This window comes from Shewanella dokdonensis (assembly GCF_018394335.1).
Classification (GTDB): Bacteria; Pseudomonadota; Gammaproteobacteria; order Enterobacterales; family Shewanellaceae; genus Shewanella; species Shewanella dokdonensis.
In genome coordinates this window covers 1383193-1844565 of record NZ_CP074572.1, presented here as the reverse complement: position 1 = coordinate 1844565, position 461373 = coordinate 1383193, and the positions used below count along the sequence as shown (strand labels likewise).

The window sequence follows — 461373 nt, the reverse complement described above, 5'->3', positions numbered from 1 at the left end:
AAGCGGTTCATCTGGCCAAAAGCGAAGGGCAGGTGGTGCTAATAGCCCATCCCTATCCAGAGACCATCTCTTTTCTTAAAACACAGTTACAGAAGTTAACCACTGAAGGAATACAACTAGTACATGCTTCCAGCTTGTTACCGTTGCAGGTGGCACAAAAAACAACAGCACCGCAGGAAAACAAAGCGCAACCGTGGCCGCTATCGAAAGGGAAAATTAATCCTCAAGCTCAAGCAAGGTAAACTCTGGTAACAATGCCGCTAATTCATCACGATTAGCCACGACATCAGCCAACGTATACTGATCCAGCACGGCCAGATAGGCTTTCACCGCACGGCCAAGGATCCCCTGCAACTTACAAGCAGGGGCAAAACGGCAATAAGGCTTACCGCAATCGATAGGCGCTAACGAATGCTCCAATGAACGTACCAACTGCCCAATATTGATCGCTTCCGGTGCCATCCCCAAACGAAAACCACCGCATTTACCACGAACTGTTTGTAGATAGCCTAATTTACCAAGATGATGCACAATCTTGGATACATGATTCGGCGACAGATCGAACACATCCGTTATTTCAGCGATCCTGAATAAAGTTTCTCGTTCGGGCTGCATCGCCAAATACATCAGAGTGCGCACGCCGAAGTCGGTATAACGTGTTAATTGCATGACTCACCCAACAAGTTAAGAAGAAGTTTGTTGCTCAAGTTCGGTTAACAGCCACAACGCTTGTTCGTTACTGTCACCACAGACATCTATCGCCGCCTGAAAACGACCGCAAACATCAGGCCGTTCAGGTTTGCCGAACAAACGACATAAATTATGCTGATCCAACTGAACACATCGCACACCAGCAGGTTTGCCATTGGGCATTCCAGGAATCGCACTGGTGATTGATGGTGCAATGCAGCAAGCGCCACACCCTACTCGGCAATCCACTTGACCATTTACCTTAATTTAGTTGAAAGCATTATAGCGTCTTTGCGTGAGTGGATAACTATGTAAGTCACAGTGTTGTTATATAACATACGCCAATAACTGCGCTGATTTGTAACAGAAGTTTTTTATCGCAAAAGAAACTATCACCGTTAAAAAAACAATAAATACTAGTATTTAGCGGAATTTGCGACATTTTGAACCAACAAAACGCCACATAAAAGTAAAAAGTAATAGATTAAAAATAGTAAACAGCAGATTTGCTCAATCAGATATGGCGTTGGCTGGCTTACAACAAAGAAAAACACACAAGGAGGAACTCAGAGTATTAAAAAGCAAAAGGCCTCGTCATAGACGAGGCCTTGCTATTAGTGGCGGGATGGACGGGACTCGAACCCGCGACCCCCGGCGTGACAGGCCGGTATTCTAACCAACTGAACTACCACCCCACTGGGCCTAAGCCCAATCCTTACGGCCAGACGCATCGCATCTGACAAAATAGGCGCTTGGCGATGACCTACTCTCACATGGGGAGACCCCACACTACCATCGGCGCGATTGTGTTTCACTTCTGAGTTCGGGATGGAGTCAGGTGGGACCACAATGCTATTGTCACCAAGCAAATTCGGTCAATTCGGAAAGCTGCTTTCGTTCTCTTACTTCAATCAAGCTTTGTAATTCACTCAAGCTTCTTTGAAACCCATCTGGGTTGTATGGTTAAGCCTCTCGAGTCATTAGTACAGGTTAGCTAAACGCCTCACAACGCTTACACACCCTGCCTATCTACGTCCTGGTCTCGAACGGCTCTTTAGTGGACTCAAGTCCAAGGGAAGACTCATCTCGGGGCTCGCTTCACGCTTAGATGCTTTCAGCGTTTATCAATTCCGAACATAGCTACCGGGCAATGCCATTGGCATGACAACCCGAACACCAGCGGTTCGTTCACTCCGGTCCTCTCGTACTAGGAGCAACCCCCTCAATCTTCCAACGCCCACGGCAGATAGGGACCGAACTGTCTCACGACGTTCTGAACCCAGCTCGCGTACCACTTTAAATGGCGAACAGCCATACCCTTGGGACCGACTTCAGCCCCAGGATGTGATGAGCCGACATCGAGGTGCCAAACACCGCCGTCGATATGAACTCTTGGGCGGTATCAGCCTGTTATCCCCGGAGTACCTTTTATCCGTTGAGCGATGGCCCTTCCATTCAGAACCACCGGATCACTATGACCTGCTTTCGCACCTGCTCGACGTGTCTGTCTCGCAGTTAAGCTGGCTTGTGCCATTACACTAACCGTACGATGTCCGACCGTACTTAGCCAACCTTCGTGCTCCTCCGTTACGCTTTAGGAGGAGACCGCCCCAGTCAAACTACCCACCAGGCACTGTCCCTAATCCCGTTCAGGGACCCAGGTTAGAACATCAACACTGCAAGGGTGGTATTTCAAGGTCGACTCCATCAGGACTGGCGTCCCAATTTCATAGTCTCCCACCTATCCTACACATGCAGGGTCAATGTTCAGTGCCAAGCTATAGTAAAGGTTCACGGGGTCTTTCCGTCTAGCCGCGGGTATACGGCATCTTCACCGCAATTTCAACTTCACTGAGTCTCGGCTGGAGACAGCCTGGCCATCATTACGCCATTCGTGCAGGTCGGAACTTACCCGACAAGGAATTTCGCTACCTTAGGACCGTTATAGTTACGGCCGCCGTTTACCGGGGCTTCGATCATGAGCTTCTCCTAAGATGACCCAATCAATTAACCTTCCGGCACCGGGCAGGCGTCACACCGTATACTTCCTCTTGCGAGTTCGCACAGTGCTGTGTTTTTGATAAACAGTTGCAGCCAGCTGGTATCTGCGACTGCCGTCAGCTCGGGGAGCAAGTCCCTCCACCAACAGCAGCGTACCTTCTCCCGAAGTTACGGTACCATTTTGCCTAGTTCCTTCAGCCGAGTTCTCTCAAGCGCCTTGGTATTCTCTACCCGACCACCTGTGTCGGTTTGGGGTACGATTCCTGCTAACCTGAAGCTTAGAAGATTTTCCTGGAAGCTTGGCATTAACCACTTCATCACCTTAGTGACTCGTCATCAGCCCTCAGTATTATGTGCCCGGATTTGCCTAAGCACACTACCTACAGCCTTAAACGCGGACGACCGACGCCGCGCTGGCCTAGCCTTCTCCGTCTCTCCATCGCAGTTAGCAGCAGTACGGGAATATTAACCCGTTTCCCATCGACTACGCCTTTCGGCCTCGCCTTAGGGGTCGACTCACCCTGCCCCGATTAACGTTGGACAGGAACCCTTGGTCTTTCGGCGTGGAGGTTTTTCACCCCCATTATCGTTACTCATGTCAGCATTCGCACTTCTGATACGTCCAGTGTGGGTTACCCCTTCACCTTCATCCGCTTACAGAACGCTCCTCTACCGCTCATCCATAGGATGAACCCGTAGCTTCGGTGAATTGCTTAGCCCCGTTACATCTTCCGCGCAGGCCGACTCGACTAGTGAGCTATTACGCTTTCTTTAAATGATGGCTGCTTCTAAGCCAACATCCTAGCTGTCTAAGCCTTCCCACATCGTTTCCCACTTAGCAATTACTTTGGGACCTTAGCTGACGGTCTGGGTTGTTTCCCTTTTGACGACGGACGTTAGCACCCGCCGTCTGTCTCCCGAGTAGTACTCATTGGTATTCGGAGTTTGCAAAGAGTTGGTAAGTCGGGATGACCCCTAGTCTTAACAGTGCTCTACCCCCAATGGTATTCGCTCGAGGCGCTACCTAAATAGCTTTCGAGGAGAACCAGATATCTCCCGGTTTGATTGGCCTTTCACCCCCAGCCACAGGTCATCACCGTCTTTTTCAACAGACGTGTGTTCGGTCCTCCAATTGATGTTACTCAATCTTCAACCTGCCCATGGCTAGATCACCGGGGTTCGGGTCTACACCTAGCAACTATTCGCGCAGTTAACACTCGGTTTCCCTACGGCTCCGCTATTCGCTTAACCTCGCTACTAAATGTAAGTCGCTGACCCATTATACAAAAGGTACGCAGTCACGGTCTCAAGAACCGCTCCCACTGCTTGTACGTATACGGTTTCAGGTTCTATTTCACTCCCCTCACTGGGGTTCTTTTCGCCTTTCCCTCACGGTACTGGTTCGCTATCGGTCAGTCAGGAGTATTTAGCCTTGGAGGATGGTCCCCCCATCTTCAGACAACATACCACGTGTGTCGCCTTACTCGTTTTCATCATCGGTTAGCTGTCGTGTACGGGACTATCACCCTGTACCGTGGTGCTTTCCAACACCTTCCACTAACACCCCAATGACTTAAGGGCTACTCCCCGTTCGCTCGCCGCTACTAGGGGAATCTCGGTTGATTTCTTTTCCTCGGGGTACTTAGATGTTTCAGTTCTCCCGGTTCGCCTCTGCATGCTATGTATTCACATACAGATAGTTGCTTATGCAACTGGGTTGCCCCATTCGGATATCTGTGGCTCAACGGGTTTTATCACCTCACCACAGCTTTTCGCAGATTAACACGTCCTTCATCGCCTCTGACTGCCAAGGCATCCACCGTATACGCTTAGTCGCTTAACCATACAACCCGGATGAGTTTCCTCTACCGAATCGTATCAACGACCCATATTGGTTTTTCTTTCGCCTTGATGTGTTTCATCGCTGAAACACTAGAATCACAAAACACTTGATTGAAGTATTTTGAGAACTCATTTCGATTAAATATCGCTATTTAATCTCTACTATCAGCTTTCCAAATTGTTAAAGAACAAACATCACTTCCGTAATGCCGGTTTGAGACAAACCTATCTGTGTGAACACTCACAACAAATTTCATCGTTTAGGTAAGGAGGTGATCCAGCCCCAGGTTCCCCTAGGGCTACCTTGTTACGACTTCACCCCAGTCATGATCCACAAAGTGGTAACCGCCCCCCTAAGGTTAAGCTAGCTACTTCTTTTGCAAACCACTCCCATGGTGTGACGGGCGGTGTGTACAAGGCCCGGGAACGTATTCACCGTGGCATTCTGATCCACGATTACTAGCGATTCCGACTTCATGGAGTCGAGTTGCAGACTCCAATCCGGACTACGAACAGCTTTTTGGGTTCCGCTCCACGTCGCCGCTTTGCTTCCCTCTGTACTGTCCATTGTAGCACGTGTGTAGCCCTACTCGTAAGGGCCATGATGACTTGACGTCGTCCCCACCTTCCTCCGGTTTATCACCGGCAGTCTCCCTACAGTTCCCGGCATTACCCGCTGGCAAGTAAGGATAAGGGTTGCGCTCGTTGCGGGACTTAACCCAACATTTCACAACACGAGCTGACGACAGCCATGCAGCACCTGTCTCAGAGTTCCCGAAGGCACCAATCCATCTCTGGAAAGTTCTCTGGATGTCAAGAGTAGGTAAGGTTCTTCGCGTTGCATCGAATTAAACCACATGCTCCACCGCTTGTGCGGGCCCCCGTCAATTCATTTGAGTTTTAACCTTGCGGCCGTACTCCCCAGGCGGTCTACTTAATGCGTTAGCTTGAGAGCCCAGCGTTCTAGACGCCAAACTCCGAGTAGACATCGTTTACGGCGTGGACTACCAGGGTATCTAATCCTGTTTGCTCCCCACGCTTTCGTGCCTGAGCGTCAGTCTTCGTCCAGGGGGCCGCCTTCGCCACCGGTATTCCTCCAGATCTCTACGCATTTCACCGCTACACCTGGAATTCTACCCCCTCTACGAGACTCTAGCTTGCCAGTTCGAAATGCGATTCCCAGGTTGAGCCCGGGGCTTTCACATCTCGCTTAACAAACCGCCTGCGCACGCTTTACGCCCAGTAATTCCGATTAACGCTCGCACCCTCCGTATTACCGCGGCTGCTGGCACGGAGTTAGCCGGTGCTTCTTCTGTCAGTAACGTCAATGTGCTGAGGTATTAACTCAACACCCTTCCTCCTGACTGAAAGTGCTTTACAACCCGAAGGCCTTCTTCACACACGCGGCATGGCTGCATCAGGGTTTCCCCCATTGTGCAATATTCCCCACTGCTGCCTCCCGTAGGAGTCTGGACCGTGTCTCAGTTCCAGTGTGGCTGATCATCCTCTCAGACCAGCTAGAGATCGTCGCCTTGGTGAGCCCTTACCTCACCAACTAGCTAATCCCACCTGGGCTTATCCATTCGCGCAAGGACCTAAGTTCCCCTGCTTTCCCCCTTAGGGCGTATGCGGTATTAGCAGTCGTTTCCAACTGTTATCCCCCTCGAATGGGCAAATTCCCAGGCATTACTCACCCGTCCGCCGCTCGTCATCAAACTAGCAAGCTAGTTCATGTTACCGCTCGACTTGCATGTGTTAGGCCTGCCGCCAGCGTTCAATCTGAGCCATGATCAAACTCTTCAATTAAAAGTTTTGACTCTAATGAATGACTGTTCTATTCGAACACTCTTCAGTGAGTTTTAAATCGTTTTGCGATTTCATTCACTGCGAGTGCCCACACAGATTTGCTTGTCTCATCAATTGTTAAAGAGCGTTGCTCGGGGTTCTCTCCGAGCAGGGAGGTGCATTCTACACCACCCCAACTTGGCGTCAAGTGGCTTGCGCCAATCTTTTTCGCCCAGACAAATCAGCGTCTCCGCCTTGCTATGCACCGCCAGCGTGTTGCTGTTGCCGTGTCAGTGGGTGCGCATTATAGGCCGCTGGCTTATTTGCGCAAGCGCTAAATAGGCTTTTTGTTTCGTTTGTTCAAGAAACCATCTAACCGCTTAAAAGTTAAATAGTTTATGGGCAAGAAATCGCCTTTTTGCTGACTTTGGTAGGAAATATCACTGAACATCCGTTTATTCAGTGTAGGCGCTGGCTGGTTTTTTCCTGCATTATTTGCTATTTTCGAAGATGATTTTTTCTGTCATTTGGGATTTCTGCACTATTTACGACAACCTTGAAGTAAGATGACGTTATCTCACGCAGGAATAGGCAACGAGAGCAATATGAGAGGATGGATTATTTTGGCGGTGTTGGCGGCGGTTATCTATTACCTAGCGACTAAGACAGATAAGCTAGATCAACCCATTGCCAAAACAGAAGCGTTACTGAATAAAATCGAGCACAAGCTTGATACTATGACGGGAACACAAATCATACGTATTGATCAGAAGCGCACCAAGCTAAGAGCTTCTCTGGCGGAGCGCTTATCTGACGCCGAGCTACAGGAACTGAACCGAGTGTTGGAATCTCCCGATGCTTTCACTGATTTTAAGGACAAGTATTGCAAGGGCAATGTCGTTTCGCATCCCCTATTCAGCAAAGATAACTTGCAGTTTATCTGCGATAATTTCTAACCTGTTATTCATAAACAAGGGTGACCTTTGCGTCACTTTCTTTTTACCTAAGGGCCGCAACTATGTCGCAATTTGTATCTGATATCTTTGACGCCAAACTTTGGGAACAGGTTCCTGGGTTTGATTTTGAAGATGTGACTTATCACAGAGCTAAAGACCAAGGGACTGTCCGTATTGCTATTAACCGACCTGATTGCCTGAATGCCTTTCGCCCCAAAACCGTTGATGAACTTTATACTGCGCTCGATCATGCGCGTCAGTGGTCTGACGTTGGCTGCGTGTTACTGACTGGCAATGGCCCGTCGGCAAAGGGACAGTGGTCATTTTCTTCTGGAGGAGATCAACGTATCCGTGGCAAGGATGGCTATAAATATGAAGGTGCGGGAACAGGTAAAGCTGACTTAGCACGTATGGGAAGATTGCATATTCTCGAGGTACAGCGGTTAATCCGCTTTATGCCCAAGGTAGTAATAGCGGTAGTACCTGGCTGGGCGGTTGGTGGTGGTCATAGTTTACATGTGGTGTGTGATTTGACCTTGGCTTCAAAAGAACATGCGATCTTCAAGCAAACAGATCCCGATGTTGCCAGTTTTGACTCTGGGTATGGTAGTGCTTATCTGGCAAAAATGATTGGGCAAAAACGGGCTCGGGAGATTTTCTTCTGTGGTTTCAATTACAGTGCCGATGAGGCCTTCGCCATGGGAATGGTCAACAGATCAATACCACACGCTGAATTGGAACAGGAAGCGTTGCGCTGGGCGAAGGAAATCAACTCTAAGAGCCCAACGGCTATGCGCATGCTGAAATATGGATTTAACCTGCCTGATGATGGCTTAGTAGGACAGCAGCTATTTGCCGGGGAAGCCACCCGACTGGCCTATGGCACTGCGGAGGCACAAGAAGGCCGTGATGCTTTTCTGGAAAAACGCGAGCAGGATTTTTCGGCGTTTCCTTGGTATTACTGATAGCAGCAAGCAAAATATCGTTTGGAATAATCGATTCTCCCCACTTTACTTATAAATGATAATTATTATCATTTATGGTAACTATCAGGGGGTGGACTTATGATCAAGACATTAACGTTTGCGGTATTGCATTTCAGCGTGGCATTTAGCATTACTTATCTGCTGACAGGCAGTGCATTAGTCGGTGGGGCCGTGGCATTAATTGAACCAAGCATTAATACCGTGGTGTTTTACTTTCACGACAAGTTTTGGAAAAAATGGGAAGCAAAACACCCGGCTGTTGCCGTATAGTCCACACCCCAAACACAAAAAAGGCCTAGTCATTGCTGCCAGGCCTTTTACTTTCATTTAGCGTCACAACTGCACAAACAATTGCGGTGTTACCATTCTGAAATCAAACGCCATGGTGATGCTCAACGCTGTGATGGTAAAGATGGAAAAAGCAAACACCTGACGTGCCCAACCATTTACATCGACATCACTGCGATAGCCTCGCAGCGCCATTGCCAGCCACCATAAACTGGTAGAGCAGGCCACTATCATAAATGCCGTTCCAGTGTAGCCATTCAGTGGCAGCAATGCCGTCACAATACTGAATACCGCGATATAGAGTACAATATGCAGCTTCGCCTTAGCGATTCCTTGAGCCACTGGCAATACTGGAATATTGGCAGCTTTATAGTCATCGTAGCGAAAAATAGCGATGGCATATGAGTGCGGCATCTGCCACAGACAAAACATCAGCAACAGTATTGCCGCACCGGCATCGAACTGACCCGCAACCGCACAATAGCCAACCACGGGTGGTACGGCACCAGAGAGGCTTCCTACCACAGTGCCATACACAGACTTACGCTTCATATACAGGCTATAAAAACCCACGTAAACAACGAAGCCGATAGCCGCAAATAGAGTCGCCATAGCATTAGTGCAGCTTGCCAGCACCGCAAATCCAACACATCCCAACAGCACACCAAACCAAAATGCTTTTGATGCTGACAACTCGCCCGTCACCGTAACTCGATTACGAGTACGTTTCATCTTGGCGTCAATATCACGGTCTATGCAGTTATTGATGGCACAGCCAGACGCAACAACCAAAGACAAGCCGATAATGGTAGCCAACATCAGAAACCAGTCTACTTGACCACGGGAGGCAAGGAAAAAACCTCCCGCAACTGAGATCAAGTTGCCGATGATGATGCCTGGCTTAGTGACGTTGAGATAGGGTTTCATCATGACGCTATCACTCACATGTACATCATCAGGGCATTGGCGCTATAGATAATCCAGATGGACAATCCCACCACTAACCCGATAATCACCGCAGAAAAGATAAACGCGATGGCATTTTCTTTTCCATGAGGTGTGAAATCCAGATGCAGGAAGTACTTCAGATGCACAATGATCTGCACCACAGCCATAATAACTACCAGTACCACGGTTGCGGGTTTACTTAGCTGGTGAGTCATAACTGCCCAGAATGGAATAGCTGTCAGGATAATCGACAGCACAAATCCAATCAGATAGGACTTAACACTGCCGTGGCCGTCATCATGAGCCGCTTGATTAGCCATATCACTCATTAGATTACCCCCATCAGGTATACAACGGTAAACACACAGATCCAGATCACATCCAAGAAGTGCCAGAACATACTCAGGCATCCCAGACGGGTCAGTGTACGATTACCTAAACCACGCTTGATCACTTCCATCATCATGATGGCCATCCAGATCAAACCGGCGGTTACGTGCAAACCATGCATCCCTACCAGCGCAAAAAAGCAGACAGAAAAGCACTGCGATCAGGGCCATTTCCTGCAACAATTAGGTGATGAAATTCATTGATTTCCATGCCGATGAACACTACACCGAATAGGAAAGTGATCACCAGCCAACCGAGTGTGCCTGATACATTTTTCTTATGTGCTGCCAACATGGCAAAGCCATAAGTGATACTACTGAGCAACAGTGCCGCGGTTTCCACAGCAACGTAATCCAGCTCAAAAATATCGTGACCAGATACCCCACCAGCAGTGTTCATATACAACACCGCATAGGTAGCAAATACAGACGCAAACAACAAACAGTCTGTCATCAGGTAAAGCCAGAAGCCAAATAGCGTGACCTTACCTGTATCGTGATGATGCTCGTCGTGTGCGCCAGCATCCATAGTGTGACTCAGGGTGCTCATGCCGCAACCTCCGCAACATTTTTCAGATGGGCTTCTTCTATACGTTTTACTTCATCAGGCTGAACGTAGTAGTCCACATCGGTGTTATAAGCTCGGGCAATAAAGATACCGATAGTGCCGACAAATCCTACGATAGCTAACCACCAGATATGCCATATCAATGCAAACCCCATGACGGTCAGCGCCGCGCCCATCAATACACCTGCAGAGGTATTTTTCGGCATGTGAATTGGTGCATACTCAGCCGGTTTAGCATAAGCGGTACCGTTTTCCTTTGCCTCCATGAAAGCATCAATGCTGTGCACTTCAGGTGTTTTGGCAAAGTTATAGAACTGTGGTGGTGAAGCAGTTGACCATTCCAGTGTACGAGCACCCCATGGATCACCGGTAGTGTCCAGGTTCTGCTTCCGATCTCGGATGGATACATACAACTGAACAAACTGGAAGATGATACCAAACAGGATAATTACCGCGCCGACACAAGCGATATATAACCAGATGTTCCAGTCTGGGTTATCAGTATGGTTCAGACGACGGGTCATACCCAAGAAGCCCAACACATATAGCGGCATAAAGGCGACATAGAAACCAATCTGCCAACACCAGAAAGCGGCTTTACCATATGTAGCATTTAGCTTGAAGCCAGTTGCTTTAGGGAACCAATAGGCGAAGCCAGCTAGATAACCAAACACCGCACCACCAAGAATGGTGTTATGGAAGTGAGCGATCAGGAACAAACTATTGTGTAGAACAAAGTCTGCACCAGGTACTGCCAGCAGTACCCCTGTCATCCCACCGATGGTAAAGGTGGTCATTGCCCCCAAGGTCCACAACATAGGTACGGTGATACGTACCCGGCCGCGGAACATGGTGAAAATCCAGTTAAACAACTTCACACCTGTTGGTACCGCGATAATCATCGTCATAACACCGAAGAAGGCGTTAACGTTAGCACCGGAACCCATAGTAAAGAAGTGATGCAACCACACAATGAAGCCAAGGAAAGAGATTGCGCCGTTGGCCATAATCATTGAGGTATAACCAAACAGTTTCTTAGAACTGAAGGTTGCCACAATTTCGGAGAAGATACCGAACGCTGGCAGCACCAGAATATATACTTCCGGATGTCCCCAAGCCCAGAACAGGTTGATGTACATCATGGCATTACCACCGGCTTCATTAGTGAAGAAGTGGAAATCCAGATAACGATCTAATGTCAACAGACCAAGGGTTGCGGTCAGAATTGGGAATGAAGCAACGATCAGAATATTTGCCCAAGTACATGCCCAGGTAAATACTGGCATCTGCATCAACTTCATGCCTGGTGCGCGCATCTTGAACACAGTCACCAGGAAGTTGACCCCCGTGAGCAGAGTACCCATTCCCGATATCTGCAACGCCCAGATGTAATAATCAACCCCGACCCCGGACTGAATGTCAGTTCAGACAAGGGTGGATATGCAACCCAACCGGTACGGGCAAATTCACCAACACCCAGAGAGATGTTAATCAATACCGCGCCAGAGGCAGTCAACCAGAAACTCAGGTTGTTCAGGAAAGGGAAGGCCACATCACGAGCACCAATCTGCAATGGCACAACGATATTCATCAAACCGATCATAAATGGCATCGCCATAAAGATGATCATGATGACGCCGTGAGCACTGAAGATCTGGTCATAGTGTTCTGGTGGCAGATAGCCTGGCGCACCATTGGTTGCCAGCGCTAACTGGGTACGCATCATAATGGCATCCGCAAAACCACGGACTAACATGATCATCGCCACAATGATGTACATGATCCCCAAGCGTTTATGATCGACTGAGGTGATCCAGTTTTTCCAGAGCATACCCCAAGCGTTGTACTTGGTTAGGATGGTCAGCAGTGCCAAACCACCCACAGCTATCGCTGCCAGCGTAACCATAATGATGGGTTCATGGTAAGGAACCGCATCAAGAGAGAGTTTACCTAATAAAGACATGTCGACTCCTACGCCTCCCCATTGGCTTTGGCGTGTTCAACGGCAGATGACGAATCGTGATGCATCATGTGCATCTCAGGCTCAGCAGACTCAGTGCTGCCGTGGCCTTGGTGTTCGCCATGTTCGTTACCGCCTTTACCCCAATCGTTATAGTGCTGCATATATTTCATCACAATCTGATGGAACAGACCGTCTTGAACAGCCCCATAATATTGCACTGGGTTATTTTCACTGGGTTTTGCCAATTCGTCATAGCTTAGAGAGTTAAGCACAGCGTTATTGGTTTTAACGGACGCTACCCACTTATCGAAATCAGCATCCGTTGGTGTTGCCGTAGCCTTGAACTTCATGCCGGTAAAACCAGCACCACTGTAGTTGGCAGACATACCATCAAAAGTACCGGCTTCGTTAGCGATGAGGTGCAACTTGGTTTCCATCCCAGCCATCGAATAGATCTGACTACCCAACTGTGGGATAAAGAATGAGTTCATCGTCGAATCAGACGTGATCTTGAACTGCACGGGAACATCTTTGGGGAACACCAACTCATTGACCGTGGCAATCCCTTGTTCAGGGTATATAAACAGCCACTTCCAGTTGAGAGAAACCACTTCTACCGTCAAGTGATCACGCTCATGATCCAGCGGCCGATAAGGGTCTAACTCATGAGTGGTTTTCCAGGTAATAGTGCCCAGAATAATAATGATGATAATCGGAACTATCCAAACAACAGTTTCGATTTTGTTTGAGTGCGCCCATTTGGGCATATAGAGTTCGTCGCGACCTTCACGGTATTTCCACGCAAAGAACAGGGTCATAAAGATTACCGGAATAACCACTACTAACATCAGTACAGTAGCGACGATAATCAGATTTTTCTCCTGCAACCCCACATGACCTTTCGGGTCGAGCACGCCCCCTTCACAGCCAGCCAGGAATAATCCCATGGCGGCCAAAGCGACTTTACTTAGGCTACGAATAAACACAAAGAACCTTCCTCTAACGACAGAGGTTGATAACATCCACTGCCAGGAAAGGCAGCAGCGTGAACAACGCTATTGATACCGAACCGAGAACTTGCGGCGACGATATAATAGACGCCAGAACCAATCTGTATAAATCAAACCTTTGGATAGTGGCGAAAAAACAAACTCGGGTTCGATAAAAGACTGTTACTTTATTTTCCCGACGCTGCTATCACAGGTTTAACGGAAAATCCCTTTGAAAACAGGCGTACACGCCATAATCCAATCGGAATACCCGACAACAAAGGTTAGCCTGACAATTGACTTACGCCACTTAAGCCCACAAACAAAATGTGACTTTTGTCCGCACAGTTCGATAAACGTGAAGATTATCACAAAAATATTCTGAACACACAATGGTTAAGTGGTTAAACCGAACGTTGTTTGTTTACCTAATTGAAACGAGCATCATGATACCGTCAGATTGTTAAAAATAACCATAACCTATTGAAATTTTTAAATAAATATTAATTAACACTTAATTAGAAATAGATTTATATGGTAGTGATGAATTTTATCAATAATGATTATGCTCTAAAAACAACATTTGTCGGCTAACCTAAAACACGCTTAACCCCTCGCAACACATCCCGTCATTTCACCTTTTTCGTTAATAGATAATGGCAAGGTCTGATGCAGATTAATCGATGCCGCGCTAGCCAATAAACCCAGCCATACAAAGCGCTAGATGAGTTTTTTATGATGATAGCCCGTGACAGATAGGATGAGAAAAACGCCAAGCGCCTATGGAAGTTACTGAACTTTAAGTCCTGTTATCCTTCAAACTAAGGAATTAATAGCAATACAATTTGTTTGTTGTTGTAGGGACAGGATGCTTTCAACACAATATGCCACCACGAATTATGATAAAAAACTCAACGGGCTTCCGTTATGGCGTATTCTGCCCCCGGTTGCGTTTTGCCATTTGTTGCTCGCGTTAGGTTTATCTTATCGATATACCGCCCCCAACCAGTTACTGCTACAGTGACACCTATTCATGCCTTTTTGTACCAGGCTCCAAAGCCAAAACCACACCAGTCGCAGTTACTAGATACCGATACCAACACCGTAACAGAACATGCCAAGCAAAACCGCAGTGCACATCAATCAAAGCCAGCGCCATCAACACCACAACCTAGTCAGAAAACGCGTCCAAACCACAGTCAAATAGCGTCAGTTAATCACGCTGCACAACCGTCTCAAGGTTCGCAAACAACCACGAACCAGCACCAATCACCGGCGCCTAAAACACCACACATTCGCGACATCACCGCTCGCTATCTACAGCAACAACAATTAGCAACAGTCAACCAATTAGCAACTGAGCAAGCCAGAAGACAAACCTCGCGTAATAGTTTCAGCATCATGACACCAGAACCCGAGTCACTCGTATTACCCACCATAGCTATGGGGGAACGCAATGGTTCACTGGACGCGCCACTCGACCCCAATCGTATTGTTAAGCAGGGTGATACCTGTTATCGCGTGGTAAAAACACCCACGCAACTTAATCCTGATGCTGAAAATCTAGGGTTTGGTTTTAAATGTGCAAAAACTGACGATGAACAACTGCTGGAGGCTTCGCTAAAAAATCGGATAAATCAGCATCGTTAAGCATGGTTGGATTCATCTCTCGTCAATTTTTAAACACTAAGAAAAAAGCCCCGAAGACAAATAACGATCGCCGCGGTCGCAAACGATAGCGACAACAACCGCGCCCGGCTGCTGTTTGGCAATTGCCAAAGCCGCAAACACTGCGCCACCAGAGCTGACGCCAGCACAAATGCCTTCTTCCCGCGCTAATGTTCTCGCCATCGCTTTGGCATCTTGTTCTGTAATATCCATCAACAGATCCACGCGCGAAGCATCAAAAATCCCCGGTAGATATTCTTGTGGCCAACGGCGGATACCAGGAATTGAGCTGCCGGATGCAGGCTGCAACCCAACTACCGTAATTTTTGGATTGCGCACTTTCAGGTAACGTGACACGCCCATGATGGTGCCAGTCGTGCCCATGCTGGAGACAAAATGTGTCACCTTGCCATGGGTCTGCTGCCAGATCTCCGGCCCGGTAGTCATAAAATGGGCATTGGCGTTATCCGGGTTATTGAATTGATCCAACACCTTGCCTTTAGCTTCGGCCTGCATAGTTAATGCTAAGTCGCGCGCTTGTTCCATATTGTCCACCAGCAGCAATTCAGCGCCATAAGCTTGCATGGAGTCCTTGCGCTCCTGAGTGGCATCTTTAGGCATGATTAAAATCATCTTGTAGCCCTTGATGGCGGCCGCCATTGCTAGCGCAATACCCGTATTGCCGCTGGTGGCTTCAATCAAGGTATCGCCAGGATGGATCTCTTGCCGCTGCTCGGCCTGCACAATCATATTCAGTGCCGCCCGATCCTTTACCGACCCCGCCGGATTATTGCCTTCTAATTTCAGTAACACGGTAGAGGAACCACAGTCCAACCGTTGTAAACGTACCAACGGTGTTTGCCCGATACAGCTTTCAATAGTGGGGAAATCAGACACGATATAAACCCTTTTTCTGCATTAAACATCGCTAAACGATGCCATATTCTATGAGCCTTATTGCTGCGAAACACAACGAATCACCACGGCAGCATACAATAAATCGCTCATAGTTATTCCAAAAACTTCTAGATAGACACCTTATTATAAAAATTAACATCTATTAATCTATGAGCCATCACACTGACACGGTTACCGAATTAAGGAGTAAAAATGCCAGTAAAATTGTTTAAGACCCTGTTGGGCACCCTGTTTTTAGGAACATCACTCAATGTGGCGGCGGCAGATCAAACGCTGCTGAATTCCTCATACGATATCGCCCGGGAATTGTTTAGCGCCTATAACCCTGTATTTGCCAAACATTGGCAGGAACAGACAGGTAAAACCGTTGAGATCAAACAGTCTCATGCTGGGTCATCAGCGCAAGCCCGTTCGATTCTGCAAGGGTTACCTGCCGATGTGGTCACCTTTAATCAGGTCACTGATGTGCAAATCCTGGCCGATCGCGGCAAATTGATCCCGGCAAACTGGCAACAACTGCTGCCTAATTCAAGTTCGCCTTACTATTCCACCATTGCGTTTCTGGTACGAAAGGGTAATCCAAAGCAGATCAGCGATTGGGGCGACTTAGCCAAGGATGATGTGAAACTGGTGTTTCCCAATCCTAAAACCTCAGGCAATGCACGCTATACCTATTTAGCCGCCTTGGGTTACGCCCAGAAAATCTACGGTAAGGATGACCAAGCAGACCTCGATAGTTTTCTGAAAAAATTCCTCGCTAATGTAGCGGTATTTGATACCGGCGGCCGTGGTGCCACAACCTCATTTGTTGAACGCGGAATTGGCGATGTGCTTATTACCTTTGAATCTGAAGTGAACAACATTCGCCAGCAATATGGCAGCGATGATTACCAAGTCGTCGTACCAAAAACCTCGATTTTGGCTGAATTCCCAGTGGCCGTGGTTGAGAAAAATGCCAAACGTAATGGCACACTTGATTTGGCAACCGAGTATCTTAAATATCTATACAGCGAAGATGCTCAACGGTTATTGGCTGGCTTTAACTACCGGGTACACGATGCCAAGGTAAAAGCCGAATTTGCGGATAAATTCCCCGAAGTTGACCTGCTGACGGTTGAGCAAATCATCGGTGGCTGGGATAACGCCATGAAAACTCAGTTTGCCAATGGTGCTAAGCTTGATCAGCTGTTAAAGCGCTAAACATCCAGGTGTTCAACCTTGAATAACCAGACCTGGGCGAGTCCCGGGTCTGTTCGCTTAATCAGTAATCAGAGTTATCAAACGACACAATATTGTGTGTTGGGCATATCAATCACAGCGTTAACTCAATTAACCTAATATGCGGTGGCAAATTCAGTGATTTTAACTAATGGGCGCTTGCGCCATAAACGGGTTCTTCCGGGATTCAGCATCAGTTTGGGTGTGTCGTTGCTGTTTGTCAGTTTGATCCTGTTACTGCCAACCACCGGACTGATCATGCAGACCAGCGCGATGAGCTGGTCTGAATATTGGGGTGTGATTGCCGATCCGCGAGTAGTTGCCAGTTATCGCGTCACCCTATTGTCGGCACTAGCCGCATCAATCTTTAATGGCCTGTTTGGACTGTTGCTGGCCTGGGTGCTGGTACGCTATGAATTCCCAGGTAAGCGATTATTGGATGCGTTAGTCGACTTACCTTTTGCATTACCGACCGCTGTTGCCGGTATCACGCTGGCAACCCTGTACGCAGAAAATGGTCAGATTGGCAGCTTACTGGCACATCTTGGCATCAAGGTGGCGTATTCACCATTGGGGATTGTGGTTGCCATGGTGTTTACCAGCATTCCATTTGTGGTGCGCACAGTGCAACCAGTGCTTGAAGAACTGTCTCATGATGAAGAAGAAGCGGGAATGACCCTTGGGGCATCGGATCGTGCAGTATTTTGGCGCATCATTTTGCCATCCTTGTGGCCAGCATTAATGGTCGGGACGGCACTGTCTTTTACGCGCAGTCTCGGTGAATTTGGCGCGGTGATCTTCATTGCTGGCAATATGCCGTATATCAGTGAGATCACCTCGTTGATGATCTTTGTGAAATTGCAAGAATTTGATTTTGCTGGCGCCAGCGCCATAGCCTCAGTGGTGCTATTGACCTCCTTACTGTTGCTACTGCTGATTAACCTTTGGCAAGCGCGTTATCTGCGACGTATTCGCGGGCGTTAAGGAGCACACATGAACCCATTTAAACCCGCCAGAGTTGGTGATACCCCCATCATTAAGTGGAGTCTAATCACCCTTGCCGTATTATTGAGTGGCTTACTATTACTGGTGCCGCTAGCCAGTATTTTTCAACAAGCCTTTGCTGGTGGTTGGCAACTGTATATTCAGCATTTGAGTCAACCAGATGCTCTCCACGCCATTGGCCTCACCTTGATAGTGGCAGCGCTGACCGTACCGATAAACTTAGTGTTTGGGGTACTGCTGGCATGGAGCGTCACCCGCTTTGAATTTCCAGGCCGCAAGATACTGATCACCTTGATTGATATTCCCTTTGCGGTATCGCCTGTGGTTGCTGGCTTACTCTACCTGCTGCTGTACGGCAACAGTGGCTGGCTCGGTGGCTGGTTGTTTGAACATGATCTGCAAGTGATGTTTGCTTGGCCCGGAATCGTGTTAGTGACCATTTTTGTCACTTGTCCGTTTGTCGCACGCGAACTCATCCCTTTAATGCAGCAACAGGGTGCCGCCGAAGAAGAAGCAGCGGTGATCCTCGGAGCCTCTTGGTGGCAACTATTCCGCCGCGTGACCTTACCCAATATCAAATGGGCACTGATTTATGGAGTAATTCTTACCAATGCCAGAGCGGTAGGCGAGTTTGGTGCTGTGGCAGTGGTATCAGGCAATATTCGCGGTGAAACCAATACCTTACCTTTGCATGTGCAATTGCTGTATGAGGATTATCAGGCACAAGCAGCATTTGCCAGCGCCTCTTTACTGGCACTGATAGCCCTATTTACGCTGGCGCTAAAAGCCGCTGTTGAATGGCGGCAACAACGCAGTTTATCCGCTAATAACGATAATGAGCCAAACCAATTATGAGTATTCGTCTTAGCAATATTTCTAAAAAATTTGGGCAGTTTCAGGCACTTTCGCCACTTAATCTGGATATTGAAGAAGGAGAAATGATCGGTCTGCTGGGGCCATCAGGTTCAGGTAAAACCACCTTACTGCGAATTATTGCCGGGCTGGAAGGCGCTGATAGCGGCCAACTGTATTTTGGTGACCGGGATGTTACCCAAGTCCATGTGCGCGAACGTCATGTGGGTTTTGTGTTCCAGAACTACGCGCTATTTCGTCATATGACAGTTGCTGAAAATGTCGCGTTTGGCCTGCAAGTTATGCCACGTAAACAGCGACCAACAGCTGCCGAGATCCATAAACGGGTGTCGCAACTCTTGGAAACAGTGCAACTCGGCCATCTAGCGCAGCGTTACCCAGAGCAACTCTCTGGTGGACAGAAACAACGTATCGCACTGGCGCGCGCACTGGCGACCCAACCAGAAGTACTGCTACTGGATGAACCCTTTGGCGCTTTGGATGCCAAAGTCCGTAAAGAACTGCGCCGCTGGCTGCGTAGCCTGCATGACGAATTGAAATTTACCAGCGTGTTTGTCACCCATGATCAAGACGAAGCCTTGGAACTGTCTGATCGAGTAGTGGTGATGAGCAATGGTCACATAGAACAGGTTAATACTCCGGCAGAGTTGTATGCGCAGCCAAACAGTCGGTTTGTGTTTGATTTTCTTGGCAACGTCAACGTGTTTACGGCTGAATGGCAACAATCACACTGGCGCAATGGCGCGGCATTTTTAGTGCCACCAGCACAGCCACAGTTACAGCAAAACGGTGCGTTATATGTGCGCAGCCACGAACTGGCGTTATCCGATAAACCTAACAGCCAAGCGAATTTGCCGTTTGAGATTGTTTCCATTACTCCTATTGGCGCAGAAGTTCGGGTGGAGTTAGCACCACGCGGCTGGCATAGCGAACAGTTATGGGAAGCAAAATTTACCCACCACCAGCTGCAAGCAATGGGCTTAAAAAAGGGCAATCAGGTTTTTGTGACCCCACAGACCGGCTACTTTTTTGCTGAACAAGGTGACGGTACCGCCACACGCCTTAACTGGCCGTTCCTGCCACCCGGCAGTATCGTGTTTGATATCTAACGCTGGGTTCAGTTAAGTCTAACGGCGGCAGCCAACCTTCCGCGATTGGAAGGGAAGGTTGGTTGAATGAAACAGTCTTTGGGCAGAAACGTGTTAGATTTTTAACTCTACTCGGTGAGTTTTGTATTAAATTTCTATAGTTTAATTATCCACATCATCGGCAGAAAAAATCGGTGTGGCTGGGACATAGCGGAAGCTGTACCGCTTTTGTGCTGTCCGAGTGCATGTGGTCGTTAGCCGAAATCACACCCTTGCACACAGTTCATGGTTTGTTGATAACAAAAACGTTTTCTGATTGCAAAAGCCCATATTTGTTATTACATTCACAAAACTCGGGGTCTTTTTGCCAATTGAATATGTTAACGTCAAATCCAGATGTCTTGAGTCTGTCTACATAATCCATTCCATATATCCTTACATGATCTGACTGCCCAAATATAGTTTCTCTTTCAGATGGATCTGTAACAGAAAAGTCTTCGTATGTTTTCTCTAAGGATAAAGAGATTGGAACCTGTAAAATTCCCCAGCCGCCAGGCTTCAATACTCTATATATTTCGCTCATTGCCTGTTCATCATCAATAATATGTTCTAGTACATGATTGCATATTATTACGTCAAATGTTCCTGTTGGATAATTTATTTCGGTAATATCCATTTTTACCATTACGTTTTTTGCGTTAATATCTGCGGTCAAGTAATCGATGTTAGAGTATTTTTCAATAATTCGTTTTAATCCATCCTCTGGAGCTACATGTAGGACTTTTGCTTTCTCCGAAAAAAATTTTGTTTTACTTAATAGATATAAATACAAAAGCCTTTCTCTATCGGTTGAATAACAAACCGGACATTGTGCATTTAGGCGATACCCGCCACCTATGATGTTCTTTTCAGTCAACACAGGAAATTTTAAACCAAACGGCTTTAGCTTTCGTAAATGAGAATCACATATAGGACATCTATATTTAATTCCAAAGAAATAAACTTTGTTGATGTAGTACCTTAATTTTCGTCTTTCATCCTCTGGAATCATAATTTTTGCTAAGCTCTTTATACTGTTCTTCAACATGTGATACTACAATTATTTTTTACAGCTAACGCTGAATTTAATAGAAAGAACATCTGGTACTACATTTTTCGAAGCAAAATTCGTGAAAGGTATTTTCGCCAATTAATTCTCCTTAATTGATTTAGACTGCTAACGCTCATAACGCGGCGGGGTCTACAGTGTCAGTTTGCCATACTTGTTTTGTGTGTGGCAGATTACGTAGGATGTGCGCACGATGATGGGCTATTTGACTTTCTTGTATCTGCACTCTCCGTTTGTTCCTCACTTGAAGCTGGCTGGCGGTGGCTGCGTGTAAGCTACGGCGCAATCGCTTCAAGGGTGGCTGAAAACAACATACTTAATCAACTGATTACGTATTAATTTTGTAGCATTACTAAAATTTGGTCAATCTTTGGGTGTTAGATCTAGCCCAAAATCACGTTGCTGAAACATAAAGGGGCACTTTAGAAATAAAAGTGGCGGCTAGCATCCAGCAAAACCGCCACTTATGAGACTTTAATACTTAGTATGAGTCTCTATTTTTTCCACAATAACTTTACATAAGATATTGATTTTATTCAACAGTTACCGATTTTGCGAGGTTGCGTGGCTGGTCAACATCCGTGCCTTTTATCAAAGCTACATGATAAGAAAGCAGTTGTAGTGGCAAGGTGTAGATCAGTGGTGCAATAAACTCATCACAGTGGGGTACGGGGATAACCTTCATGGAGTCGTCTGACTGGAAGTTGGCATCCACATCGGCAAACACATACATCAAGCCGCCACGGGCACGCACTTCTTCTACGTTGGATTTGAGTTTTTCCAGCAATTCATTGTTGGGCGCTACCACAATCACTGGCATATCGGCATCGATCAACGCTAATGGCCCGTGTTTCAGCTCACCCGAGGCATAAGCTTCTGCATGGATGTATGAGATCTCTTTCAGCTTTAGCGCACCTTCCATGGCAATAGGGTACTGATCGCCGCGACCTAAAAACAACGCATGGCTTTTGTCAGCAAAGTCTTCCGCCAAATCGGCAATGGTTTCGTCCAGCCCTAAGGTTTGTTCCACTTTTGCCGGCAAAGATTGCAAACTGTGAACCATAGCGGCTTCAGTGTCGGCACTCATGCCGTTGTAGCGGCCGATAACGGCTGTCAGCATCAGCAATCCAGCTAACTGCACGGTAAAGGCTTTTGTTGATGCCACGCCGATTTCCGCGCCCGCTTTCATCATGTACGCCATATCAGATTCGCGCACTAAAGATGAACCGGGCACGTTACAGATGGTCAACGAGGCTTTATACCCCATCTGTTTTGCCAAGCGTAAGGCGGCCAGGGTATCGGCGGTTTCACCCGACTGGGAGATGGTGACAAACAAGCTGTCGGGGTAAGTGAACGATTTGCGATAGCGAAACTCGGAGGCAATTTCCACATTACAGGAAACCCCCGCCCATTGTTCCAACCAGTAACGGGCGGTCATAGCTGCGTGATAACTGGTGCCGCAGGCGATGATCTGTACGTGACGAATACCTTGTAGCAAGGCTGCGGCATTTTCACCAAAAGCCGATGGCAGCACCTGACCATGGGCGATCCGGCCGTCCATAGTACGGGTTAGCGCCAGTGGTTGTTCGTGGATCTCTTTCAGCATGTAATGCCGATATTCACCTTTGTCACCGGCATCATGAGTGATTTCAGACTCTTTAATCTCACGTTCAACCGCTTCGCCTTGGCTGTTAAAGATACTTACTTTCCGGCGGGTAATTTCAGCAACATCACCTTCTTCTAGGTAAGAAAAAGAACGGGTTACCGGTAACAACGCCAGTTGATCTGACGCGACAAAGTTTTCACCCAAGCCATAACCCACCACCAGCGGACTGCCACTGCGAGCGACCACTAACCGTTCGCTGTCGCGGCGATCAATCACAACTGTGCCATAGGCACCTTGCAGTTGTTTTACGGTAGCCTGCACCGCCGCCAGCAAGGTTTCATGGGTTTTCAGCTCATGGTGTACCAGATGGCAGATCACTTCGGTATCGGTATCTGATTCAAACTGATAACCCAAGGCTTGCAGCTTTGCTCGCAATTCAGCATGGTTTTCAATAATGCCGTTGTGTACCACGGCGATATCACCGCTGGATTGATGGGGATGGGCATTGCGTTCGTTAGGCTCGCCGTGGGTCGCCCAGCGAGTGTGGGCTATCCCCGTACCGCCAGACAACGGATGCTGGGCCAGTGCATCAGCCAACTCCTGCACTTTACCTACCCGCCGTACGCGTTGTAGTTGCTGTTCATGGATAACGGCCATGCCCGCGGAGTCATAGCCGCGATATTCCAGCCGTTTCAAGCCTTCCAGCAGAATTTCCATCACATCCCTTTGCGCCACGGCGCCAACAATTCCACACATGTTATTTCCTGCGTTACGTCTTAGTTTGAAGATTGATAAGGCACCAGCAATACTTCAATGCCGTGCCCACGAATAATGTCTGCCGCTTGGGAGGATAAGCGCTCATCGGTAACTACCGTAGATATCTGTTTCCAAGGCAATTCTAGGTTGGGAATTCGCCGCTGCAGCTTGTCTGACTCCAACATCACCACTACTTGCTGTGACACTTCCGCCATTACTTTGCTGAGATTAGTGAGTTCATTAAAGGTGGTGGTACCGCGATTCAAATCGATACCATCCGCGCCAATAAACAGTTGGTCGAAGTTGTAGGAGCGCAAGACCTGCTCGGCCATCTGTCCCTGAAACGATTCGGAATGTGGATCCCAGGTGCCACCGGTCATCAATAATGTTGGCTCATTTTCCAGTTCGTGAATGGCATTAGCGAGTTGCAGGGAGTTGGTCATTACCACCAGCCCGCGCTTTTCATTTAACTCGGGAATAAGCCCCAGGGTCGTAGAGCCGCAGTCAATGATGATGCGGTTATGATCGCGAATGAGTTCTGCGGCTTTGTGGGCTATCGCTAACTGGTTGGCAGATGGCCCCCGCTGCGGCACGGCCAGTTCCTGAGGTAATGGCACCGCGCCACCATAACGCCGCAGCAAAAATCCATCGGTTTCCAGCGAAGCTAAATCCTTACGGATAGTGACTTCCGAAGTCTCAAACGCCTGAGCCAGTTGCTCAACACTGACTTCGCCGGTTTGATTTAACTGTTCAACAATAGCTCGGCGCCGTTGCTGGGTATTCCTTTTTATCATTTATCGATAGCTTAAATTTCGATTTGAAAGAAATTATATTCAAACGAAACTTAACCACAAGTGATTTTTCACGTTATTCCCCCTGATTAAGCCACTATTCAGCAGGAACAAATCGCAGAAACAAAAAAGCACTCGTTAATGAGTGCTTTCGAAACGAAACATACAGAAAAAATTAATTAGTTTTTTTGACGGGTCGTTTCCAGTCACGGATATGTTTCTGTTTTACTCGGGTAATGACCAGCTCATCTTCACCAACATCTTCGGTGATGGTGGACCCCGCCCCAAAGTGGCGCCTTTAGCAATCGATACTGGGGCCACCAGCTGCGTATCACTGCCCACAAATACATCATCACCAATCACGGTAAGATGTTTGTTGGCACCATCATAGTTACAGGTGATAGTGCCGGCGCCAATATTGACGCCTTTACCTATCTGCGCATCGCCCAAATATGTCAGATGCCCAGCTTTAGAACCTTCACCCAGCACCGCTTTTTTCATCTCCACGAAATTACCCACATGGGCATCCGCTTTCAATTCAGCGCCAGGACGCAAACGGGCAAATGGGCCAGCATTGGCGTTTACCCCAAATTTTGCACCTTCAACAATGGTATAGGGCTTCACTTCACCGCCATCAGCAATTTCACAATCGATCAGAATGGCGCCAGCGCCAATGGTGACGTTATTGCCCAGAACCACTTTACCTTCAAAGATGACATTGATATCTATCATCACATCCTGGCCGATGGTCACGTCTCCACGAATATCGATACGCGCAGGATCTCTGAGATTAGCGCCATTGAGCATCAGTTGTTCGGCCATGCGCGCCTGATAAGCCCGTTCCAGCACAGCTAACTGCACCCGATTATTCGCGCCTTCGGTTTCAATGGCATCGGCCGGGTGCGCCGTAGTGATAGTGACATTATCCTTATGCGCCATCGCCACTACATCGGTCAGGTAAAATTCCCCTTGCGCGTTGTTATTGTTCAATTGGCTCAGCCAGTGTTTTAGCTGTTTGCCCGGCAAGGCCATAATGCCGCTATTCACTTCAGTAATTGCCAGTTGCGCTGCGGTTGCATCTTTCTGCTCTACAATGCCCACAACCTTACCGTTTTCTCGCAAAATACGGCCATAACCGTTGGGGTTCGCCAAATTCACCGTAAGCATTGCCACGCCATCCGGCTGACGACTTTGTAACAACGCCGCTAATGTTTGCTGGCGGATCAGCGGTACGTCACCGTACAACACCAGCACGGTATCTTCATCGTTTATATATGGGATAGTCTGTGCCACTGCATGACCTGTGCCTAACTGCTGTGGCTGTTCCACCCAATTTAACTGCGGCTCGCTCACAGCGGTTTGTAACTGGGCACCACCGTAGCCATACACCAGATTGATCTGGTCGGCATTCAGCGCTTTAGCAGTATCAATGACATGCTGCACCATCGTTTTATGGGCAACTTTATGCAGAACTTTGGGTAAATCGGAACGCATCCGAGTTCCCTTACCGGCCGCGAGGATCACAACATTGAGCGACATAACCACTTCCTTTAGCAAATGACCGCCACATTCTAACCAAAATGCTGGTCTGATGCAGTCTATCCCAAACCTGCGGGCAATAAAAAAGGCGCCTTTGGGCGCCTTTTTTAGCAGAGTTACATTATCTGGCAATGTTCTTCTTGATGGTCTCGACCACACGCAACTGGGCAATAGCCTTAGCCAGCTCAATTGCTGCTGCCGCGTAATCAAAGTCAACACCGGCTTTGGCCATTTCGGCTTCGGCACGACGCTTGGCTTCTACAGCGGCCTGTTCGTCAATCTCATCGGCACGCATTACGACATCAGCCAATACGGACACAGAAGAAGGCTGTACTTCGAGGATACCCCGGACAGATAAAACACTTCTTCGGAACCATTTTGTTTGACGATGCGCGCCATGCCAGGTTTGATATTGGTCAGCAGCGGCGTATGACCAGGCATTACACCCAGTTCACCTTCTGAACCTGTTACCTGTAAACTGGCAACCAGTCCGGAATAGATTTTGCTTTCTGCACTGACGATATCAAGTTGTACTGTCATGGCTGCCATCCCGTTCTCCTATCAAAACCAGAGATTTCTCTGATTACTTCTTGTTGGCTTTTTCTACCGCTTCTTCGATAGAGCCAACCATGTAGAACGCCTGTTCTGGCAGATGATCAAATTCACCGTCCAAAATGCCTTTGAAGCCACGAATGGTGTCTTTCAAAGAGACGTACTTACCTGGAGAACCGGTAAACACTTCCGCTACGTGGAATGGCTGAGACAGGAAACGCTCGATTTTACGAGCGCGGGCTACTGTCATCTTGTCTTCATCAGACAATTCATCCATACCCAGAATAGCAATAATGTCTTTCAGCTCTTTATAACGCTGCAATACATGCTGCACGCCAGTTGCCACGTTGTAGTGCTCCTGACCAACCACTTGTGGATCCAACTGACGAGAGGTGGAATCCAGAGGGTCAACCGCTGGGTAGATACCCAGAGAAGCAATCTGACGAGACAATACTACGGTCGCATCCAAGTGGGCGAAGGTAGTTGCAGGGCTTGGGTCAGTCAAGTCATCCGCAGGTACGTATACCGCCTGTACTGAAGTGATAGAACCCACTTTAGTAGAGGTAATACGTTCTTGCAGTACACCCATTTCTTCCGCCAGTGTTGGCTGATAACCCACAGCTGAAGGCATACGCCCCAGCAGTGCAGATACTTCTGTACCCGCTAGTGTGTAACGGTAGATGTTGTCGATAAACAACAGCACGTCACGGCCTTCATCACGGAATTTTTCCGCCATAGTCAGACCGGTCAACGCTACACGCAGACGGTTGCCTGGTGGTTCGTTCATCTGACCATAAACCATGGCTACTTTGTCCAGTACGCCAGAGTCTTTCATTTCGTAGTAGAAGTCGTTACCTTCACGGGTACGTTCACCTACACCGGCGAATACTGACAGACCTGAGTGGGCTTTAGCGATGTTGTTAATCAGTTCCATCATGTTAACTGTCTTACCAACACCCGCACCACCGAACAGACCCACTTTACCACCCTTGGCGAACGGGCAAACAAGGTCAATAACCTTGATACCAGTTTCCAGCAATTCAGTGGTGTTTGATTGTTCTTCATAAGAAGGTGCCGCACGGTGAATCACATAACGTTCTTCTTCACCAATAGGACCTACTTCATCTACGGGCTCACCCAATACGTTCATGATACGGCCAAGTGTTGCATGACCTACCGGAACAGAAATCGGGGCACCTGTATTTTCCACCTCAAGACCACGACGCAAACCGTCAGAAGAACCCATGGCGATGGTACGAACGACACCACCACCAAGCTGCTGCTGAACTTCCAGCACTAGGCCTTTACTCACGATTTTCAGAGCGTCATATACCTGAGGTACGGCATCATGTGGAAACTCTACGTCCACAACCGCGCCAATTACTTGGACAACAGTACCTGTGCTCATGATTAATCCTCTAAAACTTGTCTTGGTTACCCAGCCTAAACCGCAGCTGCACCGGATACAATTTCCGACAGTTCCTGCGTAATAGCAGCCTGACGGGCTTTGTTGTACACCAGTTGCAAATCGTCAATCAGGTTTCCTGCGTTGTCAGTTGCCGCTTTCATCGCCACCATACGGGCAGCTTGTTCAGAAGCAATATTTTCAACAACACCCTGATAAACCTGAGATTCCACATAACGCACCAGTAATTTTTCCAACAGTTCTTTTGGATCTGGTTCGTAAATGTAATCCCAGTGATGTTTCACATCATCTTCATCGGATTTAGGCAAAGGCAGCAGCTGCTCGATCACGGGGGTCTGAGTCATGGTATTCACGAATTTATTGAACACCACATACAGACGATCCAGTTTGCCTTCGTTGTAAGCTTGCAGCATCACGCGCACAGTACCGATCAGATCCGCCAGTTTAGGTGCATCACCTAAGCCTGACGCTGACGCTTGTACTTTGCCGCCAAAGCTTTTGAAAAACTGTACGCTACGAGCACCAATGGGACAAAATTCCACATCAGCACCTTGTTGTTTCCAGCTTTTCACGTCTGCCGCCACCTTCTTAAACAGGTTGACGTTCAGACCACCACAAAGACCACGGTCGGTTGCCACAACTATGTATCCAACCCGCTTGGCTTCTCGCACCTCTAAATAGGGGTGTTTATATTCGAGAGAACCTTGCGCTACGTGACCGATCACTTTACGCATACTTTCCGCATAAGGACGACTGGAAGCCATGCGATCTTGCGCTCTGCGCATTTTGCTGGCTGCCACCATCTCCATGGCAGAAGTGATCTTCTGTGTGTTTTTCACACTGGAGATCTTTGATTTAATCTCTTTTGCGCCGGCCATCTCTACTCTCCAATCTGGACCAGAGGTGCCTTAACTGGCACCTCGCGTGTTGTTACCAGGTTTGGGTTGCCACGAACTTTTCGAGGCCAGCTTTCAGTTCACCTTCGATATCGGCGTTATAGTTGCCGGTTTCGTTGATGAGCTTCATCAGCTCGGCATGCTCGCTGTTCATGAAGGAGAGCAGGGCAGCTTCAAAATCACCGATTTTCTTCAGCTCTACGTTTTTCAGGAAGCCTTTTTCTGCAGCGAAAATAGACACAGCCTGATCAGCAACGCTCATCGGTGCATATTGCTTCTGCTTCATCAGTTCAGTTACCCGTTCACCGTGTTCCAATTGGGCACGGGTCGCGTCATCAAGTCAGATGCAAACTGAGAGAAGGCAGCCAGCTCTCGGTACTGTGCCAGCGCGGTACGGATACCACCGGACAGTTTCTTGATGATTTTGGTCTGAGCCGCACCACCCACACGAGAAACCGAAATACCTGGGTTAACCGCTGGACGTAAGCCAGAGTTAAACAGGTCGGTTTCAGGAAGATCTGACCATCAGTAATTGAAATTACGTTGGTCGGTACGAACGCAGATACGTCACCAGCCTGGGTTTCAATAATAGGCAAGGCGGTCAATGAACCAGTTTTGCCTTTTACTTCACCGTTAGTGAATTTTTCTACATATTCTTCGTTCACGCGGGAAGCACGTTCCAGCAAACGAGAATGCAAATAGAAAACGTCGCCAGGGTAAGCTTCACGTCCTGGTGGACGCTTGAGCAGCAGTGAAATCTGACGATATGCCACAGCCTGTTTAGTCAGGTCGTCATATACGATCAGGGCATCTTCACCGCGGTCACGGAAGTATTCACCCATAGAACAACCAGCATAAGGTGCCAGATACTGCAATGCAGCAGCTTCTGAAGCGGTAGCCACTACGACGATAGTGTTCGCCAGTGCACCGTGTTCTTCCAGCTTACGTACGATGTTGGCAATGGTAGAAGCTTTCTGACCAATCGCAACATAGATACATTTAATGCCAGAATTTTTCTGGTTGATGATGGCATCAATGGCCAAAGCGGTTTTACCGATCTGACGGTCACCGATGATCAGCTCACGCTGACCACGACCGATTGGGATCATGGAGTCAACTGCTTTATAACCAGTCTGTACTGGTTGTGATACTGACTTACGGTCAATAACGCCTGGCGCAATCACTTCAACGGGTGCAAAGCCATCGTTATCGATAGGGCCTTTACCGTCGATAGGTTCACCCAGGGTGTTAACAACACGACCTAGCAGACCACGACCTACTGGTACCTGCAAAATGCGACCAGTAGTTTTTACTTTTTCGCCTTCTGCCAAATCGGCATAAGGACCCATTACTACGGCACCGACAGAATCACGTTCAAGGTTCAACGCGATTGCAAAACGGCTGCCAGGCAGTTCGATCATTTCACCCTGCATTACATCGGCCAAGCCGTGAATGCGGATAATACCGTCACTTACCGAAACGATAGTACCTTCGTTACGGGCTTCGCTGACAACGTCGAACTGCTCGATCCGCTGCTTAATCAGATCGCTGATTTCAGTGGAATTCAGTTGCATGCTCAAACTCCCAATTACGATTGCAGCTTATCAGACAAACGGTCGAGTTTGCCGCGGACAGACCCATCAATGACGAGGTCACCTGCTTTGATAATAACGCCAGCGATAAGCTTGGCATCCACGCTGCAATTCAGCTTAACTTTGCGTGCGAGACGTTTCTCTAGAGAAGCACTGATCTGTGCAATCTGTGAATCAGTCAAAGGCGTAGCAGATACCACACTGGCTTCTACTTCTTTTGACCATTCCAGACGCAGCTCAGTAAATTGCTGAGCAACAGCTGGCAGCACTTCTAAGCGATCGTTTTCGGCCATTACCTTGATCAGATTTTGACCATGGGCATCCATCTGCTCGCCGCATACCTTGATAAACAAGTCTGCTAGACGATCACTGGCCATCACTCCGGCCAGCAGCGGCTTCATGGTCTCGTTTTCACTGACCAACGCGGCAAAGTCGAGCATTTCTGCCCACTTTTCCACGGCCTGATGTTCAACCGCAAAATCAAAAGCTGCCTTTGCATAAGGACGAGCAATGGTGGTTAACTCAGCCATAACTCCACTCCCTTATCAAATTTCAGCGACAAGTTTATCAACTATGTCACTCTGGGCGGCTTCATCAATCGAACGCTCGAGGATTTTCTCTGCACCAATAATGGCAAGAGTCGCAAGCTGCTTACGCAGTTCCTCTTTCACGCGATTACGTTCAGCTTCAATTTCTGCTTGACCCTGAGCGATAATCTTTGAACGCTCAGCGTCTGCTTCGGCTTTAGCTTCGTCAATGATCTGAGCCTTGCGTTTGTTAGCAGACTCGATGATTTCGTTGGCAGTAGCCTTGGCTTCTTTGAGTTGATCAGAGGCTTTCACCTGAGCCAACTCCAGGTCTTTAGCTGCACGGTCAGCGTCAGCAAGACCATCAGCAATCCTTTTCTGGCGCTCTTCGATGGCACTCATCAAAGGCGGCCAAACAAACTTCATGCAGAACCACACGAAGATAAAAAAGGCGACCGTCTGACCGATTAGGGTAGCGTTGATATTCACAACAGCCTCCTATTTAGATTAAAGACAGAAGCATTAGCCGTGCAGCATATTACCCAGTGGGTTAGTGAACAGCATATACAGTGCAATACCTACACCGATCATGGTTACGGCGTCCAACAACCCCGCTACGATGAACATTTTCACCTGCAGCATCGGCGCCATTTCTGGCTGACGAGCAGCACCTTCAAGGAATTTACCGCCGAGCAGACCGAAGCCAATAGCGGTACCCAAAGCACCCAGACCAATGAGCAAAGCAACAGCAATTGCAGTAAAGCCCAGAATCGTTTCCATCTGTATCTCCAGTTTCTAAATCTATGTTAGTTAATGATTTAGTTTAAAATTTTTTCCGCAATCCTTAATGATCTTCATGCGCCATGCTTAAATAAACAATGGTCAGCATCATGAAGATAAACGCTTGCAGCGTGATAACCAGAATGTGGAAAATCAACCAGCCCAGGTGCAAAGTCACACCCAAGGCAGCAATCGCCACGTTGGCACCATACATCAGCGCAATAAGGATGAAGATCAACTCACCAGCGTAAAGGTTACCGAAAAGACGCAATGCCAATGAAATCGGCTTGGCAATCAAGGTAACAGATTCAAGCACGAAGTTGACCGGTATCATTGCCTTTACATTAAAGGGCTGTAATGTCAGTTCTTTCACAAATCCTGATATACCCTTGATCTTAATGCTGTAATAAATAATCAGCACAAACACCCCCAGTGCCAGACTGAAAGTCACATTAAGATCTGCGGTCGGAACCACCCTCAGGTACTGGTTGTGATCGCCGGCAATCAAAGCTGCCAATTGAGGCAACCAATCTACCGGGATCATATCCATGAAGTTCATCATGAATACCCAAACGAAAATGGTCAGAGCGAGCGGCGCAATCAGCTTGTTACGGCCATGGAAAGTTTCTTTAACGCTGGTATCCACAAATTCGACGAGCATCTCGATAAAGCACTGAAGCTTACCGGGAACGCCGGTTGTGGCTTTTTGCCAACGCTGCGGAACAACCACAGGAACAAAACACCAAGCCCTACAGAAAAGAGCAATGAATCAATATGCCAAGACCAAAAAGCATTAGGATCCACGCCTGACTCCCAATGCGTAAGGTGGTGCTTGATATATTCCTGCGACGTTAAAGCTTCACCAGTTGCAGACATGATTCATCCCACTTAACTTTGCTTGAAGTATAAAGGAGCTGTCCAATGCACTATTAACCCCAGCACATAACAAACAAAAAGCGGCATAAATGCAGCTTTAAGGTATATAAATGCTATTGAAAACAACACAATAGTTAACAGCAACTTTACCGCTTCCCCCAGTAAAAGCTTTTTAACACTTTTGCTGTAGCGCTAGCCCCCGTATGGGAGAACGCTAGGGTCGCGAACACGAAATTGGGGATCACAGCAGTGACAGCGCCAGCTAACGCTGACATCCCACTGTTGACCCCCTGCATAACGAAAAAGACCGTCGATGCCAATCCGGTAACCGCGGCTTGCAACATAATCAGTTTGTAAGCTGACCGGCGGCCACGACGAGCTAGATTGTCAATCAATCGATCTTCTCCGTAATTTTCTTTTTGTTTCGGTGACCGTGTATGAAAATTCTAAGCCACCCACGCAAAAAGCTTGCGAAAGTATACCTTTTCGAAGCATTCGCGCAACGTTGAGAATATCAAAAAAAGTGTGCAAAAGTGATTTAGCGCTAAGTTATAAAAGCATTTACTGTTTTTATGTAATTAAGTTACATTTTCTTTTTATTATTGATATTTTTTCGCGTAAATCAGCTTATTTTGGCGATAATTCCATCGAGTTCTGACAAACTCTGGTAATTAATTACAATTTTACCGGCACCCTTTACAGTGTGCGTAATATTAACTTTTGTTCCTAATCTTTGAACTAGCTCGCTTTCTAATCTGGTTAAATCCGCGTTTTTAATATTATTTTCAGGTTTCTGTTGAGGATTAAGCACTTTGTTAATAAGTCGTTCTGTTTCACGAACGGTTAGTTCTTTCGCAGCAACGACTCTGGCAACGTTAGTTTGTTGATCGCCATCGAGCGCTAGCAATGCTCGAGCGTGTCCCATATCAATATCACCGCGCTCCAACATCACTTTCACGGCAGGATTTAACGCGTTAAGACGCAATAAGTTAGAAACACTCGCACGGGACTTACCAACCGCATCAGCCACTTGCTGATGTGTGAGTGCAAACTCTTCAATGAGGCGGTTTAACGCTATAGCTTCTTCCATGGCGTTGAGATCTTCACGCTGAATATTCTCAATCAGGGCAATGGCTACGGCGCTTTCATCGGGAACCTGTTTAACAATACAGGGAACTTTATCTAGCTGAGCTAATTGCGCGGCCCGCCAACGCCGTTCCCCGGCAATAATTTCGTACAGGTTATCATCGATTTTTCGTACAACAATCGGCTGAATGACACCTTGGGCACGAATAGACTCAGCTAACTCTTCCAAGGCTTCTGGTGACATATCCTTACGCGGTTGATATTTGCCAGGCTTTAACAAATCCAGATCCAGATTGAGCAAGGTTTCTCCGCTTTTGACATCATCTGGCGCTTCAGCAGTTTCCCGCTTTTGATTAGCGGCATGACTGGTGCTGAGCAGCGCATCCAGACCTTTACCTAAACCGCGTTTTTTAATGTCATGGTGATCCCTTTTAAACCTTTTCTGTTTGTTTTTTCTGTTGCTCAGCACGGCGGATGATCTCTCCAGCCAGTGACAGATAAGCCTTGGCGCCAGCACTGCCTTTGTCGTAATACATTGCCGGAGCACCAAAGCTTGGCGCTTCCGCCAACCGCACATTTCTTGGAATAACCGTACGATAAACCTTATCGCCAAAATGTTGTTTCAACTGATCAGACACATCGTTGGCCAAGCGGTTGCGCGGGTCGTACATAGTACGCAAAATTCCCTCGATGCCAAGCCCTGGATTGACCATGGACGCCAATTTCGACACGGTATCCATCAGCGCGGTTAAACCTTCCAAGGCGTAATATTCACATTGCATAGGTACCAACACCGAATCTGCGGCAGACATGGCGTTAACGGTCAACATATTGAGCGATGGCGGGCAATCAATAAAAATAAAATCATAACGATCCCGAATGGCGGTCAAGGCATTGCGTAAACGGATCTCCCGGGCAAAAAACTCGATCAATTTGATCTCAGCGGCGGTCACATCACCGTTGGCGGCCACTAGATCATATTTACCGACAGTATTTTTTATGACCACATCATCGAACGGTTTTTCATCCACCAGCAATTCGTAAGCGGTATTTTCCACTTCATACTTGTCTACACCGCTGCCCATAGTGGCATTGCCCTGAGGATCCAGGTCAACCAGCAACACCCGGCGTTTAGTCGCGGCCAGGGATGCAGCCAAGTTCACACTTGTTGTTGTTTTCCCCACGCCACCTTTTTGGTTAGCTACGGCAATGATTTTCGCCACAATGTCACCTTGTCCATCAAGTCTGTTGTTAATCCCATGCTTGCATCAACTTGCTTGATACGCTAGCGAATTGCAAGGCACTCAGTCCCGGGAAGTGATGATCAGCAGATGTCGCTGTTCATGTAACTGCGGCACCTGCAACTGTATTTGTTGTTTTACCTGGTATTTAACCGGTATTTCTGCCAATTCGTGATTATCCAACTGTCCTTTTAACGCATAAAAGGCACCTGTGGGCTTGGGCAAGTGAGCACACCAGCTCAGCATATCACTTACCGAAGCAAACGCTCGGCTGAGAACGCCATCAAATAACACTTGCGGTTGATAGTCTTCAACCCTGCTTTCTACAGAGGATATATTATTGAGCTTTAACTCAATCTGAACCTGGCGCTGAAAGCGGATGCGTTTGCCTAAGCTATCGAGTAATACGAATTGCTTGTCAGGATTAAGGATAGCCAGCGGGATCGCCGGAAGCCCTGGGCCTGTGCCAACATCAATAAAATGCTGCCCCTGCAAAAAAGGCGAAACTACCAAGCTATCCATAATATGGCGGATCAGCATCTGCTGCGGATCGCGAATGGCTGTAAGGTTGTAAGCTTTATTCCATTTATCCAGCAACGCAACAAATGCCAGCAATTGCTGCTGTTGCCTGTCGCTGGCCTGAATTTGGGCTTCTGCAAGATAGTTTTTCAGCTGCGTGGCAAGCACGAAAATGACTCCTGGATAGTTATGCGGTGGCTATTATGAAGCCCATAAAAGACGAAGGGAAGCCCGCAGCTTCCCTTTGCAGCCTTAACAACGATGCGCTTAAGCGCTGCGGCGTAATAAACCGCGTTTTTTCAGATGTACCAGCAAAATGGAGATCGCCGCAGGTGTCACACCTGAAATTCTGGAGGCTTGACCTATTGTCTGCGGTTTGTGGCTGTTGAGTTTAGCAACCACTTCATTGGACAACCCAGGAACTTCTTTGTAATCGAGATCCAGAGGTAAGCCTGTGTTTTCATTGCGTAAGGTTTTATTGATCTCATCCTGCTGCCGCTGGATATAGCCGGCATATTTCACCTGGATCTGGATCTGCTCAGCAACCAGAGGATCGGCAACCGCAGGGCCAAACCCTTCTACGGCCATCAGTTTGTCGTAGTCCATTTCTGGACGCCGCAGCAACTCTTCAAAAGACGCATCGCGGGAAATTGGCGTATTTAGATGCGGATTCAACGCCCCAACCAAAGGAGAATGCACATGGATCCAGTTGCTGCGCAAACGCTGCATTTCGGTTTCGATCGCTTCTACTTTTTCAGAGAATAGCGCCCAACGATGCTCATCCACTAAGCCCAGTTCACGGCCTTTTTCAGTTAAACGCAGATCGGCATTGTCTTCTCTGAGTAACAAGCGATACTCCGCACGACTGGTAAACATGCGGTACGGTTCTTTGGTGCCGAGCGTTGATAGATCGTCCACCAACACGCCTAGATAAGCTTGGTCGCGCCGAGGACACCAGCTGTCCTTGTTTTGCACTTGTAGCGCCGCATTGGTTCCGGCCAGTAATCCTTGCGCCGCGGCCTCTTCATAACCGGTAGTACCGTTAATCTGTCCGGCAAAAAACAACCCGTTGATCGCCTTGGTTTCCAGAGAATTCTTGAGATTACGAGGATCAAAATAATCATATTCGATGGCATAACCAGGGCGCAGAATTTCGGCTTGTTCCATGCCCTGAATCGAGCGCACTAAATTGATCTGCACGTCAAACGGCAAACTGGTTGAGATCCCATTGGGATAAAGCTCATTGGTGTTCAGTCCTTCGGGTTCCATGAACACCTGATGAGAATTTTTATCGGCAAAACGATGAATTTTATCTTCAATGGAAGGGCAATAACGCGGGCCGATACCTTCAATCACACCGGAATACATCGGGCTGCGATCTAACCCGCCACGAATGATCTCGTGAGTCCGTTCATTGGTATGGGTTATAAAACAAGATACTTGTTGCGGATGCTGCCCAACATTGCCGATAAATGACATCACAGGAAGAGGAAAATCACCTTTCTGTTCAGTCATTTGTGAAAAATCTACAGTTCTGGCATCGATCCTAGGTGGCGTACCGGTTTTTAAGCGGCCAACAGGCAACTGTAGTTCACGCAGTCGCTGTGCCAAGGCTATTGCCGGTTGATCTCCAGCACGGCCACCACTGTAGTTCTGCAATCCAATATGAATTTTCCCGGCCAAGAAAGTACCAGTTGTCAGCACTACCGCTGCGGCTTCAAAAGCCAGCCCCATTTGAGTTACAACACCAGTAACCCGGCCATTCTCCACCACTAAGTCATCAACTGCTTGCTGGAATAGGCGTAAGTTAGGTTGATTCTGTAAGATCCGTTGAATTGCTTGGCGGTAAAGTGCTCGGTCAGCCTGCGCTCGGGTGGCTCTTACCGCTGGGCCTTTACTGGAATTTAAAGTGCGAAATTGAATACCGGCATGATCAGTCGCGGTGGCCATAGCTCCACCCAAGGCGTCGATCTCTTTAACCAAATGGCCTTTACCAATGCCGCCTATTGCGGGATTACAAGACATTTGCCCGAGCGTGTCTAAGTTATGAGTCAATAATAAGGTTTTGCAGCCCATTCTGGCAGCAGCTAGTGCTGCTTCAGTTCCGGCATGACCGCCGCCGACAACTACTACATCAAACCGTTCATGAAAACGCATTGTTAAACCTTCTTAGACACCAAGTTAATCAAGACAAATTAGCCGCGCATTTTAGCATTTTCAAAGATTCAGGTGAACGATCTCTTTAGGTCATTCGATCGAAAAAGGATCGTCTTATAGATCTTAAGATCTTTATATAGATCTGTTTATTGTTTTTACTATTAGGATCGCTAAGATCGGTGGGTAACTGTTTTTTTTGTTTACTATCAAATAAATACACAAAATATAAGCTGTGATCATTTATCGATCTAACGGCAGATAATCTGGGGATAGATCTAGCACTTATCCACATTAGCGATCTATTACTGCTTAAGGGGATAAATAATACAACGATTGATCAGATCTATAGGACAATTTATCCACATATTTATCATCTGATATATTTTTTATGTGGATAAAATTGTTGTTATAGGTGTATATCAAGGTATAAAACAGCCTTATCGTGTCTTATAGTTCGCTAATCCAGTGACGGATCCAGGCTAATGCTGGATCTTCTGGCACAGGATCATGTTGTACATCGATCTGGATCTTATCCACAAAAGCCGTTGCCCCCTTGCTTGCTAGCAACGCTGCTAATTTTTCGGGGCCCTGACAAAAAGTATCGTAGCTAGAGTCGCCGATGGCACAGAGCGCATATTCTAGTTGTGTCAGATCCTCTTCATCATCCAGCAGTTGTTGATACAAAGGCTGTAAATTATCTGGCAGATCTCCCGCCCCATGGGTGGAAGATACTATCAGCCATAAATTTGTAGGATCTAATTGCGACAGATCGGCCGCCAGGTGAATGGTACTCTGGTGCCCTTGTTGTTGTAGTTCGGCGGCAAGTTCGTCCGCCACGTATTCAGCACCACCCAGTGTGGTGCCTACTAAAATTTCAACTTTTGCCATTTCGTATCCTTGCTAAATCTTAGGAGAATAGGGTATCCGGAATTTCCGGTTGATAAAATGCTAAAAATATAAAAAGAAAAATTTATCATAGGGTTGCGATAGCTTGGCAAATATCAAAGCGGTTCTGGATTATGCCCAATTTGAATGCCTGTACAGCATTCCTCTTGTAAGAAATCTATCAAGTTTTCTAGATGCTTATATTCAGGTATACAGACAATGGTGCGGCTATGTTTCTCTTGCCGGATAAGTCCCACCTTAGTCATACGTGCAAGGTGATGTGATAGCGTAGACGCTGGAATACCCAACTCCTTCTGGATCTCCCCGACGGAAGCTCCTTCATAACCAGCTTTGACCAAGAAACGGAACACTGACAATCGGTGACTATTTCCTAACTCTGCTAAGCTGGCTGCTACTTTTTCGTGTTCCATAAAACTCTCAAGATAATTCGATAATTCTGGAATTATAGTTGACAAAAATAGATAAGTGCAATTAAGCTGCATTTTATAATTCGATATATCTAGAAATATGGAAAATAAAATGTCACCTCAGTTGCAAGATACTCTAAGCATGTTTACTTTTCTCGTTGTTGAACTATCGACTTTATTCATTGGCATTAGCTTGCTGGTTGGCATTCTTCAACGTCATATTCCTTCATCAAAGGTGGAAGTGTTATTGAGTTCAAACAAGATCCGGAGCTATTTTCTCGCTGTTGGTTTGGGAGCCATTACTCCCTTTTGTAGTTGTTCAACTGTCCCTATGTTGAAAGGCTTAATTCGCGCACGTGCCGGGTTTGGACCTATGATGGTTTTTCTTTTTGCCTCTCCGTTGTTGAATCCCATCATTATTGCTCTGCTTGTTGCCACCTTTGGATTACCCCTCACTGCTATTTATGTACTGGCGGCTATAGTGGTATCTGTGTTCGCTGGATGGTTGCTACACGTACTTGGTTTCTGGCGTTATGTTCGTCGGCAAAATGTACAAGAGGCTGCACCTAAAAAACAATGTAGTTCAGTGCCAAAAATGGGGGCGAGTTGCGAAAGTAGTGGTACCAATTTGGAAAAAGTACGCTGTATTACTGATGAAACTGTCAGAGTTCAGTCCTGTGGTTGTTGTAACACGCAACCTTCTGCTTTAGATGATAAAAATATAAAGTACAGCGGGTTATGGAGAGAAACCTGGTCAGATTTTATGGACGTATTACCATATCTGCTCATTGGTATTGCGATTGGTAGTGTGATCTATGGATTTATACCGGCAGGCTTATTGGAACAGTATGCTGGTTCAAATAATCCCTTTGCCATTCCTATCGCTGCGGTTATTGGTGTGCCGCTGTATATTCGTGCTGAAGCTGTCATACCATTAGCTGCCGCATTAATGGCTAAAGGAGTGGGGGCTGGAACAGTTCTGGCGTTGATTATTGGCAGTGCAGGAGCCAGCTTGACCGAGCTTATTTTGCTGCGGTCTTTATTCACTTTGAAGCTCTTAGCGGTGTTTGTAGCTGTCATCTTTGCTATGGCGACAATTGCTGGTTATGCCACTTATCTGTTTTTCTGACCAATAGAGGATATATGGGCAATTTCTTAAACCCCTATAAACATTAGTTGGTAGATTATGAAGAACTTATTTTCCATAACCACAGTTCTGTTGTTGCATGATGACGAAAGCTAAGTAGCAAGTAATGCTTGGATGATGACATGCACACTCAATATTATTTATGGGAGCATGGCAAAACTCATGTATCAACAGTGTAAATAGTGACACTATAATGCTGTTTTTATAGAAGTTAGGTAATGGATACGGTAGGACTTTTCCATGGGATTTTTTGAAAAATACCTGTCAGTTTGGGTCGCTTTGGCAATTGTGGTGGGCGTTAGTTTGGGGTGTCTGTTCCCCGGTATTTTTGCCAGTGTGGCTGCGATTGAATATGCCCACGTCAATTTGGTGATAGCCATTCTGATCTGGTTGATGATTTACCCCATGATGATCCAGATAGATTTTTCAGCCATTAAAGATGTGGGTAAAAAACCTAAGGGTTTATTGCTGACACTCGTGATCAATTGGCTTATCAAACCATTTACCATGGCATTTTTGGGATGGTTATTTTTCAGAGTAGTGTTTGCTGCTTGGGTTTCTCCGCAATCTGCCAGCGAATACATAGCGGGCATGATCTTATTAGGTGTTGCGCCTTGTACTGCGATGGTTTTTGTGTGGAGTCAGTTAACTAAAGGCGATCCAAACTACACACTAGTGCAAGTATCGGTAAACGATATCATTATGGTGTTTGCTTTCGCACCAATAGCCGCATTTTTATTGGGGATCAGTGAGATACATGTGCCTTGGCAGACCTTACTGTTGTCGGTTGTGTTATATGTGGTTTTGCCGTTGCTTGCGGGGGTTATCACCCGTTACCGGTTACAGCAGCATGCGGATACGCAGGCGTTAAATCATTTTGTGAGTAAGCTTAAACCTTGGTCTGTCATTGGGTTGCTTGCGACTGTGGCGCTATTGTTTGGGTTTCAGGCGCAGACGATTATCCAGCAGCCGTTGGTGATCCTGATGATCGCCATTCCCTTACTTATTCAAAGTTACGGTATTTTTGCGCTTGCCTATTGGGCGGCTAAACAACTGCGATTACCTCATAATGTGGCCGCTCCGGCTTGTATGATTGGCACTTCTAATTTTTTTGAACTAGCGGTTGCTGTGGCTATTTCGCTGTTTGGATTGCACTCTGGTGCTGCGTTGGCAACCGTTGTTGGTGTATTGGTTGAAGTGCCGGTGATGCTGTCTTTGGTGGCGCTTGCCAACAGAACGCGCCATTGGTTCATCCATTAACAATAAAATTTTGGAGTGACTGCGTGGAACGTTTGGATTGTGACCGCATGTTTGTCGCCGTAATGGAGGTTGGGAGTTTTTCTGGTGCGGCAGCCAGAATGGGCACCAGCAGTGGTCAGGCTTCCAAGCTCATTAGTCGCTTAGAGCAAGAGTTAGGTGTGCAGCTGTTTAAACGTAGCACTCGTGCCTTAGCAGCAACAGATGTTGGGCAAGCCTATTATCAGCGCATCAAGAGTTTGCTGGAGGAATATGACACGCTTGATGCGTCGGTGAGAAACATTGCGACAAATCCATCAGGAAAATTGACTATCTCGGTTCCTGTCACTTTTGGTGCTACACAACTCACCAGAAGACTGATCGAGTTTGCGCAGAAATATCCTCAAATAGAGTTAGATGTGCGTTATGCCGATCGTTTGGTTGATCTCGTCGAAGAGGGGTTTGATCTGGCTCTTCGGATAGGCAAACTGGATGATAGTAGTCTTATTGCCAGAAGATTAACGGATATTAGCGTGATTACCGTGGCCGCTCCTGGATATTTAGCCATTAAAGGCACACCACAACATTGGCAGCAGTTAGCGGAGCACGATTGTATTATTGATAGTAATTTTCGTGATCCTTTGCATTGGCGTTTCATGGATGAGCAACAGCAGCTCCAGTTACTGAGAGTGCATGGCCGTTTTAGTTTTTCCAATACTGAAGTTTGTCTGCAAGCCGCTTGTGCTGGGTTGGGGGTAACTCAATTACCTAGTTTTGTTGCTACTGCCGCGCTTCGCCACGGTGATGTGGTGCCACTGTTATCCGCTTATGATATGCCGCCGTTACAACTTTATGCGGTATACCCACCTGCAAAACATTTAGCCTTGAAGTCGCGAGTTCTTATCGATTTTCTGTTGCAGACTTTTTCTGGAAAGCCCAAATGGGACTAATATTATAATTAATTCCAAAATGGAAGTAATTATATTCAATTTACCTGGATAATATTTTATTTAGAAATAATGTAAATTTCTCTCATCCATTGAAGAGAGGAATTTATCATGTTTGATCGTCGCACTGCTCCATATGCCGCATTGTTATTACGTGTATCACTCGGTGTCCTGTTTCTGGCTCATCTTGGGCTGAAATACTTCGTATTTACTCCTGCTGGCACAGCTCAATTTTTCAGTTCATTAGGTTTGCCTGGATTTCTGGCTTATATCACCATGACATGGGAATTGTTGGGTGGCTTAGCATTAATTTTGGGGATCTGGCCACGTATCACTGCCCTTGCAATGGTACCAGTGATGTTAGGTGCCATAGTGACAGTTCACGGCCCCGCAGGTTTCTGGTTCACCAATGCTAATGGTGGTTGGGAGTATCCAGCGTTTTGGATTATAGGTCTGCTGGTTTTGGCGTTGACCGGTGATGGTAAGTTTGCACTGAAACCTAGCCCCATTAACGCTCGCTAAGGATTTATATCATGTTAGTGAATGGCAAATGGACGGAAGATTGGCAGCCAGTACAGGCAACTGATAAACAAGGTGGGTTTGTCCGCCAGCGTTCCAGCTTTCGTCATTGGGTAACCCCTGACGGTACCGCCGGGGTTACTGGTGACGCTGGTTTTGCTGCTGAGGCCAATCGTTATCATCTGTATGTTGCCTATATCTGCCCTTGGGCATCTCGAACACTGATAGCGAGAAAATTAAAGCGGCTTGAACATGTCATCTCGGTTTCGGTTGTTGAGCCTTTTTATTAGAGCAAGGCTGGCATTTTGGAACCTATCCAGGGTCAACTGTGGATGATGTAAATCAGGTGGAGTGGCTTCATCAGTTATATAGTCAAGCTGATCCGCACTTTACCGGAAGGGCAACAGTTCCCGTGTTATGGGATAAAAAGTTACACACCATAGTGAATAATGAGTCTGCTGATATTGTGCGCATGTTCAATAGTGGCTTCGGGGAATTAGCATCGTCAGAATTTGACCTTTATCCCACGGCCTTACAGCAAGAGATAGATGCTCTTAACAGCTATATCTACCCTAAATTGAACAATGGCGTGTATCGTGCGGGATTTGCTACTACCCAGGTAAGTTATCAGCAAGCGTATGATGATGTGTTTGAAGCATTAGAATGGCTTGAACAGCAGTTTAACGACGGCCGACGTTTTTTACTTGGTGAGCAAATAACTGAGGCGGATATCCGATTGTTTGTCACTTTGATCCGCTTCGATGTGGCTTACCATGGATTATTTAAATGCAATTATCGGCAACTGCTGAGTTATCCGCAGTTACTGAACTACACCAAGCGCGTTCTGGCTCTTCCTGGGGTGCGTGATACGGTAAATCTGGATCATATTCGGCGTGGTTACTATTCCATCAAGACACTCAATCCTATGGGTATTGTGCCTATGGGGCCAGACATGAGTTGCTATGGATTTAAGGATTTTGAAAATGAGTAAAACATTAGTCATTTTTTTACATGGTGTTGGAAGCAATGGGCATGATTTAGCGGCACTTGGTCAATTGTGGGCAAAGCAGCTTCCCGGTGTTATTTTTGCAGCGCCAAATGCACCATTTCCTTGTGATTTTGGCAACGGTTATCAGTGGTTTAGTCTGGATGGAGTCACTGAACAAAATCGGCCACAACGGATTGTAGAGGCCAGGGCAGCATTTGATAAAACGTTGCAACAGACAATGACGCAGCAGCAGATTGATCCTGCCACAGATAATGTCGTGTTGGTGGGCTTCTCTCAGGGCTCCATTATGTCGTTGGATCTGCTTGTGAGTGGCCGTTTGCCGGTAACCGCAATCGTTGCCTTTTCTGGACGTCTAGCATCTCCCAAACCCTGGAAGCCACTACCCGATACTTCTGTTTTATTGCTCCACGGTACGAGTGATCCCGTTATTCCATGGCAGAATAGCCAGTCAGCAGCAACTGAACTGGCGGCGCTTGGGGTAAAAGTGCAATTAGAACTTGAAGCAGGTGTAGTGCATACAATTTCTGCTAAAGGTGCCAATAAAGCAATTGAATTTATTAAAAATTTAATAAAGTAAGTAAATGCTTACTTGCCGATACAAAAGGAGCTAAATATTTTTCCGAGCAGATCATCGGAGGTAAATTCTCCGGTGATCTCGGATAATGTCTGTTGTGTCATGCGTAACTCTTCAGCCAGCAACTCTCCGGCTTGAAATATTTCCAGCTGTTGTTTTCCCTGCTGTAAATGTTGGCTGGCTTTGTCCAGTGCATCAAGGTGGCGGCGGCGGGCAATGAAGCTGCCTTCGAGATTACTTTGATAACCCATGAGTTGTTTTAAGTGTTGTTTTAACTCTGCCATTCCTAGCCCTGTTTTGGCAGAGATTCGATAAACGCTGTAACCTTGTTCTTCGGTTGGCGCTAGTGATTCTCCGGTTAAATCGGCTTTATTACGAATGACGGTAATACCCAGCTTTGCAGGTAGTCTGTCGATAAAATCAGGCCATATCTCTTTGGGATCAACCGCGGTTGTGTCGGTGCCATCAACCATAAACAGCACTCTGTCTGCGGTGGCTATTTCGGCCCAGGCGCGCTCAATACCAATTTTTTCTACGGTATCTTCGGTGTCTCTTAGCCCAGCAGTATCAATTACATGTAATGGCATACCATCAAGGTGAATGTGTTCCCGCAGCACATCCCGGGTGGTGCCTGCAATTTCAGTGACAATTGCAGATTCTTTCCCGGCAAGCGCGTTAAGCAAGCTGGATTTGCCGGCATTGGGGCGGCCGGCGATAACGACTTTCATCCCTTCACGGATTAATGCGCCTTGTTGCGCACAGTGTTGGACTTCAGCCAGCTTATCTATGATGCGGTAAAGTGCATTGGCAATTTTGCCATCGGATAGAAAGTCGACTTCTTCATCTGGAAAATCAATGGCGGCTTCAACGTATAAACGCAGATTCGTGACCTGTTCTACCAACTGGTGCACTTCTTTGGAAAACTCGCCCTGCAACGACGCCATAGCACTTTTAGCCGCTTGTTCGCTGGTGGCTTCAATTAAGTCGGCAATTGCTTCTGCCTGCGCTAGATCCAATTTGTCGTTAAGAAAGGCTTGTTCACTGAATTCCCCGGCCTTGCCATGCGTATGCCATCAACGGCCAAGATGTTTTTGAGCAGCATATCCATGACAATCTGACCACCGTGGCCTTGCAGTTCCAGTACATCTTCGCCAGTAAAGGAGTTTGGCCCTTTGAAAAAAGAGCAATGCCCTGATCTAGAATGTGCCCCTGATTATCTTTGAATGGGCAATAATCCGCGTAACGGACTTTTGGCAGATGACCAAGCACCTGTAAGGCGACCTCTGCCGCTTTATCTCCGGATACTCTGACAATGCCTACGCCACCTTTACCAGGAGCGGTAGCTTGCGCCACTATGGTATCTGCTGCCACACTATTTTCCTTTCTATCAAAAGCGTAATAATCAAAAGGCGGCTATTAGCCGCCTTTTGGTGAAGAGATCAAAAGATTATTTTAATCCCTTTTTCTCCAATCCAGCGTAGATGATTTTCTGCTGAATAATAGCCACTATGTTACCCATCAACCAGTACAGTACCAGACCGGATGGGAACCACAGGAAGAATACGGTAAACACCACTGGCATATACTGCATCATCTTGGCCTGCATCGGATCCATAGTCGGCGACATGGGCTGCAGTTTCTGCATGATAAACATGGACACACCGTTCAGAATAGGCAGTACATAGTATGGGTCTTGTACTGACAGATCATGGATCCACAACATGAAGGGGGCGTGGCGCAGTTCTACACTTTCCAGCAGCACCCAGTATAACGCTAGGAAAATAGGCATCTGCAACATGATGGGCAGACAGCCACCCATTGGGTTGACCTTCTCCTTCTTATACATTTCCATCATGGCCTGACCCATCTTCTGACGATCATCACCCAAACGGTCTTTTAACTCTTGGATTTTTGGCTGCAGATTACGCATCTTCGCCATAGAGGTGTACTGCGCACGGGTAAGTGGAAACAGAATGCCGCGCACGGTAAAGGTGATCAGAATAATCGCTAGACCCCAGTTACCCACAAATGAGTGGAAGAACATCATTAGTTTGTAGATAGGGACGGCTAACCACCACAGCACACCATAATCAACCACCAAGTTTAGTGAATCTGATAACTCAGAAAGTGCCGCTTGATCTTTGGGACCAACATAGAAATCAGCGCCAACACTGGCGGTGGTTCCTGGTGCTACCGTTTCTGGTTGACCACGAAAACCGATATTTGCCATAGTGCCATTGCTGACACTGGTATAAATCACGTTGTTTTGTTTAGCCGATGGTACCCAGGCTGATACAAAGTAGTGTTGCAGCATCGCCACCCAACCGCCTTGGGTTTCTTTGCGCAGGTCTTTTTCTTTGATCTCATCAAACTTATATTTTTCGTAACGGGTATCCGCCGTTGAGAAAGCCGCACCCCGATAAGTTGGCATCATCATATGGCTGTCAGATGGTTTGATGGTCTGTTTTATCTGACCATACATCTGCACTTGCAGTGGTGCTGCGGTGGTGTTGGCAACTTGATAATCTACTCGAATATCAAATTTACCTTTACGGAAGGTAAATACCTTGGTGTATTTTACGCCGTTAGGTGCGGTGTAAGTCATTGGCACTTTTAGGGTGTCATCACCATCCTTTAGCTGAAACTCTGTGCTGCTAACAGCATAGGTTGGGCGTCCGGCATTGGTATCTACGCCACCGCTGCCAATGAGACCACTTTGGGCGATGTAGGTAAAATCGGCTTTTTGCTCTAGTAGCACGAAAGGATCGTCTTTGCCGAGTTCCAGTTTATGCGCCACCAATGCTGCATGGACGATATCGCCACCCACTGGATTGATAAGAACATCCAGCTGATCAGTTTTTACCCTTACTAAGTCTTTGGATGCTACAACTGAAGGTTCCGGTGTACCGGCGCTACCATCAGCGGTAGGCACATCGTTTTGAATTGTGTCCTGAGTTTGGGAAGCCACTGTCGTTTCAGTAACGGCCGGTTTTGGCGCTTTATCTGTCTGCCATTGTTGCCAGATCATGAAACTGACAGCCAATAGCGCGATAAGCAGAATATTGCGTTGAGATTCCATAGCCTATTTATTACACCTATTGTTTTTAGGAGGTACGGGGTCGTTGCCGCCCGGATGTAAGGGGTGACATTTTAATATGCGTTTTATGGCAAACCAACTCCCTTTCACAGTTCCGTGCACTTGCACAGCTTCTATCGCGTAATGGGAGCATGAAGGATTAAATCGGCAGCGCTGTCCCAGCAGGGGGCTAATAAAAAGCTGATAGCCCCTGATAGCTTTAATAATCACCCATTGAAACGGCGACTGAGTTTGCGCCATAACTTTTCCACCAATTGTCTGAGCTGTTCATTATCCAGCTCCAGAACACCGCCGCGAACCAATACCACAATGTCCACCGGTGGCAGATTATACTGATTTAGTCTGAAACTTTCGCGTACAACACGCTTAATACGATTGCGCTGGTTAGCTCTTTTTACATGACGCTTGGCAACAGTCAAGCCCAATCTGGGATGTTCCATGCCATTAGGCATCGCCAACAGGGTTATTTCAGCGGAAGAGGCTTTTTGCGGGTTGGTAAAAACAGAATTGAATTGCGCGGGAGTTAACAAACGTAACTCCCGCGAAAAGGTGTAGCTAATCACCTATTTGTCTACTCACTTAAGCAGACAGACGAGCGCGACCTTTAGCACGGCGACGAGCCAGTACCTTGCGGCCGTTAGCTGTAGCCATACGTGCGCGGAAGCCGTGAGTACGCTTGCGCTTCAGGTTGCTTGGTTGAAAAGTACGTTTACTCATGATGGCAATCCGTCTTTGTTAGTTAATTTTCCTCTACCGGGAAAATTCGGAGAGGCTATAAAAAAGAGGCCGAATTGTAATCACATTTACCCCGGGCGTCAATAAGCACTATGTCCGGTAGATGCAATTCTTGCCTCCATCGAGAGATCTGCTGATGTGATTAACTACAATATGTGGATAACTCTGTGTATTTACCACTAGATATAGTAATAAAAACATCTATCAACGGATCGCTGGGGCGCGATTATAGATCAACTCAGATCCCTTAATAAAGTGGCAAATTTCATAGATTATCACCCCAGAGATCCTGTAGGATCTGACAGGATCTAAAGAGGACAGAGATCGCGATCGCTTTGGGGATAATTGTGCTTAGACCGTAGCGATTATCCAGATCTCTCTATAGAATAACCGCCCTTAAGGCGATGGATTGGGGATAAGTTTGTGACTGTTTCACTATGGCAGCAATGTGTCGGCAGATTGCAGGATGAGCTATCAGCTCAACAGTTCAGTATGTGGATCAGACCGTTGCAGGCAGAAATGGATGGTGAAACGTTAGTGCTGTATGCCCCAAACCGTTTTGTATTGGATTGGGTCAGAGATAAATATCTCAATATCATCAATCAATTTTTTAGCGAACAACTGGGTAGTGAAGCGCCTAAACTGCGTTTTGATATCGGTAGTCGCCCAGCACCTCGGGTTGCCGTTGTTAATCCGCCGGTTAATGGCAAGAGTCACTCGCGGCCCGTGACCAAACCGAGCGTTGCGGCGGCATTCAATAGTGATGATGAAGAGCCTGTTAGCAATCACCCCTATCGCAGTAATATTAATCCGACTTATCAATTTGATAATTTCGTTGAAGGTAAGTCTAACCAATTAGGGAAGGCCGCTGCGCAGCAGGTATCAGAAAACCCTGGTGGTGCTTATAACCCATTGTTTCTTTATGGCGGAACTGGCTTAGGTAAAACCCATCTCTTGCATGCCGTGGGTAATGGGATCCTCAAAAATAATCCCAATGCCAAAGTGGTGTATATGCATTCCGAGCGTTTTGTGCAGGACATGGTCAAGGCACTGCAAAATAACGCGATTGAGGATTTTAAGCGCTACTACCGCAGTGTTGATGCGCTGTTTATTGATGATATTCAGTTTTTTGCCAACAAAGATCGTTCCCAGGAAGAGTTTTTTCATACCTTCAATGCGTTACTGGAAGGCAATCATCAGATCATTCTGACATCAGATCGTTATCCCAAAGAGATTGATGGCGTTGAGGATCGGCTAAAATCGCGTTTTGGTTGGGGGTTGACGGTTGCTATTGAACCGCCAGAATTGGAAACCCGGGTGGCGATTTTGATGCGTAAGGCGTTAGAAAACGGCATCACACTGCCGGATGAAGTGGCTTTCTTTATTGCCAAACGCTTACGCTCCAATGTGCGAGAGCTTGAAGGCGCATTAAATCGAGTAATTGCCAATGCCAACTTTACTGGTAGACCAATTACTATCGATTTTGTGCGCGAAGCCTTGCGTGACCTATTGGCTCTGCAGGAAAAATTGGTCACTATAGACAATATTCAGAAAACAGTCGCTGAATATTACAAGATCAAGATGGCGGACATGTTGTCTAAGCGGCGCTCCCGTAGTGTTGCCCGTCCTCGACAGATGGCGATGGCGCTTTCTAAAGAGCTGACAAACCAGAGTCTGCCAGAGATTGGTGATGCGTTTGGCGGACGAGATCATACGACAGTGCTGCATGCTTGTCGCAAAATTGCCCAGCTCAGAGAAGAGAGCCACGACATCAAAGAAGATTATGCCAACTTGATCCGAACCTTATCTTCTTAATCAGGGAACAGAATAATGAAATTTTCAATTGATAGGGATGACCTATTGAAGCCGTTGCAACTGGTCAGTGGTGCGGTGGAAAGACGGCATAACCTGCCGATTCTGGCAAATCTCCTTGTGGAAGTAAGTAATCACTCACTGAAATTTACCGGTACAGACTTAGAAGTTGAACTTGTCGGCAGTGCTGCCATTAGTGGCGAGGTTCAGGAAGGCCGTACTACCGTGCCGGCTAAAAAACTGCTGGATATTGTTAAATCTTTACCGGAACAGAGCGAAGTTAAGATAGAGCAGCAGGAAAATAAATGGCTGCTGCGCTGTGGTCGTAGTCGTTTTACTTTGGCGACACTGCCCGCTGAAGAATACCCTAATGTGGAAAGTTTTCAGCCCAATACCGAATTCACCATCAAACAGGGCACGCTGAAATCTTTGATTGATGCCACCCAATTTTCGATGGCCAACCAGGATGTGCGTTACTACCTTAACGGTTTATTGTTTGAAACCGAGGGTAATGTATTGCGCGCCGTAGCTACCGATGGCCATCGACTCGCGTTGAGTCATCGGGCGATTGAAGCCTCTTTACCTGAAAATCAGGTGATAGTACCTCGTAAAGGAGTGGTGGAACTGGCGCGGTTACTGGATGCAGATGAACAGGAAATCACGCTTGCCATTGGTGACAATGCCATTCGGGCTACGACCGCCGCGGCCGTATTAACCAGTAAACTGGTCGATGGTCGTTTCCTGATTATCGTCGGGTATTGCCAAAAGGCGGCGATAAAATCGTACTGGCCAGCCGTAATGCCTTACGTCAGGCGCTGCTGCGTGCATCTATTTTGTCCAATGAGAAGTTCCGTGGGGTACGGGTGCAGCTAGAAAATTCCCTGTTAAAAATTACCGCTAACAATCCTGAGCAGGAAGAAGCTGAAGAGATCATCGATGTTGAGTATGGTGGTGATGCCCTGGAAATTGGCTTCAATGTCTCCTATCTGCTGGACGTACTCAATAGTCTTAAATCTGATGATGTGCGTATTACCCTCAGTGATGGTAATTCCAGTGCATTGATTGAAAATCATCAGGAAGAAGACTCTATGTATGTTGTAATGCCGATGCGGCTGTAAGCCGGGCGTTGCATGAGTCTCAGCCAGTTCAGTATTCAGCATTTTCGTAATCTTGTTTCAGCCCAACTGCATCCTGGCAGTGGGCTGAATCTTATTTATGGGCAGAATGGCAGCGGTAAGACCAGCATACTGGAAGCGATTTACTTCCTGGGTATGGGGCGCTCATTCCGCAGTCACTTAGTACAACGTGTTATCGGTAATGAACAGGAACAATTGACACTGTTTGCCAAATTACACTTACACGAATCGGAACATAAAGTTGGTGTGCGCCGTTTTCGTAATGGTGACACTGAAGTCAAAATTGATGGCGAAAAAATTAAGCGGTTATCGGTACTTGCAGAAACATTACCGATACAACTGATCACGCCGGAGAGTTTTTCCTTATTGTTTGAAGGCCCGAAAGCCCGACGTCAGTTTATCGACTGGGGGCATTTCATTCAGACCCAATGTTTTATCCGCAGTGGATGAACGTCAGGCGAGTTTTAAAGCAACGAAACCAATTGCTAAGAGATGGTGCCAGCTATCAGCAAATCGCCTATTGGGATCGCGAATTTGTGCGTTATTCCGAGGCTGTTACCGCCATACGAAACCTGTATGTGGACTCGTTAAATGGCCTGTTAAAGGGTATAATCGGAGAGTTTTTACCACAGGCAGACATCCGGGTTTCTTTCACCCGTGGCTGGGACAGTAAAACCTCATTGGCAGAGCTGTTAGAAGCGCAATATAGCCGCGATGTGACGATGGGTTTTACGGTGAGCGGACCTCATAAAGCGGACTTGCGCTTACGGGTGGCAAACTTACCGGCCCAAGATGCTTTGTCCCGTGGACAGCTTAAATTGCTGGTGTGTGCGTTGCGGATTGCACAGGGAAAGTTGCTTAAACAACAGCAGGATAAGGACAGTATCTATCTGGTGGACGATTTGCCGTCAGAACTGGATGCCAAACATAGAAAGTTATTGCTACAGCAATTGGCTGAGACCGGTGCGCAAGTATTTATTACGGCTATCGATCCGGCTGCAATAGCTGATTCATTAAGCACTCCACCGGAACGGATTTTCCGGGTAGAACAGGGGAGTGTGACGGTCATTGAATAACCGATGAGAGATTAGTATGTCAGAGAACAGTTATGATTCTTCGAGTATTAAGGTTCTAAAGGGCCTTGATGCGGTTCGGAAAAGACCCGGAATGTATATTGGTGATACCGATGATGGCACAGGTTTGCATCATATGGTATTCGAAGTGGTTGATAACTCCATTGATGAGGCTCTGGCGGGTTACTGTAAAGACATCGTGATTACCATCCATATGGATGGTTCGGTATCTGTTAAAGACGATGGTCGCGGTATTCCCGTGGCTATCCACCCTGAAGAAGGGGTATCTGCGGCACAGGTGATCATGACGGTGTTGCACGCTGGCGGTAAGTTTGACGATAACTCTTACAAAGTCTCTGGCGGGTTGCACGGTGTGGGTGTGTCCGTAGTGAACGCCTTGTCAGAAAAATTAAAGCTGACAATTCGTCGTAATGGCAAAACTTACGAACAGTATTACAGGCACGGTAATCCGGTTGAGCCGATCAAAGAGATTGGTACTTCCGAACATACCGGTACAGAAATCCGTTTCTGGCCTAGCAAGGAAACCTTTACCGACGTTGAGTTTCATTATGAAATTCTGGCTAAACGGGTACGGGAATTGTCATTCCTTAACTCAGGTGTTGGCATCCGCCTACGAGACGAACGCGATCATAAAGACGACTTCTTCCATTACGAAGGGGGATTCACGCCTTTGTTGAATACCTGAACCACAATAAGACCGCTGTTAACAAAGAGATCTTTCATTTTTCTCAGGAAAGAGATGATGGCATCACGGTAGAAGTCGCGATGCAGTGGAATGATGGTTTCCAGGAAAATATCCTGTGTTTTACCAATAACATTCCTCAGCGCGATGGTGGTACCCATCTGGCGGGATTCCGTGCCGCCCTGACCCGTAACCTCAACAACTATATGGAAGCTGAAGGTTACAATAAAAAGAATAAAACCAGCGCAACGGGTGATGATGCTCGTGAAGGGCTGACCGCAGTTATCTCGGTGAAAGTGCCGGATCCTAAATTCAGTTCCCAGACTAAAGACAAACTGGTATCTAGCGAAGTTAAGACAGCGGTAGAGCAGACCATGGCTGAAAAGCTCAATGATTATCTGCTGGAAAACCCTAACGAAGCCCGCTTGGTGGTCAGTAAGATTATTGATGCTGCCCGCGCCCGTGAAGCGGCCCGTAAGGCCCGTGAAATGACACGCCGTAAAGGTGCATTGGATTTGGGCGGGTTGCCGGGTAAATTGGCCGATTGTCAGGAAAAAGATCCTGGTTTATCTGAAATCTACATTGTGGAAGGGGACTCGGCTGGTGGCAGTGCCAAACAAGGCCGTAACCGTAAAAATCAGGCAATTCTACCGTTGAAAGGTAAGATCCTTAACGTAGAAAAAGCCCGTTTTGACAAGATGTTGTCTTCCCAGGAAGTGGCATCACTGATCACCGCGCTGGGCTGTGGTATTGGTCGTGATGAATACAACCCCGACAAAACCCGTTATCACAACATCATCATCATGACCGATGCTGATGTGGATGGTTCGCATATCCGTACATTGTTACTGACCTTCTTCTTCCGCCAGATGCCGGAACTTCTGGAACGTGGTTACGTGTATATTGCTCAACCACCATTGTTTAAAGTTAAAAAAGGTAAGCAAGAACAATACCTTAAAGATGAACTCGCGTTAACTGAATATCTGACTTCGCAGGCATTGGATGGGGGTTGTATTTACCCGTCTAAAGATGCTCCGGCCATGGCTGGCGCGGCGTTAGAGCGGTTGGTATTACAGTATCGTGACGTTGAACATACGATTGAAAAACTGGAAAAACGTTTCCCTACCAATGTTACTGATCGGATGATTTATCACCCTCGCGTTACCGCAGATATGCTGGCTGATGAGGCGCAGATGGTCGGTTGGTGTAAGGCCTTGCTAGAAGATCTGCAAAATCGGGAAACTCACGGTGTGCTTTACAAGCTGGAGCCAATCTTGGAACCTGAACGTAAAGTGTATCTGCCGCAGTTGACCGTACGTAAACATGGTATTGATAGCCATTATCTGTTCAGTTTTGACTTCTTCCATGGCGCAGATTATCGACGTATTGCTGACCTTGGTGAACAGCTCGATGGGCTGATTGAAGACTCGGGTTATGTTCAACGTGGCGAGCGCAAGAAAGATGTCAGCACTTTCGCTGAAGCGCTGGAATGGCTGGTGGCTGAATCTAAGCGTGGCATCTATATCCAGCGTTACAAAGGGTTGGGTGAAATGAATCCAGAACAGTTGTGGGAAACCACAATGGATCCAGAAACCCGGCGTATGCTGCAGGTGACTGTTGATGATGCCTTGGCTGCGGATCAGCTGTTTAACACGCTGATGGGCGATGCGGTTGAGCCTCGTCGTGAGTTTATTGAGTCCAATGCGCTGCATGTGTCCAACCTGGACGTATAACCGCCAAGCATGAGTCCTCACCTTATGTGAGAGCACTCTAACTTCTGTAATCGCTTTGATTCGGAGGTTGATATCAAAGGGAGATATTGCATCTCCCTTTTTGTATCTGGCTATTGATAGCTATTGTTACGGGCAGTAAGGCTTACTAAGCGGTGTAATTATGTTTGGTGGTCGTTGTAACGGATGAATAATCAGGGATGAGTCATATGGCGGGATGCTTTAGTTGTAATGGTGTTCATGACCCAAGTTAAACTATCTAGCTTTGAAATAAACAAAAGGCTCCCGAAGGAGCCTTTTGTTTAGGTGGAATAACTATTATTGCAGTAATGAGATATCAGCAATGCGCAAGAATTGATTGCGCAACTGATTCAGCAAGGCTAAACGGTTATCCCGTAATTGGACATCATCAGCCATCACCATCACTTGATCAAAGAACAGATCCACACTATCTCGCAGTTGTGCCAATTGCGTCAGAGCTTGTTGATAGTTACCGGATATAAACAGTGGCTCTAGTTGTGGCATCAGCGATGTTAACTCTGCTGCTAATGCTTTTTCTGCAGGTTCCAGCAGAAGATTCTGCTCCACTACTTGGGGTAAATCTTCGGTTACCTTCGACAAAATATTCGACACACGTTTATTGGCGGCTGCGAGAGCTGCCGCTTGTTCCAGTTCACGGAAGTGTGCAACAGCCAAAATACGATTATCGAAGTCAGCTGGTTTGGTGGGGTAACGTGCCAGCACGGCCAAGATCACATCGGTGCTAATCCCTTTATCCTGATACCAAGCGCGGAAGCGTCCCATTAAAAATTCCAACACTTCCTCAGCGGTATTGCTATTTGACAGGTTATCGCCATGAGCCTTGACTGCGGAATCAATCAAATCAACTAAGTCGAGTGACAGTTTGTTTTCCACAATAATACGCAGTATACCAATAGCGGCACGACGCAGTGCAAACGGATCGGCGGCACCTTTGGGGGCTTGACCAATACCAAAAATACCTGTCAGGGTATCGAGTTTTTCTGCCAATGCTACCGCGCAACTTACCGGGGCTGTTGGCACAGAATCACCAGAAAAACGTGGTTTATACTGCTCGTCTAATGCCACAGCTACCGCTTCTGATTCGCCATCCAGCCGCGCATAGTGCATCCCCATAGTGCCTTGGGTGTCGGTAAATTCCATTACCATGTTGGTCATCAGATCTGTTTTTGATAGCAGTCCGGCTCGTTTAGCATCGGCCTCATTGGCATCAATTGCCGCAGCTATGTATCCTGCAACCTGTGATATACGTTGAACGCGATCTTTCAGTGTTCCCAACTGCTTCTGGAATACTACTGTGCCTAGGCTGTCGATACGAGAGGCTAGGGTATGCTTCTTATCGGTGTTAAAGAAGAATTCCGCATCGGCCAGGCGCGGACGTACAACTTTTTCGTTACCTGCGATAATTTGGGATGGATCTTTTGATTCAATATTGGTGACAAAAATGAAGTGTGGCATCAGCTTGCCAGCATGATCAAATACCGGGAAATATTTCTGATCGCCCTTCATGGTATAAACCAGTGCCTCAGCAGGAACGGCTAAGAATTTTTCTTCAAATGCTGCGGTAAGTACCACAGGCCATTCCACTAGCGATGTCACTTCTTCCAGCAGGTTGTCACTAATATCGGCTTTACCACCGAGTTTTGCTGCCGCAGCTTCAGCCGCTGTTTTGATGATAGTTTTGCGTTTATCGTAATCGGCAATGACTTTGCCGCGTTCGTACAGCGTGCTCAGGTAGTTGTCGGCATGATCTAGTTCAAGACTTGCTTCGCCCATGAAGCGGTGACCGCGAATAGTGCGGGCAGAGTCGATCCCCAGCACTGTGCCTGGAACAACTTTATTGCCCAAGAGCATGGTGACAGTGTGAACCGGACGAATAAACTGCGTTTTGTTATTACCCCAGCGCATAGGCTTAGGAATTGGCAATTTATCCAGTGCTTGTTGAGTCATCGCCGGGATCAAGGTTTCTGTGCTGACACCGTCTACTTTGGCGTGATACACCAACCATTCACCTTTATCGGTGCTTAAGCGTTCAGCTTGATCAACGCTAATTCCATTGCCTCGAGCCCATCCCTGCGCCGCTTTGGTTGGCGTTCCTTCAGCATCAAAGGCCGCGGCAACTGAAGGTCCTCGCTTTTCAACCACTTTGTCTTCTTGTGCCAGCGCTAGTTTTTCCACATAAAGCGCTAGTCTTCTTGGTGCTGCATACCAACAGGCTTTAGCAAAGGGCAGTTCTGCTTTATGCAATTCTTCTGTGAAATTGGCCAGGAACGATTCCGCCAGGTTACGTAAGGCTTTTGGTGGGAGTTCTTCAGTACCGATTTCAATGAGTAAGTTTTCAAAATTCATTAATGTCTAACCTCACTTACACATAGGGAAACCCAGTGCCTCCCGGGCCTGGTAATAAGCTTCTGCTACTGCTTTTGCCATAGTGCGAACACGTAGGATGTAGCGTTGTCGCTCGGTCACGGAAATGGCGTGGCGAGCATCCAGCAGGTTGAATGAGTGGGATGCTTTCATCACCTGTTCATATGCTGGCAGTGGTAAGGGTTTTTCTAAGGCCAGCAGTTGCTGACAGCTCTTTTCGCACTGATCAAACATTTTAAAAAGAAAGTCTACATCGGCGTATTCGAAGTTGTAGGCTGACTGTTCTACTTCATTTTGATGGAAGACATCGCCATAGGTGATTTTGCCAAGAGGGCCATCGGTCCAGACTAGGTCATAGACGCTGTTTACCCCTTGGATATACATGGCTAAACGTTCCAGACCATAGGTAATTTCACCGGTTACTGGACTGCATTCTAAGCCGCCAACTTGTTGAAAATAGGTAAATTGACTAACTTCCATGCCATTCAACCATATTTCCCAACCAAGCCCCCAGGCGCCAAGTGTTGGTGATTCCCAGTTATCTTCAACAAAGCGGATATCGTGTATTGTTGGATCTATGCCAAGCGCTTTTAACGACCCTAAATACAGTTCCTGAATATTGTCCGGTGACGGTTTCAATACCACTTGAAATTGATAATAGTGCTGTAACCGGTTAGGGTTTTCACCGTAGCGGCCATCTGTGGGTCGGCGTGAAGGTTGCACATAAGCACTGCTCATAGGCTCCGGTCCTAAAGAGCGGAGAAATGTTTGTGGGTGGAATGTTCCTGCCCCAACTTCCATATCCAAGGGTTGCACGATCGCACAGCCTTGCTGTGCCCAATAATCTTGCAGGGTCAGAATGAAGCCCTGGAATGTTTTCACATCATGTTTGGTCGTCATGTCTACTGCTGTCAGCCGTCTATAGAAAATGGTTCCGATTATACCTTGTAGACCCTGGCTTATGTAGGTTATTTTTTATCGGGCTTTGGTTTTTAAAGGAATTCCTAAAATGGAAAAACAACGGTGTGGCTGGGTTTCGACTGACCCTTTATATCAGCAATATCATGATGAGGTGTGGGGCCGGCCAGTTTACGATAGCCAGCAATTGTTTGCCAAGTTGTGCCTCGATGGACAGCAGGCCGGTTTGTCTTGGATTACTATTTTGCGTAAACAGGCAAACTATGAGTCTTTGTTTGCTAATTTTGATCCCCAGATTGTTGCCTTGTATGACGATAGTAAGGTCGAGGAGTTGTTGCAGGATCCGGGAATAATTCGCAATCGGGCCAAGGTTAACTCAATTATTAAAAATGCCCAGGCTTATTTGAAATTTATCGAACAAGGTAATGATTTTTCTGAATTTTTATGGGGATTTGTTGGGGGTAAACCGTTAAATAATCGTCACGCTTGTTTAGCTGATGTCCCTGCGCAAACGGCAGAATCTGAAGCCATGTCTAAGGCACTTAAAAAACTGGGGTTTAATTTTTGTGGCCCCACTATTTGCTACGCATTTATGCAAGCCGTTGGTATGGTAAACGACCATATAGTTGACTGTTTTTGTTATGCAGAATTAAGTCATGAATAAGCTAAATTAGTTAAGCCTTCAAGGAAAAGATGTTCCACGTGGAACATCTTTTTAGAATCGAGTTATGCGGGTTGGTCTGAAAGAATAACCTCATCACCTTTTTTACTGTGCCGCCTTTCAATACACTGCATGTAATGCCACCGCGCCAGTCATTCATCAATGCGGCTTCAAGGCCTGGAAATTCCTTCTCCATGTTTTTGCAGGGATTAGTCTCTCCCGTGATTTCCAGAATGACATTACCAATTTTTAGATATTGCCCCACGCTATCGGCATTAAAGCGAACACCATCAATTAATAAATTGGCTCTTCTCGCTATCCATGGAATGGAGGTGTTTAGTTCATTACAGGTATCGAGCCATTGTAGCTTTGATAACACAGTAACTTGGCGTGGCCCCGGTTTTCCAAAAACATCATGCTCAACACCTGTTTGTGTTGAAATGTCTGCACTGTCTAGCTCTAACATCGGAGTTTTACGTCCTTCCTTAAAAGCGATTGCGAGTAACTCCATAAAAATCTCCTGTCAGAGTCCTTTTTTGATTAAATAGCGGTAGGGCGTTGCCGCTGTGTCGCTTGCCACTAAGGTATGATCCATAAATTGGCAAAAACTTGGAATATCTCTTGTTGTTGCTGGGTCATCGGCAATGATCAGTAATGTTTCGCCATCCGCCATATGCCGAACCTTTTTGCGCAGCATCATCACAGGTTCAGGACAGCGCAACCCCAAGGCATCAAGCTGATGTTTCGCGCTAGCAAAATCTTCGTTCATTCTTACCTCTTGAGAACGTAAGTAAGGCCAGAAAATCTAGCTAGTATGTTACTGCAAGCTGCGGTTGAGAACCAAGGTCAGTGCAAACTTTTAGGTATGTTTCACGTGGAACATAAAAAAGCCAGCTTAATTAAGCTGGCTGAAGGGGAAGAAGAAAACTAGAAACTACACCCGTTCAAAGATGGTTGCGATTCCCTGGCCAAGACCGATACACATGGTGGCTAAGCCAATGGACACATCTTTAGATTCCATCAGATTAATCAATGTAGTCGATATCCTGGCGCCAGAACATCCTAATGGATGACCCAAGGCAATTGCTCCACCGTTTAAGTTGACCTTATCGTCCATCTGCTCTAATAAGCCCAGATCCTTAACACAAGGAATGGATTGTGCTGCGAAGGCTTCATTCAGTTCTACCAACTCAATATCGGCCATCGTCATGCCTGCGCGTTTTAATGCTTTCTTGGTTGCCGGGACTGGGCCATAACCCATAATTGCTGGATCGCAACCCGCGATTGCCATTGAGCGGATTCTGGCGCGAATGGGTAAACCTAAATCTCTGGCTTTTTGTTCTTCCATGACTAGCATGGCGGCTGCACCATCAGACAATGCTGATGATGTTCCTGCTGTCACAGTGCCATTGGCAGGGTCAAATACCGGTCTTAATGCGGCAAGGGATTCCAGCGTGGTTTCGGGGCGAATAACTTCATCATAGTCAACAGAGACTAAAGCGCCGTTACTGTCATGACCATTAATGGCTTGGATCTCCTTAGCGAATCGTCCTTCCACGGTCGCAGCATAAGCGCGCTGATGAGATCTCACAGCAAAGGCATCTTGCATGTCGCGGCTAATCCCATGTAATTTGCCGAGTAACTCTGCCGTCAATCCCATCATTCCTGAGGCTTTAGCAACATTCACAGATAGGCCTGGATGAAAATCAACGCCATGAGTCATTGGCACATGGCCCATATGCTCTACACCGCCAATGATAAAGGTGTCGCCCATACCAACCATAATAGACTTTGCTGCTTGATGGATGGCTTCCATCGACGAGCCACAAAGACGGTTAACGGTGACCGCGCCAACTTCTTTTGGGAGTCCTGCAAGTAGTGCTGCATTACGGCCAATATTAAACCCTTGTTCCAAGGTTTGTTGCACACAGCCCCAAATCACATCCTCAATATCGGTAGGCGGTAGTTGTGGATTTCGTTGTAACAAAGATTTCATAAGCTCAGCAGATAAGGTTTCTGCCCGCACATTCCGAAAAACACCGCCTTTGGAACGTCCCATGGGGGTGCGAATACAATCAACGATAACTGCATTTTTCATGGTAAATTCCTTAAATCAATTCTGATAATAGTGGCCGTTTTCTGCGGCAAGTTGTCGCATGGCATCAGTTACCTGATACAGCGGCCCAAGATGGGCATATTTATCAGCCCAAGCGACATAATTGGCGAGCCCCATAGTTTCTACATAGCGGAATACGCCACCCCTAAATGGAGGAAAGCCCAAGCCATACACCAACCCCATATCGGCTTCAGCCGGAGAGGCAATGATACCTTCTTCCAAACAGCGCACGGTTTCGTTAATCATGGGGATCATGGTTCTAGCAATAATTTCATCAGCACTGAATTCCTTTACTGGGCCAAAAGCCGCAGCTAACAATTCATAGGCTGCATTATCCCGTTCCTTTTTGGGCTTGCCTTTTTTATCTGGGCTATAGCGGTAGAAACCTGCGCCATTTTTTTGCCCTAAGCGATTTTGTGCAAACATCAGTTGTAGGGCATCTTTAGCGCTAGTCGCCATCCGTTCTGGAAAGCCTTGCGCCATCACTGCTTGTGCATGATGCCCCGTATCCATACCAACAACATCAAGCAAATAGGCTGGGCCCATTGGCCAACCGAACTGTTTTTCCATGACTTTATCGACCGCCGCAAAATCAGCACCATCAGCAATCAAAGCATTGAAACCGGCAAAATAGGGGAACAGCACTCGATTCACAAAAAAACCAGGGCAGTCGTTCACTACAATCGGTGTTTTGCCCATCTTACTGGCATAAGCCACCACGGTTGCAATGGTGCTGTCGGCGGTGTTTTTGCCACGAATAACCTCTACCAACGGCATTTTATGCACCGGATTGAAGAAATGCATACCGCAGAACCGCTCAGGTTTCTTAAGACTGGTAGCCAGCAAGTCGATAGATATCGTGGAAGTATTGGATGCGATAACGGCATCATCAGCCACGACCTGTTCAACCTCTGCTAAGACGGTACTCTTCACTTTGGGATTTTCTACAACCGCTTCAACAACAATATTGGCTGGCTTGACTGCGGAATAATCCAATGCTGGTGTAATCGCATTTAATACCTGTGCCATTTTCTGCGGCGATGAACGACCACGTTCCAACTGTGCTGTCAGTAATTTGGCCGCCTCTGAGAGGCCTAACTCCAACGCTTTATGGTTAATGTCTTTCATCACGATAGGCGTGCCTTTGCTGGCACTTTGATAAGCGATACCACCACCCATAATTCCTGCCCCTAGAACGGCGGCTTGGTCAATATGATGGGCAGCCTTAATGATTTTCTTGGCTTTACTTTTGACGAGTTGGTCGTTGAGGAAAATACCAATAAGGGCTTTCGCCACATCTGTTTTAGCGAGTTTTATGAACGCCTGATGTTCTACCTGCAATGCCTGTTGACGCGCCATATTGGCTGCCTGCTCAATAACGCCAACAGCCGCCATTGGGGCGGGATAATGTTTACCTGCAACTGCAAACACCATCCCCTTAGCGGTGGAAAAGGCCATTAATGCTTCCATTTTGTCCAATTTCAATGGTTGTTGTTTCTGTTTGCGCTTGCTTTGCCAATCGAGTTTGCCGGCAATGGCATCTTCTAACATTTGCAATAACACACTTTGCAGGTGTTCAGGGGAAGTAACGGCATCAAAAAATCCTACTTTGAGAGCATCCTCTGGGCGCTGCTCTTTACCCGTAGTGATCCACTCAAGCGCATTATCGGCGCCGATAAGCCGCGGTAACCGTACCGTGCCACCAAAACCTGGGATGATCCCCAGTTTAGTTTCTGGCAAACCTACTTTTGCAGAGCTATCGCCGATGCGGAAATCTGTCGATAAGATAACTTCACAGCCACCGCCCAAGGCGTAGCCGTTAACCGCAGCTGCTGTTGGATAAGGCAACTCTTCCAGCTTGTTAAAAATGCTGTTCGCTAACTGCAACCATGATAAAAGCACTTCATCTTCTTGCGCGAACAATGCCAGAAACTCGGTAATGTCGGCACCAACAATAAAGTTGTCTTTAGCTGAGGTGAGAACAAGGCCACGAATGTCGGCAGTTGCTTTGATAACATCCAGCGCTTCATTGAGTGATGTCAGCGTTTCTCGATCAAATTTATTAACAGAACCTGTTGAATTAAAACATAGATTTGCAATTTTACTGTCAAGCAGTTCAACGTGAATTGTATTACTTTTATAGATCATGCTTGCATTCCTTATGCGCAGGGCTGCGAGTACTTGGCAGTACGCCAGTTGCTGCTCAGTTTGCGGTTAAAAATAGCAAAATACAACAGTCAATTAAAACGATCGTTTAATTTTGGTCATTTTTACGTGATTATATTGGGAGGTATTGAGTCTCAAGTGTTTGATGACATTTGACTTATTCAAAGTGGTAGCGCGCCATATTTGAGGGATTATCCTTAAGTCGAATATGCCGCTTATTACCACCTTAAGTTGCGATAATCCCTACGATACGGGCAAAATAACTTAAAGATTTTAGGGCGATTTAGCGATAGAGGATGCCGGTGGCCGATAGTTACCCAATACCTGAGGGTGAAGTGGTTTTTGAAGAAGAGATCAAACACAGCCGTTTTATCACTGTGTTATTCCATTGTCCTTCTGCTGCAGTTTTGAGAGATAAGCTGGCGCAACTACGGGTAACTTATCCTGCTGCCACGCATTATTGTCAGGCGGCGATAATGTCAGAGCCAAATGATGATGTAGCCGTGAGCAGCAGTGATGACGGCGAACCTTCGGGGAGCGCTGGTCGCCCAATGTTGGCGGTATTGAAAGGCTCAGGCATTGGAGAAGTGGGTGTGGTTGTTATCCGCTATTTTGGTGGCATAGAGCTAGGCGTTGGTGGCTTGGTACGCGCCTACAGCTCTGGGGTGCAACATGCGCTGAAAATGTTATCACTGACAATTAAGGTAAAAACAGTGGCCGCTCGTTTATACTGTGGCTATGCACAGTTACCCGATGTGGAACATTACTTGTCGCTGTTTCATGTGGTGATTGTTGAGCGGCAATTTGCTGAAAATGTGTCATTACATCTGGCAATCCCCATATCGGCCAAAGGGGCGCTTGCCGAGAAATTGCAACGGATTAGCCAGGGACAGCTGCAACTGTGCTTTTCCGATGAAGCCTATTAAAAACTGTGTAACAATACGCAGCTTACCTACTAAGCAACTTGGCAAAAGGGCTGAATGCATTATCGCACTATTACCCGCATAACCGGATTATTGGTGGGCTTGTTTTCCCTCACTATGGTGCCGCCAGCATTGGTGGCATTATTTTACGAAGACGGCGGCGGTACCGCGTTTATCCAGGCATTTGTACTTAGCTTGATGTTAGGGTTTATGTTGTGGTACCCCAATCGACATCATAAAGCTGATTTGCGAACCCGAGAGGGTTTTCTCATTGTTGTTTTATTCTGGACTGTGTTGGGGATTATCGGGACGCTGCCGTTTCTGTTAGTCAAACAGCCAGAATTGTCGTTAGCGGACAGTGTCTTTGAGTCGTTTTCTGCGTTAACCACTACCGGTGCCACAGTAATTGTGGGACTCGATCATTTACCTAAGGCCATTCTCTTCTATCGGCATCTGCTGCAATGGCTCGGTGGTATGGGGATCATTGTGTTGGCGGTCGCTATTTTGCCGGTTCTAGGTATCGGTGGTATGCAGCTGTATCGGGCTGAAATCCCTGGACCGGTGAAAGACTCTAAGATGACCCCTAGAATTGCCGAGACAGCCAAGACATTGTGGTATATCTATTTGCTGCTTACCGTGGCTTGCGCCCTGGCGTTCTGGTATGCCGGCATGAATCTGTTTGATGCGGTATGTCATGCATTTTCAACCATCGCTATTGGTGGATTTTCGACTCATGATGCCAGTATCGGCTATTATCAAAGCCCGTTGATTAACCTGATCTGCATGGTGTTTTTGCTTATTGCCGCCGTGAATTTCAGTTTACATTTTGCGGCTTTTTCCCGACGCGGCATTAACTTTCGGGTTTATTTCCATGATGCTGAATTCAAAGCGCTGATCCTGATCCAGCTGGTATTGGGCGCTATCTGTTTTTTGACGTTACTTCATAGCGGCATTTACGATTCCCCAGAGGAAACATTGGACTATGCGTTATTTCAGGCGGTGTCTATCTCAACTACCGCCGGATTCAGCACCGAGAGTTTCCATTCTTGGCCATTGTTTTTACCCATCTTGCTGATTTTTTCTAGCTTCATTGGGGGCAGTGGCGGCTCGACCGCTGGGGGTATCAAGGTGATTCGCGTGGTGTTGCTGTTTTTACAAGGGGCGCGGGAGTTAAAACGGCTGATCCATCCTAAGGCAATGTTTGCCATCCGTATTGGTAATCGTTCGCTACCGGACCGGGTTGTGGATGCCGTGTGGGGCTTCTTTTCAGCTTACACGCTGGTGTTTCTTATCAGCATGTTAATTCTGATGGCTCTGGGAATGGATGCTATTACCTCCTTTAGTGCTACCGCTGCGTGCCTGAACAATCTCGGCCCTGGATTAGGAGATGTGGCGTCCAACTATGCAAATGTGTCCGATGGTGCCAAATATGTGCTGGTGGTGGCCATGTTGTTTGGGCGTTTGGAAATTTTTACTTTACTGGTGCTTTTTACTCCAACCTTTTGGAAAGACTGATGCGTAATACCCTGATTATTTATTCAACGGTGGATGGGCAAACTCTGCGGATTTGTCAGGCAATAGCAGCTGAATTAGAAGCCGCAGGAGAGCAGGTGACCTTGAGCGAACTCTCTCAAACCACTGAAAAACAACTACAACAAAGCGATAAGGTATTGATTGGTGCCAGTATCCGTTATGGCAAACATCGTCCAGCACTTTATCAGTTTGTTAATCGCTATAAGACGTTGCTGGATGCCAGAATAAACAGCTTTTTTACCGTGAATGTGGTAGCGCGCAAGCCAGAGAAAAATACGCCACAGACAAATCCCTATATGGCGAAGTTTCTGCAACTGTCATTATGGCAACCGCAGCAATTGGGCGTTTTCGCAGGCAAAATCGTCTATGCCGATTATGGTTGGTTAGACCGTGCCGCTATCCGTTTCATTATGTGGCTTACCAAAGGACCCACCGACACCTCCCGAGCCTATGAATTTACAGACTGGGAGCTAGTGCGGCAGTTTGCGAGGGAATTTGCGGCTCGCTGATGTTACTTAACATTCAGCGGCGCAGAATTTACGATGTAGGATGGAAATAACTTCAGTAACTTGCTGATTTTTAAGGCTGTAATAAACTATTTGTGAACTCTTGCGGGTATCAACCAGATCTTCTGCACGCAATACAGCCAGATGCTGAGATAACGCCGATTGGCTCAACGGCACAGCCTCATTGATTTCAGTGACACTGAGTTCTTTATCCAGTAACAGGCAGAGGATCATCAGCCGATACGGATTGGCGACCGCCTTTAACCATTTCGCGGCAACCTCGGCATTCGACAGCATCGCGTCAATATTAATATCTACAGGTGGCATGTTTCTCGTTACCTCTACTTCTTGATTAGATGATTCTAATTGAATGTTAAGTGCCGGACAACTGACCAGTCTTTTAGCTGGATCTCACTTTTACCATCAAAATGCAGCAACCGCTTGTCCTATTTGGTCATTATCACTGTATTTTACTTTCATATTCGTCATTATCATCTTTTATTGTTGATTTTTATTAGGTTGAGCAGGTATTGCTATGAAATCTGTTTTGGTTCTCTATTATTCCAGAGGCGGCCATACCGCTAGGATCTCCAGATGTATTGCCCACCGCATTCAGCAGCAGGGACACCAATGTGAAATGATGGACTTGCTTGAAGCTGAAAAAGAGGGCATTGACTGGGAGCGCTGGGATGCGGTGGTGTTTGGTGCCTGTGTGTTATATGGCACTTATGACAAAAGCGTTTTTGCCTTTTGCAGTAAACATTTACAGCAATTACAAGCAAAAGCCATCAGCTTCTTTTCTGTTAATGTTGTGGCCCGTAATCCAGAAAAACGTATTCCGGAAAATAACCGCTATTTGCAGAAATTTTTGGAACTCTCTGCCTGGAAACCGCAGGATGTTAAGGTCATTGCGGGTAAAGTGGATTACCCTTCCTGGGGGTGGCTGGATAAACAGATGATCCGGTTGATTATGAAAATCACCCATGGCCCAACCGATCCTAAAGCGGTGATTGATTACACCGATTATCAGGATCTTGAAAGCTATGCCGACCATCTGCTGACATTGATTACAACGGATCAATAACGCCAGAAGCTGGGATGAAATAGCACGGCAACGGTTAGAATTTCCAATCGTCCCAGTAGCATACCTATCGACAATGCCCATTTGGCGACTACCGGTAACGATTCAAAGTTACCGGCAGGGCCAATCACTGGGCCTAAGCCTGGGCCAACGTTGGTGACGGCGGTAATGGCACCGGAAAGGCTGGTCATGGGGTCGAGTCCACAGAGCACCAGGATCAATGCCAGTAACACAATTACCAGCATAAACAACATCATGAAGGTTACCAGCGAACGTACAATCTCTTCGTTGATTGGGCGATTATTATAACGTTCACGGAAAATCCCATTGGGATGGAATTGCTGTTTCAGCTGCTCACGCATGATAGCTACAGCAATCTGGAAGCGGAATATTTTAATGCCACCAGCGGTGGAGCCGGAACAACCACCAACCAGCATCAGAAACAGAAAACTGATTACCGCCAAAGCGCCCCATTGGCCGTAATCGGTAAGGCCATATCCGGTAGTGGTGACAACTGACACCACGTTAAAGGCGGAGAGCCTTAACGCATCGATAAAAGCCAAGTTTTTACTGGTGCTTAGCCATATCGCTAATCCTAATGACACAAATAACAGAAATAATAAGTAGCCTTTGATCTGTGTGTCGTTCCACACCCTAAGCGTGCGGGCTTGAATGGTTTGAGCGAAAGTTAACAGCGGTAAACCACCGGTGGCCATAAAGGCAATGCCTACCCAGTGGCAACGTTCTGGAAATGCCGCCATGGAGTTATCTGAGGTGGAATAACCGCCGGTAGACAGCGTGGTCATGGCATGATTGATGGCTTGAAACCAGTTCATACCTGCCCAGTGATAAGCCATACCACAGGCGACAGTCAGCCCAACGTAAACAATAAACAGATATTTGGCGAGACTTTGCGTTCTGGGAATCGTTTTATCAGACCAATCTGACGACTCGGTTCGGAACAGCCGCATCCCCCAACGTTGAGGAACGGCAGAATAGCAACCGCCATCACAATAAAGCCTATGCCCCCAGCCATTGCAACAATGAACGCCAGATCAGAATGCTGTGATCCATATTATCCAGGCCGGATAAGACGGTAGAACCTGTGGTGGTAACCCCGGACATGGTTTCAAAAACGCATCGGTGTAACCGATCCCGTGATACAGGGTAAATGGCATTGCGGCAAACAGGCTGACAATGACCCAAGTCAGACTGGTCAGTAAAAACATGTCTCGAATGTTCAGATGCAGCTTGCCGCTTTGGCCTCTATGCACGCAAATACTGGCGAAAATACCGGTAAAAATTGCCGAGATCAGAAAAGCCATTACGGTTTCTTCACCGTAGACCAGCGCAAACGCCAGCGGGATAAACATAAAGCCTGTCAGCATCGACAGGAATAATCCCAAAATAAACAGCAGCGGCTTAAAATTCAGCATTGTTGTAACCTAGAAGAAGAAGGCACTTGGCTGGAATAGCTTTTCAACATCGCTGACAAACTTCTTATTCACCAGGAACAAAATCACATGGTCACCTTGGGCAATGATGGTGCGATCATGAGCCATCAGCACCTCCTCGTCGCGCACAATAGCACCAATGGTGGTTCCTGGCGGTAATTTGATTTCGCCGACCTGTTTGCCAACCACTTTACTGGTGCTGGCATCGCCATGGGCTATCGCCTCAATGGCTTCCGCCGCGCCACGCCGCAGCGAATAAACATTACAGATATCTCCCTGGCGGATGTGGGTCAACAGCGAGGATATGGTGGCTTGCTGTGGTGAAATCGCAATATCGATATTCGCTTCCTGCACAATATCTACGTAGGCTTCACGCTGGATCAGCACCATGACTTTTTTGGCGCCCATACGTTTAGCCAGCAAGGCGGCCATAATATTGGCTTCATCGTCGTTAGTTACGGCGATAAACACATCGGTCTGGTCGATGTGTTCTTCCAGCAGTAGCTCCTGATCGGAGGCATCCCCACAAAATACCGTGGTGTTCTGTAGTTTTTCTGACAGTAGTTCTGCTCGTTCCTGTTTTTGCTCGATCAGCTTTACCGAATGGTTTTTCTCTAGTTTCTTTGCCAGCCCCAGGCCAATGTTACCGCCCCCGGCAATCATGATGTTGCGATAAGAGTTGTCGAGCTTTTGCATCTCGCTCATGACTGCGCGAATGTGGCGGCTGTCTGCAACAAAAAACACTTCATCATCGGCTTCGATGATGGTAGTTCCTCGCGGCATGATAGCGCGCCCCTGACGGAAAATAGCCGCAACCCGGGTATCAATATTGGGCATATGTTCCCGTAATGCCGCTAACGCATTACCGACTAAAGGACCGCCATAATAAGCGCGGACAGCAACGAGGCTGACTCTGCCGTCAGCAAAGTCCAGCACCTGTAAGGCGCCCGGATACTCTACCAAACGGTGTATGTAAGTAATTACCAACTGCTCTGGCGCTATCAGCTCGTCGATAACAAAACCACCACGCAGTTTGCTTTCGGTATTTTTGGTTTCGCTATCGATAAAAAGCTTGTCGCGGATGGCGAGATATTGTTCTGAACGGATACGGGCGATTTTGGTGGGGGTTCCGAAAAGCGTGTAAGCAATCTGACAGGCGGTCATGTTGCATTCGTCACTGTTAGTTACCGCCACTAACATGTCGGCATCTTCAGCGCCTGCTTCCTGTAGCACGCCGGGGTTAGCCGCATGCCCGGCAACCACCCGGAGGTCATATTTATCCTGCAGTGCCCGGAGACGGTTGCGGTCACTGTCAACTATCGTGATGTCGTTATTCTCACCTACCAGATTTTCAGCCAGTGTGCCGCCAACCTGACCAGCGCCGAGGATAATGATCTTCATGCTTATGTTTCCCGGGATTGCGCTTTAAGCTGTATCGATTTTTCGCAGCTTTGCATAGTAAAACCCGTCCATATTGTCCTGTCCGGGAAGTATTTGCCAGTCTAGTGAGCAATTTTCTTGCGAAGCTGTGATGGGTTGTAGTTCAGCATCTGCCGTCCTTGCCAGAAATGCCATTATCTGCTGGTGGTTTTCTTCCGGCATGATGGAGCAGGTGGCGTAAAGTAATATGCCGCCAGGCCGGAGCCATTGCCAACAATGATCCAGAATTTGTGCTTGTAATTGGCTTAACTCGGTAATATCAGCAGCTTTACGGAGCCATTTGATATCCGGATGGCGACGAATCACCCCGTTGCGGAGCAGGGCGCATCTAGCAAAATGCGATCAAATTTTGGCCCTTGCCACCAAGTGTTGATAGCTGCGGCATCTCCGCTAATCACTTGAGCTTCTAACCCCAGCCGTTGCAAATTCTGGCTGACCCGCGCTAAGCGTTTGCTGTCATTATCCACCGCTACCAGTTGAACTCCCGGTGTACGCTCCAGAATATGGCAGCTTTTACCACCTGGGGCGGCGCAGGCATCGAGTACCAGTTCGCCCGTTTGGGCATCAAGTAATTGTGCTGCCCATTGTGCGGCGCCATCCTGAACTGACACTGCTCCTGCGTTAAAAGCGGGCAGTTGCGCTACATCGATGGGATTTTGCAACATTATCGCGTCATCGCTACTGCCAACGCTGATTGCTATCGCCTGTTCCTGCAATTGCTGACAATACTGCTCGCGGCTTTGTTGCTGCCGATTATTCCGCAACCACATGGGCGGCCGTTGCTGGCTATTGTCGATGATTTGCTGCCATTGCTCAGGGTACGCCGCTTGCAGCTTTTTGATGATCCAAGCTGGAAAGTTGTATTTCAGCGTGCTGTTGGCTTCTGAGAGTGGCGGTTGCTGGCGTTGGATGTTACGTAGCACACCATTTACCACTTTTACTAAGCTTTCATGGCCCAGTTGCCGACAGGCTTCTGCGGTTTCTGAAATCGCGGCGTGGGCGGGGATGCGGGTGAAATATAACTGATAACAGCCTATCAATAGCAACTGATGAATGATCCGCTGTTTGCCTTTAAATGGTTTGCTCAAACAGGCCGAAACACATTGATCAAGCTGTGGCAGAACGCGCATGACGCCATAACATAGCTCTGCCAACAATGCTTTATCCTTGGGATTGGATAGGGCTTGTTGTTGCGTGGGTAACGCCGATGATAGCGATTGACCTTGCTCGAGAACCGCATAAACGGCCGTTGCCGCAAGCGCTCGGAGATTCAGTCGCATACTGTCTCCAGTCGGGTTCCTGGCGTGAACCAGTCGGCGCGTGCATTAAGAATATCCGCCGCGGCAGTCGCTTTTTCCCCGGAAGTTGCAGAGTTTGCAGTCGTAACAAACCATCACCCGTGGCTACCACGATGCCGTGTTTGTCGGCGCTTACGATTGTGCCTGGTTGTTCGGTATGCGCTGATGATTCAACGCTGGCCTGCCAAACTTTGATCGGTTGCTGTTGCCACACAAAATAGCTTACCGGCCATGGATTAAATGCCCGGATCTCCTGCCACAAAGCTTTAGCAGGCTTTTGCCAGTGGATAACTGCTTCTTCTTTACTGAGCTTGTCAGCATAACAGGCCAAGCTGTCATCTTGCGGCTCCGCATTTAGCGTGCCGGCGGCCAACCCTTGCAGTGCTTGCAGTAAAGCTTGTGGGCCTTGCTGTGCTAGTTTTTCATAAAGACTCGCTGAGGTGTCGGCGGCGGTAATGGGCAACTGGGTTTTTAGTAGCATGGGGCCAGTGTCGAGCCCGGCATCCATCTGCATAATGGTGACCCCGGTTGCTTGGTCGCCGGCCCAAATTGCCCGCTGGATAGGTGCAGCACCACGCCAGCGGGGTAAAATGGAACCGTGGACATTAATACAGCCTAATCGCGGAGCATCCAATACTGCCTGCGGTAGGATCAGCCCATAGGCGACCACTATCATGATATCGGCCCCTAATGCGGCTAATTGCTGCTGTGCTTCTGTATCACGTAGGGTTTTGGGCTGATACACAGGCAGGTTGTGCTCAAGTGCTACCGTTTTCACCGGGCTTGGCATCAACTTATGCCCCCGTCCGGCGGGCCGATCGGGTTGTGTGTATACGGCGATAACCTCGTGTTCGGAGGCTAGCAGTGCCTGTAGATGGCGGGCAGCAAAATCCGGTGTCCCGGCAAATATTACTTTCAAGGACGTCAACATAATTCCCGTTTGATTAAAGGTCAGGCCTGGCTTGGCTTCCTGACGGGCTGTTTTTTCGAGTTTCTGCCTGATGCGCTGACGCTTCAGCTGTGACAGGTAATCGACAAACAACTTACCTTTCAGGTGATCCATTTCGTGTTGGATACAGATAGCAAACAAACCATCGGCGTCAACGGTAAATTCATTACCGTCACGATCCAGCGCTGTTACGGTCACAAATTCTGCTCTGTCGACCTTGGCATAGATCCCCGGTACAGACAGACAGCCTTCTTCATTGCAGAAATCACCGCTAGCACTGATGATTTTGGGATTGATAAACACTTGTGGGCGGGCCACTTCGTCTTGTAGATCCATCACAATCAGTTGTTTATGGAAATCTACTTGGGTGGCCGCCAAGCCAATACCTTTTTCGGTATGCATAGTTTCGAACATATCGTCGATCTGTTGCTGTAGTGCTGCGTTAAATTCAGTCACAGGTTCGGCGATCGTTCGCAGTCGTTCATCGGGGAATCTTAGTACATTTAACAAAGCCATAGGTAACTCGTAACAATTGTGTTAAAACCACGCGAGTTGGTTATAATGTTCGTGCTAATGCGTAATTTTAATCCTTAGCGGCTGTCAATAACAGAAAAAGCTCATTATTAATCATATTTTGAGCCACACCATACGGATGGGCCCATGAAAAGGTTTACTTTTTTTGCGTTACTGTCACTGATGTGTTCTTGGGTATACGCGGATGTTTTAACCCTAAAAGCCGGGCATCCCGACACATATGTGGTGAAAAAGGCGATACATTATGGGACATTTCGGCGATGTTCCTGAAAGATCCTTGGCGTTGGCCAAAATTGTGGGGGCCAATCCGCAAATTGCTAATCCTCATCTGATTTATCCAGGCGATCACCTGACATTGGTATTCATTGATGGTGAACCGCGGTTAGTCAACAAGCCTTTTGTACGCAACAGTCCTGAGGGGCGCATTAAATCTAAAGGTGGCGCGATTCCGCTGGTGGATTTGGCGTTAATTGAACCGTATCTGGTGCAAAATCGTATTGTTGATGCTGAGTGGTTGCAACAACAGCCGATGGTTTTGGGTGGAGAAAGCCCGTCCAAGCATCACGTAGCAGACAATGTTATTTATATTCGCGGTAATCTTCCCGCAGGCACTAAATTGGGCATTTATCAGCCTGGCCGTAAATTTGAGGATGACACCAGTGGTGATGCGTTAGGACAGGAAGCTATTCTTACCGCGACTGGCCGGGTGACAGAGTCGGGTGATGTTTCTAAAGTTTTATTACTGAATAATTTCCGCGAAACTAAAGCGGGTTTTCGGGCTTTCTCTGTTGAAGATGATGCGTTCATGTCCGCTTACCTGATGCCGCGTGCTGGCACTGTCTCTGGCGCCAAAGTCATGGCATCTGAAAAAGATATCCGCGAAATGGGCAAGTTTGATATCGCCTATATCGACCGGGGTCGCAAAGATGGCGTGGAAACCGGGCAGGTATTTACTATTTTTAAGCCCGGAGATGAAGTGGTCATTGGCAATGATAATATCCCCGTGCTGCCTGGTGAGCAGTCTGCCTATGACAAGCTATTGGCTGCCATGGATAGTGATAGCGCGGTAAAACTGCCAAATCTTTATCGCGGTCAACTATTGGTGTTTAAGGTTTTCGACAAGACCAGCATGGGGCTGATCTTGGTGGATAAGCGTCCAGTGCGGGTGGGGGATATTCTCACCAAACCTGTGACCATACTGAAAGGGGAATGACAGACGAGTCTCTGGTCGACTGGTTGTTTGTCAGTGCAGTATCCGGGCTTGGCCCGCTACGGATTGGACAACTGCTTGAACACATGGATGTGTCAGAGTTACGGCAAAGACTGGAACATGAACCCAAGTCTTTGTCATTAACGCTGCCAGTGCCACTAACCGCGGCCGTCTGGCGCAAGGTTGAAATGGCGCAGCTATGGCAGCAGCAAGCGTCACATCATCACCTCATTTGCCGCGCTGACCCATTATATCCACCGCTGTTACAGCAAATTGCCGATCCTCCTTCAATACTGTTTATCAAAGGCCATCCCGAGACGTTATTACGTCCATCTGTGGCTATTGTGGGCAGTCGTGCTGCCAGCCATGGTGGTTTATCACTAGCGTTTCAGTTTGCGGCGGAATTGGATAGTATCGGGCTTGCTGTTGTCAGTGGTATGGCGGCAGGTATTGATGGTGCTGCTCATAAAGGGGCATTAAGCCACAGTGGCCAGACGGTAGCGGTACTCGGAACCGGTATCGAACAAATTTACCCCAAACGCCATCGGCAACTTTACGAAGATATTCAACAGCATGGTGCAGTAATCAGCGAATTTTGGCCCGAGGTCACAGCATTTGCTGGGAATTTTCCTAAACGAAACCGTATAATCAGCGGCCTCGCGCTGGGAACCCTAGTGGTTGAGGCCAGACGCCGCAGTGGTTCTCTGATCAGTGCCAGAACGGCCATGGAACAAGGGCGCGAAGTGTTTGCCATTCCTGGCGCTGTGCTCAGTGGTGATCATCAAGGATGCCACGATTTAATTAAAAATGGGGCAAAGCTTGTAGAGTCACTGGCCGATATAATAGAAGAGCTGTCGCCGTTGTTGCAGAGTCATCTGCAAGCACTACCGAGTTATGTTCCGTTACAAACAGAACACAACTCGCAGTTGCCATTTAAAACGCTGTTAGCTAGTGTAGGGTATGAGACCACACCACTTGATGTTGTGGTTGAACAGAGCGGTATAACGTTGGATCTGGTGTTGGAACAATTGCTTGAACTTGAATTACAAGGTTGGGTTGCCGCAGTACCCGGTGGTTACGTTAGACTCAAGAGGAACTAGCCATGTTTGATATCCTCATGTATCTGTTTGAAAACTATGTTCATAGTGAAGTTGAACTGATGGTCGACGAAGATGAGTTGACCAAAGAACTGACTCGTGCAGGTTTTCATCAGTCAGAAATCCTCAAAGCACTCAGCTGGCTTGAGCGTTTAGCTGCTCTGCAGGAAAGTGATACACCTTATGTCAGAACCAATGACAGTTACTCTTTCCGGATTTACACCAAAGAAGAAATCGACAAACTGGATGTGGAATGTCGCGGTTTCCTGTTGTTCTTGGAAGAGATTGGCGTGCTCAATTTCAATACCCGCGAAATGGTTATCGACCGAGTGATGGAGCTAGATGATTCATCTTTGGTACTCGAAGATCTTAAATGGGTGATCCTGATGGTGCTGTTCAATGTGCCTGGTAACGAATCTGCCTATGCGCAGATGGAGGATCTGATATTTGAACAACCGGATGGGCGATTACATTCCTAAATCAGCGGTTGAAGAAAGAGGCGCAATGCCTCTTTTTTGATGTCCGAAATCCTTGTGGATGACGTGGTATGATTAACCCATTGTGAGTTAGTGAGCGAATAATTTATGGCCAAAATTGACCAGCAACTGTTCAATACTCGGGAACACGCGCTAGAACGCGAATATGAAGTTTGTCCCAAGTGCGGGGCTGAGTTGCATATTCGTCATAGCAAACATGGCAGTTTTTTGGGGTGCAGTAATTATCCGAGTTGTGATTATAACCGGCCCTTGGTGCAGCATGAAGCCATCGAATCGCAGCCGCTCCCGGGTTCAGTCTGCCCTGAATGTGGCGCAGAATTGGCGGTGAAATCCGGACGCTTTGGTATCTTTATTGGATGTACCCGTTACCCTGAATGTAAACACATCGAAAAACATGATCAGCAACCGACACAACCAGCGGTTACCTGTCCGCAATGCCATCATGGCAAGTTGGAGTCGAGAACCAGTCGCTTTGGTAAAACCTTTTACGCCTGTAGCGATTACCCTAACTGCAAATATTTGGTGAACTATCCGCCGCGAGCCGAGACATGCCCCGAATGTGGTTTTGCTATCTTAGTCGAACGGCGTGGTGCTGGCGGCGTGCGGCTAGAGTGCCCACAAAAAAATTGTAGCTTCAAAAAGCTTTTGTGATCTGTGTCAAACAATGGTTGGTGCCGGTCATTGATATCGCTATAATTCTCAGTCCCTCGACGGCATTAGCCGCCATTAGCATCTTGTGTGTAAAGGTATAATGATGTTGCAAATACCGGCATCCGCCAGTAAAGAGATTTTACTGCGCGGTGGTGTAATCGCTTATCCCACAGAAGCCGTCTATGGCTTAGGTTGTGATCCTGACAATGAAGCTGCGGTGCAGCGTATTTTGGAGATTAAGCAGCGGCCGTGGCAGAAAGGGCTGATTATGGTGGCTAGTAATTTTGCACAGTTGCGCCCTTATATTGATGCAACGCAAGTAACCGAGGCGCAGCTAGCCAGCGCTTTTGCTAAATGGCCCGGCCCTTTTACTTTTATCATGCCGGTCAGAGCCTCTTTATCAAAGTTTGTCCGTGGTCAGTTTGATACTTGTGCTGTGCGGGTGTCGGCGCATCCGCTGGTTCGGGAACTCTGTGATTTAGTGAATAAGCCGATTATTTCGACCAGTGCCAATCTCGCTGGTGAAGCCCCAGCGGTCACCGCCGCAGAGATCTTACAGACATTTGATGGCAAGCTGGATGCGTTAATCTCGGGGCCGCTAGGTGAACAGCGCCAACCATCAACCATTATTGATATTCGCAGCGGTAAGGTGTTGCGACAGGGATAAACCATTAAGGAGCTAGTATGACCGCACCTGATTCATCCATGGTGAAGCAATATCTACAGCAATTACAGCAAAAGATTTGTGAGGCTTTGGAACAGCTGGATGGTTCCGCCAAGTTTATCGAAGATGCCTGGCAGCGGCCTTTAGGTGGCGGCGGAAAAAGCAAGGTGCTGGTGGATGGTGCGGTGTTTGAGCAAGCTGGCGTTAACTTTTCCCATGTCACCGGAGATGCGATGCCGGGATCTGCTACGGCGCATCGTCCAGAACTGGCGGGCCGCAGTTTTGAAGCCATGGGCGTGTCTCTGGTGATCCATCCCCGTAATCCTTATGTGCCCACGACTCATGCAAATGTACGTTTCTTTATCGCCCGTAAACCGGACGCTGATCCTGTCTGGTGGTTTGGTGGCGGTTTCGATTTAACGCCGTATTACCCCTTCCTAGAAGATGTGCAGCAATGGCATCAACAAGCACAAGCTTTGTGTCAGCCATTTGGGGCCGATGTTTACCCTAAGTATAAGAAATGGTGTGATGAGTATTTCTATTTGCCTCATCGACAAGAAACTCGCGGCGTTGGCGGGTTGTTTTTTGATGACCTTAATGCTGGTGGCTTTGAGCAGTGTTTTGCTTTTATGCAGGCGGTGGGCAATGGCTTTATCGAGCAATATCGGCCTATCGTAGAAAAACGCCAAGACACTCCTTATGGTGAGCGTGAGCGCCAGTTCCAGCTGTATCGTCGTGGCCGTTATGTGGAGTTCAATCTGGTTTATGACCGGGGCACATTGTTTGGATTGCAGACTGGCGGCCGAACAGAATCGATATTGATGTCGATGCCTCCTTTAGTGCGCTGGCAATATAGCTATCAACCTGAAGCGGGTTCTCCAGAAGCCGATCTTTACCAGAATTATCTTAAACCCAGAGATTGGTTAGCCCGGTAATTGTTTGGTAAAACTAACCAATAATCTAATTCAAAGGTTATTGGTTACGCATATGGTCGGCCAATTGAGCTATTGCCTGATAAATCACATGTTGGTGTTCAGGCTTTTTGACCGATTGTTCCAGTGCCACTTTCATACAAAGCAGCCATTGATCACGCATATTGTCATCAATGGCAAAATTCATATGCCGTGCTCTCAGCATCGGATTGCCATATTTTTGTTGGAACAGTTGTGGCCCACCAAGCCAACCGCTAAGAAATTCATATAGTTTTTGTTCTGATTGCGATAACGGATGGGGGTGAATTGCCAGTAGTTGTTGAGTATCTTCGCGCTGCTGCATCGTTTGATAAAAATGCTTGGCGATGGCACGAATAGTTTTGTCACCTCCAATCAAATCATAGGCGTTAGATTGTGCCGGGTCTCTGTCAGTATTTTCACGGCCAAGTATCTTTTTAATCCAGTTCATCGCTATCTCACGTTGTTACTTCGCTGTCAGTATACACAGTCTCGGCTTGGTCGCGATTGCTGCCTAAAGTCATTCAAGGGTACACTGCAACAATCATCCGTTGTTAATCCCGTATCATGACAGATCAATATGTCGTTTTCGGCAATCCTATTAAGCACAGTAAATCCCCTTTGATCCATCAGGCGTTTGCTAAGCAGAGTAATACCGATATGAGTTATGAGGCGGCCTTGGTGCCGTTAGACGACTTTGTTGGCACTGCCAAACAGTTTTTTACCGCTGGTGGCTGTGGGGCGAATGTGACCGTACCGTTTAAAGAGCAAGCATATCGCATGTGTGATGAACTGAGTGATGCGGCACAAATGGCCGGTGCAGTGAATACGCTCATCAAGCTGGCAGATGGGCGGATCCGCGGTGACAATACCGATGGCATTGGCTTAGTCACTGATTTACAACGTTTTATATCCTTGTTGGATAAAAAAGTGTTGCTGCTAGGTGCAGGTGGCGCTGCTCGTGGTTGTCTGTTACCTCTGCTGGCGGCGGGTGTTGCCCAAATTGATATCTGCAATCGTACCCTCAGCAAGGCTGAGGTTTTGGCGGCATTGCACTCAGAAAAAGTGCACGCGGTGCGTGCTGAGCAATTGGTTGGCGTTTATGACGTTGTGATTAATTCCACTTCTGCCAGCTTGTCTGGGAGTGTACCAGCCATTCCAAGCGGCGTCGTTAGCCAAGCATTTTGCTATGACATGATGTACGGCACCGCACCAACAGCATTTAACCTGTGGTGCCAAGCTAACGGCGCGACTCAGGCAATCGATGGCTTGGGCATGCTGGTCGGGCAGGCCGCATATAGTTTTTACTTATGGCGAGGCGTGATGCCACAAGTCGAAGCTGTACTGCAACAGCTAAGACAACAGTTGGCGGATGAGCATACAGCATGAACCAATCGGTGATTTTCAATGAACTGGTGCGCTGGGTCGCGGAACTGGAGGTGGTAGAGTTTACTGCCCAACAACAGGGAAACCTCATCAGATGTCAGGTCTCACGTCGTTATCTACAGCAATTTTCTGCGCCGCAATTAGTTAGTGAAGATGACACTATTAAGGTGTTTGAACTACAGCGCTTTGACTTGGAAGAAATGGCCGAAGCGCTGATAACTGAAGAAGCCTTTGACTGTCAGGGCAATATTAGCATCGGCTAGCGCTTTTCCCCTGCTTCATACTGTTGCAGATATTCCTGTTTCAGACGCACATAGTTATCAGCGGATGCCGGCAAAAATTTGAGTTCCTGTTCAGACAAAACTCTGGCCTGGCGAACCGGGTTGCCCATATACAAGTATCCCGCCTGCAAGCGTTTCCCCGGCGGAACTACAGAGCCAGCCCCAATAATCACATCATCTTCCACCACCACATTATCCAGAATAATCGCGCCCATGCCGACCAGTACCCTGTTGCCTATGGTACAGCCGTGCAGCATCGCCTTATGGCCAACCGTGACATCATCACCAATGATAAGTGGATAACCCTCAGGATTGTTCGTTGAACGGCGGGTAACATGGAGCACCGAGCCATCCTGAATATTACTGCGCTGACCAATGATAATGCGATTAACATCGCCTCTTGCAGCGACCAACGGCCAGATACTGGCATCGTCACCAAGGGTAATGTCTCCGACCAGGACACAGGCCTCATCAATATATACGCGCTGCCCAAGCCTAGGAGTAATGCCTTGGTAAGGTCTTAAATTTGTCATTATCAGATCGTTCCATCTCAAGTTTGCTGCTGTTTTCACCATTATACGGACAAAAAATCACTCCTTGGGCGAAATAGTGGGCAAACAGATAAAAATCGCTATTTTCTTGTAAATTGGTACTTGCACAAAAGATTAAGCTCCCTATAATGCGCACCCACTGACACGGCAACAGCGAAGCGCTGGCGGTGCATAGGCAAGGCGGAGACGCTGATTTGTCTGGGCGAAAAAGATTGGCGCAAGCCACTTGACGCCAAGTTGGGGTGGTGTAGAATGCACCTCCCTGCTCGGAGAGAACCCCGAGCAACGCTCTTTAACAATTGATGAGACAAGCAAATCTGTGTGGGCACTCGCAGTGAATGAAATCGCAAAACGATTTAAAACTCACTGAAGAGTGTTCGAATAGAACAGTCATTCATTAGAGTCAAAACTTTTAATTGAAGAGTTTGATCATGGCTCAGATTGAACGCTGGCGGCAGGCCTAACACATGCAAGTCGAGCGGTAACATGAACTAGCTTGCTAGTTTGATGACGAGCGGCGGACGGGTGAGTAATGCCTGGGAATTTGCCCATTCGAGGGGGATAACAGTTGGAAACGACTGCTAATACCGCATACGCCCTAAGGGGGAAAGCAGGGGAACTTAGGTCCTTGCGCGAATGGATAAGCCCAGGTGGGATTAGCTAGTTGGTGAGGTAAGGGCTCACCAAGGCGACGATCTCTAGCTGGTCTGAGAGGATGATCAGCCACACTGGAACTGAGACACGGTCCAGACTCCTACGGGAGGCAGCAGTGGGGAATATTGCACAATGGGGGAAACCCTGATGCAGCCATGCCGCGTGTGTGAAGAAGGCCTTCGGGTTGTAAAGCACTTTCAGTCAGGAGGAAGGGTGTTGAGTTAATACCTCAGCACATTGACGTTACTGACAGAAGAAGCACCGGCTAACTCCGTGCCAGCAGCCGCGGTAATACGGAGGGTGCGAGCGTTAATCGGAATTACTGGGCGTAAAGCGTGCGCAGGCGGTTTGTTAAGCGAGATGTGAAAGCCCCGGGCTCAACCTGGGAATCGCATTTCGAACTGGCAAGCTAGAGTCTCGTAGAGGGGGTAGAATTCCAGGTGTAGCGGTGAAATGCGTAGAGATCTGGAGGAATACCGGTGGCGAAGGCGGCCCCCTGGACGAAGACTGACGCTCAGGCACGAAAGCGTGGGGAGCAAACAGGATTAGATACCCTGGTAGTCCACGCCGTAAACGATGTCTACTCGGAGTTTGGCGTCTAGAACGCTGGGCTCTCAAGCTAACGCATTAAGTAGACCGCCTGGGGAGTACGGCCGCAAGGTTAAAACTCAAATGAATTGACGGGGGCCCGCACAAGCGGTGGAGCATGTGGTTTAATTCGATGCAACGCGAAGAACCTTACCTACTCTTGACATCCAGAGAACTTTCCAGAGATGGATTGGTGCCTTCGGGAACTCTGAGACAGGTGCTGCATGGCTGTCGTCAGCTCGTGTTGTGAAATGTTGGGTTAAGTCCCGCAACGAGCGCAACCCTTATCCTTACTTGCCAGCGGGTAATGCCGGGAACTGTAGGGAGACTGCCGGTGATAAACCGGAGGAAGGTGGGGACGACGTCAAGTCATCATGGCCCTTACGAGTAGGGCTACACACGTGCTACAATGGACAGTACAGAGGGAAGCAAAGCGGCGACGTGGAGCGGAACCCAAAAAGCTGTTCGTAGTCCGGATTGGAGTCTGCAACTCGACTCCATGAAGTCGGAATCGCTAGTAATCGTGGATCAGAATGCCACGGTGAATACGTTCCCGGGCCTTGTACACACCGCCCGTCACACCATGGGAGTGGTTTGCAAAAGAAGTAGCTAGCTTAACCTTAGGGGGGCGGTTACCACTTTGTGGATCATGACTGGGGTGAAGTCGTAACAAGGTAGCCCTAGGGGAACCTGGGGCTGGATCACCTCCTTACCTAAACGATGAAATTTGTTGTGAGTGTTCACACAGATAGGTTTGTCTCAAACCGGCATTACGGAAGTGATGTTTGTTCTTTAACAATTTGGAAAGCTGATAGTAGAGATTAAATAGCGATATTTAATCGAAATGAGTTCTCAAAATACTTCAATCAAGTGTTTTGTGATTCTAGTGTTTCAGCGATGAAACACATCAAGGCGAAAGAAAAACCAATATGGGTCGTTGATACGATTCGGTAGAGGAAACTCATCCGGGTTGTATGGTTAAGCGACTAAGCGTATACGGTGGATGCCTTGGCAGTCAGAGGCGATGAAGGACGTGTTAATCTGCGAAAAGCTGTGGTGAGGTGATAAAACCCGTTGAGCCACAGATATCCGAATGGGGCAACCCAGTTGCATAAGCAACTATCTGTATGTGAATACATAGCATGCAGAGGCGAACCGGGAGAACTGAAACATCTAAGTACCCCGAGGAAAAGAAATCAACCGAGATTCCCCTAGTAGCGGCGAGCGAACGGGGAGTAGCCCTTAAGTCATTGGGGTGTTAGTGGAAGGTGTTGGAAAGCACCACGGTACAGGGTGATAGTCCCGTACACGACAGCTAACCGATGATGAAAACGAGTAAGGCGACACACGTGGTATGTTGTCTGAAGATGGGGGGACCATCCTCCAAGGCTAAATACTCCTGACTGACCGATAGCGAACCAGTACCGTGAGGGAAAGGCGAAAAGAACCCCAGTGAGGGGAGTGAAATAGAACCTGAAACCGTATACGTACAAGCAGTGGGAGCGGTTCTTGAGACCGTGACTGCGTACCTTTTGTATAATGGGTCAGCGACTTACATTTAGTAGCGAGGTTAAGCGAATAGCGGAGCCGTAGGGAAACCGAGTGTTAACTGCGCGAATAGTTGCTAGGTGTAGACCCGAACCCCGGTGATCTAGCCATGGGCAGGTTGAAGATTGAGTAACATCAATTGGAGGACCGAACACACGTCTGTTGAAAAAGACGGTGATGACCTGTGGCTGGGGGTGAAAGGCCAATCAAACCGGGAGATATCTGGTTCTCCTCGAAAGCTATTTAGGTAGCGCCTCGAGCGAATACCATTGGGGGTAGAGCACTGTTAAGACTAGGGGTCATCCCGACTTACCAACTCTTTGCAAACTCCGAATACCAATGAGTACTACTCGGGAGACAGACGGCGGGTGCTAACGTCCGTCGTCAAAAGGGAAACAACCCAGACCGTCAGCTAAGGTCCCAAAGTAATTGCTAAGTGGGAAACGATGTGGGAAGGCTTAGACAGCTAGGATGTTGGCTTAGAAGCAGCCATCATTTAAAGAAAGCGTAATAGCTCACTAGTCGAGTCGGCCTGCGCGGAAGATGTAACGGGGCTAAGCAATTCACCGAAGCTACGGGTTCATCCTATGGATGAGCGGTAGAGGAGCGTTCTGTAAGCGGATGAAGGTGAAGGGGTAACCCACACTGGACGTATCAGAAGTGCGAATGCTGACATGAGTAACGATAATGGGGGTGAAAAACCTCCACGCCGAAAGACCAAGGGTTCCTGTCCAACGTTAATCGGGGCAGGGTGAGTCGACCCCTAAGGCGAGGCCGAAAGGCGTAGTCGATGGGAAACGGGTTAATATTCCCGTACTGCTGCTAACTGCGATGGAGAGACGGAGAAGGCTAGGCCAGCGCGGCGTCGGTCGTCCGCGTTTAAGGCTGTAGGTAGTGTGCTTAGGCAAATCCGGGCACATAATACTGAGGGCTGATGACGAGTCACTAAGGTGATGAAGTGGTTAATGCCAAGCTTCCAGGAAAATCTTCTAAGCTTCAGGTTAGCAGGAATCGTACCCCAAACCGACACAGGTGGTCGGGTAGAGAATACCAAGGCGCTTGAGAGAACTCGGCTGAAGGAACTAGGCAAAATGGTACCGTAACTTCGGGAGAAGGTACGCTGCTGTTGGTGGAGGGACTTGCTCCCCGAGCTGACGGCAGTCGCAGATACCAGCTGGCTGCAACTGTTTATCAAAAACACAGCACTGTGCGAACTCGCAAGAGGAAGTATACGGTGTGACGCCTGCCCGGTGCCGGAAGGTTAATTGATTGGGTCATCTTAGGAGAAGCTCATGATCGAAGCCCCGGTAAACGGCGGCCGTAACTATAACGGTCCTAAGGTAGCGAAATTCCTTGTCGGGTAAGTTCCGACCTGCACGAATGGCGTAATGATGGCCAGGCTGTCTCCAGCCGAGACTCAGTGAAGTTGAAATTGCGGTGAAGATGCCGTATACCCGCGGCTAGACGGAAAGACCCCGTGAACCTTTACTATAGCTTGGCACTGAACATTGACCCTGCATGTGTAGGATAGGTGGGAGACTATGAAATTGGGACGCCAGTCCTGATGGAGTCGACCTTGAAATACCACCCTTGCAGTGTTGATGTTCTAACCTGGGTCCCTGAACGGGATTAGGGACAGTGCCTGGTGGGTAGTTTGACTGGGGCGGTCTCCTCCTAAAGCGTAACGGAGGAGCACGAAGGTTGGCTAAGTACGGTCGGACATCGTACGGTTAGTGTAATGGCACAAGCCAGCTTAACTGCGAGACAGACACGTCGAGCAGGTGCGAAAGCAGGTCATAGTGATCCGGTGGTTCTGAATGGAAGGGCCATCGCTCAACGGATAAAAGGTACTCCGGGGATAACAGGCTGATACCGCCCAAGAGTTCATATCGACGGCGGTGTTTGGCACCTCGATGTCGGCTCATCACATCCTGGGGCTGAAGTCGGTCCCAAGGGTATGGCTGTTCGCCATTTAAAGTGGTACGCGAGCTGGGTTCAGAACGTCGTGAGACAGTTCGGTCCCTATCTGCCGTGGGCGTTGGAAGATTGAGGGGGTTGCTCCTAGTACGAGAGGACCGGAGTGAACGAACCGCTGGTGTTCGGGTTGTCATGCCAATGGCATTGCCCGGTAGCTATGTTCGGAATTGATAAACGCTGAAAGCATCTAAGCGTGAAGCGAGCCCCGAGATGAGTCTTCCCTTGGACTTGAGTCCACTAAAGAGCCGTTCGAGACCAGGACGTAGATAGGCAGGGTGTGTAAGCGTTGTGAGGCGTTTAGCTAACCTGTACTAATGACTCGAGAGGCTTAACCATACAACCCAGATGGGTTTCAAAGAAGCTTGAGTGAATTACAAAGCTTGATTGAAGTAAGAGAACGAAAGCAGCTTTCCGAATTGACCGAATTTGCTTGGTGACAATAGCATTGTGGTCCCACCTGACTCCATCCCGAACTCAGAAGTGAAACACAATCGCGCCGATGGTAGTGTGGGGTCTCCCCATGTGAGAGTAGGTCATCGCCAAGCGCCTATTTAAAGCGAAGGCCTCAGTGAATACTGAGGCCTTTTTGCTTTCCAGCGATCAGTCCTAAATACCGTTGGCACGATATCGTTAAGCAGGATATGTGGCTTGGTAGATGAAACATTTGGTAGAAATAGCGTTGCCCTCACCCGCGCAGTAGGGAGAACCCTACTGTTGGATGTTTGGGGAAAATCCATTAATTCATCGTGGCGATGATGGTATTTTCTGGACTGAAAACCGCATAAAAATAATCACCTAATTGCAATTCAATCCCTGTAAGAGTGGTGTTGTTAACTGACGCATAAACTTTTTCACCAGCACCGATATCGAGTGTAATCTCGCTCTTATCTGCATTGCGCTTAATATCCAACAATTGTCCTTGTAGACAATTGCCAGTGTTTACGGCTTGCTTATGGATCAAGACGGCAGGAGCTTTGACCAATAACAGCACTTTTTTACCCGGTTGTAATCCTAGCCGTCCGGTACTGGCATGAGTAATGGCGGCTTGTACTTGTTGTCCACTGGTTAGTTGCACCAATACATTGTCGCTGAGGGTATCACCCTGTAAGGCAACAATTTCGCCAGTTAACTGGTTACGGGCGCTGGTTTTCAACGAGAAATGGGCCATTAGCTCTAAGAGGTTGTCCATGGGTACCGCATCATCGAGCAAGGCTTCTAATGCCATATCCTGCATTTGATCCATCAGCTCATAAACCTTTAATAAGCGGTGTCCAAACGGGGTAATCTGGGCCCCGCCGCCACCTTTGCCGCCTTTTTCACTGGTGACCAGTGCTGCATCAGCTTGTTGGTTCATATCGTTGACGGCATCCCAGGCAGCTTTATAGCTGATCCCAGCTTCCCGAGCGCCCTGGCTGATGGAACCGGTATCGCGGATTTGTAATAGCAGTTTGATGCGCCGGGGATTGGCAAACAGCTTTTGTTGATCATTGAGTGTTAGCAGGGCTTTAAGATTCATTGAAGTTATTACCAGCCAAATGTTAGGTGTATTTTCATTCAAAGCTGATCGAAAAACCACCTCGGATCACGAAACTTGTGGAATGTGTTGTTTATCGCTATGTAGTGTTGTATATAACGATAAGGTTTTACACAATCTCCTAACTTCAGCTGTTATAAAAAGGGAAAAATGATGAAATCACTGATGCGTGTATTGCTGGCCTCTGCGCTAGGGCTGGTATTGAGCTTTGGGGTCAGTGCCAAAGAAAAAGTAACTGTGTTTGCTGCTGCCTCGTTAACTAATGCGTTAACGGATATTGGTCAAAATTTCGATAAAGAACACGGCACTGAAACAGTGTTTTCTTTCGCTTCTTCTTCAACGTTGGCTCGGCAGATTGCCCAAGGGGCACCAGCAGAACTGTTCTTGTCTGCCAACCAAAAATGGATGGATTATCTGGTAGAGAACAAGGCGGTAGACAGTAGCAGCCGTGTCACATTACTGCACAATGCTTTGGTGCTGATTGCGCCCAAAGACAGCGCTGTGAAAGATGTCACCATTTCTGCATCTTGGGATCTGAAGGCCGCAGTTGCTGACAGTCGTTTGGCAGTGGGAGATCCTGATCATGTGCCAGCAGGCCGTTATGCTAAAGAATCGTTGGAAAATCTTAATCTGTGGGCACAGGCTGAGCCGCTGCTGGCTCGCGCTAATAATGTTCGTGCAGCATTGGCGCTGGTAGAACGTGGGGAAGCACAGTTGGGGATTGTATATGCCACTGATGCACTGGTGTCTAAGGAAGTAAAAACTGTAGCCGTATTCCCAGAAAGCAGTCATAAAGCGATTGCTTATCCGCTGGCCTTGGTGAATAGCAAACCTTCTACAGCAGCCAAAGCATTTTATGATTATCTGAAGACAGATGCAGCCAAAGCTGTGTTTGTTAAATACGGTTTTATTATCAAATAAAAGGCATGACGTTTGGCGTTACTGACAGAGTATGAAGTCGCCGCGTTACTCCTCAGCCTGAAAGTTTCCCTGACGGCCGTCTGTTGCAGTCTGCCGGCAGGGATTTTCATTGCTTGGGTGCTGGCTCGGTTTGATTTTCCCGGTAAGTCATTACTGGATGGCGTAATCCATTTACCCTTGGTGCTGCCACCTGTGGTGGTGGGTTACTTGTTGTTAATCTCAATGGGCCGTGCTGGTTGGATAGGGCACTGGTTATACGAAACATTTGGTATCAGCTTTGCTTTTAGTTGGCGTGGTGCTGCGCTGGCTGCGGCTGTGGTGTCGTTTCCGCTGATGGTTAGGGCAATCCGCCAAGCATTTGAAGCTGTGGATACTCGTCTGGAGCAGGCCGCTCGTACGTTAGGTGCGGGTAGGTTACGCGTGTTTTTTACTATCAGCTTACCTTTAACCGCGCCTGGTATTGTGTCTGGTATGGTGCTGGCGTTTGCCCGTAGTCTGGGTGAGTTTGGTTCCACCATCACCTTTGTGTCAAATATTCCAGGTGAAACGCGCACGATCCCATTAGCTATGTATTCCTTTATTGAAACCCCTGGCGCTGAGGCACAGGCTGGGCGTCTGTGTGTGATTGCTATCGTCATCTCGCTGTTGTCGCTGGTAGCATCACAATGGCTGGGAAAAAGGCACAGCAGAGGGCTCATGGAGAATGCTGAGTATCAATGTAAAACGCCAGTTAGGCGAGACTTTGCTAGATGTTGATGTCGCGCTACCGCTGCAAGGTGTGAGCGCAGTGTTTGGGCGTAGTGGCGCTGGTAAAACATCATTGGTCAATATTCTTGGTGGCTTAGCAACGCCAGACAGTGGCGAGGTTAAACTGGGAGATCGTTGGCTGTATCATTCCGGCAAGCATATCAACTTGCCGCCGGAAAAGCGCAATGCGGGCTTTGTGTTTCAGGATGCGCGGCTGTTTCCCCATTATCGGGTGCGCGGCAATCTGAACTACGGACGTAAAGGCGCTAAATCGGCTAAACAGTTCGATAGTATTGTGCAGTTGCTGGGGCTAGAACACCTATTGGAACGCTATCCGACCAGTCTTTCTGGCGGCGAAAAACAGCGCGTAGCCATAGGTCGGGCATTGCTGACGAGTCCCGAAATACTATTAATGGATGAACCATTAGCTTCACTGGATTTACCACGCAAACGTGAGTTATTGCCTTACTTACAACGACTGACCCGGGAGCTGAATCTGCCCATTGTCTATGTCAGTCACAGTCTGGATGAGATCTTGCAGCTAGCAGATCAGATGTTGGTAATTGATAAGGGTAAAGCCGTAATTTGTGGGCCGCTGGAAACCGTGTGGGACAGTGCGGAGTTAAGACCCTGGTTGAGTCAGCAGGAACAAAGCTCGCTACTGTTGGCTACCGTTGCTGAGACTCATCCCGATTATGCCATGACCCGGCTCCAGTTAGAGAATGGTGCCAGTCTATGGGTCAACAAGACTTTGCGTGATCGAGGTGAGCGGATCCGGGTGCGGGTGCACAGTAACCAAGTTTCTGTCTGCACTGAAAAACCGGTCGGCAGCAGCATCCGCAATGTATTGCCAGTGACGGTAGAACAGATCAACGCCTCTGATGACAGTGATTATGTGCAGCTACGGTTGCAACTGTCTGGGATGCCGCTGTGGGCCAATATTACCCGTTGGTCACTGGATGAACTGGCATTGAAACCTGGCAGTGCCATGTTTGCACAAATTAAGGGTGTTAGCCTCACGGAAGCCGATCTGGCACATTCCTAAGCCTCTCCTTTCAAAAATCGAACAAAATGAATGGACTTTGCCACAGTGGTTTTAAAACTCCTGTTACAAAGTCCAGGGTAGTTTTTTGTGGGTTTACTCGCTAAATTTGGGCCAGACTTGCCACTTTTCGGTTACTATGGTGCAAAATCAGGCCATATGATGCCGCTCGGCTTTCCGTTTGCTTTAAAGGAACACTCGCATGGGACAAGAAACTTCCAAAATCCTGGTAGTTGACGATGACATGAGGCTACGTGCCTTATTGGAGCGTTATCTGGTGGAGCAGGGATTCCAGGTGCGCAGTGCCGCCAATGCGGAGCAGATGGATCGGCTGTTGGAACGGGAAAACTTTCATCTGTTGGTGCTGGATTTGATGTTGCCTGGTGAAGATGGTTTGTCCATCTGCCGCCGTTTGCGGCAACAAGGCAGTACACTGCCCATCGTGATGTTAACCGCTAAGGGCGATGAGGTTGACCGTATTATTGGCCTGGAGTTAGGGGCTGATGATTATTTGCCGAAACCGTTTAACCCCCGTGAATTACTGGCGCGGATCAAGGCGGTGATGCGTCGACAAGCTCAAGAGATCCCTGGCGCGCCATCACAACAGGAAGAACTGGTAGCGTTTGGCGAGTTCAGTCTCAATCTGGCAACCCGTGAGATGTACCACAACGATGAGTCGATTTCGCTTACCAGCGGTGAGTTTGCTGTGCTGAAAGTGCTGGTAACGCATCCTCGTGAACCATTATCCCGCGATAAATTGATGAACCTAGCGCGTGGTCGGGATTATTCCGCGCTGGAACGTTCAATCGATGTGCAGGTCTCGCGGCTGCGGCGTCTGATTGAAAAAGATCCGGCGAATCCACGCTATATCCAGACGGTTTGGGGACTGGGATACGTGTTTGTACCGGATGGTGCGCAACGTAAATGAAGCTTCGTTGGTGGCAGCGGTTACTACCGCGTAGCGCCTTCAGTCAGACGGTCATGCTGATTGCTTGTTTATTGCTAATCAATCAGCTGGTTTCTTACCTCACTGTTACGGTTTACTTCATTAAGCCCAGCTATCAGCAAATCAATCAGCTCATCGCTCGACAGATCAATCTGTTATTCGCCGATGGCGTTGATATTGGACGTGAACACCTCACCATGGTGGATGCGCTCAATGCCAAGGTTCATGGCGAAGAGATGCAGATATACAACCAGCAACAGGCGCGTGAAGCCGGAATCGAACACACCACATATTACGGATTCCTTTCCAGCCAGATGTCGCAATATTTGGGAGGGGAAGCTGAAGTGCGTATCTCCCAGCATGATAACGGTTTGCAGATCTGGATCCGCCCGCCACAGGCTCCATCCGTTTGGATCAAAGTGCCGCTGAACAGTTGGAATGAAAACGCGCTGTCACCATTAAACCTATATCTGATGGTCATTGGAGCTTTGAGTGTGGCCGGCGGTTGGTGGTTTGCTCGGCAGCAAAACCGGCCGTTACGCCGATTGCAGAAAGCCGCAGTGGCCGTATCGCGTGGGGATTTCCCTGATGCTTTACCACTGTCCGGTTCATCAGAAATCATTGAGGTGACCAATACTTTCAATCAGATGGCGCAAAGTATGAAGCAGTTGGAGCAGGATCGGGCACTGCTGATGGCGGGGATTTCTCATGACTTGCGTACTCCGCTGACCCGTATCCGGCTAGCGTCTGAGATGATGGCTGCCGAAGATGCTTATTTGCAGGAAGGGATTATCAAAGACATCGAAGATATGGATGCCATTATCAATCAGTTCATTGCTTATATCCGGCAGGATCAGCAGGTGCATGAGCCGATGCAGATAAACCAGCTGATTGAAGATTTGGTACAACTGGAAGGCAAACGTACCGAAGGGATCGAAATGGTTTTGAGCCCAGACTGCCCGGTCATCAATATGAATGTCATTGCCATCAAGCGAGTACTTGCTAACTTGGTGGAAAATGCTAGACGTTATGGCAATGGTTGGATCCGTATCTCCAGCGGCTGGGATAGAGAATGGGTGCGCTTTTGTGTAGAAGACAACGGCCCCGGCATTCAGCCAGAGCAGATCCAGACATTATTTCAGCCCTTTACTCAAGGTGATACCGCTAGAGGTAGTGTCGGTTCAGGGCTGGGACTGGCGATTATCAAGCGCATTGTTGAACGGCATCAGGGCAAGATCCTGCTAGATAATCGCCGTGAGGGTGGTTTGCGCGCCACCGTCAGATTACCGCGCGACTGAGCTATAATGCCGCCAGGATAGTACGGGCATCGCTGACCTCAAAGGCTTTAGGCGCTTCGACATTCAGCAATGTCACTATGCCATCCTCCACAATCATGGCATAGCGCCGCGAACGGATGCCGCCAAATATCCCAGTGTCGAATTCTAGCCCCAGTGCTTTAGTAAAGGCGCCACTGCCATCGGCCAACATCATCAGTTCGGCGGCGTTCTGATCTTTGCCCCAAGCATGCATCACAAACGCATCATTGACTGACAGACAGGCAATAAAGTCGATTCCGTGAGCCTTGATCTCATCCGCGAGTGCCACGTAGCCAGGGAGATGAGCGTTGGAACAGGTCGGCGTAAAGGCTCCAGGAACCGCAAATAGCACAGCTTTTTTCTTAGCAAATAACTCACGTACTTGATGCTCTACCACGCCGTCTGCTGTGAGTTCACCAAGGACACCTTCCGGTAACCGCTGACCTTGTACAATCATAATGCAACTCCTTGTAACAATTGTTGAAATATAACTTGGTTGCGACTATACCCAATCGCCAGCGCAACGATATTCACCTTAAGCCTAACCGCTCTGCCGCTAGCCATGATCCTGATAATAGGTCATCGGGTGCCTGTATACATTATGGCGATAATGTTGCCAGAGTGCCTTGTGAATAGCAGCAACGGATACAGTCTTCAGCTTCACTCTGCCTATTCGAGCGTTCTCCGACAGTATGCCAGCTAAAAACACTAACACGAATAAATGCAGATAATGTTTCTGGCGTTTAAAAGCCTATAAATGAAAACTCTTTTTAAATGAAATGATTGATGATGCCAACAGCCAAGCATTCTGAGTTTTTAACCGTGCCTGTGCTTGTCAGCGCAGTTGTTACAAGCAGTGCATATGGCGTTATGTATTATGGGCGATGGCCATGTGGGCATAATGGTCACCGAGGCGCAGCTCGCCATAGGCGGGTGCAACTGCATCTTGACTCATCGCGGTTAAAAAGAATTCTGCTGGTCCGCCCCATCTGTCTGGTAATCGAGCCACAATCCACAAGACCATGCGTCTTACCCAATCCGGTAGCTTGACAATATGCTCCGGTTTATTGAGGGCGCGAAAAGCCAATTGGGCGATTTGTTCGATGGACAAGACTTCTGGCCCGCCAACATCGAGTTCTTGTTCCGTGCGAGGAATGGCGGCTAAACAGAACTGAGCCAGATCTCGGCCATGAATGGGATTAAGCCGCACTGAACCGTCACCGAACTGATACACTTTCCCGGTCGATGCCATCTGATAGATTTCTTCCAAGTCAGAGAAGAAACCATTGGGACGAATAACGCAAGGTTGCAGTTTTTTAGACTGGAGTAAACGAGTCGCAAAGCGCTCTTTGGCCTGCAACAAGCGTACTTGCGGGTAGAGCGGAGCATTAAAGGCCGAAATATAGATGAATTTACGTGTGCCTGCGCGTTCTGCTTCCAGCAACAGATTCAGATTTGCCTGATAATCCACCTCCATGTAACTAAGGCCGTCTCGCTGCCGCGTGATGCCTAAGCAGGAGATCACCACATCAATGCCGTTGCAGACGCCCACTAAGGTGCTGGCTTGAGTGACTTCCGCCTGCACAATTTGCTGCGCAGTAACACCCTGTGCCATGAGTTTTTGTGTGTTTCTGGCCAGTGCAACAAAGTGGATGTTTTGCGCTTGTAGCTGCTTAACAATGTGCAAGCCAAGATACCCTGTCGCGCCAGCAAGTAGAATCCTGGGAGAAGTAGAAGTCTGCATCCGATCCCCTTGTTTTATCGCTAATAATGATGGTGATAATTAAGATAGTCCATGTGGACTATAAACTATGCAGACCAAGTGGTCTATAAAAAAGGTCTATGTTAATATTTCGCAGCATTCAACGGGGGAACGTGGAGCAATGCCAAAAATTGTCAATCATGAACAGCGCCGCCAAGAGTTGGCGCTGCAAGCCGCTGCTATCTTTCTCGAACATGGATACAAAAATTTGGGAATGCGACAACTTTGCCAGCAGTTGGGCATGAGTAAGAGTGCCGTTTATCACTATTACCAAAGCAAAGATGAGCTTTTTAAGGCCGCTACGGATGCCATCATCAATTTTGATGGGGATGCCCTGGTGGAACAGCCTCTGGCGGTTGATGCTAGCCCCGCGCAGCGAGTTGCCAACTTTATTGTGTTGTTTAGGCAGATAGCTCCGCGCTTTTTCCAAGAACTCCAATTGGTGGCAGATTATATTCAGGTCATTGGCGAGGCTAATGTCGCAGAAGATCCCAGTATGATGTTGGCCAATCGCAAATACCTCGACTTGTTTGCCAAATATGTCTCGGCTGAAAAAACACTCCCATTATTTACCCTCATGCTCGGGCTTCTTTGTCATCAAATGATGTTGGGACAAATGCTGGATGATGACTATGTTGCGGAACTGGTGCAGGCCCTGTTAGCTTGCTGACGCTGTGCAGGTGATGAGTCGCTAGTATTGATATTTATCAATTTGATTTTATTGCTGCTATTTAATTAATTGTCTCTAAAAAAGTGAATGTGACCACTATTTGCATTGACCATTTTTTCAGCATATTGCAATGTGGTTAGGTTGATGACGCTGTCATCACGAGTCGGTCATGCGCTTTATGCCGAAGCTTGGCGCTGCTTAATTGCGTGTTGGAACCACATAAAATAGGGCAACATTATGAAACGTGTCACTGGCATAGGTGGGATCTTCTTCAAGTCTGCAGACCCTAAACGTTTAGGCGCTTGGTACCGAGAGCATCTGGGGTTGGAGGTAAATGAGTGGGGCGGCGCGGTATTCCAATGGGGTGGCGCTGGAAGTGAATCGGGCATGACCATCTGGAGCTTATTTGGCAATGACAGCGATAAGATGGCACCAAGTTCAGCACCTTTTATGCTCAATTTCCGCGTTGATAATCTTGATATGCTCTTGGCTGCATTGCGTTCAGAGGGATGTCATGTGCTTGACGATACTGAAGCTTCGGACTTCGGTAAATTTGGCTGGGTCATAGACCCGGACGGCAATAAGGTTGAGTTGTGGGAGCCGCCAGCAGCTTAATAACTATCTCGCCATAGTGAATGAGCGTGCCGACCGTACTGTATTTGTAATCAGTGGCACGCCATTTTTCTGCAAAAGGTGGTGTGCTTGCCTGAAAGCTAACGCACTCTGCTACTCCACCCCGCACCCCTTATGCCGAATGCGGGTGGAATATTCGATGACGGTTAGACTGTGTCTGCGGTGCTAAAAAATATCCCACCAACGCCGAGGATGCTCTGTTTGCAGTACCACAGTGCAGGTTGTGCCCATCGCCAGTATTTGGTTCGCGGGCATATTATCCAAGGTAATGTGCACCGGAATACGGCGAGCTAAGCGTACCCAATCGAATGTTGGCCGCACGTTGGCGATTAACTCTTGTGAATCTGGATTGTCGCTGTCGTAAATGCCTCGCGCGATACTGCTCACGTGACCGCGCATCTTTTCACCGCTCATCAAGGTTATTTCTGCTATTTCACCTTCTTTGACCAAAGGTAATTTGGTTTCTTCAAAATAGCCGTAGACCCAAAAAGAGTCTTTATCTATCAGTGCTAATGCGGGCTGACCAACTTGAATGTAATCGCCTTTGTGTAAATTTAAGTTAGTGATGTAACCATCCGCTGTCGCGCGGATTTTGGTGCGTTGTAGGTCAAGTTTGGCGCTAGCAAGTTCACTCAACGCTTGTTGGTATTGGGCCTCAGCGACTTTCGCGGCACTGCTGGCTTGATTGCGGTTTTCCCGTGATACAACCAAATCGTTTGCACTGCGGCGGCGAGCGGCCTCTTCGTTACGTAAATCCACATCTGTTTTTCTTGCAATAACGTTGTTAACCGCACGCTGCATCGTCAGTTGATAATGGGAAGCGTCTACTTCAAATAACACCTCGCCTTTTTTACTAGCTGATTATCTTGTACTAGCACTTTATCCACTAACCCCGATACATCTGGGGCAATATTGATCACGTTGGCACGGACTCTGGCATCTCGTGTCCACGGGTCGTTCATGTAATGTAACCACAGCATGCGCACCAACACTAAGGCCATGACTACAATGAGTAAGGTCATAAAAATGCTGTAAAACTTTTTCAAAGTCATGTTAAGCCTCAATGATAAACAGTTAACGACAGGGCGCTGCTAATGGCGATATAAAAGGCAATCCGAAATAGGGTCGGGTGCCAGATGTAACGGTAGGCACCGGTAATCATTAAAATCTGGTTCAATGCCAGCGTTAGAAAATAGCCCAGAGTAAACATCAAGGTTACTGTGGGGATATAAAAGCTATGAAAGGCTATTTCTCGCAACATGCTGTTGCCTCATCAGTGGTCTGAATGGTTAATCTGGCGGGTTGCAGTTGTTCTGTTTTGGGCGCGATATAGTGCATGCCGCCGCCCAGTGACACTGCCAAATTGGCTTCAATGGTGAGTAACCGAGCATGAACTGTTGCCTTGGTGAGCTGTTGTTCAAATAGGCGGGTTTGCGCATCCAAGACATGTAGATAATCCCGAAAGCCCTGCTTGAAGGCGGTTTCTGCTGTTTGGTAAACCTGTGTGGCGCGTGCAACAGCATCATCGGCAAATACGGCTTGATCTTGCGCCGAGTTTTGCTGGATCAGCAGGTCTGATACCTCTCGCAACGCTTGTTGTAGCGTGGCGTTATATCTGTGCACGACTTCATCATAACGTGCGCTGGCAATGCCTAATTGTGCGCGGCGGGCACCACCATCAAAAATGGGCAGTGAAATCACGGGGCCAGCAGAGTAACTGCGGTTTTCGGCGCTAACGAGTTGAGTCATATCACCTACCGTCATCACCTGACTCAAGCCGGCTCGCAGATTGATATTGGGATAAAAATTGGCTTTCGCTAAGTCAACGCCTTTAGCTTCGGTCACAATTTGCCAGCGGGTTGCATTAATATCTGGGCGATTACCCACGAGTGACAAAGGTAACGCCTGTGGTAATTGGAGTGTTGTGGCGAGCATCAACGTTGGGCGTTGTATGTTGTTACTCTCTGCTAGCGGTAAACCTACCAAGGTCACCAGCTGGTTTTTATCAAGAGCAATCTGCTCATCTAGGGCGCGGATTACACTGTTGATGATGGGGAGCTGTGCTTGAGCCTGTTGCAGGTCGTAACGTGAGCCTAAGCCATAATCAAATTGTTGTTTGGTTAAATTAATAATCTCTTGCTGCTGCGCGAAACGTTGGCGCTGCACTTCTCGCTGATCATAGGCCAGCGCCAGACCAATATAGCTTCGTACAATATTAGCGATGAGTTGCAATTGCGCGGCTTGGGCGGAGATGCGGCTAAATTGCAGTTGCGCCCACGCTTGTTGCTCGCGGTCATCCTGTTTTTTAAATAGGTCTATATCGTAATCAAAAGCAAGCCCAGCGGTATTGTTCCATGTGGTATCACCATTTAAACCCGCACCGTAGTGGGTGTCTTCAGGCCAATGTTCAACGCCTAGACTGCCGTTGGCAGCAAGATGTGGCTTGGCGTCAGCACCAACAACTCCCACCTTGGCGGTGGCAATATGGATGCGATCTATGGCTTGCTGTAACGTTGGGCTAAGATTTTCCATCTTGGTAATCAACTGATCCAGTTGTGGATCATTGAATGCTGTCCACCACTGTTCAGTCACCATTGGTGGCGCCAGAGTCTTATCCGTTACATGGGCGACAGGTAATGTTGCCATTTTGGCGTGGGGGCTATCCCATCGGAAGAAGCACAACTGCATAAAAGTGGCAGGAGTAAACTGGCAAGGTAAGCGCTATAGGTTTTGCACAGCTTCCTGGGGCTTCTTAATAGATAACGACTCATATGCTCCTCTAAAATAATTAGCTATTTTTTATGAAGTTATTGGTTTTGTGGTAGCTGTAGGTAGATGTTGCTGACTTCTCTAATCACTCGTTGTGCAATGTCTTCGTGGTCATTGCTTGGGGCTATTTCTGGCACTGTGAGTGGAAAAACAATGGCGGCGACTAACATACGTAAAAACAGGGCGGGATCATGATAATGAATCACCTTGGCTGCTTTAGCTTTTGCGACAACCTTAAGCATCGGTCGTTGCATGGGCTCAATAACTTGCCGTTGGATAATGGCTGTGCGTTCGGGTGACATGGTGGCTTCTTGCAAGAAAAAGCGGATAACTCAGGATTCTGCACCGTAAAGTGAGTATGAAATTCGATAAACTGGTACATCGCCTGATAGGGGTGACTGTCGGCCAAGACGTCGATTGCCGCAAAAGTGGCACGATGTTGCTGCTCAAAGGTTTCTGCCACAGTATCCAGTACTGCTTGCCATAAATTTGCCTTGTTACCAAACAAGCGAGCACAAAGCGCTACGTCTACTCCAGCACTGGCGGCAATGGCGCGTAAACTGGCGGCCTCATAGCCATGTTGGGCAAATGCTTTGATGGCGGCGCTGAGTAACGCTTCGCGTCCAGAAAGTTCATTGCGTTGCCGGCGGCCACGGCGTTTAGGTGGGGTTGTCGAATTACTCATAGCCTTAACTCATTAAATGGCCGATGCCATGGTTGGTACTAACTGCGCATTGCAGGTTTTAAATGGTCCAGCACGATCACGCAGCGCGGCATAAATGAAATGTAAATAGCTCATCATCTGTCGTTTCGGTGAATCATCAAACAGTTCGCTCTCAGGCTCTAACTGTCCTCGGGTAATATTGATCATATGCGCAGTTATATGCAGCGCGTGGGCGTAGTGACGTTTGTCTGGTGCGGAATACAACAGCTCAAGTGCGCGTTGCATATGAACTAGCGATTTACGCCAGCGGCGTTCGGCGGCAGTGGTTGGTCTGTTTTCAACGGCTAGCTTGGCGAGGAGTTGACGCAATTCTATCAATGCATGACTTACCGACGATACGCTGGTGTACCAACTCACTAACTTCGTTTGAACGTTATCTTGTCCTTTGGTGACGCCGTCGATTTGATGTAATAAGTCTCGACAACGGCTATCAATTTTAGTGCTGAGATCGCGCAAGTTGTCTTTCGCAGCCATTGGCACCAGCATGCGCAAATCTTTGAGTAAGGCGTTGGACAACCAGCGCCCAGAGGGTGGAAACATTAAACTCGATATCACGGCGGCGACCGCCATGCCTAGAAAACCCGAAAGTGCCATATTTACAAAGGGTTCAGGGGCATAGGTCGCCGGGTTCGCCGGGGAGGCAACAAAGCAAAAATTAATCATGGCTCCCATGCCGATACCGGCGTATTTAGGGGTTAACGTTAACCAGGTGCCTATGATAAAAATGGGGGAAACACAGACCATCATCAGTGGAAAACCATCCACTTTAGGGAGCAGTAAAAACGTAATCAAAAAGCCGAGAAGATATCCCAGACCTGAGCCTTGCGCTAAACCAACTATCATCTTATGCGGAGCCGGGGAGGTTGCGCTTAACATCAATCCAATAATGGCCGTTTGAAAAAACATGGTGCCGCTTTGCCAGCCACTCAGATACCACATGCCATAGCTGATAAAAATGATAATGCTGGCCCGTAGCCCACAAGATAAGGCGTAGAGCGAGTTGACCGAAGATTGCCAGGAACCAATTGCACCTGTTTGCTCCCATTTCTGCGGATTAGTCTCATCGGTCAACGCGCCATAGTCTTCCAGATATACGCGGAGGCAATCGGTGAATCTAAATAACAGCTCAGCACTGGTCTCATAGAGTTCAAATAGCGGTTGTTGTTCGTCAGTTGGTAACGCTAGATAGTCAGGGTGAGCCAATAGTTGGCTTCGCTGTTCCCGAATCGATAACTTGGTTGAAAGGCAGATAAAATCCACTCGGCGTCGATATGTTGCTACGCGCGCGCTGGAAAGCTTATCCTCGACCAATTCTTGCAACAGGTCGACTAATGGCCTGCTGATGCTATCCAATGCGTGAGACAATAGCTGGTGGCTAGGACGCTGCGCTTCTAATGAAAAGAAAACCCGCGATAGCGCATATAACCTAGTGCCAAGCGCCATAAAACTATGGGTAAGGCGAATAAGTTGGTTGCGCATACTCTGCATATGCGGGTCTTCAATACAGGCCGCTTGGCGCACGGCTTCACTCATAACGGCTTGTGACGCAAATTTTAACCGCGCCATTTGGTAAGCTTGTGGCGTGGTTTCATGTTTAAGCAGTTCGAGAGACTGTTTACAAAAATTGCTTAATCTTTGTGATAACAGAGATTTATAAGCCGTTTCTGTAGTGTCTGGAAACACCAAGGCAGTAATGATCCCCCACATAAAATACCCAAAATAACCGCTAATACCCGTCCAATGGATACGGACACCGCAATGTGTGGATCCATTGCGGCCGGAATGCCAATCATTCCTACCGTGTACCCCGCCAGCAGAAAGGCGTAGCTGCGCATGTCACGGTAGCGCACGGCACCGCTGATACAAAACATGCACCAAAGTGATGTGCCTAACACAAACATTACGGGATGCTGGTGAAACAGCGCGACCAACAGCAAGCTGACGGCGAGGCCAAAGATGGTGCCAATGATACGCGCAACACTTTTGGTTAATACTTGGCCGGTTTGTGGTTGCATCACGATTAACACCGTCAGTGCGGCTGAGCGGGTGCTGGGGAGCTGCAGAAACATCGCTAGCCAGTAAGCAATCGTGACAGCAAGTAATACTTTACCTACATAAACCCAACTGACCCCTTGGCTAGTTAGCCAGTCGCCTAGCGCTTGTTTGTGCGCCGAGGGCTTTAGATAACCATCTGAAAAAATATACATATCAACTATTTTTCAATTAAAAATCATCTGGCTCACAACCCTTGGTTGCTGTGGGCTCATGGGTAAAATTACATGGTTTAAAACGCGAGCTAAGAGATGCTTAGATAATACGCAGACAGGCATTGCAACATTTAAATCAACGGGTGATGATTTAAATGTTTTTTAAGGGAAAGATCAAGGAAATCACTAATTTATTATCTTTCAATATGCAGATGTAAGTGATTTTTAATAAATGCGTGTGCGAGGTTGGGCGTTTGCTGCAGGCGTTACGTGACTGAAAATACGTTGTTGGTTTACGAATAGTTGATGGTGCAGAAAAATGGAAGCGGTACGGCGTATCGCTTCCAATGACAGTTAAAGAATGCCTTTTTGCTTAGCAATATGGGTCGCAATAGCATCCATTAGCGGTGGATTCAATGAATCATAAGGCGGTAAGCCAAGTTTTGACAGTTTAGCGCGTACGCCATCCATCTGTTCAGGACGTGCCGCACCACCCTCAATGATGGAGGATACAAAAGCGGCAAAGCGTGGTTCTTCCCAGCCTTCGTCAGCAGAAAGTTCAGTATGGATAAAATCGAGACCGTAAAATGGATGGGCGGTGTTTTCGATGCGACCATACAAATGGGCGCCACATTCTTTGCCAGGCATGACGCTGAATGGCGGCAGATTCATCCACTACTACCAATTTTTCCGCATGGGCAACGACAGTCACTTTATCGCGTGGTACTACACCAACCACTGAAAACGCTGCTCCGGTAGGTTTCCAGCATTTGGTACAGCCACAGGCGTGATTGTGGGCAACGTTTGACTCGACCTTGACTTCAACTGGGTCGACTGCGCAATGGCATTTCAGTGTGCCGCCAGCAAATCCAGCCACACCTTTCTTGACGCCGCCTTCAATCGCTGGATGTAAAAACTTCACTCATGATAACTCCATTAATTACTTAGTGAACGTGGACGCGGCAGGTCGCCTGCCACGTCTGTCCCTTTCCTGGTTCAGAACTTGATGACTGAACGGATAGATTTGCCTTCGTGCATTAACTCAAAGGCATCATTGATTTGTTCGAGCCCCATGGTATGGGTCACGAATGGTGCCAGGTCGATGTCACCTTTCATGGCATCTTCTACCATGCCTGGCAACTGAGTACGGCCTTTAACGCCACCGAATGCAGAACCCAACCAACGACGACCAGTGACTAACTGGAATGGGCGAGTAGAGATCTCTTTCCCAGCGCCAGCTACACCGATAATGACGGATTGGCCCCAACCGCGGTGAGCACATTCCAGTGCTGCACGCATGACATTGACGTTACCGATACATTCGAAAGAGTGATCAACTCCCCAACCGGTCATATCAATGATGACTTGCTGGATTGGTTTTTCATGATCCTTAGGATTAACGCAGTCGGTCGCACCGAATTTTTGGCCAATTCAAATTTGGCTGGGTTAGTATCGATGGCGATAATCCGTCCAGCCTTGGCTTGACGAGCCCCTTGGATCACGGCCAGACCAATCCCACCTAAGCCAAATACAGCAACTGAGTCGCCTTCTTGCACTTTTGCGGTGTTGTGTACTGCACCAATCCCAGTAGTCACCCCACAACCTAGCAAGCAGACGTGTTCGTGATTTGCTTTAGGGTTGATTTTGGCAAGCGAAACTTCAGCAACGACGGTATATTCAGAAAAAGTTGAACATCCCATGTAGTGATACAGGGGTTGCCCCTTGTATGAGAAGCGGGTAGTCCCATCAGGCATCAACCCTTTTCCTTGAGTAGCGCGAACGGCTACACACAGGTTAGTTTTGCCTGACTTACAGAATTCGCATTCACCACACTCAGCGGTATATAGTGGGATCACATGATCACCCGGTTTTACGGATGTCACGCCTTCACCAACTTCAACAACAACACCAGCACCTTCATGGCCTAATACCACAGGAAAAACGCCTTCAGGATCATCACCTGAAAGAGTAAAGGCATCGGTATGACATACGCCGGTATCCGTGATTTTGATCAGTACTTCACCTTTTTTAGGTGGAGCGACATCTATCTCAACAATTTCCAGTGGCTTACCGGGAGCAAAGGCTACGGCTGCACGTGATTTCATAAATAATTTCCTCATGGTTAGCTTGTTTTCAACAAACGAGATGTTTTGCAGATGAAGAGCTATTTCAGATAGCTGCGCACAAGTACAAGCAACTCTTTAATTTTTTCTCCATCCTCTGGAGGGCTAAATTCTTCACGAATGTGAGTTTCAAGCACTTCGGCCATTAATCCATTAATGGCTCCTCGGGTAGCAGCAATCTGTTGCAATATCGACGCACAAGTCGCACCTGATTCCAGGCCTCGTTCTAATGCTTCGCATTGTCCTTTGATCCTGCGTACTCGCGCTAAAACGCGCTTTTTATCCTCTAGGCTATTGGGCATTTTGATCTCCAAGTCCTATACTGGGGTATAGTATATTGCGTAACAGATAGATCTTGCAACGTGAATATTAGATCGCACTAACTCATTATTTGCTGTGGGGCACTTTTAGGTAGACATCAAAGCGATTTTTTTCATCGCAATCACTAAGGTCGGTGGGGTGTTATCCAGCGCCTCCGCATAATCTGGTCGTTTTACCACTACACGTTTGCTCGCCAGTGCTAACGCTGGTTGCAGCAGTTTGGCCGCATCGTTATCGGCACCGACCAGATGCTGAAACACGCGCATCTCTTTCTTGACCTGGGCGCTGTTATCACGATGGGGATACATGGGATCGAGATAGACCACATCAATGGGCAGTTGTTGTGGGTTAAGGTTCGTCAATTCGGTGCCCCAAGGCAGTAACTGCATGCGTTGCTGCATCCAGTTGCCAATCTCTGCATCGGCGTAGGCGCGGGCTAAACCATCGGCCAACAGGGCAGCGACTACCGGATGACGTTCAATCAGCCATACGCGACAGCCAAGGCTGGCCAAGACAAATGCGTCCCGGCCTAGTCCGGCAGTGCTGTCGAGGACATTTGGTGTCGCCCCCTGTTTTAAGCCAGCGGCCTTGGCAATTTCTTGGCCGCGACCGCCACCAAATCTACGCCGATGAGCCACCGCACCACTGGTAAAATCAACATGTACACCACCGAGCTTGGGTTCATCGCGTTTTAACAGATTGAGCTTTCCGTCTATTAATGCCATTGCAAATGGGGCATTGGGGTCAAATTGCAATGGATAGGGTGCCAGTAATTTGCCAAGTTGTGCTTGGTTCTGATCGAAATAGACCGGGGTAACAGGCGTTTTCAAATAACTTCTCGACGGCAGTATGGTTAGCCGCATTATGCCAAAGCCTGTGCTGGGTAGAAACTGCTGCCAAGGTGCTTTTTCAGTGAATGAATCTTATAATGCCGCGCTTATGTCTTAGGTTGGAAGTTACTATGCTCAGTTATCGTCACGGCTATCATGCGGGCAACTATGCCGATGTGCTGAAACATGCAGTGTTGTTGCAGGCACTGACGTTGTTGCAGAAAAAAGATAAAGGTCTGGTGTATATCGACACGCATGCCGGTGCTGGTGGTTATAGCCTCAATGATGAGTTTGCTGAGAAGACGGGAGAGTATCGGGATGGCGTGGCGCGTCTATGGGCTCAAAACTCGTTACCAGACAGCCTGCAACAGTATCTGGACAATATCCGTCATTTTAACGAAAACAACCAAGCGCTGGGGTTTTATCCTGGCTCTCCGGCATTGGTTGATATGAATTTACGGCCACAGGATCGCATGTTGCTGCATGAACTGCATCCTTCGGATCAACAGTTATTGTCGGAATATTTTGGTCAAGATTCGCAGGTAAAAATCGTCGAAGGTGATGGTCTTAAGGGGTTGATTGCGGCCTTGCCACCCAAAGAGCGCCGGGGATTGGTACTGATTGATCCCAGTTATGAGATTAAAACGGATTATGAACTGGTTGCTGAAACACTGATAAAAGCCTATCGCAAATTTGCCACCGGCGTTTATCTGTTGTGGTATCCGGTGGTGCAGCGGCAGCAGACAGAGGCTATGCTCAGCCGTCTCAAAGACAGTGGCATACGGCGGCAGTTACGCATTGAGCAAAGTATCAGGCCCGATAACAACGAGTTTGGTATGACGGCCGCCGGATTATGGGTCATTAATCCGCCGTGGCAATTGGATGAGATTGCCAAAGAGATGCTGGCAACGCTGCAACCGATCCTGCAACAGCCAGGCGGCAGCTATCGGGTCGAGTGGGAAGTCGGCGAGTAATTTACAGTGTGCGGTAGCGTTGCAGCAAAATTCCCACACGTTCAACATATGCCTGGGTTTCTGGATAAGGTGGTACGCCTTGGAAGTTGTTGACTGTGGTGGCGCCCGCATTATAGGCGGCACATGCCAAGGTGATGTTGCCACCAAATCGTTGTAGCATTTTGGCCAGATAACGGCTGCCCGCATCAATATTTTGTGCCGCTGAAAACGCATCTCTAACCCCTAACTCATTAGCCGTTTGTGGCATCAGTTGCATCAGCCCTTTTGCGCCGGTGCGGGATTGTGCTGAGGCATTAAATGCCGACTCCGCATGGATCACCGCGCGGATCAATGCTGGATCCAGTTGATAGTCTTTGGCTGCTTTGGTGATTTCGCTTTGATAGTCAGCGCGAAATAAAGGGGTTTTGTGCCAGTCGATAGTGGAGTGCGGGTTGCAAGCATAGCAGTCGAACAATAATACTTCATAGTTGTCCTGCGGCGGTATCAGATCACTGAACAAGACAACGCCATTATTATCAGAGCGATAGACCTTTTCCTGCTTGGCTTGCTGGCTGGTGCCTTGAGGTGAGTAATGGGCAATAATTTTACGCTTGGCGGGTTCTGCCGTCATGCCAGCCAAACTTGTCAGCAACAGGACTGCCAATAATATCTGCCTCAATCTTATCTCCTGTGTTTTACTTCGCCTTTCATCATAGCAAATGTTACATAGATGTATTTCACTATGATATTTAACCGATGTTGTTACTGGTTAATTCACAAGCATATTTACAATTATCTTGAGTGAAATACTCGATTAACTGCTCAATAATATTAAAAAATTAACATTTCGTTTTCATCGTTTAAATAAGTAGTAAAAATTCACTAAGTGCAACTTTTTAAAAATTTAACTAATTGATAATAAAAGTTATTAATAAGATTTTTTAGGCGGGTTTACTCTTGTTACATAGGCAAAACTCAATAATACGCTGCAAACTAAGTGAGTTAATGATGAAAAACAGTAGCCGGGTGGCTTATTGTCGCAATAGTTGGCAAATACCGGGGGTATTGTTCAGCTTTTATTCAGTGTCATGTGGTTAAATTAAACCTGTACATGGTTTAGGCGAAAGCGATTAGTTCATAGTTTGCCTTTTCAGACCCCTCTCCGGGTCTTTTTTTTGCCTGTTTTTCACCCCTGCTGCTGTCTCCCCATCTCCGTAGATTTTTAACTGCCTATCATGGCTTTTTGGTGTTTATTCCCAATCACTAAGTTGGTCAGACTGCGTATTGCTCCAGTATTAAATGTTAACGTTAGAGAATAAAAAAGCCGCTCATTGAGCGGCTTTCTAGCAGGTAAGCGTTGTTTATTCTTCGTTGCTGCCTTTTTCACGCTTGCTGAACAAGCGCTCAACCACCACAAAGAATACTGGGATAAAGAAGATCCCCAAGAAGGTAGAACTCATCATGCCACCTAATACCCCAGTACCAATAGCATGTTGGCTACCAGAACCAGCGCCAGTACTTACTGTCAGTGGGACTACCCCAAGACCAAAGGCCAGTGATGTCATCAGAATTGGCCTGATCCTCACTCTTACCGCATGCAGGGTTGCTTCGACAAGACCTGAGCCTTTCTCATAGAACTCTTTCGCGAATTCTACAATCAGGATGGCATTTTTGGTTGCCAGCCCCACGGTTGTCAGCAGACCCACTTGGAAGAATACGTCGTTGGACAGACCACGGCCATTCATCGCTAACAGTGCGCCGATAACCCCTAGTGGCACCACCAGAATAACCGCAATTGGCACTGACCAGCTTTCATACAATGCCGCCAATACCAAGAAGACTACCAGCAGCGACAGGGCATACAACCCAGGAGCCTGGTTGCCAGATAGCCGTTCTTCATAGGAGATACCGTTCCAAGACAAACCGAATCCAGGCGGAAGCTGTTTAGCCAATTGTTGCATAGCATCCATTGCTTCCCCAGTACTGTAACCCGGAGCGGCAGAGCCTTGAATGTTCACCGCAGACAAACCGTTGAAACGTTCTAGACGTGGAGAACCATATTCCCAATACCCTTTGGCAAAGGCAGAAAACGGCACCATATCACCGGTATTGTTGCGCACATACCATTTGTCCAAATCATCAGGCTGCATACGATATTTGGCTTCGCCCTGGACATAGACTTTTTCACACGGCCACGATCAATAAAGTCGTTAACGTATGAACTACCCCATGCGGTCGCCAGCGTGCTGTTGACGGTACTTATCTCTACGCCAAGCGCTTTGAGTTTTTCGTAATCAACATCCAACTTATACATAGGGGCATCTTCCTGCCCATTGGGTCGAACCGCCATCAGCTTCGGATTTTGTGCCGCCATACCTAGCAGTTGGTTACGGGCTTGGATCAGTTTCTCATGCCCTTGACCTGTTAGATCCTGTAGGTACAGGTCAAAACCGTTGGCCGTCCCCAGTTCGATAACCGCTGGTGGTACAAACGCAAACACCATCGCTTCTTTAAACTGCGAGAAAGCGCCCATGGCTCTGCCAGCAATTGACTGCACATCTGAGCCTGGTGCGGTACGTTCAGACCAGTCTTTCAGGTTAACGAACACCATCCCCATGTTTTGACCCTGACCGGCGAAACTAAACCCAGCTACGGTAAACGCTGACTTAACGCCAGGTTCTTTCTGGAAATGTTCCGAAACTTTTTCAGAACGTTCTCAGTACTTTCCTGTGATGAGTTAGGCGGCAGGATTGCCAATGACAATAACATCCCCTGATCTTCATCAGGCAAGAATGCTGTTGGCATACGGGTAAACATCCAAGCGACCACCCCAACCAGTGCGGCGTAGATGATCATCATACGGAATGAACGTTTGATGAGCTTAGATACCGATGACTCGTAACCTGAGGTAAACCGTTCAAATCCACGGTTAAACCAGCCGAAGAACCCGCTTTTCTCGTGAACTTCGCCTTTATGGATCGGTTTTAACATAGTGGCACACAGTGCTGGTGTCAGCACAATTGCCACGATAACAGACAGTGCCATTGCCGAAACAATGGTAATAGAGAACTGCCGATAAATAACCCCGGTAGAACCAGACATGAAGGCCATAGGCACAAATACCGCTGACAGCGTTGCCCCGATACCGATCAATGCGCCGGTAATTTGCCCCATCGACTTCTTGGTGGCTTCTTTAGGACTAAGGCCTTCTTCAGCCATCACACGTTCGACGTTTTCCACCACCACAATGGCATCGTCCACCAATAACCCGATAGCGAGCACCATGGCGAACATCGTCAAGGTATTGATACTGTAACCAGCAAAAGATAACACCGCAAAGGTACCCAACAACACTACCGGAACGGCGATAGTTGGGATCAAGGTTGCGCGGAAATTCTGCAAGAACAGGTACATGATGACAAACACCAGTACAATGGCTTCCAGCAGGGTATGCACCACACCTTCAATGGATTTTTCCACAAACGGGGTGGTGTCATATGGATAGATAATCTTTAGACCTTCCGGAAAGGTGGGCCGCAGTTCATCTAATTTTGCGCGTACCGCTTCGGCAGTGTCCAAGGCGTTAGCACCGGTTGCTAGCGCGATGGCCAAACCACTGGCGGGCTGACCGTTGTACAGTGAAGAAATATTGTAGCTTTGCGCGCCGAGTTCCACGCGAGCAACATCCGACAGATAAACGTTAGCGCCCGCACTGTTGGACTTAAGAATGATCTTACGGAACTGTTCCGGTGTCTGCAGTCGGCTTTGTGCAGTAATAGTGGCGTTAAGCTCTTGCCCTTTCACTGCCGGGGCTCCACCAAACTGACCGGCTGCTACCTGCGCATTTTGCGATTGGATAGCGGCCACAACATCGGTAGTGGTCAGGTTATATTGTGTCAGCTTCATTGGGTCGAGCCATATACGCATCGCGTACTGTGCCCCAAACAGTGTGGTTTCACCCACACCTGGCACACGGCTCAGTGGATCCTTGATGGTTGAACCGATAAAGTCGGCAATATCTGCTTTGTTCATCGAGCCATCGCTGGAAATAAAGCCCACCACCATCAGGAAGCCGGAAGTGGATTTATTAACTCGTACCCCTTGTGCCTGTACTTCTTGCGGCAGCAGCGTCATTGCTGTTTGCAGCTTGTTCTGTACTTGCACCTGCGCGATATCTGGGTCGGCTTCTGCATTGAAGGTGATGGTGATCTGCGCATTACCGAAACTATCACTGGTTGAGGTGATATAACGCATGTGGTCAAGACCAGTCATGCTCTGTTCGACAATCTGTGTCACCGAATCTTCCACTGTCTTGGCAGACGCACCAGGATAATTCGCTGAAATTACCACAGTTGGTGGGGCAATTTTTGGGTATTGCGCGACAGGTAATGACCTGATCGCCAGCACCCCAGCTAACATTAATAGTATTGCGATCACCCAAGCAAAGATGGGGCGATCGATAAAGAAACGTGCCATAAGTTCCGCCCTGTTATTGCTGGTTTGAAATCTCTTTCGGTGTTACCGGTGCTCCTGGACGGATCTTTTGCAGTCCTTCGACAATGAGTTTGTCGCCAGCTTTCAGACCGCTAGTGATACGCCATTGGTTGCCTATAACCTCGGCCGTTGTAACAATGCGCGGTTCCACCTGATTTTGCGGGTTAACTACCATAGCCACAGCCTGCCCTTTGGTATTGCGGGAGATGGCTTTTTGCGGTACCAAAATCGCTTCAGGATCAATCCCAGTATTCAACATTGCTCGAACATACATCCCCGGCAGCAATAAACCTTCTGGATTCGGGAACTCTGCCCGCATCGTTACAGAACCTGTCGCTTCATCAACACTTACTTCAGAGAATTTCAGTGTGCCTTCATGGTTGTATTCGCTGCCATCTTCCAACATCAATTTGACGGCGGCATTGTCCGTTGCTTTAAGCTTGCCAGCTTTCAGGCTAGCTTTTAGCTGCAACATCTGGGTGCTGGACTGTACGATATCCACTTTAATCGGATCCAGTTGCTGGATAGTGGCTAACGCGGTGGTCTGGTTGGCTGTTACCAGCGCACCAGGGGTTACGGTGGATTTACCAACCCGGCCAGAAATTGGCGCGCGTACTTCGGTATAGTCCAGATTAATCTTGGCGGTGTTCAATGCCGCCTCAGCCACCAGTACCGCTGCCTTTGACTGCTTATAAGCGGCTTCGGCAGTATCAAAATCTTCTTTACTGACAAAGTCGGTTTTCAGCAGTTTCTGGTAACGCTGATAAGTAGCGGTTGTTGAGGCAAGGCTGGCCTTGGCGTTTGCAAGATCCGCTTCAGCGCTTCGCACTGTAGCTTTATAGGTAGCGGGATCAATCTGATATAAAGATTGCCCCTGTTTCACATAACCACCTTCGTTAAAACTGAGTTTAAGGATAATACCGCTTACCTGTGGCCGTACTTCGGCTTCCTGGTATGCTTTGCTGCGCCCTGGCAAGATAGTGGTTAGTTCCTGAGTCACACTTTTGACAGGAATAATTCCCACTTCCATGGCCGGTGCCGTCTGTTGTCCTTGAGCTTGTTCCTTTTCCGCACCGCAGGCGCTAATCCATAACGCCATGCTTACAACTGAGGCAACTTTTAATATCTGCCGCATGAGAACTCCTATCAATAATCGACTTGTCCGGAAGACTGGTTGGTCATCCTGCATCCTGATACTGGCAATTGCATTCCATGGTTGTCTGTATCAGTCCATAGGCAACCATTATTAACAAGTGCGAATAAAAGGGAAAATTTTAAATGGTAAAATTTCATTAAAGTGTCAGTTTGTTACCCTAGTTAAAGTGGCAACAATCCTGGTTTTCTGTTGTGAAGGATTCATTATCCCAAAATTACACGGCTTTTTCTCATCCTTGCCCATCACGCCTGTCAGCTTTACTACTAAAGTGCTACATAAATACTGGTTCGAGCCAAAAAAGGGGCTGACTTGCCACCTTAAGGCAGGTTATTCTACAACTGTGCCAAAAAATTTATTAGTCATTTAATAATTCACTCACTGTTGCATAGGCGAAACAATAAATGGATCTAAATCGGGTACAAATTTTTGCCCAAGTGGTGGAACAAGGAAGCTTCACCGGTGCTGCTAAGGCATTGGGCCTGACCAAAACTACCGTTAGCCGGAAAGTGGCGGAATTGGAGAAGCAAACCGGGGTACAACTGTTGTTCCGTACTACCCGCGCATTGCGACTGACAGAAGCTGGTGCCGAATATTACAACAAAATTACTAAAATTTTGTTGGACTTAGAGAATGCTGAAGCACAATTAAGTGCCAGTCAACAGCGCGTTAAAGGAAATCTCCATGTTGTTTGTCCATTTGAGATGGGACAACTGTTCATGGGGCCAGTGTTTGCCTGCTTTCTAGAGTCTTATCCAGATATCCGTATTGATACAGAACTGAGCAATCGCAATGTCGACCTGATTGAGGAAGGCGTGGATATTCTGTTCCATGTCGGGCTGCTGGATGACCCAAGATTGCAGACCTATAAACTGTTCAATACTTCAACTACACTGGTGGCGAGTCCGGCCTATTTGGAGCGTTTTGGTCATCCGCAGCGCACCGATGATTTATGGCAGCATAAATATATCGATCTCTATACTTCGCTGGCAAAAGTACCTACCGACAGCTATATCCGCATTTTTGATGGTCAGCAGTGGCAAACGATTACGCCTAAAATCCAGTTTCGGGTGAACAATATTACCTTAGCCCGTGAAGTGGCTATTGCGGGAATGGGGATTGCCGCCTTACCGCCGATGATTGTGGAAGAGGCAATACAGAACGGCGAGTTGGTGCCGTTACTGGAAGATTTTCCGATGGAGCACAATGTGCTGTGTGTTTCATTCCCCAAACGGGCCTATCTGCCACGCAAGTATATTATTTTCATTGATTTTGTTTATCAGGTGCTGTTCCGCTATAAGGCAGATGAGTTATTGGAGAAACCTGACTTCGTGCATTTTGATGATGTGAAGCAGAACAAGTGCAAAGCGCATGAGTATGTTTGTGCTAGTGTCGAATCGAGTGTCTGGGGCAACAAAATTAAAGAGGTTTTAGTGTAATACTGAGGGCATCGACGGATGCCCTGTTTCTTCCAATATACCTCTGTGGTGCCATGCTGTTTGGGCCAGCTTTCAAATCCATTATCAGTACAGATAAGTGCTTCTCGTTAACTCAAGAAAACTGTGTGCGGGAGCCAGTATCTAGTATCCAATCCTGTAACAAACGCAGTAGTACACCATACGCAGGCAAAAAGAGTGCAAAGCTGATGAGCAGCTTAAAGCTGTAATCGACGCTGGCGATTTCTGGCCAATGAGTTGCCATAAAGTCATTGCTGGAGGCGTAAAATGCCACGCTGAAAAACACCAGCGTATCGATCAGATTGCCAAATAGCGTTGAAGCCGATGGCGCAACCCACCAGGCACATTTCGCCCGGATAGTGGCGAAGACTTTAATATCCATCAATTGGCCTAGCAAATAGGCGGCAAAACTGGCAAACGCAATGCGCGATACCACATCGTTACCTTGGCTTAGCGCGGCTATTCCCTGAAAGTGTCCATCATGAAATATCACCCCGATAACGTAAGACACCAGCAGCGCAGGTAGCATTGCCATAAAGATGATGCGTCTGGCCGATTGCTGGCCAAAAATACGCACCGTTAGATCGGTGGCGAGGTAGACAAACGGAAAACTGAATGCGCCCCAAGTGGTATGGAGACCGAAGATCTGAAAGGGCAGTTGCACCAGATAATTACTGGCACTGATGATTAAAATGTGAAAGCTGACGAGCAGCCATAGTGCGCGTTTCACCTGCGCCGGGGTTAATAAAAGCATCTTGTGACCTTTTTGGTTGGTTAAGCGGGGTGAGGGAACCCGCTGCCCGACTACCGGGCGGCGCACATTATAGACAGCTAAGTGCAGATTACAAGCGTTGCTAGAAATCCACCAGAATCGACATGATGGTGGCAAGTTTATTTTCCAACTCTTGCCATTCCAGTAACGGATCTGAGCCGGTCAGAATACCCGCGCCAGCAAACAGGTTGATGCAACCTGGTTCCAGCAAGGCGCTGCGGATAGCTACGGCAAATTCACTCAGCTGCGAGCTGAGAAAACCACAGGTGCCAGCATACCAGCCACGGTTATATCCTTCATTGGCGGCGATATAACGCAGCGCGGCTTCTTTGGGAAAACCACCCACGGCAGGGGTTGGATGTAATGATTGCAGTAACTGGAAGTCACTGACATCTTGGCGTAGCCGAGCCTTGATCACCCGATGCAAATGCTGAATATGATTGAGTTTAAAAACTTTCAGCGGCTCATCTGCATTAACCTGATCACTCAGTGGCGTCAGTTCCGACACGATATGCGTGCCGACAAACTGGTTTTCATGGCTGTTTTTGTGATCATCAAGCAGTTGCCGCGCTAGCCGTTCATCCTCATCGGGAGTGAGTCCACGCACGGTCGTGCCCGCCAGCGCTTCTGTAACCAGCTCGTCTTGCTGACGGCGGTATAAGCGCTCAGGGGTGCAGGAGATAAAACTATGCTCTGGGCTGAACTGAAACCCAAACTGGAAACTGGTTGGATTGCGCCCTTGCCAGCCAGCCAGCACCGTCCAAGGATCTGGCGTTTGCGCAACTTGCAGTTTGCTCTGGCGCGACAGCACCACTTTGGGAGTGTGGCGATTGAATGCCGGCGAGGTCACTTCGGTAACCAATTGCGACCAGCGCTGGAAATCTGGGATATCGACCCGGTTGAGTACCTCGGTTTTTTGCGGTGGCAGCAAGGGTTGTGCTGGACACAATTGCGCCAGTACCGCTTGAGCTTGCTGGATCTGTTGTGCTAATGACTGTTCATTAAGATTCAGGTTGACCAGCAACTGACCGCGATCTTGGTTACGTCTGAGTTCAACTCTGGGGATCAAAAAACGTGCACGGCCAAACTCTGGCCAAGATTGCCGTGTCCGGTCAAAGGCTAACCCACCATAAAAGCGCACATCGGCACCGTGCGGTTGCTGGCGCTGTTGTTGGTATATCTGCTGTAATTTGCTGTCATCAATGGCGTCGACGAATTGTAAATCCAGACAACAGCCAACGGCGGCAACTTCTTCACGGCGCTCTCGTCCCTGCCAATAAATTTTGGGGAATTGGTTCTGTGCCGCCAGCCATGACATGAGGGGCGGCAAGTCGACTTCTTCAACCAGCTGCAGGATGCCTGTTGGCTGGGAATGATCAAATAGCCGGGAAAGCCTGTCGCTCAGAGAACTGACAGCCTTTGACAGGGATAATACAGACAAATGGTGCTCCGAAACGGTTCTACAACAACCTGACTCGACAGTACTGCGCCGACGATAGGATTATGCGACACAAACTAAAGTCAGGAACTGATACTGTCAAGTTGCGGGCGGCAACAGTGTGAAATTCAGCGCGATCTTTATCAGAACCTGCTTATTTACCGTGTGATGGATATGGACATAATTACATAACGCTCCGCACATGTGAGACATATTGTCTACTCCGCAACATTCTCGCTTCGCCGTATAGCTGAAATTGTCGATCTTGGTTGGTTTTTTGCTTGGGATTTCTTGAGGCTTTAATCAGTATCACGAAAATAAGCCGATACTTCACAACCAATAAGGCATCATAATGTCACGATTACCGCTTAAAATTTCAGTTGTCGCGTTGGCTTTGGGATATGGCATGGCAGCGCAAGCACAGGAAACTGTGCGTGACCCACTGTTGAACATCAACGACGTCATGGTCGTTCATGGTGAACGCGGCAGTGCCGTCAAAAACTCAACCACTCAATGGGTTATCACCGAAGATGAAATCCGGGATTTGGGGGCTCAAAGCCTGGATGAAGTGTTAAAAACAGTTCCCGGTGTGTATGTGCGTTACGGGGGGAAGGCAGCCCACGCATCGATATTCGGGGTTTTAAAACCCGTCATGTGATGTTGCTGATCAATGGCGTGCCAGCTAACGGCGCTGATGATGGTCAGTTCGATCCCAGTATCATTCCTACCAGTCAAATTGCCACCATTGAAGTTTCGGTTGGGCCAACCTCGGTGCTTTATGGCCCCGGTGGTGCAGGTGGTGTAATCAATATCATCACAAAACAAGGTAATAGCGCACCTGCGTTGTCTGGGCATCTGGAAGCGGGGCGTAGCGACACTTATAAAGGTGATATCAGTGTCGCCGGCTCAGGTGTCAACTGGCAGGGATTTGTGAGCGGCAGTTATCAGACAACCGATGGGTTTGAAATGTCGTCTGACTATGAGCCTACTGCCTCACAGGACGACGAGATCCGTCTGAACTCAGATAAGACGCTGCGCAATCTATACGCCCAGGGCAGTTACTGGTTTAACGACGATACCCAACTGATCGCCAATATGGCCCTGCGTTCCGGTGATTGGGGCAAACCACCAAGAGATGGTAGTGGTGTTAGCAACATTAAATATGAACGCGTTGATGATTATGATGGCAAGACCTTCCAGTTGGGGATGGCGCATAAGTTCAATGAATTACTGACATTACGTGGTTTCGGCTATTACAACGAAGCGGCTACCTACAACACAGTTTATACCGATGCGAGCTACAAAACCGTCAGTGAATATCAAGATGGAACCTCGAAAGTCCGTGGGGTCAACGTACAGTTGATTGCCGATTTTGGTCAGCCAGGCATTTTGAGTACTTCTGTGATTGCAGAAAGGCAAAGCTGGGATGCGCTGTCGGAAAGCTACAATACTGCACCATCAGGCGGCGGTTCTGGTAGCGGTTCTGGCAGTGGCTCAGGCGGCGGTTCTGGTAGCGGTTCAGGCGGTGGTTCAGGTAGCGGTTCTGGCAGTGGCTCAGGTGGCGGTTCCAACAGCACGGTTGCCTCTTTTGATGATTCAGCATGGGTATATACCGGATCTGCTGAATACCAGTATCAAGCCGATGGTCACTGGGGCTATACCCTAGGGGCGGCTTATCACGATATGGATCGTGATGAAGACTCCGACAATGATTACTCCGCGATGGCTTCCGGTTTCTGGCAGGCGCTTGACAGCACCAAGCTGACGCTGAGTGCTGCCCGTAAGATACGTTTCCCGTCAATGTCCGATCTGTATGACTTGTCTTCCGGTAACCAAGATTTGCAAACCGAAGTGTCTAAGACTGTTGAACTGGGCCTGAATCAGGGCTTGGGGATGGATACCGATTTCGAAATCCACCTGTTCCACACCGACACTGACAACTTCATTGCTAAAGATAGCAACAGTATTTCTCAGAATCTTGGCGACTACCGTTTCCAAGGGTTTGACACAGTGCTGAGTAATCACAGCATCGATAAATTGAGTCTGAGTCTGGCCTATAGCTATCTGGACTCCAAAGACAAAACCGCGAATAAGACCCGTTATGACGGCTTGAATTATCGGCCCAAACATCAGATCCGTTTTGAATTAGGTTATGAGTTACCCACGGCAACTCGTTTCCATCTCAGTGTTGAACGGATCATGGATCAGGTTTATTACCAAAATCAAAAGGTTAATGGTGTGAAGACAGCGGTCGAATACTCGCTGGATAACTACACCTTGGTGGATGTCAATCTGACCCAACCTTTGGGGAGTAAGAACCTGGAACTTTACCTGCGCGCCACCAACCTGCTGGACGAGAACTACTACCAGAGTGATTCCTTGCCACAGCCAGGTAGAGAGGTGTTTGTCGGGATCAATTGGCAGATTTGAGTATGAGATTACTGGAGCTTGACGGGGTCAACTTTAACTACGGCAGCTTGGAACCGTGGATTTTTAGGGATCTGACCCTTTGTATTGAATCGGGATCCTGCCACTGTATCAGCGGCCCGACAGGCTCCGGTAAATCAACGCTGCTGCGCTTGCTATCTGGCCTGCAAAGCCGACCATTTGAAGGCGGTGTCTATCGTCGGCTCGGTTTGTTATGCGGGCTGGTGATGCAAGATCCTCAGGTACAACTGCTGCGGCAAACTGTTGGCGCCGAAGTGGCTTTTGCCCTGGAAAATACCGGTGTTACGCGGGATGAGATGATCCCGCGGGTGCAAAAAGCGTTGCGTCGCGTGGGTTTGTTCGTGGCGTTAGACAGTCCCATTGGTAATCTATCGCTCGGGCAGAAATATCGGCTGATGATTGCGGCGCAACTGGTCAGTGAGCCGGCGGTACTGTTGCTGGATGAACCCTGGGCGCAACTGGATAACAGCGGAGTTGATGAACTGCTGGCGGTTATCCGGGGATTGCTGGCCGAGGGAATGGCGGTAGTGATGTCGGAACACAATCCTGATGCCTTTGCTGGCGTTGCCAATCACTTCTGGCAATTACAAAACGGCAGATTGTTACCCGGACAATTCCACTGCGATCACCAAGTGGCATTAACCGCATTTAGTCCGCAAACAGAAGCTGTGTTTACCGCTGAGCCATTTGAGTTTCGTTATCAGGGGGCTCATACACTCTTTAGTAGCCCACAGCCGCTGGCCGTGCAGCGCCGCGAATTGGTGACACTGGTAGGCGATAACGGCAGCGGTAAAAGCAGCCTGTTAAAAGCGATTGCGGGGATTCAGTCCAATGTTTATCCATTGCCCATGAAGGTTTTTGGTCAGCGTCCTAAAGCCGGAGTGTTTGGCCAGCAATTGGGATTGTTGATGCAACGCCCTAATCGGCAACTGTTTGAATCTACGGTTGAAGAAGAGCTGAGTTTCAGTTTGCGGCGCTTTGGACTGCCAACTACCTTTGCGGCTGAATTGCTAGAGCAACTGGCGTTAACGCCGTTAGCGCAACGCTCACCCCATACTCTGTCATACGGGCAACAGCACCTGGTGGCGCTGGCATCCTTGGTTTGTTATCGGCCATCGCTGTTATTGCTGGATGACCCGCTGGCGGGTCTCGACAGTGCCCATTTAGATAAGTTGTGGATGATGATCAATTACCTGCGTGCAGAAGGTTGCAGTGTGATCATTAGTTGTCATCGTTCATTACCACTAGCAGCAACACAAGAGTGGCAATTAGTTCAAGGCGAATTGCTGGTCAATAACGTTTGTCAGGAGAAACGACGTGTGGGTTAAACGGCGGCAGACGCTGCAAGCTAAAATTCCTGTAAATGATGATGCCGGTTTATGGTTGGCCGCGTCAGCAATGTTAATGGTGACGCTGTTATCGTCAGCGGCATTTTTGGCACCGCAATCGGCGCTATTGTATCTGGCGTTAGCCAACTTATTGCTGCTGGTGCACGGGCTGTGGTGTCGTGGTGATATCAGCGGCATTTTCCGCTACATAGTGTTGCAGCTAGGATTTACTTTACTGCTGTATGCCGTTATTCATGGCGGCCAGCAACTGCATCAAGGAGCATGGGCCGTAGCTCGGTTGTTGCTCGCATTGTTACCCGGGTGGTGGCTGACGGTTGCTATCAAACCGCAATGGATTGGTGAAGTGTTAGCCAAGATCATGCCGGAAAAGTGGGCGTTTGTCGTTGCAGCCTCCATTAACCTGTTACCTTATATGACCAGTGAACTCAGGGATATCTATCAGTTGCAGCTGTTACGTGGTGCACGCATTGCGCCGCGGCAACTGCTTAACCCGCTGAACTGGTATGAATTGGCTTACTGCGTCATTTTCCCATTGTTTGTGCAACTGTTGAAACTGGCACAGCAAACGGCAACGGCTGCCAGAAGCCGCCATTTCGGGAGCCATCCGCAACCCACTCACTGGCGTGATCCTCGGAGTCATCAATGACCACTGCAAATGATAAAAGCGGATTTCAACTGCAGGATGCGCTGTTTATTGGTTTTTGTGCCACGCTGCTGGTGGCGTTGAAGAGTATGTTGCGTCTGAAGCTCGGATTGTCTGGGCATTCGATGCTACTGATGAGTTTCTTTTATCTGATCTGTTATGGTTCTGTGGGCCGTAAGGGAGCCATCACTGCTTGTGGTGCACTGGCGGGGGCCGTTGCCACTATTCTGGGGGTAGGTAAAGGTGGCCCATTGATTTTCCTTAAATTTTTTGTCCCAGCCTTAGCCATGGATGTGGCCTTGATACTGTTGGGCACCTTGTTGATCCTGCGCTGGCGTTTGGTTGTGGTTGCATTGATTGGCTGCTTAGCATGGTCAGCTAAAGGCTTGGTGGAAGATTTGCTTGTCGGCATGAGTCAACAGGTGGCGCTAGTACGCTTTGGCCTGAAATTTTTGCAGGGTGGATTATTTTCCGTGGTGGGGGCATTGCTGGTGTTACCTGTGCTGCGCCGTTTAAAAGCCCACGATTTGCTGCATAAAGAAACCTTGATTAAGTAGGTGATATTTATGGCCGAATGGCTGATTAGTATTGATGATACCGACGATATTGGCACCAAAGGCACTGGCGAGATTGCCAGTGAAATTGCCGCACTACTCTGTCTTCAAGGGGGTCTGTTTCGTTAGTAACCCGGCATCAGCTGTATGTACACGAAGATATCCCTTATACCTCCCATAACAGCGCCATGTGTTTTGCCTACGATGGCCCATTGTCGGTAGCGGAAATTAAAGCGCTTGCGGTAGCGCATTTGCGGCAGGAATCGGCGGCGGCCGCTGATCCCGGCTTGGCGATTGTGCATCTGCCGCAACTTGACGATGCTGAAGCGTTACTGACGTTTGGCAAAGCCGCCAAGCAGCAAGTGCTGACTAAAACCGATGCTTATCAACTGGCACAACAGCTGAACATCGATCTCAGTGAACACGGTGGCACCGGCCAGGGGTTATTGGTGCGCTGGCTGGGCTGGGTTTGCGGCTGTCTGGTAATGATGGGCGGGTTAAAGGTCAGTTACAGTTGGGACAAACTGAAGTACCACGGCCGTTTAAGGTGGGAGATCTCCTGCAACAAGGCGAGTTGGAAGGCGTGTTAGCCACTGATGGTCTTTGGTTGCAGCCACAGGATGAGGTGTGGCTTTGCGGTAAAGTGAAGGCCGTGATGGCGCAAGGGCGTTTTGCGTTGTTGGTGTCACATGTCGATGGTCGCTGGTGCAACGCTTCTAAATTGCAACTCAAGGAATACTGATGATTGACTTGTCACGGTTTAGCAACCAACACGGCAATTGGGTTTTTATTGCAGGTAAAGAAGCGGCTGATGAAGCAAGAACTCAAGCATTGCAGTGCCGTTATTTTGCTGAAGATGATGAAGATGAACAGGTAGATGATGTGCCCCGCAGTTGCTATAACTGTGCCTACCGCCGCTGGACTTCCACCAGTTTTCAATGCCTTGCTATCAATTCTGTGATAACCAATGAGAAGTCGGATTTGCTCGTAGGTAAAAACTAATTTTATCTATAATATAGTGCTGTCCACGTTTGACTCCTTGAGCGAGTCAGCCTGACATCAGGTGAGATAGTTGCCGTGAAGCGTCGGCCTATTGTTGGAGCAACTGTATGACAGAGACGTTGCCAAAAGCAGATCTGATTAAACTACCGGTTTCCAGCTTGGAGATTGGTATGTATGTGGCGGCCATCGAAAACAGCGAACAGGTGATGGTGGCTAATGCGGGCCGTATTTCCAATATGGAACTGCTGGTGAAGCTGAAAAGCAAAGGCATTAGTTTCGTTTGGATAGATCCTGCTCGCTCCTCATTTACCACCGACAATTCTCCCGCCGCCGCAATGGTTGCTAACAATACCATTAATACCAACGGCACTAAAAACCGTGAATTAGCGCAGAAACAAGCCAGCGAATTGCTACATGAAGCCAAAGGGTTAGTGCGTAAAGTGCTGTCTGAAACCTTCGAAGGCAAAGCCATTGAAGTGGCAAAAGTGGAAGCGCTTGCAGAAAACATGATCGAGTCGGTCATGGATAACGCCGATGCGTTCAAATGTGTGTCGGCATTGCGCAGTAAAGATGCCTACCTGCTGGAACATTCAGTCAATGTTGCGGTGTTGCTGGTGACCTTTGGCCGCTATCTGGCGTTGGATCGCGACATGCTACGGCAACTGGCGGTGGGCGGTATTCTGCACGATGTCGGCAAAATCAAGGTAGACAGCAATGTGCTGAACAAGCCCGGCAAGCTGACGCCGGAAGAATTCGAGCACATGAAACTACATCAGGTGTACGCGATTCCTATCATGAGTGAAGCGCAGGGGTTATCACAAGTGAGCAAAGATGTGTGCCTGATGCACCATGAAAAACTTGATGGCCGCGGTTATCCTCGTGGCCTTAAAGGCGAGCAGTTACCCCTGCATGGGCGCATGAGTTGTATTGTGGATATCTATGATGCGCTAACGGCCACCCGTTGTTATAAGGAAGCCATGAGCCCGGCATCGGCATTTAAAATTTTGCTCAGTCTCACGCCATTTCATTTGGACGAAAGCTTGGTCTATGAATTTATCCGTTGTATCGGCGTCTACCCCGTGGGTTCTCTGGTTGAGCTGTCTGATGGCCGGGTAGGCATTGTGTGGGAAACGGAAGACCGCGATGTGCTACATCCGGTGGTTAAGTGCTTCTATTCCAATAAACATAAGCATTACACCGATGTGGCGCTGGTGGATCTGAAAAAATCTGAACTGAACATTGAACGTGGAATTTCACCGTCAAGCATGGCGGTGGACCCAACCCCTTTTACTAGACCAGACATCGTTTGTCGAAGTCGTTACACTGAACGGGCCTGTATGCTGCAGGCCCGTTGGTTTTGGAGGCATGATGTCAAACTGGAAAGCGGTACTGTTGCTGTTATTGTCGCTGGCGTTGTTAGTGCCAGGAGTGACCTTGCCAATCCTGACCATCGATGGTCACGTTGAAAAAGCTAAGTTGTCAGCAACTGGCATGGATATGATCGCCGAGAGTGTCAGCAAAGATTCCGCCGATGGCAAACAACAGGCGCGCAGTATGTTGGGCATGGTGGCCGGGTTATTAGGGCTCGATCATCTGCAAGGTGAGGTGGAAGTTTTCCACAAAAGTCGCAGCATTTGGGGAACGGTGACAGAGTTACAGCAACACGGCAATCTGCTGGTGGCGGTGCTGGTGGCACTATTTTCGGTGGTGATCCCAGCGTTAAAACTGCTGCTGTTGCTGATTTCTGTGCTACTGCCGTTGCAGCCAGGCGCACGACGTAACCTTGCCGCGGTTACCAATGCCATTGCCAAGTGGTCAATGGCCGATGTGTTTGTGGTGGCGTTGATTATCAGCTTTCTGGCTGGCGATGCTTCTGCTGGCATGGGCGATTTGGTACGAACCAGCGCTAACTTTGAGTTGGGATTCTGGTGCTTTCTGAGTTATTGCTTGCTGGCGATTGCGGGACAATTCTTGCTTAAACCCCGGCAAGATACCGTGAGTTAAGCAAAGGATTGATGCTGACAATGGTGAATAAATTGCTGCGCCAGCGCACTCAGGTATTTCTGTTGGTGCCACACCAGCGATAGTTGCCGAGGGAAATGCAGCGCCAGAGGCAGCTGTTTTAATGTGCCATCATGGAGGTGGCGCGCGGCTGCGAGCTTGGAAATCAATGTCAGCCCCAGCCCCTGTTCTACTGCCAGCATCACGGCTTCCAGTGAGTTCAGTTCTAAAATCCGCCCTACCTTGGTTAATTTTGGTGCTAGCTGCTGCTCAAACAGTTCGCGGCTGCCAGAATGGGCTTCGCGCAACACCCAGTGGGCATTTTCCAGATCGGTTAACTGTACGCTGGCGTATTGCGCGAGTGGATGCTGCTGGGCTGCAACTAGCAGCATCTCGTCTTGTAACCAGGGTTGTTGCTGTAATTGGGGCAGATGGCTGCGCCCTTCAATCAACGCCAGATCCAACTCAAAATTCGCCAATTGTTGGCACAGTTTGTGGGTATTACTGATCTCTACGCGAATATCGGCCTCTGGAAATGCCGCCAACAACTGCGGTAACAGGTAGTTACCTATGGTCTGGCTAGCGCCTAGCCGTAAAGTGCCGCCAGCAATGGCTTCAGCCCTGAACAACTGATTGATATCTTGCACTCTTGCCAAGACCTCATCCGCCAGTGGTTGCAGTTGTTGCCCTTGGCTGTTGAGCTGCAATCTGGGATGTACCCGGTCAAATAGCTGGGTAGCTAGCTGTCGTTCTAACTCTGCCAGTGACTGCGACACCGCGCCTTTGCTGAGAAATAGCGCTTCTGCGGCTTGGCTCAGATTACCGTAGCGGGCAATGGCGGCAAATACCTGGAGCTGTTTGATGCTGATCATTGTTTAGATTTTCTATACAAATAATTCAATTCATTTAGATATCACAAATACCAAAAGCTTTCTATGATGCGTTGAACTTTCACCAGCAGGAGCACTTTTATGGGGTTCTATCCCTCTCGTCTGGCGGCCGCGCCAACACCTATGGCAGGTTTGGCATTAGGTATTGCCAGCCTGGGTTGGTGTTGGGAAAACAGCGGATGGTTTAGTGGTCAGGCACAAGCCTTTGGTGCAGTCATTGCTGCGGCTATGTTGTTGCTGTTATTGGGCAAGTTTGTGCTACATCCACAATCACTGTGGCAGGATTTAGCGCATCCGGTAGTCGGCAGTGTTGTGCCAACGTTTGCTATGGCGGCTATGGTGGTATCCAAAGCGATCCCCGGGCAGGTGGGAACGGGATTATGGTTGCTGGCGGTGTTGCTGCATCTGCTGTTTCTATTGGTGTTTTGCTTTCATCGACTACGTCAGTTTGAATTGTCCCATATGGTACCTAGCTGGTTTGTGCCGCCGGTGGGCATTATTGTGGCGGATGTTGCCTGCCCTGGGCCAGCGATGCTGCCGTTGGCGCATGGACTGTTGTGGTTTGGCATTATCTGCTATGGCTTGATGCTGCCGTTGATGTTGTATCGATTGATTTTTATGGCAGAAGTCGCCGATGCTGCCAAACCCACCATTGCGATTCTAGCGGCCCCGGCCAGTCTGTCACTGGCAGGTTATCTGACAGTGATCGAGCAGCCATCACCGCTGCTGGTAAGCCTGTTGCTGGGGATTGCAGTGCTGATGACCGGCATTATCTATCTGGCGTTTTTCAAGCTGTTACGCTTGCCGTTTAGCCCAGGTTTCGCCGCATTTACCTTTCCCATGGTGATAGGAGCAACTGCACTATTCAAAACCGAAGCCTGGTTTCGGGAGTGGCAGTTGCCGCCGCAAACAGTGATGCAGTTGCATACTCTGGCACAGTTGGAGCTAGTGGTCGCAACCGTGATTGTGAGCTATGTTGCTCTGCGCTATGTGCTGTATTTCAATCCATTGCGGCGGCGAGCTTTAGTGGCATAGGGGTTTTTAATAATTAATAGCTATAAAAATATATATAGTTATTAGATATGGTTTTTGAATCTTGGTCGGAACCGGCAGCGGTAACGATAATGACCATCGTTATCGATGAAGGAAAGATGATGAAACCTGTGCAGTCATTTGCGGCCATTATTTTGTTAGCTATCACAGCGCTGGTGCTGCTGGATCTGCAACTTTCAGCACTGTGGCGTGCACTGTTTGAGCTGATCACCTTCATCCTGTTGTGGCAAGGGTTTATCTGCTGGCAGCAGCGCGGCATCCGGTCATCAGACCGGAATGCCAAACACTAATGCCAGATTAGGGTTGCCCCTGACCGAGTACACCATTGCTGGCGATGGGCACTATCCAGTAACGACAGGGGTTATGTTGGCAGACCGCCGCCAGCGTCGTTAATAATGCTTCCTGCGATTGTTGCGGATGCATAATCTCAAACTTGTAAAACTCCCGGTAGCCTTCCACCTGTTCTTTCAGATTGTACTGGCTGTGTTCGCGGCTGAAACCACAGATATCCACCAGACTGAATCCAGACAGATAGTCCAGTGACATCAAGGTGTCGACAATATCATCCTTGATATTGTGCTGGGCAATCAGCACTAACAGTTGCTTCATTTGCGTTTCTCCAGCGTTTCATACAACAGCGGCAGTAAATACAGGGTGGTAATGGTCGATGTGATCAAGCCGCCAATAACCACAATGGCCAGTGGCCGTTGAATTTCTGCTCCTGGGCCAGTGGCAAATGCCAGCGGGATCAGGCCGAACATGGCGGTGGTCGCTGTCATCATAATGGGTCTTAAGCGGCGTGCCGCGCCCTGTTTTACCCGTTCTTCCAGTGTGGCAAACATGTGGCGTGACTGTTCATAGTAACTGACCATCACCACCCCGTTGAGTACCGCAACCCCTAACAAAGCGATAAATCCCACTGAGGCGGGTACTGACAGATATTCCCCTGACAAGAACAAGCTGATGATGCCGCCCATCATCGCAAAAGGAACATTTGCCAGGATCAGCAATGCTTTAGCTATGGTGCCAAAGGTAGTAAACAGGATCAGATTGATCAGCATGATGGCAACCGGCACCACCAGCAGCAAGTTATTGGTGGCGCGTTGCTGGTTTTCAAATTCGCCCCCAAAGCTGAGACTAAAGCCGCTTGGCAGCGTTAGTTGGCTTGCCAGCTTGCCTTTGAGTTCCTCTACGAAGCTGACGATATCGCGGCCACTGACATTGGTGGTGACCACGGCAAAGCGGTTGCCCTGTTCACGGTCGATGCGGATTGGCCCTTGCTGATAGCCGATGTCGGCCAGCTCGCTCAGTGGTTTGAGGGACGCATCCGGCAGCAAGATCACCTGCTGTTGCAGCTGTACCAGACTGTTGATGTTGTCATTTGGATGGGCAATCAATACTGGGGTGCGTTTTTTGCCCTGGATCACCTCTGTCACCATCACCCCTTCCAACTGGCTCTTAAGATAGCTGCCAAATGCCGTAGCATCCATGCCGTAGCGACTGGCGAGTCCATCTTTCAACTTCAAGTTGATAAACGGGCTGCCTTCAGTCATCGCCATTTTCACATCTTGGGCGCCGGTGGTCGTGCTGGTGATATCGCTGATCTGTCCGGCAAGTCGGTTCAATGCTGCCAAATCATCACCAAAGATTTTGATAGCAACGTCACCAATGCTGCCGGTGAGCATCTCTGAAACCCGCATCTGGATAGGTTGGGTAAAGTTGAAATCAATGCCGGGGAATTTCACCACTTCGGCGCGAATCGCGTCAATCAGTTGCTCTTTAGTATCAAAGCGCCATTCAGCGACGGGTTTCAGTTGCAGGAACACATCGGTTTCATTCAGTCCCATCGGATCCAACCCCAGCTCATCGGCACCGGTACGGGCCACCAGTTGGCGGATTTCGGGCACAGTTTGTAGCAGGTGGTTTTCTATCTGGGTATCTAAATCTAACGACGACTGTAGTGAAATAGAGGGCGACTTGGCTAACTGCAAAATAATGTCACCTTCATCCAAGGTCGGCATAAAGGTTTTTCCTACCAATGCAAACAGGCCAAAACTCATCACCAGCAGTACAGTCGCAATGGTGACAAAGCGCTTGCCATGGTGCAGTACCCATTCCAGTGACTGTAGATAATGGTGTTTGAGCCAGTGGACAAACTTAGGTTCTTCTACCGCTTTTTCATTCACCAGATAGGATGCCACCACCGGAATGATGGTCAGCGCTAGCGCCAGCGCCGACAACATGGCAAACACTATGGTGATGGCCACGGGCGAAAACATCTTGCCTTCTAGCCCGCTCAACGTCAGCAATGGCGAGAATACTATGATGACGATAACCGTGCCGGAAACCACTGGGGTTGCCACGTCTTTAGTGGCTCGGTAAATCAGGTGTAATCTGGGCAAGCGTTGTCCACCTGCCAACTGGTTCACCATGTTTTCCACCACCACCACCGACGAGTCCACCAACATGCCGATGGCGATAACCAAGCCCCCAAACTCATCAGGTTGGCTGACAGGTGGAAATAACGCATTAACACAAAGGTAGATAGCGCTGCCAGTGGTAGCGCCAGTGATACCACCAGCGCGGCGCGGACGTTACCAAGAAACAGTGCCAGCAACACAATCACCAGCACTACCGCTTCTACTAGCGCTTCTGAAATTGTGCCAATGGCAGTGCTGATAAGATTGGCGCGGTCGTAAAACACATTGAGTTTGCTGCCTGGCGGCAAGGTCGGTTCTATTTGTGCCAGTTTCTGCTTCACCGCCTTGACCACATCGGCGGTATTGGAGTCTTTCAGAGCTACAATCAATGCTTCAGTGGTTTCACTGCCGTTGCGGGTAACCGCTCCGTAGCGCGCCAGATGACCAATCTCAACTTCGGCCAGGTCTTGTAGATGATAGGTGCCGTTAGCATTGGCAATAATCACCATGTTGCGCAGGGCATCGATGGAACCGATGCGGCCTTCGGTGCGTACGGTAAAATTATCGGTACCTATGGTGATGCGCCCGGCTCCTGTATTGGCGTTACTGGCATTAATGCGTGCAATCAGCTGGTCTTGGCTGATCCCCGCTTGTGCCATCGCCACCGGGTTTGGGGTTATCTGCAATGTTTTAGCATAACCCCCAGAATATTGACATCGGCCACGCCAGGCACAGTGCGCAATAATGGCCTGATTTGCCATTGCAGCAACTGGCGCCGCTCCAATAAAGACATTGACGGATTTTCCAGTGAAAACATAAAGATTTCACTGAGCGGGGTACTCATCGGCGCGATGCCGCCCTCAATGTTTGCTGGCAGCTTGTCTTTCACTGCCGCTAAACGATCGCTGACTTGCTGACGCGCCCAGTAAATATCGGTGCCTTCATTAAAGTCTAGGGTAATGGCGGTAATGGCGTATTTGGTGGTGGAGCGCAATATGGCTTGTTTCGGGATACCCAATAGCTCGGTTTCCACCGGCACTGTCACCTGCGATTCAATCTCTTCCGCCGTCATGCCGGGTGCTTTCAGAATAATTTTGACCTGAGTCGGTGAAATATCCGGGAAGGCATCCAACGGAATACCCAACCAAGCATAACTGCCTGCCCCGGCCAGGATCAGCCCGGTGATCAGCATAAATAGTCGCTGTGTTAGCGAGAAACGGATAATGCCATTTAGCATGTTACTCGCCTCCCAATCCCAGCAGCAGACCCTTGGCCGCGGCCACTGAGTCGCTCAGCACCTCGCTGTTTTGCAGCTCTGGTTGTGATTGAACCAGATAGTTATCGCCATCAACGGCCAGAATAGTGATGTCGGTGGACAGCAGTTTTTCGCCCTGATGACGCAATACCTGACTCCCCGTTCCCCAGGAATAGACACTCTGTTTGGGAAGTTGCAGCGCTTGCAGCTGTCTTATGGGGGTTACCTGTAGTTGTTGCCCAAGGGTAAGCTTGCATGGTGCTGTGATTGCTGCGCTCCAAGCGTTAACAAAACCCGCTTCTGCAACATTATCACGCCGAGCCAACGCTAGCTGACAGTGGCCAGTATCAATCATCGTTGTGACGGCGGCGAGCGATAATGGCAGCCGTACCTGTAGGCGGATGTCACTTGTTGGTACTATCCCCAGCAATAACCCACCATCGGCCAATGGCTGACTAGCATCACCGTAGCGCAAGATGCCAGACATTGGGGCTTTTAGCAGCGAACCTTGTTGCTCTGGGGCATCCTGCAACAGTTCCATGAAGTGATGCATGTGCTCAAACTTCAGCTTGGCATCATGGTACTGCATACTGATCTGGCTCCACACTTCGGCACCGATAGTCCCGTTCGCGTGCAATTTGCGGTTATGTTCATAACGGCTTTGTGCCAGATTGAAGGCTTCTTTGGCGGCATCGAACTGCATATAAAAATGGTGAATGCCTGCACCTTGCAGCAATACCAATGGTTGACCAGCGCTAACGGCTGCACCTTCAGCCACCAGCCAGTGCCGCTGCTGAATGGTTTCTGGTACCGCGACGAAAAAAGTGTTGCCGACTTCAGCCGTGACAACCGCAGGCACCGGACTTGCGGGCAGTTGTTGCACCGTTTTTACTTGGGTGTAGTGTAACGTCAGCTTGCCAAGGTCGGCCACGGCCAGCTCACCCGCAAGGGTGGCCGCACTGCACAGTGCTAATACGCTACTGCCGAGCAGTGAGATCCATTTCATAAGGTAACTCCAAGAGCTTGCAATTGTTTGGAATGTAATTGGGATTGCGCCAGTTGGTTGAGTGCCAGGCGACTTTCGCTATCGAGCATTTCAACATAGCTGCGCAACCATGCCTGGTATTGGGCCAATCCCTGTTGTTTGGTGGCCGCCAGCGCCTCGGTGAGCTGTTGCGTGAGCTGCAATGTTTGCTGTAACAGCTGTTGTTGTTGCTGTAGTTGTACCTGTTGCTGTTGCAATTCATCTAGTTGCAGCCGGGTCTGTAGCATCAGTTGTTGTTGCTGTTGTTGCAGATTCAACTGCTGCTCTACCAGCGTGCCAACTTCCTGCTGGCTCAGGCCATTGCTGACAGGTAACGGAATATCCAGCGCCAGACCAATGGCTTGTTCTTCCATGCCAGGAGTGGCGGTATTTTTGCATTAACAGACAGTATCCAAGGCGTGTTGCTACCGTCAGTCATGGCTTTGCCGAGTAATTTTTGGCGTTGTAGCTGAATGCTCGCCAGTTGCCAGAGCGGGTTACTGATGCCGTCATCTTGGGGTAATACCCGCGCGCTTTCATCAAGTGAGGGCAGTTGACTGAGTCCCGTTAGCCGTCTCAGTGCATCACTGGCACTGGCAAGTTGCTGCTGTAATGGCAAGGTCAGCAGTTGCAGATCCAACAACTCTTTTTGCAGCATTAACAGTTGGCTGGCCGGGGCTTCGCCGCTATGGCTCAGCGCTTGCTGCCGCGTCAGTAGTTGTTGCAGCAGTTGCTGTTTATGCTGTTGCTGTGCCAGCTCGGCCACCGCTAATTGCTGTTGCCACCAGTATTGACGGAGCAATCCTGACAGATACAAGAGTTGCAGTTTGCTCTGCTGCTGTTGTAACTGTTCATCTAATGGTTTGAGTGCCGCCTCTAGGCGTTGCATCGATGGCGATTTAAACGGCAGATTCAAAGACAATTGCTGCTCGTAACTGCGGCGACTATCGAGTCCTTGCAGATGGCTAATACTGATGGTGGGCAGTCCTATCAACCAGTCAGAACTCTGGTAAATAGGTGTGAGTTGTGCCGAATAATTGTGTAGTCTGGACTGTGTTTGCTTAAGCAATGCAGTTTTTGCCTCGTCAGCGGTCGCCGACAAAGCCAGTGCTGGCACTAGCAGTGCTAGCACTAAAGAATAATTTCGGAATTTCATAAGCCATGATCGCCGAGGAAAACAACGACATCAGCCTGACACAAAATAGTGCTGGGATCGTCGGGGAGCTGTATCATAAATGCTGGTCATGGTACATCTGTACCATATGACTATTTGTTTGATGTAAAAGGATTTATTTCCAGGAGTTATAAAAATGAAGGATTGGCTGATGATTACGCTGCTCAGCGTAATAATGCTGCTAAACCTGCTGGACGTGTTGTCAGATGTGGAACTGGGTGTGCCCACTTGGCACATTATTCAGGAGAGTTTGCTGGTGGCGCTATCGGCGTTGGGCGCACTGTATATCAGTACCGATTTATTGCAGCGAACCCGTAAAATCCGGCAACTCGCAGCGCAGCTGAAACGGGCCGATACCCGTATTTGCAATATTTCCAGCCGGATGCAGGCGGCTAGGCAGGAATATACTCAGGCCGTACAGCAACAGTTTGAACTCTGGTCGCTCACCCGTAGCGAGCAGGAAGTGGCATTACTGTTATTAAAAGGACTGAGTTTCAAAGAGATATCTGGTGTGCGCAGCACCAAGGAAAAACCGTCAGGCAGCAGGCATCTTCTATCTACACCAAAGCTGGGGTCGATGGGCGCCACAGTTTTTGTGCCTGGTTTATGGAAGATTTTATTCAGCCAGCAGCCGAAGGTGTACAGGCGGCTTAAACGCTGGTTATTAGCTAAGCCACAACACACATAGCAGTGAGCCACTGCCGATGGCCAACCACAATAAGCTTGCCATCAGTAATGGTAATCGGCCGTGGGTGCGTAGTTTTTTGACCGTAATGCCACAGCCTATCAGGAATAAACACACTACCAGCGTATGTTTGCCCGCCACAAATAGCAGTTGATACAGGGCGTGTCCCTGCGGTAATAGGCTAGTGATGGCGATGGCGAGACAGTAATACAGAATAAACGCTGGGATCACCATGCGGCCTTTGCCACCAAATACCACAGCGCTTAAGGCAGCAACCGGAATAATCCACAACGCCCGAGCTAGTTTGATGGTAGTGGCTGTTTTCAAAGCTTCTTCACCGTAAGCCGATGCCGCGCCCACCACCGACGAGGTATCGTGGATGGCAATCGCGCTCCAGACGCCAAAATCGTGCTGACTCATCGCCAGCAGATGACCAATCACCGGAAAAATAAATAACGCGATCGAGTTAAGAATAAACACACAGGCGAGTGCAATGGCCGTCTGTTCGCTTTTGGCATTGATAGCGGGGGCAACCGCCGCGATGGCGCTACCACCACAGATGGCGGTGCCGCAAGCAATCAAATGACCCGTGCGTTGTTCCAGCCGCAGCAATTTGGTGAGCAGCGTACCAATCAGCAGCGTCATGATAATGCTCCCGAGGATCAACGGCAGATTATGGGTGCTGATATCAATGGCTTGTTGCAATGGAATGCCAAAACCCAGGCCGACGATGGAAACGGCCAACAATTTTTTAGTGAGTTTGCCAATTTCCCAGTCATTGGGGAGCCAGCCGAGATTTGCCAGAATAAACCCCAGGATTAAGGCCAACGGCGATGTGACGCCGGGTAAGAGACATATGGCTGCGAGTAAGGTGAACAGCACCTTGCGCTGACGTTCCTGCAAACTGAAACTGCCGATCATTGAAGGGATTTTCCACAAAAATTCAGAAGAGGCAGTATAGGGAAGGCTTAAGTGTCAGTGAAATCAAATAATCTTAATTTCAAGGTTCAAAAATATTTAATCAAATGATTATTCTGTTTAAACAACAGCAGACACTGATGTCTGCTGTTGGGCGTAGCTGAGCCTATCTGGCGCTTAAAGGGCGTACATCAGACCTTCGCGATCTACAAACTGTTTTGACAGCGCTTGGGCACAGGTGTGACCATCAATGCCTTCGTGTAACAGGCTGATCCATTGGCGGTTGTGACGCTCCACATTTTCCAGCTGAATATCATCAATCCCGGCTTTATCGTGGCAGCCAATGGCGCCGGCATTGTTAAAACTCAACTCCAGATGACAGCCGCTGTCGTGTTTAAGCAACAACGCCTCCGGTTGCGCCTTGTGACCCGCCATGGCAACAAACTGCCGAGGTTGGCGTAAACCGCTTAAGGTGGCATCGGCAAAACAGGCCAGCAGATGCTGGTAGTACACCATATAGCCAGTTACCTCGTTATGTGAGCCTTGAGCTAATGGAAACAGAATATCCAGTAGCTGTTTGGCGTTGGACAGTTTCTCGGAAATGTGGCGTTTAGCCAGAGATTCCACATTCACGACGGCCATCGCAATACATGGATGTTGACGCTGCAATTCAGTGGCATTCAGTGGCATGTTCATGGCTGTTCCCTCGTCTTTCACGGCAGATATAACGGTGTAAATAATGACCGCTTTGTATGTTTTGTAGACTAGCTGGTTTTATACTAGAATTTCACAATAAAAATTTTACATTGTGAATTTTACAAAATGCGCCAAGAAAGCAGCTTGCTCCGTAAGTCACATTTTCTCGGGACGAAAATCAGAAACATGAGGAAACGCAATCACTTAACCATGGAAGATCTGTCTGCTCGCTGTGTCAGGCTGGATCCTGAGTCGGCGCCGTCAGTGTCATATCTCTCCATGATTGAACGTGGCAAACGTACCCCGAGCCACGCCATGTTGCAGGTGATAGCCGAAGTATTTCAAAAACCGCTGGATTGGTTTCTGGATGATGCTCCAGCAGATGAGGCGATTGTGCCAGCAAAGGGCAATCGTGGCGGGATCAGTGGCATGCCGCTGGAACCGGGCTTTCTGTTTTCCGGTGACATTCTGCAAATCGCGATTCCTGAGATGTTGTCTCAGACGGGGATTTCCGGCCGCCAGTTCGCGCAGTTACTGATCCGTGCTTATCAGGAACATCACCAGAATCACTTCCCCGATTTGGAGCGTGCCGCTGAAGATATCGGCAATAAACAGCTACCGTTGTCACTCGAAGATATGCTGGATCTCGCCGCCAGACAGGGGCTTAAAGTGCACTGGTTTCAGACGCCCAAAAATGAAAGCGGCACTCATCGACTGGTGACCTCCTTCATGGAGGCTCCCGGTAAACTGATGTTAAATGAAGCGTTACGCAGCAGCCCAACGCGGATGAAATATGATTTAGCGGTGCATATTGGTCACTGTGTGCTGCATCGTAGCGATGGCTTAATCCATGAAATGAGTATTGGCCCAGGAGCCTATGAACTTGACCCGGCACAACAGAGTTCATCGGTGAATGCGCAGGATATTTTGCAAGCTTGGCGCAGCTTTGAGGCAAGTTTTTTTGCCGGCGCACTGCTCTGTCCGAAAGTCCCGTTTCGGCAATTACTGGATCGTTACGGCTATGAAGTTGATGCGCATCGACTGGCGGGGGTGACACCGTCGGTGGCGATGCGGCGCATGACCGTGGTTTCGCCCTATCCACACTGGCATTATTTTGATGCCTACACGCCAGGAAAACTTAAAGCGGTTTACCGTGGCAATGGCATCCCGCTGCCTTGGGGCAATATGCGTGAAGTGGCGGATCCCTGCCAGCACTGGTCGGTTTTTCGGATGATCACCGAACCGAAGCAGGGCAGTGCTGCACAGATTTCCTTGCTGGATGTCAACGGACAGCCGCGACTGTATTGTTGTGAGTCAGTAAAAGTTACGGATTTGGCAGGGAATAATCGGGTGTTGTGTGCGGGTATCGATCTTAACCCGGCCATGGCGGCGCAGGGCATGGATGCCACCGCCATGACGCAGGAGCTGAAACAGCTGTGTGTTACCCGCGGTGGCGAAGCGGATATTCCGGCCGCAATGCGGCGGCAACTGCTCATGTTGGCGCGGATCCTCAATATTCACTGGCTGGAACGCGGCTTACAACAACAGGCGCGGTTGATCTGCTCCCGTGGTGCAGTATGTCCACGGGAGCCGGGATGTTATAGCGGTTGCAGCCGTTCCTGAGCCGCAGTCCGTGTCGCTTAAATACGGAAACGCGACACCAGTTTCCCCAGGCGATCAGCTAGCTGGTTCAAGGAGTCACTGGAACGATAGGTATCGTCTGCGCGTTCACTGGTACGGTTCGACACTTCACTGATTTCCGTCAGATTGCGGTTAATATCCTGAACCACGGCGGCCTGTTCTTCTGTGGCCGCTGCCACCTGTACATTCATGTCACTGATCAATGAAATCCGTGCCGAAATCTGTTGCAAGGCTTCACTGGCTTCATCGGCGGCGAGAACCCCTTCGGCCGAACGGCTGCGGCTCTGTTCCATTGCGGCCACCGCTTTCGCTGCTTCCGTCTGCAAGCGGTCGATCATCTGTTGCACTTCATCTGTGGAACTGGCGGTGCGTGACGCTAGGTTACGCACTTCGTCAGCCACTACCGAGAATCCGCGGCCAGCTTCTCCCGCCCGTGCCGCTTCAATCGCGGCATTCAGTGCCAGCAGATTGGTTTGATCAGAGATACTGCGGATAACATCCAGCACACTGCCAATGGCATCTGTGTGTTTTGACAATGAGGCGATCACTTCCGACATCTGCCCAACATCTTCCGATAACTGATTGATGGTGCCGCGGGCGCGGGAGACAACCTGTTGTCCGGTGGCAGCTTCTTCATCGGCGTTCTTGGCCGCATCGGCCGCTTGGGCGGCATTGCTGGCAATTTCACTCACTGTGGCGCCCATCTGATTAACCGCGGTGACGACCGTCAAGGTGCGGTCTTTCTGGTCGTTGTAATCCTGCTGGCTCTGCTGGGCATGTTTAGCGGCTGTGGTGGCCGCAGTTGTCAGTGTATGACTGGTATCTGCGACTTCTTCAATCGAGTGATGGATTTGCGAAATAAAACTGTTAAAACCATGCGCCAGTTTTGCCAGTTCATCATTGCCGTCTTCCGGCAAGCGCTGGCGCAGATCGCCATCACCCTTACCCAAATCGATAAACATGTTAGCAGCGCGGGAAATTGGGCGGCTGACAGAACCGGCAACTAAAATGGCTAACACGATGAAACCGCCGGTGATCACCAGTGTCCACAGCAGGATCATCCAGGATGCTTGCTCCAATTCATCAAAGATCTCTTGCTGCGGCACCTGTGCCACCACATACCAGCCAATGGCAGGCAGGTAACTGCTGGCGACCAGTGTCTCGGTGCCATTAAGTTTGAGTGTTTGCAGATTAAAATCACTATGCTGCAGTAAGCTAGTGGCGGCTTTGCCATAAATATCGGCCAGACGACCTTTGCCCACCAGCGATTGATTTTGATGGATCTGGATTACGCCATTTTCATCGGCGAGAAAGACGTGGCCAGTTTGTTCAATACGGAAGCTATTGAGTAATGCCACCATGTCTTTCAGTGACTTACCTAAACCCACCAAGGCTCTGCCGTTGACTTGTTGATAGTTGATAAACAGCTTGATGTCACCGCTACTGGGCTCAGTGTACAGTTTCAGCATCTTGGTCTTACCGCTGTTCACGTAATCAAAAAACCAACCATCTTGCTGCTGATCAAGAATGCGCAACAAACCGTTCTGAGTGTAGTAAGCCGCAGACTGACGGTCAGCGTAGGAGGCTTGCGCCAGCTGGTACTGCTTGACCAGTTGTTGCAGTTTGGCTTCTACCAAAGGTTCGTCAGCGTCAGGCCGCCCCTGCGCCAGCCAATGACCGAGAATGGGATCGTTTGCCAGCTGCTCAGAGGCATTCAGTAAGGTGCCGATTTCCAGCTCGATACGATTACGGATCTGCAACAACTGATTGGGCAACTCGGACGTTAGCATGCGTTGGCTGATCACTTGTTTGGCGTTGTGTTGGCCTAACAGGCCGACCAAAAATGTGGGCAACAAAACGGCCAATACCATAGTGATCAGCAGTTTTTGTTTAATAGTTAATGTATTGAATTTCATCTTATTAATTTTTACAGCTTAGATACTCAGGTCTTTTCGGCGACCAATGGTGCCAAATTTGCGGTGCTCCCAGGCGACAGCGCTGCCGTGGAGGCGGGCATTATCCCTGTCCGGCGGCAGCGCTGCAATCATGCTGTTTAAAAATACTGCAATAATGCGACAGTTGTTTGACTACATGCCTGAGTAATTAGGGCCACTGCCACCTTCTGGCACCACCCAGTTGATATTCTGGCTCGGGTCTTTGATATCACAGGTCTTGCAGTGAATACAGTTTTGTGCGTTGATCACAAACCGCTTTTCACCCGCATCCTCGGTGACTTCATAGACACCAGCCGGACAGTAACGTTGCGCAGGTTCATCATATAACGGCAGGTTGACCGCCAACGGTACCGAGGCGTTTTCCAACTGTAGATGACAGGGCTGATCCTCGTCGTGACCAATATTGGCGAGGTAAATAGATGACAACCGATCAAAGGTGAGTTTGCCATCTGGGGCGGGATAACTGATGTTGGGATAATCACAGGCTTTGCCGAGACAAGCAAAATCGGCTTTATCATCCCGTAATGTCAGCGGGAATTTGCCGTCAAACCAGTTCTGTTCCACAAAATTAAAGGCGCCGCCGAGTAGGGTGCCGAATTTGTGCAAGGCCGGGCCAAAATTACGGGCACGGTGCAGTTCATCATACAAAGAACTCTGCTCAATGCGGGTTTGCAAACAGTTGAGGTCTTTGCCTGCATCAACACCGGCCAGCATCGCTTCGACCAGCGTTTCTGCCGCCAGCATGCCGCTCTTCATCGCGGTGTGGATACCTTTGATTTTGGCAAAATTCAGTGTACCAGCATCACAACCAATCAGTAGTCCGCCGGGGAAACTCATTTTGGGCAGTGAATTAAGCCCGCCTTTGGCAATGGCTCTCGCGCCGTAACTCAGACGCTGCCCTTGTTGCAGGATGGCAGCAATTTTCGGGTGCGTCTTGTACCGCTGGAACTCCTCAAAAGGGCTCAAGTGTGGATTGCTGTAGTTGAGATCCACAATCAGCCCGACCGCCACTTGATTTTGCGGCAGATGGTAAAGGAAACCGCCACCGGACGCTTGGCTCAGCGGCCAGCCAGCCGTATGTATCACTTTGCCCAGTTGATGTTGTGCGGCGGGGATCTGCCATATCTCTTTAAAGCCGAGGGCATAATGTTGCGGACTCTTGCCATTATCGAGATGGAAGTGCTGGATAAGTTGTTTACCAAGATGGCCACGGCAGCCTTCGGCAAATACCGTGTATTTGGCCAGCAACTCCATGCCGGGCATATAGCCATCTTTGGGGGTGCCATCTTTCGCAACGCCCATATCACCAGTGAGAATGCCTTTGACACTACCATCGTCGTTAAACAGTAACTCGCTGGCGGCAAATCCTGGGAAAATTTCCGCACCCAGTGCTTCGGCCTGTTGCGCCAGCCAACGACATAAATTGCCAGCACTGATGATGTAATTGCCATCATTGGTCATGGTTTTCGGGATCAATGCTTGCGGCATCTCTCGGGCACGACCGGAGGATTGTAATAGCAGAAATTCATCGCTGCTGACGGCAGTGTCCAGTGGTGCCCCTAGACTTTTCCAATCGCCAAATAACTCTTCCAACACCGTTGGCTCAAACACTGCACCCGACATAATATGGGCGCCAACTTCAGCCCCTTTTTCTACCACACACACGTTAAGCGGATTTCCCGCATCTTTGGAAATCTGTAGCAAACGACAGGCAGTCGCTAGGCCAGCGGGGCCGGCGCCGACAATTACAACATCGAATTCCATGGATTCGCGTTCCATCATGTTTTCTTATCCTTCGCCTCGTGTTAACGGGATGTTGGTTTATGACTCCAACCATACCCGAATTTTTGATTAACGCACAGCATTTGACCAGTGGGACTTATAGTGGACTTTAGTCACAGATCCATCTTTATGATGCAGACTACCTCCTTTTAGGGTTTTGGTGATGGGCATTTGCATTTATACTAAGGGCAGACGGTTCTCCGAGCTCGGGTCCCTACGTCACCACAGATAAGGGGTCTAAGCCGTGGCATATTGCCACCGGGGTAAGTGTAGAAATGCGCTTGCCTCCCCTTGTTTTGGAAAGGTGATCATGTCCCAGCAGTTACAAGACAATTTTGGTCGACGGTTTCACTATCTGCGGATGTCAGTGACTGACGTCTGCAACTTCAAATGCAGCTATTGTCTGCCCGATGGCTATCATCCCAATGGTAAGCAATCCTTTTTGACGCTCAGCGAAATTGAGCATCTGGTGGCGGCTTTTGCCAAAGTCGGCACCCGCAAGGTGCGCATTACCGGTGGCGAGCCAACGTTGCGCAAAGACTTCACCGATATTGTACGACTTTTAGCCGACAACGGTGCCATTCATACCATTGCCACCACGACTAACGGATATCGGTTAGAAAAAAGCGCTCAAGAGTGGTATGACGCGGGGTTGCGGCGTATCAATATCTCGGTGGATAGCCTAGATCCGCGGATGTTTTATCAGATCACCGGTGAAAATCGCTTTGATCAAGTGATGCGTGGTGTTGATGCGGCACTCACCGCCGGTTTTGAACGGGTAAAAATCAATGCAGTGTTGCTAAAAGACCTGAATGACAAAGATTTGCCCCGTTTCCTGCACTGGATCAAACACACGCCCATCGATTTGCGCTTTATTGAGCTGATGGAAACGGGTTTGGGTCATGATTATTTTCAGGCACATCATCTGGCGGGTGAAACCATTAAAGGTCGGTTGATGGCGGAAGGGTGGTTGTATGACCAGCCAGCGGTTGAAGATGGCCCAGCGCAAAATTTCAGCCACCCAGATTATCAGGGGCGCATTGGGCTGATCATGCCATATTCCAAAGATTTCTGTGCCAGCTGTAACCGTCTGCGGGTGTCTGCGGTTGGCAAGCTGCATCTGTGCCTGTTCACGGAACAAGGGCTGGATCTGCGGGATCTGCTGCAATCAGCCTCGCAGCAGGATGAGCTGATTGAGCGACTGCATCAACAGTTGCGGTTAAAGAAAGAAACACACTTCCTGCATCAAGGTATCACTGGCGTTACCCAGCATCTGGCCTCTATCGGTGGTTAATGCGTTTGGTGGATAACCGCCGCATTTTGAATGACAAATTAAGGCAGCTTTTTGATGAGCGACACATTTACCCATATCAATGCCGATGGTAACGCCCACATGGTAGACGTTACTGCCAAGTCTGAAACCGAACGTGAGGCCCGCGCCGAAGCTTATGTCGAGATGGCGCCAGCAACGCTAGAGATGATCATCAGCGGCAAACACCACAAAGGCGACGTATTTGCCACCGCCCGTATCGCAGGCATTATGGCCGCGAAAAAACCTCAGAACTGATCCCCTTGTGCCATCCGTTAATGCTGACCAAAGTCGAGGTGGAACTGGAAGCACAACCGCAATTTAACCGGGTGTGGATCACCAGTCGCTGCAAATTATCCGGTAAGACCGGGGTCGAGATGGAAGCGCTGACCGCGGCGTCTGTGGCGGCATTGACCATCTACGATATGTGTAAAGCGGTGCAGAAAGATATGCATATTACTGGCATCCGCCTGCTGGAAAAAGCGGTGGTAAATCAGGACATTTTAAGGTGTAGCCCATGATTAACGTATTGTTTTTTGCCCAAATCAGAGAATTACTCGGTACGCCTTCCATTCAGTTGGAAGCCGGTGAACACGTTGCCACCACCGCGGCATTACGTACTCACCTGGCAGCCAAAAATGAAAAATGGGCGCGGGTATTGGAGTCTGACAAACTGCTGGTTGCCGTTAACCAGACGCTGAGCAACTGGCATGCGGACGTTAATGACGGTGATGAAGTGGCGTTTTTCCCACCGGTAACCGGGGGCTAATGATGCAAGATAGAATTGTGGTACAGCAGCCCGACTTTGATGTTCCGGCAGAGTATGCCCGTATTGCTACCGACAACAGCGATGGCGCGATTGTGACCTTTGTTGGCAAGGTGCGGGATTTTAACGATGGCAGTGCTGTCACAGACCTCACGCTGGAGCATTATCCTGGTATGACCGAAGCGGTGTTGCAGCAGATCACCGCGCAAGCCCGCGAGCGTTGGCCGCTGAATTTTGTCACTATTATTCATCGTGTTGGCACTATGACGCTGGGTGAACAAATCGTGTTTATTGGGGTCAGCAGTGCGCACCGTAAGGCGGCGTTTGCGGCCTGCGAATTTCTGATCGATTTTCTGAAAACCAAAGCCCCTTTCTGGAAACTTGAAGGTGTTGGTGCCGACAAGCGCTGGGTGGACGCACGGGACGCCGATGAACAGGCTGCGCAAGCCTGGGAACAAGGTAGTTAAGCATGGCTTGGCTGTGGCGCGCGTTAATCCTGCTATCGCTGGCCTGCGCTACTCCAGTGGCGATGGCCGAAGTCCCCAACATTGCGGCAGCGGCCAATATCAAGTTTGCCATGGCGCAACTGGTCAACAATTATCAGCAGCAAAGCGGTAATCAACTGCGCGTTTCCTATGGATCATCGGGTAATTTTGTGGCGCAGATTAAACATGGGGCGCCGTTCCAACTGTTTTTATCTGCCGATGAAAAATATGTTGAAGCACTGGCATCGGCGGGGCTAACCGCCGACCACGGTGTGGTGTACGCCTACGGCCGTTTAGCCTTGGTGGCTCCCAATAATTCACCTTTGACACTTGATACCGATCTTGACGGCCTGAGCAAGTTACTGCAAAGCGGACAACTACAGCGGTTTGCTATCGCTAATCCAGAACATGCGCCTTATGGCGAACGGGCGCGGCAGTTATTGCAACAAAAAGGGCTGTGGCAAGCGCTACAACCTTCAATTGTTTATGGCGAAAACGTCTCACAGGCAGCGCAGTTTGCGCTCAGCGGTTCCACCCAAGGAGGCATTGTTGCCTTATCATTAGCAATGGCACCGCAGTTTCGCGAACGCGGACGCTTCGTGGCGTTGCCGACTGAGCTGCACAATCCTTTGACCCAGCGTATGGTACTGTTAAAAGGGGCTGGGGATGTGGCTAACGATTTCTACCGTTATCTGCAAAGCGAACCTGCTAGAGCGGTATTCCGTGCCTATGGTTTTGCCCTGCCAGAAGAGGGCCATTGATGGACTGGCAGTCACTGTGGTTGTCGATCAAGTTGGCTGCCATCAGTGTGCTAATACTGATCCCTCTGGCCGTCATTATTGCCAGACCACTGGCGTATGAACGTTTTCGCGGCAAATCCTGGATAGAAGCCTTGATCATGGTGCCATTGGTGTTGCCGCCAACGGTCATAGGTTATTACTTGCTGGTAAGTCTGGGTAGCGACAGCTTTATTGGTCAGTTCTTGCAGCAATATCTCGGTGTTCAACTGGTATTTCACTTCTCTGGTTTGGTGCTGGCATCAGTACTGGTCAATATTCCGTTTGCAGTGCAACCCATTCAGCGGGCATTTGAAGCCATCCCTCAGGAAGTTCGCGATGCGGGCGCCTGCTGTGGTATGGGGCGATTGAAGCAACTGCTGCGGATAGAGCTGCCGTTAGCATGGCCGGGAATTCTCACCGCGGTGGTATTGTGTTTTTCCCATGTATTGGGCGAATTTGGTGTGGTGCTGATGATGGGCGGTTCCATCGCCGGAGAGACTAAAACCATCTCTATTGCGATTTACGATAACGTGCAGGCGTTTGATTTCAGCGCTGCCGGTAACATGTCATTGCTACTGTTGTTGTTCGCTATCTCGACGTTAGCTTTGACCACGGCGCTGTCGCGGCGGATGGAGCGTAATCGATGAATGCCCGTGGCGATTTACAAGTGCGTATCGCGCAGCTCAGAGGCATTCCATTGCAGGCCGAGTTCAGTTGTCGTGCCGGGGAATTACTTGCCGTTGTTGGCCCTTCTGGTGGTGGTAAGACAACATTGCTGCGGATGATTGCCGGACTCAATCAGCCGCAATCCGGTGAAATCCGTTGTGGAGAACAGCTATGGTTTGCTGACGGGATTAACCTGTCGCCACAACAGCGCCATCTAGGCTACGTGCCGCAGCACTATGGTTTGTTCCCTAACCTCAGCGCCCAAGCCAACGTCATGGCCGGCCTCGATCATTTGCCTAAAGCGCAACGGCGACAACGGGCGCAGCAATGGCTGGAACGGGTGAATTTACAAGGGTTGCCCGAACGTTTGCCACATCAGTTGTCTGGCGGACAGAAACAGCGGGTGGCATTGGCGCGAGCGTTGGCGCGGGAGCCTTCGGTGCTGCTGCTGGATGAACCGTTTTCAGCGCTGGATCGTGAAACCCGTGAGCGCTTGTATATCGAGCTGGCACGGTTGAAGCGGCAACTGCAAATCCCGGTCATCATGGTGACCCACGACATCAATGAAGCATTATTGCTGGCAGATAAACTGGTGTTGATCAGCCAAGGGCAGATGTTACAGCAGGGGAGCCGCGGCAGGTGTTGCTCCAGCCGCGCAATGAAGCAGTGGCACGGCAAATGGGCTTGCGTAATATCTTTGATGCCAAGATGTTGCAGTACGATGCGCAGCAGCAACTGCAATGGATGCAGTTTGGCGAACAGAAAATCGCTTGTGATGCCGATCCGCGTTTTAGCAATGGTGACGAGGTGCGCTGGGTGATCCCCAATCAAGGCATCCGGTTCAATGCCATCAGCAGTGGCCGCTTGAGCCGCAGTTACAACAAGCTGTCGGTGACGATTGATTCACTGCTGGTGATGGGGGAATCTGTGCGGTTGGTGGCGAACATTGCCGGCGTTGCTTACCAGTTGCATGCCGAGGTGCCACTGCATTTGGTACAGCAACTGGCGCTCACTGAAGGATTGCAAACGGAAGTTGCTCTGAAATCTGATCTTATCCATCTCCTCGAACACGAAGCATCATCTGTATCATCTGGCAGATGATCAAAACTTAATCTTGTTTCCATGCAGGTTTAAAGCAACCTTCCGTATACTGAATTGCCCAATCTTTCAGGAGGTATGCATGATGACCAAAAGAATTTGCGGGATATTGATGTTGCTGATGATGGCGGCGCCAGCAGTGGCTGACGCGGCGGTAACTTCGGCCCATGCGGCACAAGGCGCGAAGCTAGATACACAGGTCGCTTTACATGGCTATCTGATAAAAGCGCTGGGTGACCAACATTATCTGTTTCGCGATCATAGCGGTGAATTGAAAGTCGAAATTGATAATGCGTTATGGCGTAATGTGGCGATCAAAGCTGATACGCCACTGCTATTAACGGGTAAAGTCGGCAATACACGTTTTGGCCCCGAAGTGGAAATTGAACATCTGCAAGTGGCTGATAACCATTAGATGAACATAAAAAGTGCAGTCTGTTTTGATGGAGGCTACATGAGGCTGATTCTGGCAACTCTGTGGTTGTGGTGTGCTGCGGCGATTGCCGCACCATCGCAATTACTGAGCATATTTGAAGACGGTCAGCATCTGCTTCCGGCGGCCGCCATTGCCAGTGCAGAAGCAAATCACTTGGGTGAGATCATTGAATTTATTGCTGAAATCAACGACGGTAAACTGCAATATCGGCTGACGTTGGTAGATCCTCTACGCCGCACTCAGAGTGAACTGACGCTGGATGGTAGCGACGGCAAGCTGCTTGATAAGCAAACCCATAGCCTGACCAAAGATGCCCCAACGCTAGCTTTGGCGTTGATGTTACAACAACGCCAGCAACGGTTTTCCACACTGATCCAGTTAGCCTTGGTGCACAGTAATGGCTATCTGCAACAGGCCGAGTTAGATCAGGACCTGGGGATCAGCTATCTGGAATTGAAAGTGCTGGATGAACATGGCAGCCACAAACTTGCATATGACATTGAACACCAGCGGCAACTGCCGTTACTGAAATGGGATTAACAGATGAAAATATTACTGGTCGAAGATGACGCCACCACCCAGGAATATATCGTCAAAGGCTTTCTTGAACAGGGCCACAGTATTGAAACCGCCAGCGATGGTCAGCAAGGGTTGGTGCTGGCAACGTCAGGGCGATTTGAACTGCTGATCCTCGATCGCATGTTGCCTGAACTTGATGGCTTGAAACTGCTGGCTGCGTTGCGGGCTACCGGCGATCAAACGCCCGTGCTTATTCTCTCGGCGCTGAGCCATGTGGATGAACGCGTCAAAGGTTTGCGTGCCGGTGGCGATGACTACATGACCAAGCCGTTTGCTTTTTCAGAATTGCTGGTGCGCGCAGAAAAACTGATGCAGCGCGGGCAGTCACAACCGGCAAAAACTGACTTACAAGTCGGGCCGTTAAGAATGGAATTACTGACGCGCAGTGTGACACTGGATGAAGCAGAGCTGCTGCTGCAACCGAAAGAGTTTTTGTTGCTGAAATACTTGATGGAACACGCCAATCAGGTGGTCAGCCGCACGCTGCTATTTGAAGCTGTATGGGATTATCACTTCGACCCGCGCACTAACGTCATCGATGTCCATATCGCCAAACTGCGGCGTAAATTTGAAGATCTCGGGCATGGTGAGCTGATCGAAACCATACGAGGTGCTGGCTATCGTCTCCGCAAAGGCTATTAAGCCCTTCAGAAGCAGCGCCTGGCGCATTACCGTTATTTTCTCGGTGCTGGTGACCTTGATCATCGGCACTTTGCTGCTGGTGTTGTACCGACAGTTAGTGAATGAGCAGCAAACGCAGGTGCGGCAACACCTGTTATCAGAAGCCCAACGGTATCAGCAGTTATCACTGACTGTGGATCGACGGGCCTTTGCCGCACAGATCCGCGCTTCCGATTCACGCACGGCATTAATCGCCTGGCAAGGCGGTGTGGAAATGGTCGGCTCGTTAACGCTGATGCCAGAAAACATGCCGCTGTTGCCCAATACCCGTGAATTTCCAATATTTACCGGTGGCCCGGAAAAACTACATATTCTCACCGGCGGCGTAGTCATGACCCGTTACGGCCCAGTGTTGATTGCCACCCGCACCGACCATCTGGCGGCGTTGATTGATAAGTTTGTCAGCGCGGCATTAACCGCTTTGGCGCTGACCATAGTGCTAGCGCTGGTGGTGGGTTACCTGTTTTCCAAAGGGTTGCTCAGTCGCTTGGTACACTACAACCGTTTGAGTGAACGTATTGAAAAAGGTTATTACAACACGCGCTTGCCTGTCAGTGGTAAGCAGGACGAATTTGATCTGCTGGCGGCGCAATTTAACCGGGTGCTGGATACGCTGGAACACAACCTGCACGCGGTGCGGGGCGTAACCGATAACATTGCCCACGATATGCGCACACCGCTGTCGCACTTACGTATCGGGCTGGAGCAGTTGCCCTATCAGCCACCGGAACGCTTAGCCGAACGTTGCGGCGAACTGACCGATGAGCTGGATCACTGTCTGGCAACCTTCAACGCTATGCTGTCGCTGACGCGTATCGAAGAAGGCCAGCAGACGTTGGAATTACAACCGGTGAGTTTGCATGAACTGTGTGCCGATCTGCGGGAAATGGCAGAAGCTTTAGCAGAGGAACGCCAGCAAACACTGACGCTGGAAACCAACGAGGATTGTGTTGTTTCTGGCGATAAGCATCTGTTATTTCAAGCGCTGTTTAATCTGGTAGACAACGCCATCAAATATGCGGGCGAGGGCGCCAGTATCTGTATTCGCCAGCGCGGTGGCAGTATTGAGATCAGTGACAACGGCCCAGGTATCCCGGAAGCCGCGCGTGAAAAGGTGTTTGAACGTTTGGTGCGGCTCGATCCCAGCCGACATGAGCAAGGCAGTGGTTTGGGCCTGTCTATGGTAAAAGCGATTTTATCGCGCCATCATGCGACAATTAACCTCACCGATAACCAGCCGGGACTGAAAGTTATCCTTAACTTCCCGCGCGCCTGAATAGCCGATGGACAGAAGCACCCTTCATGACCAATCCTGATAACTATCGTTTGCTCGCCAGCGAGGCGGACTTCATTGTGGTGGACAAAGCCCCCGCCGTGCACTTTCATAGCCAGGATGGCACTGCCGGGCTGGTGGCGCAGTTGGAAGCCGACTTAAACATCAAGCTGTATCCGGTGCATCGGCTCGATACCATAACTTCAGGGTTGTTGCTGCTGGCGCGATCTTCTGCGGCGGCGGCTGGTTTTACCGCCATGTTTAGCCAGCATCAGGTGCAGAAATACTATCTGGCACTGGCGGCCGGTAAGCCCAAGAAAAACAGGGCTGGGTGATTGGTGATATGGCTAAATCCCGGCGTGGCATGTATAAACTGCTGCGAACTACGGCTAATCCTGCAATTACACAGTTTTTCAGTCAGTCGGTGGCGGAAGGATTGCGACTGTATCTGCTAAAACCCTTGAGTGGCAAGACCCACCAACTGCGAGTGGCGCTCAATAGCCTCGGCGTGCCAATCCTCGGCGATAGCTTGTACGGTGACGCTCAAGCCATTACTGAACGTGGTTATCTGCACGCCTACGGTTTGGAGTTTCATTGGCAAGGGCAGTTGTTTCGCTATCTGTGCCCACCCCATATTGGCAGCCAATTTCAGACGTCTGCCGTACTGGCACAGCTACAAACTTGGGGCGAGCCTTGGTCGCTTAACTGGCCGCAACAGCGCTAGCATAGAACCAAACCTTGCCCCAGCGAGACAGTAAGTTTATGCAGCAGCATCCTCGGCAGTGCCGAAGGGGAAATGTGTCTGCATTTGCGGAGTATCAATCTGTTGCCCCATTCCGCTTTACAGCGTTGCTCTACAGACTGGCGGAGTGGTGTCTAGTTGGCCTAATTCTAGTAATGATATTAGTGGCGTTAGATCGAAAAAGGCCCAAGATGGGCCTTTGTAAATGTTAGTGGGCAGCAAGAGCCATGTAGATTTTGGGATCATCCTGGATAGTCGCCAGAACTTTTGCTGCTAACCCTGCGGGATTGCGGCGCTTACCCTCCCAGCTCTTGATAGTGTCAACACTAACCCCCATCGTTTTAGCGAACTCGGCCTGAGTCACTTTAAGGAGATCTTCACGAATGCTCTTTACATCAGCAACCTCATAACGGGTTACTCGAGTGGGCTTTTTGCGACCATGTTGAATTTCAACAGCTTCCTCAAGGGAGGCTTGAAGTTCGTTAAAAATGCTCATTTATCCTCTCCTTTGAGTAATTGAACCAATTGTTTTAACTTGGATTTTTTCATCAGTCAAGCTGTCCTTAACTGATTTAGCATAAGCTAACACAAGGTAGATCTTGTCGGCATGAGCAAGAACGTATAGAACCCGTACACTGCCACTCTTGCCGGTGCTGCCAACTGCCATTCTAACCTTTCGTAGACCACTCGTTCCCTTGATAAGATCGCCTTTATCAGGCTGTGCAATGAGTTCAGCCTACAAATCCTTTAGTTCATCATCTGTAGCAAGTTCCTTGATCTGCTTGGTAAAGATCGAAGTTTCAACGAACTCAATAGCATGACTCACTAATCAAAATCCTTATGTAATTATTAGTGTACAATGTACACCATCAAGGTGCAGCAATCAACAATGAATTATTTGGGATTGACGATGCCCCAAGACGTTTTTCGGCCGGGCTTGTCTACATTGACCGACTTGCGTTAGTTGACCAAATTTTAGTAATGCTACAGAGTGTCTTTCATTAAAGTGGCAATAAAGAGTAACCAAGGCTGCACTTACATGGTTGAAAGAGTTAAGGTGAGATTCCCGACGGACGATGGACAGCAAGGAGAAGTTATGTATGCGATTCCTTCCGGTGATAACTACTATATTCTTGATAATTCACCTTTTTATGTCTTTGGAGTCAGCTATTGTGATGAATTCACAGTGAAAGAAACTGATGGTGAATTAGTTTACGATTTCGTTACAGCCCGTGCAGGACATTCTACTTATAGAATTCGGATACCAGCAGGGAAAGAACACCAGTATTTTCTTGAATATTGGGAGCCATTGGCAGAATTGGGCTGTTCATATGAAGGCTCATCGGCTAATAAGAAACGTCTTTATGCCATAGATATGCCGCCTAATGTGGATGTATCAAAAGCATACAACATCATGGAAGATAACGAGCGTCAGGGTATCTAGGAATTTGAGGAAGGCCATTACTGTCGAGCAGATGAAGTTTCTATCTGTTAGGTGGTAATGTGATTGACGTTTATTTTTCCATAGCTTTGCCCCAAGACGTGTTAGTGACGTATCTAGATAATTGACTTAACTCGTGGCCGCTGACCAAATCTTAGTGATGCTACAGAGTAATGGTGCGATTACATCGTTCCATTCTGAGTCAAAGAAATAAGCTATGCCCATGCAAACTACGTTTGCTAAAGTCGTGAGCTACCTGCGGCCAAAGGGCGATGCTCGTCCATAGAACGACATTCTTGTCTAACGACCAGCTCGCCATCCTGGGCTCACGCTCATAAGCTCACTCATCGAAGATGAGTACTTGCCCTTATAACCCCGACGACGCCCCACGTCACTGACAACTCTTCGGCTTTATGCCGAAAATAGCTACACTCAGGATTTGCGGCTTTCTATCCTTGAAAGCCACCCCAGCTCGGCTATCCCTGCCTCGCGCTCACAAACTTGAGACGTTGTCTCGTTCGCCCATGCTCAACCTTCGCGCTTCGGTATCTGCCGGGCAGGATGCCCAAATGCCGTGGAGGACATGGATGTCCGAGAACGGCCTAGCTCAGCTACGCCATTTCTCAGCAACATCCTCAGCAGCGTCGAAGGGGAAATGGCGTTGTCTGTATTTGCGGAGTAATACACTCTTTTGCCCCATACCTTGTTTCGCATAACTTAACCAGCTCTGCTTGGTACTGGATTGTAGGCCTAATTTTTGTAATGCTAGTAAGTGTCTACCATTTCAGTGGCGATTCAGTTTCGGATCTTTGTCGAACTATCAGAACGCCATTGGTCAAAAGTATAAGAGAATCAAGAGTGCGTTTGATTAAGTCAAAGCTCTACTGTCAAGAGTTGGAACTGTTAAAAAACAGACTCTACCACCAAGCTTGAAGATTGCTGCTGAACGAATTGAGAGTCAGGAGAGAAAGATTCGAAGACTAGAGCAAGAGAATCAACAGCTTTTAGAGCAATTTCATGTTTGGTTGTACAATGCAAATGCAGCGGAGATTTCAGTAGAAAAGCTATATAGTCCCTTGCCAAAAAAGTAGTTATTATCGAGTTTCATAAATTCTAAATGAATATAAGGATATAGTAATGAATAATGGTTGTGATTTTATGTATTTGTCTGACAATGTTTCAAATTGTCATTCATTTATATTTAACATAAAACTTGCGGATTACTTAGAAGTAACTGATTTAGCAAGAACATCTGGTGGAAATATAGATGGGCAGAGATTAGTTTTAAAATCTCAAAGTGCTAAAAAATTCGTGAGCAAATGACAAGTGACTTTGAGAATGGAGGGTTTTACCTCCAGTAGTTATAGGTGTTGTTGACCAAGGTTATGAAGTGAATAATATATCCTCTAGTGGAGATATTTATAAATATATTAAAGAAAATAGAGATAGCTTATGCATTATTGATGGAATGCAACGTACTGAAGCTATGATTCGAGCAAGAAATTGTATGGAAAGATATATTAGAGTTGAGTTGTGGCTCGTAAGATCTCTTAATAAATTAATTTATAGAATGTTAGTTCTAAATACTGGGCAAGTCCCTTGGACGATGCAAAGACAGTTAGAAGTTGTAATGGTGCCAGTAATAAAGCGTATTCAAGGAAGTATTGATAACATTGAATTGCCTACGACAAATGATGTACAAAGAAGAACACAACCTGGTAAGTTTCAGGCAAGTAAAATAATCGAGTCATTTTTAGTTTTTGGATCACGTTCAGAGAAAGTTAATACAAGAGATGCTATTGCAGAAGAATATGTAAAATTAGATTTTATTGAGTCTTCTTCAAAACAAGAAATTTTAGATGTATATATTGAGTTCCTTAAGCGTATTGTTAATCTAGACTTCCAATTCGGTAGAATTGATTCAAAAAATGAGAATTATAGGAAGTTTAAAAAAGGGTGCGATATTTTAGGAAGTCAACCAGCATTAATTGGTATAACTACTGCCTTTGCTATAAAAATACTTGGGCGACCAAAGCTAGATTATGAACCTGAAAAACAGCGTAAAAATATGGATGTTATTATAGGAGGATTTGATGGTTTTATTGATAAATTGAAAAGTATGAATGTTAATGAATTGAGTGATTTTGTTAATTTACAAGCGCTTAATGCAATGAGTCCATCTTCTGCCTCAACTAAGATTGGTGACCAAGAGCGAACTTTCTTTAAAGGAGCTTTTAACGTTTTAATAGAAGAGAATTTTGATATTCCTAATATGGATGTATGTTGGGGGCATTAGGATGTGTGAGCATATTCAAGCATGCAGTCTTATTGCTAGCGTGCTAAACACTGAACATTTTAAAAAATGCAAAAAGATAGTGATAATGATAGGAGCATGATAAAAAGAAATAAAATATTATTTGATAGATTAAAATATTTTTCTTCTGAAAATGGGTATGGTCAGTATTCTGATGGGTATCACGAAAAAATCTGTATTATAACTGATGAAGAATCAAAGCGATGGCTAAAAACAGCCTCATCTGAATCTGATTTAGATGCGATCAATAGTTTTGAAGTTTATAGCGTTGGAAATTTTTTAGTATTTCATACTTCTATTTTTGTGGTGATAAGTATTTAATTGTTTCAGGACTGAATTCATTAAATTTGGATAGAGATGGTTTTGAATTTATTGAAATAAATTCAGGTATTTTTACACTGTTCTCATCTATTGATTTTATCAGGCTCAATGATGTTAAAAATGACATTGGAAAAATTTATGACTTATTCCTTTATTTCAAAGAAGAGGAAAAAATGATGTCAGATATCTTGATTTTGATGACGTTAAAGATTTTTTCAAGCCTACTTTTGTTTTTAAGATATATGAAGATTCTGGTTATGATGATCTTGATTTAATGCGTATGTCTTCATATATATCGGCCTCTCAGAGTTTTGATTATTATTCAGATAATTTTTTGTTATTTGACTCTATAATTGATTTAATTAAGATGGGTGATAAATCTCTTAATTTTTCATTTATATCTAAAGCGATTTTGATTAAGGATGAGCCTTACTTGCTTTTCATGGAGTTGTATCGCATGTTAGAGAGAGTTTATGCATTACCTACAGTTAAAACTCTCAAAAATGAGCTTTCTATAGAAATGGGCAACTCATGGGAAATTTTAAAGCTTATAGAGAAAAATACAGGTTGGAGAAAAAAGGAAAGTGAAGGGTTATATTCGATATTATCATTATTAGATGAACAGATTTTAATTGATATTTTTGACCTATTAAGCCATTGTCATGGGAGTTATTTTAAGAAAGATGCTGTTGATAATAGACGAAAATTATTAAATAATCAAAGTGATCAATCAAATAATGAACAACTTCATTCAGACTGGCTAAATTGTTTAATGGAAGCTTTAAGAGACTATATATATACAACTCGCAACTCTTATGTACATTACCGAGAAGTGTTGGAACCCCATTTAGAGCGAGAACAAGTGCTCTCATTGTGTAAAGCTTTGTTGTTAATTATTAATCCTATTTACATAAAAGTATCTGGATGAGTTTATGATTCCTCTAAGGAAAATGCTATGAAGTCCTAACTGTAGTGGATGAGTGATTTCGGCCAATCAATAAGAGGATTTGCAATACTTCAGATTGTCTGAAAAATGCTAATATAGTGAAAGCTGTAGCTTATTTGTGTCCCAAAAGTGAGCTAGTAGGCGTGCGATCAAGCCACACGATATAAATAATCAAACGGGCAGAGCCTGTATGAGTTATTACACCTTAACTTATGGTGGCGCTGAGTAATATTAAGTACCAAGAAATTCACGCCGGAGAATGGGCCGTTTACGTTTTTTCCACAATAAGATAGGTATGCAGTTCTGGATGCTGGTCATATTCCAGATGTTTTATTTGGCAGCCAAGTTGTAGCAGCAATGATAAAAAGCCTTGGGTTCCCAAGGTGGAATAGTAAACTTCTGGCCCCATAACGTTGTTGCTGTGTTCACCCTCCAAAGCCGTGCCGCCAAAAGAAAAGATGAAGATGCCACCGGGGTTTAAGCCCGCAATAATTTTTGTAATCACTTGGCGTTGCTGCGTTAGTGGAATATGCCAAATGCTGTCCCAGGCAGTGATGAAATCGTAGGTTTTAGGTAGGGTAAACTGGCAGATGTCTGCATGATAAAACGGATATTGTGGGTGGCGCAGTTTAGCCAAACGGATCATTTCTGAAGACACATCCAAGCCTTCTGGCTGGAAACCGTTGGCCGCTAAAAGATCGATAAAACGGCCATTACAGCCACAACCTATGTCTAGGGCGCTGCCGGATGTTTTTGCAAAACTTGAGTGCACGCTGGTGTTGCTTAATGCCGTTAAGATGATTGAAACTGTCACTGTTCCAGATCGCAGTAATCTGGTCATAGGCTTTGCCGATATCGTTTGGCTGCATCTTAAATATCACTCCACTGAGCGCTGTGCACAGTGATCACTTCAACGACCGCTAGAACCTGCTGGTGAGGTTTAACGGCGGTTGCCAAGGATGCGCAAAATCCGCAAAAACAGGTTGATGATATCCATGTACAGCGCGGCGGCACTATCAATGGCATTATCTACCGTTTTGGGGATGGCGTTGGCTCGTCCCCAGTCATAACCGATATAACCACAGAAAATCAGCACAACAATCCAGTCGAGAATACCGTGGTGAGTCTTGAAGAAAAACAGCTCGATCAATTCCACCACAATGACCAGCAACAGGGCAATTGTGAGCGCGCCGCTTATCCGGGCAAAGAACGCCGGGAAGAGTGTGCCCAGTACCATCATCGCCAATGTGACTAACGTGGTGATGCGCAGTGCTTCCAGCACAATGTCTGGCTGATACTGACTGACCACCAGATTGATAATTAAGCCAAAGGGTACGACGACCAAGTTATAACCAATAAAGCTGACCAGCGGATTATCTGACTTCTGAAACAGATAGATACCCGCAAAGCAGCTGACAAAATAGCCACCAAAAAACAACCAAGGGTTAATACTGGCGATGCTTTGTGGGTCGATGTTGCTGACCATCAGATAGTTGATAGCAAAACCCCACAATAAGGTGATGCCAATAATCAGATTATACAGGCCATTACCAATCACCTTGTCATCCGTACTCGTACGGTCAAAAACGCTGTGTTCCATCGCAAGTTTCATCCTGAAATTGTTTATAACTATCCGCTCAAGATATAGAAAGAATCTGCGTGAAACCAGTCGCATCTGTTGAATTTGCCCGGCCGCGCAGGTTTCAGCCGCCGGGCGCAGACTCAGCTTAACTGTACCCCTAAGCGTTTAGCTGTCTGTTGCAGTAATTGCACGCTGTCAGGTTCGATTTGCGCCAACCGTTGCAGGTAACCATCGCGAGTTGCTTCAACCAAGGCCGCGGGAGCCACTTGGGGCGAGCCGGTGCGATAGGGTGGCTGTGGATCATATTCCAACACCAGTTCGGTTGCCTGTGCCAGCTGCTCATTGGTTAACAGTGTCAACAGTTGTAACGCAAAGTCGATACCGGAAGTCACTCCCGCACCGGTTACCCGATTACGGTCGTGCACCACTCGCTGCACGACAGGCTGCGCGCCGAAATAACGTAAATTATCTCTGAGCGCCCAATGGGTGGTCGCTTGATAACCTTTGAGTAATCCGGCCGCACCGAGAATAAAGGCGCCACTGCAAACACTGGTCACCCACTTGGCGTTGGCACCCACCTGCGCCACCCAGTCGAGCATATCCTGCTGACGCAGCTGCCGATAGGGATTGCTGGTTCCCGGCACAAACAGGATGTCGGTGTGCTGCAACTCAGCAAATGTGGCCGTTGGCAAAAAACCTAGCTGCCGATTGGCACGGTTTTCAGCATATACCGGATTTTTATCGCGCCAGACAAAGTCCACGTTGAAGTGACTGTTGGCAAGTACCTCCACTGGCCCTATCAGATCCTGTGCGGTCATGCCGTCATAGATAACAAATGCAATATGTGGTTTGCTGGGATCCGCTGCTAATTGCTGGTGTGCCGTTGCTGGGGCGGCACTCACGTTACCCGTAAATGCTGCGGTGCCCAGCGCGGCAATGCTGCCAAGGCAGGAAAGGGTAAAATCTCTACGATCCATAACTCCTCCGTTACGATGAAAACAGTGTCACGATAGAGTTGCCGCCACCTTGCCGAAAGAGGTCACCTTGCCAGAAATCGCCAGGATCTGGTCAAGGTTGGTAGAGTGTGAGCTGCGGGCCATTTAGCCGTTCTGCGCTTGGTGCCATGCGGTGGCATAGGATAAATTGGCATTATGTCGTTTATCTGGAGTTTGCCAATGTCTACCGCTGTTTGCCGACAATCGGGCCGCCATCGTTTGGCCATTCTGGCCGTGGATGATGTGGTGCTGTTTGATTTGGCGATTCCACAACAGATGTTTCCCATGGCTAAAGACCGTGATGGTGCCCCTTGTATGAGGTATTTTTCTGCGGCCCCGCGCCAATGGCCCACAGTGGGGCGGTAACCATTAACGAGGTAGCGCCGCTGTCCGAGCTGTTTAGCGCCGACACCATCATTATTCCCGGGAACATGCAGATGCTGGAATTCCATCAACCACAGGTTATTGAAGCATTACAACACGCGGTCGCGCAGGGCATTCGCGTGGCATCCATTTGTACCGGTGCGGCCATTTTGGCGGCCACCGGGTTGTTGGGCGGCTTGCGAGCAACGACCCACTGGATGCTGGTGGAGAAGCTGGCTCAGCGTTATCCGGCCATTGATGTCGCAACCAATGTGTTGTTTGTCGATAACGGCCAGTTATTAACATCGGCCGGACTCGCCGCCGGGCAGGACTTATGCCTGTATATGATTAGCCGTGATTTTGGGGTGCAAGTTGCTGAAAAAGTGGCAGATATGCTGGTTATGCCACTAGCGCGGCAAGGTTCACAGGCGCAACAAATCTATCGTCATAATGAGCATGCAGCATCACCATTGAAAGATTTGCAGTTGTGGATGCTAGAGCAGCTACATCAACCGTTGACGTTAACCTTGTTGGCACAACGCGCCTGTATCAGTCCGCGCAGCCTGAGTCGGCGCTTTCATCAACAAACCGGGATGTCGCCTATGGCGTGGCTTTATGGGGCGCGGGTAAGACGGGCGCAATCATTACTGGAGTCCAGCCGCATGTCGGTGGAACAGATTGCCGCCGCTTGTGGTTTTGGCAGTACCTCCGCCTTAAGAGAAGCCTTTCAGCGGGAAGTTGGCAGCAGCCCCAGCGCCTGGCGCAAGGCTTACAGCGCACTGGGGATTACTGAACGTTAGCGCTTAGCTGGCACGACACACCGGACAATGGGGCTGTTGCGGCAAGGTCATTTGACGAAACTCCATAGTCAGGGCATCTACCATCAATAAGCGGCCATAAAGTGGTTTACCAAGCCCAGTGAGCACCTTTATCGCTTCGGTGGCTTGCAGGCAGCCGAGCAACCCAACCACGGGGGCCAGAATGCCAGACTCCACACAACTCAACTGCTGTTCGCCAAAGAGGCTGGAAAAACAGTGATAACACGGCATATCGCGTTGATAGCCAAAGACGGTGACCATGCCTTCCATGCGGATTGCGGCGGCCGATACCAGCGGTATTTTGTGATGAAAACAGGCCTTGTTCAGTTGCTCGCGCACCGCCACATTATCGGTACAGTCCAAGACGATAGTGTGCTCAGCCACCAGCGCGTCTATCTCAGCATCGTCCAGCACTTGATTGAGGATACGGATAGCCACATGCGGGTTGAGTTCGCGTAACTTTTCTTGTGCCGATACCACCTTGGGTTGACCCACATTGCGCTCTAGGTGCAGAACCTGACGTTGCAGATTGGAAAGCTCCACCGTGTCGAAATCTACCAGCGTTAACTGGCCGATGCCGGCAACGGTTAAATATTGCGCCGCGGTGCAGCCCAAACCACCCGCACCGATCATCAGCACCTTTGCTAGTTTTAACTGCTCTTGCCCCTCGATATCCATGCCTTTGATAGAGATCTGGCGGCTGTAACGCAGCATTTCACTGTCGCTGAGAATATCGTCAATCTGCTCCATTCGCGGCGCTCCGTTAGCACAACACGCTGTTAAAAGGTTCTACGGTGACCAACTCGCCCGCCGCAGTGTTACCTTGCTGTTGTTCCAGCACAATAAAGCAGTTGGCTAAGTGCATGGAGCTGAGCTGCGAAGAGTCTTGTGATCCTGTGGTGCTGACCTGCAAGGTGCCATCAATATTGTGATTTAGGATGCCGCGCTGATACTCAACCCGCCCCGGTTTTTTGCGAATGGCACTGGTTAGCACCGCCTTGATCTGCAACGGTGTCACAGCGTTATGCCCTTGCAGTTTGCGCAGTAGTGGCAACACTAACTTATAGAAAGTGACCATAGACGACACCGGATTTCCCGGTAAACCACAGAATATCGCTTCGCCAATTTTACCCATGGCAAACGGTTTGCCAGGCTTCATGGCCAGTTTCCAGAAGGTGATTTTGCCTTCTTCATCCAGCACCTGTTTGGTGAAATCTGCTTCGCCCACTGAAACCCCGCCAGAGGTGAGTACCATATCGGCGCGGGCGGCGGCTTCGCGGAAGGCTTGGCGGATAGCTTCAGGATCATCTTTGATCACGCCAAGATCAATCCATTCCACCCCGGCTTTGATCAATAAGCCTTTGATAGAATAGCGGTTTGAATCATAAATCTGTCCTGGTGCCAGTTCGCTACCGACCGGGCGCAGTTCATCGCCAGTCGAGAAAAATGCGACTCGGGCACGGCGGAATACCCGCAGGTGACTAATGCCGATGGTGGCAATAATGCCCATCTCGGCGGCGCGAATTTCGGTACCACTGGTGAGCACTTTGGCTCCTACCATCATTTCCCCGCCCCGCAAGCGCACATTTTCCCACTGTTCGCTACAGGGTTCCAACGTCACCTGATCGCCATTGACTTCGGCATATTCCTGCATCTGTACTGTGTCGTAGCCATTAGGCACAGTGGCTCCGGTCATGATCCGGATACAGCTGCCCGCTTGGTATTCCCCGGTGTAGGGGTGGCCTGCAAAAGATTTACCGATAACAGTCAATTTGCCTTTGGCGAGCAGATCCGCAAAGCGGTAGGCATAGCCATCCATGCCGGAGTTGTTGAATGGCGGCAGTTCAATACTGCTACATAAATCTTCCGCCAGAATCCGCCCTAACGCTTCGGTGAGCGGCACGGTTTCTGTTTCATAGAGAGGTATAACCTGTTGCAACAGCATAGGTACCGCGTCATCGGGATGCAGTAATTGCGGACGGGCACATGGGTCCTGAGACATGGACATAAAGCAACCTTAATTCTGACCGTGAATTGGATGTGGCAGTTATTATGCCACGCTTAGACTGGCTGGCTACGTTCCCGCCGGAATTTGATGAGAATTGTACCAATAATTTCAACAATAACAGTGAACTGTGTCGCCAACAAAAAAGCAGCCGCAGCTGCTTTTTTCGCTAAAACGCTGGCTTAGCCTACCTCGGCCATCAAGGCGTGCCGATAGGCGGCAATATCTTCAATGGTCAGTACCGGCATTTGATGTTGGGCACCAAACTCGATGATTTCCGGTAACCGGGCCATGGTGCCGTCGGGATTGGTCACTTCGCATAACACACCAGCATGCTTTAATCCGGCGAGTTTCATCAGATCTACTGTGGCTTCGGTATGGCCGCGGCGGGTGAACACTCCGCCTGGCTGGGCGCGCAGAGGATAAACATGGCCTGGACGCACCAGATGCTCTGGTTTGGCATCATCAGCAATCGCCGCTTTGATAGTGGTCACCCGATCGGCGGCAGAAACCCCGGTGGTAACGCCATCGCGTGCTTCAATGCTGACAGTAAAAGGTGTGCCGAACTGGCTGGTGTTGGTGGTCACCATTGGCGGCAAATCCAGTGCTTTGACCCGTTCATCGGTCAGACACAGACAGACAATGCCGCTGCCTTCACGGATTAATAACGCCATCTGTTGGCTGGTTAAGGTTTCAGCGGCAAAAATCATGTCGCCTTCGTTTTCGCGGTCTTCGTCATCGACAACCAGAACGCCCCGACCTTCGCGCAGAGTCTGCAAGGCAATTTCAACCCGTTCACTGGGAGTCCCAAAAGGTGCTAATAATGACTGATTCATGGTAAAAGTCCTTAAATCACAACGTGAATTTTCCAGAATCAGGGCAAGAAAGGAATAGCAAAACCACTGCCATCGCAGCGATTTAAGCCTGAAAGACAGACTGTATAACAGTTGTCATATCCTCTTTCATCCGGACTGAGCCAACCTATGTTGGCAACACCGTCGGCTCTGGAATAGTCACCTGAGGTGAGGACACCAGATCTGCTGACCCTGACATAACATCAGGCGCTCGCGGGCTTTCGCTGTTCAAGCGATTTACCACCGGTGGGGAATTACACCCCGCCCTGAGAATACTGCCTGAGCATGCTCAAGCGGGAGTTAGCATGCACCCGTGACGGGCAAATAACAAGGCCGTGGTTCACATTTCTGATCAGGCACTTGCGGTAATAAAACTTGCCGTTCACTATAGGACTTTCGGCCAGCAGTTTCGGCCATGAGCGCAGCATAAGATATGCGGGAATACAGGGATAGACTCATGAACAGACTGTTGGCATCTCTCGGACTGGCTGGCGCAGCACTGCTGCTGTGCGGATGCGAAAGTATGAAACAACAAACACAAGTCACCGCCCCAGTGGCGATGAAAATTCCTCATGCAATGACATTGCATGGCGTTACCCGGACGGATAACTACTATTGGCTGCGCGATGACAGCCATAGTGATCCACAAATGCTGGACTATTTGCGGCAGGAAAATGCTTACACTGCCGCCAAATTACAGCCGTTTAAGCCATTGCAACAGCAACTGTTTAAAGAGTTAACCGCGCGGGTTGCCGCGGAGGATAGCTCGGTACCGTATCGTTGGCATAAGCATTGGTATTACAGCCGTTATCAACAAGGGCAGGAATACCCGCTATTGGCGCGCCGCAGCGAACTTAACGGCCCAGAACAACTGCTGCTGGATACCAACCAACGGGCGGCCGGGCACGAATTTTACAGCCTCGGCGGCAGCAGTATCAGTCCTGATGAGTCGTTGCTGGCCTTTGCGGAAGATACGCTCAGCCGCCGCATCTATACCGTCTACTTTAAGGATCTGCACAGTGGGCAGTTATTAGCAGATAAGCTCACCGATGTTGATGGTGACGTGGTGTGGAGCAATGACGGACGTTACGTGTTCTATATTGCGAAAGATCCACAAACCCTGCTGGGCGATAGGGTTTTTCGGCATAAATTAGGGACGGCGCAAGCGGCAGATGTACTGGTGTATCACGAACAGGATGATGCCTATTATCTCGACTTAGGGAAAAGCCTGGATGAAACCCGGATTGTGCTGACCCATGAAAGCACCACCACCAGTGAAGTGTCATGGCTCGATGCCAATGCTCCACTGGGTGAGTTTTTAGCGGTTACGCCACGAGAAGAAGGGGTTGAGTACAGCGTTGCCAAGCGCGGTAACGAGTTATACATACTGACCAACTGGCAGGCGCAGAATTTCCGCTTGATGCAAGTCAACATCAGCAAAGCGAGTCACAAAGCTAACTGGCAATCGGTGATCCCCCACAGCCCCGATGTATTGTTGGAAGATTTCCTGCTGCTAGATGATTTTCTGGTGTTGCAAACCCGCGAGCAGGGGCTGAGCCATATCCGTATTTATCCAGATGCCGATACGACTCGAGGCTATGAATTGCAGTTTGACGATGCCGCATATGTGGTGGGGCTAGATGTTAACCCTAGTCAGCACAGCCGCGACTTGCGAGTGTATTATTCCAGCCCATCAACACCAGAAACCATCTATGACTATCAGCTAGATTTCCCCGGCCGCCGCACTCTGTTGAAACAGGAAAAGGTCTTAGGGGGCTTTGATGCCGCGAATTACCGCACTGAACGGTTGCGGATCAGCGCCCGCGATGGCACCCCGGTGCCAGTTACGCTGGTATATCGCAAAGACAAATTCAAACGCGATGGCACTAATCCACTGTATGTTTACGGCTACGGTGCTTATGGCATTGTTATCGAACCGGCCTTTCATGACGACATCATCAGTCTGCTCGATCGCGGCGTGGTCTATGCCATCGCTCATGTGCGTGGCAGCGAAATGCTCGGTCGACACTGGTACGAAGACGGCAAGATGCTGCATAAGCAGAATAGTTTTAACGATTTTGTGGATGTGACCCGCGGCTTGCTGCAAGAAAAGTATGGCGCGGCCGGTAAAGTGCTGGCGGCAGGGCGCAGTGCAGGGGGCTGCTGATGGGCGCGGTGGTCAATCAGGCACCGGAGTTGTATCTGGCGGTGGCCGCCCATGTGCCATTTGTGGATATTGTGACCACCATGCTGGATGAGTCAATTCCGCTGACCACCAACGAATATGACGAGTGGGGCAATCCCAACGACAAGCCCTATTTCGATTATATGCTGAGTTATTCGCCTTACGACAACGTAAAACATCAGGATTACCCAAACCTATTGGTGACCAGCGGTCTGTATGATTCACAGGTGCAGTATTTTGAACCCGCCAAATGGGTAGCCAAACTTCGTGACTATAAAACCGATGAGCATCTGTTACTGCTAAATGTGGACATGAGTGCGGGGCACGGTGGCAAGAGTGGCCGCTATAGCAGTTATGAAGATACCGCGTTGGAATATGCTTTCTTCCTCGGTTTGCTGGGATATAAATGAGTCTTTGGTCACTGTACATGATCCGCTGCCGGGACGGTGAGCTGTATACCGGCGTCACCACCGATGTCAGCCGCCGTTTTGCTGAGCATCAAGGTGGTGGGCCAAAGGCGGCCAAGTATTTACGGGGCAAGGCGCCGCTGCAACTGGTCTATCAGGAGCTGGTGGGCAGCCGTAGCGAGGCTCTCAAGCGTGAGATCCAGGTGAAGAAGCTCACTCGCCAGCAGAAGTTAGCCTTGTTACACGCAGACGACTTGTTAGCTGTGGGGTAATGATGTCGAAAAAGGCGCGGGAGCCACTGACTGTTGGGCAGCCACTGCAATGGATCCCGCGGTCGGGAAGCTGTCCCTGAATTGCCACAACGTGGCTTTCGGAGAACAACAATCCATAGCAGTAATTAGGCCAGGTTGTATCTCACTGATATTGAATGAAATATTATGCTATTGTCGGGGGCGTTCTGGCAGATATTACTGATAAGTGGCGAATTTCATCCATCATTAGTGAAAAAACAGCCTGAGCATAAACCCAGGCTGATAAATAGAGTCCGTTCTAATAGTACGCAACGTAAATCGTATAAGTACCACCAGGGAGCGGAGGTGGTACTTATATAACGACGCTTAATGACCCAGTTTGAACTTGTAGTACAGATATAAGCGCAGATCGTTGAGGTCTTCACCATTGTCGAAATCAACGATGGCGTATCTGACGCGGGTACTCAGCCCTTTAACAACTTTATCCAGTGAATAAGTCACCGAGAAATCGGTTTCAGTGAAGTCGCTGGCTTGACCATCTGGCACATCATAATCGGCATAGAACACATAGGCTTTGAGCCCTTCAACACCGGCCTGAGTAAAATCATAAGCCAATCTGGCGGCATAAACTTTCTCATTGGCGCGAGTACATTGATATACCTGTTGGATCACCACTTTCTCGTCGCCCCAAGGCGCTAGCAGTGCATCATCGCCAGTTTTGGCATACATCAATGTGGCATCAAAGCCTGCCATTTTTGCTCCCAAGTGGAAGCCATATTGGTAGGTATCCAATGAGCCTGCGGTTTGATCACCAGTTGACTGTTGATCTAAGTAGGACGGCGTGAAATACAACTCGCTGTTCCCGGCTTTGACAGACATATTGACCTTGGCATAAGTCTGGTCAAATACGTCTTTCATGCGGTAGTGCCACAGATCAGCCTTCATCTTCATTGACTGCAGTGGTACATTGTAGCTTGCTCCAACAGCAATAACGGGTTCATCTGCAACATCAGCATTGACGCCTGCACGGCGCAGTTCATTCTGCACCGCTTCTTTTACCGAAATGAAACTGGAGTCTGACCACCCCATGGAATCGGTAATGTAGTACGCTTGCAGTGTGAGATTGTTGAAACTGTTGTTGATGGCTGAGAAACCGCGGAATGTGCGTGGAATGGCGCGAATGTCATGCGGGTTCATCATGGGAGTACGCAGTTCCTGGGCACCATACCGGAACTGTGTATTCCACCAGTTACCCTCAACGTAGTACTCCTGCATACGGTTGACACTTTCATGACCACCGTCACTGTCTCTGGCCAGCAAGCCATAAACGTCATCAGAGTCCCCATTAAAGATATGATTGGCAGAGGCAAATGTAGTGCCTAATGTAATGCCATTCACGGCCGCAGTGCGGTAATTAAACAATCCCCCAATGAAGTATCATGTTTAGTATTGGTGGTGCCATCATAGTCCCGGGTAAAGTCAAACATACGGAGTTGTGCGTTTAACGTGCCCTGAGAAAACATCTCATCAATGGTTGTGTCGGCCATTGCGGGAGCAGCGATAGCAGCCAGAATCAGTGCGGAAAGATAGGTCTTTTTCATAGTTTTTTCCCATAAATACCAGTCAGGTTGCCCATAACTGTCGGCGGATCTAATTTCTTCACGTATTCAGCTTCAGCGGTTTCATCTGCGACATGGCCGCCATTGGTGGTAAAACCAAACAAGAGGTCAGCACCATTAATCAGAAAGTCATTGTTCATGTACGTTTTATTGTTCGCACCTGGGGCAATGAACTGGCTAGATGTAGGTGTAAAGGTTGCGTTTGAAATCGCGAGATGTTGTCGACTCCTTTCCGTGTCAGCTAAACGCCTCAGGCGAACCGAGGAAGTGTTAGCGATACGGAGAGAAGAGATAGATACTGCGCGTTGATAGCGGGAGGCTTTATCTTTGAGATGTTGGCAAATACCTGCCAACTTACCGTTGTTAACAACGGCCGATTCATTGATATGGGTGCCCGGTATCATCACCAGTTCTTTGATGGCATTAGCGTTGATTAAATCACGGGCGCCATAGTGCATATTTGAGGAAAAACAGCATGATTTCTTCATTGCGGCTTAGGTAACTTATCGCTGCCAATAAACATATATTAAACGTATGACATATGACTATTTAGGTAAATCTATAAAGGTGAGTTATGAAAATGGGCTCACAAATTTTAAAATTGTGAAAAATAGATCACTTTCGTTAATTAGTTAATTAGTTAATTAGGAAATGTTTCATTTTATTGGTATGAATTAGCAGGTTAAAAACTAATTTATAGCCTTAATAAAATCATGGGATTATCTCCGCCAGGGTACTCAGCAAGGGCAGTGCCGTGTTATAATTTCCGCGTCGTTCAACGGGAGAATGCTTAATTGGAAAATTTCAAACCAATCAAACAGATAAAGGTATCTGATGAGGTTGCGCAACAGTTACGGACAGCCATCTTCGACGGTACTTACTCTGCTGGGGACAAGCTGCCTTCAGAACGGGAGTTGATCGATTCTTTCCAAGTCAGCCGTACCGTTGTGCGCGAAGCGATAAAAGGGTTGGAAGCCAGTGGGCTGGTACAGATCAAACAAGGGGCAACCGGCGGGGCTTTTGTCAGAGCGTTGACATTTGAACGCCTCAGCGGCGTGTGCCGAGATCTGTTTTTTGTCGGGCGCTTATCATTTGAAGAGATTTGTGAAGCGAGGTTAATCGTTGAACCACAAATTGCCAGATTAGCCGCGTTTAATTGTGACGAGAAACATGCCAAAGCACTGCTAGATGCCCATCTGCACGAAGATGATACGCTGGAATACCCAGAAACAGTGGAATTAAGGCAAAAAGTACATTGTTTGCTGGCTGATATGAGCGGTAATCGGTTTTTGGCCGCGATTGCTAAATCCATGTTGCAGTTGGTGGGTGAAATCAACGAGGAACTGGACACTGACACCGATATTATCCATCCCGTTGGTTTACATAAAAGCATAGTGGATGCGGTGATTGCCAAGGATCAGGATAAAGCGGAACAGGCTATGCGCAATCATCTGACCGACTTCCTGGGACGCTTACAAAAAATCGAACAAGAGTTCCGAAAAAATAAATAAACTTTAGCCTTCTGCTAAGCCTCGTTGCTAAATAATTTGCGCTGCAATAACCGCTTAGCCGTGTTATTAAAAGCGCATCCTCTATTTATGCATTATGCGTGATTATTAAAGCATCATCGCGTTAATTCAGCCGGCCGTTTGCGTCTGTCAGCAATATTCCTGCTGGGGCACTCAAGCCTAATATTTAGGCGTATTTGATACGATGCTCGTTATTGAAAGTACGCCTATTGCGATTTAGCCTGCCGTTATTTTCTCCATAAAAACGCTGTTTGGATCTAATTGATAATCGGCGAATGGCGGGCATTCCCTAAAACCAAATTTCTGGTACAGCGAACGGGCGGGGGCAAAAAAGTCCATAGCACCTGTTTCCAAACAGAGTTTGCTCAACCCCAGACTCTCTGCCTGTTGTTGCAGGTGCTGCAACAAGGCTGAAGCTACGCCTTGGCGTCTGGCGGCGGCAGTGGTTCGCATCGATTTTATCTCACCATATTGGTTAACAATATCCTCAGCATGATGCAGTTTCAGGGCGATACAACCCAACAATTGCTGCTGTTGCCAGGCCGTCCAGAACAGAATGTCAGGTTGCCGTAGTTTATTAACATCGAGCGCATGTACGCTTTCTGCGGGTGAGGTGGCATACATGTCATCCAGATGAGCCTGTAATAGCGCAATTACTTGGCAAGAACGCAAATCATCTTTTTGAATAATAATGCTATTTGTCATTTTTGTTGTGCGTGGGTTGCTGGTCGAGATAAGTATCAGGTACGGATAGATGTTGGGCTCTGAAAAAGCTGAGCTGATCAAAATAACCGCGTTGGTGGCGGATTTTCCCGGCTTCAACTAAAAAGAAGCCACATCCTTGCAACCCCAAAGGGTCTTGCCATTCAAGGATGGCCCAATCACCAGCCTCATGCAGTTGTGCTATTTCACACTGCATATTAGCGCGGCCAAATTCGGTCTCAAACAGCTGGCGAATCGCCGCCAGACCTCGCAAGGGTTCGGTAACAACTTGGTGGTTAACTGCATCGTCGTGGTATAGCGCGCAAAGACCGTCAATATCCGCTTGATTAAAGCAAGCAACCCAGGCGAGAACTACCGCTTTGGGACTGGGCGGTTCGTTGGCTGGTGCTGCATCAATGCTCTTATGCGCCAGTTTATGTGCATGTTGTTCCCAATGTTGACCATCGAAATCCGTGACTTTGACGGATGCGGGCGGGGTATCTAGGCAATTGACATTGACATCGATGCCATCAGGATTAGAACGCGGAATATAAAAAGGCTTGATACCACAGATTTTGCAGAAGGTGTGCTGCGCAATCTTGGTGTTAAAACGGTAGTTTGTCAGCACTTCTTCGCCACTGAGTAAACGGAATTTGCTGCGTGGCACTATCAGGTGCAGGTATCCGGATTTACGGCAAATCGTGCAGTTACAATAATCAGCCTCCAGTGCCGCGGGCGCGTCAACTTCAAACTGCACTGCCTGGCAGTGGCAGCTGCCATGATAGATCACGGGCGTCTCCTGCTGTTGTTTTCTACCGTTTTACCTAGTATTGCGCTAGGAGTAAATTAATTGGCGATGAGTTTTGCCAGCGTCTGTCGCCAAATCTCAGCAATCTCATGATTAAAAAGATAAAACACAATATGCAGATGTTTGAATTGCGGCTCATTACAGGTCTGTAATGCGATACCCGCTGCGGCTGATAATGGATAACCATACACACCGCAAGAGATGGCTGGCAAGGCGACTGAATGGCAGCCGTGGGCCATTGCCAGTTGTAACGATGAACGATAAGCCGCTGCAAGATGTGCCGCTGGCGTTGGGTCGCTCTGATAAATTGGCCCAACAGTATGCACCACATAATGCGCGGCTAACTGGCCAGCGCTGGTAATACGGGCTTCACCAACGGGGCAGCGTTCGCCTTTAATTTCGGGTATTTTCCGGCATTCAGCAAGTAACTGCGGCCCCGCTGCCCTGTGTATGGCACCATCAACGCCACCACCAACCAACAGGCGGCTGTTCGCGGCGTTCACTATGACATCTTCGGCGGCACGAGTAATGTCGCCTTCTACCAGTTGGATGTGATTCATAACCTGTCTCTCCCAACCTGACAGCGGATAGTTTGCGGTTACTTTTACTTTAGCTGGTATACATTGGGCTGCCAGATTTGCATCAGGCTTTGCGGATTGGTCACAGCGGTAAAACCGTATTGGGCATAAAGCGAGTGCGCATCGCGGGTCGCCAGCATCATGCGTCTAAGCCCTTGCAATTCGGGGTGCTCAATCACCGCTTGCAACAGCATTTTGCTCAGTCCTTGCCCTCGATGCTGCGGCAAAATAAACACATCTGCGAGGTAAGCGAATGTGGCTTTATCACTGATCACGCGAGCAAATCCCACCTGTTGTGCATCACTGTTGTAAACGCCAAAACAAAGTGAGTTTGCGATGGCTTTACGTAAGACTGCTTCTGGGATCCCGGCCGCCCAATAACTGCTAGCGATAAACTGGTAAATGCTGGCAAAGTCTAGTCTGGCAGGGTCGCTACTTACTTGGTAACCGGCAACTGTCATGGCGAATTCCTGAGATATTATTTTTCGTAGAGTTCCAGTGGCAGATTATCGGGGTCTGCGAAAAAGGTAAACTGCTTGCCGGTATATTCGTCGGTGCGTATGGGTTCACAGCTGATGCCCTTGGCTGCCAGCCATGCGATAGTCTCAGTGAGAGAATCGACACCAAAGGCTAAATGACGTAATCCCTGTGCTTCAGGGCCGCTCGGCCGTGTTGGTGCGTCAGGGAATGAAAACAGTTCCAATTGTGCACCATCTGGCAACTGTAGATCTAATTTCCAAGAACGCCGTGCCGACCGATAATGCTCAGCGATTATCGGCAGTGCGAGCATGTCACAGTAAAATCGTTTTGAACGTTGGTAATCACTACAGATAATCGCCACATGGTGGATACCAGAGAGCATGGTAATACCTTAGGATTTTGTCACATGACATTTACCATACCCCATCATCATGCGAGGGCACGATCATTTGTTTTGTCACGGCAGAGAAAAAAGCGTGCCGAGGCACGCTTATCAGCATTTGCTAAAGGAAGAGTGTTGCATTAAAACGGATAGCAGGGTGCAATCGGTGTTCGGGGAGAAAGTGAAGACTGGTTGTAGCGCTGGAAATTACGCGTTGAAGCTGTTTCCAACATGGCTAAAACCCGGTGTATTCATTCCCTGAACTATTACATAAACCTCCTGTTATCACCTGATTGTCGCATGTCACAAACAAAGTTTATTGACGTCGGTAATCAGACATTCACAGCCTAGCACAACTGCGCTGCTTGTATGAAACAACTATTTTGTAACAAATTTCACCAGATACAAAAGTCCAGTGGCAGCTCTAAGGGCATTACGTTTTTGCTATGAACAGCCCGGCCGTGCCGGGCTGCTTCACCAACGCAGACTTACCAGACTTTCACCCGTTGTTCTGGTGCCAGATATAGCTTATCACCTGGTTGTACGTTAAATGCGCTATACCAAGCATCCAGATTACGGACGGTGAGTGCACGGTACATGCCTGGGGCGTGGCCATCGGTGGCGATACGTTGCCGTAGTGCCTGATCGCGCATTTTAGTGGCCCAAGTTTGAGCAAAACCAATAAAGAAGCGTTGGTCACCAGTAAAGCCATCAATAACCGGAGCGGCTTTACCCTTGAGTGAAGCATGGTAAGCGTCCAGTGCAGCGGCGAGACCTGCAACGTCAGCAATATTTTCCCCGAGAGTTAGCTTGCCGTTAACATGCAGATCTGGGAACGGATAATAAGTGTCGAACTGTGCGGCCAGTGCTTCGCCTTGTTGGGCAAAGCGCGCAAAATCGTCCTTAGTCCACCAGTTACGCATAGCGCCAGTAGCGTCAAATGCAGCGCCGTTGTTGTCAAAGCTGTGGCTGATTTCGTGACCGATGACGGCACCAATAGCCCCATAGTTATAAGCGGCGTCAGCCTTGGCATCAAAAAATGGTGGTTGCAGGATCCCGGCCGGGAAGTTCAACGCATTTTGCACGGGCAAATTCACCGCATTCACTATCTGCGGCACCATCCACCACTCATGTTTATCCTGTGGCTTACCAATCTTTGCCAACTGTTGCAGGTAGCGCGTCAGCTCGCCAGCAATTTCATTGTGATAGGCATCAGTGGCGGATACTTGATAGTGGCTGTAATCGAGCCAAGTGTCGGGGTAGCCGACACCAACGACTAGCGAGTTAACCTTGGCTAGCGCTTCTTTTTTGGTGGTTGGTGCCATCCATTGCAATGCTTCTACTCGCTGATGGAAGGCATGAATAATCTGTTGCACCATCTCGCCGACTTTGGCTTTTGCTGACGCAGGGAAATATTTTTCCACATAGTCTTTACCTACGGCGTCCCCTAGATATTCATCCAGTGCCCCCAACGCGCGTTTATCGCGGCTACGCTGCTGCGGTGTGCCAGACAACGTTGTGCCGTAAAAGGCAAAATAGGCATTGTCGATGGCGGCTGGCAATACATCGGTATGGGCATTGATCTGATGGAATACCAGCCAGTCCTTCCAAGATTCCAATGGTTCTGACGCCACCAACGCAGCCAAATGGGTAATGGCGGCGGCGTGGTATGCGGCGAAGCGCGGTTGTTGCCCTAACTGTGCGGCATTCAGAAATGCCTGCCAATCAATGCCTGGGGCTTTGCTGTCGAAATCTGCTCGGCTCCAGATGGTGGATGATTTGGCGAAGTCTTCGCTTTCTTCACGGCTGACGTGGGCGGTGGCGATTTTAGTTTCTAGGGCGAAAATGCGTTCGGCTTTGGCTGCCGCATCGGCAATGCCAGCGGTATTCAGCAAGGTTTCAATGTAATGGCGGTACTGCTGACGGATGTCGGCCATTTTAGGAGAATCAGACAGATAATATTCACGTTCTGGCAAACCCAGACCACCTTGCAGCATGTAGGGTAAAACTTCGCCTGGGGTGGCCAGACCCTGGGTGACAAATAGGCCAAACAGGTTTTCGGTGGCGTAGTGAGTAGCATTCAGAGGGTCGACATCTGCCCGGAGATTGCTACCTAACACGGTAGCGAGTTGCTGTTTGTTACTGATCTCGGCATAGCGCGCCAAATCAGCCTGTAGTGGCTGCAAACCTGCCGCATCAATTGCCGCTGTGTCGATGTATGCCTTGTAAAAATCAGCGATACGCGCTTCATCACTGCCGGCGGGATGCTGGCTCTTTACCAGATTGGCAATCAGCTCTGCCTTGTGTTTTTCGGTAGCGTCGAAAGCCACTAAAAAGGCGCCGGTGCTGGAACGATCGGCGGGGATCTCAGTTGTTTTCATCCAGTTGCCATTAGCGAACTGATAAAAATCATCGCCGGGCTTAACGGCTGTATCCATGGCGTTGACGTTAATGCCGATATCTACGGTCGCCGCTGCAACGGGTGCTGCTTTTGTTTCAGCCACAGTTGATGATGGCTGCGTTTTATCATTACAGGCGGTTAAACCACCCAACAGGACGGCACTGACCGCCGCCGCAGTTATTAATTTGGTAAACATAGGGTTCCCTTGTTGATTGGGCCGATGGGAAAATTATTCAGCACGCAGTGTACCTTGATGCGCAGCGGTTCTCATTAACGAGATTCGGCATAATGTGTGAAATTATGTGTCTGACAACTATTGCTGATAAAACCCTAAAAGCAGGGTAACAACCAGCAACGAGACGGCAGCAATTTTAAGCCATTTAGTTTGGCGCTGATAACGCGCCAGCAGTGGATCGCTGTGTTGACTCAGACCGCCTTCCCGTAACGATGTGTTAATGGCCGCCACGACACCGGTGCGGGCGTGACTGAGCGCTTGCCACTCATGGGGAAATTGCTGCTGTAGGTATTGTTTGATGCGATGATCGAGCCACCATTTTAAGAGCAAAATTAACAGCGCCGTGGCGATCACCGCGAGCAGTATTGATTCCATAACATTTGATGCGAGGTGAATTGACACTATAGCCTAACGCGCCTAAACCCGAGAAGGTAGTCACTGAGGGCAAAAATTGTCGGGCAGCAACGGTAACGCCTGCCACTGGTGCTATCAACGGGCGAGGCCAAGGTAAACGGCTTGTTCTCTAGTATTTCGCCCCAGCGTTAAGTGCATTATTAAAGACATCTTTAAAATAGTTGTTTCATTTTTAGAATAGTTTTTTCCTAAACAAGAAAATTCAAATTTATCACAAACTGTTAATATCGCGCCCGAACTTCTCAGGGGATGTTTCAACATAAGAAACACCTGTCATTTATAAAAATATATAAATCAATCGGTAATCAATGATGAGCAAACTGTCCAAGCTGTTTTTAAGCGTTAATGCAGCGTTGATCGCCAGCGGTTCGCTGGCCTACGCAGACGAACAATCCACCCAAACCGAAGACGGCAAATTAGAACGGATTATGGTGACGGCCCAGAAACGGGTGCAGAACGCGCAAGAAGTGCCAATGTCTATCTCTGCCTTGAAAAGTGATGATTTACAGGCTATGGGGGCGGCGGGTGATGATATCCGTTTTATGTCTGCACGTATTCCCAGCCTGAACATCGAATCTTCATTTGGACGTACCTTCCCCCGTTTCTACATTCGTGGCATGGGTAACACAGATTTTGATCTGAACTCTTCACAGCCAGTATCGCTGGTGGTGGATGATGTGGTACAGGAAAACGCGATTCTTAAAGGTTATCCGATTTTTGATTTGGAACGTGTCGAAGTTTTGCGCGGCCCACAAGGGTCATTGTTCGGCCGCAATACCACAGCGGGTATCATTAAGCTGGAAACCAAAAAGCCAACACAAGAATTCAGTGCGTATGCCAAAGCCTCTTATGGCACCTATAACACCATCAATATGGAAGGTGCTGTGGGTGGTGGTCTGACAGATACCATCTCTGCTCGTCTGTCTGTGCTGGATCAGCATCGCGATGATTGGGTTGATAACAAAGCCCCTGGTTTTGAAGCCAAAGATCAAGCCGAAGGTTACAACGACAGAGCCGCTCGCTTACAGGTATTGTGGCAACCTAACAGCGATTTCAGCGCCTTGCTGAATGCTCATTACCGTAATTTGGATGGTACGCCTCGGGTATTCCGGGCTAACGTGATAAAAACAGGCACCAATGATCTGGTGGATGGTTTTAGACGTGACACTGTGTACCAGGATGCCGCCAGCCGGGCCGAACAGTCAGTCAAGACCCACGGTGGCAGCGCTAAACTGGAATACAATCTGGGTGACTATACCCTGACCTCTATCACCGGATATGAGTCTGCCGAAGCTTATTCCCGTGGTGATATTGATGGTGGTTATGGCGCTGCATACCTGCCTTATATGGGACCAGGTATGATTCCTTATACTTCTGAATCTGCCGATGGTTTGCCGGATCACAGCCAGTGGACACAGGAACTGCGTCTGTCCACCAATGAACTGGGGCGTTTAGACTATCAGGTCGGGCTGTTCTATTTTGATGAGTCTTTGGACATCGACAGCTTTAGCTACGATGAGAACGGCTTGCAAAATGGTTACGCCTATCAGAAGCAGGATACTAAGGCTTGGGCGGCCTTTGGTTCTATGGATTACGATGTTACCGACGACTTCAAGGTCACTGCCGGGGTGCGTTACTCCCATGACAAGAAAGATTTTGTGGCACAACGTCTGGTTTCACCAGAGCAAGGCGGCTTACCAACCGCTAAGTTATATGCAGATCCTTCAGATGGACAGATCAGTTGGGATTTGAGCGGCGTCTATAGCCTTGATAGCGATACTAATATCTACGGCCGTGTTGCCAAAGGCTTCCGGGCTCCATCAGCTCAGGGGCGTTTGCTGTATGGTAATAACGTTACCGTCGCTGATTCAGAAACCATGTATAGCGGTGAGTTAGGGATCAAATCCGATATCCTGGATAACCGTGGCCGCGTCAACTTTGATGTGTTTTATTATCAACTGCAAGATCAGCAACTGACTGCTGTGGGTGGTGGTGTGAACTACAGCCGCCTGCTCAACGCCGATAAGTCTGAAGGCTACGGTTTTGAAGTAGATTCTCAGTTTGCGGTGACAGATAACCTGCTGGTGACTGCTGGTATCAGTTATAACCATACGGAAATCAAAGACGACCAACTGGCTATCGCCGTTTGTAGCGGTGGTTGTACCGTGACCGATCCGTTGGATGCTGATGGCAATGCACTGATCGACGGTAATTCATTACCTCAGGCACCACGTTGGACTGGGAATGTGACCGCCAACTACACTTACCCGCTGGCCGATGGTGAGCTGTTTGTGTTCACTGACTGGGCTTATCGCTCTAAGGTTTCTTTCTTCCTGTACGAATCCAAAGAGTTTGAAAGCAAATACCTGCTGGAAGGGGGCTGCGTGCCGGTTATCGCTGGAGCAACGGTGGTCACGACTATGAAGTTGCCGCTTATGGCCGCAATATCACCGACACCACTCGGGTTACTGGCGCCATTGACTTCAACAACCTGACTGGCTTTGTTAATGAGCCACGTATTATTGGCATTGAATTCAAGGCTAGTTTTTTCTGATATAGACGATGCTAACGTCGCGTCAGTATCGCCATAAACGCCCAGCGAGCCGCTTGGCTACCTTGTGGTGACACAACAACGGAAACTCAGCAATGGGTTTCCGTTTTTTTATGGCACTTCAAACTCGCGCAGCTTAGTGCCTGTCTCATTGGCTGATGCTAGTGAGTTTGCTGCAAGTGAGTGTGGCGGGACTAATACTTCACGGTTGCAGGAGGCTGCTCCTGCGGTTTGACATAGATATTTAACTGTACGTCTACTATGGCGTATCCCATCTGTTGCACAGTGCTCAGTAATTGTGTCACTAATGCATCGTTCTGGATTTCCAAAATTTCACCTTGATGAATATCGATCAGATGCATATGTGGTTGTTCATCAGCTAATTCATAGTAAGCCTTGCCTTGGATCAGTTGGTTGCGTCTTAGCAATCCCGCGCTGGAAAAATCGTTCAGCACCCGGTATACCGTGGCAAGTCCTGTGTCAAAACCAACGGTCTGCAATTGCAAATACAACTGTTCAGCGGTGAAGTGACGTTGGTTGCTGCGTGTGAGAATATCCAGTACAGCGACCCGTTTGCGGGTGGGTTTAATATGGTATTGATGCAGCAGTTGTTCGACCTCGGTCATAACGGATTCTCCCGGTTGCCACCGATTAATGCTTTTCAATCTCTTGCGCCGCCTGCTCAATAATGTGGGCGATGGCGGTTGCGACGGGTTCAGCTAAATCATCATTGGCAAATTTTCTGCGCAACGCCGCTTTCAATTGCTGTAGCGCCGCATTGATTTGCGGATTATTGCGTGCACGTTGCCTCAGCGCTTGCCGCTCAAGACGTTGCAGCAAGACCGACAACTGCTCCGCATGTTTGGCCAGATGTGCCTTTCCGGCGTCAGTGAGCACATAAACCTTACGGCCGTCTTGTGTGTTGTCATCACCTTCTGCACAAATAAGGTGAGTGGTTTCCAGTGCATTCAAGGTGGGGTAGATAACGCCAGGGCTTGGTTGATATCCGTCTCCGACTTGGTCGCCAATGGCTTTAATCAGCTCATACCCATGTGCCGCACCTTGGCTGAGCAGGTGCAGTATCAGTCCCTTTAATTCACCACGATGAAAACGCCGATGACGCTGTGGTTCAGCTTCAATATGGTCTGGGCTTTTGGCCTGTGCCACTTGGGCAAAGCGCAACTTTGCTTGACCGCAGTGGCCGCGATGTTCGTCAGCCAAGATGCGATGAAATGGTTTCATAGTGTTTCTCATGTTTTAAGATATATCTTAAACTAATTTCTATCGTTGACTTTGTCAACTAACTTTTCACTATGTACACCCAGTAACCCAGTAACCCAGTAACCCAGTAACCCAGTAACCCAGTAACCCAGTAACCCAGTAACCCAGTGCCAGCTGGCAGCGCTGCCTGATATTGCTAGTGCAACTGTAGCGAGTAGGTATGGCTGGCGAGGTGGGTTCTCAGTGAGAGTCCGCTCGCGCACTCAAAGGATTGAACGGGGAGCATTAATACGTAGTTCATGCCAGCCTAGTGAACTGAGCTAGCGCTTTCCTGGCATGTTTTGTATAGCTCTTGGGATGGTGAGGTTTGGTGTAGACCGCCCGCTAGGGGCGGTCTGTGGAATACGGCGCATTTAGTGCGGTGTGGGCTTTGCTATCACAGTTAGGGCTTACCGCTAGAGCTTGAGCGCCATGAGCTAACCGCCGCGCCGACGACTCTGCTGAATTATCCTGTGTAAGTATCCCCATGGTCATTAACCGGTATTTGACGCAGTGGGTGGCACATTAACGGCTGCGGTATACCGGATAAAGCAGATACTGCTTATCAAAATAGGGGCTGCGTTCGTAAAACCAACGTAAGCGGGCCTGAGGATCAGCCGCAAATACGGGGTCTTTCAACGCCAGTGCAAAAGCCTGTTTTAGCTCAGGTTGCTGTGCCAGCATCTGCGCGGCTAGCGGTTCAATGGCGTAATCTTCAATGTATTCGGTGCGGTTAGTTATCGTATTGAAAAAGCCCCATTGCAGCAGTGAATCGGGCGATTGGGGTTCTAGCAACATGATAGCTAAATCGCCCAAAGGTTGATCTGTGGGGATTTCTACCGTGCCAGCCGGTAGCGTGACCGAGGTTTTTCTAGTTTAGCATTGGCTTGTAACCGTTGCCGGCCTTCGAAGCTGCGCTGGCCGAACTGCGGATTGCTAAGATGATATTGCTGCAATGTCATGGTGGTTGCCTGTGGCAGTGTTTCCATGCGAATGCCGTGCATGGCGAGACGCTGGATGACTTTTTGCCATTGCGGTGGGATGTAATAGGCGGCTGGACGACTAACCTGGATCCCTTCTTTGGTGGTGCTAAACAGTGGCAGTTGCGGATAAAGTTTGGCTTCGCCGTCCCAGCGCACCACGTTAGCGCCAGAAATGGCACTGTGCTCAATGCGATAACCGACCCCAAGAAAATCCCGGGTAGTGGGTTGCAGTTCTCGTTCCCATGTCAGCGTTAGCAGTTGTGGGTAACGATAACGATCTTTCTCGATGGCTGCTTGTAACCGAGTGGCCTGCTCACCAACCGTTTTCAAGGTTTGTTCTAGCAACACATAGGTGCCCAATACCCGCTGTTTGAAAGGCTTCAGACTATGGTTTTCAATCAACACGGTAGGCAGGTGCCGGGCGTCGCCATAACCATCGGAGTAGCGCTGACTCGGGTGCCACAGCTCTAGCCCTTTAGATAAATCTGTGTTGTCGACGGTGAAAACTAATGGCCCGGGCGTGTGGTATGCGGCGGTGAGCGCTTGTTCTATCTGCGGCCGATAACTCTGGCTAAACCATTGGTAAATATTGGGGCTTAGACCTTTCTGGGTGTGGTAACCAAAGGTGATATCGTACTGGTAATCAAGGCCGTCAGTGACATGCACATCAATGTAGAGCTGTGGCTCCCAGCGATTGATGGCGCTCAGCACACTTTGAATTTCGAGCGTGTCGGCCTTGGCGTAGTCACGGTTAAGATTGAGATTCTGGCTGTTACTGCGCCAGCCCATTTGCACAGGACCGCGTTGATTTACCCGGTTATATTCACCGCTGCGTTCATGGCCATCCACGTTAAGAATCGGGACGAACAGTAAATTAACGTGTTCCAGCAGTTGTCGCTTGTCGCCTTGGAAGATATCGCGCAGCAGCATCATGCCGGCATCTTTGCCATCTATTTCACCGCCATGGATCCCCGCTTGCACTAACACAGTGGGTTTATGGTTAGCTTGCAGTTGCTGCGGTGTTTTGGCGTCTTCATCGCTGGCAATGTACATCCAGATCTCACGCCCTTGTGGGCTTCGGCCTAAGCTGACTTTCTCTAAGCCGCTGCTGTCGTCCAGCAGGTTATCGAGCCAGTGGATGGTGTCGGGGTAGCTAGGGCTGCGGATGCCACCACTTTGTTCAAACGGCGTAGCCCAACGACTATCTCCCGCTTGCATTAACGCCTCATCTGCGCCATGCCAGGGCCGCTGCGGTGGCAAGATGTTGTCATTAACATAAGTCGATAACGGAGCTGTTTGTGCCAGCGCGGATAATGGCAATAGAGTGGCACATAAGGCAAACAGCGGCAGGAAACGCATGAGAAACTCCGACAATAGCTTGAAACTAGCTACTGATGTTTCAACAATTTAGTCGGGGTTTCAAGGAAAACGCAGATAATCTTGGCGCTTCTATAAGAAATAGGCCAGCATTGCGGCTAGCCTATCTTTGAGCAGGTTATTGCTGGCGTTGTGGTGCGCTGCTGATGTTAAAAATGGCTTCCACATCGATGGCGTCAAAGCTGTAGTGGCTGTTGCAATATTCACAGTCCATTTCTACCGCGCCACGCTCGGCGATAACACTGTCGATTTCTGCTTTATCCAAGGTACGAATGGCGGCGGCACAACGTTCGCGTGAACAGCTGCAATGGAAACTGATGTCGATAGGTTCAAACAGTCGCAGATCTTCTTGATGATACAACCGATGTAATATTTCCCGCGCAGGCAACTGATACAGTTCTGCGGCGCTGATAGTGGCGGTCAGTTGCTGCAAGTGCTCAAAATCTTCGTGTTGCGGGTGTTCACTCGGTAATACCTGCAATAGCATGCCAGCCGCCTGCTGCCCATTGGCGAACAGCCAAATACCGGTAGGCAGTTGTTCTGACTGGGCAAAATAGTCTTCTAGGCATTCGGCAACTGTTGCTTTGTCCAGGGCAACCACACCTTGGTAGCGCTCACCATCTTCCGGTGTCACGGTAATTGCCATATAACCGTCTGGGAGGAGTTGCTGCAATGTCGCATCATCGGCAATCTCACCTTGCCAGCGCGCCACTCCACGCAACTGCTGGTTGTTGGTACCGTTGATCACGGCCAGCGATACCGGCCCTTTGCTTTGCAGTTGCACACTGATGTCTCCGCTGAACTTCAATGTTGCGGTTAACAGCGATGTGGCCGCCAGCAGTTCTCCCAACAGTGTCTGGATCCTTGCTGGATACTGATGTGTTGCCAGTACCTGTTGGTAACTTTGCTGCAGTTGTACCATCTCGCCACGAACGTCAGCATTGTCAAATAGATAGCGGTGAAGTTGGTCTTGGTTCATTCGGGGTCTCACAATCAGGATTCTTTAAAACGGATCAGTTGCCGTCGCTGCTTTTTATCCGGTTTACTATCTGGCGCCGGATTTAACAGAATATTCAGCCGTCTTGCTTCTGCATTCGCCTGACGCTTGCTGATACTCTGTGCTGTCTCTTCATATAGTGTCTGCGCAATGGCGGCGCTTTGGCGGACACCAGAAATTTTTATGATCACGATCTCTTTCTCGTCATATCCCTGACGTAACTTAATACGGGCGCCGATTTCAGCATTTTTGCTGGATTTGGCTCGTTGACCGTTATAGTGCACCTTACCGCTATTGACCATCTCTTTGGCCAGCGCCCGGGTCTTATAAAAACGAGCTGCCCATAACCACTTATCTAGCCTGACAGCCTCGTCATTGTGGCTTTCCACCATGGTGCCGCTCCTGTTATATAGATGAAGATGGATGAGATCACAGAGTTGCTAAAACCGGAAACATATACGCTTAACCGACGTCAAAGAGTGGGGCGCATCACACCCTTTTTCGGCGCGAAAAGGTAGCATAATCTGGCTGTTTTAGCCAATTCTGGGCGGGTAGTGCTCTTGTTGATACCTTAGCTCTAGGTTAGCATGGCGCAGGATTTAATTAGTAAATCAGATAATAATATAGAAACAGTGCCTGAATAAGAGGCCCGGGAAAATATGGATTCTCTGGACAAGATTATCACCAAGGTGTCGGCTATTCCGTCAAAACCAGCCAGCAATGCTGTGTTCTGGTTATTGTTGCTGCTGGTATTGTACTTGGCGGCACAGATCACCTGGAAACTGATCCCGGTATCTAATCCTCCTTTGGCTTGGCAGCCCACCATTGCCGGGCCAGCGCAGCAACAAGGCGTGGATTTATCCGTGATTAAAGGGCTGGCATTGTTTGGCAAGGCCGATACTCATCAGGCCCAAGTAAAAGCCAGCGCGCCGGAGCTGATCACCGATGCGCCAAAAACTTCATTATCCATTTTGTTGACCGGGGTTGTGGCTTCCACCGCAGAACAACATGGGCTGGCGGTGATTGAATCACAAGGTAGCCAAGATACTTACAGCCCAGGCGATAAAATTAAAGGCACATCGGCATCGCTGAAAGAGGTCTATGCTGATCGCATCATTATTACTAACGCTGGCCGTTATGAGACGCTGATGCTTGATGGGCTGGAGTTCACCACCACCAATACTGCCAATACCCAGTTGCAGCAAGCGCGCACCGAGAAACCGTTACAGATTGACCGCCGCGATGAAACGCTGGGGCGTGATATTCAGGAATCCCGCGACCAACTGCTGGCGGATCCCGGCAAGCTTGCCGACTATCTGGCCATTTCGCCAGTACAGCAGAACGGTGAATTGTTGGGATACCGTATTAACCCAGGGAAAAATCCTGAGCTATTCCAAAAAGCGGGATTTAAACCCAATGATTTAGCCAAAGCCATTAACGGCTACGATTTAACCGACATGGCCCAAGCGCTTGATGTGATGGGTCAATTGCCAGATCTGACCGAAATTTCCGTCACAGTAGAACGGGAAGGCCAACTGGTTGAACTTATGTTTAGTTTGCCGCAGTAACGCAGGTTTAGGGGAAGTTGAATAATGAATAATAAACGGATTCGAACCAAGCTGATCGCGGGGTTGGTGGCTACCGCTGCCTTGTTGACCCAACCGAGCGCCTGGTCGGAACAATATGCGGCCAACTTCAAAGGCACTGATATTCAGGAATTTATCAATATCGTAGGTAAAAACCTGAATAAGACCATCATTGTTGATCCCACGGTGCGCGGCAAGATTAACGTGCGCAGCTACGACATGCTCAACGATCAGCAATATTACCAATTCTTCCTTAACGTGCTGCAAGTTTATGGCTATGCCGTAGTGGAGATGGAAAACAACGTCATCAAGGTGGTGAAGGATAAAGACGCCAAAGTCTCCTCTATTCGCCTCGCCGATGACAAAACACCGGGATTGGGTGATGAAATGGTCACCCGCATTGTTGCCCTGTATAACACCGAAGCCAAACAGCTGGCGCCTTTATTACGGCAGTTGAACGATAACGCTGGCGGCGGCAACGTGGTTAACTATGATCCATCAAACGTGCTGATGATCACCGGCCGCGCCGCAGTAGTGAACAAGCTGGTGGATATAGTCAAGCAGGTGGACAAACAAGGGGATGTTGACACCCAGGTGGTGCAGCTGAAATTTGCCTCTGCCGGTGAGATTGTGCGGATTATTGACAACCTGTACCGTACCAGCGCCAATCAGGCACAGATGCCAGGGCAGGCTCCTAAAGTGGTGGCTGATGAGCGCACTAACGCTGTGGTGGTCAGTGGCGATCAACGTAGCCGTGAACGGGCGGTGGAACTTATCTCTCGTTTGGATGCTGAGCAAGCCACGACGGGCAACACCAAAGTCCGTTATCTGAAATATGCTAAAGCGAAAGATTTGGTGGAAGTCTTAGATGGCTTTGCCAAGAAGCTAGAAAATAAAGATGGTACAGCAACCGCCGCTGCGGTGGCGGGTGGCACGGGTAAGCGTAATAACAACATCACCATCATGGCGCATGAAGAGACTAACTCGTTAGTGATCAGCGCCGAACCCGATCAGATGCGCACGCTGGAAAATGTTATCAATCAATTGGATATCCGCCGGGCGCAGGTGCTGGTTGAAGCCATCATCGTCGAAATTTCCGAAGGCGATAACATTGGCCTCGGGGTGCAGATGGGGTCGCTGTCTGGCGGCTTGACCCAGTTCAATAATATTGGGCCATCTCTGGCCGAAGTTGGTGCCGGGGTCTGGAGCGCGCGGACTAAAGACGGCAATACAATCACCACATATGACAGCAATAATCAGCCGATAGTGACCAAAAATCCAGACACCGACGGTGACGTAACCGCACTGGCCAGCGCCCTGAGTAAAGTCAACGGTGTGGCGTGGGGGATTGTTTCCGGCGATTTTGGTGCTTTGATCCAAGCCGTGGCATCCGATACCAATTCAAATGTACTGGCAACACCATCCATCACCACCTTGGATAACCAAGAAGCGTCTTTCATTGTCGGTGATGAAGTGCCCGTTATTACCGGTTCACAGAGTTCGCAAAACGGCAATAGCAACCCTTTTACTACGGTTGAACGTAAGGAAGTCGGCGTTAAGTTGAAAGTGGTTCCACAGATCAACGAAGGTAACGCGGTCAAGCTCGCCATTGAGCAGGAAGTTTCTGGTGTTAATGGTAACACCAGCGTTGACGTCACGTTTGCCACTCGTAAGTTATCCACCACTGTGATGGCCGACTCTGGGCAGATTGTGGTGCTCGGCGGGCTGATCAACGAAGAAACCCAGGAAAGTGTGCAGAAAGTACCATTGCTGGGTGATATCCCGTTCCTCGGGCAGTTGTTCCGCTCCAGCAGCAGTAAAAAGACCAAGCGTAACCTGATGGTATTTATCAAACCGACCATCGTCCGTGATGGCGTGACCATGGAAGGCATTGCGGGTCGTAAGTACAACTATTTCCGGGCGCTACAGCTAGAACAGCAACAGCGCGGTATCAACCTGATGCCAGATGCTAAAGTGCCGGTGATGGACGAGCTGAAAAGCGATGAGCAATTACCGCCAGACGTGAATGAAATCCTGCAGCGTTACAAAAACGGTCAGGGGCTGGCAATGCCTAAACGCGAGTCAGAACCGGCGTTAAAAGCGATTAACGGCGACAATAAACAAGACGGCAGTGACCATGAGTGAGATAGAAACTCAAACAGAGGACTTGACTCAGGTTTCCAGTGAATTGGGCTTGGCTGCTGAGTCAGAAGGTGATGAGCTGTTTAGTTCTGCGAGCAGTGAGCGTTTGCCTTTTGCGTTTGCCCATCGTCATGGCCTGGTGTTAAGTAAAGACGGTGAGCGCTTGGTGTTGTATTACACTGCCCGAGCGCCAATGTCTGCGTTGCTAGAAGCGCGCCGCTATGCCGGGTGTGAGTTGACCTTGGAAAAGGTCAACGAGGAAACATTTGAATATCGGCTGACACAGACCTATCAGAGTAATTCCTCTGAGGCGCAGCAGTTGATGGAAGACATCGGCAATGAGATGGATCTGTTTACCCTCGCAGAAGAACTGCCACAAACAGAAGATCTGCTGGAAGGGGATGACGATGCGCCAATTATCCGCCTGATCAATGCCTTATTGTCCGAAGCTATCAAAGAAGAAGCTTCAGATATCCATATTGAAACCTATGAAAAACAGCTGGTGATCCGTTTCCGCATCGATGGCGTGTTGCGGGAAGTATTGCGCCCCAATCGTAAACTGTCGTCGCTGTTGGTATCCCGTATTAAGGTTATGGCGCGGTTAGATATTGCCGAGAAACGCGTGCCACAGGATGGCCGTATCTCATTGCGTATCGGTGGCCGCGCGGTAGATGTGCGTGTTTCTACCATGCCATCCAGCCACGGTGAGCGCGTAGTATTGCGTTTGCTGGATAAAAATGCCGGCAATCTTGATTTGGTGCAGCTCGGGATGACGGAAGCCATCCGGGTGCAGTTTGAAGATCTGCTGCGTAAACCCCACGGTATTATTTTGGTGACCGGGCCAACAGGTTCCGGGAAAAGTACCACGCTGTACGCCGGGCTGACAGATATTAATCATAAAGATATCAATATCCTGACAGTAGAAGACCCTATCGAGTATGAAATCGAGGGGATCGGTCAAACACAGGTGAACACCAAAGTGGATATGACGTTCGCCCGTGGTTTGCGTGCCATTTTGCGTCAAGACCCTGATGTGGTCATGATTGGGGAAATCCGCGATCTGGAAACGGCGCAGATTGCTGTACAGGCTTCATTGACAGGCCATCTGGTGTTATCCACCCTGCATACCAATACCGCCTCTGGCGCCATTACCCGCTTGCAAGATATGGGGGTCGAACCCTTCTTGGTATCGTCCAGTTTATTAGGCGTACTGGCACAGCGACTGGTGCGTACACTGTGTGATGATTGCAAAGAGCCCCACCTGCCGAACAAACAGGAACGGGAGTTATTGGGGTTGTCCAAGAAGGAGGAAACGCCAATATACCGCGCCAAGGGATGTAAAGCCTGTGGCTTTAATGGCTATAAAGGGCGTACTGGTATCCATGAGTTGTTACTGGTAGACGATAAAATCCGTGAATTGATCCACGGTGGCCGCGGCGAACTGGCGATTGAGAAATATATCCGTGAATTCATTCCCAGCATCCGCCACGACGGTATGCAAAAAGTACTGGCCGGGGTCACCACCTTGGAAGAAGTGCTGCGCGTAACCCGCGAGGAGTAAGTAATGGCGGCGTTTGACTATAAAGCCCTTAACAGCGCGGGCAAGCAGGTCAAAGGGGTGATTGAAGCCGATACCCCAAGGCATGCTCGCAGTCAGTTGAGAGAGCAAAAGCTGATGCCGCTGGAGCTGACCCAGGTCACCGAAAAGGAGTCTCGGGTAGCGAAGACGGGTTGGCTAAATCGTCGACAACGGATTTCCGTGGCAGAACTGGCGTTGATCACCCGCCAACAGGCAACACTGATTGCTGCCGGATTGCCCGTTGAAGAAGCCTTAAAAGCGGTAGCACAGCAGTGCGACAAAGATCGCTTGGGGTCTATGGTGATGGCGGTGCGTTCACGTGTAGTCGAAGGTTATTCATTGGCCGATTCCATGGCTGAATTCCCGCATGTCTTTGACGATCTTTATCGTGCCATGGTGGCCTCAGGTGAAAAATCCGGGCATCTGGAAGTGGTACTTAACCGCTTGGCGGATTACACCGAACGGCGGCAACAACTGAAAAACAAACTAACGCAAGCAATGATCTATCCCGCCGTGCTGACACTGGTTGCGATAGCCGTGATTTCAATCTTGCTGACCGCGGTCGTTCCTAAGGTGGTGGTGCAGTTCCAGCATATGGGGCAGGAATTACCGGCCACCACTCGGGCATTGATCGCGTCTTCTGATTTTCTCAAAGATTATGGCTTGATTGTGCTAGGCGTGATCGTGCTGTTGTTCATTCTGTTTAAACGCATGTTGGCAAAAGCGGATTTCCGCATGAAGTACCACAGCTTTTTGCTGCGTATGCCGATTGTGGGAAAAGTCAGTAAAGGGCTGAATACCGCTCGCTTTGCGCGCACGCTCAGTATTCTCAGCGCCAGTTCTGTGCCACTGCTGGAAGGAATGCGTATCGCCAGTGAAGTCATGCAGAACATGCGTGTGCGAGAGGCCGTTACAGAAGCCACCGCCAGGGTGCGTGAAGGTACCAGCCTTGGAGCGGCGCTGACTAACACCAAACTGTTTCCGCCGATGATGTTATATATGATTGCTTCGGGTGAAAAAAGCGGTGAGCTAGAGCAGATGCTGGAGCGTGCGGCGGATAACCAAGATCGGGAATTTGAATCGAACGTCAACATTGCGCTGGGTGTTTTTGAACCAGCGTTGGTGGTCAGTATGGCGGTAATTGTGCTGTTTATCGTGATGGCCATTCTGCAGCCGATCCTGGCACTCAATAACATGGTCAGTGGCTAAGGCGGCTGGCTATTTTTAGGAGGAAGTAACGCAATGCAACGCAAAAACAGACAACGCGGTTTTACCCTGCTGGAAGTGATGGTGGTAATTGTGATCTTAGGGATTCTCGCTTCCATGGTGATGCCTAATATCATGGGCAACAAAGAGAAGGCCGATCAACAGAAAGCCGTGTCTGATATTGTCACGCTGGAGAACCAACTGGATATGTACAAGCTGGATAACAGCGTATATCCATCTACCGAACAGGGGTTGGAAGCTTTAGTGCAGAAACCTACCATTTCTCCAGAACCACGTAACTACCGTGAAGATGGCTACGTCAAACGTTTGCCACAGGATCCATGGGGTAACCCCTATATGCTGCTGAGTCCTGGTGAACACGGCAAAGTTGACGTTTTCAGTGCTGGTCCAGATGGACAGACAGGCACCGAGGACGATATTGGTAACTGGAATCTGCAGAAATATCAGTAATATGTCGCGTTTACGGGTGCAGGGTTTCACCCTGCTGGAAGTGATGCTGGTGGTGCTGCTGATGGGGCTAATGGCGGCTGCCGTTACCTTATCCATCGGTGGTGGTAATCAGCAACAACAGTTAACCCGGGAAGCGCAGCGTTTTATTGCGGTGACCGAAGCCGTGACAGATGAAGCCGTGCTCAGTGGCCAGTTTGTTGGGATCGTCATCGATAAAGATGCTTACCATTATGTGGTGTATGTGAACGATAAATGGCAGCCGTTACAGCGCGATAATTTACTGGCGGAACATACGCTGCCACAAGGGATCAGCACCGATTTACAGGTAGAAGGCTTGCCGCTGGATCAGGAAGAAGAACAGGATTCGTTGTTTGATGATGACAAACCATTTAATGACGACAAGAAAAAAGATGATAAAAATCCTGAGCCCCAGATCATGTTGTTGCCCAGCGGTGAAATGACCGGTTTTGAACTGACCTTTATCGCCAGCGGCGGTGACAAGCCATATGAACAGTTAGTCAGTGGCGATAACCTTGGCCGCTTGGTGATGGGGAGCTTTGATGATGCAGCGCAGTAAAGGGATGACGCTGCTGGAAGTGATGGTGGCGCTAGCCGTATTTGCGGTGGCTGCGGTCGCCATTACCAAAAGTATTGGCGACCAAGTGACTAATCTGCCAATGCTTGAAGAGAAAACGTTGGCGCAATGGGTGGCAGACAACCAGATGGTCGATGCCCGATTACAGGAGAAATTTCCGGCGCTCGGCACCAAAGATGGTCATGTAGAGATGGCTGGCAAGACTTGGTACTGGCGGCAGGAAGTCGTTAAAACCACCGACGAAAAATTTCGGATGATCCGCATCAGCATCAGTGACAACGATAAATATCAGCGGATCATCACCAAGGTAAGCAGCTATGTATTCAATCAAGAATAGCGGCTTTACCCTGCTGGAGATGTTAGTTGCTATCGGCATTTTTGCGATGCTCGGATTAGCCACTAACTCAGTGCTGCAAACTGTGATTAAAGATGATGAGGTGACCCGCGACTTCTCCAGCCAACTGCGTTATCTGCAACAGGGATTTGGCAGTATTGAACGGGATATGGGGCAGATGGTGGCACGCTCTTTTCGCAGCGCGACAGGCGTCCACACTGAGTTAGTGATACAGGCGGGTAATAACCTGTTGGACTCAGAATCACAGGCGTTGGTGTTTTACCGTATCGGTTGGCTTAACCCAGGCGGATTGCTGCCCAGAGGCAGTATTCAGTCGCTGGCTTATGTTGTGCAGGACGGCAAACTGCAACGCTGGTATTTCCCTTATCCGGATCCAGAAATTGGCGCTGAACCAATTAAAACCGTGCTGATGGATAAAGTGGTTGCCGTCAAGTACGCCTTTTATATTGATGGTAAATGGCAACAGGCCGAGCAGCAGAGTTTTAACCGTTTACCCGCAGCGATTGCCATAGAAGTAGAGCTAGAAGATCGCGGCACTATCATGCGTAAGTTTTTGTTACCTGAGGGCGCAGCCACATCGCAAGGTCAGGACGGTGAGCAATCGCAGGACGGTGCTGGCGACAATAAACCAGAAGATGGCACAGATGCTAACGCTGAGGAAAACAGTCCCGGCGGTAACAGCAGTGGCAACAACCGGGGCGAAGAGGAGTAATCATGCAGCGTAAACAGCGAGGCGTGGCCCTAATCGTTGTATTGCTGGTGGTTGCCATCATCGCCGTGCTGGCGGTCAGTATCAGTGGTCGTAATCAAGTATCGGTGCGGCGCACTATCAATCTGGTGGAATATGATCAGGCATACTGGTATGCCATCTCCGCCGAAGAATTGGCTCGTAAGGTACTGAAGCAAGATCTGGATGACTCGGAAGGCCGGGTGCATCTGCAACAATATTGGGCCTTGGCGAACGTTGTGTTTCCGGCTGAGGTGGGTCAGATAGGCGGTACTATCACGGATCTGCGCAGCTGTTTTAATCTGAACTCACTGAGTCAAACGGTTAGCAACCCTGGACAGACGGAAACCTTACCGTTGGCCGCTCGGCAATACACCGCATTGTTAGTTGCCTTGGGCTTGGACGAATTTAATGCGGAACGGCTGACATATACGCTGAAAGACTACTTGGATGCCGACAGTGCTGTTAGCCCTTATGGTGCCGAGGATGCTGAGTACGAGTCGCGTAAAGTACCTTACCGGGCGGCAAACACGTTGATGAGCGATCGTAGCGAACTGCGGGCGGTGTTGGGGTATAGCCAAGAGATTTACCGTAAACTGTTGCCTTATATCTGTGTGATCCCTGGCAATAATACTCAGATACTGAACGTCAACACGGTAAAAGTCGCGCAGGCGCCGTTATTAGCGGCAATGCTGGAAAACAAAATTTCAGTTGGCGAAGCAGAAAGCATTATTAATCAAAGAGCTGCCAGTGGTTTTGATAAAATAGATGATTTTTGGCAGCAAGGTTCATTAACCACAATTGCTAGCCAGGATGACAAATTGAAATCCAGTTTTACTGTCTCCAGTCGGTTTTTCCTGCTGGATGGCCGGGCAAAAGTGGATGATGCCATCTTTCATATGCAGAGCGTACTGCATGTGACGGGTGGCAATAAACTGGAAGTTCTGACTCGCCAATACGGCGGACAGTAATAACGGCCTTTACCCTTAGGGAATGGTGGAGAATAACAGTGAGTGAACGCTTATTTATCCGTTTAGGCAGTAACATCGACGAGCCTTGCGCCTGGTTGGTGTGGTCTGAACAGGAACAGGAGATCATCGCCTCCGGTGAGTTGGCGGATGCCCGCGCACTCTCGACACTGAGTGAACGTGCCGGCAATCGACCTGTGGATGTGCTGGTAGCGGGCGATGCCCTTAGCCTGACAACCGTTACCCTACCGGAAAAAGGTCAGCGCCAGGCGTTGAAAGCGTTACCCTTTATGTTGGAAGACTCGTTAGCACAGAATGTCGATGAGTTGCATTTTGTGCCGGGGCCTCGTGATGGTGATACTTTGCACGTTGCTGTGGTGGCCCATGCATTAGTACAGGAATGGCTGTCCTGGTTGCAGGATGCTGGCCTGAAACCGCGCAAGCTGGTGCCAGATTGTCTGGCATTGCCGCTGCTGGAGATGGATTGGGCCTTAATGGAATTTAATGGGCAGATGCTGCTGCGCCGCGGAATTGCGGATGGTATCAGTGTCAGTCGTGATTGGTTTGACATGTTATTTCCCTCCTTGCTTGAGCAACGTGAAACGCCGCCTTCCATAGCGTGCTATAGCCCATTTGTTGCCGATAAGGCCGATTGCCAGCAACAGCCGCTGGAACTGCCATTGCTGGTGCTGGCAAAAGGTTATCTGGACGCCCCTTTTAATCTGCTGTGTGGGCGTTACACACCTAAACGTGAATACAGCAAACAGTTGCTGCCTTGGAAGAAAGTCGCCGTAATTGCGGTGCTAGCCTTAGTGTTAGGACTGGTCAATAAAGGGCTGAATATCTATCGGTTAAACAGTCAGACGGCTGAGTTACAGGTGCAGACAGAAACCATCTACCGTACTGTGGCGGGTAATAGTCGCATTGTGAATGTGCGCTCGCAGATGGACTCGCTACTGCGTTCATTGCAGGGACAGGGCGCGGGTGGCGAGCTGTTTACCATGCTCGGCAGTTTGCAACAAGCATTTAAACAAGTACCTGATCTCAAACCTAATAATCTACGGTTTGATGGCAGTCGCAATGAAATCAGGATGCAGGTAACGGCGAAGGATTACGCCCAGATTGAAAAATTCAAAGGACTCGCCGGCGATCGTTTCCAGTTGGACGCGGGCGCGATGAACAGCATTGAAGGTGCCGTCACCAGCACTTTGACCCTGAGGAGCAAATAGAGATGGAAAATTTGCAGAAATGGTGGGCATCGCTGGCGCAACGGGAACGGCAACTCGTGCTTGTTATGGCGGGAATTGTGCTGATGGCAATTTTTTACTGGGGACTCTGGACGCCACTAAGCAATGCCGAAGCTCAGGCGCAGGTAAAACTGAATGCACAGCAGCAGACGCTGTTATTTGTAAAGCAAAGTGCCGCGAAAATCACCGCACTTAAAAAAGCGGGAACCCGTCCGACTCAGCATGGCAGCTTGAGCACGCTGGTGACCCAAAGTGCTGCGGCTTATGGTTTATCCATTACCCGGATGCAGCCACAGGGCAAGCAGATCCAGCTATGGATGGATGATGTGCCGTTTGATGCACTGTTGTCATATCTGGGGGAACTGGTGCAAAAACAAGGCCTGTCACTGGACAGCTTGGATGTGGCCGAAGGTGAGCAACCTGGTATGGTAAAAGTCAGACGTATTCAGCTATCTCAGTCATAAGGTGTTGTTTTGAAACTGTTTAGTAAAATCGCAATCGGCTTCCTGATCTATCTGATCTTTATGGTGGTGCTGTTTCCAGCACGTATCGCCGTGGCATTAGCACCTTTACCCGCCGGGGTACAGCTCAGCGGTGTCAGCGGTAGTTTGTGGCAAGGGCAGGCCGAACTGGCGCAGTTGGGTGCCCGGCAATTGCAGCAATTGAGTTGGCAACTGAGTCCGTGGGCGCTATTAACCGGTTCAGTGCAGGCGCAGCTGCAATTGGGTGATCGCAGTACCGCGGTCAATGGCAAAGGCCTGGTAACTTGGTCTACAGCCGGTGTGAGTGCCCGCAACCTGCGGCTGGATGCACCGTTAAGCTTTCTGGTGGGAAATCGTCAACTGCCACTGAAAACAGTACTCAGCGGTGATGTGTCGCTACTGCTGGACAATGCCGTACAGGGACAGCCTTGGTGTACCGCACTTAACGGCAAATTGTTCCTGAATCAAATCGGCTTAGATAACCAATTTGGCAATTATCCGTTAGGGAATATTGAATTTACACTGCAATGTATTCAGGGACAGCTACAACTGGCCACCGATGATCAAAAAAATGCCATCGGTGTCGCGGGCACTATTTTGCTGAAAGGTAACTCGCAGATGGAAGTTAACGGCCGGATGCGGCGCACTGACGCGCAGTCCAAAGATTTGCAGGATTCGCTGGGATTATTAGGCAAACCGGATGCCAGCGGTAATTATCCTTTGAAATACAAGGGCCGTATTCTGGGCATGTAAAACCTGCCCAGCTTATCGTCCGCTTGGTGCCAGATTCGCCAATATTCAGCAACGGGGCAGACGTTGCTGAATATCAAGCGCGGGTGTGGCGCCGGAGCGTTACCTCACGGCACATGCCCGCCGAGCTAACCGCAACAACTCCTGGCGCGGTGATCAATTTATCGCGTTGGGGACACCGCCATCGCTATTTCTTAGCAACCTCTTTTAGTCATCTCCGCTTTGGCATTGGTATATCGCTGCAACTTCCATTCCCGCAAATCACAGTGGGTCACTGATTGGTTTGATGGCGGACATTGCTTCTCTGCGCGGGATGCAACGCTCATAATTGTGAGCAAGCGTTGTCAAAACGCACAGCGATAGCATGTTATTGCGATCCAGAAACATCGTCTTAATTCACCCACAGCCGAACCGCTAGCCGCTGTTAATTCCTGCTAATTGGTATAACATTGCAACCTAAGTCACATTTTTTCAGTTGGCAATCGAGGCCTGAATGAGCAAACGGCAGCAAAAGCCGGAAATTCTTGCTACAGAAACTGTCGCACAGAGCCGCCTGTTTCATATAGAGCAGGTGCACTTACGTTTTTCCAATCAGCAGGAACGCTACTACGAAAGAATGAAAGGTGGCACCCGCGGTGCGGTGATGATAGTGCCGGTGTTACAGCAACAATGGCTGTTGCTTGGCCGGGAATATGCGGCAGGAACCGACAGTTATGAATTGGGATTCCCAAAAGGTCTGATTGACCCCGGTGAGACTCCGGAGCAGGCTGCTAACCGGGAATTACAGGAAGAGATTGGTTACGGCAGCCGTAAACTGGTGCACCTGAAAGAACTGAGTTTGGCGCCGGGCTATTTTGCCAGCAAAATGCAGATTTTTCTGGCAGAAGATCTCTACGAAAGCCGCCTGGAAGGTGACGAACCGGAGCCGATTGAAATGGTCAGTTGGGCATTACCGGAATGGCGCGGGCTGTTGGATTTAAGCGATTTTTCTGAGTCCCGCAGTGTCAGTGCCTTGTTTTTGGCGCTGGAGCGTCTAAAACTGAAAGTGTAACGGGTTGATCCCACAAAGAGATAGTGCCGCGAAACCGGCCGCTGACTTTAATTACCTCGTTGTGAGGTTGGAGTGGTTATGAAGCCAGAAGAGTTGCTGGAACAGGTCATAGAGATAGCTACCGAAGCGGGCAAGATGATCCGCAATATCTATCAACAGGGGATTTTCAGCGAGATATAAAAGATGATCTCACCCCGGTTACCTCGGCAGACATCGCTGCCCATGAACTGATCAGCAAACGCCTTACGCAACTGACACCGGATATCCCGGTACTCTCCGAAGAAGCGTCCGATATTCCGCTAGCGGCGCGTAGCCATTGGTCCAGCTACTGGCTGGTGGATCCTCTTGATGGCACGGGTGAATTCATTGCTGGAAGCGGCGATTTTTCGGTGATTATCGCATTTATTCAACAACATCGCCCGGTGCTAGGTGTGGTGTACGTGCCTATGTCGGAAGAGTGCTATTACGCCGTGGCGGGCCACGGTGCATTTAAACGTCATCAGGGACAAGTACAGCAGCTTCATAGTCGCCGGTTGCCATCGTCGGCTCACAATTTAAGGTTGGCGATCAGCCGACGTCAGGATCCGGCAAAGGTTCTACGGCTATTCAGAGAGCCTGAATTGTGTGAATTATTGCCTTTGGGCGGGGCGGCGTTAAAGAGTTGCATGGTGGCAGAAGGACGTGCCGATTGTTATGTTCGCGTTGGGCCTACTGGTGAGTGGGACACAGGGGCGGCACAGATTATTATCGAAGAAGCTGGCGGACGGCTGCTAGACACCTCGCTACAACCCTTAACCTATAACGAACGAGATACGCTGGAAAACCCCAACTTTATCGTGATGGGAACACCGGAATTAGCCTGGGAACAGATTCTGAAAGCCGTTTAGTTTTGGCGTGCATCCAACCATTGGTTGAGCGCTTGCTGATCGCCACGAAATAAGATCTGCTCGGCTTTGCGTTGTAAGTGGTATTCATACATAGGATCGTAATAGCGTGTGAGCAATAGTGCGATCCATTCCAGATGCAGCGCGGTATTGTTACGTTGTTGCTGTTCTGCCAGCGCTTGTGTCATCAAGGCTTGCAGCTCTCTGGCTTGTTGCAGCCCTAAACGCTTGCTGATGCTGTTGATGCTTTGATACAGATATTGGCTAAAAGCTGCAAATCCTGCCTCGTCACCATCCCGCTGACAAAAGCCACGGCACATCTTGTGAACGTATTGCTCCAGCAGCCGCTGCAATCTTTGCTGCCAGGGCGCTTCCAACACCACCATTGCTGCCGCTTGCATGTTGTCAAAAAATGGCGTTGGAATAAAACTGTGGCCAATCAGATGACTTTCATCTTCCAGCAGCAGACAACTGGCTTGGCGTTGCTGATGTTTGAGAATGGCAATCGCCAATTGGTTTTCAAAATTGATCTGGGTCGGCTGCGGGGTTAATTCTTTACCGAAACTGGAACCACGATGATTGGCAATCCCTTCCAGATCAACGGCTTCTTTTGGTCGCTGCTGGATGACTTCAGTTTTCCCAGAACCGGTAATGCCACTGAGTATCAGCATCTGTGGGGCTAATTGTGGGGCTTCCAAGGTTTGCAACAAAAACTGGCGCATGCCTTTGTAACCACCCGCAATGTAAGGGCACTCCACACCTGCTTCACTAAGCCACCCCTGAGAAATCTGTGAGCGCATACCGCCCCGAAAACAATAAAGGTACACGTCTGGGTGTTGCTGATAAAACTGGCACCAGGCATCTACCCGCGCCGCTTTGGTCGCGCCGTTCACCAGTTGATGCCCTAGGGCGAGCGCTGCGCTTGGCCCATGCTGCTGGTAACAAGTACCGACTTGCTGCCGCTCATTGTCGGTCATTAATGGCAAGTTATGGCTGGTAGGAAAGGCCCCTTTGCTAAATTCTACGGGGGCCCGTAAATCGATAAGCGGCCTATCGTTCAGGAATATCTCCCGATAGGCCGCGGCTGGAACCACAGATTGACTCATTATTGCAGTTGGATCCATTCGGTATGAGGCTGATGTTCTGCCAGCGCCCCAATCTTATAACCGCTGACACCGTGGGTGGCCAACACATCCAGCAGTGCCGCTTCCTGAGCTGGTGCTACTGTGATCAGCAAGCCTCCACTGGTTTGTGGATCGCACAGCAGTGCTTTTTGTTGCTCATCCAAGGGCGGCAGATGCTCCCCGTAGCTGTCAAAGTTGCGATGGGTTCCGCCAGGAATACAGCCCTTTACCAAATATTCGCGGGCTTTAGGCAGCAGCGGCAACGCGGCCACATTGACGGTGGCGGATAGCTTGGCCCCTTGGCAGACTTCCAGTAAATGCCCGGCCAGTCCAAAGCCGGTAACATCAGTCATGGCATTGACACCCGCTAAACGCGCCACTTCCGCGCCAATCTTGTTGAGTTGGCACATGGCGTCTGGGGCGATGTGACTATCTTCATCGGCCAGTTTTTTCTGCTTCTGGGCGGTGGTTAAGATGCCAATCCCTAGCGGTTTGGTCAGATACAACAGGTCGCCCGACTTGGCAGTGTCATTCTGCTTCAGATGCGCCAAATCGACTTTACCTGTGACGGCCAGGCCGAAAATAGGTTCCGGCGCATCAATACTGTGACCTCCGGCCAACATGATCCCGGCATCGGCACAGGCTTGGCGACCACCATCTACCACTTGTTGGGCAACTTCTGCTGGCAGTTTGCTCACCGGCCAGCCCAGAATAGCAATAGCCATCAGTGGCGTACCGCCCATGGCATAGACATCACTGATGGCATTGGTTGCGGCAATGCGGCCAAAGGTAAACGGGTCGTCTACAATCGGCATGAAAAAGTCAGTGGTACTGATGATGCCGGTATGGTCATCCAGCTTATATACCGCAGCATCATCACGAGTCTGGTTACCTACTAGCAGGTTGGGGTCGGTAAAGCCTGGCAGTTGTGAAGCAAGGATGGTTGTCAGCACTTTAGGCGAAATTTTGCAGCCACAGCCAGCTCCGTGACTGTATTCGGTCAGTTTAATCGGATCGTCGGACATCTGAAACTCCATGTGCGTTAGATGCGAAGTCCCGATCTTAACCTTAAACGGCCAGGTTACAAGCTGGCCGTGTCGCGATTAACAATAAATTGCAGATTAACTTCCCAGCCTAGCGGTCAGTTGCTGCCAGTTTCGCTGTTGCTGGCGAAAACGCCGTTTTAACTCCGCAACTTGTGGCAATAGTTGCTCATGTGCCAGTTGTTGCCGCTTGGCCTCTAGTAGCTGTTTTTTCGCTTCATAATAAGCCAGCAAGTGCTGCTTCAACTCTTCATATTCGCGCTGTAACCGCTCCAGTAATTCATCGGCATTACTCAAGTGTGTTAAGCGCTTCTGAGTCTGTTTTAACTGCATCTGTAACTTGGCCGCAGCAATTTTTTCTTGTGGCACTTGCCGTAGTCCATCCGCTAAACCACACCAGGCTAAGGTACGGATCAACCACTTGGTAGGATCGTAATGCCACCACTTGATGCCGTTACGGTAGTCATGTTCAAAGATGTGGTGAAAGTTATGATAACCTTCGCCATAGGTCAGCAGCGCTAAAATACCGTTATCTCTCGCGGTATTACGATCTGTGTATGGTTGACGCCCCCACACATGCGCCAGCGAATTAATAAAGAAAGTGCAGTGATGTACCACCACTAACCGCAGTAATCCGGCGAGCAGTAGCATGGATAGCACATCACCATGCAGCCAGCCGAGCAACAGGGGTAAGCCTATATTCATCAATGCTGCTAACCATAGGTAATATTTATGTTGCCACATCACCACGGCATCTTGTTGTAGATCGCGGGCGTTGCTGTAATCGGCATAGCGCTCAGGCTGGTATTCTCGTAACATCCAGCCGATATGGCTGAACCAGAAACCTCTGTTCGCTGAATATGGGTCTTTATCGTTGTTGTCCACATGTTTGTGATGCACCCGATGATCCGAGGCCCAGTGCAGCGCACTGTTCTGAAAGGCCAAGGCACCACCAAGGGCATATAACACCCGAACCAGTGGCTGTGCTTTATAGGCTTTGTGAGACCATAATCGATGATATCCCGCGGTGATGGACAGCCCGGCGGCAAAGGCCAGTACGACAAACCAGCTCCATTCGGTAGCATCAAAACCGTGGCTGAATCCGCGCCAGGGCACCAGTATGCAGGCACCGGCAAAGGTGCTGATAAAAAAGATAACGTTAATCCAGATGAGGGGTGGCTGCTTCATATATGTCATCCCGAAGAGTTTTGGCTTACAAGTGTAAGCCAAAATGCAAGGCTTAGCCAATCACACCTTTGGTCTAAGAGTCTTTGCTTATCTGTCAAAGCAGGTATTATTTGGCTCACAGCTTCAGAATTAGGGCAGAAATATGGGTGTAAGAGCGCAACAGAAAGAGAAAACCCGCAGAGCATTAGTTGACGCTGCATTTAATCAACTAAGTGCCGAACGTAGTTTTTCCAGCCTGAGTCTGCGTGAAGTGGCCCGTGAGGCCAATATTGCACCTACTTCATTTTATCGCCATTTCAAGGACATGAATGAACTTGGCCTGACCATGGTGGACGAAGGCGGTCTGGCCTTGCGACAGATGATGCGCAAAGGCCGCCAGCGAGCCGAAGCCGGTGGCAGCGTGATCCGTATTTCGGTCGAAACCTTTATGGAAGTGTTGGAATCCAACCCTAACGTATTCCGTATTCTGCTACATGAACGCTCTGGCACATCAGCCGCCTTCCGGGCCGCCGTTGAACGCGAAATCGAGCATTTCATTTCTGAGTTGTCACATTATGTTGAAGACTCTGCCGGGCGCAGCCTGACCTTGCCCGTGAACAGGCCGAAGCGCTGGTAATCCTAGTGTTTAATGCCGGAGCGGCAGCGCTGGATATGAAACGCTCAGACCGGAAACTGTTGGCCGATCGTTTAGTGACGCAATTGCGTATGGTAGTGAAAGGTGCCGAAGCATTGCAGCAGAAACGGGATAATCCAGAACTGCGCTCCCGTCTGTCCCGCTAGTTTTGACTTAGTCAGCAGTTGTGCTGTACCGCCGTTAGACCATGAGCCTAACGGCAGTTTTTTGTGTGGCGCTGGTGAGGCAATCATTGCTTCTGCAAGCTTGTTATTGCTGTTAGCACTGATGTGCTAATTCACTTTCATTTACATTACCTGCGGTGGGCATGGATCGCTGCGAGCATTATTCCCCCGATACCGCAACTCTTCCAAAAACAACGAAAACGCTTGCGAGCGATGATGCCGACTTGGGTAATACAGATAAAATCCTGGGAATGGCTGACACCAGTCTTCGAGGATTCGCACCAAGCGGCCATCATTCAGATAAGGTACGATTTTTTCTTCCATGGTGTAAAAAATGCCCATGCCATCAAGCGCGGCTTGAATACCGGCATGAGAAGTATTGAGGATCAGGCTGTTGTTGGGGCGGATATTGATCTTCTCGCTACCGCGTTCAAACTCCCATGGCAGTAAACCGCCAGCAGTTGGTAGTCGCCAGTTGATGCAACGATGCTGCATCAACTCTTTGGGGTGAGAGGGGGTGCCGTGTTTGGCTAAGTACGCTGCTGAGGCGGTGACGGCGATGCGTAACTCGGGAGTGATCGGCATGGCCACCATATCCTTGGCGAGCATTTCGCCGAGGCGCACGCCCGCATCAAAACGTTCGCCAACGATATCCACTAAGCGGTTATCGGCGTTGAGTTCGACGGTGACATCAGGATATTTGTCCATAAAGCGCTTCACTACTGGCCACAACACTTGATCGATAGCGTGTTCTGGTGTGGTGATGCGAATTATGCCTCTCGGGCAATCACGCAGTTCACCTATGTCTTGTAGCTCTTGCGTGACATCTTCAAACAGCGGTGCCAGTTTAATGAATAGCCGTTCGCCAGCATGAGTGGTCGCCACGCTGCGGGTGGTGCGCGATAACAGCCGAATGCCCATGCGCTGTTCAAGATTGCGCACGGTTTGGCTCAGCGCCGACTGTGATATGTTCAAGCGTGCGGCGGCTTTGGTAAAACTGCCTTCCTGCGCCACACAAACAAACGCATACAGATCATTGAAGTTCTCTTGGCTCATGATTAATTAGATATGCTTATAAGTTCAAGAAGATTACTGCATCTAATCAAAAAATCAGAAATGAGTAAACTATCTCCATCGATTAATCCCCTTAAGTTTGTTCGATTCGGGCGAAACTGCGAGGCAGCAAATGATGCGAAATATTTTAATTCTTGGTGCTGCAGGTCAGATTGCTCAGCAAGCCATTTACCTTTTTTGGAAGAACTTGGCGTCAAGCTCACCTTAGTGCTGCGTAACGCGAAACGTTATAGCTACTTTGCCAATAATCCGCGCATTCGATTGGTTGAAGCCGATGTTTGTAATAACGGCGTGTTGCCACAACTGATGCAGCATCAAGATGTGGTGTATGCCAACTTGTCGGGTGATATGGCAAACCATGCCCGCAATGTGGTGGCGGCAATGCAGGTCAGTGGGCTAAAGCGACTGATATTTATCACTTCTATGGGTGTGTATGACGAAGTACCGGGCGAATATTTTGGCAGTGTTTTGCAGCCTTATCGCGATGCCACCAACATCGTCGAAGCCTCCGAACTGGATTACACCATCATTCGTCCGGCATGGCTCAATAACCGCGATGACATCAATTATGACATCACCCAAAAAGGCGAAACCTTTATTCACCCTGATGCCACTGTGTCGCGCCGGAGTGTGGCAGATTTAGTGGTGAAAGTTGCCCTGAATAACAGTCATATCGGTGCCAGCCTCGGTGTACACCAGCGCTAACCGCTGATCTAACCCTCAGTTACTTAACTCTTAATGTCTCTGCTGTTAATCAACAGCAGCGGGAATTTTGTCTTCATCTCAGGAGAAACAAACAGATGAACGCGACAACTATTGTCAAACGCCATCGTTTATTGGCGCTAACAACCGCAGGGTTGCTGGGCTACGGCATCACAGCCACGCTGCCAAGTGAGCCCGCGCTGGCAGAAACCCAAGCACTGCCTGCGGCGGTGCCAGTCACGGCCGTGCAAGTGCATCAACAACGCTTTATGCCGTGGCATGAATACTCTGGCAGTGTTGAAGCGATTGACCAAGTCAACGTGCGCGCTCGTGTCGCTGGCATGTTGCAAAGTGTGCATTTTGAAGAGGGCAGCTATGTGAAAAAAGGCCAGCTGTTGCTGACCATCGACCCGGCACCATTCCAAGCAGAACAGCAAAAAGCCGAAGCGACGGTGGCGGCGGCCGCGGCGCAAAGTGCGCAAGCGCAGTTGGAATACCAGCGGGCTAAACGCTTGTGGGAAAGAAAACTGATTGCTGAAAACGATATGGAGCAACTGCAAAATACCGCCAATGCTGCCAAGGCCAATCTACAAGCGGCCAAAGCGGATTTAGCGTTGGCGCAGTTGAACCTGTCATACACCCAAGTGACCGCGCCGGTGGCGGGGCGCATCGGCAAACTAGCGTTTACGCCCGGTAACTTGATTGCCGCAGGCAACAGCGCTGCGCCCATCACCAGCATTGTTTCTATGTCGCCTATTTACGTCAATTTTGATGTGGAAAGTGCTATCGCCACTGGCGTGTTAGCGCAACTCGGCAACGGCCGCGAGCAGTTAGCGCGGCTTGATCAAGTGCCAGTAAAAGCACAAAGCAGTGGTGGCACCATCACCGAGCAGGGCACGCTGAAACTGGTCAACAACATGGTGGATGCGGGCAGTGGCACGCTCAATATGCGCGCGGTGTTCGACAACAGCGATGGTCAGTTGCTGCCGGGGCAGTTTGTGCGGGTCAGCCTCGGCCAAGCACAGCCAAGCGAGGGTGTACTGCTGACGGAAAGTGCCATCGGCACCGACCAAGATAAAAAATATGTGCTGGTGGTGGATCAGCAAAACCAAGTGGAATATCGCAGTGTCACGCTCGGCAGTATTGTGGCGGGCAAACGGGTGATCAGCGCTGGCCTCCATGATGGTGAGCGCGTGATTGTTAGCGGCCTGCAACGGGTGCGTCCCGGCAGCAGCGTCACTGTGACCATTGCGGATGATAACACCGCTGCAATGGCAAATAAGGGTGCGTAATTGATGAATATCTCCCGCTTTTTTATCGACCGCCCGATTTTTGCGGGTGTGCTGTCGGTAATGATTTTTCTGGCTGGCTTAGTATCGCTACCGCTACTGCCGATCTCTGAGTATCCCGAAGTGGTACCGCCGACAGTGGTGGTGAAAGCCAGCTACCCTGGGGCAAACCCGAAAGTGATTGCCGAAACCGTGGCGGCGCCGCTGGAAGAGCAGATCAACGGCGTCGAAGGCATGTTGTACATGAACAGCCAAGCCACCACCGACGGGGCGATGACGCTGAACGTGATTTTTGCCTTGGGCACCGATCCCGATAAAGCGCAGCAACTGGTACAAAACCGCGTGGCGCAAGCCGAAGCTCGCTTGCCGGAACAAGTGCAGCGCCTAGGTGTGTCTACCACCAAAGCCTCGCCGGATCTAACCATGGTGGTGCACCTGCAATCACCGAATGAACGTTATGGCATGGATTACCTACGTAACTACGCGTTGTTGCATCTGCGTGATAACTTGGCGCGCATCAAAGGCGTGGGCAATGTGGCGATTTTTGGTGGCGGCGAGTACGCCATGCGGGTGTGGCTCGACCCAGACAAACTGGCGCAGCAACATATCTCCGCCAGCGATGTGGTGGCCGCGATTAACGCGCAAAATATTCAAGTGGCGGCCGGTACTGTGGGTGCCAGCCCAAGCTTGCAAGGCGTACAGTTACAGCTGTCGGTCAACGCCAAGGGGCGTTTATCGACTGCTGAAGAGTTTGGCGAAATCATTGTGCAAACCTCTAGCACGGGGGCGGTCACGCGTTTGAAAGACTTAGCGCGTATCGAACTGGGGGCGGCGGATTATTCGCTGCGGTCACTGCTGAATAACAAGCCAGCGGTGGGGATTGGGATTAACCAAGCGCCGGGTTCCAACGCGTTGGAGATCTCTGATCAAGTGCGCGCGGTGATGGCGCAAGCCGAAAAACAGATGCCAGAAGGTGTCGGTTATCGCATCGCGTATGATCCCACCCAGTTTGTGCGAGCGTCGATTAAGTCGGTGATCAACACTTTGCTGGAAGCGATTCTGCTGGTGGTGTTAGTGGTGGTGGTGTTCCTGCAAACATGGCGCGCGTCGATCATTCCCTTGCTGGCGGTGCCGATTTCGATTGTCGGTACTTTTGCAGTACTCAACCTGATGGGCTTGTCGATCAACGCGCTGAGCTTGTTCGGCCTGGTGTTAGCCATCGGTATTGTGGTGGATGATGCCATCGTGGTGGTGGAGAACGTCGAGCGCAATATCGAAGCGGGGTTGTCAGCACGCGAAGCAACTTACAAAGCGATGCGCGAAGTGTCGGGCCCGATTGTGGCGATTGCCTTGGTGCTGGTGGCAGTGTTTGTGCCGTTGGCATTTTTCAGTGGTTTGACGGGGCAGTTCTATCGTCAGTTTGCGGTGACGATTGCCATTTCAACGGTGATCTCGGCGTTTAACTCGTTGACCTTATCACCGGCACTAGCGGCGATTTTACTGCGCGGGCACGATGCGCCCAAAGACGGCTTAACCCGGGTGATGGACAGACTGTTCGGTCGCTTCTTCCAGCTGTTTAACCGCCTATTCCACAGTGGTAGCGAGCGTTATCAAGGTGGCGTTAACCGCGTGTTGTCGCACAAAGGCTTGATGTTGCTGTTGTTTGTTGGGTTAGGTGCCGTCACTGGCGGCTTATTGAAAAGCGTGCCGACCGGTTATGTGCCCGCGCAAGACAAGCAATATCTGGTGGGCTTTGCCCAGTTGCCCGATGGCGCCACTCTAGACCGTACCGAAGAGGTGATCCGCCGTATGGGTGAACTCGCTGCCAAGAACCCCAATGTGCAAGACACCTTGGCGTTCCCCGGCTTGTCGATCAGTGGCTTCACTAATAGTTCGAGTTCCGGCATTGTGTTTGTGGTGCTCAAACCGTTTGATGAACGTCGGCGAGCCGATCAATCCGGTGCGGCGGTGGCGGCGCAGCTGAACCAGGCCTTTGGTGGCATTCAGGATGCGTTTATTGCTATGTTCCCGCCACCGCCTGTGCTGGGCTTAGGCACCACTGGCGGCTTTAAATTGCAGCTGGAAGATCGCACCTCGCTTGGCTTTGATGCCATGGATAAAGCGGTCAATGACTTTGTTGCCAAAGCGGCGCAAGCGCCAGAATTGCAAGGTGTATACAGCAACTGGAAGCTCAACGTACCGCAACTGTTTGCTGATGTAGACCGAACTAAAGCGCAGCAATTGGGGGTGCCGCTGACCGATATTTTTAACACCTTGTCGATCTATCTTGGCTCGGTTTATGTCAACGATTTCAATGCTTTTGGTCGAACTTATACCGTGCGAGTGCAAGCCGATGCGCAGTATCGTGCCCATGCGGAAGATATTGGCAAACTGAAAGTGCGTAATCTCAACGGCGACATGGTGCCATTGGCGGCCGTCATGAAGGTGGATAACAGCTACGGCCCAGAGCGAGTGATGCGTTACAACGGCTTTTTGACCGCCGATATCAATGGCACGCCGGCGCCGGGCTATTCCTCCGGCCAAGCGCAAGCCGCGATTGAACGTGTCGCCGCCGCCACCCTGCCGCCGGGCATGGCGTTCGAATGGACTGAGTTGACCTATCAGCAGATTTTGGCGGGTAACTCGGCGGTATGGTTGTTCCCATTGACCATTCTGTTGGTGTTCCTGGTGCTGGCCGCGCAGTACGAAAGTTTGACCTTGCCGTTGGCGATTGTGTTGATTGTGCCGATGAGCGTGCTGGCGGCGATGGTGGGCATCTGGCTCACTAACGGTGACAACAACATCTTTACCCAAATCGGTTTGATGGTGCTGGTGGGGCTGTCGGCCAAAAACGCTATCTTGATTGTCGAGTTTGCCCGCGAGTTGGAGTTGAGCGGTAAGACGCCAGTCCAAGCCGCCATTGAAGCCTGTAAGCTACGTTTGCGACCAATTTTGATGACCTCGATTGCCTTCATCATGGGCGTAGTGCCGCTGGTGTTGTCATCGGGTGCCGGTGCCGAGATGCGCCAAGCCATGGGCATTGCAGTATTTAGCGGCATGATTGGTGTGACCTGCTTCGGCTTGTTCCTCACGCCAGTGTTCTACGTGGTGTTGCGTAAGCTGACCGGTAATAAACCGCTGCATTTTCACGGTGAAAAACCGCCACTCGCTTAATCTCATCTTGCCATGGTTCAGCCCGTGAATGTACGGGCTGAACTGTCACTTTTACCTATCGCTAACTGCTCTAACAGGCTAACGATTGATCAGTCTTGCTCATCAGTAAATGACGCCCAAAGGAGGTACTGCCACACGAAAAAACAGCTAACGTCACCGAACAGATTATTTACCCAATGCTTCCCGACATTGCCAAATAATGGCTCGACGTTTTATTTAGGCTGGTGTGATGTTGTCTTGGCGACACCGCTCGTACAGATAACCTCGCACCTGCCTTCCTCATCACTTAATGTGGTTTACATGAATGATGTTATTTCCCCACCTCAAATCGATTTTGATAAAAGCCACCCAAAATTTTTGGGTGAATGCTTGGCTGAACACTACACCATTGAAAATACTGCTGAGCTTAGCTGCCGCTGAGAGTGAGATGAAGTGAGATGAAGTGAGATGAGTAGTGGCGCCATTGTTACCAACGAAGCCACCCAATAGAAGTTTATCTTTACCTTGCCACAAGACTCGGTAGTTAACCTGAACTGATAAGAGTTGTCCCACGTGCTTAACTTAGTGTTTCGCAGCAGAGATCATCGCGTATTTTATGGAGGTGATGCCACTCTCATTGGCTGGAAAGCAACAGATATCCCTATTTAATACGCTCTAGCAGCACACCTGTTTCTATGTGATCTGTGTACGGGAACTGATCAAACAGTGCAAAGCGGCTGATGCGGTGGCTCTGACACAGTGGTTCCAGATTATTTTTCAAGGTTTCCGGGTTGCAGGAGATATATAGAATATTGTCGTACCCTTGCACCATACCCACGGTTTGCTGATCCAGTCCTGCTCGTGGTGGGTCAACAAAGATGGTGTTGCAGTGGTAGCTGCTAAGGTCGATACCTGCTAACCGCCGAAACTGACGGTCAGTGGTCACGGCTTGTGAAAACTCTTCTGCCGACATACGGATGATTTGCAGGTTAGGTATTTTATTGATGGCGATATTGTACTGCGCCGACTCCACTGAGGGTTTGGCTAGCTCGGTCGCCAGGACTTTGTCAAAATTCTGTGCCAGTGCGATAGAAAAATTACCGTTGCCACAATAAAGCTCCAGCAAATCCCCCTTGCTGTTACGGGTACAATCCTGGGCCCATTGCAACATCTTGCAGGCAACACCGGCATTGGGCTGGGTAAAGCTATTTTCCACTTGTTTGTACAGGTAACGCTGGCCGTTTACCTCGAGTTGTTCGGTGACAAAATCCCGTTCCAGAACGATTTTCTGCTTACGGGCCCGGCCAATAATATCCACATGGAACTGTGCTGACAGCCGCTGCTTCATCGCCAGTGCTTGTGTCTGCCAGTTGCTGTCTAACTGACGATGGTACAGCAGTGATACCAAAATCTCGCCAGACATGGTTGACAGAAAATCTACCTGAAACAACTTATGGCGTAATGTGGGGTTAGGTTTTAGCTCGGTCACCAGCGCTAACATCATCTCATTGATCAAGCGACTGGCTGGAACAAACTGGTCACAGCGTACAGGTTGCTTGTTTTGCGGATCATAGACACAGAAATATAGATCATCGCCATCATGCCAAACTCGGAATTCCGCCCGCATCCGATAATGTTCCGGGGTGGACGCGAAAACCTCGAGTGGCGGTGGTGCAAACTCGGCAAAGGACTGCTGCAGCAACTGGCGCTTAACCTCAAGTTGTTCGTTGTAGCGTTCTGGCACCATTGCTTCAATATCCATTACAGTCTCTCTTGCATAAAATTAGGGCGCAAATAGTAAACATAGTGGCGCTATAGCTCAAGTTTCACCGGCAATTACAGTGTGGCTTTGCAGTTTATCTAAGGCTGTGGAACAATACTGAGCCTGCCTGCAGCCCGGCAACAGTTATTAGTAATAGGTTTTATCCTCAGAGGCACATCTTGTCACACACAATCCTGGTTTTTGACTCCGGCGTTGGCGGTCTGTCAGTTTTGCAGGAAATCCGCAAACTTCTCCCGGGGCAGCACTACCACTATCTATTTGATAATGCCCGCTTACCATATGGCGAACTGGGCGAAGCGGAACTCATCCGTGGCTGTGTAGCGCTCATTGAGCCAATGGTAAAGCAGTTAAATGCAGACATTGTGGTGATTGCCTGTAATACCGCCAGTACCTTAGTGTTGCCAACATTAAGGCAGAGTCTCGGCATCCCCGTTGTTGGTGTCGTGCCAGCGATTAAACCGGCTGCGCAATTATCAAAACTACACCACATAGGGTTACTCGCCACTCCTGGCACGATAAAACGTGAATATACCCATGAACTTATCCGCAGGTTTGCAGAGGATTGCCGGGTGGAACTGTTCGGTTCTTCTGAACTGGTCATGTTAGCCGAGCAGAAAATTGCCGGAATGCCTATTGCACCGCAGCAACTGCAAAAATTACTTGCCCCTATTACCCAATCAACACTGGATGTGCTGGTGTTAGGCTGCACACATTTTCCGATGTTGAAAGCTGAAATTGCACAAGCATTAGGTGCTGGAGTTACATTATTGGATTCTGGCGAGGCCATCGCTAGGAGAGTAAAAGAACTATTACCAGCAGACGCTACCACCGCAGCAACAGAAACTGCCGCGGCCTATTATACTGCCGCAGCAACAGAAACTGCCGCGGCCTATTATACTGCCGCGACAATCAGTGACGGGTTAAAACATAGCTTACAACAGCTTGGATTTAGCCATATCAATCATGTGAGCTGAGCTTTACTCAGCATCATCTCTGTCGGTATCTTGAGACTTGGCTTCGCGGACTTTTAGTGTCCGTTCTTGAAAGATAAAGTCGTTCAGTTTAGCGAGTGCCTGTTGTCCGCCTTTCTCGGAAATTTCGACAAAACCAAAACCTTTACGACGCCCGGTCTTGCGATCGCGTACCAGCCGAACAGAGTTTACCGGGCCATATTTTTCAAACAGTGTTTTGACTTCGGTTTCATTCACTCGGTAAGGCAGATTCCCCACATAAAGCGTCATGATTGGGCCTTTATATGGCGTTATCTCAGCAGTGCTTGTTGACGCAGTCATATAATTGATAGCAGCAGCAATGATAGCTCCTAGCGCAAAACTGAAATACGCGGGGAGTTGCAGGTTGAAAAAATAGATCGCCAGGGCTCCAAAAACAGCGACGAGTAGAACAATGAGCAATGACTTTTGCATAAAAATAAGATCTCGATGAAACGGAAATGATAAAATAGTGTTAATAACGTGGCTATGGTAATGAATTATTTAGTGTTAAACCAGACTTTTGCCGGAAAAGTGAGCATTGCTCGCAAATTTGTGGGTTAACTAGCTTTTTAGAGGGAATCAAGTATCCAAAGTTGTGTTCGAGTCGTTATGCACAAAAGATCAGCGACCGAATCAAAAGTCCCCAAAAAGATCTTGCGCCGTTAATCGTCCTGCCTATAATGCACCGCACACCGACAGACAGCAGTGAATGCATAATTCAATTTGCGATGTTGAGTGATAAAGTCCTCAATTAAATCAAAATTTGCTTGACGACTTAGGTGGATTGCGTAAAATACGCAACCCCAAATGTGCAGAAATGTACATTACGCTCTTTAACAAAATATCAAGCAATCTGTGTGGGCACTCGCAGTGAATGAAATCGCAAAACGATTTAAAACTCACTGAAGAGTGTTCGAAATAGAACAGTCATTCATTAGAGTCAAAACTTTTAATTGAAGAGTTTGATCATGGCTCAGATTGAACGCTGGCGGCAGGCCTAACACATGCAAGTCGAGCGGTAACATGAACTAGCTTGCTAGTTTGATGACGAGCGGCGGACGGGTGAGTAATGCCTGGGAATTTGCCCATTCGAGGGGATAACAGTTGGAAACGACTGCTAATACCGCATACGCCCTAAGGGGAAAGCAGGGGAACTTAGGTCCTTGCGCGAATGGATAAGCCCAGGTGGGATTAGCTAGTTGGTGAGGTAAGGGCTCACCAAGGCGACGATCTCTAGCTGGTCTGAGAGGATGATCAGCCACACTGGAACTGAGACACGGTCCAGACTCCTACGGGAGGCAGCAGTGGGGAATATTGCACAATGGGGGAAACCCTGATGCAGCCATGCCGCGTGTGTGAAGAAGGCCTTCGGGTTGTAAAGCACTTTCAGTCAGGAGGAAGGGTGTTGAGTTAATACCTCAGCACATTGACGTTACTGACAGAAGAAGCACCGGCTAACTCCGTGCCAGCAGCCGCGGTAATACGGAGGGTGCGAGCGTTAATCGGAATTACTGGGCGTAAAGCGTGCGCAGGCGGTTTGTTAAGCGAGATGTGAAAGCCCCGGGCTCAACCTGGGAATCGCATTTCGAACTGGCAAGCTAGAGTCTCGTAGAGGGGGTAGAATTCCAGGTGTAGCGGTGAAATGCGTAGAGATCTGGAGGAATACCGGTGGCGAAGGCGGCCCCCTGGACGAAGACTGACGCTCAGGCACGAAAGCGTGGGGAGCAAACAGGATTAGATACCCTGGTAGTCCACGCCGTAAACGATGTCTACTCGGAGTTTGGCGTCTAGAACGCTGGGCTCTCAAGCTAACGCATTAAGTAGACCGCCTGGGGAGTACGGCCGCAAGGTTAAAACTCAAATGAATTGACGGGGGCCCGCACAAGCGGTGGAGCATGTGGTTTAATTCGATGCAACGCGAAGAACCTTACCTACTCTTGACATCCAGAGAACTTTCCAGAGATGGATTGGTGCCTTCGGGAACTCTGAGACAGGTGCTGCATGGCTGTCGTCAGCTCGTGTTGTGAAATGTTGGGTTAAGTCCCGCAACGAGCGCAACCCTTATCCTTACTTGCCAGCGGGTAATGCCGGGAACTGTAGGGAGACTGCCGGTGATAAACCGGAGGAAGGTGGGGACGACGTCAAGTCATCATGGCCCTTACGAGTAGGGCTACACACGTGCTACAATGGACAGTACAGAGGGAAGCAAAGCGGCGACGTGGAGCGGAACCCAAAAAGCTGTTCGTAGTCCGGATTGGAGTCTGCAACTCGACTCCATGAAGTCGGAATCGCTAGTAATCGTGGATCAGAATGCCACGGTGAATACGTTCCCGGGCCTTGTACACACCGCCCGTCACACCATGGGAGTGGTTTGCAAAAGAAGTAGCTAGCTTAACCTTAGGGGGGCGGTTACCACTTTGTGGATCATGACTGGGGTGAAGTCGTAACAAGGTAGCCCTAGGGGAACCTGGGGCTGGATCACCTCCTTACCTAAACGATGAAGTTTGTTGTGAGTGTTCACACAGATTGCTTGATAGACGAAGAGCGAAAACAGTAAGTTGTGGGTCTGTAGCTCAGGTGGTTAGAGCGTACGCCTGATAAGCGTAAGGTCGGTGGTTCGAGTCCACTCAGACCCACCAATCTTGTTGATGCTGCGTTGTATTGGTCGTCGTTTACGAGCAGTAAACGTCCTCCCAATACGCCTTGCCTGAACGAGATTACCCTTACAAGATAACGCAGAGATTTTTGCTTAAATCAAGGCGTGCAACTGACGAGCGAGGGCACATACATCAGTATGTAACCGAACGAGGATAGGCCGCACAACGACGAGTTAAGGGAAAATAGCAAGTTAGAAATGGGGCTATAGCTCAGCTGGGAGAGCACCTGCTTTGCACGCAGGGGGTCTGCGGTTCGATCCCGCATAGCTCCACCATTTTCTAGTGAGACTGTTTTCGTTTTATGGTCATGGAAATGCCAAAGATAAGTGAACAATTTATCTTTGGCTTTTTTAAGCCCGTTCTTTAACAATTTGGAAAGCTGATAGTAGAGATTAAATAGCGATATTTAATCGAAATGAGTTCTCAAAATACTTCAATCAAGTGTTTTGTGATTCTAGTGTTTCAGCGATGAAACACATCAAGGCGAAAGAAAAACCAATATGGGTCGTTGATACGATTCGGTAGAGGAAACTCATCCGGGTTGTATGGTTAAGCGACTAAGCGTATACGGTGGATGCCTTGGCAGTCAGAGGCGATGAAGGACGTGTTAATCTGCGAAAAGCTGTGGTGAGGTGATAAAACCCGTTGAGCCACAGATATCCGAATGGGGCAACCCAGTTGCATAAGCAACTATCTGTATGTGAATACATAGCATGCAGAGGCGAACCGGGAGAACTGAAACATCTAAGTACCCCGAGGAAAAGAAATCAACCGAGATTCCCCTAGTAGCGGCGAGCGAACGGGGAGTAGCCCTTAAGTCATTGGGGTGTTAGTGGAAGGTGTTGGAAAGCACCACGGTACAGGGTGATAGTCCCGTACACGACAGCTAACCGATGATGAAAACGAGTAAGGCGACACACGTGGTATGTTGTCTGAAGATGGGGGGACCATCCTCCAAGGCTAAATACTCCTGACTGACCGATAGCGAACCAGTACCGTGAGGGAAAGGCGAAAAGAACCCCAGTGAGGGGAGTGAAATAGAACCTGAAACCGTATACGTACAAGCAGTGGGAGCGGTTCTTGAGACCGTGACTGCGTACCTTTTGTATAATGGGTCAGCGACTTACATTTAGTAGCGAGGTTAAGCGAATAGCGGAGCCGTAGGGAAACCGAGTGTTAACTGCGCGAATAGTTGCTAGGTGTAGACCCGAACCCCGGTGATCTAGCCATGGGCAGGTTGAAGATTGAGTAACATCAATTGGAGGACCGAACACACGTCTGTTGAAAAAGACGGTGATGACCTGTGGCTGGGGGTGAAAGGCCAATCAAACCGGGAGATATCTGGTTCTCCTCGAAAGCTATTTAGGTAGCGCCTCGAGCGAATACCATTGGGGGTAGAGCACTGTTAAGACTAGGGGTCATCCCGACTTACCAACTCTTTGCAAACTCCGAATACCAATGAGTACTACTCGGGAGACAGACGGCGGGTGCTAACGTCCGTCGTCAAAAGGGAAACAACCCAGACCGTCAGCTAAGGTCCCAAAGTAATTGCTAAGTGGGAAACGATGTGGGAAGGCTTAGACAGCTAGGATGTTGGCTTAGAAGCAGCCATCATTTAAAGAAAGCGTAATAGCTCACTAGTCGAGTCGGCCTGCGCGGAAGATGTAACGGGGCTAAGCAATTCACCGAAGCTACGGGTTCATCCTATGGATGAGCGGTAGAGGAGCGTTCTGTAAGCGGATGAAGGTGAAGGGGTAACCCACACTGGACGTATCAGAAGTGCGAATGCTGACATGAGTAACGATAATGGGGGTGAAAAACCTCCACGCCGAAAGACCAAGGGTTCCTGTCCAACGTTAATCGGGGCAGGGTGAGTCGACCCCTAAGGCGAGGCCGAAAGGCGTAGTCGATGGGAAACGGGTTAATATTCCCGTACTGCTGCTAACTGCGATGGAGAGACGGAGAAGGCTAGGCCAGCGCGGCGTCGGTCGTCCGCGTTTAAGGCTGTAGGTAGTGTGCTTAGGCAAATCCGGGCACATAATACTGAGGGCTGATGACGAGTCACTAAGGTGATGAAGTGGTTAATGCCAAGCTTCCAGGAAAATCTTCTAAGCTTCAGGTTAGCAGGAATCGTACCCCAAACCGACACAGGTGGTCGGGTAGAGAATACCAAGGCGCTTGAGAGAACTCGGCTGAAGGAACTAGGCAAAATGGTACCGTAACTTCGGGAGAAGGTACGCTGCTGTTGGTGGAGGGACTTGCTCCCCGAGCTGACGGCAGTCGCAGATACCAGCTGGCTGCAACTGTTTATCAAAAACACAGCACTGTGCGAACTCGCAAGAGGAAGTATACGGTGTGACGCCCGCCCGGTGCCGGAAGGTTAATTGATTGGGTCATCTTAGGAGAAGCTCATGATCGAAGCCCCGGTAAACGGCGGCCGTAACTATAACGGTCCTAAGGTAGCGAAATTCCTTGTCGGGTAAGTTCCGACCTGCACGAATGGCGTAATGATGGCCAGGCTGTCTCCAGCCGAGACTCAGTGAAGTTGAAATTGCGGTGAAGATGCCGTATACCCGCGGCTAGACGGAAAGACCCCGTGAACCTTTACTATAGCTTGGCACTGAACATTGACCCTGCATGTGTAGGATAGGTGGGAGACTATGAAATTGGGACGCCAGTCCTGATGGAGTCGACCTTGAAATACCACCCTTGCAGTGTTGATGTTCTAACCTGGGTCCCTGAACGGGATTAGGGACAGTGCCTGGTGGGTAGTTTGACTGGGGCGGTCTCCTCCTAAAGCGTAACGGAGGAGCACGAAGGTTGGCTAAGTACGGTCGGACATCGTACGGTTAGTGTAATGGCACAAGCCAGCTTAACTGCGAGACAGACACGTCGAGCAGGTGCGAAAGCAGGTCATAGTGATCCGGTGGTTCTGAATGGAAGGGCCATCGCTCAACGGATAAAAGGTACTCCGGGGATAACAGGCTGATACCGCCCAAGAGTTCATATCGACGGCGGTGTTTGGCACCTCGATGTCGGCTCATCACATCCTGGGGCTGAAGTCGGTCCCAAGGGTATGGCTGTTCGCCATTTAAAGTGGTACGCGAGCTGGGTTCAGAACGTCGTGAGACAGTTCGGTCCCTATCTGCCGTGGGCGTTGGAAGATTGAGGGGGTTGCTCCTAGTACGAGAGGACCGGAGTGAACGAACCGCTGGTGTTCGGGTTGTCATGCCAATGGCATTGCCCGGTAGCTATGTTCGGAATTGATAAACGCTGAAAGCATCTAAGCGTGAAGCGAGCCCCGAGATGAGTCTTCCCTTGGACATAAGTCCACTAAAGAGCCGTTCGAGACCAGGACGTAGATAGGCAGGGTGTGTAAGCGTTGTGAGGCGTTTAGCTAACCTGTACTAATGACTCGAGAGGCTTAACCATACAACCCAGATGGGTTTCGAAGGACCTTGAATGAATGGCAAGGCTTGATTGAAGTAAGAGAACCACTACTGAAACATGTAACGAGGCTTGGTGTCAGGCTAACAAGCGTGACAGCAGACAAGATAAGGTCGCTTAGCTCAGCTGGGAGAGCACCTGCCTTACAAGCAGGGGGTCACTGGTTCGAACCCAGTAGCGACCACCAATATCGAAGCAACAGCTTTCCAAATGAATGTGTTAATGACGCAGGGAATTGTTTGGCTGACAAAGCCGTGACGAGTGAAGGACGGAGTGTACAGATGTACATGAGTACTGGAGCGAGGAAACAATACCGTAAGACGAACAATTAACCAGTAAGAATTTGCTTGGTGACAATAGCATTGTGGTCCCACCTGACTCCATCCCGAACTCAGAAGTGAAACACAATCGCGCCGATGGTAGTGTGGGGTCTCCCCATGTGAGAGTAGGTCATCGCCAAGCGCCTATTTAAAGCGAAGGCCTCAGTGAATACTGAGGCCTTTTTGCTTTTGTGGTTAGCCCCACGTTGATGCAAAGCTTGCTGGCTGAGGTTACAATGCGTGCTTCTGTTTTCAGCCATTAGCTCTCATGTCATTAAATCTGTTTTCTTTAAAGCGCTACAACACTTTTGGACTGGATGTATCTTGTCATGCCTTTATCGAGGTGACATCTGTTCCGGAACTTATTGAGTGTTGTCAGTTATTGCAGCAACAACGCGAGCATTTCCTCATTCTGGGAGGTGGAAGCAATTTGTTGCTGCTAGAAGATTATCTTGGCAGCATTATCCATCTCGCCATTAAAGGAATAGAGGTTACCGAAGATACTGAGTTTTACTACCTATCTGTCGCTGCCGGAGAGAACTGGCATGGATTGGTAAAATTCTGCTTATCGCGTGATATTGCCGGGCTGGAAAATATGGCGCTGATCCCAGGAACAGTGGGCGCTGCGCCCATCCAAAATATTGGTGCCTATGGTTTGGAATTTGCGGCAGTCTGTGACTGGGTCGAGTATCTTGAGTTAGCCGAGTGTAACATCAAAAAATTGCATGCCGATGCCTGTGAGTTTGGCTATCGTGAATCGATATTTAAGCAACAATTGCGCAATAGTGCAGTGATCACGCGTGTTGGTATAAAGTTACCGAAATCTTGGCGGCCAATATTGAGTTATGGGCCGCTGCGGCATTTACCCGTGGACAGCGTTACACCCCAGCAGATATATGACACTGTGTGTCAGGTGCGGCAGCAGAAATTGCCGGATCCAAGCCTACTCGGCAATGTTGGTAGTTGCTTTAAGAACCCGGTAATAGATGCTAATACATATCAACGATTAGTCGCTCTATACCCTGATATCGTTGCTTATGAGCTACCTGACGGGATGCTGAAAATTGCCGCTGCTTGGCTGATAGATAAGGCAGGCTTAAAAGGGCAAAGGTTTGGTGAGGTCATGGTGCATGAAGAACAGCCCTTGGTGTTGGTAAATTTGGGGCGAGCCTCAGGTGCTGAGGTAGTGCAAGCATTGACAACTATTCGTGCACGAGTTCAGCAGTTATTTGGCATATTAATGGAACCTGAGCCAAGAACCTATGGGGCTCATGGAGAAAGAGGAATCTGACAATGTCAGGGGCATGGCAACGTAAACGCGATATTCTGGCAAGCTTAAATCATGGCAACTTTGTTTCTGGCGAAGCCTTGGCCGAGGTGCTGGGGATATCCCGCGCTGCTGTCAGCAAGCATATCAATGCCCTTGCTGACTACGGTATTGATGTGTGCAGTGTTAAGGGTAAAGGCTACAAGTTGTTTGACCCTGTATTTCTAATTGATGAGCCGCAATTACTAAAAGAGTGCCCTAATCGTTGCTTTTATTTTGATGAACTTCCCAGCACCAACGCGTTCTTGCTACAGCATACGGAAGAGTTACAACGTGGCGACATCTGTATTGCAGAGTTTCAATCGGCAGGTCGTGGCCGACGTGGGCGCAAGTGGGTTTCGCCATACGGCAGCCATCTGTACTTTTCTATGTTCTGGCACTTACCCCAAGGGATGTCACAGGCGATGGGATTGAGTTTAGTGGTCGCCTGCTCATTAGTCAGCGCAATGCGGCAGCTCGGGGCTGATAACGTTGGCGTCAAATGGCCCAATGATATCTATTTTGAAAACCGTAAGCTTGCTGGCGTGTTGATTGAGATGACTGGAACTGCTGACAGTGGCTGCGATCTGGTCATCGGCATCGGCGTGAATATCGCTATGCCCCAGCAGCAAGGAGAGCTGATTGAGCAACCTTGGAGTGATTTACGGCAGATCATCAATTATCCTGACAAAACAGTGCTGGCATTGGCTTTACAACAACAGTTACGTAAAGATCTCAAGCTGTTCGAACTCAATGGATTAACTGCTTTTGCTGAGCGTTGGCACGCCGCTGATATTTACTTGGGATGTGATGTGCGCTTATTACTGGGTAACGACAGCATCAGTGGTCGTTACCAAGGGATCGACAGCCAAGGTGGCGTGATCCTAGAAACCGCGGATGGCTTACAGCATTTTGTAGGGGAGAAATCAGTCTGCGGCAAGCCTGATTATTTGCGCAGTAACACTTGCTCCATCGCGTGGTTTTCGCCCTTTTTGAGGATCAAATTGGCACGCTCGCGGGTGGGTTTGATGTTACTCCGCAGATTAGGGCCGTTAATGGTGTCCCAAACATGAGACGCCATTTTTGTTGCCTCGTCATCTGCCAAACTAGCAAAGTGATGAAAATAAGCCTTGGGATCCGCAAAGGCGCTACTGCGAAATTGTAAAAAACGATCCACGTACCATTGTTTTAACCACTTTTCTTCAGCATCAACATAAATAGAGAAATCCACAAAGTCAGAAACAAAGGGACGTTTGATACTGACCGGGGAGTCCAATTCTGTCTGCAATACATTCAGTCCTTCAAGGATCAGAATATCTGGCTGACGCACACTGATGGTTTGTTGCAAACGATCATAGGTAATGTGTGAATATAACGGCGCAGGTACGTCCTCGATGCCAGACTTGATAGCCGATACAAATTCAACCAGTAATTTCATATCGTAGCTTTCTGGAAAGCCTTTGCGCTGTAATAGTCCTCGGCGCTTTAACTCATCTAATGGATACAGAAAGCCATCAGTGGTGATCAGATCGACCTTAGGATGTTCCGGCCAGTGGCTCAATAAGGCTTGCAGAATACGCGCTGTGGTACTTTTACCCACGGCCACGCTCCCGGCAATACTGATAATATAAGTACTTTTGGCCGCCTGTTGCCCAAGAAACTGATTTAGCACCACACCGCGCTGCTGTTTGGCTTTCACAATCAGGTTCAATAAGCGGCTAAGAGGCAAATAGATGTCGGTCACTTCTGATAGCGATATTTTTTCATTTATACCGCGTAATTCGCTTAAATCGGCTTCTGTCAGGGTCAATGGTACTGCATTACGCAGTTGTGACCACGAATCGCGATTAAAAGGCATATAAAGTGCCTGCTGAATGGTATTTGACAGTGACATCTGAACCTCTCATCCAAGGAAAGGCACAGTACACCATGCTAAATTGTTCAACAATAAAAATATTGTATAGCCGCGGTTTAGCGGACACTTAAACTGACTATTGCCGAGTAACTTTCGGATAGGTAAATTGTGATTGCGAGTCTTAGGCCAAAAAAACGGCGTTTGAGTGTTTTTTTCTGGATTTTTCTAATTTTATGTTGCACTCGAAGCGACATTTACCTAATATCCGCTACCGAAATGAATGCCGGCATAGCTCAGTTGGTAGAGCAACTGACTTGTAATCAGTAGGTCCCGAGTTCGACTCTTGGTGCCGGCACCATTCATCGGAGGGGTTCCCGAGTGGCCAAAGGGATCAGACTGTAAATCTGACGGCTCCGCCTTCGAAGGTTCGAATCCTTCCCCTCCACCATTTTTTAAAGGTAAATAGATAGCCTAGGTTAGGTGCGCGGGTATCGTATAATGGTAATACTCCAGCCTTCCAAGCTGATAACGCGGGTTCGATTCCCGCTACCCGCTCCAATATCATGCTGATATGGCTCAGTCGGTAGAGCGCATCCTTGGTAAGGATGAGGTCCCCAGTTCGATTCTGGGTATCAGCACCAGCCTTCCTGGAAAGCCAATCTGTTGCCGTGTAAGATAGACGTTCGACGCGTGTTTGCGTCGGACTTTTTCATTATGTAATGGTTTCACCCCCAAACAATCTTAGATTGAGGCAATACCATGTCTAAAGCTAAATTTGAACGTAATAAACCCCACGTAAACGTGGGTACCATTGGCCACGTTGACCATGGTAAAACCACTCTGACTGCAGCTATCACAACTGTACTGTCCAAGACTTACGGCGGTGAAGCAAAAGATTTCGCATCAATCGATAATGCACCAGAAGAGCGTGAACGTGGTATTACCATCAACACCTCTCACGTAGAGTACGACACACCAACTCGTCACTACGCTCACGTAGACTGCCCAGGGCACGCTGACTATGTTAAAAACATGATCACCGGTGCAGCGCAGATGGACGGCGCCATCCTGGTAGTAGCAGCGACTGACGGCCCAATGCCGCAGACTCGTGAACACATCCTGTTGTCACGTCAGGTAGGCGTACCTTACATCATCGTATTCATGAACAAATGTGACATGGTAGATGATGAAGAGTTGCTGGAACTGGTTGAAATGGAAGTGCGTGAACTGCTGTCAGAATACGACTTCCCAGGTGACGACCTGCCAGTGATCCAGGGTTCAGCCCTGAAAGCACTGGAAGGCGAACCAGAATGGGAAGCGAAGATCGTCGAACTGGCAGAAGCGCTGGATACTTACATCCCAGAACCCGTCCGTGACATCGACCACCCATTCCTGCTGCCAATCGAAGACGTATTCTCAATCTCCGGTCGTGGTACAGTAGTAACAGGTCGTGTAGAACGCGGTATCATCCGTGTAGGTGACGAAGTAGAAATCGTGGGTATCCACGACACCACTCGTACCACCTGTACAGGTGTAGAAATGTTCCGTAAATTGCTGGACGAAGGTCGTGCCGGTGAAAACGTGGGTGTACTGCTGCGTGGTACTAAACGTGATGAAGTGGAACGTGGTCAAGTGCTGGCAAAACCAGGCACAATCACTCCACACACCAAGTTCGAATCAGAAGTTTACGTACTGAGCAAAGAAGAAGGTGGACGTCATACACCATTCTTCAAAGGCTATCGTCCACAGTTCTACTTCCGTACAACTGACGTGACCGGTACCATCGAACTGCCAGAAGGCGTAGAAATGGTAATGCCAGGCGACAACATCAAGATGGTAGTGACATTGATCTGCCCAATCGCAATGGATGAAGGTTTGCGTTTTGCGATCCGTGAAGGTGGCCGTACAGTAGGCGCCGGCGTGGTAGCGAAGATCATCGCCTAATCAGGTCGAGATTGATGGAAAAGGAAGCTTCGGCTTCCTTTTTGTTTCAAAATCGCCTGTGGATTTTGCGATATCAAGCAACCTGTGTCCTTGATCGTGCAGGGGATTAAGCATACAATCTATGGCCGATTTTTTGAGCCTGAAATAGGCAATACCTCAACTATTTGGTGAGGGATATTACTAGGCTTACAGAATTCTGACAGGCCCTTATGCTCGGGTCGCAATGAGTAACGGAATTAACCGATGACAACAAATACCGAAAACCAGGGCCATTCTCTGGATATTCTTAAGTGGGTGATCACTATTGTGCTGCTGGCTGTTGCGATTGTCGGCAACCATTATTACAGCGATGCCAGCGTAGTGGTAAGAGCCCTCGGCGTGATTGTACTGTTTGCCATTGCAGGCTTTGTTGCACTGCAGACAGTAAAAGGCAAACAAGCACTGGCCTTTGCTAAAGAATCTCAGATTGAAGTCCGCAAAGTGGTGTGGCCGACCCGTCAAGAAGCATTGAATACAACCTTTATTGTATTGATTGCTACCGGGGTGCTGGCCGTCATCCTGTGGGGCCTGGATGCCGCCCTACTGAAAATTGTTAACCTTATTACTGGCGTATAGGCTTTCTCATGACAGAAGCGAATGAAGCTAAAAAAGGTGGTATGTCGTTCAGGCTTTTTCTGGTTATGAAGGCCGGGTATGCAAGTCGCTGATCGAACATATCAAAATGCATGGTATGGAAAAGTACTTCGGTGAAGTACTGGTGCCTACTGAAGAAGTCGTGGAAATGCGTGGCGGTCAGCGTCGCAAGAGTGAACGCAAATTTTTCCCAGGTTATGTGCTGGTTCAGATGGAAATGAACGATGAATCTTGGCACTTGGTGAAAAGCATTCCACGGGTAATGGGCTTTATTGGCGGTACTTCTGACCGTCCAGCCCCTATTTCCGATAAAGAAGCCGATGCAATCCTGCGTCGCTTGCAGGAAACTACAGATTCTCCGACCCATCGCGTCATGTACGAACCTGGTGAAGTGGTTCGGGTGACTGATGGGCCGTTTGCTGACTTCAACGGTACCGTTGAAGAAGTGGATTATGACAAGAGCCGCGTAAAAGTGTCTGTCATGATCTTCGGCCGTTCTACTCCGGTAGAGCTGGACTTTAATCAGGTTGAGAAAAGCTGATTAAATTAACGACAAAATCCGTTTGGCAACGGGTGTGGATTTCTATATAATCCGCACCCGTTGTTTTCGGGAGCCTCGTGTATGTTGCACAGGCGTTTGAACCCAAACTGAGGAAAATCAGATGGCTAAGAAAATTGAAGCTTATATTAAGCTGCAAGTAAAATCAGGCTCTGCCAACCCTTCACCACCAGTTGGTCCTGCTCTGGGTCAGAAAGGTGTGAACATCATGGAATTCTGTAAAGCGTTTAACGCCCGTACAGAAAAAATGGAAAAGGGCATGCCTATTCCTGTAGTGATCACTGTATACAGCGATCGCTCATTCACTTTCGAAACCAAGACTCCGCCAGCTTCATTCTTGTTGAAGCAGGCTGCTGGCCTGAAATCAGGTTCAAGCCGTCCTAATACTCAGAAAGTGGGTACTATCAAGCGCGCTAAAGTTCAGGAAATCGCTGAACTGAAAGCTGTTGACATGACTGGTGCTGACGTTGAAGCGATGACTCGCTCAATCGAAGGTACTGCTCGTTCCATGGGTTTGGTAGTAGAGGACTAATACAATGGCAAAGTTGACTAAACGCATGCGCGTTATCCGCGAAAAAGTGGAAGCTACCAAAGCATACGACATCAATGAAGCACTGGCGCTGTTGAAAGAACTGGCGACTGCTAAATTCGTTGAAAGTGTGGACGTTGCCGTTAACCTGGGTGTTGACCCTCGTAAATCAGATCAGAACGTGCGTGGTGCTATCGTACTGCCTCACGGTACTGGTCGTGACGTTCGCGTTGCTGTATTTACCCAAGGTGCTAACGTTGACGCCGCCAAGGCAGCTGGTGCTGAACTGGTAGGTATGGACGAACTGGCTGCTCAGGTAAAAGCGGGCGAAATGAACTTCGACGTAGTTATCGCCTCTCCAGATGCGATGCGCGTTGTTGGTCAGTTAGGTCAGATCCTCGGCCCACGTGGTTTAATGCCTAACCCTAAGACTGGTACTGTGACTCCTAACGTTGCTGAAGCCGTTAAGAACGCCAAGGCTGGTCAGGTTCGTTATCGTACTGATAAGAACGGTATTATCCATACCACTATCGGTAAAGCTGACTTCGAACCAGTGAAACTGAAAGAAAATCTTGAAGCACTGATGATCGCACTGAAGAAGGCTAAGCCTGCTGCTGCGAAAGGCCAGTACATCAAGAAAGTCACCGTATCCACTACCATGGGTGCCGGTGTTGCTGTTGACCAGAATACTCTGGATACAACTGCTGCTTAATTTTACAAAATGCGTGTATTAGCCTATAATGCGCGCACTTTGTGGGTTGGAGCCCGATATTTCGGGCTTCCGTCCAAGACCGCAGGTGTCTCTTTTAGATACTTAATTTCCTGCGTAGACGGTGTCAGGCCCCAGATAGATTTGTTCTGCTGGATTATCTGCACCGTAAGTAACTGAACAGATTCCTGTTCAGTAAGGTAAACGCTAGGGGAAACCCTAGGTAGAATCCAGGAGTAAAGCCCAATGGCATTAAGACTCGAAGACAAACAAGCGATTGTTGCTGAAGTCAACGAAGCTGCCAAAGGTGCGCTGTCTGCAGTTGTCGCGGATTCTCGCGGCGTGACTGTAGGCGCCATGACCACACTGCGTAAAGCCGCTCGTGCTAATGGTGTATATGTACGCGTAGTACGTAACACGCTAGCTCGTCGCGCTGTTGAAGGCACTGCTTTTGAGTGTCTTGGCGAAGTGTTCTCTGGCCCAACTTTGATTGCTTTCTCTAACGAGCACCCAGGTGCTGCCGCACGTCTGTTAAAAGACTTTGCGAAAGAGCAGGCTAATTTCGAAGTTAAGGGTGCAGCTTTTGAAGGGGAATTCATCCCTGCAGCTGACATTGATCGTTTGGCAAAACTGCCAACATACGAAGAAGCACTGGCACGGTTGATGATGGCTATGAAAGAAGCCGCCGCTGGCAAGTTTGTTCGTACATTGGCCGCACTGCGCGATCAAAAACAAGAAGCAGCCTAATTATTGGCTTGCTGCTTAACCGAATTGAATTCAGTACAATAGGAACTATTTCTTATGTCTATCACTAAAGACCAAATCCTTGAAGCCTTTGCAGCAATGTCTGTAATGGAAGTTGTTGAACTTGTTGAAGCAATGGAAGAGAAATTCGGCGTTTCTGCCGCTGCTGCCGTTGTTGCCGGTGGTGCTGGTGAAGCTGCTGCTGCCGTTGAAGAAAAAACCGAGTTTGACGTAGTTATGACTTCTCACGGCGAAAACAAAGTAGCTGTAATTAAAGCCGTACGTGGCGCAACTGGTCTGGGTCTGAAAGAAGCCAAAGCAATGGCTGAATCTGCCCCTGTAGCAGTTAAAGAAGGTGTCTCTAAAGACGAAGCTGAAGCTCTGAAGAAAGAGCTGGAAGAAGCTGGCGCTACTGTAGAGATCAAGTAAGTTAGATACTGACTTACTCCCATCCGGCCGTTAAATCCGGGTGTAGGCTGGCGGTTTTTTGACCGTCGGCCTTTTTTGCGCTGTAGGCGCCGATGATTTTTTCACCGTGAAATCATTCGTAAAAAGTGCAGTTCCTAGCAGTGATTATTGGTTAGGTTCTTGCCAGCAATCGGTGATGGGCAAACGTGCTGAACTAACTTTGTGTTGGTCCAGTCTTGGTCACATCTCGCAAGCAGAGGAAACCCATGGTTTACTCCTATTCTGAAAAGAAGCGTATTCGCAAAAACTTCGGTAAGCGTCCACAGGTGCTGGATATTCCTTACCTGTTGGCGATTCAGTTAGATTCATTCAAGAAGTTCACCGATCAAGATCCCACCGGTGAGCGTGGCTTAGAAGCCGCTTTCCGCAGCGTTTTCCCTATTAAGAGTTTTTCGGGTAATTCTGAACTGCAATATGTTAGTTACAGATTAGGCAGCCCAGAATTTGATGTGAAGGAATGTCAAATTCGTGGCATTACCTACGCATCACCATTGCGTGTAAAACTGCGTCTGGTGTTGTTTGATCGTGAAGCTGCGCCTGGCACAGTTAAAGATATTAAAGAACAAGAAGTTTATATGGGTGATATCCCATTGATGACAGAGAACGGTACGTTCGTTATCAATGGTACTGAGCGTGTGATCGTCTCCCAGCTGCATCGTTCTCCTGGTGTGTTCTTTGACCACGACCGTGGTAAGACTCACTCATCAGGCAAGGTGTTGTATAACGCTCGTATTATTCCTTACCGCGGTTCTTGGCTGGACTTTGAATTCGATCCAAAAGATGCGTTGTTTGTCCGTATCGACCGCCGCCGTAAGCTGCCAGCAACTATTTTGTTGCGCGCACTGGATATGTCGACTCAAGATGTGCTGGACACCTTCTTTGACCGTGTAGATTTCGGCATCAAGCAAGATTCACTGGTCATGAAGTTGGTGCCTGAGCGTCTGCGTGGCGAAACTGCCAGCTATGACATCAAAGATTCCGGTGGCAACCTGCTGGTAGAAAAAGGCCGCCGTATTACTGCGCGCCATATCAAGCAGTTGGAAAAAACCAACACCACTGAACTGGAAGTGCCAGTAGATTACATTGTTGGCAAGTTAGCCGCTCAGGACTATATCGATCCTGATACTGGTGAAGTATTGCTGACCGCCAATGATGAATTGACACTGGAAGTGCTGGCTAACCTGTCACAGGCAGGCATCAAAGATATCAGCACTCTGTATGTCAACGAGTTGGACCACGGTGCTTACATGTCTGATACCCTGCGTATCGACTCCACCACTAACCGGATGGAAGCACTGGTAGAAATCTACCGCATGATGCGCCCTGGTGAGCCACCAACCAAAGACGCTGCTGAAGCCTTGTTCCAGAACCTGTTCTTCACTGAAGAACGTTACGACCTGTCTAAAGTCGGTCGTATGAAGTTCAACCGTCGTCTCGATATCGCTGAGAACGAAGGCACTGGCGTACTGAGCAAAGATGATATCGTTGCTGTAATGAAGAAGATCATCGAAATCCGTAACGGCTTCGATGACGTGGACGATATTGACCACTTGGGTAACCGTCGTATCCGTTCAGTCGGTGAAATGGCAGAAAACCAGTTCCGCGTTGGCTTGGTACGTGTTGAACGTGCCGTGCGTGAACGTCTGTCATTGGGCGACTTGAATGAACTGATGCCGCAGGATCTGATCAACGCTAAACCGATCTCTGCCGCAGTGAAAGAATTCTTCGGTTCTTCACAGCTGTCACAGTTTATGGATCAGAACAACCCGCTGTCAGAAGTGACTCACAAGCGTCGTATTTCTGCGCTTGGCCCCGGTGGTTTGACCCGTGAACGCGCTGGCTTCGAAGTGCGTGACGTACATCCAACACACTATGGTCGTTTGTGCCCAATTGAGACCCCTGAAGGTCCAAACATTGGTCTTATCAACTCACTGTCTACTTTTGCACGCACTAACGCCTACGGCTTCTTGGAAACCCCATACCGTAAAGTGGTTGATGGTGTAGTAACCGATGAAGTGGAATATCTGTCTGCCATTGAAGAAGGTCGTTATGTGGTTGCTCAGGCAAACATCGACCTGGATGAAAATGGCCGCATTCTGGATGAACAGGTCGCCTGTCGTCATAAAGGTGAATCTACCTTTATGCGCGTGTCTGATATCCAGTATATGGACGTATCACCACAGCAGATCATCTCGGTAGCGGCTTCGTTGATCCCATTCTTGGAACACGATGACGCCAACCGTGCCTTGATGGGTGCCAACATGCAACGTCAGGCGGTACCAACACTGTTATCTGAAAAACCATTGGTGGGTACTGGTATTGAACGTACTCTGGCGGTGGACTCAGGCGTCTGTGTGGCTGCTAAACGTGGCGGTGTGATTGATTACGTTGATGCCAGCCGTATCGTGGTTAAAGTAAATGAAGATGAGCTGAGCCCAGGCGAAGCCGGTATCGATATTTACAACCTGACCAAATACACCCGTTCTAACCAGAACACCTGTATCAACCAGCGTCCTTGCTGCCATGTTGGTGAGCCTGTGACCCGTGGTGATGTACTGGCTGATGGCCCATCTACTGATATGGGTGAATTGGCACTGGGTCAAAATATGCGTATCGCATTCATGACCTGGAATGGTTACAACTATGAAGACTCCATCCTGATCTCTGAACGTGTAGCTCAGCAAGATCGCTTCACCACCATCCACATTCAGGAACTGTCCTGTATCGCTCGTGATACCAAGCTTGGTAGCGAAGAGATCACTGCGGACATCCCGAACGTAGGTGAATCTGCACTCTCCAAACTGGATGAGTCCGGTATCGTGTATATCGGCGCAGAAGTGAAGGGTGGTGACATTCTGGTGGGTAAAGTGACACCAAAAGGTGAAACACAGCTGACCCCAGAAGAAAAACTGCTGCGGGCGATTTTCGGTGAAAAAGCCTCTGATGTTAAGGACAGCTCACTGCGCGTTCCTAACTCAGTGAAAGGTACCGTTATCGACGTACAGGTGTTCACCCGTGATGGTGTCGAAAAAGACAAACGTGCTATCGAAATCGAAGAGATGCACATCGCTCAGGCACGCAAGGACTTGACTGAAGAGTTCAAGATCCTCGAAGAAGGTGTACTCGATCGTGCCCGTAACCTGTTACTCAGCGCTGGCTACAGCGAAGCCAAGCTGGCAGATATGCCACGCAAGGAATATCTGGTGCAGGTGATTGATGATGAAGGCAAGCAGACCGAACTGGAACAGCTGGCCGAGCAGCACGAAGAGCTAAAAGCTGACTTCGACAAGAAATTTGAAATTAAACGCCGCAAGATCACCCAGGGTGATGACTTGGCACCAGGCGTACTGAAGATCGTTAAAGTTTACTTGGCGGTTAAACGTACCATCCAACCTGGTGACAAGATGGCGGGGCGTCACGGTAACAAGGGTGTGGTCTCCAAGATCTGTCCTATCGAAGATATGCCTTATGATGAATACGGCGTACCTATGGACATCGTATTGAACCCACTCGGTGTACCTTCACGTATGAACATCGGTCAGGTACTGGAAGTGCACTTGGGTGCTGCGGCCAAGGGGATTGGTAACCGTATCAACGCCATGCTGGAAGAACAGCGTGAAGTGGCGGAACTGCGTGACTACATCAAAAAGGTTTACGCCTTGGGTGATGGCATTCAGCAGAAAGTGGATATCGACTCCTTTACCGATGACGAAGTGATACGTCTGGCCAGCCACCTGAAACTGGGTCTGCCAACAGCCACACCAGCGTTTGACGGTGCCGAAGAGAAAGAGATCAAAGATATGCTGGAACTGGCAGGTCTGCCAACCTCCGGCCAGATGACTCTTTACGATGGTCTTACCGGCAATGCCTTCGAACGTCAGGTGACTGTAGGTTATATGTACATGCTGAAACTGAACCACTTGGTGGACGACAAGATGCACGCGCGTTCTACCGGTTCTTACAGCTTGGTTACCCAGCAGCCACTCGGTGGTAAAGCACAGTTTGGTGGTCAGCGTTTCGGTGAAATGGAAGTGTGGGCCCTGGAAGCGTATGGCGCTGCTTATACACTGCAGGAAATGCTCACAGTGAAATCCGATGACGTTAACGGTCGTACCCAGATGTACAAGAACATCGTTGACGGCAATCACCAGATGCAACCCGGTATGCCTGAATCCTTCAACGTATTGCTGAAGGAAATTCGTTCACTCGGTATCAATATCGAACTGGACCAAGAGTAAGGCGCAACACGACTGTGTTTGGCTAGAAATTGGTGCCTCGCTGTTTGGCGGGGCACCCGGTTTAACTCCTTCAGGAGAGAAACGTGAAAGACTTATTAAAGTTTCTGAAACAGCAAAGTAAGACCGAAGAGTTTGAAGGCATCAAGATCGGCCTCGCGTCGCCTGACTTGATCCGATCCTGGTCGTATGGCGAAGTCAAGAAGCCGGAAACCATCAACTACCGTACCTTTAAGCCTGAGCGTGAAGGTCTGTTCTGTGCGCGTATCTTTGGCCCCGTCAAAGATTACGAATGTTTGTGCGGTAAGTACAAACGCCTGAAGCATCGCGGTGTTATCTGTGAAAAATGTGGTGTTGAAGTTACTCAGACCAAAGTGCGTCGTGAACGTATGGGTCATATTGAGTTGGCTTCACCCGTTGCGCATATCTGGTTCCTCAAGTCCCTGCCAAGCCGTATTGGCCTGATGCTGGACATGACCCTGCGTGACATCGAACGAGTACTGTATTTTGAATCTTATGTAGTGATCGAGCCTGGCATGACCAGCTTGGAACGCGGGCAGATGCTGACCGAAGAAAACTACCTGGATTCATTGGAAGAATACGGTGACGAATTCGAAGCCAAGATGGGCGCCGAAGCGGTACTGGAACTGTTGCGTGCCATCGATCTTGAAAAAGAGATCGGTGAAATGCGTGAAGAACTGCCATCAATTAATTCAGAAACTCGTCGCAAGAAAGTGACCAAACGTCTGAAACTGATGGAAGCCTTCTACACTTCTGGCAATAAACCAGAGTGGATGATCCTGAAAGTATTGCCCGTGCTGCCACCGGATCTGCGTCCGTTGGTGCCATTGGATGGTGGCCGTTTTGCCACTTCCGATTTGAACGATCTGTATCGCCGCGTGATCAACCGTAACAACCGTTTGAAGCGTCTGCTGGATCTGGCTGCACCAGATATCATCGTGCGCAACGAAAAACGTATGTTACAGGAATCTGTGGATGCGCTGCTGGATAACGGTCGTCGTGGCCGTGCGATTACTGGTTCTAACAAGCGTCCGCTGAAATCGCTGGCTGACATGATCAAAGGTAAGCAGGGGCGTTTCCGTCAGAACCTGCTGGGTAAACGTGTGGATTACTCTGGCCGTTCGGTTATTACCGTTGGCCCAACGCTGCGTCTGCACCAGTGCGGTCTGCCGAAGAAAATGGCATTGGAACTGTTCAAGCCATTTATTTACGGCAAACTGGAAGCCCGTGGTTTAGCCACTACCATCAAAGCTGCCAAGAAGATGGTTGAGCGCGAAGTACCGGAAGTATGGGACGTATTGGATGAAGTCATTCGTGAACATCCAGTTATGCTGAACCGTGCGCCAACACTGCACCGTCTGGGTATTCAGGCGTTTGAACCAGTGTTGATTGAAGGTAAAGCCATTCGTCTGCATCCGCTGGTGTGTACCGCGTTTAACGCCGACTTCGACGGTGACCAGATGGCGGTACACGTACCGCTGACACTGGAAGCCCAGTTAGAAGCCCGTGCGCTGATGATGTCTACCAACAACATCCTGTCACCTGCTAACGGTGAACCTATCATCGTGCCATCGCAGGACGTGGTGTTGGGGATTTACTACATGAGCCGCGAACGCGTGAACGGTAAAGGCGAAGGGATGGCATTTGCCGATGTCGCTGAAGCTGAAAAAGCTTACCGTACCGGCGTTGCTGAACTGCACGCTCGTGTAAAAGTACGTATCACTGAAACTCAGATTGAAGCAAACGGCGAGAGGAAACAGGTTCGCCGGATTGTGGACACCACAGTAGGTCGTGCGTTGTTGTCGCAGATTCTGCCTGCTGGTTTGCCATTTGAAGTGGTGAACCAGAACATGGGTAAGAAGCAGATCGCTAAACTGTTGAACATCTGTTATCGCCGTCTGGGTCTGAAAGACACCGTTATCTTCGCCGACCAGCTGATGTACACCGGTTATCGTTATGCAACTATTTCTGGTTCCTCTGTGGGCATCAATGATATGCAAATCCCACAGGAAAAAGCCAAACTGGTTGCTGAAGCCGAAGCTGAAGTGCTGGAAATCCAAGAACAGTTCCAGTCTGGTCTGGTAACTGCCGGTGAACGCTATAACAAAGTCATCGACATCTGGGCCAGCTGTAACGAAAAAGTATCCAAGGCGATGATGAAGAACCTGTCTACCGAAACCGTTATCAACCGTAACGGTGAAGAGGAAGAACAGGCATCTTTCAACAGCATCTATATGATGGCCGACTCCGGTGCGCGTGGTAGTGCCGCCCAGATCCGTCAGTTGGCGGGTATGCGTGGTCTGATGGCTAAGCCTGATGGCTCCATCATCGAAACGCCCATCGTAGCGAACTTCCGTGAAGGTTTGAACGTACTGCAGTACTTCATCTCCACTCACGGTGCGCGTAAAGGTCTGGCGGATACTGCACTGAAAACTGCGAACTCCGGTTATCTGACTCGTCGTTTGGTTGACGTAGCTCAGGACTTGGTAGTGATTGAAGACGACTGTGGTACCCACGAAGGTCTGATCATGAAACCGCTGATTGAAGGTGGTGACGTGGTTGAACCATTGCGTGAACGAGTGCTGGGTCGTGTGGTTGCCGAAGATGTTTACTACCCAGGCACTGAAAACGTATTGGCACCGCGTAACACACTGCTGGACGAAGCCTGGTGTAAAAAACTGGAAGACGCCAGTGTTGATGAAGTGAAAGTACGTTCTGTTATCACTTGTGATACCGATTTCGGTGTGTGTGCTCACTGTTATGGCCGTGATTTGGCGCGTGGTCACATCATCAACCAAGGTGAAGCTATCGGTGTGGTTGCTGCGCAGTCTATCGGTGAACCTGGTACACAGCTGACAATGCGTACGTTCCACATTGGTGGTGCGGCATCGAGAGCATCAGCAGAAAACAACGTTCAGACCAAGAATGCGGGTACCTTGAAACTGCACAACGCGAAACACGTTGTGAATACTGAAGGTAAACTGGTTATCGTGTCTCGTTCTTCTGAACTGGCGATTGTCGATGACTTGGGCCGTGAGAAAGAACGTTACAAAGTGCCTTACGGTACCATCCTGGAAAAACAGGAAGGCGCTGCCATCGAACCCGGTCAGATCATCGCTAACTGGGATCCACATACTCACCCTATCATCACTGAAGTGGAAGGTAGCGTGCAGTTTGTGGACATGATCGACGGTGTGACTATCCAACGCCAGACTGATGAACTGACAGGTTTGTCATCCATTGTGGTGATGGATGTAGCACAGCGTCCATCCGCTGGTAAGGACATGCGTCCAGCCGTACGCTTGGTGGATGATAAAGGTCATGACCTGACCATTCCGGGTACCGAAGTGCCAGCACAGTACTTCCTGCCTGGCCACGCGATTGTAAGCTTGGATGACAACACTAAGATCAACGTGGGTGATGCGCTGGCGCGTATTCCACAAGAATCTTCTAAGACCCGTGATATTACCGGTGGTCTGCCACGAGTTGCTGACCTGTTCGAAGCACGTAAGCCTAAAGAACCTGCAATCCTGGCCGAAATCACCGGTACTATCTCCTTCGGTAAAGAAACCAAGGGCAAACGTCGTTTGGTGATCACACCAGCCGATGGCGGTAATGCTTACGAAGAGATGATCCCTAAGTGGCGTAACCTGAACGTGTTTGAAGGTGAAAAGGTGGAACGTGGCGAAGTTATTGCTGACGGTCCAGAATCTGCTCACGACATTCTGCGTTTGCGCGGCATCCACAATGTGGCCAATTACATCGTCAACGAAGTGCAGGATGTTTACCGTCTGCAAGGGGTGAAGATCAACGATAAACATATCGAAGTCATCATCCGTCAGATGCTGCGTAAGTGTATTATTACGGAAGCAGGTGATTCTGATTTGCTGGTTGGCGAACAGGCAGAAGTCTCTCGCGTTAAACTGGTTAACCGTGAGCTGGAAGCTGAAGGTAAGCGCCCTGCTAAGTTCGAGCGTGAACTGCTGGGTATTACCAAAGCCTCTTTGGCAACAGAATCCTTTATCTCTGCTGCATCGTTCCAGGAAACTACCCGTGTGCTGACAGAAGCTGCTGTGGGTGGTAAGAAGGACGATCTGCGCGGTTTGAAGGAAAACGTCATTGTGGGCCGTCTGATCCCAGCCGGTACCGGTTATGCTTACCATAAGAACCGAGTTCACACTAAAGGTGACGTGGCTCAGGAAGCACCTGGTATCACGGCCAGCGAAGCTGAACAGAACTTGGCAGACCTGTTGAACCTAGCAGGCAGTCAGGAATAATCGAAAAACCGAGACAAAAAGGCGCCTTCGGGCGCCTTTTTTGATGAAAAGTCGTACATGACTGGCTATTTCTTGACAGTCGACCTCGACCTTTCTAAAATTTCGCGTCCCACTTTTTGTGGGATATAGATTTTTCACACCCAAACGTTGAGTAAATCAACTAAATCGGAGCTATACATGGCAACTGTAAACCAGTTGGTACGTAAGCCTCGCGCCCCCAAAGTCGAAAAGACTGCGGTACCGGCGTTGAATGCGTGCCCACAAAAACGTGGTGTTTGTACCCGTGTGTACACCACTACACCTAAAAAACCAAACTCTGCACTACGTAAAGTAGCGCGTGTGCGTTTAACCAACGGTTTTGAAGTTACTTCATACATCGGCGGTGAAGGCCACAACCTGCAGGAACACAGTGTAATTTTGATCCGTGGTGGTCGTGTTAAGGACCTGCCTGGTGTTCGTTACCACACTGTACGTGGCGCTCTGGACTGTGCTGGTATCAGCGCTCGTCGTCAGGGTCGTTCTAAGTACGGAGCCAAGCGTCCTAAGTCTTAATGGTATCCCGTTAAGTAAGGCCAAGCTTTTTAATCATTTTATGGTTTTGGAAAAACCTGAAGTATACGGAGACATATCATGCCAAGACGTCGTGTAGTCGGTCAGCGCAAAATCCTGCCCGATCCAAAATTTAATAGTGAGTTGCTGGCGAAGTTCATCAACGTCATTATGCAAGACGGCAAAAAATCAACTGCCGAAAAAATTATCTACAAAGCATTAGATGTTATCGCTGAGAAAAAAGGCGAAGATCATCTGGTACTTTTGGAAGCAGCCCTGGATAACGTCCGCCCAGCCGTCGAAGTTAAATCTCGTCGTGTCGGTGGTTCTACTTACCAGGTACCATGTGAAGTTCGTCCAGTACGTCGTAACGCTCTGGCGATGCGCTGGTTGGTTGAAGCTGCACGTAAACGTGGTGAAAAATCTATGGCTCTGCGTCTAGCTGGCGAAATGCTGGATGCATCCGAAAACAAAGGTGCTGCCGTTAAGAAGCGCGAAGACGTGCATCGTATGGCAGAAGCCAACAAAGCCTTTGCTCATTACCGTTGGTAATATCTTGCGCGGAATTTTTTCCGCGCATTCTCTGGCAATACCAGAACTTCGGTTCTGGTTGAGAGGGTATAAATCGTGGCTCGTACAACTCCTATTGAGCGTTATCGCAACATCGGTATTTGTGCTCACGTTGATGCAGGCAAAACAACGACAACTGAACGTATTCTGTTCTACACCGGTTTGTCACATAAGATCGGCGAAGTACATGATGGCGCAGCGACTACTGACTGGATGGTCCAGGAGCAGGAGCGCGGCATCACTATTACTTCTGCGGCTGTGACGACATTCTGGCGTGGTATGGATGCCCAGTTCGAGCAGCATCGCATCAATATCATTGATACCCCAGGTCACGTTGATTTTACCATTGAAGTAGAGCGTTCGTTGCGCGTGCTGGATGGTGCGGTCGTGGTATTTTGTGGGGCATCTGGTGTGGAGCCTCAGTCTGAAACCGTATGGCGTCAGGCAGACAAATATCACGTTCCCCGTCTGGTATTTGTCAACAAGATGGACCGTGCGGGAGCGGACTTTGATCGGGTGGTCAAACAGATCCGCAACCGTCTCGGCGCTACCTGTGTTCCAATTCAACTGAATATCGGAGCTGAAGAACACTTCACCGGCGTGATTGACCTGATAAAAATGAAGGCAATCAACTGGAATGAAGCAGATCAGGGGATGACCTTCACCCATGAAGAGATCCCGGCAGAACTGCTGGCTAAAGCTACTGAGATGCGTGAGTATCTGGTAGAAAGTGCGGCAGAAGCCTCCGAAGAGTTGATGGATAAATATCTCGAAGAGGGTGACCTTTCCGAAGAAGAGATCAAGCAAGCGCTGCGTCAACGTACAATCAATAATGAGATTGTGTTGGCAACCTGTGGTAGTGCCTTTAAAAACAAAGGTGTACAGGCAGTTCTTGATGCTGTTGTTGAATATTTGCCAGCACCTAATGATGTACCACCGATTAAAGGTCTTGACGAATATGACAAAGAAGTCGAACGCGTTTCTGATGACAAGGCACCTTTTGCGGCCTTGGCATTTAAAATCGCGACCGATCCATTTGTCGGAACGCTGACTTTCATCCGGGTATACTCTGGAGTACTGGCATCCGGCGATGCCGTATACAACAGTGTTAAAGATAAGCGTGAGCGCATTGGCCGTATCGTACAGATGCATGCCAATGACCGTAACGAGATCAAAGAGGTTCGTGCCGGTGATATCGCAGCGGCTATCGGCCTGAAAGAAGTAACAACTGGTGACACTCTGTGTGATCCTGATCATAAAGTGATCTTGGAACGCATGGATTTCCCTGATCCGGTAATTACTATCGCTGTCGAACCCCGTTCGAAAGCTGACCAGGAAAAGATGGGCATTGCTTTGCAAAAGCTGGCAATGGAAGACCCTTCCTTCCGGGTTGAAACTGATGAAGAGTCGGGTCAGACTCTGATCTCAGGGATGGGTGAATTGCACCTGGACATTATCATTGATCGTATGCGCCGTGAGTTCAGCGTTGAATGTAACGTTGGTAAACCTCAGGTAGCTTACCGTGAAACTATCCGCGGTAGCGTGGAAGCCGAAGGTAAGTTTGTACGGCAATCGGGTGGCCGTGGACAGTTTGGTCATGTCTGGTTGAAACTGGAGCCTCTCGAAGAGGGCGCCGGTTATCAGTTTGTCAACGGTATTGTGGGTGGTGTGGTTCCTAAAGAATACATTCCCGCTGTTGACAAAGGTATCCAAGAACAGATGAAAAATGGTGTTCTGGCCGGATTCCCTGTCTTGGATGTGAAAGTCACGCTGTTCGATGGTTCGTACCATGAAGTGGACTCGAACGAAATGGCGTTCAAGGTTGCAGGTTCTATGGGCTTCAAGAAGGGCGCGCTGCTGGCAAACCCGGTGTTGCTCGAGCCTTGCATGAAGGTCGAAGTCACTACACCCGAAGATTATATGGGTGATGTTGTCGGTGACCTTAACCGCCGTCGTGGTCTCATTGAAGGGATGGACGATGGCGTAGCCGGCATCAAGATTATCCGTGCCGTAGTGCCTCTGGCTGAAATGTTTGGTTATGCAACAGATTTGCGTTCCGCCACTCAAGGCCGTGCCTCATACTCCATGGAATTCCTGAAGTATGCAGAAGCACCGCAAAATGTTGCTAAGGCAGTTATCGAAGCTCGTACCTGATTTAGGAACGGCATAACTGTTATTTTGATTGATTGTGCCTGGCAATGTCAGGCACATCTGAAACAAAGGAATATATCGTGTCTAAAGCTAAATTTGAACGTAATAAACCCCACGTAAACGTGGGTACCATTGGCCACGTTGACCATGGTAAAACCACTCTGACTGCAGCTATCACAACTGTACTGTCCAAGACTTACGGCGGTGAAGCAAAAGATTTCGCATCAATCGATAATGCACCAGAAGAGCGTGAACGTGGTATTACCATCAACACCTCTCACGTAGAGTACGACACACCAACTCGTCACTACGCTCACGTAGACTGCCCAGGGCACGCTGACTATGTTAAAAACATGATTACCGGTGCAGCGCAGATGGACGGCGCCATCCTGGTAGTAGCAGCGACTGACGGCCCAATGCCACAGACTCGTGAACACATCCTGTTGTCACGTCAGGTAGGCGTACCTTACATCATCGTATTCATGAACAAATGTGACATGGTAGATGATGAAGAGTTGCTGGAACTGGTTGAAATGGAAGTGCGTGAACTGCTGTCAGAATACGACTTCCCAGGTGACGACCTGCCAGTGATCCAGGGTTCAGCCCTGAAAGCACTGGAAGGCGAACCAGAATGGGAAGCGAAGATCGTCGAACTGGCAGAAGCGCTGGATACTTACATCCCAGAACCCGTCCGTGACATCGACCACCCATTCCTGCTGCCAATCGAAGACGTATTCTCAATCTCCGGTCGTGGTACAGTAGTAACAGGTCGTGTAGAACGCGGTATCATCCGTGTAGGTGACGAAGTAGAAATCGTGGGTATCCACGACACCACTCGTACCACCTGTACAGGTGTAGAAATGTTCCGTAAATTGCTGGACGAAGGTCGTGCCGGTGAAAACGTGGGTGTACTGCTGCGTGGTACTAAACGTGATGAAGTGGAACGTGGTCAAGTGCTGGCAAAACCAGGCACAATCACTCCACACACCAAGTTCGAATCAGAAGTTTACGTACTGAGCAAAGAAGAAGGTGGACGTCATACACCATTCTTCAAAGGCTATCGTCCACAGTTCTACTTCCGTACAACTGACGTGACCGGTACCATCGAACTGCCAGAAGGCGTAGAAATGGTAATGCCAGGCGACAACATCAAGATGGTAGTGACATTGATCTGCCCAATCGCGATGGATGAAGGTCTGCGTTTTGCGATCCGTGAAGGTGGCCGTACAGTAGGCGCCGGCGTGGTAGCGAAGATCATCGCCTAATCAGGTCGAGATTGATGGAAAAGGAAGCTTCGGCTTCCTTTTCTTTTTTGCGCGTTGGAAATTAGCAAGAAAACGCAATGAGAATGTGGCGTAATAAATGCTGGTGATTAACAGAAATCTCTGTATAATACCGCTCAAATTTTGACAGCAATAATGTCTGTCGATTACATCGCCAGCGGCCTTGAAATCCTTAACCGGATCGGTATAATAGCCGCTCGCTTAATTGCTTAGGCGTTAGGTAGTTTGGTCGATTGACTCAAATTACTTGAAAACGACTCCGATTGGGAGTCGAACGGTTAAATCATCTCACTCTGACTTTCTCCAAAGAGAAATGGCCAGAGGGTGATTTTTTATGTGTCCATTTTAGGAGCTCTGGTCAATGCAGAACCAAAGAATCCGTATCCGCTTAAAAGGGTTTGATCATCGTTTGATCGATCAATCCACTGCGGAAATCGTTGAAACTGCTAAACGCACTGGCGCCCAGGTACGTGGTCCTATTCCACTGCCGACGCGCAAAGAGCGTTATACCGTTTTGATCTCTCCGCACGTTAATAAAGATGCTCGTGACCAATACGAAATCCGTACTCACAAGCGTTTGGTTGATATCGTTGAGCCTACTGATAAGACCGTTGACGCACTTATGCGTCTGGATCTGGCCGCCGGTGTCGACGTTCAGATTAGCTTGGGTTAATTGAGATCCTTAGAAGAGGTTTGAGAGATGGCTATCGGTCTTATTGGTCGTAAAGTGGGTATGACCCGCATCTTCACTGAAGATGGCGCGTCAATCCCTGTTACTGTAATCGAAGTAGAAGCCAACCGCGTGACCCAGGTAAAAACGCTGGAAAACGATGGTTACCGCGCGCTTCAAGTTACAACTGGTACCAAGAAAGCCAATCGCGTCACTAAACCAGAAGCTGGCCACTTTGCCAAGGCCAGGCGTTGAAGCCGGCCGTGGTTTGTGGGAAATGCGTCTGGCAGATGGTGAAGGCGAAGGCATTGAAGTTGGTGCTGAGCTGAAAGTAGAAATCTTCGCTGACGTAGCGAAAGTAGATGTTACTGGTCAGTCAAAAGGTAAAGGTTTCCAGGGGGTGTTAAACGCTGGAATTTCCGTACTCAGGACATGACACACGGTAACTCTTTGTCACACCGTGCTAACGGTTCTATCGGTCAGAACCAGACTCCCGGTCGTGTATTCAAAGGCAAGAAAATGTCAGGCCACATGGGCGACGAGCGCGTGACCACTCAGAATCTGGACGTTGTACGTGTAGATGCTGAGCGTAATCTGCTGCTGGTGAAAGGTGCTGTTCCAGGCGCCGCCAACGGTGATCTGATCATCAAGCCTGCTGTTAAAGCTTAAGGTCTGAGGAGATAGTAATGGAATTGGTATTGAAAGACGCGCAGAGCGCTCTTGAAGTTTCCGAAACTACCTTCGGCCGTGACTTTAATGAAGCACTGGTTCATCAGGTAGTTGTAGCATATGCCGCTAACGCACGTCAGGGCACTCGTGGTCAGAAGACCCGCGCTGAAGTTCACGGCACAGCTAAGAAACCATGGCGTCAGAAAGGCACTGGTCGTGCCCGTTCAGGCGACGTGAAAAGCCCGATTTGGCGTGGCGGTGGCGTTACCTTCGCTGCTAAAACTCAAGATCATGGTCAGAAAGTTAACAAGAAGATGTACCGTGGTGCTCTGAAGAGCATCCTGTCTGAACTGGTACGTCAGGAACGTCTGATTGTGGTTGAGAAGTTCGGTGTTGAAGCTCCAAAAACTAAAGAGCTGAAAGCCAAACTGAAAGAAATGCAACTGGAAGATGTGTTGATCGTGACTCCAGAAGTTGACGAAAACCTGTTCCTGGCTGCTCGCAACCTGTACAAGGTTGACGTTCGTGATGTAGCCGGTATTGATCCAGTAAGCCTGATCGCATTCGACAAAGTGCTTGTCACCGCTGATGCTGTGAAGCAAATCGAGGAGATGCTGGCATGATCCGCGAAGAACGTATTCTGAAAGTTATTCTGGCACCGCACGTTTCTGAAAAGAGCACTGTTGTTGCCGAGAAGAGCAACACCGTAGTTTTCCGTGTAGCGCTGACTGCTACTAAAGCAGAAATCAAAGCTGCCGTAGAAAAACTGTTTGAAGTGAAAGTTGATGGTGTTCGCACTCTGATCAACAAAGGTAAAACCAAGCGTCACGGTGCCCGTACTGGCCGCCGCAGCGACTGGAAAAAGCCTATGTGACTCTGGCTGAGGGCGCTGATATCGATTTCCTCGGCGGCGCTGAGTAAGCAAAGGAGAATTTAAATGGCAATTGTTAAGTGTAAGCCAACCTCTCCAGGCCGTCGTGGCGTTGTTAAGGTTGTTAACAGTGACCTGCACAAAGGCAAACCTTTTGCTGGTCTGCTGACTAAGAAATCTAAAACTGGTGGTCGTAACAACACTGGTCGCATCACTACCCGTCATATCGGTGGTGGTCATAAACAGCACTATCGTCTGATCGACTTTAAACGCGACAAAGACGGTATCGTTGGGAAAGTTGAACGTCTGGAATACGATCCTAACCGTACCGCGCACATCGCGCTGGTGCTGTATGCTGACGGTGAACGTCGTTACATCCTGGCTGCTAAAGGTATGCAGGCTGGTGACAAAGTTGTCTCTGGTGCCGCTGCTGATATCAAACCAGGTAATGCTCTGCCGCTGGTTAACATTCCAGTTGGTAGCGTGGTTCACGCTGTTGAAATGAAACCTGGTAAAGGTGCTCAGTTGGCGCGTTCTGCTGGTGCTTATGCTCAGGTTGTTGCCCGTGATGGTGCTTATGCAACCTTGCGTCTGCGTTCAGGCGAAATGCGTAAAGTGCCTGTAGAGTGCCGTGCCACTCTGGGTGAAGTCGGCAACGCAGAACACATGCTGCGTCAGCTGGGTAAAGCTGGTGCTAAGCGCTGGCTGGGCGTGCGTCCTACTGTACGTGGTGTTGCCATGAACCCTGTCGACCACCCACACGGTGGTGGTGAAGGTCGTTCTTCTGGTGGTCGTCATCCTGTATCACCATGGGGCGTACCAACTAAGGGCTACAAGACTCGTAGCAACAAGCGCACTGACAAGTACATCGTACGTCGTCGTAACAAGTAATTAAGAGGATTCGCCATGCCACGTTCTCTCAAGAAAGGTCCATTTATCGACCTGCACTTGCTGAAGAAGGTAGAGAAAGCGGTGGAAGCGGGTGACAAAAAGCCTATCAAGACTTGGTCTCGCCGCTCAATGATCATCCCACAAATGATAGGGTTGACCATCGCTGTCCATAATGGTCGTCAGCACGTACCAGTGTTCGTAACTGACGAAATGATCGGCCACAAACTTGGTGAGTTCTCACCAACTCGCACTTATCGCGGCCATGCTGCAGATAAGAAAGCGAAGAAGCGTTAATACGGGAGGAATAAGATGGAAGTTTTAGCTAAACATCGCTTTGCCCGTACGTCGCCTCAGAAAGCTCGTCTGGTTGCAGATCAGATCCGCGGTTTGCCAGTGGCAAAAGCGCTGGAAGTTCTGACCTTCAGTCCAAAGAAAGCTGCCGTACTGGTCAAGAAAGTTTTGGATTCTGCCATTGCTAACGCCGAGCACAACGAAGGTGCCGATATCGACGAATTGAAAGTCGGTAAGGTATTTGTTGATGAAGGTCCAACAATGAAACGTATCATGCCACGTGCTAAAGGCCGTGCTGATCGTATCATGAAGCGTACCAGCCACATTACTGTGGTTGTATCAGACCGCTAGGAGAGAGCAATGGGACAGAAAGTACATCCTAATGGTATCCGTCTGGGTATCACTAAGCCTTGGATCTCTACCTGGTATGCTGATAAGGCTGATTATGCAGCCAATCTGCAAGGCGACTGGGAAGTGCGTAAGTTTCTCGAAGAGAAACTGAAAGCTGCATCAGTATCCAAGATTGTTATTGAACGCCCAGCGAAAAGCATCCGCGTTACTATTCACACTGCCCGTCCAGGCGTAGTGATTGGTAAAAAGGGTGAAGACGTTGAAGTGTTGCGTGCCGAAGTTGCCAAGATTGCCGGTGCACCAGCGCAGATTAACATCGCTGAGATCCGTAAGCCTGAACTAGACGCCAAACTGGTTGCTGACTCTATTGCACAGCAGCTGGAACGCCGTGTTATGTTCCGTCGCGCCATGAAGCGTGCGGTACAGAACGCTATGCGTCTGGGCGCTAAAGGTATCAAAGTTGAAGTTAGCGGCCGTCTGGGCGGCGCTGAGATTGCGCGTTCCGAGTGGTATCGTGAAGGTCGCGTACCTTTGCATACACTGCGTGCTGATATCGATTACGCTACTTCTGAAAGTCACACCACTTACGGTGTGATCGGTGTGAAAGTCTGGGTCTTCAAAGGTGAAGTTCTGGATGGCATCGTACCTCAGACAGTAGAAGAACCGAAGCAGCAACCTAAGCGCAAACCTCGTGGTAAATAGGAGAGCCGGTAATGCTGCAACCTAAACGTACTAAGTTTCGCAAAATGTTTAAAGGCCGTAACCGCGGCCTAGCGAACGGCACCGACGTTAGCTTCGGTTCTTTCGGTTTGAAAGCTGTGGGCCGTGGTCGTTTGACTGCCCGTCAGATTGAAGCCGCTCGTCGTGCTATGACACGTGCTGTTAAGCGTCAAGGACAAATCTGGATCCGGGTTTTCCCTGACAAACCTATTACCTCTAAGCCTCTTGAAGTGCGTATGGGTAAAGGTAAGGGTAACGTTGAATACTGGGTATGCCAGATTCAGCCAGGTAAGGTTCTCTATGAGATCGGTGGCGTTCCGGAAGAGCTGGCACGCGAAGCTTTCGCGCTGGCTGCTGCCAAGTTGCCTATCAAGACAACCTTTGTAACTAAAACGGTGATGTAATGAAAGCGAGCGAACTGAGAGAAAAAAGCGTTGAAGAACTGAACGCTGAACTACTTGGTCTGCTGCGTGAGCAGTTTAACCTGCGTATGCAACACGCCACTGGTCAGCTGGCTCAAACACACCAGCTGAAGCAGGTGCGCCGTAACATCGCGCGCGTTAAGACCATTATTACTTCTAAGGCAGGTGCATAATGTCTGAGAAAATCCGTACTTTACAGGGTAAAGTGACCAGCAACAAAATGGACAAGTCCATCACTGTTGCCGTTGAGCGTCAGGTAAAACACCCAATCTACGGTAAGTACGTAAAACGTACTACTAAGATCCATGCACATGACGAAACCAACCAGTGCAATGAAGGCGATATCGTCACTATTCGTGAATGTCGCCCGCTGTCTAAGACTAAGTCTTGGACGCTGGTTGAAGTAGTGAGCAAAGCCTAAGTTTTTCTTAGGTAAACGTAAACGGCCCCATCCGGGGCCGTTTGTATTTTAGCACTATCCATCTCTAATCAATGGTGTTATACTTGCGCGCCCTTTTTGAGCGATTCTCGTTGCCAAAAATGGTGAAAAATGCCCCATGGTGGGGATGTGATGTAACGATAGCGGAGCACTTAAAATGATCCAAATGCAATCAACTCTGGATGTCGCATGTAATAGCGGCGCTCGCAGAGTTCAGTGTATTAAGGTCTTGGGTGGCTCTCATCGTCGTTATGCCGGTATCGGCGACATCATCAAAGTTTCTGTAAAGGAAGCGATTCCTCGCGCTAAAGCGAAGAAAGGTGATGTGTATAACGCGGTGGTAGTCCGTACTAAGAAAGGCGTACGTCGTCCAGACGGTTCTGTCATTCGCTTCGATCGGAATGCAGCTGTTCTTTTGAACAACAACCTGCAGCCGATTGGTACTCGTATCTTTGGACCTGTGACACGTGAACTGCGCTCCGAGCAATTCATGAAGATTGTGTCGCTGGCACCAGAAGTACTGTAAGGAGCTTCAAAATGGCAGCAAAAATCCGTCGTGAAGACGAAGTAGTCGTACTGGCCGGTAAAGACAAGGGTAAGCGCGGTAAAGTTACCCAGGTTCTGCCTACTGGCAAGTTGATTGTTGAAGGCGTTAACGTCATCAAGAAACACCAGAAACCTAACCCACAGTTAGGCGTTACCGGTGGTATTGTTGAAAAAGAAGCGCCGATTCAAGCATCTAATGTTGCGATCTTTAACCCTGCTACAGGCAAGGCAGATCGTGTTGGTTTCCGATTTGAAGATGGCAAAAAAGTCCGTTTCTTTAAATCGAACAGTGAACTCGTTAAGTAATCGGAGTAAACGATGGCGAAACTGCATGATAAGTACAAAGAGACTGTTATCGCTGAACTGACCAAGAAGTTCGGTTATTCCAGTGTCATGCAAGTCCCTCGGATTGAGAAAATCACCCTGAACATGGGTGTAGGCGAAGCAGTTGCTGATAAAAAAGTCATGGAAAGTGCTGTCCGTGACATGACTGCTATTGCCGGTCAGAAACCCGTTGTAACTGTTGCTCGTAAATCAGTTGCCGGTTTCAAAATCCGTGAAGGCTACCCTATTGGTTGTAAAGTGACCCTGCGCGGCGAACGTATGTGGGAATTCCTTGAGCGATTGATTGATATCGCTATTCCCCGTATTCGTGACTTCCGTGGTCTGAGTTCAAAGTCATTTGACGGTCGCGGCAACTACGCTATGGGCGTACGTGAGCAGATCATCTTCCCAGAAATCGATTATGATAAAATCGATAAAATTCGCGGTATGGATATTGTTATCACTACCACAGCGAACACTGACGAAGAAGGTCGTGCTTTGTTGAACGCTTTTAACTTCCCATTCAAAAGATAAGGGGTAGCGTAATGGCAAAACAATCAATGAAAGCACGTGAAGTAAAGCGTGCCAAACTCGTGGCCAAGTACGCTGAAAAGCGTGCAGCGCTGAAGGTTATGATCGCAAGCCCAGCTACTTCTGATGAAGAGCGTTGGGATGCTGTCCTGAAGCTGCAAGCTTTACCACGTGATTCCAGCGCATCGCGTCAACGCAATCGCTGTAATCAAACTGGTCGCCCACATGGTTACCTGCGCAAGTTCGGCCTGAGCCGTATCAAGTTGCGTGAAGCCACCATGCGCGGTGAAGTTCCTGGTCTGCGTAAGGCCAGCTGGTAAGCCCTTGTCACGGAGTAAGCTAATATGAGCATGCAAGATCCTATTGCGGATATGTTAACCCGTATCCGTAACGGCCAAGCTGCTAACAAAGTATCTGTGAAGATGCCTTCCGCTAAGCTCAAAGTTGCGATTGCAAAAGTGCTGAAGGAAGAAGGTTATATCACTGACTACGCCGTAGCAGACGAAGGCAATAAGCCTGAACTGGAAGTTACTTTGAAGTATTTCCAGGGAAAACCCGTTGTTGAGACTATCCAGCGCGTAAGCCGTCCTGGTCTTCGTATTTACAAAGGTAAAGACGAATTGCCAAAAGTGATGGGCGGACTGGGTGTCGCAATTGTGTCCACTTCTAAAGGCCTGATGACTGATCGTGCCGCCCGCCTCGCAGCATGGGTGGTGAGGTTATCTGCTACGTAGCATAAGGAGCTAGGAATGTCTCGTGTAGCAAAAGCACCAGTCTCTATTCCTGCCGGCGTAGAGGTGACTTTAAAAGATCACAGCATTACCGTGAAAGGCGGTAAGGGCAGTCTGACTCGAGTAATCAACAGCGCTGTTAAAGTAGCCGTAGACAATGGCCATGTGACTTTTGGTCCTGTTGAAGGTTACGAAAACGCTTGGGCCCAGGCTGGTACAGCCCGTGCCTTGGTCAACAACATGGTTGTTGGTGTAACTCAAGGTTTTGAAAAGAAACTGAAACTTGTCGGTGTAGGTTATCGTGCCAAAGTAACTGGTAGCGACCTGGACCTGACTTTAGGTTTCTCTCATCCACTGGTTCACAAATTGCCAGCAGGCGTTACAGCTGAATGCCCAAGCCAGACTGACATCGTACTGAAAAGTATCGACAAAGAACTGGTAGGTCAGGTTGCGGCTGAAATTCGTGGTTATCGTCCACCAGAGCCTTATAAGGGCAAGGGTGTTCGCTACGATGACGAAAACGTACGCCGTAAAGAGGCTAAGAAGAAGTAAGGTAACGCGATATGGATAAGAAAACTTCTCGCTTGCGTCGTGCCACTCGCACCCGCAAGAAGATCCAAGAGCTGGGCGTTAACCGTCTGGTTGTACATCGTACACCGCGTCACATTTACGCTCAGGTAATCAACCCTGAAGCTCAGGTGGTTGCTGCTGCGTCTACCGTTGAAAATGCGGTAAAAGAGCAGCTGAAATATACCGGCAACGTAGATGCGGCAAAGGCAGTAGGCAAAGCTATTGCTGAACGCGCGATCGAGAAAGGTGTCACTGTGGTGGCTTTCGATCGTTCTGGTTTCAAGTATCACGGTCGTGTTGCTGCTCTGGCAGAAGCCGCTCGTGAAGCTGGCCTCCAGTTCTAAGGGGTTTACACAATGGCTAAAGTAGAAACTCAGCAGAAAGACGATCTGCAAGAAAAGCTGATTGCAGTCAATCGTGTTTCTAAAGTAGTTAAAGGTGGTCGTATCTTCAGTTTTACTGCACTGACAGTTGTGGGTGACGGTAACGGTAAGATCGGCTTCGGCTACGGTAAAGCGCGCGAAGTTCCAGCTGCTATTCAAAAAGCAATGGAAAAAGCCCGTCGCAGCATGGTTAACGTTGAACTACATGAAGGTACCTTGCACCATCCAGTGAAAGGCCGTCATTCAGGTTCTCGCGTATATATGCAACCTGCTTCTGAGGGTACCGGTATTATCGCCGGTGGCGCTATGCGTGCCGTATTGGAAGTAGCAGGCGTTCATAACGTTCTGTCAAAAGCATACGGCTCTACTAACCCGATCAACATCGTTCGTGCAACTGTAGATGCGCTGGTGAACATGAAGTCACCTGCACAGATCGCAGCTAAGCGTGGCCTGAATGTTGACGAAATTCGGGGGTAATGCACCATGGCTACTAAAACAATCAAAGTAACTCAGACTAAAAGTGCTATTGGTCGTTTGCCAAAGCACAGAGCAACCTTAACAGGTCTCGGTCTGCGTCGTATTGGTCACACAGTGGAACTGGAAGATACTCCAGCTATCCGCGGTATGATCAATAAGGTCTACTACATGGTAAAGGTGGAGGACTAATCAATGCGTCTGAATACTTTATCTCCAGCAGCGGGCTCTAAAGCCGCTGGCAAACGCGTAGGCCGTGGTATCGGTTCTGGTTTAGGTAAAACTGCTGGTCGCGGCCATAAAGGTCTTAAATCACGCAGTGGCGGCAAAGTCCGCATCGGTTTTGAAGGCGGTCAGATGCCGTTGAAAATCCGTTTGCCTAAATTTGGCTTTACCTCGCGTATCGCTATGGTAACTGCTGAAGTTCGCATCGGCGAACTGGCAAAAGTTAACGGTGATGTTGTCGACCTGAACGCACTGAAAGATGCGAATCTCATTACTCGCAACATCCAGTTTGCGAAAATTGTTCTTTCAGGTACCATTGAGCGCCCAGTGACCGTACGCGGTCTGAAGGTTACCAAAGGTGCACGTGCAGCTATTGAAGCTGCCGGTGGAAAGATCGAGGAATAATACGTCGATGGCAAAACCAGGACTTGATTTAAAAAGCGCGAAAGGTGGACTTTCTGAATTGAAAGCTCGCCTCCTGTTCGTGATTGGCGCAATTATTGTGTTCCGTGCCGGTTCCTTTGTGCCAATTCCTGGTATTGATGCCGCCGTATTGGCTGAGCTGTTTAATCAGCAGAAAGGCACCATCCTGGGCATGTTTAACATGTTCTCGGGTGGGGCCTTGTCCCGTGCGTCCATTTTTGCATTAGGGATCATGCCTTACATTTCGGCATCGATCATTATGCAGTTGTTGACAGTGGTGCATCCTGCACTTGCTGAACTGAAAAAGGAAGGCGAGTCAGGACGTAAAAAAATCAGTCAATATACCCGATGGGGCACATTGATTTTAGCTACGTTCCAATCTATTGGTATCGCAACAGGGTTGCCAAACCTGGTCTCCGGCCTGGTCGTTAACCCAGGTTTTGGTTTTTACTTTGTTGCGGTTATCAGTTTAGTCACTGGCACCATGTTCCTGATGTGGCTTGGTGAACAGATTACTGAACGTGGTATTGGCAACGGTATCTCAATCCTGATTTTTGCGGGGATTGTGGCCGGCTTGCCAAAAGCTATTGGACAAACTGCTGAACAGGCTCGTCAAGGCGACTTGAACGTATTGGTATTGCTGTTAATTGGTGTGATTGTCTTTGCCGTCACTTATTTTGTGGTGTTTGTAGAACGTGGTCAGCGCCGTATTGTCGTTAACTACGCTAAGCGCCAGCAAGGCCGTAAGGTGTTTGCTGCACAATCTACTCACTTACCGCTGAAAGTGAACATGGCTGGGGTTATCCCACCAATTTTTGCGTCCAGCATAATTTTGTTCCCGGGTACACTGGCTCAGTGGTTCGGACAAAATCCAGCATTGTCATGGTTGAGTGATTTCTCTCTGGCCGTGTCTCCTGGACAGCCGCTGTACTCATTATTGTATGCGGCAGCAATTATTTTCTTCTGTTTCTTCTATACCGCGTTGGTGTTTAATCCACGCGAAACAGCGGATAACCTGAAGAAAAGCGGTGCGTTCATTCCAGGGATCCGTCCCGGCGAACAAACTTCGCGTTACATTGATAAAGTGATGACCCGCCTGACTTTGGCCGGTGCGTTGTATATCACCTTTATCTGTTTAATTCCGGAGTTCATGCTAATCACTTGGAAGGTACAGTTCTATTTTGGCGGTACCTCACTACTGATTATGGTAGTGGTGATCATGGACTTCATGGCTCAGGTTCAGACCCATATGATGTCTCATCAATATGAGTCTGTGATGAAGAAAGCTAACCTAGTGACTAAAGCGAATTTCGATCGCTTCGGTCGTTAAGATAGCTTTACGGAGTGATGAAATGAAAGTTCGAACTTCCGTGAAGAAGATCTGCCGTAATTGCAAGATCGTCAAGCGTAACGGCGTTGTTCGCGTCATTTGTGTTGAACCAAAACACAAACAGCGTCAAGGCTAATGAAACCCGGCCAGTCCATTTGCGACTGGCCATTAAAATTTGTTTGCAAATTAGTCATCTGTTGAGTATCCTATCGGGCTTTTCACAGATGGCCTTTAACTTAAGGAGTGCATAGTGGCCCGTATCGCTGGCATTAACATTCCTGATCAGAAGCACGCAGTCATCGCTTTGACTGCCATCTACGGTATCGGTCGTACCCGCGCTAAAGCTATTTGCGCGGCTACTTCAATTGCCGAAGACGCAAAGATCAAGGAATTGAGCGACGCTCAAATCGATACCCTACGCGAAGAAGTTGCCAAATACACTGTAGAAGGTGACTTGCGACGCGAAGTTTCTATGAACATCAAGCGTCTAATGGACCTTGGTTGTTATCGTGGTCTTCGCCATCGTCGTAGCCTGCCTGTTCGTGGGCAACGTACTAAGACCAATGCGCGTACCCGCAAAGGTCCACGTAAACCAATTAAGAAGTAACGGGAAGGTAGACAATGGCTAAAGTTCCGTCACGTTCTCCGCGCAAGCGCGTACGTAAACAGGTTGCGGATGGCATGGCTCATATCCATGCTTCTTTTAACAACACAATCGTAACTATCACAGACCGTCAAGGTAATGCTTTGGCTTGGGCAACTGCCGGTGGTTCAGGTTTCCGTGGTTCACGTAAATCTACTCCATTCGCAGCTCAGGTTGCTGCTGAGCGCGCAGGTACTGCTGCTCAGGATTACGGTGTTAAGCACCTTGAAGTTTTCGTGAAGGGTCCAGGTCCAGGTCGTGAATCAGCCATTCGTGCGCTGAACGCTGTTGGTTATAAAATTACCAACATCACTGATGTGACGCCTATCCCTCATAACGGTTGTCGTCCTCCTAAAAAACGCCGCGTGTAATGGCGATTCATTAGGAAAGTTGGAGAAAGATCATGGCAAGATACTTGGGTCCCAAGCTCAAGCTCAGCCGTAGGGAAGGTACAGACCTGTTCCTGAAAAGCGGTGTGAGAGCAATCGATTCGAAGTGTAAGCTGGAAACAGCACCTGGACAGCATGGCGCACGTAAGCCACGTCTGTCTGATTATGGTTTGCAGCTGCGTGAGAAACAAAAAGTTCGTCGTATTTACGGTGTGTTGGAAAAGCAATTCCGTAACTATTACAAAGAAGCTGCACGTCTGAAAGGCAACACTGGTGAAAACCTGTTGCAACTTCTGGAAGCCCGTCTGGATAACGTTGTTTATCGTATGGGTTTCGGCGCGACTCGTGCAGAAGCACGTCAGCTGGTTAGCCATAAGTCAATTATGGTAAACGGTCGTGTTGTTAACATTCCGTCATTCAAAGTGTCTGCGAATGATGTGGTAAGCGTGCGTGAAAAGTCTCAGAAGCAAGCTCGTATTAAGGCTGCTCTGGAAGTGGCTGGTCAACGCGAAAAGCCTACCTGGATTGAAGTCGACAGCGCAAAAATGGAAGGTGCATTCAAGCGCCTGCCAGAACGTAGCGATTTGTCTGCGGAAATTAACGAACAGCTGATCGTCGAGCTTTACTCTAAGTAAGGCTAACTAACAAGAGAGGACACAATGCAGGGTTCTGTTACAGAATTTCTTAAACCGCGTCTCGTAGATATCGAGCAGGTTAACCCAACTCGTGCCAAGGTAACACTAGAGCCGCTGGAACGTGGTTTTGGTCACACTTTAGGTAACGCGTTGCGTCGCATCCTATTGTCGTCTATGCCCGGCTGCGCGGTTACCGAAGTCGAGATCGACGGTGTACTGCACGAATACAGCAGTAAGGAAGGCGTACAAGAAGATATCCTCGAGATATTGCTAAACCTTAAAGGGTTGGCGGTTATCATTGAGGGTAAAGACGAGGCTTTGCTCACCCTGAGCAAAACCGGCGCAGGCCCTGTTACCGCTGCAGACATCACCCATGATGGTGATGTGACAATCGTAAATCCTGATCACGTTATCTGTCATCTGACAGGTAATCACGGCATCAGCATGCGTATTCGTGTTGAACGTGGTCGTGGTTATGTGCCGGCTTCTGCCCGCGCTCAGACCGAGGAAGACGATCGTCCTATCGGCCGTTTGCTGGTCGATGCTTCTTTCTCACCTGTTGAACGCATCGCCTACAATGTAGAAGCGGCCCGTGTTGAACAGCGTACAGACCTGGATAAACTGGTTATCGATATGACCACTAACGGTACTATCGATCCTGAAGAAGCGATTCGTCGTTCTGCGACCATTCTGGCTGAACAGCTGGATGCGTTTGTAGAATTGCGTGATGTTTCTGAACCAGAGAAGAAAGAAGAAAAACCGGAATTCGATCCGATTTTGTTGCGTCCTGTCGACGATTTAGAGCTCACTGTACGTTCGGCTAACTGTCTGAAAGCCGAAGCGATTCATTACATCGGTGATCTAGTACAACGTACAGAAGTTGAGTTGCTGAAAACGCCTAACCTGGGTAAGAAATCACTTACCGAGATCAAAGACGTATTGGCTTCTCGCGGACTTTCTTTGGGTATGCGTCTGGAAAACTGGCCTCCAGCTAGTTTAGCAGATGACCTGTAAGTCTATGACTTGTACAGATTTAGGTTATAAGGATTAAGTCATGCGCCATCGTAAGAGTGGTCGTCAACTTAACCGCAACAGCAGCCACCGCCAGGCCATGTTCCGTAACATGGCTAGCTCACTGGTTCGTCACGAAATCATCGTGACGACTCTGGTGAAGGCAAAAGAACTGCGTCGCGTAGTTGAACCTTTGATTACACTTGCTAAGAGTGACAGCGTTGCAAATCGTCGTCTGGCGTTTGCCCGCACCCGCGACGAAGACGTCGTTGGTAAATTGTTTAACGAACTGGGTCCTCGTTACCTGGAACGTCAGGGTGGTTACACCCGTATCCTGAAATGTGGTCTGCGTACTGGTGATAAAGCCCCTATGGCTTATATCGAGCTGGTAGGTCGTCCAGAAACTGCTGAAGTTGTAGAAGCCGAAGCAGCTGCTGAATAAGCGGTATCAGGTTGAGAAAGCCGGGCAATTGCCCGGCTTTTTGTTGCCTACTTGTCCCGTCCTGGAATATGTTGACATAAAGAGGACTTCTTTATGGCGACATCAACTAACTCAAGCCGTAAGCGCACGCAACGTGATTACACCTTAGCCTTTAAATTAGGTGTCGTAGAGCGTGTCGAAAAAGGCGAAATGACGTACAAACAAGCCCAGCAGCGCTTTGGCATTCAGGGCAAGACAACCGTACTCGTTTGGCTCAGAAAGCATGGTAGACTCGATTGGTCGAAACCTTTTCAGCATCCCCTTATGCCTAATTCAAAAGAAACCCCAGCACAAACTATCAAGCGCCTTGAGCGTGAGCTAGCCGAAGAGAAACTGCGTAACCAAATCCTCAATGGTATGGTCGATATCATGGATAATGAATACGGAGCTGGTTTAAGAAAAAGTACTTATCCGGTATGTCTGGCAAGCCAAAACCCAAAGAGAAATAAACTTAGCCGCAGCATGTCGTGCAGCCAGTATTTCAAGGCAAAGTGTCTATCAAGCAGTAGCTCGAATGGAAAGCCGAAGAGCTGAACTATCGGTCATCAAAGACTGGGTTCTGTACTGGCGTAAATATATGCCGAGGTTAGGGACGCGTAAGCTCTATTCGTTGATAAAGCCCAAGTTGGTTGAACATGATATTAAACTGGGGAGAGACGGTTTTTTTACCTATTTGAGGCGTGAAGGTTTACTGGTTAAACCCAAGAAAAGCTACACAAAAACCACATTTAGCAAGCACTGGATGAAAAAGCATCCTAACTTACTGAAAGTGGAAGGGCTGCATGATGCAGAGCATGTGTTGGTCAGCGATATCACCTATCTTGAGTCAGACCAAGGCGTGCACTATTTGTCACTGGTTACCGATGCCGTATCACGCAAAATAGTCGGTCATCACTTGAGTACAGACATGAAAGCAGACGGTGTGGTGAAAGCGCTGAAAATGGCGGTTAGGGATAAGCGCTATATCGCTAATGCAGTGTATCACTCAGACCGGGGAGTGCAATATTGCTCAGCCGTTTATCAGGATGAACTGATAGCGAACCATATTCAGCCGTCAATGACAGACGGTTATGATTGCTATCAAAATGCACTAGCGGAAAGAGTCAATGGCATACTGAAGCAAGAGTTTTTCCTGTATCGATGTAAAACGCTGGAAGAGCTGAAGATAGTTGTTCGAGAATCGATAGCGATATATAACGAAATGAGACCGCACCTGAGTTTAGATATGGCAACCCCCAACCAGGTGCACAATAGAAAAGGCCAGCTACGGGAGCTGGCCTAAAAACTGTCAACCTATCTTAGGACGGGACAACTTGCCGCTGTTTTTCTGTTATTCAACATTCTGGATCTGCTCGCGCATCTGTTCGATTAATACTTTTAATTCAACGGCGGCTGCGGTGGTTTCGGTGCTGATTGATTTGGAGGCAAGCGTGTTAGATTCACGGTTGAATTCTTGCATCATAAAGTCGAGGCGGCGGCCTTCGGCTCCACCTTTTTCAGAATGCGGCGTGCTTCTTTCACGTGCGCCTCTAAGCGATCCATTTCTTCTGCTACATCTAGTTTCTGGGCGGTTAGCACCATCTCTTGTTCGATGCGCATAGGATCAAGCTCGCCTTTGACTTCTGCTAGGCGGCTGGTGAGTTTTTCTCTTTGCCATTCAATGACCTTGGGCATTTGCTCGCGGACGATAGCGATCTGTTGTTCTACGCCTTCCAGACGGCTAAGAAGCATGGCGTTAATTGCTTCGCCTTCACGGGCTCTGGCTTCGATAAATTGATCAATCGCACCGTCAAACGCTGCTAACAGTTCGGTGCCAATGGCATCCATATCTTGCTCTTGTGCTGCGATAACGCCTGGCCAACGTAAAATATCCAGTAACTCAAGGCGACCCTCGCTGGCCTCGTCTTTTACCCATTGTGCCGCTTTTAGCAGTTGTCGGGCTAAGTCTTCATTGAGTGTCAGCTGATTGTCTTGCTCGCCTTTAAGTTCATAACGCAAGTTGACTTCTACTTTGCCACGGTTAAGCCGCTGCCGCAGTTTGTCCCGTAGAATCGGCTCTAGGCTACGCAACTGTTCCGGTAGGCGCAGGTAGGTTTCCAGATAACGCTGGTTGACGGAACGAATTTCCCAGGACGCATTGCCCCAGGCTGCTTTATGCTCAACGCGGGCATAGGCGGTCATACTGTGGATCATGAAAGTATCCCGTAAGTCAGTTGTGACGATAAAGCCTTGATTATAGACATCTGCAACCAGGGGTTAAAGGAAACTCCGTCATAATCACAAGCTGGTACCAGATCCAGCGTAGCACTCCTAGGTATCAGGTCCTATAATAGGCGCCACATTTATTAGATTCAGGAAGTTGTTATGCGCCCCAGCACCAGAACACCGGCTCAAATCCGTCCGGTAACTATTACCCGTCAATATACTGCTCATGCTGAAGGCTCAGTGTTGGTTGAGTTTGGCAATACCAAAGTATTGTGTACTGCGAGTTTTGAAGAAGGCGTGCCGCGTTTTCTGAAGGGGCAAGGGCAGGGCTGGGTGACTGCTGAATATGGTATGTTGCCGCGTTCAACCCATAGCCGTATGGATCGTGAAGCCGCCCGGGGCAAACAGTCTGGTAGAACTCAAGAGATCCAGCGACTGATTGGTCGTTCGCTGCGGGCTGCGGTTGATATGAAACTGCTGGGCGAAAACACTATTGTTATCGACTGTGATGTGATCCAGGCCGATGGTGGCACCAGAACAGCGGCAATTACCGGTGGTTGTGTGGCGTTGGTTGATGCGCTGAATTGGGCGCGCGCTAAAGGTGTCATTAAGACGAATCCGCTTAAGTTCCTGATCGCTGCCGTGAGCGTGGGTATCTTTGATGGTGAACCTGTGTGCGATCTGGAATACGTGGAAGACAGCGCTGCCGAGACCGATATGAATGTGGTCATGACCGAAACCGGTAAGATTGTGGAAGTACAGGGCACCGCAGAAGGTGAACCTTTTAGTCATGAAGAATTAGCGAGCTTGCTGGAATTAGCCAAACATGGCATTCGCGAAATTGTTGACGTGCAGAAAGCCGCATTAAGTTAAAAACAATACGGATAACCAAGTACCCTACCAACCTTACATAACAGGAACTGACGTGAAAGCCTATCAGCGAGAGTTTATTGAATTTGCCTTACAACGTAATGTGCTGCGTTTTGGTGAGTTCACTTTGAAATCTGGTCGTAACAGCCCCTATTTTTTCAATGCTGGATTATTTAATACCGGTGGCGATCTCGCGCGTTTAGGGCGTTTTTATGCGGCGGCTTTAGTTGATGCAGGCATTGAATACGATCTGTTGTTTGGCCCGGCATATAAAGGTATCCCCATCGCTACAACCACGGCGGTGGCATTAGCTGAACATCATGGTATCGATATCCCCTACTGTTTTAATCGTAAAGAAAAGAAAGATCACGGTGAGGGTGGCAACCTAGTCGGTAGTGACCTTAAAGGTAAGGTGATGCTGGTTGATGATGTGATTACGGCGGGTACCGCAATCCGTGAATCCATGGAGATTATTCAGGCCAATGGTGCATCGCTGGCAGGGGTGTTAATTGCTTTGGATCGCCAGGAAAAAGGCCGCAGTGAATTATCGGCAATTCAGGAAGTCGAGCGTGATTTTGGCTGTCATATTGTGGCGATAATTAAGTTGGCGGATCTAATCGCTTACCTTAGCGAGCAACCGGGCATGGAAAGCGAACTGGCGGCCGTTCAAGCTTACCGTCAGCAATATGGGATATAAGTGTTACTAAAAGCCTAGGCAAGTCCTAGGTGTTGCTGTCATAACCTTATTACAAGGTCTGAGTCGCAAGCCGTAAGCGTCGATGATACAGAAGCGGCCATAAACCGTTATTAGGTGGATGGTCGCTCCACCGACTCAATAAAAAACTAAAGGCCCGATTAACGGGCCTTTGGCAACCAACCTCTACCTGGGATAGCTATTTCATTTTCCCCAGAACGTTAACTTCAGGGATGTAAAAACTCAGCCCTTGTCGCTGGATTGGACTTGAACACCCCCTAAGGCGGTGGTGGTGGTTGAGCTGGTGGAATCCATAACGCCCCTGGCTTTAACACAGTAATGCACGGCATCAATTTTTACCGCGACATCTTTGGTTTCTAGCAATGCTTGCAGCGCGACTAACACCTGTTGTGTCAGGCGTTCCTGTACTTGTGGTCGCTGGGAAAAGAAACGCACGATTCGGTTGATTTTGGATAATCCGATAATTTTTTTACGTGGCAGGTAGGCGATGGTGGCTGTGCCATCAATGGTCACCAAGTGGTGCTCACAGGTACTGGTCAGGCTGATATCCTGTACGCGTACCATTTCATCGAACCCCATTTTGTTATCGATAACCGTGATTTTTGGAAAATTCGCGTAATCCAGTCCAGAGAAAATTTCATCGACATACATTTTAGCAATACGTTTGGGGGTATCGGCCAGACTGTCATCGGTCAGATCCAACGACATCAGTTGCAGAATATCTCGAATGTGCCCTTCAATTTTGCTCTTACGTTCGTCATTACTCAAATGGCAAGGCACCATGGGGGTTTCCAGTCCTTTCTCCAGTAATGCTGCCTGCACGGTTTTTGCTGCTTCTGATAACGCCATTTAAAGTTCTCCTGTGCAGATATCAGTGGAACATTTGCTGCACATCACGGCGGTTGTGATATGTCTCACATTATATCGGGATGCAGAGGATACCGCCATTGGCGGCAATTTCATACAACAGCGGTTATTCCGTCTGTGTTATCTGCTGAAGTTATGGCATGAGTCACGGGACCGTTAAACAACTTGCCAGCACTTCAGCCGCTAGCATTATGGTTTAAGGTTATCGTTCAGAAAGCCCAGTAATCGCTGGTAAAATGCCGCGCGGTCACTGTCCCGATAAAAACCATGACCTTCATCATCAATGACCATTTTCTCATAGGGATAATGCTGTTGTTTCAGCGCATTCTCCAGTGCTTCAAATTGCTCTATGGGAGCACGTTCGTCATTGCCGCCGTGAACGAGCAGTAGTTTCGCTTTAAGCTTATTCACATGACGTGCTGGTGACATCGCTTGCAAGGTTTGGGGATCGTCCCCCAACACTTGTTTTAAATAACTGACCCCAGAGTCAGATTTTTGCACATCACCTTCAGTGAACATCATCGGTAAATCATAGACTCCGGCTTCACCAACGGCACATTTGAACAGATCGGGTGCTAGTTCCGCACTCTGTAGCGCGCTATAGCCGCCAAAACTGGCGCCGACAATACAGACACGGTTCTTATCGGCAATACCTTGGTCGATGAGATAATGCGTGGCATCGATGATGTCGTGCTGAATCGCATTTCCCCATTGTTGATAGCCCGCAATCTGGAATGCATCACCATAACCACCAGAACCGCGGTAGTTGACCTGTAGCACAGCGTAGCCATGGGCGGCTAGAAATTGATTTTGTGGAATAAATTCCCAGTAATCACGAACATAATGAGGACCACCATGTGGATTGACGATTAATGGCAGTGATTTTGGTGGCTTATTAAATGGTAAGGTCAGAAACGCTTGGATCTCTAATCCATCTCTTGCCTTAATATTCAGTGGCTGTACTTCTGCCATTTTTGCAGGATCGATGCCTTCCATGACTTTAAGCAGCGGACGCAACTGCCGTTGTTGTGGGGTGTACAGATAGTAGGTTCCAGGATCCCGGTCATTGAAGGCCAAAATCACCAGTTTTTCCCCATGGCGATCTTCACTGACAATACGAACCTGATAACCAGGCAGGCTTTGTAGCAGTTGTTTTAGGTATTGGCTGCGAGGATCCTCTGGACTAACAAAGGAATAGGCGGGATAACCATTCTCAAACTCTACCGCATACAATTGACGACTTTGGGAATTGATCCAGAAATGACTCGGATCAACTTTAGGATCACTGACAATTTTTTGCTTTTCACCTGTAGCTAAATTGACTCGAAATACGCTGTCGGGTTCTCCTTGTTCGTTAGCGATGGCATAGATACTGTTGTTATCGGTGGCAAATGAAACCGGCTGGAAATGGTTCAGATGTAATTGCTTACTACTGACCCAATCGCCATCGTGACGATAAAATACCTGGGTGTCATTGTTGCTGTCTTCACCAACGGCGATACGAACATCGCCACTAGTGTCAGTGAGAAATCGGGCATTGCCTATGGGCGCTGTGGTAAGCCGTTGTCTGATGCCTCGGTAAACATCGACCCGGTAAACATCTTTTAGAATATCGGCGGTTAGCCGGGCATGGTTGCCCCAAGGGATGGCACTGACCAGCATATAACGCTCATCATCGGGCAACGGATCTAAGATGTAGGCCGTAGCGTTAATAGCGGTATTTTTTGGATATGGGAGCCAGCCTGTTGCTCTGCTGAAGCATAACCAAACAGGTAAGTGGCTTTTTTACCGTCAGCATTAACGGCCATCAATTCGCCATAATACTGTGGTTGTGCATCCCAGCCTTTAAGATATTCTTTAGCGAGGACTAGACGCTCATCATTGACCCACGCATAGTCTCCTACTTGAGCATTCCCCGCAAAAAATACCGAATGCAGCAGTTTCATGTTTTCGGTATTAAAAATCAGCAGACGTTTCTTGCCTTCGTGTTTCATTTTGACGGCCAGATAATCGCCCCCTGGAGAGATTCTTACCTCAGAGAATGTGGCGCCTTTGCTGAATAGTACTGCTGAGTCTGAGATTTCAGTCGCATCAACCATTGGCACGATAGCTAACAGTCCGACGATAAATAACCGATACCATTTCTTCATAGAACTTCCTTGTGAGGATATTGCTCAGAAGGCAAACTTTTGCCTTTATTACTCATTAACTTTGCAGCAATTGTTTCTGAATGAACTGCCACTGCTCGTCAAAGTATTGGGTGGGCTTTTGCTGAAACTCGCTGCGGACAAATTGCGCAATATGACCTTCCGCAACTGCCAGTAGCATATTGGCTAGAACCCCTTCGTCAATATGGAATTTCTGACCTTCCCGTAGCGATTTTTCACGCAAGATCTGCTTCAGATGCGTTTCGAATTTAGCAAAAATTTGGTTCACTCGTTCCCGTAACCGCTCGTGCTCACCCAGTAGTGCATCACCATTGAGTAAGCGTGAAATACCGGGATTACGTTCAGCAAATACCAGTAACAACTGCAACATCAACTGGCAGCGACGCATGGTATCTTTTTCTTCGGTCATGATCAGGTTGGCGCGCGACAATAAGGACTCTTCGATAAATTCGATAAGTCCTTCAAACATGCGGGCTTTACTGGGAAAATGGCGGTAAAGTGCCGCTTCAGAAACGCCCACTTCAGACGCTAGTTTGGCGGTGGTAATCCGTTGTCCAGGATTGGTTTCCAACATCTGCGCCAAACATTGCAGGATATGATCCCGGCGGTTAATTTTTTCTTTGGTCATTATTACTCCGGAGTTTACTTGGTACCGGAGTGCCCAAAACCGCCTTCGCCACGGTCAGACGCGGCAAATTCGTCTACCACAGTAAATTGCGCTTGCACCACAGGCACAAATACCAGTTGTGCCAGACGGTCACCGATCTCGATCTGGAAGGGTTTATCACTACGGTTCCAACAGGACACCATTAGCGGCCCTTGATAGTCGGAATCAATCAGCCCCACTAGATTACCTAACACGATACCGTGTTTATGGCCGAGGCCGGAGCGGGGCAGAATAACCGCTGCTAATGCAGGGTCTGCCACATGCACCGCAATACCGGTTGGGATTAGCACGGTTTGCCCGGGGGCAATTGTTAGCGGTGCTTCAAGCATGGCGCGTAGATCCATGCCGGCACTACCGCTGGTGGCGTAAGCCGGCAAGGGAATTCATTGCCAATGCGGCCATCAAGAATTTTCAGTTCGATCGGTGTTTTCATGGTTAGTTTTTGTAGTTAGCAATTAGCGTCAATAATTGGTTGGCAAGGCTCAGTTTATCGGTGGCTGGCAGTTCGTGACAGCTATCTTTTGTAAATACTTTTAGCGCATTGTTGTTGGCGTTAAAGCCTTGTCCGATGATAGAAACATCATTGGCTGCGATCATATCCAAATGTTTTCGCTGGAGTTTATCCAGTGCATATTGCTCTAGGTTATGAGTCTCCGCCGCAAACCCTACGGTAAATGGTCTGGTGGTCTGTGCTGCCACGGTTGCCAGAATATCGGGATTCCTAACGAGCTGCAGTTGCATGGTGTCTTGGGTTTTCTTAATTTTATTCTCAGCCGGATTGACCGCGCGATAGTCTGCTACCGCCGCACAGCCTATAAATATCTGCTGTCCTGGCAGTTGTGCCATCACGGCATCAAACATCTGTTGCGCTGATTCCACATCAATACGCCGCACGCCAGCGGGGTAGGCAGATTTACCGGCCCGGCAATCAGCGTTACCTCTGCGCCCATGGACGCCGCCGCGGATGCCAGAGCAAAGCCCATCTTGCCGGAGCTGTGGTTAGAAATATAACGCACCGGATCGATGGCTTCTCGGGTCGGACCTGCCGTCAGCAGGAGCTTTTGCCCTTGTAACAGCGGCGTGGCGAAAAAGTGTTCGGCAAGCGTAGCGATCTCTAACGGTTCTAACATGCGACCGGGGCCAACTTCACCACAAGCCTGACTCCCAACACCCGGCCCCCAAAGGGTAACGCCTCTACTGGCTAATGTGTTGAGATTGTCTTGTGTCGCGGGATGTTGATACATCTGCTGGTTCATCGCCGGACACACAGCCAACGGCGCAGCGGTGGCAAGTGCAATCGTAGTGATGAGTTCATCTGCCATCCCGGCCCGGAAACGCGCCAGCAGGTTAGCGGTGGCTGGGGCAACGATATAAAGATCTGCCCAACGCGCCAGCTCAATGTGGCCCATTCCCGCTTCAGCTGTCGGATCCAGTAAATCAGTTGCCACCGGATTGCCGGATACCGCTTGTAACGTTAGTGGCGTGATGAATTGGGTGGCACTGGCGCTCATGACCACTCTGACATCGGCTCCACGTTCTTTGAGACGGCGCACCAGATCAGCACTTTTATAAGCGGCGATACCACCACCAATACCCAACAGGATTTTTGTGCATCAGGCTCATAGCTAGATTCGACTTGGCGGAGATAAGTGGCGCTAAACATACCATAAAGCATACGGCGTGTCGTAGTCGCGGGTTGGAAAAGTTAGACCATACTTAACCGACAATGGATAGCGGTGATGTGTGGAAAGGAGCCCACAATGGCGATAAGAGACTGGCCGGAAGGTGAAGGCCCTCGTGAAAAAATGTTGCAACACGGTGCTGGTGGACTTAGTGACGCAGAGCTGCTGGCGGTATTGTTACGCAGTGGCTTGCCGGGACAGAATGCTGTGGATATGGCGCGGGAAATGCTGCTCGCTTTTGGGTCGTTGCGGCAATTATTGGCCGCGCCCGTAGAACAGGTTTGTCGTTTACCCGGTATCGGGCCGGTAAAATTTGCCCAGTTACAGGCTGCTGCTGAGATTTCCCGCAGAATTTCGCGAGAAAAGCTGCAAAGAGGGACGGTTTTGACAAATCCTGATTTAACTCGTGACTATTTAATGCGACAATTGGCAGACCGAGCCTACGAAGTGTTTGCCGTATTATTGCTGGACAGCCAGCACAGGGTGATCCAGTTCGTTGAACTGTTTCGGGGAACACTTGATGCCGCTTCTGTTTATCCGCGAGAAGTCGTGCGTCTGGTGTTGGAAAAGCAGGCTGCAGCGGTCATTGTTTGCCATAATCATCCGTCTGGCGTGGCTGAACCCAGCTTGGCGGATCGGCGAATTACCGAGCGATTAAAAAACGCGCTGACAACTATTGATGTTCCCTTATTGGATCATATGGTTGTGGGCGATTGTGAGATAGTTTCATTCGCAGAGCGGGGATGGTTGGAATGATCACTGGCTTGATCTTTATCCAATTATCTAGTATAACATGCGCCCTCTCATTGTGCCTCGGGCGACGGCCATACGGGGTACATGAATGCTCGAGCGTTAGAAATTGTTTTTGGAGAAGATTGACATGTCTAGAGTATGCCAAGTTACTGGCAAGCGTCCAATGGTTGGTAACAATCGTTCGCACGCGAAAAACGCAACGCGTCGTCGTTTCTTGCCTAACCTGCAGAACCATCGTTTCTGGTTAGAAGACGAAAAGCGTTTTGTTCAATTGCGCGTTTCTACTAAGGGTATGCGCATTATCGACAAGAAAGGTATCGAAGTCGTTGTCGCTGAACTTCGTGCCCGTGGCGAAAAGGTGTAATAGAAAATGGCTAAAAGTAAAGGCAACCGCGAAAAGATCAAACTGGTATCTAGCGCTAAGACTGGTCACTTCTACACTACTGACAAGAACAAGCGTAACATGCCAGAGAAAATGGAGATCAAGAAATTTGATCCCGTGATCCGTCAGCACGTTATCTACAAAGAAGCTAAAATCAAGTAATTGCTTTTATGCCGAATGCTGAAAAGCCCTTTGACAATTGTCGAAGGGCTTTTTTGTTATGGGACAGAAAACACGCAACAACTGCGTGAATATTGTAAGATCCCCTTGTTTGTCAGCCTGTTGTCATATCGTGTCGGTATAACTAAATACAGACTGTTTAGAATGAAAATAAATGCTTTTAAAGTGAATTAAAATGCATTAGCATGACGCGCAACACATGCCATCAGCATGTTTTTCTTTTTATCGCTACTGTAAGAGGCAAAACACAAGGTGCGTACCACTGAATTGGTTGACTCCTTTCGTCACTCGGCTCCCTACGTCAATGCCCATCGGGGTAAGACTTTTGTGGTGATGCTCGGTGGTGAAGCTGTTGCCCACGGAATGTTCCGTTCAATTATTAACGATGTAGCTTTGCTGCATAGTTTAGGGATAAAAGTGGTACTGGTTTATGGCGCCAGACCGCAAATTGATGCTGCATTAGCGCAGAATGATATTCAACCTGCCTATCATAATGGTGTGCGTATCACCGATGAAAGCACGCTTAAGATCATTAAGCAGGTAGCCGGTTCGCTACAGTTTGATATTACTGCCCGCTTGTCTATGAGCCTTTCCAACACCCCAATGCAGGGCGCGCAAATCAATGTGGTGAGTGGTAACTTTGTTATCGCTCAGCCGTTGGGGGTTGATAATGGCGTGGACTTTTGTCTGTCTGGTAAAGTCCGCCGTATCGATAGCCAAGGCTTAAAGCGTTTACTCGATACTGGTGGTATTGTCCTGATGGGGCCTATTGCAGCGTCAGTGACAGGTGAAAGCTTCAATTTAACCGCAGAAGAAGTTGCCACCCATGTTGCCATTAAGCTCAAGGCTGACAAAATCATTGGCTTTTCTTCCCGTCATGGCATTGAAGATGAATTTGGCGAAGTTATTGCTGAACTGATGCCGAACGATGCACAGAAAATGCTCACTCAATTGGCTGAACAGGAAGATGTGGATCGTGGCACATTGGCATTTCTGAAAGCCAGTATTGATGCTAGCCGCGCTGGGGTTCCGCGTTGCCACCTAGTCAGCTACGAAGAAGACGGGGCGTTATTGCAAGAGCTGTTTACCCGTGAAGGCATCGGGACTCAAATTGTTACTGAGAGTGCCGAGCGTTTACGCCGGGCTTCAATTGCCGATATCGGCGGTATCCTCAATCTTATCCGGCCGCTGGAAGAGCAAGGGGTATTGGTGCGCCGTTCCCGTGAACAACTGGAGCGGGAGATTGAGCAGTTCATGGTGATTGAGCGTGATGGCCTGATCATCGGCTGTGCGGCGTTATATCCGTTTGAAGAAGATAATGCTGGTGAATTTGCTTGCCTGGTGGTGCACCCAGATTATCGGGACGCTGACCGTGGCAGCCTGCTGTTGAAGAACATCATTAACCAAGCCAAAGTCCGCGGGTATGCCCATCTGTTTGCATTGACCACCCGCAGTATTCACTGGTTCTTGGAACATGGCTTTGAGATGGTAGACGTTGAAGCCTTACCGCAGAAGAAAAACAGCTGTATAACTATCAGCGACGTTCAAAAATTTTACGTTTGGAACTCTGATAGTGAAGCCCGGCAAACGCCGGGCTTTGTTTTGGGCGAAAGAAAATATTGACATATTATGTCGGTGTGGCTAAAAATAAGTCATTAATTCTTGCTCAAACGGATAACAGAATATGGCTAGTCAATGGTTTACGCTTGCCCCTTTAAGTAAGACCGCTCATATCAGTTTCATTATCTTGTTGTTCGGGCTAGTCGCGCTGTTGCTGTTTTTATTATTGCGGTCAATGCCTGTGAACGCTAAAGCCGTCTCTGCGGGTTTGTTATTGGCTACCATAGGTTTTTTCAGCTGGATTTACTGGCAGGCCAATACGGCGAGTATATCACTTTCTGCGAATTGCTTGGACATCAAGGTGCCCTTGTATAGCCAAAGCATCGCCTTATCACATCTACAGCTACAACATGCACGGCAAATAGATCTGACGGATAAAGACATGCCATCGTTATCTTGGCGTACCAATGGTGTTGGACTTCCAGGGTATAGTCTGGGCTGGTTTCGGCTAGCATCCGGCGGCAAAGCTTTCGCGGCTATTTCAGATAGTCACAACGTCATACTATTACCTACAGACTTGGATTACACGCTGCTGTTGAGTACCGCAGATGCCCCGGCCTTGTTAGCGGCCTTACAGGCAGACTCAACCACGATTACGCCTTAACAGCATGTTACTGGTGAAGATTGCCAGCGCTGCCCAAATAAAGCCAAAAGTGATGCTTTTCTCCATATCAAACTGTTCATGAAACCAGGTGATGGCCATGATGAACATGATGCTTGGGCCAACGTACTGAAAGAAACCAAGCGTGCTTAATGGAATACGCACCGCGGCGCCAGCGAAACACAATAATGGAATGGTGGTGATCACCCCAGCTGCAATCAGTAACAGATTTAACTGCCAGCCATTGGCTAACATATGGCTGGTGGTAGGGGCATCACCCAATATCACATACAGTATGGCAGGCGGCACAAGCACTGCGGTTTCGACTAACAGTCCGGTAGCGGCATCTACATTAACCTTCTTGCGAAATAGTGCATAGAAGCCAAAGGTTGCAGCTAAACCTAATGAAACCAGTGGAATAGAGCCAAATGAGAGCAACTGGATAACAACACCTAACGCGGCCAGAAATACCGCCAGCCACTGCCAACGGTTGAGTCTTTCTGAGAGAAAAATCAGCCCGAGCATAACGTTAAATAGCGGGTTAATAAAATAACCAAGGCTAGCATCCAGTAAGTGGTCGTTGTTTACTGCCCAGATGAATAGCAACCAGTTCCCCGCGATCAATATAGAAGTGACCAGTAACACTGATAATTGTTTGGGACGACGTAACAGTGCCCGAAGATGACCAAATCCTCCCATCAGACTCATCATTATCCCCATCAAAATGAAGGACCAAATGATGCGATGGATCAGGATCTCAATCGGCGAAACATCATGTAGCAGCTTGAAGTACAGTGGGGCGAATCCCCAGAAAATATAGGCACAGAGTGCCAAGATAATGCCTTTACGGTATTCAGATTCAGCCATGGTCAGTGCATAACAATCACAAAGGATCTGGATTGTAGGGGGCAAGCTGCTGAATTAGCAAGCACAGTTATATGACCGCAGCCATATCAGAAAACCGTGTTTATGGCTGGTACTCTGCTATTTGAGTCCGGTAGAATACCCCCAGTTCTTGCAATAACACTTGATGATGGAACACGCACTTTATTCTCCTTTGGCATCGCCGCCGCAAAAACCTGTTGAGCCGTTAGAGCAAACGCTACGGCAGGTCTTTGGTTACCAAAGTTTTCGTGCCGGTCAGCGTGATGTCATCGAGCAGGTGTTGGCAGGGAAAGATTGCCTGGTGGTTATGCCAACCGGTGGCGGCAAAAGCCTGTGCTATCAGTTGCCCGCGTTGGTGATGCCAGGGCTCACTGTGGTGGTATCACCGCTGATTTCGTTGATGAAAGATCAAGTGGATAGTTTGCTGCAATCTGGCGTGAATGCGGCCTATCTGAACTCGTCCTTGCCGCGTGAGCAACAGCTACAGATCCTAAGACAGTTACATCAAGGTGACATCCGGTTACTGTATATTTCACCTGAACGTCTATTACAGCCTGCATTCCTGGAACGCTTGCAATACCTGACTGTTGCTATGTTTGCCGTTGATGAAGCCCATTGTATCAGTCAATGGGGGCATGATTTTCGTCCAGAATATGCGCAGTTAGGTATTCTAAAACAGACCTTCTCTGACGTACCGATTATGGCATTGACCGCGACTGCCGATAACGCTACTCGCCTAGATATTTGCCAACGTTTAGGTATTCAGCCTTACACTTTATTGTCCAGTTTTGATCGGCCCAATATCCGCTATACCGTGGCGGAAAAACTGAATGCTGCAACCCAGTTACGCCAGTTTATCAGTGCGCAACATGGTGCATCTGGCATTGTCTATTGCTCTAGCCGCCGCCGGGTCGACGATGTGGCCGAGCGTCTGCGCCAGCAAGGTTTTGCCGCAGAGGCTTATCATGCCGGCATGTCCCAGGAAGAACGCAGTAGCGTACAGGAGCGTTTTCTTAAAGATCAGTTGGATATTGTGGTTGCTACTGTGGCCTTTGGCATGGGCATTAATAAATCCAATGTGCGTTATGTGGTGCACTATGATTTGCCTAAAAGTATCGAATCTTACTATCAGGAAACTGGTCGGGCGGGGCGCGATGGGCTTGAGGCTGAGGCACTGCTATTGTTTGAACCGGCGGATATCGGTCGGGTACGCCATCTTATTGATCAGGGGTCTCCCGGGCCACAGCAAGAGGTGGAACTTCACAAACTCAATACTATGGCGGCGTTTGCTGAAGCTCAAACCTGCCGACGACAGGTATTGCTGCATTATTTTGGTGAAGTAGCAGACCAACCTTGCGGTAACTGTGATATCTGCCTTGATCCGCCAAAGCGTTATAACGGCACCGAAGATGCGCAAAAAGTGCTGTCTTGTATCTATCGGTTGAAACAGCGTTTTGGCATCAACCATCTCATTGAAGTCTTACGCGGTTCTTCTGCCGCGACAGTGACTGAAAGAGGTCATGACAAGCTGTCAACGTGGGGCATTGGCAAAGACAAGCCTCATGAATATTGGCTAAGTGTGATTCGCCAGCTGATCCATCTGGGATTGATCAATCAAGACATTACCCGCGGTTCTTGCTTGACTTTGAATGATACGGCCCGACCCGTCTTACGCGGCAGTGTGGCGCTGATGTTAGCCGAACCACGACTGACGATAGCGGTTTCCCGGCGCCGACATGGGCATCAGGCACCACTGAACTATGATCGTAAGCTGTTCGCTCGGTTGAAAGTGTTACGCCGAGAAGTCGCCGAAGAGTTGGATGTGCCACCCTATCTGGTCTTTAACGATGCCACTCTCGCGGAAATGGCCGCATTGTTGCCTACCTGCGAGGCTGAACTGCTGGCCGTGAACGGCGTGGGAGAACGCAAACTGGCGCGATTTGGGCAGCAGTTTCTCGATGAGATTGTCACTTACCTCGCGGGTGAATGAAGCCCGTCATCATTTCGGCTACGGTTGAGTTGGTTCACACTGGCCCGTTTTAACAGGGTTTTGAGAGTATCAGGTTGCGTCAGTGATGCGACCCCCATATGTACCTTAGCAGTGTGCCACCGGTGCAGTACCGGCTCGAGTTGCGCCACAACCCGTTCAGACCCTTTGGACGACGTATAAGGCAGCAGAATGAGTAACTCTTCTGCGGAATGGTGCAATATCCTATCCTGTTCGCGCAGTTTCTTCTCAATATCGTCCTGTAATGACGGCAGCTCACTGAGTCTGACATGGCGAATATCCAGCAGTAATATGCTGAGTGGATATCCGGCATTTTTGGCATTGTTGAGCATATGTTCGGCTAACTGCTCGTCACTGCTTTGGCTTAGATTCATCACCATATTCCAGCCACGGCTTTTACCAAAAATCCAGATCACTAAAGCAGCGATTATGAGCAGCAGACAGATGACCAATGCATAAATTCTATTTAGCTGTTGCCGTTGCGTTGCGGATGCTTCATGTACTTGTTGCTGCGCTTTGCTCTTCTGTTGTTCCTGTAACTCTAGTTTGGCCTTGTATTGCAAAAACTGCGTATTGTTGAGCTGTTGTTGGGCTCTTGCAGCGGCATCAACATTTTTGAGCATGCTGTGATAGGCATTTTGATAGTCACCTTTATCCGCATATAGCTTGGCTTTTAGGGTATATGTTCGCGCCAGGTCGTCATACTGTGATAACCGTTGGGCAAGGGCCGCAGATGAATTTAAATAACGGAGGGCGGCGTCTGGCTGTTTTTGCGCAAGACGGATCTGCGCTAGGATGCGTTCAGCTCTTTGCTCCCATAATAGATTGTTATTACTGATAAATACTTTTGATGCCGCGTTAATGGCTGTGTCTGCCTCTTGCAGATTGCCGAGCATTAATTCAATAGACCCAATTTGAGCCTGGCTGAAGGCTCGCTCTAATGGCGAGCTGATTTCGGGCAAAAGTTCAACGGCCTGCTGCAACATCTGCAAGCTTCTGCTGCGGTCACCTGAATCCAGTGCGACCCTGGCCGCCATAACTGAAAGCGTCTGTTTTATTTTCCCAGAGGTTTCGGGTGATTGTAAGGCGAGTTTCAGGTAGTAATCTGCTTGCGATAGATCGCCGGTGGCGTGCATTACTCCGGCCATATCCCCGTACAAATAAGCGATGGGTGGCCAAGTCCAGTGGTCTTGTTGTTTATTTAAATCAGGATATACATCCAATGCTAAACGAAGGCTTTCAATCGCCGCGCTGAAGTTTCCCATGGCAAATTCATAGGTGCCTTTAAGCCTTAATGCTCCAACCATAGCTTGTGGCTGGTTATGATTGCGAGAGCCTTCAATGGCAATATCGAGTAGCGTAAAGGATTTTTGAAATCTTCCTCGTCGCCATATGCTTCGGCCTCACATGTCTGCAAATAGGCTACTGCTTGCTCAATCTGCTGTTGGCGCGCTTGTCGCTGGGTTGTCTGTACTAGGTTAATAACTGGCCGACGTTCACCCAGTTGGAGCAATGTCTGGCACCTCAGCACTTGCAGCCTTAACTGCTGTTGTTTCGAGAGCGGTTGTTGCTCAAGTGCTGCTAGCTCTTGTTTGGCTTTATCCGGGTATTGATAGATTAATGTGACTAAGTTATCCATGTCTCTATCGGTATTGGCAATGGCAGACCCGGTGAGAAACAACAGGCCCAATACCAAGATACGAAAATCCATTTACGCTCCGCTTCTTTGGGGTAACAGGTGGTGCAAAATCAGGCGGGGATTATAGCGTGTTTTTACGCAGATGTTGCATAGAAAAAAGCAATGATGTCGACTAATTGGGCAACGATAGCCAACCCAGAATCCGGCGATGATGTGGGTATTTTTCTGTCATGGATAAATTAAGGTTGACAGCACGGCTATGCCCGGTTAATTATTAAACCGCTTTAAATGTGAAATTACAGCATAGTTATTAATAACAACCGAATTCTAGTATCTGGTATGAATAGTTATAGTAGTTCTCTCTCTCTCCTCCTCCTTACTCTCGCAAGTGCTGCGCGGAGGAGTTAACGCTGTCTACCAGATAGTTAAACGAAAACTCAGAACCCCGCGCCGACTACGCGGGGTTTTTTGTTTTCTGCGTAATACATCGGTGTGATTAAGATCTACCCTATGGAGAAATCAGATGTCTGACAAAGTATTTATTTTTGATACCACATTGCGTGACGGTGAACAGGCGTTAGCTGCCAGTCTGTCCGTAAAAGACAAATTGCAGATCGCTCTGGCGCTTGAACGCTTGGGGGTCGACATTATGGAAGTGGGCTTCCCGGTTTCTTCTCCTGGTGACTTTGAATCGGTGCAGACCATTGCGCGTACCATCAAAAACAGCCGTGTTTGCGCCTTGTCTCGCGCACTGGAAAAAGATATTGATGCTGCGGCACAAGCGCTGGCGGTAGCCGAGCAGTTCCGTATTCATACCTTTATTTCCACCTCCAATATTCACGTTGAAAGCAAGCTGAAACGCTCTTTTGATCAGGTGTTGGAGATGGCGGTAGGCGCGGTTAAGTATGCCCGCCGTTTTACCGACGACGTTGAGTTTTCCTGTGAAGACGCGGGCCGTACGCCGATCGATAACCTGTGTCGTATGGTTGAAGCCGCTATCACTGCCGGGGCGCGCACTATTAATATTCCCGATACCGTGGGTTACACCATTCCCAACGAATTCGGTGGCATTATCCAGACCCTATTTAATCGCGTTCCCAATATTGATCAGGCGGTGATCTCTGTGCATTGTCATGACGATCTGGGGTTGTCCGTGGCGAACTCTATCGCCGCCGTGCAACAGGGCGCTCGTCAGATTGAATGTACCATCAATGGCATTGGTGAACGTGCCGGTAACTGTTCGCTGGAAGAGATAGCGATGATCCTGGCAACCCGTAAAGATTTTATGGGTGTGGCAACCAACATTAATGCCAAAGAAATTTACCGAACTTCGGCGTTAGTCAGCCAGATATGTAATATGCCAGTGCAGCCCAACAAAGCGATTGTCGGCTCCAATGCCTTTACTCATTCCTCTGGTATTCATCAAGACGGTATGTTGAAGGCGAAAAATACCTATGAAATCATGACGCCAGAAAGTATCGGACTGAATCGTAACAATCTGAACATGACTTCTCGCTCCGGCCGCCATGTGATTAAACATCGGATGCAGGAGATGGGTTATGGTGAGCAAGACTACTCTCTGGATCTACTGTACGACAAATTCCTGAAATTAGCCGACAAGAAAGGTCAAGTATTTGATTATGATCTGGAAGCGCTGGTATTCATGGAAGGTAAAACGGAAGGTGACGAGTATTATCAGATGGAGCAGTTGGCAATCGCCTCCGACTCTATCAAAGGCGAAGCCTCTGCCACAGTACAATTGAGTATTGGCGGCGAAATCGTCAATGCTACCGCCAGCGGTAACGGCCCGGTTGATGCCGCTTATCACGCTATCGCCAAGGCCAGCGGCACCGAAGTGAATCTCAACAGTTACAAGCTGAGTGCTAAAGGTGAAGGCCAAGATGCGCTGGGGCAGGTGGATATTACCGCGCGTTATCGGGAACAGAATTTCCACGGCGTTGGTTTAGCCACCGATGTGGTTGAAGCGTCGGCATCGGCGCTGGTATATGTGATGAATCTGATCCATCGCGCGGATCGGGTGGCCGATCAAAAACAGAAAATTATGGAAAAGAAGGAATTGGGTGGCGTATGAGTTACAAGGTAGCCGTATTGGCGGGCGACGGTATTGGCCCGGAAGTGATGGCCGAAGCTCGCAAAGTGCTGGTAGAAGTTGAAAAACGTTTCAGCCTAGACATTGAATACAGTGAATATGATGTTGGTGGTGCCGCGATTGACAACCATGGTTGCCCGTTGCCAGCTGTCACCCTGCAAGGCTGCGACCAAGCTGATGCCATACTGTTTGGTTCTGTGGGTGGGCCGAAATGGCAGCATTTGCCGCCAGACAGCCAACCAGAACGCGGGGCATTATTGCCACTGCGTGGCCATTTCGAACTGTTCTGTAACCTGCGTCCAGCAAAGTTACATGACGGTTTGGAAGCGTTATCGCCGCTGCGTGCCGATATTTCTTGCCAAGGCTTTGATGTGGTGTGTGTGCGTGAATTGACCGGCGGTATCTACTTTGGCAAACCCAAAGGTCGTCAGGGCGAAGGCGAAACAGAAGAAGCATTTGACACTATGCGCTACAGTCGCCGTGAAATCCGGCGCATCGCGAAGATTGCTTTTGAAACTGCCCGGCTGCGCAAGCAAAAAGTCACCTCAATCGACAAGGCCAACGTACTGGCCTGCTCCGTACTGTGGCGCGAAGTTGTGGAAGAAGTGGCCAAAGATTATCCCGATGTGACGCTGGAACATATGTACATCGATAATGCCACCATGCAATTGCTGCGGCGGCCGTTTGATTTTGATGTGGTGCTGTGTTCTAACCTGTTTGGCGACATTCTGTCTGATGAAATCGCCATGTTGACAGGTTCCATGGGGCTGCTGTCTTCGGCGTCTATCAACGGCAGCGGTTTCGGTTTATATGAGATGCGGGCGGCAGCGCCCCAGATATTGCCGGCAAAGGCATTGCTAACCCGGTAGCGCAGATCCTCTCTGCCGCACTGATGTTGCGTTATTCTCTGAAAAAGGAAGAAGCGGCTTGTGCTATTGAGCGGGCAGTCGGCAAAGCCTTGGCCGAGGGCTTCCTTACCGGTGAGCTGTTACCCGCCGCGCAACGTGACCAGGCAAAATCAACCAAACAGATGGGCGACTTTATCGCCAATGCGATCCGGGAAGGTGTGTGACATGGGAAAAACATTGTACGAAAAAGTGTGGGACACCCATGTGGTGGCCACACCGGAAGGCGAAGCGCCAATCATCTATGTTGATCGGCATCTGGTGCACGAAGTGACATCGCCGCAAGCCTTTAGTGGGTTAAAGATGGCGGGTCGGAAACTGCGCGCCCCCGAAAAAACTTTCGCCACTATGGATCACAATACTTCTACTCGCAGTGCCAGTCTGGATGCCTTGAGTCCGATGGCGCGGACTCAGGTGGAAACTCTGCAACAGAATTGTCAGGACTTCGGCGTTCGCCTGTATGACATTCACAGCCCCAGACAAGGGATTGTGCATGTAATGGGGCCGGAGCTGGGGATCACCTTGCCCGGCACCGTTATCGTCTGCGGCGATTCTCATACCGCGACTCATGGGGCTTTTGGCGCATTGGCGTTTGGTATTGGTACTTCAGAAGTGGAGCATGTGCTGGCAACCCAGACACTGCGACAACTGAAAGCCAAAACCATGAAAATCGAAGTCCGTGGGCAAGTGGGTGACGGCATTACGGCCAAAGATATCGTCCTGGCCATTATCGGCAAGATTGGCATGGATGGCGGTACCGGGCATGTGGTGGAATTCTGCGGTGATGCTATTCGGGCGTTGTCGATGGAAGGCCGCATGACACTGTGCAACATGGCTATTGAAATGGGCGCTAAAGCTGGCATGGTTGCGCCAGATCAAACCACTTTTGATTATCTGCAAGGCCGAGAATTTGCACCTAAAGGTGACGCTTGGGAACAGGCGGTAGCCGCTTGGAAACAGCTGCATAACGACGCAGATGCCAAATTTGATGTGACAGTCGTGCTGGAAGCCGCTGACATAGCACCGCAACTGACCTGGGGCACTAATCCTGGGCAAGTGACGGCCATTGATAAACCTGTGCCAAATCCAGCCGATGCGGTCGATCCTGTCGTACGCGGCAGCATGGAAAAAGCACTGCAATATATTGGACTGACGCCTGGCACCTTGATGACCGATGTGGCCGTGGACAAAGTCTTTATCGGTTCCTGCACTAATTCACGTATTGAAGATCTGCGCAGTGCCGCGGCACAAATCCGTGGTCGTAAAGTGGCCGCGAGTGTAAACGCCATTGTGGTACCAGGTTCAGGACAGGTAAAAGCGCAGGCAGAAGCCGAAGGTTTGGATAAGATTTTCACCGATGCCGGGTTTGAATGGCGTTTGCCAGGCTGCTCGATGTGCTTGGCGATGAATGATGATCGTCTGGCACCCGGTGAGCGTTGTGCTTCCACCAGTAACCGTAATTTTGAAGGGCGTCAGGGACGCGGCAGTCGCACCCATCTGGTGAGCCCTGCGATGGCAGCCGCAGCGGCTATTGCGGGTCATTTTGTTGATATTCGCCAGGGCGCAGAGGAGAAATAAGATGCAGGCTTTTACTGTTCATACTGGGATTGCTGTGCCTCTGGATAATGCTAACGTCGATACTGACCAGATCATTCCCAAGCAGTTTCTGTCTAAAGTCACTAAAGATGGCTTCGGAGTACATCTGTTTCATGATTGGCGTTATCTGGATGATGCCGGAACCCAAGCTAATCCTGAATTTGTGATGAATCAGGCGCGTTACCAAGGCGCTTCTATCCTATTAGCGAGGGAAAACTTCGGCTGTGGTTCTAGTCGCGAGCATGCCCCGTGGGCGTTGGCAGACTATGGGTTACGCGCGATTATTGCCCCAAGTTTTGCCGATATCTTTTATGGTAATGCGCTTAACAATGGCTTATTACCCGTTAAGCTGGCGACGGCTGAAGTCGATCAACTGTTTGCGGAAGTGGCCGCTACAACGGGCGCCAAGGTAACGGTTGACTTACAAGCATTAGCGGTGATTGCACCGAGTGGCAAACGTTTTGCGTTTACACTTGCGCCATCTGCGCGCCACAACTTGCTAAATGGTCTGGATGCTATCGGGTTGACGTTGGCTCATGCTTCCCAGATCGCGGATTATGAAGCGCAGCTTCCCGCCTGGCGTAGCTAAGATTTTTGTTGCAGCAACAAGAGCCTACGGGCTCTTTTTTATTCAGTGAACACTTGTGCTAAATGATGTTTGGATAACTTGTATCAATCATTTCGTGCTTGGCTCTTTATGTTCTTATTTCTATGGTGAATATAAATAACTTATTATTTTTCAATTAGTTAAATTTTTATATTGGATAATAATCAGTGATAATGACCATAAGCTAGTGATTTGTTCTGTATTAAATCCTGTAATACAACGAACAGGTGTTCATTTATTAAATATAAAATAACTGTTTGATATTTAATAAATTTATAATATTCATTAGTGAATTGCTTATTGCTTCTAGCGAGGTTTTTAGGTCATGTGTAGCCAATGCCAGCATTTTAAACGAGTGTTTGATAAAAATTTATTGCTTAAAATGCACTTAAATCAGTATAAAACTCTGATTTTTTTGTGATGCTTGCAAAGATATTCTGTAGCGGTAAACTGCGACGCCATACTAAAAAGAAGTATTTCAACAAGTGTACTCAACTAATAGATGAGAGAATAACAATGAAGAAACAACAGATTGCTTTAGCAATATCCGTGGCGATTTTGGGGATCGCTGCGCAAACTCAAGTTCAGGCTGCTGGTTTTCAACTAGCCGAATCTTCTGCAACCGGTTTGGGACGGGCATTTGCGGGTGAGGGTGCTTCGGCTGAAAACGCTTCAGTGCGGCTCGTAACCCAGCCATGCTGAGTTATCTTGAAGGGCGGCAGATGTCGGTTGGGGCGATTTATGTGATGCCCTCTGTGGATACTCCCGGAGATGTCACTATTGCTTCTCCACTGCTGCCGCAGGCGGTGACACTGAATGCTGACGTCAATGATGTCGCCAATAACGCCGCCGTGCCTAATTTCTATTACTCCAGCCAGTTAAATGACCGCTGGACTTGGGGGTTAGCTGTTAACTCGAATTACGGTTTGTCCACTGAGCTTGATACCTCTGCGGCTGCCGCGATTTTTGGCAATAAAACGTCAGTGACTACCATAGAGCTGAACCCCAACATTGCTTACCGCATCGATCAGCATTTCACTGTGGGCGGCGGTTTGCGTTTGGTCTATGGTGAAGGTGAAATTGGTGCTTCAGTTCCTGGCTGGATTGATGCTGTGCGCGCCGTTCCTGGGTTGCCAAGTAATGTGACTGCTGCGTTGCCACCTGCCGGTACTGAGCTGAAGTATTTGAAAGGTGACGACTATGGTTATGGTTGGCCAGGCTGGTGCCAGTTGGCAAATTACGCCAGCACACCGGCTCGCGCTGTCATACCACAGCAAAGTTGATTTGGATCTGGACGGCCACGCTAGCGGCTTAGTGTATACCGGCGGTGCTACTAAAGTAGAAGGCTACCTGCCACTGGAACTGCCTGCATTTGCTGAGCTGTCATCGTTCCATCAACTGACCGATAATTGGTCAATGCAGGCCAGTGTTAACTGGACTGACTGGAGCGTGTTTGATCAACTGGTGGCTTACTTCCCTGGCGAGCAGAAGCCAGTAGGCGATATTACCAGTGATCTGGTGAAGGACGAGCACTTCAAAGATAACTGGCGTTTTGCGCTGGGTACTATGTATCGTCTGAATGACACTTGGTTACTGCGTGCGGGTGTTGCACTGGATAAAACTGCCGTGAGCGATGAGCACCGGACGATCACCATTCCAGACAGCGATCGTCACTGGGTGAGTGTGGGGCTGGGTTACACACCGACCAAATCACTCAATATCGATTTAGGGATCAGTTACCTGCGTACACATGGTTCAGCCCCCATCAATGAAACAATGAACATGTTGAATCTGGCGCAAGTGACTTATAACGGTGAGTCAACTGGTCACGTATGGTTGGCAGGGTTACAGATTTCCTACAAGATCTGATAGCTAATAGTGAATAAAAAACCCCGGTTTTACGGGGTTTTTTTATTCCGCCATCGAGACTACACGTCAATATCAATATACGTCCCTTTGCCTTCTTCGACGGCTTTCGTTTCTTCAACGGTTTGATCGTCATCTCTACGGCTCATCTTGCGCCGTTCTCGAGCAAATGGACGCTGTTCTTTACGGCGTTCATTACGGACACGGCGCTCATTGCCCACGGCTTGCTGGAATTGGGGGTTATCCTTATCGTAGGCAGCTACGGCAGCACCGTTATTAACTTGCTGTACCCCGTGTTGAGGTTCATAGGCAGCCTTGGCAGGTTGCGCTACCATGGCATAGATACTATCTAATCCCATACCAATTCCTCATTTCCCTCATTAATGGTGTTGAAGTAAAGTCTCCCTATAACTTTTATCGACCACCTACGATCTCATTTTAGTTTTTTGCATATTTTTTGTGCAACACATGGTGATTTCTGCGCTATGTTGCTGCTGCGCAATGTTCGCCAATCGCCACGTATTGATGATGTTTTCCCACTATTACGCCTTAGGCCTGTTGCTTAGCAGTTGTTCTATCACGTTAATAAGCAAGAAATAGTTCTCTCAATCCACAAAAATCCACTTTATTACCTAGATCGCAATCTTGGAATAACTCGCTGCTAACCCGCTTGGAGACTGGCTTTAAACGGGATCCCATCCCTTGACAAGCTTTATTGACTATCCCTACACTTAGCATTCGTGGGAATTTGTGGATAATTGTGGATCAAAAAGGATCTGAGAGGACTGAAACTTGTTTTCTGGGGCCAGTGCACTGAATTTGGACGCCAAAGGACGGATCGCCATGCCAACGCGATACCGCGAAGAGCTGCGCGCCCAAGACCAGGGGCGGCTGGTGGTAACCGTTGATATTCAGTCCCCATGCTTGTTGATCTATCCGGCGCTGGAGTGGGCCAGCGTTCTAGAAAAATTGCTAAAGCTGTCTGACATCCAACCACAGGAACGGGCGATAAAACGTTTGCTGTTGGGCTATGCCCAAGATTGTGAGCTCGATAGCAATGGCCGTATTTTGCTGACACCACCGCTGCGTCAGTACGCTGCGCTCGACAAAAAAACGATGTTAGTTGGGCAGTTGAATAAATTTGAGCTGTGGGATGAACAGGCTTGGCAGCAACAGTTGGCCGATAGCCTGGATATGATTCGAAATGATGGACTGGAAGCCAGTGAGCGGTTGGCGGATTTTTCACTCTGAAGCAGCGGTATAACTAAAGAAGAGATTGATGAGTCAGAATTATGCGCACCAGTCGGTTTTGCTGCAGGAGGCAATCGACGGTTTAAATATCCGCCCTGATGGCATTTATGTCGATGGTACGTTCGGCCGTGGCGGCCATTCGCGGCAGATCCTCGCTCGTCTTGGTAATCATGGACGCCTGATTGCCATTGACCGCGATCCCCAAGCGATTGCTGCAGCGCAAGCGTTGGCAGAAGACCCGCGTTTTGCCATTATTCATGGTGGCTTTGGTGAACTGGCGCGTTATATCGACGAGTTGGGTTTGACCGCTAAGATCGACGGTGTGTTACTGGATCTGGGCGTATCGTCGCCACAACTGGACGATGCGGATCGCGGCTTTAGTTTCTTGCGTGATGGCCCATTAGACATGCGCATGGATAACAGCAAAGGACAAACCGCCGCTGAATGGCTGGCGCGTGCTGATATTGAAGACATGGCTTGGGTGTTTAAAACCTATGGTGAGGAGAAAAATGCCCGCCATATTGCCCGTTGTATCGCCGCAGATCGCGACACCACGCCATTTTTACGCACCAAGGATCTGGCATCCCTTATCGAACGTATCACTAAACACCGTGAGCGTAATAAACACCCGGCAACTCGGGTATTCCAAGCGATCCGCATTTATATCAACAGTGAACTAGAACAGATCCAGCAGGCACTCGATGGTGCGTTAACTGTGCTGGCTCCCGGTGGGCGCTTGTCGGTGATCAGTTTTCACTCGTTGGAAGACCGTTTGGTAAAACGATTTATGCGTCGTTACAGCCAGGTGGAAGAAGTGCCATATGGCTTACCTGTAACCGAAGCGCAGTTACAACAGGGACGCAAGTTAAAAACCCTAGGAAAGGCCATCAAACCGTCAGATGCCGAACTGGATGTGAACGCGCGTGCTCGTAGCTCGGTGTTACGGGTAGCGGAGCGCTTAGGTGACTGAGATGACAGCATCTAAGCAGCAGCCGAACTTAGCGCGGATTGTGATGCTGGATATCTGGCATCACAAATGGCTGTTGCTGATGTCATGCCTGGTGCTTGGGAATGCGGTGGCGGTGGTGTACACCAGCCACATCAGCCGACACCAAACCAGTCAGCTGAGTAAATTGCAGCAGGAACGGGATCGTCTGGATATTGAATGGCGCAATTTATTGTTGGAAGAGCAATCACTGGCAGAGCACAGCCGGGTTACTAGGATAGCAACCAAAGAATTAGAGATGGTGCGGCCGTTACCTAATGAAGAGGTCATAGTGAGACTTCCATGAAAAAACAGGCAAAAAGGATTTCCAAGCCTCAACCAATACACTGGCGACTCAAGGCGGTGGTAGCGGCGGTGTGCCTGATGTTTGTGTCACTGGTCGGGCGAGCTGCTTACATTCAGGTATTGCAGCCAGAAATGTTGCGCCACGAAAGTGATATGCGCACCCTGCGAACCACCTCTTCAGAAGTTCAGCGAGGGCTGATCACCGACCGCAATGGTGAGATGCTGGCCGTTAGCGTGCCAGTAAAAGCCGTTTATGCCGACCCGAAAGTGGTACATGATGAAAATGGCTTTGCCGATATGCGCCGTTGGCAGGCATTGGCCGATGTGCTGCATCAACCAGAAAATGAACTGGTAAACCGGGTAAAATCCAACCCCAATAAACGCTTTACCTATATTCAGCGACAGGTCACACCGGCCGTGGCCGATTATATCAAACAGCTGAAACTTCCTGGTATTTACCTTAAATCAGAATCCCGTCGTTACTATCCTACCGGCGAAATCACCGCCCAACTGGTGGGGATTACCAATATCGATGATGTCGGTATTGAAGGCTTAGAAAACACCTACGATAACTGGCTAACCGGTACGCCGTCCAAAGAGCAGGTACGGCAGTCGCGCGATGGTCAAGTAGTGGAACGCCTTGGCATTATCCAGCAAGGTGAACGTTCTAACGATCTGGTGTTGAGCGTGGATCAGCGGATTCAGCAACTCGCCTACCGCGAATTAAAACGGGCCACTGAAATGTATCAGGCGACCTCGGGGTCGCTGGTGATGATTGATGTGCATACCGGTGAAATCCTGGCAATGGCGAACACCCCATCTTACAACCCTAACGCCCGTGATGACTTGGAAAGTTACCGCATGCGCAATCGGGCGGTAACGGATGCCTATGAACCGGGTTCCACGGTGAAGCCATTCGTGATGGCGGCGGCGCTGGAAGCTGGCATCGTCAAACCTGGAGACTTAGTGGACACCTCACCAGGCTGGATGCGGATTGGCGGCCGACAAGTGCGCGATGGTCATAACTTGGGCGATATTTCACTGGCTACCATTTTGATCAAGTCCAGTAACGTTGGCATCAGTAAACTGGCGCTGGGTTTACCCATTCAACAGTTGTTGGGGACTTATCAGTCATTAGGACTAGGGAATTACACCGGGGTAAATCTGACCGGGGAAAGCACTGGGCTGATCCCAGAGCGCCATCGTTGGTCTGACTTTGAACGGGCAACCTTGGCGTTCGGCTACGGTCTGACCGTAACCCCATTACAGTTAGCGCGTATGTATGCCACCTTAGGTAGCGGCGGCATTTTACGCCCGGCCTCAGTATTAAAACTAAAACAAGCGCCAGAAGGCGTCCGTGTGCTGTCAGAAACGTCCGCCAAAGAAGTGCTGAAAATGCTGGTTGGGGTGACAGAAGCAGGCGGTACTGGCACCAAAGCTCACATCGATGGCTATCCAGTAGCCGGCAAATCTGGCACCAGCCGCAAAGCCGTTGCTGGCGGCTATGGTGATGATTATGTGGCGTTGTTTGCGGGTGTTGCACCGGCCAATAATCCACGCTTGGCAATGGTGGTGGTGGTGAATGAACCTAAGGGCGATCACTACTACGGTGGTGATGTTTCTGGTCCGGTATTTGGCAAGGTGATGTCTGGGGCGTTGCAGATGTTAAACGTCGAACCTGTCAGTGCCCGGGAACAGGTGCAATTGGCGGGAACTCCGGGGAGAAAAGAATGATGTTGCTGAAGGATCTGCTCGCCCCTTGGTTTCATTACGCGGGTAGTGAAACGGTTGCTGAACCAACACTTGATAGCCGCAAAGTTGTCCGTGGTGGCTTGTTTGTGGCGGTCCCTGGGTTTAAAACCGATGGCCGCGAATATATTGCCGCCGCCTTAAAAAATGGCGCCACCGCCGTGCTGAAACATACCGATAATCCTGATTTTCATGGAAAAGTCAGCCGTGATGAAGGGCTGGTAATTGAATTTTTCCGATTGAATCGGCAGGTATCGGCACTGGCTGCCCAGTATTATGGATTGCTCCCCGGTAAACCACGGATTGTGGGAGTGACGGGAACTAATGGTAAAACCTCAGTAACACAGCTGATTGCCCAATGGATTGAATTGTACGGTCAGCAAGCGGGTGTGATGGGAACCTTGGGCAATGGGCGCCCTGGTCATCTGCATGATACCGGCAACACTACCGCCGATGCCATTACGTTAATGTCACAGTTTAAGCAGATGGGCGAGTCTGGGGTTGATGTCTGTGCCATGGAAGTCTCCAGTCATGGTTTGGTACAAGGGCGGGTCGACGCTGTGCCATTCGAAGTCGCGGTTTTCACCAATCTCAGCCGCGACCATTTGGATTTTCACAAGAATATGGAAGCCTATGCCGCCGCTAAACAACGGCTGTTACGCTTCCCAACGGTAAAAAAGCCGCAGTTAATCTTGACGATAGCACCGGCTCCTCTTGGTTTGACAGCATGGATAAAACGCGGCTGTTGGGCTTTAGTCTGCAAAACGATCCGCGCGCCACACTGTTGGCATTCGATGCCGATTACCATCATGCCGGCATTCAAGCACGTATCCGCTGGCCGGAAGGTGAAGGTCAACTGCAAACCCCGCTGCTGGGCGAGTTTAACCTGTCAAATCTGTTGGCGGCGTTGACCGCCTTGTATGCCCTCGGTTATCCCCTTAAGGCATTACTGCAATTGGCGCCACAGCTGCAACCCGTCCCCGGGCGCATGGAATGTTTTGCATCAGCGCAAGGCTTTTCTCTGGTGGTGGATTACGCCCATACCCCTGATGGGCTGGAAAAAGCACTGCTGGCAGCGCGGGAACATTGTCAGGGCCAGCTGTGGTGTGTGTTTGGCTGTGGTGGCGATCGTGATAAAGGCAAACGGCCGCAAATGGGCGCAATCGCCGAGCGGTTGGCGGATCGGCTGATGATCACCAGTGACAATATTCGTAGCGAAGAGCCACAACAGATTATTAATGACATAGTCGCGGGGCTGGCTCACCCGCAACAGGCGCTGACCGAGGTGGATCGCGTGAAGGCCATCCGCTATGTCGTCAGTCAGGCCAAGGCCGGAGATCTTATCGTACTGGCAGGCAAAGGCCATGAAACTTATCAGGAAATTGCTGGCGTGAAACATCATTATGATGAGCGGGCTTTGGCTCGCGAAATTAGCGGAGGTCAACAATGATCCCGTTAACGTTAGGCGATATTGCCACCGCAGTAGCGGGACAGTTGCCATCTCAGACTTTAGCTGAGGTGCAGATAAACAGCGTCAGCACCGATAGCCGTAACATTACAACCGACTGTCTGTTCATCGCGTTGCCGGGGGAGCGGTTTGATGGTCACGACTATGCGCCGACCGCCGTCAGTGCTGGTGCTACGGCGTTATTAGTCAGCAAATTATTACCTTTGGATATACCGCAAGTTCTGGTCGCTGATACCCATAAAGCGCTGGGGCAGTTAGGTGCGTTAGTGCGTAACCGGGTCAATCCGCGTTGCGTGGCGCTGACCGGGTCTAATGGCAAAACCAGTGTCAAAGAGATGGTGGCGACCATCTTGTCACAGTTGGCCCCGGTACTTTATACCTCGGGTAATTTCAACAACGATATCGGCGTACCATTAACGGCACTAAGGCTGGAACCTCAGCATCAGTTCGCTGTGTTTGAACTGGGCGCCAACCACCCAGGTGAAATTGACTACACCTCGGCTATCGTGCGTCCCGAGGTTGCACTGGTGAATAATGTGGGAAGCGCGCATCTGGCTGGGTTTGGTTCCGAAGCTGGTGTGGCGGCGGCAAAATCAGAAATTTTTCGTCATCTGCAACCGCAAGGCATTGCCGTGATCAATGCCGATGACCATTATGCTCAGGTTATGCAGGAGGCGGCGGCTGGTCATCAGCAGTTAACGTTTGCGGTGGACACCAACGCGCAGCTAACTGCCGCAAACTTACAACATGATGCGAATGGCTGCTACCGCTTTGAACTGCACTGGCAAGCTCAGGTTCAGCCGGTGGTGTTACCCTTGGCGGGGCGGCATCAGGTACATAACGCCTTGGCTGCGGCAGGCTTGTGTCTGGGGTTAGGGCTGACGTTAACCGACATTGCTAATGGGCTGGCAGCAATGCAGCCAGTGAAGGGGCGTATGCAGCCTAAGCCGTTAGGGCGCTTCATGCTGGTGGACGATAGTTATAACGCCAACCCCAACTCGGTCACTGCGGCGATAAATTGGCTGCAGGAAATTGACGGAAATCGCATTTTGGTACTGGGCGATTTAGGCGAATTAGGCGACAATGCTGCGCCTTTACACCGAGAGCTGGGAGAGCGTGCCCGCAAAGCCGGGATCGATGCGCTATTTTGCTGCGGTGAACTGACTAAACACACCAGTGCCGCTTTTGCCACGGAGCATTATCAGGCCATTGAGTCATTGGTGGACGCATTAATAAAATATCTCAACCGGTTGCCAGGGAAAGTCACCGTGTTGGTTAAAGGGTCTCGTAGCTCGCGCATGGAGCGGGTGGTTGAGGCCCTTGTAGTAGCCTTTGGGCGCGGGGAGTTAGTGTAAATGCTGGTTTATCTGGCGGAGTATCTAACCCAGTTTTATACCGGGTTTAACGTGTTTTCTTATGTGACCTTCCGGGCCATTCTGGGATTGCTGACGGCATTGAGTTTTTCACTGTGGTGGGGGCCAAGACTGATCCGCAAATTGCAATTATTGCAGATTGGTCAGGTGGTGCGTAACGATGGCCCTGAATCCCATTTCAGCAAACGTGGCACACCCACCATGGGTGGTTTATTGATCCTGGCAGGTATCTTTATCAGTGTGCTGCTGTGGGGCGACTTAGATAACCGCTATGTATGGGTAATGCTCTTTGTGCTGGCGGCCTATGGGCTCATCGGCTTTATGGATGATTACCGCAAGGTGATCCGTAAAGACCCGAAAGGCTTGGCGGCGCGTTGGAAGTACTTCTGGCAGTCAGTCGTGGCGCTGATAGTGGGGATTTACTTATATGTGTCTGCCGCTGTGCCGGGTGACACTCAGTTAGTCGTACCATTCTTTAAAGAAGTGATGCCGCAATTGGGCATTTTCTTCATTGTGTTGACCTATTTCACCATTGTCGGCTCCAGCAATGCGGTAAACCTGACCGATGGTCTGGATGGCTTAGCCATTACCCCTACCGTGATGGTCGCCGCTGCCTTTGCGCTGGTGGCTTATCTTTCTGGTCACGCGCAGTTTGCCGCTTATTTGAATATTCCACATCTCCCCGGTTCCAGTGAACTGGTGATTGTGTGTACGGCAATTGTGGGGGCGGGGCTTGGTTTTCTGTGGTTTAACACTTACCCGGCGCAGGTGTTTATGGGCGATGTTGGCTCATTATCGCTGGGGGCGGCACTGGGCGCCATGGCGGTCTTGGTACGGCAGGAGATCCTGCTGGTGATCATGGGCGGTGTGTTTGTGATGGAAACGGTTTCGGTAATTTTGCAGGTGGGTTCCTACAAGTTACGCGGCCAGCGAATTTTCCGTATGGCACCTATCCATCACCATTATGAATTGAAAGGCTGGCCGGAGCCGCGGGTGATTGTTCGCTTTTGGATCATTTCGCTGTTTCTGGTATTGCTGGGTCTGGCGACCTTGAAGCTGAGGTAAGGATATGAACGGGCGTTATTCACATATCGTACTGGGATTGGGGGCTACAGGTAAATCTGTGGTGCGTTATCTGATGTCACAAGGCATTTTGCCATTAGTGATGGACAGTCGTCGCAACCCTCCTGGTGGTGACGAAATCAAAGCTGAATATCCGCAGTTAGAATGTTATTTCGGCGGCTTTGATTGCCGTTCGCTAGTACAGGCAAAGCAGATCATTATCAGCCCCGGAATTCCGTTGGATACTCCGGAAGTCCGCGTCGCCTTGGATCTGGGGATTGAAGTTATCGGCGATGTAGAGCTGTTCGCTCGCGCGATTGCTGACCGCCCCCTGTGTGCTGGCGATTACCGGTTCCAATGGTAAGTCTACGGTCACCACGCTGGTGGGTGAGATGCTCAAGCGGCCAGGCATACAGGTCGCCGTGGGCGGCAATATCGGCGTGCCAGCACTGGAGCTGTTGCAACATCCGGCAACCCATTACGTGCTGGAATTGTCCAGCTTCCAGTTGGAAACCACCAACAGCCTCGATTGCTTGGCGGCCACCTGTCTTAACATCAGTGAAGATCACATGGACAGATACAGCGATCTGGAAGCCTATCGCCGCGCCAAACTGCGCTTATTTGAACAGAGCCGCCTGGCAATTTACAACCGCGATGACGAGCTGACCAAACCGCTGAATCCGATGAATAACAACAGCTTCGGTCTGGATAATCCCGATAGCGACGAGTGGGGCATTACCGACGGTAAAATTGTGCACGGTAGCAGTGAAATCATGAATGTGATGGATGTGGCGCTACTGGGTACGCACAACCAGGCCAATATGCTGGCGGCAATGGCTTTGGCGGATGCCGCCGGTGTCGATAAAGCCAGCATGGCAAAAGTGGCCGAGGAATTTAAAGGATTGCCACATCGTTGTGAACTGGTGGCCGTGAAAGATGGCGTGACTTGGGTTAACGATTCAAAAGCCACCAACGTGGGCGCCACCTTGGCAGCATTGCAGGGCTTTAGCGATTATCTTGGTGACATTATTTTGATTGCGGGTGGTGACGGCAAAGGCGCTGATTTCAGCACTATGCAGGCGGCTCTGAAAGGGGTTAGCAAGTTGATCACCTTAGGGCGCGATGGCGACAAGATCGCGGCGCAGAAGGAAGGCACCATTAAAGTGAAAACCATGGCTGAAGCGGTAGCTAAAGCCCATGAACTCGCCAATTCTGGTGACATCGTATTGCTATCGCCCGCTTGCGCCAGCTTGGATATGTACAGCAACTTTATGACCAGAGGTGATGATTTCCGCCAGTTGGTGGAGGCGCTGGATGAGCAGCAAGACTGACGAACGCCAGCTCAACCTGTTTGGCGGTGGCATTAAATGGCCATGGTCAAGCTGGTTTGCTGAACGCAGTGCGCCGGGCATGCAGTTGTATGACCGCAAACTGTTGTTAGCCGTATTGTCATTAATTGGTTTTGGCTTTGTGATGGTGATGTCTGCCTCCATGCCAGAAGCTCAGAGTCTTACCGGTAATCCGTTTTATTTTGTGGAACGGCATGCCGGTTATCTGGCCGGTTGTGTAGTGATTGCCGCCATCGTGTTGCAGGTCGATATGCAACGCTGGCAGCAATTAAGCCCGCTGATGTTGCTAGTGGTCGGGCTGATGTTGGTGGCGGTGCTGTTGGTGGGCACTTCAGTTAACGGCGCCACTCGCTGGTTGTCACTTGGGCCAATTCGTATCCAAGTGGCCGAAGTCGCTAAGTTTGCTTTCTCCGTCTATATGGCGGGTTATTTGGTGCGGCGACATCAAGAAGTGCGGGAAAATGCCAAAGGTTTTTATAAGCCGATTGCAGTGTTTGCTGTATATGCAGTGCTGATTTTGATGCAGCCAGACTTGGGAACCGTGGTGGTGCTGTTTGTTGTGACCGTTGGCTTACTGTTCCTTGCTGGCGCGCGGTTGCTGGACTTTTTGCCTTGATTTTGGCCGGCACCATGGCATTTGTGCTGTTGGTATTGCTAGAACCCTACCGTATGCGGCGGGTAACGTCTTTTCTGGATCCTTGGCAGGATCCGTTTGGCAGTGGTTATCAATTGACACAGTCACTGATGGCCTACGGTCGTGGTGACTGGCTGGGGCAAGGGCTGGGGAACAGTATCCAGAAACTGGAATACCTGCCTGAAGCGCATACCGATTTTATCTTCGCCATCATCGGTGAAGAGTTGGGATTTGTCGGCATTATCGCGGTATTAGCGGTACTGCTGTTTGTATCGTTACGGGCGTTGCGTTTGGGGCATCAATGTCTGGCGATGGAGCGACCATTTGAAGGATATCTGGCGTACGCCATTGGCATCTGGATCTGTTTTCAGACCGTGGTGAATGTCGGCGCCAGTATCGGTATGTTGCCCACCAAAGGGCTGACCTTGCCATTTATTAGTTACGGCGGCAGCAGCTTGTGGGTGATGACGGCGGCGGCAATGGTGCTGTTGCGGATTGATTATGAGCGGCGTTTGAGTCTGATCCAGGCAGTACAGGGGAGAATGAAATAATGGCTGTGGCGGCGGAAGGCAAACGCTTATTAGTGATGGCGGGTGGCACTGGTGGCCATGTATTCCCGGCACTGGCGGTGGCCCGGCGGTTGGCACAACAAGGCTGGCAGATCCGCTGGTTAGGCACCGCTGACCGTATGGAAGCCAGATTGGTGCCGCAGCATGGTTTTGATATCGACTTTATCGATATCAAAGGGGTGCGGGGTAACGGCATATTGCGTAAGTTAACCGCGCCGTTCAAAGTGCTGCGTTCGCTTATGCAGGCGTTAAAAGTGATCCGTGAATTTAAGCCTGATGTAGTGTTAGGCATGGGCGGTTATGCCAGTGGCCCCGGTGGTGTCGCTGCCAAATTGGCGGGGATCCCGCTGGTATTGCATGAACAAAATGCCGTGCCGGGACTGACCAACAAATTGCTGTCAAAAATTGCGAACAAGGTGTTGTGTGCTTTTGCTAATACCTTTACTCAGGTCAATGCCATGGTGGTGGGTAACCCGATCCGTGCCGAGCTGATTGCATTGGGCGAATGCCCTAAGACCTTGAGTGCGGATGCCGTCAAAGTCTTGGTTGTGGGCGGCAGTCTGGGGGCAAAAGTGTTCAACGAATTGCTACCAGAAACCGTGGCAAAGGTCAGTCAGTCGTTGTCCGTCACTGTTTGGCATCAGGCAGGGAAAGGCAATCAGGCCTCGGTGCAGGCACAGTACAAACACTGTGGGCAGGATGACCGAGTCAAAGTCGCCGACTTTATCGATGATATGGAAGCCGCCTATCGCTGGGCGGATTTGGTGATTTGCCGGGCGGGAGCTCTAACCGTATCAGAACTGGCCACTGTGGGGCTGCCAGCGATTTTTGTGCCTTTGCCGCATGCGGTGGACGATCATCAAACACGCAATGCACAGGTGCTGGTGGCTGCGGGTGCGGCCAAATTGTTGCCACAGTCACAACTGAATGTAGAAAGTCTGTCAGCGGCGCTGTTGGCGCTGGCAGAAGACAGAGAACAATTGCTCCAAATGGGCCGTAAGGCTAGGACTGTCGCAGTTCTGGATGCCACTGACCGAGTGGCCGCTGTGTGCAGTGCACTGGCAGACAAAGGATAAAAATGACAACTATTGCTGAAAAATACGCTCAGGTGAGAGCCACCATCCCGGAAATGCGCCGGGTGAGACGTATTCATTTCGTGGGTATTGGCGGTGCCGGTATGGGAGGCATTGCCGAAGTGTTATTGAATGAAGGTTACCAGATCAGTGGCTCGGATATTGCGCGTAATGCTGTAACCGATAGGCTATCCGCGCTTGGGGCGCGGGTGGTGATCGGCCACAGTGCTGAAGCCGTGATGAACGTCGATGTGGTGGTGGTTTCCAGTGCTATTCATCAGGACAACCCTGAGTTACTGGCAGCCAAGGCCAATCGGACGCCAGTTGTGCGCCGTGCGGAGATGCTGGCGGAGCTGATGCGTTACCGCCACGGTGTAGCCATTGCGGGAACACATGGCAAGACCACTACGACCAGCTTGATCGCCAGCATTTATGCCCAATCAGGCCGCGATCCAACCTTTGTCATCGGTGGGTTGCTTAATAGTGCCGGTACCAATGCGCGTTTGGGGCATAGCCGTTATTTGATTGCGGAAGCGGATGAGAGCGATGCGTCATTCCTGCATCTGCAACCTATGGTGTCAGTGGTCACCAATATTGAAGCCGATCATATGGATACCTATGGCGGTGATTTTGAAAAACTGAAAAGCACCTTTGTGGACTTTCTGCACAACCTGCCGTTTTACGGTGTGGCGGTGCTGTGTACCGATGACCCGACCATCCGCGATATTTTGCCGCGCATTGGGCGGCATATGGTGACTTATGGTTTTAACACGGAAGCGGATGTGCAAGCGCTGGACTTTAGCCAGCAAGGTGCGCAATGCCGCTTTACCGTGCGCCGCAAAGGTAAAGAAGATTTGCCGTTGCTGTTGAATCTGCCAGGTCGGCACAACGTGCTCAATGCGCTGGCCGCGATCTCGGTGGCGACAGAAGATGACATTGAAGATGACGCCATCATCAAGGCGTTAGCTGAGTTTCAGGGTATTGGCCGCCGCTTCCAGCATTTGGGAGATTACGAAACTCCCAACGGCAAAGTGATGCTGGTGGACGATTATGGGCACCATCCGAGCGAGGTTGCCGCAACGATTCGCGCGGCGCGGGCGGGCTGGCCAGACGAACGTTTGGTCATGGTGTTCCAGCCACACCGCTATACCCGCACCCGCGACCTTTATGAAGATTTTGTGGATGTGTTGTCGCAGGTCGATTGTTTGTTGATGCTGGAAGTCTACCCAGCTGGTGAAACTCCGATTGCCGGGGTCGATAGCCGGGCACTGTGCCGCAGTATTCGGTTGCGGGGGCAGGTCGACCCGATTTATGTGGCGACCCCAGAACAACTGCCAGAAATCTTGCAGTCGGTAGTGAAAGAAGGTGATTTGTTGCTGACACAAGGAGCCGGCAACATCGGGGCGCTTTCTAGAGAATTAGCGCGTACCTGTTTGGGTTTTGCAAAAGATGAGACCAGTAAAGGCGTTGCGTAAGTCGATAACTGTCAGTGCCGCAACGGTGTTTTTTGACCGTCAGCAACGGGTCTATATAATGGCCGCTTTTGTGTGGCGCTGACTCGGAATAGCCAATGACACTGAAGCAGAGATGGCACAACGGCAAAACGCAACTGGCACAGGTCAACTGGTACCTGTGCAGCGGTGTCGCCTTTTTACTGCTAGTGATTTTGGGCTTTGTGTTAGCGGGCTGGAAACTGAACCTGCTACTGAATGATGCGCAAGCGTTACCGATTGAAGCTGTCGCGATTAAAGGCGAACGGCAATATACCAGCGATAACGATATTCGGCTGGCATTGCAGGATTTGATGAAACGCAGTTTTTTCAGTGCTGATGTTACGCAAGTGCAGCAAGCACTGGAAAATCTGCCATGGGTGTATCGGGCATCGGTGCGCCGAGACTGGCCTGCAAAGTTAAAGGTCTATCTGCAAGAGCAGGTGCCGGTGGCGCATTGGAATCAGGATGCCTGGTTGAATGAACACGGTGAGGTATTCGCGGCACCAGTGAAACCCGGGTTGGAAAATCTGCCCTGGTTATCGGGGCCGGAGAAACGCGGGGCTGAGGTGCTGACCGTGTTTAAACAGATGGATGAACTGTTGCGTATCAATAGTTTCCGTCTGGAAAAATTAAGTCTGACGCCACGGTTGGCGTGGGAAGCCGTCCTCGGCAATGGCATAGTGCTGGCGTTGGGCCGAGAAGACAGAATGTCGCGGGTACAAAGGTTTATCAACGTGTACCCGGAATTGTTAAAGCAGGATAAAAGTGTCGCCAGAGTGGATTTGCGTTATGACACAGGATTGGCGGTGGGCTGGCAAGAGCCACAACAAGAGAGTCAGTGATTGATGACCAAGAACCAAGAAAGAAATTTGATTGTCGGATTGGATATCGGCACTTCCAAGGTCGCAGTGATCATTGGTGAAGTGTTACCTGATGGCGAAATCAGCATAGTGGGGCTCGGCAACCATCCTTCCCGCGGTATGGATAAGGGTGGCGTCAACGATCTGGATTCTATTGTCCGTAGCGTGCAGCGGGCGCTGGATCAGGCGGAGCTGATGGCTGACTGCCAAGTGTCGTCGGTATATCTGAGCATCTCCGGCAAGCACATCGCTTGTCAGAATGAAAACGGCATGGTGTCGATTAACGATGAAGAAGTGACCCAGGAAGATGTGGAAAATGTGATCCACACAGCCAGGTCAGTGAAGATCCCCACCGAGCGCCGCATTCTGCATGTGTTGCCACAGGAATACGCCATTGATGTGCAAGAAGGGATTAAAAGCCCTATCGGTATGTCAGGTATGCGTATGGAAGCCAAGGTGCATATTGTCACCTGTGCGAACGATATGGCGAAAAACATCACTAAGAGCGTCGAACGTTGCGGCCTCAAAGTGGATGATCTGGTGTTTTCTGGCATTGCCTCGGCAGATGCCGTGTTGACCGCCGACGAGAAAGATCTCGGCGTATGTCTGTTGGATATCGGTGGTGGTACCACAGATATCACTGTGTATACCAATGGTGCCTTGCGCCATTGCGCAGTGATCCCGGTCGCAGGCAATCAGGTGACCAGCGACATTGCCAAAATCTTTCGCACGCCGTTATCTCATGCGGAACAGATTAAAGTGCAGTACGCCAGTGCCCGTAGCGCCACCGTCAGCCGTGAAGACAGCATTGAGGTGCCGTCTGTCGGCGGGCGACCATCACGCACCATGTCACGGCATACGTTGGCTGAAGTAGTGGAACCGCGTTACCAGGAATTGTTTGAGCTGGTGTTCAAGCAGCTGAAAGACAGTGGCCTTGAAGATCAGATTGCTGCCGGGATTGTCATCACCGGTGGCACAGCGTCGATTGAAGGGGCAGTGGATATTGCCGAAGCAACCTTCGGTATGCCGGTGCGGGTAGCATCGCCGCTGCCAGTAAAAGGTTTGTATGAATATGTGGATCAGCCAGTTTACTCCACCGGAGTTGGGCTGCTTCACTACGGTGCTCGGCGGGTGATTGAACGACAGTTTGAACGCCCAGAGCGCCCAGGGGTAACCAGCTTGTGGAATCGGGTCCAGAGTTGGTTTAAAGGCGAGTTTTAACTCGTATAACGCAGGTAAATGGAGAATATGATCATGTTTGAGATCATGGATACTCAAAACGATGCGCTGAGCGATGCAGTGCTCAAAGTCATCGGTGTGGGCGGTGGTGGCGGTAATGCCATCGAACACATGGTAAAACACAATATTGAAGGTGTTGAGTTTATGGTGACCAACACCGATGCGCAGGCGCTGCGAAAATCAGCGGCTGGCACCACCATTCAGATTGGTCGCGATGTGACTAAAGGTCTGGGCGCGGGCGCTAATCCTGAAGTTGGTCGCGCTGCCGCCGAAGAAGATAAAGAAAGCATTCGTGCCGCCATCAAGGGTGCCGATATGATCTTTATCGCCGCCGGTATGGGCGGTGGCACCGGTACTGGTGCAGCGCCAGTTGTGGCGGAGATTGCTCGTCAGGAAGGTATCCTCACCGTTGCCGTGGTGACTAAACCGTTCCCGTTTGAAGGTAAAAGCGTATGGCTTACGCCGAACAGGGGATTTCCGAACTGGCGAAGCATGTGGATTCACTGATCACTATTCCTAACGAAAAGTTATTAAAAGTGTTGGGGCGTGGTACTTCACTCCTAGACGCTTTTGCGGCGGCTAACAACGTATTGCTGGGCGCAGTACAGGGGATTGCCGAACTGATCACTCGTCCCGGCCTGATCAACGTTGACTTTGCTGACGTGCGTACTGTGATGTCGGAAATGGGTAATGCCATGATGGGCACAGGTGTTGCTCGTGGTGAAGACCGTGCCGAAGAAGCGGCAGAAGCCGCGGTTGCCAGCCCATTGCTGGAAGATATCGACTTGGCCGGTGCGCGTGGGGTGTTGGTTAACATCACCGCGGGTATGGACATGAGTATCGAAGAGTTTGAAACTGTGGGTAACCACGTTAAAGCCTATGCTTCTGATACTGCCACCGTCGTTGTTGGGGCGGTAATCGACCCAGAAATGAGCGATGAGCTGCGGGTAACTGTGGTTGCTACCGGCATCGGCGCGGACAGAAAACCTGACATTCAGTTGGTTTCTAAACCCATGCGAACTGAACCCGTAGTTGAGCCACGTGTCGAAACTTATGTACAGCCAGAAGAAACCGCAACGGCACCTGCACCCAAGAGCAATGTCGTACCGGCTCCGCAACCTGCACCTAGTCATAAGAATGAACTGGATTATCTTGATATTCCGGCATTCTTGCGCAAGCAGCGGACTAACGGTTTGTATATTGGCGCTGATTAATCACTGGCAGATGCTGATGATTATGTGGTGACAGTATTTTTTGTGAAATGGCTTGATTATGCTAAGATATCCGACCAGCCGCGGGCATGAACCGATCCCTGGCGGTAAAATTTGGCGTTAATCGTTGTAATGTTTACGGGTAACTAAATGATTTTTCAAAGAACTCTTGAAAATACGGTAAAAGCAACCGGTGTCGGACTGCACTCTGGCAAAAAGGTGACTTTAACCCTGAGACCCGCACCAGTGAACACAGGTATTTTGCTTGTGCGCACGGATCTGCAGCCCCATGTCACTATTCCCGCTAAAGCAGAAATGGTGCGTGAAACCACCATGTGTACTGCAGTGGTGAATGACGAAGGCGTGCGCATTGCAACGATTGAGCATCTGTTTGCCGCATTGGCCGGACTAGGCATCGACAACGCTGTAATCGAAGTGAATGCACCAGAAATCCCCGTGATGGATGGTAGTGCCAGCCCCTTCGTATTCCTGCTGCAAAGTGCCGGGATCAAACAGCAGTCAGTGGCTAAAAAATATCTCAGAATCAAGCAAACAGTACGCGTGGAAGACGGCGATAAATGGGCAGAATTGCGACCTTACAAAGGTTTCAAAGTGGATTTTGAAATCGACTTTGCTCATCCCGAAATCGCCCGTAGCCAACAACACATGGTGATGGATTTTTCCTCCTCCGCCTTTATCAAAGATATCAGTCGCGCCAGAACTTTCGGGTTTATGCGTGATGTGGAATATCTGCGAGCCAATAACCTTGGCTTAGGTGCGAGCATGGAAAATGCCGTGGTGCTTGATGAATACCGAGTCCTCAACCCCGATGGCCTGCGTTATGAGGATGAATTCGTTAAGCACAAGATTCTCGATGCATTCGGTGATCTGTATGTAGCGGGTCATGCGATTGTTGGTGAATTCCGCGCCTTCAAAACCGGGCATGCTCTGAATAATCGCTTAGTGCGTGCCTTGCTTGCCAACCAGGAAGCTTGGGAAGTAGTGAGCTTTGACAAAGAAACCGACGCTCCGGTCAGCTTCAGTATGCCGACCGGCGTGGTGATGGCATAGTTTAGTTTTTCGAGCCTTGACGGCTGGCCAATGCAGCCAGCCGTTTTAGTTTTTGGCCCAGTGAACCTTCGGTATGCTCGGCCAAGGCATTGATGTGCTCCGCTGCGGTTGCACTCAATGTCCTGTGAGTCAGCTTGGGTTTTGTAGCGACAGACGCAAGTGCCGGGTTGACTTTCACCTCAATAGCGGTAAGCATTGGGAACGCCTCTGCTTGGAGTTGTTGTAACAGTTTCGCTTTTTGAAAGTTGATTCTGGCAGCCCAGGCCGATGTCGGTGTTTCAAGCACCAGTACATTCTGGCGTAAATTGGCAACTGTTAGCTGTGCGCTAACTGGACCTGTCAGTAGCTGTTTGACATATTTGTCCAGATATAACAAAAGCTCTGCTCTCTCGGCCAGACTCGGCAATGAGCCTGACTGGTGTACCAATTGACTGAGGTCTTGGGGGAGCTTTTTCATTACGATAATAAGATGGCTTACAGAGGCTATGAGTGTAACAGTTTTTATTCAGGGTCGAAATGGCGTGACGCGCTGGCAGCCGGGGAAATACTGGCTGTTGCTGCCTATGCTGCTGCTTGCAGCGGGGGCAGGACTCTATCAATACAATCATCAGCGCTTTGAATCCCAGCAAGCCAGTGTCGATCACGAGAGACAGGCTCGCGAACAGCAACAGAAACAAGTCAAACAACTCAAACAAGCCACTGAATCTCAGCTGGCAACCCTTGTCGCCCACGTTGCACGTATGCAGGCAAAACTGACCCGGCTTGAAGCGCTAGGTCAGCAATTGGCGCAGAATTACCAGCTTGATGACCAATTTGATTTCGATGCCGAGGTCGGTGTCGGTGGTGGGAGCGAGATAGGCTCCACGATAGAATTAGACCAACTGATTGCCGATATGGATCGGTTGGCCTCAGGAATTGATAAAAATAACGCAACGTTGTCACTCCTTGAAACGGTGGCATCCAACCTCAATATCAGTGAGGAGCGTTATATATCAGGGCGTCCAGTCGCTAAAGGCTGGTTATCCTCGCCCTACGGTTTACGCAATGATCCTTTTACGGGGCAGCGGGCAATGCACAAAGGTATTGATTTCGCTGGCACGGAAGGAACGGATGTTGTCGCCACAGCTGCTGGCGTGGTGACATGGGCCGGAAAGATGTTTGGTTATGGCAATCTGGTGGAGATTGATCACGGGAACGGATACCGCACCCGCTATGGCCATAACGAAGCTTTGTCAGTAACTGTAGGTGATGTGGTTGCCAAAGGCGATAAAATCGCCGTAATGGGAAGTACAGGGCGCTCTACCGGGCCCCATGTACATTACGAAGTACTGCGTAACGGACAACAGATAGATCCACAAAAATTTGTGTATCGTCGCGCAGGTTAATCGGAATTGGCCGCCAGACTCAGTTGAGCCCTGGCCTACAACTAAAAAGTGATTCAGATGTTAGGTAAATTACTGACAAAGATATTTGGTAGCCGTAACCAACGTACCCTCAAAGCGCTTGGCAAAATCGTTACAAAAATTAATGCGCTTGAAACGGAATATGAAAAGCTCAGTGATGAGCAACTGAAGGCCAAAACCGCAGAATTTCGTGAGCGTCTTGCCAACGGCGAAGCGCTGGAGCAGATCACTGCCGAAGCGTTTGCCACTGTGCGTGAAGCGTCCAAGCGCGTCTTTGAAATGCGCCATTTTGATGTGCAGTTGCTGGGGGCTTAGTGCTCGACAGTAATCGCATCGCTGAAATGCGGACCGGGGAAGGTAAAACCCTAACCGCAACCTTGCCGGCCTATCTGAATGCGCTTACTGGCAAAGGCGTACACGTCATTACCGTGAACGACTATCTGGCCCGGCGTGACGCTGAAACCAACCGTCCGTTGTTTGAATTCTTAGGCATGACCGTCGGCATCAACGTTGCTGGTTTGGGACATCAAGATAAAGTAGCGGCTTATAATGCTGACATCACTTACGGCACCAACAACGAATTTGGCTTTGACTACCTGCGTGACAACATGGCGTTTTCACCGCAGGAACGCGTACAACGGCCATTGCACTACGCCTTGATCGATGAAGTGGACTCCATTCTTATCGATGAAGCCCGTACTCCTTTGATTATTTCTGGTGCGGCTGAAGACAGCTCCGAGTTATATGTCAAAGTCGACAAGTTGATCCCAAATCTGGTCAAGCAGGACAAAGAAGACTCCGAAGAATACACCGGCACTGGCGATTTCTCCGTGGATGAGAAAGCCAAACAGGTAAACTTGACCGAACGTGGTCAGGAAAAGATTGAACAGTTGCTGATTAAAGCCGGATTACTGGATGAGGGCGATTCGCTCTATTCTGCGGCGAATATTTCGCTGTTGCACCATGTACACGCCGCATTGCGGGCACACAATCTGTTTGAAAAAGATGTCGATTACGTGGTGCAAGATGGTGAAGTGATCATCGTTGATGAACACACCGGTCGTACCATGCCAGGGCGGCGCTGGTCTGAAGGCTTGCACCAAGCGGTAGAAGCTAAAGAAGGTGCCAAGATCCAGAATGAAAACCAGACACTGGCATCTATCACCTTCCAGAACTATTTCCGTATTTACGAAAAACTGGCGGGGATGACAGGTACTGCAGATACCGAAGCATTTGAATTCCAGCATATCTACGGGCTAGATACCGTGGTGGTTCCCACCAACCGCCCCATGATCCGTAACGATATGGCGGATCTGGTATACCTCACAGCAAAAGAAAAATACGCCGCAATCATCAACGATATTAAAGGTTGCCGTGAACGTGGTCAGCCAGTGTTGGTGGGCACAGTGTCCATTGAACAGTCAGAGTTGTTATCACACCTGCTGAAACAGGAAAAAATTCCGCATCAGGTACTGAATGCCAAGTTCCATGAACATGAAGCCGAGATTGTGGCGCAGGCGGGGCGCTCCGGCACCGTTACTGTGGCGACTAACATGGCTGGTCGTGGTACCGATATCGTGCTGGGTGGCAACTGGAAATCCGAAGTTGAAGCGCTCGAAGCTGCGACAGATGAGCAAATCGCCCAGATCCGTGCTGACTGGCAGCAGCGGCATGATGAAGTTGTCGCCGCCGGTGGTCTACATATTCTGGGGACAGAACGCCATGAGTCTCGCCGTATCGACAACCAGTTGCGTGGTCGTTCTGGCCGTCAGGGGGACCCAGGTTCATCCCGTTTCTACCTGTCGCTAGAAGATACATTAATGCGTATCTTCGCTTCAGAACGCATGGCCAATATGATGAAGAAGCTTGGGATGGAAGAAGGCGAAGCCATCGAACATCCTTGGGTCTCACGCGCCATTGAAAATGCCCAGCGCAAAGTGGAAGCCCGTAACTTCGATATTCGTAAGCAACTGCTGGAATACGATGACGTGGCTAACGATCAGCGTCAGGTGGTTTATGCACAGCGCAACGCGTTGATGGATGCAGAAAGTATCCAAGAGTCCATTGAGGCCATTCGTGCCGATGTGGTGAATGGCGTGATCGATCAATACATTCCGCCACAATCCATTGAAGAACTGTGGGATGTTGCTGGTTTAGAGCAACGTCTGGAACAGGAATTTGCGCTGAAACTGCCAGTACAGCAATGGCTGGATCAGGAAGACGACCTGCACGAAGAAACGCTACGTGAACGCATTGTGACAAAATGGCAGGAAGCCTATGACGCCAAAGAACAGATGGTCGGTGCCGCCGTATTACGGCAGTTTGAAAAAGCCGTGATGTTGCAGACGCTAGATGGTCTCTGGAAAGAACACCTGTCTGCTATGGATTATCTGCGTCAAGGTATTCATCTGCGTGGCTACGCACAAAAGAATCCTAAGCAGGAATACAAACGAGAATCCTTCGAACTCTTCCAACAGATGTTGGAACAACTGAAACATGACGTGATCAGTATTCTGTCCAAAGTACAGGTACAGGCACAGGAAGATGTGGATGAGATGGAAGCTCGCCGCCGTGAAGAACAAGCACGCATCCGCCATGAATACCAACATGCACAGTCAGAAGCGTTAACCGCTGATGACCAGCCGCCAGCAGGTATGCCGCAAGTCCCAGTGATGCGTCAAGGTGACAAAGTCGGGCGTAACGATTTGTGCCCCTGTGGTTCAGGTAAAAAATACAAACATTGCCACGGCAAGCTGTCATAAGCGGCTTACCAATAAATAACGATAATCGAGGCAGCCATAGGGTTGCCTCTTTTTTAGCTTCCTATTCGTCATTGTGGATAACTCTGGGGATATGCAGTTAGCTTAATGTGGCTAATCAGTGAAGATCGAAAAAGATCAAAATTCCCTTCAAAAAGCGCTTGCGCTATCTATTTGTCTCCCTATAATGCGCCCTCGTTGTCTGGCAACTTAGTCGCCTAATCGCTACTTTATAGCTGGCCGAACAACTGGCAAAAGCCTTTAATTTCAACTGCTGAGCGTCAATTAAATAATTGCGACAACAAACTGAAAAAATGGCTTGACGCTAATATCCGGGTGTGTAGAATACGCAGCCCTGAGCCGATGAAGTCGGCGCCTTTGAAGTAAAGTTCAGAGGCATGCTCTTTAACAAAATATCAAGCAATCTGTGTGGGCACTCGCAGTGAATGAATCGCAAAACGATTTAAAACTCACTGAAGAGTGTTCGAATAGAACAGTCATTCATTAGAGTCAAAACTTTTAATTGAAGAGTTTGATCATGGCTCAGATTGAACGCTGGCGGCAGGCCTAACACATGCAAGTCGAGCGGTAACATGAACTAGCTTGCTAGTTTGATGACGAGCGGCGGACGGGTGAGTAATGCCTGGGAATTTGCCCATTCGAGGGGGATAACAGTTGGAAACGACTGCTAATACCGCATACGCCCTAAGGGGAAAGCAGGGGAACTTAGGTCCTTGCGCGAATGGATAAGCCCAGGTGGGATTAGCTAGTTGGTGAGGTAAGGGCTCACCAAGGCGACGATCTCTAGCTGGTCTGAGAGGATGATCAGCCACACTGGAACTGAGACACGGTCCAGACTCCTACGGGAGGCAGCAGTGGGGAATATTGCACAATGGGGGAAACCCTGATGCAGCCATGCCGCGTGTGTGAAGAAGGCCTTCGGGTTGTAAAGCACTTTCAGTCAGGAGGAAGGGTGTTGAGTTAATACCTCAGCACATTGACGTTACTGACAGAAGAAGCACCGGCTAACTCCGTGCCAGCAGCCGCGGTAATACGGAGGGTGCGAGCGTTAATCGGAATTACTGGGCGTAAAGCGTGCGCAGGCGGTTTGTTAAGCGAGATGTGAAAGCCCCGGGCTCAACCTGGGAATCGCATTTCGAACTGGCAAGCTAGAGTCTCGTAGAGGGGGTAGAATTCCAGGTGTAGCGGTGAAATGCGTAGAGATCTGGAGGAATACCGGTGGCGAAGGCGGCCCCTGGACGAAGACTGACGCTCAGGCACGAAAGCGTGGGGAGCAAACAGGATTAGATACCCTGGTAGTCCACGCCGTAAACGATGTCTACTCGGAGTTTGGCGTCTAGAACGCTGGGCTCTCAAGCTAACGCATTAAGTAGACCGCCTGGGGAGTACGGCCGCAAGGTTAAAACTCAAATGAATTGACGGGGGCCCGCACAAGCGGTGGAGCATGTGGTTTAATTCGATGCAACGCGAAGAACCTTACCTACTCTTGACATCCAGAGAACTTTCCAGAGATGGATTGGTGCCTTCGGGAACTCTGAGACAGGTGCTGCATGGCTGTCGTCAGCTCGTGTTGTGAAATGTTGGGTTAAGTCCCGCAACGAGCGCAACCCTTATCCTTACTTGCCAGCGGGTAATGCCGGGAACTGTAGGGAGACTGCCGGTGATAAACCGGAGGAAGGTGGGGACGACGTCAAGTCATCATGGCCCTTACGAGTAGGGCTACACACGTGCTACAATGGACAGTACAGAGGGAAGCAAAGCGGCGACGTGGAGCGGAACCCAAAAAGCTGTTCGTAGTCCGGATTGGAGTCTGCAACTCGACTCCATGAAGTCGGAATCGCTAGTAATCGTGGATCAGAATGCCACGGTGAATACGTTCCCGGGCCTTGTACACACCGCCCGTCACACCATGGGAGTGGTTTGCAAAAGAAGTAGCTAGCTTAACCTTAGGGGGCGGTTACCACTTTGTGGATCATGACTGGGGTGAAGTCGTAACAAGGTAGCCCTAGGGGAACCTGGGGCTGGATCACCTCCTTACCTAAACGATGAAGTTTGTTGTGAGTGTTCACACAGATTGCTTGATAGACGAAGAGCGAAAACAGTAAGTTGTGGGTCTGTAGCTCAGGTGGTTAGAGCGTACGCCTGATAAGCGTAAGGTCGGTGGTTCGAGTCCACTCAGACCCACCAATCTTGTTGATGCTGCGTTGTATTGGTCGTCGTTTACGAGCAGTAAACGTCCTCCCAATACGCCTTGCCTGAACGAGATTACCCTTACAAGATAACGCAGAGATTTTTGCTTAAATCAAGGCGTGCAACTGACGAGCGAGGGCACATACATCAGTATGTAACCGAACGAGGATAGGCCGCACAACGACGAGTTAAGGGAAAATAGCAAGTTAGAAATGGGGCTATAGCTCAGCTGGGAGAGCACCTGCTTTGCACGCAGGGGGTCTGCGGTTCGATCCCGCATAGCTCCACCATTTTCTAGTGAGACTGTTTTCGTTTTATGGTCATGGAAATGCCAAAGATAAGTGAACAATTTATCTTTGGCTTTTTTAAGCCCGTTCTTTAACAATTTGGAAAGCTGATAGTAGAGATTAAATAGCGATATTTAATCGAAATGAGTTCTCAAAATACTTCAATCAAGTGTTTTGTGATTCTAGTGTTTCAGCGATGAAACACATCAAGGCGAAAGAAAAACCAATATGGGTCGTTGATACGATTCGGTAGAGGAAACTCATCCGGGTTGTATGGTTAAGCGACTAAGCGTATACGGTGGATGCCTTGGCAGTCAGAGGCGATGAAGGACGTGTTAATCTGCGAAAAGCTGTGGTGAGGTGATAAAACCCGTTGAGCCACAGATATCCGAATGGGGCAACCCAGTTGCATAAGCAACTATCTGTATGTGAATACATAGCATGCAGAGGCGAACCGGGAGAACTGAAACATCTAAGTACCCCGAGGAAAAGAAATCAACCGAGATTCCCCTAGTAGCGGCGAGCGAACGGGGAGTAGCCCTTAAGTCATTGGGGTGTTAGTGGAAGGTGTTGGAAAGCACCACGGTACAGGGTGATAGTCCCGTACACGACAGCTAACCGATGATGAAAACGAGTAAGGCGACACACGTGGTATGTTGTCTGAAGATGGGGGGACCATCCTCCAAGGCTAAATACTCCTGACTGACCGATAGCGAACCAGTACCGTGAGGGAAAGGCGAAAAGAACCCCAGTGAGGGGAGTGAAATAGAACCTGAAACCGTATACGTACAAGCAGTGGGAGCGGTTCTTGAGACCGTGACTGCGTACCTTTTGTATAATGGGTCAGCGACTTACATTTAGTAGCGAGGTTAAGCGAATAGCGGAGCCGTAGGGAAACCGAGTGTTAACTGCGCGAATAGTTGCTAGGTGTAGACCCGAACCCCGGTGATCTAGCCATGGGCAGGTTGAAGATTGAGTAACATCAATTGGAGGACCGAACACACGTCTGTTGAAAAAGACGGTGATGACCTGTGGCTGGGGGTGAAAGGCCAATCAAACCGGGAGATATCTGGTTCTCCTCGAAAGCTATTTAGGTAGCGCCTCGAGCGAATACCATTGGGGGTAGAGCACTGTTAAGACTAGGGGTCATCCCGACTTACCAACTCTTTGCAAACTCCGAATACCAATGAGTACTACTCGGGAGACAGACGGCGGGTGCTAACGTCCGTCGTCAAAAGGGAAACAACCCAGACCGTCAGCTAAGGTCCCAAAGTAATTGCTAAGTGGGAAACGATGTGGGAAGGCTTAGACAGCTAGGATGTTGGCTTAGAAGCAGCCATCATTTAAAGAAAGCGTAATAGCTCACTAGTCGAGTCGGCCTGCGCGGAAGATGTAACGGGGCTAAGCAATTCACCGAAGCTACGGGTTCATCCTATGGATGAGCGGTAGAGGAGCGTTCTGTAAGCGGATGAAGGTGAAGGGGTAACCCACACTGGACGTATCAGAAGTGCGAATGCTGACATGAGTAACGATAATGGGGGTGAAAAACCTCCACGCCGAAAGACCAAGGGTTCCTGTCCAACGTTAATCGGGGCAGGGTGAGTCGACCCCTAAGGCGAGGCCGAAAGGCGTAGTCGATGGGAAACGGGTTAATATTCCCGTACTGCTGCTAACTGCGATGGAGAGACGGAGAAGGCTAGGCCAGCGCGGCGTCGGTCGTCCGCGTTTAAGGCTGTAGGTAGTGTGCTTAGGCAAATCCGGGCACATAATACTGAGGGCTGATGACGAGTCACTAAGGTGATGAAGTGGTTAATGCCAAGCTTCCAGGAAAATCTTCTAAGCTTCAGGTTAGCAGGAATCGTACCCCAAACCGACACAGGTGGTCGGGTAGAGAATACCAAGGCGCTTGAGAGAACTCGGCTGAAGGAACTAGGCAAAATGGTACCGTAACTTCGGGAGAAGGTACGCTGCTGTTGGTGGAGGGACTTGCTCCCCGAGCTGACGGCAGTCGCAGATACCAGCTGGCTGCAACTGTTTATCAAAAACACAGCACTGTGCGAACTCGCAAGAGGAAGTATACGGTGTGACGCCTGCCCGGTGCCGGAAGGTTAATTGATTGGGTCATCTTAGGAGAAGCTCATGATCGAAGCCCCGGTAAACGGCGGCCGTAACTATAACGGTCCTAAGGTAGCGAAATTCCTTGTCGGGTAAGTTCCGACCTGCACGAATGGCGTAATGATGGCCAGGCTGTCTCCAGCCGAGACTCAGTGAAGTTGAAATTGCGGTGAAGATGCCGTATACCCGCGGCTAGACGGAAAGACCCCGTGAACCTTTACTATAGCTTGGCACTGAACATTGACCCTGCATGTGTAGGATAGGTGGGAGACTATGAAATTGGGACGCCAGTCCTGATGGAGTCGACCTTGAAATACCACCCTTGCAGTGTTGATGTTCTAACCTGGGTCCCTGAACGGGATTAGGGACAGTGCCTGGTGGGTAGTTTGACTGGGGCGGTCTCCTCCTAAAGCGTAACGGAGGAGCACGAAGGTTGGCTAAGTACGGTCGGACATCGTACGGTTAGTGTAATGGCACAAGCCAGCTTAACTGCGAGACAGACACGTCGAGCAGGTGCGAAAGCAGGTCATAGTGATCCGGTGGTTCTGAATGGAAGGGCCATCGCTCAACGGATAAAAGGTACTCCGGGGATAACAGGCTGATACCGCCCAAGAGTTCATATCGACGGCGGTGTTTGGCACCTCGATGTCGGCTCATCACATCCTGGGGCTGAAGTCGGTCCCAAGGGTATGGCTGTTCGCCATTTAAAGTGGTACGCGAGCTGGGTTCAGAACGTCGTGAGACAGTTCGGTCCCTATCTGCCGTGGGCGTTGGAAGATTGAGGGGGTTGCTCCTAGTACGAGAGGACCGGAGTGAACGAACCGCTGGTGTTCGGGTTGTCATGCCAATGGCATTGCCCGGTAGCTATGTTCGGAATTGATAAACGCTGAAAGCATCTAAGCGTGAAGCGAGCCCCGAGATGAGTCTTCCCTTGGACTTGAGTCCACTAAAGAGCCGTTCGAGACCAGGACGTAGATAGGCAGGGTGTGTAAGCGTTGTGAGGCGTTTAGCTAACCTGTACTAATGACTCGAGAGGCTTAACCATACAACCCAGATGGGTTTTACTGAAAACATTCCAGATGTTTTCTAGCACTTCCTCCTTCCTTGGAGGTCGTGAATACCTTGAATGAATTGCAGGGCTTGATTGAAGTAAGAGAACCACTACTGAAACATGTAACGCAGGCTTGGTGTCAGGCTAACAAAGCGTGACAGCAGACAAGATAAGGTCGCTTAGCTCAGCTGGGAGAGCACCTGCCTTACAAGCAGGGGGTCACTGGTTCGAACCCAGTAGCGACCACCAATATCGAAGCAACAGCTTTCCAAATGAATGTGTTAATGACGCAGGGAATTGTTTGGCTGACAAAGCCGTGACGAGTGAAGGACGGAGTGTACAAAAGTACATGAGTACTGGAGCGAGGAAACAATACCGTAAGACGAACAATTAACCAGTAAGAATTTGCTTGGTGACAATAGCATTGTGGTCCCACCTGACTCCATCCCGAACTCAGAAGTGAAACACAATCGCGCCGATGGTAGTGTGGGGTCTCCCCATGTGAGAGTAGGTCATCTCCAAGCGCCTATTTAGCTTTTAGCATGATTGCAAAAGCTTAAGTAAAAAGTGTTTAGTCGCAGAAGAATGTAAGACGATTAAACATCTGGTTTTTTCGCTGATATGGCTCAGTCGGTAGAGCGCATCCTTGGTAAGGATGAGGTCCCCAGTTCGATTCTGGGTATCAGCACCAGATTGACTGGCAATGCCAGTAACCGAATTTGCCTGGTGACAATAGCATTGTGGTTCCACCTGATCCCATCCCGAACTCAGAAGTGAAACACAATCGCGCCGATGGTAGTGTGGGGTCTCCCCATGTGAGAGTAGGTCATCGCCAGGCGCTAAATAACACAAAAAGCCCTAGCTTATGCTGGGGCTTTTTGCTTTCTGAGCAGAAAATTTTCAATGCAAAATGGCACTAAGCCATTGTTGCTTCAACGTAACTCTTTGAGGATCTTTTCCAAGATTGGCATGTTGGCATCAGGGAATTGATATTGTGGCAGCGCTTCAATATCTACCCAAGCAATTTGCTGGCCTTCAACGCCTGTGGCTTCTCCTTCAAATCCGGTTACTGTCATGATATCCAGAAACACCTGCTTATCGGGATAATCGTATGAGAGTTGCATGAAGGGCACGCATTGCGTCACGGTTAACCCAACTTCTTCCTGCAACTCGCGATTAAGGGCAGTCGCGGTATCTTCACCTGCTTCCACTTTACCACCAGGAAACTCCCATTTCCCTCCTTGATGCAGGTGACCGTGACGTTTGGCCAGCAGGATCTGCTGCTCATGGATAATGACGCCTACAGCGACATGAACACGTTTATTGACTGTCATAACAATTAATTATCGGTTGGATCTTTGAAGAACTCGCCATCATCGTAGCCGAGCTCATCAAGTAATTGTGGATTCACTTCCGGCTTCACCGGAATGGTATATTTTTCTGATGCCCACTCACCGAGGTCGATGAGTTTACAGCGTTCACTGCAGAAGGGTCTGAATGCAGAAGCCGCAGACCATTCCACCGGTTTCTGGCAGGTGGGACATTTTACAACAGTTGGCATAAGTAGTGCGCCTTCGATAATGCTACTGTGCCATGGTAATGATTTCAGCTGCAGGTCGCCAGCAGGAATTTTACCGTTTGTTGCGAATGTTTTTGCTGTTCAAACTGTACAAAATGAATGGCGAAGCGGTTTCTATGACCGCTGATTGTTGGGTAGCAACCATCGGCGGCATTGAGCTTTACTCTAACTAACGACAAATTATTAGGGCTACTGTCATGATAAAAACCGGCATGGGCGATGGCCTGTTGGTAGTCGCTACTCATGCGGGTGAGTTGCAGCAGCAAGGTAATCGGGTGTAACAAACAGTGAAAATGTTCGACCCACTGCTGGTACTCCTGTTGGCGCTCCATCCACGGTTTTGCCAACCAGAAGTGCAGTTGCGGTAGATCAAAGTTACAGCAGGCACCGTTAAGGTTGAGTTTTTGCCGCACGGTGGCAATAAAACGATTCTGTTTAAGTTGTATACCTGGGCGATCGGGCTGTTGTAATTGCTCTCGCGCCAGTGATAGCTGTTCCAGAAAGAAAGCCTGCTGATGACTGCTCATGGGCTGCTGAACTGTGGTGTCATTGAACTGCCCGAGCAGTTTATCGACATCTTTAAGCAGTTCACCGCGAAAATCGCAGCGCTCTGCCAGTTCGCACAGGGAAAACAGCGGGAAGAAACAGCGTTGCTGATGATCTTCATGCAGATGTGTATCGAGTTGACGAGCAAGATGCTCCAGACGCAGATAATTGCGTACTTTCTCATTTAATGGTTGTTCAAATACAAGTTCATTCATGGGATTACTGGGCTTTTTCTGATAGCTTTAAATAATTATTATGCAGAGCCAGAATCTGAGACTTCAGCGATTCAACATCTCCCTCGTTGTTAATCACATCATCGGCCTTGGCCAACCTTTGTTCACGGCTGATTTGGCTGTCAATGATGTTAATAACTTGCGCTTGTGACACATGATCTCGGTCAATAGTTCGCCGGATTTGCACAGCTTTACCAATATCTATCACTAAAGTGTGATTTACAAGACATTCGAGTCCATTTTCAAATAATAATGGTACTACCATCATAGCGTAAGGTGAGGCTGCGGCTTTGGCTTGTGCCAATAGGCGTTGGCGGATCATGGGGTGTAACAACTGGTTGAGCCATAGCCGTTGCGCTGTTTCCGCGAACACAATTTGCCGTAACTTGGCGCGGTTAAGCGTGCCATCGGCATTTAACATCTCACTGCCGAAATGCTCAACTAGCTGTTGCAGCCCCACGGAACCTGGCGCAACAACTTCCCGTGCAATAATATCAGCATCGATAATCGTCACGCCCAAGTCGGCAAACAGATTGGCCACTGTGGTTTTACCGCTACCTATGCCCCCGTAAGGCCCACAATATAATCAGACACTTATAAACTCCGCAGATACCAAGAGACAATGGATTGTCCCCAGAGTAACGCGACCCAGCCCGCTATCACAATATAGGGCCCAAAGGGGATGGGGTTATTGCGCTGCATGCCTTTAAATAACAGTAAGGATAGGCCTATCACTGCACCTAGCAGCGATGACAATAAGATGATCAGCGGTAGCATTTGCCAGCCAAGCCAGGCACCAAACAATGCCAACAGCTTAAAATCACCATAGCCCATACCTTCTTTGCCTGTCAGCAGTTTAAATAGCCAGAATACTGACCAAAGACTGAGATATCCGGCAATTGCACCTATGAGCGCATCGGTTAGCGGCACAAACAGGCCAAAGCCATTGGCGGCTAAGCCCAGCCATAAGAAAGGTAAGGTGAGCTGATCTGGCAGCAGCATTTCATCAATATCGATGCCCGCTAACGCTATCAAGGCAAATGTGAGTAGGGCCGATAAGGCGAATTGCCAGGTGGGGCCAAAGTTCCACGCCAGCGTAGCAACCAGTAGCGCCGCCAGCAATTCAAATAATGGATAACGTCCGGAAATTGGCTGTTGGCAAGCCGCGCATTTACCTCTTAGTAGCAGCCAGCCAATAATAGGCAGGTTATGCCAGGGTTTGATGGCACTATGGCATTTCGGGCAGGCAGAGCCTGGAACAATCAGGTTGAATCTGGCGGGTAATTTATCTATCGGCTGCAATAGCTGTTTATCGGTGAGTAACTTAAATGCCGCCGGTTGATATTCTTCAAGGTAGCTTTCGCATTCTTGCTGCCACTCTCGTTTTAGCATTACCGGTAAACGGTAGATCACCACATTGATAAAACTGCCAATAACGGCAGCAAACACAAACGCCAAACTAGTAAACAGCCAGGGATGCTGGCTCATTATGGTAAGAAAATCAGACATGATGACAGAATCTTTCTAGTTTTTATGTAATGGCCAGTTGCCAACAGTCTATAAAGAATATTGGCTAACTTGCAATGTAACTTATTGGCCTACAATGTTGCCCATCTGGAATATGGGTAGGTACATAGCAATAATCAAACTACCAACAAGGGTTCCAATCACTACCATCATAATCGGCTCAATCAGGCTGGATAAGCCGTCCACCGCATCATCTACCTGCATTTCATAGATGTTGGCAATCTTGTTCAGCATCTCATCTAGCGAACCGGATTCTTCACCTATCATTACCATCTGGATCAGCATGTCGGGGAATAGCTTGGTGGTACGCATGGCCACATTCATCTGCATCCCGGCCATGACTTCGGTACGGACATTCATCAGTGCCTTGCGATACACCGCATTGCCAGAAGCCCCTGAGGCCGACTCCAAACCCTCAATCAAAGGTACCCCGGCGGTAAAGGTGGTTGCCAGTGTGCGGGCAAAACGCGCCATAGCGCCTTTATGTAGAATTGGCCCGATAAGCGGAATTTTCAGTACGGTCTCATCGATTTTATCGCGGAATTTTTGCGAGTTACGGTGGGCTCTGACAAATGACCAGGTAGCCACAATAATCCCCACCAGGAAAAAGTACCAAGAGCTTTGTAAACCACGGGAGATATTGATGATTAATTGGGTAAAAGCAGGTAGTTCAGCGCCAAAATTGGCGAAAATAGTTTCAAACTGTGGCACCACAAATAACAGCAGTAAAACAGTCACGGCAATTGCTACCACCACTACTGCTGCGGGGTAAAACATGGCTTTTTTGATTTTGGATTTCAGCGCTTCCGATTTTTCTTTGTAAGTGGCGATACGGTCAAACACTATGTCGAGCGCGCCTGAATGTTCACCAGCGGCCACCAAATCGACATAGAGATCATCAAAATAGAGCCGATGTGGCCTTAATGCTTCAGATAAGGGGATCCCTGATTGCACATCGGTCAAAATGGTACCTAACAGCGTACGCATTCTTGGCTTTTCATGGCCTCGGCCAACGAGGTCGAGCGTGGTGACGAGTGGCACGCCAGCAGCTAGCATGGTGGCGATCTGACGGGTGACCACCGCGATATCCATCGGTTTGATTTTAACGTTTTCTTTGCTGAACAGACCGTTGGATTTTTTACTGACGGACTTAGGGATAATCCCCTGATTTTTTAATTGATTTCTGATCTCAATGGCGGTGGCACCGCGCAGTTCGCCACTGGTTTTCTTGCCGTCTCGGTTTACCCCTTTCCATTCAAAGGTATAAATGGTGGGCGCTTTGACTTCTTTGGTTTTTTTAACAGCTTTTCGGGAAGCGGTTGCTGTAGCCATAACGTGTTCCTTGGCGCCTTTGGGAAGTGTAATGTTTAGTCTAGCTTAGCATGTCGCCGTGAGTTGCTTAGTAGCTGGTCACACGGTTAATTTCGGCAATACTGGTCACACCTTCAACTACTTTCAGTAAACCGGATTGGCGTAGATCGCGCATCCCCTGTTCCTTGGCCATGCGGGCAATCTGTAATGAATTGCCACCTTCCATGATGATCCGGGCAATTTCGTCGGACATCTTCATCACTTCATAGATCCCCACCCGCCCTTTGTAACCGCCAGAGCAGTGTTCACAACCACAGGGTTTATACACGGTAAAGCCTGTGGCTATCTGTTCCTGACTGAAACCTAACTTTAACAGCTCATGCTCAGGAATATCTTCTGCTTGGCGACACTCGACACATAAACGCCGCGCCAGCCGCTGCGCAATGATCAGATTCACCGAACTGGCGATGTTATAACCAGGCACACCCATGTTGAGCAAACGGGTGAGGGTCTCCGCAGAAGAGTTAGTATGCAGGGTCGATAAGACTAAGTGGCCGGTCTGGGCGGCCTTGATAGCAATTTCAGCGGTTTCCAGGTCACGGATTTCCCCTACCATCACCACATCAGGGTCTTGACGCAGAAACGAGCGCAACGCCGAGGCAAAGGTCAGCCCGGCTTTAATATTGATATGGACTTGGTTGACCCCTTCGAGGTTAATTTCTACCGGGTCTTCGGCGGTGGAGATGTTGCGCTCTTCGGTATTGAGGATATTCAACCCGGTATAAAGCGACACGGTTTTACCAGAACCTGTGGGGCCGGTGACCAGGATCATCCCCTGTGGCCGTGATAACATCTCCAGATAGGCCTGTTTTTGATCCTCTTCGTAGCCGAGCTTTTCAATCCCTAACTGGGCGGAAGAGGAATCGAGGATACGCATTACTATCTTTTCGCCCCAAAGCGTGGGCAGGGTGCTGACACGAAAATCGATGCTCTTATTGCGCGACAGCTTCATCTTGATGCGGCCATCCTGCGGCACCCGCCGCTCGGCAATATCCAGTTTCGACATTACCTTCAAGCGGGCCGAGATCCGGGATGCTAGGTTGATGGGCGGTTCAGAGACTTCGTGCAATATGCCGTCAATGCGAAACCGGATGCGGTAGCGTTTTTCGTAAGGTTCAAAATGTAAGTCCGATGCGCCTTTGCGGATGGCATCGGTAAGAATTTTGTTGATATAGATAACTATCGGCGCATCATCAGCGCTTTCTGCTGCATCGTCCTGGCGTTTATCGGTGTCGGTAACTTCAATCCCCGCGAGGGCATTTTCATCAATGCCACTGAGATCCAGCGCGCTGATATCCTCTTCCAGTATCTTGTCGAGCGCTTTGGCGAGTTTGTCTTCCTCCACCAAAATCGCTTCGGCATGTAAGCCGGCGCTAAATTGGAACTCTTCCAAAGCGGCAATATTGGTGGGGTCTGAGGTGGCAATATACAAACGGTTGCCGCGTTTAAACAGCGGTAAGCAGCGGTGTTTATCAATCAGTTTACGGTTTAAAAATTCTTCCGGAATGCTGCTAACGTCAAACTCGGCTAAATCCAGCAGCGGCGTGCCGTATTCTTCGTAACACAGCTCGGCAATGGTACGCGCCGATAACAGTTTACTGGCCACCAAGGTGGTGACCAGTGACTGTTTGTGCTTGCGGGATTGAGCGATGGCCTCCGCGAGTCGGCTTTCATCCAGCAGACCTTTACGGATAAACAGCGTTGATAATCCGAGGTGGAGACCAGTTGTTGGCATCAAACTATCTTCTAGTTACAACCAGCAGGATTCATATTTGTATTAGTGAAATCCGTTGTACAGGTCCACTTGAAAGCTCCGTTGGCAACAGAAGGGCTTAGCGTCACTGTTTTGCCCTGCAAATCTTTCGAAACACCAGTAGCATTCATTTTTACAGAAATTTTACCGTCACCATCGCCGACTGTTAGAGCGCTATATTTACCTGTTGCAGCCAAAGCATCATTTGTTGGTGTAGTAGCCGCTCCTGGATATGTTCCATTCTGTGTATAATAATCGGCAATCGATACTTTTGCTGAGTCTGCTAAAACCAAAGATTCTGCCGCTTGTGAACGACCGACATAGTCTTGATATGCTGGCAGTGCAATAGCCGCCAAAATTGCGATGATGGCCACCACGATCATCAATTCGATGAGGGTGAAGCCTTTAGTGTTGCGTTTAATACTTTTCATAGCTCTCTCCGTTAATACTGTTGCGGCATCACTGATGTTTGTGCCACAGCGTTCCATCGGGTTCAGAGTGTTCTCTGCTTGACACGAAACACTGTGTTCAAACCTGTTGCTTAACGATCGCTTACTTGACTACCTGACGATGGCATTGCCCGTTGTTACGGTGGCTGAGTACGGTTTCCCACAACATGTACTGAGCCTGGTATGCATGAGTCATGCGGAGCACTCATCCCTGATTATCGCTAATATTAGCGATTTCTCCTGTAGCCAAGTTGTTACCGTTAAACACAGTGACTGCTTGCAGCAGCAAAAATTGTGTTGTTGAGTGTCACTTTGGCCGTTAATTTAGCACTGTTACATCAGTGCCGTTATGGGGCTAACTCACTGCCCAAAAACTTTAAAAACTCCCCGGAAAATTGTTTGATTAATGTTAAGCAGATAAACATTAGACATACTGCTGCCAATTTACCAAGATGCTTCTCGTCCGTGGGCAGCCGGCCATAATGGCCATCTCGCCACAGCTAAAAGTTAGTACATTGTGAAACGAATGAAAATGGCCTAAGCAGATTTTTTAGGTTTTTTTATGAATTTTCTGTTGCTTGTGAGCCATGTTACAGCAGGGTTACTGTCGTTAAATTGGCGATTAATGGCTGAGCGTCAAGGGGTATGCTAGTGTCAAAAAATTAATGTTTATAAAATGTTAAATTTTCTAGGCGGGATAATGAGGCTTGAGCCCGATGGCTGTTGCTGGCTCAAGCCTTGGCGAATTATGGTTGCGCCTTAAAGCGCATGGACAGATCCAACGCGCGGACATGCTTGGTCAGCGCCCCTACCGAAATATAATCCACACCAGTGTTGGCAATAGTGGCAATGGTTTCTAGGGTGACGTTGCCAGAAACCTCCAATTTGGCGGCTTTGGCGTGCTGGGCAAACTGTTGGCGATTGAGGCTAACGGCCATTAGCATGTCGCTGATATTGAAGTTATCCAGCATGATGATATCGGCTTGTGCAGTCAGTGCCTGTTGCAGCTCATCGAGATTTTCCACTTCGACTTCTACAGCTTTATCGGGCTGTAAGGATCTGGCGCGATTGATGGCTTTGGCAATGCTACCGCAGGCCATGATGTGGTTTTCTTTAATCAGGAATGCATCAAACAACCCGATGCGATGATTCTTACCGCCACCGCAAGTGACCGCATATTTTTGCGCGGTGCGTAATCCCGGCAGGGTTTTACGGGTATCGAGCAATTGGCAGTGCGTGCCAGCCAGTTTGTCGCTGTAGATTTTGGTCAGCGAGGCGACACCGGAGAGCGTTTGGATAAAATTCATGGCAGTACGCTCGCCGGTTAGCAAGGTTCTGGCGGGGCCAGATAGATCGCAAAGCTTCTGGTTGGGCAGCAGCAGATCGCCATCGTCCACATGCCAGTGCAGCACCACATCCCCTCCGAGTTGTTTGAACACCTGTTCGGCCCAAGCTTTACCGCAGAACACCCCTTCTTCGCGGGTGATGAGCACGGCTTCGCCATACTGTTCTGCGGGGATTAGCTGGGCGGTGATGTCGCCTTCACTGGCGCTGAGATGGCCGAGGTCTTCATCAAGTGCGGCTTTAACACTGACGCGAATATCGTTTTCCAACATGGGAAAATCCTGCAAGTAACTCATGGATGATGGCTGCAAGCGTAGCATATTCAAGTGCTGATTTTCAGCTGCTAACCGTGGACAAATGTGGGGTTTGGCGGCTAGTGAGCGGTTGCTCGCCGTGGGCCTTAGGCTGTTATATACTGCTTGCGCGTTATATTTGCTAACTTATTGATACAGGACAGGTACAGAACAAGCATGGTGGATAAAGATTGGTTTGATGGCTGGTATCGTCCCGCCAGAAAAAGTCCATCGCCTCACTTTAATGCGCGGCCGCAGTCGGAAGTGAGCCTGTTGGTTATCCACAATATCAGCTTACCGGCCGGATGTTTTGGGTGGCCTTATATTGAACAGTTATTTCTTGGCACGCTTGACTGCCAGGCGGATGCCAGTTTTGCTGATTTGCACGGGTTAGAAGTGTCAGCACATTTTCTGATCCGCCGAGATGGCGAACTGGTGCAGTTTGTGTCTTGTGATGAGCGAGCCTGGCATGCTGGCGTTTCCAGCTTTGAAGGCCGCACTGGCTGCAATGATTTTGCGGTAGGAATAGAGCTAGAAGGCACTGATACTTCTGGTTTTTCTGACGCACAGTATCAGCAGTTGCAGCAGCTTAGTCGCAGCCTGATGAACTGTTATCCTAAGATTGTCAAGGCGCGGATTGTGGGCCATAGCGATATTGCGCCCGGACGCAAGACCGATCCGGGTAGCGGGTTTGACTGGCAACGATATTTAACGGCACTCTAGCAACATCAGCGTTTCATTGGCGGCAGGGCGGTTCTGGTTGTGGCAAATTTTCACACGATGAAAACCCCGCTATACAGTTAAAGTGCTTCTAAAGTGCTTCGAAAACGGATCTGGAGAGACACATGGCACTGTTTTCCCTGTTGGTTGCGATCATCATCGAACGGCTTAAGTTGTTGCCTGATGTGCTACAACTGGACAACGGACTGCGCTGGTATCAGCGGCATTTTTTTACTCACAACCTGCTGCAATCCATGGCCGGGATGTGGCTGGCGTTGCTGTTCCCAACCGTGGCCTTGGCCGTGCTGTTATGGGTGATCCGCGATCAGCTGTTTGGGTTGCCAACGCTGGTCATTTGGGTAATTTTTGCAACTGTCTGTTTTTCTCATCAGCACCAGCGCGCGGTGTTTAAGCGCTATATGCAGGCGGCCTGTCGCGGCGATGTTGAAGCCTGTTATCTGTATGCAGGAGAGCTGGATTGTACTGATTGCTTGGATGCTGTCAGTGACAAGGAACTTGGGGCGCGAGTTGGGCAGATGGCTGCCTGGATCAATTACCGTTATTACGCTGCGGTGGCACTGTTTTTGGTGGTGTTTGGGCCGGTTGGTGTGGTGTTTTACTGTACCGTGCGTTTTTTCGCAGAGGAGCGAAAGCGGCAGGGGATGCAATGGCCTTTGTTACCCAACCTGTTATATGTACTGGATTGGCTACCCGTAAGACTGGTAGCGCTGGGCTATGTGTTTAGTGGCCAGTTCTCTGCGGGTTTTAGTCGTTGGCGCGAACTGGCGCTGGACTGGCGTAGTCGGCCTCGCAGGATCATCACCGATGTGGCGGTGGCGGCAGAAGTGATGCCCGAGGAAAGTACCGCGCCAGTATGCGTACGCTCCACTATTGCTTTGCTGGCGTTGAGTAAACGTAATTTTGTGCTGCTGTTGACAATATTGTCGCTGCTGACCATTTTTGGCTTTGTCAGGTAATGTTGGCCCTTAACCCTTATAAAGAAGCCATGTCAGTTGACACGTTTTATGAACCGGGCCGATGAGATATTGCGGTAAAAGCAAAAATAATCTGGTAGCGACTATTAGACTTTCGGCTAATGGCTGCTGTCCAAACCCTTGTTATTTAGGGTATGCTCACATATTGTGGGTTTAGTTGACACAGATCACTGTCTAGACATTGAAAATGTGATTTGTTAAAGTGCGCTCACCCGGAATAATTGGTAAGACCAATTTACAATATGGAGCTGAGTGCCCATCATGGCTTATAGCAAAATCAGTCAGCCAAAAATATCTGACGTTATCATGAATCAACTGGAGCAGATGATTCTTGAAGGCAGCTTAAAGCCTGGTCAAAAACTCCCTCCTGAACGTGAATTGGCATTGCAGTTCGAAGTTTCCCGTCCCTCCCTCAGAGAAGCCATTCAAAAGCTTGAAGCCAAAGGCTTGTTGTTACGTCGTCAAGGCGGTGGCACTTATGTCAAACAGCAGTTGTGGCAAAGCATGGCTGACCCCATTGTGGAGCTGATGCAGAATGACCGCGAAAGCCAATATGACTTGTTGGAGTTTCGTCATGCTACTGAAGGGATGATGGCCTACTTTGCCGCCTTGCGCGGTACCGATACAGATATGCAGAATTTGCAGGACTGTATCTTACGGGTAGAGAAATCCACAGGGATAACCGAACAGGCTAATGCCATTGTTGATTTTTACCGGACGGTAGCGGAAGCCTCGCACAATATGGCGATGCTGCATCTGGTACTGAGTTTAACTTCTGTGCTGCACAAAAATGTAGCCGAAAACCTGGAGCTTCTGAGCCGACGCGAAGAAGCCACCCCTAAGGCTAACGAGCACCGGCGGGCTTTGCTTGCCGCTATCGTTCGTCGTGATCCTGAAGCCGCGCGTGAAGCATCCAATGACCACTTAAGCTATATAGAGGAAGTCATGCTGTCGGTAAGGGAAGAAGACAGTCGGTTGCAGCGCAGCCTACGCCGTATGAAGAGCGGTGTGTAATCCGGGCGTTTTGGGCGCCGTGGACACCGTAATCATTACTTTTTTATCATGTATAGATAAGGACAGTGTCATGTCTGAAAATATGCTACAAGACTTGGATCCAATTGAGACTCAGGAGTGGCTTGACGCCCTGCAAGCGGTGTTAGAGCAGGAAGGTCCAGAGCGGGCGCATTTCCTGCTGGAAAAACTGATTGATAAGGCACGCCGTAACGGTACTTATTTGCCGTACACAGCCACTACCGCCTATGTAAACACCATTCCTGCGGGTCAGGAACCGCAGATGCCGGGCGATCAGGGCCTGGAACGCCGTATCCGTGCGATTATCCGCTGGAACGCGTTAGCTATGGTGATACATGGTTCAAAGAAGGATCTGGAACTTGGGGGCATATTTCCAGCTTTGCTTCCAGTGCCACTATCTATGATGTGTGCTTTAACCATTTCTTCCGCGCCCCTAATGACAAAGACGGCGGCGACCTGGTGTATTTTCAGGGGCACATTGCGCCAGGGATTTACTCCCGTTCTTTCCTTGAAGGCCGCTTGAGCGAAGAGCAACTGGCCAACTTCCGCCAGGAAGTGGATGGCAAGGGCTTGTCTTCCTATCCTCATCCTAAATTGATGCCTAACTACTGGCAGTTCCCCACTGTTTCTATGGGGCTGGGGCCAATCCAGGCGATTTATCAGGCGCGCTTCCTCAAGTATCTGACCGACCGTGGCATTAAAGATTGTTCTGAACAAACCGTTTACTGTTTCCTCGGTGATGGTGAAGTGGACGAGCCAGAAGCACTGGGTGCTATCGGTCTGGCGGCCCGTGAAGAACTGGATAATCTGGTGTTTATTATCAACTGTAACCTGCAACGTCTGGACGGGCCGGTGCGTGGTAACGGCAAGATCATTCAGGAACTGGAAGGTGAATTCCGCGGCGCTGGCTGGGAAGTGGTCAAGGTGATTTGGGGTCGCTACTGGGATCCGCTGTTAGCCCGCGATACCAGCGGTAAGCTGTTGCAGTTGATGGAAGAAACCGTGGATGGTGAATACCAAAACTGTAAAGCCAAAGGCGGTGCCTGGACCCGTGAACACTTCTTCGGCAAATATCCAGAGACTGCCGAAATGGTTGCGAACATGTCAGACGATGACATCTGGCGTTTGAACCGTGGTGGTCACGATCCGGTGAAAATTTATGCGGCATTGCAGCACGCTAAAAACACCAAAGGTCGCCCAACGGTAATCCTCGCTAAAACCGTGAAAGGTTATGGTTTAGGGGATGCCGGTGAAGGTAAGAATATTGCCCACAACGTGAAGAAGATGGATGTTGAGTCCATCCGTTACTTCCGCGACCGTTTCAATATTCCAATCCCTGACGACAAACTGGATGAAGTGCCTTTCTATCACCCAGGCCCAGATTCCGAAGAAGTGAAATATCTCAAGGCTCGCCGCGAAGCTCTGGGTGGCTATCTGCCATCTCGTCGCCAGAAATTTACCCAGGCGCAGGATATTCCATCACTGAAGATTTTTGATTCAGTGCTGAGCGGCTCTAATGGCCGTGAAATCTCTACCACTATGGCCTTTGTGCGGGTGTTGACCGCATTGCTGAAAGACAAAGGCATAGGTAAGAGCATAGTGCCTATCATTCCAGACGAAGCCCGTACCTTTGGTATGGAAGGTCTGTTCCGTCAGGTGGGGATTTATGCTCACGAAGGGCAGAAATACGTGCCGCAGGATAAAGACCAGGTGGCTTACTACCGTGAAGATAAGTCTGGTCAGGTATTGCAGGAAGGGATTAATGAACTGGGCGCCATGGCGTCATGGGTATCGGCGGCGACCAGCTATTCTGTCAACGACACCCCGATGATCCCGTTCTATATCTACTACTCTATGTTCGGCTTCCAGCGTATCGGTGATTTGGCCTGGGCTGCTGGCGACCTACGTGCCCGTGGTTTCCTGGTGGGCGGTACTTCTGGCCGCACCACTCTTAATGGTGAAGGCTTGCAGCATCAGGATGGTCACAGCCATGTGTTGGCTAACACCATACCAAGCTGTATCAGTTATGACCCGACATACGGTTACGAAATCGCGGTTATCGTACAGGATGGTATCCGCCGTATGTACGGTGAAAATCAGGAAGATATCTTCTACTACCTGACCACCATGAACGAAAACTACGTACAGCCGGAAATGCCTGCTGGCGTGGAAGAAGGGATTGTTAAAGGTATCTACAAGCTGGAAAGCGTAGCGGGTTCTGGTAAAGGCAAAGTACAGCTAATGGGCTGTGGCACTATTCTGGAACAGGTACGCAAAGCCGCACAGGCACTGGCCAAAGATTATGGCGTTAGCGCCGATGTATTCAGTGTGACCAGCTTTAACGAACTAGCACGTGATGGTCAGGATTGTGAACGCTGGAATATGCTGCATCCGACTGCAACCCCGAAAGTGCCATATGTTGCTAAAGTGCTTGGCAAAGATGCGCCAGCCATCGCCGCCAGTGATTACATGAAACTTTATGGTGAACAGTTACGCGGCTATGTGCCAACTGACTACAAGGTATTGGGTACCGATGGCTTCGGCCGTAGCGACAGCCGCGCTAACCTGCGTCATCACTTTGAAGTGGATGCCACTTACATTGTGATTGCGGCGCTGAAATCCTTGGTAGATCGTGGTGAATTGCCCGTTGATGTATTGACTAAAGCAATCGCTGAGTACGGTATTGATACCGATAAGATCAACCCACTGTTCGCGTAAGAGGGAAACAGAATGGCAGATTTAAAAGAAGTACTGGTGCCCGATATTGGCGGTGGTGAGGTGCAGGTGATTGAGATCTGCGCCCATGTAGGCGATAGTCTCGCTGCCGAAGATGCCATCATTACGGTAGAAAGCGACAAGGCCACCATGGATATTCCGGCTCCGTTTGCCGGGGTACTGAAAGAACTGAAAGTGGCGCTTGGTGACAAGGTGTCTGAAGGCACACTGATTGCGTTGCTGTCAGCGGAAGCTGCGGCAGCGGCTCCTCAGCCACCAGCCGATAAAGCAGCAGCCAAAGCTGAAGCGCCCAAGGCTGCACCGGTACCAGCCGAAGCACCTAAAGCGGCCGCGCCGGTGGCCACTGGCACAAGTCAGGTGATTGAAGTGACCGTGCCCGATATTGGCGATGCCAAAGATGTCGATGTGATTGAAGTGCTGGTGCACGAAGGCGATAGCATCGACGCCGATGCTGGCCTGATCACCTTGGAAACCGACAAAGCCACTATGGATGTGCCCGCGCCGCAAGCTGGCGTGGTGAAGTCACTTAAAATCAAAGTAGGTGATAAGGTTTCTGAAGGTTCATTGATCCTGTTACTGGAAGTTGCCGGTGGTACTACAGCCGCACCCGCTGCGGTAGCTGCTGCCCCAGCAGCACCTGTAGCTGCCCCAGTGGCCGCCGCGCCAGCCGTTGCTGCCGTACAGGAAATTAAAGTACCGGATATCGGTGGTTCTAGCGATGTTGATGTGATTGAACTGCTGGTAAACGTGGGTGATGAAATCAGTGTTGACCAGGGCTTGATTACCCTGGAAAGCGATAAAGCCACCATGGAAGTGCCTGCGCCAGTTGCCGGTAAGGTGACTGAACTTATCGTTAAAGTTGGCGATAAAGTCTCTGAAGGCAGCGTTATTGCCAAGGTAGAAGTGCAAGGCGTAGCCGCAGTTGCAGCTCCAGCACCACAGGTTGAAGCTCCTGCTGCCACAGCGGCTCCCGTGGCTGCTGCACAACCGAGCCGCCCGCCTGTGCCATATCATCCAAGTGCTGGTGTGCAGCCAACCACTGGCGTGGTGTTCGCATCGCCTTCAGTACGCCGCTTGGCGCGCGAATTTGGCGTGGATCTATCACAGGTGAAAGGCTCAGGTCGTAAAGGCCGGATCCAGAAAGAAGATGTGCAGGCTTATGTCCGCTATGAATTGTCACGACCCAAAGCCTCGGCGGCAACCGCCGTTGGTGGTGGTAATGGCTTGCAGGTGATTGATGCGCCTAAAGTGGATTTCAGTAAGTTTGGTGAAGTGGTGGAAGTGCCACTGACACGCATTCAGAAGATCTCTGGCCCTAATCTGCATCGTAACTGGGTGACAATTCCCCATGTGACACAATTCGACGAAGCCGATATCACCGAGCTGGAAACCTTCCGGAAACAGCAGAATGAACTGGCTGCCAAGAAAAAGCAGAATATCAAGTTCACACCGCTGGTGTTTATGATGAAAGCGGTGGCGAAAACCTTGCAGGATTTCCCAACGTTCAACTCCAGTCTGAGTCCTGATGGCGAATCGCTGATCCAGAAAAAGTACTACCACATTGGGGTGGCGGTTGATACGCCCAATGGCCTAGTGGTGCCGGTGTTCCGTGATGTAGACAAAAAAGGCATTGTGGAGTTAAGTCAGGAACTGGCAGAGATCTCAGTTAAGGCTCGAGAAGGTAAACTGAAAGCCGCAGATATGCAGGGCAGCTGTTTTACCATTTCTAGTTTGGGCGGCATTGGCGGTACTGCGTTTACGCCAATCGTTAACTATCCAGATGTGGCAATTCTTGGCGTTTCTAAATCTGAGTTCAAACCTAAGTGGAACGGTAAGGAATTTATTCCACGCCTGATGTGTCCGCTGTCACTGTCGTATGACCACCGAGTGATTGATGGTGCGCTGGCCGCACGCTTTAGCGTGACCCTGTCCAGTTACCTGTCTGACATTCGGACCTTAATTATGTAATCACTGAGGCTGACCGACCGGGTCAGCCTTATGTTTTATTGTGATCACGGTCATCTAAAGGTTAAAATGCAGCCACTTTCAAGATGCGACAGTGGCTGAAGGCTCCAAGGTTGGGCTGGCCGTCCCGACGGACTGAAACAAATCAGAGGAAAAAATGAGTAACGAAATCAAAACACAGGTTGTGGTATTAGGTGCCGGCCCCGCAGGCTATTCAGCCGCTTTCCGTGCAGCGGATCTGGGTCTGGAAACAGTGATGGTTGAACGTTACAGCACTCTTGGCGGTGTTTGCCTCAATGTGGGTTGTATCCCTTCTAAGGCACTGTTGCATGTGGCAAAAGTGATTGAAGAAGCCAAACATATGGCCGCTAACGGTGTCACTTTTGGTGAACCGCAGCTCGATCTTGATAAGCTGCGTGCTTTTAAAGAGAAAGTGATTGGTCAGCTGACTGGCGGCCTGGGCGGCATGTCTAAAATGCGCAAAGTGAAGGTCGTGAATGGTTTAGGTAAATTCACTGGCCCGAACAGTATTGAAGTCACCGCCGAAGACGGTAGCAAAACCACAGTAAATTTTGACAATGCCATCATTGCTGCGGGTAGCCGTCCAATCCAACTGCCATTTATTCCCCATGAAGACCCGCGGATTTGGGACTCTACCGATGCGCTGGAGTTGAAAGAAGTTCCCGGCAAACTGCTGGTGATGGGCGGCGGTATCATTGGGCTGGAAATGGGCACGGTTTATTCTGCGCTGGGCAGTGATATTGAAGTGGTGGAAATGTTCGATCAGGTGATCCCTGCCGCCGACAAAGATATCGTCAAGAACTTCACTAAGCAGATCAGTAAGAAATTTAAGCTGATGCTGGAAACCAAGGTGACTGCTGTTGAAGCCAAGAAAGATGGCATTTACGTCACCATGGAAGGCAAATCCGCACCAGCCGAACCCGTGCGTTATGATGCCGTGCTGGTGGCTATCGGCCGTACTCCTAACGGTAAATTGATCGATGCCGACAAAGCCGGTGTGAAGATTGATGAACGTGGCTTTATCAATGTTGACAAGCAGATGCGTACCAATGTGCCACATATTTTTGCTGTGGGTGACATTGTTGGTCAGCCAATGCTGGCACACAAAGGCGTGCATGAAGGCCATGTGGCGGCGGAAGTGATCTCAGGTCTGAAACACTTCTTCGACCCGAAAGTGATCCCCTCCATCGCCTACACAGATCCAGAAGTGGCTTGGGTTGGTCTGACCGAGAAACAGGCGAAAGAACAAGGGATTGCTTACGAAACTGCGGTATTCCCTTGGGCCGCCAGTGGCCGTGCGATTGCTTCAGAAGCTAGCGAAGGTATGACCAAGCTGATTTTCGATAAAGACACTCACCGTATCATCGGCGGGGCTCTGGTTGGGGTAAATGCGGGTGAATTGCTCGGCGAAATTGGCCTGGCGGTTGAAATGGGTTGTGATGCAGAAGATATTGCGTTGACGATTCATGCTCACCCAACCTTGCACGAATCAGTAGGATTGGCGGCGGAAATCTATGAAGGTTCTATTACTGACCTGCCCAATCCCAAAGCGAAGAAGAAAAATAACAACGACGGAAATTACCGTTGTTGATACACAGCCCGGCGTTTATGCTGGGCTTTTATTTATTAGAGATTTGCGATAAAACTAGCAGCCGAATTTGTAAATAAATTGTGTTTATATGCTATCGTTCCAGTCTGAGTCTGGTGTTGAACTCCATGTGGTCGCAGTAGTCAGGAATGAACAGACAAACTTTTGTAATTGCAATATGCCTTTTTAGCTTATGGTGGGGAAGTGCCAGCGCCTTCGGTGGAGAGCTGGTGCAACGGGTGTTCTCTGCCCGGGATGGCCTGGGGAATTCGGCTATCCATGATATGGTCACAGATGACTATGGTTTTGTCTGGCTGGCAACTGAACAGGGGCTGTATCGAGTCAGCAACAATGTGGTACGCCGGGTCGATAAGTACGAAACCAATTCTCGTCTGGATGAAGAGTTCTTTTTGTTGGTGACCAAGTTGAATCACCAGCATCTGTTGGCGGTAACTGAACGCAATACCTACCTATACGATATTCATGAAAACGCCTTTCATCGCTTTGGCAGTCAGCAGTTATTTCCTGAGTTTGACAGCGGTTCGCTGACAGCGACGGCCGCATTTCCCAATGGCGATCTGTTATTACTCTCGGCTGAGGGCAAACTCTGGCGCCTGTCCCGTGATGCTGCCCATCTGCAACTCTTATTTACACTACCCGCCAGTAACGATGGCAGTTGGAATCGTCTGCAATTGTTAAAAGATGGCCGCTTATTGCTGGGGAGTAATCGGCATCTGCAACTGTATGACCAACAGGGGCAATTAATACAGGGACAATTGTGGAACAGCAGTTCTGGCAGTTACTACAGTCTGTATCAGGACAGCCGGCAACGGGTATGGATTTCTGGTCGGGATGGTTTATATCGGCTCAATCTCGATACCCTTCGCACCTCGGTAGTGCCGCAACTCCCGTTTCTGTGCCGCATGGTGTCGGAAGATAGCAGTGGTAACTTGTGGGTAGTGATCCGTGGCGGTTTACTGAAATATTACCCACAGGAACAACGCGTTGTTTCCTATAAAGAGCAACTGAAACAACGGGCGGGTATCGATAGTCCCAACATAGCGCTGATCGATAAACATGGCTTGCTCTGGGTGGCCGGCACTGGCAATCCGCTGGCAATTCTGGCTGAAAAACCTGACTTTTTATTGGATAGCATCAGCAACGCTCCCCCATATCAACTGGATACTGACACCGTTTGGTCGGTGGCCACCGATCAACAGTATTTATGGCTTGGCAGTAACGGTGCCTTATTCCGGGTCAATCTGGTGAGCAAGGTGACCGACCGCTTTGTACCGGAAGGTCTCGACCCCAGCGATAGTATCTACCGTATCGATGCGATTAACCCTGAACAATGGCTACTGTCCACCACCAATGGCCTGTTTGTGTTTGATAAAAATTCAGCACAAGGCCATCGCCTGCTTATGCCCGATAGCAGCGATGGGGCGATAGAGCATAGAAGTATTTATAATGTCCTCCATGAAGGCAAGGAGTGGTGGTTTGCCAGCAATAATGGCCTATATCACTGGGTTGAAGGTGGCAGTGTTGTACAGGTACCGTTGCCGGGAGTGGCGACGACTCAGAATCGGCTGATTGTGTTTGGCCTTTATCGCGATAAACAACAGCGGTTGTGGGTTGGTGGTAATAAATTCCTTGGCTATTTCGATGCCTCTGGTCATTTTCAGCAGGTGCACGGGCGCGATAATGACGTGCTCACCACCACCATGGTGAACCAGATCCTACAGATAGATGATGACCACTTTTGGCTGGGTACCCGCAGCCAAGGAATGCTGGAGTTCAACAGTAAAACTGCCGAAATACACAGTCTTACCCAGGCTTGGCAAGTGGATTGTGACGGGGTTTATTTTGTCACCGATACCAAAGATTTCCGCGTGGTGGGGTGCCCGAAAAAATCATTCGGCAGCATAAACAGACTGGCGAACTGTTAGTTATCGGCCCCAAGGATGGCTGGATAGCGCAAGAACTCAATGAAGGTGCGGTATCTTATGATCCGGCCAGAGGACTCTATGTCGGCACGCCAGAAGGGGTGATGTTACTGGATGTGCCCGCCATGAAAAACCGTATTACCGATGTCGGTGTGGTGATGGAATCGGTGTCGGTATATTACGATAACAACACGGTCGTAAGCATAGTGCCTCATGCTGGCGCGCAGATTGCGCCAGGGGCAAAACTCATCAGTTTTCAGCTATCTAACAGCAACTTTTTAGATGATGCGGCAACCAGTATCAAGTATCGGTTACGAGAGCCCGGACTTAAGCAGCAGGACAATTATGTACTGCTGGAAAATCAGTCACAAATCAACCTAACCGGGCTTGAGGGCGGCGTCTACAGCTTGGAAGTGCTCGGGCAGATAAATGGTGTTTGGGATAACCGGCCGCTAGTGTTCCCGTTTGAGGTGCAGATCCATTGGTGGGAAACCAGTTGGTTCAGAGCCTTATGGATGTTGTCGTTACTGGCGGCATTGATCGGCATCATCATCTATCGGCATCGGCAAGTGTTGCGTTTCCGCCAGGTAAACCAAGCCCTGACCGATAGTGATGAGCGGTTACGGCAGTCATTACGCGGCAGTGATTCCGATCTGTGGGAATGGCATCGGCAAGACAACTGTTTCTATCTCGATAATCACGGGAACGTGCTGGGGATGGATAGCGAACAATTGACCGTCCGTTTTGGTGGCTTTCCTATGCACCCAGACGATCGGGCTCGGGTGGAGCAGCAGTGGCAGCAATTACTGGAAGGCAAGATAGACAGCTTTGATGCTGAATATCGTTATCAACGTCAAAGTGGTCGTTGGGGCTGGATTAAAGTCCGCGGGCGCCCGGTGAGTTGGGATCTTGAAAGCGGAACTGTGCTGAAAGTTGCCGGGATTTATAGTGAGGTTTCAACCGCCAAACGGCTAGAAAGTGAAGTCAGTTTGCTGGCCCGCGCCTTTGAAAACACCTCCGAAGGGGTGTTGATCCTCGATGCTGACGAGTTCATTGAAGTTGCCAACCGCGCCGCAGAAAAGTTGGTGGGGATCAGCCGCCAAGAGATGACCGGCAAAAAGATTGGTGAAGTGATGAGTTCTGGCGATGCTCGCCCGGCCACGGTTGCGCCGCTGTTGGCCGGCGGCAGTTCTTGGACGGGTGAACGCGAATTGATGAGCCGCAATCGTAGCAGCTTTCCGGTCTGGCTGAATGTTTCTGCCATGAAGGATAGTTTTCAACGACTTAGACACTATGTCATTGTGTTTTCAGATATTACTGACAGAAAACAATCAGAGGCCGATCTCCGTAAACTGGCGAATTATGATGTGCTGACTGGGCTGCCCAATCGTAGCCTGTTTGCCAATCGCTTAGAACAGGCGATTGCACAGGCCAGTAAAGACAATAGTAAGCTGGCATTGTTGTTTCTCGACCTTGATCGTTTTAAGCAGGTTAATGATTATTACGGGCACAGCATGGGCGATGCGCTGTTGGTCGAAGCCGCCAACCGTTTGCAATCTGTGCTGGACTCCGGGCAAGTGATCTGCCGCTTTGGGGGGATGAGTTTGTCATTCTGGTCAATACCGGCGATGTGGATGTCATTAATCGCCTGTGTGATGCGCTGTTGTCGCAAATTGCTAAACCATTTAGCTTCTATGGCCGAGAGTTTTTTGTCTCCACCAGTATCGGTATCAGTATTTGGCCAGACGATACCGAGCAACCGGAAAACCTGATTAAAAACGCCGATCAGGCAATGTACCACGCGAAAGATCAGGGGCGAGGAAACTTCCAGTATTACTCCCGCGAACGTAACGTCGAGGCGCTATACCACATGCGGCTTGAGGGCGACTTGCGGCGGGCGATTGAACATAACGAATTTGAACTCTGGTATCAGGGGCAGTTTGATGTGTTGCAAGGCGACAAATGTATTGGTGCCGAGGCGTTATTACGTTGGCGTCATCCTCAGGATGGTTTTATTCCTCCCGATGTCTTTATCAAAGTGGCCGAAAGCTGTGGCTTGATTGTAGATATTGACCGCTGGGTGATGCAGCGGGCGTGTACGGATGGGGCACGGCTGTGTCAGCAACTGCAAGAGCAGAACTTCAGTATTTCTGTGAACGTCAGTGCGGTACACTTCCGGCAACCCGATTTTATCGATTTTGTGTTGCAGACATTAAGACAGACCGGGATGCCGCCACAGCGTTTGACGCTGGAAATCACCGAGGGCGTATTGATGAAAGAGCTGCACATTGCGCGGCAGCATTTGCAGCAGTTACGGCAACACCAGATTGATGTGGCTATTGACGATTTTGGTACGGGCTACTCCTCTTTGGCTTACCTGCGAAATTTCCAGGTTAACTCCTTGAAAATCGATCGCTCGTTTTTGACCGACATAGCCACTAACAATGCCGACCAAGCCATTGTGAGCAGTATTATCGAACTGGCCCGGAACCTGAAACTCAGCGTAGTGGCCGAAGGCGTCGAATCCAAAGAGCAACTGGAGCAAGTGTTTAGTCGTGGCTGTTATGTGATCCAAGGTTATTACTTTGCCAAACCGGCACCCTTAGCGATCTTGGAGCAACAATTACCGCTGTTATCCGCCGACAACCCTTAGCTTTGTTGATTCTTTGCCACGCTTCTCTGCTAAGATATGCCGGACATTTGCTAAACAGTATTCTTGCCAACATGCCATCACTCTTTTTGCGCCTGGCTTTCTTTATGTCTTCTCGGCAGCATTTTTGCCGCTACTGCCGCCGATCGCCCTAAAATTGGCTTAGTGCTGAGTGGTGGTGGCGCTAAAGGTGCCGCGCATGTTGGGGTGTTGAAAGTCCTCGAAGCGCACCATATCCCCGTGGATTATGTGGCCGGTACTAGCATCGGGGCTTATGTCGGTGGCATGTACGCCTTGGGCTATAGTGCTAACGAGATTGAAGCCTTGATGATGAAGCAAAACTGGTCCAGCGGCTATTCAGATCTTATTCCGCGAGAACAGTTGGCTTACCGCGAGAAACAGACCCGCGATCAGTACAATATCCCGCTGAACCTGGGAATACGCGATGGCGAAGTGCAGGCTCCCAGCGGGGTACTTCTGGGGCAAAGCATGTCACGGCTGTATCGCAACACCACCGGACTGGTGCCGGAATACAGCAGCTTTAATGATCTGGCAATACCGTTTCGCGCCGTAGCTACCGATCTGGAAACCAGCCGCCCGGTGATCCTCAACCGTGGCAGTCTGGTGCAGGCTATGCAAGCTTCAGCCACTGTTCCCGGAGCCCTGCAACCGGCGGTAATCGATGGGAAAATTCTGGTCGATGGTGGTATCGCCAACAATATGCCGGTAGACGTGGTGAAAGCCATGGGTGCCGATATTGTGATTGCGGTGGATATTGGTTCGGAACTGGTAAAAAAGAACCAGCTGAACGGCGCGGTGGCCGTGTTAAACCAGCTCTCTACCATGTTGACGCAAGCCAGCACGGAACGGCAAAAAATGCTGCTTACTGACCGCGATATTTTGATCCGGCCCGATATTGATTCTCTGAGTACCACAGATTTTTCCGACATGCCCAAAGCCCTCAAAGCCGGTGAAGTTGCGGCGAACAAGCTGCTGCCTGAATTGCAGCATTTAGCCATGTCGACAACTGAATATCAGGCTTACGTGAAGCATAAAAAGGCTATTTCTGGCAAGTGGCTGGAGGATGTGCAGCGGCCGGTAACTCAAATTGTTTACCACAATGATGCCAAAGTCAGTCATTCAATGTTGACCGAAGTGCTGGGTATTAAGGTTGGCGATGTGGTGGATAAGCAACAGTTGGATGATGCTATCAACCGGCTGTATTCGTTAGATAAATTTGAACGGGTAAATGCTGAATTTGAAGATACCGATGACGGGCGGGTACTGACAGTTACCACCAAGGCTAAGTCCTGGGGGCCAAATTATTTGCAGTTTGGCTTTAACTGGGAAGATGACTTCTCCATGGATTCGGCAGTGACACTGGATTTTGCGCTCACACTAAAAGATTTGACCGAAAATGGTGGGGAATGGCGCAACGAGGCCAAGCTCGGCTTCGAGAAGATGCTGGCGACAGAATTCTATCAACCACTGGATGCAAACCAGAAATTCTATGGCCGAGCGCGTTATCAATATGAAGAAAAAACTGGGATATTTTCAATTCCAACATACTCTACTATCAGTTGGATCGCAGCAGTCATCAGGTAGACTTCGGTATCGGTTATAACTACTTGCCCGAGGGCCTTATCGAATTGGGCTTAACGGCTAACTCGGGTCAACTGTCAAACCGGGCATTGATTGGCGATATCGATTTCACCACGTATGGTGCTTACTTCAAGTTGGGGTATGACTCACTAGATAACATCAGTTTCCCGACCTCAGGTAACCGGGTAACGGTTAATGTCTTCCTGCGTAACGAGAAATACAACGGCGCGTTAGTGTCTGGCCCAGATCGCTCATTGCAGATCCAAGCTGACTGGAAAGGCGTTGTGAGCGTACGCAGCCATTCATTTGTGGGTAAAGCCTCTTATGCTTCGGTTGATAAAGAAGGGGATGAGGACTTTACTATTTATGTGTCTGATCTCGGTGGCTTTCTCAACCTTTCCGGTTATCACAAAGATTCATTAGCTGGCGCGCAGAAGCTGTTTGGTGCCTTTATCTACCAATATGATTTGGGGCGTGATGCTTTAGGGATGAAGGATTACCCACTGTACCTCGGTGCCAGTATCGAAGCCGGTAATGTCTGGGGCGGTGCTGAGCATGTAACACTGAACGATCTGATTTATGCTGGCAGCATCTATTTGGGCACCAACACGCCGTTGGGGCCTGCGGCATTGGGGATTGGTGTTAGTGACGATGGCGAACAGGCGATGTATCTGTTCATTGGCAAAAACTTCTGATCCCAGTTTCATAGATCCTTACAAAAATCGGCTACAGACGGGATAGCGGCGATGCTAAGGTGTCAGGCTGCTATCCTTGTTACACCTTTTTATCTGGAGAACGGGAATATAATGAATAAGATAAGCACTTTGGCAGTCGGGATTGCCTTAAGCCTAGGGTTGGCCTCCTGTGCCAGCGAGCCGAACAAACCTGTGGCTCAGACACAGGTAGAAGTGAACAAAGTCTCCGGCATTGAAACGGAAAACTTTGATCCACAAGTACGCTTTCAGGATGACCTATATTACAGCGTCAACGGTAAATGGCTGCAACGCACGCAGATCCCGGCTGATAAATCCAACTACGGTGCTTTCAGCGTGCTCTATGAGAAAAGTCAGGCAGCCTTAAAAACCATTGTAGAGGAAGCCGCCGCCAAACCTAACAAGGCCAAAGGCAGTACCGAGCAGAAAATTGGTGACTTCTATGCGGCCTATATGGATACCGCTAAAGTTGAACAACTGGGCATTTCACCACTGAAGGCCCAATTAGCCGAGGTGGCTGCAATTTCCAGCTATGCAGATATTGCTGGCGCCATGGGCAAATTACTCACCTCTGGTAGCAGTATTCCCTTTGGTTTCTACGTTAATAACGATGCTAAAAATTCCAGCCAATACGGGGTTTATCTGTACCAGGCCGGGCTAACGCTACCCGATCGTGATTATTACCTGAAAGACGATGCCAAATTTAGCGCTAACCGTGATGCCATGCGTCAATATGTGCGCAATCTGCTGCATGCCGCAGGCTATGCCCATGCCGATAATGCGGCGGCAAACGTGGCTAATATCGAACTCGCCATTGCGAAAAACCAATGGAGCCGGGTTGAGTCCCGTGATGCCAACAAAGCCTACAATAAAATGACCGTGGCACAGATCCAGAAGTTAACCGGTAAATTTGATTTTGCGGCTTTTGTACTGGGCAGTGGTTTGGCGGGTAAGACCAATGACATTATCGTGCGCCAACCCTCTTACTTTGAAAAATTTGGTGCCGAGTTTGAAAAATTCCCAGTATCGGCATGGAAAGACTATTTGGCGTTCCATTTGGTTGACAGCTATGCCGAACTGCTGAGTAAACGATTTGCCGATCTGCACTTTGATTTTCACAGCAAAACCTTGATGGGAATCGAGCAGCAGGAACCGCGTTGGAAACAAGCGGTTGATGGTGCTGATAATGTGATTGGGGAACTGGTGGGTAAAGAATATGTTGCCCGTAATTTCAAACCAGAAGCCAAAGTTCGTATGGAAAGCATGATCAAAAACCTGATCAAGGGCTTTGAAGTCAGTATCAACGAACTGGAATGGATGACCCCGGCAACCAAGAAAGCTGCCCAGGAAAAGCTGTCTAAGTTTACCTACAAGATTGGTTATCCCGATAAGTGGAAAGACTACAGTAAGCTGGAGATCAAAGCGGGTGAACTGGTGGGTAACTACCAGCGTGCCGCTCACTTTGAGTATCAGGACATGCTGGATAAAATTGGCAAACCTGTAGACCGTAGCGAATGGCATATGACACCACAGACAGTCAATGCCTACTACAGCCCAGTAGGCAATGAGATTGTGTTCCCGGCTGCGATTCTGCAACCGCCGTTTTTCAACATGGAAGCGGATGATGCCGTGAACTACGGTGGTATTGGTGCCGTTATCGGTCACGAAATCAGTCATGGCTTTGATGATCAGGGGGCCAAATATGATGGTAACGGCAACCTGCGTAACTGGTGGACTGATAAAGACCGCGAAGAGTTCCAGAAACGGGGTCAGGCACTGGCCGCTCAGTACAGCGCCTTTGCGCCTCTGCCGGGCAAAAATGTCAATGGTGAACTGACATTGGGCGAAAACATTGGTGACCTCGGTGGTTTGACTGTGGCTTTGCGCTCCTATCATCTGAGCCTTAACGGCCAGCCAGCACCCGTGATGGATGGTCTTACTGGTGACCAACGTTTCTTTATTGGTTGGTCGCAGGTATGGCGGCGTAAATATCGCGATGAAGAGCTGGTGCGTCGGTTGTTGACCGATCCTCACTCTCCTAGCCATTACCGGGCGATGGGCACTCCGCGCAACGTAGAAGGTTTTTACAAGGCATTTGATCTGAAACCAACGGACAAAGAATATTTGCCAGAAGATCAGCGTGTGAAAATCTGGTAATACGTTTGAACGCTATATAAACAAGCCAGGCCTGAGTGCCTGGCTTGTTTTTTGTCGTCTCTACTAAACCGCAGTCGTGATGATGATGCTAGCGGGGGCTGCATAAGCGTTGCAGCAATGCTGGCAGCGCGCGTAAATCTACGGCCTGATGATGCGCTACCGCCCAACGCGGATCCTGCTGCTGTGATACCGATGGGATGATCAGTGTTTGCATTCTGGCCGCTCGGGCGGCAATCAAACCATTCAACGAGTCTTCCACCGCTAGGCATTTCCCGGGGCAATGCCTAGCGCCGCCGCACAGCGTAAATAAACTTCGGGATGAGGCTTGCCATACGGCAGATGCTCGGCGCTCTGGATCACATCGAAAAATTCGCGTATCTGTAATTTTTCCAGCACCGCATCAATGATGTCGCTTGAGGAAGAGGTGGCCAACCCCAGTTTTAGACCCTGCTGGCGACAGGCTCGCAGGGCATCATACACCCCAGTCATCGCCGTGCCATCCTGACGGATATAGTGGATCACTTGCTCAATGATATAGTCCGCCATCGCCGCTGTATCAAAATCATCTGACGGAAAGAGTCGATACCAGTATTGTGCAACTTCATCAATCCGCAGACCGGTAGTTTGTGCAATTTCATTGCGGGTAATGGGCAGCCCTTTGCCTGTCAGTACGTCGAATTCTGCCTGCTGCCACACTGGCTCCGAGTCAATCAATACTCCATCCATATCAAAAATGACTGCTTGCAGTTGCGAAGTTTCCATGAAGGTTCCCGTATAAGCTGTTGCTTGCCGTTGTTGTAGCTGACTGATAGCGAACAGTGAAAAATACTGTAATGCGCCAACCATGTTACAGTAATTCACTGTATTGTATGTAAATGATTAATTTTCAAACTATTGTCTAATATCATTCTGAGGGTTCACACCTTAGTTTATTCTGCGCCCACAAATTTGCCCTCACAAATGATGTGGCTCTTGTGTGATCTGATTCATACTTTTGCAAAGCTGTAGTATACTTCTGCGCGGAAAATAAGGGTCGAATCTGTGGGACTGCCTGCGCTCGCCAATGGGCAGTCGTTAGAGCGCCAAACAAAGAGGAACGTTGCCGTGCTAGAAGCATATCGTAAACACGTCGCAGAGCGTGCTGCCGAGGGTGTTGTCCCAAAACCGCTGGATGCCCATCAGGTAGCCGAACTGGTTGAACTGGTAAAAAATCCACCAGCAGGTGAAGAACAATTTATCCTGGATCTGCTGGAAAACCGTATTCCCCCTGGTGTAGATGAAGCCGCTTATGTGAAAGCCGGTTTCCTCGACGCTGTTGCCAATGGCTCGGTTACTTCGCCAATCCTGAGTGCCGAGCATGCCGTAGAGCTGCTGGGTACCATGCAGGGTGGCTACAATATCGAGCCGTTAGTGAAGTTTCTCGACCATCCTAAATTGGCGCCTTTGGCCACTAAGGCACTGTCCCATACGCTGCTGATGTTTGACTCTTTCCACGATGTGGTGGAAAAAATGCAGGCGGGTAACAACTATGCCAAACAGGTGGTTGAATCTTGGGCCGCCGCAGAATGGTTCCTCAGTCGTCCAAAACTGGCCGACAAGATCACCCTGACCGTATTTAAAGTAACAGGCGAAACCAATACCGATGACTTGTCACCGGCTCCTGATGCCTGGTCTCGCCCAGATATTCCGCTGCACGCACTGGCAATGCTGAAAAACGCCCGTGATGGCATTGTGCCAGATCAGCCAGGTGTTGTTGGCCCTATCAGTAAAGTTGCTGAGCTGAAAACCAAAGGTTTCCCACTGGTTTATGTGGGTGACGTTGTTGGTACTGGTTCTTCCCGTAAGTCGGCCACCAACTCAGTATTGTGGCTGATGGGCGATGATATTCCGTTTGTGCCTAACAAACGTGCTGGCGGTTTCTGCTTTGGTGGCAAGATTGCACCTATTTTCTTCAACACCATGGAAGACGCTGGGGCTCTGCCGGTTGAACTGGATGTCAGCAATATGGAGATGGGTGACATCATTGATGTATACCCATACGAAGGCGTGGTAAAACGCCACGGCACCGATGAAGTGCTCTCTACTTTTGCGCTGAAAACCGAGGTGTTGCTGGATGAAGTGCGTGCTGGTGGTCGTATCCCGCTGATCATTGGTCGCGGTCTGACCGATAAAGCCCGCGAAACTTTAGGATTGGTTGCCTCTGATGTCTTTGTCCGTCCAGCAGTAGTGGCCGATTCCGGTAAAGGCTTCACGCTGGCACAGAAGATGGTGGGTAAAGCCTGTGGCGTTACCGGTATCCGTCCTGGTCAGTATTGCGAACCTAAGATGACCTCTGTGGGGTCGCAGGATACCACTGGCCCAATGACCCGTGACGAGCTGAAAGACTTGGCATGTTTGGGCTTTAGCGCTGACTTGGTGATGCAGTCATTCTGTCACACTGCCGCCTATCCAAAACCAGTGGATGTAAACACTCACCACACGCTGCCAGATTTCATCATGAATCGCGGTGGCGTATCGCTGCGTCCTGGCGATGGTGTTATCCATTCTTGGCTGAACCGCATGCTGTTGCCAGACACTGTCGGTACTGGTGGTGATTCACATACCCGTTTCCCTATCGGTATTTCATTCCCAGCCGGTTCTGGACTGGTGGCCTTTGCTGCGGCTACCGGGGTAATGCCTTTGGATATGCCTGAATCAGTGCTGGTACGTTTCTCCGGTAAAATGCAGCCAGGGATCACGTTACGTGACTTGGTACATGCGATTCCGCATAAAGCGATTGAGATGGGCTTACTGACCGTTGAGAAGAAAGGTAAGAAGAATATTTTCTCTGGCCGTATTCTGGAAATTGAAGGCCTGCAACATCTGAAAGTAGAACAGGCATTCGAACTGTCAGATGCTTCTGCTGAACGCAGCGCTGCGGGTTGTACTATCAAGCTCGATAAAGCACCGATTATTGAATACCTCAACTCCAACATCGTGATGCTGAAATGGATGATTGCCGAAGGTTATGGTGATCGCCGCACGCTGGAACGCCGTATCAAGGGCATGGAAGAGTGGTTGGCTAATCCACAACTGATGGAAGCTGATGCCGATGCTGAATATGCTGCGGTAATTGAAATCGACTTGGAGCAGATTAAAGAACCGATCCTGTGTGCACCAAACGATCCAGATGATGCACGTCTGCTGTCTGAAGTGGCAAATACCAAGATTGATGAAGTGTTCGTTGGTTCTTGTATGACCAACATCGGCCACTTCCGCGCTACGGGTAAGGTGTTGGATAAGTTTGCTAAGACCTTACCAACCCGGTTGTGGATTGCGCCGCCAACCAAGATGGATAAGGAACAACTCACCGAAGAAGGTTACTACGGTATTTTCGGTCGTGCCGGTGCGCGTATCGAAATCCCTGGCTGTTCTCTGTGTATGGGGAACCAGGCGCGCGTCGCCGATGGGGCAACCGTGGTTTCGACATCGACTCGTAACTTCCCGAACCGTTTAGGTACTGGTGCTAATGTGTTCTTGGCATCTGCTGAACTGGCTGCTGTTGCCGCACTGCTTGGCCGTCTGCCAACTGCTGCGGAATACCAGGAATATGCCAAGGAAATTGATGCGACAGCCGCAGATACCTACCGTTATCTGAACTTCGATAAGTTAGGCTCTTATACCGAAAAAGCTGGGAAAGTAATTTTCCAAACCGCAGTATAAGTCAAACCCTATGTCGCCAAAGGCCAGCATTCACGCTGGCCTTTTTGTGTGTATTGGTGAAGGATTATACCGCTGGCTGCATGGGTTCGTGACGTTGCAGCCAGTGGGTGTACAACACCTGTAACAGCCGATCTTCCAGTTGTAGCCGGGTTTCTAGGGTATTAACGAGTTCAGCCAGATCATGGTCCAGCTCATATAACATGTCGTCATTTTCCACTTCGGCATATTTATCAATAAAGTCCAGCATAGTTGCGGTCGTTTCCAGCAATTTGGGCAGGAGCTGATCTGTGAGCTTTTGCCCTTCAGGAAAAGAGTGCATGATCTGGTTGATAACACGGAAGTGGCATTCAGAAATGTAATCGACGAGGTGATCGCAGAACAGATGCACCTGAGCCACGCTCGGCAGGCTTTTATCATGTTTGCTTGGTGGAATGCCCGCGAGCTTAAAGTACTGACTCAATAGTTCGCGCCGGTTGGATAACCAGCGATCGATTAGTCGGCTGGCTCCGCCCCATTTTTGTTCTGCCAGTTCAAGCTTTGTCAGCATAATGACACTCCTTCCCCGCCTAGAATAATGTAAATTTAGGCGATTCTAGACATGCTTGGCAACTGAAACCGTTCAGAGCAGCGACTAAAGTCTATCTATCAAGTGGTTAGTTGTTATTCATCCGGCAATAAAAAGCCCAGCGGTAGAGGTCTACAGCTGGGCGAGGAAAATTTGAAGGGCTCGATGTGACGAGCTTCTTGATTGTTCTTGCTAGCGCAGGCTTTTATACCAAAGGGGGGAACTGGTGCAACTGTTTTCAGTCCAACAACAGATACCCTTTGCTTTTTTCTAGCGGTTTATCGTGAGTCCGTGATCTGCGGCAGATTATCCCCATCAGACACAGTTTTTCTCGGTGGAAATATCCATGTTTGGGGTCACAGAAATATGGTCGGAGAGGTTACATTATTGTGGCAAATGCTAAACTACCGCCCCAGCAAATCCCAAATTAACCTGTAGGAACAGCTAAATGGCAGAATTGAAGAACGATCGATATTTGCGTGCCTTGTTGAGACAGCCTGTTGATGTGACGCCCGTATGGATGATGCGTCAGGCCGGGCGTTACTTGCCTGAATATCGTGCTACCCGTGCCCAAGCCGGGGATTTTATGGCGTTGTGCCGTGATGCCGATCTGGCCTGTGAGGTGACGCTGCAACCACTGCGTCGTTTCAAACTGGACGCCGCGATTCTGTTTTCCGACATTCTCACCGTACCGGATGCCATGGGGCTAGGGTTATATTTTGAAGCCGGTGAAGGCCCACGTTTTGAACGAAAAGCCGACACTATGGCTGCAATCAAGGCCTTGCCGGTTCCTGATCCAGAACAGGAATTAGGGTATGTGATGAAAGCCGTCAGCACTATCCGCCGTGAGCTTAAGGGCGAGGTGCCTTTGATTGGTTTCTCTGGTTCACCGTGGACTTTGGCAACCTATATGGTTGAAGGCGGTTCCAGCAAGACCTTTGAACAGATCAAGCGGATGATGTACGCCGAACCTGCTGCGTTACATCTGTTGCTGGATAAGCTGGCGGATGCCGTGACCTTGTACCTCAATGCTCAGATTGCCAATGGCGCCCAAGCCGTGATGATTTTTGATTCTTGGGGTGGCGCGTTATCTCATACCGCTTATCGCGAATTTTCACTACGTTACATGCAGAAGATTGTGGATGGTTTGACCCGTGAAGCCGAAGGCCGTCGGGTGCCGGTGACACTGTTCACTAAAGGCGGTGGCTTGTGGCTGGAAGCTATGGCTGAAAGCGGTTGTGATGCTTTGGGCCTCGACTGGACCATTGACATTGCCGAAGCGCGGCAGCGCGTGGGTAATAAAGTGGCCTTGCAGGGCAATATGGATCCTTCCATGCTGTATGCGCCTATTCCGCGGATAGAAGAAGAAGTTGCCAGCATTCTTGCGGGCTTTGGTGAAGGTACTGGCCATGTGTTCAACTTGGGCCATGGTATTTCTCAGCATGCTGATCCTGACCACGCGGCAGCGTTTGTGAATGCGGTACACGAGATGTCTCGCAAGTACCACAAATAAACTCAACGTGCTGTTTGAGTGTTAAGGCCCGCTTGCGGGCCTTTGTTGTTTTGGCACTACGCTATATTAGAGTTCACAATTTATCGATTTTTGCAAAAGTGCGGTTGATTCCAATGCGCTAAATCAAGAAAAAGTCTCTCCTAATCAGGCATTATGCGCAGGTTTTTCATTGGTCGGTGTTACCTGTACTAGCTTAGCGCCTGGCCTTCCCATTGGTTGTAATGACTATGTATATAGGCAATCGGATCCGGCTTTTTATTGGCGCCTTCTGCATTCCTGCATTGCTGATAGCGACCTATTGCCTGAATCTATGGTTTCAGCATGGGATGCAGCAGCATCAACAGCAGTTGTTGCAGCAAGATGTCACCCGCATCCAACAAAGAATTACGGCGGATCTTTTACGGTTGCAGCAACTGCTGACCTTGTATGCGCCGATGCTAGAGCAGCAAGAAGTGAAACGTGCCTGGGAACCGTTACTGGGCGGGCATGATATCAGCCTGTTTATTTTCCGTCAGCAGCAATTGCAACTGCTGCTTGGGGGCAATTTCCAACGGCTAGGCAGCTCGCAAATCGGCTGCAAGTCCCGTCTTGGTTGGATACCCAAGGTGGGGGCATTCTGTTTATCAATGAGCGGCCGGTGATGTTGGGTTACCTGCGGCTGCCAGATGGGCAGCTACTACTGGCCAGTCACTGGTTAAATCCGCAGTATCTAGCAGGCTTAGAATCGGAAAATATTGTCGAATTCAGGCAATTACAACCTTTTAGTGCCTTACCTCAAACGCATCCGGCAACCTTCTCTCAGCAATTGTCTTTGCCCTCATTGGGGAATGATTCTGTCATGTTGGAAGTGCGTATGTCACCAAAACCGACATTGCTGATGCAGCGGCACAATCTCTCCATACTGCTCATTCTGTTCGGTGCCGCACTACTGATTGTGGCCTTGGGTTATGCTTGGCTGCGGCTTAAATTGTTGGCGCCATTCTCACGCTTGATGACTGAGCTGGCGCAGGTTGACCCTAGCGTTCGCAATCCTGCGAGGCTGAGCGGTAAAGGCGGCGGCGAGTTTGCGGTATTGGCTGACCGTATCAATGAGTTACTCCTGCGAATTTATCGCCACAAAGAGCGCTCACGGATCACCTTGGAGTCTATTGCCGAAGCGGTGATACTGACCGACCGCCACGCTCGTATCATCTATCTCAATCCGCAAGCGGAAAAACTGCTTGGTGTCAGTCGCCGACAGGCGCTAAAAGCCACTCTCGGAGAGTTGTTTGACAGCGCTAATAGCCTGGATGCTGAAATAAAGCAGTTTATGTCATCAGGTTGTCGGCAAGCCGAACATTGTAAGATGACACTGGTATTGTTGCAGCCACGGATATTGGATCGCGCCTTGAGTAATCTATGTGATGCCGATGGAGAAATTGTGGGCTCTGCTATCGTGTTGCGTGATATCACCGATGAGGAGCGGCTGAAACAGCAACTGCAACATAAAGCCGACTACGACACCACGACCGGTTTGCTTAACCGTGGCGCCTTTGAAGGGCAATTGCCCAACTTTGTGGTGCATGCTCATACCCTGGCGGTGTGTTATCTAGACCTTGAACAGTTCAAATTGATCAACGATAACTGTGGTCATGAGGCGGGGGATCGGATGCTGGCGCTAGTAGCAAACGCGATTGCTACAGAAGTCACTGAGCAGGAGCTGTTTGCCCGGTTGGGCGGTGATGAGTTCGGTTTAGTGATCCGTGATCGCACGGCGTTGGAGGTGACCCGGCTGTTGAAGCGGATAGTGCAGCAGGTGCATCTACAGACCATACATCATCAAGGGATCCATTATCGGGTGGGCGTAAGTATTGGCGTGGCATTTTGTCAGGATGAGCTGCGCAGCACTGATGAGTTACTGAAAGATGCTGACATCGCCTGTATTGCGGCCAAACGCAAGGGCAGTAACCAGATCCATATCTTTGACGGGCGGAATCAGGAACTGGCCTATGAGCGTAATGCTCCCCAGTGGGCGCTGCGTATTACTCGTGCCATTGAAGCGCATGAGCTGCTGTTGTATTTCCAACCGATTCGTAACCTTAATGGGCGTTGCCAACGGCAACGGCTAGAGATTTTGTTGCGCATCAAAGGCGATAACGGCCGGATTTTACCGCCAGCACAATTTATTGCAGCGGCTGAGCGCTTCAAACTGATGCCAGATGTAGATCGGGAAGTGATCCGCATGGCGTTTGACTGGTTGGCGATGCATAGGTCACTAAGTCAAGAGATCTCGATGTCGATCAATCTGTCGGCCAACAGCTTGGGTGCCGATGGGATGATCGAATACATTACCGAGCAGCAAGAGTTGTACGCCATTCCCAGCAGCTGCATCTGCTTTGAAATTACCGAAACCAGTGCGATCCAGAATCGGCAGCGGGCGATGGATATGCTCAAGGCGATGCGTAAACTCGGATTTTCGCTGGCGCTGGATGATTTTGGCAGTGGTTTTGCGTCATATGGTTATTTGCGGGAATTGCCAGTCGATTACGTAAAAATCGATGGTTGTTTCGTGCAACAGCTAGCCGGAAATAGCCGCGACTACGCCATTGTGAAATCCATTCATGATGTGTGCCGTACCATGGGCATTGAGACGGTGGCGGAATTTGTCGAAACGCAGGCGATTATCGATAAGCTTAATGAGATCGGCATCGATTATGCGCAGGGATATGCCATTGGGCGCCCGAGACCCCTAGCGCAATATGCCTTGCCCAATGCGGGATTACGGTTGGTAAAGGACGAGACGCTTGCGCTTAAGACGACTCGTTAGGTGATAAAAAACCGAAGCAATTGCTTCGGTTTTTTTATGACGTTATTGGATTACTGCTGTTTTTCTCTGGCAATCGCCCGGTAGCCAATGTCGGTGCGGAAATACACATCATCCCAGTGGATTTCATCTACCAGCGCATAAGCGGCTGCTTGGGCGGCGGTAACCGTATCGCCAAGCGCCGTGGCACACAGCACCCGGCCACCGTTGGTCACAACATGACCATCCTGCATTTTGGTGCCCGCGTGGAACACTTTTGCATCTGTATTGCCAAGGCTTAGCCCTTCTATCACGTCACCTTTGCGATAGTTGTCTGGATAGCCACCAGCCGCCAGCACTACGCCAACCGCGGCACGGGCATCGTATTCCGCGGTCAGTTGATCCAGTTCGCCACGACAGGCGGCTAAACACAAACCCACCAGATCAGACTTTAAGCGCATCATGATGGGTTGGGTTTCTGGGTCGCCAAAGCGGCAGTTGTATTCCAGCACTTTTGCGGTGCCATCGGCCGCAATCATCAGCCCTGCGTACAGAAAACCAGTGTAGACATTGCCTTCAGCGGCCATGCCATCAACGGTCGGGCGGATAACATGGTTCATGACCCAGTCATGGATTGCTGGGGTAACCACTGGCGCTGGCGAGTAAGCCCCCATGCCGCCGGTATTGGGTCCATGATCGGCATTATCGCGGGCTTTATGATCTTGGCTGGTGGCCATTGGCAGAATATGCTCGCCATCCACCATCACGATAAAGCTGGCTTCTTCACCTTTGAGGAACTCTTCAATGACGACGCGTGAACCCGCTTCACCGAATTTGTTGCCAGCCAGCATATCATCAATGGCTGCATCGGCTTCGGCCTGATCTTGGGCAATGATGACGCCTTTCCCGGCGGCCAAACCATCGGCTTTAATCACCACCGGAAAACCCGTGCGCGCCGCCAGCGTAGCCGCAAAGGCCTTAGCCGGGGCAATTTCAGTAAAATTCTGATAGTCAGCGGTAGGAATGTGGTGCCGAGCCAGAAAATCCTTAGTGAAAGCCTTGGAGCCTTCCAGCTGCGCGGCCGCCTTGGTTGGGCCAAAGATGGTCTGGCCCGCAGCGCGAAACGCATCAACCACACCGATAACCAGCGGTGCTTCGGGGCCAACAATGGTCAGCGCTATCTGTTCCGCTTTGGCAAATGCCAACAGTTTTTCAATGTCTGTCGCAGCAATCGCAATATTTTCTAGCTTAGGTTCCAGTGCGGTGCCCGCGTTACCCGGCGCCACAAACACTTTTTCCACTTCAGCCGCTTGGGCCGCTTTCCAGGCCAGCGCGTGCTCACGACCACCATTACCAATCACGAGTACTTTCATCTGTTAATTCCTTAATGCTGTCAACGGGGAGCTTTGCTCCCTGGCAAATCATCAATGGTGGAAATGACGCATGCCGGTAAAGACCATCGCCATACCGTGTTCGTCGGCCGCCGCAATCACTTCTTCATCGCGGATAGAGCCACCGGGTTGGATGATACAACTGATGCCCGCTGCGGCGGCGGCATCAATACCATCGCGGAACGGGAAAAAGGCATCAGACGCCATCACCGAACCTTCCACGACTAAGCCTTCATCGGCGGCTTTAATGCCAGCAATTTTGGCACTGTATACGCGGCTCATCTGGCCAGCGCCTACACCGATAGTCATGCCTGGCTTTGGCGTATACGATAGCATTGGACTTCACGAATTTAGCGACTTTCCAGCAGAACAACAGATCTTGCAGCTCTGCCGCTGTTGGCTGGCGTTTGCTCACCACTTTCAGGTCTGCTTCGGTGGTTTTGCCCTGATCGCGATCCTGCACCAGTAAGCCACCATTAACGCGCTTGTAGTCGTAGCCTTTAGTAGGTTGCTGCCACTGACCACATTCTAACAAACGCACATTGGCTTTCTTGGCCACGATATCACGAGCCGCTTGGCTGACCACTGGGGCGATAATCACTTCTACAAACTGACGTTCGACGATTGCGGCAGCAGTGGCGCCATCCAGTTCGCGGTTGAAGGCGATGATGCCACCAAAGGCTGAGGTTGGGTCGGTTTGAAAGGCGCGGTTGTAGGCTTCCAACAAATCGCTACCCAGCGCCACCCCGCAAGGGTTGGCATGTTTGACGATAACGCAGGCGGGTTCATCGAACTCTTTAACACATTCGAGAGCCGCATCGGTATCGGCAATATTGTTGTATGACAGTGCCTTGCCTTGTAGCTGTACGGCGGTGGCAACTGAGGCTTCATCAATATTGAGGTCAGTGTAGAAGGCCGCGCTCTGGTGACTGTTTTCGCCGTAACGCAGGTCCTGTTTTTTCAGCAACTGAGTGTTGAAGGTGCGCGGGAACTTGGAGTCGGCTTCGCAGTGGTCTTTGCTATGTGCTGGCACCATGGTGCCAAAGTAGTTGGCGATCATGCCATCGTAGGCCGCTGTGTGTTCAAAGGCAGCAATGGCCAGATCAAAGCGAGTGGCAAGGGTTGTGGCACCATTATTTGCGGCCATTTCCGCCAGTACACGTCCGTAATCGGCCGCATTTACCACTATGGTGACATCTTTATGGTTTTTCGCGGCAGCGCGCACCATCGTCGGGCCACCAATATCGATGTTTTCCACGGCGTCTGCCAGTGTGCAGCCAGCTTTGGCAACGGTGGCGGCAAAAGGGTAGAGGTTGACGACCACCAGGTCAATTGGGCTGATATGATGCTCGAGCATGACTTGTTCATCGACACCGCGACGACCAAGAATACCGCCATGAACTTTCGGATGCAGGGTTTTCACGCGGCCGTCCATGATCTCTGGGTGACCGGTATAATCTGAAACTTCAATAACCGGAACACCATGCTCGGCCAACAGCCGAGCCGTGCCCCGGTAGATAATAATTCTACCCCTTGTGCATGCAGGGCTTGGGCAAATTCGAGGATTCCGGTTTTATCTGAGACGCTGAGCAGCGCACGGCGAATAGGTCTGGCAGTAGTCATTTGGGTACAGTTTCCACTTTAATATATTGCAAAGAACTTTAGCAAAATTATAAAGATCATGGAGTTATGATTATAACTTTGCCAAGGTCCTTCCTGTCGCCGCATTGGGGCTGAACGCCGGAGGCGGTATTCTAACGCAAATCCCCTAGTGGCGTTGTTTTTTATGCCGAACAACACATACGTATCTGGCGAACGAAGTCTGATAATCTCTGCTGGTAAATGAGAGTGATTTGCAGTTAAAATTACTTGACCTTGGATTAAACTCCAAGGTTTATACTGAGCAGGTTCTGACGGGAGGGGTTATGTACCGGATTGGTGAACTGGCGAAAACCTGTGGCATAAATACCGATACGCTGCGATTTTACGAAAAACATGGGTTGCTGGCGCCGTCAATGCGGACGGATGCGGGTTATCGGGTTTATAGCGCTGATGATGCCGCACGGTTGCAGTTCATTCTAAGGGCCAAAGCGGTTGGTTTTAGTCTGAGTGAAATTGCTGATCTGTTATCCATTGAACTGGATAAGGCCAATTGGGCTTGTAGTGACGTCAAGACGATGGTCGATGACAAACTGCAGCAGGTTCAACAGCGGATTGCAGAGCTGGCACAGTTTCAGCGTTCCCTACAAATCCTTTCCGATACCTGTTGCGGTGGCCCCGCCAGTGCAGAACACTGTTCAATTTTACAGGCGCTGGAGTCCTGTGATGTGTCGCGTAGTGAGCAACTGCCCGATAGGGAGACACATGGTCATCGTCACGCTCCGGTTCAGGGTGATTGCAAATGTTAATGAATAATTTTATTGCACTATTTATGGAGTCGGCTCCCTGGCTGTTACTGGGATTATTGCTGGCCGGGATACTGAAAATGTTTGTGCCAATGAGCTGGATGCAGCGACAGTTGGGCGGGCATGGACTTGGTAGTACGGTTAAGGCGGCATTATTGGGGGCACCATTGCCGCTCTGTTCCTGCGGGGTGATCCCTGCCGCGGTGGCGCTACGGCGCAGCGGTGCTTCAAAAGCTGCCACCACTTCATTTTTGGTGTCGACTCCGGAAACCGGGGTTGATTCAGTCACTGTTTCTTATGTGTTGCTTGGCCCATTTATGGCCGTTGTGCGGCCCATCGCCGCTGTGTGTAGTGCCATTGTCGCCGGGTTGCTGGTAGGGCGGGATGAGGCGACCGTTCAAGCAACCGCGGCAGAAAAACCGGTTACCTATAAGCCAGTTGCGGCAACAAAGTTTACCCCTTGGCTGCTGCCACTCCTAGTTGCTGTGGCACAGCAAATTCGTCCTGCTGCGCAACTGTCAATACACCTGAGAGCAGTGACAGTGAAACCCACTATGAATCGCTCTTACAGGATGACTGCGGTTGCGGCAGTGGTAGCAGTTGCTGCTCTGATAATAAAACCCATTATGAAGCTCTCTTAACGGATGACTGTGGCTGCGGTAGTGGCAGCAGTTGTTGTAGCGAGCCGACCGCAAATGCTGGGCAATTATCATTTTTTGCTAAGCTTTGGCACGGTATCAAATATGCGGCGACCGATCTGGTGGCTGATACCGCGTTATGGTTGCTGGTCGGATTGTTTTTTGCTGCGCTGGTAACAACCTATGTTCCGGCAGATTTTCTGGCGCGTTGGGGCGATGGTGTTTTGGCCATGCTGGTGATGGTACTGGTGTCTATTCCCATGTATATCTGTGCCACCGCATCAACTCCCATTGCTGCTGGTTTATTGTTGGCTGGCGTGTCTCCAGGCGCTGTATTGGTGTTCATGCTGGCAGGGCCTGCGACCAATATTGCGACTTTAGGGATCGTGACCAAAGAACTCGGCAAACGGGCGTTGTATGGCTATCTTGGCGGCGTGCTAGGGGTGGCGTTACTCAGCGGCTTTATTGTTAACTATCTGGTGGCAACTTTCGGGTTTGAAGTGATGCCACAAATTGGCGTTGAACATGAAGTATTACCTCACGCGTTGGTGAACTACTCGGCGTTACTGTTGGCGGTGCTGATGGCTAAGGCTGTGTACGATAAGGTGCCGCGGCGCTGGTTGCGGCGCGATTGCTGCTCATAAAGAGTGGTGTTTCACGCTAAGAGAAAGGCACTCATTGAGTGCCTTTCGTGATCCTGTCGCCGACAAGCGGCTGCAAAATTATCAGTTTCATTGACAGAAGTATCAGCTGTTATCTACCGGATTATTTCTGGCCTGCCGTTTGGCGGCTTTGGCTGCCCTTTTTTCTTTCATGCTCATCTGGGGCTTTTTCTTCTGTTCTTTGCTGTTGTTGTGTTCTTTACTCATGGTTTTCCTTCCGTATTTACTTTAGGAGAAACCGGGGGATATTGCTGGCGTTGCCGCCAAATCCCGGCGATCTCAAGACTCACCTGACAGCTGGTGACACCGCTTATTGACGGTATCAACGAAACCAGTTGCATCGACAGCCATCTGCCGATGAACTTCATTCTACGCTGGCGTTTAGAGAGTGGCGCGTTACCACCATAGAATAATTTTTAATAAAAGGATTAATTTTGATAATAATAAGAACTTAAAAACCGTGGCTGGAACAGATTTTTGCGAGCGATTGTCGCACTGAGTGTAACAGTGGGTAAGTTACTGACCGTCTAATCAATTTCATGTAACAAATGTAGAATAGCTGACGTTCTATGTTGGTTATTTAAAAACACCCCGAGTCGGCCATTGCCATCGTTATCTGCGGCAACTGGCTAAAGCGGCCCTGATAGCCGCGATCAGTTTTGGCTCCGGATGATACCCAGCATCACGCTGGTTATCTGCCGATGCAGGTTTTTTCGATGCGCTTCCCGGCCGCCTATACAGGTTCTATCGGTAACTGCATCAGCATCCGGAGCCAATTTATTTTCTGTGTCAGTTGCTGTTTGCTGCCGGTTATCTGTGTTGTAATCGTATTTTTAAGCCTTCGGAAGCTACGCCATGCAATGGTCGTTGTGTGCTTTTGTACAGTTAGATAACCAGACGCTTTATGAAATGCTCAAATTACGGGTTGATGTTTTTGTTGTTGAACAGCATTGCCCTTATCCAGAACTGGATGGCAAAGACACAGTAACTAATGCCAAACATCTGTTGGGGCGGGCGGCTTCTGGCATACAAGCTTATGCCAGGTTATTGCCGCCTGGGTGCAGTTATACTGAGTGCAGTATTGGCCGGGTGTTAGTGGTCAGCGATGCTCGAGGCCAAGGATTAGCACGGGAACTGATGCAGCGCGCGGTGGCGAATTGTCGGGAGTTGTGGCCAGATAGTGCTATCCGTATTGGGGCACAGGAGCATCTGCGGCAATTTTATGAATCGCTGGGGTTTGTGGCAGTATCAGCCGTCTATCTGGAAGATGGCATTTCCCATCTGGAGATGTTGTTAGCTTGATGATGAGTGTGGTGGCGCGGCAATAAAAAAGGAGTGGCAGGCACTCCTTCGTCTATTTGAGTCGCAGTTTAAGCGCGCAGTTTAACATCCGGCTGCAAGTCAACATCGCCTTGCCAGCTAATGGTTGCTAATTGTGCATGTTGCGCCACGACTGCTAAAGGACCGGAATACATCTGTCTGACGAACAGCAAACGATAGCCATACCCCTGAAGTCGGTAATAAGCCATTTTCTGTTCTGGTGTCATTGCATCCCAAAAGGTGTCGCATGCAATGGCGGTCCGTCGCCGTTCTTGATATTGTTCTTGAGTTTGGACCATGATGTCGATTCTTTGACCGTGGGTTTGACCACATCACTGCTGTGGCACTAATACAGCCTAAAAGATAACCACTCATCGTGGTTATTTTTTGACGCAAGACAATTTTATGCCACCTTTTGCGGTTTTCTTAACCCATAGTTTGCGACAGATCACACCAAGATGCTGTATCAGTCAGTGCTCTGATTGTGCATATATAGTTGTCGTATCGGATTGGGAATCTTGATCCCGGCATTGACCAACGCCTGCCACAGCTGCAAATTAATCTGGTATTTGTCCTGAAAATAGCGGTTAGTTGGGATCCAGTAGCGAACCCCAATATCCAAGCCGGTACTATTAAAACCGTTAATGCCAACTTGCAGCGGACATTTTTTATCTACTTGCGGATGCTGCGCCAATATCTCATTTATCAGACGGATCACTGTGGTTGGGTCTGTTTGATAATCAATATTAAAGTGCAGCTCTACCAGTTTGTTAGCAAAAGAGTTGTGTAATACCTCGCCGAGAATGTGTTTATTGGGAATGCTGATCAGCTCACCCTCTTCATTGGTCAGGTAGGTCATCCCAAGCTTGATATCTTTCACTTGCCCAGTGATATTGTTGATGCTGATAGTGTTGCCCACCACAAAAGGGCGAGTGACTATGATAGTAATTCCGGCAGCATAATTGGACAGCATTCCTTGTACTGCTAAACCGGCCCCCAGCGACACGGCACCAACGGCAGCCACCACCGGCGTGACACTGATCCCCAGTTTACCGAGGGCGATTATGGCCACCATGATGATCACCAGCAAACGTACCAGATGGGTGACAAAGGTGCTGAGGGTGATATCAATATTATGTTTCTGTAGCTGTTTCTCCACCACGGTTGACGCTTTCCCTGCCAGCCATAGGCCAAGCAGGAAAATAATCAGCGCTCAAGGATCTGAAAGCTGTAATTCACCAGAAATTCGGTAATAACATCATAGATCTGCTGTATCTGAGCCAGCTCTGTACCCAAGGTGCTATCGGCCATCGGTTTCTCCTTAAATCATCATGTTATGGCGCGCAGTTGTGGTATTGTAAGCGCTGGCAGTAGTTGGATAACTGAATCTTTGCGGGGCTGCCAGCAGTTCCCGCCAACTATACAACGAATCAAAAAAGGACGAACATGAAAATTCCCGCAACCTTGTTGATGATAGGCTTGGCGCTATTTACTGCGAGGCCAGCGCTGGCATCAGAATATGCCGTTGGGGACGTTTTACGGCCTCTCGAGTTACAGAACCAGTTTGAGACCAAGCAGACGTTAGATAGCAACAACAAACTGCTGATTTTTACCCGTTCAATGGCGGGTAGCAAGATTGCCAGAACTGCGCTAGACGGCGTCAATGCCGAGGCCATGCAGGGGATTGGGCTGATTTATATCGCCGATATCAGTGGTATGCCTTCGTTGATCGCCAGGCTGGTTGCTATTCCTAAGATGAAAGACTTTAGTTTCCCGGTAGCACTGGATCGCGAAGGTCAACCGACCAAGTTGTTCCCGGTGGCGGAAGATACGGCTGCGTTGATCAACTTGCAGCAGCTTAAAATTACCCAAATCCGCTATTTTGACGATGCCGATTCATTAAAACAGGCACTGCAAAACAGCGGACTTTCGCTACCAGCCAGCAAATGATTAGCCAATCTGCAAACTGAGCATGGCGATGGCGCGCAGGTCAATACTGTTATTGAACAGTTGCCGGGGCTCGTCGTCATAGCTGGTGCCAAGCAGATAAAACAGTGGTTGCAGGTGATCATCTGTTGGGTGACACATCTGCGCCACTTGTGGTGATACCAGATTCTTATAATCCAACACCGCTGCATCATCATGGCTTTGCAGCTTGCTTGCCACTGCATCGGTAAACTCTTGCGCCCAAGGATAAGCTGGGCCGTCAAACCGCAGAACTCTCAGGTTATGTACCACATTGCCCGAGCCTACAAGCAGGATCCCTTGTTCCCGCAGCGGCCGTAACTGACGCCCCAAGGCATACTGCTGTTGCGGTGTCATGCGGGGGTCAATACTGAGCTGTAGCACCGGAATATTCGCTTGTGGATACATGTGCATCAATACGGACCAAACACCGTGATCCAAGCCGCGAGTGTCATCGACAATAATATTCGCCCCGACCGTTTTAGCTAACTGTTGTGCCAGTTGTGGGTCACCGGGAGCTGAGTATTGTTGGGCATATAACTTAGCCGGAAAACCACCAAAATCGTGAATGGTTTCAGGCTGTTCTGAACCAGTAACCGCTGTGCCATAAGTCAGCCAATGAGCCGAGATCACCAGAATAGCTTTGGGTACTGGTAACTGTTGGCCCCATTGCTGCCATTGGCGGGTATAAGCGGTTTCTTCAATCGCATTCATTGGGCTGCCGTGACCGACAAAAATGGCAGGCATCCGCGAACCGGTATTGCTCTGACGTTCTAACATAGTGACTCCAAAATGGTTTTCATGGGATATCGCAGTTGTAACAACCACTTGCGTCCCTCATCGACTGTGATAAAGCCTACACTCTATTTTTATCGAAAATAATCGCAGAAAAATAAGGGTTATTTTCTAATAAATAGAATGAAATGAGTGCTAGAAATGCTGCTGAAGTATTGCTTGTAATATATTGAATATAAAAGATAAAAATCATTTTTAATAGGATGAAAACATCATGGAATAAAAATTTGCTTCTAGAGCATAAAAATTCGTTGCATCTAACAGAAAAATGTCGTCTACTTCGCACGATTTTCAACCTGTACCGGCAATGTTGCCGACAGCCAGATTAGGAGACCCGGGGCCAATGAGCCAGTTCCATGCTATTAACGTTGCTGATTACTACGACAGTGAAACCTTTAGCAAGATAAAAGCATTTGCGGACACCAAGCCGACGCCATTTGTGGTAATTGATACCAATATCATTGCCAAACAATATAACGACATGGTGGAAAGTTTCCCCTATGCCGATGTGTTTTATGCAGTTAAAGCCAATCCGGCGAAAGAGATTCTGTCTCTGCTGCGTGATAAGGGCGCCAACTTTGACATTGCCTCAATCTATGAGCTGAACATGGTGATGGAACTCGGTGTTACACCGGATCGCATCAGCTATGGCAACACCATTAAAAAACGTCAAGATGTACGGGAGTTCTACCAACGTGGTGTGCGTATGTTCGCCTCCGACTCTGAGCCAGATCTGCGGATGATCGCCGAAGAAGCCCCTGGTTCCCGAGTATATGTACGGATCTTGACCGAAGGCACAGAAACCGCTGATTGGCCGCTGTCACGTAAGTTTGGTTGCCAGAATGAAATGGCTTATGAGCTGCTGGTACTGGCACGCGATCTGGGATTGCAACCCTATGGTATTTCGTTCCACGTTGGTTCACAGCAGCGTGACATCGGCGCCTGGGATGCCGCCATTGGCAAAGTGAGCGTGCTGTTTCAACGCTTGAAGGAAGATCACGGCATTGAACTGCAGATGGTAAACATGGGCGGCGGCTTCCCGGCCAATTACATCGATAAAACCAATACGCTGGGCATGTACGCGGAGCAGATCACTTACTTCCTCAAAGAAGATTTTGGTGACAACTTCCCGCGCATCATTCTGGAGCCCGGTCGGTCATTGATCTCAAATGCTGGCGTGTTAGTTTCGGAAGTGGTGTTAATCAGCCGTAAATCCCATACCGCGCTCGAACGTTGGGTATTCACTGACGTCGGCAAGTTTTCTGGGCTGATTGAAACCATGGATGAAGCCATCAAGTTTCCGATTTATACCGAAGCCAAAGGGCCGCTAGAACGTTGCGTGATTGCCGGGCCTACCTGTGATAGTGCCGACATCATGTACGAGCAGTATGCATATGGCTTACCGGGTGATTTGGCCATTGGTGACCGTATGTACTGGTTAACCACCGGGGCTTATACCACAACCTATTCCGCCGTGTGTTTTAACGGGTTCCCACCGTTACAGGCTTATTACCTGTAATTGGTCAAAAATAGCAACAAGGGCGCCAATAGGCGCCCTTGTGTTGTCTATAGTGTTATTGTCAGTGTTTGAAGCCAGCTTGGCACTTGAGCATGTCAAACAGCTGTTCTTTGAGTTCTAGTTTGCGCTTTTTCAGCGCTTTCACATCTTGGGTGAATTCACTGGAAGGGTAACGTTCGATTTTTTTATCTCTTTATCTAGTTGGTCATGTTCTTCGAAGAGTTTTTGAAACTGAAAGTTAGAATTTTTGAGTTCTGCTACCAGCGCACCGTATTCCGTAAACATAGGCTTACTCCTTAACATTTGGACTGAAAAGAGATAGTTGCCAAAGCATAACCGTTGACCTTCATGGTCTTGTCATCTCGGCAAGTTTTAATAGTAGCGCTAATCGTGCTGTTTTTCAGGTCAGCTGTTTGGATTATGAACAGTGTTTAATTGATGCGTTGCGTGGCTTGTACACTTCGGGGTAACCTTGGCGGTTTCCTTCAAAAATGGCTTTCACAGCCATTGGCTTAAGCGGATATTAGAGGTACATATGGCCGATGTTTTCCATTTGGGATTGAGTAAATCCATGTTGCGTGGCGCCACACTGGCAATTGTGCCGGGCGACCCAGAACGGGTGAAGCGCATTGCGGCATTATTGGATGACGCTGAGTTTCTGGCGAGTCATCGTGAATTTACTTCCTATGTTGCTAACATTGATGGCAAGCCGATTGTCATCTGTTCCACCGGTATCGGTGGCCCATCGACATCAATTGCGGTGGAGGAGTTAGCACAGTTGGGTATCCGTACCTTTTTGCGCATAGGAACCACCGGCGCTATTCAGCCGCATGTGCAAGTTGGTGATATTATCGTGCCCCAAGCGTCAGTGCGCTTGGATGGGGCTAGTCTGCATTTCGCGCCAATGGAGTATCCCGCCGTGGCTGATTTTGGCTGTACTGCCGCGATGGTGGCAGCATGTCGTGCAATCGGGATTGAACCGCATGTGGGCATCACTGCCTCTTCTGATACCTTCTATCCGGGGCAGGAGCGTTATGACACAGTGTCTGGTCGCGTCACACAGCGTTTTGCTGGCTCCATGAAACACTGGCAGGAGCTGGGTGTGCTCAATTACGAGATGGAGTCCGCGACTTTATTTACCATGTGTGCCAGTCAGGGGTGGCGTGCCGCCTGCGTTGCCGGGGTTATTGTGAACCGGACTCAGCAGGAGATCCCGGATGAAACCGTGATAAAAGCTACTGAGCAACAGGCCATTGCCATCGTGGTAAATGCTGCCCGTAAGCTGTTGAGTGAATAATAATGTAGGGCACAGTTTTCACTGTGCCCGCAATCCCGCCAAAAGCCGATCCATTGCGCGATAACCTAATGCTTGAGCGATATGACGCCGTTCAACTCCGGCCGATTGCTGCAAATCGGCAATGGTGCGTGCCACTCGCTGTAATCGATGAAAACTGCGTACCGATAACCCAAGCTTAGTGACACTTTGCTCCAAAAACACCAGATCTGCTGCCTGAAAACCGGCTTGTTTCAATGCCTTACTGCCTAGCTGACTGTTTAACACGCCAGCACGGCTAAGTTGTCGTTCGCGAGCGGCCGTGACCCTGGCCGCAATCTCAGCACTGGTTTCTCCGGTGTTTGCCTGTGCGGTCAAGGTGCCGGGTGGCAGTTTGGGCACTTCAATCGTCAGATCAAAACGATCGATAAATGGCCCGGAAAGACGTGACAGATAACGGCGGATTTGATCTGGGGTGGTGCGGCTGTCACTACCCACATCACCACAAGGGCTGGGATTCATCGCCGCGATCAACTGAAAACGAGCGGCAAAGGTAAGTTTGGCGGCGGCACGAGAAATCACCACGGCTCCCGTTTCCATGGGTTCGCGCAAACAATCCAGTACCCGCCGTGGAAATTCGGCCACTTCATCGAGAAATAACACGCCTAAATGTGCCAATGAAATCTCTCCTGGCCGAGGCACACTGCCGCCACCAACCAAGGAAATGGCTGAACTTGTGTGATGAGGGGTACGGAATGGTCGTTGGTGAAATTGGCTGGGTTCCATGGCCATGCCCGCCACCGAATGAATTGCTGCGACTTCTAATGCCTCTTCATAATTGAGCGGCGGCAACAGCGAGATAATCCGGCTGGCAAGCATGGTTTTCCCGGTGCCGGGTGGGCCTAGCATCAGTAAATTGTGGCCGCCAGCCGCGGCTATCTCTAAGGCTTGTTTGGCCTGGTATTGACCAATAACATCACTCAGGCAAGCGTGTTCATTGGGCGCCTGTGGTTGCTGCCACTGGGTGCCACCATCGATGCCGGGCAAATTTTCCTGGCCATGCAGGTAAGCCGCAACATGTTGCAGATGCTGCGCTAGTTTGACGCCATCATAGCTCACCAGCTCGGCTTCGCTGCGGTTGCCTTGGGGCATTACCAACTGCATGCCCTGTTTGCGTGCCGCCACAATCACCGGGAGTACTCCGGGACATTCCCGAATCTCTCCCGAGAGCGCTAATTCGCCGATAAATTCATGCTGTGCCAACGGCGGCAGTGGTAACTGGCCTGAAGCTGCCAGAATACCTATGGCAATGGGAAGGTCATAACGTCCGCCCTGCTTGGGCAGATCCGCAGGCGCTAAATTGATGGTAATCCGCCGTTGTGGAAACTCAAACCCAGCATTGATGAGTGCGCTGCGCACACGTTCGCGGGCTTCTTTTACCGAGGCTTCTGGAAGTCCCACCAGATTAAATGCGGGTAATCCGTTAGAAAGGTGGGCCTCAACCCATACCTGTGGGGCGTTAACCCCAATGGCTGCTCGTGTGGCGACTCTGGCAATGGCAATGGCCATGGCAAATCCTTTTGTCTCTGGTCGTAAAAAATCCAGTCAGCTTTTGAGTTTAGCAGTAAATCAACGGTAATAGCCGAGTGAATCGTCGGTGATGATTTGGATAAATTCAGTCACGGCAACGGCAAAAATAATTCATTATCAAAGCGTAAGGCTTGGTGCTAGATTGTGCGCGATTTTAAGGTGTCGGTGTTATTGCCGAGACGATCATAAGCTTGCAAGGAGAGTAAAAATGAAAGCGTTGGCGCTGCTAGCGGCAATGTTGGTTACCTTTGTGGTTATGGCAGACGATGAGCCATTGCCGCAGGCATCAGTAGCGGATATTAAGGAATTGGTTCAGGTTTGCCGACAAATGGCAACGGAAGATGAAGTCAGCAAAGCTGAGCTGCAGGATTATCTGCTGGACTGCGTCAATGACCAGCTCAATGAAATGGGCTATCAACAGGTTAAATCCTTGCAAAAATATCAATAAATTACCACTGCCCGTCATCAACACTCATCATGGTGACGGGCAGGCCCCAGGTTTTTCCCGCATAAATAAGTTCACATCGGCTTCATTAAACACGGTTACCCTAGTGAGGTTTATTGGATGACTGCCCAAATAGTTAAAAAGCGGTTATAATATAGGCGGTTATCTTCCCGGAGTGTCCTCCATTACCGTTGGCTGGCTGGTTCATCAACGGCGCTGCTGTGGCAGCATTCCAATTTCTATCTGTCAGCGATTGCACTGTGTTTGGTGAATGGTGCCGTGTCGTGAGTGCCTTAGGTGTGTTATGAGTGTATTTGAAAATATGGTTATCGTATTGTGCCTGATCGCCATCAGCTGTTTCTTTTCTATGTCGGAGATTGCGCTGGCCGCCTCTCGAAAAATTCGCCTGCGGCAAATGATCGACGAAGGTGACCTGCGGGCAGAAAAAGTGCTGACATTGCAAACCACCCCCGGCAGCTTTTTTACCGTCGTGCAGATAGGGCTTAACGCTGTGGCAATCATGGGCGGTATTGTGGGTGAATCGGCGTTTACTCCTTATTTCACCTCGGTGTTGTCATCCTTATTACCTGAACCCTGGTTGAGTAAAGTGAGTTTTGTGCTGTCATTTGTGATGGTCACCAGCATGTTTATTCTGTTAGCTGACTTGATGCCCAAACGGGTTGCAATGGCAGTGCCGGAAAAAGTCGCGGTAGTGCTGGTGGGGCCTATGGTGATATGCATCAAGCTGTTAAGGCCTTTTGTATGGTTGTTCAATGGCTTGGCTAACTTTGTCTTCCGTGGTTTGCGTATTCCTACCACCCGCAACGATGAAATCACCTCCGATGACATTTACGCCATCATGGATGCCGGGGCAGAAGCTGGCGTGTTGGATAAAGACGAACAACAGATGATTGAAAATGTGTTTGAAATGCAGTCGGTCAGCGTGACCTCGGCAATGACCGCACGTGAAAGTCTGGTGTATTTCCTCCTGCAAGATACCGAAGATGAGATCAAAGCTAAAATTGGCAATGATCCTTATAGTAAATTTTTGGTGTGTGATGGGCAGCTAGACAGCATTAAGGGTTATGTCGATGCCAAAGAGCTACTGGTGCGGGTGATCAATGGGCGCAAGATAGATCTGCACGATGCGTCACTGGTGCGTAACTGTGTGATAGTGCCTGATACCTTGAGTCTGTCTGAGGCGATGGAATACTTCCGGCAGCAACGGGCAGATTTTGCCGTGGTGATGAACGAGTATGCCTTGGTGGTGGGGATGGTCACGTCCAACGACCTACAAAGTGCGGTCATGGGCGCCTGGTCGTTGCATGAAAGTGAAGAGCAAATAGTCGCTCGTGATGCCAATTCCTGGCTGGTGGACGGTGTCACGCCAATTAACGACATCATGCGAGCCTTTGAAATTGAAGAATTTCCTCAAAGTCAGAATTATGAAACCGTGGCCGGATTCATGATGTACATGTTGCGGAAGATCCCTAAACGCACGGATTTCGTCAATTTTGCCGGCTACAAATTTGAAGTGGTAGATATCGATGCCTATAAAGTCGACCAACTCTTGGTAACCCGCTTAGCTCCGATTGACACCGAGGCACTAGCAAAAGACAAGAGTGAACCGACCGCTTAAATGACGGCTAAAAACGCATTGATCAACGGATCTTGCAGGCGTTTTTGCAAACAACAGCAGCCTAATTCAAATGGCAATATCGGCTGCGGTGATTGCAATACTTGGATCCGGTCCATCATCGGGCTGTTATTGACCACCACATTCGGGGTGATGCTGACACCACAGCCTAATGCCACCATAGGCACTATCGCCTCGTGTCCACGCACCTGAGCATAGATATTGGCGTGAATATTCATCGCCTTAAACCAACGTTCCATCCGTAAACGGCCGGGGCCATGATCCGGCACAATATAAGGTAGTTTGTCCCAAGGGATTGGCGTCTGGTTAATCAGTGAATGAACCTGACTGTGAACGGCTGGCGCGATGACCGAGAGCGCTACCTTACCGATAGGCGCAAAGTGTAGTTTGTCGGTAAAGTCATCTTGCAGTGCAGCAATGGCAATATCGGTTTGCTGACTCTGTACTTTTTTCATGGCATCGGCCGCGTCCCCAGTGGTCAGGCTGATATCGACCAGTGGCTGTACTCGCCGAAAGCGATCTAATAACGCCGGTAGGTGGCTGTAAGCCGCAGTTACCGAGCAATAAAGCTGCAAGGTGCCCCGCAGCAGGTGCTGCTCAGTGTCTAACTCGCGTTTTAATGTTTGCCACTGACCAAGCGTTTCTTCAGCAAAGCGACGAAATGCTTTGCCCGCATGTGTCAGCTTGACACTACGGTTATCTCGCTCCAGCAGTTTGCTGCCAACGTCTTGTTCTAACCGTTGTAACATCCGGCTGAGGGCTGATGGACTGATGTGTGTATTGGCGGCCGTGCGACCAAAATGCAGGGTGTCACACAAATCAAGGTAGACTTTTAATACCCGAATATCCAAGGGAAAACTCCGGCGTTTTTTTATTCAAAATATTGCAATATATGCAACGTAGTATGCCGAATATATCATTTCAAGCAATCATTATCCTGAGCTATAGTGAACACCATAGTTGCTTCCTTGGGGGACGCAACATGGCAGATATTTGTGAATACAGGTGACCAAAATGGCAAATTATTTCAATACACTGAGTCTGCGTGAGCAGTTGGCACAACTGGGCCAGTGTCGTTTTATGGACCGCAGTGAATTTGTTAACGGCTGTGAATATATTAAGGACTGGAATATTGTCATTCTTGGTTGCGGTGCTCAAGGGCTCAACCAAGGGCTTAACATGCGTGATTCAGGCCTGAAGATCGCTTATGCCTTGCGTCCAGAAGCCATTGCCGAAAAACGTGCATCCTTTAAACGCGCCAGTGACAACGGCTTTAAAGTTGGCACTTTTGAAGAGCTGATCCCTAGTGCCGATATGGTGCTGAACCTGACGCCAGACAAACAGCACAGCAAAGTGGTAAACACCATTATGCCGCTGATGAAACAAGGCGCGGTGTTGTCTTATTCCCACGGTTTCAACATTGTGGAAGAGGGCATGAAAGTTCGCCCAGATATCACCGTGGTGATGGTGGCGCCTAAGTGTCCAGGCACTGAAGTGCGTGAAGAATACAAGCGCGGGTTTGGGGTGCCAACCCTGATTGCCGTGCACCCTGAAAATGATCCCAACGGCGATGGTTTGGAAATCGCGAAAGCCTATGCCAGCGCCACTGGTGGCGACCGTGCCGGGGTGTTGCAGTCATCTTTCATCGCAGAAGTGAAATCCGATCTGATGGGCGAGCAAACTATCCTGTGCGGTATGTTGCAGACAGGCGCCATTCTGGGCTATGAAAAAATGCTGGATGACGGTATTGAACCAGGATATGCCGCCAAACTGATCCAGAAGGGTTATGAAGTGATCACCGAAGCACTGAAACACGGCGGTATCACCAACATGATGGATCGTCTGTCTAATCCGGCCAAGATCAAAGCTTATGAAATTTCGGAAGAGCTGAAAACCATGCTGACGCCGCTGTTCCAGAAACATATGGATGACATCATCAGTGGTGAGTTCTCGCGGGTGATGATGGAAGACTGGGCCAATGGCGATGCTAATTTGCTGAAATGGCGTGAAGAAACCAATTCGACAGGCTTTGAACAGGCACCGGAATGCGACGAGTTTATCGAAGAGCAGACCTATTTCGACAAAGGCATCTTCTTGATTGCGATGATCAAAGCCGGGGTTGAATTGGCCTTCGATACCATGGTTTCCTCAGGCATCATCGATGAATCTGCCTATTATGAATCACTGCACGAAACCCCGCTGATCGCTAACACCATCGCTCGTAAGCGTCTGTATGAAATGAACGTGGTGATCTCCGATACTGCTGAGTACGGCTGCTATCTGTTTAACCATGCAGCGTTGCCACTGTTACGTCGCTATGTTAATAGCCTCGATCCACAATGGGTGGGTGGTGGTTTGAAAGCCGATGACAATGCCGTTGACAATATGCGCCTGATCGAAGTGAATTACGCCATCCGCAATACTGATGTGGAATATATCGGTGAAGAGTTGCGTGGTTATATGACTGAAATGAAACGGATTAATCTGGCATCTTAACGCACAGGTCAAAGGGTTTCCGCGTACGGAAACCCTTTTTTGTTCACGGGCTGGGGCCTGGTTGTTAACCACAATAAATCAAATATTGAGAAATTATTTGTTGTGTTTCGCAAAGTCTTTGTGGTATTGCTTAATAACTGTTCGCCGCCTGTCAATGAAATGTAAAACTGCGACGAACAACCGAATTTGATAGCAATAGGAAACTGTCACCAAAGATGACTAACATTAGCGCCAAGCTCCTCCTCGTGATTATTACCGTAGTGATTATTATTGGATCACAGCGGGGGTGGCGCTCGGCACGAAGTTAGACCAACTGGTCGCAGTCGAACCCCGCTCCGTAAGGATCGGGGGTTTTTTCGTTTTGGGGCATGTTCAAGCCAACAACAGGTAACAACAGCGATGGAACAAGGGCAAACAATCAGCGGTAGTCAGGCGGTTATCAAGGTACTGGCAGCTCACGGTGTAACGACAGTATTCGGCTACCCAGGTGGCGCCATTATGCCGATATACGATGCACTCTATGGCAGTTCGGTAGAGCATCTGCTTTGTCGGCATGAGCAAGGGGCGGGCTTTGCTGCTGTGGGTTATGCCCGCTCCAGCGGTAAAACCGGCGTTTGCTTTGCAACATCTGGCCCCGGTGCCACTAACCTGATTACGGCGTTAGCTGATGCCATGATGGATTCTATCCCCTTGGTAGCGATTACCGGGCAAGTGGCCACTCCGGTGATTGGTACCGATGCGTTTCAGGAGATGGATGTGCTTGGCATGAGTCTGTCCTGTACCAAACACAGTTTTATGGTGGCTACTGCCGATGAATTAGTGCCTACGTTGTATCATGCTTTCGAAATTGCCGCTTCCGGTCGCCCCGGCCCAGTATTGGTGGATATTCCGAAAGATATCCAATTAGCCCAATTAGAATATAAAACCCCATTGCAAGCGGTACCGGACGAACCAGCGCTAGACATTGCTGCAATTTCAGCCGCTAATGCCCTGTTGGCTCAGGCCAAACAACCCGTGTTATACGTTGGTGGTGGTGTTGGTATGGCGGGGGCGGTCGAACCGCTGCGGGAGTTGAGCCAGCGCACAGGCATCCCCTCAGTTGCCACCTTAAAAGGGTTAGGGGCGGTGGCGTATGCTGCTCCCGGTTATCTTGGTATGTTAGGAATGCACGGTAATCAGGCGGCTAACCATGCTGTGCAACAAGCGGATTTGTTGCTGGTGGTTGGGGCCCGTTTTGATGACCGGGTGACTGGCAAACTCGACACTTTCGCCCCGCACGCCAAGGTGATCCATCTGGATATTGATGCTGCTGAACAAGGCAAATTACGGCAACCCGATGTGGCGATTAGTGATGATCTTTGTGATGTGCTGCCAGCGTTAACCTTGACTCAGGATATCTCTTCTTGGCAACAACAGGTCGCTGCTTTGAAATTACAGTACGCTTGGCGTTACGACCGTCCAGGCGCGCAGATTTATGCGCCAGCATTGTTAAAGCAGTTAGCTGATAGCTTGCCGGAGGACAGTGTTGTGAGTTGCGATGTTGGTCAACATCAGATGTGGGTGGCGCAGCATATGTGGTTTCGTCGCCCGGAAGATCATCTGTCCAGTGCCGGCTTTGGCACTATGGGGTTCGGCTTGCCGGCGGCGGTGGGCGCACAGGTAGCACGGCCGGGGGCGACCGTGGTAGCTGTTAGCGGTGATGGTTCCTTTATGATGAACGTGCAGGAACTGACCACCATTAAACGCCGCCGGCTGCCACTGAAAATCCTGTTGTTGGATAACCAGAAGCTGGGCATGGTAAAACAATGGCAGCAGTTGTTTTTTGAAGAGCGTTACAGCGAGACCGACCTTTCCGATAACCCCGATTTTATTACCCTAGCATCCGCTTTTGATATTCCTGGCCGCAGTATTAGCAAAGCCGCAGAAGTTAGCGCTGCACTTGAAGAGATGCTGACCAGCAAAGGCCCATTCCTGTTACATGTGCAGATAGACGATAAGTTCAACGTATGGCCGTTGGTACCACCGGGTGCCTCCAACAGTGACATGATTGAAGAAGTGGAGATACAGCAATGATCCATCATCTGGTATTGACCCTAGAGCAACGTCCCGAAGTGTTGGAACGGGTGTTGCGGGTAACGCGCCATCGTGGTTTTCGGGTGTGTGACATGCGCTTGTCGGAGCAGGAAGACAAGCGGCTGCTGCTAGATATGGCAGTCGATAGTGACAAGGCCATCGAATTACTCAGCCGTCAGCTTGATAAGCTGATGGACGTTAGCACTTGTGTGGTGCAAGGCCAGCAGTCGATGGCCTGCACCATCAACGGTTAAAACAGAACAACAGCAATATTTACAGAATTGAAGAAAGGAATTGAGCAATGCCAAAACTAAGATCCGCCACCAGTACTGAAGGCCGTAATATGGCGGGAGCCCGCGCTTTGTGGCGCGCTACCGGCGTCAAAGAGGGAGATTTTGGCAAGCCGATTATTGCCATTGCCAACTCCTTCACCCAGTTTGTACCAGGCCATGTGCACCTGAAAGATATGGGGGCGCTGGTGGCCTCCGCGGTGGAAGCGGCTGGCGGGATCGCCAAAGAATTCAATACCATTGCGGTCGATGACGGTATTGCGATGGGGCATGGTGGCATGTTGTATTCCTTGCCGTCGCGTGAACTGATTGCCGACAGTGTCGAATATATGGTGAATGCTCACTGCGCCGATGCCTTGGTGTGCATCTCCAACTGCGACAAAATCACCCCGGGATGCTGATGGCGGCATTGCGCTTGAACATTCCTGTGGTGTTTGTTTCCGGTGGGCCAATGGAAGCCGGTAAAACCAAATTATCGGACAAAATCATCAAGCTGGATTTGGTTGATGCTATGGTCGCTGCGGCGGACAAACGTGTGTCAGATGCCGACAGTGAACAGATTGAACGTAGTGCTTGCCCAACTTGTGGTTCCTGCTCTGGGATGTTTACGGCTAACTCAATGAACTGTCTGACCGAAGCCTTAGGACTGTCGCTGCCCGGCAATGGTTCGTTGGTGGCAACCCATGCTGACCGCCGCGAACTGTTTCTGGAAGCCGGCCGGCGGGTGATGGCGCTGGCAAAACGTTATTACTATGACAACGATGACAGTGTGCTGCCACGTAATATCGCGTCTTTCAAAGCCTTTGAAAACGCCATGACATTGGATATCGCCATGGGCGGTTCCTCCAACACTGTGCTGCACTTGCTGGCCGCAGCGCAGGAGGCGGGCGTTGATTTCACCATGGAAGATATCGATCGCTTAAGCCGTAAAGTGCCACATTTATGTAAAGTGGCACCATCGACTCCGCTGTATCACATGGAAGATGTGCACCGTGCTGGTGGCGTGATGGGCATTCTCGGTGAGCTGGCGCGTGCTGGTCTGCTGCATACGGATGTACACCATGTAGCAGCCGAAGACGGTACGCTGGCAGCAGTGTTGGCACATTACGATGTGATGGCAACCCGCAGCGACAAGGTTAAGGAATTTTATCGTGCTGGCCCTGCCGGGATCCCTACCACAGTTGCATTCAGCCAGGATTGTCGCTGGCCGGAGCTGGATACCAACCGTCAATCCGGTTGTATTCGAGATCGCGAGCATGCCTTTAGTCAGGAAGGTGGTCTGGCGGTGCTGTTCGGGAATGTCGCAGAAAATGGCTGCATTGTGAAAACTGCGGGTGTTGACGCATCGAATCTGACATTCAGTGGCAAGGCCCGCGTATTTGAAAGTCAGGAAGCCGCGGTCGATGGCATCCTCGGTGGTGCGGTGGTTGCCGGTGATGTGGTAGTGATCCGTTATGAAGGCCCCAAAGGTGGCCCAGGCATGCAGGAGATGCTGTATCCCACTAGCTATCTGAAATCTATGGGGCTGGGAACCCAATGTGCGTTAATCACTGATGGCCGTTTCTCCGGCGGCACGTCTGGCTTGTCAATCGGGCATGTCTCTCCAGAAGCTGCCGCCGGTGGCACTATCGCGTTAATCGAAGATGGCGACACTATCGCGATTGATATTCCTTCGCGCGGCATCTCTTTGCGGGTCAGTGATGAGGTACTGGCAGCTCGCCGGGCGGCGATGGAGGCCAAGGGGCCTTTAGCTTGGAAACCATTGGCACGGGTGCGCCCTGTATCTATGGCGCTGAAAGCCTATGCGTTGATGGCGACCAGTGCCGATAAAGGTGCGGTACGTAACCGCGCCATGCTGGAGGATTGAGATGTTAGCGCTCGCGTCCCAATCCCAGCTATCACTGGCCAACTATTATCTACAACGGATACTACTTTCTAGCGTCTATGATGTCGCCAAGGTGACACCCTTGCCGCTGCTGAAAAAACTGTCCGCCCGACTGGATTGCCAGGTGTATCTCAAGCGGGAAGATCTGCAACCTGTGCATTCATTTAAGTTGCGCGGTGCCTATAACCGCATTGCCGAACTGACGGCGGAAGAAGCCAAAAGTGGTGTGGTTTGCGCTTCGGCCGGTAATCATGCGCAAGGGGTGGCACTGTCGGCGGCTAGCCGTGGTATTGATGCCGTAATTGTCATGCCAGGAACCACGCCAGACATTAAGGTCGATGCGGTGCGTCGCCTCGGCGGCAATGTGGTGCTATATGGTCAGTCATTTGATCAGGCCAATGATTATGCTATGTCGCTGGCACGTAATCAGGGGCGGGTGTTTATTCCGCCGTTTGACGATGAATCGGTTATCGCCGGGCAAGGCACAATTGCACAGGAGATGCTGCAACAGCAGCGGGATCTGGAAGCGATATTTGTGCCTGTCGGTGGCGGTGGTTTGATTGCCGGCATTGCGGCGTATTACAAAGCGGTGTTTCCAGAAGTCAAAATCATTGGCGTGGAGCCAGAAGACGCCATGCCTGAAAGCCGCTATGGAAGCGGGCGAGCCCGTCACCTTAGCTCAAGTGGGCTTATTTGCCGATGGTGTGGCGGTGCGGCGCATCGGTAATGAACCATTCCGTCTGGCTAAAGACTTTGTCGATGAAGTCGTGACAGTAACGTCTGACGAGATCTGCGCCGCTGTGAAAGATATCTTTGAAGATACCCGGGCGATTGCCGAACCCGCTGGCGCATTATCGTTGGCCGGGCTGAAAAAGTACGTGGCTAAACATCCTGGGGAAGATAGCAAAGTGGCGGCAATACTCAGCGGTGCCAACGTGAATTTCCACAGCTTGCGGTATGTGTCCGAACGTTGCGAACTCGGTGAGCATAAAGAAGCGGTGTTAGCGGTCACTATTCCGGAAAAACCCGGTTCATTCCTGCATTTTTGTGAAGTGTTAGCCGGGCGTACTATGACCGAATTTAACTATCGCTTCAGTGACCGCGACCAGGCAGTGGTATTTGCTGGCATTCGCGTTAACCGTGGACAAGAAGAGTTAGCGGAAATTACCTCGGCGTTGCAAGCCGTCGGATTCGTGGTGCAGGATCTCTCTGCCGATGAAACCGCCAAACTGCATGTGCGTTATATGGTGGGCGGCATGCCACCACAACCGTTGAAGGAGCGCTTGTTTAGCTTTGAGTTCCCAGAATATCCCGGGGCGCTATTGCAGTTCCTCACAACGCTCAGGAGTAAGTGGAATATCAGTTTGTTCCATTACCGTAACCATGGCGCTGCATTTGGGCAGGTGCTGGCTGGTTTTGAAGTACCGCCAGAAGATAACGAGGCTTTTGCGCATTTTCTGGATGAATTGGGTTTCGTCTGGCAGGAAGAAACCAACAGCCCCGCATACCAGTTGTTTTTGGCAAGAGCGGCAAAGGATTAGCCGAAAGCAGGACGGAGACGGCGAGATATTTATGGTAAGGTCATGCCACTGGGTTACACCTCAATCAGTTGTAAGGAGACATCTATGTTAAGTGCACCAGTTGTCAGCGCGTTTAATCCACCTCGCCGTATCTTGATGGGCCCTGGGCCATCAGACGTTTATCCAGAAGTGCTGGCAGCGCAGTCACGCCCGACTGTGGGCCATCTGGATCCGTTATTCATTGCAATGATGGATGAGTTGAAAAGCCTGATCCAGTATGCCTTTCAGACTCAAAATCAGATGACCATTGCGGTATCGGCACCGGGCAGTGCTGGTATGGAAACCTGTTTTGTGAACCTGTTGGAACCAGGTGAAAAAGTCATTGTTTGTCGCAATGGGGTTTTTGGTGACCGGATGCGGCAGAATGTGGAGCGCATTGGCGGTGTCACCATCATGGTTGATAGCCCTTGGGGCGAACCGGTAGACCCTGATGCGGTAAGAGCCGCTCTGCATGCTAATCCTGATGCAAAATTTCTGGCATTTGTTCATGCCGAAACCTCTACCGGGGCATTGTCTGATGCCAAAACACTGTGTGCATTAGCTAGAGAATTCGGTTGTTTGTCTATTGTCGATGCAGTGACTTCTCTCGGTGGCGTTGAGCTGAAAGTGGACGAATGGGGCATTGATGCTATCTATTCTGGTAGCCAGAAGTGCCTCTCCTGTGTGCCCGGGTTGTCACCGGTTTCATTCTCTGATGCCGCAGTTGAAAAGCTCAAAGCACGCAAAACGCCAGTACAGAGCTGGTTCCTCGATCAGTCGTTGGTGATGGGCTATTGGAGCGGTGGCAACAAGCGCAGTTATCACCATACCGCGCCGGTCAACGCTTTATACGCATTACATGAATCCTTGCGCAAGCTGGCAACCGAAGGACTGGAACACGCTTGGCAGCGCCATCATGAAATGCACCTGTTACTCAAGGCTGGACTGGAAAAGCTTGGTATCAACTTTGTGGTAGCAGAAGCTTCACGCCTGCCACAGTTGAACGCCGTGTATATTCCTGAAGGTGTGGACGATGCGGCGGTGCGTAGCCAATTGCTGCAAAACTATAATCTGGAGATCGGCGCTGGACTCGGTGCCTTGGCGGCAAAGCCTGGCGCATTGGTCTGATGGGTTACGGTGCCCGTCGCGAGAATGTTGCATTATGCTTGCGGGCCTTAGAGGAAGTGCTGAAGTAACCCGTCTTTAGCTAACGCAAAGGCAGCTATGAGCTGCCTTTTTCATGCTTGACCGAGCCATCGAAGCGTTACGATATAACTCACCAAGACTAACACTGCGGCGAGCACTGCCGATGCCAACACATCCTGCGACCAGTGCATCCCCAACAGTAATCGACTGAACCCTACCAGCCAGGCCCAGAGCAATAGCAATAACGGTAGCCATTTGACGCGTGGTAGCAAACAGAGGCTGCAACTCAGGCTCAAGGTACTCGAAAACAGCGTGTGTCCAGAGGGAAATGCATAAGCGGTTTCAGCTTGCCAGTGACGTAGAATCTCCGGGGCTAATTGCAACGGCAATGCTGCCGGTTGCAACTGTTGCAATATCGCTGCCCGGCTTTGGCTATCCAGTGCATAGAATTGTTGCAGATCCAATAGTCCGGCATGCGCCAAGTACTCTACATAAGGGCGCGGTTCAGCAAATATCGCTTTCAGCAGATGACTGAGTACAACATTGAGCACAACGGCGATAAGCACGCAAGACAGCAGCTTGCTACGCTTGGCTGCGGGTAACAGGCTGCAAGCAAGTGTTAGTACCACCGCAGTCGTGAGTAAGCCCCATGGGCGTGTGCCAGTCATGGTGACGGCAAAAGCAACCTGAGCCACCATGCCGTTAAGATCAATCAAGGGAAATAACGAGGCAGAACTTAACCAGATAAACAGTGGTGGTAGCAGTAATGCTAACCAATAACCGATAAACACTCTGGCAGGGGTGTTTAGCATCTGCATATTTCCTTGGCAGGCAGATAAAAAAGCAAGACCGCCGTAGCGGTCTTGTGGGTAATTGCGCTTATGCTTGGTCGCGCAATTTGCTTTCCAGCGCGTCTACCTGAGCCTGTAAGGCTTCCAGTTTTTCTCTGGTTTTTAGTAATACATGTTGCTGCACTTCAAACTCTTCACGGGAAACCATGTCCAGTTTCAGCAACTGTTGTTGCAGAATATGTTTACTCCGTTCTTCGAATTCTCCGGCGAACTGTTTAACTCCAGCGGGCAAGTTGTCACTCAGTTGCCGCGCCAGATCTTCGATTTTCTTGGCATTGATCATCTTGGCTTTCCCATTAAAGACGCTGATGGGCGAATTGTAACCCAGTCGCCGCTAATTCCCCAATATAACGCAAGGGTTAGCTATGATTCATCGATCCGCTCATTTGGTCGGACGAAAAAATTGGCGGCCTAAGGGTAAAGTCAGATGGTGGTCACACCTTGATGCCGGCTTCTGCTATTATCTGACCCTCTGCATTAGTTGTTGATTGGAGCACAATGAAACTCAATCCTGCCCAAAATGACGCCGTTCGCTATATTTCCGGCCCTTGCCTGGTTTTGGCTGGTGCTGGTAGCGGTAAAACGCGCGTAATCGTCAATAAGATTGCCTATTTGGTGCAGGAATGTGGTTATCAACCACGACATATCGCCGCCGTGACTTTTACCAACAAGGCCGCGCGTGAAATGAAGGAGCGTATTGCCCATTCTATTGGCCGTAAAGAAACTCGTGGTTTATGGATTTCTACCTTCCATACGTTGGGCTTGGAAATCATCAAACGTGAGCACAAAGCGCTGGGATTGAAAGCGGGATTTTCACTGTTTGATGATCAGGATACGTTGGCGCTATTGAAAGAGCTGACAGAGCACGAACTACAGGAAGATAAAGATCTGCTGCGGTTACTGGCATCTGCTATTTCTAATTGGAAAGGCGGATTGGTGATCCCAGATCATGCCCGTAGAATGGCGAAAAATGAGCGTGAACAGTTATTTGCTTTATTATATCAACGCTATGCCCAACATATGAAAGCCTATAACGCGTTGGATTTTGACGATCTAATTCTGTTGCCCACGCTGTTACTTCGGCATAACGAAGACGTCCGGCGGCGCTGGCAAAAACGCATTCAATACCTGCTGGTGGATGAATACCAAGACACCAATACCAGCCAGTATGAACTGGTGAAGTTGCTGGTGGGCGAACGTGCCCGTTTTACTGTGGTGGGTGACGACGATCAGTCTATCTATTCTTGGCGCGGTGCCAAACCACAGAATTTGGTGCTGCTGGGTAAGGATTTTCCAGAGCTGAAGTTGATTAAGCTGGAACAGAATTATCGCTCCAGCCAGCGCATTCTGCATGCCGCCAATATCCTGATTGCCAATAATCCGCATGTGTATGACAAAGCCCTGTTCAGCGAATTACCGCACGGTGAACCGCTGCGGGTATTGCTCGCCGCCAATGAAGAACAAGAGGCCGAACGGGTGGTGGCGGAGATCATTCGCCATAAATTTATGAACCGCACTAACTATGGTGAATACGCGGTACTTTACCGGGGTAATCATCAATCAAGGTTACTGGAACGGGCATTGATGACCAACCGTATTCCGTATCGGCTCAGTGGCGGAACGTCGTTTTTCGCCCGCGCCGAGATTAAGGACATCATGGCGTACCTGCGACTGGTGGTGAATCCTGATGATGATAATGCGCTGTTACGCATCATTAATCTGCCCAAACGAGGTATTGGCCCGGCAACGCTGGAAAAACTTGGCAATTTCGCCAACAGCAAACATATCTCACTGTTTGCCGCTATTTTTGAGGCAGAACTGCAACATCATCTCGGACACGCGGCGATTGAGAGTTTATTTCAATTTGGCCGTTTTATTGTGGATACCGGGGAAATTGCACAGCGAGGTGAGGGCGTTGATGCGATTAAACAGCTGATCCATAACATTCATTATGAAGACTATCTGTACGAAACCAGCCCCAGCGCCAAAGCGGCTGAGATGCGTATGAAAAATATCTCAGAACTATACCGCTGGGTCACTGAGATGCTTGCGGGGATGAACTGGATGCGCCTATGACGCTGCCAGAGGTCGTCACGCGCCTGACCTTGCGCGATATGATGGAGCGCAATAATGAAGATGAAGCGGGTGACCAAGTGCAATTGATGACCCTGCATGCCTCTAAAGGCTTGGAGTTTCCCTACGTGTTTATGGTGGGAATGGAAGAGGGCTTATTGCCGCACCAGACCAGCATTGATGAAGACAATATTGAAGAAGAACGGCGGCTTGCCTACGTGGGGATCACCCGCGCCCAACGGGAATTATGGTTTGTGATGTGCCGTGAACGGCGCCAGTTTGGGGAAACCATTCGTAGCGAACCCAGCCGTTTTCTCAAAGAGTTACCGGAAGATGATGTGCAGTGGGAAAATCGTAAACCGCTGCAAAGCGAGGAACAACGGATGCAATCTGGCAAAAGCAATATTGCGGGTTTACGGGCGATGCTCAACAAGTAATCAGGCACAGACAATGCTGTCTTGAGACTGCGGCATTATCGTTTCAGCCGTGCCCTGCACTGTACAAATTCCCAACTGCTGCAATTTTTGCCGCTGCTCCGGTGAATTCACCCCATCGGCAATGAGGTGCAGTTGCAACGATTCAGCGCTGTGGCGGATGGCCGTTAATAATCTGCGATGCCTTGAACTTTGAATACCATTGGCGAGCTCGGCCTCAAGTTTTAGGCAACTAATAGGTAAAAATGACAGTGTCAACATGGAGCTGTAGCCGCTGCCGTAATCTGCAATTCCTAGGTTAACGCCCAGTTCTCTGAGTGATTCAAAACCGTCGGCATGGTTATTGTGATCCCGTGCCAGCGAAATCTCGTTAAAAAATAGGCACAACTTGTCCATGGCAAAACGGCAACTGCCCAAACAGTTTTGTAGATTACGTAAGGCATGCTTATAAGCCAAATGCTGACTGGATAAGCATAAATGGATTAAGGTGTCGGCTTCCAAAGGCAGAGTGTCAAATTCGTCATTTAGTAATTCAATCACATAACGATCAAGCTCAAGTTGTAAACTGGCCTGTTCTGCCAATTGCGCTAACTGCTGATAGTTGAGTACGCCATGTCGTGGATGTTGCCAGTAGGGCTTAGCATCGAGCGCTACTAGTTTATTTGTATTCAGATCTTGTACCGGAATATATTGCAGGCGCAGTTGATGACTCTCGAACGCTTGCCGTAAGTCATTTTCGAGTGTCAGATCATGCATCATTTGCTGATGTGACTTTTCGTCAAAGACAACATAACAACCTTTACCACGGGTTTTTGCCATATACATGGCGGTATCGGCATCGCGTAACAGCGACTCGCTACTGGTCTGTTGTGGATCGTCACAAAGTGAAATACCGATACTGGCCCCCGAGTTGAACAGTTGGCCTGATAGTTCAAATGGCCGCGATAGCTCACACAGGATCCGCTCAGCCACTTCTTTGGCATCTTCTGTGTCATATAAGTTATCTAACAGTATGACAAACTCATCGCCACCGAGCCGAGCGAGCAGGTCTTGATCCCGAATGCAGAAATTCAGCCGTTTAGCCGTTTCAATGAGGAAATGATCGCCTTCTAGGTGCCCAAGGGTATCGTTGATGATTTTAAAACGATCCAAGTCGATAAACAGCAACGCAAACTTGTAGAAACGTCGACTCTCAAAGGTGTCTGTCAGCCGTTCCATAAACATCTGCCGATTGGGTAAGCCGGTAAGACTGTCATGCTTGGCATCGTGGATCAGCTTTTGTTCTATACGACGGCGCTGCGAGATCTCCTTCTCTAGTTCATGGTTGGTCTGTGCTAGTTCAGCTGTTCGTGCCTGTACCATCTCTTCCAACTGTTCATTTGAGCGTTTGAGCGTCTCGGTTGCCAGCTTGCGTTCAATGGCTGTCGCAATGTGTTGTGATACGAAGGTCAGCAGTTCCAAGTCTTTGAACTGGTATTTCTGATCCATGCTAAAGCTGTAGACTGCCAGCGCGCCTACCACTTCACCTTGGATCAACAGCGGTACACCAATCCATTGCTGCATGGTTTCAGTATGGTTCAGATCGGGCGCTTTACTGTAAATCTCGCCTTGTTTAATCAGATGACGGATATCTTTTTGTGCCAGCAATACCGGCTTACGGTTGCGAAGCAAATACTCCACTAAGCCATCTTTTAATGGTCGAGGCTCTGGCGGGGTAATGCTGAGTTGCGATACATAAAACGGAAACGCAAGTATCGTTGACGACTGATCTAGCAGCGCGATGTAACAGTTATTGGCGGGCAGCAGGTGGCTAATAATATGGTGCAGTTCCACATAAAAATCATGCATGTCTAGGTTAGAGGTCGCGAGATCGGCAATCTCAAATAGTGAACGTTGCAACCGTTCGGCGCGGCGTCTTTCATAGACTTCTTGCTTGAGTTTATCGTAAGCCTGACTGAGTTCCTGGGTACGTTGCTGGATAGCCAATTCCAGTTGTTCATGGTGGCGCAGACGTTCCAATACTCCGGCGATGTGATGACAGATGAACACCATCAGTTCTACTTCGGTATCGCCGTATGACACTTCAGGGTTGTAGCTTTGTACCACCAATGCACCCACAGCCATGCCATTGTGCATAATGGGCACCCCGAGCCATTGGTGGCAGGGAGAGCCGAGATCTTCAATTTCTCCGGCTGCCGTGAGTTGCTCCGCAGTGGCTTCGCCACACAGTAGCGGCTTTTGGGTGCGTAATACATAGCCTGTCAAACCACGTTTCAGCATGTCTGACAGATTTTTATCCGGGTATAGCTCAGTGGGATGTGCATCTTTTTCGTCTAAGAAAAAGGGCAGTTCTAATTGATCCTGATTTTTTAGCGCGATATAGAAATTATCCGCAGGGATAAGTTTTTTAAGATGTGAATGGATACCTTGGTAGAAATCTTCCATGCTGTCAGCCGCGTTAGCAATATTGGAGATTTCCAGCAGCGCATTTTGCGCCGATTCCGCCCGTTTAAATTTGGTCGCCAGACGTCTGAGCCTGGATACACGTTTTTCAAGAGATGACACATCAGGAGTCATAAAACGTCGAGTGTCCTTCAACATGATTTTTTACCGGGAGGAAATGTAAACATATTGTTTAATCTTCTTGTTAACTGTTTATAAATAACACGAATTGACTATGACGCCAAGTCAATTTTTTGGCATGCGTCAGAGGATGTGAGGTTATGGTGATGGTTTATAAAGCTAAAAGTTGAACACTCAGAAGAAAAAGCAAAACAATGGTGGACTCGTTCCTTAATAACCCCTACTATATGCGGCGCTGACACGATGGGCGCCCATAGCTCAGCTGGATAGAGCGCACCCCTCCGGAGGGTGAGGCCGAGGGTTCAAATCCTTCTGGGCGCACCAGCTTCATGAGCACATCAGTTAGCGTGAAAACAGTGGTGGCTGTAGCTCAGTTGGTAGAGTCCCGGATTGTGATTCCGGTTGTCGTGGGTTCGAGCCCCATCAGCCACCCCATTTCCTTCCTAGTGTTGAGTTCCCGGGACAAAATCAGGATTCAGCAACGTCTGGAGCTGGTTTCTCTGACGCTAGCAGGGTGGAAATACGTATTTCGGTGATTAGCGCAGTCCGGTAGCGCATCTGGTTTGGGACCAGAGGGTCAGAGGTTCGAATCCTCTATCACCGACCAATTTATAAATTGCTTGCACCTTGTTTGATAGGTGAAAGTAATCCCATTTTACGGTGATTAGCGCAGTCCGGTAGCGCATCTGGTTTGGGACCAGAGGGTCAGAGGTTCGAATCCTCTATCACCGACCAATCAAAAGAAAAAGCTCCTGTATTCAGGGGCTTTTTCTTTTTTATCTCCATAAACACTGGTTTGTATCATCGGCACAGCTTTACCTGACAAACACAGAAACAGCGGTGCCATTGACATCGAAAGACGCAAACATCCATCGGCAATAGGCGCTGAGAATAGGCAATTGCGAGGGCGCGCATAAACAAAAGGCCCGTTGTGGGCCTTTTGCAATGTTACCGTCCGTAGAAGGTGTGTTCTTTACTGATAGATATTACTCAATATTTTGCGGTGGTGCGATATATCCTTGATATCCTTGGATCTTCAGCATTTCAAAGCGCTGCAGTTGCGTTTCTTGTTGGATCCCTGTCGCTATCACATCAATATCCAGCCCTCGGGCAACGTTTACTAGTGCCCGACACAGCTCAGCGTTGTGCTGGTTGTCTTCAAATTGGGCAAATGACAGATCGAGTTTGACATAACTGGGCCGCAGAGTTTGCAGATATGTCATTGAGCCAAACTGCCGGCCAAAATGGTCGATGCCAAAAGTTGCACCATTATCTCTGATCACATTACACAGCGCTTCGCTGGCCTTGGCGTCACTGTAGATACTGGCTTCCTGAATTTCAAATGCCAACCGCCCATGATGCTCAGCCTCGCGGAGGTACTGATTTAACCATTGATGGAATTTGTAGTCGCCAACACTTTGATGTGTCAGGTTGACAGCGATAATGTGTGGACTCTTCTCCAGTAGTTTTTGCTCGATAACTTTTTCGATAAGACAACGGTCGAGCAAACTTCCTAGGGATAACAGTTCCACATAGGGCATAAATTGACCAGCATGGATCAACGTGTCGCCTACCTGTAACTGACAGAACAATTCGTGATGAATGATGCCATCACGTCCATAATTTTGTATGGGCTGCCAGCGGAATAAAAACTGCTTCTGGCTGATGGCGTGGGACAGTTTTTCGCGCCATTGTTCACGGGTGAACAACTGTTGCTCGCTGGATTCAAACCAGTGGTAAACCTTACCGGCTTGTAGCGCTTTTTGCAGTGCGTTATCAGCCTGGCTCAGTATGTCTGACGTTGTACATTGTCCCAAGCGTTCAGCAATACCGATAGCGTAATCTTCATTAGGTTTGCAGTCGGCTTTGATCATCTCTTGGTTGATGGTGCGCACTAATGTCTGCAGGTATTTGCTCAGTTGTTCCCGCTCTGCATTGGTGATTAAAAAGGCAAATTCATAAGCGGCAATCCTGGCGATTACTGAGTCAAACTCCGCCAGTGATTCCTGCAACTTTGAGGCTAACAATTTGATTGTAGCGTCTCGTACCTGATAGCCATATTTGCTATGAACCTGCTCCAACCAATCCAACCGTACCAACATCATAGCGCCACTGCCAGGTTCGCTAAGCCAACTGTTGAGCCTGGCCGTCATGTATTGCCTGTTTGGCAGCTCGGAAACCTGATCCACCAGGTTTTTCTTGCGTAGTGCGGTTACTTCTTCATCCAGCGAATTGAAAATCTGCTTCAATTGAGCCGACATACTGTTGAAGGCCGTCACTACATCACGTAATTCCAGTGTTTTGGGTAACGGCATATCAGGCCCAAATTCACGTTTGGCTATGTTCTTCGCGTGCTCGGCAATCGCGTGCAGTGGCTTGAGGATCCAGGTGAGTCCCAATCTTGCGGAGAAAATAGCGACCAAAAATAGGATAGAGAACACTATGATGGTGTTGCTCATGATACGCCACAGTTCATGGTAGCCAAATCCTGGGTGAGCAGTGATTTTCAGCTTGGCCAACTGGATCCAGCCACTGGTGATGGTGGTTTCTTTTTCAATGGTAGGAAATAGGTTCAGATTGATAAACCATTGGGGGACATCATCAATCCGAATATCGTTGTTCCAACTTTGCTGTTTACCATCTACCAGCCAAGTCAGCGTGACTTTGCGGTAGTATCCCCTTCGAAAATGACATTCACCATGGTTTCTACCGTGGCCATATCACCGGCTTCCAGAGCAGGCACTAGCATCAACCCTAGAGAGTGGCTGACATTGTTCAGATCCGACTCCATTTGGGATGCAAGAAAATTTCGGGTTTCATTAAACTGTACATATCCGAGGCTGGCTACTACTAAAAGGAACAGCCCAAACAGTAATGAATAAATCTGTCTAAACAAGGTCATTGCCGCGGTTACTCCATCACCAATTTGGGCTTGCGCATACGGTCAGCCCCTAATCTGTGTTTTAAATCGTTCCATTTTTCTAGACGTGTGGCTGGTCCTGCCAAGACCCCTCGACCTTTTTCTTTGTTGAGCCATAACTGTTTACCGTTAAAGCTGTAGACTGGGATCAGGTCTGTACGTTGGGTGGCAGGTTTGATAACTGGGTCCAGATTATCAAGGATCAACGGGATGGCTCCTGGTGTTTCATAGTAAGCCAGTACCATGTGGTATTGATTGACACTGGTTGCCTTAACCATAGTGATGCGCATCTTGTCGTCTGGAACCCCTAATTGCAGCAAAGTAAAGTACTTAGCTATAGAGAAGTCTTCACAGTCGCCACCATTGGCGCCGATAAACTCCAGCGGCGTAGCCCAGTAATTACTTACACCCCATAGTTTTATATCATCCACAAAACGGAACAAATTAAAGAAGTTATTGACTGTTGTGATCTTTTCTATGGTGCTTTGGTTCTGAGCATCTCGCAGAATGTTAAACCATGCTTTTGCTCGTAATCCGGCACGTTCACCATAGGTGTGTTCTAGGGAAGAGACAACAGTGGATTCATTAAGGCCAACATCGGCATGCAACAGTGAAACAGCAAGTACCGATGCCAGCAAGGTGTAGTGGCAGACGTGTTTGAAACATCTGGATGTCAATTGCCTGCCACACACCATAATGAGGGATGATTTTCCTATTTAACTTCTTGATCGACAGAATAAATCGTCCACTTCATGTCAGCCATAGTATCTTCACCTTTGACTTCCGCAATAACGCGTCGATTGCGTTTCTGGGCCAAGGCAGTACCGCTGGTGTCAACTGGACGATCATAACTGTAACCGATTGCGGTTAACCGGTCATCAGCAATTCCAAATTGTTCATGCAATACTTTAACTACCGCATTCGCCCGATTCTGTGACAATTCCAGATTATGCTCATACGTTCCGGTTTTACTGCAGTGGCCTTCAATGGTCACTTTAGTATTGGGATACTGTTTCATGAAATCAGAAATGGTCTGGATTTGGCCATAATATTGCGGATCGATGTAAGCTGAGTCGTTAGCAAACAGCACCTTCAGCTCTGAACGTTCATTGATCGGACGTACCTGACCGCAGCCATAGTTGTCGACATTTGCGCCTTCAACGGTGCCAGCACATTTTTCCCGGGCTTCAATAACGCCATCACGATCATTATCATTCAGATCATAGGCTTGGGTTGTTGGGGTATCCATGGAGACTGTATCCCGCATGGCGCATCCTGACAGTAGTAACAGAATGCTCATGGATGTCAGTAACAGTTTCATTATTTTACCCCCTTCATATTCGCGTTCGCCTTTCCAGACATCCGGTCTGGTGACTCTTAATGAGTCGAGCAACTGTCCGGTTGCATTCAATATGCGGTATTTAGCGACAATCTCGTCAAACTCAGTACCGAGATAATCTTTGCGGGCTTCGAACAGCTCGTTTTCAGTATCCAATAAGTCCAACAATGTGCGTTGGCCAAGATTGAACTGCTGTTGATACGCGACCTGGGTTTGCTTGGCGGCAATCACATGTTCGCGGATGTACAGTTTCTGTGGTTCCAGAAACTCATAAGCATTCCATGCAAGGTTGACACCTTCCACGACTTCCCGGTGGGCGCGTTCTAAAATCTCTTTCGCTTCACCTAGCTTATAAGCGGTTTGTTTCTCGCGCGCTAAGTCTTTGCCACCGGCGAACAGGTTGTATCTCAAACGTACCATTGCTTGGACATTGTTGTCGTATCCTCCAACATTCTGGCTGGCAATGATGCTGGAACCGTCTTCACCGTTGATGTCATTGTTCCAGTTACCTGAAACTTCCAATGACAATCGGGGGTAATAAGAGGACTGGGCGGTGGAACGTTCATATTCTGCGGCATGAATATCATGACTGGCAGATTTAAGTACCGGATGTTTGGCCTCTGCCACTTTCACACCATCAGTTGCATCCTTCGGCAACATATCGGCATCTGGCACTGGCACAATCAGGTTTTCCGGTTCCTGCATGGTTATACGGTAAAACTGGCTTTTAGCGTCCAGGAAGTTGTTACGCGCAGACATGACGTTGGCGTTGGCGCGAGCCAAACGACCAGAGATCTGAGACAGATCTGCTGTTGATCCAAGGCCAGAATCTGTCCGTTGTTTAATCTGGTCGTAGATATCCTGGTGACTCTTCAGATTCTTCTCTGAAAGCGTCAGGATCTCCTGGGTTTTGATGTAGTTGAGATAAACCTTGGCAACTTCAAGTGCCTTATCTTCAGCGGTGGCCAGCAAATTCCATTGTTCGGCACTGGCTTCATAACGGGTACGACCCACTTCGCTACTGGTATAAAAGCCATCAAACAACATCTGCTGGATGCTGACGCCAAATTCGCCGCGCTTGAGTTCTACTTCATCGTCTGTGGTACCTGCCAGTCGGCGGCGAGTAGAAGGCGAATCAGTGTTTTCATAGCCATAGCCAGCGGTTACATCCACAGATGGCATATAACCTGAGTAAGCTTGGCTGACTTGTTCTTCTTTCGCTTTGAATCTGTTAAAAATGATTCTGATATCCGGATTGCTGTCCAGTGTCCTGGCGACTGCTTGTTCCAGGGTCTGACCGAACCCGGCACTCGGAAGCATCAGCGCGGTAACAGCGAGTGCCAACGCACTGCGCCGAACCTGCCGATTCAATTTCATGTTCATGTTAAACCCTCCAAGGTTTCAATAGCTTTGAGCCTAGCGTTCCCTTAACGCAGTTTCTTTGGCTCGCAGTATGGGATTAAGTATGTACTCAAGGACTGTCCTTTTCCCGGTAATCACATCAACAGAAGTCAGCATTCCGGGGATTATTGGCATCTTTGTGCCATCTTCTTTAGTCAAGCTCGACTGCTCAGTTCGAACCTTGACTAAATAAAAACTGTTACCTTCTTCATCTTGCGAAGTATCGGCACTAATCTGTTCCACTGTGCCTTTCAGGCCACCATAGCGGGTAAAGTCATAAGCGGTGACTTTCACCATCGCGGGCAAACCAGGGTGAAGAAACGCAATATCTTTAGGTAAGATCTTGGTCTCTATCAGCAGTTGATCCTCTGATGGCACAATCTCCATGATATTGACGCCAGGTTGTACAACACCACCTAATGTATTGATATCAATAGCCTTTACGGTTCCATTTACCGGGGATGCTAGCACCGCTTTATTAACCTTATCCTGAGCTCCCACTTGGGCCTCGGTCATCCGTGCCCACTTGGCTTGGGTGTCATTCAATTGGGCTCTGGCATCAGCGGCGTATTGCAAGACGGCCTCACGCCGTTTCAGAATGGCTTCGTCCATGGCGGCTTTCACCTTAGGTCTATTGACCCGTGAGCTAGAGAGCTCGCCTTTAATATCATTAACGTTGCGTTCTAGCTTCAGCAATTCCACTTCGGGCACCACGCCTTTGGCCGCTAGTGGTTTGGTTAGTTCTAGCTCTCGGGTAACCAGTTGGAAGCTGGTGTTCAATGTATTGATTTTAGACGCTAGTTCTTCATTTTCCTGCTGCCGTTGCTGAATTTGACGTGCAAGGATTTCCACTTGGTTATTCAGGTTATCCAATCGACCGTTGTATTCATCTAACTGGCGTTTTACCAGTTCGCTGTCTTTACTGACGAGGTTGTCCGAAAAGACAGGGGCTTTTTGATGATCTTCACCTGTTCTCGCCAATCTTGAGCGACATCGGAGATAAAAATACTGTTTAGCTCTGCGGTTAAACGCACTATATCGGCACGAAGCGCATACACTTCTTGTTGCTGCTGCGCGGCATCTGCACGGAAACGAGTATCGTCAATACGTACCAAGGGTTGGCCTTTTTTCACCAACATACCTTCCTGCACATACAGCTCTTGCAAAATACCGCCATCAAGACTTTGAATAACCTGCACTTGTGATGATGGGATAACTTTCCCAGTGCCACGCGTAACCCGATCGAGTGTTGCCAAACTGGACCATACCAAAAAACATAACATCATGGCGGCAATAGCCCAGATGATCAGTTTGTGGCTTGATGGCGCTTCGGTGAGCATGGCCCCGTAGACATCATCAACCATCTCCAGATCCTGAGTGGTAAGAAACTTACTCATTATTGCCTCCTGCCATCAGGCCGCGATTGAGTAGTTCCAACACTTTATCTTTTGGACCATCAGCGAGAATATGACCGCGATCCAAGACGATAATCCGATCGACCAGTTTCAATAATTCCATCTTATGGGTAATGATGATGAGTGCTCGTTCCTTGCTGACGTGTGCCATTGAGCGCATAAACTGTTTTTCTGCTCTGGCATCAAGACTGGCGGTGGGTTCATCCATCAGCAGAATGGGAGGGTCATTAAGTATGGCTCGTGCCAGCGCAACGGTTTGACGTTGACCCCTGGAAAGATTTTCGCCTTTTTCTCCCACTTGAGTATCAAGACCTTCAGATTCCATTGCGGTAAACAAGGCAACCCCGGAAAGTTGTACGGCGCGCATTAACTGGTGCTCTGATACCTGACGGGTACCAAACAAAATGTTGTCGCGGATAGTGCCGTGAAACAGGGTCACATCTTGGGGAGGTAACCAAAGTTACGCCGTAAGTCACTGGGGTGAATTTGTCCCGCATCAACACCGTCATAGCGTAGGCTGCCAGCGGTTGGCTGAAATAAGCCGACCAATAGTTTCGCCAAAGTGCTTTTCCCACTGCCATTTCTGCCAATAATGGCAATTTTTTCTCCGGGCTGAATTCTGAACGAAAGAGGGCTCAGAATTTGTTTTTCTGAGGTCGGATAGTTGAAGGTGATATGGTCAGCTTCAATCTTGCCTATCAATCTCTGTTTACTGACCAGATGACCTTTATTTTCAAATTCGTCTTCTTGCAGCATGATGCCGTCAAGCTGCCTGAGCGCACTGATCATCTGATTCGCCCGTGTCATTAGCCCTGCCAGTTGTGCCATCGGGGCGACCGCGCGGCTGGATAGCATCACGGCAGCGATGATCCCGCCCATAGAGATAACATTATCGGCTACGCGATAAACGCCAAGGATCACCACAAAAATAGTGGTCAGTTGTACGGTTAATGATGCTACATGTGATACAGCATTAGAGAGTTTCTTGGTTTTTAACTGCCAGTTTGCGGTATGCCCAATCATCTGTTGCCAGGATTTTTGTACCAGACCTTCAGCGCCATAGGCTTTGATGGATTCCAGTGCAGCTAAACTTTCGATCAAGTGACCATGTTTGAGGCTGGAAAACTTATTACTTTCTTCTATCGCGGTTTTTAACCGAGGTTGGATGATCAGCGTAAAAGAAATAATAATGACACTTGCGATCACCGGAATAATCGCGAGATCTCCGGCAACCAAGAAAATAATCAACATGAACAGTAGGGCAAATGGCAAGTCAACCAAGGTGGTGATGGTGGCTGATGTCAGAAAATCCCTGATACTATCGAATTCCCCCAACTGCCTTGCCATACCACCAACACTGGCGGAGCGTTTTTCCAGTGGTAATCCAATAGCTTTATAAAACAGTCTTGAAGAAACAATGATATCGACTTTCTTACCTGCAATATCAATTAAATAACTTCTTAATTGGCGCATGACAAAGTCAAAGATATAAGCAATGCCCGCTCCGGCTGCCAGTACCCATAACGATTCAAATGCGAGGTTAGGAACCACCTTGTCGTACACGTTCATAACAAACAGTGGTGATACCAAGGCAAATATATTGACCAGTAATGATGCGACTAAGGCATCCCTATATATAGGCGCGGCATCTTTTACTGTTTGCAACAACCAATGTGTTTTGCTGTCATGACGGTAAACATCGAATCCTAAGTCGCCGCGATACTGCTGTTTAATTAAAAACAGGTAACCAACATACAGCGCTTCTAGCTCCTCAATCGTGAGTATCTGCTCACCTCCCGTTTCTGGGAGCTGAATAACAGCTTGTTGTTGCTCAGTTTTTAATTCTCTAAGAATACAAGCCTTTTTATTTTTTAATAACAAAATACAGGGTAGTTGTATTGCACTGACTTGGTCTAAACCCTTGCGGCTAAGTTTTGCTGTTAGCCCTGCGCGAGCCGCTGCTTGTGGCAGCAGTTCGGGCGGAAGTTCGGCCGATGACAAAGGCAAACCTGCCACTAAAGATTCAATGGAGCAAGGGCTGCCATAGTACTCCGTCATCAGTACTAGACAGTCTAACAGTGGGTCAACGGTGACTCGTAAAGACGCCGGGATCGTCCATTGCTCAGTTTTTTGGGATGCAGCAGTGCTCACGAAACGACATGTCCCTTAAGTAGTTGTGAGAGTTGGTATAATTATCGGTTAAAGTCCCATCTTTCGAAAGGCGAAAGATGGGACTGGTAGATAATATTACGACTCGTGTGAAACAGTTTCGGTGTGTTTTAGCGTTTCGCTTACCGTTGATGACACTGGCTGTGCGGCATCTTCTGCGGCACCACTGCTTACAATCAACGGACTGTTGCCACTGGCTACCGCTCCCTGGATCATGGCACTGCTGGAGTATGCAGATAAATCCGCCCCATCTAATACAATGCTCTGATTAGGTGTCGCGGCATCACCATCAGCATCAATGGTAATGGTGGTATTACCAGCACCATCAACACTAATACTCAGGTAAGTGTCCAACGTATCAGCATCGCCGTTCCAGTTTGTCAGCAAGTCACTGATGTCCAACTTGTCATCTGTTGCTGAAAAATCGGTGATAGTGTCTGTGCCTGTTTCTCCAGCCAACCAGACGAATGTATCTTGGCCATTACCACCGGTTAGGGTGTCATCGCCTAAGCCACCATAGATAACGTCATTACCATTACCACCATCTATGGTGTCATTACCAGTTCCGCCAAAGAGGATATCGTTACCACTACCGCCACTGATAATATCATCACCGCCTTGGCCATAGATGATGTCGTTACCATCGCCGCCGTAGAGTGTATCGGCCAGGCCATTACTATCTGACTGGTCAAACTGCTCAGGATGTTCACTGATATATTTGTGCACCTCTGCATCGCTGACTTCACTTTGTTGCAGTTGTTCTGCTACGTAATGTTGAATTGCGCTATAGCCTTGCTCAGAAATACCATCAAATTTGACCGTATCACCAAAGATAATGTCGTTACCTTGCCCACCATAAATAGTATCTGAACCCGGTAATTGCTGGCTGTGAGTACCTTGGATAGCATCAGCTAAGTTAGAGGCGTCCACATTGGTCTGCACTGTACCATCACTATCAAAATGTTTGAGAAGATCACTGGTAACCCCATTTCCCAAACCTATAGCTTCAACAGTCACGCCATGGGCAACGAGCAAGTTAAATCCATCTCTGGCATTATTTTCAGTAGCGGTGCTGCTTTGGTAACCATAGCCATCAAGAGTGGTATAAGTGTAACTTCCATTACCATCTGGACGCATATAACCGATGATACTGCCATTCCAGCTATGGACTGTACCATCACTATCTACAATCTGGTGAGTTGAATTATAGCGGTTGGTTGCAGAGTAGGTTTGACCAAAGGTGTAACCATTTCTAAGAACGTCATTCAGATAGATGTCATTCTGTTGGCCATTAGTGTTATAGATCTGAGGATTACCACCTTCACCAGCATTATAGAATGTTGGCTCCCCATCCGTGATGAAGTAAGCGAGGTTGGTCGCTCCATCGCCTTGGGCGCTAAACCAGTTAGCGGTAGTTGTAAAGACGTCTTCATAGTTGGTTCCGCCAGTGCTTACCATTGCTGCCAACGCTGTTTGCAGTGTTTGTAACGCATTGGCATCACTGAGATTTACACTGACACTGCCTTTGGCATGGTCACTAAAGCCAACCAAGAAAATATTGAGCTGGCCACTATTGTCCGTACCGACAGATGTTTTTAACTGGCTAAATACTGTTTGGAGCTGTGTACTTATATTCGCCATGTTAGTTGCCCCAATACTGCCAGAGGTGTCTACCATAAAGGCAATATTGTAGTTCTGCCCAGGGTGTACCACAGTACCGTCAAGGTCACCAACGGCAATATTCTGCTCATTACCTAGTACGTGAGTTTGGTCTCCTGGTTCGCCATCGGTGACATGGTATGCGAGTTTCGGTACAACAGAGAAACTACCATTGTACGCGTCACCATCGCCATCAGTGACTTTTACATTAAAGTCAATGTCGCCATCACTTGGGCTGGTCATGGCTTGGTACTGGAAGAAATCCCAGTCCCCGGTAGAGGGGGTAAATTCTAGCTTAAATACTAGATCACCATCGGCGGTACCTATCAGGGTATTGCCACTTTGTGTAACGTCTACTGATTCACCGTCAAGAGTATAAAGAGCCCCATCACCAATACCCGTTAAGGTCATGGCTCCTGCACCATCAGCCCCCATTCTGGTGTGATGGTACCAGTGGCATAAGCAATTGGCGATTCGCTTGGCGTACCCGTAAACTCAATTGAGCTAATGGTAAAGTCACTGTTATCTGAGTAACCAGTATTACCATTGTCAGTGGCCATAATGACAACTTTATCAAAACCACCATCCTGTACGTGGAAATCTGTTCCGTAGTCACCACTGCTGGCATCAGAGCTAAAGGTTTGAGACGAGATAAGGTGCCCGTCGCGATAAAATTCAGCAACACCGCGCTCAAGTTCGCCGCCAAAGAAATTGGCAAAGTTAATTTTCATGCCGAACGCTAGTGTATTAGCGTCCAAAGTGATCACTAACTGCTCTGATGCGCTGTCTTCGTTAGGGCCAAAATGCCGATAATCAATTTCATCTCTAATGGCATGATAGGGCTCTCCATCACTATCAACGCCAATGCCATGTGTGCCCTGGTACACATCTGCCGCTGTTAATGTGGAATTGGTTGCAGAAGTGAACCCCAATGCCGTGATAGTAAAACCACCGGCTTGGTTCTGGAAGTGCAAGTCATCATGTCCACCTGTCGACGACCAACCAGTAGTCAGGTTGAAACTGCCAGTTAACGTGTCCGGAATATTACCGTTACTATCACTAACAACCACTGCTGGTGTGTCTGGCAATATTGGAGAGTCGTCTTCAACGTTTACTGTGAAACTGCTATTTACTGGTGGTGCTATGCCATCAGAAACTTGAACACCAAACGTTAACCCTAAGTTGTCTTCAATATTTGTGTTTGGGTGATCCAGTGGCATTTTCAAATCAACATCATAGTGCCAATCACCACTGCCATGTGTACTCGGTGGAGTCACTAAGATGGTCATGACCGTAGTCATAGCATTGGCGGTTCCCACTGTGCCGGTAAGCGTCATGGTGTTAGCATCCCAGTGCCAGCTAACGGGTTCGCCACCAGAAGTGATACCTTGTGGCCCACTTAACGCCATTGTTAAGGTATCGCTATCTACATCCTGTACCTTGATGACTCCAGTTGCATGAGTCTCATTGGTAGTATCCAAATCAGTAGGACTATTATCTGCAATACCACCGGCCAGACCTTCTTCTGAAACTGCGCTGTCGGCAGTTGAGAGGATAACTGGTGCATCATTAACGGCATTAACCTTAATGGTCAATGTTGCTGAATCACCATTGTTAGTCGTGTAAGTGATAACTGGCACTATGCCATTCCAGTCTGCTGCTGGTTGGAATGTGTAGCTACCATCGAGATTAATCACCAACGTACCACCTTCGACAGTGACCTGTTCTCCAGCATGGTGAGTCTGACTATCACCATTTACTGTGTAGTCTTTTAACTCAAGGTCACGATGATCGTTAAATTCGCCAGTGTCGTTGGCAAAAATATTGCCTGATGCCTGTTGGTCTTCATTTATTTCATTGTAGTCATCGACAGCCGCCGTATATTTCTCGACGGTAACATCCAATGTAGATGTTGCTGTATGACCGTTGCTGTCTACACCCACGACTTGGATACCTGAAATCACCAGAGAATCCACATCTATGTTGTGGGGTAAGTTTCCTATTAATTCTGCAGTAACTTGTACGTTACCTTCGTTACCTGCTGCGATTGCTGACCAATTAAGATTTATTCTCAATACATCTTTATCAGCACCATTGCCTGGCAGAGAAGCAATGAGATAGTCTCCGTCCAGTCTCCAAGTTAATGGGAAGTGTTCCCTAATACCTTCAACGGTAATACCAGCAAAGTTATGACCGAAGGCAAAGTCTGAAAGCTGGCTATCTCCGGCTTTGAAACGTAACGACTGATGATCTGTGTCTAGGTTATCGTCCTGTAAACCAAATTCATCCAGCGTTGCCATTGCGTAAGAGGTAATAGCTGTGGGTGTTTCTCCCCTGGGGCATCTAGATGAATGTTCAGCTCAGCATTAGTTTTATCGCCATCGCCATCGGTGACTACTACATCAAAGTTCATGTCTACCGGTTCTGTAGCGCTGACAATTTCTTTGGCGGAAGTCCCTGTTAATTGGAATCTAGCATTAGGGTTTGCATCTGATGTCACAGCCGTCAGTTCAATATAAGCGATGGCCCCCATATCACCGATGATCCCATTAGGCGCGATGTCGTCTTCTCCGAGAAGCTGACCATTGGCATCATAGGCTTTAAAATGTATTACATCAGGGCCGTTTTGAACGTCGAAATTAAAACTAGCACTAGCAACTGTTGCCGTGTAGTCAATAATCAGTGTTTCGCCACCATCAACCCATGGGTTAGCCACACCAAAGCCATTGTTGGTACCATTGACATCAACTAACTGTCCGTCGCTATTACGCCCATATAGAGTAAAGGCAACGTCGGCATCGGAAGGAAGATCATTTGGATCGTTATAAACATCATAACTACCCTGGCTGCTGTCAAACGTTACATAAACCTCACCGCTAATGCCTCCTTGCCCACCATTCAAATTAGCGATGGTGATTTCATCAAGCTTATCTATGCTATGTTGTATGTTTAACTGATAGCTATCGGTGTTTGGATCTGTGTTTAAGGTAAAGATCAGGGTCTGATTTGGGTTAGTTTGATCATATGCGGTAACTGTATTTTCATTGCTGGTATAAGCAAGCAGTTGTTGCGAATTATCTGGATCCACAAAGAAGAAGACAGTTTTGCCTCCAGCAGTGATATCTGAAGCCCCAAAGTAAGTTTGGGTGCTAGCATCCCAACCGTTAACATTACCACTCAAGTCAGCACTATAGTGATTATCTGCACCAAGAGTGTTCATGATGCCATCATAAATGCCAACGCTGTTTGTTGCATCAGCAAGTGGACTGACATCAACGGTTGGTGCATCATCCTCAACTGCTACTTGGAAGGAACTTGAGTCAGAGGCACCAGATCCATCAGCAACGTTAATACCGAAGTTTAGGTTCAAGACATCTTCTATATTAGCGACAGGATGATCGAGCGGCGCTTCCAATGTAACTGTATAGTCCCAAGTCCCACTACTGTTACCTGTCGGTGCTGTAAGTGATATGGTCATTACTACTACAGAGCCAGCAGAGCCAGTCAGAGTCTGAGTATCGGAATCCCATTGCCAAGTAACCGCAACACCACCAGAAGTCATGCCATCAGGGCCACTGAGTGTTACTTGTAACTCATCATTGTTAGGATCCTGTAGTTCAATAGAACCATTAGCGATCACCGCATTTGTTGTATCGGGAGCACCAATTGTATCAGGTACACCATCAGGCAACCCTTCTTCTGAAACCGATACATTGGTGATATTGCCAATGCTTGGCGGGAGTTGCGCATCAATGATGGTGGTATCGGCGCTGTTATCCGCACCGATTTCCAACTGCTCGAGAGTATTATCAACGTCAGTCACTCCGCTTATGGCAACGGATAAGTTCTCACTATTTTCATAGATACCATCATTGAGAGTATTAACGGTAAAGCTTTGCTGGCTATCACCAGAAATAGTCACACTTGTTGGTAAATGATCAACATCTGCGGCAGATGCTGTACCTCCCCAACTAAGGGCGACAGTTACTGATGCACCATCAGGTATGGTTACTGGGTTATTATTGGCATCCACTAAGGTCACTGTGTAAGTGATTGCTTCACCTTCGGTAACACTGGACTGATCAACACTAATTTGGGCAAAAACGGTATCAATGGTGTCGTTCACCTGGGTGTCAACGCTGTTGCCCAGGTCGAGGTTTTCATAGTTACCGCCGGTGCTGCCAGTGACATTGACGGTCAAGGTTTCACCGTCCTGATAAACATCATCGCTCGGTGCATCCACGGTGACGGTGCCAGTGCTCTGGCCGGCCGCGATAGTGATGGTGGCCCCGTTAGACAGGGTCAGCACCAAGTCAGACTGCGGCACGTTGTTAACGCTGGCGCTGTAAGTGATCTGACCGCCTTCATCGACCTGCGCGGGCGCGGTCAGGGTGACGGTGGTGGTATCAATGGTGTCGTTCACCTGGGTGTCAACGCTGTTGCCCAGGTCGAGGTTCTCATAGTTACCGCCGGTGCTGCCAGTGACATTGACGGTCAAGGTTTCACCGTCCTGATAAACATCATCGCTCGGTGCATCCACGGTGACGGTGCCAGTGCTCTGGCCGGCCGCGATAGTGATGGTGGCCCCGTTAGACAGGGTCAGCACCAAGTCAGACTGCGGCACGTTGTTAACGCTGGCGCTGTAAGTGATCTGACCGCCTTCATCGACCTGCGCGGGCGCGGTCAGGGTGACGGTGGTGGTATCAATGGTGTCGTTCACCTGGGTGTCAACGCTGTTGCCCAGGTCGAGGTTCTCATAGTTACCGCCGGTGCTGCCAGTGACATTGACGGTCAAGGTTTCACCGTCCTGATAAACATCATCGCTCGGTGCATCCACGGTGACGGTGCCAGTGCTCTGGCCGGCCGCGATAGTGATGGTGGCCCCGTTAGACAGGGTCAGCACCAAGTCAGACTGCGGCACGTTGTTAACGCTGGCGCTGTAAGTGATCTGACCGCCTTCATTGACCTGCGCGGGCGCGGTCAGGGTGACGGTGGTGGTATCAATGGTGTCGTTCACCTGGGTGTCAACGCTGTTGCCCAGGTCGAGGTTTTCATAGTTACCGCCGGTGCTGCCAGTGACATTGACGGTCAAGGTTTCACCGTCCTGATAAACATCATCGCTCGGTGCATCCACGGTGACGGTGCCAGTGCTCTGGCCGGCCGCGATAGTGATGGTGGCCCCGTTAGACAGGGTCAGCACCAAGTCAGACTGCGGCACGTTGTTAACGCTGGCGCTGTAAGTGATCTGACCGCCTTCATTGACCTGCTCAGGCGCGGTCAGGGTGACGGTGGTGGTATCAATGGTGTCGTTCACCTGGGTGTCAACGCTGTTGCCCAGGTCGAGGTTTTCATAGTTACCGCCGGTGCTGCCAGTGACATTGACGGTCAAGGTTTCACCGTCCTGATAAACATCATCGCTCGGTGCATCCACGGTGACGGTGCCAGTGCTCTGGCCAGCCGCGATGGTGATGGTGGCCCCGTTAGACAGGGTCAGCACCAAGTCAGACTGCGGCACGTTGTTAACGCTGGCGCTGTAAGTGATCTGACCGCCTTCATCGACCTGCGCGGGGGCGGTCAGGGTGACGGTGGTGGTATCAATGGTGTCGTTCACCTGGGTGTCAACGCTGTTGCCCAGGTCGAGGTTTTCATAGTTACCGCCGGTGCTGCCAGTGACATTGACGGTCAAGGTTTCGCCGTCCTGATAAACATCATCGCTCGGTGCATCCACGGTGACGGTGCCAGTGCTCTGGCCAGCCGCGATGGTGATGGTGGCCCCGTTAGACAGGGTCAGTACCAAGTCAGACTGCGGCACGTTGTTAACGCTGGCGCTGTAAGTGATCTGGCCGCCTTCATCGACCTGCGCGGGGGCGGTCAGGGTGACGGTGGTGGTATCAATGGTGTCGTTCACCTGGGTGTCAACGCTGTTGCCCAGGTCGAGGTTTTCATAGTTACCGCCGGTGCTGCCAGTGACATTGACGGTCAAGGTTTCACCGTCCTGATAAACATCATCGCTCGGTGCATCCACGGTGACGGTGCCAGTGCTCTGGCCAGCCGCGATGGTGATGGTGGCCCCGTTAGACAGGGTCAGTACCAAGTCAGACTGCGGCACGTTGTTAACGCTGGCGCTGTAAGTGATCTGACCGCCTTCATTGACCTGCTCAGGCGCGGTCAGGGTGACGGTGGTGGTATCAATGGTGTCGTTCACCTGGGTGTCAACGCTGTTGCCCAGGTCGAGGTTTTCATAGTTACCGCCGGTGCTGCCAGTGACATTGACGGTCAAGGTTTCACCGTCCTGATAAACATCATCGCTCGGTGCATCCACGGTGACGGTGCCAGTGCTCTGGCCGGCCGCGATGGTGATGGTGGCCCCGTTAGACAGGGTCAGCACCAAGTCAGACTGCGGCACGTTGTTAACGCTGGCGCTGTAAGTGATCTGACCGCCTTCATCGACCTGCGCGGGCGCGGTCAGGGTGACGGTGGTGGTATCAATGGTGTCGTTCACCTGGGTGTCAACGCTGTTGCCCAGGTCGAGGTTTTCATAGTTGCCGCCGGTGCTGCCAGTGACATTGACGGTCAAGGTTTCGCCGTCCTGATAAACATCATCGCTCGGTGCATCCACGGTGACGGTGCCAGTGCTCTGGCCGGCCGCGATGGTGATGGTGGCCCCGTTAGACAGGGTCAGTACCAAGTCAGACTGCGGCACGTTGTTAACGCTGGCGCTGTAAGTGATCTGGCCGCCTTCATCGACCTGCGCGGGGGCGGTCAGGGTGACGGTGGTGGTATCAATGGTGTCGTTCACCTGGGTGTCAACGCTGTTGCCCAGGTCGAGGTTTTCATAGTTACCGCCGGTGCTGCCAGTGACATTGACGGTCAAGGTTTCACCGTCCTGATAAACATCATCGCTCGGTGCATCCACGGTGACGGTGCCAGTGCTCTGGCCGGCCGCGATGGTGATGGTGGCCCCGTTAGACAGGGTCAGCACCAAGTCAGACTGCGGCACGTTGTTAACGCTGGCGCTGTAAGTGATCTGACCGCCTTCATTGACCTGCTCAGGCGCGGTCAGGGTGACGGTGGTGGTATCAATGGTGTCGTTCACCTGGGTGTCAACGCTGTTGCCCAGGTCGAGGTTTTCATAGTTACCGCCGGTGCTGCCAGTGACATTGACGGTCAAGGTTTCGCCGTCCTGATAAACATCATCGCTCGGTGCATCCACGGTGACGGTGCCAGTGCTCTGGCCAGCCGCGATGGTGATGGTGGCCCCGTTAGACAGGGTCAGCACCAAGTCAGACTGCGGCACGTTGTTAACGCTGGCGCTGTAAGTGATCTGACCGCCTTCATTGACCTGCTCAGGCGCGGTCAGGGTGACGGTGGTGGTATCAATGGTGTCGTTCACCTGGGTGTCAACGCTGTTGCCCAGGTCGAGGTTTTCATAGTTACCGCCGGTGCTGCCAGTGACATTGACGGTCAAGGTTTCGCCGTCCTGATAAACATCATCGCTCGGTGCATCCACGGTGACGGTGCCAGTGCTCTGGCCGGCCGCGATGGTGATGGTGGCCCCGTTAGACAGGGTCAGCACCAAGTCAGACTGCGGCACGTTGTTAACGCTGGCGCTGTAAGTGATCTGACCGCCTTCATCGACCTGCGCGGGGGCGGTCAGGGTGACGGTGGTGGTATCAATGGTGTCGTTCACCTGGGTGTCAACGCTGTTGCCCAGGTCGAGGTTTTCATAGTTACCGCCGGTGCTGCCAGTGACATTGACGGTCAAGGTTTCACCGTCCTGATAAACATCATCGCTCGGTGCATCCACGGTGACGGTGCCAGTGCTCTGGCCGGCCGCGATGGTGATGGTGGCCCCGTTAGACAGGGTCAGTACCAAGTCAGACTGCGGCACGTTGTTAACGCTGGCGCTGTAAGTGATCTGACCGCCTTCATCGACCTGCGCGGGGGCGGTCAGGGTGACGGTGGTGGTATCAATGGTGTCGTTCACCTGGGTGTCAACGCTGTTGCCCAGGTCGAGGTTTTCATAGTTACCGCCGGTGCTGCCAGTGACATTGACGGTCAAGGTTTCACCGTCCTGATAAACATCATCGCTCGGTGCATCCACGGTGACGGTGCCAGTGCTCTGGCCGGCCGCGATGGTGATGGTGGCCCCGTTAGACAGGGTCAGCACCAAGTCAGACTGCGGCACGTTGTTAACGCTGGCGCTGTAAGTGATCTGACCGCCTTCATTGACCTGCTCAGGCGCGGTCAGGGTGACGGTGGTGGTATCAATGGTGTCGTTCACCTGGGTGTCAACGCTGTTGCCCAGGTCGAGGTTTTCATAGTTACCGCCGGTGCTGCCAGTGACATTGACGGTCAAGGTTTCGCCGTCCTGATAAACATCATCGCTCGGTGCATCCACGGTGACGGTGCCAGTGCTCTGGCCAGCCGCGATGGTGATGGTGGCCCCGTTAGACAGGGTCAGCACCAAGTCAGACTGCGGCACGTTGTTAACGCTGGCGCTGTAAGTGATCTGACCGCCTTCATTGACCTGCTCAGGCGCGGTCAGGGTGACGGTGGTGGTATCAATGGTGTCGTTCACCTGGGTGTCAACGCTGTTGCCCAGGTCGAGGTTTTCATAGTTACCGCCGGTGCTGCCAGTGACATTGACGGTCAAGGTTTCGCCGTCCTGATAAACATCATCGCTCGGTGCATCCACGGTGACGGTGCCAGTGCTCTGGCCGGCCGCGATGGTGATGGTGGCCCCGTTAGACAGGGTCAGCACCAAGTCAGACTGCGGCACGTTGTTAACGCTGGCGCTGTAAGTGATCTGGCCGCCTTCATCGACCTGCGCGGGGGCGGTCAGGGTGACGGTGGTGGTATCAATGGTGTCGTTCACCTGGGTGTCAACGCTGTTGCCCAGGTCGAGGTTTTCATAGTTACCGCCGGTGCTGCCAGTGACATTGACGGTCAAGGTTTCACCGTCCTGATAAACATCATCGCTCGGTGCATCCACGGTGACGGTGCCAGTGCTCTGGTCAGCCGCGATGGTGATGGTGGCCCCGTTAGACAGGGTCAGTACCAAGTCAGACTGCGGCACGTTGTTAACGCTGGCGCTGTAAGTGATCTGACCGCCTTCATCGACCTGCGCCGGGGCGGTCAGGGTGACGGTGGTGGTATCAATGGTGTCGTTCACCTGGGTGTCAACGCTGTTGCCCAGGTCGAGGTTTTCATAGTTGCCACCGGTGCTGCCAGTGACATTGACGGTCAAGGTTTCGCCGTCCTGATAAACATCATCGCTCGGTGCATCCACGGTGACGGTGCCAGTGCTCTGGCCAGCCGCGATGGTGATGGTGGCCCCGTTAGACAGGGTCAGTACCAAGTCAGACTGCGGCACGTTGTTAACGCTGGCGCTGTAAGTGATCTGACCGCCTTCATTGACCTGCTCAGGCGCGGTCAGGGTGACGGTGGTGGTATCAATGGTGTCGTTCACCTGGGTGTCAACGCTGTTGCCCAGGTCGAGGTTTTCATAGTTACCGCCGGTGCTGCCAGTGACATTGACGGTCAAGGTTTCACCGTCCTGATAAACATCATCGCTCGGTGCATCCACGGTGACGGTGCCAGTGCTCTGGCCGGCCGCGATGGTGATGGTGGCCCCGTTAGACAGGGTCAGCACCAAGTCAGACTGCGGCACGTTGTTAACGCTGGCGCTGTAAGTGATCTGACCGCCTTCATCGACCTGCGCGGGCGCGGTCAGGGTGACGGTGGTGGTATCAATGGTGTCGTTCACCTGGGTGTCAACGCTGTTGCCCAGGTCGAGGTTTTCATAGTTACCGCCGGTGCTGCCAGTGACATTGACGGTCAAGGTTTCACCGTCCTGATAAACATCATCGCTCGGTGCATCCACGGTGACGGTGCCAGTGCTCTGGCCGGCCGCGATGGTGATGGTGGCCCCGTTAGACAGGGTCAGCACCAAGTCAGACTGCGGCACGTTGTTAACGCTGGCGCTGTAAGTGATCTGGCCGCCTTCATCGACCTGCGCGGGGGCGCTCAGGGTGACGGTGGTGGTATCAATGGTGTCGTTCACCTGGGTGTCAACGCTGTTGCCCAGGTCGAGGTTTTCATAGTTACCGCCGGTGCTGCCAGTGACATTGACGGTCAAGGTTTCACCGTCCTGATAAACATCATCGCTCGGTGCATCCACGGTGACGGTGCCAGTGCTCTGGCCAGCCGCGATGGTGATGGTGGCCCCGTTAGACAGGGTCAGCACCAAGTCAGACTGCGGCACGTTGTTAACGCTGGCGCTGTAAGTGATCTGACCGCCTTCATCGACCTGCGCGGGGGCGGTCAGGGTGACGGTGGTGGTATCAATGGTGTCGTTCACCTGGGTGTCAACGCTGTTGCCCAGGTCGAGGTTTTCATAGTTACCGCCGGTGCTGCCAGTGACATTGACGGTCAAGGTTTCACCGTCCTGATAAACATCATCGCTCGGTGCATCCACGGTGACGGTGCCAGTGCTCTGGCCGGCCGCGATGGTGATGGTGGCCCCGTTAGACAGGGTCAGCACCAAGTCAGACTGCGGCACGTTGTTAACGCTGGCGCTGTAAGTGATCTGGCCGCCTTCATCGACCTGCGCGGGGGCGCTCAGGGTGACGGTGGTGGTATCAATGGTGTCGTTCACCTGGGTGTCAACGCTGTTGCCCAGGTCGAGGTTTTCATAGTTACCGCCGGTGCTGCCAGTGACATTGACGGTCAAGGTTTCACCGTCCTGATAAACATCATCGCTCGGTGCATCCACGGTGACGGTGCCAGTGCTCTGGCCAGCCGCGATGGTGATGGTGGCCCCGTTAGACAGGGTCAGCACCAAGTCAGACTGCGGCACGTTGTTAACGCTGGCGCTGTAAGTGATCTGACCGCCTTCATCGACCTGCGCGGGGGCGGTCAGGGTGACGGTGGTGGTATCAATGGTGTCGTTCACCTGGGTGTCAACGCTGTTGCCCAGGTCGAGGTTTTCATAGTTACCGCCGGTGCTGCCAGTGACATTGACGGTCAAGGTTTCACCGTCCTGATAAACATCATCGCTCGGTGCATCCACGGTGACGGTGCCAGTGCTCTGGCCGGCCGCGATGGTGATGGTGGCCCCGTTAGACAGGGTCAGTACCAAGTCAGACTGCGGCACGTTGTTAACGCTGGCGCTGTAAGTGATCTGACCGCCTTCATCGACCTGCGCGGGGGCGCTTAAAGAAACTACGCTTGGTGGAAGCACTTGGATGAGAGTAGGTTGAACGTCGTCTGGTGGATTTGTATTATCCAATGTAAACGTTGCGGTATCGTAGCCAGAACTTGCGAGTACTTCGCTGCCATCACGAGTAACCGCTACATAGCCGGAGTCACCACCTCCAGAGATTTCATTACCGGCAGCGGTTTCTGGCAGGTTAGCTGTAGGATCCTCTCCCGCAGCAATCAAATCTTGTAGTTGCTGGATTTCTGCATCAGTGGCGGCAGTTTCTCCTTGCTCTCCCTGCTGTGCAGTACCATCAACCATGACGCTGTTACCATCAGCCTGAACGAGGTTGACACTGGCATTATCACTTAAGATCAATTCAGCTCCTTTGGGAATGAATTCACCTTCTTTAACCAAATGTCGTTCGCCATTGATAACAACCGCGATTTGTCCATTCAAGTTTTTGATTTGACTGTCTTGTTGGGTAATTAAGGTATTCATACTGTCCACTGCCCCACTATAGGCCGTCCATAGTGGCCTACTGAATTGATAATAAATTGTTAGAGATGCCTATAAATTTTAGTGCGTCTTTCACAGCTTTGTGGAAATGTTAGGTTATTAATTGATTAATGTCAATTTATTGACACACAATAAAATCTTTATAAAACAGTGTGATAAAATGGCTATTGTGTATTTTTTATGAATATTTCCATGCCTAACTTTAGTGTGATAAAGATCATTAAAATTAGATAGTTAAGTAAACATGCATTTACTCTATCCGTTATTGGGTGGTGAAAACGGAAGGTTGATCTTTTTGCCAAAAAAAGCCGCTAACAAATTAGCGGCCTGATAAATAACAAATCATGCACTTTTAATCGGCTTTTTTGGCTGCTTGTTTGTAACTTACTAATGCCGCGCCATTGTCACCTAATTGCTCTTGTAATGCTCCGAGTGCATACCAGTAGTGAGGTGCTGGAGATAGCTTACACAGTAATTGCCAAGCTTCTTTTGCCGCAGCGAAATCACGGGCTTTTTCATATATTGTTGCCATACAGTGTTGGTAGTCTGCATGGTTTTCTAGCTTAGGCTGTAATTTTTGTAGTAATGCCAGTAGTTCTGTATCTTCGGTTTGCCAAATTTCGGCTGTGGTATCAAAGATGGCGGCGGATGTGTCTTTTTTCAGTTGTTTGCTCAGCAACTTGATGGCTGTGCCATGTTTGCCGTGTTGATTCAAGCCGCTGGCATAAGCCGCGAGGTTGGCATCTTCATTTCGTTCTGCCCGACTAAGCCATTGCCAGCATTTTTCTAACTCTGGTTCACTGACATTGGCGGCTTGGCGCAATAGTTTGGTATTTACCGTTACGCTAAGTTGATGCCATTCGTCATCGCTAAGCACTTTACGTTTGAGCAGTGCAGGAAGCAGTAATTTCAGTGATTGCCAGTCTTGTTGAGCGCGGTATAGTTCAGTAGCCAGTTTGAGTACTGGAATTTTACTCTTGCTGCTAGGTTGTAGTTTATCCAGCAATTCTCTGGCAGCACTGACTTCGCCTTGGCGCAGTAAATAGCGGATGCGGGTGGTTGTTACCGCCGTGGTTGCCATAGGTAAGGTGGCTGCTTTATCTAGGTAGGCGTCTCTGGCTTCTGTCTTTAACTGATATTGGGCAGCCCTAGCGGCGGCCAGATAATTAAGTGCTGGAATTTCTCCTTGTTCGGCACCTTTACGCATCGCGCGTTCAGCGGCTGGCCAATCTTCTTCTGCCAATGCCAACGCACCCACTAACGTATGCTTGCGGGCAGCATTACGGCGCCAGCGTTGCGGAAGATAGCGGCTGCTGAGAATAAGATGGAATACCCCGACTAACACCCATTCCAGTAACTGCAATAGTCCATAAAACACCACCATGGCGATGACTGCAAAGGCAACCGTGGTTTCTAGTTGCCAGTCGAGAAATGCAACATATACATAGCCACTTTTCCCAACTATAAAAGGACTGAGGCAAAGACCTACCAGAATAATCAGTAGGTAAACCAGTGCTCTGATCATTGTTCAGCCTCCGTTGCCGGTATAAGCCGACCATAGGTGACTAACTGTTTAAGCTGGGCACTGGCTTGGAATTGCTGCACGTTGATTGGGTCAAGTGTTAGGTTCGCTAAGGCATCTAATGCCTGTAACACTTCCTGAGTGTGCTCATCTTCTAAATCATAATATTGCTGGATCCATTTCCGTGCCATGGTAATGGATTGCCGATAATTCAACGCATTGTATTGGTACAGTGCTAATTGTGCCTGTAGCAATTTATTGCGGATATTCTCTTCCAGATACCATTCCTGCTTAGGTGATAACAGCGGGGTGATATCTGTATTAATCTTGCGGATGGTAAAGAAGTCCTCAGTCAAAGCTTTCCAAGTTTTGGCGAGATTGCTCTTCCAATCAGCCACCGAGGCCGACATTTGTTTATCATCTGTAGGTGTCTGCTCGGCTTCGCCTAATTGATGTAACGGCATTTTATCCAGTTTGCCAATAATGCCGTCTAGGGTGAACACTGTGCCCGCGATGTCGACATTCTTGATCTCTTGCACCTTGGCGATATCTTGTGCCAATGCTTTGCGCAGCGGTGTTAGCGAGGGTTCTTGCATTGCGGCGATACGTTCATCGGCGGCCTGCAACAATCCCGCTGCTGTTTGCGGATCTTTTTCCAGCCATAGCTTACGTCCTGCGATGCGTACTAGATATTCTGCTTCTGCTGCTAGCCAATGGTTGGGATGGCGCTGCGCCAGCGTTGCTATCTTGTCTTGTAGCTGTAGCTGGTTTTGCTGTAGCTGCTCAATGGTGGTTTGCTGCGTGCTGTCTTTTTGTTCAGCCTGCCGTAACTGTGCGTCCAGTTGTTTGATCCCTTGCGCCGGAGTTTGCAGTGCTTGTTGCATGGCGGCGGTCGAGGTCGTCAATTGTTGCGACTGTTGCAGTAGTTGCCAGTATAGATAGCCACTTGCTGAACAGGCCAACAGTGCTAATACCAAGGCAAATAGCAGTACCAAACGTAGCGTTAGTGAACTTCCTGTTTGTCGTTGCCCACTCGCTTTAGGCGCTGGCGGCACCTTGGTGGTTGCTGTCTCGGGCTGTGGTACATCTGAGGTGGCGGGCAAACTCATCCCGTCCTGTGGCTTTTCGTTGTCCATAAAAACAGTCCTTGAACAATAATAGGGCGGCCAGGCTGCGTTACAGCGCCAGCGCGTTGAGCATCGCCTGACTGTTAGCAGCGCAAGCATTGGTGACGTGGGATAACCCTGCCGCCAGCGCCTGACGTTCTACCCGGGTACTGGGAACTATGATATGACATGCCCGCAACCAAGGAAAATACTCTTTTGGCAGCAGTTTCAACAGATTTTTTAGGATGTCGCCGCTGGTAATGAGAATGGTGTCGATACCAAACGCTTGCCAGCTTTGCAGTAGTTGCTGGGCATTGTAAGCAGGACAGACGCGCCGATAAACTTCCCAGTAATCCAGTTGCGCGCCGCGTTGGCGAAGAACATCACCTAAGTCCTCGCGTCCTCCTTGCCCCCGGATAATCAGAATATGGCGCTGTGTTACTTGGTCAGGCTGCAATAATGCTAATGTCAGTAAGCCTTCTGTCTGTTGTGATTCAGTGGGGGCTGACTGTACCTCAATGCCTAGGTCTTTAACTGCTTGGCAAGTGGCTTCACCGACCGCCAGATAATGTTTATCCGCAGGCCAATGGTTGCCAACAAGTTGATTGGCAAATTCGACCGCATTGGTACTGATAAAGATCACTATGTCGGCGTCATGGAGTTGCGCCAGCCCTTGTTGATCATTTAGGGGTTCCACTGCTAATAACGGTGTGGTCATGAAGGCGATACCCTGCTGATGCAGGGCATCTTCCATCGACTGGTTACGTCCTTGTGGGCGAGTGAGTAGCACTTTCATGTGCGATCTCAATTATTGCCATATACCGCATCAAGGATGGTTTTGGCACCTTTACTGAGCAGTTCTTCTGCCAAGCTATTCCCCAAGGCTACGGCGTCCAGTTTATGGCCTTTTACTTCGCCACGGATCACCTCTGAACCATCAGGATTGCCTACCAAACCACGCAGCAGCATGTCATCGCCATCGATTTCAGCATAAGCACCAATAGGCACTTGGCAACCCCTTCTAGGCGGGTATTCATGGCGCGTTCTGCCAACACCCGATAACGGGTTTCTTTATGTTCCAACGGTGCCAGTAAGGCTTTGACTCGTTCGTCATCCGTGCGGCATTCAATACCTACCGCGCCTTGACCATTGGCAGGTAAAGACATTTCTGCCGCGATAAAGCTGGCAATACGGTCTTTCAGTTCCAAACGGATAAGGCCGGCGGCGGCCAGAATGATGGCATCATAGTCACCCGCGTCCAACTTGCTAAGACGGGTGCCAACGTTACCGCGCAGATCTTTGATAATTAGGTCAGGACGGCGTTCGCGCAATTGGCATTGACGCCGCAGACTAGAAGTCCCGACGACGGCACCATGTGGCAGCTCTTCCAAGTGTTGATATTTGTTCGACACAAATGCATCGCGGGGATCTTCGCGTTTGCAGATAACTTCCAGTCCGAGCCCTTCTGGAAACTCTACCGGTACATCTTTCATGGAATGTACGGCGATATCTGCCTGTCCTTCCAGCATGGCAACTTCCAGTTCTTTAACGAACAGTCCTTTACCGCCGACTTTAGCCAGTGGCGTATCAAGAATGACATCACCCTTGGTGCTCATAGGTAACAGTTCAACTACCAGTCCAGGGTGGATCTTTTCCAGCTCAGCTTTTACAAACTCAGCCTGCCACATGGCCAGCGGACTTTTGCGTGTTGCAATGCGAATACAATTTTCAGACATGCCCGAATATTTCCGTCACAGAGGTTAAATGCGGCAATGCTAACATTGCCAAAAAAATAATGGCACGCGTCATTGCTCAATCTTTGAAATTAAGCGGGTTATTTATCGACAAAATTTGTGATCTCTGTCTCATTTGTTGCGCATTGTGTGAAAAGTGCTAGCATATTTCACCATTACGCCTAGGGATAAATAATGGTCCGGATGATCAATACCACCCAGCAAAAAGCTGAGATCGCCGAGCGTCTTAATCAGGTACGGTTGGCGCGGGCGCACGCGCTATTTACTCCGCTGCAAAAGCACTTATTTACGCTGATCCCCTATCTCGTGCATCACCATCATCAGTCCTTGCCAGGATATAACGGTGAGGCAACGCCGTGCGGTGTCACTAATTTTGAACTGACTGCTGGCCAGATTCAGGCATTGGATGTGTTTAAGTTGGAACCCGTAAGAGTTGAGGCTCAGGAGGAGCCAGCACTGGAAGGGGTTTATGCCATGGGCAGTACCGCCAGCTTCGGTCAACATCCTAAAAGTGATGTGGACGTGTGGCTGGTGTATAACTGTGAACTGGCGTCGAAAGCGGTTGAACGCCTGCAACAGAAGAGCCGCATGCTGACAAACTGGTTTGCCGGTTTTGACTTTGAAGTGAACTTCTATTTGGTTCATCCCACCCAATTTAGCCGCGATTACCAAGAACGTATCCAGAATGAATGGGAAGTGTTGGGACACGAGCACTGTGGTACGGCACAACACTGGTTGTTACTGGAAGAGTTTTACCGTAGTCATATTCGCTTAGCGGGTAAGATAGTTGCTTGGTGGCCTGGGGCTCAGGCCGCAGCGGAATATCTGTTTTTCGGCGATGTGCATCGGTTACCGGCGAATGAATATTTCGGTGCTTCCTTATGGCAACTGTATAAGGGCTTGGAAAAACCGCATAAAGCACTGCTGAAAGTCTTGTTGCTGGAAGCCTATGCTGAGGGGTATCCGGCAAGTCGGTTGATCACCGATGCTATCTGGGATAAAGCGCTGGCGGGTGATTTCGCCATTGATAATGACCCTTATCTGTTGCTCTACCAGTTTATTGAGCAATATCTTGAGCGCGTTGGCGATAGTCGACGGTTGGAGATTGCTAGGCGCTGTCTGTATCTGAAATGTGGTATCCGGCTCAGCGATCAGCAGCAACCTCAAGACTGGCGTTATCAGCAACTGCGTAAAATGGTGTTGGATTGGGAGTGGCCTTATAGCCTGGTCGCCACCCTGGATAATTGTCACAACTGGCATAGCGGTGAACTGCAATGGTTCAATGCGCAACTGAACGAGCTAATGCTGGTGAGTTATCAGACATTGCTGCGGTTTGCTTCTTCCAATAGCTTGAGTGAACACTTCAAGATTGAAGACCTTGGGCTGCTGACCCGCAAATTACACACCTATTTCAGTGATAATGAACAGCAGATCTTGCGGCTCAATCCCTTGTGGAGCCAGAGCTTAGCGGAGAAACATCTGACAGTCGTGCGTAGCACTCAGGTGCAAAAAAGAGCTATCTATATCGTTTACCGCCGGAACCTCGGCAGTTTCTGGGTGAAGTTGCCATCTATAAAGCCGCCAATACCGCGTCACTTATTGCATGGGCATGTTTGAATGGCGTGTGTGACTCACATACTCGCTGGCATGAGTATGGGCGCAGTAACGCCCGTGGTCGACGGTTACGCAGGTTGGCCCGGCGTTTATTACCGCATATTGCCAATCGGCATTGGCGGGTTTCTAAAATGGATCTATGCCAACCTTGGCATTACCGTAAGTTGCTCTTGCTGCTGAACCTCGACTACGACCCAACGGCAGAGTGGTCAGGGCAGGGCATTATGCTGGATCTGCTTGGCAGTAATCTGTTATCTGTGGGGCAGCAGCAGTTATGTCTATTAGGCAGTATTCACCTTATTAGCCTGAATTCTTGGGGCGAATGGCACTGTCACAATTTCCAAGGTGAGCAGGCGTTATTACAGCTGATAAGCTATATTGCACCCGCACTAAAACGTGGAAACAATAAAGTAGAGCTTGATGTGGTCAGTGCTTCCAAAAAGTGCAGCCCCAGTTGGAACACTGTGTGTGCCGTTTGCTGAAGCAGACTTATCGCTTGATCCGGGATGCTCAGGCAACCCGTACCTTGGTGCAACCATTGCAGTTACGCAATAAGCGTTATGGGCTGTTTTTTGATACTAAAGGCATGAGTTACCGCGATCTTTCGGATGTGAAATCACTGTACGAACAGATGGCCCGCGGCGCTTTGCAGCAACCACCCGATAAGATGATTAACGGCAAAACCAGTTTACACGCGCCACAGGTGATCCGTGATTTTGCCGTGAAAGGTATGCTGCAGTATTTTTTGCAGCAAAGTGATGAGGCGGTGGATGTCTATGTGCTGGATGAACGTAACCAGCTGAGTCATTATGTGCAGGCGAACGCCAATGTCAGTGAACTGGTGGCACAGTTAACTCGCCATTATGCTTTTGGTGATACGCAAAACATGCGCGATCGGTTTAATTTCCCACAGTTTTTCATGTTGGTGCTTGAAGAACACAAAATGACTGCCGTTCCTTTCGGGGTCGCATCTGGGAGCGGGCAGTCAGAGTTCTGACCACCCTGCACACCATTAAAATTGCAGTTGCAGACCACCTTGTTTGGCAATTGCTTGCTGCACGAATGGCAAAAACTCTCCACCATTGCGGCCATCCAGCCACTTGCCGTCAACATAACCAAAATGGTAACCGCCAAAACGGGTAGCCACCCAGAGCTCATGCAAGGGCTCCTGCTTGTTGATGACTATCTTTGAACCATCGGAAAATTCCAGTTGCAGCACATTACCACTGTTATCCACATCCACATCCGCATCGTCATTATCAATGGCATGCTCTACCGCCGTTTCAATTAAATCGAACATGTTGTCGGCAAGCTGATGATATTCACTATCTGTCATGGCCATGCAATTTCTGTCCTTTGCTTTCATTAAGATGAATGCGATTATAAGACCATTGTAAACCGCCTGCACAGATGTTGATTGAAATGAGACTGCTTATCGCGTTAACCATTGTTGGCCTGTTATTGACGGGCTGCGGCCAGAAAGGCCCGCTATACAAGAGCCCGGCACAAGAAACCAACCAGACTCAGCCGGTTCAGCCTACAACCCCGCAACAGTCAAAGTGAGGAATCATGGATTACTTTAATTTTCGCGAAAAACATCTGTTTGCTGAAGATTGTAGTGTGGCGGAGTTGGCTAAGCAGTATGGCACGCCATTGTATATCTACTCTCGTGCCACGCTGGAACGGCATTGGCACGCCTTTGATTCTGCGGTGGCTGAATACCCGCACCTGATTTGCTACGCCGTCAAGGCCAACGCAAATTTGGCGGTTCTTAACTTACTGGCACGCATGGGCAGTGGCTTTGATATTGTTTCTGGTGGTGAACTTGCGCGGGTAGTTGCCGCCGGTGGGGATCCTGCCAAAGTAGTGTTCTCCGGTGTTGGTAAGACTGCCGCTGAAATGAAAATGGCGTTGGAACTGGGGATCTATTGTTTCAATGTCGAATCATTGGCCGAACTGGAACAATTGAACGATGTGGCCGCCGGACTCAATACCGTAGCACCTGTGTCGCTACGGATTAATCCCGATGTTGACGCGGGCACCCATCCTTACATCTCTACCGGATTGAAAGAAAACAAGTTTGGCATCGCCATGAATGACGCTGAAGCGGCATTTACACGGGCGATGGAACTGCCTTATCTGCAAGTCAAAGGCGTAGACTGCCACATCGGCTCACAGTTAACAGAACTGCGACCATTTCTGGATGCCATGGACAGGGTGCTGGCGCTGATCGATCGTTTGAGTGATAAAGGCATTGAAATTCATCACCTCGATGTCGGTGGTGGTTTAGGTGTGACCTATGACGAAGAAACGCCCCCAATGCCGAATGTCTATGCCAGTGCGTTGATGGCAAAACTCCAGGGGCGCGATTTACAACTGATTTTTGAACCGGGCCGAGCGATTGCGGCCAATGCCGGCATTTTTGTGACACAAGTGCTGTATCTCAAGGAAAACGCAGGGAAAAACTTTGCCATCGTCGATGGCGCTATGAACGATTTGATCCGCCCTGCGCTATATGGTGCCTGGCAAAAAATTATTCCGGTGCGACAGTATCGCAGCGCTCCCAAGGTCTATGACATTGTGGGGCCAGTGTGTGAAACCGGAGATTTTTTAGGTAAGTCACGGGAACTGTCCATCCGTAAGGGTGACTTGTTGGCGGTGCGTTCCAGCGGCGCGTATGGTTTTGTGATGTCTTCCAACTATAACACCCGGCCGCGTGCAGCCGAGGTGATGGTTGATGCCGAGCGCCATTATGTGGTGCGTGAACGTGAAAATCTGCAGCAACTCTGGCAAGGTGAACACCTGCTGCCGTAAACTACCCCCAGTGACCTTTTTGCGCCAGTGGCGACAAAGGAGCAAGATTGATTCAGTTCACCAAAATGCACGGTTTGGGTAATGACTTTATGGTCGTTGATGGCGTCACTCAGAACGTGTTCTTTTCGCCGGAGCAGATCCGCCGCTTGGCCGATCGTAACTTTGGTGTGGGGTTTGACCAGCTATTGTTGGTTGAGCCGCCTTATGATCCCGACCTAGATTTTCATTACCGTATTTTTAACGCTGATGGCACTGAAGTGGAACAATGTGGCAATGGTGCCCGCTGTTTCGCCCGTTTTGTGCGCAATAAGGGACTGACTGTAAAACAGAAGATCCGAGTCAGTACCTCGGCTGGCAAGATGACGCTGAGATTGGAACGGGATGGCACTGTTACCGTGAATATGGGCGTACCCATTACCGACCCGGGTAAGATCCCGTTTAAGGCCAAAAAAGCAGAAAAAACCTATTTGTTGCAGACAGATGCCCAGACCTTCTTGTGCGGCGCTATCTCCATGGGGAATCCCCATTGTGTGATTGAAGTGGCGGATGTGGCGACAACCGATGTGGCGCAAATTGGTGCGATGCTGACCAACCATGAACGCTTCCCCAAAGGCGTCAATGTTGGTTTCATGCAGATAGTTAACGAAGGCCATATCAAATTGCGCGTTTATGAGCGCGGCGCCGCTGAAACGCTGGCCTGCGGTAGTGGCGCTTGTGCCGCGGCAGCCGTTGGGCAATTACAAGGTAAATTAGCTAAGATAGTGCGGGTTGACCTTCCCGGTGGCAGTCTCACCATTAACTGGGAGGGCGAAGGCAAACCATTATGGATGACGGGCCCGGCGGAACACGTGTACGACGGACAAATACAATTATGACCGAAACAGTGGCAACCGAAACCGAAGTAAAAGCGCGTATGGATGCGCCATTTGACGAACAGATTATTCGTGAATATCTGCTCGATAATCCCGATTTTTTCAGCCGGTATCCCGAGCTGCTGCTGGCGATGGTATTGCCACACGGCGAACGGGGAACCGTGTCTCTGGTAGAAAAACGCCAGGAACTGTTGCGCAGTCGTGTCAATCAGCTTGAAGAAGAGATCACCACGCTGATGTCGATGGCAACTCGTAATGAACGGATTTATCGGTTCAATACCCAGTTGTGTCGTAAGCTGCTGGATTGTGAAGATATTGGCGAATTACGCCAGGTGCTGACGGCCGAATTAAAAGGCGAATTCCAATTTAGTCATGTGCGGTTGATTACCGTGCACGATATCGATTCTGAATTATCAACCATCTGGCATAAACGGTTGAAACAAGGCTATTATTTTGGTCGACTTACCCGTCAGGAATCCCACCGGTTATTTGGCACTGAAGTTGGCTCAGTGTCACTAGCGCGTTTATCCGAAGACAACGGGCAAGTGATATTTGCCATTGCCAGCGAAGACGTGACCCATTTTCACCCTGAGATGGACAGTATGTTGCTGGAACAGGTGCGACAGTTACTGGATCATCTGCTGCCTAAGCTGTAATGATGACAGCGCTTGCCGAGTCCCATTGGATAGCGCAATTTGAGCGATTCCTGCGCACAGAACGTCAGTTATCTCCTTATACTGTGCGCAATTATGTGAATGAGTTACTGCGGGTTGCGGCCTCGTTGCCAGAGGCTAGTTGCTGGGAACAGGTCACCTATCAGCAATTGCAAGCGGTGCTGGCAAAACTGCATCGGCAAGGCTTGAGTCCCCGCAGTTTGGCGTTGAGTCTTTCTGCCCAAAAACAGTTTTTTACCTTTTTACTGCGCGAAGGTGTGATCCACAGTAATCCCGCTAAACAGCTGTCAGCCCCCAAACAAGCAAAACCGCTACCTAAGAATATGGACACTGACAGTGTCAGCCACTTGCTGGATATTGAGGTCACCGATCCGCTCTCTGCCCGCGATAAGGCAATCATGGAGCTGTTTTATTCCAGTGGGTTGCGACTGGCGGAATTGGCGGGGCTGGATGTTGATGATGTGGACTTAGTACAGGCACAGGTACGGGTACTCGGGAAAGGCAGTAAAGAGCGGTTGTTACCCGTGGGCTCTATTGCGGTGGCGGCGATTAAGGTGTGGCTCGGTTATCGGCAACTGCTGCCTTGTGCTGACCGGGCGCTGTTTGTTACCAGTAAAGGGCAAAGGTTAGCCCACCGCAGTATCCAGGCGCGGTTAGCTTATTGGGGGCAACAGCAGGTAATCGCTGGACGCGTGCATCCGCATAAACTGCGGCACTCATTTGCTACCCATATGCTGGAGGCAAGTGGCGATCTGCGAGCGGTGCAGGAGCTGCTGGGGCATGCCAATCTGGCAACGACCCAGATCTATACCAGTCTGGATTTTCAACATTTGGCCAAGGTGTATGACAATGCTCATCCCCACGCCAAAAAGAGCAAGTGAGTCGTGGCATGATCCAGAGTTTCCTCCGTCTCGCGCCATTTCGAGCGCTCAGTTTCGATCTGGACGATACCCTTTATAACAATAAACCGATAATTGCAGCGGCCGAGACCGACTTGTTGCAATGGTTGGCGCAGCGCTTCCCGGCAACCACGCAATATTGCCAAGATGATTGGCGACAGCTGAAAATTAGCATTTTGGCGGCGCAACCCTTGTTGGTGCACGATACCTCGGCAACCCGTAGGGCAGTGTTACATCGTGGACTGAAGACGCTCGGTTATAACGATGTCATCGCCACAAACGGCGCTGATGCGGGGCTGGATTATTTTTACCAGCGGCGCAGTAATTTTCGGGTGTCTACCGCAGTGCTGACACTGTTAACACAATTGTCGCAACGCTGGCCGTTGGTTGGTATTACCAATGGTAACGTGAATGAACAAGCCATTGGCCTCGGTGATGTGCTGTCTTTTGTGCTGCATCCTGGCAATGGTGTACGGATGAAGCCATTTGCTGATATGTTCATCAATGCTGCCGAACGGTTGGCATTGTCGCCAGCTCAGTTAGTGCATATTGGTGATCATCCGCTAACCGATGTTGCGGGTGCTCGCCGTGCCGGCTGTCAGGCCATTTGGTTAAATCCGGGGTTTGACCAAACAGTAGCAAAACCCGCCGGCCCACTATTGCCGCAGTTACAATTGTCTGAATTAGCACAATTAAAACAGTTGCTTTAACCCAGATAAATCGTGTCTTCAGAAACAATTACTGACGTTTAATTTTTCTCAGATTGTCACGCTTTTGTTATTATCATTTATGTAACATATGCTTTATTGCTGTGTTACATATGTCGTGATGTGATTATTGCTGAGGTCAAGATTGTCTCTCTTATCGTACCGTTTGGCCCCGCTTGTGCTGCTGAGTATCAGTCTTCCGGTAGCAGCTCAGGTGGGAGTAGTTAACAACGGTTTTATCTACGGTCTATTGCATCCTTTTGAGGCGATGGACCATATCCTTGTGGCACTCAGTGTGGGAATGCTCTGCACCATGCTGGAGCGCGGCATTGTCTGTCTTATCCCGGTCGCTTTTCTGTTTTTCATGAGCCTCGGCAGTATCGCTGGCATACTGCATGTGCCAATCCCTGTTGGAGATCCGTTTTTGGCACTCGGTGTTGTAGCTCTTGGCGGTATTATTGCGCTAAACCGCAGTATGCCGGTGTCGTTTGCCATGGCATTTGTGGGCATTTTTGCCGTGTTTCATGGTTACGAACATGGCGCATCAATGCCCGCAGGAACCGCACCACTGGCCTATTTGTCAGGCTTGCTGGCCGGCACTGTGCTGTTGCAGTTACTGGGGATCATCGGCGGTAAAATGTTGATCCATCTGGATGATAACAGCCGACTGTTGCGCATCACCGGCGGCGCGATTGCCATTGCCGGTGTTTATTCTGTGCTGGCTGTGTTATGGCAGACGCCATAGGCGCTCATGTCATTGTGGCATCATGCCAGGTGCAATGTCTTGGGAAATAACAGGTTGTTTTCCAAATGGATATGGGCAAACAAGTCCTGCTCAAATGCTGCTAATGTCGCGTAACAGACTTTCCAGGTGGTGCCAGGCGTAAGCCGGTGGCTGGTAATTCTGTGTCAGTTGCCGCAGTTGCTGTAAAATCTGCCCAGCTTCCTCGTGTTCATATTCCATTGCATGTATCGGGTTGTCGATAGTGCCGAAGCAACTGTTGCTGTGGTCACCTTGGCTTAATGCTCGAATGGCGGGAAATAACACCTGTTCCTCTTTTTGCAGGTGCGGCAACAGATCGGTAATCAGGGCGCGGATCCAGCCAGCTATAGGTTTGATTTCTTCATATTTATCCCCATGAGCCCGCACCATTTTTTCAGCATATTCCAGCAAAAGCGGTGCTGTTTGTCGCACATACTGGTGATGTGTTTGTTCTATGTGATCGATTAAATCGGGCAGTGACAACTGCGCCAGTTGGTTCTGTGTTTCACCACTGCGTTTTAATTGCTGTAGTGCCTCAATCACGGCCGTCGCTTCTGCATTGGCGCGTTGACAAGCTGCTAACAGTGTTCTTCCTCCCCCACAACAAAAATCAATGCCAAAGTGACTGAAGACATGGGCATTACGAAAATCTTCTGCAACCAAATCACCAACGCGACGATTAAGCTCAACTGTATTAGACATAACTAACTCCTGCTTGAAATATAAATTGCATTATAAATACATCTTTTATGTTTTCATTATAAAGTTGACTAATTTGCTAGGTTAAGCACATTTATTCATTCTAACCAGATAGCAAAGTGAGGTTTATTTTTAATGTAACATGATGAAAAATATTATAATTTTATGCTGTGTATGGAACATGTGTTGATGATGCGTGTTGTGCCGACAGCTGTGCCGTCGTGAGGAACCGTGCATGGTTGGCACAGTAAAATGTGACTGTTTATTCAGCTTGTACTTATCTTTAAAATGGTATACGTTATTTTTTATTCTATATTGTTGAGCATCATCAGCTCATCAATATTGGTGATATCTCCGTGCAGCTCTCGTTAGTTTTGAGTAAATAGTCGGCAGACTTACCGATTGGGGAATCGGTTGTTGGGGTACTCAGATGAGCGTGTGGGGAGCATCGGTTATGTGCATTGACCGTCTAGCCAAGCAAGCGCCAAAAGCGCTTGCGTTACACAAACTATTTATAACAACAGTCCAGTAAGACTGGGCATTTTTATTCCCTTGCCGAATGGCAAAGTAAAAGCCTTAGGACAACCAACATGACTCCGCAGCATCCTTCCCGTTTACCCACTGTTCCACAAATATTATTACTGGCGCTGATGATCATCGGTGTCATTTTTATGTTCGTTCATGTCCTTGGTCTGGCAATCCAGCTAGCGCTACTGGTGAGCTGGTTTCTGGTGATGGGGCTGGGAAAGTTCCTCAAGCTTGATTATCACAGCATGCAACAGGGGTTGACGCACGGTATCAGTCAAGGGATGGACGCCATTCTGGTACTGGTTGCTGTGGGCGCGCTGATCGGTAGCTGGATGGCGGGTGGCGTGGTGCCCAATATTATTTATCTCGGTTTATCAGTGATGAGTCCGCATATATTTTTGCTGGCAGCATTTTTTGTCTGCATGGTGACCTCACTGGCAACGGGCACTTCCTTTGGTACCGCTGGCACTGCGGGCATCGCCATGATGGGTATCGGTGCAGGCTTTGATCTGCCGGCCCCCTTGGTGGCTGGCGCGGTGATTTCTGGTGCTTATGTCGGTGATAAACTGTCACCGCTATCGGACACTACAGTGATGACCGCTTCACTGTGCAAGGTCAACATTATCGACCATATCAAGTCCATGCTGTATGTCAGCATTCCGGCGATCACGATTGCCGGGCTGATGTTTCTGTTAGTGGGGCTGAGTTACGGTCAACATGGAAATGTTGGCCGGGCGCAGGAAGTAATGCACGCCCTGTCGCAGCACTATGTGATTGCCTGGTACATGCTGCTGCCTGCCGCAGCGGTCATTGCGCTGCTGGTCCTGCGTTTGCCTTCTGTTCCGGTGATCTGTTTTGGGGCCTTACTCGGTGTGGTCTGGGCTTGTGTGTTTGAACAGATGTCACCAGTGGCGGCATTTTCGACCCTGTATCAGGGCAATCACGTACAATCTGATTTGAATTTTTTGAACATTTTGCTTAATCGCGGTGGTATTGCTTCCATGTTGGAAGTGATCTTATTGGTGATGTTGGCCCTTGGTTTGGGCGGACTAATGGAAGTTACCGGCGTATTGACGACTATCTCTAACGGTTTGCAGCGCTGGGCTCACTCATTAGGCCGTTTGGGGTTATCCACCCTATTTGCGGGTTTCTTAGGGAATTTTCTCGGTGGGGCGGCTTATGTATCGTTGATTACCGCCAGCACTATTACCGCCAAAAATTATGATGAGTTGGGGGTTGATAGACGCGTCTTGTCACGCAATACCGAGGCCGGCGGCACCATCACCACGCCGATGACCCCTTGGACTGACGGTGGCGTGTTTATGGCTACAACCTTGGGGGTATCAACTGCCGCTTATTTGCCGTTTCTCTGGTATCACATGTTAGTGCTGCTGATTTCAGCCTTGTACTGTTACACCGGTTGGTGTTGTTTTCAGGGTTCGGGTTCACAAGCAAAAGCGGTGGAGTCGTCGCAGAAAAACTCGACATCATCTATCGTCTTAGATGCTGATTAACCACAATACCCTTATTAGTAGCGATGCCTGCCAACGATGTTGTCAGGCATTTTTTGGCATATTGATGCTAAAAAGGGGGGCCTAAGCCCCGTGATAGGTCGGATCGGTATACAGATGCGCGGGAATATACAAATGGTCACGATGAAAGTAGGCATTCTGCAACATAAATAGTATAATGTTTGCCTATATCAGTCTTTTCCCACCACTTACACCGGTCACCTTTGTTCAGCAGGATAGCTTGTTCAGTTGAATGGAATTCCGGGCTTTGGAGCCAATTTATGTCGATTGTGGTCAAGACCCTGTCAGAACAGGCATACGAAATTATCAGGGATCGTATCCTGGCCAATGACATGCTTCCTTCAAAACCGCTCAGGCAGGATGCCTTATCCAAAGGATTAGGCGTCAGCAAGATCCCCCTGCGTGAAGCATTGACTCGTTTGGAACACGATGGGTTACTCATCTCTCACCCGAACCGCGGTTTTTGGTGCGGCCACTAACGGTTGCTGAAGCGGAAGATGTGTTCCGTCTGCGTATTCTGATTGAACCCGATGCTGCAGCGGAAGCCTGTAAAGACGCAGATGATGAACACCGAGCATTGGTGGAAGCCACTTTCCGCAAGTTTGACGGCATGGGCGGCGGCACCGCGACCGGAGTCTCGGTGAACCGCGATTTCCATCTGGCGCTTACCGCTTCACCACAGCGCGGTGTTACCCAGGATATTCTGGAAAAATTGCATCTGTTGTCGGAACGCTATGTGCGCAAACATCTGGAACCACCCCATCGGGAAGTGAGCGCGCTCAGTGAACATCAACATATTTTTGATGCTTGGATGGCACGGGATGCCAAAATGGTGAAAAAACTGATTAAAGAACATACTAAAGGCGTGTTGGACGATCTGAGACAACAGCTGCAAGCATAGTTTTCATGGAGCCCGGGCAATATCCCGGGCTTTTTGTTTATGTCATCTCTACTGCCTTTCAATCCATCCTCGTTTGTGCGTAAAACATACTGATACAAAGTTTTATTTGCCTGATATCCCAGCCCCAGTCATTAGTTGTTACTGACAACAACAAAAAATTAACAGTGGATGATTGTTAGTTTTGTATTTGTTATATAGTATACGAATTATTCCTAAAATATCTGATGTTGGTTGTTGCTATGAGTGCTGATGGAACAGTTGCGGTAATCGGTGGTGGTATTGTCGGACGTTGTTGCGCATTGATGTTACAACAGCAGGGAATTGCTACCTGCATCTTAGAGCGGGAAGATGTTTTGACTGCGCCATCATGGAATAACGCCGGCCATATCGCAGTAGAACAGGTCACACCATTGGCATCGTTAGCGGCTATGGCGACGGCTCCGCAACGACTGTTTATGGTGGGCGGTGCGCTGGATTTTGCATTGACAGCGCCCGGCGTAATGAGCTGGGTTTGGCGTTATCTGCAAGCCTCTATGCCAGGTCGTTTCCGCCATGGGAAACAAGCGCTCAAAACTCTTGTCAATGGTGCTGAAACCGCCTGGCAACAGTTGTTACAGCAGTTGGATGCGGCAGATCTTTACCGAGATCAAGGGCACTGGTTGCTATGGGAGTCAGACAGTGCTGTCCGCAAAGGTATGGCTAACTGGCAGCATACGGATACTGGCAGCGTTTCTTTGGCTGAGTTGCCTAAAACGCTGTTGGCAACATTGCCAGCACTTAACGTGCCCCTCTGTGGGGGGATTAGTTTTACTGGCTCCGGCCAAATCTATGATATGCCCGCCTTGGCTTCTTTGCTGAAAGCGCAATTTTTAGCGGCGGGTGGCGAATGGCTAAATGCCGATGTGGCGTCACTGCAATTGCAAAATGGCCGTGCCGAAGTGGTGTTGGCAAATGGCGAACAGTGCCAGTTTGACCAAGTGTTAGTGTGTGCCGGGGCCGCGTCTGGCAAGTTGCTGACCACCATTCACCCTCATGTGCCATTGATTGCCGAACGTGGCTATCACCTTGAAGTGAAGTGTGATGACAGCACCTGGCCCGCAAATCTGCCACCGCTGGTATTTGAAGATCGCTCGATGATAGTGACCCGTTTTGCCAATACCTTACGGGCGTGCAGCTTTGTCGAATTTAACGCCTTGGATGCCAAAGCCGATCCCCGTAAATGGCAGCAACTACAGCGCCATTGTGATGAGCTAGGACTACCATTTTCTGATGATGTGAGTCAGTGGATGGGCGCGCGGCCAACGTTGCCGGATTATCTGCCGGCGATTGGCAAAAGTGACCGGGCTGACAATCTGTATTATGCCTTTGGCCATCAACACCTGGGGCTGACCCTTGCAGCCAAGACGGCAATGCTGGTGGCGGAGATGGTGAAAAATCAGCGTCCTACTGCGGCATTACAAGCATTTTCTCTTGCTAGATTTCAAAGATAAGTTTTAAAAATTAATGTGTTATGACTATAACTTAAGAGCAAATAAGTTAATGCTTGCCGTTATTTAGTATACGATATAACATATACGTAAAGTTGATGTCAGAAACAGGATTACAGACAGATGAGTACAAGTACGATGAAATGGTCCGGGGTATTTCCAGCGGCTACCACCCAGTTTGATGAACAGTTAGCGGTGGACTTGGCTGCCACTCAGCAAGGTTTTGCCAAATTGCTGGAAGATGGTGTTGACGGTTTAGTGGTGATTGGTACCTGTGGTGAAAATAACTCACTGGAACCAGAAGAGAAGCGGCAGATTATTGCAGCGGCGGCCGAGGTAAAAGGCAGTCATCCTATCATCGCCGGGGTAAGTGAACTGACCACCGAACGTGCCATCAAGTATGCCCAGGATGCTGAAGCACTTGGTGCTGATGCGCTGATGCTACTTCCCGCTATGGTATATGTGCCCACAGAAGATGAGCTGATTGCCCACTTTAAAGCGGTAGCGGCAGCCACCTCATTACCCATCATGCTGTATAACAATCCCACGGCTTATCGCGTTAACGTCAGCTTAGAATCACTGGCAAAGCTGGTGGACGTAAAAAATATTGTCGCTATCAAAGAAAGCTCAGCCGACACGCGCCGTTACACCGATCTGTATAACGCTTACGGCGACCGGTTCCATATCCTGGCCGGGCTGGATGATGTCGCTCTGGAAGGCTTGACCTTGGGCGCTTGTGCTTGGATCTCTGGCCTGACCTCTGCTTTCCCACAAGAATCGGTGGAACTGGTGCGCGCATTTAAAGCCGGTGATATGGCGCGAGCGCTGGAAATCTATCGCTGGTTTATGCCATTGCTGCATTTGGACGCCGGGCACGATCTGGTGCAGTCCATCAAGTTAGCGGAACAGATTATGGGCCGAGGTACTGAACGGGTGCGTATGCCGCGCTTGCCGTTGAGTGGTGCCCGTCGTGACGAAGTGACAGCGATGGTTGAAAAAGCCGCTGCCACCAGACTTACTCAGGCTTAACGGTACGAGAGGCCGCCATGAGACATACATTTTTCTGCATTGATGGGCACACCGCGGGCAACCCGGTGCGGTTAGTGGTTGGGGGTCATCCGCAGCTTGCTGGCAACAGTCTAAGTGATATGCGGGTGTGTTTTATGGAGCAGTTTGACTGGATCCGCAAAGGATTGATGTTTGAACCGCGCGGGCATGACATGATGTCTGGCGGCTTTATCTATCCGCCCAAAGATCCGCGAGCAGATTTTGGCGTGGTATTTATTGAAACCAGCGGTTGCCTGCCTATGTGCGGCCATGGCTCCATTGGCATTATCACCTTTGGGCTGGAACATGGTCTGATCCAGCCAAAAACACCGGGTAAACTGGTGATGGAAGCGCCAGCGGGGCTGATAGAAGTCAGCTACCAGCAACAAGGGCAGAAGGTTGAATGGGTCAAGTTGACCAACGTGCCTTCCTATTTGGCGGCAGAAGATATTCATATCGATATTCCCGGTTGCGGGCCGTTAACCGTCGATGTGTCCTATGGCGGTAACTATTACGCGATTGTGGAACCTCAGGCCGGTTACGCCGGATTGGACAGCCTCAGTGCCGCCGACGTTCTGCGTTTGAGTCCATTGGTACGTGCCGCCGTACGCGAACAGTTCCAGCCGGTACATCCGCTAAACCCCGCCATTAAAGGCGTGAGTCATGTGCTGTGGGCCGACAAACCAGCATCAGCCGACGCTCATGGGCGTAATGCGGTGTTTTATGGCGATAAAGCTATCGATCGCAGCCCTTGTGGTACCGGCACCTCCGCGCGTATGGCGCATCTGGTGGCGAAAGGTCGACTCGCGGTAGGCGACACCTTTGTTCATGAAAGTTATATCAAAAGCCGTTTTATCGGCAGGGTCGAAGCCGCCACTGAGCTGGCGGGCCATCCTGCTATCATTCCGTCCATTCAGGGCACAGCTTACACCACAGGTTTCAATCAGATCTGGATTGATGATGACGAACCTTTTGCGGAGGGTTTTCAGGTTGTTTGACAACCGGTGACAGGAGAAAACACTAGATGCAGATTATTCATCTGAGCCATCACATAGGTGGCACCGACGTCAGCGGCGCGGCCGTATTACAGCAGCAGAATCCTGCCAAGGCTGACGATTTACAAATTACGATTCCGGCGGCAGATGCCCATGTTGTCGAGCAAGCCGTGACTGCGGCCAAAGCGGCATTTGCAGTATTTCGCGATCAAGGCATTGAAAAGCGTGCAGATGCCTTAGCAAAAGTGCAGCAGTTGATTATGCAGCATAGCGATGAGTTATCACAGCTGATCGCCCGTGAAACCGGCAAGACCTTTGCCGACTCCAAAGGCGAAGTGGGCCGCGCTGCCCGTATTTTCGGCTTTTTTGCCGGTGAAGCCCTGCGTATTGTCGGCGAGCGACTGGAATCCACCCGCAACGGTGCCATGGTGGAAGTGGAATATGCGCCTGTCGGTGTTATCGGGCAGATCACTCCATGGAATTTCCCCATTGCCATCCCCGCCTGGAAGATTGCCCCAGCTTTGGCGTTTGGTAATACCGTGGTGTGGAAACCCTCTGAAATCTCTTCGGCCACTGCGGCGCGCTTGATGGCACTCATTCACGAAGCTGGCGTGCTGCCAGGTGCCGTTAACATGGTACTTGGCGGTGGCGAAACCGGCGCGGCTATCTGCGCTAATGCAGGCATCGATGCGCTGAGTTTCACTGGCTCTCAAGCTACCGGCAAGAAAGTGCGGTTGGCTGCCATGGAACGTGCGATCCCGGTACAAACCGAAATGGGTGGCGTTAATGCGCTGTTAGTACTGGCCGATGCCGATGTGGATGCTGCTGTAGAAAATGCCTTGAATGGCGCGTTTTTCGCGGCGGGTGAACGTTGTACGGCCACTTCCCGTATTGTGGTAGAACAGGCGATTGCCGATGAATTTGTCAGCAAGCTGGCGGCGCGGATCACGCAACTTAAACTCGGTGATCCGTTGGATGCCGCGACCCAAATCGGCCCCTTGGCATCCCCTAATCAAAAAGCACTGATCAGCGGCCAGACTGCCAAGATGGAACAACATCCTGGCGCGCAACTTGTCTGCGGTGGCACTGCTGCCGAGCTGCCAGCATGTTTCTTTGCACCAACCCTGTTTGATCATGCCAAAGCCAATGATCCGATCGCGTTGGAAGAGATCTTCGGCCCAGTTGCTGCGGTATTTCGAGTCAAGGATTATGCAGAAGGGCTAGCAATGGTGAATAACAGCCGCTTTGGCTTGTCGGCGGGTTTATGCACTAACTCGTTGAAATATGCCGAGCATTTCAAACGTTACGCTAAGTCAGGCATGATAATGATCAACTTGCCTACCGCGGGGATTGATTACCATGTGCCATTTGGTGGCGTGGGTGCCTCCAGTTATGGTGCCCGTGAGCAGGGCCGTGCGGCGAAGGCTTTTTATACGGTGGCTAAAACCACTTATCTGAAAGCTTAGGTGTTATCCAAGGCTGCACAGTTACTCTGTCCTGTGTAGCCTTTTTTATCTGGGAGGAAGTGCTTATGTTGCGACAGGCAAGGGAAAAAATGGCAAACATAAGCTGGTTGGCACTGGCGCTGTGGTTATTGGTTGCCTGCCAGCAAAACCCCGCCAGCAGCCATCACGACTGGGAAGATCCGGCAGTCTTTGATATTAATAAATTGCCAGATCGTGCTTATTTTATCTCTTATCCCTCAGCGCCACTGGCGTTGGCACAACAGCCGCAAACATCTAGCCAATATTACTCCCTCAATGGTCAATGGCATTTCCATTTTGCTAAACGGCCAGCTGAGCGCCCAGAAGCTTTTTATAAAAACGATTTTGATGTTTCAAGCTGGCCGTTAATCACTGTGCCGTCTAACTGGCAGATGCAGGGCTATGACTATCCGATCTACACCTCTGCTGGCTATCCGTTCCCGATGAATAAGCCGTACATAGATCCCTCATACAATCCGGTGGGCTCTTATCGGCGGGATTTTACGGTGCCAACAGACTGGTTACAGCAGCGTTTGGTGTTGCATTTTGGCGCGGTCAAATCGGCTTTTTATGTGTGGATCAATGGTAAAAAGCTAGGCTACAGCCAGGACAGCAAACTGCCGGCAGAATTTGATATCACTGACTATGTTAAGCCTGGCAACAATAGTTTGGCGGTAGAAGTTTATCGCTGGAGCGATGGCAGTTATCTGGAAGACCAGGATTTCTGGCGCATGAGCGGCATTCAGCGGGATGTGTTTATCCAAGTATCACCCAAAGCGCAGTTGTGGGATTTCAGCGCCAAAGCCGTACTGCAAAATGCTTATCAAGATGGTCAATTAACCTTGGCGTTGCAGTTGCAGAACAGCAGCAAGCAAGCCGCGCAGCTCAGCGTTGATACTGCTGTGTATGACGGTGATAAGCCCTTGTGGCAGCAGCAAAACTCGCTTGAGGTGGCCGCCGGTAAAACCGTGCCGCTAACGTTGCAACATCGTTTTCCAAAGATCCAGCCGTGGTCGGCGGAAGTGCCGAAACTCTATCGGTTACTGCTCACAGTGAAACAACCGGGCGCGGAAGATCAGGTGATCTATCAGCCTATCGGTTTTCGTAGTGTCGAGTTGCAACATGGGCAACTGCTGGTAAACGGCCAGCCGATTATCATTAAAGGCGTTAATCGGCATGAGCATGATCCTGTGACGGGTCAGACCATCTCTCAGGCCAGCATGCTCAACGATATCCGTTTGATGAAACTGAATAATATCAATACGGTACGGACGTCACATTACCCCAATGATCCCTACTGGTATCAACTGTGCGATCAATACGGCTTATACGTGATTGATGAAGCCAATGTGGAATCTCACGGTTATGGCTTTGATGAACACGGTATAGGTAACGATCCGCAGTTCAAAGCCGCCATTTGGGATCGGATGCACGGCATGATCGAGCGCGATAAAAACCATCCGTCGATTATTTCTTGGTCGTTGGGCAATGAAACTGGCCCGGGGCCGAATCTGTCTGCTTCTTACCAGTTGGCCAAAGCCATGGATGACAGCCGGGTGGTGCAATTTGAAAGCCGTACTACCTGGTTCAAAGAGAAGATGACTGATGTGATTGGCTGGATGTATGCCAATCGTGAGGAAATTACTGACAAGTACCTGGGGAAATATCCAGAGCAGCCATTTATCTGGGTGGAGTATGCCCATGCAATGGGTAACAGTAGCGGCAATCTCAAGGAGTTATGGGATTTTGTGTATGCCCATCCGCAAGTGCAGGGCGGCAGTATCTGGGATTGGGTCGATCAGGGGTTACTGAAACATACTACGGATGGTCGCAGTTACTTCGCCTATGGCGGCGATTTTGAGCCGCAAGGTATGGCTAACGATGGTAACTTTTGTGCTAATGGCTTGCTGGCGGCAGATCGCTCGCCGCATCCAGCCTTGCACGAAGTGAAAAAGATCTACCAGCCGTTGGCAGTCACTCGCCTAAGTAACAGTCAATACCGCATAACTAACCGTAATTTCTTCAAAAATCTGAGCGATCTTAACGGAGCGTGGCAGTTGCTAGCAGATGGCAAACTGCTTGCGCAAGGCGAACTCCCGCGACTAACCACGGCGCCGCAACAGACATCCGATATTACGATTGCCGCATTGCAGCATTTCCCGTTTGCCACCGATAAAGAATACGCACTCAACTTCCGTTTTGTTAGCCGTGAAGCGGAGGATTTGCCTGCCGGGCACGAGGTTGCCAGTGAGCAGTTCCTGCTACAACCGCTGGCAGCTAAAGTGTTTAAACTGGCAGCGGCTAAAGATCTACAGGTTGCAGAGGATAACGATAACGTCACTGTTGGTGCCGGACGCAGTCAGCTACGGTTTGATAAGCACAGCGCTCGTTTAGTGAGTTATCGCGTCGCTGGGGTGGAATTGGTAAAACAAGGTTTGTTCCCCAATTTCTGGCGAGCACTGACCGATAACGATTATGGCAACAAATTCGCTAAGGAGACGGCGGAATTCTACAAACAGGCTGACACTGCGGCGCAGGTAACTGGGGTACAACTGCGTCAGCAAGCAGGGTTTGCACAGGTACAGTTCACCTTACATTTCCCAACACTGCACAGCGATGGCAGCATTGTTTACCGCATCGGCCGAGATGGTGCGGTAGCGGTGGATTATCAAGCCAATCTGGCAAAAGACTTACCGGAAATGCCACGATTCGGGCTGAAAATGCAGCTACCGGAGGGTTTTGATAGCGTTGCCTGGTATGGCCGTGGCCCGTGGGAAAACTATCAAGATCGGAAAGAGAGCGCTTATCTTGGGCTCTACCATGCGGATGTCAGCGAACTCTACACACCCTATATTCGACCACAGGAAAATGGTAATCGCAGTGATACCCGTTGGTTAGAGATCCGTAATCAGCAGGGCATTGGACTGCGCATCAGCGGCGCGCCGCAGTTTGATTTTACCGCGCACCACAACACCATTGCTGATTTTGATTACCCGAAAGATGGCCCGAACCGTCACACCACTGATATTGTGCCTAGAGCTATGACAGAACTGTGTCTGGATCTACGGCAGCGTGGTGTTGGGGGCGATACCAGCTGGGGCGCATTGCCTTATGACGCCTACCGTCTATTACCGGCTAAGCAGCAAACGTATCGGTTGCAGTTACTGCTGCAACCACTGACAGTCCAATAGTCCCCGGGGATATTGCCAGTTGACTAATTGCCAATATCCCCCAAATCCCCATATTGTTACTTTATCACTGAGCATTGGATTGTGATTCAGCGGTTGCTATTTGTGGTTCGCTTCGATAGTTTATCTGGGTTATTGCTGTAGATGTAGGCAAATTGGCTTATTAATTATAAGGTTATAAGAAAGAAGCGGGTCAATTTGTCGCTCTTTGGAATGTGTGCTTTTATTATGGGGAAAGTGAATGTTAGGACGTATCAAAAATCAGCTACAGGGGAAAGTATGGCTGCTACTTGTCTCGATATTTTGTAGTCAAGCTTTGGCCGTAACGCAAAATGATTGGGAAAACCCAAGTGTTTTCGATATTAATAAATTGCCAGATCGCGCTTACTTTATCTCTTATCCTTCCATTAAATTAGCACAAGCTGCGCAACCGCAGCAGTCCAGCCAATATTACTCACTCAATGGTGAATGGCATTTCAACTTTTCTACACAGCCAGAAAAAAGACCTAAAGACTTTTACAAAGCAGATTATGATGTTTCATCATGGAAGTTAATTAAAGTACCCTCAACATGGCAATTACAAGGGTATGATTATCCTATCTATTCGAATATCAATTATCCATTTCCTAAGAATAAACCCTTTATAGACCACAAATATAATCCCGTAGGTTCATATAAACGTGATTTTATGGTTGCCGATGATTGGCGCGGCAAACGGATTATTTTACATTTTGGAGCCGTATCTTCCGCATTTTATGTCTGGGTAAATGGTCAGAAACTAGGTTATAGCCAAGATGGTAAATTGCCCGCAGAGTTTGATATTACTGATTATATCAAATCTGGAAAAAATCAATTAGCAGTAGAAGTCTATCGCTGGAGTGATGGCAGTTATTTAGAAGACCAAGATTTTTGGCGTATGAGTGGTATAGAACGCAATGTCTTTTTACAGATTGTACCTAAAGTACAATTGTGGGATTTCCGTGTTCAAACCTCTTTAAAAAACCATTATCAAGATGGCAAATTAAATTTATCAGTAAAAATTGCTAACAACGAAAAAGCGGCAAAGAAAGTCAAGGTAGTCGCCACTGTTTATGATGGGCAAAAGCAATTGTGGACGCAACAGCAAGAAACAGTAGCTACCGATGCCACATCATTACTCACCTTCACACATGACTTTACTGATATACAGGCGTGGTCTGCTGAAATACCCAAACGTTATGAGCTGTTGTTAACGTTACAACAGTCAGGACAAGAAGATCAGGTTGTGCGCCAATTCTTTGGTTTCCGAGAAGTAAAAATTGCCCATGGGCAGCTGTTAGTGAATGGACAGCCTATTATTATTAAAGGCGTTAATCGTCATGAACACGATCCAGTCACTGGGCATACTATTAGCCACGAAAGTATGCTTACTGATATTACACTAATGAAGCAGTTTAATATCAACACAGTTCGTTCTTCTCATTATCCAAATGATCCTTACTGGTATGAATTGTGTGATAAGTATGGCCTCTACGTAATAGATGAGGCTAATATTGAAGCTCATGCCTATCAATTTGCTGAAGATGGTCTAGGTAATGATCCAAGTTTTAAGGCTGCAATCCTTGACCGCGTCCATGGCATGATAGAAAGGGATAAAAATCATCCATCCATTATTTCTTGGTCTCTGGGAAATGAAATTAGTCCAGGAGTGAATATTGCTGCGGCCTATAACATGGCAAAGTCCATGGATGATAATCGGATTGTACAATTTGAAACCAGAGAAACCTGGTTCAAAGAAAGAATGACAGATGTGATTGGCTGGATGTATGCCGATCGCAAAGAGCTGGAAGACAAGTATTTAAATAAATATCCAGAACAGCCATTTATCTGGATAGAATATGCTCATGCCATGGGAAATAGTACCGGCAACTTAAAAGAACTATGGGATTTTGTTGATAAACATCCGCAGGTTCAAGGCGGCAGTATTTGGGATTGGGTTGATCAAGGCTTACAGAAAAAAGATGCTAATAATAATATCTATTATGGCTATGGTGGCGATTTTGAGCCGAAAGGCGTGGCGAATGATGGTAATTTCAATGCCAATGGTTTAGTCGGTTCAGATCGTAAACCTCATCCCGCCTTGTATGAAGTGAAGAAAATATATCAGAACATTGCCGTTCAGCGTTTAGGCGATGATAAATATCTGATTAAAAACAATAACTTTTTTAAAGATCTTCAAGACGTTCGCGGGCATTGGGCACTGTTGGAAAATGGCCAGATTGTGGCTCAGGCCGATATAGCAAAACTAGCAACGCCACCGCAGCACTCTGAAGAACTCACTATTGATGCTTTGCGTCATTACCCGTTTATCTCTGGGCGCGAATATGCGGTCAACTTCCGTTTCTTCACCAATCAAGCTGAAGGGCTCATTCCCCAACAGCATGAAGTTGCCAATGCTCAAATCATCCTGCATAGCGGCTCGCAAACAGTAAATGTGCCGGCCTCTAACGATATTAAACTCCAGCAAGTTGGTGATAGTGTCAACATCAGTGCCGGAGATGCGGCTATGGTTTTTGATAGCAAATCTGGACGACTCGTGAGTTATCAAGTGTCAGGCAAAGAGTTGATTAAGTCACCGTTGGTGCCCAATTTCTGGCGGGCTTTCACTGATAACGACTACGGTAACGGCTTTGATAAGGTCATCCCTTATTATAAAGAGGCGGGTGACAAGGCAGAAGTGATCTCTGCCAATGTGGAAAAAACCGCGAATGGCACCGCTATGCTTAAGTTTGCGTTGCGCTTCCCCACGTTAAACAGCAACGGCAGCTTAAGTTACACTATCGGCAAGGATGGCGCGGTAGCGGTGGATTATCAGGCTCATCTGGCAAAGGACTTACCGGAAATGCCAAGGTTTGGCCTGAAACTGCAACTGCCAGAAGGTTTTGATCATGTTAAATGGTACGGTCGCGGCCCTTGGGCGAATTATCAGGATCGGAAAGAGAGTGCCTATCTCGGGATTTATGATGCGGATGTCAGCGAACTGTACACCCCGTATATTCGACCACAGGAAAACGGTAATCGCAGTGATGTCCGCTGGTTGGAAATCCGTGATCAACAAGGGCTAGGGCTGCGTATTAGTGGCGCGCCACAGTTTGATTTTACTGCGCACCACAACACCATTGCTGATTTTGATTATCCGAAAGATGGCCCCAATCGCCATACGACAGACATTGTGCCTCGGCCGCTGACTGAGCTGTGTCTCGATCTGCGGCAGCGCGGTGTGGGTGGCGATAACAGTTGGGGCGCTGCACCCTATAAGGCTTATCAGATGTTGCCTGCTGAACAGCAAGATTACCGTTTGCAGTTAACACTTACGCCGTTGCATGCGCGCTAAGTCTGCAATGGCTAGATGACGCTGTGGTTTGCAAACGTGCGACACTCAGCGTCTGACGTCAGCTAGCGTTGTATCCGTCGCGGTTATCTGTTGCTATGTTGCGTGATAGCCGCGGCAATTACAGCGCTGTCCTGCTGTTAATAGCTTTTCCCCATATATCACGCGGTTATCTGTCTGCTGTCGCGGGTTTAGCTAAACAGTGGAAAATTACCGTTCACCGATGCTGATATCTGTGTGGTGTTGAAACCGCTGCTGATATAATAACGCTATTCAAAACAGCTAATTAAAGCTTACACTGGACAGTATTATCAGCATTTGGGTAAGGCGGCTATGTATCTCAATCTGACACACCAGACGGCTCACGATAGATGGTGGGTCTGCTTGTGGTTGGTATTGCTGGTGCCGCTAGCAACTTGGGCAATGCCTGTTATGGCATTAACGCCAACCGTGTTTTATTACCAAGGCGCCGAAGACGAGTCAGATGGCCGGAACGCCTACGTCAAAGCCGTATTGCAGCTGGCGCTGGAAAAAACTGAGGATGAATATGGCCCGTTTACCATGTTGGAAGCGGGTGGCTACCTGAATAAAGCCCGGCTGCTGCGTGAATTGCAGCAAGGTCACTTCAACAATCTGTTTGTGCGAGCCTCTGTCACCAATGAAATGTTAGCGAACTTTGCCGTGGTGGAATTTCCGCTGGCGCGTGGTATGGCAGGATATCGGGTGGCCTTTATCCGTGCCGAAGGCGCAGAGCTCCAACGTTTCTGCCAGTTGGATAAAAGCGCACTGCAACAGCTGAGTATTGTGCAAGGGATTGGTTGGCTGGATAGCCAGATCTTGCAGGCCAATGGATTCAAGGTGCAGCAAGTTAGCCATTACCAGAATATGTTTAGCATGCTGCGAGCAAAACGTGCGGATCTGTTTTTTCGGGCAATCAATGAGATTGATATCGAGCAACAACAAGTCGCTCACGATTACGGCATGTTACAGGTAGAACCTTGCTTGGCCTTGTATTATCCGTTGCCGCGATTTTTCATCACAGACAAAAACAATACCAAAAATGCCGAGCGCGTATACCGTGGTTTGGTGCGAGCATATGCGGATGGCAGCTTTATTCGCTTATGGCAGCATTACTTTGACGCGTCTATCAAGCGTTTGCAGCAACGGCGCATTATTCCGCTAAACAATCCGTTCATTGACCAGTTGGACCCACAGTATCAGCGCTACAATGTCAATATTGAGCTGCCGCAGTCATCGGCTAAATAGACGACAAAGCCCCGCAATGCGGGGCTTTAGCTGTGAGGCTGTAAGACTATTCAGCAGTTTTGGCAGCTTGAGGCTGAGCTTCAGTTGCTGGGGCTTTTTTAACTGATTTTTTTGCCTGTTTTTTAACTACTTTCTTTTCAGCTTTCTTGTGGTGCTGTTTTTTTACCTGTTTAACCTGTGGTTTATTGCTCTGTTGTGCGGCAGCTTGTGGTGCAGCCTGGCTGCTGCTAGTGGGTTCAGCCGCCATTACAGTGGCAGTATTCAGGGCAAAAACGGCCGCAATGGCCAGTGGCAGCATTTTGTTCATGATTCAGACCTCAAATAAACGGAGCCCAATGCTCCTTTGCTAGTGATATTAGGCGGCTGGCGCTTGTGGGTCTGTGTTGTGCTGGTAACGGTTTGTATCCAAATGTACAGGCAACTGTAAGCAAAAAAGTGCGCCTTGGTCACTGGGTTGTAGGCTGATTTCGCCACCGTGCAAGTGCGCGATACTGCGGACGATTGCCAGCCCGAGCCCAATACCACCAGTGCGTCGGTCACGGCTTTCATCAAGTCTGACAAACGGCTCAAAGATACGTTGGGCTTCTTGGTTTGCGACTCCGGGACCATCGTCTTGTACCGACAAACAGATCCCTTGTTTGCTCTGTGTCAGACGGATCTGCACCACACTGTTGCCGTGGCGCACGGCATTACCGACCAGATTGTCCATCGCCCGCGCTAACAGCCTTAAATCGCCACGCCAATATAGCGGAACGGCTGGGCAATGCAGTGTAATCCGGTGGGCCGCGCCTTGCGCTTGCCAGTCCGGCAGGTGTTCTCTGGCCCATTGCCCCAGTTCCACATCGCTTAGTTGTAGCGGTAATTCCGGTTGATTGAGGCGGCTATAGGTCAACATCTCTTCAATCAGGAACTCCAGCGCTTCGATATCCTGTTCCAGTGCGGCGCTGTCGGCAGCTCTAGGGGCCGGTTCCAGTAACGCCAATCGATAACGTAAGCGCACCAGTGGTGTGCGCAGCTCATGGGCTATGGCATCGGTCAGTTGTTTGCGCCCACTGATAAGTTCCTGTAATCGCTGTGCCATCTGGTCAAAGGTCGCGCCCAAGGTTGCCAGGCTGCTGCTGTTGTCGAGGGCGGCTCTGGCATCGAGTTCGCCATTGCCCAGGCTTTTGGCCGCTGCTTCTAACTGCTGCATATCGCGCCAGTGTGGCCGCATCCACAACAGAATGGGCACCGCCAGCGATAACCCCAGCAAGACAATAAAACCCAACACCAGCCAGTGCTGTTCATGCCGGAAAGATAGATAAGGCACTGGGCCGATGATCAATACCCTATTACTGTCGGGGATGCGTTGCCGAAAGGTGGCGTCATCTTCGACAATCACAATATTGCCGGCTTGTAGAAAGGCAATATCTTCCCGCGCTAGCGGCTGGGTATCTAAGGGCGCTGTGTGTAATGCCAAATGTAGCCGTTGGCTGAAATCGTTAATTTTGGCGGGCCACTGTGGCTGTGGCATGGTGGCTAATTCCTGAGTAAAACGGTCAAGAAAGTCCTGAACCAATCCTTCCAAATAACGGTTCTCGGTACGTTCGGCAGTGAATTGATAAATTCCTCCCATCAACAGTGCCGCTATCAGGAAACAGCCAAACACTAACAGATAGAACTGGGTGAACAGATGACGCATGTTTATGACCACTCATCAGCGACTAACAGGTAGCCCTTGTTGCGAATGGTTTTGATGCGGGTGGGCAGTTCTGCGTTGTCTCCTAACTTCTGCCGCAGTCTGGAGATTGCCACATCCATGCTGCGATCCATGCCATCGTACGCTCGTCCTTTGAGTTGCTTGAACAGTGTTTCACGACTGAGAATTTGGCCGCTGTGACTTGCCAATTGCCATAACAGTTCAAAATCGCTGGTGGATAACGCTACCGCTTGCTCCTGTAATCGGACAGTACGACTGTTGTAGTCAATGAACAAGGTGCCTAATTGCAGCCGTTGTGCAGTTTTTGGCCGGGGCGGTGTAGCACTCGCGAGCTGCCGCAGTTGCACTCGCAAGCGCGCAACCAGCACGTTAGGTGGGGTGGTCTTGAGAATGTAATCGTTGGCACCAAGTTCCAGTGCCAACACCTGATTCATGTCACTGTCGAGCGAGGTCAGCATCACGATTGGCCCATGGAAGCTTTGGCGAAGTTCGCGGCACAGCGACAGGCCGTCCATGCCAGGCAACATAATATCCAGCAACACCAGATCGGGTTTTTCTATGTCGACTCGTTGCAACGCCATATCACCGCGAGGTTCTAACAGTACTTGCATATCATGCCGAGCCAACCAGCCACTGATTAACTGGCCAATGTCCGGCTCATCCTCTACCAATAAAATGCGATACATATCATCTCCCGCTTGGTGCTGCACCAGCATAGCTCAGCCGTAGCGGAAGAGAATGGGGCACCATAAATATTTCTAATCACACCAGCTAAATAAATGCGAATATATTAATTAACTATTTATATTAGAAGAGATTTATAGTAGGTTTTAATCGCGATAATCGGGAGGCAAGGCTGCCTTTCTTTTAAGTTTCTCGGGCATAGCCAAGGAGTTTTTATGAAATCAGTTTTAATATTGTGTGCATTCGTGTTTGCTATTAGCGGTTGTCAATCTACCTCATCTAAACCCAAAGTCAGTACCACTCAGTATGTTGACTTGACACAAGCATCATCTCAGGAGATGGTGCACTATTGGGTGCCTTCACACCGCGAAGAACCGCAATATCCGATTGATAAGGCGAAAGAGTTTGAGGCGGGATGTGTGAAGCTGCTGGTGGCAATTAATGCTGATGGAAAAGCCGAAAACTACAAAATATTGAAATCTTATCCTCAGGGCATATTTGATCTTGCCTCAGTCGCAGCAATCGCCAAGTGGCGTTGGACTGCTGCCAGTAGCAATCCGCAGCACCAGGCAGTGTTGACGACAATTGAACTATCTTATAAGACAACGGATTCCCGCAATCTTGAACAATGGCAGCAACAGTGTGGTACCGTTGGATAATGGAGCCTGGGCAGGCGATGACTGCCCGATTTAACCACTTTTATTACCATTTTAGTTTTTCCTCTTTCCTCATCATTGATCATTAGTTGCAAATTTAAGCAATTGCTTAACTGCACTTCATGCCGCTAATTTGCATTTCATTCCGGCCTGCGGGCGACTCATTTTATCTTTGGCTGCGGTTATTGTGGTGGCGGAGGAGAAGGCGTTTATTGAACTCATCAACAGTAAATTTCAGCGGATAACGTCCGGTTGCGAGGTGCATGTTATGAGCGTCAATCAAACCATTACCCTGGAAAACTATGCTGGTCAGCAGCAACAACTGGTGTCAGCCAACCGTATTAGAGTGCTGACATTAATTGGTACTATCATCGCCCAGTTTGCGCTGGGTTCGGTATATACCTGGAGCCTGTTTAATGCGGGGCTGGCAGATAAGCTCAATGTGCCGGTAGACAATGTTGCTTTCTCCTTTGGTATTCTCAGTTTGTCACTGGCGCTGGCATCATCCATTTCCGGAAAGATGCAGGAGCGTTTTGGCGTTACCAAGGTGACCATAGCTGCCGGTCTGATGATGGGTGCTGGCCTGCTGCTTACCGCATATAGCAGTAGTGTCGCCATGCTATATCTGTGTGCCGGCTTGTTGCTGGGTTTTGCTGACGGTACTGGATATTTACTGACGCTCTCAAATTGTGTGCGTTGGTTCCCAGAGCGTAAAGGCACCATCTCCGCCTTATCTATCGGGGCTTATGGCTTGGGGAGTCTCGGCTTCAAATACATCAATTTATCGTTACTGGAACACGCGGGACTGAATCACACTTTCCTGTACTGGGGGCGATAGCCACTGTGATGGTTGTGTTTGGTGGCTTGTTAATGACGGATGCGCCCAAACAGGCGGTGGGTAGTCAGCGGCAGGCAAATGATTTTACTTTGGCAGAAGCCATGGCGCGGCCACAGTTTTGGATGTTGGCGCTGATTTTCTTCACTGTCTGTATGAGTGGTTTATATGTCATTGGGGTTGCCAAAGATATTGGCGAACAATACGCCGCATTAAGTTTCTCGATTGCCGCTAATGCGGTGGCGGTGATTGCCATGGCCAATCTCGGCGGGCGCTTGGTACTAGGTGTGCTGTCAGACCGGATGCCACGTGTACGGGTCGTCTCCTTGGCACTGTTAGCGAGTATTGTCGGCATGGCAATTTTGCTGTTCACCCAAATGACGATGCTGAATTTCTATCTGGCGCTGGGGTGTATCGCCTTCAGTTTCGGCGGCACTATCACTGTTTATCCATCTTTGGTCAGTGATTTCTTCGGCTTGAATAATCTCACTAAAAATTACGGGGTTATCTATTTGGGTTTTGGTATTGGCAGTTTGTGTGGCTCTATGGTGGCCGCTTTGTTAGGCAGTTTTAGTGCCACCTTCGGGGTTATTTTCGGCCTGTTGGCGTTATCGCTGTTGCTGTCACTGCTGGTTAAGGCACCAACCCGTGGCGTTCAGTTGGCATAAGCGTGCTTTTTATGAAAGGCACCACTCTTGGCCCCATATTGGATGGGGCTTTTTTTGCATCTTATAGTTGCATCAGTTCGCGAAATTCCCGGAGCCGACTACGGCTGACGGGCAGTTGCTGTTCGCTCCCCTGCAGTTTGACCAGATAAGTACTGTTATACCAAGGAGTGATTTCCTGTACTTTGGTTAGGTTGAGGCAGTAAGAGCGGTGGCAACGAAAAAACTGCGTGGGTGGTAATTTTTCAATAAACTCACTGATGGTCATCGGCACCATGAATTCATCGTCAGTGGTGAATACTTTGGTTTGTTTCTCTGCGGCTTCCACGTACAAGATGGCACTGACATCGGTAACACAGATGCGCTCGCCTTTGTACAGGTTTACCGTATTGCTGCGGTTTGCTGGGGGCGACACCGGCGGCGCGGTTGCTGCTTCGGTGCTGGCTTCCAGTTTTTGCAGTACCCCTTGAATGCGGCTTTCGTTGAACGGCTTAAGAATATAATCAAACGCTTCAATCTCGAACGCTTCCGCCGCAAAGTCTTTATGTGCCGTGGTAAACACAATGAAGGGTTTCTTGGCAAACTGGTGAATATTACGAGCCAGCAGCATGCCGTCAATCGACGGGACATTGATATCGAGAAAGGCGACATCCACCTGTTGCTGTTGCAGATATTTAAAGGCGTCCAACCCATCTTCAAAGGTTGCTACCACGTCTAACCGACTGTGTTTTTGGATGATATACAGCAGTTCTTCCATGGCCAGCGGTTCGTCTTCTACAATAATTGCTTTCATGTTGATGTCACTGTTGTGCGTTGATACTAAAAGAAACTTCGGTGCCGGGTTCGCAGCGGCGGATGCTCAGTCCCTGGCCGTACAGCAGCTTAACCCGCTCATGCACATTCATCAGGCCAATATGGTCGCTCGGCACTTTATCGTGATACAGCCCATCGATAATGGCTTCATCAATGCCGCTGCCGGTATCGCGTACACTGACCATAACCTGATTGCCGTGCTGTTTGACGGCAATGGTCACTTCGCCATTACCGCGCACGGGCTGAATACCGTGCAAAATGGCATTTTCCACCAGTGGTTGTAGTAACAGTCCTGGAATTTTCAGGTGCACATCGTCTACATCAAAAATCACGGTCAGTTTCTTGCCAAAGCGGGCTTTTTCAATGGCGACATAATCACGAACCTGCTCCAGCTCTTCCTGAATATCGATCAGTGCTTCGTTACGTTTGAGGTTATAACGCAGAAAATCTGCCAGATTAGAGATCAATTGCCGGGCCTCATCGGGACGCAGACGGATTAACGAAGAAATGGCATTGAGACTGTTGAACAGAAAGTGTGGATTAATCTTGTTTTGCAAGGCAGAAAACTCGGCCTTAGCCGCCATCTGCTTGAGTTGATCACTGCGGGCGGCTTCTATTTGTGTCGAAATCACATGCGACAAGCCAATCGCCATCTCTTTCAGTGAGTCGGTGATGCGTCCTTCGTGGCAGTAATAGATTTTAAGCGTGCCAGTAACCTTATTGTTTTCGATTAATGGCACAATCATCAGTGAGTGAAAATCGGCATAATCAATGCCGTTATTGATGATGAGCTTCCCTGAATCTACCGCCTTGCGGGTGACGCTGCTCATGCCGTGATAATGTTGCCAGTAATCGGCTTCGGCATGGCCCACGTAAGCGAGTACATTGTCGGTATCGGTAATGGCCACCGCATCGGCGTTGATGTGTTCACGAATGATGTTGCAGACGTTGCGCAGGCCACTGCGGTTGTTTTCACGAAAATAGGGCAGGGTGCGGTTGGCAATATCGAGCGCCAGTTTGGCATGCTGCCCGGCGATGCGTTCTTTCTCATCATCCAGATTCTGCACTAACTGCACGATAAGTCCGATGCAGATGGTGCCGAAGATCATCGGGAAGGCGATGACACTGACAATGTTCCAACCCAGTTGTGCTTGGGGGCTAGGGTGACAATCAGCAGCATGGTTAAGCCTTCACACAACATGCCACCAATAATGCCCCACAACCATAGCCGCTCCCGTTTACAGCGAAAATACATCCAGGTGGACAGCACGCCCGCCGTGATGCTAGTGATCAGGCAGGGAATCGAGGTTGGGCCGTTGATATCAATCAGATAACGATGAATGCCAGAGATAATTCCGGCTGGGATCCCCACCGCTGGCCCAAACAGTAAGCCACCCGACATGATCGCAATAATGCGCACGTTAACTAGCGAGCCTTCAACATGGATGCCCGTGTAGGTACTGAATACCGCAAAACAGATGAATAACAGCGATATCAGTGCCAGTTCTCCGGGATGGCGATCTTTTTTCTGGAAAATTTGCTGAAAACGCTGGCTTCTGGTGAGCAGAAATAGCGCCATTAGCATGAGCGCCGCTCGTTCCAGTACCGCCAGTAGCATCATAAACTGCTCGGAATACACCTTGTTCTCCCTCGCACCGATACCGACTATTTCGGATGGTAATTAAGCGCTAGGTTAACATGCACCGACATACAAAAACATGGTTGTTATCCAGGCGTTCTGGTGCGGTGGCGGGCGCTATTGGGAAAAGCTCAGAAGAAGTGACTGATGTCTGGTTTTTCTGGTGACAACTGCTGAAAAGCCGTTGACGGCTTGCTACCATAACGGTTCCGACCGCTATGGATACAAGCCACTGATGGAAGCGTTATTTTTGCATTTTGCTACGGCATTTATGGCCTTTTTCGCCATTATGAATCCCATTGCCAATACTCCGGTGTTTCTCGGTCTCACCGAAGGCATGAGCTCGCAGCATCGGGTCGATATTGCGCGGCGGGCGGTGATCCAAGCGTTTATCATAGTGTTGGCATTTGCCGTGGCTGGCAAAATGATTTTCGGGTTGTTCGGCCTGAATATGGATGCTTTTAGAATTACTGGCGGTTGCCTGGTATTCCTGATTGGTATCAACATGTTGCAGGGTAAACATTCACGTATGCACCATCCCCACAGTTTGGATGCCTCACTGGCCAGTGATAACAGTGACGATGATCCGGCAACATTCCCGCTGGCAATGCCGATGTTGGCCGGGCCTGGCACTATCACCACCGCGATGAACTTGTCTGCAGACGGCGGTTTGGGCAACATTAGTTTTATTATCCTCGCCTTTGCGCTGTTGTGTGTGATCACTTACTTAGTGTTTATTTTTGGCGAGCGCTTCATCCGCTACATTGGCCGCTCAGCCATGGGGGTGATTACCCGGCTGATGGGGTTAATTGTGGCGGTGATTGGTACTGGTATGGTGATTGCTGGCATCAAAAATGCCTTCGCTCTGGGCGGCAGTTAATCGGGATCGCTGCGGCCGTGAAAGGTATCCATGGTGTGGTAAATCCCCAGCCATTCCCCAACTACTTTGTCAAACCAGCGTTGCGGTAATAGCCCTTGCAACAGGGGTAACAGATACAGCAAACGAGGCATTTTCAGCGTGCTTTTGTCCTGTTTCACTGCGGCGACAATGCGTTTGGCAACCTTATCGGGTTTGAGTATCGGGAGTATCCGCGATTGTACTCCAGCAAACATGCCGGTGTTGATGTAATAAGGCATCACGGTGGTGACCTTTACTCCCGTAGATTGCTGCGCCATTTCCAGCCTGAGCGAATCAGACCAACCCACGGCAGCCCATTTACTGGCGCAATAGACAGACATGTTTGGATTTGCCACCAATCCTGCGGCGGACGCGATATTAACGATATGACCTAAGCCATTGGCACACATATCAGGAAGTAACGCCAGACATAGTCGCATGGGGGCAATGGTGTTGACGGCCATGGTGCGGTCAATATCTGCGATGGAATGTTCACTGAACGTTTTACCCACAATAATGCCTGCATTATTGACCAGAATATCAACCCCGATCCCGGCAACACGCATCTGCTGTAGCGCTTCGTGCATCTGTGCGGACTGACAAATATCTACCTGCCAGCCGCAGATCCGTTCTTGCCCAAAATGGTGTTGTAGCGAACTGATGGCTTGTTGCAACAAAGCGGCATTAATATCCCATAAGACCACCTTGGCTACGCCTTCTTTGGCAAAATATTGGGCCATTAACAGCCCGATTCCTGAGGCTCCGCCGGTGATCAGCACTGTCCGTTGTCTGAGATCGGTCATCGTTTGCTCCATCCATTCCTAGAAATTGAGATTAATGCTAGCTGAGACAAATGGTTAACGCTAATACATTGCAACTTGGCAAGTTGTATTGCCATATTTTTTTAAGTGTATTTGCTGTGAAATTAAGCTGTAGTTAATTTATCGGAGTATGATGTGTGTCACAAAATTAAGGGACGCAATTTACTAGAGAGTTTTGGAGGAGTTATGACAATTACACCACGCACAGTAACCTCACCTAAAAAATTTATCATAGGTAAAGGCTTGCTGGGGCAGATGCAGGACTATGTGAAGGATTTCGGTGATAACGCATTTATCATCAGCGATGAATTCATTCTGGATCGAGTGCAAGATGAAGCGGTCAGCAGCTTGAGCAGTGCTGGCATCAAATCCGCAGTAGAAAAATTCAATTACGAATGCAGCGACGCAGAGATTAAACGTCTGGGGGCTTTAGCCGAACAGCAACACGCTAATGTGATTGTGGGTGTCGGTGGTGGTAAAACGCTCGACTCTGCTAAATCCGTTGCTTACTACCATAAATTGCCTGTAGTGCTGTATCCAACAATCGCTTCTACCGATGCCCCTTGTACCGCCTTGGCGGTGATCTACACAGAATCTGGCGAGTTTGAACGTTACCTGTTCCTGCCGCAAAACCCAGATGCGGTGATCGCAGATACCTCAATCCTGTGTGCCGCCCCAGCGCGCTTCTTCGCCGCGGGTATTGGTGATGCTTTAGCCACTTACTTTGAAGCGCGTACATGTTATGCCGCTGACGGCGTTAACTTGGTTCTGAAAAAGCCTTCCCGTACTGGTTTGGGCTTAGCTGAACTGTGTTACAAGTTGCTGCGTGAAAACGTTGCCGCAGCCATGGATGCCGTTAAAAACAAGATAGTGACCCCAGCGCTGGAACAGACCATAGAAGCCACCATCTATCTGAGTGGTGTTGGTGCCGAAGCCGGTGGCTTGGCATGTGCACATGCCGTCAATAACGGTATGTCCGCAGTACCTGACCTGCATCGTGCGCAGCATGGTGAAAAAGTGGTGTTCGGGTTGCTGACACAGTTGGTTCTGGAAAATGCCCCCAAGGCTGAAGTTGATGAAGTTATCCGTATCATCAAGACTGCCGGTTTGCCATTGACTTTGGCTGATATGGGCTTAAAGAACTTTGTTGAAGCTGAGTGGCGCAATGTTGCCAAAATCGCCTGTGCTGAAGGTGACACCATGGGCAATATGACCATGGAACTGACCGAAGACGATGTCTATCAAGCGATGATTGCCGCTAACGCTATGGCAGAACGTTACAAAGCACAAGCCTAATATTGGCTGTTATTGTTACCCTAAAAATCCCCGTTTTATACGGGGATTTTTATTGCTATAGCGTTCCAATGGTTGGCGCAACAGCGAGGCTAGCATAGAGTTAGACATATCTATAATGAAAATGGGATGTCGTTATGGCTCATCACAAACTTCAACTAGGCGCAGATGTTTCCCAGCGCGAAGAAAGTGACAGTATGGGGGCCGTACAGGTGCCCGCAGACTGTTACTGGGGCGCCCAAACTCAGCGCAGTAGCGAAAATTTCCGCATCGGTGGCAGTCAGCGGTTTAGTTTTACCCCAACGTTTATCCGGGCTTATGCCATTCTGAAAAAGAGTGCCGCGCTTGCCAATTTACAGCTAGGGCTTCTGGATAAGCGTGTGGCGCAGGCGATTGTGACGGCTGCCGATGACGTGATTGCCGGACAACTCCAAGATAATTTTCCATTAGTTGTGTGGCAAACGGGCAGCGGCACTCAGACCAATATGAATCTCAACGAGGTGCTGGCGGGACGTGCCAATGAACTGCTGACAGGCAAACGCGGTGGTAAAACGCCCGTGCATCCCAACGATCATGTTAATAAAGGCCAGAGCAGTAACGATACTTTCCCTACCGCGATGCATCTGGCCGCGAGTGAGGCGCTGGTACAGCAATTGCTGCCTACACTCGATCACATCATTACTGAGTTGCAGCACAAGGCGGTTGAGTGGCAGGCGCTGATTAAAATTGGTCGGACGCATCTGCAAGATGCAACCCCTTTGACCTTAGGGCAGGAATTCAGTGCCTTTGCGGCGCAGTTTCAGTGTGCTAGGAGCGGCTTGAAACAGGCTCTGAACGGGGTTTTAGCCTTGCCGATTGGCGGCACTGCGGTGGGCACCGGACTTAACAGTCACAAAGCTTTTCCGACATTAGTCGTGCAATATGTCTCCGATGAATTGGCACAGCCATTTCGCGAAATGGATAACAAGTTTTTGGGTTAGCCGCTCATGAGCCGCTGTTGCAGTTATCGGGAGCCTTGAAAACCACTGCCGTTGCTGCGATTAAGTTAGCCAATGACATTCGGTTACTGGGCAGTGGCCCGCGCTGTGGCTTAAATGAGTTGTTGCTGCCTTCCAATGAACCCGGTTCCAGTATTATGCCGGGCAAGGTCAACCCGACCCAATGTGAGGCGCTGTCGATGGTGGGCTGTCAGGTCATCGGCAATGATGCCGCGATAACGGCTGGAGCCATGCAGGGACATTTACAGTTAAACGTGTTTAAACCACTGATCATTCACAATATCTTGCAAAGTATTCAATTGCTTAGTGATGCACTTGCGAGTTTTAACGAGCATTGTTTACAGGGGCTGGCAGTTAATCATGCACAACTGCAACATAACCTCGAACATAGCCTGATGCTGGTTACTGCGTTGAATCCGGTGATTGGTTACGATAAGGCCGCTCAGGTAGCGAAGAAAGCGCTGCATGACAATATCAGCTTGCAATTGGCCGCAGAACAGCTGGGATTTTTAAGCAAAGAAGCGTTTAATCAGGCGGTTAGACCGGAGCAGATGCTGGCACCTAAAGACTGAACGCCCATTAAAAAAGCCCCTTTGCAGGGGCTTGGCTTACAGGGAGGGCAAGGGAGTAACCCTGTAAAACTCGAAATCGATCAGAATTTAGCGGTCAGACCGATGAACAGCTGGCGGCCAAGTGGATCATAGATGCCAGGGAAGGTGTTGCCGTTGCCAAAGGCACTCAACACGTTAGAGACAATCACTGGTGGATCCTTGTCTAACAGGTTATTGATACCTGCCCGCAACTGAATGTTGTCAGTCAAGGTCATGCTACCGGACAGGTCAAAGTAGTTGTATGCACCAATATGGTCGTTAACGAAGTAATGATCATTTCCTGCCAGGAATTCATTATCTGTGTTGGATGAAAGATCCACGCTTCCCAGATAACGCCACAGCAGTGATACCTGGGCATCGTACCAAGGTGTTGCCCACGTCATGCGGGCATTATGGCGCCAAGTCGGGGCGGGCTGACCACATGTCGGGCCAAACAGGCCTTTACAGTCGTAGGTGCCAAGACCGGGTTGTGGTTCAGTCACCATCTCTTTTAACCAAGTTCCCACTAACTGGAAGTTCAGTGCACCCCATTCGCCCAGTTCATAATTGTAAGTGGCATTGATATCGATACCTGAAGTTTGCAAATAACCGGTGTTGAGCGTAGTGGAAACCACATAACCTTCAGTACCAAACAGTGAACCTGCATCGCTGCGATGGAACAGGTCACAGTAGTAACTGTTACCTGTGCTGAGGCACTGGTTGATGATCAACGTAGGATCTATGGTGCTGATATAGTCCTTTACCTTGATGGTGTAATAATCCAGTGATACTGAAAGATCTGGCAGCGCTGTGGGGGTGAGCACGATTCCGTAAGTGTAAGTATCGGCTTGTTCTGGTTTCAGAGAAGGGTTACCACCGAACTGATAGACGCACTGATCTGCCGGGCATTCCACAATATGGCCATATTGCGCTTCAGTGACACCAGTACGAGCACATTTTTCCTTATCGGCTGAGGGCGAGGTACCAGCACAGGGATCGCTGCCGGAATAGTTGGACAGTCCCTGCGAAGAGAACAGTTCACTGACATTCGGCGCGCGGATAGCGTGGTTGTAGCTGCCGCGAAAGCGCAGATCATCGTTAGGGGCGTAGGTCAGTTCCACCTTGTAGGTGTTAGCGCTGTAACTGGTAGCATTACCTTGGTCGTCATTATTATCGTATTTGGAGTAACGATAACCACCTGTAACACCAAGATATTTTGCGCCTGGCGCATTTTCAATTATGGGCAGATCCAGCTCGCTATAGCCTTCGCTCACTTTAATCTCGCCGTAAGCATCATCCAAACCATTGGCTTTGGCGATGGCATCTGCATTGAATTCATACACTTCGCGGCGGTGTTCGCCACCAATCACCAGGGCCGGCCCCATATCTGCCCAAGGCAGCTTGATGCCGTAATAATCCAGATCAATCTGGCTGAAACCGCTGAGAACATCCAATGTCTGGGTGCTATCGGTAGAGCTAGGAGTAAGAATATAATCTAGCCCTGCATCCGAGATGCCGCTGTAGGCAAACACATCAATCGGCACACAGTCACTATCAGTACCGCTTACCACCGACTGACAGACGATATTTCCAGTATCATCCGTGACCGCCAGGAGCGCATTGGCCGCTTTGAACTGATCAACATCGTTCATATAACGTTCTTGGTACAGTGCCACAGTACGCAGGTAACTCACGTCATAACTGATACCATCGGTAATGTCGCCTTTCAGACCAAAGTTAAAGCGGTAGTCGGTGTGGCGCAGATCATCACGGCGCGGGCGGGCATTGGTCCCATCAAGCCGATAGCCCACATAAGTGTTAATCACCTCGCTGGTCCCGGCCGCAGTACCGCACAATGCTGAACGCTGCTGTTCGCTCATCAGCGGGTTGTCGCAGTTGATGCCAAAATCACTGCCAAACCATAACGCCGAGGGGGCAACCTGGGAGACGCTGTGATCATCCATAAACATAAAGCTGCCATACACCTGTGTGGTGTCGGAAACGTTATAGTGGGTCATCATCCCGGCGGTGTAGCGACGATCCATACGTTGGGTATAGTTTAGCGGCCCAAAGTTATAGAGGTAATCATCACTGTACTGATCCCAGACCTTCTGACCATCTTTGGTGTTGTTATATGAGCCCCCGGTATTGGGGCCACTCAGCACAGTGAAACGCCCCCAGGGGTTGTTGCCTGAACCGCCACAAACATAGCCGTTGAGCGCACTATTGGCACTGATGGAACAAGCCGAATAATCGCGTTCGCTTTGGATGACTGGTTCGGTGCGGCGGAAACCTGCATAAAAGGTGATGTTGCCTTTGTCATCGGCAAAGTCAGTACCTGCGGCAAGGTTAAAGTCATACTTTTCACCGTCGGTGACTGAACTGGGTGCCGTGTCATAGCCATAGCTACTCACCAGGTCTCGTAAACCATCATCGTTATTGTTGTGCTGGTAGGTACTGGCTTGAGTGTCAAAGATGATGCCGTTAAGGTCATCTTGCAGAATAAAGTTAACCACCCCGGAGATGGCATCGGAGCCATAAACCGCAGAAGCACCACCTGTGACCACATCAATGCGTTTTACCAGTGCCGAGGGGATGAAGTTCATGTCCATGGCCATGGTTGGCAATATGCGCTGTCCATTGACCAGTGTCAGCACGCGGTTTGAACCCAGATTACGCAAGTTTATCTGCGCAGTACCATCAGAACCATTGGAAACGTTCTCGTTAGCATCAGCCGTAAACTGCGGCATCTTGTTGAGAACGCCTTCCACTGTGGTGGCACCTTGGAATTTGATGTCCTTTTCATCCACGGTAGAGATCGGGCTGTTAGTGACAAATTCCGCCCGTTGAATACGGGTGCCAGTAACGGTGACGGTTTCCATTTTCTTGTTTTTCTGAGCATCGTCAGTTTCATCGGCATAGCTCAGGAATGGCGGCGTGGTGCCAAGCAGTAAACATACTGCCAGTGCCCTCCGTCCGATTGCTGTATTGCGCTTCATGGCTTTCCTCTTCACTTCATATGTATGGGTCTTGTTATTTTGTGGCGTTAGTTAATTCACGTTTCACTAACATGTATAATAAACACACAATACAAATAGTATGTCAAATATATTATACGATATTCTATATATGATTTTATGAACTAGAGATAAACAATACAGTGATGATGCTGAATGTGATAACTATAACTACATTAAAAACATGTAGTTATATAACATCCGATAGAGGCAGTATTACAGCTGAGGCTGGCAATGACTAAGAAGCATAGAAATAGTGTGGGTATTTATGCGGTATGCACATATGAAGAACCGCCGAGCGTTTTGGGTAACACTCCCGATAGGTGGTTGCTCATGTGCTCATGAGTGATGCTGGTAAACACGATTTAGCGCCACCGGGAGGCGAGCTGTTGTTGCACGGCGACCGATAAAAATCACAATGCCGCTGTTGCCGCTAGAACTCGCATCCAGTTCACTTGGGGCTGACTGCCGTTCTAGGTGGGGCGTCTCTAGCGAGAACCACAAATATATCTAGCCTAAAGCCGATGTGAACGGCTAACGGTATGGCTAAATACTGTCAATAATGTATAAAAACTATTAAATTTCAATTTATTATGTGTTATGTGTAAAAGGTCGCATTCAGTCGAGTGCGGCCTTTGGTTTTGCACCATGGCTAGAAAGAATAGGTCGCTGACAGATAATAAGCGCGTCCTGGTTCGTTGTAGGTATTGGCTCCCGCTGCTGAGTTAGTGGCTTCACGGAACAGACGACGATCCGTCAGGTTGGTTACACCTAAACTAAAGCGCAGAGCATCATTGAAGTGATAGTTGGCACCTAAGCTCAGCAGACTATAGGGTTCACGTTCACGCAGTTCATCACCAGCGGCATCGGCGCCTGTTAAGGTCAGGGTTTGTGGCCGTTGAGTACCGTAGCGTGTCCAGGTAAAGGACAGCGACAGATCGTCAATCACTTGCCAATCCAACATGGAGTTGATGGTGTAACGAGGGATGACTGATAACGGTTGGTTGGTGGTCTCGTTGCGGTTTTTGTCCATGTAGGTGATATTGGTGTTCCAATTGAGCACCTCACCATATTCACCAATCAAGGGTACTTTCAGGTTACCTTCAAACCCTTCCACAATGGCTTTGTCGGCATTGACCCATTGCAGCAGATACGCACCATTGTCGTTTTCACCGTAAGGTACTAAGCCTGATACAATTTTACCGTCATAGTCGTTACGGAAGTAGGTCAAACTGGCATTCCAACCCGTGTGTTGATATTGCAGGCCAACCTCTTTATTAACACTGGTCTCTGGGTCGAGATCATCATTACCTAAAATATAGCAGCCAGCACCTTGGCTTGGGAATTGGTTTGGACAACCGTTACCGCGGGTGTAGTACAGGTAATCTGGGTTGGCCTGATATAAGTTGGGTGCCTTAAACGCTTTGGCAATACCGACACGTAAGGTCAAGTCTTGGGTGAGTTCGTAAGAGCTGCTGACGTAGGGGCTAAAGTTATTGCCGAACTTGTCGTAATGATCCATACGCACGCCAGCAGTCAGCATCCATGCTCGAGTCAGTTCAATGTTGTCTTCGGCGTATAGTGCTTGGTATTTACTGTCAGATTTTCCGTTGCGGACGTCACTCAAACCATCAATAGCGCCACCCATAGTGCCTTGAGAAACTGAGTGTGGGTCGTCCAGCTTATCTTGACCGACTTCAAAACCGAGAGTGCCGTTGTGGGCTAACCCTAGTAGTTTAAATGGTACGCTGGCGCTACCTGCCAGTTCGTAGGTCTCATAGGTCGAGGTTGACCATTCACTGTCGGAGGTAATGCTGCCTTCGCCACCACCTGCCAAGCCTTCGTTGAGACGATGGTTACGGGTATTTTCATAAGAGAATGACAGGTTGGTGTCTCCCCAGTCCCAGCTCCCTCGGTGGGCAATGGAAGCACTTTGGCGGTACATAATGTTGGTTTCCACACCATTATTGGCTAATTCGTCCATTAAATCTGAACCATTGCTATTTACCGCGCGATCGCCGGCATAGATATTACCTTGGCGGCTGAAACCCGCTTCAAATTCAAATACCTGATGTTTAGAGGCATCCCAACGGACTAACCCGTTGACATCTTTATTGCGTACCCCTTCGCGGTATGCGGGGGCCATGGCGGTATCACTCGTGGCAAAGTTAGCGTTAAGGCGTGGGTCGTCGGCATCCGTTTTGTTGAGGTTGCCATACAGGCGGAATGACAGCTCATCCGTTAAACCGCCAGAGAGGTTAAATCCGGCACGTTCACTGGAGCCTTCTAAGCTATCTTCTGGCTGATTCGTAAATAGGGTAACGCTGCCATGTAATTTTTGGATGGCGCTTTGGTGATGATGTTGACCACCCCACCGGAAGCCCCAGAACCATAACGTGCGGCGGCTGGGCCTCGCAGAATTTCAATTCTTTCTACCGCATCAGCGGGTACCCAGTTGCTATCACCACGGCTATTACGTTCACCGGAGCGCCCCATGCGCACTGAGTTGCGTGATGATACAGGTTTGCCATCAACCAAAATCAGAGTGTTTTCCGGCCCCATGCCACGCAGGTCAATCTGGCGGTTGTTACCATATTGGCCAGAAGCACTATTTCCCGTGAGGTTAACGCCAGGCATCTTACGGATCAGTTCAGCGAGATCATTCGCCGGCGGACGGCGTTCTAAATCTTCGGAGGTGATGACAGAAACCCCAAGAGATTGCTTGATCTGCTGCTCCGCAGTACCAATCACGATAACCTTTTCAATCTTTTCTTTGGCTTTTTTATGGTGCCGGTTACCGGTTTGGCCCCGCAGTGATTGGTCATCGGTGGCCGCCTTATTATCTAAGGTCGCTTGCGATTGTTCGGTAACATCTTGATGGTCGGTGGTTGGTTCAGCAGCACTGGCGGTTGCCGCAGATAAGGCTAGGGTGAGCGCACTTACCACTGAAATCGTGGCCGGGACTATACGTGTCATCAATTACTCCGTAATACCAATGAGAATTATTATCGTTTGGAATAATATTGATATTTTTATTTAGTGCAACCTAAATTTAAAAAAATGAGATTTAGTTCTAGTTTATTTATCTCGGCAATCGCTGGATGAGTCATGTAATAGTTTGGTTTTACAGGTGTTTTCTTCAGTTTTGCTACTAAAGCCTCATGCTTGTTAACAACATCGCCATCAGCGTGACGAAACAATGCTGATAGCACATGTAGCTGTTACCAACTGGTATGACAGGCATATTTGTGGTGCTGTCACCCATTATTCAGCGGATTAAACCTGTTACAATGCGGCAGTTTTTGTGCCTGGCTGGTGGCGTGACCAGACCAGAGTTGTCCGGTGCGGGAAGGTCTATGTCAGCGCTGTCGTCTCATTTATCCCATAGTCAATTGGCCGGGTGGTTAGTACTGGCTACCTGGGGCTTGTATCTATTGGTGTTAGCCTTGGGCTGGCCGCCATATCTGCCAGCATTGGCTTCTTGGCTGGCCATAGGCTATTGCTGGAAGGCGCTTGGCCGCTCTGCCAGAAAACAGTCGGCGATACTATTCGGCGCCGGAGTGCTGATGTTGCTATGGGGCATGTTGCATGGCGTTGGGCTGGATTTCGAGAGTGCTACCACCCGTAATTTGCCACTGTTATCTATGTTCGTAGCGGTATCATTTCTGGCGTTGACCAATCCAGAACAGGAAGACCAATCACAACCCACTGGCCGTAAGGGCTTTTGGTCAACTATCCTTTCATGTCACCTGTTAGGAGCGGCCATCAACTTGTCGATTATCTTCGTGGTAGGTGATCGACTAATGCGTAAAAATCCCCTAACCGATGAGCAGATCCGAGTACTGATGCGTGGCTTCTGTGCGGGCGCTTACTGGTCACCTTTCTTTGTGGCTTTTGGGGTGGCAATGACCTATGCCCCAGGTGCGCAGTGGACTTCCACATTCTTGCCTGGCGTAATCATGGCGGGATTGATGTTTGCGCTTACTTACTTCGAAGCCAGCCGTGGTAATTTGCAGGCGTTTCGTGGTTACCCCTTGAAACGCGACAGTCTGTTTATTCCTGGGTTGCTGGCGATCGTGGTGCTGACGCTGCACAGCATATATGAAAAGACCAATATTTTAACCATCATCAGTATCATTGCGCCCCTGGGAGCATTGCTATTTTTACGCGGCAGACCCCGGCGTAAAGTGCTGGTGAACTATGTTGAGCAGCGCCTTGCCGGCGTCGCCAGTCAGTTTTCGTTATTTTTAGCGGCCGGGGTGTTTTCAACCGGGGTGGCGGCCATGATTGCCTGTTATCCATCCCTATTCAGTTTCTCGGCAACGCATCTGACACCAACACTATTTTGGGGGATCAGTGCCATTATGATCCTCGCGGGACTCATAGGTGTGCACCCGGTTGTCAGTGTATCGCTGGTGGCGCCTTTACTGATGCCGCTAGTGAGCAACATGAATCAGTTGGCATTTTTGTATCTCTCCGTATGGGGTACCGCCACCGCGGTGAGTCCACTGTCTGGTGTTGGTTTATCGATGGTGAGCCGTTACAACGCCAGTAGCCGTACTATTTTGCGGCAAAACTGGCGCTACATGCTGGCGATGTGGTTAGCGGCGGGCGGTGTGAACGCGTTGCTATTTGGCTAAGACAGTTGTGAAATCATCACCTAAAATCGCGGCATGCCAGCGCCAATACTGTGCTTGCACCTTAAGTAACTGCTGTGGTCGGTGCCAATACACATGGGGCGTCGGGATGGAAAACGACATAAGCGTATCGACTCATGCAGGACTGTATGCACCTCATATATTTTTCTGGTAACTGCGCTGCGCGCTACAAGCGTCAGCCTCAGTTTTATGCGTTATTCGCAATATTCAGATAGATACAGCTTAATCCCAAGTTTACCCATAATCGACATAGCTTCTGGTGATAAAATAGCCCCACCGCCACATGCTTGTTCTCGGATACTGAAGCCAATATCCGCAATATAGTGGGAGGCAACTAAATCTTCTGAGTTTTCAATTAACCACCGTTCGAGCTCTTGGATTTGGTAAGACAGTTCCCATTTACCTTTTGCAAGTAAAGCAACATATTCATTGGAACGTTCTAACTTTATATAAATAGGCACTTAACTTCCTTGTCGATATTATTGCCCTTGCAAGACACCTTTTTATAATGATGCAAGCAAAAGATGCTATTTTGCCCTTATGTATTGCACCTTAAATATTGCACCTTAAATATTTATTAATGGCTAACATAACTAGCGCTTTTAATTAATTTTTTTGTTTAAATACTCTACGAATACATTTAATGCTAAGCATAAAAAACCAACAAAAAAGCTGATGCCACCAAAATCAAGATATCTAAAATTGCCATGTATTTCGTATTGTTGGTTAAAATCTGCACCTTTCAGTGTTGGTATCAGAATATCAACAATCCAGAGGCCAAAGAAAAGACTTGATAAAGCAAAGGTAAACAGCCATGTATATTTACAGATAAAATGAAAGGTGACATTTTCTAATTTTTGAGATAGTTGTAACTCATCGGGGGATACGGCAAAGACTGACGCCAGCGCTTTGGTGGTTTCTATCGATGCGGTACCACTTTTTCCACACGCTGAATAGTTCTTACGCTCAGTCCACTCGCAACCGCCAATTCTTCCTGGCTCCAACATTTAATTGCACGAAGTTTTTGAATGATATTCTTATCTAATTTCACATCTCTACTCATCATCTGACCTTACTTGTTGCTAAAAGATAAGGTCATAATAGTGATATTAACCTGCAATCGCCCTGACACCACCAAGACAGATACCTGACACTATAGCCACAGATTTACGACACTTGCGTGCCAGCTATGCTGTAGCGGTCACTAGCGATGTGCCATCGCCCTATTTTGTTACGTAAAGGTAACATGGTTTGTTGGTGTTTGAGTACATCAAAACTTACGGTTGGCGATGTTTTTTATCAAAGGTCGAACGTGCTAACTCAAGTTCAGCTTTGTGTTCTTTGCTCCATGTGACCAGCAGGGCTACTTGGCTTGAAAATGAACGTCCAAGTGCTGACAGTTCATAGGTGACGCTTGGCGGAATCGTGGGGTCAATATGGCGTAAAACATAGCCATCACGCTCTAATCTGCGCAACGTCAAGGTCATCATCCTCTGCGATATTCCCACTAATGCTTTTTCAATCTCCCGATAACGCTTCGGGCCGTTTGACAGCTCCGCCAGTGTCATTACCGTCCAGCGTTCACCTAACCGCTCAAGGAGCAGCCGTAATCCGCAGTCCTCATGCTCCTCAGCACCGCAAGGCGCGATAGCTGACGCCGTACGAACATCAATGTGTGTAGCCGACAAAATTGTGCCTCCTTATGAAGCGGCTAGGGTTTCTTTAAGATAGAGGAAACCATGCAACAAAGGAAACGTTATGATTCTTATCACCGGGGCTTCGGGCCACCTAGCATCACTTGTGACACAAAAGGCTCAAGCGCGCGGCTTACCCATTATCACCGCCAGCCGCTCGCAGGGATTCGATCGCCAGATGGATTTCGATAATCCTGCCACTCTTGATTTCACGGATGTTGATATCTTGTTTCTCACCTCTGCCGGGTATGCTGAAGATGATGTTGTCATGCAACGGCACGGTAATGTTATCGCGGCGGCTCGCTCACAAGGCGTCCGGCATATCGTCTATACCAGTCTGTCAGGCAGCAGCGATCATTTAGGATTTGCCTTAGCGCATCGTTGGACGGAGCGGCAGCTTCAAGCAAGCGGTATGACCTGGACTATCTTGCGTAATGGCCTTTACGCGGAGTTAATTGGCGCACTAGCAACACCACATGATGGCCACATAACCGCCCCTTTGGGCGCTACGGGTATATCCGCCGTGGCTCGCGACGATCTCGCAACTGCCGCTGTGACGGTTCTGGCAGATGCGGCGATACACGCTAATACCTGCTACGAGTTGTCTGGGACAACATCTTTTTCATTAGCCGAGCTGGCATACTGTATTGGGGCTGACTACCAACCAACGCGTCTGGCGGTCGAGCGCGCGAGGCTTGGTAAGTTGCCGTTACTCCCATTTCAACCCTCAATGCTTATGTCAATCTATGCATCGGCAATCGGGGGATTTTTAGAAACAAGCACAAGCGATTTAAGCGCGCTGGTGCCGCAGCCCAAGAACGCCCTGACCATTGCTTGTGCGGTGGCTCAAGGCAATTAGCCTCTTGTATTTAGGCCAAAATACGGCGCGATAATGGCAAAGTCGCGGCGTATTTTTATTGGACCTCAAGTCGGTAATCTTTCGCTAACGCCCTCGGTTTGGGCTTGAATCTGGTGTCTTGCCCACCACCAATCGGTTGATAACGAAAAATACGCTGCAAAACAATGCCAGAGATAACAGCATGGGCATGAGAACCGCCGTCCCCAAATTGCCCAACAGCGAGAAAAAGCAAATATGGCAAGGTATATAAAGCCAGCATTAACCGTGGTCCTCATATCAGCTCGGAGAGTTGGCGCTGATGCGAAATACCAGCTAAATACACTGTAGATAAATGTGCTAATGGCAGTTAAATTGGCGATAAAAAATAGCGGGTTAGACACGTCGTTATAAAGACCAATACATGACACTGTTGCCGTTAGCAAAAATAGCGTAGCTGCCACCCAATTACTGCGTCTAGTGGTGTTTATAACATGAGGTTTTACTTCCAAATCTGCCAAATCCACATTAAACGTGGCAGCTAAACATAGCTTGGTTTCTCTTGATGATTTTCCTGCTGTTTCGACGCGTTGAATGGTGCGCAAGCTGATGCCTGCTGCTTGGGCAAGTTGCTCTTGCGACCAACCGGCATTTTTCTCAAGTTTTTGACTACTTCAGAATTGATCATTTGGTCATTTTCCATTTCCGCTTCCTCTCTGTCAGTCGAGGAATTAAATAGCCATAAACTGTTTTAGCATACAACGCCAGTCTGCCGCCACTTTGCGCCAACTGCCCGCCACATTAGCCGCCATAGTGCGTTCAGCTGTCCCTCAGAATTAGGCAGCCATAATCACCATAATAGTTTTAATTAATATGATAAAAACACTGTAACCAAGCAGCATCATTGCGCGTCTTCGGCGCCGTGGTAAAAGTTCTTGCACTACCACCTCTTCACCACTTGTGACTTTCGCACTCCACAATAAAAAATAGCGAATCTTTAAATTAAAACTATTTGAATTAATTGTAAATTTTGCATTATGTACTGGCCAAAAACAAAGCATCTTAGAATATTTTTTACATCCTTCCGCTGCTATCGTGAATCTGGTGGTAAAGCGATCATAGGATACTTGTACAGGTATTCCTGCAATAACGTGTTGTTCCCTTTGTATCCGTTCATATTTGATTATTTTGCTGCTCACCTAAATGTCCTAGTTCAGTGAAAGTGGCTAAGCGTAATGCTGTTTGGGTCAATGCAGAAATGGGATAGTGGCGACCTGGAATGACAAGAAGCAGGCAGGGCCACTGTGGACATCCATGTCCATCTTGAGGGGGCCTGCCTGTGATATGGCAAGTGTTGCTTAGTCTTGATACGGTGACGGGCCGCCATCCTTGATGAATTGCTCGATACGCGCATCCAGCACTTTCATTGGCACTGAACCGAGTTGCAGCACAGTGTCGTGGAAATTGCGGATATCAAACTTGCTGCCCAGCGCCTTTGCGGCTTTGGCGCGATTCTTCTCAATATCCATTTCACCCAGATAGTAGGACAGTGCCTGACCCGGCCAAGCGATATAGCGGTCGACTTCTGTGGTTACTTCATGCACCGACAGTGCGGTGTTATCCAGCATAAAGTCTTGCGCCTGTTTGCGGCTCCAGCCTTTGGCGTGGATGCCAGTGTCTACTACCAACCTTGCCGCGCGCCACATCTGGTAGCTCAACATGCCGAAGATTTCGTATGGGGTGTGGTAGATGCCCATCTCTTCGCCAAGTTTTTCACAGTAAAGTGCCCAGCCTTCGCCATAAGCCGAGATGTAATAGTTACGGCGAAATTCTGGCAGCTCTTTGTTCTCGGCGGCCAATGGCATCTGGAAGGCATGACCTGGTGCAGATTCATGCAGTGTCAGCGCTGGCAGTGAGTACAACGGCCGTGAAGGCAGATTGTAGGTATTGACCAGATAGATGCCTGGGCCACCGCGGCCACCAGTATAGAAGGGGGCTAAGTCATCGGGAACTGGCACAATGGCAAAACGGCGACGTGGCAGGCGACCAAACCAGTCACCAGCCACGGCATCAAACTCTTTGGCGATCCAGGCGGCACGATCCAGCAGTGCCTGTGGGGTTTTCACGTAGAACTGCGGATCGGTGCGCAGGAAATCCAGAAAAGCTTTTAAGTCACCTTTAAAGCCCACTTGCTGCATGATCTGATGCATCCGCTCACGGATTTTAGCGACTTCGTCGAGCCCAATCTGGTGGATTTGCTCGGCGCTCAGATCCAGCGTGGTGTACTTCTCAATCTGTGACTTATAAAAGGCTTTGCCGTTAGGTAAGTCATAGGCGGCGAGCGATTTTACGGCGCCGGGAATGTATTCTTGCCGCAGGAAGGTCAGCACCTGCTGATGCGCCGGGATCACGTAGTCGCTCATGGCCTTGAGGCCCGCGGCTTTCAACTCAGCCTGGACCGGTGCCGGAATGGTGTCTGGCATTTTAGTAAAAGGCCGGAAAAATATATTATCTGCTGCTGTCGCATTGGCAACTGACGCCGCAGTAGCATCTCGCCCTTGCAAGGTGATCTGCGGCAAAGTAAAACCGCGTTTCAAGCCAGCGCGCATATTGTCGATATTCTGTTGAAAATAGCGTGGCATATCGGCTAGCCACTGTAAGTAATGGCGATAATCTTGCTCGGTATGGAAAGCTTGATCTGACATATAGCTCAGATCCCCCAGAACGAAGTATCGCCAGATAATGGCCGTTCATAGACTTTGTTGAGCACATCCGACATCAAGGAGCCAATCTGTTCCTTATACACTGCCAGATTGATTTTATTGGCGGCTGATAGTTGGCTGCTATCCAGTTTATCCAGCTGTTGCTCAACATTTTGCCAGTACTTGAGGTGCGCCTGCTGTGTTTTGAGGCTGACATCTGGCAAAGAAGAGGGGACGGCAGCCAGATCACTGTCTTCATCAACACTGCTCTGGTTTTGGCGCCATTGCCATTCGCTGGAATAAATTTTTTCAAATTGTTGATTGGCATCGGCGGCCACGGCGGTGTATACCGGCTGCAACAATGCGCAGGCTGCCAGCAGCACTGCACGGGAGCCCACTGCAAATTTCGCCACGTTCCTTCTCCTTGGGTTGATTAAAAAATATATATATCGTATACATTATAAAAAAGAAAATTAAAAGCCTTTGTTCATTTGGGCGACCTTGTTATCTAGGAGACCAACATGTGCCACCTCTGTTTACAAGCCAGCAGACGCCGGGTTTTACAAGGAATGTCGGCGCTGGCCGCACTCTCTGCCATTCCGCTAACTGGCTGTGCTAGTTCGCAAAAAACCACTATGCCAGCTCGCCCATTACCCTTGACCGCACAGCCATTGCCGTTACCTGCGGTGCGCTTGCTGCCTTCTGATTTCAAACGTGCGCTAGAGGCCAATACCCGCTATCTGATGTTATTGGAGCCTGATCGCCTGCTGCATAACTTCCGTTTGTTTGCCGGCCTCAAACCCAAAGGCGAAATTTACGGCGGCTGGGAAGGCGACACTATTGCAGGCCATACTTTAGGGCATTACATGTCGGCGTTGGCATTGTTGTACGGGCAAACGGGCAATGCTGAAGCCAAGCAGCGGCTGCAATACATTGTGGCCGAGTTGACCGAAGTGCAGAATGCTGAAGGCGATGGCTATGTTGCGGGGTTTTCCCGTAAACGCAAAGACAAGACCATTGTTGATGGTAAAGAGATTTTTGCCGAAATCAAAGCGGGTGATATCCGTTCTGCCGGGTTTGATTTAAACGGTTGTTGGGTGCCTTTTTATAACTGGCACAAGCTGTACGCGGGATTGTTTGATGCGCAGCAATATTGTGGCATTGAGGCGGCGTTGCCGATCGCCGTGAAGCTGGGCGGTTACATTGAGGATGTCTTTGCAGCGCTGGATGAGCAGCAAGTGCAGCAAGTGCTGGATTGTGAACACGGCGGCATTAACGAGAGTTTTGCTGAGTTATATGCTCGCACCCAGGACCCGCGCTGGCTGAAACTGGCCGAACGTTTATATCACAAAAAGGTGTTGGCACCGCTGAGTCAACGCCAGGACGATCTGCCAAACATCCATGCCAATACCCAAATTCCCAAACTGATTGGATTGGCACGACTGCATGAACTGACTGGCAGCACTAGCGATGGGACTGCCGCGAGCTTTTTCTGGGAAACCGTCACCCAGCATCACTCCTATGTGATTGGGGGCAATGCCGACCGTGAATATTTTTTCGATGCCGATGCCATCGCCAACCATATTACCGAGCAAACCTGCGAAGCCTGTAATACCTACAATATGCTGAAATTGACCCGTCATTTATACAGTTGGGGCGTCAATGCGGCGTATTTTGACTATTACGAACGGGCGCATTTGAACCATATTCTGGCACAGCTTGATCCAGAATCTGGCATGGTAACTTACATGACGCCCTTGATGTCCGGCGCGGCGCGGGAACACTCCAGCCCTTATGACAGCTTCTGGTGCTGTAACGGTACTGGTATGGAAAGCCATGCCAAACATGGCGATTCTATCTGGTGGCACAGTGAAGACACCTTGTTTGTTAACCTTTATATTCCATCAACGGCCAACTGGCAGCAACAGCAGGCGGCTTTGACGTTGGAGACTCAGTATCCCTATGACGGTGCCATTAGCATCAACATCGACCGGGCCGAAAGTGCGTTTACTCTGGCGCTGCGTATTCCTGGTTGGGCCGGGGATGATTGGCAACTCCTGCTCAATGGCAAATCGGTTAGCGCCGAGCAGGACAAGGGCTATGCCTACCTATCACGCCGTTGGCAAGCGGGCGATAAATTACAGCTGCTGTTGCCAATGACTTTGCGACTGGAACCTACGCCCGGTAATGAACAAATGGTGGCGGTATTACGCGGCCCTATGGTGCTAGCGGCCGACATGGGTGCCAGTGAAGAACCATTTGTTGGCAGTGCCCCGGCATTGGCGGGTAATGATCTGCTGGCAGGGTTTGTGCCGCTCACCGGTGCGCCTGCAACCTATAAAACCCAAGGCATTGGCCGCCCGGCAGATATGAATTTCTCCGCTTTTTATGCTAATCATCATCGTCGCAGCGCCGTGTACTTCAAGCGTTTTACCGATGCGCAATGGGCTGCTGAAGAAGTGGCTTATGCCGCCGAGCAAGCGCGTCTCAAAGACTTGGCCGAGCGTTCCGTGGATGTCATGCATCTTGGTGAAATGCAGGCGGAGCGTGATCATCAGTTAGACTCAGAGATCAGTTATCCAGTGGTCTATCGTGGTCGCAATGGCCGTGATGCGCGTACCGGCGGTTTTTTCTCATTCCAGATGCAAACGGCCAAAGGCCCACTGAAACTACAGGCCAGTTATTGGGGCGAAGAGCGAAAACGCTTGTTTTATATTCTGGTAGACGGCGAACGCATTGCGAGTCAACGGCTGAATTTCGATAAGCCCGGCGCATTTTTTGAGGTGGAATATGCTATTCCGCTACGACTGACGCAGGGGAAAAAACAGATTACTGTACGTTTTGAACCAGAACCGGGGAATACCGTTGGCCCGGTGTTTGGTGTACTGTTATTTAAACCCAAATCCAGCGTAATTTAATTCGGCTGTCGCCATATTAAGACGATAGCCCTGATGGCGGTTGCCCGGTATTTCCGGCGGCCGCCTTTGCTATTAAGGCCTGTATTCAGGCAAGGAGAATTCATGTCAGACAATGGCATTGGCGGTAAGACCCGCGAACAGGCATTGGCAGCGCTCAGCGATATGACCACAGCAGCTGTGGCCGTCAGCCGTGATGAATATCAGGCGCGGATGTACCAAGCGCAGCAGTATATGCAGCAACATGGAATTGACGCTTTATACCTGAATGCGGGTACTAACCTGCGTTATTTTACCGCACTAGAGTGGGGCACCAGTGAACGGCTGATGGGAGCAATTCTGCCTGCAAATGGCCACTTAACCTATCTGGCTCCCGCCTTTGAAATCGATACCATCCGCGAACGTCAGGTCTTTGCAGGGGACATTTATGGCTGGGAAGAGCATGAAAGTCCTTATGAATTGCTGGTGCGCGTGTTGGCAAAACAGGGGATTGTTTCCGGTAAACTGGCCTTGGATGAGTCCACCGCGTTCTTTATGGTGGATGGCATCGCCAAAGTGGCGGGGGGATCAGTCTAATCAACGGTGGCGTGGTGACTGCGCACTGCCGTATGCACAAATCTGCGGCAGAGATTGCCTTGATCAAACAGGCAATGGCGATGACGCTGGCTGTGCATAAAGCGGCCGCCAGTATTTTGCATGAAGGCATCAGCACTACCGAGGTGGAACAGTTTATTGAAGCCGCACATCGCAAAGTAGGTGCTTCCGGTTCCTATTTTTGCATCGTGCTGTTTGGCAAAGCTACGTCATTCCCGCATGGGGTGAAAGACCCGCAGATCCTCAAAAATGGCGATATGGTGTTGATCGATACCGGGTGTCGTTTACAGGGTTACCATTCCGATATCACCCGCAGTTATGTGTTCGGTGAAGCAACTGCGCGGCAACGGCAGATTTGGCAGGCAGAGCAGAATGCACAGTTGGCCGCATTTGCCGCCGCCAAGCTGGGATTGCCTTGTGGTGCCGTAGATGATGCGGCGCGCGCGTCGCTGCAACAGGATGGTTTAGGGCCGGATTATTGTCTGCCAGGGCTGCCACATCGTACTGGTCATGGCCTGGGGCTGGATATCCATGAACAACCTTATCTGGTGCGCGGTAATCCAATCCCGCTGGAAGCTGGTATGGTGTTTTCTAACGAACCCATGATAGTGGTGCCTGGGGAATTTGGTGTACGTCTGGAAGATCACTTTTATATGAGCGAGCAAGGCCCTGAGTGGTTCACTCTGCCAAGTACTAGCATCGACGATCCGTTCGGTATCTGTTAAGTCAACGAGTGACAGGCTGGCTGGACGCTGGCCTGTTATTTTCCCTTGTTCGTTATTGGCGCGACAATGGTTGTTGCCAGTTCATTGGCAAAATCCGGCAGCTTTGCCGCCATACCGCAAATTTTATGGCATTGCGCACATTGACTGCGCTTGCCACAACTCCACAGACATAACTGCCACAGAGCTTGTTTCGATTGTCGATCCAGACACTGTAACTCGGCGGCACACAGATGCCCGGCTAGTATCAGCTCAGCCAGCTTGGCCTCACTGATGGCAACATTGACAGTTTTAGGCATACTTGTTCCTCATATTACAAATGATAACTATTATCAATTATGCAATAACTTTTGACTTTTTGCGCTGCCAATTTCGTTGGTTTTGTGATGTGAAACCTTTTTCTCTGACGCGGCACACCAGTACCTTAACGCGATTAATATCTCGCCATCGGTCATGCAGATTGCCAGCAAACTTGTGACGACAGCATGCTAACAGTTGCTTGATGGTGCGGTTTACTGCTGTCGCCACTATGGATGCAGTAAACCGCTGCACTCGTTACTTCAATAACGCTAAAACCCTATGACAGCAAAGGTTAGCGGCAGGTTACGCCTTGGAATAAGTGCCGTAGTAATCTCTATTGTAAGTGCTATAGCGTGCTCTTAAGTGCTCTAAAATGCGGGTGTAGCATAATTATTGACCAATTTATTGAATCGGAGGCGCACCTGATTGATATGCAGACTGCGGCTCGGCAGAATCATCTAGGTGATATTTGCGTCCCAAACTATTGGGCGGTTGATGTGTGACATTGCTGCGGCAGCGAAGCTTCAACTGATGTAAGCGCCAAGGGAACAAACTCAAAAATATGACTTACCCGAAAGTCCGGTGTTGCTGCCAAGCTGTGGGCAATTGCTGCCCCGCTTGCTGAAACGGCGCACGCCATCGCTGCAAGCTAAATCTGTTAGCGTTAGTATGTGGCGCAAGAGCTAAGCGGGAACCACCCAAGCGATTCAAGAATCGCCAAGAGATAACGATGACAGACAAAACACATAGCGCCGGTATTTTGCTGCTAGCCGCAGGTAATGGGCTGCGATTTACTGCTGCCGGAGGTAAGGGCAATAAACTGCTGGCTCCCTATGCTGATGCCAGTGGGCAACTGCGACCATTACTGGCTCTGACGCTGGCACAGGCGGCCGCGACGGGTTTGCCGCTGCATCTGGTTACCCGGCCTCAAACTGAGGAGATTATGGCGCTTGCGCGGCAGTTTGCGGCTACGGTGAGTGTATTGGCAAGCGGTGGCAGTGGCGATTCTATCGCGGCTGGGGTACAGGCTACCGCTAACTGGCGCGGTTGGTTAATTGTGCCGGGTGATATGGCATGGCTGACAACTGCCGACTATTTGCAAGTCGCGGCGGCGCTGGTGGATGAGACCTCGCAGGCCCGTTTGATGTGGCAGGATATTCCTGGCCATCCGGTAGGATTCGGAAGTGCTTACTTCGCAGCATTGTCAGCATTACAGGGCGACCAAGGCGCGCGGCAATTACTGTCGCCGCAACGCTTGCAGCGCTTACCTGGGCATGCCGGGGTGATTAAGGACGCGGATTTACCACGTCCTTAAATGGGGGAAATTAAATCGCGCAACTGGCAGCGTCTTCACGGATGCTTTCCTGCATATCGAGGGTGCCCTGAACCACAGATATCGGCGCCTGCGCACCAAGATTTTTGACTCGCACTATGTCAGCCATGATCGCCAAGGCGATTTCCGCCGGAGTTTTACTGCCAAGCGCTAGCCCGATGGGTGCGTGGATGCGTGCCAGTTCTGCTTCACTCAGTTCGCCGATACGAGTTAACCGCTCACGCCGTTTGCCGGAATTGCGCGCAGAACCCATAGCACCGATATAGAACGCTGGCGTATTCACCGCTTCCATCATGGTCAGATCATCTAGGCGTGGATCATGGGTGAGCGCCACAATGGCGGTGTTGGCATGACAGCCATTTTGTTCCAGATATTTGGCTGGAAATGTCGGCAACAGCCGGGTGCCTTGGGGCAATTCGGTTTCGAGCTTCTGTAGTTGTTCGCTACGCGGTTCGCACAACAGCACTTCAAAGCCCAGCGCATAACCAAATTCGGCGCAGTAATGGGCCACCGGTGAGTAGCCGGCTAGCAATAAGCAGGGCGCGGCCGCCATGCGGATATCAATGGCCGGATACTGGCAATGGATAACGGTATTGCCGGAATAGTCGCTGGGTTCAATGCTGTGGCAGGCATGGGGTAAGGTGAGCTTTTTGGCCAGCGCCTGATAGCCTTGCACCGCTCGCAGTTGTTGTTGCAGATAGTCGACAGTTGCTGTCCCGGCAGGCAGATATTCCACCAAGACGTCCAGAATACCACCACAGGGCAAACGCACTTCTGGGGCTAACTCACCATCGCCGTAACGTACCACCTGACTCGCTTCGGTCCAACGCCCCGTGGCGATTTGCCGCAGAAAATGGTCTTCCACACAGCCACCAGAAAGTGAGCCACAATATTGACCATCGTGGCGCGCGACCAGTAGTGAACCGGGAGAGCGTGGTGATGAGCCCCAAGTGTGCAATACCGTACATAACCAGATAGCGTCATTGCTGGCCCAAGCGCTGGCCTGTTGCAGCACTTTGGCATCAAGGGGTTGCGAAGTTTGCGACATACATCAGTTCCTGTCAGCAGCTAAGCGTCGTAATGGATAACTGCTTATGTTAGCGATTGATGAAATAAGGCCCGATGTCATCATCGGGCCTTATTGCCTGAGGCTTATGCCTTCAATGCGTTTTTGACATCATCCGGTGTCATTGGGATTTTTCTGAGTCGTATCCCAACCGCATTATAGATGGCATTGGCAATGGCCGGGGCAACTGGCGTTACCGCGGGTTCCCCTAAGCCAGAAGGTGCCATCTTGCTGGGCATAAACTCAATTTTGACTTCCGGTGTTTGGCCAATACGCAGTGGTGTATAAGTATCGAAGTTACTGTCTTTGAACTTGCCATTAACCAGTTCAGTCCCTTCATATAACGCCATAGACAAGCCCCACAAGGCGGCGCCCTGACATTGAGCTTCGGCACCATCTGGGTCAACAATAATGCCAGCATCTACAGCCACATACAGTTTCTGCACATCTACTAGCCCGGTCGCTTTATCAACATGCACCTGCACTGCAACCGCTACCCAAGTTGGCATGTCGCGTTCCTGACCAAAGGTAGACGCAATCCCTAGCCCTGTGCCTTCTGGCTGTGGTGAACCCCAACCAATCATGGCCGCAGCTTTTCTCAAAACTGCTGCCTGACGACTAGCACCACCAGCGGCAATCGGGCCGCTCCCTGCGTTACGGCCCTCGGCAGTCAGCAATCCGAGCCGAAACTCCAGCGGATCTTTGCCCGCATGGTGCGCCGCTTCATCCATAAAGCTTTCTACTGCCCAACCTACCCAACCTGGGCTTACTGAACGTAACCAACCGGGACGGAAAGAATCGTTCGCCAAGTCGTTAGATACGGCGCGCACTTTTTGTGCTCCGACGGTATACCAGTGATCGGCACCGGCAATGGAGAAGGGGTCAAATGGCTGACCATTAATGCCTTTGGGCATAAATACTGGGAGCATCACCTCTGTTGGCCAGCCGGCAGTGGCATGGTGTTCCATGGCAATCACGCCTTTGTTTTCATCAAAGGCCATTTTCAACTGCTGTACTGAGGCAGAACGTGGGCTGTCAAACGCCAGATCCTGTGGTCGCATCATCAGCATCTTCACGGGCTTACCGCCTAACGCCTTAGAGGCTAATGCGGCGGGAACTGTGTAGTCACCGTTCAGACGACGACCAAAACCACCACCGAGCAGGTAAGCCTTGATAGTCACTTCATCTTCAGTGACCCCAAGTGCCTTGGCAACAACGGGTGTCGTCAAGGATTGCCACTGACAACCGGAGTGGATTTCCCACAGACCGTCCTGATTGCGAAATACCAGTGCGTTCAACGGCTCCATCTGGGCGTGTAGCACGGTTGCGGTCAGATATTCATGTTCAATCGTATCGCCAGCTTTGGCAAATACCGCTTCGGTATTGGTATCTCCGGTATCAAGAATAGAGCCTTTACTGCTGTCTTTCAGCAGCTCACGACCATGATTGATAATATCGGCTTCAGATACTTTGGCGGCGGCTCCTGCCTGCCAACTGACTTTTACCTTCGCCGCGGCTTTCTGTGCGGCCATAAAGCTGTCGGCAATCACTAGGACCCAACCGGGCACTGTGCCACTGGGATCGTCCAGTACCAGCGTCTGCTGATAACCTTTGACTGTTTTGGCTTCGCTGTCATCCATTTGGGTGACTTTGGAACCATAACGGGTGGGCGGCAGCAACGGAGCGGCATACACCATACCGTCGACTTTGGCATCGATACCGAAAACCGCTTTACCTGTGGTTTTGTTGGCAATATCCAGCGAAGTCACCGCTTTACCCACCAACTTCAGGTCGTCATTGGGTTTCAGCGGCAATGCTTTCAGTTCCTCTTCAGTGAACTGGCGGGTCAGCCCCATAGCGACTAATTCGCCATAGCTGATCTCACGGTTGCCGGATACCACTTTACCGTTATGGGCTTCACATGCATGAGGGGAAACTCCCCATTTTTTGGCGGCGGCTTCAATCAAGGCTGTTCGACCAGCCGCACCCGCCTGACGGTATACCGGCCAACTCTGTGAGACAGACCAACTGCCACCAGTGACCATCAGCCCCCATTTCTTGGCACTGTCAACATGCACAATTTCAACGTCTGACCAAGGTACTTCCAGTTCATCTGCCAGAATTCGGGCGATGGATGTCCCCACATGCTGGCCCATTTCGGCGCGGATAATATTGACTTTGACTTTGCCGGCTTGGTCGATGGAATACCACAGTGATGGTTCGTAGAGAGAACCTGCATCTGGCAAAACTTTGCCATCGGTGGTTGCTGGATCCATCGCCGCCAAGACACTGCGCGGGAAGCCGAAGCTGACGCCAACAGCGGTCATGGCCACCAGGAAGCCACGACGGGTCATGCCCGCCGCTTCACGTTTGTTAGACAGCCTGATCATCTTTAGCCCCCTGTTTCATCGCATCTGCGGCTTCATGGATCGCTTCACGGATACGCACATAGGTCATACAACGACACAGGTTTCCACCCATCACTGCATCAATTTCAGCATCGGAAGGATCTGGAATATCTTTCAACAGGGCGGCGGCTTGCATGATCTGGCCCGATTGGCAATAACCGCATTGCGGTACCTGATGTTTCTGCCATGCCTGTTGTAACGGATGGTCACCGTGTTCAGACAGACCTTCGATAGTGGTGATGTTGGCACCTTCTACGGCAGATACCGGGGTGATACAGGAACGGGTAGCGCGGCCACCCACATGGACGGTACAAGCACCGCAAGTACCAATACCACAACCAAACTTGGTGCCAGTCATGTCCAGTTCGTCACGGATGACCCATAGCAATGGGGTATCACCATCGACGTCAGCCACCACAGGCTTACCATTTAAAATAAATTTAGCCATTTTGCTCACTTCTCCCGTGAATTAATGCTCAAACCGGGGTTGATGACGGATCTCACCCACTTTCTGTTGCAGATTCGGCCAAGGTTGTTTACCTGCGCTATGACGCAGATATTCAGCAATAGCGGCGATTTCATCATCGCTCAGTGCATTGCGGAATGCTGGCATGACGACGCCAGAGATCCCTTGGTCACTGCTGACACCGTCCAGCATCACATTCACCAGATTGGTTGGATCGTTAAGATGGGTGGCACTGCTTAAGGTTAGCAACGGTCTGCCTTTGCGCAGTTTGCTACCGCTAAAGTGGCAAGAGGCACAAGCGGTGGCATAGAGGCGAGCCCCTTGATTGATACGGGCATCCGGCATTGGCTGCTGGGCGGCAATCGCGGCTTGCAGTTTCGGATTGGCGGCAGGATCTTCACTGTTGTTACCTGCTAAATCGACAAAGTATACGCTCAGGGCTTTGATATCATCGTTAGATAGCGCGGCCAGACCATGATGAACTACCGGTGCCATTGGCCCGGCAGCACTGCCGTGGAAAGTCGCATTACCGGTACGCAGATATTCATAAAAATCCTGTTGCCGCCAAGGGAGCGGCGAAGTGCTAGATGCGGTCAGCGACGGTGCAATCCAACCATCAATCGCGGCGCCTTGATACATCTGGCTATATTTTTCACCACCTAATGCGTTACGCGGGGTATGACAGGCACCACAGTGCGCAATCCCTTCTGCCAGATAGGCACCACGATTCCATTCGGCAGATTTATCACTATGTTCTTCAAAGGCGGAGGTGTCGGCAAACAACATTTTCCAGCCAGCTTGCAGGAAACGGAGGTTCAACGGGAATGGGATACCGTTGGCTTTTTCTGCTGCTTAACGGCTGGCACTGATGACATGATGTAGGCGTAGATCGCCTTGATGTCAGCGTCAGTCAGCTTATTGAAATGTTCAAACGGGAAAGCCGGTAATAGATGATGGCCATCACGGCTGACGCCAGTGCGCATGGCGCGGATAAAGGCGGTTTCAGACCAGTTACCAATACCGGTTTCTGGATCGGGGGTAATGTTGCTGGAATAGATGGTACCGAAATCGGTATTCATCTGGTAGTTCCCCGCATATTCCTGACCACCTGGTGTAGTATGACAGGTGCTGCAGTAACCAGCGGCGGCCAGTATCTTACCGTGAGCCACAGTTGCTGCCGGGAATTGATCCTTGGCGGGCGGCGTTACGGGTGCAATTTCTGGGTGCCAGGCGTAGATACCGAACAACACTAGTCCGGCAACCACCACACCACAAATGCTATAAATGATGCGCTTACGCATATCACATTGCCTCACAATTAGTGGATGATCAAAGGGCGGGGTGAAACACCTCAAAATCCCTTTTAAATTAATACATTATATTTATTAACTTACTTATCCTTGCCACTACATTAAGATGTGCTTAATGTAGCGTTTTCTGCTATTCATGTGATCTGGATAACAAATCGGATCTAGTGTAATACAAAACCCTTTTTGCTGGTAAGTCTTTATGTTAACGCGGCCGCAACTGGCGGAGATTTATCCGGCAATCGGTGCATGCGACTTTATAGTTGACTAGAACACTTGGTTAAGGTCGACTAATATACTGCCCTTGGTGAGCATCAACGTCTTGGTGACTGTGGTGTTCTCCTCTTAATTATTGGGCTGGTGGTTATTTAGTGTAGTGGTCATTTCAATCGCAAGATAATGTGCGGCCTAAGCTTGCCTCTGCTTTGGCGGCTCCCGTTTTTCTTTTCCGTAAGGCTTGATGTATAGGAGCACTAATGAACTCAGGAAGTATACATATCGCATCCGGCAAGCAGCTGCTGTTGATCCTGTTTGCCTTGGCTGTAGGGACATTCACGCTGGGACTTACTGAGTTTTCAGTGATGCCGATGTTGCCGCTGGTGGCGGATAGTTTTGCGGTTTCAACGGCACAATCAGGGCATATTATCAGTGCTTACGCCGCTGGAGTGGTGGTGGGCGCGCCGTTACTGATGCTGCTGACACCCAAACTGAATCGTCGTACGGCGTTAATTCTGTTCGCCTTTATGATTTTCATCTTCAACGGCCTCAGCGCCGTTGCCGGTTCATTTGAGCAAGTCGTGTTATTTCGTTTTTTAAGTGGCATTCCTCACGGCGCTTATTTTGGTACCGCGCTGTTATTTGGGGCCAAACTGGCCCCAGAAGGCCGCAGCACCTTATATATGTCGCGGGTATTTGCCGGGCTAACAGTGGCAACGATTATCGGTGTGCCGATGGCGACCTTGTTAGCACAACATTTCAGTTGGCGTTGGTCGCTGCTGTTAGTGTCGTCATTGGCACTGCTGGCTTGTGTGTTACTGTGGCGGTTTTTGCCGGCGCTGGAAGCTGACAGTCAAGGGCTGCGTAGTGATTTAGCCGTGTTGAAAAACCCATTGATCTGGCCAATTGTCGGCATTGGCGTTATTGGTTTCGGCGGGGTGTTTTGTCTTTATACTTATCTTGCCGACACCATGCTGGATGTGACCAAAGTGCCGGATTACTACATCTCTATTGCCATGGTGATTTTTGGTGTTGGTTCTACCGTGGGCAACTGGCTGTTTGGTCAGGTCAGAGATCGTGTCGTCGCCCGCGTTACGGGCATGGCGTTGATCTACTGTTTGGTACTGGCGCTGATATATGTACAGGCGGCCAGTAATCTATGGTTCTTGTATGGTGTGGTGTTTCTGCTCGGTGCCAGTTTGGGCCTTACCACTGTGATCCAGGCGATGTTGATGCGCGTTGCCAAGGGCGGTCATGCGGTTATTGGGGCATTGTTGCAGTGTGCGTTTAACAGCGCTAATGCCATCGGCCCCCTCGCTGGTAGTCTGGTGCTGGCCAATGGTTATGCTGCTAACACCACAGGATATGTGGCAGCGGCTTTGTTTGGTGGCGGATTTCTGATGTGGTTTGTCAGCCGGATGCAGTTGCGGTCTCAGGCACCACTCCCCGGAGATCCCGCATCCTAATCAGCAGACACAATGCATTAAAATAACGATTGCTGCTGTTGCTCAAGTTGCAGCAGCTTCTGTTTTATGGCAATGCCACCGCCGAACCCTACCAGCTTACCAGTGTGGCCTATTACCCGATGGCAGGGGATCACGATAGGTAAGGGGTTTTGATTGTTTGCCATTCCTACCGCTCTGGCCGCCCTTGGATTACCTAATGCTTTGGCAATATCGCCATAGCTACAGGTGCTGCCATATGGGATGCGTTGTAACTGTTGCCAAACTTGTTGTTGAAACGCCGTGCCCTCAAAGCGTAATGGCAGCGAGAATTGTTGGCGGCTACCGTCAAAGTATTGCTGTAATTGCTGGATAGCCTCTAGCAGTATCGGTGCATCGGTTTCGTTAGCGGCAACAGTGGCTTGATGGGGCAAAAAATATACCGCGAGCAGCGATGTGTCATCTGCCTCTAACCCAATCGCCCCGATTGGCGAGTGTTCAAGTTGTGCCCGATATCGCATGCGCTATCCTTTAGGCTATCTGTTAGGCTAATTGCGGCGAGTGTCAGCACTTTGCACGCTGGGTCAGCGGAATCACTCATATCTACCCGTTATACAGGCTGACGCTAATACCAATATATCGATAGCCTACGCCATAACTCGCTTCAATCAACTCTTGCTCAGTTAACAACTTGAGTTTCTTGCGTAATTTCTTGATATGACTATCTACGGTGCGCTCGGAAACAATACGCTGATCAAGATACATGGCGCTCATCAGTTGCCCACGGGAGTAGATACGTCCAGGTTGTGCGGCGAGCATTTGTAACAGTGAAAACTCAATTTTGGTTAAACTCGCCGCTTGCTGCTGTAGGCGTACCTCGTAGCGGGTGGCGTCTAGGGTTAGATATGCTGTTGATAGCTCAGTTATTGCAGGTAAGCCGTTACCACGACTTAAGCGGGTTTGAATTTTGCCAATCACTTCGCGAGGGCTGAATGGTTTGCCAATATAATCATCGGCTTCCAGTCCTTGCAACGGCGCCGATTCAGCACTCAGCGCACTCAGAATGATAACGGGAACGGTAGACAGGCGTTTGATGGCATGACATATCTCAATACCTGAGATATGCGGCAAGGTGATGTCTATCAATACCAGATCGAAGGCTTGAGCAGTAAACACCGCCATGGCATTTTTGCTGTCAGCAACATGAGTAAACTGCATCCCACTGTGCAGGAAATAGTCCCGTAATAGTGCGGCAATTTGGTACTCATCTTCTATCAATAAAATGTGATAACTAGCCGCCATATGTACTCATTAGCGGAAAATTAATCGCAACGGTTAACCCACCCAAGCCATTGTGTTGAAAACTGATATTGCCATTGACTTGATTGACCAGTGTGGTGACCTGGGTCAGCCCGGTTCCTGCCGCCATAACGGTTTCATGTTGTGGCGTTTGCCGTTCTTCATTGCCTAATTGTGCTAATTCGCTGGCTGCGGGAGCTGGCGCTGAATCTTGCCAAAGTAGCAGCACCTGCTGTTGTTGCTGCGTCAACGACACATGTAAGCAACCAGGATGATAAGTGTATTGCACGCTATTACTGCTGAGATGATGAAGAATACGCTTGAAAGCCCATGATGGCATGCTGCTGCTCAGCCCTGGACTAACATGTTGGGTAATATTAAGCGTTGTTTTCACACTGAGTTGTTGTAGATGCTCCATCAGCAAGCTAGAAATCTCTGTGGGCGTGTCAGTGGCTGGCGTAGCCTGCTGCTCAGGGAAATGGCTTCCAGCATACTTTTTATCTGTTCTAACTCTGACAATAACGTCCGGGTGGTCTCTGGCGTCCAGGCTCGCACACCGTCTTCAATCGCTTCTAGTTCTCCGTTCACCAATGTCAGTGGCAGCTTTAAATCATGTATCAGTTTACGCATCTCGAGATATATACCTTTGGTCGCGGAACTGTTTTTTGGCGCAACGGTTGGCTGCAACAACGGCATGGACATTTCCGCTAATGGGAAACCCGTTTGTTGCAAAAATAATTTGGTTGTTGGTCGTTGCATTTAACACATCACACTAGCGTCTTATGACAGTAATAGTTGTAACAGCTGGCATTCACGGGAATGTTCAGTTTAAAGGACTATTTAATGATAAGAATGCAGCTCATTGCCCGATTACAACTGGTAAAATTGTATATTTTTTAGATGTATACGATTACTTTAAATGGCATAAGCAAATCACGTACCACTTCAAAACCAACGGTTCATGTGTCCATCGCAAGATACCGTTGCGGTGACGGTATCAATGCGGTGCAATTCTTTGCCGCATAACGGCAAAAAGTTGCCGGTGGTGCCATGACTGTGTGATGACCATTCCCATCTATGCTCACATCATTACAACGCAATGGCCCCCGCTAAGGAGGAAATATTTCAGGTACGGAGATTGTTCGGCAGTAGGTGTGGCGATTACGATAAACCACTGGAGGCAACACGGTTGCCTCCAAGACGATAGCGCCGTGTTTTACGGCTATCAGATCTTAAACTTATGCACCATGCCACTTAGCCGCTGAGCAAGCTGGGCTAACTGCTCGCTGGAGTTTTTGGTCTCTTTGGCGCTTTCTGCTGTTTGTTCCGACAGATCTTTGATGTTGAGCAGATTTTTGTCGACCTCTCTGGCTACCGTGGCTTGCTCCTCCGCGGCATTGGCAATCGTGAGGTTTTGATCGCTGATTTTTCCAATCGCATCGGTTATCTGCTCAATCGCTGCGCCAGAGTGTTTGGCTAGTTCCAGGGTCTCGGTAGCGCGTTTGCTGCTTTGTCCCATCACACTGACCGTTTGTGCGGTTTCTGCTTCAACGGCCTTGATAGTATCTTCAATCTGTTTGGTGGATTCTTGGGTGCGATGCGCCAGCGCCCGGACTTCATCCGCAACGACCGCAAACCCACGACCGGATTCCCCAGCTCTGGCCGCTTCAATCGCCGCGTTTAGCGCTAACAGGTTGGTCTGTTCCGCTATGCCCCTGATAACATCCATCACTGAGCCAATATTGCTGATCTGCCTTGACAAACTGAGAATACAGTCTTTAGAGCCCTGAAGTTCTCGTTCCAAAGACTGGATAGCATCAACGGTACTGTTAACCTGTTGCTGCCCATCATTTGCTGTTGTATCAACATGTGTGGAATTGGCCGAAGTGGCCGCGGCACTTTTAGCCACTTCTTCAACGGCGGCAGTCAGCTCAGTTACTGCGGTGACCGCCATGTCCAGTTCGGCATTCTGCTGCTGAATGGTGCGGGCAGACGCCTCGGTGATGGCATGCAAATCCTGTGAGGTGGTGGTGAGTTGTGAGGCCGACTGCGAAATAGCTTCTATTGTGTTATGCAGTTGTTGCCGCATTTGTGCCATTGCCCGGATTAATTCGCCAGCTTCATCTGGTTCATGGTCATCGAACTGATAACTGAGATCACCCGCTGCAATTTTCTGGCTTGCGGCTACCGCAATACGCATGGGTCGAACCAGGCTGTTACTAAATAACACTGCCAGCAAGATACCGGCAATCGTTGCGAAAGCAATGGAACTTACCACGGTAACTTCGGCGATCTTGAGGCTGTCTGCCGCCATGGCAGCTTGCTTTTTGCCGGTGTGACGTTGGTACTCAGCTAAGTCAGACAACGCTTCAGTAATCTGTTCTGACACCTGATTGAATTGGCTACTCTGGAGTGCATGCGCCGCTTGTAGATCGCCAGCATTGATCTGATCCAACAGTAGCTGTTGGATTTTGTCGTAAGCGGATTTTGCATTCAGCACTTTTTCAAAAGCCGCGCGTCCCGCCTTTGTTTTGTGAAAAACTTCTGCTTTTTTAGATGCTTCCTGATATTTACCACTGGTAATATCGAGACTTTGTTGCAGTTTCGATTTCTCATCAGCAGTGGCTGCGTTCATCAGTTTCAATGTCGCCACCCGAAGTAGTAGCAGGTTGCGGTTCATTTCACCGACTAACAACGCCGCAGGCAGTCTCCTTTCTGAGATGTTATTGAGGTTTGCTTTGATTTCGAACATTCGGTACAAGGCTGACGCCCCAACAACCACGCTCAGCAACACTAAGATACCGAAGCCTAAAATTAATCGTTTGCCAATTTTTATACGTCTTAGCATCATTAACTCCTACAAAACAGGAACAAAATGATTTCGTATGGCAAAAGTAATTTATTGAATTTCCGAGCTATTCCATTATTACCACAAGTTCTTCCGGTTACTTAGCCGACTCGAAGTCTTCACTTGGATATAACTGAACACTGCCTCGATAGCATTGAATACATTAAAAAATTCTAATCCCATTACAGAATGGGTGAACTTAGCAAATGGTCTACTTTTAGTCTTGCTACATTAACGTCCACTTAAGGTGGTAATTTTTTACCTTTTCTGCTGCGGTCACTGCTGCTTGTGGGTGATACAGACGTGCATGTCTTTAGATAAGTATAAGAGTAAAAGCGATTTTCTGATGGGAGAAAGCCGTTTTTTATCTTGAACCTCATGGGGGCGATAAATTTTGCCTGAGCGCTTGGCATCGCCGTTTGGAGCAGTGGTTTACCGTTAGCTAATATGTGTAATGTATTTTTATAGCATACTGAAATTACATCATTTTTATGGATTGTTTAGGCAATATGGGATATTGCAGTGCAATCTCTTAGCCACCACGGGATATTGCCGTATTCACTGGGAGTGGAAAAACGGGTGAATATCCTTGGCCTATATACAGGAACACGTTTCCTTACTTATTGATAACCTTCAGTATCACGGTAACTGTGCAGGTTGACACTCGTGAGCGCGGTAGGCCGGAAGTGGCGTGCAACAAGGTGCAGAACTGGTAACCATCAAGTGTACTTTGCCGAAGCCCAACCTCCTCTCAAGATTTTGCCAAATCATGCTGTTCTTTGTTTTTATCTTACTGTTTTAATAGCAATTTATTCATATTTTTAGTTTTGATCGCGGTTACGTTGAGATCTCAGAATGTTGTGCAATACTCAATAGACGCACAGTTTTTTCTGATTTATTAACTCATTACGGCAGATCATGTTACTGAAAAGGATGACCTTAACAGCTTTGTTGCCCGTGGTTGTGATGGTGCTGATATTGGCCTTTGACAATATCGCTATGACGACGCTCATGTTGGTTTCCTGTGCGGGGGCGTTGACTGCCGTGGTGGCCGCTTGGTGGGCACAACGGGGGCTCGCTCAGCCACAGGTGCTGGCGCAACCACATCTGGAACCTAGTCTTTCTCACTCGACAATACCGGCAAATGAAGGGCGCTTGCAGCAGTTGCTACAAAAGTCAGTCCCTATCTGGCTCGGACATATCGGTTATGCCGACTCCCATCTGACCGATGCCGTGACGGGATTATCAGGGCTGTTTGAACAACTTGCCGATAGGCTCAATCATGCAGCATCGCTGACATCTGCCCAACAAGGTGATAGTGGCCGTCAAGTTGTTGAGGTGATCAAACATAGTGGTGAGGAGTTATCGGCGGCAGTGGAAGCGTTGCGTGATACTCAACAGGGCCGCAAAGAGATGTTAGTGCAGATACATAATCTGGAAACCTACACATCAGAGTTGAACAAGATGGCATCTGATGTGGTGTCTATCGCCAACAAAACTAACTTACTGGCACTGAATGCCGCCATTGAGGCAGCTCGTGCCGGGGATTCCGGCCGAGGCTTTGCGGTAGTGGCCGATGAAGTACGTAGTCTGTCGATACGTTCCCAGGAGATTGCCACCAGCATGACCGATAAAGTGCAAACGGTGAATAGTGCTATCGGCACCGCACTCTCGGTGGCTCAGGAAGCCGCACAGCGGGAAGAAAGCCAGATAGCCAGCACTGAGCGCTGTATTGATGAAGTGATTAACCAGTTCACTGATATCGTTGGTCAGTTAGAGCAACAGTCACAACAGTTACGGGAAGATACCTCAGCCGTTGGTGATGCCATCACGGGTGTCATTGTTGAACTACAGTTTCAAGATCGGGTCAGTCAGGTGTTGCTGAACATCCGCAGCAATCTGGAAGAACTGCTGTCCATGACCGATAACTTTAGCGAATCCCAGTTCGCTTCCTTAGATGTCAATCAATGGCTGGAACAGATGAAACAGCGCTACACCATGATTGAACAGCACCATATTCATGGCGGTAGTTCGCAACGGCAGCAACAGTCCAGCGATATCACATTTTTCTAAGCAAAACAGCAAATAACAAAGGGATGGGTTATGGGAAAGACAGTCTTGATCGTTGATGATTCCGCTTCTATCCGACAAGTGGTCAGCATGACCCTCAGTGGTGCCGGTTACGACACTATTCAGGCTTGCGACGGCAAAGATGCGCTCAGCAAGCTCGGCGGCAGCCGTATCCACCTGGTTATCAGCGATGTCAACATGCCTAACATGGATGGTTTAACGCTGCTTAAAGAACTCAAGGCTCGCCCTGATACCCGATTTACCCCGGTGATCATGTTAACCACTGAATCCGAGGCGGCCAAAAAGAGGAAGGGCGCGCGGCTGGCGCCAAAGCGTGGGTGGTCAAGCCCTTTGTGCCACAGCAATTACTGGCGGCGGTTGGTAAGTTGATTGCACCCTGAGGCGACCTATTATGCAGGAACATGTGTCAGACACCAGCATCGAATTTGTCAGCCCGCAGGGGGAAATGACGATTTATCACATCGCTGAATTAGCGCAGGAATTTTTGCCCTTACTGACGACCTCGGCGCAGTTGGTGGTCGATCTGAAAGATGTGACGGAAATTGACAGCAGTGGCGCGCAATTGCTGATGCTGGCGCGGCGGGAACGGTTACAGGCGGGGAAACAACTAGCACTCGTCAATCATAGCGAGGCGGTGGTATCGCTGTTCAGCCTGCTGGGATTGCTGGACTGGTTTGACGATCCGGTATTACTGGCTGGCGATGCTTAAATTTAGTCCGTAAGGAGCAGATATCGATGAACATGGATGTTGCACTGCAGACTTTTTTCTGAAAGCCGTGAACTGCTGGAACAGATGGAATCACTGTTGTTACAGCTGGAAACGCTGGATGACGCCTCTTTGCAGGAGAATCTGCACGGTATTTTTCGTGCTGCCCATACCATCAAAGGTTCTGCGGGCATGTTCAGCCTGGAAGACGTGGTCAGCTTTACCCATGTAGTAGAAAGTGTGCTGGATCGCATGCGTAACCATCAGTTAGCGATTTCGGATGCGTTAGTCTCGCTGTTGTTGCAATGTCGAGATCATATCGCACAACTGGTCGATAGTGCCGAAGCCGGAAACAACGATAGCGCTATCGCCAAAGCCGGTGAGCCATTACTGGCAGCCTTGCAATCCTACATGGTTGCAGGCGCCGCAGCGGTGCAACAGCCCGAACTTTCCTTGCCTGTCTCTGGGCAGCCTCCCTTTGAACGGCTGGACAGCGATGATATTGCTAGCAGTGATTGTTGGCATATCTCTATTCGTTTTGGCCATAACAGCTTTCGGGATGGCA

354 protein-coding genes, 16 tRNA genes, 13 rRNA genes, 69 pseudogenes and 2 riboswitches (2 of these 454 cut by a window edge) are annotated in these 461373 nt (G+C 49.4%); of the genes and pseudogenes, 263 read left to right on the top strand and 189 right to left on the bottom strand.

The features are described 5' to 3' along the window. On the top strand, window positions 1–242 hold the end of the coding sequence (locus KHX94_RS08895; RefSeq protein WP_213683123.1) for a divergent polysaccharide deacetylase family protein. The gene continues 559 nt to the left of window position 1, outside the view; only the last 242 of its 801 coding nucleotides appear in the window; the start codon falls outside the window, past its left edge; it ends in the stop codon at window positions 240–242. Here the strand turns inward: KHX94_RS08895 and KHX94_RS08890 are convergent. From KHX94_RS08890 to KHX94_RS08865, 6 genes are all read right to left on the bottom strand, one after another. Continuing rightward, on the bottom strand, window positions 217–669 hold the full coding sequence (locus KHX94_RS08890; protein WP_213683122.1) for an Rrf2 family transcriptional regulator: 453 nt from the start codon (window positions 667–669) through the stop codon (window positions 217–219). The genes KHX94_RS08895 and KHX94_RS08890 overlap by 26 nt on opposite strands. A 15-nt stretch (window positions 670–684) precedes the next feature. Next, window positions 685–939 carry a YkgJ family cysteine cluster protein gene (locus tag KHX94_RS08885; RefSeq protein ID WP_213683121.1) on the bottom strand — a complete coding sequence of 85 codons (255 nt, stop codon included), beginning with the start codon at window positions 937–939 and terminating at the stop codon, window positions 685–687. 369 nt (window positions 940–1308) lie between these two features. Continuing rightward, window positions 1309–1385: transfer RNA gene (locus KHX94_RS08880), tRNA-Asp, on the bottom strand. A gap of 55 nt (window positions 1386–1440) precedes the next feature. Beyond that, window positions 1441–1556, bottom strand: a 5S ribosomal RNA gene (rrf, locus tag KHX94_RS08875). Between the two features lie 93 nt (window positions 1557–1649). Continuing rightward, window positions 1650–4534: ribosomal RNA gene (locus KHX94_RS08870) — 23S ribosomal RNA — on the bottom strand. Window positions 4535–4798: 264 nt separating this feature from the next. Next, a 16S ribosomal RNA gene (locus KHX94_RS08865) occupies window positions 4799–6339 on the bottom strand. Window positions 6340–6923: 584 nt separating this feature from the next. On the opposite strand from KHX94_RS08865, the gene KHX94_RS08860 reads away from it, so the two are divergent. The 3 genes from KHX94_RS08860 to KHX94_RS08850 all read left to right on the top strand — a co-directional run bounded on the left by KHX94_RS08860 (window position 6924) and on the right by KHX94_RS08850 (window position 8530). Continuing rightward, entirely contained in the window at window positions 6924–7274 is a 351-nt protein-coding gene (locus KHX94_RS08860; RefSeq protein ID WP_213683120.1) for a hypothetical protein, read from the top strand. Window positions 7275–7336: 62 nt separating this feature from the next. Continuing rightward, window positions 7337–8239 (top strand): 1,4-dihydroxy-2-naphthoyl-CoA synthase, encoded by a 903-nt coding sequence (locus KHX94_RS08855; protein ID WP_213683119.1) that lies wholly within the window; start codon window positions 7337–7339, stop codon window positions 8237–8239. Window positions 8240–8338: 99 nt separating this feature from the next. Next, window positions 8339–8530 (top strand): DUF2061 domain-containing protein, encoded by a 192-nt coding sequence (locus KHX94_RS08850; protein WP_213683118.1) that lies wholly within the window; start codon window positions 8339–8341, stop codon window positions 8528–8530. Window positions 8531–8593: 63 nt separating this feature from the next. Here KHX94_RS08850 and cyoE read toward each other — a convergent pair whose 3' ends face one another. The 5 genes and pseudogenes from cyoE to cyoA form a co-directional block, all read right to left on the bottom strand. Next, on the bottom strand, window positions 8594–9478 hold the full coding sequence (gene cyoE / locus KHX94_RS08845) for a heme o synthase (RefSeq protein ID WP_213683381.1): 885 nt from the start codon (window positions 9476–9478) through the stop codon (window positions 8594–8596). 11 nt (window positions 9479–9489) lie between these two features. Then, a complete protein-coding gene (gene cyoD / locus KHX94_RS08840) occupies window positions 9490–9825 on the bottom strand; it encodes a cytochrome o ubiquinol oxidase subunit IV (protein WP_213683117.1) in 336 nt (111 codons plus the stop codon). Continuing rightward, window positions 9825–10435: pseudogene (cyoC, locus tag KHX94_RS08835) on the bottom strand (cytochrome o ubiquinol oxidase subunit III). Before cyoC ends, cyoD begins: the two are co-directional and overlap by 1 nt. After that, window positions 10432–12416 (bottom strand): annotated as a pseudogene (gene cyoB, locus KHX94_RS08830) (cytochrome o ubiquinol oxidase subunit I). Before cyoB ends, cyoC begins: the two co-directional pseudogenes overlap by 4 nt. Window positions 12417–12424: 8 nt before the next feature. Then, on the bottom strand, window positions 12425–13402 hold the full coding sequence (gene cyoA / locus KHX94_RS08825) for a ubiquinol oxidase subunit II (protein WP_213683116.1): 978 nt from the start codon (window positions 13400–13402) through the stop codon (window positions 12425–12427). 930 nt (window positions 13403–14332) lie between these two features. On the opposite strand from cyoA, the gene KHX94_RS08820 reads away from it, so the two are divergent. After that, window positions 14333–15055: a hypothetical protein gene (locus tag KHX94_RS08820; RefSeq protein ID WP_213683115.1), complete on the top strand. Its 723-nt coding sequence runs from the start codon at window positions 14333–14335 to the stop codon at window positions 15053–15055. A 36-nt stretch (window positions 15056–15091) separates the two neighbouring features. Here the strand turns inward: KHX94_RS08820 and cysM are convergent, their stop codons facing one another. Then, on the bottom strand, window positions 15092–15970 hold the full coding sequence (gene cysM / locus KHX94_RS08815; protein WP_213683114.1) for a cysteine synthase CysM: 879 nt from the start codon (window positions 15968–15970) through the stop codon (window positions 15092–15094). A gap of 213 nt (window positions 15971–16183) precedes the next feature. Between cysM and cysP the strand changes: the two genes are divergently transcribed. The 4 genes from cysP to KHX94_RS08795 all read left to right on the top strand — a co-directional run bounded on the left by cysP (window position 16184) and on the right by KHX94_RS08795 (window position 20196). Next, a complete protein-coding gene (gene cysP, locus KHX94_RS08810) occupies window positions 16184–17191 on the top strand; it encodes a thiosulfate ABC transporter substrate-binding protein CysP (protein WP_213683113.1) in 1008 nt (335 codons plus the stop codon). 156 nt (window positions 17192–17347) lie between these two features. Next, window positions 17348–18193, top strand: a complete 846-nt coding sequence (cysT, locus tag KHX94_RS08805; RefSeq protein WP_213683112.1) for a sulfate/thiosulfate ABC transporter permease CysT — start codon at window positions 17348–17350, stop codon at window positions 18191–18193. Between the two features lie 9 nt (window positions 18194–18202). Beyond that, window positions 18203–19069 carry a sulfate ABC transporter permease subunit CysW gene (cysW, locus tag KHX94_RS08800; RefSeq protein ID WP_213683111.1) on the top strand — a complete coding sequence of 289 codons (867 nt, stop codon included), beginning with the start codon at window positions 18203–18205 and terminating at the stop codon, window positions 19067–19069. Continuing rightward, on the top strand, window positions 19066–20196 hold the full coding sequence (locus tag KHX94_RS08795; RefSeq protein WP_213683110.1) for a sulfate/molybdate ABC transporter ATP-binding protein: 1131 nt from the start codon (window positions 19066–19068) through the stop codon (window positions 20194–20196). Before cysW ends, KHX94_RS08795 begins: the two co-directional genes overlap by 4 nt. A gap of 262 nt (window positions 20197–20458) precedes the next feature. Here the strand turns inward: KHX94_RS08795 and KHX94_RS08790 are convergent, their stop codons facing one another. From KHX94_RS08790 to KHX94_RS08700, 19 genes and pseudogenes are all read right to left on the bottom strand, one after another. Beyond that, entirely contained in the window at window positions 20459–21262 is an 804-nt protein-coding gene (locus tag KHX94_RS08790; RefSeq protein WP_213683109.1) for a class I SAM-dependent methyltransferase, read from the bottom strand. Between the two features lie 553 nt (window positions 21263–21815). Next, window positions 21816–23645, bottom strand: coding sequence for a glutamine--fructose-6-phosphate transaminase (isomerizing) (gene glmS / locus KHX94_RS08785; RefSeq protein ID WP_213683108.1), 1830 nt, complete (start codon window positions 23643–23645; stop codon window positions 21816–21818). A 20-nt stretch (window positions 23646–23665) separates the two neighbouring features. After that, a complete protein-coding gene (locus KHX94_RS08780) occupies window positions 23666–24439 on the bottom strand; it encodes a DeoR/GlpR family DNA-binding transcription regulator (protein WP_213683107.1) in 774 nt (257 codons plus the stop codon). A 172-nt stretch (window positions 24440–24611) separates the two neighbouring features. Further along, window positions 24612–25975, bottom strand: a pseudogene (gene glmU / locus KHX94_RS08775) (bifunctional UDP-N-acetylglucosamine diphosphorylase/glucosamine-1-phosphate N-acetyltransferase GlmU). Between the two features lie 121 nt (window positions 25976–26096). Beyond that, a pseudogene (locus KHX94_RS08770) lies at window positions 26097–26524 on the bottom strand (F0F1 ATP synthase subunit epsilon). Window positions 26525–26558: 34 nt separating this feature from the next. Then, window positions 26559–27935, bottom strand: coding sequence for a F0F1 ATP synthase subunit beta (gene atpD, locus KHX94_RS08765; RefSeq protein ID WP_213683106.1), 1377 nt, complete (start codon window positions 27933–27935; stop codon window positions 26559–26561). Window positions 27936–27970: 35 nt separating this feature from the next. After that, window positions 27971–28831 carry a F0F1 ATP synthase subunit gamma gene (atpG, locus tag KHX94_RS08760; protein WP_213683105.1) on the bottom strand — a complete coding sequence of 287 codons (861 nt, stop codon included), beginning with the start codon at window positions 28829–28831 and terminating at the stop codon, window positions 27971–27973. Between the two features lie 52 nt (window positions 28832–28883). Continuing rightward, window positions 28884–30423, bottom strand: a pseudogene (gene atpA / locus KHX94_RS08755) (F0F1 ATP synthase subunit alpha). Window positions 30424–30437: 14 nt separating this feature from the next. Beyond that, window positions 30438–30971, bottom strand: a complete 534-nt coding sequence (gene atpH, locus KHX94_RS08750) for a F0F1 ATP synthase subunit delta (RefSeq protein ID WP_213683104.1) — start codon at window positions 30969–30971, stop codon at window positions 30438–30440. Window positions 30972–30986: 15 nt separating this feature from the next. Then, complete coding sequence (gene atpF, locus KHX94_RS08745; RefSeq protein WP_213683103.1) at window positions 30987–31457, bottom strand: F0F1 ATP synthase subunit B; 471 nt, start codon at window positions 31455–31457, stop codon at window positions 30987–30989. Window positions 31458–31490: 33 nt separating this feature from the next. Beyond that, complete coding sequence (gene atpE / locus KHX94_RS08740) at window positions 31491–31748, bottom strand: F0F1 ATP synthase subunit C (protein ID WP_037445530.1); 258 nt, start codon at window positions 31746–31748, stop codon at window positions 31491–31493. Window positions 31749–31812: 64 nt separating this feature from the next. Beyond that, window positions 31813–32624 (bottom strand): annotated as a pseudogene (atpB, locus tag KHX94_RS08735) (F0F1 ATP synthase subunit A). Window positions 32625–32699: 75 nt separating this feature from the next. After that, window positions 32700–32968 (bottom strand): annotated as a pseudogene (locus KHX94_RS21465) (ATP synthase subunit I); the annotation flags it as partial. Window positions 32969–33246: 278 nt separating this feature from the next. Beyond that, on the bottom strand, window positions 33247–34176 hold the full coding sequence (locus KHX94_RS08725) for a ParB/RepB/Spo0J family partition protein (protein WP_244859433.1): 930 nt from the start codon (window positions 34174–34176) through the stop codon (window positions 33247–33249). Further along, entirely contained in the window at window positions 34142–34933 is a 792-nt protein-coding gene (locus tag KHX94_RS08720) for a ParA family protein (protein WP_213683102.1), read from the bottom strand. Before KHX94_RS08720 ends, KHX94_RS08725 begins: the two co-directional genes overlap by 35 nt. Window positions 34934–35014: 81 nt before the next feature. Beyond that, window positions 35015–35638, bottom strand: a complete 624-nt coding sequence (gene rsmG, locus KHX94_RS08715) for a 16S rRNA (guanine(527)-N(7))-methyltransferase RsmG (protein WP_213683101.1) — start codon at window positions 35636–35638, stop codon at window positions 35015–35017. A gap of 99 nt (window positions 35639–35737) precedes the next feature. Next, window positions 35738–37627 carry a tRNA uridine-5-carboxymethylaminomethyl(34) synthesis enzyme MnmG gene (gene mnmG / locus KHX94_RS08710; RefSeq protein WP_213683100.1) on the bottom strand — a complete coding sequence of 630 codons (1890 nt, stop codon included), beginning with the start codon at window positions 37625–37627 and terminating at the stop codon, window positions 35738–35740. A 447-nt stretch (window positions 37628–38074) separates the two neighbouring features. Further along, window positions 38075–38515 (bottom strand): FMN-binding protein MioC, encoded by a 441-nt coding sequence (gene mioC, locus KHX94_RS08705; RefSeq protein ID WP_213683099.1) that lies wholly within the window; start codon window positions 38513–38515, stop codon window positions 38075–38077. 113 nt (window positions 38516–38628) lie between these two features. Then, a complete protein-coding gene (locus KHX94_RS08700) occupies window positions 38629–38943 on the bottom strand; it encodes an ArsR/SmtB family transcription factor (RefSeq protein ID WP_213683098.1) in 315 nt (104 codons plus the stop codon). Window positions 38944–39040: 97 nt separating this feature from the next. On the opposite strand from KHX94_RS08700, the gene KHX94_RS08695 reads away from it, so the two are divergent. The 7 genes from KHX94_RS08695 to KHX94_RS08670 all read left to right on the top strand — a co-directional run bounded on the left by KHX94_RS08695 (window position 39041) and on the right by KHX94_RS08670 (window position 44375). After that, a complete protein-coding gene (locus KHX94_RS08695; RefSeq protein WP_425314052.1) occupies window positions 39041–40069 on the top strand; it encodes a permease in 1029 nt (342 codons plus the stop codon). 258 nt (window positions 40070–40327) lie between these two features. Then, complete coding sequence (gene arsB, locus KHX94_RS08690; RefSeq protein ID WP_213683097.1) at window positions 40328–41347, top strand: ACR3 family arsenite efflux transporter; 1020 nt, start codon at window positions 40328–40330, stop codon at window positions 41345–41347. A 23-nt stretch (window positions 41348–41370) separates the two neighbouring features. Further along, complete coding sequence (locus tag KHX94_RS08685) at window positions 41371–42273, top strand: LysR family transcriptional regulator (RefSeq protein WP_213683096.1); 903 nt, start codon at window positions 41371–41373, stop codon at window positions 42271–42273. A 108-nt stretch (window positions 42274–42381) separates the two neighbouring features. Further along, window positions 42382–42792: a DoxX family protein gene (locus tag KHX94_RS08680; protein ID WP_213683095.1), complete on the top strand. Its 411-nt coding sequence runs from the start codon at window positions 42382–42384 to the stop codon at window positions 42790–42792. An 11-nt stretch (window positions 42793–42803) separates the two neighbouring features. Next, on the top strand, window positions 42804–43079 hold the full coding sequence (locus KHX94_RS21460) for a glutathione S-transferase family protein (RefSeq protein WP_342345822.1): 276 nt from the start codon (window positions 42804–42806) through the stop codon (window positions 43077–43079). A gap of 122 nt (window positions 43080–43201) precedes the next feature. Next, a complete protein-coding gene (locus KHX94_RS21455) occupies window positions 43202–43780 on the top strand; it encodes a glutathione S-transferase C-terminal domain-containing protein (protein WP_342345821.1) in 579 nt (192 codons plus the stop codon). After that, window positions 43773–44375, top strand: coding sequence for an alpha/beta hydrolase (locus tag KHX94_RS08670; protein ID WP_213683094.1), 603 nt, complete (start codon window positions 43773–43775; stop codon window positions 44373–44375). The genes KHX94_RS21455 and KHX94_RS08670 overlap by 8 nt, the downstream gene beginning before the upstream one ends. An 8-nt stretch (window positions 44376–44383) precedes the next feature. On the opposite strand, the pseudogene mnmE reads toward KHX94_RS08670, so the two are convergent. The 5 genes and pseudogenes from mnmE to rpmH all read right to left on the bottom strand — a co-directional run bounded on the left by mnmE (window position 44384) and on the right by rpmH (window position 48186). Next, a pseudogene (mnmE, locus tag KHX94_RS08665) lies at window positions 44384–45743 on the bottom strand (tRNA uridine-5-carboxymethylaminomethyl(34) synthesis GTPase MnmE). A 76-nt stretch (window positions 45744–45819) separates the two neighbouring features. Continuing rightward, complete coding sequence (gene yidC, locus KHX94_RS08660) at window positions 45820–47451, bottom strand: membrane protein insertase YidC (protein ID WP_213683093.1); 1632 nt, start codon at window positions 47449–47451, stop codon at window positions 45820–45822. 3 nt (window positions 47452–47454) lie between these two features. Beyond that, window positions 47455–47709, bottom strand: a complete 255-nt coding sequence (gene yidD / locus KHX94_RS08655; protein ID WP_213683092.1) for a membrane protein insertion efficiency factor YidD — start codon at window positions 47707–47709, stop codon at window positions 47455–47457. Next, a complete protein-coding gene (gene rnpA, locus KHX94_RS08650) occupies window positions 47676–48032 on the bottom strand; it encodes a ribonuclease P protein component (RefSeq protein ID WP_213683091.1) in 357 nt (118 codons plus the stop codon). The genes yidD and rnpA overlap by 34 nt, the downstream gene beginning before the upstream one ends. Window positions 48033–48048: 16 nt before the next feature. Continuing rightward, complete coding sequence (rpmH, locus tag KHX94_RS08645) at window positions 48049–48186, bottom strand: 50S ribosomal protein L34 (RefSeq protein ID WP_133038348.1); 138 nt, start codon at window positions 48184–48186, stop codon at window positions 48049–48051. A 441-nt stretch (window positions 48187–48627) separates the two neighbouring features. On the opposite strand from rpmH, the gene dnaA reads away from it, so the two are divergent. From dnaA to gyrB, 4 genes and pseudogenes are all read left to right on the top strand, one after another. Further along, window positions 48628–50019, top strand: a complete 1392-nt coding sequence (dnaA, locus tag KHX94_RS08640) for a chromosomal replication initiator protein DnaA (RefSeq protein ID WP_213683090.1) — start codon at window positions 48628–48630, stop codon at window positions 50017–50019. Window positions 50020–50034: 15 nt separating this feature from the next. Next, window positions 50035–51134 (top strand): annotated as a pseudogene (gene dnaN / locus KHX94_RS08635) (DNA polymerase III subunit beta). Window positions 51135–51146: 12 nt separating this feature from the next. Further along, window positions 51147–52228, top strand: a pseudogene (gene recF, locus KHX94_RS08630) (DNA replication/repair protein RecF). Between the two features lie 16 nt (window positions 52229–52244). Next, window positions 52245–54661 (top strand): annotated as a pseudogene (gene gyrB, locus KHX94_RS08625) (DNA topoisomerase (ATP-hydrolyzing) subunit B). Between the two features lie 315 nt (window positions 54662–54976). Here the strand turns inward: gyrB and glyS are convergent. Then, window positions 54977–57046 carry a glycine--tRNA ligase subunit beta gene (gene glyS, locus KHX94_RS08620; protein ID WP_213683089.1) on the bottom strand — a complete coding sequence of 690 codons (2070 nt, stop codon included), beginning with the start codon at window positions 57044–57046 and terminating at the stop codon, window positions 54977–54979. A 12-nt stretch (window positions 57047–57058) separates the two neighbouring features. Further along, window positions 57059–57964: a glycine--tRNA ligase subunit alpha gene (gene glyQ, locus KHX94_RS08615; protein ID WP_213683088.1), complete on the bottom strand. Its 906-nt coding sequence runs from the start codon at window positions 57962–57964 to the stop codon at window positions 57059–57061. 109 nt (window positions 57965–58073) lie between these two features. On the opposite strand from glyQ, the gene KHX94_RS08610 reads away from it, so the two are divergent. Then, the gene (locus tag KHX94_RS08610; RefSeq protein WP_213683087.1) at window positions 58074–58646 is read left to right on the top strand and encodes a DNA-3-methyladenine glycosylase I; all 573 of its coding nucleotides are present in this window, start codon (window positions 58074–58076) and stop codon (window positions 58644–58646) included. 10 nt (window positions 58647–58656) lie between these two features. Here KHX94_RS08610 and KHX94_RS08605 read toward each other — a convergent pair whose 3' ends face one another. The 4 genes from KHX94_RS08605 to fadB form a co-directional block, all read right to left on the bottom strand. Continuing rightward, the gene (locus KHX94_RS08605; protein WP_244859381.1) at window positions 58657–59154 is read right to left on the bottom strand and encodes an MOSC domain-containing protein; all 498 of its coding nucleotides are present in this window, start codon (window positions 59152–59154) and stop codon (window positions 58657–58659) included. Between the two features lie 12 nt (window positions 59155–59166). Further along, window positions 59167–59412: a sulfurtransferase TusA gene (tusA, locus tag KHX94_RS08600; protein ID WP_213683086.1), complete on the bottom strand. Its 246-nt coding sequence runs from the start codon at window positions 59410–59412 to the stop codon at window positions 59167–59169. A gap of 165 nt (window positions 59413–59577) precedes the next feature. Next, the gene (gene fadA / locus KHX94_RS08595; protein ID WP_213683085.1) at window positions 59578–60741 is read right to left on the bottom strand and encodes an acetyl-CoA C-acyltransferase FadA; all 1164 of its coding nucleotides are present in this window, start codon (window positions 60739–60741) and stop codon (window positions 59578–59580) included. A 15-nt stretch (window positions 60742–60756) separates the two neighbouring features. Continuing rightward, on the bottom strand, window positions 60757–62907 hold the full coding sequence (gene fadB / locus KHX94_RS08590) for a fatty acid oxidation complex subunit alpha FadB (RefSeq protein ID WP_213683084.1): 2151 nt from the start codon (window positions 62905–62907) through the stop codon (window positions 60757–60759). Window positions 62908–63227: 320 nt separating this feature from the next. On the opposite strand from fadB, the gene KHX94_RS08585 reads away from it, so the two are divergent. Genes KHX94_RS08585 through hemG (KHX94_RS08575) form a run of 3 tightly spaced genes read left to right on the top strand, consistent with a single transcriptional unit; the run spans window position 63228 to window position 65890 of the window. Further along, window positions 63228–63851 carry a YigZ family protein gene (locus KHX94_RS08585; RefSeq protein ID WP_213683083.1) on the top strand — a complete coding sequence of 208 codons (624 nt, stop codon included), beginning with the start codon at window positions 63228–63230 and terminating at the stop codon, window positions 63849–63851. Window positions 63852–63905: 54 nt separating this feature from the next. Beyond that, window positions 63906–65363, top strand: a complete 1458-nt coding sequence (locus KHX94_RS08580) for a TrkH family potassium uptake protein (protein WP_213683082.1) — start codon at window positions 63906–63908, stop codon at window positions 65361–65363. Beyond that, on the top strand, window positions 65363–65890 hold the full coding sequence (gene hemG, locus KHX94_RS08575; RefSeq protein WP_213683081.1) for a menaquinone-dependent protoporphyrinogen IX dehydrogenase: 528 nt from the start codon (window positions 65363–65365) through the stop codon (window positions 65888–65890). Before KHX94_RS08580 ends, hemG (KHX94_RS08575) begins: the two co-directional genes overlap by 1 nt. 6 nt (window positions 65891–65896) lie before the next feature. Here hemG (KHX94_RS08575) and KHX94_RS08570 read toward each other — a convergent pair whose 3' ends face one another. Then, window positions 65897–66214 (bottom strand): ArsR/SmtB family transcription factor, encoded by a 318-nt coding sequence (locus KHX94_RS08570; RefSeq protein ID WP_213683080.1) that lies wholly within the window; start codon window positions 66212–66214, stop codon window positions 65897–65899. Window positions 66215–66422: 208 nt separating this feature from the next. Here KHX94_RS08570 and hemG (KHX94_RS08565) point away from each other — a divergent pair, with 208 nt between their 5' ends. Then, on the top strand, window positions 66423–66971 hold the full coding sequence (gene hemG / locus KHX94_RS08565; RefSeq protein WP_213683079.1) for a menaquinone-dependent protoporphyrinogen IX dehydrogenase: 549 nt from the start codon (window positions 66423–66425) through the stop codon (window positions 66969–66971). Here the strand turns inward: hemG (KHX94_RS08565) and KHX94_RS08560 are convergent. From KHX94_RS08560 to def, 5 genes and pseudogenes are all read right to left on the bottom strand, one after another. Further along, a pseudogene (locus KHX94_RS08560) lies at window positions 66965–68404 on the bottom strand (TrkH family potassium uptake protein). The gene hemG (KHX94_RS08565) and the pseudogene KHX94_RS08560 overlap by 7 nt on opposite strands. A gap of 9 nt (window positions 68405–68413) precedes the next feature. Further along, window positions 68414–69823, bottom strand: coding sequence for a Trk system potassium transporter TrkA (trkA, locus tag KHX94_RS08555; RefSeq protein WP_213683078.1), 1410 nt, complete (start codon window positions 69821–69823; stop codon window positions 68414–68416). Window positions 69824–69847: 24 nt separating this feature from the next. Beyond that, a pseudogene (gene rsmB, locus KHX94_RS08550) lies at window positions 69848–71136 on the bottom strand (16S rRNA (cytosine(967)-C(5))-methyltransferase RsmB). Continuing rightward, window positions 71133–72088: pseudogene (fmt, locus tag KHX94_RS08545) on the bottom strand (methionyl-tRNA formyltransferase). The pseudogenes rsmB and fmt overlap by 4 nt, the downstream one beginning before the upstream one ends. Window positions 72089–72154: 66 nt before the next feature. Beyond that, window positions 72155–72625 (bottom strand): annotated as a pseudogene (def, locus tag KHX94_RS08540) (peptide deformylase); the annotation flags it as partial. A 144-nt stretch (window positions 72626–72769) separates the two neighbouring features. On the opposite strand from def, the pseudogene KHX94_RS08535 reads away from it, so the two are divergent. The 6 genes and pseudogenes from KHX94_RS08535 (at window position 72770) to hemF (ending at window position 77697) form a co-directional block, all read left to right on the top strand. Then, window positions 72770–73856: pseudogene (locus tag KHX94_RS08535) on the top strand (LysM peptidoglycan-binding domain-containing protein). Further along, entirely contained in the window at window positions 73853–74953 is a 1101-nt protein-coding gene (gene dprA, locus KHX94_RS08530) for a DNA-processing protein DprA (RefSeq protein ID WP_483315919.1), read from the top strand. Before KHX94_RS08535 ends, dprA begins: the two are co-directional and overlap by 4 nt. A 2-nt stretch (window positions 74954–74955) precedes the next feature. Then, complete coding sequence (locus KHX94_RS08525) at window positions 74956–75429, top strand: DUF494 family protein (RefSeq protein WP_213683077.1); 474 nt, start codon at window positions 74956–74958, stop codon at window positions 75427–75429. 105 nt (window positions 75430–75534) lie between these two features. Next, window positions 75535–76098 (top strand): DNA topoisomerase family protein, encoded by a 564-nt coding sequence (locus KHX94_RS08520; RefSeq protein WP_213683076.1) that lies wholly within the window; start codon window positions 75535–75537, stop codon window positions 76096–76098. Between the two features lie 103 nt (window positions 76099–76201). Continuing rightward, on the top strand, window positions 76202–76765 hold the full coding sequence (gene tsaC, locus KHX94_RS08515) for an L-threonylcarbamoyladenylate synthase type 1 TsaC (protein WP_213683377.1): 564 nt from the start codon (window positions 76202–76204) through the stop codon (window positions 76763–76765). Window positions 76766–76782: 17 nt separating this feature from the next. Continuing rightward, a complete protein-coding gene (gene hemF / locus KHX94_RS08510) occupies window positions 76783–77697 on the top strand; it encodes an oxygen-dependent coproporphyrinogen oxidase (protein ID WP_213683075.1) in 915 nt (304 codons plus the stop codon). A 37-nt stretch (window positions 77698–77734) separates the two neighbouring features. Here the strand turns inward: hemF and KHX94_RS08505 are convergent, their stop codons facing one another. Next, window positions 77735–78163, bottom strand: a complete 429-nt coding sequence (locus tag KHX94_RS08505) for a group II truncated hemoglobin (RefSeq protein ID WP_213683074.1) — start codon at window positions 78161–78163, stop codon at window positions 77735–77737. A gap of 116 nt (window positions 78164–78279) precedes the next feature. Between KHX94_RS08505 and aroE the strand changes: the two genes are divergently transcribed. Beyond that, the gene (gene aroE / locus KHX94_RS08500; RefSeq protein ID WP_213683073.1) at window positions 78280–79101 is read left to right on the top strand and encodes a shikimate dehydrogenase; all 822 of its coding nucleotides are present in this window, start codon (window positions 78280–78282) and stop codon (window positions 79099–79101) included. Continuing rightward, the gene (locus KHX94_RS08495; RefSeq protein ID WP_213683072.1) at window positions 79098–79361 is read left to right on the top strand and encodes a DUF1488 family protein; all 264 of its coding nucleotides are present in this window, start codon (window positions 79098–79100) and stop codon (window positions 79359–79361) included. Before aroE ends, KHX94_RS08495 begins: the two co-directional genes overlap by 4 nt. On the opposite strand, the gene KHX94_RS08490 is transcribed toward KHX94_RS08495, so the two are convergent. Beyond that, complete coding sequence (locus KHX94_RS08490; protein WP_213683071.1) at window positions 79358–79912, bottom strand: gamma carbonic anhydrase family protein; 555 nt, start codon at window positions 79910–79912, stop codon at window positions 79358–79360. The genes KHX94_RS08495 and KHX94_RS08490 overlap by 4 nt on opposite strands. A 431-nt stretch (window positions 79913–80343) precedes the next feature. On the opposite strand from KHX94_RS08490, the gene KHX94_RS08485 reads away from it, so the two are divergent. The 3 genes from KHX94_RS08485 to rrf (KHX94_RS08475) all read left to right on the top strand — a co-directional run bounded on the left by KHX94_RS08485 (window position 80344) and on the right by rrf (KHX94_RS08475) (window position 85242). Further along, window positions 80344–81884: ribosomal RNA gene (locus tag KHX94_RS08485) — 16S ribosomal RNA — on the top strand. Between the two features lie 264 nt (window positions 81885–82148). Further along, window positions 82149–85033 (top strand): 23S ribosomal RNA (locus KHX94_RS08480). A 93-nt stretch (window positions 85034–85126) separates the two neighbouring features. Then, a 5S ribosomal RNA gene (rrf, locus tag KHX94_RS08475) occupies window positions 85127–85242 on the top strand. 191 nt (window positions 85243–85433) lie between these two features. On the opposite strand, the gene KHX94_RS08470 is transcribed toward rrf (KHX94_RS08475), so the two are convergent. Next, the gene (locus tag KHX94_RS08470; protein ID WP_213683070.1) at window positions 85434–86213 is read right to left on the bottom strand and encodes a TOBE domain-containing protein; all 780 of its coding nucleotides are present in this window, start codon (window positions 86211–86213) and stop codon (window positions 85434–85436) included. 168 nt (window positions 86214–86381) lie between these two features. Between KHX94_RS08470 and modA (KHX94_RS08465) the strand changes: the two genes are divergently transcribed. From modA (KHX94_RS08465) to envZ, 5 genes are all read left to right on the top strand, one after another. After that, window positions 86382–87152 carry a molybdate ABC transporter substrate-binding protein gene (modA, locus tag KHX94_RS08465; RefSeq protein WP_213683069.1) on the top strand — a complete coding sequence of 257 codons (771 nt, stop codon included), beginning with the start codon at window positions 86382–86384 and terminating at the stop codon, window positions 87150–87152. Between the two features lie 12 nt (window positions 87153–87164). After that, complete coding sequence (gene modB, locus KHX94_RS08460; RefSeq protein ID WP_213683068.1) at window positions 87165–87908, top strand: molybdate ABC transporter permease subunit; 744 nt, start codon at window positions 87165–87167, stop codon at window positions 87906–87908. Further along, window positions 87856–88944 (top strand): molybdenum ABC transporter ATP-binding protein ModC, encoded by a 1089-nt coding sequence (gene modC / locus KHX94_RS08455; protein ID WP_213683067.1) that lies wholly within the window; start codon window positions 87856–87858, stop codon window positions 88942–88944. Before modB (KHX94_RS08460) ends, modC begins: the two co-directional genes overlap by 53 nt. A gap of 199 nt (window positions 88945–89143) precedes the next feature. Continuing rightward, window positions 89144–89869, top strand: a complete 726-nt coding sequence (gene ompR / locus KHX94_RS08450; protein WP_213683066.1) for an osmolarity response regulator transcription factor OmpR — start codon at window positions 89144–89146, stop codon at window positions 89867–89869. Continuing rightward, window positions 89866–91185: a two-component system sensor histidine kinase EnvZ gene (gene envZ, locus KHX94_RS08445; RefSeq protein ID WP_213683065.1), complete on the top strand. Its 1320-nt coding sequence runs from the start codon at window positions 89866–89868 to the stop codon at window positions 91183–91185. The genes ompR and envZ overlap by 4 nt, the downstream gene beginning before the upstream one ends. Window position 91186: 1 nt before the next feature. Here the strand turns inward: envZ and KHX94_RS08440 are convergent, their stop codons facing one another. Continuing rightward, window positions 91187–91660 (bottom strand): peroxiredoxin, encoded by a 474-nt coding sequence (locus KHX94_RS08440; RefSeq protein ID WP_213683064.1) that lies wholly within the window; start codon window positions 91658–91660, stop codon window positions 91187–91189. Window positions 91661–92071: 411 nt separating this feature from the next. Further along, complete coding sequence (locus KHX94_RS08435; protein ID WP_213683063.1) at window positions 92072–92947, bottom strand: SDR family oxidoreductase; 876 nt, start codon at window positions 92945–92947, stop codon at window positions 92072–92074. A gap of 139 nt (window positions 92948–93086) precedes the next feature. Here KHX94_RS08435 and KHX94_RS08430 point away from each other — a divergent pair, with 139 nt between their 5' ends. Beyond that, the gene (locus KHX94_RS08430; RefSeq protein ID WP_213683062.1) at window positions 93087–93635 is read left to right on the top strand and encodes a TetR/AcrR family transcriptional regulator; all 549 of its coding nucleotides are present in this window, start codon (window positions 93087–93089) and stop codon (window positions 93633–93635) included. Between the two features lie 237 nt (window positions 93636–93872). Next, on the top strand, window positions 93873–94250 hold the full coding sequence (locus KHX94_RS08425) for a VOC family protein (protein WP_213683061.1): 378 nt from the start codon (window positions 93873–93875) through the stop codon (window positions 94248–94250). A 183-nt stretch (window positions 94251–94433) separates the two neighbouring features. On the opposite strand, the gene KHX94_RS08420 is transcribed toward KHX94_RS08425, so the two are convergent. The 11 genes and pseudogenes from KHX94_RS08420 to KHX94_RS08365 form a co-directional block, all read right to left on the bottom strand. After that, the gene (locus KHX94_RS08420) at window positions 94434–95108 is read right to left on the bottom strand and encodes an HlyD family secretion protein (protein ID WP_213683060.1); all 675 of its coding nucleotides are present in this window, start codon (window positions 95106–95108) and stop codon (window positions 94434–94436) included. Then, the gene (locus KHX94_RS08415) at window positions 95093–95290 is read right to left on the bottom strand and encodes a biotin/lipoyl-binding protein (protein WP_213683059.1); all 198 of its coding nucleotides are present in this window, start codon (window positions 95288–95290) and stop codon (window positions 95093–95095) included. Before KHX94_RS08415 ends, KHX94_RS08420 begins: the two co-directional genes overlap by 16 nt. Window positions 95291–95328: 38 nt before the next feature. After that, window positions 95329–95529 carry a DUF1656 domain-containing protein gene (locus KHX94_RS08410; RefSeq protein ID WP_213683058.1) on the bottom strand — a complete coding sequence of 67 codons (201 nt, stop codon included), beginning with the start codon at window positions 95527–95529 and terminating at the stop codon, window positions 95329–95331. Then, the gene (locus KHX94_RS08405; protein ID WP_213683057.1) at window positions 95514–96914 is read right to left on the bottom strand and encodes an efflux transporter outer membrane subunit; all 1401 of its coding nucleotides are present in this window, start codon (window positions 96912–96914) and stop codon (window positions 95514–95516) included. Before KHX94_RS08405 ends, KHX94_RS08410 begins: the two co-directional genes overlap by 16 nt. 161 nt (window positions 96915–97075) lie before the next feature. Next, the gene (locus tag KHX94_RS08400) at window positions 97076–97243 is read right to left on the bottom strand and encodes a hypothetical protein (protein ID WP_213683056.1); all 168 of its coding nucleotides are present in this window, start codon (window positions 97241–97243) and stop codon (window positions 97076–97078) included. Further along, window positions 97240–97722, bottom strand: a complete 483-nt coding sequence (locus KHX94_RS08395) for a TetR/AcrR family transcriptional regulator (protein ID WP_213683055.1) — start codon at window positions 97720–97722, stop codon at window positions 97240–97242. The genes KHX94_RS08400 and KHX94_RS08395 overlap by 4 nt, the downstream gene beginning before the upstream one ends. 12 nt (window positions 97723–97734) lie before the next feature. After that, window positions 97735–99968 (bottom strand): annotated as a pseudogene (locus KHX94_RS08390) (FUSC family protein). Between the two features lie 354 nt (window positions 99969–100322). Beyond that, window positions 100323–100869, bottom strand: a pseudogene (gene gfa / locus KHX94_RS21795) (S-(hydroxymethyl)glutathione synthase). Window positions 100870–100964: 95 nt separating this feature from the next. After that, window positions 100965–102073 (bottom strand): annotated as a pseudogene (locus KHX94_RS08375) (S-(hydroxymethyl)glutathione dehydrogenase/class III alcohol dehydrogenase). A gap of 59 nt (window positions 102074–102132) precedes the next feature. Continuing rightward, window positions 102133–102393, bottom strand: a complete 261-nt coding sequence (locus KHX94_RS08370) for a metal/formaldehyde-sensitive transcriptional repressor (RefSeq protein ID WP_213683052.1) — start codon at window positions 102391–102393, stop codon at window positions 102133–102135. 85 nt (window positions 102394–102478) lie between these two features. Further along, window positions 102479–103275, bottom strand: a pseudogene (locus KHX94_RS08365) (class I SAM-dependent methyltransferase). A gap of 98 nt (window positions 103276–103373) precedes the next feature. Here KHX94_RS08365 and KHX94_RS08360 point away from each other — a divergent pair. Then, window positions 103374–104216, top strand: coding sequence for a 23S rRNA (adenine(2030)-N(6))-methyltransferase RlmJ (locus KHX94_RS08360; protein ID WP_213683051.1), 843 nt, complete (start codon window positions 103374–103376; stop codon window positions 104214–104216). Between the two features lies 1 nt (window position 104217). Here KHX94_RS08360 and KHX94_RS08355 read toward each other — a convergent pair whose 3' ends face one another. The 3 genes and pseudogenes from KHX94_RS08355 to KHX94_RS08345 form a co-directional block, all read right to left on the bottom strand. Beyond that, window positions 104218–104874, bottom strand: a complete 657-nt coding sequence (locus KHX94_RS08355) for a lytic transglycosylase domain-containing protein (protein WP_244859380.1) — start codon at window positions 104872–104874, stop codon at window positions 104218–104220. 682 nt (window positions 104875–105556) lie between these two features. Beyond that, window positions 105557–108671, bottom strand: a pseudogene (locus KHX94_RS08350) (efflux RND transporter permease subunit). A 13-nt stretch (window positions 108672–108684) separates the two neighbouring features. Next, window positions 108685–109824 carry an efflux RND transporter periplasmic adaptor subunit gene (locus tag KHX94_RS08345; RefSeq protein ID WP_213683050.1) on the bottom strand — a complete coding sequence of 380 codons (1140 nt, stop codon included), beginning with the start codon at window positions 109822–109824 and terminating at the stop codon, window positions 108685–108687. A 422-nt stretch (window positions 109825–110246) separates the two neighbouring features. On the opposite strand from KHX94_RS08345, the gene KHX94_RS08340 reads away from it, so the two are divergent. After that, window positions 110247–111281: a LysR family transcriptional regulator gene (locus KHX94_RS08340; protein WP_213683049.1), complete on the top strand. Its 1035-nt coding sequence runs from the start codon at window positions 110247–110249 to the stop codon at window positions 111279–111281. Between the two features lie 112 nt (window positions 111282–111393). On the opposite strand, the gene KHX94_RS08335 is transcribed toward KHX94_RS08340, so the two are convergent. Then, window positions 111394–112053 (bottom strand): 7-cyano-7-deazaguanine/7-aminomethyl-7-deazaguanine transporter, encoded by a 660-nt coding sequence (locus tag KHX94_RS08335; protein WP_213683048.1) that lies wholly within the window; start codon window positions 112051–112053, stop codon window positions 111394–111396. Between the two features lie 100 nt (window positions 112054–112153). Further along, window positions 112154–113512 carry an isochorismate synthase gene (locus tag KHX94_RS08330; RefSeq protein ID WP_213683047.1) on the bottom strand — a complete coding sequence of 453 codons (1359 nt, stop codon included), beginning with the start codon at window positions 113510–113512 and terminating at the stop codon, window positions 112154–112156. Window positions 113513–113861: 349 nt separating this feature from the next. Here KHX94_RS08330 and KHX94_RS21445 point away from each other — a divergent pair, with 349 nt between their 5' ends. The 10 genes and pseudogenes from KHX94_RS21445 (at window position 113862) to KHX94_RS08290 (ending at window position 121509) form a co-directional block, all read left to right on the top strand. Continuing rightward, window positions 113862–114167 carry a TonB-dependent receptor plug domain-containing protein gene (locus KHX94_RS21445; RefSeq protein WP_342345819.1) on the top strand — a complete coding sequence of 102 codons (306 nt, stop codon included), beginning with the start codon at window positions 113862–113864 and terminating at the stop codon, window positions 114165–114167. Beyond that, entirely contained in the window at window positions 114167–115939 is a 1773-nt protein-coding gene (locus tag KHX94_RS08325) for a TonB-dependent receptor (protein WP_342345818.1), read from the top strand. The genes KHX94_RS21445 and KHX94_RS08325 overlap by 1 nt, the downstream gene beginning before the upstream one ends. Window positions 115940–115941: 2 nt before the next feature. Beyond that, on the top strand, window positions 115942–117285 hold the full coding sequence (locus tag KHX94_RS08320; RefSeq protein ID WP_213683046.1) for an ATP-binding cassette domain-containing protein: 1344 nt from the start codon (window positions 115942–115944) through the stop codon (window positions 117283–117285). Further along, a complete protein-coding gene (locus tag KHX94_RS08315) occupies window positions 117275–117952 on the top strand; it encodes an energy-coupling factor transporter transmembrane component T (RefSeq protein WP_244859379.1) in 678 nt (225 codons plus the stop codon). The genes KHX94_RS08320 and KHX94_RS08315 overlap by 11 nt, the downstream gene beginning before the upstream one ends. After that, the gene (locus KHX94_RS08310; RefSeq protein WP_213683045.1) at window positions 117949–118506 is read left to right on the top strand and encodes a core component of ECF transporter; all 558 of its coding nucleotides are present in this window, start codon (window positions 117949–117951) and stop codon (window positions 118504–118506) included. Before KHX94_RS08315 ends, KHX94_RS08310 begins: the two co-directional genes overlap by 4 nt. Window positions 118507–118691: 185 nt before the next feature. Further along, window positions 118692–119093 (top strand): hypothetical protein, encoded by a 402-nt coding sequence (locus tag KHX94_RS21440; RefSeq protein WP_342345817.1) that lies wholly within the window; start codon window positions 118692–118694, stop codon window positions 119091–119093. Beyond that, a complete protein-coding gene (locus KHX94_RS21435) occupies window positions 119051–119245 on the top strand; it encodes a hypothetical protein (protein WP_342345816.1) in 195 nt (64 codons plus the stop codon). The genes KHX94_RS21440 and KHX94_RS21435 overlap by 43 nt, the downstream gene beginning before the upstream one ends. Continuing rightward, window positions 119245–119505 carry a hypothetical protein gene (locus KHX94_RS08300; protein ID WP_213683044.1) on the top strand — a complete coding sequence of 87 codons (261 nt, stop codon included), beginning with the start codon at window positions 119245–119247 and terminating at the stop codon, window positions 119503–119505. The genes KHX94_RS21435 and KHX94_RS08300 overlap by 1 nt, the downstream gene beginning before the upstream one ends. Window positions 119506–119612: 107 nt before the next feature. Then, window positions 119613–120794 (top strand): annotated as a pseudogene (locus KHX94_RS08295) (cyclic di-GMP phosphodiesterase); the annotation flags it as partial. Window positions 120795–120870: 76 nt separating this feature from the next. Then, on the top strand, window positions 120871–121509 hold the full coding sequence (locus KHX94_RS08290) for a paraquat-inducible protein A (RefSeq protein WP_425314051.1): 639 nt from the start codon (window positions 120871–120873) through the stop codon (window positions 121507–121509). Here KHX94_RS08290 and KHX94_RS08285 read toward each other — a convergent pair. Next, window positions 121506–122378 (bottom strand): LysR substrate-binding domain-containing protein, encoded by an 873-nt coding sequence (locus KHX94_RS08285; protein WP_213683041.1) that lies wholly within the window; start codon window positions 122376–122378, stop codon window positions 121506–121508. The two genes, KHX94_RS08290 and KHX94_RS08285, sit on opposite strands and share 4 nt — an antisense overlap. 99 nt (window positions 122379–122477) lie before the next feature. On the opposite strand from KHX94_RS08285, the gene KHX94_RS08280 reads away from it, so the two are divergent. Together KHX94_RS08280 and KHX94_RS08275 are read left to right on the top strand one after the other, a co-directional pair. Then, a complete protein-coding gene (locus KHX94_RS08280; RefSeq protein WP_213683040.1) occupies window positions 122478–123431 on the top strand; it encodes a TDT family transporter in 954 nt (317 codons plus the stop codon). A gap of 89 nt (window positions 123432–123520) precedes the next feature. Next, window positions 123521–123739: a hypothetical protein gene (locus KHX94_RS08275; protein ID WP_213683039.1), complete on the top strand. Its 219-nt coding sequence runs from the start codon at window positions 123521–123523 to the stop codon at window positions 123737–123739. Window positions 123740–123746: 7 nt separating this feature from the next. On the opposite strand, the gene KHX94_RS08270 is transcribed toward KHX94_RS08275, so the two are convergent. From KHX94_RS08270 to KHX94_RS08250, 5 genes and pseudogenes are all read right to left on the bottom strand, one after another. After that, window positions 123747–124058, bottom strand: a complete 312-nt coding sequence (locus tag KHX94_RS08270) for a DUF3240 family protein (RefSeq protein WP_213683038.1) — start codon at window positions 124056–124058, stop codon at window positions 123747–123749. Beyond that, window positions 124055–127106, bottom strand: a pseudogene (locus tag KHX94_RS08265) (efflux RND transporter permease subunit). Before KHX94_RS08265 ends, KHX94_RS08270 begins: the two are co-directional and overlap by 4 nt. A gap of 1 nt (window position 127107) precedes the next feature. Further along, window positions 127108–128130, bottom strand: a complete 1023-nt coding sequence (locus KHX94_RS08260; protein WP_213683037.1) for an efflux RND transporter periplasmic adaptor subunit — start codon at window positions 128128–128130, stop codon at window positions 127108–127110. Further along, window positions 128127–128522 carry a hypothetical protein gene (locus tag KHX94_RS08255; protein ID WP_213683036.1) on the bottom strand — a complete coding sequence of 132 codons (396 nt, stop codon included), beginning with the start codon at window positions 128520–128522 and terminating at the stop codon, window positions 128127–128129. Before KHX94_RS08255 ends, KHX94_RS08260 begins: the two co-directional genes overlap by 4 nt. Next, a complete protein-coding gene (locus KHX94_RS08250; RefSeq protein ID WP_213683035.1) occupies window positions 128462–129304 on the bottom strand; it encodes a hypothetical protein in 843 nt (280 codons plus the stop codon). The genes KHX94_RS08255 and KHX94_RS08250 overlap by 61 nt, the downstream gene beginning before the upstream one ends. A 154-nt stretch (window positions 129305–129458) precedes the next feature. Here KHX94_RS08250 and KHX94_RS08245 point away from each other — a divergent pair. After that, window positions 129459–129976 (top strand): annotated as a pseudogene (locus KHX94_RS08245) (helix-turn-helix transcriptional regulator). 10 nt (window positions 129977–129986) lie between these two features. Here KHX94_RS08245 and KHX94_RS08240 read toward each other — a convergent pair. Both KHX94_RS08240 and KHX94_RS08235 read right to left on the bottom strand, forming a co-directional pair. Next, a complete protein-coding gene (locus KHX94_RS08240) occupies window positions 129987–130928 on the bottom strand; it encodes a YeiH family protein (RefSeq protein WP_213683034.1) in 942 nt (313 codons plus the stop codon). A gap of 174 nt (window positions 130929–131102) precedes the next feature. After that, window positions 131103–131621, bottom strand: coding sequence for an aldolase/citrate lyase/malate synthase family protein (locus KHX94_RS08235; RefSeq protein ID WP_213683033.1), 519 nt, complete (start codon window positions 131619–131621; stop codon window positions 131103–131105). Between the two features lie 126 nt (window positions 131622–131747). On the opposite strand from KHX94_RS08235, the gene KHX94_RS08230 reads away from it, so the two are divergent. Beyond that, window positions 131748–133244 carry a DUF3612 domain-containing protein gene (locus KHX94_RS08230; RefSeq protein ID WP_213683032.1) on the top strand — a complete coding sequence of 499 codons (1497 nt, stop codon included), beginning with the start codon at window positions 131748–131750 and terminating at the stop codon, window positions 133242–133244. A 17-nt stretch (window positions 133245–133261) separates the two neighbouring features. On the opposite strand, the gene KHX94_RS08225 is transcribed toward KHX94_RS08230, so the two are convergent. Both KHX94_RS08225 and KHX94_RS08220 read right to left on the bottom strand, forming a co-directional pair. Next, window positions 133262–135178 (bottom strand): methyl-accepting chemotaxis protein, encoded by a 1917-nt coding sequence (locus KHX94_RS08225; protein ID WP_213683031.1) that lies wholly within the window; start codon window positions 135176–135178, stop codon window positions 133262–133264. A gap of 171 nt (window positions 135179–135349) precedes the next feature. After that, on the bottom strand, window positions 135350–136996 hold the full coding sequence (locus KHX94_RS08220) for an electron transfer flavoprotein-ubiquinone oxidoreductase (protein ID WP_213683374.1): 1647 nt from the start codon (window positions 136994–136996) through the stop codon (window positions 135350–135352). Window positions 136997–137185: 189 nt separating this feature from the next. Next, window positions 137186–137322: riboswitch (molybdenum cofactor riboswitch) on the top strand. On the opposite strand from KHX94_RS08220, the gene moaA reads away from it, so the two are divergent. The 12 genes and pseudogenes from moaA to KHX94_RS08160 all read left to right on the top strand — a co-directional run bounded on the left by moaA (window position 137310) and on the right by KHX94_RS08160 (window position 145795). Next, window positions 137310–138293 carry a GTP 3',8-cyclase MoaA gene (gene moaA, locus KHX94_RS08215; protein ID WP_213683030.1) on the top strand — a complete coding sequence of 328 codons (984 nt, stop codon included), beginning with the start codon at window positions 137310–137312 and terminating at the stop codon, window positions 138291–138293. (Overlaps the previous riboswitch by 13 nt.) A 99-nt stretch (window positions 138294–138392) precedes the next feature. Continuing rightward, window positions 138393–138822, top strand: a pseudogene (moaC, locus tag KHX94_RS08210) (cyclic pyranopterin monophosphate synthase MoaC). A 3-nt stretch (window positions 138823–138825) separates the two neighbouring features. Continuing rightward, entirely contained in the window at window positions 138826–139077 is a 252-nt protein-coding gene (moaD, locus tag KHX94_RS08205) for a molybdopterin synthase sulfur carrier subunit (RefSeq protein ID WP_213683029.1), read from the top strand. Then, window positions 139077–139541, top strand: coding sequence for a molybdopterin synthase catalytic subunit MoaE (moaE, locus tag KHX94_RS08200; protein WP_213683028.1), 465 nt, complete (start codon window positions 139077–139079; stop codon window positions 139539–139541). The genes moaD and moaE overlap by 1 nt, the downstream gene beginning before the upstream one ends. A gap of 62 nt (window positions 139542–139603) precedes the next feature. Next, window positions 139604–140320: a molybdate ABC transporter substrate-binding protein gene (gene modA / locus KHX94_RS08195; protein ID WP_244859430.1), complete on the top strand. Its 717-nt coding sequence runs from the start codon at window positions 139604–139606 to the stop codon at window positions 140318–140320. Next, entirely contained in the window at window positions 140320–140985 is a 666-nt protein-coding gene (modB, locus tag KHX94_RS08190) for a molybdate ABC transporter permease subunit (RefSeq protein WP_213683026.1), read from the top strand. The genes modA (KHX94_RS08195) and modB (KHX94_RS08190) overlap by 1 nt, the downstream gene beginning before the upstream one ends. After that, window positions 140982–142105 (top strand): annotated as a pseudogene (locus KHX94_RS08185) (ABC transporter ATP-binding protein). The gene modB (KHX94_RS08190) and the pseudogene KHX94_RS08185 overlap by 4 nt, the downstream one beginning before the upstream one ends. Before the next feature lie 79 nt (window positions 142106–142184). Then, window positions 142185–142517: a NirD/YgiW/YdeI family stress tolerance protein gene (locus KHX94_RS08180; protein ID WP_213683025.1), complete on the top strand. Its 333-nt coding sequence runs from the start codon at window positions 142185–142187 to the stop codon at window positions 142515–142517. Between the two features lie 39 nt (window positions 142518–142556). After that, window positions 142557–143078 carry a hypothetical protein gene (locus tag KHX94_RS08175; RefSeq protein ID WP_213683024.1) on the top strand — a complete coding sequence of 174 codons (522 nt, stop codon included), beginning with the start codon at window positions 142557–142559 and terminating at the stop codon, window positions 143076–143078. Between the two features lie 3 nt (window positions 143079–143081). Then, complete coding sequence (locus KHX94_RS08170; protein ID WP_213683023.1) at window positions 143082–143759, top strand: response regulator transcription factor; 678 nt, start codon at window positions 143082–143084, stop codon at window positions 143757–143759. A 49-nt stretch (window positions 143760–143808) separates the two neighbouring features. Further along, window positions 143809–145074 carry a sensor histidine kinase gene (locus KHX94_RS08165; protein WP_213683373.1) on the top strand — a complete coding sequence of 422 codons (1266 nt, stop codon included), beginning with the start codon at window positions 143809–143811 and terminating at the stop codon, window positions 145072–145074. A 26-nt stretch (window positions 145075–145100) separates the two neighbouring features. Next, window positions 145101–145795 (top strand): annotated as a pseudogene (locus KHX94_RS08160) (TIGR01621 family pseudouridine synthase). Window positions 145796–146021: 226 nt separating this feature from the next. Here KHX94_RS08160 and nadS read toward each other — a convergent pair. Both nadS and KHX94_RS20370 read right to left on the bottom strand, forming a co-directional pair. Then, window positions 146022–146309 (bottom strand): NadS family protein, encoded by a 288-nt coding sequence (nadS, locus tag KHX94_RS08155; protein WP_213683022.1) that lies wholly within the window; start codon window positions 146307–146309, stop codon window positions 146022–146024. Then, complete coding sequence (locus KHX94_RS20370) at window positions 146310–146480, bottom strand: type II toxin-antitoxin system RelE/ParE family toxin (RefSeq protein ID WP_244859378.1); 171 nt, start codon at window positions 146478–146480, stop codon at window positions 146310–146312. Window positions 146481–146909: 429 nt separating this feature from the next. Here KHX94_RS20370 and KHX94_RS08145 point away from each other — a divergent pair, with 429 nt between their 5' ends. The 5 genes from KHX94_RS08145 to KHX94_RS08125 all read left to right on the top strand — a co-directional run bounded on the left by KHX94_RS08145 (window position 146910) and on the right by KHX94_RS08125 (window position 150817). After that, on the top strand, window positions 146910–147257 hold the full coding sequence (locus KHX94_RS08145) for a DUF4265 domain-containing protein (RefSeq protein WP_213683021.1): 348 nt from the start codon (window positions 146910–146912) through the stop codon (window positions 147255–147257). Window positions 147258–148391: 1134 nt separating this feature from the next. Continuing rightward, window positions 148392–148577: a hypothetical protein gene (locus KHX94_RS08140; RefSeq protein WP_213683020.1), complete on the top strand. Its 186-nt coding sequence runs from the start codon at window positions 148392–148394 to the stop codon at window positions 148575–148577. A 67-nt stretch (window positions 148578–148644) separates the two neighbouring features. After that, the gene (locus KHX94_RS08135) at window positions 148645–149550 is read left to right on the top strand and encodes a hypothetical protein (RefSeq protein WP_213683019.1); all 906 of its coding nucleotides are present in this window, start codon (window positions 148645–148647) and stop codon (window positions 149548–149550) included. 66 nt (window positions 149551–149616) lie between these two features. Further along, window positions 149617–149889 carry a hypothetical protein gene (locus tag KHX94_RS08130; RefSeq protein WP_213683018.1) on the top strand — a complete coding sequence of 91 codons (273 nt, stop codon included), beginning with the start codon at window positions 149617–149619 and terminating at the stop codon, window positions 149887–149889. 334 nt (window positions 149890–150223) lie between these two features. Continuing rightward, window positions 150224–150817 carry a hypothetical protein gene (locus KHX94_RS08125; protein WP_213683017.1) on the top strand — a complete coding sequence of 198 codons (594 nt, stop codon included), beginning with the start codon at window positions 150224–150226 and terminating at the stop codon, window positions 150815–150817. A 286-nt stretch (window positions 150818–151103) separates the two neighbouring features. On the opposite strand, the gene KHX94_RS08120 is transcribed toward KHX94_RS08125, so the two are convergent. The 3 genes from KHX94_RS08120 to KHX94_RS08110 all read right to left on the bottom strand — a co-directional run bounded on the left by KHX94_RS08120 (window position 151104) and on the right by KHX94_RS08110 (window position 153394). Then, window positions 151104–151607, bottom strand: a complete 504-nt coding sequence (locus KHX94_RS08120; RefSeq protein WP_244859377.1) for a class I SAM-dependent methyltransferase — start codon at window positions 151605–151607, stop codon at window positions 151104–151106. 168 nt (window positions 151608–151775) lie between these two features. Further along, window positions 151776–152435: a Bax inhibitor-1 family protein gene (locus tag KHX94_RS08115; RefSeq protein WP_213683016.1), complete on the bottom strand. Its 660-nt coding sequence runs from the start codon at window positions 152433–152435 to the stop codon at window positions 151776–151778. 122 nt (window positions 152436–152557) lie between these two features. Further along, on the bottom strand, window positions 152558–153394 hold the full coding sequence (locus KHX94_RS08110; protein ID WP_213683015.1) for a DJ-1/PfpI family protein: 837 nt from the start codon (window positions 153392–153394) through the stop codon (window positions 152558–152560). A gap of 198 nt (window positions 153395–153592) precedes the next feature. Between KHX94_RS08110 and KHX94_RS08105 the strand changes: the two genes are divergently transcribed. Together KHX94_RS08105 and KHX94_RS08100 are read left to right on the top strand one after the other, a co-directional pair. Further along, window positions 153593–153778, top strand: a complete 186-nt coding sequence (locus tag KHX94_RS08105) for a hypothetical protein (protein ID WP_213683014.1) — start codon at window positions 153593–153595, stop codon at window positions 153776–153778. Further along, the gene (locus KHX94_RS08100) at window positions 153757–154575 is read left to right on the top strand and encodes a GlxA family transcriptional regulator (RefSeq protein WP_213683013.1); all 819 of its coding nucleotides are present in this window, start codon (window positions 153757–153759) and stop codon (window positions 154573–154575) included. The genes KHX94_RS08105 and KHX94_RS08100 overlap by 22 nt, the downstream gene beginning before the upstream one ends. A 3-nt stretch (window positions 154576–154578) precedes the next feature. On the opposite strand, the gene moeB is transcribed toward KHX94_RS08100, so the two are convergent. From moeB to ribB, 3 genes are all read right to left on the bottom strand, one after another. Beyond that, the gene (gene moeB, locus KHX94_RS08095) at window positions 154579–155343 is read right to left on the bottom strand and encodes a molybdopterin-synthase adenylyltransferase MoeB (RefSeq protein ID WP_213683012.1); all 765 of its coding nucleotides are present in this window, start codon (window positions 155341–155343) and stop codon (window positions 154579–154581) included. A gap of 13 nt (window positions 155344–155356) precedes the next feature. After that, window positions 155357–156601: a molybdopterin molybdotransferase MoeA gene (gene moeA, locus KHX94_RS08090; protein WP_213683011.1), complete on the bottom strand. Its 1245-nt coding sequence runs from the start codon at window positions 156599–156601 to the stop codon at window positions 155357–155359. Window positions 156602–156780: 179 nt separating this feature from the next. Then, a complete protein-coding gene (gene ribB, locus KHX94_RS08085) occupies window positions 156781–157434 on the bottom strand; it encodes a 3,4-dihydroxy-2-butanone-4-phosphate synthase (RefSeq protein ID WP_213683010.1) in 654 nt (217 codons plus the stop codon). Between the two features lie 114 nt (window positions 157435–157548). Then, window positions 157549–157730, bottom strand: a riboswitch (FMN riboswitch). 179 nt (window positions 157731–157909) lie between these two features. On the opposite strand from ribB, the pseudogene KHX94_RS08080 reads away from it, so the two are divergent. Both KHX94_RS08080 and KHX94_RS08075 read left to right on the top strand, forming a co-directional pair. Then, window positions 157910–160047, top strand: a pseudogene (locus KHX94_RS08080) (S9 family peptidase). After that, complete coding sequence (locus tag KHX94_RS08075) at window positions 160044–160316, top strand: GIY-YIG nuclease family protein (RefSeq protein WP_213683009.1); 273 nt, start codon at window positions 160044–160046, stop codon at window positions 160314–160316. The pseudogene KHX94_RS08080 and the gene KHX94_RS08075 overlap by 4 nt, the downstream one beginning before the upstream one ends. A 345-nt stretch (window positions 160317–160661) precedes the next feature. Here KHX94_RS08075 and KHX94_RS08070 read toward each other — a convergent pair whose 3' ends face one another. The 3 genes from KHX94_RS08070 to KHX94_RS08065 are packed head-to-tail and all read right to left on the bottom strand — an operon-like array spanning window position 160662 to window position 162402. Continuing rightward, window positions 160662–161693, bottom strand: coding sequence for an OprD family outer membrane porin (locus KHX94_RS08070; RefSeq protein ID WP_244859376.1), 1032 nt, complete (start codon window positions 161691–161693; stop codon window positions 160662–160664). Further along, window positions 161690–161896, bottom strand: a complete 207-nt coding sequence (locus KHX94_RS20365; protein WP_244859375.1) for a hypothetical protein — start codon at window positions 161894–161896, stop codon at window positions 161690–161692. Before KHX94_RS20365 ends, KHX94_RS08070 begins: the two co-directional genes overlap by 4 nt. Next, window positions 161893–162402 (bottom strand): hypothetical protein, encoded by a 510-nt coding sequence (locus tag KHX94_RS08065; RefSeq protein WP_213683008.1) that lies wholly within the window; start codon window positions 162400–162402, stop codon window positions 161893–161895. The genes KHX94_RS20365 and KHX94_RS08065 overlap by 4 nt, the downstream gene beginning before the upstream one ends. A gap of 306 nt (window positions 162403–162708) precedes the next feature. Between KHX94_RS08065 and KHX94_RS08060 the strand changes: the two genes are divergently transcribed. After that, window positions 162709–163425: a FadR/GntR family transcriptional regulator gene (locus KHX94_RS08060; protein WP_213683007.1), complete on the top strand. Its 717-nt coding sequence runs from the start codon at window positions 162709–162711 to the stop codon at window positions 163423–163425. Window positions 163426–163659: 234 nt separating this feature from the next. On the opposite strand, the gene KHX94_RS08055 is transcribed toward KHX94_RS08060, so the two are convergent. The 8 genes from KHX94_RS08055 to KHX94_RS08015 form a co-directional block, all read right to left on the bottom strand. Further along, on the bottom strand, window positions 163660–164148 hold the full coding sequence (locus KHX94_RS08055; RefSeq protein WP_213683006.1) for a GNAT family N-acetyltransferase: 489 nt from the start codon (window positions 164146–164148) through the stop codon (window positions 163660–163662). Next, window positions 164138–164935, bottom strand: coding sequence for a GFA family protein (locus KHX94_RS20360; protein WP_244859374.1), 798 nt, complete (start codon window positions 164933–164935; stop codon window positions 164138–164140). The genes KHX94_RS08055 and KHX94_RS20360 overlap by 11 nt, the downstream gene beginning before the upstream one ends. Before the next feature lie 56 nt (window positions 164936–164991). After that, window positions 164992–165513: an O-acetyl-ADP-ribose deacetylase gene (locus KHX94_RS08040; protein ID WP_213683005.1), complete on the bottom strand. Its 522-nt coding sequence runs from the start codon at window positions 165511–165513 to the stop codon at window positions 164992–164994. 44 nt (window positions 165514–165557) lie between these two features. After that, entirely contained in the window at window positions 165558–165992 is a 435-nt protein-coding gene (locus KHX94_RS08035) for a GNAT family N-acetyltransferase (protein WP_213683004.1), read from the bottom strand. A 17-nt stretch (window positions 165993–166009) separates the two neighbouring features. Next, window positions 166010–166393, bottom strand: coding sequence for an SMU1112c/YaeR family gloxylase I-like metalloprotein (gene gloA2, locus KHX94_RS08030; RefSeq protein ID WP_213683003.1), 384 nt, complete (start codon window positions 166391–166393; stop codon window positions 166010–166012). A 488-nt stretch (window positions 166394–166881) separates the two neighbouring features. Next, window positions 166882–168990: a M13 family metallopeptidase gene (locus KHX94_RS08025; RefSeq protein ID WP_213683002.1), complete on the bottom strand. Its 2109-nt coding sequence runs from the start codon at window positions 168988–168990 to the stop codon at window positions 166882–166884. 117 nt (window positions 168991–169107) lie between these two features. Beyond that, the gene (locus KHX94_RS08020; RefSeq protein WP_213683001.1) at window positions 169108–169404 is read right to left on the bottom strand and encodes a hypothetical protein; all 297 of its coding nucleotides are present in this window, start codon (window positions 169402–169404) and stop codon (window positions 169108–169110) included. Window positions 169405–169518: 114 nt separating this feature from the next. Continuing rightward, window positions 169519–169704 (bottom strand): hypothetical protein, encoded by a 186-nt coding sequence (locus KHX94_RS08015; RefSeq protein WP_213683000.1) that lies wholly within the window; start codon window positions 169702–169704, stop codon window positions 169519–169521. A gap of 50 nt (window positions 169705–169754) precedes the next feature. Between KHX94_RS08015 and KHX94_RS08010 the strand changes: the two are divergent. Then, window positions 169755–171997, top strand: a pseudogene (locus KHX94_RS08010) (TonB-dependent receptor). A gap of 191 nt (window positions 171998–172188) precedes the next feature. Here the strand turns inward: KHX94_RS08010 and KHX94_RS08005 are convergent. The 5 genes and pseudogenes from KHX94_RS08005 to hslR all read right to left on the bottom strand — a co-directional run bounded on the left by KHX94_RS08005 (window position 172189) and on the right by hslR (window position 177003). Further along, on the bottom strand, window positions 172189–172620 hold the full coding sequence (locus tag KHX94_RS08005) for a Fur family transcriptional regulator (RefSeq protein ID WP_213682999.1): 432 nt from the start codon (window positions 172618–172620) through the stop codon (window positions 172189–172191). 25 nt (window positions 172621–172645) lie between these two features. Next, window positions 172646–173236 carry a PadR family transcriptional regulator gene (locus KHX94_RS08000; protein ID WP_213682998.1) on the bottom strand — a complete coding sequence of 197 codons (591 nt, stop codon included), beginning with the start codon at window positions 173234–173236 and terminating at the stop codon, window positions 172646–172648. A gap of 543 nt (window positions 173237–173779) precedes the next feature. Continuing rightward, window positions 173780–175596 (bottom strand): annotated as a pseudogene (locus KHX94_RS07995) (M14 family metallopeptidase). A gap of 136 nt (window positions 175597–175732) precedes the next feature. Continuing rightward, window positions 175733–176593, bottom strand: a complete 861-nt coding sequence (hslO, locus tag KHX94_RS07990) for an Hsp33 family molecular chaperone HslO (protein ID WP_213682997.1) — start codon at window positions 176591–176593, stop codon at window positions 175733–175735. Between the two features lie 14 nt (window positions 176594–176607). Next, window positions 176608–177003 carry a ribosome-associated heat shock protein Hsp15 gene (gene hslR / locus KHX94_RS07985; RefSeq protein ID WP_213682996.1) on the bottom strand — a complete coding sequence of 132 codons (396 nt, stop codon included), beginning with the start codon at window positions 177001–177003 and terminating at the stop codon, window positions 176608–176610. A gap of 267 nt (window positions 177004–177270) precedes the next feature. Between hslR and gspC the strand changes: the two genes are divergently transcribed. The 14 genes and pseudogenes from gspC (at window position 177271) to cysQ (ending at window position 190657) form a co-directional block, all read left to right on the top strand. Continuing rightward, the gene (gene gspC, locus KHX94_RS07980) at window positions 177271–178179 is read left to right on the top strand and encodes a type II secretion system protein GspC (protein ID WP_213682995.1); all 909 of its coding nucleotides are present in this window, start codon (window positions 177271–177273) and stop codon (window positions 178177–178179) included. 24 nt (window positions 178180–178203) lie between these two features. Beyond that, window positions 178204–180342, top strand: a complete 2139-nt coding sequence (gene gspD, locus KHX94_RS07975) for a type II secretion system secretin GspD (protein ID WP_213682994.1) — start codon at window positions 178204–178206, stop codon at window positions 180340–180342. Then, a complete protein-coding gene (gene gspE, locus KHX94_RS07970; RefSeq protein WP_213682993.1) occupies window positions 180335–181900 on the top strand; it encodes a type II secretion system ATPase GspE in 1566 nt (521 codons plus the stop codon). Before gspD ends, gspE begins: the two co-directional genes overlap by 8 nt. Before the next feature lie 3 nt (window positions 181901–181903). After that, window positions 181904–183127 (top strand): type II secretion system inner membrane protein GspF, encoded by a 1224-nt coding sequence (gspF, locus tag KHX94_RS07965; protein ID WP_213682992.1) that lies wholly within the window; start codon window positions 181904–181906, stop codon window positions 183125–183127. A gap of 33 nt (window positions 183128–183160) precedes the next feature. Further along, complete coding sequence (gspG, locus tag KHX94_RS07960) at window positions 183161–183595, top strand: type II secretion system major pseudopilin GspG (protein ID WP_213682991.1); 435 nt, start codon at window positions 183161–183163, stop codon at window positions 183593–183595. A 1-nt stretch (window position 183596) separates the two neighbouring features. Beyond that, window positions 183597–184172, top strand: coding sequence for a type II secretion system minor pseudopilin GspH (gspH, locus tag KHX94_RS07955; protein WP_213682990.1), 576 nt, complete (start codon window positions 183597–183599; stop codon window positions 184170–184172). Beyond that, window positions 184159–184527: a type II secretion system minor pseudopilin GspI gene (gspI, locus tag KHX94_RS07950; RefSeq protein ID WP_213683371.1), complete on the top strand. Its 369-nt coding sequence runs from the start codon at window positions 184159–184161 to the stop codon at window positions 184525–184527. Before gspH ends, gspI begins: the two co-directional genes overlap by 14 nt. Further along, complete coding sequence (gene gspJ / locus KHX94_RS07945) at window positions 184508–185257, top strand: type II secretion system minor pseudopilin GspJ (protein ID WP_213682989.1); 750 nt, start codon at window positions 184508–184510, stop codon at window positions 185255–185257. Before gspI ends, gspJ begins: the two co-directional genes overlap by 20 nt. 2 nt (window positions 185258–185259) lie before the next feature. Further along, complete coding sequence (gene gspK / locus KHX94_RS07940; protein ID WP_213682988.1) at window positions 185260–186243, top strand: type II secretion system minor pseudopilin GspK; 984 nt, start codon at window positions 185260–185262, stop codon at window positions 186241–186243. 38 nt (window positions 186244–186281) lie between these two features. After that, complete coding sequence (gene gspL / locus KHX94_RS07935; RefSeq protein ID WP_213682987.1) at window positions 186282–187469, top strand: type II secretion system protein GspL; 1188 nt, start codon at window positions 186282–186284, stop codon at window positions 187467–187469. Window positions 187470–187471: 2 nt separating this feature from the next. Further along, a complete protein-coding gene (locus tag KHX94_RS07930; protein ID WP_213682986.1) occupies window positions 187472–187951 on the top strand; it encodes a type II secretion system protein M in 480 nt (159 codons plus the stop codon). A gap of 9 nt (window positions 187952–187960) precedes the next feature. After that, window positions 187961–188722, top strand: coding sequence for a type II secretion system protein N (locus tag KHX94_RS07925; protein WP_213682985.1), 762 nt, complete (start codon window positions 187961–187963; stop codon window positions 188720–188722). Between the two features lie 490 nt (window positions 188723–189212). Further along, the gene (gene nudE, locus KHX94_RS07920; RefSeq protein ID WP_213682984.1) at window positions 189213–189770 is read left to right on the top strand and encodes an ADP compounds hydrolase NudE; all 558 of its coding nucleotides are present in this window, start codon (window positions 189213–189215) and stop codon (window positions 189768–189770) included. Between the two features lie 78 nt (window positions 189771–189848). Then, a pseudogene (cysQ, locus tag KHX94_RS07915) lies at window positions 189849–190657 on the top strand (3'(2'),5'-bisphosphate nucleotidase CysQ). Here the strand turns inward: cysQ and mnmH are convergent. The 3 genes from mnmH to KHX94_RS07900 form a co-directional block, all read right to left on the bottom strand. Further along, window positions 190654–191760 carry a tRNA 2-selenouridine(34) synthase MnmH gene (gene mnmH, locus KHX94_RS07910; protein WP_213682983.1) on the bottom strand — a complete coding sequence of 369 codons (1107 nt, stop codon included), beginning with the start codon at window positions 191758–191760 and terminating at the stop codon, window positions 190654–190656. The pseudogene cysQ and the gene mnmH sit on opposite strands and share 4 nt — an antisense overlap. Beyond that, a complete protein-coding gene (gene selD, locus KHX94_RS07905) occupies window positions 191760–192803 on the bottom strand; it encodes a selenide, water dikinase SelD (protein WP_213682982.1) in 1044 nt (347 codons plus the stop codon). The genes mnmH and selD overlap by 1 nt, the downstream gene beginning before the upstream one ends. Before the next feature lie 96 nt (window positions 192804–192899). Then, complete coding sequence (locus tag KHX94_RS07900) at window positions 192900–194009, bottom strand: fatty acid desaturase (RefSeq protein WP_213682981.1); 1110 nt, start codon at window positions 194007–194009, stop codon at window positions 192900–192902. 142 nt (window positions 194010–194151) lie between these two features. On the opposite strand from KHX94_RS07900, the pseudogene fabR reads away from it, so the two are divergent. Further along, window positions 194152–194789, top strand: a pseudogene (gene fabR / locus KHX94_RS07895) (HTH-type transcriptional repressor FabR). A gap of 141 nt (window positions 194790–194930) precedes the next feature. On the opposite strand, the gene KHX94_RS07890 reads toward fabR, so the two are convergent. Next, window positions 194931–195863, bottom strand: a complete 933-nt coding sequence (locus KHX94_RS07890) for a LysR family transcriptional regulator (RefSeq protein WP_213682980.1) — start codon at window positions 195861–195863, stop codon at window positions 194931–194933. Window positions 195864–196058: 195 nt separating this feature from the next. Between KHX94_RS07890 and KHX94_RS07885 the strand changes: the two genes are divergently transcribed. The 3 genes from KHX94_RS07885 (at window position 196059) to KHX94_RS07875 (ending at window position 201046) form a co-directional block, all read left to right on the top strand. Further along, window positions 196059–196586 carry an NAD(P)H-binding protein gene (locus KHX94_RS07885; protein WP_213682979.1) on the top strand — a complete coding sequence of 176 codons (528 nt, stop codon included), beginning with the start codon at window positions 196059–196061 and terminating at the stop codon, window positions 196584–196586. 95 nt (window positions 196587–196681) lie between these two features. Next, window positions 196682–197875 (top strand): efflux RND transporter periplasmic adaptor subunit, encoded by a 1194-nt coding sequence (locus KHX94_RS07880; protein ID WP_213682978.1) that lies wholly within the window; start codon window positions 196682–196684, stop codon window positions 197873–197875. A gap of 3 nt (window positions 197876–197878) precedes the next feature. Then, window positions 197879–201046 carry an efflux RND transporter permease subunit gene (locus tag KHX94_RS07875; protein WP_213682977.1) on the top strand — a complete coding sequence of 1056 codons (3168 nt, stop codon included), beginning with the start codon at window positions 197879–197881 and terminating at the stop codon, window positions 201044–201046. Between the two features lie 640 nt (window positions 201047–201686). Here KHX94_RS07875 and trmA read toward each other — a convergent pair. Continuing rightward, window positions 201687–202787 carry a tRNA (uridine(54)-C5)-methyltransferase TrmA gene (trmA, locus tag KHX94_RS07870; protein WP_213682976.1) on the bottom strand — a complete coding sequence of 367 codons (1101 nt, stop codon included), beginning with the start codon at window positions 202785–202787 and terminating at the stop codon, window positions 201687–201689. Window positions 202788–202966: 179 nt separating this feature from the next. Between trmA and murI the strand changes: the two genes are divergently transcribed. Next, entirely contained in the window at window positions 202967–203782 is an 816-nt protein-coding gene (gene murI / locus KHX94_RS07865; RefSeq protein ID WP_213682975.1) for a glutamate racemase, read from the top strand. Between the two features lie 3 nt (window positions 203783–203785). On the opposite strand, the gene KHX94_RS07860 is transcribed toward murI, so the two are convergent. Next, on the bottom strand, window positions 203786–204232 hold the full coding sequence (locus tag KHX94_RS07860; RefSeq protein WP_213682974.1) for an RNA recognition motif domain-containing protein: 447 nt from the start codon (window positions 204230–204232) through the stop codon (window positions 203786–203788). A gap of 518 nt (window positions 204233–204750) precedes the next feature. On the opposite strand from KHX94_RS07860, the gene KHX94_RS07855 reads away from it, so the two are divergent. The 8 genes and pseudogenes from KHX94_RS07855 to birA all read left to right on the top strand — a co-directional run. Then, a 16S ribosomal RNA gene (locus KHX94_RS07855) occupies window positions 204751–206289 on the top strand. A gap of 73 nt (window positions 206290–206362) precedes the next feature. Further along, window positions 206363–206439: transfer RNA gene (locus KHX94_RS07850), tRNA-Ile, on the top strand. Between the two features lie 217 nt (window positions 206440–206656). Continuing rightward, window positions 206657–206732: transfer RNA gene (locus KHX94_RS07845), tRNA-Ala, on the top strand. 272 nt (window positions 206733–207004) lie between these two features. Beyond that, a 23S ribosomal RNA gene (locus KHX94_RS07840) occupies window positions 207005–209889 on the top strand. A 126-nt stretch (window positions 209890–210015) separates the two neighbouring features. Beyond that, window positions 210016–210091 (top strand) — tRNA-Val (locus KHX94_RS07835). A gap of 159 nt (window positions 210092–210250) precedes the next feature. Beyond that, window positions 210251–210366: ribosomal RNA gene (gene rrf, locus KHX94_RS07830) — 5S ribosomal RNA — on the top strand. Between the two features lie 126 nt (window positions 210367–210492). Continuing rightward, on the top strand, window positions 210493–211515 hold the full coding sequence (gene murB, locus KHX94_RS07825) for a UDP-N-acetylmuramate dehydrogenase (protein ID WP_213682973.1): 1023 nt from the start codon (window positions 210493–210495) through the stop codon (window positions 211513–211515). A 2-nt stretch (window positions 211516–211517) separates the two neighbouring features. Further along, window positions 211518–212393 (top strand): annotated as a pseudogene (birA, locus tag KHX94_RS07820) (bifunctional biotin--[acetyl-CoA-carboxylase] ligase/biotin operon repressor BirA); the annotation flags it as partial. A gap of 83 nt (window positions 212394–212476) precedes the next feature. Here birA and coaA read toward each other — a convergent pair. Next, window positions 212477–213424 (bottom strand): type I pantothenate kinase, encoded by a 948-nt coding sequence (coaA, locus tag KHX94_RS07815; RefSeq protein ID WP_213682972.1) that lies wholly within the window; start codon window positions 213422–213424, stop codon window positions 212477–212479. Window positions 213425–213667: 243 nt separating this feature from the next. Between coaA and KHX94_RS07810 the strand changes: the two genes are divergently transcribed. The 46 genes and pseudogenes from KHX94_RS07810 to KHX94_RS07585 all read left to right on the top strand — a co-directional run bounded on the left by KHX94_RS07810 (window position 213668) and on the right by KHX94_RS07585 (window position 247359). Then, window positions 213668–213743 (top strand) — tRNA-Thr (locus KHX94_RS07810). 6 nt (window positions 213744–213749) lie between these two features. After that, window positions 213750–213833 (top strand) — tRNA-Tyr (locus KHX94_RS07805). A 36-nt stretch (window positions 213834–213869) separates the two neighbouring features. Then, window positions 213870–213943: transfer RNA gene (locus tag KHX94_RS07800), tRNA-Gly, on the top strand. Window positions 213944–213950: 7 nt separating this feature from the next. Next, a tRNA-Thr gene (locus KHX94_RS07795) sits at window positions 213951–214026 on the top strand. Window positions 214027–214144: 118 nt separating this feature from the next. Next, window positions 214145–215329 (top strand): elongation factor Tu, encoded by a 1185-nt coding sequence (gene tuf, locus KHX94_RS07790; protein ID WP_213682964.1) that lies wholly within the window; start codon window positions 214145–214147, stop codon window positions 215327–215329. A gap of 243 nt (window positions 215330–215572) precedes the next feature. Next, window positions 215573–215944, top strand: coding sequence for a preprotein translocase subunit SecE (secE, locus tag KHX94_RS07785; protein ID WP_213682971.1), 372 nt, complete (start codon window positions 215573–215575; stop codon window positions 215942–215944). An 8-nt stretch (window positions 215945–215952) separates the two neighbouring features. After that, window positions 215953–216503, top strand: a pseudogene (nusG, locus tag KHX94_RS07780) (transcription termination/antitermination protein NusG). Between the two features lie 121 nt (window positions 216504–216624). Then, window positions 216625–217053, top strand: coding sequence for a 50S ribosomal protein L11 (gene rplK, locus KHX94_RS07775; protein WP_189618129.1), 429 nt, complete (start codon window positions 216625–216627; stop codon window positions 217051–217053). Between the two features lie 4 nt (window positions 217054–217057). After that, window positions 217058–217762: a 50S ribosomal protein L1 gene (gene rplA, locus KHX94_RS07770; RefSeq protein ID WP_213682970.1), complete on the top strand. Its 705-nt coding sequence runs from the start codon at window positions 217058–217060 to the stop codon at window positions 217760–217762. Window positions 217763–218005: 243 nt separating this feature from the next. Further along, window positions 218006–218506 carry a 50S ribosomal protein L10 gene (gene rplJ / locus KHX94_RS07765; protein WP_213682969.1) on the top strand — a complete coding sequence of 167 codons (501 nt, stop codon included), beginning with the start codon at window positions 218006–218008 and terminating at the stop codon, window positions 218504–218506. 54 nt (window positions 218507–218560) lie between these two features. Next, complete coding sequence (rplL, locus tag KHX94_RS07760; RefSeq protein ID WP_213682968.1) at window positions 218561–218932, top strand: 50S ribosomal protein L7/L12; 372 nt, start codon at window positions 218561–218563, stop codon at window positions 218930–218932. A gap of 245 nt (window positions 218933–219177) precedes the next feature. Further along, entirely contained in the window at window positions 219178–223209 is a 4032-nt protein-coding gene (gene rpoB, locus KHX94_RS07755) for a DNA-directed RNA polymerase subunit beta (RefSeq protein WP_213682967.1), read from the top strand. Between the two features lie 83 nt (window positions 223210–223292). Further along, window positions 223293–227504 (top strand): DNA-directed RNA polymerase subunit beta', encoded by a 4212-nt coding sequence (gene rpoC / locus KHX94_RS07750; protein WP_213682966.1) that lies wholly within the window; start codon window positions 223293–223295, stop codon window positions 227502–227504. A 177-nt stretch (window positions 227505–227681) separates the two neighbouring features. Continuing rightward, window positions 227682–228056 (top strand): 30S ribosomal protein S12, encoded by a 375-nt coding sequence (gene rpsL / locus KHX94_RS07745; RefSeq protein WP_133040231.1) that lies wholly within the window; start codon window positions 227682–227684, stop codon window positions 228054–228056. A gap of 78 nt (window positions 228057–228134) precedes the next feature. Further along, complete coding sequence (rpsG, locus tag KHX94_RS07740; protein WP_212595101.1) at window positions 228135–228605, top strand: 30S ribosomal protein S7; 471 nt, start codon at window positions 228135–228137, stop codon at window positions 228603–228605. A 75-nt stretch (window positions 228606–228680) separates the two neighbouring features. Then, complete coding sequence (gene fusA / locus KHX94_RS07735; protein WP_213682965.1) at window positions 228681–230777, top strand: elongation factor G; 2097 nt, start codon at window positions 228681–228683, stop codon at window positions 230775–230777. 77 nt (window positions 230778–230854) lie between these two features. Further along, on the top strand, window positions 230855–232039 hold the full coding sequence (tuf, locus tag KHX94_RS07730; protein WP_213682964.1) for an elongation factor Tu: 1185 nt from the start codon (window positions 230855–230857) through the stop codon (window positions 232037–232039). Window positions 232040–232418: 379 nt separating this feature from the next. Continuing rightward, window positions 232419–232730: a 30S ribosomal protein S10 gene (rpsJ, locus tag KHX94_RS07725; RefSeq protein ID WP_133040234.1), complete on the top strand. Its 312-nt coding sequence runs from the start codon at window positions 232419–232421 to the stop codon at window positions 232728–232730. A gap of 27 nt (window positions 232731–232757) precedes the next feature. Further along, a pseudogene (rplC, locus tag KHX94_RS07720) lies at window positions 232758–233396 on the top strand (50S ribosomal protein L3). A gap of 17 nt (window positions 233397–233413) precedes the next feature. Beyond that, the gene (gene rplD, locus KHX94_RS07715) at window positions 233414–234019 is read left to right on the top strand and encodes a 50S ribosomal protein L4 (RefSeq protein WP_133040236.1); all 606 of its coding nucleotides are present in this window, start codon (window positions 233414–233416) and stop codon (window positions 234017–234019) included. Then, a pseudogene (gene rplW, locus KHX94_RS07710) lies at window positions 234016–234317 on the top strand (50S ribosomal protein L23). The gene rplD and the pseudogene rplW overlap by 4 nt, the downstream one beginning before the upstream one ends. A 16-nt stretch (window positions 234318–234333) precedes the next feature. After that, window positions 234334–235158 (top strand): 50S ribosomal protein L2, encoded by an 825-nt coding sequence (rplB, locus tag KHX94_RS07705; RefSeq protein WP_213682963.1) that lies wholly within the window; start codon window positions 234334–234336, stop codon window positions 235156–235158. A gap of 15 nt (window positions 235159–235173) precedes the next feature. Further along, complete coding sequence (gene rpsS, locus KHX94_RS07700; RefSeq protein ID WP_011758338.1) at window positions 235174–235452, top strand: 30S ribosomal protein S19; 279 nt, start codon at window positions 235174–235176, stop codon at window positions 235450–235452. A gap of 15 nt (window positions 235453–235467) precedes the next feature. Beyond that, window positions 235468–235800 carry a 50S ribosomal protein L22 gene (gene rplV / locus KHX94_RS07695; RefSeq protein WP_133040239.1) on the top strand — a complete coding sequence of 111 codons (333 nt, stop codon included), beginning with the start codon at window positions 235468–235470 and terminating at the stop codon, window positions 235798–235800. Between the two features lie 9 nt (window positions 235801–235809). Next, window positions 235810–236502: a 30S ribosomal protein S3 gene (rpsC, locus tag KHX94_RS07690; protein WP_212595108.1), complete on the top strand. Its 693-nt coding sequence runs from the start codon at window positions 235810–235812 to the stop codon at window positions 236500–236502. 11 nt (window positions 236503–236513) lie between these two features. Further along, the gene (rplP, locus tag KHX94_RS07685; protein ID WP_133040241.1) at window positions 236514–236924 is read left to right on the top strand and encodes a 50S ribosomal protein L16; all 411 of its coding nucleotides are present in this window, start codon (window positions 236514–236516) and stop codon (window positions 236922–236924) included. Then, complete coding sequence (gene rpmC / locus KHX94_RS07680; protein WP_011758342.1) at window positions 236924–237115, top strand: 50S ribosomal protein L29; 192 nt, start codon at window positions 236924–236926, stop codon at window positions 237113–237115. Before rplP ends, rpmC begins: the two co-directional genes overlap by 1 nt. Beyond that, the gene (rpsQ, locus tag KHX94_RS07675) at window positions 237115–237363 is read left to right on the top strand and encodes a 30S ribosomal protein S17 (protein ID WP_212595110.1); all 249 of its coding nucleotides are present in this window, start codon (window positions 237115–237117) and stop codon (window positions 237361–237363) included. The genes rpmC and rpsQ overlap by 1 nt, the downstream gene beginning before the upstream one ends. A 175-nt stretch (window positions 237364–237538) precedes the next feature. Further along, window positions 237539–237907 (top strand): 50S ribosomal protein L14, encoded by a 369-nt coding sequence (gene rplN / locus KHX94_RS07670; protein WP_011715463.1) that lies wholly within the window; start codon window positions 237539–237541, stop codon window positions 237905–237907. An 11-nt stretch (window positions 237908–237918) separates the two neighbouring features. Beyond that, window positions 237919–238233 (top strand): 50S ribosomal protein L24, encoded by a 315-nt coding sequence (gene rplX / locus KHX94_RS07665; protein ID WP_213682962.1) that lies wholly within the window; start codon window positions 237919–237921, stop codon window positions 238231–238233. Between the two features lie 12 nt (window positions 238234–238245). Next, window positions 238246–238785 (top strand): 50S ribosomal protein L5, encoded by a 540-nt coding sequence (rplE, locus tag KHX94_RS07660; RefSeq protein WP_213682961.1) that lies wholly within the window; start codon window positions 238246–238248, stop codon window positions 238783–238785. Between the two features lie 11 nt (window positions 238786–238796). Beyond that, window positions 238797–239102 carry a 30S ribosomal protein S14 gene (gene rpsN, locus KHX94_RS07655; RefSeq protein ID WP_213682960.1) on the top strand — a complete coding sequence of 102 codons (306 nt, stop codon included), beginning with the start codon at window positions 238797–238799 and terminating at the stop codon, window positions 239100–239102. Between the two features lie 24 nt (window positions 239103–239126). Further along, window positions 239127–239521, top strand: a pseudogene (gene rpsH, locus KHX94_RS07650) (30S ribosomal protein S8). Between the two features lie 10 nt (window positions 239522–239531). After that, window positions 239532–240065, top strand: coding sequence for a 50S ribosomal protein L6 (gene rplF / locus KHX94_RS07645; RefSeq protein ID WP_213682959.1), 534 nt, complete (start codon window positions 239532–239534; stop codon window positions 240063–240065). An 11-nt stretch (window positions 240066–240076) separates the two neighbouring features. Beyond that, window positions 240077–240427 carry a 50S ribosomal protein L18 gene (gene rplR / locus KHX94_RS07640; protein ID WP_213682958.1) on the top strand — a complete coding sequence of 117 codons (351 nt, stop codon included), beginning with the start codon at window positions 240077–240079 and terminating at the stop codon, window positions 240425–240427. Between the two features lie 12 nt (window positions 240428–240439). Beyond that, window positions 240440–240943 (top strand): 30S ribosomal protein S5, encoded by a 504-nt coding sequence (rpsE, locus tag KHX94_RS07635; RefSeq protein ID WP_133040249.1) that lies wholly within the window; start codon window positions 240440–240442, stop codon window positions 240941–240943. Between the two features lie 6 nt (window positions 240944–240949). After that, a complete protein-coding gene (gene rpmD / locus KHX94_RS07630; protein WP_213682957.1) occupies window positions 240950–241132 on the top strand; it encodes a 50S ribosomal protein L30 in 183 nt (60 codons plus the stop codon). Between the two features lie 3 nt (window positions 241133–241135). Then, window positions 241136–241570, top strand: a complete 435-nt coding sequence (rplO, locus tag KHX94_RS07625; RefSeq protein ID WP_213682956.1) for a 50S ribosomal protein L15 — start codon at window positions 241136–241138, stop codon at window positions 241568–241570. A 7-nt stretch (window positions 241571–241577) separates the two neighbouring features. After that, window positions 241578–242918: a preprotein translocase subunit SecY gene (gene secY, locus KHX94_RS07620; protein WP_213682955.1), complete on the top strand. Its 1341-nt coding sequence runs from the start codon at window positions 241578–241580 to the stop codon at window positions 242916–242918. Between the two features lie 22 nt (window positions 242919–242940). After that, window positions 242941–243054, top strand: a complete 114-nt coding sequence (gene rpmJ, locus KHX94_RS07615) for a 50S ribosomal protein L36 (RefSeq protein WP_212595121.1) — start codon at window positions 242941–242943, stop codon at window positions 243052–243054. A 114-nt stretch (window positions 243055–243168) separates the two neighbouring features. Next, window positions 243169–243525: a 30S ribosomal protein S13 gene (gene rpsM / locus KHX94_RS07610; RefSeq protein WP_133040252.1), complete on the top strand. Its 357-nt coding sequence runs from the start codon at window positions 243169–243171 to the stop codon at window positions 243523–243525. Between the two features lie 14 nt (window positions 243526–243539). Beyond that, entirely contained in the window at window positions 243540–243932 is a 393-nt protein-coding gene (rpsK, locus tag KHX94_RS07605) for a 30S ribosomal protein S11 (RefSeq protein WP_133040253.1), read from the top strand. Between the two features lie 32 nt (window positions 243933–243964). Next, window positions 243965–244585: a 30S ribosomal protein S4 gene (gene rpsD / locus KHX94_RS07600; protein ID WP_213682954.1), complete on the top strand. Its 621-nt coding sequence runs from the start codon at window positions 243965–243967 to the stop codon at window positions 244583–244585. 24 nt (window positions 244586–244609) lie between these two features. Beyond that, window positions 244610–245599 carry a DNA-directed RNA polymerase subunit alpha gene (locus tag KHX94_RS07595; RefSeq protein WP_212595124.1) on the top strand — a complete coding sequence of 330 codons (990 nt, stop codon included), beginning with the start codon at window positions 244610–244612 and terminating at the stop codon, window positions 245597–245599. A gap of 40 nt (window positions 245600–245639) precedes the next feature. After that, window positions 245640–246038: a 50S ribosomal protein L17 gene (gene rplQ, locus KHX94_RS07590; protein ID WP_213682953.1), complete on the top strand. Its 399-nt coding sequence runs from the start codon at window positions 245640–245642 to the stop codon at window positions 246036–246038. Between the two features lie 93 nt (window positions 246039–246131). Next, a protein-coding gene (locus KHX94_RS07585; RefSeq protein WP_213682952.1) for an IS3 family transposase occupies window positions 246132–247359 on the top strand; the annotation gives its coding sequence in 2 pieces (ribosomal slippage) (window positions 246132–246478 and window positions 246477–247359; 1230 coding nt in all). A 48-nt stretch (window positions 247360–247407) separates the two neighbouring features. Here the strand turns inward: KHX94_RS07585 and KHX94_RS07580 are convergent. Further along, a pseudogene (locus tag KHX94_RS07580) lies at window positions 247408–248270 on the bottom strand (YicC/YloC family endoribonuclease). Between the two features lie 171 nt (window positions 248271–248441). On the opposite strand from KHX94_RS07580, the gene rph reads away from it, so the two are divergent. Both rph and pyrE read left to right on the top strand, forming a co-directional pair. Next, on the top strand, window positions 248442–249155 hold the full coding sequence (gene rph / locus KHX94_RS07575) for a ribonuclease PH (RefSeq protein WP_213682951.1): 714 nt from the start codon (window positions 248442–248444) through the stop codon (window positions 249153–249155). Between the two features lie 52 nt (window positions 249156–249207). Continuing rightward, on the top strand, window positions 249208–249849 hold the full coding sequence (gene pyrE / locus KHX94_RS07570) for an orotate phosphoribosyltransferase (protein ID WP_213682950.1): 642 nt from the start codon (window positions 249208–249210) through the stop codon (window positions 249847–249849). A gap of 224 nt (window positions 249850–250073) precedes the next feature. Here pyrE and folE read toward each other — a convergent pair. From folE to coaBC, 5 genes and pseudogenes are all read right to left on the bottom strand, one after another. Beyond that, window positions 250074–250716 (bottom strand): annotated as a pseudogene (gene folE, locus KHX94_RS07565) (GTP cyclohydrolase I FolE). Window positions 250717–250923: 207 nt separating this feature from the next. Then, window positions 250924–252833, bottom strand: a pseudogene (locus KHX94_RS07560) (alpha/beta hydrolase family protein). Between the two features lie 106 nt (window positions 252834–252939). Continuing rightward, window positions 252940–253530 carry a nucleoid occlusion factor SlmA gene (gene slmA / locus KHX94_RS07555; RefSeq protein ID WP_213682949.1) on the bottom strand — a complete coding sequence of 197 codons (591 nt, stop codon included), beginning with the start codon at window positions 253528–253530 and terminating at the stop codon, window positions 252940–252942. 14 nt (window positions 253531–253544) lie between these two features. Then, window positions 253545–254002 (bottom strand): annotated as a pseudogene (dut, locus tag KHX94_RS07550) (dUTP diphosphatase). Window positions 254003–254004: 2 nt separating this feature from the next. Beyond that, a pseudogene (coaBC, locus tag KHX94_RS07545) lies at window positions 254005–255173 on the bottom strand (bifunctional phosphopantothenoylcysteine decarboxylase/phosphopantothenate--cysteine ligase CoaBC). Window positions 255174–255329: 156 nt separating this feature from the next. Between coaBC and radC the strand changes: the two are divergent. The 5 genes and pseudogenes from radC to KHX94_RS07520 all read left to right on the top strand — a co-directional run bounded on the left by radC (window position 255330) and on the right by KHX94_RS07520 (window position 258790). Continuing rightward, entirely contained in the window at window positions 255330–256007 is a 678-nt protein-coding gene (gene radC / locus KHX94_RS07540; RefSeq protein ID WP_213682948.1) for a RadC family protein, read from the top strand. 124 nt (window positions 256008–256131) lie between these two features. After that, the gene (rpmB, locus tag KHX94_RS07535; protein WP_028769274.1) at window positions 256132–256368 is read left to right on the top strand and encodes a 50S ribosomal protein L28; all 237 of its coding nucleotides are present in this window, start codon (window positions 256132–256134) and stop codon (window positions 256366–256368) included. Window positions 256369–256374: 6 nt separating this feature from the next. Further along, entirely contained in the window at window positions 256375–256548 is a 174-nt protein-coding gene (rpmG, locus tag KHX94_RS07530; protein WP_213682947.1) for a 50S ribosomal protein L33, read from the top strand. Window positions 256549–256818: 270 nt separating this feature from the next. After that, window positions 256819–258137: pseudogene (gene argA, locus KHX94_RS07525) on the top strand (amino-acid N-acetyltransferase). A gap of 113 nt (window positions 258138–258250) precedes the next feature. Further along, complete coding sequence (locus tag KHX94_RS07520) at window positions 258251–258790, top strand: PH domain-containing protein (protein ID WP_213682946.1); 540 nt, start codon at window positions 258251–258253, stop codon at window positions 258788–258790. On the opposite strand, the gene rarD is transcribed toward KHX94_RS07520, so the two are convergent. After that, a complete protein-coding gene (gene rarD / locus KHX94_RS07515; RefSeq protein ID WP_213682945.1) occupies window positions 258770–259654 on the bottom strand; it encodes an EamA family transporter RarD in 885 nt (294 codons plus the stop codon). The genes KHX94_RS07520 and rarD overlap by 21 nt on opposite strands. 166 nt (window positions 259655–259820) lie before the next feature. Here rarD and recQ point away from each other — a divergent pair, with 166 nt between their 5' ends. Then, window positions 259821–261662: a DNA helicase RecQ gene (gene recQ / locus KHX94_RS07510; RefSeq protein ID WP_213683370.1), complete on the top strand. Its 1842-nt coding sequence runs from the start codon at window positions 259821–259823 to the stop codon at window positions 261660–261662. Here recQ and KHX94_RS07505 read toward each other — a convergent pair. Next, window positions 261644–263023: a hypothetical protein gene (locus KHX94_RS07505; protein WP_244859429.1), complete on the bottom strand. Its 1380-nt coding sequence runs from the start codon at window positions 263021–263023 to the stop codon at window positions 261644–261646. The two genes, recQ and KHX94_RS07505, sit on opposite strands and share 19 nt — an antisense overlap. Next, a complete protein-coding gene (locus tag KHX94_RS07500; protein ID WP_213682944.1) occupies window positions 262972–263391 on the bottom strand; it encodes a hypothetical protein in 420 nt (139 codons plus the stop codon). The genes KHX94_RS07505 and KHX94_RS07500 overlap by 52 nt, the downstream gene beginning before the upstream one ends. Window positions 263392–263842: 451 nt before the next feature. Here KHX94_RS07500 and leuA point away from each other — a divergent pair, with 451 nt between their 5' ends. The 5 genes and pseudogenes from leuA (at window position 263843) to KHX94_RS07475 (ending at window position 270406) form a co-directional block, all read left to right on the top strand. Beyond that, the gene (gene leuA, locus KHX94_RS07495) at window positions 263843–265411 is read left to right on the top strand and encodes a 2-isopropylmalate synthase (RefSeq protein ID WP_213682943.1); all 1569 of its coding nucleotides are present in this window, start codon (window positions 263843–263845) and stop codon (window positions 265409–265411) included. Next, window positions 265408–266501: pseudogene (gene leuB / locus KHX94_RS07490) on the top strand (3-isopropylmalate dehydrogenase). The gene leuA and the pseudogene leuB overlap by 4 nt, the downstream one beginning before the upstream one ends. A 1-nt stretch (window position 266502) precedes the next feature. After that, complete coding sequence (gene leuC / locus KHX94_RS07485; RefSeq protein WP_213682942.1) at window positions 266503–267912, top strand: 3-isopropylmalate dehydratase large subunit; 1410 nt, start codon at window positions 266503–266505, stop codon at window positions 267910–267912. A 1-nt stretch (window position 267913) separates the two neighbouring features. Continuing rightward, window positions 267914–268519 carry a 3-isopropylmalate dehydratase small subunit gene (gene leuD, locus KHX94_RS07480; protein WP_213682941.1) on the top strand — a complete coding sequence of 202 codons (606 nt, stop codon included), beginning with the start codon at window positions 267914–267916 and terminating at the stop codon, window positions 268517–268519. Window positions 268520–269053: 534 nt separating this feature from the next. Beyond that, window positions 269054–270406 (top strand): annotated as a pseudogene (locus tag KHX94_RS07475) (outer membrane protein transport protein). A 59-nt stretch (window positions 270407–270465) separates the two neighbouring features. On the opposite strand, the gene KHX94_RS07470 reads toward KHX94_RS07475, so the two are convergent. Continuing rightward, on the bottom strand, window positions 270466–270762 hold the full coding sequence (locus KHX94_RS07470; protein ID WP_213682940.1) for a hypothetical protein: 297 nt from the start codon (window positions 270760–270762) through the stop codon (window positions 270466–270468). 433 nt (window positions 270763–271195) lie between these two features. On the opposite strand from KHX94_RS07470, the gene mraZ reads away from it, so the two are divergent. The 15 genes and pseudogenes from mraZ (at window position 271196) to lpxC (ending at window position 288096) form a co-directional block, all read left to right on the top strand. After that, entirely contained in the window at window positions 271196–271654 is a 459-nt protein-coding gene (mraZ, locus tag KHX94_RS07465; RefSeq protein WP_213682939.1) for a division/cell wall cluster transcriptional repressor MraZ, read from the top strand. 28 nt (window positions 271655–271682) lie between these two features. Continuing rightward, window positions 271683–272624: a 16S rRNA (cytosine(1402)-N(4))-methyltransferase RsmH gene (gene rsmH, locus KHX94_RS07460; RefSeq protein WP_213682938.1), complete on the top strand. Its 942-nt coding sequence runs from the start codon at window positions 271683–271685 to the stop codon at window positions 272622–272624. 1 nt (window position 272625) lies between these two features. After that, on the top strand, window positions 272626–272946 hold the full coding sequence (gene ftsL, locus KHX94_RS07455) for a cell division protein FtsL (protein WP_213682937.1): 321 nt from the start codon (window positions 272626–272628) through the stop codon (window positions 272944–272946). After that, on the top strand, window positions 272943–274679 hold the full coding sequence (locus tag KHX94_RS07450) for a penicillin-binding transpeptidase domain-containing protein (protein WP_213682936.1): 1737 nt from the start codon (window positions 272943–272945) through the stop codon (window positions 274677–274679). Before ftsL ends, KHX94_RS07450 begins: the two co-directional genes overlap by 4 nt. Beyond that, window positions 274676–276144: pseudogene (murE, locus tag KHX94_RS07445) on the top strand (UDP-N-acetylmuramoyl-L-alanyl-D-glutamate--2,6-diaminopimelate ligase). The gene KHX94_RS07450 and the pseudogene murE overlap by 4 nt, the downstream one beginning before the upstream one ends. Beyond that, entirely contained in the window at window positions 276141–277517 is a 1377-nt protein-coding gene (locus KHX94_RS07440; protein WP_213682935.1) for a UDP-N-acetylmuramoyl-tripeptide--D-alanyl-D-alanine ligase, read from the top strand. The pseudogene murE and the gene KHX94_RS07440 overlap by 4 nt, the downstream one beginning before the upstream one ends. Beyond that, window positions 277518–278600: a phospho-N-acetylmuramoyl-pentapeptide-transferase gene (gene mraY / locus KHX94_RS07435; RefSeq protein WP_213682934.1), complete on the top strand. Its 1083-nt coding sequence runs from the start codon at window positions 277518–277520 to the stop codon at window positions 278598–278600. A gap of 4 nt (window positions 278601–278604) precedes the next feature. Further along, window positions 278605–279928: pseudogene (gene murD, locus KHX94_RS07430) on the top strand (UDP-N-acetylmuramoyl-L-alanine--D-glutamate ligase). After that, window positions 279912–281131, top strand: a pseudogene (gene ftsW, locus KHX94_RS07425) (cell division protein FtsW). Before murD ends, ftsW begins: the two co-directional pseudogenes overlap by 17 nt. 5 nt (window positions 281132–281136) lie before the next feature. Next, complete coding sequence (gene murG / locus KHX94_RS07420) at window positions 281137–282225, top strand: undecaprenyldiphospho-muramoylpentapeptide beta-N-acetylglucosaminyltransferase (protein ID WP_213683368.1); 1089 nt, start codon at window positions 281137–281139, stop codon at window positions 282223–282225. Window positions 282226–282227: 2 nt separating this feature from the next. Beyond that, the gene (murC, locus tag KHX94_RS07415) at window positions 282228–283697 is read left to right on the top strand and encodes a UDP-N-acetylmuramate--L-alanine ligase (protein ID WP_213682933.1); all 1470 of its coding nucleotides are present in this window, start codon (window positions 282228–282230) and stop codon (window positions 283695–283697) included. Between the two features lie 95 nt (window positions 283698–283792). Next, entirely contained in the window at window positions 283793–284557 is a 765-nt protein-coding gene (locus KHX94_RS07410) for a cell division protein FtsQ/DivIB (RefSeq protein WP_213682932.1), read from the top strand. A 3-nt stretch (window positions 284558–284560) separates the two neighbouring features. Further along, entirely contained in the window at window positions 284561–285796 is a 1236-nt protein-coding gene (gene ftsA, locus KHX94_RS07405; RefSeq protein ID WP_213682931.1) for a cell division protein FtsA, read from the top strand. 33 nt (window positions 285797–285829) lie between these two features. Further along, a pseudogene (gene ftsZ / locus KHX94_RS07400) lies at window positions 285830–287028 on the top strand (cell division protein FtsZ). A gap of 147 nt (window positions 287029–287175) precedes the next feature. Next, window positions 287176–288096 (top strand): UDP-3-O-acyl-N-acetylglucosamine deacetylase, encoded by a 921-nt coding sequence (gene lpxC / locus KHX94_RS07395; protein ID WP_213682930.1) that lies wholly within the window; start codon window positions 287176–287178, stop codon window positions 288094–288096. Between the two features lies 1 nt (window position 288097). On the opposite strand, the gene KHX94_RS07390 is transcribed toward lpxC, so the two are convergent. Next, window positions 288098–288553 carry a DUF721 domain-containing protein gene (locus KHX94_RS07390; protein WP_213682929.1) on the bottom strand — a complete coding sequence of 152 codons (456 nt, stop codon included), beginning with the start codon at window positions 288551–288553 and terminating at the stop codon, window positions 288098–288100. A 28-nt stretch (window positions 288554–288581) separates the two neighbouring features. On the opposite strand from KHX94_RS07390, the gene KHX94_RS07385 reads away from it, so the two are divergent. From KHX94_RS07385 to rrf (KHX94_RS07340), 10 genes and pseudogenes are all read left to right on the top strand, one after another. Further along, a complete protein-coding gene (locus KHX94_RS07385; protein WP_213682928.1) occupies window positions 288582–289481 on the top strand; it encodes a M23 family metallopeptidase in 900 nt (299 codons plus the stop codon). A gap of 57 nt (window positions 289482–289538) precedes the next feature. Further along, window positions 289539–292261 (top strand): annotated as a pseudogene (gene secA / locus KHX94_RS07380) (preprotein translocase subunit SecA). Between the two features lie 517 nt (window positions 292262–292778). Beyond that, window positions 292779–294316, top strand: a 16S ribosomal RNA gene (locus KHX94_RS07375). 73 nt (window positions 294317–294389) lie between these two features. Next, window positions 294390–294466, top strand: a tRNA-Ile gene (locus KHX94_RS07370). Between the two features lie 217 nt (window positions 294467–294683). After that, window positions 294684–294759, top strand: a tRNA-Ala gene (locus tag KHX94_RS07365). A 272-nt stretch (window positions 294760–295031) separates the two neighbouring features. Further along, window positions 295032–297916 (top strand): 23S ribosomal RNA (locus tag KHX94_RS07360). 179 nt (window positions 297917–298095) lie between these two features. Next, window positions 298096–298171, top strand: a tRNA-Val gene (locus KHX94_RS07355). 159 nt (window positions 298172–298330) lie between these two features. Further along, window positions 298331–298446: ribosomal RNA gene (rrf, locus tag KHX94_RS07350) — 5S ribosomal RNA — on the top strand. Between the two features lie 91 nt (window positions 298447–298537). Continuing rightward, window positions 298538–298613, top strand: a tRNA-Thr gene (locus KHX94_RS07345). 31 nt (window positions 298614–298644) lie between these two features. Beyond that, window positions 298645–298760, top strand: a 5S ribosomal RNA gene (rrf, locus tag KHX94_RS07340). A gap of 94 nt (window positions 298761–298854) precedes the next feature. Here the strand turns inward: rrf (KHX94_RS07340) and mutT are convergent. From mutT to nadC, 9 genes and pseudogenes are all read right to left on the bottom strand, one after another. Continuing rightward, a complete protein-coding gene (mutT, locus tag KHX94_RS07335) occupies window positions 298855–299256 on the bottom strand; it encodes an 8-oxo-dGTP diphosphatase MutT (RefSeq protein WP_213682927.1) in 402 nt (133 codons plus the stop codon). 5 nt (window positions 299257–299261) lie between these two features. Next, complete coding sequence (gene yacG, locus KHX94_RS07330) at window positions 299262–299483, bottom strand: DNA gyrase inhibitor YacG (protein ID WP_213682926.1); 222 nt, start codon at window positions 299481–299483, stop codon at window positions 299262–299264. Window positions 299484–299527: 44 nt separating this feature from the next. Further along, window positions 299528–300262, bottom strand: coding sequence for a cell division protein ZapD (gene zapD / locus KHX94_RS07325; RefSeq protein WP_213682925.1), 735 nt, complete (start codon window positions 300260–300262; stop codon window positions 299528–299530). A gap of 4 nt (window positions 300263–300266) precedes the next feature. Next, window positions 300267–300874 (bottom strand): annotated as a pseudogene (coaE, locus tag KHX94_RS07320) (dephospho-CoA kinase). After that, complete coding sequence (locus KHX94_RS07315; protein WP_213682924.1) at window positions 300875–301789, bottom strand: prepilin peptidase; 915 nt, start codon at window positions 301787–301789, stop codon at window positions 300875–300877. It abuts the pseudogene before it with no gap. A gap of 81 nt (window positions 301790–301870) precedes the next feature. Then, a complete protein-coding gene (locus tag KHX94_RS07310; RefSeq protein ID WP_213682923.1) occupies window positions 301871–303139 on the bottom strand; it encodes a type II secretion system F family protein in 1269 nt (422 codons plus the stop codon). Between the two features lie 67 nt (window positions 303140–303206). Beyond that, entirely contained in the window at window positions 303207–304913 is a 1707-nt protein-coding gene (gene pilB / locus KHX94_RS07305; RefSeq protein WP_213682922.1) for a type IV-A pilus assembly ATPase PilB, read from the bottom strand. Window positions 304914–304924: 11 nt separating this feature from the next. Continuing rightward, window positions 304925–305362 (bottom strand): pilin, encoded by a 438-nt coding sequence (locus KHX94_RS07300; protein ID WP_213682921.1) that lies wholly within the window; start codon window positions 305360–305362, stop codon window positions 304925–304927. Between the two features lie 764 nt (window positions 305363–306126). Then, complete coding sequence (gene nadC, locus KHX94_RS07295; protein ID WP_213683366.1) at window positions 306127–306996, bottom strand: carboxylating nicotinate-nucleotide diphosphorylase; 870 nt, start codon at window positions 306994–306996, stop codon at window positions 306127–306129. A gap of 198 nt (window positions 306997–307194) precedes the next feature. On the opposite strand from nadC, the gene ampD reads away from it, so the two are divergent. From ampD to KHX94_RS07250, 11 genes and pseudogenes are all read left to right on the top strand, one after another. Continuing rightward, on the top strand, window positions 307195–307740 hold the full coding sequence (gene ampD / locus KHX94_RS07290) for a 1,6-anhydro-N-acetylmuramyl-L-alanine amidase AmpD (protein WP_213682920.1): 546 nt from the start codon (window positions 307195–307197) through the stop codon (window positions 307738–307740). 122 nt (window positions 307741–307862) lie between these two features. Beyond that, on the top strand, window positions 307863–308714 hold the full coding sequence (ampE, locus tag KHX94_RS07285; protein WP_213682919.1) for a beta-lactamase regulator AmpE: 852 nt from the start codon (window positions 307863–307865) through the stop codon (window positions 308712–308714). Window positions 308715–308993: 279 nt separating this feature from the next. Beyond that, complete coding sequence (gene pdhR, locus KHX94_RS07280; RefSeq protein ID WP_213682918.1) at window positions 308994–309746, top strand: pyruvate dehydrogenase complex transcriptional repressor PdhR; 753 nt, start codon at window positions 308994–308996, stop codon at window positions 309744–309746. A gap of 70 nt (window positions 309747–309816) precedes the next feature. Continuing rightward, a pseudogene (gene aceE / locus KHX94_RS07275) lies at window positions 309817–312482 on the top strand (pyruvate dehydrogenase (acetyl-transferring), homodimeric type). Window positions 312483–312494: 12 nt separating this feature from the next. Then, window positions 312495–314468, top strand: a complete 1974-nt coding sequence (aceF, locus tag KHX94_RS07270) for a dihydrolipoyllysine-residue acetyltransferase (RefSeq protein WP_213682917.1) — start codon at window positions 312495–312497, stop codon at window positions 314466–314468. Window positions 314469–314622: 154 nt separating this feature from the next. Continuing rightward, window positions 314623–316077 (top strand): dihydrolipoyl dehydrogenase, encoded by a 1455-nt coding sequence (gene lpdA, locus KHX94_RS07265; RefSeq protein WP_213682916.1) that lies wholly within the window; start codon window positions 314623–314625, stop codon window positions 316075–316077. A gap of 146 nt (window positions 316078–316223) precedes the next feature. Then, a complete protein-coding gene (locus KHX94_RS20350; RefSeq protein WP_244859372.1) occupies window positions 316224–318020 on the top strand; it encodes a ligand-binding sensor domain-containing protein in 1797 nt (598 codons plus the stop codon). Next, on the top strand, window positions 317972–319789 hold the full coding sequence (locus KHX94_RS20345; protein WP_425314050.1) for a diguanylate cyclase domain-containing protein: 1818 nt from the start codon (window positions 317972–317974) through the stop codon (window positions 319787–319789). Before KHX94_RS20350 ends, KHX94_RS20345 begins: the two co-directional genes overlap by 49 nt. Beyond that, complete coding sequence (locus KHX94_RS20340; protein ID WP_425314049.1) at window positions 319681–320670, top strand: putative bifunctional diguanylate cyclase/phosphodiesterase; 990 nt, start codon at window positions 319681–319683, stop codon at window positions 320668–320670. The genes KHX94_RS20345 and KHX94_RS20340 overlap by 109 nt, the downstream gene beginning before the upstream one ends. Before the next feature lie 63 nt (window positions 320671–320733). Continuing rightward, window positions 320734–322964 (top strand): annotated as a pseudogene (locus KHX94_RS07255) (patatin-like phospholipase family protein). Window positions 322965–323075: 111 nt separating this feature from the next. Then, a complete protein-coding gene (locus KHX94_RS07250; RefSeq protein WP_213682915.1) occupies window positions 323076–325139 on the top strand; it encodes a M13 family metallopeptidase in 2064 nt (687 codons plus the stop codon). An 88-nt stretch (window positions 325140–325227) separates the two neighbouring features. Here KHX94_RS07250 and hxpB read toward each other — a convergent pair. Next, window positions 325228–325901: pseudogene (hxpB, locus tag KHX94_RS07245) on the bottom strand (hexitol phosphatase HxpB). A gap of 342 nt (window positions 325902–326243) precedes the next feature. Between hxpB and acnB the strand changes: the two are divergent. Continuing rightward, the gene (acnB, locus tag KHX94_RS07240; protein ID WP_213682914.1) at window positions 326244–328841 is read left to right on the top strand and encodes a bifunctional aconitate hydratase 2/2-methylisocitrate dehydratase; all 2598 of its coding nucleotides are present in this window, start codon (window positions 326244–326246) and stop codon (window positions 328839–328841) included. A 64-nt stretch (window positions 328842–328905) separates the two neighbouring features. On the opposite strand, the gene rsd is transcribed toward acnB, so the two are convergent. Next, a complete protein-coding gene (rsd, locus tag KHX94_RS07235) occupies window positions 328906–329388 on the bottom strand; it encodes a sigma D regulator (protein WP_213682913.1) in 483 nt (160 codons plus the stop codon). Between the two features lie 466 nt (window positions 329389–329854). On the opposite strand from rsd, the gene hemE reads away from it, so the two are divergent. The 3 genes from hemE to KHX94_RS07220 all read left to right on the top strand — a co-directional run bounded on the left by hemE (window position 329855) and on the right by KHX94_RS07220 (window position 333725). Next, window positions 329855–330919 (top strand): uroporphyrinogen decarboxylase, encoded by a 1065-nt coding sequence (gene hemE / locus KHX94_RS07230; protein ID WP_213682912.1) that lies wholly within the window; start codon window positions 329855–329857, stop codon window positions 330917–330919. A 227-nt stretch (window positions 330920–331146) separates the two neighbouring features. Next, window positions 331147–331560 (top strand): hypothetical protein, encoded by a 414-nt coding sequence (locus KHX94_RS07225; RefSeq protein ID WP_213682911.1) that lies wholly within the window; start codon window positions 331147–331149, stop codon window positions 331558–331560. Then, on the top strand, window positions 331512–333725 hold the full coding sequence (locus KHX94_RS07220) for a putative bifunctional diguanylate cyclase/phosphodiesterase (RefSeq protein ID WP_280529637.1): 2214 nt from the start codon (window positions 331512–331514) through the stop codon (window positions 333723–333725). The genes KHX94_RS07225 and KHX94_RS07220 overlap by 49 nt, the downstream gene beginning before the upstream one ends. A gap of 50 nt (window positions 333726–333775) precedes the next feature. On the opposite strand, the gene purD is transcribed toward KHX94_RS07220, so the two are convergent. After that, window positions 333776–335074, bottom strand: a complete 1299-nt coding sequence (gene purD, locus KHX94_RS07215; RefSeq protein ID WP_213682910.1) for a phosphoribosylamine--glycine ligase — start codon at window positions 335072–335074, stop codon at window positions 333776–333778. 51 nt (window positions 335075–335125) lie between these two features. Beyond that, window positions 335126–336715 (bottom strand): annotated as a pseudogene (purH, locus tag KHX94_RS07210) (bifunctional phosphoribosylaminoimidazolecarboxamide formyltransferase/IMP cyclohydrolase). Window positions 336716–337017: 302 nt separating this feature from the next. On the opposite strand from purH, the gene zntR reads away from it, so the two are divergent. The 3 genes from zntR (at window position 337018) to KHX94_RS20330 (ending at window position 338779) form a co-directional block, all read left to right on the top strand. Beyond that, window positions 337018–337500: a Zn(2+)-responsive transcriptional regulator gene (zntR, locus tag KHX94_RS07205; protein WP_213682909.1), complete on the top strand. Its 483-nt coding sequence runs from the start codon at window positions 337018–337020 to the stop codon at window positions 337498–337500. Beyond that, window positions 337500–338138, top strand: a complete 639-nt coding sequence (locus KHX94_RS20335) for a permease (protein ID WP_425314048.1) — start codon at window positions 337500–337502, stop codon at window positions 338136–338138. Before zntR ends, KHX94_RS20335 begins: the two co-directional genes overlap by 1 nt. 119 nt (window positions 338139–338257) lie before the next feature. Then, the gene (locus KHX94_RS20330; RefSeq protein WP_425314047.1) at window positions 338258–338779 is read left to right on the top strand and encodes a permease; all 522 of its coding nucleotides are present in this window, start codon (window positions 338258–338260) and stop codon (window positions 338777–338779) included. 102 nt (window positions 338780–338881) lie between these two features. Here KHX94_RS20330 and KHX94_RS21070 read toward each other — a convergent pair whose 3' ends face one another. Further along, the gene (locus KHX94_RS21070) at window positions 338882–339004 is read right to left on the bottom strand and encodes a hypothetical protein (protein ID WP_280529636.1); all 123 of its coding nucleotides are present in this window, start codon (window positions 339002–339004) and stop codon (window positions 338882–338884) included. 648 nt (window positions 339005–339652) lie between these two features. Between KHX94_RS21070 and KHX94_RS07195 the strand changes: the two genes are divergently transcribed. Continuing rightward, window positions 339653–340099: a GNAT family N-acetyltransferase gene (locus KHX94_RS07195; protein WP_213682908.1), complete on the top strand. Its 447-nt coding sequence runs from the start codon at window positions 339653–339655 to the stop codon at window positions 340097–340099. A gap of 68 nt (window positions 340100–340167) precedes the next feature. On the opposite strand, the gene KHX94_RS07190 is transcribed toward KHX94_RS07195, so the two are convergent. Beyond that, a complete protein-coding gene (locus tag KHX94_RS07190; RefSeq protein WP_213682907.1) occupies window positions 340168–340416 on the bottom strand; it encodes a hypothetical protein in 249 nt (82 codons plus the stop codon). A 167-nt stretch (window positions 340417–340583) separates the two neighbouring features. After that, window positions 340584–341428: pseudogene (locus KHX94_RS07185) on the bottom strand (mechanosensitive ion channel family protein). 135 nt (window positions 341429–341563) lie between these two features. On the opposite strand from KHX94_RS07185, the gene KHX94_RS07180 reads away from it, so the two are divergent. Continuing rightward, the gene (locus KHX94_RS07180; protein WP_213682906.1) at window positions 341564–342067 is read left to right on the top strand and encodes a hypothetical protein; all 504 of its coding nucleotides are present in this window, start codon (window positions 341564–341566) and stop codon (window positions 342065–342067) included. On the opposite strand, the gene ygiD is transcribed toward KHX94_RS07180, so the two are convergent. Beyond that, window positions 342068–342862, bottom strand: coding sequence for a 4,5-DOPA-extradiol-dioxygenase (gene ygiD, locus KHX94_RS07175; protein WP_244859370.1), 795 nt, complete (start codon window positions 342860–342862; stop codon window positions 342068–342070). A gap of 358 nt (window positions 342863–343220) precedes the next feature. On the opposite strand from ygiD, the gene KHX94_RS07170 reads away from it, so the two are divergent. Further along, window positions 343221–344396 carry a type III PLP-dependent enzyme gene (locus KHX94_RS07170; protein ID WP_213682905.1) on the top strand — a complete coding sequence of 392 codons (1176 nt, stop codon included), beginning with the start codon at window positions 343221–343223 and terminating at the stop codon, window positions 344394–344396. Between the two features lie 535 nt (window positions 344397–344931). Continuing rightward, a complete protein-coding gene (gene udp, locus KHX94_RS07160; RefSeq protein ID WP_213682904.1) occupies window positions 344932–345693 on the top strand; it encodes a uridine phosphorylase in 762 nt (253 codons plus the stop codon). An 18-nt stretch (window positions 345694–345711) separates the two neighbouring features. Here udp and KHX94_RS07155 read toward each other — a convergent pair whose 3' ends face one another. Then, window positions 345712–347232, bottom strand: coding sequence for a YifB family Mg chelatase-like AAA ATPase (locus KHX94_RS07155; RefSeq protein ID WP_213683362.1), 1521 nt, complete (start codon window positions 347230–347232; stop codon window positions 345712–345714). 235 nt (window positions 347233–347467) lie between these two features. Here KHX94_RS07155 and KHX94_RS07150 point away from each other — a divergent pair, with 235 nt between their 5' ends. Together KHX94_RS07150 and paeA are read left to right on the top strand one after the other, a co-directional pair. Beyond that, a complete protein-coding gene (locus KHX94_RS07150) occupies window positions 347468–347707 on the top strand; it encodes a hypothetical protein (RefSeq protein ID WP_213682903.1) in 240 nt (79 codons plus the stop codon). Between the two features lie 301 nt (window positions 347708–348008). Further along, window positions 348009–349343 (top strand): polyamine export protein PaeA, encoded by a 1335-nt coding sequence (paeA, locus tag KHX94_RS07145; RefSeq protein ID WP_213682902.1) that lies wholly within the window; start codon window positions 348009–348011, stop codon window positions 349341–349343. On the opposite strand, the gene ilvY is transcribed toward paeA, so the two are convergent. Next, a complete protein-coding gene (gene ilvY, locus KHX94_RS07140) occupies window positions 349340–350212 on the bottom strand; it encodes an HTH-type transcriptional activator IlvY (protein ID WP_213682901.1) in 873 nt (290 codons plus the stop codon). The two genes, paeA and ilvY, sit on opposite strands and share 4 nt — an antisense overlap. A gap of 163 nt (window positions 350213–350375) precedes the next feature. On the opposite strand from ilvY, the gene ilvC reads away from it, so the two are divergent. From ilvC to KHX94_RS07110, 6 genes and pseudogenes are all read left to right on the top strand, one after another. Further along, entirely contained in the window at window positions 350376–351857 is a 1482-nt protein-coding gene (gene ilvC / locus KHX94_RS07135) for a ketol-acid reductoisomerase (protein ID WP_213682900.1), read from the top strand. Window positions 351858–352256: 399 nt separating this feature from the next. Next, the gene (ilvG, locus tag KHX94_RS07130) at window positions 352257–353930 is read left to right on the top strand and encodes an acetolactate synthase 2 catalytic subunit (RefSeq protein WP_213682899.1); all 1674 of its coding nucleotides are present in this window, start codon (window positions 352257–352259) and stop codon (window positions 353928–353930) included. Continuing rightward, entirely contained in the window at window positions 353927–354184 is a 258-nt protein-coding gene (ilvM, locus tag KHX94_RS07125; RefSeq protein ID WP_213682898.1) for an acetolactate synthase 2 small subunit, read from the top strand. Before ilvG ends, ilvM begins: the two co-directional genes overlap by 4 nt. A 47-nt stretch (window positions 354185–354231) precedes the next feature. Then, window positions 354232–356087, top strand: a pseudogene (gene ilvD, locus KHX94_RS07120) (dihydroxy-acid dehydratase). Window positions 356088–356178: 91 nt separating this feature from the next. Beyond that, window positions 356179–357646, top strand: a pseudogene (gene ilvA, locus KHX94_RS07115) (threonine ammonia-lyase, biosynthetic). Between the two features lie 84 nt (window positions 357647–357730). Then, a pseudogene (locus KHX94_RS07110) lies at window positions 357731–358860 on the top strand (pyridoxal-phosphate-dependent aminotransferase family protein). A 42-nt stretch (window positions 358861–358902) separates the two neighbouring features. On the opposite strand, the gene KHX94_RS07105 reads toward KHX94_RS07110, so the two are convergent. Then, complete coding sequence (locus KHX94_RS07105) at window positions 358903–359622, bottom strand: phosphatase PAP2 family protein (RefSeq protein WP_213682897.1); 720 nt, start codon at window positions 359620–359622, stop codon at window positions 358903–358905. A gap of 67 nt (window positions 359623–359689) precedes the next feature. Next, entirely contained in the window at window positions 359690–359944 is a 255-nt protein-coding gene (gene ubiK / locus KHX94_RS07100; protein ID WP_213682896.1) for a ubiquinone biosynthesis accessory factor UbiK, read from the bottom strand. Window positions 359945–360159: 215 nt separating this feature from the next. On the opposite strand from ubiK, the pseudogene rep reads away from it, so the two are divergent. Next, a pseudogene (gene rep, locus KHX94_RS07095) lies at window positions 360160–362171 on the top strand (DNA helicase Rep). On the opposite strand, the gene KHX94_RS07090 reads toward rep, so the two are convergent. Next, window positions 362172–364769: a sensor domain-containing phosphodiesterase gene (locus KHX94_RS07090; RefSeq protein WP_213682895.1), complete on the bottom strand. Its 2598-nt coding sequence runs from the start codon at window positions 364767–364769 to the stop codon at window positions 362172–362174. Window positions 364770–364998: 229 nt separating this feature from the next. Here KHX94_RS07090 and KHX94_RS07085 point away from each other — a divergent pair. From KHX94_RS07085 to KHX94_RS07070, 4 genes are all read left to right on the top strand, one after another. Continuing rightward, window positions 364999–365075, top strand: a tRNA-Arg gene (locus KHX94_RS07085). A 35-nt stretch (window positions 365076–365110) separates the two neighbouring features. Continuing rightward, window positions 365111–365186: transfer RNA gene (locus KHX94_RS07080), tRNA-His, on the top strand. Between the two features lie 95 nt (window positions 365187–365281). Continuing rightward, window positions 365282–365358: transfer RNA gene (locus tag KHX94_RS07075), tRNA-Pro, on the top strand. A gap of 51 nt (window positions 365359–365409) precedes the next feature. Next, window positions 365410–365486 (top strand) — tRNA-Pro (locus tag KHX94_RS07070). A gap of 251 nt (window positions 365487–365737) precedes the next feature. Here KHX94_RS07070 and KHX94_RS07065 read toward each other — a convergent pair. From KHX94_RS07065 to hemC, 14 genes and pseudogenes are all read right to left on the bottom strand, one after another. Next, window positions 365738–367653 (bottom strand): annotated as a pseudogene (locus KHX94_RS07065) (bifunctional diguanylate cyclase/phosphodiesterase). 8 nt (window positions 367654–367661) lie between these two features. Further along, a complete protein-coding gene (locus tag KHX94_RS07060) occupies window positions 367662–368366 on the bottom strand; it encodes a transglutaminase-like cysteine peptidase (RefSeq protein WP_213682894.1) in 705 nt (234 codons plus the stop codon). 17 nt (window positions 368367–368383) lie between these two features. After that, a complete protein-coding gene (locus tag KHX94_RS07055) occupies window positions 368384–368992 on the bottom strand; it encodes an OmpA family protein (RefSeq protein ID WP_213683361.1) in 609 nt (202 codons plus the stop codon). Between the two features lie 6 nt (window positions 368993–368998). Beyond that, window positions 368999–370330 (bottom strand): annotated as a pseudogene (locus KHX94_RS07050) (TolC family outer membrane protein); the annotation flags it as partial. A 96-nt stretch (window positions 370331–370426) separates the two neighbouring features. After that, a complete protein-coding gene (locus tag KHX94_RS07045; RefSeq protein WP_244859369.1) occupies window positions 370427–371392 on the bottom strand; it encodes an HlyD family type I secretion periplasmic adaptor subunit in 966 nt (321 codons plus the stop codon). Beyond that, complete coding sequence (locus KHX94_RS20325) at window positions 371314–371808, bottom strand: putative HlyD family type I secretion protein (RefSeq protein ID WP_244859368.1); 495 nt, start codon at window positions 371806–371808, stop codon at window positions 371314–371316. Before KHX94_RS20325 ends, KHX94_RS07045 begins: the two co-directional genes overlap by 79 nt. Then, a pseudogene (locus KHX94_RS07040) lies at window positions 371801–373977 on the bottom strand (type I secretion system permease/ATPase). Before KHX94_RS07040 ends, KHX94_RS20325 begins: the two are co-directional and overlap by 8 nt. A 96-nt stretch (window positions 373978–374073) precedes the next feature. After that, on the bottom strand, window positions 374074–376065 hold the full coding sequence (locus KHX94_RS21065) for a type I secretion C-terminal target domain-containing protein (protein WP_213682893.1): 1992 nt from the start codon (window positions 376063–376065) through the stop codon (window positions 374074–374076). Beyond that, complete coding sequence (locus KHX94_RS07030; RefSeq protein ID WP_213682892.1) at window positions 376062–377954, bottom strand: Ig-like domain-containing protein; 1893 nt, start codon at window positions 377952–377954, stop codon at window positions 376062–376064. Before KHX94_RS07030 ends, KHX94_RS21065 begins: the two co-directional genes overlap by 4 nt. Further along, a complete protein-coding gene (locus KHX94_RS07025; RefSeq protein ID WP_213682891.1) occupies window positions 377912–387358 on the bottom strand; it encodes a retention module-containing protein in 9447 nt (3148 codons plus the stop codon). Before KHX94_RS07025 ends, KHX94_RS07030 begins: the two co-directional genes overlap by 43 nt. A 370-nt stretch (window positions 387359–387728) precedes the next feature. Further along, the gene (locus KHX94_RS07020; protein ID WP_213682890.1) at window positions 387729–388901 is read right to left on the bottom strand and encodes a heme biosynthesis HemY N-terminal domain-containing protein; all 1173 of its coding nucleotides are present in this window, start codon (window positions 388899–388901) and stop codon (window positions 387729–387731) included. Then, on the bottom strand, window positions 388898–390034 hold the full coding sequence (locus KHX94_RS07015; RefSeq protein ID WP_213682889.1) for a uroporphyrinogen-III C-methyltransferase: 1137 nt from the start codon (window positions 390032–390034) through the stop codon (window positions 388898–388900). Before KHX94_RS07015 ends, KHX94_RS07020 begins: the two co-directional genes overlap by 4 nt. A gap of 40 nt (window positions 390035–390074) precedes the next feature. Further along, on the bottom strand, window positions 390075–390800 hold the full coding sequence (locus KHX94_RS07010; RefSeq protein ID WP_213682888.1) for a uroporphyrinogen-III synthase: 726 nt from the start codon (window positions 390798–390800) through the stop codon (window positions 390075–390077). An 8-nt stretch (window positions 390801–390808) separates the two neighbouring features. Further along, a pseudogene (hemC, locus tag KHX94_RS07005) lies at window positions 390809–391740 on the bottom strand (hydroxymethylbilane synthase). A 192-nt stretch (window positions 391741–391932) separates the two neighbouring features. On the opposite strand from hemC, the pseudogene KHX94_RS21790 reads away from it, so the two are divergent. Further along, window positions 391933–394369 (top strand): annotated as a pseudogene (locus tag KHX94_RS21790) (class I adenylate cyclase). A gap of 15 nt (window positions 394370–394384) precedes the next feature. Here KHX94_RS21790 and cyaY read toward each other — a convergent pair. Continuing rightward, window positions 394385–394714, bottom strand: coding sequence for an iron donor protein CyaY (gene cyaY / locus KHX94_RS06995; RefSeq protein ID WP_213682887.1), 330 nt, complete (start codon window positions 394712–394714; stop codon window positions 394385–394387). Window positions 394715–394782: 68 nt separating this feature from the next. Here cyaY and lptM point away from each other — a divergent pair, with 68 nt between their 5' ends. From lptM to KHX94_RS06960, 7 genes are all read left to right on the top strand, one after another. Further along, entirely contained in the window at window positions 394783–394935 is a 153-nt protein-coding gene (gene lptM, locus KHX94_RS21785; RefSeq protein ID WP_425314046.1) for an LPS translocon maturation chaperone LptM, read from the top strand. 6 nt (window positions 394936–394941) lie between these two features. Continuing rightward, entirely contained in the window at window positions 394942–396186 is a 1245-nt protein-coding gene (gene lysA / locus KHX94_RS06985) for a diaminopimelate decarboxylase (protein WP_213682885.1), read from the top strand. Window positions 396187–396233: 47 nt separating this feature from the next. Next, on the top strand, window positions 396234–397061 hold the full coding sequence (gene dapF, locus KHX94_RS06980; RefSeq protein WP_213682884.1) for a diaminopimelate epimerase: 828 nt from the start codon (window positions 396234–396236) through the stop codon (window positions 397059–397061). After that, the gene (locus KHX94_RS06975) at window positions 397058–397714 is read left to right on the top strand and encodes a DUF484 family protein (protein ID WP_213682883.1); all 657 of its coding nucleotides are present in this window, start codon (window positions 397058–397060) and stop codon (window positions 397712–397714) included. Before dapF ends, KHX94_RS06975 begins: the two co-directional genes overlap by 4 nt. Further along, window positions 397714–398613, top strand: coding sequence for a tyrosine recombinase XerC (xerC, locus tag KHX94_RS06970; RefSeq protein ID WP_280529635.1), 900 nt, complete (start codon window positions 397714–397716; stop codon window positions 398611–398613). Before KHX94_RS06975 ends, xerC begins: the two co-directional genes overlap by 1 nt. Continuing rightward, entirely contained in the window at window positions 398610–399341 is a 732-nt protein-coding gene (locus tag KHX94_RS06965) for an HAD-IA family hydrolase (RefSeq protein ID WP_342345815.1), read from the top strand. The genes xerC and KHX94_RS06965 overlap by 4 nt, the downstream gene beginning before the upstream one ends. Window positions 399342–399516: 175 nt before the next feature. After that, entirely contained in the window at window positions 399517–400083 is a 567-nt protein-coding gene (locus KHX94_RS06960; RefSeq protein WP_280529634.1) for a HupE/UreJ family protein, read from the top strand. Between the two features lie 20 nt (window positions 400084–400103). On the opposite strand, the pseudogene ric reads toward KHX94_RS06960, so the two are convergent. Beyond that, window positions 400104–400803, bottom strand: a pseudogene (gene ric, locus KHX94_RS06955) (iron-sulfur cluster repair di-iron protein). Window positions 400804–401390: 587 nt separating this feature from the next. On the opposite strand from ric, the gene nhaC reads away from it, so the two are divergent. From nhaC to KHX94_RS06905, 10 genes are all read left to right on the top strand, one after another. Beyond that, window positions 401391–402842 carry a Na+/H+ antiporter NhaC gene (gene nhaC / locus KHX94_RS06950; RefSeq protein ID WP_213682881.1) on the top strand — a complete coding sequence of 484 codons (1452 nt, stop codon included), beginning with the start codon at window positions 401391–401393 and terminating at the stop codon, window positions 402840–402842. Window positions 402843–403120: 278 nt separating this feature from the next. After that, on the top strand, window positions 403121–403339 hold the full coding sequence (locus KHX94_RS06945; protein ID WP_213682880.1) for a GntR family transcriptional regulator: 219 nt from the start codon (window positions 403121–403123) through the stop codon (window positions 403337–403339). Continuing rightward, window positions 403327–403761 carry a GntR family transcriptional regulator gene (locus KHX94_RS06940; protein ID WP_213682879.1) on the top strand — a complete coding sequence of 145 codons (435 nt, stop codon included), beginning with the start codon at window positions 403327–403329 and terminating at the stop codon, window positions 403759–403761. The genes KHX94_RS06945 and KHX94_RS06940 overlap by 13 nt, the downstream gene beginning before the upstream one ends. Before the next feature lie 239 nt (window positions 403762–404000). Continuing rightward, a complete protein-coding gene (locus KHX94_RS06935; RefSeq protein ID WP_213682878.1) occupies window positions 404001–405251 on the top strand; it encodes an NAD(P)/FAD-dependent oxidoreductase in 1251 nt (416 codons plus the stop codon). 120 nt (window positions 405252–405371) lie between these two features. Further along, window positions 405372–406277 carry a dihydrodipicolinate synthase family protein gene (locus tag KHX94_RS06930; protein ID WP_213682877.1) on the top strand — a complete coding sequence of 302 codons (906 nt, stop codon included), beginning with the start codon at window positions 405372–405374 and terminating at the stop codon, window positions 406275–406277. A gap of 17 nt (window positions 406278–406294) precedes the next feature. Beyond that, a complete protein-coding gene (locus KHX94_RS06925; protein ID WP_213682876.1) occupies window positions 406295–407293 on the top strand; it encodes a 4-hydroxyproline epimerase in 999 nt (332 codons plus the stop codon). 26 nt (window positions 407294–407319) lie between these two features. Continuing rightward, window positions 407320–408756 carry an aldehyde dehydrogenase family protein gene (locus KHX94_RS06920; protein ID WP_213682875.1) on the top strand — a complete coding sequence of 479 codons (1437 nt, stop codon included), beginning with the start codon at window positions 407320–407322 and terminating at the stop codon, window positions 408754–408756. Between the two features lie 89 nt (window positions 408757–408845). After that, complete coding sequence (gene lacZ / locus KHX94_RS06915) at window positions 408846–411965, top strand: beta-galactosidase, LacZ type (RefSeq protein WP_213682874.1); 3120 nt, start codon at window positions 408846–408848, stop codon at window positions 411963–411965. Between the two features lie 238 nt (window positions 411966–412203). Next, a complete protein-coding gene (gene lacZ, locus KHX94_RS06910; protein WP_213682873.1) occupies window positions 412204–415335 on the top strand; it encodes a beta-galactosidase, LacZ type in 3132 nt (1043 codons plus the stop codon). Between the two features lie 330 nt (window positions 415336–415665). Next, window positions 415666–416598, top strand: coding sequence for a type 2 periplasmic-binding domain-containing protein (locus tag KHX94_RS06905; protein WP_213682872.1), 933 nt, complete (start codon window positions 415666–415668; stop codon window positions 416596–416598). Window positions 416599–416644: 46 nt separating this feature from the next. On the opposite strand, the gene KHX94_RS06900 is transcribed toward KHX94_RS06905, so the two are convergent. Genes KHX94_RS06900 through rstA form a run of 3 tightly spaced genes read right to left on the bottom strand, consistent with a single transcriptional unit; the run spans window position 416645 to window position 418983 of the window. Next, window positions 416645–416905 (bottom strand): hypothetical protein, encoded by a 261-nt coding sequence (locus KHX94_RS06900; RefSeq protein ID WP_213682871.1) that lies wholly within the window; start codon window positions 416903–416905, stop codon window positions 416645–416647. Window positions 416906–416953: 48 nt separating this feature from the next. Beyond that, window positions 416954–418279, bottom strand: coding sequence for a two-component system sensor histidine kinase RstB (rstB, locus tag KHX94_RS06895; RefSeq protein WP_213682870.1), 1326 nt, complete (start codon window positions 418277–418279; stop codon window positions 416954–416956). Between the two features lie 2 nt (window positions 418280–418281). Continuing rightward, entirely contained in the window at window positions 418282–418983 is a 702-nt protein-coding gene (rstA, locus tag KHX94_RS06890) for a two-component system response regulator RstA (protein WP_213682869.1), read from the bottom strand. A gap of 213 nt (window positions 418984–419196) precedes the next feature. Between rstA and KHX94_RS06885 the strand changes: the two genes are divergently transcribed. The 3 genes from KHX94_RS06885 to KHX94_RS21775 all read left to right on the top strand — a co-directional run bounded on the left by KHX94_RS06885 (window position 419197) and on the right by KHX94_RS21775 (window position 421140). Then, the gene (locus KHX94_RS06885) at window positions 419197–419640 is read left to right on the top strand and encodes an energy transducer TonB (protein ID WP_213682868.1); all 444 of its coding nucleotides are present in this window, start codon (window positions 419197–419199) and stop codon (window positions 419638–419640) included. Window positions 419641–419905: 265 nt separating this feature from the next. Continuing rightward, entirely contained in the window at window positions 419906–420475 is a 570-nt protein-coding gene (locus KHX94_RS21780) for an MFS transporter (protein WP_280529633.1), read from the top strand. Between the two features lie 8 nt (window positions 420476–420483). Next, window positions 420484–421140, top strand: coding sequence for an MFS transporter (locus tag KHX94_RS21775; protein ID WP_280529650.1), 657 nt, complete (start codon window positions 420484–420486; stop codon window positions 421138–421140). Between the two features lie 61 nt (window positions 421141–421201). Here the strand turns inward: KHX94_RS21775 and KHX94_RS06875 are convergent, their stop codons facing one another. Genes KHX94_RS06875 through KHX94_RS21050 form a run of 3 tightly spaced genes read right to left on the bottom strand, consistent with a single transcriptional unit; the run spans window position 421202 to window position 423589 of the window. Continuing rightward, window positions 421202–421930: a LytR/AlgR family response regulator transcription factor gene (locus KHX94_RS06875; RefSeq protein ID WP_213682867.1), complete on the bottom strand. Its 729-nt coding sequence runs from the start codon at window positions 421928–421930 to the stop codon at window positions 421202–421204. Window positions 421931–421937: 7 nt separating this feature from the next. Beyond that, entirely contained in the window at window positions 421938–423026 is a 1089-nt protein-coding gene (locus tag KHX94_RS06870) for a sensor histidine kinase (protein WP_280529632.1), read from the bottom strand. A gap of 29 nt (window positions 423027–423055) precedes the next feature. Continuing rightward, complete coding sequence (locus tag KHX94_RS21050) at window positions 423056–423589, bottom strand: LytS/YhcK type 5TM receptor domain-containing protein (RefSeq protein WP_280529631.1); 534 nt, start codon at window positions 423587–423589, stop codon at window positions 423056–423058. Between the two features lie 163 nt (window positions 423590–423752). On the opposite strand from KHX94_RS21050, the gene KHX94_RS06865 reads away from it, so the two are divergent. Then, window positions 423753–424469: a MarC family protein gene (locus KHX94_RS06865; RefSeq protein ID WP_342345814.1), complete on the top strand. Its 717-nt coding sequence runs from the start codon at window positions 423753–423755 to the stop codon at window positions 424467–424469. Here KHX94_RS06865 and KHX94_RS06860 read toward each other — a convergent pair. Continuing rightward, window positions 424466–425290 carry an SDR family oxidoreductase gene (locus KHX94_RS06860; RefSeq protein ID WP_213682866.1) on the bottom strand — a complete coding sequence of 275 codons (825 nt, stop codon included), beginning with the start codon at window positions 425288–425290 and terminating at the stop codon, window positions 424466–424468. The genes KHX94_RS06865 and KHX94_RS06860 overlap by 4 nt on opposite strands. 204 nt (window positions 425291–425494) lie before the next feature. Between KHX94_RS06860 and KHX94_RS06855 the strand changes: the two genes are divergently transcribed. From KHX94_RS06855 to KHX94_RS21045, 3 genes are all read left to right on the top strand, one after another. Then, a complete protein-coding gene (locus KHX94_RS06855) occupies window positions 425495–426604 on the top strand; it encodes a glycerol dehydrogenase (protein WP_213682865.1) in 1110 nt (369 codons plus the stop codon). Between the two features lie 134 nt (window positions 426605–426738). After that, the gene (locus KHX94_RS06850) at window positions 426739–427581 is read left to right on the top strand and encodes a lyase family protein (protein WP_280529630.1); all 843 of its coding nucleotides are present in this window, start codon (window positions 426739–426741) and stop codon (window positions 427579–427581) included. A gap of 17 nt (window positions 427582–427598) precedes the next feature. After that, on the top strand, window positions 427599–428171 hold the full coding sequence (locus KHX94_RS21045) for a lyase family protein (protein ID WP_280529629.1): 573 nt from the start codon (window positions 427599–427601) through the stop codon (window positions 428169–428171). A gap of 80 nt (window positions 428172–428251) precedes the next feature. Here the strand turns inward: KHX94_RS21045 and KHX94_RS06845 are convergent, their stop codons facing one another. From KHX94_RS06845 to KHX94_RS06835, 3 genes are all read right to left on the bottom strand, one after another. After that, the gene (locus KHX94_RS06845; RefSeq protein ID WP_213682864.1) at window positions 428252–431188 is read right to left on the bottom strand and encodes a TonB-dependent receptor domain-containing protein; all 2937 of its coding nucleotides are present in this window, start codon (window positions 431186–431188) and stop codon (window positions 428252–428254) included. A gap of 670 nt (window positions 431189–431858) precedes the next feature. Continuing rightward, a complete protein-coding gene (locus KHX94_RS06840; protein WP_213683357.1) occupies window positions 431859–433550 on the bottom strand; it encodes a FepA family TonB-dependent siderophore receptor in 1692 nt (563 codons plus the stop codon). After that, a complete protein-coding gene (locus KHX94_RS06835; RefSeq protein WP_213682863.1) occupies window positions 433493–434182 on the bottom strand; it encodes a TonB-dependent receptor plug domain-containing protein in 690 nt (229 codons plus the stop codon). The genes KHX94_RS06840 and KHX94_RS06835 overlap by 58 nt, the downstream gene beginning before the upstream one ends. Window positions 434183–434562: 380 nt before the next feature. On the opposite strand from KHX94_RS06835, the gene KHX94_RS06830 reads away from it, so the two are divergent. Next, entirely contained in the window at window positions 434563–435846 is a 1284-nt protein-coding gene (locus KHX94_RS06830; RefSeq protein WP_213682862.1) for a hypothetical protein, read from the top strand. A gap of 212 nt (window positions 435847–436058) precedes the next feature. Here the strand turns inward: KHX94_RS06830 and KHX94_RS06825 are convergent, their stop codons facing one another. The 3 genes from KHX94_RS06825 to KHX94_RS06815 form a co-directional block, all read right to left on the bottom strand. After that, window positions 436059–436325 carry a hypothetical protein gene (locus KHX94_RS06825; protein WP_213682861.1) on the bottom strand — a complete coding sequence of 89 codons (267 nt, stop codon included), beginning with the start codon at window positions 436323–436325 and terminating at the stop codon, window positions 436059–436061. 141 nt (window positions 436326–436466) lie between these two features. Then, complete coding sequence (locus KHX94_RS06820) at window positions 436467–436871, bottom strand: XRE family transcriptional regulator (RefSeq protein WP_244859365.1); 405 nt, start codon at window positions 436869–436871, stop codon at window positions 436467–436469. 270 nt (window positions 436872–437141) lie between these two features. Beyond that, on the bottom strand, window positions 437142–437552 hold the full coding sequence (locus tag KHX94_RS06815) for a winged helix-turn-helix transcriptional regulator (RefSeq protein ID WP_213682860.1): 411 nt from the start codon (window positions 437550–437552) through the stop codon (window positions 437142–437144). A 70-nt stretch (window positions 437553–437622) separates the two neighbouring features. Between KHX94_RS06815 and KHX94_RS06810 the strand changes: the two genes are divergently transcribed. Next, window positions 437623–438417 carry an NAD(P)H-binding protein gene (locus tag KHX94_RS06810; RefSeq protein ID WP_213682859.1) on the top strand — a complete coding sequence of 265 codons (795 nt, stop codon included), beginning with the start codon at window positions 437623–437625 and terminating at the stop codon, window positions 438415–438417. Window positions 438418–438482: 65 nt separating this feature from the next. On the opposite strand, the gene KHX94_RS21770 is transcribed toward KHX94_RS06810, so the two are convergent. The 5 genes from KHX94_RS21770 to KHX94_RS06785 all read right to left on the bottom strand — a co-directional run bounded on the left by KHX94_RS21770 (window position 438483) and on the right by KHX94_RS06785 (window position 441508). Next, entirely contained in the window at window positions 438483–438998 is a 516-nt protein-coding gene (locus tag KHX94_RS21770) for a hypothetical protein (RefSeq protein ID WP_425314045.1), read from the bottom strand. Beyond that, the gene (locus tag KHX94_RS06800; RefSeq protein WP_213682858.1) at window positions 438935–439096 is read right to left on the bottom strand and encodes a hypothetical protein; all 162 of its coding nucleotides are present in this window, start codon (window positions 439094–439096) and stop codon (window positions 438935–438937) included. The genes KHX94_RS21770 and KHX94_RS06800 overlap by 64 nt, the downstream gene beginning before the upstream one ends. Before the next feature lie 133 nt (window positions 439097–439229). Beyond that, entirely contained in the window at window positions 439230–439592 is a 363-nt protein-coding gene (locus KHX94_RS06795) for a hypothetical protein (RefSeq protein ID WP_213682857.1), read from the bottom strand. Between the two features lie 159 nt (window positions 439593–439751). Next, entirely contained in the window at window positions 439752–441098 is a 1347-nt protein-coding gene (locus KHX94_RS06790) for a DUF885 domain-containing protein (RefSeq protein WP_213682856.1), read from the bottom strand. A 5-nt stretch (window positions 441099–441103) separates the two neighbouring features. Beyond that, the gene (locus KHX94_RS06785) at window positions 441104–441508 is read right to left on the bottom strand and encodes a hypothetical protein (RefSeq protein WP_213682855.1); all 405 of its coding nucleotides are present in this window, start codon (window positions 441506–441508) and stop codon (window positions 441104–441106) included. Between the two features lie 108 nt (window positions 441509–441616). Here KHX94_RS06785 and KHX94_RS06780 point away from each other — a divergent pair, with 108 nt between their 5' ends. Further along, complete coding sequence (locus KHX94_RS06780) at window positions 441617–444013, top strand: glycoside hydrolase family 127 protein (protein ID WP_213682854.1); 2397 nt, start codon at window positions 441617–441619, stop codon at window positions 444011–444013. A gap of 102 nt (window positions 444014–444115) precedes the next feature. Continuing rightward, window positions 444116–445329, top strand: a pseudogene (locus KHX94_RS06775) (M24 family metallopeptidase). Window positions 445330–445364: 35 nt separating this feature from the next. On the opposite strand, the gene KHX94_RS06770 reads toward KHX94_RS06775, so the two are convergent. Beyond that, complete coding sequence (locus KHX94_RS06770) at window positions 445365–445625, bottom strand: hypothetical protein (RefSeq protein WP_213683537.1); 261 nt, start codon at window positions 445623–445625, stop codon at window positions 445365–445367. 731 nt (window positions 445626–446356) lie between these two features. Here KHX94_RS06770 and KHX94_RS06765 point away from each other — a divergent pair. Continuing rightward, window positions 446357–446941 carry a nucleotidyltransferase family protein gene (locus KHX94_RS06765; protein WP_213682853.1) on the top strand — a complete coding sequence of 195 codons (585 nt, stop codon included), beginning with the start codon at window positions 446357–446359 and terminating at the stop codon, window positions 446939–446941. Window positions 446942–446951: 10 nt separating this feature from the next. Here KHX94_RS06765 and KHX94_RS06760 read toward each other — a convergent pair whose 3' ends face one another. The 6 genes and pseudogenes from KHX94_RS06760 to KHX94_RS20275 form a co-directional block, all read right to left on the bottom strand. Next, window positions 446952–448007 (bottom strand): XdhC family protein, encoded by a 1056-nt coding sequence (locus tag KHX94_RS06760; RefSeq protein ID WP_213682852.1) that lies wholly within the window; start codon window positions 448005–448007, stop codon window positions 446952–446954. 104 nt (window positions 448008–448111) lie between these two features. Then, complete coding sequence (locus KHX94_RS06755) at window positions 448112–450415, bottom strand: xanthine dehydrogenase family protein molybdopterin-binding subunit (protein WP_213682851.1); 2304 nt, start codon at window positions 450413–450415, stop codon at window positions 448112–448114. Then, window positions 450399–450881, bottom strand: coding sequence for a (2Fe-2S)-binding protein (locus tag KHX94_RS06750; RefSeq protein ID WP_213682850.1), 483 nt, complete (start codon window positions 450879–450881; stop codon window positions 450399–450401). The genes KHX94_RS06755 and KHX94_RS06750 overlap by 17 nt, the downstream gene beginning before the upstream one ends. A 21-nt stretch (window positions 450882–450902) precedes the next feature. Further along, complete coding sequence (locus KHX94_RS21765; protein ID WP_425314066.1) at window positions 450903–451244, bottom strand: c-type cytochrome; 342 nt, start codon at window positions 451242–451244, stop codon at window positions 450903–450905. 138 nt (window positions 451245–451382) lie between these two features. Further along, window positions 451383–451538 (bottom strand): annotated as a pseudogene (locus KHX94_RS21760) (cytochrome c); the annotation flags it as partial. 176 nt (window positions 451539–451714) lie between these two features. Then, window positions 451715–452200, bottom strand: coding sequence for a c-type cytochrome (locus tag KHX94_RS20275; protein WP_244859362.1), 486 nt, complete (start codon window positions 452198–452200; stop codon window positions 451715–451717). Between the two features lie 482 nt (window positions 452201–452682). Here KHX94_RS20275 and KHX94_RS06740 point away from each other — a divergent pair, with 482 nt between their 5' ends. Further along, window positions 452683–453888 (top strand): MFS transporter, encoded by a 1206-nt coding sequence (locus tag KHX94_RS06740; protein ID WP_213682849.1) that lies wholly within the window; start codon window positions 452683–452685, stop codon window positions 453886–453888. A gap of 17 nt (window positions 453889–453905) precedes the next feature. Here the strand turns inward: KHX94_RS06740 and KHX94_RS21040 are convergent, their stop codons facing one another. The 5 genes from KHX94_RS21040 to KHX94_RS06715 all read right to left on the bottom strand — a co-directional run bounded on the left by KHX94_RS21040 (window position 453906) and on the right by KHX94_RS06715 (window position 458014). Continuing rightward, on the bottom strand, window positions 453906–454385 hold the full coding sequence (locus tag KHX94_RS21040) for a methylated-DNA--[protein]-cysteine S-methyltransferase (protein WP_213682848.1): 480 nt from the start codon (window positions 454383–454385) through the stop codon (window positions 453906–453908). Window positions 454386–454467: 82 nt separating this feature from the next. After that, complete coding sequence (locus KHX94_RS06730; protein ID WP_213682847.1) at window positions 454468–455166, bottom strand: response regulator; 699 nt, start codon at window positions 455164–455166, stop codon at window positions 454468–454470. Beyond that, entirely contained in the window at window positions 455156–455503 is a 348-nt protein-coding gene (locus KHX94_RS06725) for an ATP-binding protein (protein WP_213682846.1), read from the bottom strand. The genes KHX94_RS06730 and KHX94_RS06725 overlap by 11 nt, the downstream gene beginning before the upstream one ends. A 77-nt stretch (window positions 455504–455580) precedes the next feature. Continuing rightward, a complete protein-coding gene (locus tag KHX94_RS06720; RefSeq protein WP_213682845.1) occupies window positions 455581–455922 on the bottom strand; it encodes a hypothetical protein in 342 nt (113 codons plus the stop codon). A gap of 466 nt (window positions 455923–456388) precedes the next feature. Beyond that, entirely contained in the window at window positions 456389–458014 is a 1626-nt protein-coding gene (locus KHX94_RS06715; RefSeq protein ID WP_244859361.1) for a methyl-accepting chemotaxis protein, read from the bottom strand. A 930-nt stretch (window positions 458015–458944) separates the two neighbouring features. On the opposite strand from KHX94_RS06715, the gene KHX94_RS06710 reads away from it, so the two are divergent. The 4 genes and pseudogenes from KHX94_RS06710 to KHX94_RS06695 all read left to right on the top strand — a co-directional run. Beyond that, a complete protein-coding gene (locus KHX94_RS06710) occupies window positions 458945–460084 on the top strand; it encodes a methyl-accepting chemotaxis protein (RefSeq protein ID WP_213682844.1) in 1140 nt (379 codons plus the stop codon). 30 nt (window positions 460085–460114) lie between these two features. Then, a pseudogene (locus tag KHX94_RS06705) lies at window positions 460115–460482 on the top strand (response regulator). Window positions 460483–460493: 11 nt separating this feature from the next. Continuing rightward, window positions 460494–460811, top strand: a complete 318-nt coding sequence (locus tag KHX94_RS06700; protein WP_213682843.1) for an STAS domain-containing protein — start codon at window positions 460494–460496, stop codon at window positions 460809–460811. A gap of 36 nt (window positions 460812–460847) precedes the next feature. Beyond that, on the top strand, window positions 460848–461373 hold the 5' portion of the coding sequence (locus tag KHX94_RS06695) for an Hpt domain-containing protein (RefSeq protein ID WP_213682842.1). It continues 464 nt past the right edge of the window; only the first 526 of its 990 coding nucleotides appear in the window; the start codon lies at window positions 460848–460850; its stop codon lies off the right edge, out of view.

What these genes read in the sequence shown, in the direction of transcription:
- KHX94_RS07170 (WP_213682905.1), top strand. Translation starts at nt 343,221, where the DNA reads ATGAGCCAGTTCCATGCTATTAACGTTGCTGATTACTACGACAGTGAA.
- KHX94_RS08005 (WP_213682999.1), bottom strand. Translation starts at nt 172,620, where the DNA reads ATGACCGAGGTCGAACAACTGCTGCATCAATACCATATTAAACCCACC.
- rpsL (WP_133040231.1), top strand. Translation starts at nt 227,682, where the DNA reads ATGGCAACTGTAAACCAGTTGGTACGTAAGCCTCGCGCCCCCAAAGTC.
- KHX94_RS08000 (WP_213682998.1), bottom strand. Translation starts at nt 173,236, where the DNA reads ATGAAACCATTTCATCGCATCTTGGCTGACGAACATCGCGGCCACTGC.
- KHX94_RS06720 (WP_213682845.1), bottom strand. Translation starts at nt 455,922, where the DNA reads ATGCAACGACCAACAACCAAATTATTTTTGCAACAAACGGGTTTCCCA.
- KHX94_RS07105 (WP_213682897.1), bottom strand. Translation starts at nt 359,622, where the DNA reads ATGCTAAACACCCCTGCCAGAGTGTTTATCGGTTATTGGTTAGCATTA.
- mnmH (WP_213682983.1), bottom strand. Translation starts at nt 191,760, where the DNA reads ATGAGTCAATCTGTGGTTCCAGCCGCGGCCTATCGGGAGATATTCCTG.
- KHX94_RS07595 (WP_212595124.1), top strand. Translation starts at nt 244,610, where the DNA reads ATGCAGGGTTCTGTTACAGAATTTCTTAAACCGCGTCTCGTAGATATC.
- tsaC (WP_213683377.1), top strand. Translation starts at nt 76,202, where the DNA reads ATGTTGCAAATACCGGCATCCGCCAGTAAAGAGATTTTACTGCGCGGT.
- KHX94_RS08255 (WP_213683036.1), bottom strand. Translation starts at nt 128,522, where the DNA reads ATGGAAGAACAAGCCATTGGTCTGGCGCTGGATATTCCGTTACCTGTC.
- mnmG (WP_213683100.1), bottom strand. Translation starts at nt 37,627, where the DNA reads ATGCGTTTTCATGAACGGTTTGATGTAGTAGTTGTCGGCGGCGGTCAT.
- KHX94_RS20350 (WP_244859372.1), top strand. Translation starts at nt 316,224, where the DNA reads ATGAACAGACAAACTTTTGTAATTGCAATATGCCTTTTTAGCTTATGG.
- KHX94_RS08405 (WP_213683057.1), bottom strand. Translation starts at nt 96,914, where the DNA reads ATGGCAACATTACCTGTCGCCCATGTAACGGATAAGACTCTGGCGCCA.
- lacZ (WP_213682873.1), top strand. Translation starts at nt 412,204, where the DNA reads ATGTTAGGACGTATCAAAAATCAGCTACAGGGGAAAGTATGGCTGCTA.
- mioC (WP_213683099.1), bottom strand. Translation starts at nt 38,515, where the DNA reads ATGGCAAAAGTTGAAATTTTAGTAGGCACCACACTGGGTGGTGCTGAA.
- atpD (WP_213683106.1), bottom strand. Translation starts at nt 27,935, where the DNA reads ATGAGCACAGGTACTGTTGTCCAAGTAATTGGCGCGGTTGTGGACGTA.
- lacZ (WP_213682874.1), top strand. Translation starts at nt 408,846, where the DNA reads ATGGCAAACATAAGCTGGTTGGCACTGGCGCTGTGGTTATTGGTTGCC.
- KHX94_RS08260 (WP_213683037.1), bottom strand. Translation starts at nt 128,130, where the DNA reads ATGAAATGGATCTCACTGCTCGGCAGTAGCGTATTAGCACTGTGCAGT.
- KHX94_RS08230 (WP_213683032.1), top strand. Translation starts at nt 131,748, where the DNA reads ATGCGCCAAGAAAGCAGCTTGCTCCGTAAGTCACATTTTCTCGGGACG.
- KHX94_RS07900 (WP_213682981.1), bottom strand. Translation starts at nt 194,009, where the DNA reads ATGAAGCAGCCACCCCTCATCTGGATTAACGTTATCTTTTTTATCAGC.
- KHX94_RS06905 (WP_213682872.1), top strand. Translation starts at nt 415,666, where the DNA reads ATGTATCTCAATCTGACACACCAGACGGCTCACGATAGATGGTGGGTC.
- rpsG (WP_212595101.1), top strand. Translation starts at nt 228,135, where the DNA reads ATGCCAAGACGTCGTGTAGTCGGTCAGCGCAAAATCCTGCCCGATCCA.
- KHX94_RS08105 (WP_213683014.1), top strand. Translation starts at nt 153,593, where the DNA reads ATGTCTACCGCTGTTTGCCGACAATCGGGCCGCCATCGTTTGGCCATT.
- rph (WP_213682951.1), top strand. Translation starts at nt 248,442, where the DNA reads ATGCGCCCCAGCACCAGAACACCGGCTCAAATCCGTCCGGTAACTATT.
- fadB (WP_213683084.1), bottom strand. Translation starts at nt 62,907, where the DNA reads ATGATCTATAAAAGTAATACAATTCACGTTGAACTGCTTGACAGTAAA.
- rstA (WP_213682869.1), bottom strand. Translation starts at nt 418,983, where the DNA reads ATGTATCGCATTTTATTGGTAGAGGATGAGCCGGACATTGGCCAGTTA.
- KHX94_RS06800 (WP_213682858.1), bottom strand. Translation starts at nt 439,096, where the DNA reads ATGGAAAATGACCAAATGATCAATTCTGAAGTAGTCAAAAACTTGAGA.
- KHX94_RS21040 (WP_213682848.1), bottom strand. Translation starts at nt 454,385, where the DNA reads ATGCGATATCGGGCACAACTTGAACACTCGCCAATCGGGGCGATTGGG.
- ygiD (WP_244859370.1), bottom strand. Translation starts at nt 342,862, where the DNA reads ATGTTAGAACGTCAGAGCAATACCGGTTCGCGGATGCCTGCCATTTTT.
- KHX94_RS08855 (WP_213683119.1), top strand. Translation starts at nt 7,337, where the DNA reads ATGTCGCAATTTGTATCTGATATCTTTGACGCCAAACTTTGGGAACAG.
- nadC (WP_213683366.1), bottom strand. Translation starts at nt 306,996, where the DNA reads ATGTTGGAAAACGATATTCGCGTCAGTGTTAAAGCCGCACTTGATGAA.
- ilvG (WP_213682899.1), top strand. Translation starts at nt 352,257, where the DNA reads ATGGAACAAGGGCAAACAATCAGCGGTAGTCAGGCGGTTATCAAGGTA.
- KHX94_RS08130 (WP_213683018.1), top strand. Translation starts at nt 149,617, where the DNA reads ATGCAAAAAGATAGTGATAATGATAGGAGCATGATAAAAAGAAATAAA.
- KHX94_RS08860 (WP_213683120.1), top strand. Translation starts at nt 6,924, where the DNA reads ATGAGAGGATGGATTATTTTGGCGGTGTTGGCGGCGGTTATCTATTAC.
- ompR (WP_213683066.1), top strand. Translation starts at nt 89,144, where the DNA reads ATGGGACAAGAAACTTCCAAAATCCTGGTAGTTGACGATGACATGAGG.
- selD (WP_213682982.1), bottom strand. Translation starts at nt 192,803, where the DNA reads ATGTCCGACGATCCGATTAAACTGACCGAATACAGTCACGGAGCTGGC.
- KHX94_RS07875 (WP_213682977.1), top strand. Translation starts at nt 197,879, where the DNA reads ATGAATATCTCCCGCTTTTTTATCGACCGCCCGATTTTTGCGGGTGTG.
- paeA (WP_213682902.1), top strand. Translation starts at nt 348,009, where the DNA reads ATGAGTGTATTTGAAAATATGGTTATCGTATTGTGCCTGATCGCCATC.
- ampE (WP_213682919.1), top strand. Translation starts at nt 307,863, where the DNA reads ATGGCACTGTTTTCCCTGTTGGTTGCGATCATCATCGAACGGCTTAAG.
- glmS (WP_213683108.1), bottom strand. Translation starts at nt 23,645, where the DNA reads ATGTGTGGAATTGTTGGCGCCGTGGCGCAAAGGGATGTGATGGAAATT.
- gspE (WP_213682993.1), top strand. Translation starts at nt 180,335, where the DNA reads ATGAGTGAGATAGAAACTCAAACAGAGGACTTGACTCAGGTTTCCAGT.
- KHX94_RS07310 (WP_213682923.1), bottom strand. Translation starts at nt 303,139, where the DNA reads ATGGCTACAGCAACCGCTTCCCGAAAAGCTGTTAAAAAAACCAAAGAA.
- KHX94_RS08325 (WP_342345818.1), top strand. Translation starts at nt 114,167, where the DNA reads ATGTTGCTGATCAATGGCGTGCCAGCTAACGGCGCTGATGATGGTCAG.
- rplB (WP_213682963.1), top strand. Translation starts at nt 234,334, where the DNA reads ATGGCAATTGTTAAGTGTAAGCCAACCTCTCCAGGCCGTCGTGGCGTT.
- KHX94_RS08505 (WP_213683074.1), bottom strand. Translation starts at nt 78,163, where the DNA reads ATGAACTGGATTAAAAAGATACTTGGCCGTGAAAATACTGACAGAGAC.
- KHX94_RS08525 (WP_213683077.1), top strand. Translation starts at nt 74,956, where the DNA reads ATGTTTGATATCCTCATGTATCTGTTTGAAAACTATGTTCATAGTGAA.
- KHX94_RS07030 (WP_213682892.1), bottom strand. Translation starts at nt 377,954, where the DNA reads ATGGCAACGCTGGATGAATTTGGTTTACAGGACGATAACCTAGACACA.
- KHX94_RS07300 (WP_213682921.1), bottom strand. Translation starts at nt 305,362, where the DNA reads ATGAAAAGTATTAAACGCAACACTAAAGGCTTCACCCTCATCGAATTG.
- KHX94_RS06755 (WP_213682851.1), bottom strand. Translation starts at nt 450,415, where the DNA reads ATGATCAGGCTGTCTAACAAACGTGAAGCGGCGGGCATGACCCGTCGT.
- coaA (WP_213682972.1), bottom strand. Translation starts at nt 213,424, where the DNA reads ATGTCACTGTCAAATACCATTCAGCAGGCACTTTATATGCCTTTTAAT.
- rplK (WP_189618129.1), top strand. Translation starts at nt 216,625, where the DNA reads ATGGCTAAGAAAATTGAAGCTTATATTAAGCTGCAAGTAAAATCAGGC.
- gspI (WP_213683371.1), top strand. Translation starts at nt 184,159, where the DNA reads ATGCAGCGCAGTAAAGGGATGACGCTGCTGGAAGTGATGGTGGCGCTA.
- KHX94_RS08850 (WP_213683118.1), top strand. Translation starts at nt 8,339, where the DNA reads ATGATCAAGACATTAACGTTTGCGGTATTGCATTTCAGCGTGGCATTT.
- moaE (WP_213683028.1), top strand. Translation starts at nt 139,077, where the DNA reads ATGATGCAAGATAGAATTGTGGTACAGCAGCCCGACTTTGATGTTCCG.
- cysP (WP_213683113.1), top strand. Translation starts at nt 16,184, where the DNA reads ATGCCAGTAAAATTGTTTAAGACCCTGTTGGGCACCCTGTTTTTAGGA.
- KHX94_RS06725 (WP_213682846.1), bottom strand. Translation starts at nt 455,503, where the DNA reads ATGCCATCATGGGCTTTCAAGCGTATTCTTCATCATCTCAGCAGTAAT.
- KHX94_RS07390 (WP_213682929.1), bottom strand. Translation starts at nt 288,553, where the DNA reads ATGAAAAAGCTCCCCCAAGACCTCAGTCAATTGGTACACCAGTCAGGC.
- KHX94_RS08145 (WP_213683021.1), top strand. Translation starts at nt 146,910, where the DNA reads ATGTATGCGATTCCTTCCGGTGATAACTACTATATTCTTGATAATTCA.
- modA (WP_244859430.1), top strand. Translation starts at nt 139,604, where the DNA reads ATGGCCGAAGTCCCCAACATTGCGGCAGCGGCCAATATCAAGTTTGCC.
- KHX94_RS08610 (WP_213683087.1), top strand. Translation starts at nt 58,074, where the DNA reads ATGGAAAAACAACGGTGTGGCTGGGTTTCGACTGACCCTTTATATCAG.
- KHX94_RS06740 (WP_213682849.1), top strand. Translation starts at nt 452,683, where the DNA reads ATGAACTCAGGAAGTATACATATCGCATCCGGCAAGCAGCTGCTGTTG.
- rpsN (WP_213682960.1), top strand. Translation starts at nt 238,797, where the DNA reads ATGGCAAAACAATCAATGAAAGCACGTGAAGTAAAGCGTGCCAAACTC.
- rplP (WP_133040241.1), top strand. Translation starts at nt 236,514, where the DNA reads ATGCTGCAACCTAAACGTACTAAGTTTCGCAAAATGTTTAAAGGCCGT.
- KHX94_RS08570 (WP_213683080.1), bottom strand. Translation starts at nt 66,214, where the DNA reads ATGCCACCTGTAGATATTAATATTGACGCGATGCTGTCGAATGCCGAG.
- atpH (WP_213683104.1), bottom strand. Translation starts at nt 30,971, where the DNA reads ATGGCTGAGTTAACCACCATTGCTCGTCCTTATGCAAAGGCAGCTTTT.
- tuf (WP_213682964.1), top strand. Translation starts at nt 214,145, where the DNA reads ATGTCTAAAGCTAAATTTGAACGTAATAAACCCCACGTAAACGTGGGT.
- KHX94_RS08170 (WP_213683023.1), top strand. Translation starts at nt 143,082, where the DNA reads ATGAAAATATTACTGGTCGAAGATGACGCCACCACCCAGGAATATATC.
- radC (WP_213682948.1), top strand. Translation starts at nt 255,330, where the DNA reads ATGGCGATAAGAGACTGGCCGGAAGGTGAAGGCCCTCGTGAAAAAATG.
- ribB (WP_213683010.1), bottom strand. Translation starts at nt 157,434, where the DNA reads ATGAATCAGTCATTATTAGCACCTTTTGGGACTCCCAGTGAACGGGTT.
- KHX94_RS08415 (WP_213683059.1), bottom strand. Translation starts at nt 95,290, where the DNA reads ATGACCTTACTCATTGTAGTCATGGCCTTAGTGTTGGTGCGCATGCTG.
- KHX94_RS06875 (WP_213682867.1), bottom strand. Translation starts at nt 421,930, where the DNA reads ATGAAAGCAATTATTGTAGAAGACGAACCGCTGGCCATGGAAGAACTG.
- dprA (WP_483315919.1), top strand. Translation starts at nt 73,853, where the DNA reads ATGACAGACGAGTCTCTGGTCGACTGGTTGTTTGTCAGTGCAGTATCC.
- gspJ (WP_213682989.1), top strand. Translation starts at nt 184,508, where the DNA reads ATGTATTCAATCAAGAATAGCGGCTTTACCCTGCTGGAGATGTTAGTT.
- rpmG (WP_213682947.1), top strand. Translation starts at nt 256,375, where the DNA reads ATGGCTAAAAGTAAAGGCAACCGCGAAAAGATCAAACTGGTATCTAGC.
- KHX94_RS06935 (WP_213682878.1), top strand. Translation starts at nt 404,001, where the DNA reads ATGAGTGCTGATGGAACAGTTGCGGTAATCGGTGGTGGTATTGTCGGA.
- KHX94_RS07250 (WP_213682915.1), top strand. Translation starts at nt 323,076, where the DNA reads ATGAATAAGATAAGCACTTTGGCAGTCGGGATTGCCTTAAGCCTAGGG.
- KHX94_RS07930 (WP_213682986.1), top strand. Translation starts at nt 187,472, where the DNA reads ATGGAAAATTTGCAGAAATGGTGGGCATCGCTGGCGCAACGGGAACGG.
- KHX94_RS08680 (WP_213683095.1), top strand. Translation starts at nt 42,382, where the DNA reads ATGTTTGATCGTCGCACTGCTCCATATGCCGCATTGTTATTACGTGTA.
- KHX94_RS08320 (WP_213683046.1), top strand. Translation starts at nt 115,942, where the DNA reads ATGAGATTACTGGAGCTTGACGGGGTCAACTTTAACTACGGCAGCTTG.
- KHX94_RS20325 (WP_244859368.1), bottom strand. Translation starts at nt 371,808, where the DNA reads ATGAGTAAGTTTCTTACCACTCAGGATCTGGAGATGGTTGATGATGTC.
- KHX94_RS07015 (WP_213682889.1), bottom strand. Translation starts at nt 390,034, where the DNA reads ATGGACAACGAAAAGCCACAGGACGGGATGAGTTTGCCCGCCACCTCA.
- rplE (WP_213682961.1), top strand. Translation starts at nt 238,246, where the DNA reads ATGGCGAAACTGCATGATAAGTACAAAGAGACTGTTATCGCTGAACTG.
- gspF (WP_213682992.1), top strand. Translation starts at nt 181,904, where the DNA reads ATGGCGGCGTTTGACTATAAAGCCCTTAACAGCGCGGGCAAGCAGGTC.
- KHX94_RS06830 (WP_213682862.1), top strand. Translation starts at nt 434,563, where the DNA reads ATGTCAGCGCTGTCGTCTCATTTATCCCATAGTCAATTGGCCGGGTGG.
- KHX94_RS07055 (WP_213683361.1), bottom strand. Translation starts at nt 368,992, where the DNA reads ATGAAACTGTTACTGACATCCATGAGCATTCTGTTACTACTGTCAGGA.
- gloA2 (WP_213683003.1), bottom strand. Translation starts at nt 166,393, where the DNA reads ATGCTCTCTGGTATCCACCATGTGGCGATTATCTGTAGTGATTACCAA.
- KHX94_RS07880 (WP_213682978.1), top strand. Translation starts at nt 196,682, where the DNA reads ATGAACGCGACAACTATTGTCAAACGCCATCGTTTATTGGCGCTAACA.
- ftsA (WP_213682931.1), top strand. Translation starts at nt 284,561, where the DNA reads ATGACCAAGAACCAAGAAAGAAATTTGATTGTCGGATTGGATATCGGC.
- KHX94_RS20370 (WP_244859378.1), bottom strand. Translation starts at nt 146,480, where the DNA reads ATGGCAGTTGGCAGCACCGGCAAGAGTGGCAGTGTACGGGTTCTATAC.
- KHX94_RS06730 (WP_213682847.1), bottom strand. Translation starts at nt 455,166, where the DNA reads ATGGCGGCTAGTTATCACATTTTATTGATAGAAGATGAGTACCAAATT.
- KHX94_RS07860 (WP_213682974.1), bottom strand. Translation starts at nt 204,232, where the DNA reads ATGCAAAAGTCATTGCTCATTGTTCTACTCGTCGCTGTTTTTGGAGCC.
- lpxC (WP_213682930.1), top strand. Translation starts at nt 287,176, where the DNA reads ATGATTTTTCAAAGAACTCTTGAAAATACGGTAAAAGCAACCGGTGTC.
- rpmC (WP_011758342.1), top strand. Translation starts at nt 236,924, where the DNA reads ATGAAAGCGAGCGAACTGAGAGAAAAAAGCGTTGAAGAACTGAACGCT.
- KHX94_RS08580 (WP_213683082.1), top strand. Translation starts at nt 63,906, where the DNA reads ATGCATTATCGCACTATTACCCGCATAACCGGATTATTGGTGGGCTTG.
- cyoD (WP_213683117.1), bottom strand. Translation starts at nt 9,825, where the DNA reads ATGAGTGATATGGCTAATCAAGCGGCTCATGATGACGGCCACGGCAGT.
- moeA (WP_213683011.1), bottom strand. Translation starts at nt 156,601, where the DNA reads ATGTCCATGTCTCAGGACCCATGTGCCCGTCCGCAATTACTGCATCCC.
- KHX94_RS08075 (WP_213683009.1), top strand. Translation starts at nt 160,044, where the DNA reads ATGAGTCTTTGGTCACTGTACATGATCCGCTGCCGGGACGGTGAGCTG.
- KHX94_RS06820 (WP_244859365.1), bottom strand. Translation starts at nt 436,871, where the DNA reads ATGTTGGAGCCAGGAAGAATTGGCGGTTGCGAGTGGACTGAGCGTAAG.
- KHX94_RS21070 (WP_280529636.1), bottom strand. Translation starts at nt 339,004, where the DNA reads ATGAGTAAAGAACACAACAACAGCAAAGAACAGAAGAAAAAGCCCCAG.
- KHX94_RS06700 (WP_213682843.1), top strand. Translation starts at nt 460,494, where the DNA reads ATGCAGGAACATGTGTCAGACACCAGCATCGAATTTGTCAGCCCGCAG.
- rplF (WP_213682959.1), top strand. Translation starts at nt 239,532, where the DNA reads ATGTCTCGTGTAGCAAAAGCACCAGTCTCTATTCCTGCCGGCGTAGAG.
- KHX94_RS08425 (WP_213683061.1), top strand. Translation starts at nt 93,873, where the DNA reads ATGAAACGTGTCACTGGCATAGGTGGGATCTTCTTCAAGTCTGCAGAC.
- KHX94_RS07385 (WP_213682928.1), top strand. Translation starts at nt 288,582, where the DNA reads ATGAGTGTAACAGTTTTTATTCAGGGTCGAAATGGCGTGACGCGCTGG.
- KHX94_RS21065 (WP_213682893.1), bottom strand. Translation starts at nt 376,065, where the DNA reads ATGACCTTAACGGGTATTGGTGATGGGGCTCTTTATACTCTTGACGGT.
- KHX94_RS08700 (WP_213683098.1), bottom strand. Translation starts at nt 38,943, where the DNA reads ATGGAACACGAAAAAGTAGCAGCCAGCTTAGCAGAGTTAGGAAATAGT.
- KHX94_RS07195 (WP_213682908.1), top strand. Translation starts at nt 339,653, where the DNA reads ATGCAATGGTCGTTGTGTGCTTTTGTACAGTTAGATAACCAGACGCTT.
- gspD (WP_213682994.1), top strand. Translation starts at nt 178,204, where the DNA reads ATGAATAATAAACGGATTCGAACCAAGCTGATCGCGGGGTTGGTGGCT.
- pdhR (WP_213682918.1), top strand. Translation starts at nt 308,994, where the DNA reads ATGGCTTATAGCAAAATCAGTCAGCCAAAAATATCTGACGTTATCATG.
- rplD (WP_133040236.1), top strand. Translation starts at nt 233,414, where the DNA reads ATGGAATTGGTATTGAAAGACGCGCAGAGCGCTCTTGAAGTTTCCGAA.
- slmA (WP_213682949.1), bottom strand. Translation starts at nt 253,530, where the DNA reads ATGACCAAAGAAAAAATTAACCGCCGGGATCATATCCTGCAATGTTTG.
- KHX94_RS06860 (WP_213682866.1), bottom strand. Translation starts at nt 425,290, where the DNA reads ATGACCGATCTCAGACAACGGACAGTGCTGATCACCGGCGGAGCCTCA.
- xerC (WP_280529635.1), top strand. Translation starts at nt 397,714, where the DNA reads ATGATGACAGCGCTTGCCGAGTCCCATTGGATAGCGCAATTTGAGCGA.
- KHX94_RS08065 (WP_213683008.1), bottom strand. Translation starts at nt 162,402, where the DNA reads ATGAAGAAATCATGCTGTTTTTCCTCAAATATGCACTATGGCGCCCGT.
- KHX94_RS06760 (WP_213682852.1), bottom strand. Translation starts at nt 448,007, where the DNA reads ATGTCGCAAACTTCGCAACCCCTTGATGCCAAAGTGCTGCAACAGGCC.
- gspH (WP_213682990.1), top strand. Translation starts at nt 183,597, where the DNA reads ATGTCGCGTTTACGGGTGCAGGGTTTCACCCTGCTGGAAGTGATGCTG.
- mutT (WP_213682927.1), bottom strand. Translation starts at nt 299,256, where the DNA reads ATGACAGTCAATAAACGTGTTCATGTCGCTGTAGGCGTCATTATCCAT.
- arsB (WP_213683097.1), top strand. Translation starts at nt 40,328, where the DNA reads ATGGGATTTTTTGAAAAATACCTGTCAGTTTGGGTCGCTTTGGCAATT.
- rarD (WP_213682945.1), bottom strand. Translation starts at nt 259,654, where the DNA reads ATGGCTGAATCTGAATACCGTAAAGGCATTATCTTGGCACTCTGTGCC.
- KHX94_RS08140 (WP_213683020.1), top strand. Translation starts at nt 148,392, where the DNA reads ATGAATAATGGTTGTGATTTTATGTATTTGTCTGACAATGTTTCAAAT.
- KHX94_RS21445 (WP_342345819.1), top strand. Translation starts at nt 113,862, where the DNA reads ATGTCACGATTACCGCTTAAAATTTCAGTTGTCGCGTTGGCTTTGGGA.
- rplJ (WP_213682969.1), top strand. Translation starts at nt 218,006, where the DNA reads ATGGCATTAAGACTCGAAGACAAACAAGCGATTGTTGCTGAAGTCAAC.
- KHX94_RS08015 (WP_213683000.1), bottom strand. Translation starts at nt 169,704, where the DNA reads ATGTTGAAACATCCCCTGAGAAGTTCGGGCGCGATATTAACAGTTTGT.
- KHX94_RS06780 (WP_213682854.1), top strand. Translation starts at nt 441,617, where the DNA reads ATGTGCCACCTCTGTTTACAAGCCAGCAGACGCCGGGTTTTACAAGGA.
- rpsJ (WP_133040234.1), top strand. Translation starts at nt 232,419, where the DNA reads ATGCAGAACCAAAGAATCCGTATCCGCTTAAAAGGGTTTGATCATCGT.
- lptM (WP_425314046.1), top strand. Translation starts at nt 394,783, where the DNA reads ATGTTGATTGAAATGAGACTGCTTATCGCGTTAACCATTGTTGGCCTG.
- lysA (WP_213682885.1), top strand. Translation starts at nt 394,942, where the DNA reads ATGGATTACTTTAATTTTCGCGAAAAACATCTGTTTGCTGAAGATTGT.
- yidD (WP_213683092.1), bottom strand. Translation starts at nt 47,709, where the DNA reads ATGGCGCAAACTCAGTCGCCGTTTCAATGGGTGATTATTAAAGCTATC.
- ampD (WP_213682920.1), top strand. Translation starts at nt 307,195, where the DNA reads ATGGTGGATAAAGATTGGTTTGATGGCTGGTATCGTCCCGCCAGAAAA.
- trmA (WP_213682976.1), bottom strand. Translation starts at nt 202,787, where the DNA reads ATGGATATTGAAGCAATGGTGCCAGAACGCTACAACGAACAACTTGAG.
- KHX94_RS08115 (WP_213683016.1), bottom strand. Translation starts at nt 152,435, where the DNA reads ATGGAACACAGCGTTTTTGACCGTACGAGTACGGATGACAAGGTGATT.
- KHX94_RS08605 (WP_244859381.1), bottom strand. Translation starts at nt 59,154, where the DNA reads ATGGAGTTACTCGCAATCGCTTTTAAGGAAGGACGTAAAACTCCGATG.
- ilvM (WP_213682898.1), top strand. Translation starts at nt 353,927, where the DNA reads ATGATCCATCATCTGGTATTGACCCTAGAGCAACGTCCCGAAGTGTTG.
- rpmJ (WP_212595121.1), top strand. Translation starts at nt 242,941, where the DNA reads ATGAAAGTTCGAACTTCCGTGAAGAAGATCTGCCGTAATTGCAAGATC.
- rpmD (WP_213682957.1), top strand. Translation starts at nt 240,950, where the DNA reads ATGGCTACTAAAACAATCAAAGTAACTCAGACTAAAAGTGCTATTGGT.
- KHX94_RS08490 (WP_213683071.1), bottom strand. Translation starts at nt 79,912, where the DNA reads ATGACAAATTTAAGACCTTACCAAGGCATTACTCCTAGGCTTGGGCAG.
- KHX94_RS06885 (WP_213682868.1), top strand. Translation starts at nt 419,197, where the DNA reads ATGAAATCAGTTTTAATATTGTGTGCATTCGTGTTTGCTATTAGCGGT.
- recQ (WP_213683370.1), top strand. Translation starts at nt 259,821, where the DNA reads ATGGAACACGCACTTTATTCTCCTTTGGCATCGCCGCCGCAAAAACCT.
- KHX94_RS06845 (WP_213682864.1), bottom strand. Translation starts at nt 431,188, where the DNA reads ATGAAGCGCAATACAGCAATCGGACGGAGGGCACTGGCAGTATGTTTA.
- KHX94_RS08225 (WP_213683031.1), bottom strand. Translation starts at nt 135,178, where the DNA reads ATGAAATTCAATACATTAACTATTAAACAAAAACTGCTGATCACTATG.
- KHX94_RS08520 (WP_213683076.1), top strand. Translation starts at nt 75,535, where the DNA reads ATGGCCAAAATTGACCAGCAACTGTTCAATACTCGGGAACACGCGCTA.
- rplL (WP_213682968.1), top strand. Translation starts at nt 218,561, where the DNA reads ATGTCTATCACTAAAGACCAAATCCTTGAAGCCTTTGCAGCAATGTCT.
- KHX94_RS08310 (WP_213683045.1), top strand. Translation starts at nt 117,949, where the DNA reads ATGACCACTGCAAATGATAAAAGCGGATTTCAACTGCAGGATGCGCTG.
- leuC (WP_213682942.1), top strand. Translation starts at nt 266,503, where the DNA reads ATGGGAAAAACATTGTACGAAAAAGTGTGGGACACCCATGTGGTGGCC.
- KHX94_RS07180 (WP_213682906.1), top strand. Translation starts at nt 341,564, where the DNA reads ATGAAAATTCCCGCAACCTTGTTGATGATAGGCTTGGCGCTATTTACT.
- KHX94_RS07450 (WP_213682936.1), top strand. Translation starts at nt 272,943, where the DNA reads ATGAAAAAACAGGCAAAAAGGATTTCCAAGCCTCAACCAATACACTGG.
- rpoB (WP_213682967.1), top strand. Translation starts at nt 219,178, where the DNA reads ATGGTTTACTCCTATTCTGAAAAGAAGCGTATTCGCAAAAACTTCGGT.
- moeB (WP_213683012.1), bottom strand. Translation starts at nt 155,343, where the DNA reads ATGGAGCAGATTGACGATATTCTCAGCGACAGTGAAATGCTGCGTTAC.
- leuD (WP_213682941.1), top strand. Translation starts at nt 267,914, where the DNA reads ATGCAGGCTTTTACTGTTCATACTGGGATTGCTGTGCCTCTGGATAAT.
- KHX94_RS08495 (WP_213683072.1), top strand. Translation starts at nt 79,098, where the DNA reads ATGAACCAATCGGTGATTTTCAATGAACTGGTGCGCTGGGTCGCGGAA.
- rplV (WP_133040239.1), top strand. Translation starts at nt 235,468, where the DNA reads ATGGAAGTTTTAGCTAAACATCGCTTTGCCCGTACGTCGCCTCAGAAA.
- KHX94_RS08220 (WP_213683374.1), bottom strand. Translation starts at nt 136,996, where the DNA reads ATGGAACGCGAATCCATGGAATTCGATGTTGTAATTGTCGGCGCCGGC.
- rpmH (WP_133038348.1), bottom strand. Translation starts at nt 48,186, where the DNA reads ATGAGTAAACGTACTTTTCAACCAAGCAACCTGAAGCGCAAGCGTACT.
- hslR (WP_213682996.1), bottom strand. Translation starts at nt 177,003, where the DNA reads ATGGTGGAAAGCCACAATGACGAGGCTGTCAGGCTAGATAAGTGGTTA.
- KHX94_RS08100 (WP_213683013.1), top strand. Translation starts at nt 153,757, where the DNA reads ATGGCCCACAGTGGGGCGGTAACCATTAACGAGGTAGCGCCGCTGTCC.
- ubiK (WP_213682896.1), bottom strand. Translation starts at nt 359,944, where the DNA reads ATGATCAATGCCAAGAAAATCGAAGATCTGGCGCGGCAACTGAGTGAC.
- yidC (WP_213683093.1), bottom strand. Translation starts at nt 47,451, where the DNA reads ATGGAATCTCAACGCAATATTCTGCTTATCGCGCTATTGGCTGTCAGT.
- KHX94_RS07890 (WP_213682980.1), bottom strand. Translation starts at nt 195,863, where the DNA reads ATGAGCCAAGAGAACTTCAATGATCTGTATGCGTTTGTTTGTGTGGCG.
- KHX94_RS06850 (WP_280529630.1), top strand. Translation starts at nt 426,739, where the DNA reads ATGGCTCATCACAAACTTCAACTAGGCGCAGATGTTTCCCAGCGCGAA.
- lpdA (WP_213682916.1), top strand. Translation starts at nt 314,623, where the DNA reads ATGAGTAACGAAATCAAAACACAGGTTGTGGTATTAGGTGCCGGCCCC.
- secE (WP_213682971.1), top strand. Translation starts at nt 215,573, where the DNA reads ATGACAACAAATACCGAAAACCAGGGCCATTCTCTGGATATTCTTAAG.
- KHX94_RS08670 (WP_213683094.1), top strand. Translation starts at nt 43,773, where the DNA reads ATGAGTAAAACATTAGTCATTTTTTTACATGGTGTTGGAAGCAATGGG.
- KHX94_RS21460 (WP_342345822.1), top strand. Translation starts at nt 42,804, where the DNA reads ATGTTAGTGAATGGCAAATGGACGGAAGATTGGCAGCCAGTACAGGCA.
- KHX94_RS08290 (WP_425314051.1), top strand. Translation starts at nt 120,871, where the DNA reads ATGATGTCAAACTGGAAAGCGGTACTGTTGCTGTTATTGTCGCTGGCG.
- murC (WP_213682933.1), top strand. Translation starts at nt 282,228, where the DNA reads ATGACAACTATTGCTGAAAAATACGCTCAGGTGAGAGCCACCATCCCG.
- envZ (WP_213683065.1), top strand. Translation starts at nt 89,866, where the DNA reads ATGAAGCTTCGTTGGTGGCAGCGGTTACTACCGCGTAGCGCCTTCAGT.
- ilvC (WP_213682900.1), top strand. Translation starts at nt 350,376, where the DNA reads ATGGCAAATTATTTCAATACACTGAGTCTGCGTGAGCAGTTGGCACAA.
- hemE (WP_213682912.1), top strand. Translation starts at nt 329,855, where the DNA reads ATGGCAGAATTGAAGAACGATCGATATTTGCGTGCCTTGTTGAGACAG.
- KHX94_RS07025 (WP_213682891.1), bottom strand. Translation starts at nt 387,358, where the DNA reads ATGAATACCTTAATTACCCAACAAGACAGTCAAATCAAAAACTTGAAT.
- KHX94_RS06900 (WP_213682871.1), bottom strand. Translation starts at nt 416,905, where the DNA reads ATGAACAAAATGCTGCCACTGGCCATTGCGGCCGTTTTTGCCCTGAAT.
- KHX94_RS08435 (WP_213683063.1), bottom strand. Translation starts at nt 92,947, where the DNA reads ATGCAGACTTCTACTTCTCCCAGGATTCTACTTGCTGGCGCGACAGGG.
- KHX94_RS08020 (WP_213683001.1), bottom strand. Translation starts at nt 169,404, where the DNA reads ATGGAATCAATACTGCTCGCGGTGATCGCCACGGCGCTGTTAATTTTG.
- KHX94_RS08055 (WP_213683006.1), bottom strand. Translation starts at nt 164,148, where the DNA reads ATGACAAATAGCATTATTATTCAAAAAGATGATTTGCGTTCTTGCCAA.
- KHX94_RS07190 (WP_213682907.1), bottom strand. Translation starts at nt 340,416, where the DNA reads ATGGTCCAAACTCAAGAACAATATCAAGAACGGCGACGGACCGCCATT.
- KHX94_RS08780 (WP_213683107.1), bottom strand. Translation starts at nt 24,439, where the DNA reads ATGATAAAAAGGAATACCCAGCAACGGCGCCGAGCTATTGTTGAACAG.
- hemG (WP_213683081.1), top strand. Translation starts at nt 65,363, where the DNA reads ATGCGTAATACCCTGATTATTTATTCAACGGTGGATGGGCAAACTCTG.
- glyS (WP_213683089.1), bottom strand. Translation starts at nt 57,046, where the DNA reads ATGAATTTTGAAAACTTACTCATTGAAATCGGTACTGAAGAACTCCCA.
- KHX94_RS08410 (WP_213683058.1), bottom strand. Translation starts at nt 95,529, where the DNA reads ATGTTGCGAGAAATAGCCTTTCATAGCTTTTATATCCCCACAGTAACC.
- KHX94_RS08795 (WP_213683110.1), top strand. Translation starts at nt 19,066, where the DNA reads ATGAGTATTCGTCTTAGCAATATTTCTAAAAAATTTGGGCAGTTTCAG.
- tusA (WP_213683086.1), bottom strand. Translation starts at nt 59,412, where the DNA reads ATGAACGAAGATTTTGCTAGCGCGAAACATCAGCTTGATGCCTTGGGG.
- KHX94_RS21780 (WP_280529633.1), top strand. Translation starts at nt 419,906, where the DNA reads ATGAGCGTCAATCAAACCATTACCCTGGAAAACTATGCTGGTCAGCAG.
- KHX94_RS07020 (WP_213682890.1), bottom strand. Translation starts at nt 388,901, where the DNA reads ATGATCAGAGCACTGGTTTACCTACTGATTATTCTGGTAGGTCTTTGC.
- KHX94_RS08335 (WP_213683048.1), bottom strand. Translation starts at nt 112,053, where the DNA reads ATGCTTTTATTAACCCCGGCGCAGGTGAAACGCGCACTATGGCTGCTC.
- pilB (WP_213682922.1), bottom strand. Translation starts at nt 304,913, where the DNA reads ATGCCAACAACTGGTCTCCACCTCGGATTATCAACGCTGTTTATCCGT.
- KHX94_RS07470 (WP_213682940.1), bottom strand. Translation starts at nt 270,762, where the DNA reads ATGGGATTAGATAGTATCTATGCCATGGTAGCGCAACCTGCCAAGGCT.
- aroE (WP_213683073.1), top strand. Translation starts at nt 78,280, where the DNA reads ATGACAGATCAATATGTCGTTTTCGGCAATCCTATTAAGCACAGTAAA.
- KHX94_RS08440 (WP_213683064.1), bottom strand. Translation starts at nt 91,660, where the DNA reads ATGATTGTACAAGGTCAGCGGTTACCGGAAGGTGTCCTTGGTGAACTC.
- hslO (WP_213682997.1), bottom strand. Translation starts at nt 176,593, where the DNA reads ATGAACCAAGACCAACTTCACCGCTATCTATTTGACAATGCTGACGTT.
- KHX94_RS20365 (WP_244859375.1), bottom strand. Translation starts at nt 161,896, where the DNA reads ATGAAAAAGACCTATCTTTCCGCACTGATTCTGGCTGCTATCGCTGCT.
- hemG (WP_213683079.1), top strand. Translation starts at nt 66,423, where the DNA reads ATGAAATCTGTTTTGGTTCTCTATTATTCCAGAGGCGGCCATACCGCT.
- KHX94_RS08180 (WP_213683025.1), top strand. Translation starts at nt 142,185, where the DNA reads ATGATGACCAAAAGAATTTGCGGGATATTGATGTTGCTGATGATGGCG.
- KHX94_RS06750 (WP_213682850.1), bottom strand. Translation starts at nt 450,881, where the DNA reads ATGGCTAAATTTATTTTAAATGGTAAGCCTGTGGTGGCTGACGTCGAT.
- KHX94_RS08035 (WP_213683004.1), bottom strand. Translation starts at nt 165,992, where the DNA reads ATGACAGTTGCCGGTTACCAAGTAAGTAGCGACCCTGCCAGACTAGAC.
- rplQ (WP_213682953.1), top strand. Translation starts at nt 245,640, where the DNA reads ATGCGCCATCGTAAGAGTGGTCGTCAACTTAACCGCAACAGCAGCCAC.
- KHX94_RS07010 (WP_213682888.1), bottom strand. Translation starts at nt 390,800, where the DNA reads ATGAAAGTGCTACTCACTCGCCCACAAGGACGTAACCAGTCGATGGAA.
- rplX (WP_213682962.1), top strand. Translation starts at nt 237,919, where the DNA reads ATGGCAGCAAAAATCCGTCGTGAAGACGAAGTAGTCGTACTGGCCGGT.
- atpG (WP_213683105.1), bottom strand. Translation starts at nt 28,831, where the DNA reads ATGGCCGGCGCAAAAGAGATTAAATCAAAGATCTCCAGTGTGAAAAAC.
- moaD (WP_213683029.1), top strand. Translation starts at nt 138,826, where the DNA reads ATGATTAACGTATTGTTTTTTGCCCAAATCAGAGAATTACTCGGTACG.
- gspK (WP_213682988.1), top strand. Translation starts at nt 185,260, where the DNA reads ATGCAGCGTAAACAGCGAGGCGTGGCCCTAATCGTTGTATTGCTGGTG.
- KHX94_RS08275 (WP_213683039.1), top strand. Translation starts at nt 123,521, where the DNA reads ATGACCATCGTTATCGATGAAGGAAAGATGATGAAACCTGTGCAGTCA.
- rpsC (WP_212595108.1), top strand. Translation starts at nt 235,810, where the DNA reads ATGGGACAGAAAGTACATCCTAATGGTATCCGTCTGGGTATCACTAAG.
- KHX94_RS06925 (WP_213682876.1), top strand. Translation starts at nt 406,295, where the DNA reads ATGAGACATACATTTTTCTGCATTGATGGGCACACCGCGGGCAACCCG.
- nhaC (WP_213682881.1), top strand. Translation starts at nt 401,391, where the DNA reads ATGACTCCGCAGCATCCTTCCCGTTTACCCACTGTTCCACAAATATTA.
- udp (WP_213682904.1), top strand. Translation starts at nt 344,932, where the DNA reads ATGGCCGATGTTTTCCATTTGGGATTGAGTAAATCCATGTTGCGTGGC.
- trkA (WP_213683078.1), bottom strand. Translation starts at nt 69,823, where the DNA reads ATGAAGATCATTATCCTCGGCGCTGGTCAGGTTGGCGGCACACTGGCT.
- rpsS (WP_011758338.1), top strand. Translation starts at nt 235,174, where the DNA reads ATGCCACGTTCTCTCAAGAAAGGTCCATTTATCGACCTGCACTTGCTG.
- KHX94_RS08110 (WP_213683015.1), bottom strand. Translation starts at nt 153,394, where the DNA reads ATGGATCGTAGAGATTTTACCCTTTCCTGCCTTGGCAGCATTGCCGCG.
- glyQ (WP_213683088.1), bottom strand. Translation starts at nt 57,964, where the DNA reads ATGACGACCAAACATGATGTGAAAACATTCCAGGGCTTCATTCTGACC.
- KHX94_RS08370 (WP_213683052.1), bottom strand. Translation starts at nt 102,393, where the DNA reads ATGCCCAATAGCCTAGAGGATAAAAAGCGCGTTTTAGCGCGAGTACGC.
- fadA (WP_213683085.1), bottom strand. Translation starts at nt 60,741, where the DNA reads ATGAAAAATGCAGTTATCGTTGATTGTATTCGCACCCCCATGGGACGT.
- KHX94_RS21765 (WP_425314066.1), bottom strand. Translation starts at nt 451,244, where the DNA reads ATGCCGGATGCCCGTATCAATCAAGGGGCTCGCCTCTATGCCACCGCT.
- KHX94_RS06715 (WP_244859361.1), bottom strand. Translation starts at nt 458,014, where the DNA reads ATGATGCTAAGACGTATAAAAATTGGCAAACGATTAATTTTAGGCTTC.
- KHX94_RS07060 (WP_213682894.1), bottom strand. Translation starts at nt 368,366, where the DNA reads ATGGTGTGTGGCAGGCAATTGACATCCAGATGTTTCAAACACGTCTGC.
- gspG (WP_213682991.1), top strand. Translation starts at nt 183,161, where the DNA reads ATGCAACGCAAAAACAGACAACGCGGTTTTACCCTGCTGGAAGTGATG.
- KHX94_RS08395 (WP_213683055.1), bottom strand. Translation starts at nt 97,722, where the DNA reads ATGAGTAATTCGACAACCCCACCTAAACGCCGTGGCCGCCGGCAACGC.
- atpE (WP_037445530.1), bottom strand. Translation starts at nt 31,748, where the DNA reads ATGGAAACGATTCTGGGCTTTACTGCAATTGCTGTTGCTTTGCTCATT.
- KHX94_RS06930 (WP_213682877.1), top strand. Translation starts at nt 405,372, where the DNA reads ATGAGTACAAGTACGATGAAATGGTCCGGGGTATTTCCAGCGGCTACC.
- moaA (WP_213683030.1), top strand. Translation starts at nt 137,310, where the DNA reads ATGTCCCAGCAGTTACAAGACAATTTTGGTCGACGGTTTCACTATCTG.
- KHX94_RS06770 (WP_213683537.1), bottom strand. Translation starts at nt 445,625, where the DNA reads ATGCCTAAAACTGTCAATGTTGCCATCAGTGAGGCCAAGCTGGCTGAG.
- KHX94_RS07440 (WP_213682935.1), top strand. Translation starts at nt 276,141, where the DNA reads ATGATCCCGTTAACGTTAGGCGATATTGCCACCGCAGTAGCGGGACAG.
- KHX94_RS06975 (WP_213682883.1), top strand. Translation starts at nt 397,058, where the DNA reads ATGACCGAAACAGTGGCAACCGAAACCGAAGTAAAAGCGCGTATGGAT.
- KHX94_RS06765 (WP_213682853.1), top strand. Translation starts at nt 446,357, where the DNA reads ATGACAGACAAAACACATAGCGCCGGTATTTTGCTGCTAGCCGCAGGT.
- KHX94_RS06920 (WP_213682875.1), top strand. Translation starts at nt 407,320, where the DNA reads ATGCAGATTATTCATCTGAGCCATCACATAGGTGGCACCGACGTCAGC.
- KHX94_RS08250 (WP_213683035.1), bottom strand. Translation starts at nt 129,304, where the DNA reads ATGAAATTCCGAAATTATTCTTTAGTGCTAGCACTGCTAGTGCCAGCA.
- nadS (WP_213683022.1), bottom strand. Translation starts at nt 146,309, where the DNA reads ATGAGCATTTTTAACGAACTTCAAGCCTCCCTTGAGGAAGCTGTTGAA.
- KHX94_RS08280 (WP_213683040.1), top strand. Translation starts at nt 122,478, where the DNA reads ATGGGGTTCTATCCCTCTCGTCTGGCGGCCGCGCCAACACCTATGGCA.
- KHX94_RS08300 (WP_213683044.1), top strand. Translation starts at nt 119,245, where the DNA reads ATGATTGACTTGTCACGGTTTAGCAACCAACACGGCAATTGGGTTTTT.
- gspC (WP_213682995.1), top strand. Translation starts at nt 177,271, where the DNA reads ATGGATTCTCTGGACAAGATTATCACCAAGGTGTCGGCTATTCCGTCA.
- secY (WP_213682955.1), top strand. Translation starts at nt 241,578, where the DNA reads ATGGCAAAACCAGGACTTGATTTAAAAAGCGCGAAAGGTGGACTTTCT.
- ftsL (WP_213682937.1), top strand. Translation starts at nt 272,626, where the DNA reads ATGACAGCATCTAAGCAGCAGCCGAACTTAGCGCGGATTGTGATGCTG.
- KHX94_RS06835 (WP_213682863.1), bottom strand. Translation starts at nt 434,182, where the DNA reads ATGACACGTATAGTCCCGGCCACGATTTCAGTGGTAAGTGCGCTCACC.
- KHX94_RS08430 (WP_213683062.1), top strand. Translation starts at nt 93,087, where the DNA reads ATGCCAAAAATTGTCAATCATGAACAGCGCCGCCAAGAGTTGGCGCTG.
- zntR (WP_213682909.1), top strand. Translation starts at nt 337,018, where the DNA reads ATGTACCGGATTGGTGAACTGGCGAAAACCTGTGGCATAAATACCGAT.
- KHX94_RS20275 (WP_244859362.1), bottom strand. Translation starts at nt 452,200, where the DNA reads ATGCGTAAGCGCATCATTTATAGCATTTGTGGTGTGGTGGTTGCCGGA.
- rpsE (WP_133040249.1), top strand. Translation starts at nt 240,440, where the DNA reads ATGGCTAAAGTAGAAACTCAGCAGAAAGACGATCTGCAAGAAAAGCTG.
- KHX94_RS06710 (WP_213682844.1), top strand. Translation starts at nt 458,945, where the DNA reads ATGACCTTAACAGCTTTGTTGCCCGTGGTTGTGATGGTGCTGATATTG.
- KHX94_RS06855 (WP_213682865.1), top strand. Translation starts at nt 425,495, where the DNA reads ATGACAATTACACCACGCACAGTAACCTCACCTAAAAAATTTATCATA.
- KHX94_RS07410 (WP_213682932.1), top strand. Translation starts at nt 283,793, where the DNA reads ATGACACTGAAGCAGAGATGGCACAACGGCAAAACGCAACTGGCACAG.
- rplO (WP_213682956.1), top strand. Translation starts at nt 241,136, where the DNA reads ATGCGTCTGAATACTTTATCTCCAGCAGCGGGCTCTAAAGCCGCTGGC.
- KHX94_RS08470 (WP_213683070.1), bottom strand. Translation starts at nt 86,213, where the DNA reads ATGAATCTTAAAGCCCTGCTAACACTCAATGATCAACAAAAGCTGTTT.
- KHX94_RS07500 (WP_213682944.1), bottom strand. Translation starts at nt 263,391, where the DNA reads ATGGATTTTCGTATCTTGGTATTGGGCCTGTTGTTTCTCACCGGGTCT.
- hemF (WP_213683075.1), top strand. Translation starts at nt 76,783, where the DNA reads ATGACCGCACCTGATTCATCCATGGTGAAGCAATATCTACAGCAATTA.
- KHX94_RS20335 (WP_425314048.1), top strand. Translation starts at nt 337,500, where the DNA reads ATGAATAATTTTATTGCACTATTTATGGAGTCGGCTCCCTGGCTGTTA.
- KHX94_RS08890 (WP_213683122.1), bottom strand. Translation starts at nt 669, where the DNA reads ATGCAATTAACACGTTATACCGACTTCGGCGTGCGCACTCTGATGTAT.
- aceF (WP_213682917.1), top strand. Translation starts at nt 312,495, where the DNA reads ATGGCAGATTTAAAAGAAGTACTGGTGCCCGATATTGGCGGTGGTGAG.
- KHX94_RS08175 (WP_213683024.1), top strand. Translation starts at nt 142,557, where the DNA reads ATGAGGCTGATTCTGGCAACTCTGTGGTTGTGGTGTGCTGCGGCGATT.
- rstB (WP_213682870.1), bottom strand. Translation starts at nt 418,279, where the DNA reads ATGCGTCATCTGTTCACCCAGTTCTATCTGTTAGTGTTTGGCTGTTTC.
- KHX94_RS08340 (WP_213683049.1), top strand. Translation starts at nt 110,247, where the DNA reads ATGGATCTAAATCGGGTACAAATTTTTGCCCAAGTGGTGGAACAAGGA.
- KHX94_RS08025 (WP_213683002.1), bottom strand. Translation starts at nt 168,990, where the DNA reads ATGTTTACCAAATTAATAACTGCGGCGGCGGTCAGTGCCGTCCTGTTG.
- KHX94_RS07315 (WP_213682924.1), bottom strand. Translation starts at nt 301,789, where the DNA reads ATGTCTGATTTTCTTACCATAATGAGCCAGCATCCCTGGCTGTTTACT.
- cysW (WP_213683111.1), top strand. Translation starts at nt 18,203, where the DNA reads ATGAACCCATTTAAACCCGCCAGAGTTGGTGATACCCCCATCATTAAG.
- rplA (WP_213682970.1), top strand. Translation starts at nt 217,058, where the DNA reads ATGGCAAAGTTGACTAAACGCATGCGCGTTATCCGCGAAAAAGTGGAA.
- KHX94_RS08285 (WP_213683041.1), bottom strand. Translation starts at nt 122,378, where the DNA reads ATGATCAGCATCAAACAGCTCCAGGTATTTGCCGCCATTGCCCGCTAC.
- rpsD (WP_213682954.1), top strand. Translation starts at nt 243,965, where the DNA reads ATGGCAAGATACTTGGGTCCCAAGCTCAAGCTCAGCCGTAGGGAAGGT.
- cyoE (WP_213683381.1), bottom strand. Translation starts at nt 9,478, where the DNA reads ATGATGAAACCCTATCTCAACGTCACTAAGCCAGGCATCATCATCGGC.
- modB (WP_213683026.1), top strand. Translation starts at nt 140,320, where the DNA reads ATGGACTGGCAGTCACTGTGGTTGTCGATCAAGTTGGCTGCCATCAGT.
- KHX94_RS06790 (WP_213682856.1), bottom strand. Translation starts at nt 441,098, where the DNA reads ATGTCAGATCAAGCTTTCCATACCGAGCAAGATTATCGCCATTACTTA.
- KHX94_RS07520 (WP_213682946.1), top strand. Translation starts at nt 258,251, where the DNA reads ATGGCTAGTCAATGGTTTACGCTTGCCCCTTTAAGTAAGACCGCTCAT.
- zapD (WP_213682925.1), bottom strand. Translation starts at nt 300,262, where the DNA reads ATGAATGAACTTGTATTTGAACAACCATTAAATGAGAAAGTACGCAAT.
- leuA (WP_213682943.1), top strand. Translation starts at nt 263,843, where the DNA reads ATGTCTGACAAAGTATTTATTTTTGATACCACATTGCGTGACGGTGAA.
- KHX94_RS07090 (WP_213682895.1), bottom strand. Translation starts at nt 364,769, where the DNA reads ATGTTGAAGGACACTCGACGTTTTATGACTCCTGATGTGTCATCTCTT.
- rpsK (WP_133040253.1), top strand. Translation starts at nt 243,540, where the DNA reads ATGGCTAAAGTTCCGTCACGTTCTCCGCGCAAGCGCGTACGTAAACAG.
- nudE (WP_213682984.1), top strand. Translation starts at nt 189,213, where the DNA reads ATGAGCAAACGGCAGCAAAAGCCGGAAATTCTTGCTACAGAAACTGTC.
- yacG (WP_213682926.1), bottom strand. Translation starts at nt 299,483, where the DNA reads ATGCCAACTGTTGTAAAATGTCCCACCTGCCAGAAACCGGTGGAATGG.
- rpsQ (WP_212595110.1), top strand. Translation starts at nt 237,115, where the DNA reads ATGTCTGAGAAAATCCGTACTTTACAGGGTAAAGTGACCAGCAACAAA.
- rsd (WP_213682913.1), bottom strand. Translation starts at nt 329,388, where the DNA reads ATGCTGACAAAGCTTGAACTGGCAGAACAAAAATGGGGCGGAGCCAGC.
- KHX94_RS08270 (WP_213683038.1), bottom strand. Translation starts at nt 124,058, where the DNA reads ATGAAGCAACTGTTAGTGCTGATTGCCCAGCACAATATCAAGGATGAT.
- rsmH (WP_213682938.1), top strand. Translation starts at nt 271,683, where the DNA reads ATGAGTCAGAATTATGCGCACCAGTCGGTTTTGCTGCAGGAGGCAATC.
- KHX94_RS08240 (WP_213683034.1), bottom strand. Translation starts at nt 130,928, where the DNA reads ATGATCGGCAGTTTCAGTTTGCAGGAACGTCAGCGCAAGGTGCTGTTC.
- KHX94_RS06810 (WP_213682859.1), top strand. Translation starts at nt 437,623, where the DNA reads ATGATTCTTATCACCGGGGCTTCGGGCCACCTAGCATCACTTGTGACA.
- KHX94_RS08360 (WP_213683051.1), top strand. Translation starts at nt 103,374, where the DNA reads ATGCTCAGTTATCGTCACGGCTATCATGCGGGCAACTATGCCGATGTG.
- KHX94_RS08040 (WP_213683005.1), bottom strand. Translation starts at nt 165,513, where the DNA reads ATGAATCACATCCAACTGGTAGAAGGCGACATTACTCGTGCCGCCGAA.
- rplN (WP_011715463.1), top strand. Translation starts at nt 237,539, where the DNA reads ATGATCCAAATGCAATCAACTCTGGATGTCGCATGTAATAGCGGCGCT.
- cyaY (WP_213682887.1), bottom strand. Translation starts at nt 394,714, where the DNA reads ATGGCCATGACAGATAGTGAATATCATCAGCTTGCCGACAACATGTTC.
- purD (WP_213682910.1), bottom strand. Translation starts at nt 335,074, where the DNA reads ATGAAAGTACTCGTGATTGGTAATGGTGGTCGTGAGCACGCGCTGGCC.
- rpmB (WP_028769274.1), top strand. Translation starts at nt 256,132, where the DNA reads ATGTCTAGAGTATGCCAAGTTACTGGCAAGCGTCCAATGGTTGGTAAC.
- modC (WP_213683067.1), top strand. Translation starts at nt 87,856, where the DNA reads ATGCTGAGTATCAATGTAAAACGCCAGTTAGGCGAGACTTTGCTAGAT.
- KHX94_RS06945 (WP_213682880.1), top strand. Translation starts at nt 403,121, where the DNA reads ATGTCGATTGTGGTCAAGACCCTGTCAGAACAGGCATACGAAATTATC.
- KHX94_RS07150 (WP_213682903.1), top strand. Translation starts at nt 347,468, where the DNA reads ATGAAAGCGTTGGCGCTGCTAGCGGCAATGTTGGTTACCTTTGTGGTT.
- rplR (WP_213682958.1), top strand. Translation starts at nt 240,077, where the DNA reads ATGGATAAGAAAACTTCTCGCTTGCGTCGTGCCACTCGCACCCGCAAG.
- mraY (WP_213682934.1), top strand. Translation starts at nt 277,518, where the DNA reads ATGCTGGTTTATCTGGCGGAGTATCTAACCCAGTTTTATACCGGGTTT.
- KHX94_RS08790 (WP_213683109.1), bottom strand. Translation starts at nt 21,262, where the DNA reads ATGTTGAAGAACAGTATAAAGAGCTTAGCAAAAATTATGATTCCAGAG.
- KHX94_RS21775 (WP_280529650.1), top strand. Translation starts at nt 420,484, where the DNA reads ATGGTTGTGTTTGGTGGCTTGTTAATGACGGATGCGCCCAAACAGGCG.
- KHX94_RS08820 (WP_213683115.1), top strand. Translation starts at nt 14,333, where the DNA reads ATGGCGTATTCTGCCCCCGGTTGCGTTTTGCCATTTGTTGCTCGCGTT.
- KHX94_RS08235 (WP_213683033.1), bottom strand. Translation starts at nt 131,621, where the DNA reads ATGAACATGCCACTGAATGCCACTGAATTGCAGCGTCAACATCCATGT.
- KHX94_RS08695 (WP_425314052.1), top strand. Translation starts at nt 39,041, where the DNA reads ATGGAAAATAAAATGTCACCTCAGTTGCAAGATACTCTAAGCATGTTT.
- KHX94_RS21440 (WP_342345817.1), top strand. Translation starts at nt 118,692, where the DNA reads ATGTGTTTTGCCTACGATGGCCCATTGTCGGTAGCGGAAATTAAAGCG.
- murB (WP_213682973.1), top strand. Translation starts at nt 210,493, where the DNA reads ATGTCATTAAATCTGTTTTCTTTAAAGCGCTACAACACTTTTGGACTG.
- KHX94_RS08345 (WP_213683050.1), bottom strand. Translation starts at nt 109,824, where the DNA reads ATGCGGCAGATATTAAAAGTTGCCTCAGTTGTAAGCATGGCGTTATGG.
- modA (WP_213683069.1), top strand. Translation starts at nt 86,382, where the DNA reads ATGATGAAATCACTGATGCGTGTATTGCTGGCCTCTGCGCTAGGGCTG.
- KHX94_RS07225 (WP_213682911.1), top strand. Translation starts at nt 331,147, where the DNA reads ATGTATATAGGCAATCGGATCCGGCTTTTTATTGGCGCCTTCTGCATT.